The organism is Paenibacillus sp. JL3B1040, from assembly GCF_057063165.1.
On record NZ_CM169317.1, the window covers coordinates 3,455,297 to 3,916,669 of the forward strand.

Genomic DNA, 461,373 nt, shown 5'->3' on the forward strand with positions numbered 1-461,373 from the left:
CCGGAAAAGCGGATTTCATCAGTTAGATTTGCTTTATTTATTTCTGCTTCAAGACCACTTCCACGTTATCCTGCGGCTTCAATCTCATCTCCAGCCCGGTATCCAGCAATTTCTTGCCGTTCACCTTCAGAATCCATTGTTCATTCTCCTGAGGCGCATAACCGCCAACCGATACGATGGATTTGTTGTTGGAATTGAACTGAACGAAGCCGCTGCGATTCAAAAGATCCCTGACCGTGGTGTTATCGTCGTATTTATTGACGAAATACTTTTTCTGGTTTCCGCCATCGATAATCAACAGCAAGGACGCCTGCTGCGGGATCGCCTCATAGCTATCGATCGTCTTGACATAGACAAGCAGCTTGTCGCCGACCCGCAGCTCTTGATCCCAACTGTCGGAAGCAAGCTCTTTCTCGTTCAGCCGGGTGCCCCATTCCAGCGTGGAGTCCAGCGATACTTCCCCGACCGACTGAATCGCCGATCGATCCTCCGTAAATCTGACGATCCCGCTGCTTTCCAGTGCACGGCGTGCCGTTAGCCCATCCATATAATCGTAATGCAGGCTGCGCGTCACATCGGGGATAAAGTTGCCTCCGTCAATCGTCAGCGTGATATCGTGGGACTGCTCCGTCTCGGTTCTCGGCGTTTCCGCCGGCGCCGGTTGATCGGTGATTTGGCCTTGGGCGCACGCCGACACGACTATTGCTACTCCAGCCATCCATCCAACAAGCCATCGCCATCTTTTGCGCATTGCCGCCCCGCCTTTCTGATAACATTGTCCCAAACCGGGCAAAAGAATATTCCTTATCTTAAGGATACCGGACAAGGCGCAAGTTCTCAATATTATTCCGTCGGCGGCCGAACTGAGATTGCACTCACTTTGCCGCCGCACACCTGATTTCCGCATAAAAAGGGCCCCCTGTCTTTCAGGAGGCCTTCCGTATGTTCATATTTATTACTTAAGTACGTCGTGATCCACGTAGCGCTCGCCGTTCAGCTCGCTGATCAGCTCGATCGCCACCTTCGCGCCGTCGCCGGCGGTGATGATCGTATGCACGCTTACTCCGGCTACCGTTCCCGCCGCCCAAACGCGCGGAACGCTCGTACGGCCTTCGCCGTCCGTAGCGATCACCGTTTTGATTCTCGGTTCGCGGCCTTCCTTCAGCTCCAAGCCGATAGCGTTTGCAAGATCGGTTAACGCGCCGGTGGCCAATACGATATGGGACGCTTCGTAACTGCGGCCGGATTCGGTCTTGACGGTCACTTTCGATCCGCCGTTGGTATCTACGCCCGTCACTTTTTCTTCAATGAATTTCGCGCCGAATTTCTCCGCCTGCTCCCGCCCGATCTTCAACAGATCCGGTCCGGAAATCTCCTTCGCGCCGTAATGATTTTCGATCCATGCCCGTTTGGTCATGCTGGCGTTGCTGTCGAGAACGAGCGTTTCTTTGCCCGCTTTGGCCAAGAAAAGGGCCGCGCTGGCTCCCGCTGGTCCTGCTCCGATAACGATTACCTCAGCCACAAGTACACCCACTTTCTATTGTATTCATGCCGCCCGCTCGCCGGTAACGGCATGCCGATCACTTGATCCACTCGGTCGCCCAGGCTTGAACTTCATCCATCACCGGACGAAGCGCCTGCCCTTTCTCGGTCAATTCATATTCAATCCGAACCGGCGTCTCAGGATAAACGTGACGGATTAAGATCCCTTCACATTCCAAATCCTTCATCCGCTCCGACAACATTTTATCGCTCATGGAAGGAATCTGATTGGAAATATCCTTGAATCGTTTCGGCCCGCTCATCAGCGTATTGATGATCAATCCGTTCCAGCGCTTGCCCAGAAACGAAAAAGCCGATTCAAACCGCGGACACATCGCATGAGAATGCTCATCCATAAAATTCACCTCGTTATCATTGCCCGCCTAAAGGCTTAAAACTTACATTTTGTTAGTATATTTCATATTAGCACATTTGTCTTTGGAAAGTAAGGGGGTACCGGGGCCATTTAAAAAAACGACCGCCCAGGCGGCGGCCGCTAATATAGTATATTACGCTGATGGTAACTTATACCCACCACATTTCGGCGGCGGAATCCTCGATAAGCACTTGCTGAAGGTTGCGTACCGCCTTCGTAAATCCCTCGTCGATGGACATCAGGCCGTCCTCATGCTCAATGCTGACGGCGTAATCGTATCCGTACAGGCGCAGAGCGCTGAGGATATCCGCCCAGGTTTTCAAATCGTGGCCGTAACCGACGGTGCGGAACTGCCAAGCCCGATCCTGCATGTTCGTGTAAGGCTGCATATCCGTTAATCCGTACCGGTTCACGTTCACCGAATCGATCGTCGTGTCCTTGGCGTGGAAATGATGAATCGCGCCGGCCCGGCCCAGGACGGAAATCGCCTGCACGGGGTCAATTCCCTGCCACCACATATGGCTTGGGTCGAGATTCGCTCCGATGGCCTCGCCGGCCGCTTCGCGCAGGCGAAGCAACGTGGCAGGGGTATGCACGGAGAATCCGCCGTGCAGCTCCAGGCCGATCTTTACGTGATGCTCCGCCGCATAACGTCCCATTTCCGTCCAATACGGGATCACCTTGTTGCTCCACTGCCAATCGAGGATTTCCTGAAAGTCGTTGGGCCATGGCGCTATCGGCCAGTTTGGGTATTTCGCGTCCTCATGGTCGCCCGGGCAGCCGGAGAACGTATTGACGACCGGAACCTCCAGCAATTCGGCCAATTGGACGGTTTTGACGAAGGCGTCATGGAACTGCTTGGCAACCGCCTTTTGCGGATGCAACGGGTTGCCGTGGCAGCTCAGCGCGCTGATCATGAGCCCGCGCGATTCCACCGCCTTTTTGAATTCCGCCCGCGCCGCCGGATTCTCCAACAGCACATCCGGATTGCAATGCGCGTTGCCGGGATACCCTCCGGTCCCGATCTCTACCGCCTTCAGTCCCTGCGCGGCTGCCTTATCCAGTGCCTGCTCCAGCGGGAGTCCTCCGAACAATACGAGAAATACGCCTAATTTCATCCCAGGTCCCTCCCGTAATTAATCAAAATAAACCGTTTTTCCGGTTCTCGCCGACTCGTAAATGGCTTCCAGGATTTCCGTGACGACGAGCGCTTGCTCCGGTTTCACGAGCGGCTCCTTATCCTCGAGAACCGCCTGCACCCAGGCTCTCGCTTCGCGCGTGGCATCGGTTTCCTGCTTGCCTTCGAAGAAGGCCACTCCGCCCGAACCCAGGTCGATCTTCGTTTCATACAAGCGGCTCATTTTCTCTCCGTTGATGCGCAAGCCGTTCGTCATATCCGCCCCGCCTTCGGTCCCGCACAGCAGTGTTTTGGCTTCACCGATATCTACGACGTTCAGCGCCCAGCTCGATTCGAGGATAATCGTCGCGCCGTTTTTCATCGTAATGAAGCCAAAGGCGGAGTCCTCCACTTTGAACTCCTCGGGATTCCAGGGCCCGAACGCGTTAGCCGCATTCTCGCGGCTGCCGAGCTTGTGGAAGACGGATCCGGTGACGCTCTTCGGCTCGTAATTGTTCATCAGCCACAAGGTGAGGTCCAATGCGTGGGTGCCGATGTCGATCAACGGACCGCCGCCTTGCTTCTCCTCGTCCAGGAACACGCCCCACGTCGGCACCGCCCGGCGGCGAAGCGCCAGCGCCTTGCCAAGATAAATGTCGCCCAGCTCGCCATTTTCGCACAGCTCCTTCAAGTACAAGCTGTCGCTGCGGAAACGGTTCTGGTAAGCGATCGTCAGCTTCTTGCCTGTGCGTTTGGCGGCATCCAGCATTTGGCGGGCCTGCTCGGCCGTTTTGGCCATCGGTTTCTCGCACATGACATGGCGGCCGGATTCCAGCGAAGCGACCGTGATTTCGGCATGCGAATCGTTCGGCGTGCAGACATGCACGACTTCGGCGTTGCTTTCCGCCAGCAGCTGACGGAAATCGGTGTACACCTTGGCTCCCTCCGCACCGTATTGCGCGGCGGCTTTGGCTGCGCGCTCCTCGATGATATCGCAGAACGCGACCATTTCCACCTCCGGCTGCTGAGCCAGGCTCGGCAAGTGTTTTCCGTTCGCAATCCCGCCGCAGCCGACGATCGCTACTTTCAACGTTTTAGACATGAATTTTTCCTCCCTTTTCCGCGTAGGCACGAACCCACTCCATGCTCGTTTTAATGCTTTCCAACGAATCTCCTGCGCAATGGTCCTGCTCGACGATCAGCCACTTGGCCCCCGCAGCAATCGCGGCATCGCCAATCTCCGTGATCGCGATCTCCCCGCGGCCGAGCTCGACCGTATCCGGCGAACCGTCCGCCTTCTTGACCAGGTCCTTCCAGTGCACCAAAGGAAGACGCCCCCGGTATGTAGCGATATATTCCAGCGGATCGGCTCCGGCGAAGCGAACCCAGCAGGAGTCGAGCTCAACCTGCAGCAAGGACTCGGGTACTTGCTCGTAAATCGCGTCAAGCACCGGCTTGCCGTCAAGCTGCAACGTCAGCTCAAAATCATGATTATGATAGCAAAGCACCAAATCTTCCTCTTTGCAGCGCTCGCCGAACTTTTTCAAATCTTCGATGACTTCCGGCCAGCGGTTGCGGTCTTCCTCCGCCAAGTACGGAACGACGATATAACGGCTGCCGATCGCTTTATTAAATGTCAGTTCCTCTTCCAACGCTTCCTTCAACCGGTTGTACGGGGTATGCGCGCCGATCGCCGTCAATCCCGTTTCCCGCAAAATTTCCTGCACTTGCTCTGCCGAGCGATCGTAGAATCCGGCAAATTCCACGCCTTGATAGCCAAGCTCCGCCACTTTCCGCAGCGTTCCCTCAAAATCCCGTTCCAAGTGCTCTCTTACCGTATACAACTGCAAACCGATCTGCGTCATTTTTCGTTCACCTCTCCTTTGTAGTGGGTACAGCTAAGCTATTGCATCATTGATCAATCGGCGAATGCGTTTTCAATTCCGAATTGTTCCGTCCGTTCTCGCACCTCTCCGGACGTTGCTTGATCAGCGCAAATGACCTCCACCTCGCATTGCCTCAAATGACACAGGTTCCAAGCCGATGTTAGTCGGGCAAGCTGCGCTTTCCATGTACCATGGTATTTCAAAACGCTCCGTTGTAAAATGAATAATGTGATTGAAACATGAACAATCTGGTCATTTTTTTCGAAAACCCTATGGAGGACAGCTATGAAAGAAGATGCAAACCTGCAAATTCTGCATGCCGGCTATTCATTGCACCGCAAGCCGTTCCACACGACGCAATTGGACGGGCACGAGAATTATTTGATTCGCCTGCAAACGTTAGGCAGATGCCGTTCACGGCTAAACGGCCGGTTGGAGCTGCTGGAGCCCGGCGATTTGCTACTGTTTGCCCCGGGGGACCCCTATGAGCTCAAAATCGAAGCCGAACCGAACGGCTCGGGCGAAACGGCAGTTTCCAGCGGAGATTACTATATTTTTTTATCCGGGGAATGGATCAAGGCCTGGTGGAATCGTCGGCCGCTTCCCCACCGCTTGAAGGTCCCCTTGTCCGAGGGGATCGTCGGAGCCTTCCGGCAGATCATGCTGGAGCAGCGCCGCATCTCCAATCCGACCCCGGAAATATCGGAGTATTACTTGAAAATCCTATGCCTGGAGATCGATAGGAATCTGCTGGAGCAGCCGCAGCCTGCATATCCTACCTATCTTGCCCACCGCCTGAAAAATTATATCGAAGAGAACGCGTCCGCTCCTTTTAAGCTGGAGGATGCGGCCACTCAAGTCGGCATCAGCGTTTCGCGGGCGGTGCATCTGTTTAAGCAGGCGTTCGGCACCAGCATGATACAGTACTTGCTGGAAGTACGTTTGAACATGGCGCGCGAGCGGATCATCTTCAGCCCTTTGTCGCTCGAGCATGTTGCGGAAAGCTCGGGCTTCCCGAGCTATAACTATTTCCATAAAGTATTCCGCAAGCGGTTTGGGATGTCGCCGAAGCAATTCCGGCAAACCGCCCGAGACAACGGCACCTAGCGCAGGAATGCAAACAACGCCGCAGCAGCCCGTGAAGTTGGCCGCCCGCGGCGTTGTTCATTTATTCAGTCTTTAGCTTCCATTCGTTTGCGCCACAGTTTGGTGAAGGCGCGCTTTACGCTTCTTCATTTGAGTGCCAAGCAACACAACGGCTACGATGACGAGAATCTCGAATCCGTATTTGACCCAAGGGCTGGCGAACCAGTCGTGGATCAGCGGCTCTTCTACGATCATCTTGGCTGAAGTCCAGGCCAGCACGGCGGCCCCGATTGTGATAACGATCGGAAAGCGTTCGGTCAGCTTCAGAATCATCGTGCTGCCCCAAACCATGATCGGTACGGATAAGGCCAGGCCGATAATAACCAGCAAGAAGTCCCCGTGAGCGGCACCGGCAACGGCGAGCACGTTATCGAGGCCCATCATGGCATCGGCGATGATGATCGTGCGGATGGCGGCCAACATCTGGTTCCCCGCTTTAATTTCGTGGTTCTTCTCCTCGACCAGCAATTTATAAGCAATCCAGATCAGCGCAAGACCGCCGGCCAGCCGCAAGCCCGGAATGTTCAGCAACTGCACGACGAGCAAAGTCATGATCACCCGGATCACGATCGCGCCCACGGTCCCCCAAATAATCACTTTCTTCTGATCCCGCTGCGGTACGTTTCGAGCTGCAAGCCCGATAACGATGGCATTATCCCCGGCTAGGACAAGGTCAATCAGGACGATGGATAATAAGGCCATCCAAAATTCCGGCGAAAATAAATCCATGTTCTCTCCCCTTTCTAATGTTCCATGCAGCGGACCCCTTCTTTTTGGATAAACCGCCTTGCGATTGGCCGCGGCAGTCCTAAATGTAGTCTATCTGGCCTGCGGACAATTCATGCGGCTGGGACTACGGGAAGAATCCCCATCGGTGATCCAAAAAAAATACGCCGTGTCCGTATTGGGCACGACGCAATGATTGCATCAAAAAAGACCTTTACCCAATACTCGCTACGGGCAAAGGTCTCGCTAACAACAGTTCGTTGCCAATAAAGCCGGGGGTATGTATAACTCCCGTAATGACGACTTTATTGTAGCAGCTACTCCCCTTTGGGAACCATGCATGTTTAATGGAATAATTATAGCACGTACTCAGGGAGAGCACCAGCCTTTTATCCGACGTTTTGGGTTTGGCGCCAAAACAAGTTATAATAAGGAGCGAAACGGAGGGATCACAATGAGTCCAGCGTCAAATCCCCATGTCAAACTGGCCACTTTTGCCGGCGGCTGCTTCTGGTGCATGGTATCGCCATTCGAAGAGCTGCCCGGCATTCGCGGCATCATTTCCGGATATACCGGCGGTCATACGGTTAATCCTACCTATGAGCAGGTTTGCGCCGGACATACCGGCCACTACGAAGCCGTACAGATCACTTACGACCCGGCCGTGTTTCCTTACCGCAAGCTGCTGGAGCTGTATTGGCAGCAAATCGACCCTACGGACGAAGGCGGCCAATTCCATGACCGCGGCGAATCGTACCGCACCGCGATTTTTTACCATGATGAAGAGCAGCGTCAGGAAGCGGAGGCATCCAAGCGGGAGCTTGCGCAAAGCGGCCGCTTTGACAAGCCGATCGTCACGCCGATTCTGCCGGCGGCCCCCTTTTATCCCGCCGAGGAATACCATCAGCAATACCATAAGAAAAATCCGGGGCACTACAAGCTGTACCGCAAAGGCTCCGGCCGTGAGGATTTCCTGGAGCGCCACTGGTCCGGCCCTGCCGATCGCGAGGAACTGAAACGCCGGCTGACGCCGATACAATACGAAGTGACGCAAAATAACGCCACCGAGCGACCGTTTACCGGCGAGTATTGGGATCATGAGGAAGAGGGCATTTATGTCGACGTCGTTTCCGGCGAGCCGTTGTTCAGCTCCCGTGACAAATACGATGCCGGCTGCGGCTGGCCCAGCTTCACGCGCCCTTTGCGCAGCTATCACATCAAAGAAAAAACCGATACCAGCCATTTCATGATCCGCACCGAAGTACGCAGCCGGCTGGGAGATTCCCATCTCGGCCATGTTTTCGAGGACGGACCGGAACCGACGGGCCTAAGGTACTGTATCAATTCCGCGGCGCTCCGCTTCGTGCCGAAAGCCGATCTGGAGAAGGAAGGGTACGGGGAGTATCTCTATCTTTTCGAGGACTTGAACGAATAACGACGCTATATCGCAAAAAAGGCTGCCGATCCGGCAGCCTTGATCTTTTTCCCATGATCGTTGTTTATTCCGCGCCCCGCTCCGTTCCGGCTTTTTTGCGGGCCCGGAACCGCCGTACCTTCATCAAATTGCCGCACATCTTATCATCGCAGTATTTCTTCGTCCGGTTTCGCGTCTCGTCGTAAAAAATCCAGCGGCAATCGGGATTGTCGCATACGCGAATCCTTCCCGTCTCTCCCTCAAGCAGCATTTGGCCGAAGCTTGCGGCGATCTCCGCCCGCACTTGGCGCCAATCCTCCGTCACGGGTACATATTCCAGGCGGACGTCCCCCGATTCCCCGCTCAAACGGCGCTTCACCGCACCAAGCTCCAAATGCGCATTGAGAAGGTGCCAATCCTCCTCCCCCATAGCGCCTCCCTCCGCCAATTTAACCGCCAACGCGTGCAAGTTCTCCCGAAAACGGCGCATCGCCGGAACTTCCTTCGCAGGCATCGGTACAGGAGCGGCCAACTGCCAGTCGCTAAGGAAACGCTCCTGCCAAGCCGGCTGCTCCATCCGGTCTTCGCTGCGTCCGCTCCCCCGCCAATCATGCCACTCGCTATTAAGGAAATCGCTCCATAAAGTCTCCAACTCCAATGCCCCCAAATTTGTAACTACCTAATCAATATTTTAGTGGTTACATTTATCATTATTTCTGCTACAATACCATTGTAACCCTTTAACCCGTGATTAACCAGTTACAATGACAAGGAGGAAATGGGATGGCTTTAAGCGCCGTGGATTTACTGGTACTGCAAAAAGACGACACTTGGGAAGTAGAGGAATGGATCGTCCCATTGGCGACAGCCTTGGCGGGCGTGACCGCCGAGCAAGCCGTATGGGCTCCGCCGGGAGGCGGCAATACGATCTGGCAAACCGTCAATCACCTCAATTATTACAACGGGCGGATACTCAGCCGCCTGAAAGGGATTGATCCGGGCGTTAGCGTCGAAACCAACGAAGAGAGCTTCGCCGGTACCGGAGGGATGCAGGGAGAAGCCGCCTGGGCGGATACGCTGGCCGAAACAAAGCGGATTCAGCTGGAATTGCGCGAAACGATCGCCTCTTTATCCGGTAGCGACCTGGAAGCGCCTTACGCGGATACGAACGAGTCGTTCGGACAACAGCTATCCCGTTGGATGCTGCATGACGCCTACCACGCGGGACAAATCGTGCTGATCCGCAGACAGCAAGGATCCTGGAGATCCTGATCCCTAAAAAATTCATGTGAGCATGAAGCGGTTTGTTCGGGAACCTCGTTAGGCTTCCGGGCGGGAGCGAAAGCTGGCCAGGTTAGTGAGGTTAGTGAGGTTGCGTCAGGTTAGTCAGGTTAGTCAGGTTAGTCAGGCTACAGCGCTAAGTTCACTAAGTGGAAAAAGCACATCAAATCAGGTCGATATCCCTGGTTTTCGGCGGATGAAGTGGAGGATTTCCAACTAGCGCAGAACCGGGTGACCAAGAGGGCTTTCCTCCTTCCTAACCATGGACCGGGCGCACCTCACAAGAAAACGGCCCGAGCCTCAGGCTCGAGCCGTTTTCTCTTTCATCGGGTAAGGCAGACGCATCGGCGTCAGCTGTCCCTGTCCGTAATGGACGGTCCAGGTAATCATTTTGCCGGCGATCAGCACCGCCAGTATCGTAAACATCGTTTCTTTGAATGGTAAATATAACAAGGAGACCGTCAGCACGACCGCATCCATGATGATAAACATCGTACCGATTTTTATGCCGGACCACTGGCTTAGCAGCATCGACAAAATATCGTCCCCGCCGCTCGCTCCGCCTGCCCGCAGCACGAGCCCCGCCCCGAACCCGGTGAGAAGACCCGACAATAACGCGGCCAACGGCAGATTGCCATGCAGGTTCATCGTCAGCGGCGAGTATTGCTCGCACAGCTCGTAAACCAGCGAAAACGTCAAGGAGGCCACAATCGTATTCACCACGAACTTATGGCCTTTCAGCCACCAGGCGAGCAGTACGATCGGCAAATCCAGCGCAATCACGGTCAATGCCGGAGGCAGGTCAAACAGATATTTGCCCAGCAGCGCCAAGCCGACAAATCCGCCTTCCGACAATCCGTTCTGAAAATTGATGTGGTAATACGTAAACGCCAATAAACCGGACCCTGCCAACATCGTCAATAATCGAGTGACGTAGGTGTGCCTTTTTGCTTTTGTCCTCATTTGGAACCCCTCTTATCGTAGTATGGTTGACCATCCGGCAACACTCTACGGAGAAGATCCAGGAGGAGTTCATCCTTCGCATGATTTCACGCTTCTTTCGTAGGTTTGTCGCCGAGTTACCGACTATCTACGAAAGGAGCTAAGTATAAGAGAGATCACAACGTTTCCAAATCGTCCTTTGGGATTTCGTCCTTCGGGGACACATGGTATCCTGATCCTTTCTGTTGGAATTTCTTCTATTTATATTATACCACATTTCAAATCATGACTGCACGGGACAGCCTCCAAGCTTTTTAATTTTTCGACGGATAATGTGATACTTGTCATTGCATTTTAGTAACAGTTCACACTTTGGCAACTTTCAATGTGACAGAAGTCACCTTTTTGCATTCGGACGCTCCCTATACTGAGATGGAACGAAATTTCCAGGAAAGAGGGTTTACCGATGCTTGACGCCAAAACAATCGAGATCATCAAATCTACCGTACCGGTTCTGGAAGTCCATGGACAAACGATTACGAAAACCTTCTATCAGACGATGTTCAAAAATCATCCCGAGCTGCTGAACGTATTTAACCACGCCAATCAGCGCCAAGGAAAACAACCTACGGCGCTGGCCAACGCGGTTTACGCCGCCGCCGCGCACATCGACCGTCTGGAAGAGATTCTACCGGTCGTCCGCGGCATTGCCCAGAAGCATCGGGCGCTGGGGATCCAGCCCGAGCATTACCCGATCGTCGGCGAGAACCTGCTGGCGGCCATCAAAACGGTGCTCGGAGACGCCGCGACCGAAGAGATTCTCGAGGCCTGGGGTAAAGCCTACGGCGTGATTGCCGATGTGTTTATCCGTGTGGAAGCCGAAATGTACCGTGAGGCGGAGGAGAAAAAAGGCGGTTGGCGCGGATTCCGCCGCTTTATCGTCGATCGAAAAGTCCAGGAGAGCGATGTCATCACCTCGTTCTACCTGAAGCCGGAGGACGGTAAAGAGATCGCCTCTTATGCGCCGGGGCAATATATTACCGTCCGCGTGAAGCCGGAAGGCCAGGAGTTTACCCATCTGCGCCATTACAGCTTGTCCACGGCACCGGGGCAGCCGTATTACCGGATATCGGTGAAACGGGAAGACGCCGTCGAGGATCGTCCGGCGGGCCTCGTATCGACCTATTTGCATACCCGTATCGGCGAAGGCGACGTCCTGGAACTTAGCGCGCCGGCCGGGGACTTTACGCTGGATCAAACGCGGGACCTTCCGCTTGTGCTGCTAAGCGGCGGGGTCGGCCTCACGCCGATGGTCAGCATGCTGGAAACGGCGCTGCAAAGCGGAGCCCAGCGGGAGATCGTCTATATCCACGCCGCCCGCAGCGCCAAATATCACGCGATGAAGGAGCCTATTGCCGAGCTCGCGCGGACGCACGGCAATCTGCGTTCCTACACCGTCTACGAAACGCCGCAAGCTGGCGAAAGCTGCGACAAAATCGGCTACATCGACCTGCCTTGGCTGAGATCGGTCGCGACCGCCGACAGCGACTTTTATTTCTGCGGCCCGGTTCCGTTCATGAAGGCGGTTCGCCGCGCCTTAAAGGATTGGGGCGTACCGGACGAACGGATTCACTTTGAATTTTTCGGACCGGCGGACAGCCTGGAAGATACGCTTAGCCGCTAATGCGCATTGCGCCGCCGGAACACAAAAAAACGCGGACACGGGGAATCTCCCGTTGTCCGCGTTTGGTCATGTGCTTAGATTTAGGCCCGTTCGTGGCCATGGCCGCGCAGCAGCCGGTTGACCGTTTCGCGCCGCACGCCGATCAACTGGCCGATTTCTTCCTGGGTCAAATAGTCGGTCAGCGGCACGCCATGGGCGTGCTGGCCCAGCCATTTCGTCAGCAGCCCCAGCCGTTCGGCCGGCGTGCCAACCGTCAAATGGTCAAGCCGCTCTTGCATGAAGCGCACCTTCTCCTGCAGGAGCTGCGCGACCTCCAGCGGTTTCTTCGGGTCCTCCTGAAGCTCGCGGTACCATACCTGCGCGGGGATGGCCTCCACCTCACTGCGCATCAAGGCGATCGCTGTCCCGTGCACCTCTTTCGGGGTGATCAGGGAGTGATGGGGTACCGTTTCCCCCGGGTACAAGATATTGAACAAGACCATGTTTCCGTTCTCATGCAAACGCGTGACTTTAAACAGCCCGCTTTTGATGTGGTACAAATATGAACCGTCGTCTCCTTGCCGGAACAAGATTTCGCCTTTATGTAGAATCATGACAATCGCTCCATTTCCTCAAAACGCAGTTGCTTATATTATAGCAAAAATGGAGAAGGCTGTCCCAATAGTCCGGGGCCTCGTCCCGCAACATAGCAAGAAGACTGCCCCGTCTTTATCTATGGGACAGCCTTCGGGTTTTAAGGCCCGCGAAGCTTCCGATTCCAAGCCTCATAGCTGTGAACGGCAATCCCGGCAAACGAGTCGTGTTTTCTTCCCAGCTCCTCCAACCGGTTCAGCTCCCGGTTCAGCGAAGCTAGCGGCCGTTCGTGAAAAGAGACGCCGGGCCCTTCCCCGCTTTCGCCCAGCTCAACGCCGACCCATACCCGCTTGTTTTGCCGATCCGCTTCATTCAGCGTGCGCTGCGAGATTTCATAGATGCGGCCCGCGGCATCCCGGTAGGCCATAATCGCCAAATAATCGAATCGGGCTACCATCCAATCGCCCAGCGGCAGCTCCAGGGTCCCGCTCGGGTGGTCGATCTGGTCCAGCCAGAACGGAACGGCCGCGCCGATCGCAAGACCGTTATATTCCGCTTCCTCCGTCCAGGCGCGGACGCTCTCCACCCACTGCTCCACTACCGCCTCCCGATCCGTCTGCCAGCGGTCCAGCAAATACGGCTCGACGTCCAGTTGCACGCCCGCAAACCGCTCTTCGGCCTTCGCTTCCCGGTTGAAGTCGATCACCCACTTCAGAAATTCCTCGGCTTCGTTCCGGTGTTCCCGCAGCGCCCAATCCGGATGGCCGTTTAAGGCATGGACCCGGATGCCGCCTTGGGCGGCGGCCCGGATGAAGCTGCGGTAACTCTCCCGCTTCACCCCGCCGCCGATTTGCAGGAAGAGGGTGTCCACGCCCTGTTGGCCGGCAAATTCCAGCAGCTCGCCGGGTTGCTTTTCGATGACCGCGGTCTCCCAGATCCACGTCGCTTTCGCTTGCGAACCCGATGGCCGGATCAAAGCCACTAAAACAAGCAAAGCCGTCATCAGCATCCCGCCGAGCGCAAGCAAGGTCGGCCGCTTCTTGCTTCCCGAAAACGCCCGAAGGCGGACGAAAACCGGCGTTCTCAACCTCAAGGCCGTTTGTCCTTTTAACCTACGCTTAACGCCGTGGATCCTTCGTTCATCTGCGCAACGGAGTGGCCAATCTTATAAACATGCGGCAGCGGATAATCGCGGAATGCGTTGCGCGTATCGACGATCGGCACGCCGAGGCGGGCGATCCCCTCGTAATCGAAATTGCTGTGATTGGTCACCAGCACGATGCAATCGTAAGTTCTGAACTTGTCGAGCTCGTAAGCGACGCTGTGCACCACGCCGCCGGATTTTTCGCGGAAGCTTGCCGCATACGGGTCGTAATAGTCCACTTTGGCTCCGCTGTCCTTAAACAGCTCGTACACGGACAGTCCCGGCGATTCGCGCAGGTCGGCGATATCGGGCTTGTAAGCCATGCCGAGAATGAGGATGCGGGACTTCTTGATCGATTTGGCGTATTCGTTCATGATTTTGGATGTCTTATTGACGACATAATAAGGCATGTTATCGTTGGTCGACTGCGCCAGCTCGATGAACTGGCTGTAGAAGCGGAAGCCCTTCGCTTTCCAGCTCAGGTACATCGGGTCAAGCGGAATGCAGTGCCCCCCGATGCCGGGGCCCGGATAAAACGGCATAAACCCGAACGGCTTGGTTTTCGCCGCGTCGATCACTTCCCAAATGTCGATGCCCATTCGGTCGCACATCATAGCCATTTCGTTGACAAAAGCGATGTTGACGCTGCGGAACGTGTTCTCCAGCAGCTTGGACATTTCCGCCACCTTGGGCGAAGAAACCGGTACGACCGTCTGGACATAACGGGAATACAGCGCTGTCCCCAAATCCAGGCAAGCCTTCGTTGTTCCTCCGATCACCTTCGGGGTGTTGTAGGTATTGAATTTCGAATTGGACGGATCGACCCGCTCCGGCGAAAAGCAGAGGAAGAAATCTTCGCCGGCCGTGTACCCCAGCTTTTCCAGCTCCCGCTGGATCAGCTCTTCGGTCGTCCCCGGATAGGTTGTGCTTTCCAGCGTGATCAGCATTCCCTTTTTCATATAACGTTTCAACTGCTCCACCACGGTGACGATATAGGAGGTATCGGGGTCCTGATTCTCGCTTAACGGCGTCGGCACGCAGATGCTGACCGCGTCGATTTCGGACAAACTCGCGTAATCCGTGGTCGGCTGAAACCGGCCTGTCGCCATCGCTCCGGCCAAGGTTGGGGACGGGATATCGTGGATATACGATTCCCCGCGGTGGATTTTATCGATTTTCGCGGCATCAAGATCGATGCCGACGACCCGGAATCCCTGCTTAACCATTTCGACCGCCAGCGGCAGTCCGACATAGCCTAGACCCACAACGCCCAATACGGCGGTTTTCGATTCAATCGCATTCATCAGCTTCAGGTAATGATTATTCACAGGTTCCTACCTCCATTTATGGTCTGTATTTGATCGGTCTGATTATTGGATGCAGCGGCGAATCCGGGCGTCCAGTTCAACCGGGGAAAACGGCTTCGTGATATAATCGTCCACTCCGTTCTGGAAGCACAAGCTGATCGTTTTCTCGACCCGCTGCTCCGTGAGGACGACGATTTTCGGCAGTTCGCCGCCGCTGGCTTGTTGGATTTGATGGATATAAGGCAAACCGTCGATTCCGTATAGATTCAGCTCGGTCAGCACCAGATCCGGCCTCCAATCGGTGATCAGATCCAGGGCGGTGATGCCGTTATCGGCCGTCATCGTCTCATAGCCCTGCATGTTCAGCCGAATTTGCAGAAACTCGCGCACGGCGGGATCCCCCTCCACGATCAGAATCCGGCTTTTGACGAGCAGCAAATCGGCTTTCGTAAAAATATGAATGTCATCGGAATAGTTCTGCTTGGCTTTTTCCTCCATTTGACTGAGCAGTTGAGGCGTAATCTCGGCCTGCGAGGAGAAGCTGGCCAGCGCCAAGTGCGGACGATAATCGGCGATGCGCTCCTGCAGTTGCTGCTTCAGCCGCAAGCCTTGATAGTGGACGGCATCCAGCGCCAGACCCGGCAGCAGCACCGCCACGCTCCCCGGCTCGTCTCCGTCCCATACGTCAAACCGAAGTCCCGGTTCGGATTCCAGAATTCCCCTCACTTGGGATGTCACGTAAGAGGGACCGCCTGCGGAATAAATGAACAGCAACCCGTTCACCTCGCTGGCCTCTTCCCTCACGCGTTGCTCTATACCGGCATATAAGCCGGATCGTTCCGTTTGGTTTTGCAGTGCCGTCAGGTTTGACATCATTCATTCCCGCCTTTCTTCTTCCGAAAGTTTATCCGTAAGTTTGGTTACTTCTTGGATTCCAATCCAAGCCTTTCCTTGGTCTATCATCCCCTTTCCGGCCACCGGCCGCGAAGCGGGGGGAGGGGAGAAGCCCGGAGCTATGCCGATTTGGCCGGCTTCGCCGTTTTGGCGGCCGACTCCCCCTTATCCTGCCAGCTCTGGCGAGTCATCGTCCCCCAGGAATTGTTGTTGCGCAGAAACTGGATATGCCCCTGAATGCGCCACAGTCCTCCGAGCTGCGCGTATCCGAAAAACTTAAACGCCGAAAACAACAGCAACTTGCACAAATCCGACAGCTTGTCGAACCGCTTGAACGCAAGCTCCTCGAGCAGCAGCGCCCCGATGCTGAGCACATAACCGCTGAGGAAATTGATCAGCCAGAACACCGCAAGGATCCGCCAATGCGTCATGTCCAGCAGCGTGTACCCGATCAGGGCCAGCAGCCCCGTGATTTTGAAATATGGGTTCAACGCTTCGAAAATAATGTTGTAAGGCATCGTCAGAAGCCCCATCACCTTATATTTCGGATTAAAGGCCATGTCGTAGTTCTCGATCATGTTCTTCAGGTTGCCGCGGCCCCAGCGCTTGCGTTGGTTGGACAAAATCCGGTACGAATCCGGCGCCTGCGTCCAGCACACCGCCTCGGGACAAAACGCGATGCGGTATTTCAACTTGTTCTCCAGCATATAGCGGTGAAGCTTGATGATGATGTTCATGTCCTCGCCGGGATAACCGCCGCGATAGCCGCCGACCGCGATGACATAGTCCTTGCGGAACAAGCCGAACGCGCCCGACACGATGATCAGCCCATTGATCGAGCTCCAGCCGATCCGGCCTCCAAGGAAGGCCTTCAGATATTCCGTGGCCTGGAACATCGGCCAGATTTTGCGGGGCAGCGAAACCTCCTTCACCGCTCCGTTCTCGATGACGCAGCCGTTGGCGATCCGCACGTCGCCGCCGATAGCCACCGTCTCCTCCGGGTTCTCCATATACATGCGGGCCATCCGGATCAGCGCATCCTTCTCGAGCAGCGAATCGGCGTCGATCGAAGAGATGAGCGGATAATGCGACAGGTTGATGCCCGCATTCAGCGAATCGGCCTTACCGCCGTTCGGTTTGTCGATCACGTACAAATGCGGATACTTCGGGTTATGGTACACCGCCGTAATCGGCTGGCAGTCGATCTTGTGGCGAATGTCCGGATTCGGCAGCGGTATCAGCTCGAATTCGTCCCGCAGCACGCCCAGCGTATTGTCCTTGGACCCGTCGTTAATCACGATGACTTCATAGGTCGGATAATTCAGCGTCAGCAGGCATTTGACGTTTTCGATGACCGTAATCTCCTCGTTAAACGCCGGCACCAGCAGCGAAACCGGCGGCACCAGCTCGGAGCCGGACAATGTGTTGTATTTCGAATAGGCGGCCCGGCGAAAGATCGTCAGGATCTGGCGGAACGAAAACGTCATGATCGAAAAATAAACCAGGTTGACCGTCATGACGTAATACGTCGCGAACAGGCCGTAGATCAGCAAAATATCCCTAAGCAGTGGTCTCCCTCCTCTCAAGCGCAAAAGCAAATCGTCCAGGCGACGGGGCCTCCTCCGGGCCTTCTTGCCCCCGCATCGCCGCCAGCGCCACCTTCACCAGATCCTCGTTGTCCTCCTTCAGCAGTTGGAGCAGAAGCCGGCTGGTGTCAAGCCGCGTTTCCATCAGGATGTCGGCGGCGAGGTGGTGAATCGGCTTGCCGTGGCGCAGCAGATGGACCAGCATATCCCTGAGCTGCTGCTCGTGTTTCGCGCTTTTGGCGATCGAGCGGGCAAGCACGATGCTCAGCGGACCATACTTCTGATGCTTCAGCATGTCCAGCAGCCGCGGCACCGCTTCCGCCGCCCGCATCCCGCCGAGGCGGTAGGCGGCGGCGATTCGCCGGCCATAGAACAGGCTGTCGAGCTGCTTCAGGTCTTCCCGCACGAAGCCGGCGTTGTAACATAACTCGATCAGTTGCTGTTGCAAATCGCCCTTAAACTGTTCGATCCACTCGGTTACCCGCTGCTGGATCACCCGCCGCTCCAAATCCCCAAGCTTGCCGGGCGGCAGCGGCAACTCCTTCGCATCGCCCAGATGGGCCTGAAGAAACAGGAAGTAATCCTGGTGCTTCCGCTGATATTCCTTCGTTTTGCGTTGGATCCGCAAATATCGAATTTTCATAGTGAACAAGAGCAGCATGCCTATGACGATCAGCCCCAGGCATACGTAAATAAAGGCAATTGCCAGGCCAAGATGCTGACCCGCCATCATCGTATCCTCCTCTCGGCGCCAGGTTATTCTCCCGTGGGGCGGCGGTCCGGCAAGCTTTGATAGAACGCCCGCAGGGCGTAATAACCGGACTTGAGCCGCTCGGAATACCGCACGGTTTCCCATGGCTGCCATACGTATTTCGGGAACGCGTCCAAAGAGACGGTTTCTCCGGGATTTCCGTTTACGGGCCCTGGGCCCAGCGTCTCCGCTTCGCCCCGCTCCACGATCCAGGGCACCAGAGTCAGGCCGTCCGTCTCGGTCGTTGAGAAGGCGCGGTCCTCCTTCAAAGGCCGGTAGTCGATGACCTGTCGCGAACTGGGATCGGCAAAGCCGAGCAGCATCCAGGGGATGCGCAGTTCTACCTCGCTGCCGCTGTACTGCCAAGAAGCAAGCGAATTGAAATCGGCGCTCTCCGGGTCGGTTGTACCGCGAATCAGCTTGCCGACGGTCATGTCCTGAAACGGATGGGCGGAGCGGGTATCGGGCGGCGTCATTGTCAAGCTGATCGCCAGCTTCCAGGGTTGAAACGCCACGGATTGCTCCTCGGTCGGATCGTCAAGCATCCAATATCCGTACCGCCCGTAAAGCCGGCGGTGGAAATCGTAGCTTGGCGCCGCCAGCACTTCGGTCTCCTCGTCGCTCCCGATCGCCACGATCGCCTCCAGCCCGTCGCTCAACGTTCGACCGGGCAGCTCCACCTGCGGCTGGTTACCGCCGGGTTGCGTATTCGCGCCCAGCCGGATCAACCGCTTGGCCGGATCGAACGGTTCGCTTAGCCGAAGCCCGACGTAGACGTAAGCTTCGTCGTGCGTGACCTGCAGGCGGTCAATCCCAGCCGACGGACGATCCCAAGCTTGAACTTCCCCCTCGGGCAGCGACTCCCAGTCGTCCAGCTTGCCGTCGATCGTAAGGTCGTCTTCTTTGCCGGGGCCCATCGACAACAACCCGAATTGTTTTTCATTGGTCAATACGTTGAGCCAGAAGGCGCGCCGATCTTCCGGGATTTCGAACCGCATCGTATTCCATGTCTTCTTGAACCATTCGTCCTGCCACATGAACAAAATAGCGCCGGCATATCCGGTATCGTAAATATCCTTCGTTAGGGAGACATTGATCTCCCCCTGTTCCCGCTCGTTGTGTCCTCCCTGGTTCCGCCCTCCCCGGCCGAGGTGGGAGACACCCAACGAAGAAGGAACGCCGTATTCGGTAATCATCACCGGGATGTCCTTATGGTAAGCCTTCAATTCCTGCAAATAAGCCTTGTAAGTATTAAAGTCTCCGTTCCCGTCCGGGATCGTCTCCAGCGTTTCGTCCAGATGGAAAAAGTCCGGATAATACGGGTACGCATGATAGGCGGCGAAATAACCCGCTTCCCAAGCCACCGGCTGAATATGGGTCGCATCAACGCTCACGAGATCCTCCTCGAACAGCGGTTCCCCGGGATGCTGCAGCACGTCGGTGGTCACCCAGTTCGTAAACGTGATCGGATGCTCCCATCCGTAAGCGCGTTCCTGCCGAGCCGTATCGTCCACCAGCTCCGCCAGCCAGCTCTCGAACGGACTGGCCTCGCCCGTCGCCGCAAAATACTGCCCTTGATACGGCTGAATATCGGTGTGCTTGCGATTCGTGTTGTCCACCATTTCCGGATCCCATTCGGTGCCGATATGCCAGGCCATCAGGTAAGGACCGGCATTGGCGGTGTACTTCCCGCCCGACGTTCCCGGCTGCTTCGGCGCCTTCAAATCGCCGTAAACGGCTTTGACCGCTTTTTCGATCTCCCGATGAAAGGCCTCCTTGATCCCCGGAATGTAAGCATCCTGCTGCTCGATCAACTGTTCCTCCGGCGACCAGATGCCCTGAATGAAATAGAGGGGATCCTTCCCCTTGTCCCGGTTGTACTTGACCAGAGACTTGTAGAATACCGGATTATGCACCGTATAAATTCGAATGACGTTTGCGCCCATGTCGTCAATCTGCCGGAACCAGCGCAAATAATCGTCTTCCGTAATCGGAAATTCCCCGGGAAAATGCCCGGGTACCGTCGCCCCCAGATTGACGCCTTTGACGAAGATCTCCTCCCAGCTGCTTTCTCCGTCATAGGCCATAAATTTGTCGCCTTCGGTGCGGAACTTCAGCTCGGTTCCGTCCTCCGCCGCATAGCTGTAATGGGGCGGCGGCCAGTTTAAAACCACCATGACCAGGCAGCCTGCGATGAAGGCAACCGCCAGAACGAGCCCAATTGCCAACCTTTTTTTCGCTAATGTCGTCATCGGATTTCCCCTTGTTTCACCTCGCTGTTCTTCTTTTCGTGCACGTTCCGAACAACCGAATCCCCCGTCGCGAAGCCGACATTTCCCGCGGAGCCCGGCGTTCTTATGAACGGCCGCTTTCTATGCAGCTATACAGGTGTGACGATTCAGTATGGCCGATTTGCACCTCCGCTTCTCGAAATCATATTTATCATGAACCAAGCGCCCCTATCGTGTAACTAGGCTAATGGGAGTGTTTTACAGCTGGGGCTGTTTTCCGGGGGAGACGGATTTTCGGCATCCTTCTGCCGGCTGGGTCATTTCGTGATAATAGACGCGCGAAATTCATCTAGGTTTCGCTCATTTTTTACACCCTTTTCCATAATGGTTACAAAAATGATACCAAAGTCTTGTTTAGAAATCGCGTCGTTCCGCGGTTTTTCGCGATTTGCAAAAGTTACGGCCCGTGTCCAAAAAAGCTTCCCTGGTCCCAGGCTGGGCCCAACGCTTTTTCGTCGTTTCCGATGACGGATTTTCGTCGGGCCGTCTTACCTCGGTTGGCGACTTCCTTCCTAAAAAATGACGTTTCCCCGCACTTTGCGCTTTTCGGCTTCGGAAGACAGAATTCACCGGGCGTTAACAAAAAAAGCTCCCGATCCGCCTGGAGCAGAATCAGCAGCCTTATTTCTTTACCGTCGATTTACGCAACTTTACCTGCCGTTGATCCGGCTAATCGCCCTCGGCTCCCACAATGTCCGCCAACGCGATCCATTCTAGGCCGGCTTCGGTCCGCAGGCATGCCCGCCGCCCGCCGGGATCGACTCGCGTCACGGTTCCTAGGACCTCCCGTCCCTGCCATTCCCCGAAGAGGCGCAGGCGCACCGGCTTTTTCGTCTGCAACGAGGCCGCGAGAACGCGCGAAATCCGCTCGAGCTCCTGCTCGTCGAGGACGGATCGCACCTTGCGCTCCTGATTGCGGTTGCTGCGCAAAATCGCCTCCTTATGCTCCGGCAGCATCATCCGCGACGACTCCCACAATCCGTTGCCGTACAGCTTTCCTCTCATCGGTAATGCCCTCCAATCTTACCGGCCCGATCCCGCGCCTGCCCGGCAGCGGTCAGCGATACCGCGCGAAAAATCGCCGATTCTCCGTAACGGCGTTTGATTTCGTCGGTGGCTCGCTCCAGCGCCTGGTATCTCGGCCGCTCGTCGAACAGGGTCAGCTGGTACTCGTCGTCCCGTACCAGGCCGGTTAACGTGACTCCGACCTTACGGATCGGCTGACCGTCCCAATGACGGCGAAACAACCGCATCACCCCGTCGTATACCTGTTTAGTCACGTTGGTCGGATCGGGCAGTTTCATCTGCCGGTAAAACCCGGTCGGATGATCAAAATCCGCTCCCCGGCAGCCAACGCTGACGACCCCGCCCATATAGCCCTTTTCCCGGCACCGGCGGCAGACGAGCTCGGTCAGCTCGAGCAGCGGCACCGCCGTTTCCTCCAGCGAATAATAGTCGCGGGGCAGCGTCATTTCATGGCCGATCGACTTCTCCCCCTGATGGCTGCTCGGGTCGACCGGCGAGTCGTCGATGCCATTGGCCAGCCGCCAGAGTACTTCGCCGTTTACGCCCCAACGCTGCCGCAGCCGGGCCAGCGGCGTGTTGGCCAACTGCCCGATCGTACGGATGCCCATGCGCAGCAGATGGCGCTCCATGCGGGAGCCGACCATGAGCATTTGCCGGATCGGCAGCGGCCACAGTACCTCTGGGACGGCCTCGCGGGGCAAGGCGTACAGGCCGTTCGCATTTTTCTTGGCAAAGTTATCGCAGGCCATTTTGCTGACCGCCTTGTTGTAGCTGATGCCGAAACGGCTGTAGATGCCGGTCTCGCGGCGGATTTTTTGCTGAATCATCAGAGCCAGCGTCTCCGGCTCGCCGAACAGCGACAGGCTGCCGGTCACGTCGAGATGCTGCTCGTCGATGCTGTACGGCTCCACCAGGTCGGTGAACTGCTTCATGATGCCCGTGATCTGCATCGACACGGCGATGTAGCGCTCCATGCGCGGCCGCATCACCACCAGATCCGGGCATTTGGCCAAAGCCGTACCCAGCGTCTCCGCCGTCGTAACGCCATGCTGTTTAGCTCGCGGGCAAGCGGCCAGCACGATGCCCGAGCGGCGTTCCGGATCACCGGCCACGATCAGCGGACGGTCCCGGTGCTGCGGGTGATCGGCTTTCTCCACGCTGGCGTAGAAGGATTGGCAGTCCGCCATCATGATTACGCGTTCCGATTTCATGAGAACATCCCCTCTTTCGTTACGTCGATCCCGAGATAGGCGCATAATCGGCTGATCAGCTCCGCCTTAACCAATCCCCACAGCATGGAAAATTCGTACGTGTAGCCTCGGCATAGATAACGGGCTTCAATTCCAAACTTCGTCCGCCGCTCTTCAAATACCTTTAATCCATGCTCGCGCATGCTTTGGCGTACCCGGGCCAGATCGGCGGTCGCGGCGTTCTGCAGCAAACCGATCAGCCCCTTGTACACCTGCGGCAGCTTTAGCGAAGCCGATGCCAGAGCGCGCAGGTCCCGTTCCAGCGCGTCGAGCAGCAGGGGGAGCAGCACGTACTGCTTGATCAGCTCCGCCTCCTCCTGCGTTTGCCAAGGAACCGGGGTCATGCCGTTCCCTTCTTCATGCTGTCTGTCATAAGCTCACCCTCTGATCGGAACGTTTGTTCTTATTGTATTCATCATACGAACAAATATTCCCCATATCAACAGGTTTATGTTGGATAATTTGGCAGGGTGAAAGCGCGCAAAAAAAGGCCGATCCCCGTCCCTTCGGACTTTGGGGATCCGCCTCGTTTTCCTGTTGACCGCTTACTGGGCCGTTAAAATCAGCGGCCCGTCCGCCGTTAGCGCGATCGTATGCTCATACTGGGCCGACCATTTGCCGTCCGCCGTCCGCGCCGTCCAGCCATCGTCGTCGATCGCAATGCGGAACGTCCCTTCATTGATCATCGGCTCGATCGTAAACACCATGCCTTCCTTGAGGCGAATGCCTTTGCCCGCCACGCCGACATGCTCGTAGTTGGGCTCCTCGTGCAGGCGGCGTCCGACCCCGTGACCCAGCAGATCGCGCACGACGGAATAGCCGTTCGCCTCCGCATGCTTTTGGATCGCCGAAGTCACGTCGCCCAGCCGGTTGCCCGGAAGCGCTTGGGCAATGCCCAGCTCCAGGCATTCCTTCGTCACCCGCATCAGCTTCTCCGCCTCGGGACTTACCCGGCCCACCGCGTAACACCAGCACGAATCGCCGAACCAGCCATCCGCTTCCGCGACGATGTCCAGCTTGAGCAGGTCCCCGCTTTGCAGCGGCCGGTTCGACGGAAACCCGTGGGCGACCACATCGTTGACCGAAGCGCAGGTTTCCGCGGGAAATCCGTTGTATCCTTTCGTAAACTGCTTCCCGCCCAGCTTCGTAATATGCCGGGCTACGAAGTCATTAATTTCCTGCGTCGTGATCCCGGGCTCGATCATTTTGGCGACCTCCCGATGGCAATCCGCGACAATCTGGTTCGCCCGCTTCATTTCCTCAATCTCCCGCGGTGATTTCAAGATGATCATGTAGCCTCCACTCCTTCAATGGTTAATCCGATCCGATCCGAGAGCCGATGCAATAACAAACCGGCGATTTCCCCGGCTTCGGCCCGCAGCGAGCCGCGGCGAAGCGGGAAGAACGCGCAGCCGGCCAGAGCGGCAAGCAGCCATTCCGCCTGCCGGACGTGCGGAGCCGGATCGCCTCCGTTTCCGACGGCTGCGTCTTCGGCGGAAGCCGGAGGAACGCCCCAAAGCGGCGGGCTGCTTCCTAGCCATACGGCAAACGGCAGCAGCGCCTCGCGGCGGAACGCTTCGGCCAGCGGCACCGCTCGCGCCTCGGGCAGCAGGCGGAATTCCTCCGCGGCCAATTTATACAGCAGGTAGACGCCGTGGTCCTCGGCCCACAGCTCCAGCAGCCGGACGCCCGCCGCGACGAGGGGATCGCCTGCGTCTCCCGCGACGAGCCATTCCCCTGCTCGGTCCATCGCCGTCCACAGCACGTCGTGCAGCAAATCTCCCTTGTTGCTGTAGTAATGATACACCGTCCCGTAGCCAAGCCCGGCCGCCGCCGCGACATCCCGAATTTCCAGCATCATTCCCTTATCGAGAAAAACATCGGCCGCCGCCCTGCGGATTTGGGCAAGGCGCCGCAGCCGGATCTCTTCATTTTGTTCCTTCGTGCGCGGAGTCATAACTTAATTTACAGCCTCCTCTCATTGCTTTAGATATCGTCCCTTTATTTTTTGACCTACTCTCATGTCAATATAAAACAATGGCAGGCAAATTACAAGAGGCAGTCGCTTGACAAAGGCAGACTATCGCAGTAGTATGATCTTAAACTATTGCAATAGTCTGAAAGGAAGAACCCTGGTATGTCAATCAAACTGTTTGATTCCGAACTGAAAGTGATGGATGTTTTATGGAAAGAAGGCGAGTTGACCGCCAAACGGCTCAGCGAAATTTTGGCCGAGCAGGTCGGCTGGAACAAGAACACCACCTACACCGTCATCAAGAAATGCATCGCCAAAGGGGCGATTCAGCGGCTTGAACCCAACTTCTTATGCCGTGCCGCCATTACGAAAGAACAGGTGCAGGAGCAGGAAACGTCGGAACTGATTAACAAAGTGTTTGACGGCTCGGCCGATTTGCTGTTCGCTTCCCTCATCAACAGCAAAAAACTGTCCAAAGCCGAAATCGAAAGCTTGAAGCGGCTTGTCGATAAGTTGAAATGAGGTGTCCCGTATGGATGTTTTTCAGATGAGCCTGGCGGCGGCGGCTCTCATTATCGCCGTCGTGATCATCCGCGGGCTGGCCCTGCACAAGCTGCCCAAAAAGACGTTTCTTATCCTTTGGGGCACGGTCGTTTGCCGTCTGCTCCTTCCCTTTTCCGTTCCGTCGCGCTTCAGCTTTTTTTCCGGCGTGGACGCTTTGAAACGGAGGTTTGGGGAAACGGCGGCTTTTCCCGCGGTGGCCGGAACGACAGGGGGTTACGATGTAGCGGGCGGTGTTGCCGGCCCCCCGCATCCCATCGGCGCATCAACCGGGTTCGGATCCGGCGTCCGCGTTGTGCCGACGGAGACGATTTCGCCCATGTTGATCATTTGGCTGGCAGGCATGGGGGCGTTCGCTTTGTTTTTTATCGTGGTTTATGTGAAGTGCCTTCGAGAGTTTCAGGCTTCCCTGCCCGTCAAAAACGATTTCGTCGACGCTTGGCTGCGGGAACACCCGATACGGCGGCAGGTGCAAGTCAGACAATCCGATCAAATCAAAGCGCCCCTGACCTACGGCGTGCTCCGGCCCGTGGTGCTCCTCCCGAAGACTACCGACTGGGCGGACGAGTCCAGGCTGCGGTATGTCCTTACCCATGAAATGGTGCATATCAAAAGGTTTGACGCCCTGACAAAATGGGGGCTCGCGGCCGCTTTGTGCGTACACTGGTTTAATCCTTTGGTATGGGTGATGTATGTGCTCGCCAACCGCGATATGGAACTGGCCTGCGACGAAACGGTGGTGCGGACCTGCGGCGAAACGGCCAAATCCGCCTACGCGTTGACGTTGATCGAGATGGAGGAGCAGAAAAGCAAGATAACCCCTTTGTTCAACAACTTTAGTAAAAATGCGATTGAAGAAAGGATTATGGCAATTATGAAAATAAAAAAAATTACGGCGGCGGGAGTAGCCGCGGCGCTGCTCCTGGTTGGCGGCACTTTGACCGCTTTCGCCACCACCAGTGCCGTTAAGGCGGACACCGACACGGCTTCGGCGATGGCAACGGAAAACGGCGACTTGTCCGCCAACCTGACAGAGCAGGAACAAGAAGCTCAGGACCGCAAAGCGATGGCGAAAGCGATGAATATCTACGAACCCTTCGGCCTGACCTATGACGAGAAAACCGGTGAGCTTTTTTATCAAGGAGAAAAGGTGCGCGACTTCTATGATGAACAGGCCGGGGTCGGCCAGTTCATGACGGAGGGTTCGGTTGACCTGTACGCGGTCTATGAGCACGGCAAGCTCACCGGACTCCAAAAACGAAGCCAGGCGGAATTCGACCGGAACACGGCCGAAAAAGAACAACTGCAGCAAGAATTCGCCACGAAAAGAAAGGAGTTGGCCATTCCGGACGGGGACGGTTTTTCTTACGCGGACGAGTCGGGCGGCGATACGCAAAAAACCATCGAAACAGGCTCTGCCACGGTTTACTCTTATACCGATGAAACGGGTAAGACCCGGTTCAGCGCCGATGGCGGGAAAACCTGGATGAGCGAGCAAGAATACGATAAAGCCTACCCGACCCCTGAAGTGGTTTGGTGGACTTATGACGAATACAAGGCTTGGTTGGAAGAAGAAAAAAAATCCTTGCCATCGATCATCGGCTCAAAGGGCTGGAACCCGAGCGACGGCTGGTATGTCTGGACACAGGAGAAGGTGGATGAAACCATCGCCATGTATGAACGGACATTGGAGGACATCAAACATGGCGTCAAGGTGTCGAAAACGGTGGACGGCAAAGATGACCTGGTGATATCTTCTGGATTAGGGGAAATCGACGAGCCGACGACCAGCTACAGCATGGTGATTGACGACGGCAATGGAAATACGGTCAACTTCGGCCCCTACGATACCCAAGAACAACTGCTTGCCGAAATAAAGCCATACTGCGAGAAACAGGTGAAGGACGGCAAGATGACGCAAGCCGAGGCGGATGAAATTTTGCGTAAAGCAAGTGCTCAGTAAATCATTGCCCCTTCCACAGACTTGCCGAGAATATCGGCAGGTCTTTTTTATGCGGCAGAAAAAAAGAAGGACCGCCGGTATAGAAGCTTCCCCGGGGTCCTGTCATAGCAAATTTATCCAATCTGCCCATTTCTCAAAGAGACGACCGTTCACGCGTCTACCGGAACATTCCCCATAACCGCAGCAAGTGGAGCGTATTGCGCGGGTCGATTCGTTGATCGATGACGAATTGGACGATCTGCTCTTCCTGGACGCCGCTCAGACGTTCGCCAAGCACGGAAGCGGCCGTTCTGACGAGCCTGCGCACCTTGACGCGATCCTGCAAATCCGCGCGGGTGAGGCCATCGACGACCTGTTTGATCCGCTCTTTGATCGCCGGATTTTTCATTTTGAGTTTAACCCGTTCGACCAGTTGCGGACTGATTCCATATTGATGATAACTCGGCACCGTGACTAGCACCTCCTGTCCCGTCAATTCCGGACTTCAACCCTAATATATGACGGTAAGGCTGTCCATAGTGCACGAAAAAAATCCAGCCGCCCGCGAAGCGGTTAGCTTTGTTTAAGGAACGCCGTCGCTTCGTGGGTTTGTCCCAACCGGACGATCGTTTCCTCATATTGGGTCGAGGCGTACGCAAAAAACAAAATATCGATCATGACCAATTGAGCCAACCGGGAGCCGGACGCCCCGCTGCGCAGCGTCGCTTCCGGCGCCTGCGGCGTGTACAGCATCAAATCGGCCAGCTCGGAAACTTTATGATTGCCAAAACGGGACAAACCGATGGTGCGTACTCCGTACTTTTGAGCAACCCGGAACAATTGCAGTACTTCCTTGGTATTTCCGCTGTACGAAATGCCCATAAACAAGGCACCTGGCGGAGCGCTGGCCAGCGCGGCGGCAATCAGATGCTCGTCCTGGAGAGCGAACGCCTGCTTGCCGAGCCGCAGCCACTTTTGTGCGGCATCCGCCGCTACGATGGCCGAAGCTCCGACACCGTACATATGAATGACGGGAGCCTTACGGAAGCTGTCGACCACCTGCTCGATCAACTCCGGCTGCAGGTGAAGCATCGTATCTTGAATGGCTTGGACACTGTTGGAAATCGTCTTTTGAATCACGGTTTGAACCGTCTCGCCCCGCTCAATATCGTAATACCCCGGCCTCTGCGGTTTGGCATTGTCGACGGACAAGCGCATCTTCAAATCGGGAAAGCCGCTCAAGCCAAGCGAACGGCATAACCGGGTAATCGCCGCCGCACTGGTTCCGGCTTTATCGGCCACCGCATGGATGCTTAGACCGGAGACCTCCGTCGAGGCAGCCAAAATATATTGGGCTGCCTTTCTCTCCGATTCGGGCAGTTGTCCCAGCATCGCCTCCATTTGCGTAAGTATGCTTCCAGTCGTCACGCGTATCCCCTCCGTATTCTCCTACGTTTGCCTTCATTTCCGCAAACGCAAAAGAAACGCGGCGGCCCGGTAACAGGCCGCCAAACGTTCCTCTGCCAGCTGCTATGATCTATTATGCTCTATAAGCATCTGCTTTGTAAAACCAAAGAAGTAAGTGAGCAAGAAACCCGCAACATAAGAGAGAATCAGCCCGGACAAGTAACCCAGAATGGTCATGCCGATCCCCATCGGGCCTTGGATCAGCGGAATGAGAACCAAGCCGGAAGGACCGATCGCCACCGAACCGACGAAATTTCCCGTCATTGCGAACAAACCGAGCAGGGCGCCGCCAAAGCCGCCGCCGAGACAAGCCGTTATAAATGGCCGGCCCAGCGGCAGGCTTACGCCGTAAATGAGCGGTTCGCCGATCCCGAGGAACCCGACGGGCAATGCGCCTTTGATCATATTGCGCAATCGCGCGTTATGCTTCAGCTTGATGTAAATGGCGATGGCCGAGCCGACCTGCCCCGCACCCGCCATGGCCAGAATCGGCAGCAGTGCCGTGTATCCGACCTGAGAAATCAATTCGGCATGGATCGGAATCAACGCCTGGTGCAAGCCGAACATAACCAACGGCAGGAACAGCGAAGCTAGAACAAACCCCGATAACGGTCCGCCATGGGCCAGCAACCAGGTTGTGGCTTGTCCGATTCCCTGGGAGATAATGCCGCTGACCGGCATGAGGAAGAACACGGTAATGAGACCCACGACGAGCAGCGAGAGGGTAGGAGTTACAATGATGTCGATGGCGGCCGGCATCCGTTTGCGAATCCATTTCTCCATCATAGATATTAACCCTGCCGCTAAAATGGCCCCGATGATCCCGCCTTGCCCCGCGTTAAGCTTAATTTCGCCAAAGAGAGGGTAGCTGTAAGAAATGTTCGCCACCGCCGGAGCTACGATGATCGCGGCCACGGCGCCGCCGAGGGCCGGCGTCCCGCCGAACTCTTTGGCGGCGTTGATCCCGGCGAAGATCGTCAAATAACCGAAGAACGCCGAGCCGATCACACTAATGATCGGTTGGAGCGTAAGGAGCCAATCCGCTCCGTTGCCGGAAGTAATCAGGTTGTTGATCAAGCCGGCGATGCCGTTGATAATCCCGGCTCCCACCAAGGCCGGAATCAGCGGAATAAAGATGTTGCCGATTTTCCGCAGGAAATTTTTAAAGGGAGTATTGTTTTTCTGCTTGAGCTCAGCCTTGATGTCCGAGCCTTCGCGCAGAGGTGCCGCCGGGCTGCCGGAGGAAGCCCCCGCGCCGCCATGTCCATCGGCCTGCAGCAACTTTCCGAATTCCTCCGCCACCTTATTAACGACGCCCGGTCCGAGAATGATTTGGTAGGTCTCGTCATCAACCACGCCGAGGACCCCATCGATTTGTTTCAATTCGGCCTCATTGATCCGGCTGCGATCCAGGGTCGAAATGCGGAGCCGGGTCATGCAGTTCGTAAATTGTTCCACATTGCCGGAACCCCCGATCGATTCCAAAATCCGCTTCGCCATTACTTCAAATTTACTCATTGGTCAGCCTCCTGCCCATAGATGTGGTTAAATCTTTACTTCAAAGTCAGCTTGGCCGCCTTGCCGATAAAACCACGGCTTTGCTCCAACTTTTCCAATGCTTCCGCATACGTGCATCCCGTTAGGATCATCAGGATTGCCGGCTTGGGTTTCCCTTCGGCAAGGTTCAGGGCGTTTGCGGCAGTTTGAGCCTCACAGGCGGTCGCTTCCATCACGATCCGCTTGGCCCGATCGGCCAGTTTCTCGTTGGTTGGCTGCACATCAACCATCAAATTGCCGTAGACCTTGCCCAAGCCGATCATCGACGCCGTTGACAGCATATTGCAAACCAGCTTCTGTGAGGTTCCCGCCTTCAGTCGAGTCGACCCGGTCAACACTTCGGGACCGTTCTCGATCTCGATGGCAATATCCGCTTTGGAGCTAATCACCGCATTTTTGTTGCAACTGATGCTGACCGTGGAGGCACCGATCCGTTTGGCATATTCCAGCCCACCGATGACATAAGGCGTCCGCCCGCTTGCGGCTAACCCGACGACCGTGTCATTTGGGGTAAGCCCAAGATGTTGAAGATCGGCCTCCCCCAGCTCAGCCCGGTCCTCCGCCCCCTCTACCGCTTTGATAAAGGCTTGGCTTCCGCCCGCGATGAGCCCGACCACCTGATCCGGGGAAGTCCCGAAAGTCGGCGGACACTCCACCGCATCAAGCAGCCCGATCCGGCCGCTCGTTCCGGCTCCCATATAAATCAGCCTCCCCCCTTTGCGAAGGGACTCGGTAATCGCGGTTACAGCCTCGGCAATTTTCGGGATCTCTCTCTTTACCGCTCCCGCTACTTTCGCGTCCTCTTCATTCATTACCGTCAGCAATTCGGCGACGCTCATTTCGTCCAGACTCATCGTCCGTTCGTTTCTCGCTTCAGTTGTCAGATTTTCCAGCATAGGTCCCTCTCCTTTGATGTAAAATTCAGCGCTGCAACCGCTTTCGACTCGATTATAATTCATTCGACATATTATTTCAATATATTATTTTTTTATTGAAATTATATTTCATTTAAATGTCATAAATTCTCCCCTCCACTCCTTATCTTCTCGTGAGCTTTTGCGGAATATACTAGGCGTGAATGTCAGGAGGAAGATCACAGACATAATGCGACTGCTTTAGTATGCTGAACAGAAGAAATATCTTCCTGTTTTATCTGAGTTTTGCAAGCGGAAGCTGCTACAGAACAGGCCATAAGCATCTAATTTTATAATCTGAATAGGAGTCTCCATATGATGAATGACAATGGCGGGAAACAACGGAAGGCAGATTTTCAGGAGCTGCTCGAACGCGCAAACGGCAGTGATTTGCGGGCCCAGCACGAGCTGGCGCTCTGTTACTATCTGGGCGACGGCACAACGCAGGACTATGAACAGGCCGTCTATTGGTTTACCCTCGCTGCAAAGCAGGGACATGTGATAGCAAAATACGATCTGGGAGTCTGCTATGAAAACGGCTTGGGCGTGGAACCGGACGATGAAAAGGCTTTGCTGTGGTATCGGGAGGCGGCAGAGCAAAACTTTGCGCCTGCACAGTGTGCTTATGCTTTGTGTATGGAACTGGGCAAGGGAATAAAGGAGGATAAGAAACGGGCAGCGCAATTCTATCTTCTGTCTGCCGAGCAGGGTTACGCGCCTGCGCAGTGCAATTTGGGCTTCTTCTATTATTATGGCATTGCCATGGAAGAGGATAATCCAAAGGCGGTCTACTGGTTTTCTAAATCGGCGGAGCAGGGATATCCGCGCGCGCAATTTTTACTGGGGGAATGCTATGATTATGGCTACGGCGTGCAGAAAGATATCGCCAAAGCGATTGAACTATACCGGCTTGCTGCCGAGGGGAATTTTGCTATGGCCCAGAGCAGGCTTGGTCTTCTCTATTTACGGGGACAATTTCTTGAACAAAGTGACGCGCAGGCCTTTTTATGGTTTTCCAAAGCTGCTGAACAAGAAGAGCCTTCTGCACAGTGCCTCTTAGGTGAGTGCTATGAATTTGGTTACGGGACGGAGGCGAATTCCCAAAAGGCGCTGGAGTTGTACCGACTGGCAGCGGAGCAGGGGTACGTTCCCGCGCAATGCAATGTTGGCTTTTTCTACTATCGCGGAATCGCCGTGGAGGAAAATAACGAAGAAGCTGTCAAATGGTTTGCGCTGGCGGCGAAACGAGGGTATCCGCGCGCCCAGCTTTTTCTGGGTGAATGTTTTGAAAATGGCTATGGCGTGGAACAAAACGAAGAAAAAGCACTGGAGTTGTACCGGACGGCAGCCGAACAGGGGTATGGTCCGGCACAGAACAGGGTTGGTGCTTTCTATTTTCACGGAATCGCTGTGGAGCAAGACTATTCGGCTGCCATCGAATGGTTTGAACGCGCGGCGGAGCAGGGAGTCATCCGTGCAAGGCATAATCTTGGAAAATGCTATGAATTTGGCTACGGCGTGGAGCAGAATTACGCGCAGGCCGCAAAGCATTATCATATTTCCGCGGAACAGGGCTACGCGCCGTCTCAGGTGGATTTGGGCGTGTTTTATGAAAAAGGATGGGGTGTGGAAAAAAATCCGGAAACAGGCTTTCGCTTTAACATGATGGCAGCAAAACAGGGCTTTGCAATCGGACAGGGCAATGTGGGGTACTCCTATGAGGTAGGTATTGGTGTGGAGATCAATTACACCGAAGCGCTGCGCTGGTATCATCTTGCCGCCGAACAGGGATATGCTACCGCACAGTATCGTCTTGGGGTCTGCTATGAGGATGGCATAGGTGTGGAGCAGGATTTTCAACAGGCGCTTGAATGGTATCGGCTTGCTGCCGAGCAGGGGCATGTGTATTCTCAGCGCCATATGGGCCGTTTTTATGAACAGGGACTTGGTGTCGAGCGAGATGATGAGCAAGCGGTCAACTGGTTTTCTCTTGCGGCTGAACAAGGAGACGATGAGTCTCAGTGCACGCTGGGTATTTTTTTCGAATACGGACGGGGTGTGCCGCAGGATTATCAGGAGGCCATTCGGTGGTATCAGGAGGCCGCGGACCAGGGTTGCGCACGGGCGCGGAACTGTCTTGCCATCATGTATGAGAAGGGATTGGGCGTCGATCGGAATTATCAGGAGGCCGCCCGGCTGTATCGCCTTGCCGCCGACAACGGGAATATGGACGCGATGTATAACCTTGCGGCGCTGTACGATTATGGGCGCGGTATGCCGCAGGATCAGGTCGAGGCGGTTCGCTTGTACCGGATAGCCGCCGAGCAGGGGCAGCCAAGTGCACTGGCCAATCTCGGCTATGCCTATTATCACGCGGAGGGCGGGCTGGAAAGGGATACACAAGAGGCCTTCCGGCTATGCCGGTTGGCGGCGGAAAAAGGGAACGCCTGCGCGCAGTGCAATTTGGGAGACATGTACAGAAACGGAGAGACCGTGGCGCGTGACACGCAAGAGGCTGTTCGGCTGTACAGACTTTCCGCCGAGCAGGGCAATCTGACAGCGCTCAACAATTTGGGCGATTGCTATGAAAAGGGGGATGGGGTTGAACAGGATTTTGCGCAGGCCATGAAACTTTACCGGCAGGCCGTTGAACAGGGGTATGCTTTCGCGGCTTCCAGCATCGGGGCGCTCTATGAAAAAGGGCTTGGCGTTGTGAAGGACTTTGACGAGGCAATCCGCTGGTACCGTTTTGGGGCGGAGCGAGGCGACAAGAACTGCGAAAAAGACTTGGCGCGCTTAACCGCCGATTTGGGCTCCTAATGAAGAGAACGTGGCGCTTACCGATACTACTTCATTGATCGAATTTTTGCCATGGAGTTAGAACAAGGAGAAAACCTCGCCAACCAATAGAACTGGCGAGGTTTTCTTTTCTCCCCTTTTCGCTAGTCGATCAACTCGCCCTGAAAAACTTGCTCCCTCCGCAAGTAATCCCGCAGCGGCCCGTACTCGGACGACGTCCAGAACGCCTCGCCCGCCACCAGCCGGGCGGCGTCGTCCCGCGCCGCCTCCAGCACCGCGTAGTCGCTGACCATGTCCGCGACGCGAAAATCCGGCACGCCGCTTTGCTTCGTGCCGAAAAAATCACCGGGACCGCGCAGCTCCAGATCCCGCCGGGCCACCTCGAAGCCGTCGTCCGTGTCGGTCATGACCTTCATCCGCTCCTGACCGACCTCCGACTTCGGATCGGCGATGAGCACGCAATACGACGCGTGCTCCCCCCGGCCTACGCGCCCGCGCAGCTGGTGGAGCTGGGACAAGCCGAACCGGTCGGCGTCCATCACGATCATCAGCGTGGCGTTGGGCACGTCGACGCCGACCTCGACGACGGTCGTCGAGACGAGCAGCTGCACCTCGTTCTCATAGAACGCGCGCATCACCTCGTCCTTCTCGGCGGCCGTCATCCGGCCGTGCAGCAGCCCGACCTTCATGTTCGGGAACGCCTGCTGCATCGACACGTACAGGTCGATGGCGTTCTGCACGTCCAGCTTGTCCGACTCCTCAATGAGCGGACAGATCACGTACGCCTGCCGGCCCTGCGACACCTCCCGTTCAATGAAGCCAAGCACGCGGTCCATCATGCTGTGCTTGACCCAATAGGTCGTGATCGGTTTTCGCCCCTTCGGGCGCTCCGACAACGTCGATACGTCCATGTCGCCAAAAGCGGTAATCGCCAGCGTGCGCGGAATTGGCGTCGCCGTCATCGTCAGCACGTCGGGATTAAAACCTTTGCGCCGCAAAATGCTGCGTTGATTGACGCCGAACCGGTGCTGCTCATCGGTGACGACCAGGCTGAGCGAACGGAAAAATACGTCTTCCTGAATCAGCGCATGCGTGCCGACAACGATATCGGTGAGCCCCATTTGCAGCGAGCCCAGCAGGTCCTTGCGCTTGCGCCCCGTCACACTGCCCGTCAACAGGCCCACCGTAATGCCGAACGGCTCGAACAGCCGGGTCAGCGAGCGCATGTGCTGCTCGGCCAAAATTTCCGTCGGCACCATGAAGGCGCCCTGGTGCCCCGACTTCACCGCCGCGTATAAGGCGATCGCGGCGATGACCGTCTTGCCGGAGCCGACATCTCCCTGAAGCAGGCGGTTCATGCAGTATGGCGAGCGCATGTCCTGCAAAATTTCCAGCTCCACCTTCTTCTGCGCGTCGGTCAGCTCAAACGGCAAACTGCGCACGAACTCCCGGATGGTGGCGTTATCGACGACATGCGCCACCCCGTCCATGCGCTCATGGTTCATCGCCCGGTACGCCTGGAGCTTGAGCTGAAACAGGAACAACTCCTCGTACACCATGCGGCGCCGGGCAAGTTGCCCCTCCTCGTTATCCTGCGGCTGATGCAGCCGCAGAATCGCCGCCTTGCGGGGCATCAGGCCGTATTTGCGCAGCAGTTCGGGCGGCAGGTTTTCCGGGATCATCTCCCCGTATTGCTGCAACGCTTGTCCGATCGTCTTGCGCATCCACTGCTGCGTGATTTTGCCGCCGACGGAGTAGACCGGCTGCAGGCTGCCGCTGCGCAGCGTTCCGCGGTCGGGAAACTCCGACTCCGTCACGGTGAGCTGGCTGCGGCGCATATCCCATTTCCCGGTCAAGATGATGTCCCGGCCCGTCGTCAGCTGATCCTTGAGAAAATGACGGTTAAACCACGTCGCCGTGAACATCCAATCCTCCGCGACCATTTTGCACGTAAGGCGAGACTTCCGCCCGTAACGCTGCAGCACCGGGAGGCCCATAATTTTGGCCTGCACCGTCACCTTGTCTCCATCCTTTGCTTCGGTCAGGGAGCGCAGCCGGTAATCCTCGTACCGGAACGGATAATATTCGATCAAATCATTCACCGTAAAGATGCCAAAGGCGTGAAGCTCTTCTTGTTTAAGAGCGCTCACGCCGCTGACTTGCTTTACGGGGATGTTATGCAAATCCAATTCAATCCCCTCGCTTTACAGAGGTAGTTCAAAAAATCATCTTCGGATCACGAAGCTCAAGCGAGAAGCAATTTCGGCGTCGAATCTTGAATTCACCCGGGCCTTCCGTTGCTCACGTAGCCTACGACTACGCTCTGCTACTCAGTCCCTAGCTTCATCCAACCTTCTCGGTGCTCCAAACCTGCCTTTTTGAACCTCCATTGAAACAGTAGTTCAAAAAATCATCTTCGGATCACGAAGCTCAAACGAAGAAGCAATTTCGGCGTCGAATCTTGAATTCACCCGGGCCTTCCGTTGCTCACGTAGCCTACGACTACGCTCCTAACGGAACCCAGAGACGTTATCTCACCGTTTTCGGGCAATTTCTATCGCTAACGGAACTGAAGGACCTTATTTGGAACTAAGGCGGCCAATTAGTAAGCATTAGCGCCTAATAAGGTCCCTAAGTTCCGTTACTCCGGGAAATAGCCGGGAAATGAGCAAATAAGGTCTCTCTGTTCCGTTAAAGCCGGTTCCGATCATCGCCGTGCCCGTCAAAATCGACTCAGCCTCAACGAGCACCGAAGATCACTCGGCCGGCCAAATAAACGTCGCCACGGTGCCCGGTCCGACGTGCGTGCCAACGACCGCACCGATGCTGGTGCGGACGACCTCGTGCAACGTAAAGTGCTGGCGCAGCAACTCCAGCATTTCCTCGGCGCCTTCCGGATTCACGCTGTCGCAAACGGCAACGTTGATGTCCTTCAGCCCGCCGAAATCGTTCACGAACAATTCGATCACGCGGGACACCGCCTTTTTGCGGCCCCGGACCTTATCGACGGCGTAAATGACGCCCTCTTGGTCCACCGACAATATCGGCTTAATGTTGAGCAGCGTGCCCAGAATCGCCGCGGCTTTACCGATCCGTCCGCCTTTTTGCAGATATTCGAGCGTATCGACGAGAAAATACAGCCGCCGCCCTCGTCCAATCCGCTCGACCGCCGCGCGAATCTCTTCGGCCGACGCCCCCTGCTTTGCCATTCGCGCGGCGTGCACGACCTGGAGCCCGAAGCCGTACGTTGCGCACAGCGAGTCAATGACCGTGACGTCCACCGAATGTCCGAGCTCTTCCTCCAGCATCTCCTTGGCGAGGACGGCGGATTGGTAAGTGCCGCTCATCCCCGAAGAGATATGGATCGAAATAATCGGCGAGCCGGGGTAAGCCGCGAGCAGGTTGCGGTAAACCTCCACATATTGGGAGGGCGAGGTCTGCGACGTGGTTGGCAGCTCCTTCGATTTCGTCAACATCTCGTAGAACTCTTCCGCCGTGATGTCGATGCCTTCAAGATAAGATTGATCCCCGAAGGCCAGCCGCATCGGCACGATATGAATGCCGTATTCCGAAACGACCGCCTGCGGGATATCCGCCGTACTGTCGGCAATGATGACCGCCTGATTCATAGGTATCTTCATCCTCTCATAGGGATCAGGATTCTACCGAAAACAAATAATAATAAATCGGTTGTCCGCCGTTATGAACCTCTACTTCAACGTCGGGATACTCTTCATGAATCCAGGCCACCAGCGTGTCCGTCATTTCCTCGTCGGCATCCTCGCCGGCCAGAACCGTCACGATTTCGTCGCCGCCGGTCAGCATTTTGGCCAGCAAGCCCCGGCACGTTTCCAGCAGGCCTTCTTCGGTGGCCACGATTTTGGAATCGGCGATGCCGATGTAGTGGCCGGCCGTAATTTCCAAATCGTCGAACATCGTGTCGCGAACCGCGTACGTGACTTGGCCCGTTTTCACGTGATGTACGGCGTTCTGCATGTTATCCTGGTTGATCTCCACGCTTTCTTCCTCTTGGAAAGCAAACGCCGCGGCAATCCCTTGAGGGATGCTCTTGCTCGGGATGACGGTCACGCTGCGTTCCCCCTCAAGCAAATCGCGCGCCTGCTGCGCAGCCAAAATAATATTGGAGTTGTTCGGCAGCACGAACACATGCTGCGCCGAAATCGACTGGATCGCCTTCACGAAATCCTCGGTGCTCGGGTTCATCGTCTGCCCGCCGGACAAGACCACATCAACGCCCAGGCTGGTGAAGATTTCCGAAATGCCTTGCCCCGAAGCGACGGCGATGAAGCCGTAAGGCGCCAGTTCGTCAGCCGGTAAGCCGGCCGGATCGACCGGGCGGGCCGGTTCTGCCGGAATTTCGGCAAACAGCTCCGGCATCGGCGCCGCATCCATGCCCGCGATCAGCAGATCGCGATGCTGCTCGCGCATGTTCAAAATATGAATTTGCGTAATTTCGCCGTAACGCAACGCCAAGTTCAGCACATCGCCCGGCGTTTTGGAATGGACGTGGACCTTGATGACTTCGTCGTCCGCGATCACGATAATCGAATCGCCATTGACCGAAAGCGCTTTCCGGAACTGATCCTCGTCAAATACGGCATCCTTGATTTCACCGATTTTTCGATTAATGAAAAATTCCATATCGTATAAAAATTCAATATCTTCGGTGTCCAGCTTGGCTTGTGCCGAAGCCGGAACGTGTACCGGTGCCGGTGCGACCGCTTGCGTGTGAAGCTCCGATGGGACGGTCGCCGCGGGAGCTTGTCCCAACGCCGCTGCGGCCTCGCTGCTGACGCCGCCGGTCAGCCACTGCAAAAATCCTTCATAAATATAAACAAGTCCTTGACCGCCCGAATCCACGACGCCAACCTGCTTCAGCACCGGCAACAGCTCCGGCGTGCCTGCGAGCGCTTCCTTCGCTTTGGCAAGCACCTCGGTCATTAATTCCGTAATATCCGTCGTTCTGCGCGAATAATATACGGCATGCTTGGCGGCTTCCTTCGCTACCGTCAGAATCGTCCCTTCCACCGGTTTGACGACCGCTTTATAAGCGGTATCTACCCCGCTTTGCAAAGCGGCGGCAAATTGAGCCGTATTCATTTCTTCCAATGAAGCGGCATAGCGGCTAAAGCCCCGGAACAGCTGGGACAGGATGACGCCGGAGTTCCCGCGCGCGCCCATCAGGAGGCCTTTGGATAACGTGGCCGCTCTGCTGCCCAAACCTCCGGTTCCGTGATTTTTCAGTTCCGTTACGCCAGCGGTCATCGTCAAATTCATATTCGTACCGGTGTCCCCATCGGGAACCGGGAATACGTTCAGGGAGTTGACGTGCTCAGCATGCTCCGTCAGCCGCTGCGCACCGGCCAATACCATGGCGGTGAAATCTGTTCCAGTTAAAGAACGCTTACTCAATGAAAATTCCCCTTCCTAGCTTGATACGCGTACGCCTTGGACTGCGATATTCACCTGATCCACTTCGAGTCCAACGATTTCATTCAATACGTATTTCACTTTGAGCTGTATGTTGTGTGCGACCTCGGAAATTTTCGTGCCATAACTGACTATAATATAAAGATGAATAGCTAATCGATGATTATCCAGGTTCACTTCCACACCCCGGGCCAAGTTCTCTTGCCCCAGCAATTCGGCAATGCCGTCCTTCAACTGCTTTCGGCTTGCCATTCCTACCAGTCCATAACACTCCATGGCGGCCGATCCGGCAATAACCTTGATGGCTTCCTCCGAAATATCGATTCGTCCATATTCGGTCGTAAGATTTACAGCCACGCCAACCTCACTCCTTCCATAGAAATTATTATGGACTAAACTATATTGTACTATAAGAACAGAGAGAAATAAATAAAAGAGTCGCCGTCAATATCTGTTGACGGGGCTTTTTTTACTGTGATATTATATATAAGTATTGTCAATAACCGTGATAATCAAGATGAGGCTGTTATTTTCAAGACAGGTGTACTGGAACAGGAGGTGTAATGAATGGCTCGCAAATGTTATGTGACTGGCAAGAAGCCAGGCAGCGGTAACCATGTATCTCACGCAAACAATCGCAATCGGCGCTCTTGGGGCGTAAACGTGCAGAAGGTCCGGATTTTGGTAGACGGCAAACCGAAACGCGTATACGTCAGCACTCGGGCTTTGAAATCCGGTAAAGTGACCCGCGTGTAATGGCTCGGGACGAACTATAGACAAAAAGCACCTTTTCCTATGAGAGCCCTGCAAAACGAATACAGTTTCTGTAAAAAGCAACCCAGTACCCCTTCGGTGCTGGGTTTGCTGTATACTGGAAGAAAAAGAGAAGCGAGTTGAGCCGTTTTGCTGCAGCCAGCCAGACAACTAACCGCATCATTCCATGCGGAGCTATATCAGCTTGTGCCGGAAGACCATCTGCTTCGCAAGATCGATGCTGCGGTGGATTTCGGATTTGTATACGAACTAGTGGAGGATTCCTACTGCAAGTATTACGGCAGACCGGCAAACGAGCCGGAACTGTTGTTTCGCCTGCTGTTCTTACAGATCCTGTACAACCTCTCGGATGAGCGAATGATTCAGGAAGCTGAGGTGAATCTGGCTTACAAGTGGTTTCTCGGGATCAATCCGGAGGATCCGCTGCCAGACGCCTCCCAGCTGTCGCGGTTTCGTAATCACCGGCTAGGAGCAAGTCAGGTCGAAGACGTACTGAAGCATGTAGTCAGTCAATGCATTGAGCAAGGCTTAGTCAAAAGCAAAACCATTATCCTGGATGCCACGCATACACGGGCCGGCAGCCCAAAACAAAAGCCGTTCGACGTGCTGCGTGACGCGGCCAAGCGTCTGTTTCGCGTCGTAGTCAAACGCCACCCCAAGTTGGAGAAGAAACTACCTAAGCTGCCCTCCGTTAAAAGCGAAGATACGGAAGCGGAGAAAACCATGCTGACCTACTTGGCGCAACTGGGAGAGACCGTGGAGGAACTGCTTCCGGACCATGAAGGAGCGGTGAGTGAGAAACTGGGCATCGCCAAACAAATCATCGAGGATGAGCGACTCCTCTCACAAAAGGGGATTCTCTCCGCCATCGACCCGGATGCACGTTTCGGCTGGAAGAGTAGTAGCAAATCGTTCTTTGGCTACAAAGAACATATCGCCATGACGGAGGAAGAGATCATTACCGCGCTGGAGGTAACACCGGGAAGCACTGACGACGGCAAGCAATTACCGGCATTGCTCGAACAAACCACAGCAAACGGTGTAACCGTAAACGAAATCATTGCGGATACCGCCTATTCGGGCAAGGATAATCTGGCGAGAATGAAAAAGGAAACCATATCGCCTGTCGTGCCCTTAAACCCAATTGTCCACGAAGGGGGCGAGCGTCAAGAAGGATTCGAGTATAACAAGGATGCCGATTTCGTCGTTTGTCCGGCCGGTGAGCGAAACAAACGGAAGGCGATTCAAGGCAGCAAGACCAGCGGAGAGAGCCGATCACTCGTCTTTTACTTTGACGTCGAGAAATGCAAAACCTGTCCGCTGCGCGAAGGATGCTACAAGCCGGGCGCCAAGAGTAAGACTTACTCGATTCGGATCATCGCCGAACATTATAAGGAACAGATCGAGTTCGAGTTCAGTGATACGTTCAAGGAACGAATCAAGCGCAGACCGATCATTGAACACAAGAACGCGGAAATGAAGAGATTCCACGGTATGGATACAGCCAGGTACCGGGGTCTCTTCCGCATGCGAATACAAGCCTACCTCACCGCGTTTGTTGTAAACGTAAAACGGATGGTGAAGTTAAAAGAGCAAAAGCAGCCCATCCTCGGGTGAGGATGAAGCTGCTTTTTCCGTTTTATCGAATTTATTTTCCAGTTCCGAGCCCCCAATAACCTAGAAACGAGGCTTTTGCAGGGCTCTCTTCCTATGGAGGTGCTTTTTTACTGTGTTTTTTCATTGAAGTCGGTGGTCAATGCCGCCAAAAGGCTAACGCCAGCTGCATGATTAGCCGCGGCTCATGCATTCCTTTCATGGCGGGAACCGCCAGGCGCGCCCTTTCGCTGCTTGGGGCGGGTTTTCAGGCCCCGCCCGCTAGTTCTTGTGAAACGTGTTCAGTACCGCCTTAACGAATCCTCCCAAAAACTTAGGCAGCTTGAATGTGTAAAATTTCATCGTTCACCCTCCCCATCGTGCTCATGCCTTCACCCATATTCTATGTTCGATGTCATTTACCCGTGTATTCCCGCCACAAAAAAAAGGCTACATGAGAACCTTCGCTCATGTAACCCATTGTATGCGCATCTCTCCGCGCCTATGCCAATCCGGCCAGGCTCTCGCGGATTTCCGCCATCGCCGCGCGCCGGTCGGCTTGGCCGAATACCGCATTCCCGGCAACCAGCACATCCGCGCCCGCCTCCACGACCAGCGGTGCCGTTGCGGCGGCGATGCCGCCGTCCACTTCGATCCGCAAATCGCTTAACCCCAGCTCTTCCTTCCAGGCCCTGAGCTGGCGAATCTTGCGCAGCGTCCCCGGAATGAACGCCTGCCCGCCGAAACCGGGGTTCACCGTCATGACAAGAACGAGATCCACGTCCTCCAGCACCTCGCGAACGGCCGATGCCGGCGTGGCCGGGTTGATCGCAACCCCCGCCTTAACTCCCTGCTCCTTAATCAAATGCAGCACCCGGTGCAGATGCACACAGGCCTCGACATGCACGGTAATAAGGTGGGCTCCCGCTTTCGCAAACGCCGGAACAACCTCCTCCGGCTTCTCGATCATCAGATGGACGTCCAGCGGCAGCTTGGTTTGCGGGGCAATCGCCTGCAGCACCAGCGGCCCGAACGTCAGGTTGGGAACGAAGTGGCCGTCCATGACGTCCACATGCAGCCAATCGGCGCCTCCCCGCTCCACGTCGGCGACCTCCTCACCCAGCTTGGCGAAATCGGCCGACAGAATGGACGGTGCAATATAAATGTTGTTGCTCATGACGTCAATACCTCCGCTTCTTCTCCTTCATCTCTTCATGGAACTGTACATAATGCTCGTAGCGGCTGGCGGCGATTTCGCCTTTGTCCGCCGCCTCTCTCACCTTGCAGCCCGGCTCGTGCAGATGGCTGCAGCCGCGGAATTTGCAGCCTTCCGCGTAATCCGTGAACTCCCGGAAGCAGCTGGACAGCTCCTCCACGCCGAGTTCGAGGAAATCCAACTGGCTGAAGCCCGGCGTATCGGCTACATAACCGCCGTTTTCCAGCTCGATCAGCTCGACATGACGCGTCGTGTGGCGTCCCCGTCCCAGCCTGAGGCTGATTTCGCTCGTCTCCAGCGATAAACCCAGCATGGCGTTAAGAAGCGAGGATTTCCCGACGCCCGACTGGCCCGAGAAAACGCTGATTTCTCCGGCCAAACGGGATTTCACTTCCTCGGTCCCCATCCCGGTCACCGAACTGGTGACGATGACCTCGTAGCCGATCGACTCATACAACGCCTTGACCTCGCTAATGATTTCGGGCGTCTCCTCCGCTCCGTCCTCCTCCAGCAGATCCTCCTTGGTGAGGCAGATCAGCGCCCGCAGACCGGCGTGTTCGATATGCACCAAAAACTTGTCCAGTAGTTGCAGGTTGAGATCCGGCTCGCGCAGTGAAAACAGGAGTACGGCCAGCTTGGCGTTGGCGATCGGCGGGCGGACCAGCTCGGTTTCCCGCGGCAAAATTTCGTCCACGGTTCCTTCCCCGTTTTCGGTCGGAGAATAAATGACCCGGTCGCCCACCAGCGGACTCTCGCCTCTTTTCTTAAAAATCCCGCGGCCGCGGCACTGGACGTAGGCATCCGCAGCCCCGTCCGTTGCCACGCCCTGCGCTGTCGCCGGCTTCACGTAGTAATAACCGCTTAATGCCTTCACAATCAAGCCTTCAGGCATAGGGGACGGCCTCGCTTTCGTATCGGTCTGACTTAATCGCCATGTTTGTTTCGTTTACCCGCCTTTCCTTTACCTTGGGCTGCGCCCAGCTCGCTTTGGAGCGAGGCCAGCTTGCCCGATAAATTCATGCCGGTGTCGGGTGGATTCTCGCCCGACTCCATGTCCATCGTATCCTCGTCCGGCTCGCCGGTATCCGGGAATTGCGGCACCGGAACGGTCCCTTGCTTGGCATCGATGTACGAGATCGGGTAGGTGTCGAGCATGACGCCGTCGCGCGAAACCGTGACGTAACCGTTCTTGTTTGGCGCAAGAACGAGGTCGACCGCCAGATATTGCGCTTTGCCTACCTTTTGCGTCCCCCATTCGCGGCCTTCGCCGCGGGCATCCCCGTACACGATCGTGTATTTGCTGATTTGACCTTCCTGGGCAGGCACGGCCGGCACCTGGAACGTATAGTTGATCGCTTCCGGCGGGTAGCCGGTGCTGATAAACAAGGTCACCTTCGAACCCGGCGCCACCATTTCATCTTTCGCATAAGGCCACTGCTTCGTCACTTTGCCCGCTTCGACCTCGAAGCTCGCTTCTTCCTTGATGCCGTCTTCAGCCAGCTCCAGCCCCGCGTCCCGCAGCATTTTTTCCGCTTCCGCTTGCGTTTTGTTCACGAGATTCGGCATCATCACCTCGTCCGGTCCCTTGCTGACCTTCAGGACGACGTCCACCGTCTCGGGATTAAACTCCGCACCGGCGTCCGGCGACTGGCTGATGATCTTACCCGGTTCGATTTCGCTGCTGTTTTCCTCTTTTTTCGTCACGCGGGCCTCGGCTACGCCAAGCTCCTTCAGCTGCCGCAGCGCCTCTTCATAAGTTCCGGTTAACTCCGGCATTTTCTCCGGCGGCTTCTCCGTGCTAACCTTCAGATCGATAGCCGAACCCTCCTTCACCATCGTCCCCTCCGGCTTGCTCTGCTCATAGACGATGCCCTCGTCCACGCCTTCTTTGTATTCCCGAGCAACGTTCCCTACGACAATACCTTTATCGGCCAGCGCCTGAACCGCCTTCTCCTCTTCCAGGTTAAGCACGTTCGGCACGGCTACCTCCGCTACGGTAACCAGGCTCGTGACGTACCAAGCCACACCGGCCAGTGCCAGCAGGACGACCAACGTCAAGCTGACCCAAAGCGCCGGCTTGCCCCAAATTTTCTTCTTCTGGGTGCCGCTTCGCTCCTCTACCGCCGTCCCGCCGTCGCGGGACAACTTGGACGACCCCGCCGGAGAAGCTTGGTTTTGCGGCCGGATCGCCGGGATGATGCGCGTGCTGTCTTCGTCATGATCTTCAATAAAGGCCAGTTTCGATTCCGTTCTGCGTTCCGGCAGCAGGCAGGTTTCCAGGTCGCGCAGCATCTCCTTGGCGGATTGGTACCGCTCGCCCGGATTTTTCCGCATCGACTTGAGAATGATGTTCTCCACGCTCTGCGGAATCATCGGATTCACCATCCGCGGCTCGTCGAATTCCTCCTGCAGATGCTTCAGCGCTACGCTGATCGGGCTTTCGCCGAGGAACGGCAAGCGGCCCGTGAGCATTTGATACAGCACGATCCCCAGCGAATAGAGGTCGGATTTCTCCCCGGTGGCGACGCCCTTCGCGTGCTCCGGCGAGAAGTAATGCACCGAGCCGACCACCGAGCCGGTCTGCGTGATCGTCGCCGACGTGACGGCGCGCGCAATCCCGAAATCCGTCACTTTGACTCGTCCGTTTCGCCCGATCAAGATGTTATGAGGTTTAATATCGCGATGAATAATTTGGTTGTGATGGGCGTGATCCAACGCATCGGCGATTTGCGAGGCGATTCGGACGGCCTCGTCGACTTGCAACGGGGCGCGTTCCTTGATGATTTCGTTTAGGTTTTGCCCTTCGATGTATTCCATAACGATGTAATGGACTTCGTCCTCTTGTCCGACATCATACACGCTGACGATATTCGGATGCGACAAGGAGGCGGCAGACTGGGCCTCCCGGCGGAAACGCCGGATAAATTCCTCGTCATTCACAAATTGTTGACGCAGCACCTTGATGGCCACAAAGCGGTTCAGCAGCAGGTCCTGCGCTTTGTAGACGAGCGCCATGCCCCCACCGCCGATCCGTTCGATGATTTGATAACGACCGCCCAATTCGTGTCCGATCATGAATTCCACTCCTTTATGCCTAACTCGGCATCCTCATGTTGTTCCAGCAGGGCGACGCTGATGTTATCGTCGCCTCCCGCGTTCAGCGCCAGCTGGAGCAAACGATCGGCGCGATCGTTTAACCCAAGATCGTCCGAGCCAAGCGTCAAGACCATTTGTTCCGGCGTCACGTAGTTGCTGAGCCCGTCGCTGCACAACAGCAAAATGTCCCCCGGCTCCAGCGACACCCGGTTCAAATCGACCTCGACCCGCTCATCGGTGCCCAGCGCACGGGTCACCACATTGCGATGCGGATGAGTCGTCGCTTCCTCTTCGCTGATCTGCTTGTTCTTCAGCAGCTCGTTGACCAGCGAGTGGTCATCGGTCAACTGGACCAGCCGGCCTTGCCGGAAATGGTAGGCCCGGCTGTCTCCGATATGGGCGATCACGCCATCGCGGCCCGCAAAGATCCCGGCGACGATCGTGGTCCCCATGCTGTGGTACTCCGCATGCTCCGTTGCCTTGCGGAACACGGCCTCGTTCGCGTGGAGAATCGCTTTCTTCAATTCTTCCCCGCAAGCCTCGGCCGACAAGCCCGAAGGCAGCGTTCCCAGATCCCCGGTAATCGTCTCGACCGCCATGCGGCTGGCTATATCGCCCGCCTGGTGGCCGCCCATTCCGTCCGCGACGATGGCCAGCGTATAACCCGACTCCAACTGATTGACCCACGTGCAGTCCTCATTGACGGAACGGACTCGCCCCACATCGCTAACATAAACGCAATTCATCACATTCGCTCACCTCGCACCAGACTCCATGTGCTTCGCCCGCAGTTGCCCGCAGGCCGCGGCAATATCATGGCCTTGCTCGCGGCGGATCGTCACATTGATGCCTTTGTCCGCCAATATGCGTTGAAATTGAAAAATATCGTTGCGCGACGTTCTCACGTACTTGCGCTCCGGCACATAGTTGACCGGAATCAAATTGACGTGGCACAGCATATCCTTCAGCACGCCGGCCAGTTCCTCCGCATGCTCCGGCTGGTCGTTCACCCCGCCGATCAAAGCGTACTCGAACGTCACCCGGCGGCCCGTTTTGGCGATATAGTAGCGCAGCGCCTCCATCACGTCGTCGAACGGAAAGCGCCGATTCACCGGCATCAGCTTGGATCGCAGCGCGTCATTTGGCGCATGGATCGAGATCGCCAGATTGATTTGCGTGTTCTCGTCCGCAAACCGGTAAATGTTCGGGACAATCCCGCTCGTTGATACAGTAATATGCCGTTGTCCGATGTTCAAGCCCTTTTCATGGATCATAATCCGCAAAAATTTCATCGTCGCTTCATAATTCTCGAACGGCTCGCCCGTTCCCATGATGACGATACTGCTGACGCGCTCCCCTCTCGTATCCAGGATTTTCTGCGCCTGCACCACCTGCGCGACGATTTCTCCCGGCGTCAGATTCCGCTTCAGGCCGCCCAGCGTCGAAGCGCAAAACGTACAGCCCACTTTGCAGCCGACCTGGGTGGTCACGCAAATGCTGTTGCCGTAATTATGCTTCATGATGACCGTTTCGATCGCATGATCATCGTGCAGCCCGAACAGGAACTTTACCGTTCCGTCCTTCGACTCCAGCTTGGTTATCTCCCGCAGCGTCACAAACGCAAACTCTTCGTCAAGCCTCTGGCGGAGCGCTTTGGACAAGTTGGTCATCTCTTCGAAAGAACCAACGCGCTTCACGTACAGCCAATCGAAAATCTGGCCGCCGCGAAACGCGGGTTCTCCCTGCCGGGCAGTCCATTCCTGCAATTCTTCCAACGTATAATCATATATAAAAGGTTTCATCTTCACACACCTGTCCACGTAAATTTCGAAATTTGCCCACTCATTCCTCCTATTTTATCATAAATCGCCTTCCGACTAAAGTCGTCCGCCGCGGCGCGGCCGCGTAAAAAGGCCAAGCCCGCCGGTCACGACGGCGCTTGACCTCCCCTGTCACTCATTGTCCCTCGAGCTTCTTGCGCAGCCGAGCGATATAGAATCCGTCCGAATGGGCGTCCTGCGGCAAAATCTGCAGGCCGCCTTCCACCCGCCCTGCAGCGAATGCCAAAGACTGCCGCTCATTCCAGCCGGTCGGCTCGCCCGCCAGCTCAAATTCCGGATGGCGGCTCAGGAAAGAAGCGATCATCTCGGCGTTTTCGCGCGGCTCGATCGTGCAAGTGCTGTAAACCAGCAGTCCGCCGGGCTTCAACAGCCCGCTGACCGAGTCAAGCAGCGCCCGCTGGACGCCGGCGATCTCCGCCACGTCCCCGGGAGTCTTCGCCCATTTCAAATCCGGTTTGCGCCGGATCACGCCAAGCCCGGAGCAAGGCGCGTCCAGCAAAATCCGGTCGAAGGAGGCCGTGTCCAGCCGCTCGGCCAACTGCAGGGCGTCGCCCGACAACGTCTCGACGTTGTCCAGGCCCAACCGCTGGGCATGATCCTCGATCAGCTTCGCCTTGTGCGGATGGATGTCGTTCGCCAGCACCCGCCCGCGCCCCTCCATGATTTCGGCGATATGGCAGGTCTTGCCTCCGGGCGCCGCGCAGCAGTCCAGCACCGTCATGCCCGGCAGCGGGGCCAGCGCCTCGGCCACCAGCATCGAGCTTTCGTCCTGCACGGAAATCAGCCCGTCTCGGTACCAGGAAGTCAGCGCCATATTTCCCCCGCTATGTACCACGATGCCGTCCGGCGAGATCGGCGAAGCCAAGGCCCGCAGCCCCTGCTCTTCCATCAAGCGCAGCATCTCGTCCCGGCCGGTTTTGGCCCGGTTGACCCGAACGCTGACCGAAGGCGGCTCATTGTTGGCGCGGCAAATCGCCTCGGCCGCCTCTTCGCCATACTGCCGGATCCAAAGCGAGACCATCCACTCCGGATGGGAATGCTCAAGCGCGATGCGCTGCATGGGGGCCAGTCCTTCCGGCAAACGCAGCTCGTCTTTGCGGCGCAACACGCTGCGCAGCACGCCGTTAACCATCCCGGAGATGCCTTGATGCCCCTTCTTTTTGGCCAGATTTACCGCTTCGTTCACTGCGGCATGCGGAGGAATCCGGTCAAGGTAATGCAGTTGATAGAAGCTGAGCCGCAGCAAATTACGCACCCAAGGCGCCAATTTCGCCAGTCCCTTCGTCACAAACGGCTCCAGAAAATAGTCGATCGTATTGAGCCGCTGAATGGTGCCGTAGACCAGCTCGGTAGCCAGACCGGCGTCCGGTCCGGTCAATCCGGACTTTTGCAGCGCTCCGTTCAGCAGCAGATTGCTGTAGGCGCCCTCCTGCTCGACGGCGGTTAGCACCTGCAGCGCCACGCCGCGGGCGGACGGAGCTCCCGAACTTCGGCCGTCCCCGCGGAATGACGATGCTCCGGACGACCGTGCCGCCCTCCGGCCTCCATCGGCTTGTCCAGCCGCTCTCGCGCCCGAGCTTGGTCTCTTGCCGCCGCCCGAGCCCGAAGCCGGGCCCGGCCCCTTACCTGCGCCGCTCATGACAGGACCGTCCCGATGGTCATCACGCCGCCGCGGATGAATTCGCCGGCCTCCATCGCCTTCTTGCCGGCAGGTTGAACCCGGGTTAGCCAGACGGAGCCGTCGCCGGTTTTGACTCGAATGCCCTGCGGCGCCAGCTCCAGTACCGTGCCCGGCGCTGGTCCGGTCGCCGACGCAGAAGGTTCGGCCTCCGCAGGCTTGGCCACCGCCCAAACCTTGAACACCTCGCCGTTCCAGGTCGTAAAACCGCCGGCGAAAGGCACCAGCCCCCGCACGCGGTCATAGATTTGCCGGGAAGTCGCACTCCAATCGATCCGTTCATCCTCCCGCGTCAGGTTCGGTGCGTAGGTCGATTCCGCATCGTTCTGCGGGATACGCGCCGCCGTCCCGGCCAGAATTAGCGGCAACTGCGCAAGCAGCAGCCGCGCCCCGGCTTCGCTCAGCTTCTCGAACAACGTGCCCGACGTATCCTCATCGTCGATCGGCACAACCGCCTTGGCGATCATATCCCCGGTGTCGAGTCCCTCGGCCATATACATCAAAGTGATGCCCGTTTCCTTCTCGCCGCCTATGATCGCCCGTTGAATCGGCGCCCCGCCGCGATATTTCGGCAGCAGCGAACCGTGCACGTTCAGGCAGCCATATTGCGGCAGGTCAAGCACGCCTTTCGGCAGAATTTGGCCATACGCTGCGGTGACAATCAGGTCGGGCTCCAGTGCGGCGACTTCCGCCACCGCCTCCGGCGCGCGCATCCGCGCCGGCTGCAGCACGGGAAGCCCGTGGCGCAGGGCGGCCTCCTTCACCGGCGTCGGCGTCAACAGCTTCTTGCGCCCTTGCGGCCGGTCCGGCTGAGTGACGACGCCGACGATGTTGTACCCCTCGCGCAGCAGCCCTTCCAGCGATGGCACCGCAAACGCCGGTGTCCCCATAAATACGATATTCATCGGGCGCTATTCACTCCTTCTCTTCCCCCTCGGGGGTAATTTCGTACACTCTTTCCGCCACATCCGTATACAATACGCCGTTCAGGTGATCGATTTCGTGTTGAAAAGCGCGCGCCAACAGTTCCGAACCCGTATAGCTCACTTCGTTGCCGTTGCGGTCCAGCCCTTTGACCGTAACCGTCATAGCTCGGCGGACATCGCCGCGATACCCCGGAATGCTAAGGCAGCCCTCCGGCCCGAATTGTTCGCCTTCCGTGGACACGATTTCCGGATTCACCAGCTCGATCAATCCATTTTCATCGCCGACATCCACCACGATGACCCGCTTGAGGATCCCGATTTGCGGAGCGGCCAGACCGACGCCCTCCGCATCGTACATCGTATCCGCCATATCGGTCAGCAGCTTTTGAATGTTCGGCGTAATTTTCTTGACTTCCTTGGCTATCTGGTGCAGCACTTCATCCGGTTCCTTCACGATGATCCGAATCGCCATGTTGGCACTCCCTTTCCCGTCTTCACTTCGCTAGTTCGATTGCTCTTTTCCCTATTCTAACCCAAATATATGTCAGCAGATAAGAAATGGATCATTCCAGTCCGCAAGAATTACATCAACATTTGCGGATCCACATCGATGCTGATCTGCAGCATCGCGTCGCGCAACTGGTCCAGCGTGGCCGCCGCCGTCTCCCGGATCAGGCCCACCGCATCAAGGTCACCGCGATATTTCACCATGCACTGGAAGCGGTAGCGGTTCTTGATGCGCGGAATCGGCGACGCTACGGGACCGAGAATGTCCAGAGCGGCCGGCGCAAACCGGTCCAGACTGCCGAACCACCCTTGGCGCTGGGCCTTGGCCCGCAGATCGCCGGCGAAGTTCTCCGCCATCCGCAACAGCAGCGGCAGCTTCTCGTGCGACAGCGTCACCAGGATCAATCGGCTGTAGGGCGGATAATGAAGCGTCTTGCGGTGCTTCAACTCCTCGCGCACAAACGACAAATAATCGTGGCCGCTCGCATGAACGATCGAATAATGCTCCGGCATATAAGATTGAATGAATACTTCTCCGGGCAGTTGATGGCGCCCCGCCCGCCCGGCGACCTGCGTCAACAATTGGAACGTCTTCTCCGCCGAGCGGAAATCCGGGAAGTTCAGCGCCGTATCCGCGGCGATGACGCCAACCAGCGTCACGTCCGGAAAATCCAGCCCCTTCGCCACCATCTGCGTTCCCAGCAGCACATCGCCTTTCTTCTCGCGGAACGCCTGCAGCAGCTTCTCGTGAGCGCCTTTTTCGCTCGTGGTGTCAACGTCCATGCGAATCACGCGGATGCCGGGAAACAGCTTGGCCAGTTCCCCTTCCACCCGCTGCGTTCCGGTTCCGAAATAACGGATATGCTCGCTGCCGCATTCCGGGCATACCGATGGAGCGGCTTCCGCGTAACCGCAGTAATGGCAGCGCAGATTGTTCGACTTCTGATGATAGGTCAGCGAAATGTCGCAATCCGGGCAACTCGCCACGTAACCGCAGGTCCGGCACATCACGAACGTCGAATACCCGCGCCGGTTCAGCAGCAGCACGGTTTGCTCCCCGCGCTCCAGCCGCGTTGCGATCCCTTGATGCAGGGCGCGGCTGAACATCGAGCGGTTGCCTTCTTTCAATTCCTCGCGCATATCGACGATCTGAACGCCGGGCAATTGGCTGCCGGACGGACGCTGCTTCATTTCCAGCAATACCGGGGCAAACTCCCCGTAATCGCCGCCGCCCGAACGAGCCGCGTGGTAACTCTCCAGCGACGGGGTGGCCGACCCCAGAATCACGGCCGCGCCATGCTGACGGGCTCGCTTGACGGCCACGTCGCGGGCATGATACTTCGGCGACTCCTCTTGCTTGTAGGACGTCTCATGCTCTTCGTCCATGACGATCAATCCCAAGCGGCTGAACGGGGCGAAGATCGCCGAGCGTGCGCCGATCGCCACCTCCACGCGGCCCTCGCGGATTTTACGCCATTCGTCGTAACGCTCGCCGGTGGACAAGCGGCTGTGCATCACCGCCACCTTCGCGCCGAAGCGCCCCTTGAACCGTTCGACCATCTGCGGGGTCAGCGAAATTTCCGGCACCAGTACGATCGCCTGCCGGTCCGCAGCGATGCAGCGCTCGATCGTCTGCAAATACACCTCGGTTTTGCCGCTGCCGGTAACCCCGTGCAGCAAGAAGACCTCATGCCGCTCTTCATCCAGCGCTTTCGCCAGGCGGCGGTAGACCAGCTCCTGCTCCGGCGTCCGGGCCAGCGGCTCGCTGCCTTGAAAACGCCGGCCCTGATACGGGTCGCGAAACACTTCGACGTCCTCGATGACGGCGAATCCTTTGTCCGCCAGCTTCTTGACCGTTCCGGCCGTCACCTGCAGCGTCGACAGCACCTCCTGCAGCGACTGCGGCAAACCGACCTCCAGCAAGTAGGCCAGAACTTCCTTTTGCCGGCGCGCCTGCGGACCAAAAGAAGCCAACGCTTCCTTCGCCGCCTGGCCGCTGACTGCGGCCGCCACGGTTTTGACCGTCTTCTTGCGCACCTTGTCCTTGATCGCCTGGCTTTCCGTCAGCACGCCCCGGGCCAGCATATCTTTAATCAGGCCGGCGGCTTCCGGATATTTGGCGCCCAGTTGGTTCATCGTGACGGAGTCGGAGGCCCGCACGAAGTTCAGGATTTCCTCTTCCTCCGGCGTGAACAGACGCGGCAGCGCAAACAGGCCGTCCGCGCCATCCGGCTGTCCCCCCGGCCCGGCCGGCCGCCCTCCATCCGCGGCTTCGTCATCCGCCGCGCGAATATACCGTTCGGCCTTGCCTTTCAGCGCGGCCGGAACCATCGCCTGCAGCGCCGCAATCAGGCTGCAGGCGTACTTGCGGCTCATCCACTCCGCCAATTCCACCAGGTCCGGAGGCAGCGGCGGCATCAGGTCGAGCAGCTCCTGAATCGGCTTCATCCGCGCCCGGTCCATCTCCGGCTGCTCGTGCAGGGAAACGACAAAACCCTGAACCGTACGGCGCCCGAACGGAACGCCGACCCGGCTGCCCACCTCGATCCAGCCGGCCATCGATTCAGGGATTAAATAGTCAAAAGGCCGGTCGGTTTCCCGGCTCGGCACATCGACGATGACTTTGGCCATACGATAAGTCATCGGCCCTCTCCCGCCAAACGTTCGCCCGCCAGCTCCAGAATTTGATGCGCGACTTCCTCCTTGGCCATCTGCGGTACGGATCGAACTAAGCCGGAGGCATCGTAAATGTTCACGATGTTGGTTTCGGAGCCGAACCCGGCTCCCTGCGCGGTAACATCGTTCGCCACCAGCAGATCGCAGTTTTTGCGCTTCAGCTTATCCATGGCATGCTGCTCCACGTTTTCCGTTTCGGCCGCAAAGCCGATCAGGAACTGCGTCGTTTTTTGCTTGCCCAGCGTTTCCAGAATATCGATGTTTTTCACGAGCTCCAGCACGAGTGAAGCCTCGTTTTTTTTGATTTTTTGCGCGGAAGCCTCCTTCGGCCGATAATCCGCGACGGCGGCGGCTTTCACGAGAATGTCGGTATCCGCCCATACCGCCTGCACCGCCTCGAACATGTCCTGAGCCGAAAGCACGCGGGTGATTGGAATGCCGGCCGGCGGCTCCACCTGCGTATGCCCGGCGATCAACACGACCTCCGCGCCGAGGCGCCGCGCCGCTTTGGCGATGGCGAAACCCATTTTCCCCGAGGAATCGTTGGTGATATAGCGGACCGGGTCAATCCGTTCCACGGTGCCTCCGGCGGTAACGACGACCTTCTTGCCGGCCAGAGGCCGTTGCGAAATGCGGGCTTCCCGGGCAAAATAATCTTTCACGACCCGGGCAATCGACTCCGGCTCCTCCATCCGTCCCTTACCGGTGTATCCGCACGCCAGCAAGCCCTCCCCGGGCTCGATCATCATGACGCCGCGTGCGGCCAGCTCCGCCAAATTGCGGGTGACGGCCGGATGCTCGTACATATGCACATTCATCGCCGGCGCAAGCATGATTGGCGCCTGGGTCGCCAGCAGCGTCGTCGACAGCATATCGTCGGCGATGCCCGCCGCCATTTTGCCGATGATGTTGGCCGTCGCCGGCGCCACCAGCACCAGATCCGGCCAATCCGCCAAATGAATGTGGGCGATCGATTCGGCATGCTTCTCGTCAAAAGTGTCGGTATACACGAAATTTTTCGATAACGCTTGCATGGTCAGCTCCGTGATGAATTTGGTCGCCGATTCGGTCATAATGACGCGAACCTCCGCGCCTTCCTTCACCAGCTTACTGCACAAGGATGCCGCCTTGAACGCGGCAATGCCGCCGGTCACGCCCAATAAAACCTTCTTGCCGGTTAACATCGCTACCCCTCGCTTTCCCCAAACGAAAAAAATAACAACCTCTCGGTTGTCGTAAAAAGAAGCCCGGAGGCCTTTCCTATATGGCTATGTCTTTAATCTTTGTCGTTCTCTTCGGGCTCCGAATCTTGGTGTTTCAGCTTGATGTAGTCGCCGTAAATCTCTTCAAGCGCGATGCCCACCTGCTTATGAGATCTCGGCTGCTTCAGTTCGCTTTTTTCCCCTTCGCGCAGTTGTCTGGCTCGCCGGGAAGCAGCGACGACCAACGAATATTTGCTGCCGACTTTGCCGAGCATTTTGTCAATCGATGGATACAGCATGTTCAAAACACCTCTTCTTATTTGGACTCACCGCCGCATTAACGCGCAGGCGTTAGCACGACTTTCTGATTTTGCAATGTTCGGCGATGATAATGGATTGGATTCTTTGGCAGGCCAAATCGATCTCGTCATTGACGACGGCGTAATCATAATTCTCCATCAGTCCGATCTCGTAGGCCGCCACGCTCATGCGGTGATCGATCGTAGCTTGGTTCTCCGTTCCCCGGCCTTGAATCCGGCCTTTCAGCTCATCGAGCGACGGCGGAAGCAGGAATACAAACACGCCTTCGGGAAATTTCTCTTTGACCTTGAGCGCCCCCTGAACCTCGATTTCCAAAATGATATCCTTCCCGCCGGCTAGCGTCTCCTCCACAAAATCGCGGGGAGTTCCGTAATAATTGCCGACGTACTCCGCGTACTCCAGGAGCTGGTCTTTCTCGATCATATCCAAGAATTGCTCGCGGCTTTTGAAGAAATAGTTGACGCCGTTTTCTTCCCCCAACCGGGGCTGCCGTGTGGTGGCCGATACGGAATAGACCAGCTCCGGCATCCGTTTGCGCAGCTCCGAGCACACCGTGCCTTTGCCGACGCCGGACGGACCGGACAATACGATTAATAACCCTTTAGACATATCTCTCTCCATTTTATTCGTCGTTGTCTTCATCTTTAGTGGACAAACGATGAGCGACCGTCTCCGGCTGAACCGCCGACAATATCACATGATCGCTGTCCGTGATGATCACGGCGCGCGTCCGCCGCCCATAGGTAGCGTCGATCAGCATGTGGCGATCCCTCGCCTCCTGAATGATCCGCTTGATCGGCGCGGACTCGGGGCTGACGATCGAAATGATCCGGTTGGCCGATACGATATTTCCGAAGCCGATGTTAATAAGTTTAATTGCCATGTTCAGGTAGTTCCCCCTAATTTACTTGACTCACCCGGCGCCGCGAAATCGGCTTACTCGAGATTCGCCGCCTGCTCGCGGATCTTCTCCAATTCGGCCTTCATTTCGACGACCAGGTTGACTAGAGCCAAATGATTGGCTTTAGAGCCGATCGTATTGGTTTCCCGGTTCATTTCCTGTATTAGAAAATCCAGCTTGCGGCCTACCGGTTCGTATGCCTGAAGCAGGCTACGGCACTGCCCGAAGTGGCTCTTCAGGCGAATCAGCTCTTCATCGATGTTGGACCGGTCGGCAAACACCGCCACCTCCATCGCAAATCGCTGCTCGTCATAATTCCCGTCCAGCAGTTCGGCCAACCGCCCTTTCAGACGGCTCCGGTATTCGTTCACGACCTCCGGAGCCAGCCGGACCAACTCGCCGTGAATCGCCTCCAGCCGCTGCAGGCGCTCGCCCAAATCGGCGGCCAGATGCTTCCCTTCCCGCTCCCGCATGCCCAGTAGCCCGATCAGGGCTTCCTCCAAGCCGTCGGTCAATACCTGTTCCCAATCGGGCTCCGCCGTGCCTGCGGAGATGGCCTCCGCCGCGGGCGCCGTCAAGGCGTCCGGGAGGGACAACAGATCCCTGGCGCTTAGCTTCGCGTCAACGCCGTAGTGCTTGGCGAGTTCCCCGGCAGCCCTCAGGTACGCTTCGACGACCGGCCGGTTCAACACGTAAGGAAGGGTGCCGGATTCATCACGTTCTTTGCTGATGTATACATCAATGCGTCCCCGCTTGATATGGCGCTGAACCAGGCGCCTCAATCCGTCCTCATAGCACGTCCATTCCCGCGGCATCCGCAGGACGACTTCGGCGTACCGGTGATTGACGGACTTGACTTCAAATTGGACGACGTAACCGCCATACGATCTGACGGCCCCGCCGTACCCTGTCATACTGTGCGACACAGGCATCACATCCGTTACCCTATTGTAATTGATTATGTGAACCGAGACAAGTGGGCCGAGCCCCGTTTGGACTTCCCGCGGACATAATCCATCAAGGCGACATTCATTTCATAGAACATGAACGGCGTCATGAGATAAATTCCGTTAAAATGCTCCATCGCCGTATCGAGCAGCTCTTTGGCGATCTCGACGCCCATCGTCCGCCCTTCTTCGCCCTGCAGTCCTTCCATCCGCTTGCGGACGTCCTCGGACAGCTGGATTCCGGGCACCTCATTGTGCAGATACTCCGCGTTTTTGCCGCTGGCCAGCGGCATAATGCCGATGAAGATCGGCACGTCCAGATGCGCCGTCGCTTGCTTGATCGCCACGATCAGTTCGGGATCGTACACCGGCTGGGTCATGATGTAATCGGCGCCGGAGGCGATTTTCTTCTCCAGCCGCTCCACCGCTTTGTGCAGATGCTTCACATTGGGATTAAACGCGGCGCCGACCACAAATTTGGCTTTTTGCTTCAAGGGCTTGCCGGAGAAAGAGATCCCGTCGTTCAACTGCTTGATCATCCGAATGATCTCGAACGACGTCAAATCGTACACCGAACTCGCTCCCGGCAGGTCGCCGAAGCGGGCGGGGTCGCCCGTCACGGCCAGCACATGGTCGATGCCAAGCGCATCGAAGCCCATCATATGCGACTGCGTGCCGATCAGATTGCGGTCCCGGCAGGCGATATGCACGAGCGGTCTCAGGCCGAGCCGGGACTGGACGAGATGCCCGAGCGCCATGTTGCTCATGCGCGTCACGGCAAGCGAGTTATCCGCCAGCGTGAGCGCGTCGACGCCCGCCTCTTTCAAGGCGGCCGCGCCTTCCATGAACTTGCCGATGTCCAGGTCGCGCGGCGGATCCAGCTCGACGATGACGGTATGACGCTCTTTCACGAGCTCGGTCAAGCTCGGCAGCTCGCGTCCCACATCCCCGGCATCCGCCGCAGTCGGCCGCTCTTTCAGCGTTATGGAGATGGACGGGCGCGGCTCGGGCAGCTTCGGTTCGTTCGCCAGCGGTATAGCGGCATACCCCTCAAGCGCGTCCGACATGGCGGCGATATGCTCCGGCGTCGTGCCGCAGCATCCGCCGATCAATCGGGCCCCCAAGTCGGCGAAAGAGCGGGCGCATTCCCCGAAATATTCCGGAGTTGCCCCATATACATACTCTCCATCGACGTAGTCCGCCAAACCCGCATTCGGGAATACGGACATCGGTACGTCGAGAGGACCTCCCACCCCGTCCATGACAGCCATGATTCCTTTAGGACCGGAATGGCAATTGAAGCCGAGCACGTCAGCCCCCTCCTGAACCAGCGCTCCGAAGGCTTCGGGGATGGTAAACCCGTCCAGCGTGCGTCCGATTTGATCGACGGCGAACTGGCAAATGACCGGAACGTCCGTCCGTTTCCGTGCTCGTCCCAAGGCAATCCGCATTTCCTCCAGATCGTAAAACGTCTCGAACAGCAGCGCGTCTACCCCTTCGTCCAGCAAGGCGGAGATTTGCTGCTCGAAGTATGCCCCGAGCTCCTGGACAGTAACGTTCGCCCGCTTGCCGCCGCGGATGGAACCGACCGCCCCCGCGACGTACGCGCGTTCTCCCGCCGCTTGCTTGGCGATCCGCACAGCAGCCCGGTTAATGTCCTCCACCTTGGCCTCCAGCCCGAATTTGGACAATTTATAGTAATTCGCCGAGAACGTATTGGTCTCCAGCAGCCGAGCCCCGGCATCGAGATAGCGGGAATGGATGTCGCCGATCACGTCCGGACGCAGCAAATTGAATTCTTCGTAAGAAATGCCAACCGGAAATCCCAACTGATATAAATAAGTGCCCATGGCTCCGTCGCCGACGATGATTTCGCGTTGCCAAGTCGTGCGCAAATCCGGTTTCATGCTTCTGCCCCCTGACTGCCGTGATGTCTTTGTCGCCTCATAATCGACCCCGGCGCAAACTATTATCATATTAATTTATCATAAATCGCTCAGAATGATAAGGTATCGTTCAGGCCCCGCCGCCATAACGTCGCAAAAGCCGAGCCCCCGTTACGGGAACCCGGCTTTGCCATGATCGCGCGCCGATGCCGATTAAATTTCGATGCTGCCCTCATACACCGCTTCCGCCGGACCGGTCATGTATACATGATTGTCGCGTTCATCCCATTCGATGAACAGATCGCCGCCCTTGAGCCCGATCCAGGCGGCTCGGTCCGTCAACCCGTTCAGTACGGAGGATACCAGCGTGGCGCAGGCGCCCGTGCCGCAAGCGAGCGTTGGGCCCGCTCCGCGCTCCCATACGCGCATCTCCACCCGCTCCCGGCTGGTCACGGTAGCGAATTCCACGTTAATCTTGCGCGGAAAAAACGGATGCGTCTCCAGCTTCGGCCCCCATGTCGCCAAATCGAAATTCGTCGCATCGTCGACATAAATGACGCAGTGCGGATTGCCCATGGAGACGGCCGTAAACGCAAATTCCCGGCCGTCCGTCTCAATCGGCTGATTTCGCACCGGATGCTGATCCAGCGTCGTCGGTACGGCCAAGCCGTCCAGAATGGGCTCGCCCATGTCGACCCGGACCGTTTTGACGGCTCCGTCCTCCACCTGCAAGGTCACCTGCTGAACGCCGGCGCCCAAGGTTTCGATCGTTACGCTAGTCTTATCGACCAGACGACGGTCATATACGTATTTGGCTACGCAGCGGATTGCGTTGCCGCATTGTTCGGCTTCCGTACCGTCCGAATTGATGATGCGCATTTTGAAATCCGCTTGCTCCGACGGGAGAATATACACCAAGCCGTCCCCGCCGACGCCGAAATAGCGGTCACACCATTGGATCGCCAGCTTGGATACGTTGTCCGGCAGCCGTTGCTCGCCGTAAAACACCAGAAAATCGTTGCCCAGTCCGTGCATTTTCGTAAATTCCATGCTAACCCCACTCCTGCATCGTTAAATGATAGGGTTAGTCTAGCTTTTGCCCGGCGCAAAAGCTATTGATTTTATGCACGAATATTTGTACTTTTCGCGGTGACGAACGGACGCGGCCCGCTGCTGCGCCGGTTCCGTTTGCCCGACCAGACGCTGCCCGCGCCCATCAGGAAGGTCGGAATGCCTGCGGCCACCAGCGTGATCGCCCACTCCCGCGTGCCGAGCGGCACCGTTTTGAAGATCGGCTGCAGCGGTTCGATGTACATCACCCCAAGCAGCAGCACGATGGACGACAGAACCGCGGCGACAAGATATTTGTTTTGCAAAATGTTGCGGTGGAAAATCGAACGCGAGCTGCGACAATCGAACACATGGATCAGTTGCGCCATCACCAGGGTGGCGAAGGCGACCGATTGCGCCTTGATCAATTGGGCCGGGTCGTTCGGCGCGTACCGCAGCGTCAACCAGAAGGCGCCCAGCGTACATAAGCCGATCAACACCCCGCGGCTGATGATTTTCCAACCCAACCGGCGGGCAAAAATATTCTCGTTCGCGCCGCGGGGCTTGTGCTCCATCAGATCCTTCTCCGGCTGATCGACGCCCAGCGCCATCGCCGGCAAACCGTCGGTCACCAGGTTGACCCACAGAATCTGAATCGGCAGCAGCGGCAGCGGCAACCCGGCCAGCATGGCGAAGAACATGGTCAAAATCTCGCCGACATTCGATGCCAGCAAATAACGGATGAATTTGCGGATGTTCTCGTAAATGCTGCGGCCTTCCTCAATCGCGGCCACGATCGACGTGAAGTTGTCGTCGCTTAAGATCAGCGAGGACGCTTCCTTAGATACGTCCGTGCCCGTCATGCCCATGGCGATGCCGATATCGGCCGCCTTGATCGCCGGCGCGTCGTTCACGCCGTCGCCGGTCATCGCCACGACGTGGCCGTTCCGCTGCAGCGCCTTCACGATCCGCAGCTTATGCTCCGGGGACACCCGGGAGTAGACATAAATGTTCTCCACCTGCTTCTCCAGTTCCTCGTCGCTAAGCGCCTCCAACTGCTGGCCCGACATCGAGGAACCGCCCCGCGGCAAAATGCCGAGATCGGCGGCGATCGCTTCGGCGGTCAGCCCATGGTCGCCGGTGATCATCACCGTCTTGATGCCCGCCCGGCGGCAGACGGAGATCGCGTCCCGCGCTTCACGGCGCGGCGGGTCGATCATCCCCGTCAGGCCGACGAAGATCAGTTGCGATTCCACCTGATCCTCTTGGTCCGACCCTTCCGTCGGCTTCAGGTCGCGGTAGGCCATCCCGAGCACGCGCAGCGCGCTGCGGGCCATTTGTTCATTGGCCGCTTGCACTTTCTGCCGGAACGTGCCGGTGAAGGGAACCACTTTGCCTTCCCACAAAATATACGAGCAGCGCTCCAGCAGCATGTCCGGCGCCCCCTTGACAAACGCCATCTTGCCGCCTTGATGCGAGACGATGACGGACATCCGCTTGCGCTTGGAATCGAAAGGAAACTCCCGGTCGCGGGCATACATCCCGCTCAAAGCGGCTGGGGACAAGCCCATTTTGGAGGCAAGCGTGACCAGCGCGCCTTCGGTCGGGTCGCCCTTCAGCTTCCAGATCGGTCCGGCTGCGGCGGCATCTTCCTTCGTCTTGCGGCGGCCGCGCTGCTCCGGGTCATCGTCATAGATAACCGCATTGCTGCACAAGGCGCTGATCTGCAGCAGCCGGCGCAAGCTTTGATCCTTGCGCAAATCGACGGGAACGCCTTGACCCAGAACGTTGCCGACCGGCTCGTACCCTTCGCCCGTCACTTCGAGCGACCGCCCTTCCAACCACAGCCGGGTGACCGTCATTTTGTTCTGGGTCAATGTGCCGGTCTTATCCGAACAGATGACCGAGGCGCAGCCGAGCGTCTCCACCGACGGCAACTTGCGGACGATCGCCTTGCGTTTGATCATGCGCTGCACGCCCAGCGCCAGCGCGATCGTGACGATCGCTGGCAGGCCTTCCGGAATGGCGGCGACCGCCAGACTGACCCCGGCGAAGAACATGCTGCTCGCCGGCTGCCCCTGCAGAATTCCCAGCAGCACCACGACAACGGTCAAGCCGAGCGCCATGTAAATCAAAATTTTGCCGAGCTGCTCCAGACGCCGTTGCAGCGGTGTTTCCTGGACCTCGGTGTTTTGGATCAAATCGGCGATTTTCCCCATCTCGGTGTCCATGCCCGTGCGGATGACGAGCCCGCGCCCCGTTCCGCGCGTGATCATCGTACCCATAAAGCCGATATTCTTCTGGTCGCCCAGAGGAACGTCGCTTTCGCTCAGCACCCCCGCATGTTTGCCTACCGGATGCGATTCGCCGGTCAAAGCGGACTCTTCCGCGTCCAGGCTGTTCGTGGATAACCAGCGGATATCGGCAGGAATCCGGTCGCCGCTTTCCAGCAGGACGATATCCCCCGGAACAAGCTCTCTGGCCGGAATATTCTTGACGACACCTTGGCGCAGCACGTTGGCATGGGGCGCGGACAGCTCTTTCAGCGCCCGCAAGGAACGTTCCGCGCGGAATTCCTGGATGAATCCAAGCACCCCGTTCAGAATAATGATGGCGATGATCGTGACGGCATCCAGATATTCGCCGAGAAAACCGGAAATGAGCGTGGCGCCCATCAGCACCAGCATCATAAAATCCTTGAACTGGTTCAGGAACAGCAGGATCGGGGAGATGCGCTCTCCCTCCTGCAGTTCGTTCCAGCCCGACTCCTCGCGTCTCTTCTGCGCTTCTTCATCGGTCAGGCCCTGTTCACGCGTGACGCCGAAACGTTCCAGAAGCGCCTCGCTGCTCCACTGGTGCCAGTTTTTTTGTTCCATCCTCCTTATTCCCCTTCCGTTTATTATGCAGTATCGGCGTGAAGGCTTTTCCACCTAGGGTAAATGTATTCCGGCCCGTCCCAAATTATCACAGGGGAGCCCTTAAGTTTTTGCCCGAAGTATGGCATCATAGAGGGAGGCTTTCTATCCATACCCCCCTTTTATTTCGAAGAGAGAACAGGAGAATATCATAAAATGGCACTCGACGGCATCGTAACCAGAGCGATCGTGCATGAGCTTCAAGCCTGCACCGGCGGTCGCATCAATAAAATACATCAGCCCGCAGCAAGCGACCTCGTCTTTCACCTGCGCACGCAGGCCGGAAACAAGCGGCTGCTGCTGTCGGCAAACCCGACATATCCGCGGGTCCATTTCACGGAAGCGTCGTTTCCGAATCCGCTGGAAGCGCCGATGTTCTGCATGCTGCTGCGCAAGTACTGCGAAGGCGGGACGATCGAAGCCGTGACCCAAGTCGGCATGGAGCGGATCATCCACATTGACGTCCGTACGCGCGACGAGCTTGGCGATCTGTCCGTCAAGCGGATCATTATCGAGTTGATGGGAAGGCACAGCAATATCATCCTGATCGACCCGGCCACCGGCACCCAACTGGACGGAATCCATCACGTGACGCCGGCGATTTCCGGCTATCGGGTCGTGATGCCCGGCTTTGCCTATACGGCGCCGCCGGAGCAGCATAAACGCAATCCGCTCGAGGCGGATCGCGAGGCTTTTCTGGCCGCCTGGCAAGCGGCGGCGGCCGAAGGCAAAGGCGCCGGCAGCGGCTGGTTGGTCGACGCCTTCGCCGGAATGAGCCCGCTGATCGCCGGCGAAATCTATGCCCGTGCGGCAGTTGGCGAGGCCGCGATGGAGATCGGGCTGAACCCGGAGGAAGCGGAGCGGCTGTGGACGGCTTTTTCCGAATTCATGGGGGGGATTCGCGACCAGCGGTACACGCCCATGACCGGTGAGAACGCCAAGGGGAAAAGCATCTTTTCCGCCGTCCGGCTCATCAGCGCCCGCGGGGAAATTCGAACCTATCCTTCCATCAGCGAATGCATGGAGGATTACTATGGTGATAAAGCGCTGCGGGACACGGTCAAGCAGAAAACGAGCGACCTGCTGCGCTTCCTGCAGAACGAACGGAACAAAAACGTGAAGAAGCTGACCAATCTGGAGCAGGACTTGAACGAAGCGGAGGATGCGGAACGTTACCGCATCTGGGGCGAGCTGCTTCTGCCGTCCCTGCATACGATCCGCAAGGGCGACACCCGCGTAGAGCTGGTCAACTACTACGATGAAGAGCAGAGAACGGAGACGATTCCGCTGGATCCGCTGCTGACGCCGTCGGAGAACGCCCAGCGTTATTTTAAGAAATACAACAAATTCAAGAACAGCCTTGCCGTCATTGATGAGCAGATGGAGCTGGCCAAGGGGGAAATCGCCTATCTTGAAGGCTTGCTCCAGCAGTTGAACGACGCGACGTTAAGCGATATCGACGAAATCCGCGAGGAGCTAACCCAGCAGGGATATTTGCGGGATCGGGCCAAACGGGGCAAGAAGAAGAAAAAAAACGACCGACCGACGCTGCATGTCTATACCTCGTCGGAGGGCATCGAAATTTACGTCGGCAAAAACAATCTGCAAAACGAATACGTCACGAACCGGCTCGGTAAACCCAACGATACCTGGCTCCATACGAAGGATATCCCGGGTTCGCACGTGCTGATCCGCAGCGAGTCGTACGGCGACGCGACGCTGAATGAGGCCGCACAGCTCGCCGCTTATTTCAGCCAGGCGAAAGAGTCCAGCAGCGTCCCGGTCGATTGCACGCTCATTCGCCATGTCCGCAAGCCAAACGGCGCCAAACCCGGCTTCGTCATTTACGACCACCAGCGGACGTTGTTCGTCACGCCGGACGAGCAGTTGATCAAGGCGCTGCCGAATACGGTGAAGAACGGCTGATGGCCGCGGTTTGTGGGCTTGGCGGTTTGTGGCTTGCGGCTTACGGGAGTCTTACCCGCCCGCATAAGGTCCAAATGCAAAAGTGCAGCTGAACCTCCCGAAAATTGCCGAAGATAGCCAGTCAGGTGTAAATGTACAGTTGATTCCCAGCTTCACGCGGGATTGGGGCGTTTGTGCCTCTAACGAGCTGCACTTTTGCATCTCATACGCCAAAGAAGGCAATTTCCCGCAGAATGAGCTGCACTTTTGCATTTGAGTAACTAAAAAACGGTGCGCCGCAGGGAGCCCATAAGCCCCTTTGGGCACCGTTTTTCAGTTGCTCGCAGCCCGCCCGGCTGCCGCTGCCTGCCTTAGCCGTTCCACCGTACCCGGCGGAGCCGTGCGTCCGCCCAAATCGCCGTGGAAAACGACGCCCTGCCGCACGCCATGGTAATCGGAACCGCCGGTGGCGATCAGCCCGTATCGTTCGGCCATCGCGGCATAACGGCGCTCCTCCTCCGGCCCGTGGTCGGAATGGTAAACCTCGATCCCGGCCGGCTTCCCGCGCTCCAGGATCGACCGCACCAGTTCGTCATCCCCGTACAGCCCGGGATGAGCCAGCACCGGCGCACCGCCCGCCTCGCGAATCCACGCGAACGCCTCCTCCGGAGCGATGCGCGGCAGGGAAGCGTATCCCGGTTTGCCTTCGGCCAAATACCGGTCAAACGCGTCGCGCAGATCGGCCGCATAACCTTTGCGGACAAGCGCGTCGGCGATATGCGGCCGGCCGAGGCTTTCGTCCGGGCGCAGCGGCCGGGCCAGCCCGACCTTCACTTCCTCCAGCGTGATCGAAAGGCCCAATTGCCGCAGCTTGGCGATGATCATCCTATTCCGCTCCTCCCGCACCGACCGAAGCCGGCCCAATCGCTCCTGAAGCCGTTCGTCCTGCGGGTTCACGAAATACCCCAGCACGTGGATGTCTTTATCCCCCGCCCGGGTACTGATTTCGATGCCGGGTACGACGTCTAGGCCAAGTTCCTTCCCGGCGAGAAGCGCCTCCGCGATCCCGGCGACCGTATCGTGATCCGTAATCGCGAGGCCAACCAGCCCTTTCTCCTTGGCCAGCCGCACGTTTTCCGCCGGCTTGTTCATCCCGTCCGAAGCTTGGGTGTGCGTATGCAGGTCATAGCGCTCTCCCGTTTGCTTTTCCATGCTTATCCCGTCCTTATTGTATCGTTAAGTCTTCAAGTCGACTGCGAATATTCCCGCAAAAAGGTCAAAAACGTGACCGCAGTCACCGGCAGTAGCGTAGATTTCAGATGAATCGAATAAAACATCCGTTTGAACGACAATCCTTCGATATCCAGCACCTCCAGCAGCCCCAGCGCTTGCTCATGCTTGACGGAGGAGGGCGAAATAATCGTGATGCCGATCCCGGCTTCGACCGCCGATTTGACCGCGCCGGTGCTGCCTAGCTCCATGACGGTGCGGATTTGGCCGAGATCGACCCCGCGTCTTCGCATTTCGTCCTCCATCACCTGACGGGTGCCGGAGCCTTTCTCCCGCAGCACAAAAGGATACTGGATCGCGTCTTCCACCGTGACAGACCTTCTCCCCGTCAACGGATGGCCAGAGGGAACGATCAGCTTGAGCTCATCCTCCATGACGGGCTCCGACACCATGTCCGGGTGCGCTACCTGCGCTTCGACCAGCCCGAAATTGAGCTGGTGGTTCACGATCTCATCGATGATTTGCGTCGTATTGATCACCTTCATGACGATCGAAATATGCGGATACCGCTGCCCGAACGGCCCCAGCAACCGGGGCAATACGTATTCCCCGATCGTCAGGCTGGAGCCGAGCAGAAGCCGCCCCTCCAGCATAGACGTATGCCGCGACATGGCCTGCTCCGTTTCGCGGATCAGTTCCACGCTTTGGCGCGCATACGGAAGCAGGGTTTGCCCCGCTTCGGTCAATTCGATTTTTTTCGTGGAGCGTATCAGCAGCTTGGTGCCGAAGTAGTCTTCCAGCGATTGGATTTGCATCGTGACCGCAGGTTGGGTCATGTGCAGCGCCTGGGCGGCTGCCGAGAAACTGCCCCGCTGCGCCACCGTATAGAAGATATGAAGCTGGTGGTAGTTCAACGCCATCGTCCGGCCCTCCCCTTTCATTCCCATACAGAGGTTGTTTGAAAACCGATCTTTGGGACCTCCCACTTACAATAGCATGCCCGGGCCAACAAAAAAAGCATGCCGCTCGCCGGCATGCTTGATTCCGCATCGTCTTCATCTTCTTAAACGCGCCGATTCTACCGGCGCTTACGGCTGTTCTTCATCAACGTCATCCGCCGGGAGTGGCGAAGCCAGGAGTAATAGGATTTCAAATCGCGCAGCTCGATCGTCTCCGACATCCGTCCCAAGAAGGTCACGATGATCATGCGGTGCAGCGGGCGTCCGGCAAGATCGAATTCACCGGGAATTTCCGCAAATTCGGCGACCATCACGAGATCGTCATCAATCAGATAAACGTCCTCTTCCTTCCGATAATACGGCGTAATCCGTCCCTGCTTCAGACATTCCCAAGCCCATCCGGCAATCTGTTCGAACCCGATATGATCCCGATCGATCCGATCCTGATATCTGAGCTTGGCATGGTTCGTCACTACGATATCGGCAACCCTCTTGTCCCCTAGCGCAATATGGAAAGATTCATAGGTTCTCCAGCGTTCCGTTGCCCTGTCTCTCATGCCGCACCTCGCATTATATAAATCTCCAAAACAGAACCAATAATTAGGTCTTTTTAACTAAGCACTTTCGCCTATTATATTACAACAACCCCTAATTTTCCACAAGATTAAAGCGCTATTTTTGTAGAAATAAGGAGTTTTTTAGAACTTATGACCCATTTTGTATATAGGACATTCATTCCGCAAGCGGATTTCAGACGCAAAAAAACCCGCGCAACGAATGAATCGCTGCACGGGTGCCTTTCGCTTCCGTTCGGTTGAAATTTTTTCGTTTACAAGCCGTAGAAGCGGGTTTTGTCGGGGACATCCTTACTGTATTCCGTTTTGATTTCCCCGCGGTAAGACCGTTCGATTTTGCGGACATAGGACAGCTTGCGGATGTTCCGCATCGTTTCCTCCGCCCGGTCGGCATTGACATACATCACCACATAATGCATCCGGCGGGACAAATAATGCACGCTTCCGTATTTATCCAAATTCCTTGCCGCTTTGAGGTCGCTTACCCAAATGATATAGCCTGTGCGCTCCGGAAACATGACTTTCCCCTCCGTTCCTCAACTGTTGAAAATTCCGGCAAGCCAAGGCGGACTTGCCGCTTCTTCCGGAATTCTCGGCTGCCCGTGCGCATTAGCCGCAGCTGCATTTCCCGCCGCTGCCGCATCCGCCTTTCGGGTTCGGATCATTGCTTGGCACCTTGATCGTTTCGGAAACGGCATAAGCGATCATTTCCGACATCGTGTGAAGGATGTCGTCCAACTCGTCTTCGGCTGCCTTGAACTTGCGGACCGCCTCGAAACGCTCCAATTCCCGCTCAACCTCGGCCACTTTATCCTTGGCTTCGTGATAGTTGGGATGGAAATGGCCGAAACGCTCGGTCTCCCGGAACAGTTCTTTTTGAGCTTCCAGCTTCCTGACCCACGCCTGAATCTCGCTGTCCTCCTCCACGCGCCGCTTCCAATGCAAGTATTCGGAAACGGCGGCGGATTGATTTATCATATCGCCCAATTCATAGGCGTTTATCAGCACTTCGGCCATGTCGACCGTGTTCTTCGCGATTACGCTCATGAATTTTCATCTCGCTTTTGCGGTTAATGTTCCACCCTTGGGTAGACGACATTATCATACCACAATCCTTTAGCGAGCAGAAGAGGTTCATCCTTCCTAATCTCCCGTTTAGCGTAAACTTGCCGGGAGAATCAGGCGAATCGCCTGCCAGTCTCCGGGAGAGATTACGCGTTCCTCTCTTGGCTCCCCGGACGAATGAAGCAGCCAAACCTTTACCTGCCAATCCGTTTCCCCTTCTACGGCTAGCGGCACGCATAGAACCGTCTCCCCGCCGAGTTGCAGCAAGAGCTTGGCGTGCCATGCCAGGGCTCGTTCGACCAGTTCCCGGGCGGTCGAGGCATGATACCGTCGCAGCTCCTTCCACCACATGACAGGGACCTCGGACAATCCGGGGAACAATTCCTCAACCTTCGGCGGATCTGGATCCGGCTCGTAAAAATGCAGGTCCGCCCCTTTGTAGATCCAGCCTTGGCCTTCCAGCCGCTTCAGTTCCCCGCCATCGGGCCAAGCGGCTTCCGTCAGCTTCGGATAAACCGGTTCATCCCCATCTGGCGCTTGCCGATGGACAGGCGCCAACCGCTCTCCGTCCAAGAGCTTCAAGACTTCCGCCTCGCAGCCCGAATTCACCAGAAAATGGAGCGGCCCGATCCGCTCCAGCTTGCCGTCCAGCGACGGCAGGCCGGCGATACGATCCGCGGCTTCCGCGTCCGCGCAGCACAGCAACTTCGCTTCGGACAGCGTCGTACGTCCGATTTCCCGGCCCCATTGAAGGAGCGCGTCGCGAACGGGCTCCGGTATACCGGCGGAATGCGCCTCCAACAGCCGCAGGATATCCTGCGGCGTTCGGCCCAGCCGGCAAGCCTGCTCCAGCCCCGCACGCGTCAGGCGGTAGACGCTCATCACGCCGGACGAAGTCATTTCGGCGCAGGCTTCCAGCTCGAAGCGAACCGTAAACGGCACGTCCGGCGGGACGAATAGCTCAAAATCAGGCTGTACGATCAGCTTGCCCGCAGCGGTTCGAGCCCCCGCCAAGCCGGGTAACTCCCGTTCGATCAGCCAACGGAACATTGCGCCGTCCTCGGGATGGCGGCCCAGCTCCATCCAACCGCAGCCGCAAAGGGCGTCCAGCCAACCTTCGATCCAGGCCTCGCGCTCCGGGGACGAACCCGCTTCCGGCCCCAGCAGCCCCTGGTCCTGGAGCGAACCGAGCAGTTCCTCCAGCGAATACCAGACGCCGGATTTGAGGTCCGCCGCCGTCAATCGCAGGGCGACATGCTGCAGCCCGGCATCGGCCGGGACATAACGCTGCAGCAGCTCGCGCAGCAGGATCCCGTTCATCGCCGGCAGGTCCAAGGACAGCCACTGCGCCAAGCCCCGAGGATCCACCCGCCACACCGCCCGCTCCTTGGCAATCAGGCCTAACGCCAGCAACAGATCCAATACAACGGCAAACGCGGGAGAATACGCGTCCGGATGCGGATAGTTCAGCCGCAAACCGGTGACATCCTCCGCTTTCAGCGCAATTCGGTTCTCCAGCTTGCCGCGCTCCTTCTGATGTATGGTCCCTTTGGCCGTCATTCGCAGCCCGTTGCCGGCGATCCAGGTTAAGGCGCGGAACAAATCCAGCGCCAGGCCCGGTTTGGCCTCCCGGCGCAGCTCAACGCGTGCCGGGTCCTGCTCGCGCAGTTCCGCGTACCCCCACTCGTTCCACATCTCCAGCAGCCGGTCCAGCGGCAGGTAGTACAGTTTTTCGCCCCAGGCTTTCCGCACCGCGGCAAGAGTCCCGGAGCGCAGCAGCGCCGGCAGCGCCGCGCGAAGGTCCGCTCCGCTCATGCCTCCGGCCGCTGCGGCGCTCACCTGCTCCAGCTTAAACGGCTGCCCGGCGTAACGGCGAAACAGGAGCCGGAGCGCCTCTCCGCCCGCCTCGTTCAAAGCGGATTCGTCCACCCGCTCCAAAGGGCGATCGCCTTCATAGGCCGGCATTCCCGATCCCATGCTCATGCTTCACTCCCCTCCCGATCCCGCCGTACGGCATACTCGTAACCTTGTTCCAGCAAGAATAACTGACGCCGCAAGGCAAACTCTTGCTCCCGGGTGTTCTCCGATACAAGCGTATAAAAATAAGCCCGACCGCCATCCCGCTTCGGCCGCAGGATCCGGCCCAAGCGCTGCGCCTCCTCTTGGCGAGAGCCAAAGCTGCCGGAAATTTGGATCGCTACCGACGCATCCGGCAAATCCACCGCAAAATTGGCCACCTTCGAGACCGCCAGAACCGGCAGTTCCCCTTCGCGGAACGCCTGAAACAGTCTGCCTCGCTCCGCCTGCGGCGTGCTTCCGGTAATCAGCGGAACCCGGAGCTCCCTTGCCATGCTCTCCAACTGGTCCAAGTACTGTCCGATAATCAGCACCTGACGGTCGCGATGCCGGTCCAACAGCCGCCGCACGATCTCGTTCTTGTACGGATTTTCCGCAGCGATGCGAAACTTCTCCCGTCCTTCGGCTTGAACGTATTTGCCCTGTTGGGATTCGGACATCGCCACCCGGATTTCCTCGCAATCGACCCGCGCGATAAACCCGCTTTCCTCCAGGGCTTTCCACGGAACGTCGTACCGCTTCGGTCCGATCAAGGAGAAGACGTCCCGTTCGCAGCCGTCTTCGCGAATCAGCGTGGCGGTCAAGCCTAGGCGCCTCGTCGCCTGAATGTCGGCCGTCGCACGAAAGATCGGGGCCGGCAGCAAGTGCACTTCGTCGTAAATGATCAGGCCCCAATCGCGTTCGTTAAACAAAGACATGTGCTTGAATCCATCCTCTTTCCGCGTCCGATGCGTCAAAATTTGATATGTGGATACGGTAACGGGTTTCACCTGTTTCTTCTCGCCCGAATATTCCCCGATCGCTGCGGCCGGCAGCGTCGTTTTGGAGTTCAGTTCGGCAATCCACTGGCGCACCGAAGTCACGTTGGAGGTCAGGATCAGCGTCTCGCATTGAAACCGTTCCATCGCCGCCAGGCCGACCACGGTTTTGCCCGCGCCGCAGGGGAGCACCACAACGCCGCTGCCGCCGTCGCCGGCCCGGCCGGCAAACGCCGCGACGGCTTCCTGCTGGTAGGGTCTGAGCCTAAACGGCCGCCCCCCTTCCAGCTCCTCCCGGAGCGCAAACTTAAGGGTGCGGCCTTGATGGTACCCCGCTTCGTCGAGCACGGGATAACCCTGGCGGGCAAGCTCCTGTTTTAATTGGCCGCGGAAAGAGGCCGGCAGGCGGAGATGCCGCTCGTCCACTCGGCTCGATGTTCCCGCCGGTAAAGCGAGCTGGCGGGCCATTTGCTCCAGGAAGCCAACTTCCGCGCCGCCGTATTCCAATTCCAGCTTGTCCGGTTCGCCGGGAACCGGACGAAGCTTTAGCTGCCCGTACCGACCCATCCAGCGGCGAATGTCTTCAGCCGCCCCGCTCGGCAGCCCGTAACGTGCCATGGACACAAGCTCTTCCAGCACCCCGTCCGCGTCCATTCCGCAGGACGCCGCATGCCATAACGTCAGCGGAGTGATTCGATATGTATGATAAAAAGCCGGGCTCTTCACCAACTCGGCAAAATGGGACAACCGCTCCCGCGCCGTTTCGAAGCCGGGATGCTCCTTCTCCAACAGCACCGTCAAATCTCGCTGAACGATGCATGCTCTAGTTTCATTCATCGGTTTGCCCCCTCCTTTCGTTCCGTCGGCCGTCAGCCAGCAAAAAGAGAAGTTCGCCGCCGCAGCCGCGAACCTCTCCGATTGGTTTCCTCTTCGTCCTAGTGCACCTGCTCCGAAATTTCGGACAAAGCCTCTCCCGCATTATCGGCAAAAATATTGCGCACGGCCATATCGCCGATCGACACGATCCCGATCAAGCGATCCCCTTCGCATACCGGCAGCCGGCGGATTTGTTGCTGCGCCATCAGTTCGGCCGCATCGTCCACCGACATGTCGCGGGAAGCGGTCTTGATCCCTTTGGTCATCACTTCTTCGACTGCCGTGGACCCGGGGCGCTTCTCGGCGATGCCTCGGATCACCAAATCCCGGTCGGTAATCACGCCGATCAGCTTATCTCCGCCTTCGACCACCGGAATAAAACCCGTGTCGTTTTCTTTCATTTTAACCGCCACTTCGTAGACATTATCCTGCGGTGACACGGTAACGACCTGTTCGGTCATGATTTCGCTGACTTTTCTCAACATATATCCCTCCTTCGGTCATAGCGTGCCTAAGAAGGGAACGGTTTATGCGCGTTCGTTCTGATAGGATTCCGCCATCGCGGCCAGCAGCCCCGCCGCATGCAGCATAGCGTCCTCATCGATGTCGAATTTCGGGTGGTGGTGCGGGTACACCGCGCCTTTGCCGGGATTTCCCGCCCCCACGAACATGAAGCAGCCGGGGACCTCCCGCAAATAGTAGGCAAAGTCCTCCGCCGGCATAATCTTCGGCGACATCTCGGCCCGAAGTCCGAAGACGCCGGGAGCCACTTTTCTAAAACGGCGGTATTCTCCCTCGTCGTTCACCAGGCTCGGGTAGCCCATCATATAGTTGATATGAGCCTTCGCGCCGTATGCCTCTGCCGTGTTAAGGGCCAGAACGTGGATCCGCTCGCGGATCCGCTCCCGCGTCTCCTCGCGGAAGCAGCGGACCGTGCCGGACAGCCTGCAGCGGTCGGCGATGATGTTTTGCGCCGTACCGCCCTGGATGGAGCCGATCGTCACGACGGCCGGATCCAATGGATCAATCGAACGGCTGACCACGCTTTGCAACTGCAGCACCAACGCGGAGGCCGCCACGACGCTGTCCACCGTTGTATGCGGCATGCCGCCGTGGCCCCCGCGCCCTTGCACGTCGATGAAGAATTCATCCGTCGAAGCCATGAGCGGCCCGGGCGCGCTCGCCACGGTGCCGACGGGAACCGGCGTCCACAGGTGCACCCCGTAAATGACGTTCACGCCCTCCAGCGCTCCTTCCTCGATCATCGCTTTCGCCCCGCCAGGACATACCTCTTCCGCCGGTTGGAAGATCAGACGGATTTCCCCGCGCAGCTTCGCTTTCGTCCGGGCATAATATTCCGCCAGGGCCAGCAGCGTCGCCGTATGGCCGTCATGCCCGCAGGCGTGCATCACGCCGGGGTGCTGCGAGGCGTATTCGCAGGTCTTCTCGTCCTGGATCGGCAGCGCGTCCATGTCGGCCCGAAGCGCCACCGTTTTGCCGGGAAGGTCTCCCCGGATTTTGGCCACGAGGCCGAACCCGCCGACATTGACGGAGGTTTCGATCCCCAGTTCCCGCAATATCCCGGCGATCTGCGCCGACGTCTCCTTCTCCATGAAAGAAAGCTCCGGATGGCGGTGGAAATGCCGCCGCCGATCCACCATGGACGGGAACAAATCGCTCAACAGCTTCTCCTCCATCGTCCCACTCCTCTTTTTTCCGCGATCTTGTTTAGCTTATTGTAGCAGAAAACCGGTTCGCGGATCAGGTCAACCTTGCGGGAAACCGCCGATTTGCGAGGTTTTCTCCTGCTTGCACAACCGATGGAAACATAATATCATGAGGATAAGTATGATAAGTTTGACGAAAGTTCACATTTTGACAAGCAAGCTTTTGGGACCAATATTTTTAAGGGGGCACTCTTTACAATGATCGTAGAAAATACCGGATTGGACGGATTGCAAAGCGATTTGGGTTACTTGGACGAAGCTGCGGAGAAGCTGGGCTTCGTACGCTGGCAATGGGAATACTACCGCGCTACATACGATTATAAAATCGAATACAACAACAGCGACTACTATCTGCGCATCAATACGCGCGCGGTGGAAGGCAAATTGGAGCGTCCGGACACGGTACTGGCGATCGAAGCGGTCTACATGGGGCGGGCCACTTTTCCGCACGGTTTGGAATACGAATCGGAGATTCCCGCACTGGTTATGAAAACCGCCAATCATAAATTGACGGAACTGAAGGAACTTCTCGAAGCCTAAGTGAATCAGCGATGAGAGAAGGCACAGAGAGACCAAGACGCGGAGCCCCCGATTTCCAATTGCTTATCCTCACCCTGCTGCTGGTGGGGTTCGGGATCGTCATGGTGTTCAGCTCCAGCTCCAGCATCACGCTGGTCAACGAAAATTTCGACTCTGACCCGATGTATTTTACCAAACGGCAAATTATATTTGGTTTGCTCGGGCTTGTCGGCATGTTCGTGACGATGAATATCCCTTATGAGAAATATAAGAAGCTGTTTGTTCCCGTGTTCATTTTGGCGATTATTCTGCTTTTGATCGTTCCCTTCGCCGAATCCATCAATGGGGCGAGCAGTTGGCTCAAGCTGGGGTCATTAGGCATTCAACCGACGGAGCTGGCGAAAATTACGACCATCCTGTATTTATCGGCACTGATTTCCAAGAAAGGCGAACGCTTTCGCGATTTGCGAACCGGGTATATCCCGGTCATGGTGATCGTCGGCTTCATCGCCGGCTTGATCATGCTCCAGCCGGATCTCGGCTCTTGCCTGATTCTTGTCGCTACCGCCGGATTGATTATTTTCGCCGGAGGCGCCAACCTGAAGCATATTCTCGGCTCGATCGCGCTGCTCGTGCTCGGCGCCAGCATGGTGCTGGGCGTCGGGGCGCTGTGGAGTAAAATCAACCCGCCGGATCCCGCCGCCGCTTCCGGCGGCGATTACCGGATGGGCCGGATCCAAGCATTTCTGGACCCTTGGCAGGATACGCAGGGGATCGGTTATAACCTGATCCAGTCCATGACGGCGATCGGCCACGGCGGGGTTACCGGTACCGGATTCGGACAAGGCATCCAGAAGCTGCATTATTTGCCGAATGCCTACAACGACTTTATTTTTTCCGTCATCGGCGAAGAATTCGGGTTTATCGGCACCTTGATTTTCCTGCTCTTCTACATTTATTTCATCTGGCGAGGGCTGCTCGTGTCGCTGCGCTGCCAAAGCACGTACGGTACGCTCGTCGGCGTCGGCATCATGGGATTGATCGCGATCCAGGCGTTCGTCAATATCGGCGGCGTCACGAATACGATTCCGGTTACCGGCGTCACCCTGCCGTTCATCAGCTACGGCGGCTCATCGCTGCTCGTTACGATGGTTTCGATGGGCATCGTGCTTAGCATCTCGCGCGAATCGTCCCTGCCGGCGAAGCAGGAGCGCACCAAATCGGTGGTCGTCCGCGAAGCGACGCCGTTTGAAATGCGCCAAACGAGGCGCGGGTTGTAAGGAAAAACAAAAAGACTACGAGGCTTATGCTTCGTAGTCTTTTTTGCGCTTAAACCAGCAATCCGGTCATTCGAGGCCGAAAGCGAAACTCTATATGCTGCAGAAGGTCAAGGAAGGATCGATCAGACTTCATCGTCCTTAAACGCGACGCCCTCGACTTTCACGTTGACTTCCACAATTTTAAGCCCCGTCATGCTCTCTACCGCTTCACGAACATTTTGCTGAAGCATCCGGCAAACCTCGTGGATCGGCGTTTCGTACAACACGATAATACGCAGGTCGATCGCCGCCTCCAATTGACCGACTTCGACCGTAACACCTTTTTGCACATTTTTGCCGCTTAACCGTTTCGCCCAGCCTTCGGACAATCCGCCGGACATCGCGGCAATCCCCGGTGTCTCCAGAGCGGCCATTCCGGCGATTTTCGCAACGACATCGTCTGAAATCCGAATCAGCCCATTATCCAACTGCAGTTGTTCGGTCATGGTCATTCCTCCTTCAACCTCATTAATATCATTGTAAATCGGAAGTCGATTTAAAGCAAATGCAGACCTTCACAGCTTAGTTTGAGTAAAATCGTTACATTCGATTTTTTCCAAATAATCACTTTTCGTTTTATCTCGAATAACGCCTCCGAAAACAAAACAAACGTATGCTATCGGAAACATCCGAAAACATACGCTTGCATCATTTAGGCAACAGAAACGTTTACTGTTGTTTATTGTTCATGGCTTCATACAGCGTAGCCAAATTTCGTTCCAATCTGCTGAGGATTTGCTTGCCTATCGTCTCTTGAATAAGTCCGACGCGAATCGCGTAATCCACTTGCCTGGAGAATCCATACATCTGGGTATCCAGCACTTCCTCATAGAGAGGGCAGTAACGTGTCGCCAAGTTCTCCATCTGTACTTCGATCAGCTTCTCGATTTTATCTGCATCTTCTTTCAGAAGATTAAGTGCTTTCAGGTTTAGTTGCTCCTGCAACTCAGATGAAGTCATGCTTTTTCCCCCCTATGTCCAAAATCGCCTACCATTCTGCTCTAATCTTAATATTAGACGAAATCGAAGGCCAATACAAGAACCTCTGCAAATTAACCGATTCGCCGGAAACCGCCGGGCGCCGCTGTTTGCGGTCATTAAAAAACGCCCCCGCCGTAAGCGGGAGCGTTTCTTTCGTTTCGTTATTCGGCGACGACTTTGACTTCCAAACCGTGTTTGGCAAACACTTCGGTTACGGCTTTCTTCGCTTCTTCCGCATCCGGTCCGTGAACGTGAAGCTCATAGCTCTTCGTGTTTACGAGTGTGGTGAAGAGGCCGAGAATACTTTTAACGTCGATATACTTGTTGTCCGTTTGAAGCACAATGGAAGAAGTGAATTTGCCGGCAGTTTGGGCAATTTCGACTACCGCTTCATTGTTCGTGGCCATGGGAATCCCTCCGTCTTTAACTTTGGAAATTACATACTTCAATCATACATTGAATCCGCTTTCCTAGCAAGGGAATTTCTTCTTATTTCAAGTTTTCCGGGTTCAATCCCGCCAGCTCGGGGAGAACGAAAATGCCGTCTTTGCGGATCAGTACATCGTCGAAATAAATTTCTCCGCCGCCGTAATCCGGACGCTGGATCAGCACGAGATCCCAGTGAATCGAAGAACGGTTGCCGTTGTCGGCCTCCTCGTAAGCTTGACCCGGCGTAAAGTGCAGGCTGCCGGCGATTTTCTCGTCGAACAAAATGTCCTTCATCGGATGCAGGATGTACGGGTTGAAGCCGATCGCAAACTCCCCGATGTATCTGGCCCCTTCGTCCGAATCCAGGATTTCGTTCATGCGTTTCGTATCATTGCTCGTCGCCTCGACGATTTTGCCGTTTTCGAAGCGGAATTTGATGTTCTCGAACGTGATGCCGTTATACAGCGTTGCCGCATTGTAGCTGATCGTGCCGTTTACGGAATCCCGAACCGGAGCGGTATAGACTTCGCCGTCCGGGATATTCTTCTGGCCGGAGCATTTGATGGCCGGGATATCCTTAATCGAGAAGCTCAGGTCGGTGCCCGGAGCGACGATCCGCACTCGGTCCGTTTTGTTCATCAGCTCGGCTAAGGCGTCCTGCGCCCGGTCCATTTTGGCATAATCCAGGTTGCACACATCGAAGTAGAAATCCTCGAAGGCTTCGGTGCTTGTGTTGGCCAATTGCGCCATGCTGGCGTTCGGATAACGGAGCACGACCCATTTCGTGTGCTTCACCCGTTGTTCGCTATGTACGGGATGAGAATAAAGCGAGTTGTACAGCTTCATCTTGTCCTCGGGCACGTCGGACATGTCGTTAACGTTGGAACCCGCGCGAATGCCGATGTAGCAGTCCATCATTTGCATCCGTTTCAAATCGTATTCGGCCCAGGTTTTCATGCCATCTTCGGTGGCGTATTTCAACTGTGAACGCTGCACGGTACGGTCGGTAATCTCGACGAAGGCGTTCCCGCCCTTTTTCCCTACTTCTTCGACCACCGCTTTCAGCAAATCGCGTTCATCGCCGATCATTTCGACCAGGACGTTCTCTCCCGGCTGTACGTCAACGGAATAACCGACCAGGTTTTCCGCCAGCTTCTGAATTCTAGGATCTCGCATCTGGCTCACTCTCCTCCAAAATTCGTAACGGGACTTCCGTTAGGCAAACGTGCCGTTCAGGTGTCCCGTATGGTTTAACCATTGGTTAATTCTTCTGCTATTGTAGCACGATGGGGGCGGAAAGTCAGCTTAACCGAAGACAGCTCCGCTACTGATAACCTTCGAATCGGTTATCGGTGCGCAGCACCTCCCGCTGCGGTACGCCTTTCGCGGACAGATAATCCATGGTCGTCTCGGAGGTCAGTCTGGCGGGAAGTCCGGATTTGCGGTTGATCGTCAAGTGATAGACGACCGACGCGTTCATCTGCTCGAGCATGGCCGACAACTGGTCGTTGCCCGCCGTCCAAATCTTGGACAATTCGCCTCGCAGCTTCTCCCGCCGATCCGCCGGAACACTTTCCAACTGCTCGTTCCAGCCCTCGCGGGCAAGCTCCATTTCGGCCAGCAGGCGATCCTTGAGCCTTATGCTGGCTTCGGCCGGATCCATCTCGATCCGGAGCACCTTCGTCCCCCGCGCCGCGCCGCTTTCGGAGGTGATCGTTTTCTTGGCCGCCATGCGGATTTCCTCCAGTTGATCCAGCGGATTCAACCGGACAACCCCTTGCAGCAGCGCGCTAGGGTCATCGGATTGCACCAGCCAGTTCCCGTTCTCTAAGCGCAGCTTGGCTTCCCATCCGCTTGGCTGCGATAACCCCGTCGTCTGCAGCCGTCCGCCGGGCGTTCCGGAGCTACCTCTGGCCGGTTCGGCCCGGATGCTCAATTCCCGGTGCTCCTGGAGGCGCCCCGTATAACTGAAGCTCTCTTCCAGCCCATGCTCGTTTCGGAGCTGCAAGGCAGCCAGACCGCGGAACGTCAGAGCATCGCAGCCGGCAAGGCCCGACCAAGTAAACTCGAACCACTGTTCCGGCGTTTTTGCTTCGTTCATCCCGCAGGACGCCAGTGCCAGCGCTAGCAGCAACCCGCTTGCAATGCCGGCTATCCGGGATTTCAACCCTCTCTGTGTCATTCCCCTCATGCGCAAGCCCCCGCCTTCAAGAATAAGCCGGTTTATACCGGATGATTCAGCTTCCTTCTCTAGCAGTAGCCTGCCACGGGGGCGTCCGGTCTATTCGCCGGGAGTCCCATTGCATTTACGGGGCTTGAGCATCGTCTCTTGACCCGATTTGCGTTTGGTTCCGCCCGTTGTTCTTGGCTTTATATAAAGCCATGTCCGCCTGATAGAACAGCGACTCCACACTAAGCTTATCGTCGCCGCGCACCCACTCCGCGATGCCGCACGACACGGTAACCGGCGGATCGGTATCCATCGCGACGCGCAGCCTGATCTTTTCCGCGATTTGGTAGCTGTTATCGGCGCCCGCGCCCGGCAAATACACGGCCAGCTCCTCGCCTCCCCAACGGGCGGCGATGTCCGTCTTGCGGATCGAGCTTTTGACGATGGCGCACACCTGTTTCAGGATTTTGTCCCCGGTCTGGTGGCCGTAGGTATCGTTGACCTGCTTAAACTGATCGATATCGACGAGAATCAAGGATCCGTTCGAATCCTTCTTCTGAAACTCCTGAATCGCATCATCGACATAGTGGCGGGCGTAAAGCCCGGTCAACATATCGCGGTTGGCCATGCGGCGAACCTCCGCATGCAGCGAAGCGTTGGCGATCGCCAGGCCGATGTGCGTGGACAAGACCTGAAGCAGCTTGTAATTGTCGTAAGAGAAGAAGCGAGTCTTGCGGTGTGCCAACATGATTACCCCGTTGACTTCGCCCTGGACGATTAGGGGGGCTGTGATCAACGAGCGGGAATCCGACTCCTCCATAAATCTCGAGGATACTTTGCCGTATGCCTGGAAATCCGACAGAATGATCGGCTCCTGCGTGGAATACACCAGACCGCTAAACCCGTAGTTTTTTGGAAAATGCTCCTTCGACAGCCCGGGCACGTTGCTGGACATAATCTCGAACGTTTCCCGCTCCTTGTTCAGTTGGGAGATGCAGCAATATTCCGCTTTGAAAATCGACAACAGCTCTTCGGTAGCAAACTGGAACACTTCCTTGAGCCGCAGGCTTTGATTCAGCCGTTTGGTCAGCTCGTTGATCAGCCTCAACTCGTTGATCAACACATTGGACTGCTCGTACAGCTTGGCGTTCTCGAACGCCGTGCCGGCCGTATCGGCCAACATGCCGATCAACTGCAAATCCACGTCATCGATCTCTTCCCGCCGAATTTGCAAGTGAAAAACGCCGTACACGCCTTGCTTGCCGCTGAGGGGCACGGCGATTTCCACCCGTCTTTCGCCGCGTTCGCCGGGATCCGCGGATTCCCTGACCTGCATCCGGCCCTCCATGAAAGCCCGAACGAACAGCTCGTCGCCCTGCCCGTGCAACTGCAGCGATTTGACCCGCGGATCGCGGCTTAAATGATCCTGGGACATCAACAGCTCCAGCTTCGCTGCCGGATACATCCCGGAAACCCGTTCGAACACTTCGGTCAGGACCGAATCCACGTCGATCTTGTCATGGAGCTTCTGCACCACTTGGAAGAGCTTGGAGCGGCGCTGTTCTTCGCGCTTGGCCTGCTGCTGGACGCGCAGCAGATCGGATATGAACAAGCCTTCAAAGCACTGATAAAAACAGGTTAGAAACAGCCGGGCCGCCGTTTTCGCGAACAGGGTCGCCGCCGAGGCGCCGCAATTGCGCAAGAAGCAGCCGAACGCGGCGAATAACTCCCCATGAATGCGGGTAAACATCGGCACGGCCACATAAACTCCGTTCGCCGTTTCGACCGCGATCGCTTGACGATCGCGAAGGCTCTCCGCAATCGTCTCTTCCATCCGCAAGGACCAGGACGGATCCGATAGCTCTCTCGCTTTAAGCGAATCGGCAAGCAGCTTCTCGCCGCGGCTGCCGAAAATGAAAAAAACAGCCTCGCCGAGTTCGGGCATTTCGCTTACCTGCTTGCGCCACTCGGCATATCCCTGTTTTAAAATAGAATCGATATAAGGAAAATCATGGACGGTAATATCTAGCTGCCGCAGCCAATCCGTATAATTGTCGCCATCCTCAAGCCGCGGCGGGACAGATGCACTATTCGGGCTCAGCACCGGCTGACCCTTGGATTGATCGGCCATAAAAAAGCTCCTTTATATGCTGCGTTGGATTTTTGCCTTCGCCTTGCGATAAATACCAAACGGACAAGCTTCCTTCCCTGAAGTTCAAGCTTGTCCATTTCGTAGGAATCCGATTTTTATTTATTATCTCCATTTTACTATCTTCCTAAGGGTTTTGCATTACAATTCCTAAGGTTTAAGATATTTTTTTAGGCCAAAAGCCCTATCGACAAAAAAACGCCTTTCCCAACAAAACCCCTTATTGACTTTATCCCCTTAAATCATATAATATATATTGTTGAAAAAGACTGGATAGAGTCTTGCTTAGGGCGTAACGCATGCGAGCACCCTCTCGGTTTTTGTTGCTGACGGGACAGCGGCTGAACTTTCCTGTCAGGGAGCGTATCTTTCATCTATCCTTCGCTCATCCAAAACAAAACCCGCGCAAGTAGAACCCTATACGAAATTTAACCAACAAAGGAGTCTACCTATACAATGGCACGTTACACAGGTCCTAAATTTAAACTCAGCCGCCGTCTCGGCATTTCCTTGAGCGGTACTGGCAAAGATTTGAAGCGTCCGTTCCCTCCGGGACAACACGGCGCTAACCAACGCAGAAAAGTAAGCAACTACGGAGCACAGCTGCTCGAGAAACAAAAACTGCGCCACATGTACGGCTTGGGCGAGAAGCAATTCCGCACCCTCTTCGAGAAAGCGCAGCACATGCCTGGTATCGCGGGCGAAACGTTCATGTTCCTGCTTGAAAGCCGGTTGGACAACCTCGTTTATCGTCTGGGCTTCGCGAACTCCCGCGCCGGCGCGCGTCAGCTCGTATCCCATGGCCACGTCACCGTGAACGGCAAGAAAGTGGACATCGCTTCCTACCGCGTGAACATCGGCGACGTGATCGGTCTTCGCGAAAGAAGCCGCGGCCTTTCCTCGGTGAAAGAAGCCTTGGAGAACCGTTCGCATCTTCCGGCTTACCTGGAATTCAACGACACGGCCCTGGAAGGCAAATACATCCGTTTGCCGGAGCGTTCCGAGCTGTCGCAAGACATCGACGAGAAGCAAATCGTCGAATTCTACAACCGTTAAGATTGATCAATGCCAAACCGGCCAAGTCGTTATCGACTTTGGCCGGTTTTTTCGTGTTAATAAAGAGAACCCCTAACCAATCGTTTCGGGGTTCTTTTCATATTAATTGATTTGCAGCTTGGCGAATTTGCGTTTGCCGACTTGGACGATCTCTCCGCCCGCCAGTTCCACTTCCGCGTTCGGATCGCTGATCTTCGCTTCGTTCAGCTTCACCGCGCCCTGCTGGATGCTGCGTTTGGCTTCCCCGTTGGATGCGGCGAATCCGATCAGCGTCAGCAGCTTGATCAGGCGGATTTTCCCATCCTCCAGTTCCGCGGCAGGAATCTCCTTCTCCTCGATATCCTCCGGCAGCGCCCGCTGCTGGAATACGGTCACGAAATGCTCCTGGGCTGCATCGGCCGCTTCCTGGCCATGGTACATCCGGACCAGCGTGTGGGCGAGTCTCATCTTGGCGTCGCGCGGATGGACATCCCCGGATTTAAGGCCCTCGGTGAGTGCGGCCAATTCTTCCAGGGACAGGTCCGTCACGAGCTCGTAGTATTTCGCCATCAGCTCGTCCGGCACGGACATCGCTTTGCCGTAAATTTCGTTGGGCGCCTCGTCGATGCCGATGTAGTTGCCGAGGCTTTTACTCATCTTCTGTACGCCGTCCAAGCCTTCGATGATCGGCGTCATAATCGCGATTTGCGTGTCTTTGCCATATTCTTTTTGCAGCGTCCGGCCCATGAGCAGATTAAACTTCTGGTCCGTTCCCCCAAGCTCGATGTCGCTTTCCAGCGCCACCGAATCCATGCCCTGCATCAGCGGGTAGAAAAACTCGTGGATGCTGATCGGCTGCCCGCTCGTGTACCGCTTCGTAAAATCGTCGCGTTCGAGCATGCGCGCCACGGTCACCTTGGCGGATAACTTCACCACATCGGCAAACGTCATCGGGGCCAGCCATTCGGAGTTGAAATTGACCTGGGTTTTGGACGGGTCTAAAATTTTGAAAATTTGCTGACGGTACGTTTCCGCGTTCCGTTGTACGTCTTCTTCGGTCAACTGCTTACGGGTTTCCGATTTTCCGGTCGGGTCGCCGATCCGCCCCGTGAAGTCGCCGATAATCAACTGCACCTGATGCCCCAGCTCCTGAAATTGGCGCAGCTTCTGCATCACCACCGTATGGCCGACGTGAATGTCCGGCGCGGAAGGGTCCAGCCCCAGCTTCACCTTAAGCGGCTTGCCGGTCACAACTGACTTGATCACTTTCTGCTTCAATTCATCCTCCGGCACGATCTCCACCACGCCGCGGGAAATCACCTGAAGCTGGCGTTCAACCTCGGCTTGCTGCGCCGCGCTTAATTCTTCCCACTTCATTGCTCTTACCTCCATCCAAATTGTTCAGTACACCTATGAAAATGAACGCAAAAATGCTCCTTCCCATCCCAAGGGACGAGAAGGAGCACTCGCGTTACCACCCTAATTAAAACCGCTGCCCGGATCTCGTCCATGATGGTGCGAGCGAACCGTGCACGGTTTTCACTTCATTAACATAACGGGGGACCCCGGTACCGGACTACTGGCGCATCGGCATGTTCCCGCGCGTTCCCCCGGACGGCTCCAGACGGTATTTCAAAAGGGATCCGCCCATTCGGTTCACAGCGACCACCGATTCTCTGAGCGGCGGGATTCCGCCTTCTACTGAGTCTTTCCAAGCCTTTTGTCGATATGCGATTTAAAATAATATATAACATAGATGCATTTGCAAAGTCAAACCTACGAAAACTAGGTCATAAGCATGAACAAGGCTCTACAACACGCCAAAATGCGCTGAAAAAACATCCAAATCCCCTTTTTTATGCTATAATGTTGCTGTTTATAAAGGAGGATCATGCATGGATCATGAGAACGACAAAAACTCCGGCAAGCTGCGGCGCAACAACCGGAGCGAAAAACCCGCTAAACCCGCCCGAAAGCGCAAAAAAGGCCGGATCGCCTGGGCGATAACGGGTTGGCTCGTTCTGTTTGGATTTGCCGGCGCGCTGTTTGTCGGGGGGGCCGTATTCGGATACGTATCCTCCATCGTCAAGGACGAACCGGTACGGTCACGCGCCGACATTGAAGCGAAAATCAACCATAATGAAATGACGGGCTTCGCCTATTTCCGTGACGGTCAACCGATCGGCCAGCTCCGCTCCGAAGAGGACCGACGCCCCGTCACTTACAAGGAGATCCCGCAAATCGTACTCGATGCGGTAATCGCCATCGAAGACAACCATTTCGAGGAACACATCGGTATCGACTTTAAGGGCACGCTGCGGGCGGTCAAGCAGCGGTTGCTCAAGGAAGACGTGCAGACCGGCGGCAGTACGCTGACGCAGCAATTGGCGCGCCGCGTGTTCCTGAACCTGGATAAGACCGAAGACCGGAAGGTCAAGGAAATGCTGCTGGCGCTTCGGCTGGAGCGTTTTTTATCCAAGGAAGAAATCATCACGGCTTATATGAATAAGGTTCCTTTCGGCAACGGTTCGAACGGCTATCAGGTATACGGCATCAAGGCCGCCGCGAAGGGCCTCTTCAACATCAGCAATCTGGCGGATCTGAACATCGCTCAAGCGGCGTATTTGGCCGGTTTGCCTCAGCTCCCTTCCACGTATTCCGCTTTTAACGGCAAAGGCGAATTCAACGAAGAGGCCTTTGGTCGGGCCGTGAAACGTCAGCAGTTGGTGCTGCAGCGCATGCTCGAGGAGAACAAAATCACGCAGGCGCAATATGACGAAGCGATGGCATTCGACATCAAGGGTTCGCTGGCCAAAACGACGAAGAAGGCTTACGACACCTTCCCGTATCTGATGCTGGAGACGGAACGGCAAGGCGCGATCGTTATTGCGATGCTCAACAATCCGGAGATGACCAAAGAGGAAGTCGCCGCCAACACGCAAATCCTTGAGGAAGCCCGGCAGGAGCTGCTGACCGGGGGGTACCGGGTCTACACGACCATCGACAAGAAGGTCTACAACTCCATGCACAAGGTGTCGGACAACGCCGACAATTTCTCGCCGTTCAGCGAGAAGAAAGGTCTGGAGCAAGTCGCTTCGATGATGATCGACAACAAGACCGGCGCGATCCTCGGGATGATCGAAGGACGCGACTTCTACACGGAGCAAATGAACTATGCAACGCAGATGAAACGGCAGCCGGGCTCCACGATGAAGCCGATCGCCGCTTATTTGCCGGCCCTCGAAGCCGGGCTCGTCCAGCCGGCCAGCATCATCGACGATTCGCCGATGATTTTGAAGGACTACCAGAAGGGCTTCCATATTCCGGTCAATTCCAGCGGCGGTTACAAGGGCCTTGTGACGGTGCGGACCGCGCTGAACGAATCGCGGAACATCCCGGCGCTTCGGGTGTTCAACAACATCGTCGGCATCGACAAAGCCTGGGATTTCTCCAAGAAGCTCGGCATCACAACGCTGGAGGACGAGGATTACAGCGCCCAAACCGGCGTGCTCGGCGGCTTGAAATATGGCGTCACCGTCGAGGAACTGACCAACGCATACAGTGCCATTGCCAACGGCGGGAAGTTTACCGATGCTTACATGATCGAGAAAATCACCGACGCCAAAGGGGATATCGTATATAAGCATAAGGTCGAACCGAAGCAGGTATTTTCCGAGCAAACGGCTTACCTGATGACCGATATGCTGCGCACCGTCATCAAGGACGGCACCGGCAAATCGATCAAAAGCGATTTCAAGAACTATGGCAAAATCCCGGTCGTCGGCAAGACCGGAACGACGCAAAACTACGCCGACGTCTGGTTTATGGGGTATTCGCCGGACGTCACGCTGGGGGTATGGATCGGCTACCGCGAACCGGTCAATACGCTGTCGGATGCCGGCAAATCGCGGGCGCGGAAAATCTGGGCGCTGATCATGAACGAAGTGACCGAAAACGAGCCGGAGCTGTTCGCGGCCGAAGCGTTTACCAAACCGGACGGCATCGTGAAGAAGACGGTGTCCGGTTACAGCGGCAAACTGCCAACCCAACTGACGCAGCAGGCCGGCAAGCTGGTTACGGATATTTTCAACGCCAAATATGTGCCGACGGAGCCGGACGACGTCCTGATCCGGGCCAAATACGTGACGTATGAAGGGGTCAACTACATTCCGCTCGAAACGACGCCTTCCGATATGCTGCGCGAGAAGGTCGTGGTGAAACGCGAGACGCCGATCAAAGTGCTCAAGGAACAGTTGGAGAAGGCGTTCGCCGGCATGTCCGGCGGCCATAAACCGCTGAGCTTCTATATGCCGAAGGATGCTGGTGAGGATGCGCCCTACAAACCGGATCCGCGCGTCGACGACGGTCAACCGCCGGCTCCTCCGGCGAATGTCGCCTTGTCGGGCAGCGGTGGGGCTACCAAGATTACATTTAGCGAAAATACGGAGAAAGACGTCGTCGGTTACCGATTGTACCGCGCGGATGACGGCGTGACGTTCCAGTACACCGGGAAAGCGGCGCTGGTCGGCGATTCGGCTGCAATTACGGACGGCGGCTCGGCCGGCATCGCTACCGCGTATTACGTCACGGCAGTCGACGTGGCCGGCAAGGAATCGGCGCCAAGCGCGATCGTCAGCGCCTTTGGCGGCGGCGGATTCCCGGACGGCGGCTCGGCGCCGGACCCGAACGGCGAAACGCCGGACAGCGGCAGCGACGGCACGATCGGCGGCAACAGCGACAGCGGCCCGCTCCCCGCTTCGCCTGCCAAGGTAAGCGTCAAGAAGGACGAGCGCGGGTTCACGGTCAGCTGGGAGGCGAACGGCGCGCTCGACCTCGTGACGAGCTACAACGTCTACGTGTCCGATGCCGAAGGCGGCTCCTACACGAAGGTGGGCTCCACCTCGGACCCGCACTTCTCGTTCAAAACCGACTCCAACTCCGTCTGGATCCAAGTCACCGCCGTCAACGTGCTGGGCGAATCCTCGCCGTCGGCGCCGGTGCAGTATAGTAAGTAAGCAGTAAATAGCAGCAGGTTGTGAGCCTGCTGCTTTTTTGATTTGAAAACTCTTTATCAATAGTAACTTTTAAGGATTCCTTACGTTATTTGAGATAAAATCATTCCAAACAATGTTTCATAATTCATTAGCCTTTTTAAGGGAAATATTTTTATCGTGAAAATCATTACTACTAAAAAATTTATACACCCTAGATGGTAACCTACCAACCAATTGTTTTAGTAATTGGAATATTCTTCTGAATTTGCTTTCCACTCAGCCTTAGCCATGGTTCTTTCGTTCAAGTTTTCACTGTTTATCAAATTCCATAGCTCATTGGTAAAATACTTCATTGTTAGTCTCCTTCCCTCACCTATGGAGCAACTAAATTGGCCGGAATTGTAGGCCATAAGGGGGGCAAAGGGATGGGGCAAATCTTATGACTCTATAGAGAACATAACCCCCTGCAACAGTTATTATATATGATTTTTCGAATATAATCCCGCTCCAGCAGCGAAAGTGACGGCCCAGAACCGGAACCGAATTCCCTCTCCGCAAAAAAAGAGTCCCCTCAAGCCTTCGCTTAAGGGGACTCCCTATTATAGATCTAACGACCTCAATCCTCGATCGTCGACAAATCGCCGGCCGGGAGGTTGAGCTCCCAGGCCTTGAGCACCCGGCGCATGATTTTGCCGGAGCGGGTCTTGGGCAGTTTGTCTTTGAACTCGATTTCGCGCGGGGCGGCGTGGGCGGACAACCCTTCCTTGACGAATTTGGCGATCTCCGCCTTCAGCTCCTCGGACGCCGCAAAGCCTTCGCGCAGCGAAATGAACGCCTTGATGATCTCCCCGCGTACCGGATCGGGCTTGCCGATGACCCCGGCTTCCGCCACGGCCGGATGCTCGACAAGCTTGCTCTCGACCTCGAACGGGCCGATTCGCTCGCCGGAGGAATTGATCACATCGTCGATCCGGCCTTGGAACCAGAAATAGCCGTCCTCGTCCATGTAGGCCGTATCGCCGGAAATGTACCAACCGGGGATGCGGAAATACTCCTCGTATTTCGGCGCGTTGTTCCAGATCAGCCGCATAACCGACGGCCACGGCGTGCGGATCGCCAGATTGCCCATCCGGTACGGCGGCAACTCCTTGCCGTTGTCGTCGATGATCGCTGCCTGGATGCCGGGTACCGGCTTGCCCATCGAGCCGGGTTTGATCGGCATCGACGGATAGTTGCAGATCAGCTGGCCGCCCGTTTCCGTCATCCACCAGGTATCGTGGATGCGGCGGTTGTATACCTTCATCCCCCAGCGAACAACCTCGGGGTTCAGCGGTTCGCCGACCGACAGGACATGGCGCAAGGATGACAGATCATACTGCCGGATGATGTCCTGCCCCGCTCCCATCAGCATGCGAAACGCCGTTGGCGCACTGTACCAGACGGTCACCTGGTTCTTTTGGATCGTCTCGTACCAGTCCGCCGGGCTGAAGCGACCGCCGCGGACGACGTTGGTCACGCCGTGCAGCCACGGGGCAAAGATACCGTAGGACGTTCCGGTGACCCATCCCGGGTCCGCCGTACACCAATAGACATCCCCTTCCTTAAGGTCCAGCACAACGTTGCCGGTATGATAGTGCTGAATCATGGCGTTATGCACGTGGTAAACGCCTTTCGGCTTGCCGGTTGAACCCGATGTATAATGCAAAATCAGGCCGTCCTCGCGGTTCACCCACTCGATCTCGGCTTCAGGGGATGCGGCTTCCATTTCCGCCTTATAATCGACGATTCCGCCCCCGGCAGTCACCTCGTCGCCTACGACGAAAATCGTCCGCAGCGTCGGCAGTTCCTCGCGCTTCACCCGCGGCAGCAGCGCCGGCGTCGTGACCAGCACAACCGCTCCGCTATCCTCCAGGCGGTCCTTGACCGCCGTTTCCATAAACGCCTCGAACAACGGCCCGACGACCGCACCGACCTTGAGCGTCCCCAATACGCTCACATAGAGCTCCGGCGTCCGCGGCATAAAGACGAAGACCCGATCTCCCTTCGTGATGCCGTATTTGCGCAGCACATTGGCGAACCGGTTCGTCAGCTCCTGCATGTCCTCGTACGTATACGACTCCTCCCGCGCAGGATCGCTGAAGCGGAGCGCCACGCGCCCGCCCTTGCCCGCATCGACGTGGCGATCGATCGCCTCATAGGCCATGTTGACTTTGCCCGTGACATACCAGGAGAACTGCTTCTCGACATCCTCCCATTGAAAATTCTTATACGCCTCTTCGTAGCTGCCCATGTTGGACGACGGAACGCCCGGTGAAATGACTTCCCCTTGCAGTTGACTCATCGTTTCATCCTCCCTTAATCTTTGGAAATTTCCAAGCAGTAGATCAAAGTTTATGAAAACGGATACATAGCAGCGTAAGTTGAAAGCTTGATTCAGCGTGTCATGAATGAGGGCATCCGTTTTGATCGAAAAAAGCACGGTAAATATCAAATGGTTGAGGCGTTTTTCGAGTACAACGATCACATAAACGACCCGAAATTATGAATATTTTATGTCGGTGAACATTATAGCACACGTTTTCGCGCACAGGCTACACTTTTCAATTTTTCATTTTTCTGTTATAAGTGAGGGGAACGAGCAAAGGAGGCGGTTCCATGGAACACCGAAAAACGTATATCCGCCACACCCTGCCCCATCAGAATCGTGAAATTGTTGTAGAGGGTCCCGCGTCCCCCTCGCATCTCCAAACCTTACGGATGCATCCCGATCTGGACGCGTTTCGCAAGCCGGCGGACCAGCACGCCGCATTGGTGGAAATCGCCGGCCTTCCGGAAGGGCGTATCATCCTGGCTCGGGAGGAGTCGACCATCGTTGGGTATGTGACCTTTCACTACCCTGACGAAATGGAACGGTGGTCGCAGGGACGCATGCCCGACCTGATCGAGCTCGGAGCCATCGAAGTCGCCGACGACTACCGGTCGCTCGGACTCGGTTCGAAGATGATCCGGACGGCGTTCGAAGATGACCAGATGGAGAAATACATCGTCTTTACGACCGAATATTATTGGCATTGGGATTTGAAAAACAGCGGCCTCTCCGTGTGGGATTACCGCAGCATGATGGAACGGCTGATGAAGACGGTCGACATGGTCTGGTATGCCACCGACGACCCGGAGATTTGCTCCCATCCGGCCAACTGCCTGATGGTGCGAATCGGCAAGGAGGTTCCCTTGTCCTCCGAGGAGCAGTTTGACCGGATTCGTTTTCAGCAGCGTTTTATGTACTGACAGTAAAAAGGAAGGCGTGATGAATCCATGCCTGGAAGCGCTTTATTTGTTCACCATGAACAGGCGATGAACTACCGGTTTCACGACGGCCATCCGTTTCATCCGATCCGGCTGGAATTGACGATGGATCTGCTGCAGGAGCTCGGCGCGCTGACGCCGCAGCAGATGCACCCGTCGCGGCCGGCGACCGACGAAGAGCTGCTATGGATCCATCAGCCGGCCTACGTCGAAGCCGTCAAGCAGCTGAGCCGCCCGAGCCCCGAGGCGGAGTGGATTGCGCGAGGCGAGCAGTTTGGGCTATTGGACGAGGATACGCCTTATTTTCACGGCATGCACGAAGCGGCGGCCTGGGTCGCCGGAGGGACGATTTCGGCCGTGGAGGCCGTGCTCTCCGGATCCAGCACGCATGCCCTGCACCTCGGCGGCGGCTTGCATCACGCCCTGTCGGCCAAAGCGGCCGGCTTCTGCGTTTACAACGATGCTGCGGTGGCCATCGACTATGCCCGCCGCCATTACGGTGCGCGCGTCTTATACGTCGACACGGATGTTCACCACGGAGACGGGGTGCAGTGGAGCTTCTATTCGGACCCCGATGTGTGCACGTATTCCATCCATGAGACGGGCAAATACCTGTTCCCGGGCACCGGCTTCCTGCCGGAGCGCGGCGAACATCATGGCTACGGCGCTTGCATGAACCTGCCGCTTCAGCCTTACACGGAAGATGCCTCCTGGATGGAATGCTTTGAAGCGTCGATTCGGCGGCTAACCGCCTATTTCCGGCCGGATTTGATCATCAGTCTGCACGGCTGCGACGCCCATGCACTGGACCCGCTATCGCACATGCACTGCAGCATGTCGATCTACCGGGATATGCCGGCCATCCTGCACGAGCTGGCCCATACGTATTGCGAAGGGCGTTGGGTCGCCATGGGCGGCGGCGGTTACGATTTCTGGCGGGTTGTTCCCCGCGCCTGGAGCTTGCTGTGGCTGGAGATGAGCGATCATCCGCTATCCGCCGCCCTGCGCCGCGAGCCGCTGCTTCCGTTGCCCCAGACCTGGGTTAACCGCTGGCAGCCGCAAACCTCGTTCTCGCTCCCGGCCGTTTGGCTTGACGACTTGTCCCATTGGGAGGGCATTCCCCGCCGCGCGGAAATCACGGCAAAAAACCGCGAAAGTCTCGCGGTTGCTTTGCAGGATTATCCCTAAGACTCAGGCGGTTGGGAGCCTCCCCTTAACCCCTCTTAAGTCTTCTTAGCCTAGTACCTCGCCGGCATGCTCCACCATGTCGTTCAAAATGACAAACGAACGCCGGGCGGCAAGCGCCGTAAACTCGGAATAGTTCACGTCGGCGGAGCCATCGGCCTTGTCCGAGATGGAACGCAGCACGATAAAAGGAACGCCGTTCCTGTGGCATACCTGGGCGAGCGCCGCCCCTTCCATTTCGACGCAAGCGCCGTCCAGCTCCCTGTACAGAACGGAGCCAACGAATTCCGGGTCGGCGATGAACTGATCTCCGGACAACACCCGTCCCACCCGGTACTGATGGTCCGTGCACTGGCGAGCGCAAGCACTTTTCGCCAAGGAGATCAGCGCAGGGTCGGCCGGAAAGTCGGAGATGTCCTGGTACGGCGTGATGCCCCGCGCGTAGCCAAGCGGCCGGGCGTCCATATCGTGCTGCAGGCAAGTGGACGAAATAACGATATCGCCGACATTCAAATCGGGGTGTACCGCTCCGGCCACCCCGGTAAACCAGATCGTGTCCGCACCAAAACGATCGATCAGGATTTGCGTCGTGGCCGCGGCATTCACTTTGCCGACGCCGGACTTGCAGACAACAACGTTCCGGCCGTGCAGCCAGCCTTTGATGAAAGTGGTCCCGGCCGCCACAACCCGCTCCTGACGTTCCACCTTCTCCACAAGCAGCGCAATTTCTTCATCCATGGCTCCCATCAGACCAATTGTGTTTATCAGGGGCATGTCAGTTTCTCCCTTCTGTTCCCCGTTCACTCGCGCGAACAGGATTATGGTATCCGAATACTCAAAAAAGCTCCTTAATTCAAGGAGCTTTTTCCGTTGTTAACCTTTTTCATATATATTTTCTATGTGTAGCTTATCTCTTTAAACGAAACGCCGCAGGCTTCCGACCCTTTAAACGTGGCTGACGGACAAACGCAAAATCGTTTCGTGCGGCAAGATCACCCGCGGATTCTCGACCGCTTCCTTCTTCATCAGCTTCGTGAGCAGTCGCATCGCTACCGCGCCAAGGTCGTACATCGGCTGGGCGACGGTCGTCAATTGAGGACGAACCATCGAAGCCATGCGGATATTATCCACGCTGATGATCGAGAAATCGTCCGGCACCTTCAAGCCTTCGTCCTGAATGCTATGGATCGCGCCGATCGCCATTTCGTCCGTCGCCGCAAAGATCGCCGTCGGACGCTTCTTCAGCCCCAGGAAATACTTCATCGCTTCCACGCCGGATTCATAGCGGTAGTTCCCGATCCGCACCAGATCCTCCTGATACTGAATGCCCGCGGTCTCCAGCGCGCGCTTGTATCCTTGGAATCTCGCATAGCCGTTCGCCGGATCCTGCAGCGTTCCGCTGATCATCGCAATTTCGCGATGCCCATGACGAATCAGCGTGCTGACCGCGTCATACGCCGCCGCTTCATGATCGATATCCACGGAAGGATACTGTCCGTTCTCGTCGCTCGTTGCGCAGAGTACAATTGGCACCGCGGACGTCTGGAACGCTTGAATATGCTCCTCCGTTACGGTTCCGCCCATGAACAGGAGCCCGTCCACTTGCTTCTCGAGCAAAGTGTTGATGACGCGAATCTCCTTCTCTTTGCGTTTGTCGGCGTTACACAAAATAATGTTATAGTGATACATGTTTGCAATATCTTCGATGCCCCGGGCAATTTCCGCAAAAATCGAATTCGAGATATCGGGGATGACCACGCCCACCGTAGTGGTCTTCTTGCTGGCAAGTCCCCTGGCTACGGCATTGGGCCGATAGCCTAACCGTTCAATCGCTTCATAAACCTTTTTCCGGGTCTGCGGCTTCACATTCGGATTGTTGTTGACAACCCGGGAAACCGTGGCCATCGAGACGCCTGCTTCACGTGCCACATCGTAAATGGTAACCGTCACATTCTTCTCTCCATTGCCAATAGATTTTCACTCGTTCATCCGGTAAAGTTCCAGAGCTTCAATTAAATTTATGATACGACAAAATACTACTTTATGCAATGATAACGCTTCACTCAGCGTAAAATCTCCTGCAGCGCCGCCTTCGTGATCTTCGAATGGGACGTGTGCCAGACGGCTTGTCCCTCCTTGACCAGAATGGCTTGAGGGGATTCATGCTGAACGCCAAGCCGTTCGGCCGCCTCGTTGGATACGTCCCGGTTCTCGATGACGTAAATCAGCCCGTATGTAACGTCTTCGCGCGGAGTCCCGTCCAAATAAGTCTCCGCCTCCTTATGCGCCCCGGCACTGATCGGGCAGCGGGTACTGTGCTTGAACAGCAATAGCGGCTGGCTTGAGGAGCGTTCCAAAGCATTATTCAGCTCCTGGATCGATTGTATTCTCATCCATTTGGACATGACATTTCATCCCCTTTAGTGCGAATAAGAATCTCCAGATGTTATGTTGATATCTTAACAAAAAAAGAAATGAAAATACAACATCATTTACAATATGATTTGCAAAAATCGAGCAAACACGTTAATTGGCCCTGGAAAATTGTCGATTCTTTACGTATTTAGACAGTTGGGAGAGGCGTTTGGAGATCTCGTCCATCCATTTCAAATCGCCGATGTTCTTGGCTCCGCCATACAAGTCCAGCAGCAGGTTGATTCGTTCCTCGCATTGCTGCTCCAGCAAGCTCTCGAAGGAAGCGTTCTCCGTCCGGTTCCACTGGCGGTAGATGCCGAAAATCAGATCGGCCAGCTCGTTCAGCTCGGTAAAGTATACCCGGCCGTTAGGCTGCTCTTTCTTGAGTTCGGCCAGCATGTCCGTCAGATCCGACTTCACCTCGGGAAGCACCTCGTAATAGCTGCAATCCTCGCATTCGTAAATGGGAACGCGGTCGATTTCATAGATTCCTTCAAAAATGACCAGCCTGAAGCCTAGGTTCATCATTTGCCCGCAATGACAGTGCTTACGCACAGTACCACCTCATCTTAGTCCTCTGCATTTTTATTTCGATGAATTTTTAAGATATTAAGAAAGCATTCGTGCTTAGAAAGTGCATCGATAGATGTTATTCTTATGGATATAGTTCCTATTCGACTCGCCTGCGAGAATCTCCTTCTGTTGGCCGATGATACTTTAAATTGCCATTTTTGGAAAGGTTTCAGAAAACGCTAGGCATAGAAATAGTCATCATTTTTGATACAATTAAAATATTGAAACGAACTTTCGTCAAGCCCCATAAAAGACAGGAGGAGTTGGATTTGAGATTAACTGGCAAAAAAATAGTAGCCCTGGTGGATGAGGAATTCGAGGATTTGGAGCTATGGTACCCGATCTACCGCGTTCGCGAAGAGGGGGCCGCGGTCCATTTGGTTGGCCCGGTGAAAGGCAAAAAATACATCGGCAAATACGGCGTGCCCGCCGAGGCGGAATTGGCCTTCGAGGAAATCGACGCCAGCGAGTATGACGGGATACTTGTCCCAGGCGGCTGGGCACCCGATAAGTTGCGGCGTTACGAAAAGGTGCTGCAGCTCGTTCGCGAGCTGCACCAAGCGAAGAAGCCGATCGGGCAAATCTGCCACGCCGGCTGGGTGCTCATCTCCGCCGGCATCTTGAAAGGCGTAACCGTCACTTCCACGCCGGGTATCCGCGACGATATGCAAAACGCCGGCGCAATCTGGCTCGACGAGCCCGTCGTCGTGGACGGGCACATCATCTCGGCCCGCCGGCCGCCAGACCTGCCAGCTTACGGCAAAGCTTTCGTGGACGCGGTGGCCAGCAAGCGATAACGGGGTGCAATTGCAAGGTGCGGTACTTAGCGGCACAGTGTTGGTTTGGTTCGTTGGCGGGGTGCGGTAACAGGGGGCGACTGCGGGGTACGGTGGCGGTAAGTGGCAGCGGAATGCGAATGCGGCGGCTGTTGACGGGAGCGGCGGCTTGTGGCGGAGATCTATAATGTAGCCCGGTACGGGTGGCGGGTAGGTTATGATGAGGTGGCTAGCAGTTAATATCAGACTATTGTGAACGGGCAGTCCCTGCGCCCAGCGCCGCCGATCGACATGCGCCAGGCCGCGCTGGGCAAGGGTCACGCGCCGGGCCTAGGCAAAATACAACTATAAATAGAGCCTGAGCCAGATCCTGTCCCTGTGCTATACCTATACCTATACCTATACCTATACCTATACCTGTGCCTGCTCCAGCATCAACGTCTGCGCAAGCACCAACGTGAGTTCCAGCATTTACCTCTGCGTCTGTGTCAACACCAACGTGTGCAATAGTGTCTCCATCTGCACAAGCGCCCGCCTTCACTAGCACCTACGTCTGCCCCAACGCTAACGTCTGCTCCCGGTGTCCCTGTATGCATCTACGCCATCGACTAACTTCGCCAACATCAACGCATGGGCCAACGTCTACCTCTGCATCAAAGCTCCACTTGCTTCCGCCAAGTGTAAAAGTACAGTACAATATCCCCTAATTCTCCAGAATTTGGGATTCAAATGCAAAAGTGCAGTTCAGTTCGGTTGAAAAGGCCTACTCCGGTCCGATCCTCCCAAAATCAACTGCGCTTTTGCATTTCAATGCTTCTCGCGGGGTCGTTTCGACAAAAACCGCCTGCACTTTTACATCTGAGCGCGCGAAGCGGCGAACTATGCAGAGCTAGCACTCAGCCAGCGCTCAGCTAGTGCAGCTAGCACTCAGCTAGTGCAGAGCTAGTATATTACAGCCACACACCAAAGCTGCAACGCAAACCGAAATAGGCCGTTCCCGGAGTCCTGCCTGCCCCCGGGAACGGCCTATTTCGCTTATTTGCCCAACCGTTCTTGCTCCAGCTCGTACGCATAGCGGATCAGCTCGGATTCAATCTGATCGCTGGTGGACAGATGGTAGCAGGCTGCGCCGACTTCCTTGCTCTCCCGCGAATCGGAGTTTAGGACGCGATGCTTCACCCGCAGCAGTGCCTGCGGCGACATACTCAAATCGGTGACGCCGAGATGCAGCCAGAGCGGCACCGCCTTCTCGTCCCCGGCCATCTCGCCGCAGACGCTGACGGCGATACCCGCCGCCTTGGCCGATTGCACCGTTTGACGGAGCAGCCGCAGCACCGCCGGATGAAACGGATGGTACATATGGGCAATCTTCTCGTTCATTCGGTCGACGGCCAGTACGTACTGGACCAGGTCGTTGGTGCCGATGCTGAAGAAGTCCACTTCCTGCGCCAACAGATCGGCGATCGCCGCCGCTGCCGGGATCTCGATCATGATCCCGACCTGAATATCGGGGTCGTAGGCGAGTCCGCGCCGGGTCAAGTCCCGCTTGGCTTCCTGCAAAATCGCGTTCGCCCCGCGGATTTCCTCCAGCGAAGAGATCATCGGATACAGGATCTTCATTTTGCCGTAAGCGCTGGCGCGCAAAATCGCGGCAAGCTGTGTCCGGAACATCTCGCGGCTGTCCAAGCTGATGCGGATTCCGCGATAGCCCAGAACCGGGTTCTCCTCTTCCTGCAGCTCGAAATACTCCAGCTGCTTGTCGCCGCCGATGTCCAGCGTCCGGATGACGACCGAGTGCGGCCCAGCCTTCTCCGCAACCTGCCGATATACCTCGAATTGCTCGTCTTCGCCCGGAAACGAAGCTCGGTCCATGTACAAAAATTCCGTGCGGAACAAGCCGACACCTTCCGCGCCATGCTTCAAGGCCAGCTCCAAATCCTTAACGGAGCTGATATTCCCGGCGAGCCGCATACGCACGCCGTCTTTGGTCACCGCCTCCACAGCCGCCAGCAGTTGCAACTGCTCCTTCCGGCGACGTTGATTCTCCGCCAGCTCCGTATACCGCGTAACGATTGACGGTTCGGGATTCAGATACACCAATCCCTCGTCGCCGTCGATCACCAGCAGATCGCCGGTTTGCAGCGGCTCGGCCAGCTTGTTCTCGAGCCCCGAAACGAGCGGAATGCCCAGCGCCCTCGCCATGATCGCCGAGTGCGACGTTTTGCCGCCGGCCATCGTGACCATGCCCAGCACATTGTCCGGATTCAAATGGACCAGTTGGGAGGGTGAAAGCTCCTTGGCCACCAAAATATACGGCTGCGTATCCGCGGGCAAGGTGATGTCCGGCGTCCCAAGCAAGTGCTTAAGCAGACGATTGCCGACATCCTTGATGTCGAGCGCCCGTTCTTTCATATATTCATCGTCCAGCAGGTCAAACATCGTTACAAAATGGTCGATCGCTTCCTTAACGGCCACTTCCGCCGCCTTGTATTGGCGTTCGATAATTCCCCGGATCTCGCTCATAAAGACGGGATCTTCCAGGATCGCCAGATGGGCGTCAAAAATGCCGGATTCCTCCGCACCCACCGTCTCCTTAATCTCGTTCTTCATCACTTCGATTTCGGTTTTGGACGTGCGAATACCTTCGTACAACCGTTCGAATTCCTTGGCGAGATCCACCTTCTCCATCCGGCGATCCGGTACGTCCCATTCCCAGGCGGGCAGCACAAAAGCTTTGCCGATGGCGACGCCCGCTGCTGCTCCGATCCCCTGTATCATGTAGTGACCCCCTAGTCCTGCTTGTAAGTTGCATTCTAAATAAGAGTTCAAAAATCAGCTTTTCAGCACCTCTATAGGATGCCCTCTATCTACTTCATTATGGTAATCCTAGCCCTTCAAATTTGTCAAAGGAAAAACGAGAAGCCAAAAAAGGGCCCTCCAAAAGCGGACGGGTCCTATTGGCCACGCAACGTTTAACTGCGTTTTCCGATCAGAATGCTATCTTCCACCTTGATGCAGCGGTCCATAATGACGGTCAGCCCGCCTTTCGAGGCGATTTCGTACGCTTCTTCGCTTACAATGCCCAGTTGCAGCCAGAGCACGCGGGCGCCGACTTTTACGGCTTCCTCCGCCACCGGCGGCGTCTGCTCGCTGCGGCGGAACACGTTGACGATATCCACCGGCTCCGGGATGTCCGACAAGCTCGGGTACACCTTTTCGCCCAGGATTTCGCCGCTGACGGTCGGATTGACCGGGATGATGCGGTAGCCGTTCTGTTGCAGCGCTTGGGCTACCATGTACGAAGTCCGGTCGGTTTTGTCCGACAACCCGACGACCGCAATGTTGCCGGCGTTCAGCAGGATCTCCTTGATTTCCTCGCGGCTTGGATTTTCGAATGCCATTTGAAATGCCTCCTTTGCCGGCGCCGGTCGCAGCCAGCGCCTTGCGTCTTAGTTCAAGTTTATTCTACCCGTTCCACGGATGCGCCAAGCGAGAGGATATGGTCAAAAAATTGCGGATACGACTTCGCCACATGATGCGCATCCTTAATGGCCAGCGGCTGCCGGCAGCGCAGGCCGACGACGGTCAGCGCCATAATGACGCGATGGTCGTAATGCGCGTTGATCGTCACGCCGCCTTCCAAGCCGGACGGACGTCCGTGCACGATAATTTCCGCTTGGCGTTCCTCCACATTGGCTCCGGCTTTTCGAAGCTCGGTCAAAAAGTCGGTGATCCGGTCGCATTCCTTATAACGCAAATTTTCCACGTTATAGAAGCGGGACGTTCCGTCCGCGAACACCGCGGCCGCCACCATCGCCAGCACGGCGTCGGTTGCCGCATCGCCGTCGAATTCCACCGGCCGTAGGCGGCCGTTCCCTTGCACGTGTACCGTCCCGTCCCGATGGGTCAGCGGCACGTCCATCATTTGCAGAACGTCCACGACGGCGCGTTCGCCTTGCTTGCTGCGCTCCGCCAGCCGGTGAACCTTCACGTCCGACTTCGTCACCGCCGCTGCGGCCAAAATCGCCGCCGAGCCGGGGTAGTCGCCCTGCACAGTGTACGTTTTCGCTTGGTAGCTTTGCCCTCCGGGCACGCGGAAATGCATATAATCGTCGCTGGCATGAATTACAATTCCCGCCTGCTCCAGCACCTCCAGCGTTTGCCCGACGACCACCTTCGATTTCAGGTCGTTCAAAACTTCGATTTCGCTGTCCTCGGCCAGCAGCGGCGTCAGAAACAGCAAGGCGCTCAAATACTGCGAGCTGACCGCACCGGACACGCGGATCTTCCCGCCCTTCGGCGCCCCGCCGCGAATCGTGATCGGCAGTCTGCCTTCGTTATGGCTGACCTCCACGCCCAGTTGCCCCAGCGCATCGATGAGATCGTCATGCGGACGTTTCCCCAGCGAATCCGGGTACGTATTCACGAACGTCACTTCCGGGCACAACGCCGCGATTGCCATCAGGAAGCGCAGGACCGCACCGGCGTTGCCGACGTTCAGCTCCTTGACGTCCTTCGGCCGGCTTCCAAAGCCGGTGATGACGATCTTCTCCTCATCCTCTTCCAGCACCGCGCCCAAATCGGCGATGCAGCGGCGCATGGCGTCGCTGTCCTCGCTGCGAGCCGGGTAATACACGGTGCTTGTCCCTTCCGCGAGAGCGGCAACCAGCAAATACCGGGTCGTATAGTTCTTGGAGGATAATGCTCCGATTTCGCCCTTGAGCTCCGGCGTAGGCCTTACGATAACGTCCATATTGTTCACATTCCCCTTTAATGTTATTGATCAAGAACCGCGGTAATGCGTTAAAATCTCGGTTGCCACCTGTTCCGCGCTTTTCCCCGAGGTATCCACGGTCAGATGGGCAAAAGCATAAGCATCCTTCCGTTCCTCCAGCAGCGCCGTCACCCGCTCCTTCGCGCCTCCTGCCAGCAGCGGCCGTCCCGGATCGTCCCCGACGCGTGCGAGGATTTCCTCCGCAGTCGCTTGGAGCGCGACAACCAGGCCGCCGTCCCGCATGGCCCGGCGATTCTCCTCACGCAGCACGGCGCCGCCGCCGGTCGCCAGCACGATCCCGCGCTCCTGCAGCGTTCTCCGCAGCGCAGCGGATTCAAGATCGCGGAAGTAAGCTTCCCCTTCGGCCGCGAACAGGTCCGGAATCGTCCGTCCGGCTTCCGCAGCAATCCGCTGGTCGAGATCGACAAGCGTGAGGCCGGTTTCCGCCGCCAGCAGCGAGCCGACGGTCGACTTCCCCGTACCCATCATGCCGATCAGCACGATATTGTATGGCGGTTGATTCATGTGTTTGTTCACCTACTTGGTCTGTTCAGCTCATTGAGGCACTCGCTCAGAGTAAACTTTTTCATATCATAACACAGGCCGATCAATTTTCAACACGAAAAAGAAGCCGGCAGAGACGTTTTCGTCCCTCCGGCTTCCAGATGATCCGTGCTTCGGCTTAGAACCATTGATGGTGGAAGACGCCTTCCTTGTCAACGCGTTTGAACGTGTGGGCCCCGAAATAATCGCGCTGCGCTTGCAGCAGGTTGGCCGGCAAGCGTTCCGTGCGGTAGCTGTCATAGTAGGACAGGGCGCTGGCAAAGCCCGGCACCGGAATCCCGTTCGCCACGGCGGCGGATACAACGTTGCGCCATGCGTCTTGGTAGCTTTCCACGACATTTTTAAAGTAAGGGTCAAGCAGCAGGTTCTTCAGCGCCGGATCGCGATCGTAAGCTTCCTTGATGTTGTGCAGGAACTGGGAACGAATGATGCAGCCGCCGCGGAAAATCATCGCGATGTTGCCGTATTTCAAATCCCAGCCGTATTCGTCTGAAGCGGCGCGCATTTGCGCAAATCCTTGGGCGTACGAGACGATCTTCGAGGCAAACAACGCCTTGCGCACGTTCTCGATAAATTCTTTCTTGTCGCCGCTGAACGCTTGCTTCGCCGGTCCGTTCAGGATTTTGCTGGCGGCTACACGCTCTTCCTTCATCGCCGAGAGGAACCGGGAGAAGACCGATTCGGTGATCATGGACAGCGGCACGCCCAGATCGAGGGCGCTTTGGCTTGTCCATTTTCCGGTACCCTTTTGGCCGGCCGCGTCCAAGATAACGTCAACCATCGGTTTGCCGGTTTCTTCATCATACTGCGAGAAGATATCGGCGGTAATTTCGATCAGGTAGCTGTCAAGCTCGCCTTTGTTCCATTCGCTGAAAATCTCGTGCAGCTCCTTCGCATCGACGCCCAGCACATCTTTCAGCAGATGGTAAGCTTCGCCGATCAGTTGCATGTCGCCGTATTCGATGCCATTATGCACCATTTTGACGTAATGCCCGGCTCCGTCCGGACCAATATATGTACAACAAGGATCGCCGTTCACTTTCGCGGAAATCGCCGTCAAAATCGGTTCGACCAGCTTATAAGCGGATTCCTGGCCGCCCGGCATGATGGCAGGCCCTTTCAAGGCGCCTTCTTCGCCGCCGGACACCCCGGTGCCGATAAAGCGGAACCCTTTGGCTTCCAGCTCTTTACTGCGGCGCTGCGTATCCGGGAAGTGCGCGTTGCCCCCGTCGATGATGATATCGCCTTGATCCAGATAAGGCAGCAGTTGTTCGATCGTGCTGTCCGTCGCCGGACCGGCTTGTACCATGATTAAAATTTTGCGCGGCGTTTCCAGCGAGTTCACGAACTCTTCCACAGAAAACGTGCCGACCAGTTTTTTGCCCTTCCCTTCGTTTTCGAGCAGGTCATGCGTTTTTTCCGGGGAGCGGTTGAATACCGACACGGTAAAGCCCCGGCTTTCAATATTAAGGGCCAAATTCTTGCCCATAACGGCCAAGCCGATAACGCCGATTTGTTGTTTTGACATGGTCTCCATCCTTTGCACACTATATTTTTTTCAATAGTATCATTTTAACTCTTTTGTGTACAGAAGTGAACCCTGCGCCATTCGCCCAAAAAACAACCCCCAACGCCGTGGGAGCCAAGGACTTGCCTTTCGATTTTCGATTTGTGCGTGGCCGGCAATCAGGCGGGTATCCACTCCCCTAGGATGAGCCGTTTCAACGGTTACCATTCAAGCCGGAGCAGTTCGAGCCGAAGCTTGCGCAACCTCTCTTTGCAGGCCTCGGAGGTTTCGTCGTCCTCTTGTTGGATCGCTTCGAACAAGCGTTCCAATTCGGCGTCGAGTTCCTCCTGCAGTTGCGCCAACTGCTGCTCCGCGGATTCGGATGCGAACAATTCGGCTATCTGCGCCGTGTCGACGACCGGCCCTTTTTGATAGATCACGCGATGCTCCACCCCCGAAATTTCGACCAGACGGATGACTTCCCCAAACAAAATGTTTTCGACCAGGATCTGACGATCCTTGAACCGTTTAACCACCGCATGACCGCGCAGATCCCCGATCAGCTTCTCCAGCCATTCGGCCAGCTTGACATCCCGTATCACGTAGTCTCCAACCAGCTTGTATCCTTTGGGAAGACGCTGAAACCGCAGCTTGGTCAGCTTTCGTCCGGTGCGGACCGAGATGATAAAGAGTGTTTCGTTTTCGCTCCAATATAAAGAATACCCGTCTTGGATCAAGTCGCGGATCAATTGTTGAATGTGCCGGCGGTCGAATCGGAGTTCCAGGTTGCAGTATTCCACTTCGTAACTTTTGTTCACGGCACTCCCTCCTCACGGTTTACCTTATCTTATACTTCATCTTATGTAATGGAACTTGGTTTATTGATTATTTTTACCCCGGTAGCGCCGGGGATGACGCGCAAAATTATGATATACTGGTACCGTTGCCAAACGATCGGCATCAGATCTATGCCAGAGTTGGAGGGAATCACCGATGTCCTTTGAAGGATTTACGACACAAGATTTCGACGCCCTGACCGTCCCCGGCCTTGAGCCCCGGATGGAAGCGATCATAAGCCGTATCAGACCCAAGTTGGAGACGCTCGGCACCGAGCTGGCTCCTTACATGTCCGCTTTATGTGGGGAAGAAATGTTCCCGCATGTCGCCAAGCATGCCCGCCGGACGGTGAACCCGCCGAACGACACCTGGGTTGCCTGGGCGGCCAACAAACGCGGCTATAAAGCGCTGCCGCATTTTCAAGTGGGGATGTTCTCCACGCACCTGTTCATCATTTTCGCCGTCATTTACGAAAGCCCGAATAAATCGGTGTTTGCGAACTATTTGGACAAGCACGCGGCACAGATCAAGAAGACGATTCCGGACGGGTTCTACTGGTCCCTGGATCATATGAGCCCGGGCGGCACGCTGCATCGGGAGGCCGACGCCAAACAGCTGAAAGCCTGGGTCGAGCAACTGAAGACGGTGAAAAAGTCCGAGGCGTTGTGCGGGCTGCGACTGGAGCGGAACGCCCCCCTCGTATCCGACGGGAGCAAGTTGATCCACACGGTCCAAGAGACGTTCCAAACGCTGCTGCCGCTGTATAAAAACGCGTTTTGAGCTTGGCCTATCGCTAGCCTCCGCCGCACCTCAAGCCTCCTCGCCTTACGTTACGGCCTCGGGGAGGCTTTCTGCGTGCGGACGAGGCCGATATGCAGGAAGAAAAGCAGCGCCATCGTCACCGAGCTGGCCAGAAACGGCGCGGTCGGACCGATCAGATCCCACATCTTGCCGGAGATGATCGGCCCCGCAACCATGCCCGAGCCCTGGATCGTCAGGAAGAAGCCCCAGATCGCGCCCTTTTCCCCGCTCGGAAGCATGTGCGAGATCATCGTGTCCCATGTCGGGAGAATGAACGCATAGCTGCAACCGATCAGGATGACGAACAGCCAGACCAGCGACACCTCCCGCGTCAGGGCAAACAAGCCAATCGAGGCCGCCGCCAAGGCGAAACCGATATGCAGAAACCAACGCGTTCCCAGCCGGTCGACCAGCTTGCCGATCGGAATCAGCCCCAGCACGGTAATTCCGCCTCCGGCCACGAGCATGGCGCTGAACGTCTCCGGAGACAACCCCAGCTCCGTTCGGACGTACAGCGTGAGGACCGGCGTGAGCAGCCCGACGGCGAACGATTGAAGGAACAGCGCCGGATATAATAACGGGCTGACGTTCAAATGCGCGCGGATATGGCGGATTGTGGCACGCAGCTGGCTCCACATCCCTCCGCTCTTGCCGGAGGAGGATGAATCCCCGGGGACGGCGGGTTTCACCGTGCCCGCGACGGTCGAACCGCCTTCTTTTCCCGGCAATACCAACGACACCAGCACGACCAGCGCAATACAGCCGAGTAGGAACCAGAAGACCGGCCGGTACGAATCATGCAGGAAAAAGTTGATGATGACGGGCCCCAGTCCGGTTCCGCCAAGGCTGGAAATCTGAATGACCCCCATCGCCGTCGCAAAGTTGTTGTTCTCCTCCGTGACCGCGGTGATCCCCATCAAAACGCAAGGCCAAAGCGGCGCGGTACCGATGCCCAGCAGCGCGCAGCCAAGCACGAGAAACCCCATGGCCGGCAGGAAAGCGATCATCGCCACGGCGCCCAGTGTGATGCACAGCCCCAGGCTCATCGTCCAGCGGAAGCCGATCCGTTCAATCAGCCAGCCCGCCGGGCTGCGAAATAAATTATCCCCGATATACTGCATCGAAAAAGACAAACCGATCGCAAACGCGCTAAGCTTTAGCACATCCCCCATATAGACCGGCAGGATGGATACGATCAACGCCCCCTTGACGAACTCCACCAAAAACATGATGAGCCATAGGCTGGCGAACGTGGGATTCAGCCATTTTTTTCGCGCGATTCCGCTTGTCAGTTCCACGAAAAACCCCCCTCTCCTGGTTTCCGATCACGGCTTCCCTTTTCAGTCTGTCCGATTTCGTCGGTAAATTAACCCAAACTACGTCAATTTTGCGTAAAACTGTCGTCATTCGCTTGCATTCCGAGCGCATTTTGCTATACTCAAGCTTGTTTGAAAATTACGCAGACGAAAGGCAGGGATGGCCCGTATGGATCATCAAAGCACGCCGCTCTTCACCGCTCTCAAAAAGCACGCGGCCGGCAATCCCGTTCAGTTTCACATTCCCGGGCACAAAAAAGGGCTCGGCACCGATAAAGAATTCCGCGAGTTCATCGGCGATAACGCCTTGTCCATCGACTTGATCAACATCGCTCCCCTGGACGACCTGCACCAACCTACCGGCGTCATCGAGGAGGCGCAGAAGCTGGCCGCCGACGCTTTCGGCGCCGACTATACCTACTTCTCGGTGCAAGGAACCAGCGGAGCCATCATGACCATGATACTATCCGTTTGTTCTCCGGGTGATAAAATTATCGTCCCGAGAAATATTCATAAATCCGTGATGTCGGCGATTATTTTCGCCGGGGCGAAGCCGGTTTTCGTCTCACCGGCGCAAGATGCCAATTTGGGGATCGATCACGGGATTACGACTTCCTCGGTCCGCCGCGCGCTGCAGCGCCATCCCGACGCCAAGGCGATCGTGGTGATCAACCCGACGTATTTCGGCGTTTGCGCCAATCTCAAAGAAATCGTCGATCTGGCCCACAGCTTTCACGTGCCGGTATTGGTCGACGAAGCGCATGGGGTGCATATTCACTTTCATGAGAAGCTGCCGATGTCGGCCATGCAGGCGGGCGCCGATATGGCCGCCACCAGCGTGCACAAGCTCGGCGGCTCGATGACGCAAAGCTCGATTCTTAACCTGAATACGAAGAACGGTTACGTCAACCCGCAGCGCGTGCAGACGATCATCAGCATGCTGACGACCACGTCCACTTCCTATCTGCTGCTGGCTTCCCTCGATACGGCACGCCGCAATCTCGCGCTGCACGGGCGGGAACTGGCCGAACGGGCGATGGAGCTGGCGCATTATGCACGTTCGGAAATTAACCGGATCGAAGGCTTGTACTGCTTCGGGCGGGAGATTCTGGGCGGGGAAGCGACGTATGACCATGATCCGACCAAGCTGACGATCCACGTTCGTCATTTGGGGATTACCGGTTATGAAACGGAAAACTGGCTGCGCGAGCACTACAACATCGAAGTGGAGCTTAGCGACATGTATAACATCCTGTGCTTGATTACGCCGGGGGATACGCAGGAAACCGCCGATATTTTGCTGACGGCCTTACGCGAATTGTCGAAGACCTATTATAAAGAAAACAACGCCAACGAGCTGATCGTCAAAATCCCGGAAATCCCGCATCTTTCCCTGATTCCGCGGGACGCTTTCTATGCGGATACCGAAGTCATTCCGTTTAAGGAATCGGCCGGACGGATTATCGCCGAGTTTATCTACGTCTATCCGCCGGGCATTCCGATTCTGCTCCCGGGCGAGGTGATTTCCCAGGACAATATTGACTACATCGTCGACCATGTCGAGGTCGGCTTGCCGGTGAAAGGGCCGGAGGACCGGTATATCGATAAGGTCAAGGTGATTGTTGAAGCCGATCCGATTTTCTGAGTCAAAGGTAATCAAAAAGCTCCCCGATTCGGGGAGCTTTTATCTTATATACCAGGAGATCAACCGTAAATCAGGCTTCATCCATTTGGGCGACAAGCTCGTTGTAAGCTTCCTCCACCTGTTTCCATTCCTGTTCGTCTTCGATATTGTAGAGCACCATCTCTTCGTTCTCTTCTTCCATGCGGAGAATGATGCCGTCCGCTTCCAGATTGTTGCGCTCGAGCAGCAGCGCGTACACTTTCTCGCCAACGTCGAAGGTTTCGACAAGAACCATTTCTACATCGTTCCCCTCTTCGTCAGTCAGCGTCAACACAAACTCTTCATGCTCATGGTCATGATCGTGGCCGCAGCCGCATGCTTCGCCGTGTTCGTGATTGTGGTCGCTCATGAAATTACCTCGCTTTAAGTATGTTTTAATGGAGTGAAGCCGTCATTCCCGCTTCATCCCCCCGTATCGTAACATTTTTGGTAGGGACAGGTCAATTTTCACGAGCGCTGCCGGAGTTGGGGGACCATCTTTCGTTTATTTCAAGACGTTGATGCCTTTTTCCGAGACCAACACGAAGTCCGCCCCGTTCGACGGTTTCATGTAAAATCCTACGATATAGCGGCCCGACGATTTGAAATCATACGTGAAATCCTTGGTCCGGAACCAGAAGTTATCCCGCTGCTCCTTGATTTCATCGGTTTGGATTTCTTTGGACGTCCCGTCCGGGGCCGTGATGGAAACCCGCACCGCGGCGATATCCGTGCGCAAATTATCGATTTGTGAGAATACGTTGAACTTCAGCTTCCCCGTCTTCTTCACGTCGCCGAAAACCGCATCGTCCGTAAATAAAAACATGTGAACGTTCGGTTTATAATAATTCACTGTTTTGGTGTTATCATTGTAGTCGACTAGGCCTTCAAGATTACGTACGGGCACATAGGTTTTCCCGTCCACGATATATCCGCCGTCCTCCAGTTCGCGGCCGTTCAGCATCAGCTTTACCTTTTGGCTCGCGGCGTCGGCAAACAGCAGGGAACCTCCCATTAGAGAGAATGCGACCACCAGTACTGCAACTCTTCTCCATCTCATGAATTTGACCCTCCATTTGATTCCTGTTGATGTTAAGTTATACTCCCCGATTCCGGTCAAGTTGCGGTGATTATGGGAAATGGCGGCACTTTTTTTGGAGAGACCTGCCAGTCTTTTGTTTCTGCTGGAAATTGTGTACAGTAGAGGGGTGATCTATACTTCCATAAGGGGGATTCCTGATGCCATTACGCTTGCAAATGCTGGGTACGGGCGGGGCGTTTGCCAAAAAATATTACAACACCAACGCGCTCCTTTACGCCGGAGACTTCACCCTGTTGATCGACTGCGGGATCACCGCCCCCATGGCGCTGCACGCGATCGGCAAACCGGTGGACGACATCGATGCCGTACTGATCACCCACATTCATGGGGATCATGTCGGGGGCCTGGAGGAGCTGGCCTTTCGCCGAAAGTTCGGGTCCGGCCGGAAGCCGATCCTGTACATCGCCGAAAATCTGGTGGAGCCGCTGTGGGAAAACACGCTGAAAGGCGGGTTAAGCCAGGACGGCGTGATCCACTCGCTGAGCGATGTATTCGACGTGCGTCTTTTAACGGAAGGCCTGCTGGCGCAGCTAGCGCCCGAATTGAAGGTGGAATTGATCCGGACGCCGCATATCCCGGGAAAACCAAGCTATTCGCTTTATTTGAATGAGGAGATTTTCTACAGCGCGGATAAGACCTTTCAACCGGAGCTGCTGGAGAAGCTTGTCCGCGAGCGGGGCTGCCGCCGCATCCTGCACGAGGTCCAGTTGACCGGGCCGGGCGAAGTCCACACGACGCTGCAGGAATTGCTAACCCTGCCGTCCGAGATTCAGAGCCAAATCCTACTGATGCATTATGGAGATGAAATGGAGTCCTTCCGAGGTGCTACCGGGGAAATGGAGTTTCTGCGTCAGCACGAGGTATATACGCTGTAATCAAATAACCCTGCGGGCGTGTATGCCTGCAGGGTTTCGCTCGTTTATGGGATAGGATCGGCGTTATTCGAAACCGGGCAAGTTGTCGAGGTTATTGGACGGATCGCCGTCGGCATCGCCACGGATATACATTTCTCCGTCCCGTCCCTTAAACACGTTGACGCCGGCGATCGCACCGGCTTGGACTTCCTGCAGGGCTTGCTGGTAGTCCAACACGCGTCCGCTGGACGTTTTAAACGCCTCCAAATCCCCGTCGCCGTTCTTTCGCACGGCAATAAACGTTTCTCTGGTATTCAAGGCCATCGGCTAGTTCATCTCCTCTTCAATAAGGTTAGATCTAGCTTGCCCCAAAACCTCAAAAACGATGTTCTTACGATTTCAACGGCTTGACCATCCGGACGTGCGGAATCCCGGCGTCGTCGAACGGTTCGGATGAAATCGTCTCATAGCCGAGTTTGGCGTAGAACCCTTCTGCCTGACACTGCGCATCCAGCACCGACTTGGCAAGCCCCAGCTCTCGCGCCAGCTCCTCCAGGGCGAGCAGCAGGATTTTGCCCATGCCTTTCGAGCGGAATTCTTGACGCACCGCGATCCGCTGCATTTTGGCCGCGTTGTCTTTATAGAAAATCAGCCTGCCCGTAGCAGCATAGGCCCCCTCCAATTCAATCAGCACATGATGGACGTCCGGCCCAATTTGATCGTATTCGTCAATCTCCAAATCGATGGGAACCTTCTGTTCCTCCACGAACACCTCTTTCCGGATGTCCAGGCATTTCTGCAATTGTTCCTCATTCTCGACATGAATGATTGTTGCAGCCGACACTTCGTTCCCCTCCCCGCATTGCTTGTCTGTTGGTTTGTTTAAACTGCATCATTATACAAAAAAATCAATTTCATGTATAGTTATTCTGATGATATTGGTTGAAAGGAGCTGGCAACGGGCGATGGTTATGGGCATCACGATTGCCGCTGCAGTGCTGATCGCGGCTTTGCTGATCTTCTCCATGTTTTACGTGACGAAAAAAGGCTACTCTCGTAAATGGGACGAAGAATAAAACGATTATTCCGTAGAATAGACGTCCTCCACGATTGTTGGCGAATACACGCCGTCCGATACGGATGGCCCAAACGGCCAGGGCAAGGCGCGAGCCTGCCGGTTCATTGTCCCCTGGTCCGGAGCCAGACGGCAGGCGGTGGTTAAGGCCAGCAGGAGAACGGCTCCCGCCACAGCCGCCCAAAGGGGCCGGGGCCGCTTCGTCCCGTTCTTTGACGACAGGGTCTGATGGTGGTTCCGGGGGGGATGTAGAGTTCGAGATCGATGCATCTATACCTCTTCCTTTCCTTATGCGGTGCGTTTTTCTAACTGATGTAAGCATGCGTTTCGCAGTGCTTTTCCTGTCCGTGATCGCGCTCCTCCTCCATTGTTGGCAGCGCCCCGGAACCTTATACTTCAGGAATGACTTTAGGAATGGGTGCCTTCAGGAATGTGCCTTCAGGAATGTGTTGACAAGAACCCCGCCGCCTGTTAAGATAAATTTTGTCTTCCCTATAATTTCGATCTGCTAGCTCAGCTGGGAGAGCACCATCTTGACAGGGTGGGGGTCAGTGGTTCGAGCCCACTGCAGATCATAGCAAAGAACCCTTGTATATCAAGGGTTTTTGGCGTTTTATGGACGATTATTTGCACTCAAATAAGCCTCCAAAACATACATCTGGTGCCGAATTGGTGCCCTTTATTCAACTAAAGCGTATTTTTCTTCATTCTGGTGCCATCTGGTTCCACGAAAAACATTTCTCCGAATACATCTGCTGTCTCCTGCTGCATGTGCGGCGTAATATGTGAATACCGGTCGAGCATCTTGATACTGGACCATCCCATTCTCTCCGCGATCCGCTTGCTGTTTTCCCGCATCTTCAGCGGCTCAAACTGCTCTCCATTTGCCCGGAGCTGCTCAATATCTGTATTCACCTTCTCAATGATTCTGTAGAACGATCGATTTAAGTTCCGCGGGAAAAGAGGCGTTCCAAGAGACGTACAGATCAGCAGACCGTTATCCTCGTATATATCGCGGTTCTTCATTTTCTCTTTCTTGACCCGGTGACTTAATTTCTCCAATTCCACGGCCGTAACCTTGTCAATCCCAATAGCCCGGATCCCGGATGCCGTCTTTGCCCCCGGCTCGATACTCTTTCCGTTATGGTTCAGAATCTGACGCACGGAGATCGTTCTATTCTTGAAATCAACGTCCTGGGTTCGCAACCCCCTGTCGCATGCCGGTCGTAATGGCCAGCAGAAAGGCACAGTATAGAATGTCACCCTGGGCAGCTTCCAGAAACATGTGGGCTTCATCATCTGTCCAGTACATCATTTCCTTTAGGAGTAGCCTTTGGCCGGTCAACTTTAACTGGTTCTGAAGCTCACGTTCAGCGTCTATTGCATCCTGCTTGATACGAAACCCACGCCGCTTAATCCGCTTCCTGTCCTTCCCATCGCCAACTTCAATGACGAAGTACCATGGGTTTTTTTGACGTTCTTGTCTTTGATTACAGTCATGCTAAGATCCTCCTATCTTTCCCTGCATGGACTATTTCTCTGTGGACTATTTCTCTGTGGAAATGATGGAATGTATTTGCTACAATAGCATCATAAGGCTTAAGGAGCGGTACTTATGGACAATGGTTTGAAAGAGATTTTACGATCTGTTATCAAAGAAGAGTTGGAGCCGATTAATGAGCGCCTAGATCGCTTTGATGAACGTTTTGAACGTTTTGAAACTGAACAGCAACTGATGAAACAAGACCAAGAACTAATCAAGCGTGCAGTACTGGAAACAAATGATCGGCTTATAAATGTTGAATCCATCTTGGAAAATCAACATAGAATTATTGAACTGCTCTCTACGCGATCCATCCAGCAAGAAGCTGAACTGAAGAGAATTAAATAAATCGATCCGGTGCCGGCGCATCGGATTTTCTTTTTATGATCTTCATTGCAGTCGGTTAAATGTTAAGAGTTTGATTGAGTTTTTTTACTCCTTATATCCGCAGTAGTGTAAGCGACTGATGATTTACAGATGCGTGCCTCTTCAACTTGGAAGGAATGATGACGCTCTACTATTTTAATTATGACCCACAACGTAAACTCAAAGGCTCACTATCCCAAAGATGACTTTAAAATCGTTTCGGTTCTTTTTTGTCACTTTGAAGCCTTGTTTCAAATCAATAATTAAGACAGTCTTTCTTATCCAAATACGTATGTATGCTGATTGGAACTTTATTGGTCGGACTATGCCTTTTTCTTCATATTCTGTGCCGTCACTTAATTCTGTTTCTGTCCTAATGAGCCACTTGTTTCCTATTCCAATTTCTATATATCTCAAAAAGAAACACCTCTTACTACGAGCATAATTCATTGCGTGCGGAGATTATCACTGCTATATGTCTGGTATGTCCGGCAATCTTGCATAACCACGAAGTAAAACAAGCATTTATGGTGTACAGAAGCAAAAAGTCTTTACGAATTCCTATACCTTCTGGAGTATTTAACTATAATTCTTACTGAGGATCAGGTCAATGAGCGGTGGATATACTGATGAACAAACATCAGAGTAACGTTCCCATGCATCCAACCTGAATCAATCAGGTTTGAGAAATTGAGATTGGTGGGGATCCACAAGGCCTGAGGTAATTATAATAAGGCTTGCTGCGAAGATAGACCACTGCGTAAGACCGGTGTGTACATGGCAGGCAAATAGTGAAGAACAATCCCAAAGCAAGCCGAGATGAGTTGACTTGGCAAGAATGATATTAAATTTTGAAAATGGGAGATGATTGATTTTGAACAGAACTATTTATGTTTGCTTCTTTGTTGCTCTTCTGCTGCTATGTAGTGGTTGTGGGACTGGGGAGCGAAATAGTCCCCCTCCGGTTGCTAAGGGTGTCGATCAAACTCCCCCACCTTCACCAGGCTTATCCATAAGAGATGGTGTAGCAGTGTGGGACCCAGGCTCACAGTGTTGTAAATCTTTTGAAGATACCTTGCAAGAAGTCCCTTTCGAGGTTCCCATTCCTAAAGTTCCTTTTCCGATTACTCATCAATCTGCCGATATCGTCCCAGCTAGCTTTGACTTGATTCAACTGACCTTTGCTAATGAAGAGAGAGGTGAGCAACTGATACTGGCTGTTTCGAATTCGAAGGATAAATCCAAGCCCGATGGAAAAAAAGGGCCAAAATTAAGCGATGGGACACAAACCTGGATCCAAAACACACTAAGCTTAAGCGGGCTCTATTGGAGAAAGCATGGATTAACCTATGCCTTAGCATCGAATAAGGTTGAGGATGGTGCTTTTGTTCCTTTGTACAGTATTTCTGAACTCGTTCAGATTGCTAACTCTATTGTAGATTAGCTATCTGTACGTAGAACGGGGAAAGTGGCTAGTAGGCTTTCTGCAGGGTGGGGCAGTGATTGGATATGATTTATCGTTGGCTAGGCTGACATTCAATATTGTTTTGCCGAGACTTCGAGACTCATTTCATGCCCATCCCTTGAAAAGATGTAGACTTCCCACTCTCCCCTAATTCCCTCATTATATAGTTCTTTGAAGGTTTGGGTCCGCTGGTTGCCTGGTGTTATTACAAGATCAGATACAAAAGCCAAATTGTTTCGCTTAATGTTCATGTAAATCGTTCCTGTACCATTATTTTTACAATAGACATCCAAGTGCTCACCTTGTTCAGGTGCAGTGACAAATTCACCGGTGTAAGCCGATTTCCCTTCATGCTGAACGGAGTTAATCAACTGAGTTTCGAAAGGTAAAGATTCAATTTTATCATCAACAACGTTACCCGGTTTTCCCTGAGTTGCGTAATTATGCGGACCGTCAGTACGGTTTTCTTGGGAGATTGCGAACGACGTTAACACGAATAATGCTGCTACGATTAGGCTAGAAGTTAATAGTTTGTACCGTGTTTTCAAGCTCATCTACTCCTAAGACAATGATTATTTAACTATAATTTACCATACTAATATAAAGTTTCCTACATCTTTGTATCTTCGATACCTCCCAACCTCTAACGGACTGTACCGACCTTATTTGCTCTTTTCCCGGAGATTTCCCGAGCTAACGGACTCAAGTGACCTTATTGGGCAAAAATAGTCACGGATTCACCACCAACAGACCAAATAAGGCCTTTGAGGTCCCTTAAAATGGGCAGGCTTGCGTCCCAACCGAAATAACGGCGCTGGTGTCCGTTTGCGCAGCCAAGCGACCAGCCACCATCTACCAGCAAAAAGGCGACGGCTCGTCGCCAGTTGCTAGTCTTCTAACATACACCATAGCACCGCCCAAAAAACACGCGCCCCAAAAGGCGCGCGTTCTCGTTTAGGCTTTAGCCAGTTGAGTACGCGAAGCGTGCGAAACAAAAAACCACCCGCTATGCGGGTGGAGGGAACGAGGGTTTGACCAACAAGACCATCCCGATAAAATTGAGATGTTCAGGCTCAATGAAAGGAATGGTCTTAGATGGCAAACAAGAACTACAGTCTTGCTCACACAAAGTGGATGTGCAAATACCATATTGTGTTCACCCCGAAGTATAGACGGAAAGAAATCTATAATCAAGTGAGGAAAGACTTGATCGAAATTTTCAAACGTCTATGTAAGTATAAAGGCGTGGAGATTCTAGAAGGTCATATGATGCCGGATCATGTACACATGTTGGTAGCCATTCCACCAAAGATATCCGTGTCATCTTTCATGGGATATCTGAAGGGAAAAAGTTCCCTCATGATCTTTGAGAAACATGCCCAATTAAAGTATAAATACGGGAACCGAAAATTTTGGGCGGAGGGATATTATGTGAGTACAGTGGGACTGAATGAAGCTACCGTAGCAAAGTATATTCGTGAACAAGAAGTACACGACCAGGCGATGGATAAGCTGAGTGTAAAAGAATATGAAGATCCGTTCAGCAGTAACGGTGGCAAGAAGAAGTAAACCAGTTTAACTGGTAAGTGAAGGTGACAAAATACACTGAGCCTGAACAATTTTATTGTCAGGCTAGCGTCTTTAGGCGCAGTTTGGCAACAGGGGGTTATACCCCAAGAGCAAACCACCCGTTGGACGGGTGGTTATGATTAAAGTATGTTAGTGTTCCCCATTCACCTGCTAACCCCGCGGATACTCCACCCGAAACTGCGCGGCCTCCACCCATTCGCCGCGGGCGAAGTCCCGGCCGCGCACGAGGACGTGGTCGCGGTAGACCTCTACGTAGAAGCCTTGGCTGCCGTCCTTGTGTTCGTCGTCGTCGGTCCATAGATAGGCGACCGAAGCAGCATTGAACATCGCCGGCCCTTCGCCTCGCACGCCATAAGAAGTGTGAGGCGCATCCAGCTCCCAATGGGTATGCCCCGTAAACAGAATCGCCTGCGGGTGGCGGGTCAGCACGGCGTGCAGTTCCGCATCCTGCACGACGCCATACCAGCGTTGTGCTTCGTAGGATCCGGCGACCGTGTTGAGCAGCGGCTGATGCAGGAAGACGAACACCGGTCGGTCGGCGGCAGCATTTTCTCCTAACTTGTCATCGAGCCATGCCAGTTGCTTCTCCGACAGTGAGCTGAACAACTCCAGCCCCTCTTCGGTTCCAAGAAAAATAAAATGATATCCGTCAATCCAATGATCATGATAGATGCCCTCCGCCCCGGTACCGCGCAAAAATTGCCCCAAACGCGACTCCCAGTTCCCCAACGCGACATCGTGATTCCCCATCGTCACATACAGCGCAGGCAATGTCCCGCCAAACCGTTCCCAAATCCGCTTCCACGCTTCGTATTCCTCCGAGAACCCGTGATCGGTCACGTCCCCCGCATGCATGATTCCGACGCTTCCGGCTCCGATCGCCGCGATATCCCGCAAGGCCCGCTCCAGGTTGACGTTATACGTATGCGACTCGTCCGCCCGAACATGCGTGTCGGTGATCACCTGAAACGCAAGCAGAAGCTCCTCATCCCGCCGGGCTTCGCCTTCATGTATCTCCTGTCCATTCACCAATGCCTTAACCTCCCTTACCGCTTAAATTCAATCCGATGACGCCGAGGACGATCACCCCGATCCACAAGATCGAGGGCACCGATAATTTCTCCTGAAACAGGATACTTCCCGCCAAAGAAATCAGTACGATGCCCACCCCCGACCATACCGCATAAACAGTACTTACCTTCATATACCCCAGCGCAAAATTCAGAAACGTAAAGCTGGCCCCGTAAAAAACAAACATCAGCACCGAAGGAACCAGTCGGGTAAAGCTATCCGACAGCTTCATCGACACCGTGCCGGACAACTCCAGCACGATGGCCAGAGCCAGGAATAACCAACCCATTTCTTCTTCCACCTTTCCGGTATTACCGAACATGCCCGAGCCGCAGCTCGCGGTATCCCGCGATCACGGCATCCGCCGATGGGAAGCCTTCCCTCCCCCCGGCATGGCCCTCATCCAAAGCGATGGCTGCCGCCGCCCCTGCGGTGCGGGCCATCCGCATGTCGCCGTCCGTGTCGCCGATGACGGCCGCTTTCGCCGCCTCCACGCCAAGCTCTCGGCAGGCCAGCTCCGCCATTTCCGGATACGGCTTGCCCCGGCTCACCCGATCCGCCCCGACACATACGGAGAAGTACGGGCGAATGCCCAGCCATTCCAGGTGCTTCTCCGCCGCCGCCGTTTCATCGGACGTGACGATGCCGAGCCGGAGACCGGCCTGCCGGCATTGTTCGAGGAACGGCGTTACCTCCGGCAGCAACCGGGCTGTGCGCGAACGTTCCAGCGTTTCGTCCGCCGCCTCGCGGCACTGCGTCGCAAGCACCCGGGCTTCCGCCCAGGAGAGGCCCGCCTTGTAGCCCTCCAGCGCCAGCAGCGTCAGCAGATCATCCATCGTCCCCATCGACACCGGACTGTTCCGGTCATACCCGGAGACTTGCCCCTCGGTGTCATACCTTATCCCCCAAACATGCAGCAGATCGGAGGATAGCGGCGGCCGCCGCCGTTTCGTCAACTCGGAGGAAAAACGGGCGAGCAGCAGCTCGCCCCACCTTCCCCACGTGTAGATAAAGTCCATCAGCGTGCCGTCCTTATCGAACAAAATCGCTTCGATCTCGAACGCCATCCCCGCAACGGTTAAAGCGACCGCGCGGTGACGATTATTTCCGGATCCGATCAAGCTCACGCTGCGCCGTCTCCTTTGCTTCCTTCAGCGCTTCGGCTGCCGGGGTATTGCTGATTTGCACCTTGTCGGCCGCGATCTTCAGCGCATCGCTGATTTTGCCGCCCGTCGGGTCCTGGAACGGCTTCGAGGCATGCGTTGCCTGCTTCAGAGGCACGGTCGCCTGCGGGTTCTGCTTGCTGTAAGCGACGAACTCAGGGTCTTCCAGCGCCGATTGGCGTACGGCGATATAACCGGTGTTCATCGACCAGAAGGCGGTATTCTCCGGACTCATGAAGAAGCTGTACCATTTCATCGCGGCCTGTTGCTGTTCGGGACTTGCTGCAGACGGAATACCCGCCATAATCGCCTCGGCAACCGGTCTACCCTCACCGACGCCTTCCCAGCCCGGTTGCTCCATCGCCGCGACAATACTGAAATCGAGGTCCCCCTGATCGCCGCTGGATCCGGTATAACCCGCCGCTTGACCTTTCATCACATCGTCGATCGTCTTGTACCAATATTCCCAGCCTTGACCGCCGGAATGGATGCGCATGATTTTGTCCTCATGGATCCATTTGCGGAACAGCTCCCACGTTTCCGCCCATTCCGGGGAATCGATCAGCACCGTGTTGCCGTCATCGCTCAAAATTTGGCCGCCTTTACTATACACCGCGTCAATCATGTTGCCCGAGCCCCACATCGGCTCCCAGCCGTAGAACACGGTTTTGCCGCCTTCCTTCACGGTCATTTTGGCCGCCGCCTCGGCGAGCGCCTCCCAGGTCGTCAGATCTTCGGCATTGATGCCGTTCTTCTCGAAGGCATCCTTCCGGTAATACATGACCTGCGTCGTACCGTACATCGGCAGGAAAAACTGCTGGCCGTCGACCTTCCCTTGTTCCAGGAACGTCTGCACCACATCCTCCGAATGAAAATCCGGCAAAGCGGCGATCAGCTCATCCAAGGGAGCGTAATAACCTTTGCGGGCCCAGTCTACGTTGGACGACAGCACCGCGGCCGGTACGGAGCCCGAGGCGATGGCTGCTTGCAGCTTTTGTTCCGTTTCGCTGTAGTCGGCTTGCACGACCGGCTTGACGATCACTTCCTGCTGGGAGCTGTTGAACTTATCGATCAAACTCTGCATGTTTTCGCCCAGCTTGCCGCCCAGTCCGTACCAAAACTCGATGGTGACCGGTTCTGACGTTTGAGTCGTATGATCGGCATTCGCCGTATTCCCGGACGGCGCGGCCTGGGCGGGATCGGCCGTATTACTTGCCGCGCCGGAGCCCCCTCCGCAAGCACTAATGAGCAGGAACGTACACGTCATGAACAGTCCGAACCATGATTTTTTCCAATTCGACATTTCCTAACCTCCAATAAATGGTTTCAATTTCATGGGTTTACCCTTTATTAGCACCTGCGGACAAATTGACGCTTTTCATGATTGTTTTCTGGGTCAGCACGAACAACACGAGCAATGGCGCAATCGTGAAGGCGCTGGCGGCCATAATCAATGGCCATTTCAGCCCGTAAGCACCTCCTTCCACGAAAAAGCTGCGCAGACCGGCCGAAACGAGCTGCAAGTGCTGGCTTTTGGTGATCAGCATCGGCCAGAAATAGTTGTTGTACTGCTCGATAAACGTAATGAGTCCGAGCACCGCAAACGAAGAGCGCGCAAGCGGCAGCAGGATCGTCCAAAGGATGCGAAGATGCGACGCCCCGTCGATTTGCCCGGCTTCCACCAGCTCATGCGAGATTTGCAGAAAAGCTTGCCGGATCAAGAAAATCGAAAATACGCTGACGCAGTTGGAAAGGATCAATCCGGCATAGGAGTCCAGCAACCCGAGCCGGCCGAGCACAATATAACCCGGAAGGTACACCGCGGTGCTCGGCACCATGTACCCCACCAGGACCAACGCGGTGAATGCCCCTTTCAGGCGGAATTTCATATGGGTCAAGGCATAAGCCATCATCCCCGAATTCACCACCTGGATGACGACGATGACCGCAGCCACGAAGATGCTGTTGAACATGTACCGTTCAAACGGAGCGGCGGCCCAGGCTTCGGCGAATTGTCCCCATTTGGGGCTATGCGGCCAGATCGTCGGTGGAAACTGCCAGATCTCGTCATTGCTCTTCAGCGCGCTGGTCGCCATCCAGTAGAACGGAAACGCCATCAGCAGCGCTACCGCCGCCAATAGGACATGGCGGATGGCGGAGCCCCATTTATTACCTGACATCAATTAGAATGGTCCCCTTTCTCCTATGAAGAGTAATGCACGGTCCGCCGGCCTACCCCGAACGAAAGCAGCGATAATCCTACGCACCCGATAATCAGCGTAATCGCCACCGAAGAAGCCTGACCGATTTGAAACGCGTCAAAAGCCGACTGATAATAGAGATAAAGCAACGTGCGCGTTGAACCGGCAGGTCCGCCTTGCGTCAGCACATTGATCTGATCGTACGCCTGCAGAGCTTGAATGAGCTGAACCACCACCAGGAAGAAGGTCGTCGGCGAAATCAGCGGCAAAGTGACGTTCCAGAACTTGCGCCAGCGGTTGGCACCGTCGAGCTCGGCCGCTTGCAACAGTTCTGCGGGTAAATTGCGCAATGCAACGAGATAGAAAATCATCCCCCAGCCGGCGGATTTCCAAACGGTCACGAGCAGGACACCGACGAGCGCCCAATTCGGATCCTCCAGCCAGCGAACGCCTTCCAGACCCAACATCCTCAGCAGGGTGTTCGCCAGGCCGACCTCGGGTTCAAAAATCCACGACCAAACGATCGAGACCGCCACCGTCGGCGTCACCCAAGGGGAGAATATCAGCATTCGGTAGACGGAGCCGCCCTTCATGTTCCGGTTCAGCAGCAGCGCCAGCCCCAAGCCGAACACGACGACGGGAACTACGCTGCCGAGGCAAAACAACGCGGTGACCCGGAGCGCTTGGTAGAAGGCGGGGTCCGTGAACAGATCGCGATAATTTTGCAGACCGACGAACAGCTTGTCCGGGCTCATGAAATCCCATTCCGTGAAGCTGAGGTAGATGATGTATCCCAGCGGATAAAACCAGAACATCGTCAGCGGGACCATCGCCGGAAGCGTAAACAGCAGGGCCCGGACGTCTTCCGCCCAAAACGAACGTTTCATGGATCCTCCTTTTTCTTCATTCAATATCCATTGAATATTTGTTATAATAGAGCTGAAAATTTGTATTTCATTACTTTGTTCAATATTTATTGTACGTTCATTTTCATTTCATTGGGTTATCTCTGCGTGAAACGGCGATTAATTTTGTGTAAAATTTTTCGAGGCAGGTGTTACGGTGAAGAAACCAACTTCGGGGAAAATGCCGGAGCCGCAAAATTTCCGGGAAGAACTGCGCGCCAAGGTCATCGATGCGATCGCGCAGACGATGGACCTGTACGGCGTGAACTACTCCTACGGCCAGCTGTATGGCATCATGTTTTTCGAGGATCGGCCCATGACGCTGGAAGAAATGCAGCAAAGCATGAATATGAGCAAGAGCAATATGAGCTATGCCGTCCGCTCACTGATCGAATCGAAGATGGTGGTCAAGTTGGACGAAAAGAACGCCCGCAAAGATCTCTACACGGCGGAAACCGATTTTTTCAAAGCGTTTCAGGCCTTTTTTGCCGCCAAGCTGCAACGCGAAATCGATGTCATGCAGGGAGCCCTGGGTGCCGTAATCCCTCCCCTCTCCGAAACGATTTTGGAGCTGGAGACCTCCGAAGAGGAGCGTAAACGGTGCTTGGAGGACTTGCATAAGCTGAAGCATGCCGTCAGTTATTACGAGTGGCTGCAGCGGTTCGTCGACCGTTTGCTAAGCGGTGAATTTTTTGAAAGGTCGGACAATTCCCCCGAATAAGGATAAAAGCGCCAGCGTGTAGCCAAACTAAACAAACAGCGCCGACCGCCGGAAGCGCTAGCTTCCCGGCCGGACAATTTCTTCAAGTTTAGTCGATGGAGGCACGTAAAACCGATGTTAAAAAACAAACTGGGGGCAGTACTCGCCATCACCCTCTCGGCATCGCTTCTATCCCCTGCGGCAGAGGCGACATCCCCGGCTCAGGGCAAGGAAAGACGTTACTACGAGGAACGCGGGGACATTGTATGGGAAGTGCCGATGCCGGAGAAATACATTGCCTTGACCTTTGACGACGGGCCGGATGAGCGGCAAACCCCGAAAATTCTTGAACTTCTGGAACAGTACCAGGCAAAGGCGACCTTCTTCGTCGTCGGCGACCGCGTCAAACGTTTTCCCGAAATCGTTCGAATGGAACAAACGCACGGGCATGAAATCGGCAACCACTCCTATCACCATCCTTCCTTTCACAGGCTGCCGTTAAAGACCTTAACGGAAGAGATGGCCATGACGCAGGAAGCCGTATTCGAGACTACCGGGCATAAACCGGTCCTGTTCCGTCCCCCGGGCGGTTATTATAATGAAACCATCGTCGAGTTAACCAAACATAACGACCTGAAGATGATCCTCTGGTCCTGGCATCAGGATACGAAGGATTGGGCATCGCCCGGCGTGTACAAAATCGTCCGCAAGGTGCTGAATAACGCCCGCAACGGCGATATCATCCTGATGCATGATTACGTGCATAACAGTACGCAGACGATCGAAGCGTTAAAGGTGATTTTACCGGAGCTCCAAAGCCGAGGTTATCGGTTCGTAACCGTATCCGAGCTGCTGACGCATAAGGTTACGCCGGATCATCATATCAAAGTCAACCACTAGACTCTTAAGGATAAGGAGCAGGCACGAATGGACATGGATAAAGAGCAAGACATCCTGCCTCCCGGAAAAGGCCCCGGCGTCGATCCGATTCCCATCCCCAAACACCCCACATCGGCTACGGAAAAGCTCGAGGATTTCGTCGGCGAGATGATGGACGAATGGGCGGAGACCTTGACGGGCGAGGATAAGGGCAAGGATCCAACCAAATAAGTGCAAACGAACATGCAGCAAGGTGGTTCCACATCCGCCTTGCTGTTATATTTCAAAATTTATTATTTTAAATTTTTATATTTGTGATTTAAATCACATGTTAAGTGAAAAATATCACATATAATAAGGACATCAAAGATGATCATCCCAAAAAAAGACAAACGAAAATCAAAGGAGTGGGAATTATGTTTAACAATTTCCTTAGAACAAACAAAGCGGCGATGTGGCTCTTGACCATCATCCGCGTGTACCTCGGCTATCAATGGATCGAAGCCGGCTTCCATAAAATCACCGGCGGCTTCGACGCCGCGGGCTTCCTGACCGGAGCGATCGCGAACAGCACCGGCGACCATCCGGCCGTGCAAGGCTGGTGGGCGACCTTCCTGCAGCACGTCGCCCTGCCGAACGTTGACCTCTTTAACATCCTGGTGCCTTACGGCGAATTCCTGGTCGGCGTCGGGCTGATCCTCGGCACCTTCACCACCTTCGCCGCGCTGATGGGCCTCGTGATGAACGCCGCGTTTCTCTTCTCGGGTACGGTAAGCACCAACGCGCAAATGCTGATCCTTGAAGTGCTGGTGATCGTTGCCGCCGCCAACGCCGGCAAAATCGGCCTCGACTACTACGTGCTTCCTTACCTCCGCAAGCTGTTCCATAAGAAAGACGATGCCGGAACACCAACCCCGGCGCCTAAACAACCGCGAAGCGTTGAACGCACGGCGTAATGGCCAGGCGCATGGAAGAAGGCCTCCAATGGAAGGCCTTCTTTTTCTTTATCTGCTTCCCCGGCGAACGCCCCCCCTCTCACCAAACCTTTGCCCAAGGAAAGAATATCCGCTGGACCCGCATTAATATACTTACTATACTTATATATTGACTAAGTTGGGAGCCTTAGACTACAATGCAGTAGAATTCAACATAGAATAGGTGATTTAAATAATGGAACAACACGCCTACCGCGTATTATTATTTTATAAGTTTGTCCGAATCGAGAATCCCGCCGCCCTCACCGCCGAGCATCTGCAGTACTGCAAAGAACTCGGCATCAAGGGACGCATCCTGATCGCCGCCGAAGGCATCAACGGGACGTTATCCGGGACGTGGGAGCAAACCGAGAAGTATATGAACGACCTCAAAGCCAACCCGCTGTTCGCCGACATCGTGTTCAAGATCGACGAAGCCGAGGGCCATACGTTCAAGAAGATGTTCGTTCGCCATAAAAAAGAGCTGGTCACGTTCCGCTGCGAGAAGGAGCTGGACCCGAACACAATCAGCGGCAAACGCCTCTCCCCCGTCGAATTTTACGAGCAGTTGCAGCGGGACGATGTGATCGTCCTGGACGGACGCAACGATTACGAATACGATATCGGCCATTTTCGCGGCGCGATTCGGCCGGAGATCGATTCCTTCCGCGAGTTTCCGGAATGGATCCGGCAAAACCTGGGCGAGCACAAGGATAAGACCATCCTGACTTACTGTACCGGGGGCATCCGTTGCGAGAAGCTGACCGGCTTCCTGCTGAACGAAGGTTTCCGCGACGTCGCCCAGCTGGAGGGCGGAATCGTTACCTACGGCAAAGATCCGCAGGTGAACGGCCGCCTGTTTGACGGCAAGTGCTACGTCTTCGACGAACGAATCTCCGTGCCGATCAACCGGACGGAGGAGGATGTCGTGATCGCCAACTGCCATCACTGCGGCACGACGCACGACCGATATATCAATTGTCCCGTCTGCAACTTGCAGTACGTATGCTGCGAGGATTGCGAAGACGAGCATCACGGCTTCTGTTCGGAAGCGTGCCGGGAGTCGGCCCTCGCCGTCCCGCAAAGCTAAAGACCGCCGGAACTATCACCCGAGAGGGAGTGTCACGCATGAACGCAAACAAAGACCTTACGACTCGCGAGCGGATTCTTCATCTGATGAAAACCGCCGGCCCCCTTAGCGCCAAGGAGCTTACGACAGAACTGCAGATTACGGAAATGGCCGTGCGCCGGCATATCGGCACGATGGAACGCGACGGGCTGATCGAATCGAAGATGGTTCGGCAAACGCCGGGGCGGCCGACCGCGGTGTATGGATTAACGGAGCTCGCCGAGGGGCTTTTTCCGAAGAAATATCATTCGCTTACGCTGGACCTGCTGGACGAACTGGCCGAGGAAAGCGGCGAAGGGATGGTGGACCGCCTGTTCGACCGCCGCAAAGAGAAGCTGAGCCGTAAATATATGGCCGATATGCAAGGCAAATCGCTGACCGAAAAGGTGCGGACCCTGTCGGAAATTCAAAACGAGAACGGTTATATGACCGAACTCCAGCAGAACGACGGCGGCGAATACGTGCTCATGGAGCATAACTGTCCGATCTCGCAAATCGCCAACCGCTACAACCACGCCTGCGACTGCGAGCTGAATTTGTTCGAATCGCTGCTGGATGCCGACGTCGTACGCACGGAATGCTTGGCCCAGCAAGGCAAAAAATGCGTATATGTGATCCGCCAGCGGAAGCGATAAACCCAAAAAAGCAGCCCTTGGGCTGCTTTTTTGGGTTATATATCATAAACGCTTAATTCGTCCTCGATGGCTTGCTTGACGAGCCGGATACACTCCTCCGTCGTCTTGCCGGCGACCCGTTTGCCATTAACCAGCGCGTACGGTCTAAGCTTGCATAAGCCGCATAAACTAAGACAGTCTTGGCGCATTACGGCGATTTCGGGATATTCCTCTTCCAGCTTCTCCAGCTCAAGCGCGCTCATCAGGTTACTGTCGCATACCTCGACGATTACGATGCCCAACCCCATGACGTCTTTCACCCCAAACTTTAGGACTTACTCTGCTTGAACCCACATTATGAAGATCGCAAACGCATTTGTCAATATTTGCGAATCATTTAACATACTTAACATACATTTATGTTGACTAAGTCGAAGTGCAGCTTTATAATTAGATTTGTCGGAATGACTATTACATATCGGAGAAGAAAGGATTGATTAAGAATGGCACATCAATTACCTGCATTGCCTTACCCGAACAACGCGCTCGAGCCTCATATCGATGAAACAACGATGATGATTCACCATGATCGTCACCATAATACGTACGTTACGAACCTGAACGCAGCTCTGGAATCCGCTCCGGAACTTCAATCCAAATCCGTGGAAGAGCTGATCGCTGATCTCGACAGCGTCCCGGAAAGCATCCGCACTGCGGTTCGCAACAACGGCGGCGGCCACGCCAACCACTCTCTCTTCTGGGAAACGATTGGTCCGAACGGCGGCGGCCAACCTTCCGGCAAGCTGGCTGAAGCGATCAACAGCGAACTGGGCGGCTTCGACAAGTTCAAGGAAGACTTTAGCAAAGCGGCAACGACTCGTTTCGGCAGCGGCTGGGCTTTCCTTGCGGTAGACGCAAACGGCAAATTGTCCGTATACAGCCTGCCGAACCAAGACTCCCCGATCATGGAAGGCAAAACGCCGATCCTTGGCCTGGACGTGTGGGAGCACGCGTATTACCTGAAATACCAAAACAAACGTCCTGACTACATCGCCGCTTTCTTCAACGTGATCAACTGGTCCGAAGTGGAGAAACGTTACGAAGCAGCGCTGAACAAATAAGCAGGAATGTAGGCCAAGCGCCTGCACCAAATAACAAAGGGTGTCCCGAGGATCGGTTGGCCGGTTCCCTCAGGACACCCTTTGTTTCTTCCGCGTCAATGACATGACTGTTCTCGATTCGTTACGGCCTCTGGGCTACCGACCCGCGAACTACCAGCGTCGGCCGGACTTGCCAATGAATCGCTTCGCGGGTACGGCCAAGCTCCGACACCAGCAGATGAATCGCCGCATCGCACATGCGCTCCTTCTCCACCCGCATCGTCGTTATGTTCAACCCTTCCCCGTTCACGTAAGGCAAATCGTCAAACCCGGCGACGGAGACATCCTCCGGCATTCGCTTGTTTCTCGCCTTCAATAAGCCGGCGAGCAAATAAGCGATACGGTCGTTCCCGCAGAAGAACGCCGTCGGCCATTCGCCAAGCCTGTCCAAAAAGGTTGCCATCTCCGCAACGGTGTTATTATACCCCCGAGAGGTCGTCAGACAATCCGCTTCCCGAATGACCAGCCCCCGCTCCTTCATCGCTTTCTCGTACCCGAACCACCGCTCCTCATGACTGGTCGACAGGTTCGTCGGCCCGATAAACCCGATCCGCCGGTGGCCGGCTTCAATCAAATACGAAACGGCGGCGTAAGCCCCCTCCAGATTGGCCGAGGTGACGGCCGGACAAGGCAGGTCGCGGTAATAGGAGTCCATCAGCACGAGCGGGGTATCCAGCCCCCAAATGCGCTCGGCATACCCCCGGTCGGCGATGCCGAACAGAATGACCCCCCGGTACGGAATGTCGGCAAATGTTCCGGGCAGCGAGCGAGCCGTTTCCGTCTCCCGGTCGAGCGGGGTAATGACGGCGTTAAAGCCTTTTTTGCGCGCGCTCCGCTCCAGTCCCCAAATCATGTCGTGAAAAAACTGAAAATGATCATTATCCTGGTAACTCATGATCCGCTCGGGGACGAGCACCAGAATGTTGGCCTTTCCGCTCTCTTGGGGCGCATAAGGACCGTAGCCCATCTCCCGGGCGGTTTGCTGCACAAGACGGCGCATCTCTTCGCTGACGCCTTTTTTGTTCATCAGCGCAAGCGACACCGCATTTTTGGAAATCTGCAGCCGATCGGCGATATCCTGCATGGATATTTTCTTTTTACGGCCCATTCTTTTCATTCCTTTCGAAACGTGCTACACTTAGCCTACATGCTACTTTACAAATATCCAATTTGTCAAGTTTGTCAAGTTAATGGCGGAATTTTCACTTCCACAGGAGGAATGAACGTTGAATTACGCAATAGGCATCGACATCGGCGGCACCAAGACCGCCATTGGCCTCGTTGGCGCGGACGGAGAAGTACGGGCCAAAACCTCTTTGCCGACCGACCAGACGGTGGCGCCGGAAGCGATGGTCGACCGGATGGCCACCGCGATTCGGGATATCCTCAGCGCACAAGGGGTGGCGGAAAAAGAGCTCTTGGGCATCGGCGTCGGAGCTCCGGGGCCGTTAAATACAAAGGAAGGAAAAATTGCCGAGCCGCCGAATTTGCGAAGCTGGTGGAACTTCCCCGTCGTCGCCTCGCTGGCGCGGCATTTCAGCCTGCCGATTCGGCTCGAGAACGACGCTACCGCTGCCGCATTGGCCGAGAAGTGGCTTGGAGCCGCGAAGAAAGACGATCACTTCGTGTTCGTCACAATCAGCACGGGCATCGGCGCGGGGATTTATTCCCACGGCAAGCTGATCACCGGAGCTTCCGGCAATGCCGGCGACGTTGGGCATTTCGTTGTTGACCCTTCTGCCGGCACCTGCGTGTGCGGGCAGAAGGGCTGCTGGGAATACGTGGCCTCCGGCACGGCGGTCGCGAGACAAGCCTCGGCTTTGCTTGGCCGGGAAGTTTCCTCGAAGGAAGCTTTTGATCTGGCGGCAGCCGGGCATACTCCCATTCAGGAGCTTGTGGCCAAGGTGTATGAATACATCGGCGTTGGTTGCGTGACCTTGATCAACACATTTGATCCGGAGAAGCTGGTCCTTGGCGGCGGCGTCTCCCAGGTTGGCGCTCCGATGTTCGATGCCGTTCGGGACTACGTGTCCAAGTACGCCCTGAACCCTTCCGGCCGGCAAACGCCGATCGTTCCCGCCGCGCTTCATCAGGACGCCGGCTTGATCGGCGCCGCCGCTTTAGTCCATATTCCATACTGATCTAAAGAGATAAAGGAGTCCGATAACCATGAACGAACCGATTTTTTTGCAGCCGATTTTCCAAGAGCGCATTTGGGGCGGAACGAAGCTGAAAGACTTGTTCGGCTACGACATTCCGAATGACCATACCGGCGAATGCTGGGCCGTGTCCGCGCATCCCAACGGGCAAAGCGTTGTCAAGAACGGACCGTACCAAGGCATGAAGCTGGGGGAATTATGGACCTCGCATCCGGAGCTGTTCCGCTCCTCGTCCAAGGTATTCCCGCTGCTGACGAAACTTCTCGACGCCTCCGACGATCTGTCGGTGCAGGTGCACCCGGATGACGCCTATGCCGGTCAACACGAAAACGGCGAGCTCGGCAAGACCGAATGCTGGTACATCGTTGATGCCGAACCGGGCGCCATGATCATTTACGGCCATGAGGCAACAACGAAAGAGGAACTCGTCACGATGATCGAAAACGGCGACTGGGACCGCTTCCTGACCAAAGTGCCGGTTAAGCCGGGCGATTTCTTCTACGTCCCCAGCGGCACGCTGCACGCGCTCGGCAAAGGCATCGTGGTGCTTGAAACGCAGCAAAGCTCGGATACGACCTACCGCGTGTACGATTATGACCGCCGCGACAAGGACGGCAACACCCGCGAGCTGCATCTGGAGAAGGCGATCGACGTCACCACCGTACCGCAAGCCTATGTACCGGTTACCTACGAAACTACGCGCAAAGGCGACCTGACGGTCACTTCCTTCGTCTCCAATTCCTTCTTTACGGTGGAAAAATGGAACGTTTCCGGCGCCGACACCGAGGTTGCCGCGAACGAGAAATATACGATCTTCAGCGTACTCGCAGGCAACGGTACGCTGACGGCAGACGGCCAAAGCTACGGCCTGGCCAAGGGCGATCATTTGATTCTGCCGGCGGGCTTTGGTCCTTACCGATTAAGCGGGGAACTTGAAATGATCCTGTCCCACGAATAATCCGAACCCAAACAAACGGACGGAAGCAGTCATCCTCAGGAATGGCTGTTCCGTCCGTTTGTTCGTTGCGTCCGCCCGCTTAAGCCCGGGCATACCGTTCTCGCAAAATTCGCGCATGGTGTTGCGCATGCCCCGCGATAATATAGGCGAAGGCGCGGGCGGAGGCCGGTTCTCCGGCGGCGGTACCCATCCGGGCCCAGGCGGCGGCGTCCAGCTGGCGAGCCAACACCAGCGTCGCTTCCCGCACGATCTCGATGCCGCGCAGCAACTCCTCTAGCGACAACCGGTCAAATCCGGCTTGGCGGACGAACAATTCCTCTTCGAACCCCGGAAGCGGCGTCGTATCCCCTCGAGCGATTCGCAGCAGACGGTAACTCATGACCCGCTCCGTATCAGCTATATGGCCCAGCACTTCCTTGACGCTCCATTTTCCTTCGGCGTACCGATAGTTTGCCTGTTCCTCGCTAATTCCGGTCCATTCCTGCCGCAGAAGCTTGGGCTGCGACTCCAGAAAGGCAAGCAAATCACCATCCGGCACCTCGTTAATATATGGCGCAAAATGCTCCGCGTATTCCCCTGGCTGCGGTCGTGTCAACATCTCCATCATTCCTCCTCATCTTCCCACACTTCTTCCATCAACGCGCGGATTTGGCGGGTTCTTCGTTTGGTTTTCCGCAGATTGGGGACCCATTTTCCGCCGTCCCATTCCACGACGTCGCCCGGTTTGACCGAAGGATCAACCTGAGAACGCGGGACGTTCCGGGTGATCCCGTCCGACTCCAGGATGCACACATCACCTTCAAAGCCTTCCACGATATGAATCATCCCCATCTTACCTTTCCGTCGTAATTTGGTACCGCTCGCCATCGCTTACAATCTCCACCGTCCCCTGCAGATCGTTGCGATACACTTCCACCTGTTGTTTGGCCAGTCGGTTCAGAACCGTCTTCGTCGGATGCCCATAGGAATTGTCGCCGACTTGAATCACTGCGTATTTCGGCTTAACCGCATTCAGGAAACGTGCCGTGGTTGACGACTTCGAGCCGTGATGCCCGACCAACAGGACATCCGCCTTCAGGTTCGCTCCCGATTCGAGCATGGCCCGTTCGCTTTCGGCCTCCGCATCTCCGGTCAGCAGAAAGGAGGTTCGGCCATAAGTCACTTTGACGACGGCGCTCATGTTGTTATTGTCACCGGTTGCCATCGCCGGGGCCAGCATTTTCACCTGAACCCGCTCGTCCCAGGCCAGCTCCAGTCCAGCCTTGGCGGACTTCACCTTCAACCCTTTGCTGTGAATGGAATTCAACAGCGATTCGAACGTCTTCGTATTGGACTGGACTTTCGGCATATACATCTCGCCAACGTCCAATCGGTCGATCACCCGGTCCAATCCGCCGATATGATCCGCATCCGGATGCGTCCCGATCACGAGGTCCAGGCGGCTTACCCCATACGCCTGCAAATAGTGCAGCATTAATTCTTCCTTGTCATTGTTGCCGGCATCGATCAGCATCGTGTGCCCGGAGGGGCTGATCAGGAGCTGCGAAGCGCCTTGCCCGACATCCAGGAAAATAACGCGGAGCCGACCATCCCCCTCCGCTCCGGAAAGGATCGAGGCGTTCTCGGTCGGTCGCCCCCCGGCCGCTTCCCATCCTTCCGGCACGCAGCCCGAAATCAGGATGCATAACCAAACCAAGAATATGCCAACAACCGTCCATCTTGTCTTCTGTCCATTCATAGATGATATAATCCTCTTCCCAGAACATTTGTTCTAATTATAGGGTATACCCTAGCCGAAAATCAACCAAAACTTGGCTAAAGCCTAAAAAAAAGCCTGCCCTCCTTTGGAAGGCAGACCCGAGTTCCTTTCATTTATTTGACATGAACGTTGACCGAGACCGTTTTGCCGCCAAATTTCGCTTTAACCGAAGCGGAACCCTTGGCCACCGCTTCTATCTTGCCGGCCGAAACCTTGGCTACGCTAGTTTTCGAGCTGGTCCAGGTCGCGCTGCCGGTTACCGTAACTACCTTGCCCGTATCGTAAGTTGCCGTAAGCACCAGCGTCTTGGCCGAACCCGGGGCCAACTGCAGTCTTTTCTCGCTCACTTCAAGTTTCATCAGCTTCGGCACCACATTCACTTTTACGGTTACGGTTTGCCCCTGATACGAGCCGGTCAGCGTAACCGATCCTTCGGCTACCGCTTTGACCGTAGAGGACGATACCGTCGCTACGTCCGTATTCGAGGAGACCCAGCCCATTTTGGACGATAACGTTACCTTCGAGCCGTCCGTGTAGTACCCGGTCACTTTAATCGATTTGGATTTTTTGATATTCAATTCGATCGAAGTCGGCTCAACAACGATTTTCGAGATTTTCTTCTCGATCGTGACGGAAATGCTTACCGTCTTTCCCTCGAAGGTTCCTTTCAACGTTGCCGATCCTTTGTTCAACCCTTTGATTTTCTTGCCGTATGCCGTCGTTTTCAGTACCGCGTTCGTCCCCGTTAAAGTCCATTCCACGCCCGTAAGGCCGGAGACCTCCTCCCCGTTTTCATACACGGCAGTTACATTCGGCAGCGCCGTTTCCTCGCCCATCACGATGCTCATCGAAGTTTCCGGAACCAGGAGAGTCAACACCTTCTCTTTTACGTTCACTTTAACGGTAAAGTTGCTGTCCAGCACTCCGCGGATCGGGAAATTCCCATTGGGGGTCAAGCCTGCGCTGATCTCGGGAAGTTTGCCCGTGATCGTCAATGTCGTCGAAAGCGCGGTATTATCATTATCCTTCGTGACGATTTTACCGTCCTCGATCTTTGCAATGTCTTCCTTATCCAAGGTCCAGACGATTTCATTGCTAAAATCGAGCTTCTCGCCGTCCAGCTTCGTCGCCGTGACTTTCGGCAAGCTGACCGACTCCCCTTTGTAAACGTCCAACTCGGCTTTTTCCGCTTCCAGCTTGATAATGGTCGGGTGAACCGTCAGCTTGAAGCTCTTGCTTACGCCCTGATAGCTCGCTTTAATGGTCGTGGTTCCGGCCGCTTTGGTCGAAATGACGCCATTTGCATCCACGGTTGCGATTAATTTGTTGGAGGAAGACCAGTTAGCTTGGCTGGTGACATCCTTGGTTTCATTGGCGCTGCTTCTCACACCGGCATGCATGCTCAGCGTTTCGCCGATGAACACCGTTTGATCGCCGGACGGCGTCAGCAGAATAGCCTCGTACGGCGCGCGCACGTAGATGTCTACGCTCACTTGAGCACCGTGATAGGTGGCGGTAATCGTCGTTTTGCCCGTCGACAAAATCTTAACGACCCCCTCTTCCACGGTAGCGACACCGTTATCCGAAGAAGCCCAGGTCGCTTTGTCCGAAACGTCATTTGTGTTATTCAAATCGCTGGCCAACACCGTCTTAACCCGAAGCTTCACTTCTTTGTCGGCCGTGATTTGCTCCAGATCTTCCTCCTCGCCGATGACGACGTCGGATGAGCCCTCGACCCGGTACATTTTCAAACCAGAATACGGGGAAGTGACCTTGGCTTTGAACGAAGCGGTCAGACCGGCATATTTGGCCGTAATCGTGGCTTCCCCGGCGCTGACCAAAGTGATTTTACCCTTCTCGATCGTTAGTACGCCGGTATTGGAGGAAGACCACTCCGCGTCGGCCGTAACGTCCTTCGGTTCAATCGCCCCATTGTCCACCTTTGCCTTGGCCGTGACGGTCAGATCCGATTCGGAGCTGTCCAGGCTATATTTTCCGTCCAACTTGTAATCCAAGGTTAATGCGGAGTAGGTATCCGTAACTTTAATGGTGATAATCGAAACGGACCCGACTTCCGTGGTTGGGTTGTTATATTCCGCCGTTACGGTAGCCGTACCGCTTTTCAGGGCTGTTACCAAACCACCGCTGACCTTAACTACGCTAACGTCAGAGGTTGTCCAATTTACAGTAGTGGTCACATCTTTTGTGCCACCCCCTTCTAGTAAAGCATTAACTTTCAACTGCTTCGTCTTGCCCACGCCGAGCTCAATGGTCGTATTCGCTCCCTCGATATTAATCTCCTTGATGTCCCCAGTCGCCGCAAACACGCCTGTCGGAACCATCACCGAAAGGAGCAGCGTCATAATGAGCAGCCAATACGTCATTTTCCTGTTAGCAATCATTGATTTCTCTCCTTTATCCTTATTGCTAAATCATGCTAAATTACCGGAACCTTTTTCCAGCCCTCTGCGTTTTATATCGACATTTGGTAGTCGTTTCGTAATGTTTTGAATCGAAAATAATCCTTTTTTCCTATATAAAAAGAGAGCCTATTCGCCTACCGAATACGCTCTCTCCTTTAAAGATGCCGAGGACCGGGCTCGAACCGGTACGGTTGTCACCAACCGCAGGATTTTAAGTCCTGTGCGTCTGCCTATTCCGCCACCCCGGCATAACTTGAAAAAATCCCGTATCTAAGATTATATACAGAAACGACATTAAATTCAACCAAATATTCGAGCCCGTCTCGTCCGATAAACTATTCGATCGTAATTTGTGGTAAGTTGTTTGTAGCGTTGATCGTTCTAATTTCTGAAAAGGTGAGGTTTGGTTTCATGCATGAATTAAAAATGGCGGTTACGCTCGGTCACCAAGTAGTCGTGCAACTGCACGACGGACAAATGATGACCGGACTGCCCAAGTGGGGTTCCGCGCCCGACAAGGTACAGCTGCGCACGGCGGAAGGAGCCGTGTGGGTCCGGCTTGACGAAATCCATCACGTAACGCGGATCATCCCGTTTGGAAAGTCTCCGGATTAGCTTGCAACCTTTTTATTAGCCCTCCTCTAGGTGTTGTTACAACACAAATAACAAGACGAGGTAAGCCCCCATGTTCAAACGTAATCCAGCCTGTTGTCCGCCGCAGCCATGTTGGGTCTGTCGCTAGCTGGAGAAGGCCTCGCACCCGTAGGCACCTTTTATGACGTGGCCATCGGCAGCTCCGATATTCGTGCAGAGGCCCCCCTAATAATGCGGTTGAATCCTTAACCGCCCCCCTGCCCCGTCTCAGGGCGGCAAGTAATCGCGTTTCTATCAACGGTGAAGGACCGCCCGGCGGTCCTTTTTACTTCCGTAAAACCTTCAATTTAAACAAAATTCACCGGATCGACAGTTTTTTGCATTTTATCTCAGGATTTAGGGAGGATTTACAAAAACGGACATAGAAAGTATAGTTACCACTTTAGCCTGGTGCGGACAGATATAAAGTGGGATCCGCAGGACGGTCGCCAGTGCACAGCGGACGTATGACATAGATACTTCAATTCTGGGAGTTGTTCGCCTTGGATCTGATCTTCAAAATTGAAGAGCTCCGGATGGAATTAAACCGACTCGCCGGAAGCAAACGTCTGGCCGATCGAGAATTGGTCAAGATAAGTCAACGACTGGACGAATTGCTCAACGAATATCATCGTTTGGTGATCCAAAAGCAATTCAAATGATTCAGGGAGCCGCGAAAGCGGCTCCTTTTTCTATACATTCCAACCCTAGAACCTGCCATCTTCCAAAAGAGGGAACGTTTGTCGTTCTGGAAAGCTTCTCCAAGAATCGCAACTGTGGAGAACGTTAAACGTATATCTATCATAGATAAGAATTCGTACAGGAGGGCACCCCTACCTATGAAGATCAACAACTCCCGTTTAACCAAATGGGCGGATTGGCTTACCTGGATTTCAGACATCATAGCGTATCTGCCCCGGCTTATTTTAAAATGGGTTCAAAATGGTTAAGGAGGGCTTAGTATCCGATTTCTCCTTGTCATCGTCTCATTTGTCTTTATCGGCTTAGGGATCCTCGTCCGCAGAAAACCCGATGTATTCTGGCGAATGAATGAGTCTTGGAAGGTCCTGGGGGATGCCGAACCCAGCGAGGCCTACCTGGAATCCATGAGATTCAGAGGTTTCATTAGCCTTATCATCGGCGGGTATTTTCTAGTTTGGGCCATACTGGTGATCGTGCTGTAACCGGAGTTTTGTACGCAGTGTTGGCCACTCACGCCCCTATAACTCCAAAACATAGCAAAACCCCCTTGATAATCAAGGGGGTTCGCGCATATGGGCCCTACAGGACTCGAACCTGTGACCAATCGGTTATGAGCCGACCGCTCTAACCAACTGAGCTAAGGGCCCGGAGAAACTTGGATTGCGGGGGCAGGATTTGAACCTGCGGCCTTCGGGTTATGAGCCCGACGAGCTACCGGGCTGCTCCACCCCGCGTCAATAAATAGCGACAATTAATAATATACACGATTCCCATGGGAGGCGTCAAGCGGTACATCATGGAATAAAACGCACACCGTATTTGCCCTTGCGGGAGCGGAAGATTTCGATTTGCCGCATGTCGTCGAAACCGTAGATCCAGCCGTCTTGCTCCAAGCGCCGAGCCAGGCACCCGGCTTGGAATTTCGTTCTGTACAATTTATTAAAATAGACCCAACGCATAACTTTTCCGTCCATCCTTTCGTAGATTCGCAATTGTCCTTGCCTTGCCTATAGAATGCCCAATCTTAACAAAAAAAGCCGCCGGATCTCGTCCGGCGGCCTCATGTTGACCTGGTAATTTTTGTACTTTCCGGGAAAAACGGCTTAACCTTTACCTTACGCTGCGCCCCCTTCATTCGGAACGAATGGCGTGCCATCCTCTTGAAATTGGGTTTTCGGATTGTTTTTAATCTCCTGCAGCATCTTGTTGCCCTTCTCTTCCCACTCTTTGAGCGCTTCCGCCGGCGTCTTCTTGTTATCCAGCACTTCCTGGAAGAATCTGCGTCCATTGTCGGTCACGCTGTAAAGACCCGGTTTCTCGCTCATCAGCTTATCCTGCTTCGGATCGGTTGGCGGCGTCGGCTTCAGCATATAAAACGCTTGAATGTTGTAATCCAAACCCATTTTCGGTTTGATGTACGTTTTGCGGGCCAGCATTTCATACGAGTTGCTGCGGGATTTCAGCTTTGCCCAATCCTCGCCATTAATGAACTTGATGAAGTCCCAAGCCGTTTCGGCGTTTGGAGCGGCGCTGTTGATGGCAAACGTATTGCTGAGCCAGATGTTGCCCCCGACGCCCGGTTTTTCGGGATGAACCGGAACGGTAACAATATCCCAATCCACGGGCTTGAAATTTTTGATTTTCGAAGCGTTGTTGTTGGCGTCGGCGATTTCATTCACGTAGTAGTTTTCACCGATCGTCATTGCCACTCTTCCGGACAGGAACAAGTCGCTGGTTACGGCGTTCCATTCCATACCGTCCATCATACCACTGTTACTGTCCGGAATGATTTTATCTTTGGCCAGCTTGCTGATCGTTTCCCAAACCTTGGTCCATTGCGGCGTGTTAACGGTCATCGTCTCCGCTTTGTCATCGAAGGTTTTGAGTTGCAGCGCGTTTACATAGTTGTTCTGCATATCCCAGAACGGATCGCTGCCTTGGTAACGGCTAAACGAAAATCCATAAGTCCGGTCCTTGCCTTCGCCTTTGGCCAAGCGGCGAGCCAGATTGAAGATATCGTCCCAAGTCATATTATCGGTCGGGGGTTCCACGCCGGCATCCGCAAAGATCTTTTTGTTATAAAACAAGGCGGAAGAAGAGAACGAAGGCGTTAACCCATACAGGCTGCCTTCCCCAAGATCCTTGATTCCGTCAAGCACCGCCGGCACGAAATCCGACGTATCGAATTTATCCTCTTGCATCATCGGATCAAGTTGTTTAACCATATTCTCCTTGATCAGCTGATTCAGCACCGTCGTATCGGTCACCACGACGTCCACCGGATTGCTGCCGGTCATAATTTTTTTCATGCTTTCCAGGTAATCCGGCTGTACGTAAGGCTGCGAGCCATCCTGATATCGGTATTGGCTTTGGTCGATGGCCGGTACGACTTCGATGCGAACGTTCTGGTGCGTGAATTCGTACACGTCGGTGTACTGTTGACGGAAATAAGAATCGTCATATCCCCCGTACAACACGCCGATGCGCAGCACCTTCTCCTGCTCGGCGCTCGGCGCCTTGCTGCCGTTGCAGCCGGCCAGCAACCCCAAGGCCAGCGTAGCCGCGAGCGATACGGATAATAATTTTTTGAACCTCATGATGGATCCCCCTCCAATGATTTAGGTGCCGTAATAATGATCTTCTCCCCGTCAAACTCCATGCTCGCCCGGCCGTTAATTCCGACGGATTCCAAATATTCTTTCGGCACCTGCAGCCGCCCGACGCGGTCGACGACGACGAAGGCTTCGTGAACCTCCTGCAATCCGCCGGCTCCCAGTTCCGCCGCAGCCGCATCCAGATTCGGATTACGTTTCAGGAATTCGGTGCTCGTCAATCCGTCGCGGATGGCGACCACACGGTCCACCTTCCCGGCGAGCGTTAAATCGTGCGTAACGATGACGACCGTGATCCCGAGTTCCCGGTTGACCTCGCGAAAGATCTGCATGATCTGATCGGAGGTGGCCGTATCCACCGAGCCTGTCGGCTCGTCGGCCAGCAGGAGCTTCGGGCGGTTGGACAGCGAGATCGCGATCGCCACCCGCTGCTGCTCCCCGCCGGAGAGCTGATGCAGCTTGTTATGCATCCGATCCTTCAAACCGACCCGCTCCAGCAGTTCCTTGGCATAAGCCCGATCCAGCTTGCCGGTGAGCAGCATCGGCATTTCTACATTCTCCAGCGCGGTCAAATAAGGAAGCAGGTTGCGGGCGTTATTTTGCCAGACGAAACCGACGGTATTGCGTTTATATTCCACCAGTTGTTCATCGCGGATCTTGAGCAAATCCCAGCCTCCGACGTTAACCTGGCCGGCCGACGGGCGATCCAGCCCGCCGAGGATGTTTAGCAGCGTCGACTTGCCGCTGCCGCTGTTGCCGATGATCGCCATCATCTCGCCTTGTTCAACGGTCAAATTCAAGCCTTGGAGCGCAACGACTTCGATATCTTCGGATTTAAAAATTTTGACAAGTCCTTCGCAATGAATCATCCCTTAGCGCTCCTCTCCCATTTTTACCGCCTGATGCACGCGCAAGCGCCGGATTTGCCAGAAGAGCAGGCCGGCTCCCATCAACAGCATCACTAACACGACGACATACAACTGAAGCGTATCCTGCGAATCGAACACGATCCTAAACGGCGGCACTTGCGTCGTCACGTTGTCGGCCGTTTGCAGGAACGGCAAGTACAACTTGCCGGCGATCTTCCCGATGACGATCCCAAGCACGATCGACAAGCCGGCCGTTAAGATTTGTTCGGCCAACAGCATAAACGTCAGTTGCTTACGGGATAAGCCCATCGCTCGCAGGATTCCGAACTGGACAACCCTGCCCGATAAATTGAAGAACCAGTAAAGCACGTACCCGATCAGCGAGACGATGACCGAAACGAGGAAGCCGAGGCTTAAAATCCCGAACACGCCGCCCCGGGTCGGGTGCTTGCTCTGCACCGCCAGTTCGCTGCGCACATCGTCGACCGAATAAAGCTCGACCCCTTCATCCGCCAGCTTGGTGATCAGCGGCGCTACCTTGGCTCCCGGCTTCATTTTCAGCCACACCTCATAAGGAATGAGCGGAACCTGGTCGTAGATATAATCCAAATTGGCGATGATAAACGGCGTTTGGTCCGGATACTGGCTAGGCCAATACGGCAAAATGCCGTAAACGGCGAATTCCACCGTTTGTTCGCCCAAAGCCACCGTAAACACGTCCCCCGGCTTCAGCTTATATTTCTCGGCCATATTGGACGGCACCAAAGCCGCGCTTTCGTTCATCCCCAGGAAATTCAAATAGTTGTGCGGATGTGTCGGAAAAAGATCGTTACGGAACCAGGCGACTTTAGCGAAATCGATGTTGTCGATCCCCATCACGTTGCCTTGGCCCGCCGAACGGCCGGAGACGATAATGTTGCCCTTCGTCTGCAGCACGCGCGCCGCATGTTCGACCCCATCCAGCTTCCGGAAGACTTCAAACGGGGGTTCGGAGTAAATGACCTTGGACGGGGTCGGGTTTTGCCCTCCGCCTCCCGGTCCTCCTCCAGGTCCCCCGCCCCGGTTCCCTCCGCCGCCCGGAGCTCCCGAGCCGCCGCCTTGACCTTGGCCGGATCCTCCTTGAGGAGGACGGGTCATCTCCGGCGTACCTTCCCATACCGTCCGCATGATCACATCCGCTCCGTACTTGTACAACGTTCGCTCCGTCGAGTTCAAGTCGATCGTCCGTGCCGCAGAGGCGTTGTATACCCCGAGACCCAGCGTCAATACGAGCAGGATCATGAGCGGATAGTAGGAAGAAGACGATCTGGACAGCTGCGTCAAGCTTAGATAATAGGGAACCGGAAGCCACTTCTTGCCGATCCAGCCGATCAGCTTCAGCAGCCACGGGAACACCCGCAGGAAGAATAACCCGATCGAGAAGATCGCCAGCGCCGGTACAAAGAACAGAAACGGCTGAACCTGCAGCTCATCCGTGGTCATCCCCGTCTGAAACGTCAGCATCTGGCGCTCATTAAACAGGTAGTAGCCGTACCCCGAGATCCCCATCAGAATGATATCGAGGAACCATCGTTGCCAGAACGGCGCCCGATCGGAGCGCGCTTGCTTCTGTTTCGTCTTAACGATCGAGGACCGGGCGAACGAGATCGCCGGCAGCAGAGTCGCCAAGATGGCGATGATGACCGCCGCTGTCCCCAACGCCAAGGCGTCGAAATTGAATCCCACCGGGATGGACTTCCGGTTCACGAAGGTCAGGAATCCGTCCGCCGATCCGATGCTCTTCGACATAAACCAGCCGAGCAAGGGACCCGCGACCAACGCGACCGAACCAAGAATCAAGCTTTCAAATAAATAAATCAGGATAATCTGCTTCGTGGAAGCCCCGCGGCTCCGCAGCACGGCGATGTCGCTCTGCTGCTTGTCGAGCGCCTGGCGGGCGTTCATGACGATATAATAGAACACCATGGCGATCATCGGTGCCGCCAGGGTAAACAGCAGCGTTTGCATCTGCAAGCTTTGCTTGCGGAAGTCATTCAGCAGGCTGCCGAAGGAAACGTCCACCTTCGTGTCCTTCAGTTTCTGATACAATTCCACGTTCAGCCGATCCAGCGTATCCGACAGCGGCGACAGCTGGCTCGTTTTGATCTCGCCGAGATCAAAGGCGTAATACCAACTGGAATTATGCAGCGGAATCGATAGTCGATTCATCAGGTCTTCGTTAAAGACTTGATCCGGGACGTAGAAGTTGTTCATCATCCCTTCAAAGCCTTGATACCAATACGGATCATTTTCGTTGGCCGGCTGGAAGGTGCCGACGATCTTGACTTTCAGCGTCACGTCGACGCCGCTGTACACCGGATACTCCATCACGTCGCCAACGTGCAGATCCTGGCGATACATCGCTTCCTCCAGCATCAGCGCCTCAAGCGCATCGCCGTCGGCCTGATCCGAATACAGCTGGCCGCCGGTGATGGAAATATGATCCTGCAAGCCGCTCAGCGACACGATCGACATGGTCCGGGTACGGCTTGCATCGACTTTGGTCGGATCTTCCGGAAATACCTCCGTGCTGCGGATCGCCCGCGAATTGACGTAGGCGTCATACGGGAAGCCGATCTCCTTAGGCACTTCGGCGGTGATATATTGATCCACGGCCGCAAGAGCGCCGGGATCCGTCTTCGCGCCGCCCGGAGCCTGGTAGCTCATGATCAGCGAACCCGCCGGGAGCCCTTCGCTTTCGGCTTTCAGCGTGGTCGCGACAACCCGTTTCAACGACCCGTCGGAATACATCGGGATGCTGACTGTAAACGAGACGGCGACGATCAGGCCCAGCAAAGTACTCAACGTTAACCATTTCGTGTTCCACATTTTGCGGAACAGCAAGCGAAATAAAGGTACTCCCATTAACGACCCACTACTTTCTGTCCCGGCGTGAGTCCTTTAACGATTTCCACGTCGGTCGAGGTTTGCAAGCCTACCTCGACATCGGCTTCGCGTTTTGAGCCGTCCTCCTCTACAACCTGGACGTAAGTGCGCGAGCCGATGGTCCGCAATGCAGAAATCGGAATCAATACGGCGTTTTCCTTGCGCTGGGTCACAATCGAAACGCTAAGCGGACGGCCCCGTTCAATTCCCTCAGGCCATTTATCCAGTTGAACGATCAAGTACTTATCGATCGAGTCTTTCTCCGGAGGGGTGCCGCCGCTTCCTCCGCCGTTACCGTTGCCGTTGTCGGATGACCCGGTATTGACCGGCATCACCTTCACTTTACCGTCAAACACGCCGGCCGCGTTGATGTCGACCTTGGCCTTCATGCCGACCGCTACCTTCGCCAAATCCTCCTTGGCAAACTGAGCCGCCACGACCAGCGAAGACGTATCGGACAGCACCGCTACCGTGTCATAAGCTTTGATTGTGGCGCCTTTCTGGGCTGAGACGGAGACCACCGTGCCGGAGAACGGCGCACGCAAGGTTCCGTCGGCAATCGTCTTCTCCAAATCCTCCAGCGCTTGGCGCTGTTCCTCGAAGACGATGGAGGCTTCCTCGAATTCAATCGGGTCCCTCTCGTCCTTCGTACGCAGCAGTTCCTTCATGTTGATTTCCTGCTTGCGGAACTCCAGCTTCTTCTTGCGCAAGTCCTTCTGCAGGTCCTCTACGTCCAGCTGAATAAGCGGGTCCCCCTGCTTGACCTTGTCTCCCGCCTTGACCATCACTTCCTTGACGTGGAGATTATCCTCCGTGAAAAACAGCGGCTCTTCCCGCTGGCTCATGATCTTCCCGACCGCACTGACGCTAAGCTCGATCGTCTCGGTACGCACCTCATACTCCGGCTTCTTCGAGATCGTCGGCGGTGTAATCACCGGCAGGTCCTCCTCCGACTCTTCGTTCGGCAGCAGTGAACAGCCCGTGGATGCCGCCAGAGCCAGACATACGGACAATATGCCAAGCGTTCGAACCAGCCTTGCCTTCCCCCTTTTATCCGATAAATTTGCCATCCACCATTTCGTAAACATGGTCCGCTACCTCCAGGATTGTAGGATCGTGTGTAGTCATACAGATCGTCACGCGTTCGGTCTGTATGATGTTCTTGAATACTGCCATGACTTGTGCTCCCATTTGCGAATCGAGATTCGCCGTCGGCTCATCCGCGAGCAGCAGCTTGGGACGGTGGGCGATCGCCTTGGCGATGGCCACCCGCTGCTGTTCCCCACCGGACAGCTCGAACGGTCGGTGGAACATCCGTTTCCCCAGCCCGACGAGCTCCAGACAGTGGGTAACGCGCCGCTTCCACTCCTGGGGCGGAACGCCCGCCATGCGCAGCGACAGCTCGACGTTCTCCCAGGCTGACAGCAACGGAAGCAAGGCGTACGCTTGGAAAATAAAGCCAATCTGGTCCCGGCGCAAGAGCGTCCGCTTGTCGTCGTTCAGTTCATGCAGCGCCTGACCGCGGAACCATATTTCGCCCGACGTCGGCTGGTCCAATCCGCCGAGCATATTGAGCAGCGTCGTCTTGCCCGAGCCGGAGCGTCCCTTGAGCATCACCAGCTGGCCGGAAAGCACTTCCATGTCGATCCCTTTCAAAACCTGGATTTCTCCTCCGCCTACCGGAAAAGAACGGCGAACGGCTTTCACCGACAGGACCGGTCCGGTCTCCTTCTCCGGTTCCTCCTCTTGCGTACGGGCTGCAATGACCTCAACGGCTGGATCTTCTGAAACCTTCTTCTCTGCAGCGGCAGCGGCTTCCGCTTCCGCTTCCGGGACCGGAGCGTCCGCTTTGGACTGAACTTCGACCTTTTCTGTTTTGCGAAGCCATCGCATCATCGTGTATCGTTCTCCCATTTCCCTAATTTGTGATTCTGCCTCTTCTTCGTCTTGTTGGCCTTGTCTAGCAAATCATATACGTCTTGCATTATAAACGAAATACTATGGCAAAAAGTTACAACGGAATTAACGAATTCGTTCTTTTCTTTCCAGATTTTAAGCGCTGATGCGGGGTTACAATCCTGTTAGAATTAAGGGGAATTCTACTAGAATCGGCAAGGAGATCTACTTTATGAAGAAAATAATCCCCGCCCTGCTCGCGGTATCATTGCTGCTTGCTGCAGCCGTCTCCCGGCTGGAACCGGCCGCCGCCGACAAACTCCCGTATACCGACATCGCGGCCAGCTATGCCCAAGACGCGATGATTCGCTTGCATGCCGATGGCGTTATGAAAGGAACGTCCCCGACGTTGTTTTCACCTAACCGTTCTATTACGAGGGCGGAATTCATGACAACGCTAATCCGGATCTTCCGGGTGGAGCCGGCGGCATCCGCCGTTCCGGCATACCGCGACGTACCGAAAAGCGCTTGGTACTACGGTACGATCCAGGCCGCGACCGAACTGGGCTTAACCGAGGGAATGGGCAACGGCCTTTTCAAGCCCGATCAGCCGTTGACCCGCCAAGAAGCCGCCGCTTGGCTGGTTCGGGCGTTGAAGCAGACCCCTTCGTCGGCCGGCGGCGTACGGACCGGCTACAAAGACGAAGCGGCGATCGCCGTCTGGGCCAAGCCTTACATCGGTTCCGTTTCGCAGCTTGGGCTGATGCAAGGAAGCGGCGGGATGTTCTATCCGGCGCAGGCGATCACCCGTCAGGAGACGGCCGTCATCCTGGATCGCCTGCTACAGGACAACCGCTGGACCGAGGCGATGGCGGCCAGTGCCAATCCGGCTCCGATCCAAATCGGCTGGCAGTACGGTCAATCGACTGAAGCTTACCAGAAGTCGATTTTGCAATCGAGCGTAAACGTGTTGGCGCCGAGGTGGTATTTTCTCGAGAAGACCGGCAAAATCTCCGACTCCAGCGTTCCTTCCCTGGTAACCTGGGCCAAAAATAACGACAAACAGGTATGGGCCATGGTGGGCAACCGATTTGATCAAGAAACGACACACAAGCTGCTTGCTTCCAGTTCCATGTCCTCGAACGCGATTCAAAGCTTGAAATCTTATGTTCAAAAATATGGGCTTGACGGCATCAATGTGGACTTCGAGAACGTCGCGGGTTCCGATCGGGATCTGTTTACCGCCTTTATCGCCAAGCTGGCTAAGGAATTGCATTCTGTCTCGGCCGTGTTGTCCGTCGATCTGCCGCCGGATCTCGGCAGCGATTGGTCGGATGCGTACAATTACGCGGAATTGGCCAAGAGTGCCGATTACCTCGTGCTTATGGCCTACGACGAGCATTGGAGCGGATATACCGCCGGTTCGGTCGCCTCGCTCGGCTGGGTCGGGAAACACCTGGATAAGTTGCTCGCCAAAGTTCCAGCGGACCGGCTTATCCTCGGGATGCCGCTGTATACGCGGGATTGGAGCCTCAGCAGCAGCGGAGCTACGTTGTCGTCGGAGGACCTTTCTCTTCCTGAGCAAAATACACGAGCAACCCAGTACGGCGGCATGCCCAAATGGGACGATGCGGTTGGCCAATACACCTTGGAATACCGAAAGAACAGTACGCGGCACAAGATTTGGCTGGAGGATGCCCGTTCTCTGTCCGAGAAATACCGGTTGGGAGCCAGATACGGCATCGCCGGATATGCCTACTGGCATATCGGCGGAGAGTCGCCGGACGTGTGGACAAGCTTGAAGAATGCCGAGAGGTACGAGGGATATTATTTTAAATGATTCGGCAAGGTACGCCCGGAGCTTCAACCCCAGCATCGATTTTGCAGGGGTTGTTTATTTTTTTTTTGCCGATCGGTCACATTGAGGACCGGGTTAACCGTTGTATAGGGTGGAAAGGATGTGAGAGATGTGGACGACGCCAGGTTGTCGCGGATCATTACCGACATACTGGAAGGAGAGACGGAAAAATTCGCGGAAATCATCCGAGCCTACCAGAAATCGATTTTTCACTATTGCTTCCGTATGCTGGGGGATGCCGGCGATGCCGAGGACAGCGGCCAGGAGATCTTTTTGAAAGCCTATCGTTCCATGGGAAAGTACAGCCGGGAAATCCCGTTTGGGGCGTGGCTGTACAAAATCGCCTACAATCATTGCATCGATGTGCTGCGCAAGCGGAAGCTCGCCAAATATCTTCCCTTTTTTTACCGGGATGAGCGGCAGCACAAACCCGTCGATTGGTGGGTAGAGGAGAACTGCTTCAATGAATTCGTGCAGCGAGCCCTGTTGAAGTTGTCCGCGGAGGAGCGCAACTTGCTCATTCTACGCTGTGTGGAGGAGAAGAGCTATGACGAGATCGGCCTGATCCTGCAGCAAAACAACGCGAGTCTGCGCAAGAAATACGGGCGTACGGCGGCCAAATTCCGCAAGTACTATGCTCAAGCGAAGGGAGTAGAGCCTTATGATATCGGACAAGGATCAGGATCTGAGACGACTGTTTCATGAAGACCGACTGCCCGATGTGGACCTGAGCGGCAAAGTCATGAGCAGGCTGTATACCGAACAAAAACCAAAGGAGAGATTCATCGTGAAACGTAAAGTCAGTGCACTAGTGTTAGCTGGGATGTTGTTGGCGGTATCCACCGCGGTTGCGGCAACGAACCACTATGTACTTAAAAACAAACAGGGTGAAGTTGTAGTGGAGGAAAAGACTTTGGACAAGAGCAGTCCCGATTACCATGCGCCTTCCCTTGACGAACAGATCCGCTCGCTAAAGAGCGCCGGGTTGTCGGACGATTTGCTGAAGGAAGGAACGGCGGCCGTCTTCTACCTGACCTCGAACAATCCGGACCATAAGCTCAACGTCGAGTATCGGCCAGCCAACTTCGACGACCTGACCAAACTGCGCGAACGGATGGCCGATCAGCCGGTCAAGCTGTTCGAGCGAATCGGCGGGAACTATAAGTTCGAGCGCGCCACCGTCTTCTTCTTTCCGACCGTATTCGAGAAGCCGATGACGCCGCAGGAAGAAACGAAGCTCGCCGATACGCTGCGGAAGCAGGCCGAGGAGTCGGGCAAAGACTACGCAATGATGCCGCTGGAGATCGCCCCGGACCACTGGAGAATTAACGGCACCTATAAACAGGGCGAACAGGAAATTCGGGTTTCCATGGCCAGAATCCCCGGGAAGCAAACGATTTTGGTTCCCGAAGATGCCGACGTGAAACGGGAGAACCTCAAGGTAAAAGGCGTGGATATGTTGTATGCGGAATTCAACGGCAAAGACACGGGAATCAGCGGCCGCAATATTCAGTGGGTTGAGGATGTGCCAGGCAGTGAGCAAGCCGTCCATTACCATATCGAAACCGGCCTCCAAATCAGCAAGGAGCAATTGATCAAGCTGGCCAAAGCATATCTGCAATAGCTTTCAAAAGCCAACCTGCCGACCGGGAATCCGTTTCCGGCGGGTTGGTTCGTTTTCCCCTTACTACTCCCTTCGAACGAAAAAAGCAGCCCTATTCGCTAGGATAAGGCTGCTTTTTCGCTAACTGGATAGAAAATTACGCCTTCCCGAACGAAGCCGGATCCTGCCGCCAAGACCGCAGGAGCTCCAGATCTTCCGGCTGGATATCGCCCCGCTTCACGGCAACGTCGACCAGCGCTGTATAGTTGGACAAGGTTTGCAGCGGGAGGCCGGCAGCGGCAAACGCTTGCGCCGCTTTGTCCAACTGATAGCTGAAGATCGCCAGCACGGCCAACGGCTCCGCACCGGCGTCCCGCACGGCTTGCGCCGCCTTGATCGAACTGCCGCCGGTGGAGATCAAATCCTCGATGACGACAACCTTCTGCCCCGGCTTAATCAATCCTTCGATTTGATTCTCTTTGCCGTGCCCTTTCGCCTTGTCGCGAATATAGGCCATCGGCAGGCCCAGCTTCTGCGAAGCGAACGCCGCATGCGGGATGCCGGCCGTCGCCGTTCCGGCGATCACTTCCGCTTCCGGGTACGTGCTGCGGATCAAGGCCGCGAACGATTCGGCGATCAGATCGCGAATTTCCGGGTACGACATCGTGAGCCGGTTGTCGCAATAAATCGGCGATTGGATGCCCGAGGTCCAGGTGAACGGCTGATGCGGCCGGAGCGCCACCGCTCCGATGTCCAGCAGGCTGTCGGCAATTTGCGCTTCTATCGATTGGGGATTTGTCATGACTACATCATCTCCTTTATGATCGTTTCCGCCGCTTCGCGCGGATGGGGCGCGGCGATGATCGGGCGGGCAACGACGATATAATCGGTGCCTTGGGCCACCGCCTCGCCCGGAGTCAGGGTGCGCGACTGATCGCCTTGCGGGCTGTTCGCCGGGCGAATCCCCGGCGTTACCGTCAGGAAGGCTTGTCCGCATTGCGCCTTGATCGCCGTCACCTCGAGCGGCGAAGCAACGACACCATCCAGACCGGCCTGACGAGCCAGCTCCGCGTAATGCACCACCGCTTCTTCCACTTCTCCGGGGATGCCGATTTCCTCGTTCATCACCCGCCGGCTTGTGCTCGTCAGTTGCGTCACGGCGATGATCTTCGGCATCGTCAGCGAAGCATCGCTTTCCAGCGCGGCCAGCGCGCCCTCCCGAGCCGCTATCATCATGTCCTTCCCGCCCGCGGCATGCACGTTAAACAGATCCACGCCCAGCTTCGTGACGCTGTTCGCTCCGCCTTTGACCGTGTTCGGGATGTCGTGCATTTTTACATCGAGAAAAACGGAATAGCCCCGCTGCTTCAATTCGCGGATCAAATCCGGACCGGCCGCATAAAACAGCTGCAGCCCCACCTTCATGTAGCAAGGAATCCCCTCCAGCTCCTTCAGCAGCTTCCGCGCCTGCTGCGCATCGGAGACGTCCAGACCGACGATCAGCTTCCCCGCCGCTTCTTCAAACGTACGCAAATCCGCTCTCCTCCATTCATGCTTGCGGCTCCGAAGCAAGATGCTCCCGAGCCGCTGCTTAAAGTGTATTGATTCGGGTGAACCCTAGCAACGGACCAGAAAGACCTTATTTGCCCATTCCCCGGGTATTTCCCGCTGTAACGGACTCCAAGGGCCTTATTCAGCCCCCACGGCGCCCGAACAGCTGCTATGAAGCGAAATAAGGTCTCCTCGGTCCGTAGCTAGCAACGGAAGCTGCCCAACACCGGGTCAATAACGCTTCTGGTGTCCGTTAGCCAGCCATTAAAGCGCAGGCATGGCCTGGGAGGAGAAATTGATCGTCTCCAGCATCTCCAGCAGCGCGCGGACCGTATCGAGCGAGGTCATGCAGACCACGCCGTTCTCCACCGCTTCCCGGCGGATGCGGAAGCCGTCGCGTTCCGGCGCTTTGCCTTTGGTCAGCGTATTGATGACGAAGTGGGCTTCGCCGTTCCGGATCAGATCCAGGATATTCGGCACTCCTTCGGACAGCTTGTAAACCGTCGTCACGTGGATGCCCGCTTCGATCAGCGCGGAAGCCGTGCCGTCCGTAGCGATGATCTTGTAGCCCAGGCGGTAGAAGCCGCGCAGCAGCTCAACCGCCTCCTGCTTATCCTTGTCGGCCACCGTGGCGATGATCGCGCCGGTCGAAGGGATCTTCATCCCCGCGCCGATCAAGCCTTTATACAGCGCTTTGGCATATTGCGGATCGCGCCCCATGACCTCGCCGGTCGATTTCATTTCCGGACCGAGCGTCGGCTCGACGCGGCGCAGCTTGGCGAAGGAGAACACCGGAACCTTGACGGCAACCTGGGTGCTTTCCGGCCACAGGCCGTTTTGATAGCCAAGATCGCGGAGCTTCGTGCCGAGAATGCACTGGGTCGCCACGTTCGCCATCGGAATGTTCGTCACTTTGCTCAGGAACGGTACCGTTCGGGATGAACGGGGGTTGACCTCGATCACGTACACCTGATCCTTATAGATAACGAATTGGATGTTGACCAAACCGACCGTCTTCAGCTCGCGGGCGATTTTGACCGTGATCTCGACGATCTTCTCTTTCAGTTCCGCGGACAGATGCTGCGGCGGATATACCGCGATCGAATCGCCCGAGTGCACGCCCGCGCGTTCGATATGCTCCATGATGCCCGGGATGAGCACCGTCTCCCCGTCGCTGATGGCGTCGACTTCGACTTCCTTGCCCAGCATGTAGCGATCGATCAGCACCGGATGCTGCGGGTTAATGTTCACCGCTTCTTCCATGTAGCGAAGCAGCTCCTCGTCGGAGTAGACGATTTCCATCGCCCGGCCGCCGAGCACGTACGACGGTCTGACCAGCACCGGGTAGCCGAGGGATTGAGCCGTTCCCACCGCTTCCTCCACCGAAGTTACCGTGCTGCCTTTCGGCTGCGCGATGTCCAGCTTCGACAGCAGCGCTTCGAATTTCTTGCGGTCTTCGGCTTCGTCGATGCTTTCGAGCGAGGTGCCGAGAATGCGCACGCCCGCCGCTTGCAGCGGCGCTGCCAGGTTGATCGCCGTTTGGCCGCCGAACTGGACGATCACGCCGACCGGTTTCTCCTCTTCGATCACGTTCATCACGTCCTCGAAGAACAACGGCTCGAAGTACAGGCGATCCGACGTATTGAAGTCGGTGGATACCGTCTCCGGATTATTATTGATGATGACCGCTTCGTAACCGGCTTTTTGAATCGCCCAGACCGCATGCACCGTCGAGTAGTCGAACTCGATCCCTTGCCCGATGCGGATCGGTCCGGAACCGAGCACGACGATCTTCTCCTTGTCGGTTTGGACGACCTCGTTTTCCGTTTCATAGGTCGAGTAATAGTAAGGCGTGGAAGCCTCGAATTCGGCCGCGCACGTGTCGACCATTTTGTAGACCGGCTTCAGCCCGTGTTCCTTGCGGAAGCTTCTCACTTCGGCTTCAGTCCGGTGCGTGCCGGCCGGCTGTCCGGCGGCGCGCAGCTCGGCGATCGCCCGGTCGGTGAACCCTAAGCGCTTCGCTTCGTACAGCGTTTCGTAGGAAAAGAACTCTTCCCCCGCAATCGTCTTCTCGAATTCCACCAAGCGCTCGATTTTGTCCAGGAACCACCAGTCGATTCCGGTCAGGTCATGGATTTGCTGCAGCTTATAGCCGCGGCGGAACGCTTCGGCGATCAGGAACAGCCGCTCGTCGTCCGCCTTGACCAGGCGGTTGTTCAGCGTTTCTTCGTCGATCTTTTCCGCGCCTTTCAGGTACAAGCGATGGGTGCCGATCTCCAGCGACCGAACCGCCTTGTGAATCGACTCTTCAAACGTCCGGCCGATCGCCATGACCTCGCCGGTCGCCTTCATCTGCGTGCCGAGCTTGCGGTTGGCATGGACGAACTTATCGAACGGCCAGCGCGGGATTTTGCTGACGATGTAGTCAAGCGTCGGCTCGAAGCAGGCGTAAGTCTGCCCCGTCACCGGGTTGACGATTTCATCGAGCGTGTAGCCCAGCGCGATTTTGGCCGCCATCTTCGCGATCGGGTACCCCGTCGCTTTGGAAGCCAGCGCCGAAGAGCGGCTGACCCGCGGATTCACTTCGATGACATAGTACTGGAAGCTTTGCGGATCCAATGCGAACTGCACATTGCAGCCGCCTTCGATATTCAAAGCCCGGATGATTTTGAGCGAGGCCGAACGCAGCATCTGGTATTCGCGGTCGGAGAGCGTCTGGCTTGGCGCAACGACAATGCTGTCCCCGGTATGTACGCCCACCGGGTCGAAGTTCTCCATGTTGCAGACGACGATGCAGTTGTCGTTGGCGTCGCGCATCACTTCGTATTCGACTTCCTTCATGCCGGCGATCGACTTCTCGATCAGACATTGGCCGATCGGGCTGTAGCGAATGCCGGAAGCTACCGTCTCGCGCAGCTCCTCTTCCGTGGCGCAGATGCCGCCGCCGGTACCGCCCAGCGTATACGCCGGACGGACAATCACCGGATAACCGATCTCCCCGGCGAATTGCAGCGCTTCATCGACCGTGGTGATGATGGTGCTTTCCGGTACCGGCTGCTCCAACTCGCGCATCAGCTCGCGGAACAGATCGCGGTCCTCCGCCTTTTCGATCGAAGTCAGCTGCGTGCCGAGCAGCTTCACGTTCTCGCGCTCCAGCACGCCTGCGCGGGCCAGCTCGACCGCCATATTCAGGCCGGTTTGCCCGCCGAGCGTCGGCAGCAAGCCATCCGGCCGCTCTTGACGAATAATCTGCGTCACGAATTCCAGGGTAATCGGTTCGATGTAAACCTTGTCGGCCATATTGGTGTCGGTCATAATCGTCGCCGGGTTGCTGTTGATCAGCACTACCTCGACGCCTTCTTCTTTCAGCGCTTGGCAGGCTTGCGTTCCGGCGTAGTCGAACTCGGCCGCTTGGCCGATGACGATCGGCCCGGAGCCGATGACGAGAATTTTCTTAAGCTCTTTGTTGATCGGCATAGGTTTACAGTTCTCCTTTCGCAGCGGCCATCAGTTCGGCTTGGCGCGGCTTTTGCGGGTTCAGCCGCTTGTTCTCGCGGATCGTCTCGATGAATCGGTCGAACAGGTAGCTGTTGTCGTACGGTCCCGGGGCCGCCTCCGGATGGTATTGTACGGAAAAAGCCGGGTATTTCTTATGTTTCAATCCCTCAATCGTTTTGTCGTTGTTGTTGATATGCGTCACTTCCAGCTCCGTGCCGGCGATGGACGCTTCGTTTACGGTGTAGCCGTGGTTTTGCGAAGTAATGTAGCAGCGGCCGGAAGCCAGATCCTTGACGGGATGGTTGCCGCCGCGATGGCCGAATTTGAGCTTCTCCGTATCGGCGCCGCAGGCCAGGGCAAACAGCTGGTGACCCAAGCAAATTCCGAAAATCGGATACTCGCCGAGCAGCTCCGCAATCATCTCCACCGCGTAAGGCACGTCTTTGGGGTCCCCCGGCCCGTTGGACAGCTGGATGCCGTCCGGATGCAGGCGGCGGATCTCATCCGCGGTCGTGTTATGCGGTACGATCACCACATCGCAATCGCGTTTGTTCAGCTCGCGCAGGATCCCGCTTTTTGCCCCGAAGTCGACCAGCACGATCCGTTCCTTGGACCCTGGACTGCTGTAGACATGATGCGTCGAAGTCTGCGCCACTTGGTTGCGCAGCTCGGCGATGCTGGTGGCCAGCATCATTTCCTTCAGTTCATCAACCGATTTCGACGAGGTGGTCAGAATCCCTCTCATCGTTCCCTGATGGCGGATAAGGCGCGTCAGCATGCGCGTATCGATGTCGGAAATGCCGGGAATGCCGTATTCCTTAAGCAGGTCGCCCAAATTGTATTGAGCCCGCCAGTTGCTCGGGGTCGGTTCATAGCGGCGAACCACAAAGCCGTGGATCGACGGTGCGATGGATTCGAAGTCGTCGCGCGAAATGCCGTAGTTCCCGATCAGCGGATACGTCATCGTGACGATTTGTCCGCAGTACGAAGGGTCGGACAGCACCTCTTGATACCCCGTAATTCCCGTATTAAAAACGACCTCGCCGGTCTTCTCCCCGTCTGCTCCAAATGAGGTTCCGGTAAACAGCGTGCCGTCCTCCAACAATAGTCTTGCCTGCATCCTGCAGCACTCCTTTATCCATAAGCTTAAATACTATATTCACATCCGCCCATTAACGGGCCAGTTCAAGCGCATCGTTCCAAACCAGTTTTCCTTTGACGATTGTCGCGACCGGCCAGCCCCTGAGCTTCCAGCCGGCAAACGGAGTGTTGCGCCCTTTCGAGGCGAAGGCGGTCGGATCGACCGTCCGTTCCATGTTCAGATCGACGATCGTCAGGTCGGCCGGAGACCCCGGAACCAGTCGTCCCGCTTCCAGCCCGAACACGCGGGCCGGATCCGCAGTCATCCGCTGCACCAGCATTTCCAGGCTCCAGCGCCCCGTCTCGACGAACTTCGTGTAGAGCAGCGGGAAGGCTGTCTCGAACCCAACGATGCCAAACGGCGCCTGCTGCATACCCTTCGCTTTCTCCTCTTCGCTATGCGGGGCATGGTCGGTTACGAGAATGTCGATCGTGCCGTCCTCCAACGCGGCGATGCACGCTTCCACGTCCCGGCGGGAGCGCAGCGGCGGGTTCATTTTCCAGTTGGCGTCCAGTCCGGGAATATCCGCTTCCGACAAGACCAGATGATGCGGACATACTTCCGCGGTAACGTGGATGCCGATTTGCTTCGCCTGGCGGATCAGCCGGATCGATTGCTCCGTGCTTACGTGGCACACATGGTAATGAACCCCGGTCGCTTCCGCCAGCAAAATATCCCGCCCGACATGAATCGCCTCCGATTCGTTCGAAATCCCCTTCAGTCCGTGCTTTCGGGCGAATTCTCCTTCGGCCACCGGCGCGCCTTCCACCAGCGAATTGTCTTCGCAGTGGGCGATGACCGGCATTCCCAGCGAGGCGGCCATTCGCATCGCATCCTTCATCATCTGCGCACTTTGCACGCCAACGCCGTCATCGGTGAAGCCGATCGCCCCGGCCTCTTTCAGGGCGGCGAAGTCGGTCAGCTCGCGGCCAAGCTCGCTTTTGGTAATGGCTGCATAAGGCAGCACGTTCACGAGCCCGGCTTCCTCTGCCTTCTGCTTCACATAACGTACCGTTTCCGGGTTATCGGTGACCGGCCGGGTATTCGGCATGCAGGCGATCGTGGTAAATCCCCCTTGGGCTGCCGACCTTGAGCCGGTTTCGATCGTTTCTTTATGTTCGAACCCCGGTTCCCGCAAATGGACGTGCATATCAATGAATCCTGGAGTGAGCAGTCTGCCGCCGGCATCGATGACCTCGGTCCCGTCCTCCGGTCCGGCCTGCTCAAGTTGTGCCGCTTTCTCGATCTTAGCGATGATTCCGTCCTCTATGGTGATTTGAGATAACTCCTGTTTCCCTAGTTCGTTTAAGATATGGGCATTGATGATGACCAGCCGCATGCTTTAATCTCCCCCCGCTGATTGAAGTACTCGTACCGAAACCTCGCATCCGCCGCCTTGCCCGCAGCAATCCTTGACCGGCCACGGCTTACAGCAAAGCGCGTTCCATGACCGCCATGCGGATCGGAACCCCGTTTTGCATCTGTTTGAAAATCCGGGATTGCGGATGCTCCACCACCGCATCGTCGATCTCGACGCCCCGGTTCACCGGAGCCGGATGCATGATCAGCGCGTGCGGCGCCAGCCCCGCGGCTCTCTCTTCCGTCAGGCCGTATTGCAGACGATATTCTTCGGCCGACTTAATCAGCCCGCCGACGTGGCGCTCCAGTTGCACCCGCAGCATCATGACCACATCGGCGCATAGCGCTTCCTCCATCGGAACGTAAGGCGCGTAGGCGTTAAGTTCCGGCGCCTGCATATTCTCCGGGGCGCAGAGCTTGACCTCGGCGCCGAATTTTTGCAGCGCCCACAGATTGGAGCGGGCGACCCGGCTATGCTTGATATCCCCGATGATCGACACCTTCAGCCCGCCGAGTTCCCCGAAATGCTGTTTCATAGTATATAGATCCAGCAGCGCTTGGGTCGGATGCTCGTTATTGCCGTCCCCGGCATTCACGAGCGGCACCGATACCCGCTTGGCCAGCTCCTCCAGCATGCCGATCGGCTTCAACCGGATCACGCCGGCGTCGATGCCCATCGATTCCAACGTGCGGACCGTATCGTAGATCGACTCGCCCTTCTCTACACTGGAGGCGGCTGCCGCGAAGTTCAGCACTTGCGCACCCAGCCTTTTCTCCGCCATTTCGAACGAAAAGCGGGTGCGCGTGCTGTTTTCAAAAAACATATTGGCTATAAATCGATCCTGCAAAACCGGGGTCACTTTCTTCTCTTTGGCGTCCCAATAGGCCGCCCGGTCGAGGATGGAGGAAATCTCCGACGCGCTCAAGTTTTTGAGCCCCAGCAAGCTGCGTTCCTTCACCGTTGCAGTCGTCAGCGCCATGTCAGTTTCCCTCCCGGTCGTGCAGGATGCGGACAAGATCGCTGCCGTCATATTCCCGAAGCAGCACTTCGATTTCTTCCGTACGCGACGTCGGCACGTTTTTGCCTACATAATCGGCCCGAATCGGCAGCTCCCGATGGCCCCGGTCGGCGAGAACCGCCAGTTGGATCGACTCCGGCCGCCCGCAGTCCATGATCGCGTCCATCGCGGCCCGGATCGTGCGTCCCGTATACAGCACATCGTCGAACAAAATGATTTTTTTGTCGTGAATGGTCAGGGACTCCGGCGTCTTCTTGAGCATCTTCTGATCCATTGCTCCCCCCTCGTTCGAGCGGTCATCGCGGTAAGGTGTTACATCCAGCTCTCCCCAGGGTACTTTGGTGCCTTCAATCTCTTCGATCTTGGCGGCAATCCGTTCAGCAAGGTAGACCCCGCGTGTACGAATCCCTACCAGCACACAGCCTTCAATTCCTTTGTTTTTTTCCAAAATCTCATGGGCAATCCGTGTTAACGCGCGGCGAATTGCCGTTTCATCCATAATGACATGGGTCTCTGTGCTCATGCGTCAGCCTCCTCAGGATTTCCCTTCAGATCATGGTCCCGTGACGAGGAGAACAAAAAAGACTCCCTGCCGTGGTTGTTGGCAAGGAGTCTCCAAACTTCAGCGCATGCTGAAGATCGTTTACTCTCGGGATGCATCGTCATGTTTTTTGCCGCAGCAAAAAAACGATGTATCGTTCACGTTACCTTGCCAGTCTCACGGGACTGATTTAAAGGTGCTATTCATGTCGGCCGCATCGCCGTGCCTCACGGGGCACTTCGTCAATACGTCCGTCGATCTTCATGAATTATGACAGAAAGCCCCCCCTCTGTCAACACCCAACTATCGCAGAGAATTGATTCTGCTTCGTTCCTATGAATCAGTGGCCCGGCTGAAAAGCGTCCATGCACAGCAGATTTCATTTGGTATTTATAATTATACAATAAATCTGTATATTTATCCATCGAAATTGTGAGTGGACTTCAGGTAACTTCAGGATGCGGTGGGGACCGGCGTGCCGGTTCATCCCAGCTCCGCATAAGATTGCTTGATCGTCGTCAATGTTTCAACATGACGATAAATATTGTTTCCGGCCATCACAAGCACGCATAAGGCGAGCAGGGCAATCAGCACTTTTTTGCCCAGACCTGCGCGCAGTCTAATCGCGAACCCGCCAGCCAGCAGGAATAGAGCAAACAGATAATGGCCCGCATATAAATACATATCGTACTGGAATACCGCCAGGCCAAAGCCTACGACGATATGCAGCAAAAAGGCAAACAAGAGATATGGAACCAGCGTCCATGTTTCCCGTTCCCGAATACCGGCAATGAAGCCGGCCAGCGCCAGCAGCAAAACAAAAGTCCCCGTCAACTGAGCATAAAGCGGATTGGGAACCGACAAATCGGTTACAATGGCTACCATGCCCGGGTCCAGCATATGCACCTTGGGCGTAAGCATCGGGTTGATGGTCAGTAGCGTTAGAGCCTGCCGATGCGCGGCGAACTGGAATGGCGCGGCATAGCTTATTCCCCCGTTCTGAATGCCTAGAAGCCAATTGCCGACCCAACTGCGCCCAAAGGCTACATACTGGATGGCGGTCAATACGGCGATCAGGACAGCAGCCAGGGCCATGATACCAGAAAATTTTTTCCAGCCGGCTCGGCTGCGCCATGCCCGCATGTTTAAAAACAACCCGGCCGCAAACGGCACGGCATTGGTGGACGTTAAGCCGAAATTAACGGCAGTCAGCAGAGCATTGGACATATAGCGGACATCTTCCCGTTCGCGTGTATATTGCATATAAACAACGGAGAGCAAAATGACCAACTGCACATACGGATAGGAGTCCGGGATCAATGCAGTAAACATCAGGTAGGAGCTCAAACCGAACAGCAGCGCCATCAGAAACGGAACGGTCAGCTCTTTCGCTTTCCGGCCGAGAAACAGAAAAACGAGCACCACCGAGCCCGCATTCACGAGAGACTGCAATACGAGAAAAAACCAGTTCCCCCCCAGCAGCTTCGCTCCCGCCCCCAGGGTTACGGTCAGGAAGGCGATCAACGGGTGAATGACCGAGGAGCTGTTCACGCCATAATACATCGAAGGATCAAAATTGAACAGGTTCAGCGGAAATTCCTGCGTATTAAAGGGACTGTGTTCCCCGACAACTGCTGCGTTCTCGGCAATGTATGTTACATAAGGGGCATTCATCAGGGCATATAAGACGGCGAACCCCGCAAACAAAACGAGCGCAATTCGATTGCGTTTGTAATCGGAAAATAGGTAATCCAGAAAATTCATCGTTTCACATCCTGTTTTTTTTTTCATTGTCTCTAAAAGTGCGTGCTCAAAAGGCCGGCAACAACCCCTAAAACACCAAAAAGAACAGCCCGCCCATAATACAGCCTACCCCAATCCAGCGCAGCGGCCCCACCGTTTCCTTAAACGCCCACTTCGCAATCAGGAGCGTCCACACATAGGTTAAAGCATTAGCAGGAAGAACGACGGTCAGCGGAAGGTATTTCAACAGCACGATATTCAGCAGCGCTCCCATTCCGTAAAAACCGAGTCCAAACAGCACATACCGTAGTTTACGGCTGGAGGCGTACGCTTTCAGCCCCGCTCCGCCTATCGCTCCGCACAAGGTCATCGCAATAAGCAAGGCAATCATCCAGCTATCGATCCGCACTGGTCAACGTCACCCCGATTCCCAGCAGCGCAACGGCGGCCACTTTCTGAAAAGTAATCTCTTCGCCGAGCAAAAAATACCCGTACATTAGCGCAAACACATAGCTTGCGCACATCAACGGATAGGCAACAGACAACTTTTCGTACGTAAAAGCCTTGATCATCAGCAGCGCTCCCAGCCCATAACACAGAAACCCGACGCCCAGATAGATCCACTGATCCAGCCCCCATTTCCAAAACAGCTGTCCTGTGGCGGTCAGAAAGGCGGAGAGCAGCATCAATAATTTGCCTGTATGACGCCCCTTTATTTCCCCCATGACAGTTCCTCCATCTCCGGTACGCGTTTGTTGATAAAGTACCGCCGCGCAACCAGCTTCATAACAGGCAGATCGGAGAGGGAATCCGAATAGGCGCAGGACTGTTCAAAATCAATGGCCATGCTCCGTTCCTTCAAGTAGGCCTGAATACGGCGTACCTTTTCCTCCCCTTTGCAGTTCATGCCGGCAATTTCGCACGTATATCCGTTGGCATGACGGACAAGCTCCGTTCCAATAACATGATCCACACAGGATAGCGTTTGGAAATATTTCATGTACGCATGAGGGGATGCCGTTACCAGCAGCACATGATACCCCTCCCGCTTGCGTTGCTGCATCTCCGCCAGGGCCTCGGCAAATACCGCGGTGCGCAGGCGGCTGGCATAGAAGTGCTCCAGATCTTGCTCCGACATGCGTTCGATGCCTTTGAAATAAGAGCGCTTGACCCGCTCCACGCTCAGGAGCCTTGCTTTGAACAACACCGTATGAACGGCAATCACGGGCAACCGCCACGTTAGCCCGGGATAGCGTTGGAGCGCGTAGCGGACAAACAGAAACATGGAATCGCGGCGTATAATGGTTTTATCAATATCAAAAATGGCTACTTTCGTACTTTTCAATCCGGGTCCTCCCTTGCTCCTGTCAACGGGAAATCATTCAAACACCGACAAAATGAAAATGACGCTAATGACATACAGGATGACGGTAATCAGGATGGGTTTATCCTCCAACAGAACCCGATCCGGCGAGCCGCCCTGGTTTTCCATGTGGATCAAATACAGATAGCGGAACATCCCATAAATGACGAACGGAATGGTCCACATCAAGTGTATGGTCCGACCGGACGTAAAGGTAAACAGCGAATAACTGATAATCGTCGCCGTCGTCACGATCGTGTTGAGTTGATCCAGCAGCGTGATGGAATAATGATCAAGCACTTTACGATGCGATCCGGTATGACCCTCAAGCAAGGTAAGCTCATGGCGGCGTTTGCCGATCGCAAGAAACAAGGACAGCAGCAGGGTGCAAATCAGGAACCACGGCGTGAACGGCACATGAATCAGCAAGCCGCCCGCGATCGCCCGCAGCACAAATCCAGCGGCGATGCTCATGACATCGAGAATGACCACATGCTTGAGCACAAACGAATACGATACGTTCAGTAAAAAATAGACGATGCACAAAACGCCGAATGACGAATTCAGAAAAAAGGCCGTAAGGACGGACAGCAGAAGCAGCCCGATGCCAAACAGCAGCGCATGCTTTGGATTTACCTGTCCCGAAGCGATCGGACGATTTTTTTTCACCGGATGCTGCCGATCTCTCTCCCGGTCGATGTAGTCATTCAGGATATACACGCAGCCTGCAACCAGACTGAACAAAATAAATCCAGCTACGGTCGTTATCATCGTTTCCATCCGAATTTCCTCAAAGGAAAACAGCAGCGCGGCAAACAGCAGCAAATTTTTCGTCCACTGTTTTGGACGCAGCAGCCGCAACAGGCCGGCGATGGGACCGCCCGTTCCCGCAGCCCGCGATAATGAGATGTCGGTATGTGGTGTTAGCAATTCCAATGTACTCCTTTCAAAAAACGTTTCTACTAGCTCTAGCTTCTCTATACAATAACGCAAAAAATTTATCATAGGTTACTTGGTTAATCTTGTAAAGTGAAAATTTTGGAAGAGCGACTTGTCGCATACAAAAAAAGAGACCGTTTCCCGGTCCCTTGCGGAAGCTTACCGCTATTAGCTTAAAATTGAAACTTCAAATCGCCGAGGCGGCGCTTAATTTCCGAAATGACACGGCGCTCCTCGTCCTCGCCGTCGGCTATAAATGTTACGGAGAAGCGGACGTAATGTCCTGCATCGTCCCACGGTACGGTGGAGATCAGCTTCTCCCGGATCAGGAACTGCGAGAAATCCTCGGCTGTGGCAAACGCCGGTCCGCCTTCCACGCCCTTCGGCGCTTCCACATAAAGGAAAAACGATCCCTGCGGCTTCTTCGCCTTGAAGCCCAAGTCGTTCAGCGCATTTACGAGCAGCTCGTGGCGGCGCGAATATTTGGCGGCGATTCTCTCCGTAATTTCCGGATGGGCCAGCCCGTATGCCGCCGCTTTTTGAATCGCGATAAACTGGCCGGAATCGTTGTTGTCCTTCACGTCGCCGAACGCCTTCACGACCAGCGGATTCCCGGCCACAAACCCGATTCTCCATCCCGTCATGTTAAACGACTTGGACAACGAGTGAAGCTCGACGCCCACGTCCTTCGCCCCCGGCACGGACAGGAAGCTCAGCGGCTTCTGGCCGTCATAGGTCAATGCGGCATAAGGAGCATCGTGAACGACGACGACGCGGTATTTTTTCGCCCAGTCCACCACTTTGGCAAAAAACTCCGGCGTCGCGCTTGCCCCGGTCGGATTGTTCGGATAGTTCAAATAAATCAGCTTCGCCCTGCGGGCCACCTCTTCCGGGATTGCGTCCAGATCCGGCAGGAAGTCGTTCTCCTCCGTCAATTGGACCGTATAGACTTCACCGCCCAAATACTTCGTATGCGTTCCGATGATCGGGTAACCCGGCACGGTCATTATCGTGATGTCGCCAGGGTTAATGAAGCAAGAAGGCAGCATGGCGATCGCCGGCTTGGAGCCGATCGAGTGAACGACCTCCGTTACCGGGTCAATGCCTTCGACGCCAAATACGTCATGGAGGTACTTCGCCGCCGCTTCCTTGAACTCGGCGATTCCGTTGTCGGCGTAACCGCGGTTCTCGCGTTTGGCCGCTTCCTCCGCCAGCTTGGCCACAATACCGGCATCGGCCATGTCGTCGGGTTCGCCGACGCCCATGTCGATCAGTTCAAGATCAGGAAACTCCTTCTTCGCCGCCGCTTTGGCGCGTTTGATTTTCTCGAATTTATAAATAGCGGTGTCTTTGCCGTAATTCGCTCCGCCAATGCGCTCCGCAAATTGCTGTTGAATATAAGTTTCTTGTCCGTTCAGCGTACTCATATCAGACGTCCATCTCCTTCGTATCATCAAAAATCCATTCTCGAATGGTTCGAACTCGCACTTTAAATATGCAGGAATTCGGCCTATTTAGAGAATGGATTAATCACCCGATCGTTTGTACTTTTTGATCAAGCTGTCTCCTGGAGGTGAACATTCGAGTCGACGCTCAGCGATTTCGCAGCGATTGCAGGACATCCTCCATATCCGGAGGAATCGGCGCGCTGAAATCCAAATAACGTCCGTCTGCCGGGTGCTCAAACCCCAATACGGCCGCATGGAGCGCTTGTCCGTCCATTTTGATCCCTTTGCTGCGGCCATACAGCGGATCCCCCACCAGCGGATGGCCGATGAACTTCATATGGACGCGGATTTGATGGGTTCGTCCGGTTTCCAGCTTCAGCTCAAGCAGCGTATAGTCGCCGAACCTTTCGACAACTTGAAAATGCGTCACTGCCCGCTTGCTGTTCCGTTCGATCACCGTATACATCTTGCGGTCATGAGGATCGCGGCCAATCGGCGCATCCACCGTGCCTTGATCATGGCTGACGTTGCCGTGTACCAGAGCATAATACTTCCGCGTCACGGAATGCGCCTTGAGCTGCGCCGCCAACGAGGCATGCGCTTTATCGTTCTTGGCCGCCATGATCAGTCCCGACGTGTCCTTGTCGATGCGATGCACGATCCCGGGCCGAAGCTCGCCGTTGATGCCCGACAGATCCTTGCAATGGTGCATCAAGGCGTTGACCAGCGTTCCGGAAGCGTGTCCCGGGGCGGGATGGACGACCATGCCGCGCGCCTTGTTCACGACGATGACATCGCCGTCTTCATAATAAATATCGAGCGGAAGGTCTTCCGGCACGATTTCCGTCGGCTCCGCCTCCGGTATGGTCAAGACGACCCGGTCGCCCTCCCCCAGCTTGTAATTCGCTTTGACCGGCGCGTCATTGACAACCAGGTTCCCCGCTTCAATCCACAGTTGAATCTGGCTGCGGGACACCTCATCCCCCAACTGCGTTTTTGCATATTTATCGATTCGCTCCTTGGCGTCGGCCGGTCCGGCCACCCACTCGAGCTTCTCGTCATCGAAATCTTCTACCGTTCTGTCCGAACTCATACCTTCTCCTCATGCTCCTGTTGGTTTGCGGTCTGCTTCTCGCGGCGAATCTCCAGCAGCGAATCCAAAATGATTAGCGCAACGCCAACGACAATGCAGGAATCCGCTACGTTAAAAATCGGGAACGTGTACGAACCGAAATTGAACATCAGAAAATCCACGACTTCCCCGCTGACGGCACGGTCCAGAAAATTCCCGATCGCTCCGCCTAACACCAGGGACAACGCCACCGGCAGCAGCTTGTTCGGCTGTTTTCTCACTTTCAGCAAATACCAGACGATCCCCACCACCACGACCGTGGTTACCACGATAAAAAACCAGCGTTGATCCTGTAAAATGCCAAACGCTGCGCCGCGGTTCCGATGGGAGGTAATGATGAAAAAGTCGCCGATCACCGGGATCTGTTCCCCGATCGCAAGTCCGGTAGCAATCCAATATTTCGTGCCTTGATCGACCAGAAAAACGATTAATGCAATCAAAAAATATACCACGCGGTCCGTCACCTCGTTTTTCATTTCCCGCCCGCTCCAAAGCGGCAGGATATTCCTCATCTAAGCCTTGTTTATTGTAGCACAGCCGGAAATGACCCGTCCATGCGCGAAAGGATTTTCCTTAGGTATTTCGTCATGGTTCTGCACAAAATACCGCTAGACGAGATGTCACACCCAACCGCTCTAGACACAGAAAGGAAGGAGCAACCTCATGGCGCATTTGATGAAAGAACAGCTTGCGGAGCTTACCGCAAAACTGAAGGAAACCCGGTCCGCTTTAAGCGGTCAATTGTCGGACAATGATCATTATGGAATGAATGAATCGATGCGCGATCAAACCAATGAGCTCAGCCCGATCGATAATCACCCCGGAGACCTCGGAACGGAGGTATATGAACGGGGAAAAGACCTGGCGCTCGCCGAGCATCACGAGCTGCATCTGACCCGGGTCGAAGATGCCCTCGAACGGATCGAGGCCGGCAGCTACGGCTATTGCGCGACCTGCGGCAAGCCGATCAGCTTCGAACGGCTCCGCGCGATCCCGGAAACGGCGTATTGCAAGGAGCACAGCCCGCAAACGTTCGTTTCGGCCAAACGCCCGATCGAGGAAATCTTCCTGTCTCCTCCGTTCGGGCGGACGAGCCTGGATGAACGCGACGACCAAACCGGCTTTGACGGGGAAGACGCCTGGCAGATCGTCGAGAGCTACGGCACCTCGAATTCACCGGCTTTAGCCGAGGATTCGGAAATCGACGATTACAACGATATGGAAATCGAGGCGTCCGAGGAGCTCGACGGATTTGTTGAGCCCTACGAGTCCTTCGTTGCCACCGATATCTATGGCAAAAACGTATGCTTTTACCGCAACGGGGTGTACCGAAAACATATGAGTGCCACCGAGCATTTGGATAGCGAAGATTCGCTGGGAACCGGCTCTAATAAGTATTAAGCTCTAACTGCCTTTGCACGATCCGCACGATGTCCGCGATATAGTCGCCGATGATCGGAAGGTTCAGCGCCCCCAGGACCTGCAGGACGTAGATGATCGTTGCCGCAAAAAAAGTAAAGCCGATCGCTATACCGACTCCCCGGGCCGTGCCGGACAACAGATTCAGCCAGATCAAGCGCCACGGGCGGTTCAGCAATTCGGTGTATTCGGCGATGCGCGATTTTTCCAACTGCCTGGTCCAGTTCAGGGTTAGGCGGTACATGGCGTTCATCTGCTCCTCCGGCGTTTCCGGCAAGGGCTCCGCCGCGGGTTCGGGCGCCGGTTTATGACGAGACATTTACACCCCATCCTTTGCTCCCCAGAGTATCCAAAAACACAAACGAGCCCATTCTCCTTCAAGGGAGACCGCAGGCTCGTTTGCTTCAATTGCTACTATTATAGCCCTTATGGAAAAGCTCCATTCAGGCGAATCCGTCCTCTTCCCGATCGCTGCACTTAAGCGTCAATCGAAATCGCGATCGTCTTGCTGCCGAGATCCACCGTTTCGGCGGCACCTTGCGGCTTGCCGAAGGCGACGTCGGTAATCAATACGTTCTCGCGCAGCACGTGTTCAAACGCGGTAATGGCCGCTTTCAATTCGTCGTCGACGTCGAGGGTGAGGTGCACCCGCTTCTCGATCGGCAGGTCCAGCTTTTTGCGGGTATCCTGCACGGCGCGAACGACTTCGCGGACCCAGCCTTCCTGCTCCAGCTCCGGCGTGATATCCGTATTAAGCGCTACGGTCAAACCGTAACCGGAAGCGGAAGCGTAACCCGGCTTCGCCTGCTTTTCGACGAGCAGTTCGTCCGCCGTAACCGCCAGCTCCTCGCCTTCCGGCGAAGTCACGGTAAATTGACCCTGTTCCACGATCGCGCGGGTTTGCTCCGGCGCAAGACTCTTCAGGTAGCCTTGCAGGAAGCCGACGTTTTTGCCGTATTTCTTGCCGGCCACCTTCAGATTCATTTTCAGCGTGAAATCGACAAAGCCGCTGTCGCTCGTTTCGATGTCGATCGCTTTGACGTTGATCTCTTCCTTGATGATATCTTCATATTCGCTCACCGCGAACTCGCGGTCCATGGAGACGACCAGGCTGGACAGCGGCTGGCGCGTTTTGATCCCGCTCTCGTTGCGGACGTTGCGGGCCAGCTCGACGATCTGCCGCGCGCTCTCCATGTCTTGTTCCAACGCCAGGTCGATCAACGATTCATCCGCTTGAGGATAATCGGCCAGGTGCACGCTCTCTCCGCCGCCCAGGTTGGTGTAAATATCCTCGGCGAGCATCGGCGCGAACGGCGCGATCAGCTTGGATACCGTCTGCAGCACATGAGTCAGCGTCTGGTAGGCGGACAATTTGTCCTCGGTCAGGCCGCTGCCCCAGAAGCGGTCGCGGGAACGACGGATATACCAGTTGCTCAACTCGTCGATGAACCCTTCGATCGCTTGCGAGGAGTTCACGAAGTCGTTAACCGCCAGACCTTTGTCGACAAACGGGATCAAGCTGTTCAGGCGGGACAGAATCCAGCGGTCCAGCTTATTCTTCGAAGGACGGTAAACGTGCTCCTCCGGGTTATAGCCGTCGATGCCGGCGTACAACGTCAGGAACGCATGGGTGTTGACTAACGTATCGACCACTTTGGATTTGGCTTCGGCCACGATCCCCTTGGAGAAGCGCTTGCTGTTCCAAGGCGCGCTGTCGGACAAGAGCGCCCAGCGGAACGCGTCCGTGCCGAACTCGTTGATGATCTCCCAAGGATCGATGACGTTGCCTTTCGATTTGGACATTTTCTGCCCGTTTTCATCCAGCACGTGGCCGGTGGCGATAACGGCTTTGTACGGCGCTTTGCCGGTGAACAGCGTGGATACGGCCAGCAGGCTGTAGAACCAGCCGCGCGTCTGGTCGATCCCTTCGCAGATCATGTCCGCCGGGAACTGCTCCGCGAACTTCTCCTGGTTCTCGAGCGGATAATGATGCTGCGCAAACGGCATCGAACCGCTGTCGAACCAAACGTCGATGACTTCGCTCGTCCGTTCCATCACCCCGCCGTCGCAGTGCGGGCAACGGACCTTCACTTCATCCACGTACGGCTTATGCAGCTCCAAATCCTCGCTGACATGGCCGACCGCATGCTCGCGCAGCTCGGCGATGCTGTGCGGCGCGAACTGCCCGCCGCAATCCGGACAAACCCACACGTTCAGCGGCGTGCCCCAATAGCGGTTCCGGCTGATGTTCCAATCGACCAGCTCTTCCAGGAACTTACCGAACCGCCCTTCGCGGACATGCCCCGGATACCAGTCGACGGAGTTGTTGTTGGCGATCAGTTGATTCTTCACCGCGGTCGTTTCGATGAACCAGCTCTCCATTGCATAATACAGCAGCGGCGATTTGCAGCGCCAGCAGAACGGATAGCTGTGCTCGTATTTCTCTTTGCTGTACAGCGTTCCTTGCTCGGACAACATCTTGATGATGTCGAGGTCGCAGTCCTTTACAAAACGGCCGGCAAAATCGGTTACCACATCGGTATAACGCCCTTGGCCATTGACGACGCTGACGAAGCTGACGCCGTTCTCGCGGCAGACGCGGTAGTCGTCTTCGCCGTGCGCCGGCGCCATGTGGACGATCCCCGTACCGCTGGCGTCGGTGACGAACGAAGCCCCTACGATGACGTTGATGTTCTCGGCTTGAATGTAAGTGAACGGCGGCGTATAGGTTTTGCCCACGAATTCCGATCCTTTATGCGTCGACAATACCGTGTGATCGCCTTTCATCACTTTCTCGACCAGGTTCTTGGCGACGATGTATACGCCGTCTTCCTGCTTCACCCGGGCGTATTCCATGTCCGGATTTACGGCCAGGGCCACGTGGGACGGCAGCGTCCACGGCGTGGTCGTCCAGGCCAGCACATACTCGCCGGTATCGTTCAGCTTGAATTTGGCCGTGGCGCTGAGGTCCTTAACGTCCTCATAGCCCTGTGCCACTTCGTGGGAGCTCAGCGACGTTTGGCAGCACGGGCAATACGGGCTGACGCGGTGTCCGCGATACAGCAGGCCCTTATCGTGAATCGTCGCCAGGATGTTCCACACGCTTTCGATGTAGCTGTTGTTCAGCGTGATGTACGGATCATCGAGATCCACCCAATACGCGATGGCCTCGGTAAACTCGCGCCACTGTTTTTCGTAGCCGAACACGCTGTCTTTACATTTTTTCACGAAGGCTTCGATTCCGTACTTCTCGATCTCCTGCTTGCCGGAGATGCCCAGCTCCTTCTCCACGCCCAGTTCGACCGGCAACCCGTGCGTATCCCAGCCCGCTTTGCGGACGACGCGGTAGCCTTTCATCGTTTGGTAGCGGCCGACAAAATCCTTGATCACGCGCCCCAGCACATGCCCGATATGCGGCAAGCCGTTGGCGGTCGGCGGTCCTTCGAAAAAGACGTAGTTTGGCCGACCCGCCCGGTTTTCGATACTCCGCTTAAACGTATTTTCGCGGCTCCATTTGTCGAGAATCCGCAAGTCGCGCGTACGCGCATTTTCTTTGACATCGACTTTCTTCATTTTTCTCTTCCTTTCTTGAATTAAGCCTGGAAAATAAAAAAAGCCCCGCCCCCGGAAGGGACGAGACTTGTGCTCGCGTTACCACCCTTGTTTCATGCGCTTCGAACGCAGCCGCCGTCTGGACGGGGCCGCAACCTAGCATGACACCTTGATCCCATACGCTTCATATGGGGGCGGTATAACGGCCGACAACCGGCAAAGCTTACTGGATCGGATTTTGATCACGAAGCAGATCAGGTAGATAATTCGACGTCGAATCTTGGATTCAACCGGGCCTTCCGTTGCTCACGTAGCTTCCAGCTACGCTCCGCTACTCAGTCCCTAGTTTCATCCAACCTTCTCGGTGCTGAAAATCCGATTAAGAAGAGTTCAGCTTTGCTTCTCCGGGAGGATCTTCCGTCCGCGCTTTGAACGTTGGCTTTCAGCAAGGGGCCAACTCTCTGGGGAACAAAAATCGCGGCGTACTGGTTCCCATCATCGAATCATTCCATTATGCAAGTACAATATGTAATTAGTTATATCGTATCGCCTGCCTTGTGTCAACATGATGCTATCGCCCGGGCTCAGCCGTTTGCCTGACGGAGCGCGTTTTTCCCCGTAATGTCCGTTCTCCCCTGCATGTGTACGTTTTCCCCTCCTAAGTTTCTTCGCCGCCTCTTTTATAATGAAAGTGGAAATCAATCGACGCGAAAGGAGCGAGTTAAACCGATGGACACCACGTGGCAAGCAAAATGGATCTGGCATTCCGGCGAGTCCAGCCCCCGCAACGATTGGAGTTGTTTTCGCCAAACGTTTTCGTGGCCGGAAGCCGGACACGGGCGGGCAATTCTCAAGTTGACGGCGGATTCCAGATACGTCCTCTACGTCAACGGACAACGGGTTGGGCAAGGCCCCCCGCGATCCTGGCCGTTTCGACTGGCCTATGACGAATACGACATCGGCCATCTGCTGAGACCGGGACGGACCAACGCCATCGCCATATTAGTCATGCATTTCGGCATCAGCAACTTCTATTACTTGCGGGGACGCGGAGGGCTGCTTGCCCAATTGGAGGTCGGGAGCAGCTATCACGGCCAAGACCAAAACCAGACCTTGACCGGCGCGGACGATGCCGGGCAGGTATTGACGGCTACGGACGAAACGTGGCTAACCGTTACCCATCCGGGTCATGACCGGCGTTCCCCCAGAATGTCTTGCCAGCATGCTTTTGCCGAGAAAATCGACGCCCGGCTGTGGGACGACGCCTGGACCCGGCCGGATTACAAGCCCGGTCCGGTGTGGCGCCCAGCCGCCGTCATCGGCCCGGCGGGATGCGAACCTTGGGGAGTGCCGGTACCGAGGGACATTCCTTATTTAACGGAAGAGCCCGTTTATCCCCGGCACGTCGAACGACTTAACAAGGTCAAGCCTGTTCAATTTACCGCGGCGATCGACCTGCGCAATCAATTTTATGAAGCGAGCACCGATACGGCGAATCCGGCGGAGTTCCTCGGATTCCTGGCTACTGTCATCCGCTGTGAACGGCGCTGCACGGCTACGCTGGCGTTCATCGATGTCGGCGCGACTTTTCGGGGCTGCAGCCTGGACGGGGTTCACTACGATGAGAAGTCGCTGGTAGGGGAAGCCCCCGAACGTTTCCTCCGCCTTGACCTTGTGCCGGGCGACCATTTTTTGCTGATCGACGTGAGCGGAGGCACGCACGGTGGCGGGTATCATTTTGCCGTGGATGCGGAAGAGCCGTTGGAGTTCTTATCGCCCTTCTCGTTCCTTCAGGCCGACAACCTTGCCCAAGCAGACGTTAACTCCGCCTTTGTCACCCTCGGCCCCTTCGACGGCGGTATCCGTTACGATCATCGGCCATCCCCGCCGATGGACGAAGCGCATCCGAATTATTTGCGGGCCAAAGAAATATCCGATTCGGCAGGGCTACTGACGTTTTCGACTTGGCTCCGTCCCGTTCCCGAAGCGCTGGTCAGCCAGGAAGATGTGTTTATCCTGTCCGTTTGGAAGAGGCATGAAACGCCCCAGTCCATTCCAAACAATCTGCAGAACGCGGTGATTCCCGGCCCCGAATTCGCGGAAATTCCATGGTACTCCGATGCGGATACCGAATTTGTGATCGACTTTGGCAAGGAACTGTCGGGCTATTTGCAGTTCGAGGTGGACGCACCGGAAGGAGCAATCCTCGATTTTTACGGATTCGAATTCATGCATGACGGCCGGCGCCAGGATACCTACGGACTGGATCATACGCTTCGTTATATCTGTGCCGGCGGACTTCGCAAGTATACTTCTCCGGTGCGGAGGGGGCTGCGTTACTGCCAGGTTACCGTACGGAACGCGTCATCCCCCGTTCGCATCCGTTATCTGCGAATGCTGCAAAGCAATTATCCCATCGCCGAAATCGGGCAGTTCCGTTCTTCGGATTCGCGCTTGAATGATATCTGGCGGATCAGTCAACATACGACCCGGCTTTGCATGGAGGATACCTTCGTCGATTGTCCGATGTACGAGCAGACCTTTTGGGTTGGCGATGCCCGAAATGAAGCGCTGATCAACTACTATTTGTTTGGGGCCGATCGGATCGTGGAACGGTGTCTTAGATTAGTGCCGGGTTCACGGTTCCAAACCCCGTTTTACGCCAACCAGGTGCCCAGCGGATGGAACAGCGTCATCCCGAACTGGACGTTCTTCTGGGTGATCGCCTGCTTGGAGCTGTATCGCTATAATGGGGATAGAGCCTTTGCGGCGGATATTTTCCCCCATATCGAATACACACTGAAGCATTATTTGGGCCGACTCGACGACCGGGGACTGATGCGGATGCGCAGTTGGAACCTGCTCGATTGGGCTCCGATCGACCAACCGAACGACGGCATCGTTTCGCACCAGAATATGTTTCTCGTGAAAGCGCTGTCGTCCGCTGCCGATATGGCTTCAGCCCTCGGCCATGACGAAGCCGAAGCGTTCTATGCCGATCAGGCAAACCGTTTGGCGGCCGCCATCAATGCGCATTTATGGTCGGAAGAACGCGAGGCCTATCTCGACTCCATTCATGCGGACGGACGGCTCTCTGACATCTTCAGCATCCAAACGCAAGTCGTGGCGCTGTTGTGCGGCATTCCCGAACGGGCCGGGGACGAGACCCCTCCGCATTCGGAACAAGGTTTCGCTGCAGCGGCGGATCAACGCGTTGGCGCCTCTCCCGCCGGTCGGAGGCTCGCTTCCGTGGAAAGCATCATCCGGCATCCACCTCGCTCCTTCGTGCAAATCGGCAGTCCGTTCATGTCCTTCTTTTATTACGAAGCGCTAGCCAAATTGGGCGAATGGGACGTCATGCTCGAAGACATCCGCCATCAATACGGACAAATGATCGATTGGGGGGCCACGACCTGCTGGGAGATGTATCCGCATTTCTCGGAAAACCGGGCGAATCCGAATCTTCTTACCCGGAGCCATTGCCATGCCTGGTCCGCGGGGCCGGCCTATTTCCTGGGCGCTTACGTTCTTGGGGTACGCAGCCTTGAGCCCGGCTGGAGCCGGGTCCTCGTCGCCCCGCAGCCTTGCGGCGGACTGTCCTGGGCCCGCGGCTCGGTTCCCGTTCCGGGCGGCGGTAGGATCGATGTCTCGTGGCGCCTGGAGCCCCCACATCCTGCGGAGGGAACAGCGGGAGACGGGCAAACGCCGCCTGCCTCAACCCGGATGCATCTGCGCATCGTTTCCCCGGAGGCTATCGATATCGAGATTCAGCTCCCGCGTGAGGTTGACGCTGTGACTGAGCATATCCGTCTGGCCTCGTATTCCGGGACGCCGGAGTAAGCGTTACATCCGGGCTGAAGGGTCGAAATTGACCCTGCCCGGGCCAGGCGCCTATAATAAGGGCAACCGCAACGAAGGAGGGATTACGGTTGTCGTTGTTCCGAGGGGAGAAGGTATTGGACGGGACCGCCTTTTTTACGGACGCACTGCCCTTTTTCTTTAACCGGGCCGAGGAGACGTTTGACCTGCAGATGCACAGCCATCGATTCGTGGAGATCGTGCTCGTGGTTGATGGAGAGGGGTTCCATTATATCGACGATGAGGTCGTTCGCGTCGCCAAGCACGATTTGTTCCTGCTCCCCGCCGGGGCAAGACATGTGTTTCGCCCCGTTCACGCGGGTTCGCGCCGACCGCTGATCGTATCCAATTGCTTGTATGAGCAAGTGAAGCTTCGGACCTGTCTGGAATCCTTGCCGGGCTTTCATGAGCTGAGCCGTTCCAGGCCCTTTTTGTTCGGGGAGCATGACACTGAACCGCGGAGGTGGCTTCATTTGAAGGATTGCGGCGGTCAATGGAGCGCTTGGTTTCGAACCGCTAACCGTGAATATACGGAAAGAAACCCCGGCTATGTCATCAAGCTGTACAGCCTGTTCATCGAGCTGGCGGTCATGCTGGAACGCCATTTGGAACGCGGGGAGTCTCATCAAGCCCCTGCGCCGGAAGCTCGGGTCATGGAGGAAGTCGTTCGCCGGATCGATGCGTCCTATCGGACCCCGATAACCGCCCGCAGCTTTGCTGCCGCCAGTCATTTAAGCGAGCGGCATTTCCATCGATTGTTCCGGCGATACGCAGGTTGCACGTTTAACGATTACATCCAAAGGAAAAGAATCGAGACGAGCCGCGAACTGCTGGCAACTACCAGGTTACCCGTTCAGGAGATTATGCGAGCCGTTGGTTATGCGGACAAAAAGCATTTCCTGTCCCTATTTAAGCAGACAACCGGCGTCTCCCCTTCGGAGTATCGTCGGCAAGCCAGCTCAACCGATCGGCTTGATGGAGTCCAATAAAAATAACGCCATTTGACGAACCCTTCCGGGAAGCCAAATGGCGTTTATTGGGTTTGGTTTAATACAGCTCTTGCACTTCTTGCCCTTTCTCGGCGCCGCGTTCGCGGGTCTCCAGCGTATCCCAGCCGTCGCTGCTGAGCAAATCCAGCTGCGCTTCCACCAGCGTACGGAATCGTGCCCGGTAGATGGAAGCCTGCTTCTTGAGCTCTTCCACTTCCATGGCAATTTTGCGTGATTTGGCCAGTGATTCGTTGACGATCCGGTCGGCGTTCTTCTCCGCCTCCTTCACGATCAACTGGGCTTCCTTCTTCGCGTTGTTCTTCACTTCGTCGGCCGCTTCCTGAGCGACGATGATAGTCTTACTGAGCGTTTCTTCGATATTGGCAAAATGATCCAGTTTCTCCTGCAAAGTCAACAGCTGGTTATGTAGCTCCTTGTTCTCCCGGATCACGATCTCATAATCTTTGATCACTTGGTCGAGAAACTCGTTGACTTCATCTTCGTCGTAACCGCGAATACGTCTGGAAAACTCTTTGTTATGTATATCCAGCGGCATTAATGGCATGATCCCCACCTCCTAGAAATTTCGAAACTTCCCTTAAAGCGATGGTTCAAAAGCTTGGACTTATTGAACTCGCACTTCAGCGGGAAGACGTGGTCAATATAATCACGAGATACATTCAGGAAACAGTTCGAACTATCTTATTCGACAAGAATCCGCCATCTCCTGCAAACCGCCTCACACAAATTTACCGATTTTGACACGATGTCTGCCCTTTTTGGTCAAGCCGCCCGCCTCGAGCACTTTAAACCGACCGAAGCCTTGCAGCGCGATCACGTCGCCGGCCTTCAGCGGCGTGGAGGGGTCCTCCTCCGTTCTCCAGTTCACTCTGCAGCGGCCGGCTTTGATCGGAATCAGCACTTTGCTGCGGCTTAAGCGGAACACATCGCTGACGATACCGTCCAGTCGCAAAGAAGCCACCGTTAATTCCAGCGGCTCGAGCTCCTTCTCCATCGTCCTCAGCTCGCTCAGGTTCAACAGTTCGGTAAGGACGCTGACGCGATGCACCTGATGGAGGTTCATCTGCAGGTAGGGGGCGATCTCTTCAGCAACCACCACATGGCACCCGTCCTCGTGGACATGGATGTCGCCGATTTTGTCGCGTTTGAGCCCCACCCCCAATATCGCCCCCAAATAATCGCCGTGCTGTAGGGCGAGAAACTTCGGGTCTCCCGAGAGGATGCCGAGCACTTTCATGCCCATCGGTTCTTGGCTGAGATCCCGGTAATCCGGAGCAATTATCGCCCGGCGCCGTTCCGCGCCTTCATAACCGCCGTCCAGCCGAATCTGCGTATCCGGATGACGATTGGCCAAGGACTCCAGAATATAACACTGCCGCGGATCCAGGAAGTCGCTAAGCTTGACCTCATGGTAATCCCCGGCATTCACTACCCATTCCCAAGCCCGGTCGACAAACGGCCGTTCCTCCGGTTTAAAATGTTCATAAATCTCGGCTTTCATCACTAATACCCGAAGATATAATGCAGAACGCTCATTAATCCGAAGGCTGCCACGCGGAGAACGAACAAGGCAATAATCGGAGAAATGTCGATCATCCCCATGATCGGAGGAATAAACCGCCGAAAGGGAGCCAGATAAGGTTCAACCAGCTTGCCGAGCAGCTCGCCGATAAAGCTCTCTCGGGCGTTAGGCACCCAAGACATCAAAATGTAAACCAGAATCATATAAAAATAAATATTGTATAGCAGCCCTACGATGGAATCGATATAGCCTACCAAGCTGTCATCACCTCATTCTGTTGTAATCGGAATCCTCCGTTAAAATCTCCGTGATGGACCCCTGAATCTCGACGGTATCCGGCGTACACAAAAAAATATTCGCTCCGATTTTGGAAATGCCGCCGCTAAGCGCGTAAATCGTCCCGCTCAAGAAATCGATAATACGCATCGCCTGATCATTGCGAACCCGCTGCAAATTGACCACGACCGAGCGATGGGAACGCAGATGGTCGGCGATTTCCTGCGCTTCGTCATAGGAGCGAGGCTCATAGAGGATCACCTTGACATTCTTCTGGGAGTGAATGCTGACCACGTTGTTTCCTCTCTGATTTTTACGGGATTCAAAGCTTGGGGTTTCAATTTCCGTGTCCTCTTGACCGGAAAACTGTTCGCGCTCCACAATCTCTTCTTCTTCCTGCAAGCCCAGAAAGTTCATGAACCGGTTCATTACTCCCATTACGTCAATTCCCCTTTCCCCACTAAAATCGTCCCAAGGCGCACCCAGGTCGCCCCTTCCTCAATCGCCACTTCAAAATCACCCGACATGCCCATCGACAATTCCGTTAACGGCTCCGTGGTGATCGACAGGGCGTTCAGTTGATCGCGCAACTCGCGCAGCCGGCGGAAGACCGGTCTTGTCCGTTCCGCATCCTCCTCGATGGGGGCCATCGTCATCAGTCCTGCGATTTTAATATGCTTCAAATCAGCGGTTTCCCTTAGAAAATCGGCAGCCGTTTCCGGCGTAATTCCCTGCTTGGATTCCTCACCGGATACGTTCACCTGCAGGAACGCGATAACGCTCGTTCCGAGCGCCGCAGCCCGTTTCTCCAATTCCCGGGCCAGCGACAACCGGTCCAACGAATGAATATATTGGAACTTCCCGATGACGTCCTTGACCTTATTGCTCTGCAGATGGCCGACAAAATGCCAGGTCCCTTGTCCGCCGAGCGCGTTCCATTTGGGGACGGCGATTTGCGGGCGATTCTCGCCAATATGCTCGATGCCTTCCTCCAGGACTTCACGCGTAGCTTCGGTCGACACGTATTTGGTTATGGCGACGACGCGGACCTCCTCGCGGTTCCTTCCACTCCGTTCACAGGCGGCCTCAATCCGCTCTTCCACGTGCTTAATCCGTTCCTTCAGCGACACGGGAAGGATCACCTCTCTTTTATGCCTATCCAGCTTGCCATCCTCCCCGTAACGCCGCTTTGCGCCCGATAGGAGTAAAAATACTCCGGATGGCAGCTTGTACACCATGTTGTACATTCGATATGAGTCGGCAATATTCCTGCTTTAATCATAATGATTCGATTCATTTCTTTCAAGTTCAGCATCGTTTTCCCCGCATTATCCGAAGCGGAAGTATATGTTTGATCCTCCCGAAGGCCTTCACCAGGCGGCAGCGCTGCGCGGACTTTCACCATCACCGCCTCGTCCACCTCGTAACAGCAGCCGCCGATGCTGGGGCCAATTGCGGTACGAATCTCGCTTCGCCGGCTGCCGTACTCCCGCTCCATCGTTCGGATCATTTCCTCGGCAATAAGGCCGACGGTGCCTTTCCAACCGGCATGGGCCAAGCCGACGACGCGGCCTGCGGGATCGGCGAAATAAAGCGGTACGCAATCGGCATAAAACGAAGTCAGCAGCACCCCGGGCTCGTTCGTTACCAGCCCGTCCGTCGCCTGAAAGGCGCTGCTCCGATCCAGGTAGCCCTTGCCGCGATCTCCGGCACGGACCACGGCGACGGCATTGCCGTGAACCTGCTCGCCGCAGGTCCAGGCATCGGGAGCGAAGCCCAGCGCCTCGGCTAACCGGCGCCGGTTCTCCAAGACATGCCGCGGATCGTCGCCGACATGGTAAGCGAGATTCAAGCGACCGTACGGCGGCTCACTGACCCCGCCCGACCTTCCGGTAAACCCAACGCTGATTCCCGAGATCAAACCCGACCATGGGGCCAACTCGAACCGTTCCGGGTGTTGGTCATTAGCATTCCTTACAAACGGTTCCATCATCCATCTCCTTAAGGTTATTAAAAAAACGTCTTTTGATCACGAAGTAGTTCCTAGGTGCCTATTCGACATCGAATCTTGAATTCAGCCGGGCCATCCGCTGCTCACGTAGGCTTACCTACGCTCCGCTGCTCTGTCCCTAGCTTCATCCAACCTTCTCGGTGCTGAAAAGCCGTTTTTTTAATTTCTATTAGATTTTATTGATCACGAAGTAGTTCCTAGGTGCCTATTCGACATCGAATCTTGAATTCAGCCGGGCCATCCGCTGCTCACGTAGGCTTACCTACGCTCCGCTGCTCTGTCCCTAGCTTCATCCAACCTTCTCGGTGCTGAAAAGCCGTTTTTTTAATTTCTATTAGATTTTATTGATCACGAAGTAGTTCCTAGGTGCCTATTCGACATCGAATCTTGAATTTAGCCGGGCCATCCGCTGCTCACGTAGGCTTCCGTAGATTTTTATATAATAGTTCAAGTCTACCACAAATCGGCGAGGCGCCGCTTGCGATTTCTAGCTCCGCCGCTCCGCACGCCCGTCCCGGTCGATATACACGGTAGTATCGTAAGCCGTCTGAGTTCGGGATTCGCGCAATTCCTCCATTTTGACCAAAACGACGTCGGAACCGATCTTCACGATATTTTTCCAGGGGATGATCAAATCGCTGCCTCCGCCGAACAACCCCATGAATTTGGCCCCGACGGGCACGACGATCGCCTCGATGACTCCTTGCCGCAAATCCAGTTCCAGGTCGCTGATATGCCCGAGTCGTTTCCCGTCCACGACATTAATGACGTCCTTCGTCTGGAAATCGGATATCTTCATACTCGCCCTCACTACATTCTCCATGGTTTTACGCCCCCGTTCCGTCTGATTCATTCCGTCCCTTTACTATATGTGCAAAGGATTGCCAGCATGCGCCCTTGGCCACGGGAAAAGAACACTCGAACAACGCGAAAAGGACCTCCCCCAAGATTCTTTGATCCTGGAAATGAAGTCCTTCCGCCCGTTACGTTCTAGTTATCGTATTATTTGCCCAGCGCCCCGGCTGCGGCACTTTCGCCGCCCAGACGTCCGGAGGTGAACGAATAGCCGATGCCTACGCCGTTGCCGACATACGTATCGTTGAACAGCACGCCTTCGGATTCAAGCCCGACCGCGTAAAGCCCTTTTACCGGCACGCGTTTGTCGTTCAGCACTTGGAATTTAGGGTTTACGAGCAAGCCGCCAACCGAGCCCAGGTTATTGATTTCGGCAATAATCGCGTAATAGGGGCCATCGCCCATCGGCAGCAAATAATCTTTGGTTTTACCAAACTCTGTATCTACGCCCGTTTCCGTCGCTTGCGTATATTTGTTGAATGCGTCCTTAAACACCTCTGCGTCCATTCCGGCGTTTTTGGCCAATTCCTCGATCGTATTGCCTTTGTACCCGTCCCCGTTCTCCACCATCGAGTCAAACACGGATACGACGTTCTTCCATGGGGTATCCAGCTTGAACTGATCGGTGAAATCCGCGTAAAATTCCGGAGGAAGTCCGGGCAGCCCCGGCGCCTTAATGCCGTTCATGCCTTTCGCTTCCAAAGCCTTCAATTGCGATTGCGATACGATCACCAGATGGTAAGGACCGTTAAACGCACTCGTATTCGCTGCCGCAACCGCCGTCAAGGTCGCCGTCTCATCTCTGAACCGCGCTCCCGAAGGACCCACGTTCATCAAGGTCGGCAGGTAGCTCAGCATCATAGGGTAGCTCGCTTCAAAGGACGAATATTGCTTCTTCAGATTGCTTGTCCCTCTCGCCAATGTCTGATGCAGCATTTGTCCGCCGAAGTTGTCCGGCACCTTTGCGCCAACAGCCCAGGACATTTCCAGCCCTTCGCCAATGTTTTGCGCGAGTCCGCCGTTAACGCCCTCAAATCCAAACGCTTCCTTCACCATTTCCTTGTTGCCGGCATATCCGCCTGTAGCCATCACGACGCTTTTCGCGCTGATTTCCAGCGTTGTACCGTCCGCCTTTTCCGCTACGACGCCGGTCACAGCTCCTTCCGCGTCGGTCATCAACTTCTTCGCGGTCGTTTCGGTGATGACCTTGCCGCCGTTCTTCTCTACGGAAGCCGCCAGCATGGTGCGGAGCGTTTGTTCACGGGTGTTATAAGACGGCAGCACATGCAGTTGTTCTCCGCCGAAATTCATGAAGGTCGTAACGTACCCTTTGCTCTTCAGCCAATCGTAGGTATCTCCGGATTTCGTGACGTATTGGCGGATTGCCGCCGCATCCACTCTCCAGTGATTATTTACGATCCAATTGGAAATCTCCTGTTCCACGTTCACCTTTAATCCGCTGGCGACCGCGGCGGAGGAATTATAGAATTTGCCGGCCCAGGACAGGTTGCTGGCGCCCCCGATCACGCCGGTTTTCTCGATGATCACGACTTTAGCGCCTTTATCCGCTGCCGTCACTGCCGCCGATACGCCGGAAGCGCCTGCGCCGACGACAACGACGTCCGCTTGGAGCTTCTCCGTTTTCCCTGCGCCGGGCTTCTTGACGCTAACCGACTTCAAGGCATTGACATCGCCGCCCGCTTTCTTTACGGCGTCCTCCACCGCTTTCAGCATGGCATCACTCGACAAGCTCGCGCCGCTCACGGCGTCGATAGCCAGCGATTGATTGGCGAGGATTTGCTCCTTGATTTTGTTCAGCGCGGCATCCCCCAATCCTTCGGTTTCCGTTTGGCTGACGATCTTGATATCTTTGATCCGATCCGCTTGCTCCATCGTCACTTGCACTTTGATGACGCCGTCTTTGCCTTCGGCTTCTCCGGTATACGTCCCCGCCTTAAACTCCGAAGCCTGCGCTGTCGAAGGGCTGGCATGAAACAGTTTCCCGGAATGCCACCCCCAGCCGAACATCGACGCAATCAAAACGATGCAGATGGATAACATGAGCATTTTGTTACGTTTGCTGCGCATTTCTCTTCTCCCCTTACTTCATGCATATTGAAGCCTTTTTTGTGATTGTTTTCACATATCATGTAACATGGCTTCCGAATCAAGCATAAACCTTAGTGCGGCACCAAGGTCAATAGGCTTCCTCTATGGGGATATGCATTTCCAGGAAAGAACGTTTCACTCCTTCATGATTTTCGGTCAGTATCAACCGGCCGGTCACCGCGCCGTTAATCGCGTAGTGGTGCTCGTCCACGTAAGTGAGCATAAACCGGAAGGACTCTTTGGAAAAATGCTCGCTCTGGGGCGACAGGATCACGGAAGACACACAGCGGGATGGCGGGATGTACTCCAGATGCCCGTCCAATGCGATTCCGAGCTGACGCGCCTCGTCTTCGGAGATCGACAAGCCCCAGTTGTAATTCAAAAGGGCTTCCTCCGATTCGATGGAGTCCCGCTCGATGCGGAAGCAATAATACGAATAGGGCAGCATTTCCATCAAGGCATTAATAGTGCCTTCCAAGCCTTTTGTGTCGAGTAGGTCGTTTTTGTCCGTTTGCTTTATACGGTAGAGGCCCGGCCTGTCCACAAGCTCACACCGGTAAAGCCGACTCTCCAGACGCTGCACTTCCCGGCTCAGCTCCTCCAGTTTATGGAGCAGCATCATGCTTTTGCGAATCTCTTCCTCCAGCTCCTGCTTGCTGGCCTCCATTTTTTCGAGGATGTCGCCAAGCGAGGCATTTTGAATCAAGCCGGCCACGTCCTGCAGCGGAATCTGCAAACTTCGATACCACCGACTCATCAACAGGTTCCTGGCGTCCAGGTCGTTGAAATAACGGTAGCTGTTGTGGCGGTCCTTAACCGGCTTGACGATGTCGTGCTTTTCGTACAGACGGAGCGTGTCCCTAGTGATGCCGAGCCGCGAGGAAAACTCGCCAATGCAATACTTCATGCTTCTTCCCTCCTCGCATAACTCGCGTCGCAAGCCTATTGCACCATCTTTTATGATACAAAAGGAGGAAGCGATGAAGATATGGAAATGTTCACAACAAAAAAGGTCCCCGCAGGGACCGAACTTACGACTTCACATGCTTCTGCATTTGTAAAATGGCGGATTTCTCAAGCCTGGATACTTGTGCCTGGGAGATCCCGATTTCGTCGGCAACCTCCATTTGCGTTTTTCCTTCGAAGAAACGCATGGACAAGATCATCTTCTCGCGGCGGCCCAACCGTTGCATCGCTTCGCGCAAAGCGATTTCCTCGATCCAGGATACGTCCTTGTTCTTGTCGTCGCTGATTTGGTCCATCACATAGATGGGATCGCCGCCGTCATGGTAAATCGGTTCGAACAAAGAGACCGGATCCTGGATGGCGTCAAGGGCAAAGACGACGTCCTCCTTCGGCAAGCCCAATGCCTCGGAAATTTCGAAAATCGTGGGTTCGCGTGAGTTCTTGTTGGTCAGGTTGTCCCGCATTTGCAGCGCTTTGTAGGCAATATCGCGCAAACTGCGGGAGACGCGGATCGGGTTGTTGTCCCGCAGGTAACGCCGGATTTCCCCGATAATCATCGGTACGGCGTAAGTGGAGAATTTGACGTTCTGCGATAAATCGAAATTATCGATGGCTTTCATGAGTCCGATGCAGCCAACCTGGAACAGGTCGTCCACATACTCCCCCCGATTGTTGAATCGCTGGATGACGCTCAGCACGAGTCTCAGATTGCCATTTACTAACTTTTCTCTGGCTGATCTTACGTGGTCCTGCTGCAACGAGTGGAATAATTCACGCATTTCCGCATTGGTTAGAACGGGCAATTTTGCGGTATCGACACCGCAAATTTCGACTTTGTTTCGGGTCATCGTGTCTAAACCTCCCAAGGAGAAACTAATGAACAGTATCTCCCGGGACTGCATTTTTATTCCGCAGCCCTCTTTCCATGACGAAGCAAAATCACGAAGCCGATTCGACCCTGACTGTTTGAGTATCGCGCTTAGACCATCTTGTTAAATTCCTTACGCAGCCGTTTAATGATGCGTTTCTCCAGGCGCGAGATGTACGATTGCGAAATCCCGAGCAGGTCGGCCACATCCTTTTGCGTCTTCTCGTCGCCGTCAACCAGCCCGAACCGCAGCTCCATGATCATGCGTTCCCGTTCGGTCAATTTGTCGAGCGCTTTGTGCAGCAGCTTGCGGTCCACCTGCTCCTCGATGTTTCGGTAAATCGTATCGTTCTCCGTACCGAGTACGTCGGACAGCAGGAGCTCGTTGCCGTCCCAATCGATGTTGAGCGGCTCATCGAAGCTTACCTCGGTGCGGATTTTGCTGTTGCGGCGCAAATACATCAGAATTTCGTTTTCGATACAGCGGGAAGCATAGGTGGCCAGCTTGATTTTCTTCTCCGGGTCGAAGGTGTTCACCGCCTTGATCAGGCCGATCGCGCCGATCGATACCAGGTCCTCGATGTTGATTCCGGTATTTTCAAACTTTCGGGCGATATACACGACGAGCCGCAGATTGCGCTCGATCAGCATGGCCCGGATCGCCGCGTCGCCGCTGGGCAGCCGCTGCAGCAAGTATTCTTCCTCTTCGCGCGTCAAGGGAGGGGGCAGCGCTTCGCTCCCGCCGATATAGTAGATTTCCTCGCTTTTCAGCCCAAAAAGAAACAGCAGCCGGTAATACTGCAGCTGCAGCATCATTTTCCACTTTACATGCATGGTTTCGTATCCTCCTAAGTTACGTTCCCGTTTTACTGATGGGGTCCGTGCCTTCCTTCGCCTCCGCCGTCTCAACCAGCGCGGGATGAATGATCGCCCGGTAGGCCCCTTCCGTCGATAATCGCCCCCCATCCAAGCCGATCAACAACCGGGTCGAACGATGTTCCCGTCCCTCCAGACGCACCGTCACCTCGTCGGGCTTAAGCGCCAGCATAAACTGCGTACCCTTGTTGATCCCCCGGTAGGGAACGAGCCGCAGCCGCTCCGGCCAAGGAAAATCTCCCGCTTCCGTCAGCTCCAGGATGAGGTTGTCCGCACGCTCGTCAGCCAGCTTCCCTCGATACGCCGGGGGGAGAACCCGCTCCCAAAGCGAAGCCTCCATGATCGTCACCGGCAGTCGACTGAGCGGGTCGGATAACTGATTGCCCGTGTCGATCAGTCCCGTACAGGTGATCGCCATATCTCCGACGCGCACCTCCAACTCGGCCAGAAAGGAGTGAATCCGCTCCTGCCGCTGCCGTGCGTCAAGCACCCGCTTGAACCCATACAAGACGGCAAAAAAACAAACCAGGATAAACAAAGCTCCGATTTTGAGCGAAAACGAAAGCCCGCCGGATGCCGAATACCATATCCCGCTCCAGATTTCTCCGGAGTCCTGCAGCAAGTAATGCACACCCAGAATCCCGCCGGCCGCCGCAAAATTAACAATATAAAAAGCTCCCATATTCCGTAAGTAGTTTTGCAAACTTCCAAATCCGAACGCGATCCATAACATCGCGACAGAGAATAGAAACTTCACCAGAAACGTATACAGAAACGAGAGCTCCGGCAAAAACATCATGACGACGTACATCGCCCCGACCACCGCCGACAGAGCCAGCCGCCAGAGGATGATTTTTTGCTTCCGCATCCATGCCGTGACCAGGAGCAAGCTTGCATCGATCAATAGGTTCATTGCGAATAGAAGATCGATATAGACAACCAACGGCATTCACCTGCCTGGGTAGATGGTTATCAGTATAAAGAGAACAAACTATAAAGTCTGTCTAAAATTGAAAGCAGAATGCCACTATTTTTGTCGACATAGCCGAAGAGTCAAGCGTTCTTTGAAAAAAAGAAAAAAGACCTTGTCCTATACTCAGGACAAGGTCTTGGGGAAGACGTTGAAAGCTTATAAACTATTCGTTGTTGTTCCGCGAACGGTTGCGGAGAAACGTCGGAATATCCAGCTGGTCGCCGCCAGTTTGGTTGCCAAACGGTCTCAGCGTGGAAGCCGAACGGGACTCCTGCGGCTCCGGCGCGCCGGGAGCGGACGCCGCCGGCTTGCGGTTAGGCAACGGCTTGTTCTCGAAGCCCGTCGCGATCACCGTCACTTTGATCTCTTCCTTCATGTTCTCGTCGATAATCGCGCCGAAGATCATGTTCACTTCCGGATCGGAAGCGGAAATAACGATTTCGGCGGCTTCATTCACTTCATACAAGGACAGATTGGCCCCGCCGGTGATGTTCATGATTACACCGCGCGCGCCTTCGATCGAAGTCTCGAGCAACGGACTCATGATTGCTTTGCGTGCCGCTTCGGCCGCCCGGTTCTCACCGGTCGCCAGACCGATGCCCATCAGGGCGGATCCGCGTTCGGTCATGATCGTCTTCACGTCGGCAAAATCGAGGTTGATCAGACCCGGTACGGCGATCAAGTCGGAAATGCCTTGCACAGCCTGACGCAATACGTTGTCCGCCTCGCGGAACGCTTCCAGCATCGGCGTCTTCTTGTCAACGATCTCAAGCAAGCGGTCGTTCGGAATCACGATGAGCGTGTCAACCTTTTCCTTCAAGGCTTCGATGCCCAGCTCCGCTTGGGAAGAACGCTTACGCCCTTCAAACGTAAACGGACGGGTCACGACGCCAACCGTTAGCGCCCCGCATTCTCTGGCGATTTCGGCGATGACCGGCGCCGCGCCGGTCCCGGTGCCGCCGCCCATGCCGGCGGTTACGAACACCATGTCCGCGCCTTTCAGCGTATTGGCGATCAAATCGCGGGATTCCTCCGCCGCTTTCTTGCCGACCTCCGGATTGGCTCCGGCGCCCAGGCCGCGGGTCAGCTTGTCGCCGATTTGCAATTTATGCTCGGACTTGGCCAAATGCAGCGCTTGAGCGTCCGTGTTGACCGTAATAAACTCCACGCCCTGCACGCCGTTTTCGATCATCCGGTTTACGGCGTTGCTTCCGCCGCCGCCAACTCCGATAACCTTGATTTGTGCCAAGCTCTCCATTTCGAAATCAAATTCCAACATACTCTTCCATCTCCCCCTCAATATGCATGGATGGCCCGTGCATCATTCCTATACCCCTATATAAATTCGCTAAACAGGTTTTTGAGTCGTTCCATCAAGCCGGTTTTCCGAACGGTTTCCTGCGGTCCCGGAGCTTTGCTCCGGTTCGCGCTTTTCTTGGGACTTGAACCGCTGCGGACGCGCATATTCTTGATCACCTTATGCAAAATCCCTACCCCGCCGGTATAAGCGGGATCTCGAACGCCGATGAAATCGGGCACGGCGATCCGTACGGACGCTTCGAGTTCCTGCTGGGCAATCTTGAGCAACCCCGGCATGGACACGGTTCCACCAATGAGGATATAGCCCCCCGGCTGTTCGCTGTAGCCAAGACGTTTCACTTCCTGGCGAATCAGCTGAAAGATCTCCTGTACGCGAGGCTCCGCAATGGCAGCCAGATCCTCCTGCGTAAATTCCTTGTCCACATTGCTTCCGATTCGCGTCACCTTGAAGGTCACGTCCGGTGCCGCGTCCTCGATCGCAGCGCAGCCGTATTTCAGCTTCGCTTTCTCCGCGTGGTCCGTCAACGTCCGAAGACCGTAAGCAATGTCGTTCGTTATAAATTCTCCTCCAATCGGAAGCGTGGATGTCGCTACGATCGTGCCGCTTTCGAATACAGCGATCGTCGTGGAACCCGCGCCGATGTCTACCAGGACGGATCCCATCGTTTTTTCGTCTTTGGACAACGCCAGTTGTCCGGAGGCTAACGACAGTAACACCAAATCCCGAACCTTGAGTCCGGCCTTCTCCACGCAGCGGAGCAAGTTATGAATCGCCGTCTTGGCACCGGTAACGATCGTCGCTTCAACCTCGAGACGAACGCCGATCATGCCCCGCGGGTCCGAAATGCCTTCCAGCCCGTCCACGATATACTGCTTGGCCACCACATCGATAATCTCGCGTTCCGGCGGCAGCGCAATCACCTCGGCCGCCTTAAGGACGCGTTCGATGTCCTCTTCGCCGATTTCCCGGTCTTCGTTTTGTACGGCTACAACCCCGTGGCTCGTTTGGAGTCCGATATGATTTCCCGAAATGCCGACATACACTTCCGATATTTGAATGTCTACCATCCGTTCCGCATGATCCACAGCGCTGCGAATCGACTGCACCGTCTGGTCAATATCTACAATCGCGCCTTTGCGAATTCCTTCCGAGTCGGCAGATCCAACCCCAATAATATTAAAGGTTCCATTATTAATTTCCCCAATAATAGCACGAACTTTGGATGTACCGATGTCCAAACTAACAATGATGTCATTGTTGCTCAAGCCCCTGGCACCTCCTATTTCCCCATCAAAATATACTTGCCGTGTTAGATGCACTATCTACTAATTCAACGCCATTTAACCTTTCCCTCTTTTTTCTACAAATTTTTTGACTTCCAAGTTTTACATCCAATCGGCAGGAAGTACATGACCTTCCGGAATAAGATCCTGGCCAGATCTGCAAAATTAGAAGAAAAAAGAGGGAGAACGCCAACTAGCCCATAAAATGTATTTTAACATTGTTTTTCACTCATGAGTAGTATCATTTTGTCCATCGTCTTCGTTCTCTGCCGAGGAGTACGGAACATAAGAATCGGCATCCAGCAGCGTCAGCTTCCCGGGGTCCTGCGTTTGCAGAATTTCGTTCATGTATTCCGCTTTTTTGGCCAGCAGCGAGATGGCCGAGATGATTTCGAATTTGGACCGGGTATAGAGCTTGATCCGGTCCGGATAGGACAATGTCGGCGACGGCACGATCTCGGAGATGTCCGCGGTGAGCTCGTCCGGAATTTGCGACAGCGTTCGGCATAGTTTAACCAAGCTGGCGTCATCTGCTTTCCAACCGGTCAAAATCGGCTTGTCCACCGGCATCAACCCGTCCTTGAGCTCGATTCGCGTTCCGTTGGCGAGCAAACCTTGCAGTTCCCCGTTCCCCGTCAACTCGTAAGCGGCGATCGAATATTCCTCGATCCGGATCGTCACGCTGCCGGGAAAGGTCTTGTCCACCGTAGCTTGCTTCACCGAAGGAACGTCCTCCAGCTTGCGGGCGATATGATCCGCGCTGACGGCAAAAAACGGGGAACCGACTTGAAGACCGGCGACATTCAGGAGCTCCGATTCGGTCGTATACGTATTGCCTTCAAACGTGATCGCGGAAATTTTGCTAAGGGGTGAACGAAAAAACAGGACGCACAGCAACGCGAGGAACAGCAAGATGAGAATGGCTTTGATTTTCCGGCCGCTTTTCTTCTTGGGCGCGGGTTCTTTTAGGACGGGTACATTTGCTTTTGGCATGTCATTTCTCCGCAACTTTCTGAATAAGTATTACAAAGCCTATTATCCCCTCCGGGGGAGGGGACAAAAGTTTTGGGCCTCGAACCAAGAAAGATTCGCGTAGCAGCACGCCTCCCGGCCTTTAGGCCAGATCCAACTGCCGCAGGGCGGGAGTTTCGCGGCGCACCGCGCCCCCCAGACGCTGAAACATGTTCTCGATCCGATCATAACCGCGGTCGATATGATGAACCTGCTCGACGACCGTTTGCCCTTGCGCTGCCAATCCGGCGATGACCAGCGCCGCCCCTGCACGCAGGTCGGTCGCTTCCACGGTCGCGCCGTAAAGCCGGGGAACACCGCGAATAAACGCGGAATTCAAGTCCACCGTAATATCGGCTCCCATGCGGACAAGCTCGTCGACATGCTTGAATCTTCCTTCGAATACGGTCTCTTTCATCACGCTAAGTCCGTCCGCCAGCGATAACAGCACCATGACTTGGGACTGCAAATCGGTAGGGAACGACGGGTAAGGCGAGGTCACGATTCGATCCACCGCTTTGGGACGGCCGGCGCTACTCAACGTTATTATATCATCCGTGACTCCGATTTGAACACCGGCCCGCTTCAGCACATGCAGCAGCGATACCAGATGCGAAGGATTGCAGCGGTTAAGGGTGACGCTGCCGCGGGTTGCGGCGACGGCGATCAGCGCGGTTCCCGCAACGATGCGGTCCGGGATGATCTCGTAGTCGCAGGGAGAGAGGCGGTCCACTCCCTTGATCGTAATCGTGTCGGTCCCGGCTCCGATAATGCTTGCGCCCATGGTATTCAAAAAGTTTTGCAGGTCCTGGATCTCCGGCTCCCGGGCCGCGTTGGTAATAACGGTGGTTCCTTCGGCTAGCGCCGCAGCCATCATGATGTTTTCGGTCGCGCCTACGCTGGGGAAATCAAGATGGATGTCGGTGCCGACCAGCTTGCCGGCCCTGCACCAAATTTGCTGATCGTACTCCTCAATCTTCGCTCCCAAAGCTTCAAGTCCCTTTAAATGCAGATCGATCTTCCGCTCCCCGATCGCACAGCCGCCCGGCTGATAAATGCAAACTTCCCCGAAACGGGCAAGCAGCGGCCCCATCAAAAAAATGGAGGAACGCATCTGTTTCATCAAATCTTCCGGCACGTGGCTGGAATCCGCCCCCGACGTATCGACGGTTACCGTATCTCCCAAATGGACGGCTCTGCAGCCCAGTCGGCCGAGAATGCCTAACATGACATCAATATCGAGCAGGCGGGGGACATTTCGAAGTTGCACTTTGCCTTCCGCCAGCAGCGATGCGGCCAGGATTGGCAGTGCGGCATTTTTCGCTCCATGGATACGAATGGTTCCGGATAGGGGTTTCCCGCCTTCGATCACCAATTTGTCCAATGTATCACCTCCGAGTTTACCGTTCACCCACGAAGAAGACCTCCGGCACCAGCGCTACGCCGAACTTGCCTTGGACGGCGGCCTTAACTTTCTCCATGAGCGCTAGAACGTCCTCTGCTGTCGCTTGCCCGGTATTGACGATGAAATTGGCGTGCAGCACGGATACTTCGGCACCGCCGACCTTCGTCCCTTTAAGTCCCGCCGCTTCGATCAGCCTGGCGGCATGATCCCCGGGCGGATTGCGAAATACGCTGCCGGCGCAAGGCTGCGTCAGCGGCTGCGTTTTGCGGCGCCGGTCCTTGTACGCCGCCATGGCCGCCGCGACTTCCAGCCGGTCGCCCGCGGCAAGCGAAAAGCATGCCTGTGCCACGATCCCTCGCTGTTCATGCAGGACGGAATGCCGGTAGGCAAACTTCATATCCTCCGCTGTGTATGTGACCAATTCACCTGTCTCCAGAACAATGTCAGCGGATTTGAATATACGTGACATTTCGGACCCGTGGGCACCGGCATTCATGTAGACGGCGCCGCCCACCGTCCCCGGGATCCCCCCGGCAAATTCCAGCCCGGTCAATCCCGCTTTGCCCGCCATAATGCTGAGTCTGACGATCGATGCGCCTCCTCCGGCACAGACCTCCGTGCCACCTGACGCAATCCGTTCCAGCTCACCGCCCAGCCGAATGACGCAGCCCCGGATGCCCTTGTCGGAAACCAGCAAATTGGAGCCTTTTCCGATTGTCATCCACGGTATCCCCTCGGCCTGCAGCAGTCGCATCAGCTCCGCAAGTTGCCGTGAAGTTTTCGGAACGACTATCGCGTCCGCCGGACCGCCGATTTTCCAGGTCGTATACTTGGACATCGGCTCATCCGGCAAGACCTCCAAGGCCTCCAGCCTGTTCAAATGTGATATCCACTGCTGCATCGGTTAACCCTCCTTGACTTGTATGGCGGATTCCTCCGGCGTCAAGCGCCGGGCGCCGCTGTTCCAAATCGGCAGCCGATGGCTGCCGGAGCCCGGGTCCCGCGGGGATTATCGCCCTGCCCCGCTTGGTTGTCACGATTTATAGAGTATCTTATGCCTCCCTCACGGAGAGTGTGACAATCGCCCAGACCTTGGAACCCAGCCGTCCGCCTCTAGCTGCGTTGTTGACGATCTAGCGCCAGTCTCCGCATCTCCTCGACGACGAGATGCGCGGAATCCGGCTTGCCCAGCGTACGCGAAGCGGCCGACATGGCATGATGCCGCGGCAGATCGTTCATGATGCCTGTGATAGCCGAATACAGGCTGCCGCCGGTCAGCTCCGGCTCCAGAATGACTTCGGCCGCGCCGGCGCTCTCCAGCGTACGGGCATTTTTCTCCTGGTGGTTGTTCGTGACGTTGGGCGAAGGAATCAGGATAGCCGGAAGGCCGAGCGCCGTGATTTCCGCCAAAAAAGAAGCCCCGGCACGGTTCACGATCAGCGAGGTGCAGGCCAGAACTTCCGGCATGTTGTGCACATAAGGAAGCACCTGCAAATTGGCGGGCAGCCCGCCCGTCTTCGCCGCGATCGCCTCCACCGTCGAGGCGTAATAGCTGTCCCCGGTTACGTAAACAAATTTCAAATGCTCCGATTGCTTCAGCAGCGGAGCCATCTCAACCATCGCTTCGTTGATCGCTTTGGCGCCGCGGCTGCCGCCGACGACCAGCACGACGGAGCTGGACTGCGGCAAACCAAGCGTCTCGAAGCCTTTCCGTTTATCGGCTGCGCAAACGGTCGTTGCCCGCGGATTACCCGTGTAAACGACATGGCGGGCCGAAGGAAATGACGCGCCCGATCCTTCAAAACTGACGGCGACCGTCGATACGTATTTACTTAAGAAACGATTCGTTAAGCCCGGAATCGCGTTCTGTTCATGAATTATGCTGGGGATGCCCAGCTTGGCCGCGGCGTAAACGACCGGACCGCAGACATAACCGCCCGTGCCGATCACCACGTCGGGCTTGAATTCTTTTAGCAGCTTCTTGGAGGTCTGCACCCCCTTGAGAAAACGCATGACCGTTTTCACGTTATCGAACGACAGCTTCCGACGAAAGCCGGTAATCTCTATCGCTTCGAACGGAATCCCCTGCTTTGGGACCAGCGAGCTTTCCAGCCCGCGTTTGCCCCCGATATACAAAAATTCGGAACCGGGAATTTCCTCGGCGCATTGGCTGGCGACGGCCAACGCCGGGTAGATGTGTCCGCCGGTTCCGCCGCCGCTAAGTACGACGCGCATATCCTCACCTCGCGTAACGGGATAAATTAAGTAAAATGCCTAGCGCGGTCAGCATCAGCGTAAGCGACGATCCCCCATAGCTGATCAGCGGCAGCGTAATGCCGGTGACGGGCATCAGGCCGATGACGACGCCGATGTTGATCACGACCTGCACGCCGACCATGCCGACGATGCCGACCGCCAGCAGGCTGCCAAACGTGTCGTCGATCGTCATGGCGACGCGCATGCCGCGCCACACCAAAATCAAAAACAGCAGCAGGACCAGGAGGCCGCCGATAAAACCCAATTCCTCGGCCAGAATCGAGAAGATGAAGTCGGTTTGCGGCTCCGGCACATAGCTATATTTCTGCCGGCTCATGCCGAGCCCCAAGCCCGCCAATCCCCCCGGTCCGATCGCATATAACGACTGGATGATCTGATAGCCCGCACCCAGCGGATCCGACCACGGGTCCAGGAAGGCGGTGATGCGTTTCAGCCGATATGGCGCCGCCAGGATCAAGCCGACGAAACCCAGCGCCCCCACGGCGGCCAAGCCGGCCAAATGCCGAATGCGCGCGCCCGCGGTAAACACGATCAACAGGGACGCTCCGAGCATGACGGTGCCTGTCCCCAAGTCGGGCTGCAGCATGATCAGCCCGAAGGCTAGTCCGATGACGCCGAGCGGCGGCAGCAGACCCTTGGTAAAGTTCGTGATCTTGTAATCTTCTTTGCTGAGCCAATAGGATAGAAACAAAATCATGCCCAGCTTCATGAACTCGGAGGGCTGGATGCCAAAGGAACTGATCCCCAGCCAGCTGCGCGCCCCGCCGCGCACGACCCCGATGCCGGGGATCAGCACGACGACAAGCAGCGCAAAGCAAAGGACCAGCCCGATCTTCGCGTATTTCCGCAGCAGCCGGTAATCCAGATTCATCATCAGGACCATTGCGATCAATCCTAGTACGGCAAACAATAGCTGTCTTTTGACAAAATAGAAAGAATCGCCGTAATCATGGAAAGCGAGTACCGAACCCGCGCTGTATACCATCACGATTCCGATCGCCAGCAGTCCGAGAATGCTGGCCGCCAGCCAAAAATCCGGCGCCGTACGGCTCTTTCCCATCGTGGATGCCACCTCTTGACAGAAAGTAGGGGCTTTTCCACCCCCCTACTTAAAGGGTATGCACCGCCTCTTTAAAAATGCGTCCGCGCTCTTCATAGGAGGGGAACATATCCCAGCTGGCACAAGCCGGCGAGAGCAGCACGACGTCTCCCCGCTCCGCCAGACCGGCGGCCTCCTTCAACGCGGTACGCAGCGTTTCCGCGGCGCTGTCCACAGTATCGACCAGCACGATGTGCGATAGACCCGCCAGTTCGGCGACTCTCGCGATTTTTTCCTTCGTTTGGCCCAGCGCGACAACGGCTTTCACCTTCTCTTTGAAAACCGGCAGCAGCTCCATATAATCGGAGCCCCGGTCCAAACCGCCGGCGATCAGCACGATCGGCGCTTGCAGCGCGCCCAGGGCCATGACCGTGGCCCTCGAATTGGTCGCTTTGGAATTGTTAAAGTAAGCAACCCCGCGCTTCTCGTCCACGTACTCCAAGCGATGCTCCACACCGCGGAAGGTCCGAAGCGGCTCGGCTAAAGCCTCCGGCTCGGCTCCCGCCGCAATCGCCGCCGCGACGGCCGCAAGCGCGTTCTCGACGTTAAAACGGCCCGGCAAGGCGATATCGGCGATGTCGACAATGCCGCGCGACTCACCGTCAGCAGCGCGATACATGATGCGCCGGGGCAGCCCGTCCTCGACATCCGGAACGTACGCCGGCTGGACGTAAACGCCTTCCGTCTGCAATTCCTCGGTCATCGAGAAAGGAATCAGCTTCGCGTGAAGATAAGGCACCAGTTCCCGGCACACAGGGTCGTCCCAATTGATGACGGCGCGATCGGTTTCCCGCTGATTCGCAAACAGCTTGGCTTTGGACGAAATGTAGTCATCCAGCGTCCCGTGGTAATCCAAATGCGTCTCCGCCACGTTCAGCAGGCAAGCCACCTCCGGCCGGAACGCCCACGTCCCCTTCAACTGAAAGCTGCTCAGCTCGGCGACCAGCCAATTGCCGGCATCGGACCGTTCTGCCGCTTCGCACAGCGGGGTTCCGATATTGCCGGCGACGATCGGCCGCATCCCGGCGGCCTCCAGCATGTTGCCGATCCAGGTCGTCGTCGTGGTCTTGCCGTTGGAGCCGGTGATGCCGAGAATCGGAGCCGGACTAAGCAGATAGGCCACCTCCACCTCCGTCACGACTTCGATGCCAAGTTCGAGCGCTTTGGCCACGGGAGGCGCATTGTACGGGATTCCGGGATTTTTGACAACCAGCGACACGCCTTCATGAATAAGCCCGTCCGGGTGACCGCCGCATACAACAGAAATTCCCAAAGCCTCCAATTCGGATGCTTCGGGACACTGTTCCCTTTCCTTCCTATCGTTAACCGTGATGACGGCTCCATATCTATGCAGGGTTTTGGCGACTTGAGCGCCGCTTCTCGCCAAACCGAGAACGACGACCTGGCGTCCCCGGTATTCTTCTGGATGATTCATCGTTTACAACCCCTTGTTCAAGTAAAGTCCTATGACCGCCAACACGAGTCCGGCTGCCCAAAACGTAACGACGACGCGCCATTCCGACCATCCGGACAACTCGAAATGATGATGAATCGGGCTCATTTTGAAGATCCGCTTGCCGCGCGTCTTAAAAGAAACCACCTGAATAACGACGGATAACATTTCGATGACGAAAATCCCGCCGACAATCAGGAACAGCAGTTCGGTTTTGGTGACGATGGCAATCGCTCCGATCGCTCCGCCGATGCCAAGCGAGCCGGTATCGCCCATGAATACCTTGGCCGGATGGGCGTTAAACACGAGGAACCCCAGCACCGCGCCGATCATGGCCGCCGCGCAAACCGCGGCCGGAAGCGAGGTCGCCTGCATCGCAATCACCGCGAACGCGCCAAGCGCAATCGCGCTGACGCCGGACAGCAAACCGTCCACTCCGTCGGTAAAATTGACCGCGTTGGTAACCGCCATCATCATAATGACGAGAAACGGATAGTAGAACCACGGCCCCCAATCGAGCGCGAGCTGCGTCCCCGGAATGCCGATCGCCGTGCTATGGCCTTTCGAGATGAGCAAAGCGCACATAATCCCGGCGAACAGCAGCTGTCCGATCAATTTCTGTCTGGGCGTGAGTCCCAAAGATCGTTTAAACACAATTTTGATGTAATCGTCGAGAAACCCGACCAGTCCGAATCCGAGCGTAGCGACCAGCAGCACGTAGAAGTCGGTATTTACGACCGAAAATTTGAGGTAAGACAGCGTAAACGCCAATAGGATGATGATGCCGCCCATCGTTGGCGTCCCCGCTTTTTTCAAATGGCTTTGCGGCCCTTCGCCGCGGATTTGCTGGCCGAATTTGAGCCTTTTCAGCAGCGGTATCACCAGCGGAGCCGAGATGACCGCCAGAATAAAGGATACGCCGATCGTTAGTAAGATAAGTCCAAAATCCATGGGATCCCCCCCTTTCGCCGGTATTAGTGTGTCAGCTCGCTAGTTTTGATCGCTTCGACGACTTCTTCGAGTTTCATGCCTCGGGAAGCCTTAACCAAGACGACGTCCTGCGGATGCAGCAGCGAAACCAGCTTGCGGATCAGTTCAGACTTATCAGTATATGCGTAAATGCAGTCAGCGTCCATCTGTTTTTTGGCTCCTTCGGCAATCTGGCGGGAGAGCGGCCCGTAGGTAAACAGCAGATCCGCCTGGCTCGGAGTCAACATCTCTCCGATCCCGCGGTGGTACTCCGCCTCGGCAGCGCCCAGCTCCAGCATATCGCCCAGCACGGCGACTTTTTTCCGATACCCCTTCATATGGTCCAAAACGCCGATCGCCGCCTTCATGGAGGTCGGGCTGGCGTTATACGCATCGTTCAGGATCGTGATGCCGCTGCGGCCGGTAACGACCTCGATTCGCATCCCGGTCAACTCGACCTTGCCGAAGCCTTCGCGGATCGCGGCCTCGCTTACGCCGTAATGGCGGGCAACGGTAATGGCTGCGAGCGCGTTCGTTACATTATGTTCGCCCAAGAGCGGCAGGTCGAACGGCTCGCCCTCGCTGCCATGGGGGGTAAACAACGTACGGTGGTCCGTGAACAGGATCCCGCTGGGATAAGCGTCATTATTCGACCGGAGCCCGAACGTTGCCGTGCGCAATCCCTCCGGCTTCACGGTAGCCGGCTCGGCCAACACCTGGGGGATTAGAGGTTCGTCCCCATTATAGACGAACAGCCCCCCGGGCTTCATACCCGCAAGGATCTCTATCTTGGCCCTGGCGATCTCTTCCCGCGAACCAAGCTGCTGCAAATGCGATTCGCCAATGTTGGTGATCACTGCCGTTTCCGGTTCGCCCAGCATCGAAAGCAGTTCGATTTCATGGCGGCCGCTCATGCCCATCTCAAGCACGGCGATTTCCGTATCCTCGGGCATAGACAGGAGCGTCAGCGGGAGCCCGATATGGTTATTGAAATTGCCTTTGGTTTTATGCACTTTATAAGTCGTGGACAAAAGAGCGTAAACCAAGTCCTTGGTCGTCGTCTTCCCGTTGCTTCCGGTAATGCCGACCACCTTCGCCCCGGTTTCGCCCAAATATGATTTGGCCAGCGCCTGCAGCGCAAGGAGCGTATCGTCCACGAGCACGGCCGGACCGGGCGGCGTTCCCTTCGATCTTGCCCATAGGCAAGCGCCCGCACCGGCTTGCAGGCAGTTCGCGGCGAAATCATGACCGTCGAACCGCTCTCCCGCAAGCGGCACAAACAAGCAGCCTTGCGTGATTTGCCGGGAGTCGGTCACCACGCCCCGCACCGGGATGCCGGCATCGCCCGCATCCCGAATCTGTCCGCCGCACATCGCGGCAATTTGCGCCAAGTTTCTTCTTATCACTTTGCCAAACCCCTTATCGCTTCTTTTGCAACGATTCGATCGTCAAAATCGAGCACCTTGGTTCCGATCAGTTGATAGGTCTCATGGCCTTTCCCCGCAATCAATACTACATCCTCACGGCTTGCCATTTCAATAGCCTTATGGATCGCCTCGCGGCGGTCGACGATCAGCTCGTAACGCGCCGGATCCACCCCGTCATCGATCAGTCCCTGCTCGATATCCCGCAGAATCGCTTGCGGGTCCTCGGTACGCGGATTGTCGGAGGTGACGATCACCTGCTGCGCGTATTTCGCGGCAAGGCGTCCCATCATCGGCCGTTTCGTCCGGTCCCGGTCCCCGCCGCAGCCAAAGACGCAAATGACCCGGCCCTTCGCGAATTCGTTTACGGTGCGCAGCACGTTCTCCAGACCGTCCGGCGTATGGGCATAATCGACGATCACGGCGAAATCCTGGCCTTCATCAACCGCCTCCACCCGGCCTTCCACGCCTTTGACCGATTCCAGGCTGGCTTTGATCCGATCCAGCGCGATCCCCTCCAGCAATGCTGCCGAAATCGCCGCCAGCGCGTTGTATACATTAAACTTGCCGACCATCCGCAATGAGATATCCGCGCGGCCGCGGAACGTATCGACGTGGAAGGACGTCCCCCGAGCGGTAATGGAGATGTCCGAAGCCCGCACGTCCGCTTCCTGTTCCACGCCATAGGTGATCACCTCGGACGCCGTTTGCTTGGCAAAATAAGCGCTTGCCGGGTCGTCGGCGTTCAGCACCGCATAGCTGCGTTCCTCCGGATGCTCCGCGTACGTATTGCCAAGCCGGGAGAAGAACAACGCCTTGGCCCCGCGGTAATCCTCCATCGTTTTATGATAATCCAGATGATCCTGGGTCAGATTCGTGAATACGGCCGTGCGGAAGCGGGTTCCTTTAACGCGGCCTTGATCCAGCGCGTGGGAGGAAACCTCCATGACGCAATACTCCCCGCCGCCTTCGGCCATGTCATGCAAATACTTCTGAAGCTCCAGCGATTCCGGCGTCGTCCCCGACATCGGATAGGTCTGTCCGGCGAAGCGCCGCTGGATCGTACCGATCAACCCCGTCGCCCGCCCTTGATCCTGCAAGATCCGCTCGATCAGATAAGTCGTGGTCGTCTTGCCGTTCGTGCCGGTCACTCCGATGACCTTCAGCCGGGAGCTCGGCGATCCGTAGAACACGCCTCCGAGAATCGCCATCGCCAGCCGGCTGTCCTTCACCTTGAGCTGCGGCAAGGCGACGCCGTCCAGCCAGCGTTCCACCACGAGCGCGGCCGCGCCTTGCTCTGCGGCCTGCAGGGCATAATCATGACCGTCTACCGTATGGCCGGGAAGGCAGATGAACAGATCCCCCGCCTCCACCTTGCGCGAATCGATGGCGATCCCCGTACAGGACGTTTCCCCGTCCCCGCGGATTTGCGAAGCCACTAAATAAGATGTCATTTCCTTAAGCAGCATAGGTTACCCCTCCGTCTTTCAACTGCATGCTGTAGCTGTATGAATGAATTTATGCGAATAGCGGAAATCAAGCTATACACTTATTTTATATTATCACCAAAAATGGTTTCGTTCAGGAAAATTATTCACTTGTGATCGGATTATGATCGTGCTGTTGTTCGGCTTCGGCTTCGCTGCCCATGTAGATGCGGATGGTCGAACCTTTCTCCACCCGCGATCCCGCTTTCGGAGCCTGATTGATCACCACATTGCCGGCGCCGGATCTTGCCAGGTTGAAGTTCATGTTCAGGTTCTCATAGATTTCCTGCGTCGTGTGGCCGATCAGGTCCGGCACCGTAACGATCGGCGTCTCCCCGTATTTGTATTTCTTCGCGACCTGCTGCTGACGCGGCGGAACTTTCATGTATTCCAAGGTGTCCTCCATAATATTGCGCACGATCGGCGCGGCCACCACGCCCCCGAACTGGATCCCCTGCGGGTTATCGACGGCGGTATACACGACGATTTGCGGATCGTCCGCCGGGGCGAAGCCGATAAATGAAACGATATGTTCATTTTGCGAATAACGCCCGTTCACGACCTTTTGCGCCGTCCCCGTTTTGCCGCCGACCCGGTATCCGTCGATAAACGCGTTACCGCCCGTCCCGTTGGCCACGACGCTTTCCAGCGCCGTGCGGATCTGCTTCGAGGTTTCCTCCGATATCACCTGCCGCACCAACTGCGGTTTCGTCTCCGAAACCACCTCGCCCGTGTCCGGATTCGTCCAGGACTTGGCCACGAAAGGTTTAAACAGTTTGCCGCCGTTGATCGCCGCGGAAACCGCGGTGATCTGCTGAATCGGGGTTACCGATACGCCTTGCCCGAACGAGGTGGTCGCCAGCTCAACCGGTCCCACCTGGGACAGCTTGAACAAAATCCCGTTTTCTTCGCCGTTCAGATCGATGCCCGTTTTGCTGCCGAAACCGAAATTTTTGATGTACTGAAACAGCGTTTCTTTGCCCAGCCGTTGACCCAATGCCACGAAGCCGGGGTTGCAGGAATTTTCCACGACTTGAAGAAACGTTTGGCTGCCGTGCCCGCCCTTCTTCCAACATCGGAGCGTCGCTCCGCCGACCTTAACATAACCCGGATCGAAAAACCGGTCATGCAGCAAGTCGACCTTCTTCTCCTCGAGCGCCGCCGCCAGCGTGATGATCTTGAACGTGGATCCCGGCTCGTACGTCATCCAAATCGGCAAGTTTCGGTTATATACCTCCGCATCGTATTCCTGATAAGCTCCCGGCTCGTATCCCGGTCTGGCGGCCATGCCCAGGATTTCGCCCGTTTTCGGATCCATCGCGATCGTCAGCGCCGAGTCGGCTTGCAACCGGTCCATGGCCTGATCCAGTTCCCGTTCGATAATGCTTTGGATCGTTTTGTCGATCGTCAGCGTCAGATTCAAGCCATCCTTCGGCTCCACGTATTTCTCCGAAGAGCCCGGCATCAAGCGTCCGCCGGCGTCGGATAAATAAGATACGCTGCCGTTCATGCCGCTCAGTTGGCTGTCGTATTTGCTTTCCACCCCGGTCAGCCCCTGGTTGTACCCCCCCGTGAAGCCCAAAATATGCGCCGCCAGCCCCCCGAAGGGGTAGTAGCGCTTGTTATCTTCGGCGACAACAATACCCGGAAGAGCCAAATCACGAATTTGCTGCGCTTTTTCCATCGTAATTTTGCGTCCGCCGGGTTGCAGCCTGACTATGGATTGTCTCTTGGTGATCGACTTCAGAACCGATTCCTCGGTCATGCCGAGGAGTGGCGCCAGGCTTTTGGCCGTCTGCTCCGGGTTCTTGATCTGCACCGGGATGGCCATGACCGTTGGCGTCGTAATATTATAAGCGAGCACGTTGCCGCCCCGGTCGCTGATTTCGCCGCGTTTTGCCGAATACGGGATGTTGCGGCGCCAGGAATCCTCCGCCTTGGCGGACAATTCGGCGCCTTTTCCGATTTGAACGTAAGCAAGACGCACGGCGAGAGCCGCAAACAGCAAACACAACACCATCAACAGCCAGAACAGTCTTCGTCTGACGGTAAACTTGGATACTTTCACAGGTCGCCCCCCTAATCCATCCTGACACTTCATCATGATTGTACTCATCACATGACTATTCAGGACAGCCAGGGGTTAGAACAAGCTATGGCGAGCCTTGGGTCGCATCTTCGCCCGCCCCGTCGCCTCCTTCAGCGCCGGCGCCGGCATCTTCCGCCTGCCCGCCGTCGGACGCAGCCTCCTCCTTATCAGGCGGTTCCAGCTTGAGAATAACGCGTCTTCCGCCGTTCTCGCTGACGACTTCCTGTGATACGACATACCCTTCGCCTTCCGTCGTGACCGGAATCTGCAGCACCGACAACAGTTCCATCGCGTCGCGCAGCGATTCCCCTTGCAGGTTCGGCACGTTGATGTCCGACCCGTTCTCCGTGAGCAGGTACACGAATTGCCCGGCTTTTAGCGTGCTGCCCGCCTTAGGGAATTGGGAGAGGATCTCCGCCCCTTTCCCGTAAGTGGCGTAGGAAATGCCGCTTGCCGACAATTTCTCTTTGGCTTGCTGCACCGGCAGCCCGCCTACATCAGGCACCTTGGGACCGGTAGCCGTAAGCTTCTTCTGAGTATCGGCGGCTTCCCCTTCGATTTTCTTCGGAACCCCCATGTACTGGAGCGTTTGATTCACGATTTTTTTGAATATCGGTGCGGCGGCGGTCCCCCCGCCCAGCTCGGAATCCTTCGGCTCGTCAATCAGGACGAGCACGGCGATTTTCGGATCATCCACCGGCGCGTAGCCGATAAAAGAAACGACCTGTTTGGAATAATCGTATTTTCCACCGACAACCTTTACCGCGGTTCCCGTCTTGCCGGCGATCCGGTAACCGTCGATGTAGGCATGACGGCCGGTGCCGATTTTTTGATCCGAGACAACCTGTTCCAGATAGCTTCCGACTTCTTTGGCTTTCTCGGAGGAGATGACCTGGTCGATCACTTTCGGTTCGGTATTTAACGTCTCTCCGGTTTGCGGATCCGTAATCGACTTAACGATATGCGGCTCCATCAGCTTGCCGCCGTTGGCGATCGCCGAGACCGCCACGATTTGCTGCAGCGGCGTGACGAGCAGCTTGCCGTGTCCGTATGCCATCGCCGCGAAGTCGGCCTGCTGCACCGGATCCACGGTCCCTTTGGATTCGCCCGGCAGCTCGATGCCGGTCTTTTTCCCGAACCCGAAATGGTCGACGTAGGCTTTCAGCCGCTCCGGTCCCAGCATCTCGTAACCCAATTTGACAAAAGCAACGTTACTTGAGCGCTTGACCCCTTCAAGATAGGAGATCGTGCCCCAGCCGGATCGTTTCAAATCGTGGATCGTTTGACCCGGCACCCGGATGCTGCCCGACATGTACGTGGCGTTCGGGTTGAACAATCCTTCTTGAACGGCTCCGGCCAAGGTGACGATTTTAAATGTGGACCCCGGCTCATAAACCGATTTGATCGCATGGTTATAAAAGTTTTTCTGATCGACATCCGCCCAATACTCATTAGGGTTATAGGTAGGCATATTGGCCATGCCGAGAATTTCCATCGTTTTGGGATCGGCGGCGATGACAGTCATACTGATCGGCTGTAACTGATCGTACGCATCCTTCATCGCTTGCTCGATGTAATACTGAATCGTGTAATCGATCGTCAGCTTCAGGTTGTTCCCGTTTTTTGGCGGGTTATAGATTTCGCTGGCTTTCGGAATTTCGATTCCGCGGCCGTCGCGCTTGTACTCGATCGAACCGTCGATCCCTTTCAACTGCTCGTCGAAAAAGGCCTCGAGTCCGGAGACGGCCTTGCCTTCCCGGTCGATATAGCCCAATATGTGAGAAGCCAAGCTTTGTTTCGGATAATACCGTTTCTGATCCTTGATCAAATAAATGCCGACGTCCGGCAGGTCTTGATGCTTATCCTTCAGTTCCCCGATGAAAGCTTGCACCTGGTTCTTTAAGTCCTGGTCGATTTTCCAGCCTTCGTTTCGAACCTCGCGCTGCGTAAAGAACTCGCCGGATTCCTTTTTCGCGTTCACAATGTCCCGCAGCTCGCTTTCGTTTTTCCCGAGGACCTTGCCAAGCCCCTCAACCACTTCATCCTGAAGCCCGTATTTGTTGATGATTTCGGGGTTGACGGCTACCGTATAGGCCGGGGCGTCCACCGCCAAGACGTCGCCATTCCGGTCGGCTATCGTTCCGCGCGTCGCCGGCAGTTGCTTTTTGGTCGACCACAGATCCTCCGCATGCGCCTGCCAAAAATCCGCCTGCACGACCTGAAGAAAAAACACTCTACCCATCAATACAGCAAAAAAGAGGGTAATACATCCCCCTATCAGCAGTGTTCGCAGCTTTATTCGCTTGATCATGGCAATACCTCTTTAGACTTTTATTTCTTGGCCGTAGCCACGCCATCCGTCGCAGCCGCCGTATCGGATTCCGCGTCGACGCCGCCATTCTCTTGCGTTCCCGTCGGAACCCGGACGTGGAATCCATCCACCTCCGGCTGCACATAACCGAGCTCCTTCGCCTTCATCGGAATCTGCTCCTCCAGCTTTTCCTTCTGGATCTTCAGTTCCTTCACTTCGGCGTTGATCGCTTGAATGTCCGTATTCAAATTAAACATTTGACGTTTCATGTTGTAAAGCGACACATTTTGCCATAACAGTCCGCCCATCACCGCAACGCAAAACATAACGGTCATCATATACAAAAGCTTCTCGCGAACCGGCAGCGGCGACCGGCGTGTCACTACCTTCGTCGTTTCCCGGTAACGTTGCGTTTGATTGCTGCGTTCCGCTTGCTTCTCTTTAACTGCCAAATTCCCACGCGTATAAGCCATTTACGATACCTCCACACCGGTTTGCAATTTCTCCGCCACGCGCAATTTTGCCGAGCGAGCCCGCGGATTTTCTTCCAATTCCCGCGCCGACGGGACCAACGGTTTCCGATTGATTAATTTAAGCGAACCTTTGCCGCCGCACACGCACATCGGAAAATCGGGCGGGCAGGTGCATTTCTCCACATAGCCGGCGAAAATCTGCTTGCAGATTCGGTCCTCGAGCGAATGAAAAGTGATGACCGAAACCCGGCCTTCCGGCGCTAGACAGCGGATGGCCGCATGCAGTCCTTCCTCGAAAGCGCCCAGCTCGTCGTTGACGGCGATGCGCAATGCCTGAAAGCTGCGTTTGGCCGGATGGCCGCCCGTCCGTCTTGCGGCCGCCGGAATCCCTTCCTTGATCAGCTCGACGAGTTGACCCGTCGACTCGATCGGCTCTTGTTCCCGCCGGTCCGCAATGACTTTGGCGATACGCCTGGAAAACTTCTCCTCGCCGTATTGGAACAAAATCCGAGCAATTTCGCGTTCCGGCCACGTATTCACAATCTCCCGCGCCGTCAGCGGCGCCGCTTGGTCCATCCGCATGTCGAGCGGCGCATCGGCGTTATAGCTGAACCCCCGCTCGCCTTCGTCAAATTGCGGCGAGGAGACGCCGAGGTCGAACAAAACGCCATCCACTTGGGGAACTCCGTTAAGCTGCGGCACCCCCGCGATTTCCAGCAGTTTTTGCTCGATATAGCGAAAATTACTTTTGACCAAAGTTAACTTGTCCGCGTAGGCTGCGAGCCGATCCCTCGCATTGTCCAGCGCCCAGTCGTCCTGGTCGAAGGCAATCAGCCTTCCGCCCGGACCAAGCTTGGACAAAATCACCGAGCTGTGACCGCCGCCTCCCAGCGTGCAATCCACGTAAATGCCGTCCGGCTTGATGCGCAGCCCTTCTGTCGCTTCTTCTTTGAGCACCGTGATGTGATGGAACAAGACTTACGCCCCCAAACCTGAATTCATTTTAAAGAGGTTGTTCAAAAGGTCATCTTCTGAACACGCACTTAAAGATCGAAGTTGAAATCGACCAGCTTCTCCGCAATCTCGTTGAACGTATCCTCCGATTGCTGGAAGTATTGCTCCCACGTGTCTTTACTCCATATTTCCACCCGGTTCGACACGCCGAGTACTACGCAATCCTTCTCCAGCTTGGCATACTGCCTCAAATTGCCTGGCAAGTTTACCCTTCCCTGTTTATCCCACTCGCATTCCGTCGCCCCCGAGAAAAAAAAGCGGGTAAACGCACGGGCGTCGGATTTCATCAGCGGCAATGCCTTCAGCTTCTGTTCCAGCACTTCCCACTCCTGCAACGGATAAACGAAAAGGCACTGGTCCAAGCCGCGGGTCACGACGAAAGAGCTGCCGAGGAGATCACGAAACTTGGCCGGTATGATGATCCGGCCCTTATCGTCAATGCTATGTTGGAATTCCCCCATAAACATCGGTGACTCACTCCTTACCTCTTTCCCCCACTTTACACCACTTTACACCACCGTGATATGTAACTATTCCACATTGGAGGAGAAAATCCTGCTCATGTCATAATTTTTTTTGGCGGCGGGATCGCCGTAACTGTGGAATCGCTTGGGCGTACGATCGCCGTTGCCTTCGAAGGATCGCCAAATCACGACAAAACAAGGACGATCTCGGCAAATTTCTTTGCTCGAGATCGTCCTTGTTTTACCGTTATTTCCTTGAAAATCGCCGACTTTGCCTGATCCGGCAAAGCAACTTCAGTTCAGCTTGGCCCAAGTCCCCGTAAACCGGATTAATGCTCCTGCCAGCTATCCAGGTAAGCGCGCTGCTCGGCCGACAGCGAATCGATGCTTACGCCCAGGCTTTCCAGTTTAAAGCGGGCGACTTGTTCATCCAGCTCGTAAGGCACGTTAACCACCGTTTTGCCGATTTCCCGATAGCGGTCATTGACGTATTTCAGCGATAATGCCTGCAGCGCAAACGTCATGTCCATAATTTCGGCCGGATGCCCGTCGCCTGCGGCCAAATTAACCAAGCGGCCTTCGGCCAGCAGGTACACTTTGCGGCCGTCCTTCAACCGGTACTCCTCGATGTTGCGGCGAACGGTGCGCACCGATACGGAACGTTCCGTAAGTTCCGGCTTGTTCACTTCCACGTCAAAGTGGCCGGCATTGGACAAAATCGCGCCATCCTTCATCACATCGTAGTGTTCGCCGCGAATGACATCGCGGTTCCCTGTAACGGTGATGAAGAAATCGCCGACCTTCGCCGCCTCCAGCATCGGCATCACCCGGAAGCCGTCCATCACGGCTTCGACCGCTTTGATCGCGTCCACTTCCGTAACGACGACATTGGCGCCGAGACCTTTGGCCCGCATCGCTACGCCTTTGCCGCACCACCCATAACCAACCACGACGACGGTTTTGCCGGCCACCACCAGATTGGTCGTCCGATTAATGCCGTCCCACACGGATTGACCGGTTCCGTAACGGTTGTCGAACAAATATTTGCAATAAGCGTCATTGACGGCAACCATCGGAAATTTAAGCTGCCCTTCCTTGTCCATCGCTTTCAAACGCAAAATCCCGGTGGTCGTTTCTTCGGCACCGCCGCGCACGTTTTCCAGCAAATCCGACCGTTCCGAGTGCAAAATCGAAACCAAATCGCCGCCGTCGTCGATGATCAGGTCCGGTTTCGTCTCCAGTGCCTTAATCAACAGCGCCTTGTATTCCTCCGGTTCGGGATTGTATTTCGCAAACACGGTTACGCCATCTTCGACCAGCGCGGCGCAAACGTCGTCCTGCGTCGACAATGGATTGCTGCCGGTGATCGTTACCTCGGCGCCGCCCGCTTGCACGACCTTGGCCAAATATGCCGTTTTCGCTTCCAGATGAAGCGAGATGGTGACTTTCAGTCCTTTAAACGGCTGCTCGGCCTCAAATTGCTTGCGCACCCGGTTCAGTACCGGCATGTGGGCTTCTACCCAATCGATCTTCAAATGTCCCTCCGGCGCAAGCTTCAAGTCGGTAATCAAGCTGTTCTGAATCGCTTTCGAACTCATATCCGTCTCCTCCTATAAATAGATGATTCGATGTTTGCCAGTCCTATCATAAGGGATATCCATCAGTCCTTCGATCCAATCCATCCCGAATCGGTTCAGAGCGTCAAAGAGATTGTAAACCCTCTCCTGCGGTTTATTCATAGGAAACAACGACAACTGAATCCGGTCAAAATGACGCAGTCCGGTTTCATGGATGTTCTCCAGCGCATCCATCGTTTTGCCCCGCAAGTATTCCATTTGGCCGATGATTTTGTCCCGGTTCACCGCCCCTAGCCGCGCCAAGCCGCTTTGGATCTCGGCCAATTCCTTGAGAAGCGGATCGTACAGCTCCTCAAACGCGGCCTTGACTTCATCGAACCGCTGATCGACCTGCATCCGCTCTTGGGCGGCGAGCCAAGCGTCGCGTTTGCGTCGGAAGCCCTCGGGATCCTTTACGTCGTTCCAGCCAAGCTGATATTTCTTCATATACTTTTGCAGCGTTCTGTCTACCACGGTAAAAGATTCCCGAGGCAGCAGCAGCGGCATTTTCAGCCCCAGCTTGCGAAACGCTTTGCGCGTCAGCCCCCAGTAGGCAATTTCCCCCGGCCCCAGCACGGAGCCAAGGACGGGCAGCACACTGTCTTGCATTAGCGGACGAGTCAGCACGTTGTTGCTGAACCGCTCCGGATGCTCCCGCAGCTCGGCCAGCAAACCGTCGGCAGTAAATGAAACCTTGCCTTTACGGTCTTCGAACCGACCGTCCCGCTTAAACAGCAGCAACCGTTCCCGCTCGCCGATATAGAACAGGTTGGCTCCGCCTTCAGCCACCTCCGCGGTCGGTTCGTACCCCAAACCCGCCATGTCGCGTACTGTTTCGTGATAAGCCGACTCCAGCTCGTCATTGTGCCGAATCATCCGCTCAAATACCGGCATCTCCAACCGGCGCAGCTCAGGATCCGACGAGTCCAGCAGCACCAGGCCGTGCTTCCCGAACAAAGCCCCCATTAGCTTGGCGAAACACGCCGTCAGGTTATCCGCATCTGCCGACGAGCTGCGCATAAGTTCCATAATGGCGGCCTTATGCTCGCTGTCGGGCAGCAACTTCTCCAGTTCCGACAACGCCTTCTCCCAAGCTTCGGCTGTCACCTTCGTGAAGCTGACCGGCAGCCGGTCCATCGCACCACGGTGCATGCGGATGCGGCGAACCTGCAAATCCGGCGCCAACACATAGGCATGATTCACCTCGTCCCAATCGTGATCCTCCCCGGCAATCCAAAATACCGGCACAACCGGCCGATTTAACCGCGCCGCAGCCGCCTTCGCCGCTTTGAGAATCGTCACGGCCTTATAGACCACAAGCAGCGGGCCCGTGAACAGCCCGCTTTGCTGCCCGCCGACGATCACGGCGGTCCCGGGCTGCTCCAGTTGGCCGATCGCCCGTTCGACGGCCGGGTTCGGGTTATATTGCCCGTTATATTCCCGAAGGCGTGCGGCCAAAGCATTCCGATCGATGCGCGTATGTTCCGTTTGATCAAGCCAAGCGGCCCGTTCAGCCCAGCTGTCGGCCTGTCCCGGGTCGCTTTCATATAATAGCTCCACCGCGGAGAACCGGTTAACGTATAGTTCAGCCAGCGGCCCCGCGAATGAAAGCTGCTCTTGAACGACATTCATCAGGTAGCGTCCTCCCGTCTGCATCAAAACCTTACTTGATTGTACCGGATGTCCGGCCGCTCCGTCAAAGAAATCCTTGCTTTCGCAGAACTGATAACTTTCCGTAACGATTCGACGCAAAAAACTCCCGCAACCGTCATGACGGCTGCGGGAGTTCGCAGGATCAATCAGCCTTTTTTCGGCATGGAGACAAAATGCCCTTTGGACACCTCAACCAACTCGGAGTTGTCCAAGTCGAACAATCCGCCGGTAGCGGCGCCTTCCTTACCGATCGGACCGCTTCCGGTATCCTCCAAGAGAATCCGCTTTTTGCCCGCTTCAATCTCCGGATCCGGGATCGGAATCGCGGACAGGAGCGTTTTGGTATAAGGATGCAGCGGGTTGGCGTACAGTTCTTCACTGTCGGCCAATTCAACGATCCGGCCCAGGTACATGACGGCGACGCGGTCGCTGATATGCTTAACCATGGACAGGTCATGCGCGATAAACAAGTAGGTCAGCCCGAGGCGGTCCTGCAGGTCTTTCAGCAGGTTGACGACTTGAGCCTGGATGGATACGTCGAGCGCCGAAATCGGTTCATCGCAGATAATGAATTTCGGGTTTACCGCAAGCGCGCGGGCGATCCCGATCCGCTGACGCTGGCCGCCGGAAAATTCATGCGGATAACGGGTTGCATGATCGGGGTTCAAACCAACCATGTCCAGCAACTCTTCGACGCGTTTCTTGCGTTCCGCGCGCGAACCGGCCATCCCGTGGATGTCCAGCGCTTCGCCGATAATATCGGTAACGGTAAAACGCGGATTCAGCGATGCGTAAGGATCCTGGAAGATCATCTGCATGTCGCGGCGCATCGCCTTCATTTTCTTCGGCGACAATTGATTGATGTCCACGCCGTTAAAGCGGACACTGCCGGCCGTCGGCTCGTACAAGCGGAGGATCGTGCGGCCCGCGGTGGATTTACCGCAGCCGGACTCGCCCACGAGGCCAAGCGTTTCGCCTTCGGCAATCGAAAAGCTGATGTCGTTGACGGCCTTCAGGATATTGCCGCCGCCGACGTTAAAATATTTCTTCAGTCCTTCGACTTCGATCAAGGTTTTCCCAATGCTCATGACGACTGTCCCTCCTTGGCCATCGGATGAAGGTCCCAGCAACGGGCGATATGCGTTTCGCTGAAGACGGTTGCGCCCGGATCAATGCGTTCGCATACCTTCATCGCCTGGTCGCAGCGAGCTGCGAAAGGACAACCGATCGGCGGCTTAATCAAATCCGGCGGCGTGCCGATAATCGGAATAAGCGGCTCGCCTTTTTTCTGGTCAAGCCGCGGCATCGAGCGCAGCAAACCTTTGGTGTAAGGATGTTGCGGGTTTTTGAAAATTTCCCACTTCGTTCCCGTTTCGACCACTTCGCCGGCATACATAACGATGACGCGGTCGCACATGCCGGCCACAACGCCCAGGTCATGCGTAATCAAAATGATGGAAGTTCCGAGCCGGGATTGCATCTCCTTCATCACGTCCATAATTTGCGCCTGGATCGTTACGTCAAGCGCCGTCGTCGGTTCATCCGCGATCAGCAGCGCTGGCCGGCAAGCAAGGGCGATCGCGATCATAACGCGCTGCCGCATGCCCCCGGAGAATTCGTGTGGATATTGGTTAAAGCGGGCCTCCGCATTTTTGATGCCTACAAGCTTAAGCATTTCCACAGCTTGTTTCTTCGCTTCGGCCGCTGACATATTCTGATGTTTGATTAATACTTCAGTGATTTGTCGGCCTACTTTGATCGTAGGATTCAAGGAGGTCATCGGGTCCTGAAATATCATGCCAATATCTTTGCCGCGGATCGACTCCATTTGCTTGTCGCTTTTCTTTAAGATGTCTTGCCCTTGAAAAATAATTTCGCCTTGCTTAATGACGGATGGAGGGGATGGAATCAAGCGCATGATCGTTTGGGCCGTAACGCTTTTGCCGCTGCCGGATTCGCCGACGATCGCAACCGTTTCACCTTTCCCCACTTCAAAGTTCATGCCGCGGACGGCTTTGATTTCTCCGCCTTTGACTTGGAAGGAAACATGCAAATCTTTGACTTGTAAAATCGGCTCCATTCATTCCACCTCCTATTTCTTTAATTTAGGATCGAGCGCGTCGCGAAGACCGTCGCCGAAAATGTTAAACGCAAGCATGATCAAGCTGATCAGAATCGCCGGGAACAGCATGCGCCACGGATAATACAACCAACCGGTCAAGGCATCGTTGATCATCGAACCCAGCGAAGCGATCGGGGCTTGCACGCCGAGTCCCAAGAAGCTCAGGAAAGCTTCGGCAAAAATCGCTTTCGGTACGGACAACGTCACCGTTACGATAATCGGTCCAACCGCATTCGGCAGCAGATGTTTGAATAACAACCGGCCTGAACCCGCGCCCATCGAACGGGAAGCAAGGACGAACTCGCGATTTTTAAGCTGCATAATTTCGCCGCGGACAATCCACGACATATTGATCCAGCCCGTAATCGTTAAAGCCAATATGATCGTTCCAAGGCTTGGCTCCAATACAACCAGCAACAAGATGGTTACCAGCAAATAAGGAATCGCGTACAAAATCTCGGAAAACTTATTCATAATGTCGTCGACGCGACCGCCGAAATATCCCATGGTTCCGCCATAAATGACACCGATAAAAAGGTCGATGCATGCCGCGGCCAGACCGACGATCAGGGAAATTCGCGCCCCCATCCAGGTACGGATGAACATGTCGCGCCCGAGATCGTCCGTGCCGAACCAATGCGTGGAGGAAGGACCTTTGTTCGTATTCAAGAGATCATTCGAATAGTAGTTGTAGCCGTAAATTTTGCCGATCAGCCACGGAGCTACGATCGCCGTCAGCGTGATCAGAGCCAAAATGACCAAAGACGCCATGGCCAGCTTGTTGCTGCACAACCGCTGCCAAGCATCGCGCCAGGCGGAGATGCTTTCGCGCTGAATGACTTCGGCTTCTTTCTCGTCCGTGCCGATTTTGCGAAAATCGTCCGCGGTCAGATCGGCCGGGGTCGGCATGACTTTGATTGGATTCGAGTCCATCCGTTTAACCCTCCTTCCCTTTCATAAGCTTGATCCGCGGATCCACGAAGACGTAGGCGATATCCGTAATAAAGCGCGCCATCATCAATAAAATGCCGTAGAATATCGTAATCCCCATAATGACCGGATAGTCACGGACACTGATCGCCTGCACGTATTGTTTGCCGATGCCGCCGATCCCGAAGATTTGCTCAATGACGACCGAACCCGTAACGATATCGGCCGTCATCGGCCCTACGTAAGTGATGACCGGCATGATGCCGTTGCGGATCACGTGGCGGGACAGGATCGCCATCCAACCCAAGCCTTTGGCTTTGGCGGTCTTGATGTAATCGGCATGCAGCACTTCGAGCATGCTCGAGCGGGTTAAACGGGCGATAAATGCAATCGGTTGCGCCGTCAAAGCGGCGACCGGCAATACATAGTACAACGGCCCTTTAAAGCCCATCGTCGGCAGCCAGTGCAGCTTGGAAGCGAACACATACTGCAGCAATGAAGCTACGACGAAGCTCGGCACCGCGATTCCTAGCACCGCTACCACCATCGCCACATTGTCGATCAACTTGCGATGATACAGCGCTGCCAGCATACCAAGCAGAACTCCCACGACGACGGCTACGACAATCGCGACTAAGCCCAGCTTCAAGGACGCCGAAAACGTCTGGCCGATGATCTTGGACACATCCTGGTTAATCATCTTCATGGAGATCCCCAAATCGCCCTGCGCAATGTCACCTAAATATTTGAAATACTGCTGATAAACGGGCTTATCGAGTCCAAGCTGTTCAATAAGTCTCTCCTTGATTGCAGGAGGTACCTGTTTCTCCGACGTAAGAGGGCTACCCGGAATAGCCTTCATCAGGAAAAAAGTCGCCGAAATCAGAATAAATAGCGATAACAACATATAAAAAAACTTATTGGCTATATAACGTACCATGCCCGTTCACACCTCCTTCTTATAAAATTCGACATATCCCGATTTTAGGTGAAAAAAACCACTTTGTCTATTCCATATAATTGTATAAAGACGCAATGCTTGGAAGAAGGGCCCACACAAAAAAAACGGGATATATATGGAATACCCACATATATATCCCGAAATTTCTATGCAGTTCGAAACTTACCGATTAATGCTCAAGTAGGTAAGCGCGGCTGTAATCGATCGCGCCGCTGAAGTCGAGCGAAACGCCCTTCAGATACGGTTTGGTAGCCGCAACGTTCGTGTAATAGTAAATCGGCATCAGGACTTGGTTGTCCTTGATCAGGATTTCTTCGGCTTTCACGAAGTCGGCGTCGCGTTTCGCCAAATCGCCCGAAGTTTTTGCATCTTGAATCAGTTTGTCATATTCCTCGTTCGAGAAACCAGTGTCGTTGTTGCCGCCGCCGGTCACCCACATATCCATGAACGTCATTGGATCGTTGTAATCGGCGGTCCAGCCGGCACGAGCGACTTGATAGTTCAGGTTTTGACGGTTTTCGATGAACACGGCCCATTCCTGGTTTTCCGTTTTCACGTCAACGCCAAGATTTTTCTTCCACATGTCGGCAACAGCCAGAGCGATTTTCTTATGAGCGTCGCTGGAGTTATAAATCAAAGTGATTTCAGGCAATTTCGTGTAGCCTTCTTCTTGCATACCTTGTTCCAGCAGCTTTTTGGCTTCTTCAACGTTTTCCGTGAAGTAGTCGTCTTTGTGAACGGTGCGGAATTCTTCACCGTCGTTCGCGCCTTTGATCCCTGGAGGCACAAAGCCGAACGCCGGCACTTGACCGCCAAGGGTTACGTTGTCTACGATCGCTTGACGATCGATTGCCATCGCAAACGCTCTGCGGATATTCACATTATCGAACGGTTTAGCCGTTACGTTAAATTCATAGTAGTACGTACTTGCAATCCCTTTGATTTGCAGTTCGTCTTTCAACTGATCCTTCAGGATCGGGATTTGGTCGGTTGGAATTTCGCCGTTCGGATGACCGGCGCGATCCAATTCGCCATTTTGGTAAGATGCCAGCTCAGTCGCGCTGCTGTTTACCAGCGACATCGTGATTTTGCTCAGCTTGATGTTGGCGTTATCCCAGTAGCTTTCGTTCTTGGATACTTCGATCGTTTGGCCTTTCACCCAGTTAGTCAGCGTGAATGCGCCGTTAACGATCATTTTGCTTTGGTCAACCGCCCATTTCGGGTCATCCTTCACGGATTGGTGAACCGGGTACAGGGTATAGAAGGAAGTCAAGCCCAGGAAGTAAGGCGTTGGAGCCACCAAGTCAACTTCCAGCGTGTAATCGTCCACCGCTTTCACGCCAACTTGGCTGAAATCGGTAACTTTTCCTTCATTATATTCTTGCCCGTTTTTCAGATAATACAATTGGTAAGCGTAAGGAGCGGCCGGGTCGGTGTTCGGGCTCAGTACGCGTTCCCAGGCAAATACGAAATCGTTCGCAGTGACCGGATCGCCATTGCTCCATTTCGCGTCTTTGCGCAGATAGAACGTATATTTCGTTTCGTCAATTTCCCAACGCTCAGCTGCTGCGGGGATAACTTGACCGCCTTCATCCATGCGCGTGAGGCCTTCGTACATCAACTTCAGCACGGTGTTGGCTTGGCTGTCTTGAGCTTGAGCCGGGTCAAATGTAGGCGGTTCCGCGCTCAAGTTGATTTTAAGCGTTTGATCCGCAGCCAATTTCTCTTCGCCGCTGTTGCCGCTGTCGGAAGCCGTATTGCCTCCGTTAGCTGCGCCGTTATTGGCAGCGCCATTGTTCCCGCCGTTCGAACCGCATGCGGCGAGCAAAGTGCCGACTGCAAGAACGAGCGTCAGAAGAAGCAAAAGACTTTTACTCTTCTTCATCTAGCAATATCCCCCTTAAAATGTTTTGGTATATGTTTTTAGATTATACAACCAGCGGTCAAAAAAATCCAACATAAATTTAAAGATTTTTCGCGTGATTTGATAAATTCTGCGTGATTCTTTAACAAAATAGTCCAATATACAATATTGACATTTGTTTTCCTTAACAATTAACCAAAGATGTCATCCATTTATTCGGTATTCGCCAGAATCCCGGTTGGGGTTATGCCGCTGTGATATATGTAATGAAGCTGATCAGAAATAACAGGATATAAGCCAGTCCGGTCCCCGCAAACGCGAGGCGCCAAACTACGCGCACGAGTTTGCGACCGTCGACCTTCCCCTTCAGGCGCGTTTGAGCGCCGCCAATCAACCCTCCCACAACCAGCAGGATCAGAAGGATCAGGTAGAAGCCAAAGGTCGAATGGAATACGTTATTGAACAACGCGGAAACCGATAAAATCAGAAACAGCGTCGTCACGTCCATCGCCAGCTTCAGTGCCGTTTTTTTATCCCGCTTTACGTAATAATGAATGAAATAAGCTAGCCCGAAAGGAATGATCGGTACCATGGCCAACACGATAAAGGAAGAGACCAACGCTTCCAAAGCCTCACCTCCGCATCAAATGTAAATAGAAAGATGACTTGCCGAGTAAGTAACGATATTTTTATATTCATGTCAGGTTACAAAGCGCGGACCAACCGCCAAACCGTCTCATGCCCGGGGACAGCCATCCCCTTGGCGCGCGCCATTTCGACCAATTTCCCGTTGATATAATCGATTTCCGTTGAAGCCCCCTGCTGCACGTCCTTCAGCATGGAAGAGATATTGGTCGACGTTGCCCGACATACCGCGACGATTTGATCAAACATGTCCTTGTCACAGGGAATGCCATAGGCGTCATAGATCGCTATGCCTTCATCGCATAGCTGCCGAAGCATATGGAGCCGCTCCTCCTTCTCCAGCAGTTGTCCGTTAGCTACCCGCCAGATCGCCGTCAACGGATTGATGGCGGCATTGATCAGCAGCTTTCTGTAGATTTCCCTCTCGATGTCTTTCGACAAAAGCGCGGTAAATCCTGCTATCTCAAGCATTTTCACCAAACTTTCTCCATATCGATCGTTAGCGGACATACCTCCGCTCATTCCGATTTGCGTAACCCCGTAGCCGGACCGGCTGACGCTGGATTCATTCGTCCGTTTCGCGCCTTCGGTGGTGATTGCCGCATAGACGGGTATGCCAGGCAGCATGCGGGCGATGAACTCCAGATGCCCTACCCCGTTCTGAAAGCAAACGACCTTCGTCTCAAGGCCTACAAGCCGGCGGACGGATGACATCAGTTTGGCATCAAGATGCCGTTGCTTTGTGGTCATCAGCAGCCAATCGGCTCGCCCAATCCCGCCGTTCGCACCCCTTTCCTCCATAACATAAGCCTCGAATCCATCGCCTTCAACGACAATCGATGTCCCGTCCGGTTCGGTGAGCCGGATTCCCTCTTGCTTCAGCCATGCGGCTTGTTCGGGAGTCCTTGTCCAAAAGCGCACGGACGCGCCGGACACCGCCAACTTGCCGCCGAACAGCAGCCCCAGCGCCCCGGCACCGATAATGTCAAATCGCATTGAAGTTTCACGCCCTTTCCTTCATCTATTCCCTTTATACCAAACTCTCCCTCCAAAACACAAAAACCCCGCCACAAAGGCGGGATTTTTGCGATTTACCCCTCTTACTCGATTCGTTCCAAATTTCCATTCGCATCCATTTTAAAGCGGGATTTGCTTTCCTCGTCCTCTTCGTTTAAGAAGGCCAAACGCCGTGCCCGGTCCATAATCTGAATTAACGCCTTATAATCGTCGTTGACGACCCGGTAATCGGTCTGCACCTCATTAACCTGTGCCGATAACCGCTCGTTTTCTTCACGAAGGCCGGCAAGCTCTTCTTCTTTCTCGCGCAGTTCCTTCTCCAACGCCTTCATTTGGCGATTCGTCTCCTGAACCGTATTTTTCCATCCGCGCAAAAAACGGATTACCGCGTCGATGGATATCGTTTCTTCCGTTACGCCATCGCTGCGGTAACCGCCGTCGTCCATTTCGACGGAGGCGAGCGAAGCCATGCCGGAACCCGCGGATAGCGGGGTTTGCTTTTTCATATAATTCCGTTTCTGCCTTTGTGCTTTGGCGATGCTGATGGCCGCTTCGTATTTTTTCCGGACGCAGCTGTTCCATCGGAACCCGCAGGCCGCCGCCGTTCTGCCGATCCGTTCCCCGACCTCTTCGAAGGCGTTTAACTGGGTACTGCCCTCCCGTATGTGCCGAAGAGTCACCTCGGCCAGAATCAAATCATCTTCTGCGCTCCATGCATCTTGTCTCACAGCTGTCATGCTATAAAAACCTCCTAACGACATCCTAGTCTAACCGTCTTCCAACCGGCGGTCTCCGGCAGGCGTATGGGTAAAATGCTTCTTACTCCATTTCTATGCCTCTCATAGAGTTCATAGAATCTATTTGATACTAAAATGTATTTCCAAAATCAGGGGACTCCATACATGCCGTCCGCAGAAACGAATAACATAGGCACACAACAAGCGATAATACTGTTATATACATCACAACTTCGCGGACAATATCCGGCTGAATCATGACTTTTCGTTTACACTTTTCCGCCTAACGGGTATAATGAGAAAAGAAATGGAAGGTTCGTCGATACATAAGAAAGGGGGATTACCTCGTGGCACGCATGTTCCGCGTCCTTGGCTTCTTCACTTTGGCTATTGGGCTTATGGCCTTTGCGGGCGATCTGACGGAAATGGCTTTGCTGTTCTTCCTGCAAACCGCTTTTTTCGTTCTTTTCGGCTACCTGAAGTTTACCGAGAGAACCTATATCCTGCTGTTTTGGGGATACATGATCGTCGCATTTACCGGCTTCAGCTACTGGACGATCTTCAAAATGGGTTTGCCCCTCTAATCCCAAAAGTTCATAAGCGTTCCAAAAGGCGTTTCGGCAGCGGGCCGGAACGCCTTTTTTCGTGAGCTCTGCTATTTCCGAACCTGTTATCATATATATAGTACAACTACTGACGGGAGAGGATCGTTGTTGAGAAAACGCATCAAATCGCTTTGTCTGTTGCTTCCGCTTGCCGTCCTCCCTCTTGCGGGCATGCCGGCCGCCGCCGATCCGTTTACCGCCGAAGAACAGCGGATCCTGGAACAAAGCTTGTCGATTCAGGAAATTGACCGGGAAATCGAACGGATCGAAACCCGCCAGCATGACACGCAAGCGGCCCTTCGCGAGCTGCAGGGACAACTTTCCGATAAAAACGAGCAAATCCGCGTTAGCCGGGAGCAAGCCGGCTTAAGGCTGCGCGCTTATTATATGGGAGAACGGGAAAGTTTGCTGTACGCCTTGCTTAGCGTGAACAGCCTCAAGGATTTTTTTACCGTATTGGACTATTACCAGCTCATCTTGGATCGTGACCGTACGGTATTAAATCGTTACAAGACGGAATATGCCGAGCTTGTGAGCACCAAGCGGAAGTTGGACGACGCCTCGTCCGAACTGGCCCGCATGAAGGAAAACCTTCAGCTCCAACGCAGCCGCGTCGCCGCCCTTCAACAAAGGATCGACGAATCGCTTGGGCTCAGCTCCGATCCCGAAAAGCTCAAAGCACTGATTGAAGAGCTGTCCGTTTATTGGCACAATGTCGGACTTTATGAGCTTCGCAAGTATTTTCAGGCACTTAGTACCGCGATGTCGGAGTTCCCCGATTTTTTGCAGCAAAATGAAAACAGTCTGGTCGCCGAAAAAGGCGGTTATCGCCTGGAGATCCGCGAAGAACAGCTGAATGCGTTTCTGCACCGCAAAAGCGCGCTGTTGAAAGACATGGGGTTTCGCTTCGAAAAGGACAAGATCGTCGCAAAGGGCCGACGGGAAGGGCTGGAACTGGAGGTCGAGGGACATTATACGGTAGAGCAGGAACCGGAAAATTCGATCGTCTTTCACGTAGACCGTCTGCTGTTTAACGGATTGGCGTTGCCGGATACAACGCGGGCCGAACTGGAGCGCGATTTCGATCTCGGATTTTATCCCAAAAAAATCGTTCCCTTCGTGGAGGCCACCGATGTGGCCATCTCCGAGGGAACGTTGACGGTAAAGTTGAAATTGGCTTTGTAATCATCGTCGTTACTGGCCGAGCTCGGCTAGCCGCCCGCGATATTGCTTGGCGTTTAGCGCCCCGCTCAAATAATCGTAGGTGAGCGGCGCAAACGCTTCAAGCTGTGCGGGCAACGCCGGACTCGCCGGCAGCGCCGCTCCGGAGCCAGCGGCCAGCGTGGCGGGAACCCATGCCGGCAGCTCGTTTTGGGTTGCTTCGTAATAAATGGTTTTTAATACGGGAAGATGGCCGGTCGCTTCCCGCCAACGCATTTGATTTATCGCGGAGGTCATCTCCGAAATCCACAACCCGGCGGCTTCGGCATTGTCCGTTTGCGAAGAGACCGCATAGCTGCGGCCCTGTATCCAGGCAGACGCCATATTCGCCTGCAAATCCGGCATCCACACTTTGGTTCGGGGATGCGCAAGCTTCTGCGCCTCGGATGCCCGGGTGATCCTTATCGGCAGTTCGCCGCTTTGCCGTTTGCGCGAAGGATCCGCTCCTGCCGCCCCGGTATCCAAGAGCCAAGGGCGGATGAGTTCCAACTGCTGCAAGGAGAGCGGCATGTTACCCTTCAGGGCAAAAAAGGCCGTCGCCCCGTCCGGCTTCCACCCACCCCCGAGTTGCCATAACAACGTGGCCGCCGCATAAGGATCGCGATAATCCAAACCCAGCAGGTAAAGCTGGGAATGTTGTTTTTTGAAGGCGGATAGCAGGGCACTCCAATCCTCCACCGATATCGGCGGGCGCTCCAGGCCCAGTTGCTTCAACTTGTCCGTATCATAGACCAGTACATAAGGATCCACATCCAGCGGTACCCCCCAGACATAACCGTTCCATTCGTTCGGAATCAAGGAAGCGCTTAACACTTCTCCGGACAAAGATCCCGAATAATAGCCCTCTGTTGGCAACAGGTAACCGTCCGCGGCAAAGCGGCGAACCCAGACATTGTCCAATAGCAGGACGTCCGGCGATTCTCCTAACTTCATGAGCTGGCGCTGAAAAGAAGCATAAGTCTCTTCCGCCGGCACATTTACCAGATCAACCTCCACCGGATGGCTCGCCGTAAACTGACGGCTCATGTCCTCCAAGCGGCGGAAATCGGACTCGTCCACCTGCACTGCTACTTGAATATGCCCAGTCTCCTGAAGGGTCTGCGCTTCGGGTAGCGTAACCGGCTGGGTCTCCCCGCGGTTTTCCGGGCGGACCCGCGTCGTTTCTTCACTAGGGGACAGATTGATTAAAGCGAGCAGCAGGATCGCAAACAGCACCCAATGATTTTTTCGCTTCACGCCTGTTCTTCCTCTCCACAATTTAGGAGCGCAAGTCAATAAACATTCCGATACTCCGTATTGTAGCAAATCGCCGAATGAATTGTCCCGTAAAAAATTGTATATGGGGGGATGGCGGGAGGTCAGAGGAGAACAATTCAAGATCTCTCGTGGGGCCGACGGGTGAAATGTTCTTGCGCTCGCAAAGGCGGCCACTATCGTTTCTTCAGAATCATTTCCCCCTCTGGCCTTTTCGCGCTCTTATTTGGAATTGCCCTCCGGCTCTTCCCGCCGGAGGGAAGTAGTAAAGCCCGACGAACAGGGTATTGATGATTCGTCGGGCGGAAAAACTAGCTCAAGTGTGCCGAAGGAGGCTCCCGCACGAAGTCTCTTCTGTAACGGAACGGAGAGCCGCTATTTGCTCATTTCCCGGGCATTTCCCATTCTAACGGAACTACGAGCCGTTAATTGGCCGAAAATGTAACTATAGACGCCGAAAGTGTCCAAATAAGGTCATTGGGTTCCGTTAGAGCTCAGAATCCTTCATTTGCAGCCGAATAGCGTCTCTGAGTTCCGTTAGCGATTGCGCAACCTACCAAAAAAAGCCCGGCGAATCATGTTATACCGATTCGCCGGGCTTACCTATTTATTTATTCTCGCGAGGAACGAGTGGCGAGCACTCGGCTAATGTCTTCCCTGCTACAGGAAATCAAGTAACGAACCGGAGGAAGTTTACGTCCGCATTTGGGAGCCGATTGTCTTCCTTCGACTTCATCATGGACAACCGGCGGACAAGAGCGGGCCGAGGTCGTTACTTGGTTCCGTTGATTCGGCTGCCACTGGTTTCTCAACGCGGATGAACGCCGACTCCCGCGCGCCCCCCCTTTACAACAAATCCGCCGCGAGCTGTGCCAGCTTCGACCGCTCCCCTTTCTCCAGCGTGATATGCCCGCTGAGGCCCTGGTCGCGGAAGCGTTCGACCAAGCTGGTCAAACCGTTGCTGGAAGCGTCGAGATAAGGATGGTCAATCTGCTCCGGATCACCGACCAGCACGATCTTGCTGCCTTCACCAACACGCGATACGATCGTCTTAACTTCGTGGCGCGATAAGTTCTGCGCCTCGTCGATGATGATGAACTGCCCCGGGATCGAGCGTCCGCGAATGTACGTGAGCGCCTCGACCTGAATGCTGCCGAGTCCCATCAGGATTTTCTCGATGTCGCCGGATTTCTTCGTGTCGAACAGGAACTCCAAATTATCGTAGATCGGCTGCATCCAGGGACGCAGCTTTTCTTCTTTTTCCCCGGGCAGATAACCGATATCTTTCCCCATCGGGACGACGGGCCGGGCAATTAGCAGCTTCTTGTACTTATGCTCATCCTCAACCTTGAGCAGACCGGCGGCCAGCGCTAACAGCGTCTTCCCGGTGCCGGCCTTGCCGGTGATCGTGACCAGCGGAATCTCATCGTTGAGCAGCAGTTCCAAAGCCATGCGTTGCTGGGCGTTCCGGGCGCTGATGCCCCAGACCGGCTCGTTGCTGAGATACAGCGGCTCCATGCGGGTGGCGTCATCATTGACCTTCAGCAGAGCGGATTTGCCGGTGCCCATTTCATCTTTTAGAATCACGAACTCATGAGGGTAAAGGGGGTAATTCAGCCCAAGCGGTTTGATCGGCAAAAAGCGGTACGTATAAAATTCGTCGATCACCGACGGGTGAACCTTGAGAGTCGAGTAACCTCCGTATAGGTCGCTGGGGCCAACGGTTCGGTCCGACAGATAATCCTCGGCGTGAAGCCCCAGAACATCGGCTTTGATCCGGACGAGCACATCCTTGCTGACGAGGATAACCGGGCGCGGCGAAGGCAGCTCCGACTGCTCCAAATGATAGTTTAGGGCCACCGCAAGAATCCGGTTGTCGTTGGTAACCTCCCCGAACATTTCCTGGACCTTGACGAAGCTGCGGTGATTCAATTCTACCTTGATTCGCCCGCCGCCCTCCAGCGGCACGCCGTCGTGCAAATGCCCCGTTTCCCGCAATCCGTCCAGCAGGCGCGATACGCCCCGCGCATTACGGCCGATTTCGTCGGCATTGCGCTTTTTGGTGTCGATTTCCTCCAGCACGACGGCCGGAATAACCACATCATGCTCATCAAAGGCAAAAACGGCACCCGGATCATGCAATAATACATTGGTATCCAATACAAAGATTTTCTTCACCATTATCCCCTCCACCGGTCAGTGCATCCATTTGCGATTCATACATATTTTTTTCCGCCCCGGGAAATCTAAAATCGAAATCGATATTTGAACTCCGTACGAAAGAGATCAATTCCGAAAGGACGGATCGAACATGCGAATATGGCTGTGTTTGTTAGTGACAGTTTCCCTGCTGACAAGCTGCGGAACTGGTTCTGAAAAGGCATCACCCTCTCCACGAAATCAAACGGAGAATGCGCCCCGAGCGCAAGGTGTGGATCCTTACGCCACACCGGAAAATAACGGCAACAGGGCAATGTCGGACCGTGACAGACAAGTATATTTGGAGCAACTTGTGAATAAGGTCCCCGGCGTCAAAGGTGCGCACTGCGTCATCATGGGCAGAACGGCCATCGTCGGCATTGATGTGGACAGTCGCCTGGAGCGCGCACGAGTTGGGAGCATCAAATATACGGTCGCCGAAGCGCTTCGAAAAGATCCGCATGGCGCCGGCGCTATCGTCACCGCCGATATGGACTTGAACCAGCGGATTGCCGAGATCGGCGAAAAAATCCGGGATGGCCGGCCGGTATCCGGTTTCGCCACCGAACTGGCCGATATTATCGGACGAATCGTGCCTCAACTGCCGAACGATACCCGACCGCCCGAAGGCCTAGATCGGGAACAAATGCAGATCGCCCCCGGCGGCGGCACATCGCGTCAAAATTTGCGGTAGTTTGTCCCAAGACGGAAAGAAAGCCTAGCGATCACCTCGCTAGGCTTTCTTCATGGCTTCAAACACTTGACGATCCAGCATGTCCGCAGCACGCTGGTCATAAATTTTAGCATATTCCGGCGGAGACATCAGCTGCGCGCCATAAAACAACGCATTCCGCACCGCATCGATATGAATGTCGAAGCAGCACATATTAAACGGCACCCCGTCCAGCGGATCCTGCACAACAACGGCGCGGCCATTAATGGCGTAAATCGTATCTTGGCCAAATACCGTCACGGTAACCCGCGGATTGGCCTTCATATTGCCGACCAGCCTGGAGCGATGGTCCAAGGCCAGACGCAGCTTCGAATAATCCACGGCGTACACCCAAGAAATCGCGCTGGACGTCGGTCCTCCGGATTCCTGATCTACCGTGTTCAGCAACACAAACGTTTCGGACTGGAAAATCGAATAAAGCGAATCGGACAATTGGGTAACGATCTCGGACATTACGACCAGCCCTCCTGTACGGCATTGCATGGATTCAACTCAAGACGCTTCCGCGATCCTGTATGTTAATTGTATTATAGCATGCGGCAAAACTTGCATTCAATCGTCAGTTGGCCGGCTCGCTGCCTGCGGCCCCGCCGTTCTCCGGTTGCGATTCCGGCGTTTTGCCGGCGATTTGATCCTTTAAGGCCTGCTTGGCGGCCTCCAGTTCATCCTCGTGCAAGTAGACGTACGGGCTCTTCCAATCGCCGGTCACCGGCATGAAATCCACGTTTTCCTTGGAAATGTTCCAATAGGCTTGAATCAGATTTTTCATCTGTTTCGATTCCAAATCCGTTTCCATGTTCTTCCCAACGGATTCGATCACTTTACCGGCGCCCATTACGCCATTGAGCGATTTCGCTTGGTCGATGAGAGCATGCAGCACTTCATTCTGCCGACGGTTGCGGTCGAAATCGTCCGAACCCTTCGTTCGGGGTTTGCAGTTCGATTTGCGGTATCGAACGAATCCCAGCGCGTCTTCTCCGTTCAGATGCTGGGCGCCTTGCTTCAAATTGATATTGGTGCCGTCCGCCGTATCGCGGTAACACATATCTGCGTCCACATTCACGTCTACGCCGCCAAGCGCGTCCACTACATCGCGGAACCCCTGGAAATTCAATACCGTGACATAATCGATATGAATATCGAAAAACTTGCCCATCATCGTTTTCATTTCCTGCGTGGCGGGAATCCCCGTTTTCTTCTCGGCCGCCAGAAAATTCGGATAGAAAGCGTTGATCTTATTCGTCTTGTACCCGTCCAGTTCCAGCTTCGTATCCCTCGGCAGGGAGACGACGGTCGCGGTCTTGGTATCCGGATTCATCGCGATCACCATCATCACATCGCTGAGATGGGTGCCGGTCTCCGGACGATAATCGGTGCCGAGCAGCAGCATCGTAATCGGCTTCACCTTGGCGGATTGCTCCGGAGCCACATTGTCCGAGGTCCCCGTCGCATCGATCACCTGATCTGCGGTATAAAACAAATAACCTGCATAAAGGCCAACCCCGATCACCCCGATAATCAAGAGCGTCAGGACGATTTTTAAAAATCGTTTAAAACCACCGGATTTCCTTTTTTTCCCGGACCCTTTACTCGATCCTTTTGTCGAACCTTTTGCCGAGCCTCTTTGGCCTTGCCCCCGTGGGGGTAAGCCGCTGCGGTTAGAACTCATGTACTCAAACACCTTATTTCTATAAAAATGTTGTCGCACCCATAAAGACGTACCGAGTTTCGGAAAAGTTACCGATTGGGAGCAGGAGCCAAATTATGCCGATTTATCCCCTGTCGGCGGACCCGCCTTTTTCCCCTTATTCCGTCGTCCTTCGACAAAATAACGGATCCTCACCATCAGCATCAGAACCACGGCTACCAACAGACATTGGATAATCGGCAGCTTGTCGATCTGAAAAATGAGCAGCAGGAACGAACCGAGCGCCATGAGAAGGTAAAGGATGATTTCCTTGAACAGCGGCAGCTTCTGCTGTGCGCGGAATACTTTATTGTACACAAAGACGATCAGCACGAAGATCAGCACGTAGGATATCACCGGATGCTCCGCAAACCAAGCTTGCATAACGAACTCCCTCCTTCAAATGGCAACGATAAATCTATTATAAATGGGCTTCCGACATTTTGCGATGTTTTTCCGCCCGTTCGCGTTCACTCTTGTTCAAAATCTTCTTGCGCAAGCGGACCGATTTCGGCGTGACTTCGCAATATTCGTCGTCGTTCAAATACTCCAGCGCTTGTTCCAGCGAAAACAGCCGCGGCGTCTTCATCTTCACGGTCTCGTCCTTCGTGGCCGAGCGAACGTTGGTCAGTTGTTTTTCTTTACAGATATTTACGACGATGTCGTTATCCCGGGTATGCTCCCCGACGATCATACCCTCGTAGATTTCCGTCCCCGGTTCAACGAACAAGATGCCGCGATCCTCGATCGACAAAATGCCGTAAAGGGTCGAAACTCCGTTTTCGCTGGAAACCAGCACACCCTCGTGACGTCCGCCGACCTGGCCGCCAACGTAAGGACCGTAACTGTCGAAGGCGTGGTTCATGACGCCGTAGCCGCGAGTCAACGTCAGGAAATGCGTGGTGTAGCCAATCAGACCACGGGCCGGAATCAGGAATTCCAAGCGGACCTGACCGTTTCCGCTGTTGATCATATTAACCATTTCCGCTTTGCGGGAACCAAGGCTTTCCATGACCGCGCCCATGCTTTCTTCGGGTACGTCGATCAGCAGGCGTTCGATCGGTTCCATTTTGATTCCGTCGATTTCCCGCACGATGACTTCCGGTTTGGACACCTGCAGCTCATATCCTTCGCGGCGCATATTTTCAATCAAGATGCCCAGGTGAAGTTCGCCGCGGCCGGATACGATGAAGGCGTCCGGGCTATCGGTCTCTTCCACGCGCAAGGAAACGTCCGTTTCCAGCTCCTTAAACAGACGCTCGCGCAGCTTGCGGGAAGTGACCCACTTCCCTTCCCGTCCGGCAAACGGGCTGTTATTGACGAGGAACGTCATCTGCAACGTCGGCTCGTCGATCTTCAATACCGGCAAAGCCTCCGGCTGGTTCGGATCGGCGATCGTTTCGCCGATATTAATGTCCTTGATCCCGGCGATCGCCACGATGTCGCCGGCTCCGGCTTCTTCGATCTCCACGCGGCGCAGGCCCTGGAAGCCGAACAGTTTCTCGATGCGTGCCGTTTTCTTGCCGCCGTCCCGCGTCATGACCGTTACGGATTGACCTTGGCGGATGATGCCGCGGTTCACCCGGCCGATGGCGATCCGGCCTAAGTATTCGTTGTAGTCCATCAGCGTGACGAGGAATTGCAACGGCTCGTCTACCTTCTCAGTCGGCGCCGGGATATGATCGATAATCGTTTCGTAGAGCGCCAACATGTTGTCGTCCTGTTTCTCCGGATCCAGGCTGGACGTTCCGTTCAGAGCCGAGGCATAAACAACCGGGAATTCCAGTTGGTCATCGCTTGCTTCCAATTCGATGAACAAGTCGAGCACCTCGTCGATGACTTCCGCCGGGCGTGCGGCCGGACGGTCGATCTTGTTCACGACGACGATCGGCGTCAGATGATGCTCCAGCGCTTTGCGCAGCACAAACTTCGTCTGCGGCATGCAGCCTTCGTAGGCGTCGACGACGAGCAGCACGCCGTCAACCATTTTCATAATCCGTTCCACTTCGCCGCCAAAGTCGGCATGTCCCGGTGTATCCACGATATTGATCAAATAGTCCTTGTACGTAATCGCGGTGTTCTTCGCCAGAATGGTGATTCCGCGTTCCCGCTCCAGATCGTTGGAATCCATGGCCCGCTCTTGGACCGCCTCGTTCTCCCGGAAAATCCCGGATTGCTGCAGCAACTTGTCGACGAGCGTCGTTTTCCCGTGGTCGACGTGGGCAATAATCGCAATATTGCGAATTTCATTTCTTTCATGCATAGGTTTATCTCCATATCCTTTCGTCTCTATAGATTATTGAGCTGTTTTATAAATATAAAGTTTGCACTTCGAACGGTAATTAGTCGACAGGACCAAGTGCAGCCTCATGAACCACAAAACAAAGCGTCGACTCAAAATGCCGACGCTTGACATATCCCTTATATTATACGTGAAATTTTGAATATTTCAAGAACTAACACGACATCACCAGGAGCTCCGGCGATTGCCGCGGGCAACGATCAGCCAAATGCCCCCAATAATCAGCAGCGCGGCCAGGAAATACACGATCGCAGAAGCAAACAACGTCCAGCCGAGCAAGATGATCGAAAGAGCGCCCAGAATCAGGGCGGCGATGAATATCCCATTCTGTCGCTGAGGCGAAAAGTAACCGTATTCGAACAGGCCGACGGCCAGGCCGAAGAAGAAGAACGGCCAGGTAAACTTCAGCGTATGCCAGCCGCCGATCACGCCGATGAAAAAGACGAGGCTGTAGACGACCAGAATCGCACCGGGAAGCAGCAGTTCCGCAGGGCCTTTGCGCCAAAAATGCCACAAATGCAGCACGATCCCCGGAATCAACAGCAGCAGCGGCCAAAGCGCCTTTCCAAGAAAGCTGAATACCCCTAATTTTCCGAGCAGGATAATCACTCCGGCAGCGAGAATCAAGATGCCAGTCATCAGCTTATTGTTGTCGGACATATCCATCACACACCTTCCAGAAGACAATGAGGGACAAGCCGCAGCAAATTACGACATCCCCTTCCCTTCCAGTTTATATGATATCTGCCCAAAAAACCACTCGACCAAAGCCTAGGCTCCATGTTTTTTTCGCAGCGCGTGGATGGAACTGTCGAAACGGGTTAACCTCGCCCGGCGTTATATTTTCGCAACCAGCCGAACATAATAACGACCGCAGCGGTCACCGTGGGCACGGCATGCGCCAGTGCGGGAGCGGCCGCCTCCAGCGCCGGTCCAAGCTCCGGGTCCTGCAGCAGCATTTCCCCTGCCGTATATCCGAGGATGCCCGCGCCGGCATAAATCAGGATCGGCATGCGCTGCAGCCAATCGGCGATCAAGTTGCTGCCCCACACCACAATCGGAATGCTGATGGCGATGCCGATCACAAGAATGGATACATCGCCTTCCGCGAGCGCGGCGATCGCCAGCACATTATCCAGGCTCATGATGAAGTCAGCGGCTAGGATGGTCCGCACCGCCTTCCACATCGAGCCTGCGCCGGCCACGCGGGAGTGCTCCTCCTGCGGCAGCAGCAACTTGAAGGCAATGGCGGCCAGCAGCAGGCCCCCCGCCGCATGAATAAACGGAATCTTCAACAGGATTACGGCCACCCAGGTCAAAACGCATCGCAGCAGCACGGCTCCCAGCGCCCCCCACCATACGGCCCGCTTGCGCTGCTTAAGCGGTAGGTTCTTGCTGGCCATAGCTATAACAACGGCGTTATCGCCGCTGAGCACTAAATTGATAATCAAGATTTCCGACAGCAGCAGCAATTGTTCCAAGCTCATCCCTCCCCTACAACTTGTATGAGGAATAGAGCCAAGCTATGCCACTTTGCAAAACAACTCTGGACAAATGAATCCTTTTAGCGATTTAATACGTATATACGTCTGTAGAGGAAGTGACATAAGGTGGACTTATTTAGCGCTGCTTTTTTTCTCGCCCTGATCAACATCATTTTTATCGACCTGATTTTGGCGGGAGACAATGCGATCGTCATCGGAATGGCGGCAAGAAAACTGCCCCACTCGGTCCAAAAGAAAGCGATCCTGTACGGGACGGCCGGCGCCGTGCTGCTGCGAATCCTCGCGACTCTCATCGTCGTCTGGCTGCTGCAAATTCCCTGGCTGCTGGCGATCGGCGGTTTGATGCTGGTCTTTATCGCCTACAAAGTGCTGGCGGATGAAGGCGGACATGATAACATCGAAGCCAAGGATAAGCTGTGGCCGGCGATCCGCACCATTATCATCGCCGATGCGGCAATGGGACTCGACAACGTCATCGCGGTCGCAGGAGCGTCCAAACAGCATATGGTGCTGGTCGTCATCGGCCTGCTGATCAGCGTCCCCATCGTCGTATGGGGAAGCACCCTGTTTATTAAACTGTTGGACAAGTTCCCTTGGATCGCCTACCTTGGCGCTGCGGTGTTAGCTTACACCGCCGCCAATATGATTACCGAGGAACGCCATTTCCTGCAATTCTTCGAGGAGAACCCGGTTCTTCGTTATCTGCTGATCGCCATCGTTGTCGCCGGCGTGCTGTTGGCCGGCTACATGAAGAAGCGCCAGCACCGCAAGGAAACGGAGAGTCATCAGACTCACCCGGCAACCCGCTAGGGAGGACAAAAACCCGCCTCGAGCCATCAAAGATGGCCTTGGCGGGTTTTTGTCTGTTCAAAACCAATTTTCCTGCACGACTTGATCTTCCGCCGACTCGCGACGCACGATGCTGCGACCCGGCCGGATGACGATCGTTTCCGTATCCTCCACCGCTTTGCCGATCATTAGGTCCAAATCCTCCAGCGAGCGCTCGACGTTCTCCAGTACCTGCAGATTGGGGTTGGTTGCCGGCGACTTCGGAACGAACAAGGTGCAGCAATCTTCGTAAGGCAGGATCGACAAGTCATACGTGCCGATCTGCTGCGCCAACGCGATAATGTCCACCTTGTCCGTCATGACCAATGGCCGCAGCAGCGGCAGATCCGTTACCCGTCCGATCGCATTCATGCTGGACAACGTTTGGCTGGCGACCTGGCCAAGGCTGTCCCCCGTAACCAACGCCAACGCTCCGTTGCGTTCGGCCAGCTTGGTGGCGATGCGCAGCATCGATCTGCGCATCAGGGTGATGATCAGGTTATCCTGGCCGGATTGCGCCAATTTGGTTTGGATGTCGGTAAACGGGACGAGATGCAGCTTGATCGAACCGGCATACTGTGCCAACACGGCCGCCAGGTCGATCACCTTTTGTTCGGCTTTTTTACTCGTAAACGGATAGCTGTGGAAATGCACGCATTCGATTTCCAATCCGCGCCGCAGCGCCGACCAGCCGGCGACAGGGCTGTCGATGCCGCCGGACAACAGCAGCATGGCCTTGCCGTTCGTTCCCAGCGGGAATCCCCCCGCTCCGGGAATCACCTCGCAGAACAAGTAGGTGCCCTGTTCGCGAATCTCCACGCGCAGCTCCAATTCGGGATTATGGACATCCACCTGCAGCTCGGGGCAGGCGTTCAGGATCGGGCCGCTGACCAGCTTGTTCATTTCCTGCGTAGAGTGGGGAAACGGCTTCCACACCCGGCGTGCACTGACTTTAAACCTCGTGCCCGGCGCGGCGCCCAGCTCCTTGACGAAATTCACCGCAATCCGGGTGATGTCCTCCAAACGGGACGGGGCGACTTTGATCGGAGAGATCGACGTGACGCCGAACACGTTCTTCATCGCGGCGACGATCGACTCCAGCGGCTCACCGTTTAACGCAATATAAATGCGCCCGTATTCCTTAATGATCTCGGCGCGGGGATACGGATGCAACAGCGCTTTGACGTGATTGTGGGCGACCTTTTCGAAACGCGACCGGTTCCGCCCTTTGAGGGTGATTTCTCCGAAACGCAGCAGCAGCATATCATATTCCAGCATCGGTTGGTATCTCTCCTATCGTAAAGCCTGCAACCGCTTGACGGATTGCTCCAAAGCGGCCAGCAGGGCGTCAATGTCTCGTTCTTCATGTTCATCGCCCAGGCTGATCCGAATGCCCGACGAAGCGATATCCATGGATTTGCCCATAGCCAGCAGGACGCGGCTTGGTTCGCTTCGCTTGGAAGAGCAGGCCGAGCGGGTGGATACGAAAAATCCCTCCTCCTCCAGCATGTGCAGCAGCGCTTCCGCTTTCATGCCGGGATAAGAAAAATGCACGATGTGCGGGGCGCCTTGCGCCGGCGAATTCACCGTCAGTTCCGGCAACTCCCCAAGCCCTTGGGTGAGTCGTTCCCGCAAACGGTACAGCTTGTTTGCCCGCGCTTCCCGGCCTTCCGCCGCCAAACGCAAAGCTTTGGCGAAAGCTACGATATAAGGAATATTTTCCGTTCCGGAACGGTAGCCCCCTTCCTGGCCGCCGCCGGCCAGCAGCGGCGCCAGCTTCAGACCCTCGCGAACGTACAGCAGCCCGATACCTTTCGGCCCCCTTAGTTTGTGCGCCGACAGGCTGTATAAATCAATGCCGCTGTCGGACAAGGATAACGGCAGCTTCCCAAAGCCCTGCACGCCGTCGACATGAAACAGCACCCGAGGCGCGGCGGATTTGAGCATCCGGCCGATTTCCTCCACCGGCTGCACGGTTCCGGTTTCATTGTTCACATGCATCACCGATACGAGCACGGTGTCCGCGCGCACCGCCGCCCGCACCTGTTCGGCGTTCACGCAACCGTCTCCGTCGACCGGAAGGAGGGTTGTCTCCCAGCCCCAGAAAGCCAATTGCTTCACGCTCTCCAGCACGGACGGATGCTCCGTCGCCGTCGTGATCAAATGCTTGCCTCGTCCGGCAAACTGAAGGGCGGCGCCTTTGATCGCCATATTGTTGCTTTCCGTCGCCCCGCCGGTATATACGATTTCCCGCGGCCGGACCCCCAGCGCCGCGGCGCTGACTTCCCTGGCCTTATCCAGCAGCTTGGCACTCTCCTCGCCAAGGCGATGCAGCGAAGACGGGTTCCCATAGTGCCGCGCCATGACTTCCGCTACCGTTCTGGCAACGTCCTCGTAAGGCGGCGTCGTCGCCGCATGGTCGAAATAAATCATCTTGTCACCTTCATCTCAAAAAAGACCAAACGAAAAACGCGTATACCCGAAACAACCGCGATCGGAGCGTTTTCCATTTGATCTTCCCAATAGTGTACCGCCAATTTCAAAAAAAACGATTAAGCTTCGAATTTTGCCTGCGCTCTCATAATCTTGGCAATGTAGCCTTGCGTCTCTTGCGGCAGCAAATGGAAGTTCTCCATCAATTGCTCATCATTGCCGATCCCCAGCCGTTGCAACCTTCCGGGACCGGCATTGTATGCCGCCAGCGCCGTTTTGACATCGCCGCCGTAACGATTGAGCTGATACGACAAATATCTGGTGCCTGCGTCAATGTTTTGCGCCGGATCAAACGGGTCGCTCACTCCCAGCCCCCTCGCCGTACCGTCCATCAGTTGCATCAGCCCTTTGGCGCCGGCGGACGAAACCGCCTGCGGATTGAATGACGACTCCGTCGCGATCACTGCCTTGATCAGGCTTTCGGGAACCCCGTATCTAGCGCTGGCTTGGGAAATCAGGGACTGAAGATCCGATGAGCCTTCCGGAGCAGGCCCGGAATGGCCTACCGTCCCAATCGCGGTCACCGTTCCGTAATCCGGTACCATCTCCGCAAACAGCCCGTCCAAGGCATTCGTGTCATTTAACCCGGCGGAATACAGGTACCCCTGAAGCGATTCCAGCATGGAACCGGGAGCGGTACCGGAAGAATCGGCCGACGCCGCTTCCCCCCGTTCCGCCAGCATCATTTCCTGCAGCAATATATCAAACAACGAGCCGCCCATGCCGCTTGAAGCCCGCTGCGCCGACGTTCCTTGCAAGTCTATTTGATTCAAAGTCTGAAGCTGAATCAATTGTCCCATCGTTCGTGGATCGATTTGCATGCCTTATGATCTCCTCTTTGGGGAATAACGAATTCAATGCCTATATTTTACACGTAATCCGGTTCCCGCACCACCCTTTTTCGATAAATGTCGTTAAAAAAGGAAAAAGGCCAACGTCCGAAAACCGACGTTAGCCCGATGGCAATAGCGTTCATGATTCCTCCGCCATCAGCCGACAAAGGCGTCTGATTAGCGTGTAAACGGCATGAGTACGAAATAACTTAACGTAGAAACAATGCCTAGGCCGATAGCCCAAGCTCCGGACGTTTTATTGCCTTGGCTGTAAGCGTAAAAGCCCATCACGGCCGCCAGCGGTCCCAGGATAATCGACCACATGAACAGCGAAGCGATCCCGAGACCCACGCCGACGTAACCCACCGTACGGCCTGCCGTATTGGCGCCATCAGCCTCATTGATTCGTTCCGCATCGCGAGTTTCTTCGGCTTTATCGCTGCGGATCACGTTACCGCTGAAAGTCCCTGCCGGCGTCACCTCGGCCGCATATTCCTCGCGGTGCTCGCGGTCAACTTTGCGCGGATAATCGGTCCGGCTTGTCCCGAAGGATGGTTGCTCCGGTTTGTTTTCGTTGTTATCCGTCATCAAAAACACCTCCGTTAAAATGATGTTTTCCTTAAGACGATTTCGATTTCGGCTTGAACGTATGGCAGCAAGTAGCGGCGGACGACGAGGCGGTATCTCGGTGTTCCGTATCAAACGTTTCGCCGGCGAATTCCGCCGAATAACGGCTGTTCGCATGCTGATCGACATCGATCATAATGACGTCGGCGTTGCACACGTTTTTTTCTCCCCAGTAGGTGCAGTTGGATACGCTACATTTGACAATGGGTTTTTCCCCACTTGGCATGTTGATCACCTCGCGTATCATTTTCTCCTCTCCTCCATCCCCTTATGCGCCGGGCGATTAGCAAATCGTTCCCAAAAGAAAAAGATGCCGGGATATCGGCATCTTGGCGCTTTTTCAATTCACTTTTTATTTGGCGGAACGATTTAGCCTCAGTTGGGTCAAATAATCGCTTTCATAATAAGCCAGGTCGTCGCGCAATTCCTCGAACACCCCCGTCACGTCCAGCACGATATCGCGCGCCGGGCGAACCGGCTTCTTGCGGAAGCGGATGGCGTCCTGACCGGTATAAGCGTATCTTCCGTCTTCGGAATAGCTTTCATTTTTAGGATAGAAGAAGTTGTTCACGCAGTCATGATATACATGGTATAGCACTTTCTCGGCAGTTTCCTCGTCAAAGGTCCCGCGGCGAAGGACAACGCCCAGCTTCTCGTAGCAAACCTCGCTGAACACGAGCAAGTGCCGCAGGTCCGACAAAAATCCTTGGTAAAACAACGCTCTGTCTTCGTCTTGGCCTTCCATAAGCTGCGGCAGCGAATGCTGGTTCAAAAACACTTCAAGCTTCTCGGCCGCATGTTTCAGTTTCACCCGGGTGGCTTCACACAGTTGCCTGATGTTATTGGCTTGTGGCATGCGAACAATTCTCCTTCACCTGTAAGGATCGTTATAGTCATTAACGAAAATATCGTAACACAATTTAACCGAATACGGTATCCCTCAAGGAATAAAAACAGGGACATCACCTCACGCTATGGCTATCGACATCTACAAGGAGGTTAACCGATGAAATGGCGCAGATGGGCCGCTCTGGGGTTGACGGGAGCTGCCGCGGTGGCTGCGGTTTCGCTTCTTCTCCCTTCCGCGGACAATGACAAGGTGGCTCCGCGAAATTCCGTAAGCCGTTTATCCGTACCGCTGCCTGCGGAGGAGCAGAAACTGAAGCAAAGTATGCTGAAGCGCGATATTACCGCAACCGAACGGTTATCGCGATTGGACGCCCGGGGGCACCTTCGCTCGCTGGCCGCCGAATTTAGCGATAGCGGGAGCGGCAAGCTGACCGGCACTGCACTGGAATTGCAAAAGGGCCACAAGCAGTTTCAAGCGATTCTCTGGTACGATGCGGCAACCGGGCAGACCAAGCAATTTCGCCGGGAAGATTTCAATCCAGATCCGGCCGTAAAGAAGCAGTTGAATACGTACTTAAGCTATGCCAAAAAAGCGCTGAACAAAACCACGGCATATGAATCGCCTTCCTTTCCGGAGAAGCGGCCGAAATACTTCATTGCCGCCGAGCCGGCCAAAACCAAACGACAAGGCGTCATCGCGGTGATGGACATCGGGATCCTGGGGCGGGTCGAGGAACACCAGCACAAGAACCTGCGCTTGATCCCTTACCCGAAAGAAGGCAAATTCAAGGTTGAATCGGTGCATGCGGATACGCTCAAGGATATTACGGTCAAAACGGGGCATGACAACGAAAAAGCGAGCCATTATTATGAAAACGAAATCGTCGTCACGTTCCACCGCAAGCCAAATCCGGAGCAAATGAAGCGGATCTTGAAGGACATTTCCGGCAAACCGCCGCGCAAACTGAACAGTACCTACATTTTTCGTTCGGACACGATGAGCATGAAGCAGCTTCGGCAGTATTTTCTGAACAAATGGCAACCGAAGTACATCGAGCCGCATTATTTGTATTTAACCAACGAAACCGGAGGGAGCTATTGGGACGATCCGGGGAGCTTCTTCAACGAAGATGACACGGGTTACGCCGAAGATACGCCGGAAATCCCGAACGACTTGCTGTTCTCCGAATACCAGTGGAATCTGCCGATCATTGAAACGAACCGCGGCTGGCAATTGTCGAAAGGCAGCAACGAGGTGATCGTGGGGGTCGTCGATACCGGTGTGGATCTGAAACACCCCGATCTGCAAGGGCGTTTGCTGAAGGGGTATAACGTGATCGAACCGGACAAGGAGCCATCGGACGACGTCGGTCACGGCACCCATGTGGCCGGCATCATTTCCGCCAACGTCAACAACGGCGAAGGTATCGCGGGCATGATGTGGGGCGGCAAAATCTTGCCGGTGAAGGCCCTGGACAAATCCGGCTCGGGTACGACGTATTCCGTGGCCCAAGGCATCATTTGGGCGACCGACCATGGAGCCAAGGTGATCAATATGAGCCTCGGCAACTACGCCGACGCCCAGTTCCTGCATGAAGCCATCAAATATGCCTACGAGCGGGACGTGGTGCTGATCGCAGCCACGGGCAACGACAACACCGAACGCCCGGGATTTCCGGCCGCCTATCCGGAGGTGTTGTCGGTATCGGCGACAGACTACAACCTGCAGAAAGCCACCTTCTCCAACTACGGCGATTACATCGACGTCATGGCGCCGGGCGAAAGCATCGCCAGCACCTATCCGGACAATCAATACGCGGCGTTGTCCGGCACCTCGATGGCCAGCCCGCACGTCGCGGCCCTTGCCGCTCTGATTCGTTCGATGAACCCTGACCTGAAAAATACCGAGGTCATGGATATCATCCGGAAGAACGTGATCGATCTCGGGGATACCGGGCGCGATAAATACTACGGATACGGACAAATCGACGTTTACGCCGCGCTGCAGGCCGCCGGGGGCGGCGAGGCGCCGCTGCAGTTCTGGCCGCAGTCGATCCAGCGCAAAATGGAACGCGCGGTGGAGCGCGCCAAATAACGCACCTAAACCAAAAGCCTCCGCATCGCCGGAATGAATTCCAAGCGATGCGGAGGCTTTATCCATAGATATGATCATGTTCCCTTTAGTGCTGAAAGTTTGCCGTAAGCCGGGTTCTGTACTCGCTGCGGTATAACGGGAACAACCCTCCCGCCTTGAGCGACAATCATCTATCTAGGCCGCACATTACTGGGCGGCTCCAGCAACCAACCCGGACGCGCCTCGGGCAAAGGCCGCTTCGCGAAGAAGCTGCGTCCCATTAGGTCTTGCTCCAAGTGGGGTTTACCAGGAACGAAGTCGCCAGCGTTCCTCGGGGTCTCTTACACCTCGGTTCCATCCTTGCCTGTAACTGCATCCCGCAACATAGGGGACACAAGTCCATCGGCGGTCCATTTCTGTGGCACTATCCTTCAGCTCGCGCTGACTGGACGTTATCCAGCACCCTGCCCTGTGGAGCCCGGACTTTCCTCCCGCGGCCCTTCAGCCGCCGGCGATTGTCTGTCAAACTTTCGAAAGGCAACACTTGATAGTATACAGGCATTGCCGCCCGCTGACAAGGGCGATTTAACGGTAAAGCTGTCGTAAACTACCAACGAAGGAAGCGGATACTTCCGAAGCCCTCGGCGTTCCTACATGAACTTAAACGGCTCGGTATTGACCTGCGAAGCATGCACGCGGGTCGCATATTTGTCTTCGCTTAGCTTCTCGGCCAACCAGGCGGTGACGCGGGGTTTCATGATCTTCTCGGCATTGTGTCCCGGATCGACGATCGCGACCCCTGCCATCCAAGCATCCTGCGCGGTATGGTAGTCTACGTCCCCGGTCACGAGCACGTCCGCCCCGCGGAATTGGGCGTTTCTCCAATATCGTCCGCCCGATCCGCCCAGGACGGCAGCTTTGCGAACCGGCTGGTCCAAATCGCCGACGACGCGAACCATCGGCACATCCAGCCGCTCTTTGACGCGCTGCACGAAGTCCCGCAGCGTAACCGCCTCCGTCATCTTGCCGACCCGTCCCAGGCCGAAGGTGCGGCCCTTCAGATCCATCGGGTACAAGTCATAAGCGACTTCCTCATAGGGATGCTGCTTCAACATCGCCTGGATCACCTTGCTGCGCAGGCTGTGCGGCAAGACTGTTTCGATGCGCACCTCTTCCACCCGCTCGAGCTTGCCTTCGGTTCCGATGAACGGATCGGTGCCCTCTCCCGGCTTAAACGTGCCATAGCCCTCCAGGTTGAAGCTGCAATGGCTGTAATTGCCGATATCGCCTGCGCCCGCGTCCAACATCGCCTTCAGCACCCGCTCGTGGTGGTCCTTCGGTACGAACACGACCAGCTTGTACAGGTTGTCCGTGTGAACGTCTTCGAGCGAACCGGAGCTTACGATCCCTAGGGCCTCCGCCATCCAATCGTTCATCCCGCCGTCCGTCACGTCGAGGTTCGTATGGGCGATGTAGACGGCGATATCGTTCTTAATCAGCTTTTCGTATACCTTCCCCATCGGCGTGTCGCTTTGCAAATGGGCCAACGGACGATAAATGATCGCATGATGGGCGACGATCAGATCCGCCTCCAGGGAGATGGCCTCGTCTACCACCGCTTCGTTGACGTCCAACGCCACCAGCACGTTTCGAATCTCCTTCTGCAGGCTGCCGAGCTGAAGTCCGATTTTGTCCCCTTCCATCGCCACATGCTTGGGAGCCAACTGCTCCATGTATTGCACTACCGTTTGTCCTTTGGCAAACATGCCAGCACCTCCTCTATCTGTTCCGACAGCCGGGCCAGCTCCGCTTCCTTTTGTCGGGACGCCTCCAGCGAAGACGATGCGACCGAGCGCCGGATACCCTCCAGCTTGCGCAGCTCCGATTCCCATTTTGCGAAAAAGACTGCATTCGGAGCCGCCGATAATCTCGGCCCCATCAATAACTGCAGATCGCGGGTGAGGCGGACTCTGCCCCCTGCCAGTTCGCGGTCGCGGTACAGCTCGGCGTTTTGTTCCGACGCATCGGGCCGGGCTTCGGCCATCATCGCTTCGTAAATTTTGCCGTCTTCCTCCAGGATCGCCTCTTCGGCCAAATACCAATCGTGCTCAAGCAGCCAGCGGCGGACGAATTCTCCGCCGACGTTCGGCTGCAGCACGAGCCGTTTGACGCCGTCCAGCTTCGCTTGGCCTTGGTCCAAAATCGTTGCGATCAACGCGCCGCCCATGCCGGCGATCGTGATCGCGTCCACTTCGCCGGGGGCGATGACGGCAAGTCCGTCTCCTTTGCGGACGGAGATGCGCCCCGTCTCCCCGGCCTCGGCCACCTGGCGGCGCGCCGCCTCGAGCGGGCCGTCATTCACTTCGCCGGCGACGGCGAAGGCCGCCTGCCCGCTGCGCACCGCGACCACGGGCAACAACGCGTGGTCCGAGCCGATATCGGCGAATCGGCACCCGGCCGGAAGCCAGTCGGCAATAAGCTGCAATCTAGCTGACAATTTCATGAAGTTATCCACACCACCCATTTTTTACGTAATCCAAACAAGAGGAGAAAAGCGGCCACAGTCTTCAGAAGAATCAAAACCGGCATGGACGAAATCCCGGCGTCCCGCAGCAAGAAAGCATCCGCTTCCGGCATGAACCATAACGATACGGAAACGGCGAAGAACACGGGAGCCATCGCTTTTAACCGATGATACCCCAGCCAACTGAGCCAAAAAAAGAGCGCGGCCAGCGGCAGCCAAAATATCTGAAGCAGGCCCCAGGACGCGTCCGGATTCGTTTGCCCGAGCAAGAAGGCATACAGCAGCATGCCGCAGGCAAATCCGCAATAGCTGATAATGCCGAACCGCAGCGCGTACCCCAAGACGAGCCAGACGAACCCGCAAAAGGCAATCAATAGCGTCGTTCCGATGCCGGGCGGCCAGCCCTGGACGGCGATGATCCAGCTGCCGAAACCCAGCAACAGCAAGCTGCCCAATCCGGCCATCGACATGGAGAACAGCTTCATTTCGCGCCGATAATAGGCCGAAAGAGCATAACATGCCGCCGAAAACAGCAGCGCAACGACGATTTGCAAACCCCAGGGAAAAACGTTAAAATAAAAAACAATAAAGAAAAAGAAGGAAATAATTCCAAATGAAAGGGACCACAGCTTCAAGCTTCCCTGTTGAATCAGCTTATTTAGCGAGAAGCCTGGGCGGGATGACGATCCCTCGGTCTGATCTTTATAGAGATTTTCCAGGAAATCGCAATATTGCTCGGGGAGCAGCCGGCTTCTCCGCCAATGATCGATTTCCTTTAGGATGATGTTGCGTTTCTCCTGATCCAACATCCAACAGAACACCTTCTTCCAAAGTGGTTGTTCACAAAGTCACCTTTAGATCACGAAGCATAAGCGCTGAAGCGTTTGCGGCATCGAATCTTGAATTCAGCCGGGCCTTCCGCTGCTCACGTAGCCTCCAGCTACGCTGCGCTGCTCAGTCCCTAGCTTCATCCAACCTTCTTGGTGCTCCAAACCTGACTTTTTGAACTTCATATTGAAATGGTTGTTCACAAAGTCATCTTTAGATCACGAAGCATTGAGCACTGAAGCGAATGCGGCATCGAATCTTGAATTCAGCCGGGCGCTCGCAGACGGCTAACGGACACCAGAGCCGTTATCGATCCGTTTCTGAACAGTTCCGAATTCTAACGGACTGAGGAGACCTTATTTCGGCCAAAAGCAGCCACATGAAAGCAGTGGGAACCCAATAAGGTCTCTTGAGTCCGTTACAGCGGGAAATCGCCGGGTAATCCGCAAATAAGGTCTTTACGGTCCGTTACGGGTTTCCAGCGCCGGCGCCGGCCAGCAAAATCACGTGTTGCGTATACGGCCTTGCGTGTTACATTGTTACGGGAACCGCTATCCCGTAGGCGTTAATCCGCAGTATATCGGGTGCAAGCAACAGGCGCCCTCTGGAAGAAGCGGACACGTTGTTCAACAAAAATGACCTTGCTGCTTGGCTGCAGAAGGTCATGGTTGCAAATGGTGGTCACGCCTATTCGAGGAAGTCCTTCAGCCGCTTGCTGCGGCTGGGATGGCGCAGCTTGCGGAGCGCTTTCGCTTCGATTTGCCGGATTCGCTCCCGCGTGACGCCAAATACTTTCCCCACTTCCTCAAGGGTTCTTGTGCGTCCGTCATCGAGTCCGAACCGTAACCGGAGCACGTTCTCTTCGCGTTCCGTGAGCGTGTCAAGTACATCCTCCAGCTGTTCCTTCAGCAACTCGTAAGCCGCTGCATCCGCTGGAGCCAACGCTTCCTGATCCTCGATGAAATCGCCGAGATGGGAGTCGTCTTCTTCCCCGATCGGCGTTTCCAGCGAAACCGGCTCCTGGGCGATTTTCATGATCTCCCGAACCTTCTCCACGCTGAGTTCCATCTCTGCGGCGATTTCTTCCGGCGTAGGTTCGCGCCCCAGCTCTTGCAGCAGTTGCCGGGACACCCGAATCAGCTTGTTGATCGTTTCGACCATATGAACCGGGATCCGAATCGTTCTCGCTTGGTCGGCAATCGCGCGGGTAATCGCCTGACGGATCCACCAGGTGGCGTAGGTACTGAACTTAAAGCCTTTCTTGTGGTCGAACTTCTCCACGGCTTTGATCAAACCCATATTTCCTTCCTGGATCAAATCCAGGAACAGCATGCCCCGGCCGACATACCGCTTGGCGATACTGACGACCAGCCGCAGGTTGGCTTCGGCCAACCGCCGCTTCGCCTCTTCATCCCCGTTTTCGATGCGTTTGGCCAGCTCCATTTCGTCGTCCGCCGACAACAGCGGTACGCGCCCGATCTCTTTCAGATACATCCGTACCGGGTCATTGATCTTGATTCCCGGAGGAAGCGAGAGATCGTCGTCATAGTTGTAGTCGTCACCGTCATGCGAGCCTTCCCCGTCATTGCGCCGGTGATCTTCGTCGCTATCCCCCGTTACGTCGATGCCGAGATCGGCCAATTGTTCAAAAAACTCGTCCATTTGCTCGGGATCTTGATCGAAAGGCGAAAGCTTCTCCATTATTTCTTTATAAGTCAAGGATGACCTTTTCTTCCCTTGTTCGATCAGTTGGTCCCTCGCCTGATCCAGCGTCAATTCCGTTTCTAGTTCAGTATGTTGGTCATTCGTCATATCTGGCTCCCTCCTCCCTAGAAACATCACCGAAAGTCCGTTCGTCTTACTGTCTCTCTAGGGCAATAATCTCACTTGCAATTTGCGCCGCACGCATAAAATCTCCGGCCCGTTCGGCTGATACCATTTCCTCTTTCTTGCGTTTGATCTGTTCGAGCAGCGGCACCTTCAAAATTTCGCGGATGCAATCGTCCAGCTCCTGCGTCGTCCATTCGGCCGGCGTATCCATCATCGCGATTGATATGACGGTCTGCTCCAACCGCTCATCCTGTAACGAGGAGATGAATCGGCTGGCATCCGGGGTTTTTCCTTGCGCGTAATAGGCGTATAGATAAGCGGCAATCGCCACATGATCTTCGATGTTAAAGTTCGTCCCCAGGCGTTCGCCTACGTAACGGGACACTTCCTCATCCTGCAACATGAAAGAAAGCAATCTTCGTTCCGCCGCGTGAAAAGCAGGCAGCAACGTCGGCATGGATACCTGCCCTTTTTTATGCCTACCATTATTCCACCTTTCGGGCTTATTATCCCCGGCATCTGCCTTTTTTTGCATAAGCGTTCGGAGTTCGTTGCATTCCTGCTTCAAGCTCTCAAAAGAGACCTGCAAATCGGCGGAAAGCTCCTTCAAATAAATCTCCCGTTCGCTTGGGGAGGAGAGCGCCGCAATAATCGGCATCGCCTCTTTGATATAAGCGACCTTTCCGTCTTCTTCTAGCAGTATATGGTTTTTTCTCAGATATATAAGCCTAAATTTGACGGAAGAAACGGCACCGTCCAAAACTTGATGGCGGAACCGCTCGGCTCCGTATTTTTGGATAAATTCGTCGGGATCCAGCCCTTCGCTAAGCAAAGCGATTTTCACCTGAAGCCCTGCCCCTTCGAGAATCGGGATGCTCTTTAGCGCCGCGGCTTGCCCGGCAGAATCGCCGTCATAGCAGACCAGTACTTCATCGGCTATGCCTCGCATGATCGCCGCATGGCTTTCCGTCAAAGCGGTCCCCATCGTGGCCACGCCGTTATGAACCCCGGCTTCCCATGCGCTGATTACGTCGCCGTATCCTTCGAACAGGACGACTTGGCCCGTCTTGCGTATCTCGTTCTTCGCTTGATGCAAATTGTAGAGTACTCGGCTTTTGGTAAACAGCTTGCTTTCCGGCGAGTTCAAATATTTCGGTTGTCCGTCGCCAAGCACCCTTCCCGCAAACGCGATCACTTTGCCGCTTCGGTTGTGCAGCGGGAAAATGACCCGATCGCGGAATCGGTCCACGAATCCGGAACCGTCTTGTCTGGACGATAGCAACCCGCCTTTCTCCATCGCTTCCAGACTAAACGATCGTTTGTCCAAAAACTGGACGAGCGTATCCCATCTGGCGGGTGCATAACCAATCTGGAACGTATCGATGGCTTTGTCGGTAAAGCCGCGGGATTTCAAGTACTCCATCGCCGGCTTGCCGTATTCGGTATTCTTCAACAAGTAATGATAAAGCTTGGAGGACCATTCGTGGGCCTGCAGCAGCTCTTCCAACTCCCGGTTACGCGGTGGATCGCCGTAACCTTTCCCCTTATCCTCGTAAGGGATGTGCGCTTCTTCCGCCATGATTCTGACAGCCTCGGGGAAGGTTAATCCTTCGATTTCCATCCTGAATTTGATGGCGTTCCCGCCTTTGCCGCAGCCATAGCAATGGAAAATTTGACGCTCGGGTGTGACCGTAAACGACGGGGTTTTCTCCGAGTGGAACGGGCATAACCCCTTCATGTACTTCCCCTGTTTCGTTAGATGAACGTGCTTGCTGACCGTGTCGACGATATCGTGCTGACGCAGAACCGCCTCGATGACTTCCTCCGGAATGCCACGCCCGGTACTCATCCAAATCACCTTCATCTTTCACGAGTGAGAATCGTCCAAAATGTCAAAATCACCGACATTTTGCTGCTCTCGGGTGACACGTAAATAGTAATTCGCTAAAACTATACATTCTCCTGCAAACATAACAAAAGTTTTGACAAAGCCTCCACAAACCGCTCGCGGTCTTCGCCCGTAAACGGCTTCGGCCCTCGGCCGTGGCGCCCTGCCCGCCGGGCTTTCGCTTGATGATGGCGGCGCTCGAGCAAATAGTCGATATTCCCCGCATGGTAAACGTCGCCGCGCGGTGATAAGCCGTGACAGGCTCTCGCAATCGCCAATGCCGCCAGGCCGTAGTCCTGGGTCACGACGATATCGCCTTTCTCCACGTGGGCGGCGATGTACAAGTCGGCGCTTTGTCCGCTCCGGTCAACCTGCACGACCTCGACTCCCGGCTCCGGCTGTAAGACATGATCGTATGAAGCCACCATGATTACCGGTACGCCGAACCTGCCGGCCGTTTCGGCAATTTCCGCCTTAACCGGACAAGAATCCCCGTCGACGACGATCCGCATCCTCCATGCCTCCATGCCTCCATGTAATACAATATAACCTCGAATCGGCCTAATCTAAACAAAGCCGACCCCCGAAACTCACCGATCTTTGCCGTTAAGCGATGGAAGGCTGACGGCAGGTCGTTCGCTTGCCGTCAGCCATACTCGCTTTCCGTTCTTCTATTATGCCCATACCAGTTTGCCGAAATCGGCGAAAGCCTTCAGATCCTCATCGATCGCGGCCAGCAGGGCCAAGCGGTTGGTCCGAATCGCATCGTCCTCGGCCATGACCATGACGGCGTCAAAGAAGACCGTGATCGCTTCCTTCAAACCGCCGATCAGTTCCAGCGCACCGGCAGCGTCGCGAGAAGCGAGCGTATCCCGGTACTTGCCGGAAACCGAACGCCATGCCTCGAACAGCGCTTGTTCCGCCGGTTCGCTGAGCAGATCGGAGCGAACCTTCTCCCCGGTTGCTTTTGCCGCGAGATTGCTGACCCGGCCAAACGATTCGACGGTCGATTTGAAATCTTCCTTCGCCCCGACGGCTCCCATCAACGCCTTGCCGCGAGCTACCGAGGAGACAATATCATCGTAACCAGCCGACAGCACGGCATCCACGACGTCATAACGGAGATTTTCGTCCGAAAGCGTCTTTCTGACGCGGAGACCGAAGAATTCCATCAGATCTTTCAAGATTTCGTCTTCGCTGCGTTTGAGTCCGCGGAATTGCTGATGCGTCTCCAGCGCCAGCTTGAAAATGTCGGTCAACGAGACGGACAATCCGTGTTCGACGATAATCTGTACGATACCGGCCGCTTGACGGCGCAGCCCGTACGGATCCTGCGAGCCGGTTGGGATAATGCCGATCGAGAAGCACCCGACGATCGTATCGATTTTGTCGGCGATGCTGACGATCGAGCCTACGGCAGAAGCCGGTACGGCATCATCGGCGAAACGCGGCTGATAATGCTCGAATACGCCTTTCGCCACGCTCTCGGGTTCGCCTGCTTTACGGGCATAATCCTCACCCATAACCCCCTGCAATTCAGGGAATTCATATACCATTTGCGTCACTAAGTCGAATTTGCAAATTTCCGCCGTACGCGCGGCGGCTTCCGCCGTCCCGGTATCAGTGCCAAGCATCGTGGACAGCTTCTCCGTATTGCGGCGGATGCGGCGCACCTTGTCCCCAATCGTGCCGAGCTCGTCATGGAATACGATGCTTTCCAGCTTGGACAATGCGTCCTTGATTGCCAACTTCTGATCTTCCTCATAGAAGAATTTCGCGTCGGACAAGCGGGCACGAAGCACCTTTTCGTTGCCTCGGGCGATCACATCCAGCGAAGTATTGTTGCCGTTGCGCACCGTCACAAAGTAAGGAAGCAGGTTGCCTTGCTCGTTCAACACCGGGAAATACCGCTGGTGCTCGCGCATTGAGGTAATAAGCACCTCCTGCGGAATGTTCAGGAACGATTCCTCGAACCTGCCGAACAGCACGGTTGGCGTCTCCACCAAGAACAAAACTTCCTCCAGCAAATCTTCCTTCACTGCGATATGCCAGCCTTTTTCTTTTGCCAAGGCATCAATTTGGGATTGAATCAAAGCTTGACGCTCATTCACATCCGCGATGACCTGCTGGGCGCGCAGCGTTTCCACATAAGCCGCAGGCTCGCCGATAACCGTTTCGGCTCCGAGGAACCGATGTCCCCTCGTGACGTTGCCGGACTTGACGCCGGCGATTTCCAGTTCGATGACATCTTTGCCGAACAACGCGACCATCCAGCGAATCGGACGGACGAATTTAAAGTCGTAACTGCCCCAGCGCATGTTTTTCGGAAAATTCATCGCCTGCAAAATGCTCAGCAGACCCTCTCCGACAAGACTTGCCGTCTCAACGCCGATCCGGCTTTTGTTAACATAAACATACTCGGTACCGCCAACCTCGCGAAACGTGAACTGCTCCGGGCTGGCCCCTTGGCTGCGTGCAAAACCAAGCGCCGCTTTGCTCCATTCGCCGTTTTCGTCCAAGGCGATTTTGCGCGAAGGCCCTTTGACCTCTTCATGCACGTCCTCTTGTTTCTCGGCCACGTCCTTTACCAGGACGGCCAAACGACGCGGGGTTGCGTAAGCTTCCACCGCTCCGTGCCGGATCACCGATTCCTCCAGCCATTTGACCGTCCGCTCCTTCAGTTGCTCCATCGCGCCGCGGATGAACCGGGCCGGCATTTCCTCTAATCCGATTTCGAACAGCAGATCCTTAGCCACGTGCGGCACCCCCTTTCTGAAGCATCGGGAAGCCGAGCTTCTCGCGCTCCTCCAAATAGGTCGCGGCAACCTGACGCGCCAAATTCCGCACCCGCGTGATATACCCCGTCCGTTCGGTGACGCTGATCGCGCCGCGGGCATCCAGCAGGTTAAACGTATGCGAGCATTTCAGCACATAGTCGTATGCCGGGAACACCAAATGCTGCTCCATCGCTTTGCCCGCTTCCTGCTCGTACATGTTGAACAGCGTAAACAACATTTTTACGTCGGAGATTTCAAACGTATATTTGGAATGCTCATATTCCGCCTGGTGGAAAACATCGCCGTACGAGGTGCCGTCCACCCATTCGAGGTCGAACACGTTCTCCTTGTCTTGGATATAGGAGGCCAGGCGCTCCATGCCGTAGGTGATTTCCACGGCCACCGGGTTGGTTTCGATCCCGCCGACCTGCTGGAAATACGTAAACTGGGTCACTTCCATGCCGTCCAGCCAGACTTCCCAGCCTAGGCCCCAAGCGCCCAAGCCCGGATGCTCCCAGTTGTCTTCCACGAAGCGGATGTCATGCTCCAGCGGGTTGATGCCGAGCCGCTTCAAGCTCTCCAGGTAAATTTCCTGAATATTGTCCGGCGATGGCTTCATGATCACCTGGAACTGGTGGTGCTGGTACAGCCGGTTCGGGTTCTCCCCGTAACGGCCGTCCGCCGGGCGACGGGAAGGCTCAACGTAGGCGACGTTCCACGGCTCCGGACCGATCGAACGCAGGAACGTCATCGGGTTCAGCGTACCTGCCCCTTTTTCCACGTCATACGGCTGCACGACGATGCAATTCTGTTCCGCCCAGAACTGCTGCAGCGTCAGAATCATTTGTTGAAAGTTAATACTCATGGCGAACCTCATCTCCTCACCTTCAGGTTTGTTCAGCAAGCATGAGCGAGAGGGCAAACTAAAAAGCTCCCGCCTCTACGCCTGCTGTCAGACGTAGGGACGAGAGCTGTAAGAGGTTCATCCTCATACGTTAAGTTCCCGCGGTTCCACCCTACTTGATTCGCCGCGCCACCTATCGGTGATCTTAGTCGGCAAATCCGCTTTTCACGATCGTTCATGCTCCCGGGCCGCCGTTTCGCAAGACCGTCTATCCGGGCTCACACCATCCCCGGTCGCTTGGCCAACTGCTTGATCCTCAGTTGACTTCATAGACTTTGCCTCGTTACTCTTCCCGTTCAACGCATAGAAATTCTTTTATATATTATCTAATTTCAGCTCGTTCGTCAAATTTCATACTTGTCCAACTGGTCGAGGAAATGGCGGGATTTCAGCTTGAGCCCAAGCTGCATGTCCATGAAGGCGCGCATCACGGTTTTCAGTTCCCGTTTCGTTTCCTCCTTGACCTCCACGTTTCCGAGCCGGCGCAGATCCATTTTTTCAAACAACGCCAGCAGCTTGAACACCCCCGGCGTGACCTGCATTGCGGCCGGATCCTGATGGCGGCAAGCCCTGCACAGCTTCCCGCCTAACCGCGGGCTGACATAGGGCGAATCGTCGGCCCGTCCGCAGGACACGCAGCTCTCGAACGAAGGGCCGTAGCCTGCCGCCTGTAAGATTTTCATCTCATACAGATGGATGACGACCTGCGGATCCTTGCCGGATGACAAGCCCTCGAGACAAGCCTTCAGTTGGGTATACCAGAAGCTGCCGACCTCCTCGTCCTGCAGCGTCTTATCCAACAATTCGCAAGCGTACGAAGCGTAGGCCGCCAATAAAAGGTCCTCACGCAAAGAAAAGTGAGATTCGATGATCTCACCCTGGTTTAAGGTGCCCAAACCGCCGCTTTTGCGGAAGAACACGTATTCTCCATGTGTAAAAGGCTGGGTCAGAGCCGCGTGACGGCTCTTGACCTTTTTGGCGCCGCGCACCAGCACCCCGATTTTGCCGCTCGTTTCCGTGCATAAGGTGATAATTTTATTGCCTTCCCCATAGTCCATGCTGCGGATGACGATTCCTTCCACTCTGTAGAGCATTTCACTTTCCCCCAAACTCGCCTCTCCCGCCATGTTGGTGTTACTCGGCTTCTTCCTCTACGATCAGCTCTTCCGCAGCCGCAACCTCCTCTTCATACGGGCCGCTGGCTTCTTTATAAAGCAAGTAAGCATCGACATCTCCAGTCATCGCAAAATACTTCCACGAAAAATCTCGCATTCCGTATTCACCCTTTCTTCGGAAATGACGCCTGCATCTTCAAAGATAGGATGTGCGCATGAGCGGGATCTATGCGTTGCAATAACTCCCAGTATAGAGGATGTCATAAAGTCGACTTTTTGAACTTATATGGAAATAATATCCTCTTAAGCGTCCTTGTGGAACCCGAGATCCTTCAAGATGCGTTCCTGGTTGCGCCAGTCTTTTTTCACCTTGACCCATAACTCGAGAAAAATCCGCGAGCCAAGCAAATTCTCGATGTCATGCCGGGCCAGCTTGCCGACTTCCTTCAGCAAAGCTCCCTGCTTACCGATAATGATTCCTTTTTGGGAATCGCGCTCGACGAAAATCACCGCGGAAATGTTGACCACGCCGTTCTCTTGGACGCGCATGTCTTCGATCGTGACGGCGATGGAGTGCGGCACTTCCTCGCGGGTCAGATGCAGAATTTTTTCGCGGATCAATTCGGCGCAGACGAACTGCTCCGGGTGGTCGGTGACCTGATCCTCCGGATAATATTGCGGGCCTTCCGGAAGGTATTTTCCGATTTGCTCCAGGAGCGTGTTTACGTTGTTGCCAAGCATCGCCGAAATCGGCACGATTTCGCTGAACGGGTGAAGCTTGCTGTACTCATCGATCAGCGGCAGCAATTGCTCCGGTTCCACGCGATCGATTTTGTTCAACACCAGAATGACCGGCGTCCGCAAATCCTTCAGCCGTTCGATGATGAACCGATCGCCGCCGCCCAGCCCTTCCGCGGCATCGACGAGGAACAGTACGGCCTCGACCTCGCCAAGCGTGTTGAGCGCCGTCGTGTTCATATAGTCGCCAAGCTTGGATTGGCGTTTATGGATCCCCGGCGTATCCAGAAACACGATTTGCATCGCTTCCGACGTGTAGACGCCGTGAATTTTATTCCGCGTCGTTTGCGGTTTGTCGGACATGATGGCGATCTTCTGCCCGATGATCTGGTTCATCAGCGTCGATTTGCCCACGTTCGGCCGCCCGACAATTGCCACGAAGCCGGATTTGAATTTTGCTTTTGCCATATTTGGGTTCCTTTCGTCAGGACCTGGTCAGTTTCTCCGACCGTAACGATCCGTGTTGGTTCTACGAGTCAGTGATGGCGCGCGAAGGACCCTGTTTATTGGTCCTCGTTGGCGCGTGAATCCGTGTTACACATGAAGAGCCCTAACGAACCTTGCGTAACGGACCGTAATGACCTTATTTGTCCATTTCTCAGCTATCCTCTGCGCTAACGGACTCCACCGCCCTTATTCGGCTCTCGCGACGTACATTTTCCCATTTCGTCATGAAATAACGTCTCCTGAGTCCGTCAGAATGCGATGGCACCCATATGCAGGTCAATAGCGTTTCTGGTGTCCGTTAGCGGAGCGACCGTGCGTGCCGCTTCGTGATCCATAGACGCCTTTTTGAACTACCGCTGCTCCTCCAGATGCGTGGGAGCAAAGGCGTAGGGAAGAAGCTCCCGCACCGTGGTCTGGCGGATGTCGCCTTTCAGATTGCCCAGGATGACAGGCATATCCGGACCGCATAGCTCCAGCAACACCTGACGGCAAACGCCACAGGGCGCAACCGGCTCTTCCGTATCGCCGACAACGGCGATCGCCTGGAACGTCCCCGGTTTGTGTCCGTCGGCGATCGCCCGGAACATTGCGGTTCGCTCCGCGCAGTTTCCCGGAGAGTAAGCCGCATTCTCCACATTGCAGCCGCGGTGAACATGGCCTTGGCTATCGAGAAGTGCCGCCCCTACGCCGAATCCCGAATAAGGGATGTACGCCGTCTTGCGGGCTTCGATCGCTTCTTGCAATAATTGACCATAATCCATATTCATATCATCTCCTGATCAATAGCAAATTAAGTACAGGTTAAGCCGCGCGAACCTGATTTACGGCAATCCCAGCCACCGCATCACCGGCTCGTAAAAGATCAAAATCCCGATCGCCACGGCAAAAACCGCTGCGACCAGTACGGCCCCGGCCGCGGCATCCTTGGCGATTTTTCCAAGGCGATGCCACTCCGGGGCTGCGAGATCAACGACGGCTTCGATCGCCGTATTGACAAGCTCAAGCGAGATGACCAAAGCGATAACGAGCAGCAGCAAGGCCAAATCCCGAACAGGAAGAGACAGTACGATCGCGGCAGCGATGACGATCACGGCCGCCGCGCAATGAAACCGCAGATGACGCTGTGTCTTAAACGAAGTGGCGATTCCCTCCAGGGCATAACGAAAGGACGAGCTCCAGCGGCGAGACGGCTTCATTAACGGACAAGCCCAACCTTGGCCAGAGCCGCTTCTTGTTTGCCCATCATTTCCGCTTCGCTTGGGGCGTCTTGATGATCGTAACCGAGCAAATGCAAAAAACCGTGCACGAACAGGAAACCGATTTCCCTCTCCAGCGAATGGCCGTAATCCTCGCTTTGCGCTTTGGCCCGGTCCACGGAGATGATAATGTCTCCGAGCACATCGGTCAAATCGTCCAGCTCCTCGTCTTCTTCGAGCTCATAGACGATTTCCGGCTCTTCCTCCAGTGCTTCGTTCATCGCGAACGACAGCACGTCCGTCGGCCGGTCGATGCCGCGATAATCGCGGTTCAACTCATGAATGGCCTCGTCGTCCACGAACGTCAGCGCCACCTCGCCATCGGTAATGCCCTCCAATTGTCCGGCGATCTGCAGCAACCGATCCAAGAGATCGATCAACTCTTGCCCGATCTCCATTTTATCCTGCTCATTGCTCCAAGCCAGCTGTAGGCCCATTTACGTTTTGCCCCCTGTCCTTCTCCTCGTTCTCTTTACTCTTCTTGACTTCCTCCGGATATTCGATCCGCGAGTGGAAGATGCCCATGACCGTTTCCTTCAATGTTTGCGCGATCAAATCCAGTTCCCGCATCGTCAAATCACATTCGTTAAACTGGTGATCGTCCAATCGGCTTTTGATGATCTTCTCGATCATCGACTCGACCTGCTCGACCGTCGGTTTGCGCAGCGAACGCACGGCCGCCTCGACGCTGTCGGCGATACCGACCACCGCCGCTTCCTTCGATTGCGCTTTAGGCCCCGGATAGCGGAAATCGTCTTCGGTGAAATCCGGTTCCACGCCTTGCTCTTCCGCCAGACGCAGCGCCTTGTGATAAAAATAATGCAAAAACGTCGTTCCATGATGCTGCTCCGCGATATCCCGTATCGGCTTCGGCAGCTTATATTCCTTTTGCATTTCCACCCCGTCCCGGGCGTGGGCAATGATAATCGATTTGCTTAGCTTCGGATCGATAAAATCATGGGGATTTTCCATATTGTTCTGATTTTCGATAAAATAGCTCGGCCGTTTCGTTTTCCCGATGTCATGGTAATAGGAACCAACGCGGCAAAGCAGGCCGTTTGCGCCGATCGCCTCGGCCGCCGCTTCCGACAGATTGCCGACCATGACGCTGTGGTGGTACGTGCCCGGCGTCTCCGTCAACAGCTTGCGCAGCAGCGGATGGTTGGGATTGGATAACTCCACCAGCTTGAGCGCCGAAAGGATCCCGAAGGTAACTTCGAAGAAAGGCATCAAGCCGATGACCAGAATCGTCGTCACTAACCCCCCGGCCACGGAAAAGCCAAGCGCATACAACGTACTGGTTTGCGTCCAGTCCTGATTGTCGATCAACTGCAGCGTAAAAATCGACAGCGCGCCGAACAAACAGATCATAATGCCCGCTTTGAGCAACGTCGATCGCTGGCTGGCCCGATGTATCGCAAATATCGCTGCAAACGAAGTCACCAAAGCGAAGAAACCAAACTGAAAATCAAAAATTTCGCTTTGCCGCTGATTTAAAATGATGCTGGCCAAAATACCGAACAGGATCGAGCAAATGTAAGCGAGCGGCAAGTCCAACAGCAGCGTAATCAGCATCGCGCCGGTGGCGATCGGGGCCAAATATCCGATATAAGAATGCTGTTCGGTCTGCAGGATATTGATGACATGCATGGATGCGATCGTGATGAAAATAATCAACAAGAGCATGACGAACTGCGCGTTGTTGTATTTGAATCGGCTGGCGCCTTCCGATTGCCGGATAAACATAATCAGCCCGGTCGCCATCAGCAATGACAACAAAACGAGCCCAAATTGCGGCGAATAGTCGACCTCGTCTTTCAGCAAGCCGTTTTTCTCCAACAAGGTGTACATTTCCTGGGTGATTCTTTCTCCCTTTTGGATGAGAACGTCCCCTTGCTTGATATAGACGGTCGGCGTATTCTCGCGAGCTTCCACCTTGGCCGTCTTGGTTGCTTCTTCATCGTAAAACTTGTTGGCCGTAATCGACAAGCGGGCCAACTCCTGCACGACCTCTCGCGCGGTTCGTTTGCTTAACGAGCTGGTACTGACCATCTCGGCAACCTTGGCCCGCGCGGCCTGCGCCTCAACGATCGGGTCCGCCGTCAGCCGGGCGACGATATCGGCGGCGACCGGCTTCATCTCATTGATATCCTCCGCGGTTAAACGAGGGATCTTAATAAACGTCTCCTCCGAGATATGATACTGCTGTTCGTCAACACGCTGCGTCACTTCCTCGAACAAGGTAGCCGAGTACACGCTGGAGTTCCGGTTATTCATGATGAAATTCTGCACGTAATCCTTGACGCGTTGCGGCAACTCTTCCCGGTAGATCTTGATCTTGTCCTCTTCCGAAACCTGATCGTCCTGATTCAAACGAAAAATCCGATCGAGCATTTGCGCGACCAACGTCTCGTTGCGAAGCGGAAGAATGGTAAATAATTGCCCCACCTTCTCGGCCGCCTCTTCCTGCGCCTTCAGCGTCGCTTTGGTATCGGGGATGTCCATCGGCGCCAAAATTTCTTTGTCGCTGGGCAAACCTACGGCAATGTCGTACGTTTCGGGAAGCAGTTTGGGCGCCAAACTGACGTAAAACATAACGACAAGCAACGCGAACAGAACATAACGCACGCTGGTGCTATGTTTCCATCCCGTAAATCTGGATTGAAACGCGCCTCTCTTTTGCTGATCGTTATTTGTCATAATAGACAGCCCTCCTGAACATAGTAAACCTCAAGCGGCCGGGAAGCTTACCCATGGTTTTCGGCGGCGCGGTCATACGCCACAATAATCTTCTGTACCAGCGAATGACGGACGACATCGGACTCCGCAAATTGGACGAACCCAATCTCTTCGATGTCGCTCAAAATCGCCTTCGCTTCCACCAGCCCGGATTTCTTTCCTTTTGGAAGATCGATTTGCGTCACATCCCCGGTAATCACCATCTTGGATCCGAAGCCGAGTCGGGTCAAGAACATTTTCATTTGCTCCGGCGTCGTGTTCTGCGCCTCGTCCAAAATAATAAATGAATCGTCCAGCGTTCGGCCACGCATGTAAGCAAGCGGCGCGATCTCGATCAACCCGCGCTCCAGCGCCTTGGCGGTTTGCTCGGGTCCCATAACGTCATATAAGGCATCATACAGCGGACGCAGATAAGGATCCACCTTCTCCTGCAGGTCACCCGGCAAAAAGCCGAGGCTCTCCCCCGCTTCAACGGCCGGACGGGTCAAAATGATCCGTTTCACTGAACCTTCCTTCAGTGCCGTAATGGCCAAAACGACGGCCAAATACGTCTTGCCTGTCCCGGCCGGGCCGACGCCAAAGACGACGTCCCGTTTCTTGATCGTCGTCACGTAATGCTTCTGTCCGATGGTCTTGACCCGAATCGGCTTGCCCCGATAGGTCATGGCGATTTCGCCTTTATATAAATCAAGCAACTGATCGGCGCGGAAGTCCCTGGCCAAATCGATAGCGTAAAGTACGTCCCGTTCGGTCAAAATATATCCGTTCCGGATCAGTTCAAGCAATACTTCAAACAACTGCTCTACCTTCTCCGCCTCGCGTTGTTCTCCGCGGATGGTAATCTCCGATTCCCGCAATACAATGCTGGCCGGCAAATGCTGTTCGATCAATTTCAGAAACGCGTCCTGAGGGCCGAATAACGAAAGCCCTTCAGCCGCACTGTGCAGCGGTAATTTGATGTTCACCGGTTGTTCCGACAAATAGCCTCATTCTCCTTGATCTTGTACTATCGGCACTTCTTCCGCAATGTTCTGCTCTACTTCGAAATGCACTTTTATATAAACTTTACCATTGTCCGTCTTCTCATGCAAAATTTTTTGATTCATAATGACGCTGTCCGTACCGTATTTCGCCAAAATATCGCGCTTGGCTCGCTCGAGACCTTCCTGTTTGGCTTGTTCCTCCGTCCGCTTCAACTCGAGTTCCGTCGTTTCCATGACCTTCTCCGTCATCCAGCCGATCGGCAGCTTCAGGCTGCGCCACGTCAACGGATCCTGGTCGACCATCGTTTCCGATTCCGCATAGTCGACTTTTCCGTAACCGGTCAGTTGGATGGCCGTATTGCCGAAATACAAATACCCCCGTTGTTTCCGTTCTCCCGTATACACCTTCTGCCTGTAGACCTGCGGCACCTGGATATTATACTCGTGCCAGACAATGCCGCGAATATTCGCTTGAGGCACGATCGGCTTACCGCCCTGAAAGCCAGAGACCAGCACTTGTCCTTTCTTCACCCGGTCGTTTTTGCCGACCTCGGGCTGACCTTTTTCCGCATAAATATGCGTAATCACGGCGTCATGCTTGCTCACCAAATGGCTCGGGCTGACCAGACGTTGGTCCTTGGGCTTCGTCGCTTCCACCACTTGAATCGTAATTCGCGTTCCCGTGCGGGTTACCCCGACCCATGAAGCGCCCGGCAGCTTGCGGGTCATTTCCGCGGAGAGCTTGTCCTGATCGGGCAAACGGAAAATCCACTGAAACGGATAGATCCCTTCCTGTTTCGCCGCTTGGAGCACATCCTGGGAGGCGATATCCTCGTTTCCTGTCACCTCGACGTCCCAGACCAGCGAGGTCAAGCAAAAAATCGCCGCGACAAACAAGGCGAATCCGGCGACGAACCCCTTTCTCTTCCACACCCTGGCCAGCACGAACGGCAGGCCGGAGCGCCCCCGAACCGACATCCGGCAGCCTGTCCGTTTTAACAACGGCCGCAGGCGGAAGAAATCGGATAACGCGATATTCATATCCATTTGCCCTCCGGGCAAGGGCTTGACATCCCAGATGTCGATGCCTTGTCGGGACAGCTCGTTTACGAGCCGTTCGATCGATCCTCCGCGGACCCTGATGGTAACGATGCCTCTCAGCTGGCTTAAGGCCGGTGATTTCACGCTTCATTCCTCCGTTCCACGATATTTGATGCCAAAGATCCGCCCCTCCACGACCACTTCCTCCGGCATGATCGCTTTAATGACCAGATCGCTGCCTTCGACTTCCAACGTGCCTTGACTGAGCGCCAAATGCAGCGCCTCGGGAGAGAAGTGGACAACGCCCCGGTGATTTTCTATATACAGCTGCTGACCTCCGATTAAGGTGAGCCTCGGCAAATCGTATACAAGGTCGCTGGGCAAGTCGAGCGCATCGACCGTCCATTTGCGAATTTTGCGGACAAACCGGCTCATATGAGGCAATCCTCCTTCCCCTACTGTACAAATTATGCGGCCCTTCTTTGTTTTATGAGAAAGGAAAAGGGGAACAAAAAGCCAAGGCCGCTCCGGCAGGCAGCCTTGGCTTGAATCGCATCAACAAACGAAAAAACACCTTCTACACGAATTAAATCGTAGAAGGTGTTTGTCTCTCGAAGTTATGGCAAAAGCTGTTGAACCGTCTGGTTTACGAGCTTGCCGTCCGCCCGGCCTTTGACCTTGGGCATCAGCGCACTCATCACTTTCCCGATATCGGCTTTCGAAGAAGCACCGGTTTCCTGGATGGTCTGCTGTACAATGACTTTAATTTCTTCTTCGCTTAGCTGTTCGGGAAGGTACTCAGCAAGGATCTCCGCTTCCGCTTTCACTTGTGCGGCAAGATCGTCACGACCCGCTTTTTCAAATTCTTGGAGGGCATCTTTGCGCTGTTTGATTTCACGACTTAGGATATCAAGCACTTCATTATCGTTCAAAGTTCTTTTCAAATCTATTTCAAGATTCTTGATCGTAGCACGAACCATTCGAATGGTGGAGAGCTTGAACTTGTCTTGACTCTTCATCGCTTGCTTCATATCTTCGTTCAATCGCTCGCTAAGATTCATCGCTGATTAAATCCTCCTAAAACTTTCTCTTACGAGCAGCCTCGGACTTTTTCTTGCGCTTTACGCTTGGCTTTTCATAATGCTTACGTTTCTTCACCTCAGCCAATACTCCATCTTTCGCGATGGAACGTTTAAAGCGACGAAGTGCAGCATCAATTGTCTCGTTTTTGCGAACTTTAGTTTCAGACACCAGTTTTCCCTCCCTCCGACCAGACCGTCCAAGAGCATAACACGGTTCATCAAACTTCATTATAGGGGAAAGAGAAATAGGGTGTCAACCGGAGCTCCCGCTTTTTTCTCTTCCAAATTCTAAAAGAGGACCTACAGGGCGTGCGAGTCCGAGGATTGCACCAGCGCGCCCAGCTTGGCGCCCCCGATCAGGTGGTAATGGAGATGCGCCACCGCTTGTCCGCTGTCGGGTCCGCAGTTGTTGATCAGCCGGTATCCGCTGTCCGCAACGCCCAGCTGTTTCGCGGTCTCCTGCGCGATGCGGTGCAGTTCCCCGATCAGAGCGAAATCCTCGGCAGCGACATCATTCATCGAAGCGATGTGCTTCTTCGGAATGATCAGCACATGCACCGGCGCGGCCGGTTGAATATCATGAAAGACGAGCACGCGCTCATCCTCGTAAACTTTGTTCGAGGGAATCGATCCTTCGACGATTTTGCAAAACAAACAATTGTCCATCCTTAAAGCCTCCCAAACAATTTCTATTTTAAACTTCATGATACCGAAAATAGGCAAAAAAAAGAAGCACCCTGCCGCCTCAAATAATGAGTTGGCTGGTCGCACGGACGTATTGGACGGAAAATCGCGTAACGCTCTCTGTCACCAATACGTCCGGCGGGGTGCTTGCAAATATGATGTCGGCTAACTGTAGTATAACAGCAGGTTGGTACTGTATCTGTGATGTACATCACGCGGTGGATGTTATTTTTTTCGGCAGGATGAGATTGGATGCCGCGCCTTACAGCCGTTCCAGCTCGATGCGGGAACCGGCGCCGCCGCTTTCCGCGGGAATGACCACCAGCTTGCGGGCCAGCCGGGACCGCAGTTCGGCGACATGGCTAATAATCCCGACCGAGAGATGGTCGTGATGCAAATGCTCAAGCGAGGTGATCACCGTGTCGAGCAGTTCGGGATCCAGCGTCCCAAAACCTTCGTCCAGGAAGAAGAACTGCAGCGGATATTGGCCGCGCAGTTGAATTTGCGCCGACAAGGCCAGCGCCAGCGCCAGCGAAGCCAGGAAGGTCTCCCCGCCCGACAGCGTTGCCACCGGGCGCTTCACGCCGCCGCTCGCATCGTCGCGGATCACGAAGCCGCCGCCGGAATCGGTCTCCAGCGCGTATCGCTGCTTCGTCAAGAACCGCAGGCGTTGGGAAGCGGCATGACTGACGTTCATCAACTGCTCCTCCGCCACGTATTCGACAAACGCATTGCCGCGTAACGCCGACTGCAGTTTGGCGAGCAACCCCGCTTCCTTCTCCAACTGGCTGCGGACCGTCTCCAGCTCTTGCCAGCGGACGTGGCGAACCTGCAAGTCCTCCCAGTCCCGCTCCGCGCGAGCCTTCCGCTGCAGAGCAGCCTCGTCCTGCTCCTTAGCCACGGTTAACGCCGCTTCGCTTGCTTGCCATTCCTCGTCGCTGACCGTTTGTCCCGCCAGCTTGGCATCCAGCTCGCTAAGGCCGATCACCAGCTCTTGTTCACGGCTGCGGTGGTTTTGCACCGTACCGGCAATCGACTCCGCTTCTCCCGGAGCGAGCAGGTTGTCCAACACGGAGGCTTCCTCGTCGAAGGGCGATGCCGTCAATGCCTGGAGCCAGCGGGCTTGGAGCTCCGCCTCCCGCTCCCGGGCCGCCGCGGCCGATTGAACGGCGATCGCCTCCGTCTTGGCCAACTCGTGACTTCGCGCTGCGGTTTCCGTCTGCTGCGCCCGGCTGCTCTCCGCCTGCTTGCGAAGGGTCTCCAGCTTCTCCCGAGCCTCCGACAGCAGCTCATCGACCGGGCGTTCCCCTGCGACCGCCTGCAGCCTCTCCTGTTTCTCGCACAGCTGCTCCCGTTTCGCCTGCTCCTGGGTTTCCCATTGCACCAGCGTTTTGTCCAGCTCGACCATGTCGGCGGCGAGCGCCTGAAGCTTGGCCGTTTTCTCCTCGATGAACGGCACGCTGACCGCCAGCCGGCCCCGCAGGTCCTCGGCCAGCCGATCCTTGGCGGCAAAAGACTCCATTTGCCGGGCGGCTTCCTCCGGCGTGAAGCTCGGGTATCGCTCGGCCCACTCGCGCTGTTTGGCGGCGAGGGCTTCGCGGTGTTGCGCGCAGCGCGCAGCGGCCTGCTCCAGCAGCCCGGAGGCCGCAACCGCGGCCGCTTCGGCGGCGGCATGCTGCGGCTGCAAAGCCGCCAGCGCGCTTTGCGCCGCGCGGCCATTGCGCTGCAGCGCCTCCAGCCGGCGGCGGCAAGCGGCGTGCCGCTCGCCCAGCGCCGCAGCCTGCCGCTGCAGGGCGGCCAAGCCGGCAGGAGCCGGCGCGGCTTCGTCCGGCGCGGCCGCCTCGGCGGCGGTGGCGGCGGCTTCGCGGGCGGCAAGCGCGGCCGCTGCGGGGGCAGCCGCACCGCTGCCGTCGGCATCGCCGGCGCCGTCATGGCCCAGCGCCTGCAGCAAGGCGCCGCAGGCGTCGCGATCGCGGGAGACGGCGAACTGCAGCTCGCGGGCTTCCGCGATCAGGGCGGCGAGCGCCTCGAGCTCCGCTTCGCAGCCGGCGGCCTCGCCGTCCTCGGCCCGCGCCGGCGCCGGATGATGCGCGGAGCCGCACACCGGGCAAGGCTCGCCGCCATGCAGCCGTTCGGCGAGCCTTGCCGCCCAGAGGTGGCGTTCGCGGGCTTTCAGCGCCTGGCGCAGCGCGGTTTCGTGCGCCGCCAGCTCGCCGGCGTAATGCCGCAGCTCCTCCTCCAGCGCCGCCAATTGCCATGCGGTTTCCGCGAGCTGCCCGGCGAGAGCTTGCCCGGATTGCCGCGCTGCGGCAACCTCGGCGGTGATGTGCTCCAGCTTGGCCGCCGCCTGCTGCAAGTTCGTCCGCCGCGCCTCCTCCTCCGACTCCGCTCCCGCGAGCTGCTCTTGCAGCGCGTTCAGTTGCTGGGCCAGCTGCACGGCGGCTTGCGCCAAATGGCGCGCCTCGGCCTTAACCTCCGCCTCCTTCAACTGCTGCTCCAGCTCGCGCTGGCGCGTTTGCGCCTTGGCCAGCAGTTGCTCCTCCTTCGCCGACTGCTCGGCGAGGCTTTGCTTGCGCTGCGCGCCTTCCGCGCGCTGCGCCGCCAGCCGTTGCAGCTCGGCGCCGAGGCGCGCGGCCTCTTCCTGCAGGCCGCGCGCCTGCTCCAACTGCTCGAGCCGCACGAGCAACGTCGGCTCCTCGCGGCCGAGCGCCGCCGCAGCGGCTTCGGCGGCCGCGCTCGCCGCGGCTGCAGCAGCCGCCGCCGTGCGGGCGGCCTGCTCGGCCTCGGCCGCCAGCCGCGCGCGCTCCGCGGCGGTGCGCTGCGCCTCTTGCCAGGCCGTCAGCACCGGCCTGAGCGCCTCGGCGGCGCTTCCGCGCGCCAGCTTCGCTTCCAGCGCGGCGACCTCGCCGCCCTGTGCGCGCAGCGCCTCGAGCTGCGCCGCGCGCTCGGCGCGCTCCACCGCCAGCTCGCGGACTTTGGCGAGCTGCTCGTAGCGCTGCTGCGCCAGCTCCAGCTCGCGGCGCCGCGCGGCCGCGTGCTCCGCAGCTTCGCGTGCCGCAGCCGCCGCTTGCTCCAGCGCCTCCGCGGAAGCGTTGCCGAGCCCTTGCTGCTCGGCGGCCACCTCGCCTCGGCGCTGCTCGGCGGCCCGCACCTTGCGCGTCAGCTTCTGCCCCAGCAGGTCGCCGTATTTCTCCAGATGGAACAGCCGCTGCAGCATCGCCCGGCGGTCCGCCCCCTTCAGGGACAGAAATTCGGCGAATTTGCCTTGGGGCAGCACGACCGCGCGGGTGAAATCGTCCATCTTAAGGCCGAGCTTCTGCTCTACGCAGCGCGTCACATCGGCCAACTTGTCGGCGACGACCTTTTCCCCTTCGGGCAGCATTTCAATAAACCGGCTGATCGTATTGCTCACCGACAGCTCGCCCTGGCGCTTAAAGCGCCGCTCCACCCGGTAGCGCTCCGTTCCGGCGGCGGAGTTCAGCTCGAAGGTGAACGCCACGAACAACGCATCCTCCGAATGGTTCATGATCCCCTGCGTTCCGCCGGATGCGCGCCCAACCTTGCCGTAAAGGGCCAGCGTAATCGCATCCAGAATCGTCGATTTCCCGCTGCCCGTCGGCCCGAAGATGCCAAACAGCCCCGTCTCGCACAGCTCGGTGAAATCGATCGTCTGTGGTTCGCGGTAGCTTTGCAGTCCGGCTATTTTCAGCATGATCGGCTTCATCGGCGTTCCCCCTCCATAGCTCCATCATCGCCGGCCGCCTCATCCTCTTCCTCGGAGACGAGCGCCATAAACAGCTCGACCAGCTCTTCCTCCGGCTCGGCCCCGCCGGTTTGCCGCTGGTAAAACTTGCGGAACAGCTCATGCACCGGCACGCTCGCGCGCGACACCCGCTCCTCTTCCTCCGGCTCGCGTCCGGGATACACCGGCCGGATATGTACGATGCCTTCATGGGCTTTGCGCAGCGCCTGGATATCGCCTAGCGACATCGCTTCGCTTAGGCTGATTTCGAGGTCGATGAACGCATTCGCGTCCCGTCCCTCCTCCAGCCAGCGATACGCCTCCGCAAGTCCCCCCCGGCAGCTCCATCGCACCAACGGCCGTCCGCTGCTCAGGTACAGCTCTTCCATGACCGGCTCCTTACCGGGCGCCACGTCCAGCAGCATCACCGACTTGGCTTGTCCCGCCTCGGAAAAAGAATACGCCAGCGGCGACCCGCTGTACCGCGTCAGTCCGCCGCCTTTCACCGCCTGCGGCCGATGCAGGTGGCCCAGCGCCGTGTATTGCGCGCCAACGTCCAGCGCCGACGGATCCACGGTATAAGCGCCTCCGACCTGGATCGGACGTTCGGAGTCGGACTCCAGTCCGCCAAGCACATAGATATGGCTCATTGCGAGGTTAACCGTGTCCGGGTGAAACGCCCCGGCCAGCTGGCGCATGAGCAGCCCCACCTTGGCGCTGTAAGCGAGCCGCAGCTCGGATTCGTCCGCATCGCCGGCCAACAGCTCGGACAACCGGGCCTCCGACGGATAGGGCAGCGCAGCGATGACCGCCGTTTCCCCGGTGCGGGCCACGGGGACGGTGATCGCTTCCGGCATCGGCAGTCCCACCAGCGAGATGCCACGGCTCGCGACTAACGGCGACACAGCGGCCACCCGTTCCGGCTGGTCATGGTTGCCGGCGATGACCGCCAGGTGGCAGCCGGCCTCCGTCAGCCTAGCCGCCGCTTCGTAGAACATTCCCTCCGCCGCAGCCGGCGGGTTCACGCTGTCATAGACGTCGCCCGCCATCAGGACGAGATCGACCTGCAGCTCCTTCACCATCCGCACCAGCTCGTCCAAGAACGCCTCCTGCTCCGCGAGCCGGCTGCGTCCTTCCAGCGTGCGCCCCAAATGCCAATCGCCCGTATGCAATATGCGCAACCTTTTCCCCTCCTTGATCCCGGCAAGTTACACTTTTTAGCTCCCCGCAAGAAATAGAGTGAAAATATATCGCTATTCCGGCAAATTCAGGCTTCATCGCAAATATAAGATGATAAAATCACGCTATTCACCTGAAATCATCCCGATCAGGTCTATTTTTGCGGGAATAAGACGATTTTATATCGCTATATTTGCTTGTCCATCGGAAATGACCAAAATAAGAATATCAATTCACTCTATTTGCCTTAGTGAGCCGCTTGCACGCGTAAAATTTCCTAACTCCGAGTAGAGTCATTAGCTTCCTAGCTTATTAGTGTCCTAGCTCTTAGTTTCTTAGCTTTAGTTTCTTAGCTTTAGTTTCTTAGCTTTAGTTTCTTGGCTCTTAGGCTCTTAGGTTCTTAGGTTCTTAGGCTCTTAGCCCTTAGTCTCTTGGCCCTTAGGTTCTTAGCATAGTCTGCTTGGTTTGCTTGGTTTGCTTGGTTTGCTTAGTTTGCTTGGTTTGCTTGGTTTGCTTGGTTTGCTTAGTTTGCTTAGTCTACTTGGTTGCTTAGTCTACTTGGTTGCTTAGTCTGCCGAGTTTCCTAGTTTCATAGATTCCTAGACTCATCGTCTCAAAGTGAGTCTCACAGCTTCACCGCTTGTCCGCCGTCAAAAAAATACAGCCATTTTTCGTCGACCGCCATACCGGTGATTTCCTCGACCGCTTTGGCGTACAGCTCCAATTGGAATCGGTACGATTCCGCCAACGCCGCCGTGCCGCCGCGATGCTCCAGCACCCGGTCGCTTTTGTAATCGAGCAGGTACACTTTGCCGTCGGCGGCGAACAGGCAGTCCACGATCCCCTGGATCAGCACGGTTTCCCCGTCCAGCTCCCGGATCGCCGCGCCAGCCGGAGCATCTGCCTGAGCATCTGCCTGAGCGGCATCCCCTGCCCCCGCCACATCCAGGCCGCCGAGCTGCGGCGAAGCCTCCGCCGCGGGCAGACCGTAGCTGAACGGCATCTCCCGCTTCACCCAGTCCGCCCGGCGCAGCAGTTCGCCGAGCGGACTTCGCAGCAGCCCGGCGATGCTCTCGGCGTCGATCGCGGCCGCTTGCTCGGCCGTCATGATTTGCCGCTCGACCAACCCGGCGAGCGTCGCTTGAACCGCAGCGATCCCCGGCTCCGCGTCAAACGGCAGATGCTGCATCAGCGTATGGTACGCGGTCCCGCGTTCGGTCGGCGTCAGCTTGCGCTGCTCCATGAACCGCGGCCGCCGCAGATGCAGCTTGAACTCCGGCAGTTCTTCCGCCTCCGCCCGTTCCCGTTCGCGCGCCAGCTCCGCTTCGGCGAAGACGTCGCGCGCCGGCTCCTCCTGCAGCGCGAGCAGCGCCTTCATCTCCGTCACCGAGGTTTTGGCCGCGATCCGGCTCGCCGCAGCATACGGGTAGGTCCAGCTTAGCCGGGACTCCACCGCCGCTCTCAGCGCTGCGGCCTCCACGTCGCCCTCCTCCTCCGTCAGGACCGCTACCGGCCGCCCCGCCAGCAGCGCCTTGATCTGCGCCGGGTCCGCCGCACGCGCTGATGCCGCCGCCGCTTCCGCACCGCCGCTCTGCCCGGCCGTGCGGGCGGAAACGAACGCGATGTGCCACTCGGACGGGCTATCGGCCAACACGGCGGGCCCCGTCTCCGGCAGCCCGGCGAACTGCCGCAGCTCCCGAGCGCTAGGGTGGCGGATCAATGCCGGGCCGATCCAGTCGAGATAGCAGCGGCCTCGCGCCAGCAAATAATCCGGCAACTGCTCGCCGCCAGCCGCCAGCGCGCCGCCCCAGGCTTCGACGGATTTGACGAGGTTCTTCACCGAAGAGACCAGCACAAGCTTGTCCTTCGGGCGGGTTAGGGCCACGTACAACACGCGCATTTCCTCCGCCAGCAGCTCCATTTGCGCCCGCCGCCGGATCGCGAGATTCGGCAGCGTCGGGTAGCTGACGCGAGTGTCCGCGTCGACGAATTTCGGTCCAAAGCCCAGTTCCTTATGCATCAGGAACGGCACGTTCAAGTCTTGTCGGTTAAATGGCTTGGACAACCCGGCTACGAACACGACCGGAAACTCCAAGCCTTTGCTCTTGTGGATCGTCATGATGCGGACGCCGTCGCCCTGCTCCCCGGCATCCCCGGGAGCGCCGAAGTCTCTGCCGTTTTCGCGCAGCCGGTTCACGTAACGCAGGAAGCGGAACAAACCCGGCGCGGATGACGACACCTCGTATTGTCTGGCCCGGTCCAGCAGCGCTTGCAGATTGCTTTGGCGCTGGGTACCTCCCGGCAAGCCGCCGACCCATTCCAGATAACCGGTTTCCCGGTAAATGTCCCGGATCAAGTCGCCCAGTTGCCCGATTCGAGCCATGCTCCGCCAAGCCTCCAATTGCCGCAAGAAGACCTGCAGCTTCATCGCCAATGCATCCTCGGCCGCAGTACCAATCGCTCCTGCCCCCGGGGCAATCGCCGGGGCTTCCCCTACTCCGCCTCCCCTGCCGTCCCCCGAAGACGCCTCCGCCTTCCCGGCGGAAGTCCTTGCGAGCACCGCCTCATAGTAGCGGCCTCCCGGGGAAGCGAGACGGATGTCGGCCAGCTCCTCCTCGGAGAAATCGTACAGCGGGGAACGCAGCACCGCCGCCAGCGGAATGTCCTGCAGCGGGTTATCGATCACCTGCAGGAGCGACAGCATCGTCTCGACCTCGGACGCCTGAAAATACCCCTGGCTCAGCTCCCCGTACGCCGGGATCCCTTCCACCCGAAGCTCCTCGATCATGGCCGGCGCCCAGACAAGCGTCGAACGCAGCAAAATCACCATGTCCCGAAAAGCGACCGGACGCATCGCCTGCAGCTGCTTGTCGTAAATGCGCAGCGGCTCGCCGCCTTCGCCCAGCATGCCGCGGATGCGGGCGGCGATCGCGCGGGCTTCCAGCCGCACCGCTTCGATTAATGCCGCTTCATCCTCCTCGTCCCCGCCGCCGCTCTCCATCGTCTCGCTCTCTCCGCGATCGACCGATTCCGAACTGCCCCCCGAACCGGTGTCGCGGTCGATCAGCAGAAGCTCCGGCCGATAATCCTCCGCCGCAGCCGGCGGAAACCCTTCCCCGTAGACCAGCTCGGCGCGGGGATCATACGAAATTTCCGCCACACTTTCGTTCATGATTTGCCGGAACAACAAATTCACCGCATCGACGACCTCGCGCCGGCTGCGGAAGTTTCGCGCCAAATCGATGCGCAGTCCGGCCCCGCCAAAATCGTCGCCATAGGTCCGGTATTTCTCCAGGAAGAGCCCCGGCTCGGCCAAACGGAAGCGGTAGATGCTCTGCTTCACGTCGCCGACCATAAACCGGTTGCCCGGGTTCTCCCGGGCGATCAACCGCACGATCGTTTCCTGCACCGTGTTGGTGTCCTGGTATTCGTCCAACAGTACCTCATCGAATTGCCGGCGGTATTCCAGGGCCGCGTCGGACGGCCGAAGCTCGCCCGGCGCCGAATCCGGATGCCGCAAGATCCGCAGGCAGTAATGCTCCAGGTCGGAGAAATCGAGCCAGCCTTTGGACACTTTTTGCAGCCGGTAACGTTCCCCGAAGTCGCTCACGAGACCGGAAAGCGCGCCAAGCAGCGGAGCCATGTCATGCATCTCCCGCAAAAACGCCTCCGCCGGCCGCCCGTACAGCTGTGTGCGCAAATCGGTGACCGTCTTCTTCGCTTCCTCGCGCAGCGCCTTAACCCGCTCCTGCACCTCCGGATCGGTCTGGTCTTTCTTGACCGGCTTCAGCTTGCCAAAGCTCGCGCCCTGAAACGCGTCGTACAGCGAAGCCCAAGAACCGCCGTTCACCGCTTCCTGCAGCAACCGGACAACGTACATATCGTCCTCCAGCGTCACGGCGTAAGGCTCGGGCCCTCCCGGAGACAATGCCAGCGCCTTCGCCTGCGACAGCAAGCTGATCGCGCCTCCCAACGCCAACGTCGTATCGGCCAATAGGCTTTGGACCCATGCGCTGTGCTCCAAGGCGTCCAGATCCGGGGCCATAAACGCCGAGGACGCTTCCCGCAGCCAATGATCCGGCCAAGGATGGCTGCGCGAGAAATCATATAGCCGCTGCACCAGCGTGAACACCGCCGCATCGCTGCGCTCCCCGCCAAATCGATCGACCAGCTCCAAGAACGGGCTGTCCGCCGGTTCACTGCCGTATTTTTCCTCGAGCAGCTCCTCCAGCACTTCCTGCCGCAGCAGCGCCGTTTCGCTTTCCGAAGCGATGCGGAAGCCCGGATCCAGCGGAATCAGCGCGTAGTAACGCTGGATGACTTCCATGCAAAACGAGTGGAGCGTCGTGATCGAAGCGCGCCCCAGCATGGCCAATTGTCGGTTCAAATATTCGTTGTTCGGATCCTTGGCGAGCTCCTTCTCCAGCGCTTCCGTGATCCGACCTCGCATCTCCGCGGCGGCCGCTTTGGTAAACGTGGCCACCAGCAGCCGGTCCACGCTCAGCGGTTGCTCGCGGTCCGTCAGCTTGCGGATGATCCGCTCGACGAGCACCGCCGTCTTGCCGGAGCCGGCCGCCGCCGCCACCAGCATATCGCCGCCGGACAGGGCGATCGCCCGCCACTGGTCATCGCTCCAGTAACTGCCGGCCGGTTTGGGTTTCATCGTGGTCGTCATGAAGGATCCGCCTCCTTTCCGCTCTCCTGCCCGAGGAGCTGCCAAATCTCATTTTTGCCCGGCTTGCCGAGCACATGATACGAATTGCCGTCCAGCGATTCCTCGAACCGGCACACCGGTTTGTACGGACAGAATGTACAAGCCGTCTCCATGCCAAGCCGGTAAGGGGCGATCTCTACGTCACCGTCGGTGATGCGCGTACCGATCTCGGTGATCGTCCGCCGCACGGAACCCAGCAGCGTATCCCACTGCTCCGGCGTCGCCACGGACGCGCTGCTGTAAAAGCCGCCGTCCGCCTTAATCGCCACGGGGATAATCTCCGAGTACCCTTTTTCCAACTGAGCATCCATTTTCGCGATCACATCCCGGTCCGCCAGCAGCAGTCCTTTCATTTTGAACCGCTTCAACAGCTCCTGCCGCGCCTGTTCCGCGCTCATGCCGTTGCTGCTCTGCAGCAGCGGATTATGTACGTGAAAGTACAGGGTGCCCGCAGGGAGCGCGGGCTGGCCTAGCCAGGCTTCCGCCGAAGACAGCAGAACGTCCAGATAGGTGAGCATTTGCAGCGACAAGCCATAATACACTTCATGCAGCTTCAGGTCGGTTTGGCTCGACTTGTAGTCGATGACCCGCAGCAGCAAACCTTGTTCGCCCTCCGCCATGTCGACCCGGTCGATCCGGCCGACAATCTCCATGACGCAGCCGTTCGGCAGCTCGAACGTAAGCGGAGGCAGCGGCCGCCCCGGTCCGAAATCCAGTTCCAGTCCGACCGGTTCGAAGCTGCCGCGACGCGCTTGCTCGCCAAGGATTAGCGAAGCCCGGCCGACGATGGCTTTGAGCTTGCGGGAAATATAACCGTAGCGTTTGGAGCTTAACAGGATTTCCCCCTGCAGCTTTGGCGCCAATTCATCAACGGCCGAATTTGCCGCTTGAATCGCTTCCTCCGGCGTGAGGCTGCCCCAACTCCGGTTTTGCGCTTTGAAGGTGATCGCCATCTGACTGAGCGCGGCATGGAACAACTGCCCGATATCCGGCGCTTGCAGCCGGTAAAGCTGCCTTTCCTTCAGCTTCAGCCCATGGGAAGCGAAATGGGCGAACGGACACGCCGAGAACTGCTCCATCCGCGACACGCTCGTTCGCAGCCGTTTGCCGTACAACCGTCGGCTGGTCGCCGGCGTCAAGCCGCGTACCCGATTGCGGTAATCGAGCGAGCCGAGCAGGCGCGATGCTTTGCCGTCCCATTCCGGGCGATCCTTGTACCATTCCAGCACGCGCCACCATAGCGGGGAAATCGATTCTCCCGCTTTCCACAGCCGCAGTTGGCCGATTAAGGCGTTTAGCGCCGGACCCGGACGCGAGACGAACTCCAACTGCGAAGCCGTCTGGTCGGCAGAGCCGCTGGCCGGTCCCGGCGTCAAGGCAAGCGGCCGCTCTTGAAGTCCCGGGAAAATCCGTTTCACGTGGCGGATCACCTCGGACGGCAGAAGCGCACCGCCCTCTCCGTCCGCGGCCGGGTAGCTGAGCCACAGCGAGCGGCTTGCCCCCGACAACGCCTCGTACACGAGGAAGCGCTCATCCAGCAGCTTTCGGGCAAGCCCCGGTGCCAGCTCCAGGCCGAGTTCCGCCAGGCGCTGCCGCTCCTGTTCGCTGAGTACGCCTTCCTCCTGCAGATTGGCCGGCATGATCCCTTCGTTGATGCCCAGCAGGAACAGATGCTTGACCTGCCCCGAACGCGTCCGTTCGGTGCTCCCGATCAGCACCTGATCAAGCGAAGGCGGCACCAGCGACACCTTCAGCTCCTTGAGCCCGGTCTCCAGCACGCCGGCAAACAGCTCCAGCTCCAGAGGCTCGTCCCCCATCATCTCCACGATCTGGTCCAGCACGTCCAAGACCGCGCCCCATAATTGGCGGTGCTCCATCGCCTGGCGCGGCTTGCCTTCGCGCACCATTCGATGCGCCAGCACATCCAGGCGCTGGGCCGCCTCCACGCTCTCCAGCAGTTGATATACCGCGACACACATGTCCGCCGCGTTTTTCGCCTTTCGGATCTCTTTCTCGAACGCCGACAAGGGACCGGCAACCGCAGCGCGGCACCGCTCCAGAAGCTTCAACTGCTCCAAGGCTTTTGCCGAAGCCGCCGTTTGATCGACCTGCTCGAGCGACAGGTTTGGCGCCGCCTTCCAAGGCCGGCCGTCAAACCAGCGGTAGCCTTGAATGCCGCTCGCCAGCGCGTAATTTTCCAGCATGTCCATATGCCCCCGCGTCAGACTGCCGTCCAGCGGCAGAAGAAATTCGCTCTTCACGCAGCGGAACACGTCATCGTATTTCCAAAAACCGAGCACGACGTCCAGCGCCGCCCGGATAAATTCGATCATCGGATGATGCAGCATGCTCGACTTCTGGTCGAGAAAATACGGGATTCCGTAAGCCTCCATCGTCGGAGCGAGCAATTCTTCATAATCCCCCAGATTGCGCACCAGCAGCGCCATATCCCGCCAGCGTATGCCCTCTTCCCGGGCCAGGCGCACCATCGCGCGCGCTGCTCCCTCAACCTCGGCGCGCCGACTCGCCGCCCGGCGAAGTGACAGGGCCCGCTCCAGATCCTGCGGCGGCTGTGCCTGCGGCCACGGCGAACGCCGTTCGTAAGCCGACTCCAAGAACGATAGCGTCTCGCTCTCCCGAAAACGGGGAAACGGACGCTCCTCCAGCAGCTCCGCCGGTTGAACCTCGATTCCCGCCTCCAGGGCCAGTTGGCTCAATTTGAGGAAAGCGGACGCCGGAGTATGGAACAGATTTAAGTCGTGCGGCAGCGTTCCGTCGCCGTAGATCCTGTCCAGCGTCAACGAGACGGTGACGTTCGCGGCTACCTTGAGCAGCGCGAGGATCGCCTTATATTCCTGCGGCGTGAACGTGTGAAATCCATCGATCCAAATCTCCGCTTCCCGCAAATAGGCCGATTCCGCAGCCCCCTGCGCCAGCTTGACGACATGGTCCTCGTTGTCGATGTACAAGCGGGACAGCTCCTCGTCAAATTCGGCGAACAGCAGGCTGAGGTCATGCATTTTATCCTTCAATAACGGGGACTCCCCTTCGGTTTGCTCCAGAAGGCGATAATGCTCCTGCAAAGCCGAAAAATCCACATTATATTTTTTCATTTCCGTATACAGTCCGGCGATCCGGTCGATGAGTCCGAGTTGGTCCCCGCCATGCCCGAACAGCTTCAGGTCGTCTTTGCGGCGGCGCATGAGCTTGTACAGCAGCATTTTTTTGCCTTCGTCATCGATCGGCACGAGCGCAGCCCCGCCGGTTTCCTGCATGACGCGCAGCGCCAAGCGGCGAAAGCCAAGCACCTGGGTGCGGACGGTTCCGCGCAGTCCCGGGGCCGTGGCGATCCGCTGTTCGATTTGAAACGTGCCTTGTTCCGGGGTTAGGATGATGAGCGGCGGGCCGGTGGGTCTTTCGCGCAGCGCGGCGGTTACCCGGTCGAGAATGAGGCTGGTTTTGCCGCTGCCGGAGCGGCCGAGTATGAACCGTAAAGACATGGAAGTACCTCCTACGACGGACATTTCGTTAGTTTCCAGTATAGCATAAATACGATCAAACATTCGCATCGAAAAAATGGGCGCCATTTCAAAAAAAACAGCCTTGTTTCACGATATTACGCGAAACAAGGCTGCCGTTCGGCGGCTTCGGGAGGTTCAACCGATCGATCCCTCCATCTCGAACTTGATCAGCCGGTTCATTTCCACTGCGTATTCCATCGGCAGCTCCTTCGTGAACGGCTCAATAAAGCCCATGACGATCATCTGCGTCGCTTCTTCCTCCGTCAGCCCCCGGCTCATCAGGTAAAACAGCTGCTCCTCCGAAACTTTGGAAACCGTCGCCTCGTGCTCCAACGTGACCTGGTCGTTTTTGATTTCGTTGTACGGAATCGTGTCGGAGGTGGACAAAGGATCAAGGATTAACGTATCGCATTTGATGTTTGATTTGGAGAACGCCGCGTCTCGGCCGAAGGTGGAAAGACCCCGGTAGGTCACTTTTCCGCCGTGCTTGCTGATCGATTTGGAAATGATGGTCGAGGTCGTTTCCGGCGCCAGATGGATCATTTTGGCTCCGGCGTCCTGAACCTGGCCTTCGCCGGCGACGGCGATCGACAGAACCGAGCCTTTGGCGCCGCGGCCTTTCAGGATGACCGCCGGATATTTCATCGTGATTTTGGAGCCGATATTGCCGTCGACCCATTCCATCGTCGCGTTTTCCTCGGCTACGGCCCGTTGGGTCACCAGGTTGTATATATTCGGCGCCCAATTTTGGATCGTCGTATAGCGGACGCGCGAATCTTTGAGGCAGACGATTTCGATAACGCCGCTGTGCAGCGAGCTCGTGCTGTATACCGGCGCCGTGCAGCCTTCCACGTAATGCACGAAGCTGCCTTCCTCCGCGATGATCAGCGTACGTTCGAACTGCCCCATATTTTCCGAGTTGATGCGAAAATACCCCTGGATCGGCACCTCGCACTGCACGCCTTTCGGAACGTACACGAAGCTTCCGCCCGACCAGACGGCGCTGTTCAGGGCCGCGAATTTGTTGTCGGCCGCCGGAATGATCGTGCCGAAATATTTTTTGAACAGCTCCGGGTATTCTTTGAGCGCCGTATCCGTATCCAGGAACACGACGCCTTGTTTTTGCAAATCCTCCCGCATGCTGTGGTAAACCACTTCCGATTCGTATTGGGCAGACACTCCGGCGAGATATTTTTGCTCAGCCTCCGGAATCCCCAGCTTGTCGAACGTTGCCTTGATTTCTTCCGGCACCTCTTCCCAGGTTCTGCCTTGCTTTTCGGACGGCCGCACATAATATTGAATGTCGTCCAGATGAAGTCCGTCCAGGTTCGCTCCCCAGCGCGGCATCGGCATTTTCAGAAATTGCTCGAACGACTTCAGGCGGAACTCGAGCATCCACTCCGGCTCTTCCTTCATACGGGAAATCTCCCGGACGGTTTCGATGGTCAGCCCTTTTCCGGATTGGAAAACGGGGCGATGCGCATCGCGGAAGTCGTATTTGTAATCTTCCATTTCGGGCGCTTTTTTGGCCATTTTGATACCTCCCTTTTACCTATAGAACTGCCTATCTTCCCAGTTTCCGTTCGACGAGCTGTTGCAGCCGGTCGCGCACGCCTTCCAGCGGAATTTCGGAAATGACCGGCATAAGAAATCCGAAAATAGCCAAGTACTCCGCCTCGCGGCGGGAAATCCCCCGGGACATCAGATAGTAGATCTGTTCCGGATTCACCTGTCCGACCGAAGCGGCATGCCCCGCAACGACGTCGTCCTCGTCGATCAGCAAGATCGGATTCGCGTCTCCGCGGGCATTGGGACTCAGCATCAACACCTTTTCCGCCTGTTGTCCGTCGCATTTGGAGGCGCCTTTTTCGATTTTGGTGATGCCGTTGATGATGGCGGTCGCTTCCTCCCGCATGACGGCGCGGGTGGCCATTTGGCTTTTGGAGCTTCTGCCGAAATGCTGGGCCTGCGTCGTATAGTTCGCTTTCTGTGAAGCCGAACCGACCGCGATCACTTTCGTATCGGATGTCGAACCGTTGCCTTTCAGCACCGTTTTGGTATCGCCGGCCGTGTTTCCGTCATTCATTTCGCCGATAATCCATTCGATGCCGCCGTCATTTTCGATGACCGCCCGGCGCCAGGTCAGATCGGTCATTTCCGGGCCAAGCTGGTGGACCGAAGCGAAGCGCACCCTGGAACCGGCCCCCACGAACACTTCAACAACCCCGTTGTGCAGCGTTTTCGCGGCGTTGCCGCCGGACACGTAGTTATCGACATAGCTGACCGAACTGTTTTTGCCCGTGACGATCAAAATGTGCGGCATGAACAGCGCATTCTCGCCGTCACTTAGCAGGATAGCCTGCAGCGGCACGGTTACCTCCACGTTATCGGGAACGTATAGGAACACGCCTCCGCTCCAGCATGCGGCATGCAGCGCGGTCAGCGCGTGTTCTTCCGCGGCAACGGCTTGATGGAGGAAAGGCTTGACGAGTTCCCCATGCTCCCTTGCCGCGGTTTGCAAGTCGGTAAAGATCACGCCTTGGGCGGAAAATTCGGGGGCCAGCCACCGGTAGACGTTGCCGGCATTGCGCCCTACGATCAGACCGCCCTCCCTACGTCCTCCTTGCCCGGCAATCAACGCGCGGACCGCTTCGGGCGCTTCCTCCGGACCGCTCCAGGCCGATTCGGGGCTGTAGGTCCCGCACGCATAAATATCCCAGCGCTCCAGGCTTGTCTTCTCCAGCTTCGGCAACTCCAGTGTTTCCGCGAGCTCCAACGCCCGCAGCCGGGAATTCGTCAGCCAGAGGGGCTCGCTCTTCCGCAAAGATAAGGAGCGAAGCCGTTCGGCATCCATCGGCAATGGCCGTACAATTGCGCTCATTCGTATTCTCCTCCTTTCTCCATGGTTTCTAGATCGATTGCTCCGCCGTCTCGTCCTCGATGCCCAGCTCCTCTTTGACCCATTCATATCCGTCCGCCTCCAGGCGTTCGGCGAGCTCCGGCCCTCCGGACTTGACGATCCGCCCCTGCATCATCACATGCACGTAATCCGGCGTGATATAATTCAGCAGCCGCTGATAGTGAGTGATGATCAAAAAGCCCCGCTCCGGCGAGCGCATCGCATTGACGCCGCGGGCTACGATGCGGAGCGCGTCGATGTCCAACCCGGAATCGACCTCGTCAAGAATGACGATTTTCGGTTCCAACAGCATCATTTGCAAAATTTCGTTTCGCTTCTTCTCCCCCCCGGAAAAACCTTCGTTCAAATATCGGTGGGCGAATTCCGGATTCATTTCCAACTCCTGCATTTTGCTCTCCATCTGGCGCACGAAGCGGATCAGCGAGATCTCGTTCCCCTCTTCCCTTCGGGCATTGATCGCGCTGCGCAGAAAATCCGCGTTGGTGACGCCGGCGATTTCGCTCGGATACTGCATCGCCAGGAACAATCCCGCACGCGCCCGTTCGTCAACATCCATCTCCAGCAGATCCTCTCCGTTGAGCGTCACGCTTCCGCCCGTTACCTCATATTTGGGATGGCCCATCAGCGAGGAGGCCAGCGTGCTTTTTCCGGTACCGTTCGGTCCCATCACCGCATGAATTTCTCCGCCGCCGATCGTAAGGCTCAATCCTTTTAAAATCTCCTTACCTTCAATTTCCGATTTCAGGTTTTCAATGATCAAGGATGTCATATAAAAAACACCTTCCCTTCTCCTTTACGGCATAGCTACTTCACGAATTAAATATTATCGTTTACTAGTAAACAATAATAGACTAGCATAATTGATAATGATTATCAACTTCATTTATTACGAATTAAAACGCAAAAAAACGCCATCTCGCACCGGCCGGCGAAATGACGTTTTATCTCTTATGAATTTGCAGTTCAAAACGACGATTTACTGCGCACTTCGAAAATGGCGAATTTCAGGTAATGCCCTTCGTCCACCCCCAGGATTTGCGGATGGTCTTTCCCGGCCGCCCGCCATTCGACCAGGCGCAGCACTTTACCCGCATCCTCGGCGGCCTCCAGGATCGTCTCCAGGAACAAATCCGGACGCATATGGTAGGAGCAGCTCGCCGTTACCAAGTAACCGCCTTCGTTGACCAGCTTCATCCCGTGCAGGTTGATGTCTTTGTATCCGCGGCAGGCGCCCTTAACGGCCGATTTCGTCTTGGCGAACGCTGGCGGATCGAGGATCACGACATCCCAGGTTCGTCCGCCGCCGGCGATCAGCGGCACGGAGGTGTCAACCTTGGCGTCCTGCGCCGCCCGGCGCGCCCGTTCCTCCAAGCCCTTCCCTTGGCTGCGCAAATAGTCAAACGCGTCGGCCACGACAAACTCGACGCGATCGGTGAACCCGTTCAACTCAACGTTCCGTTTCGCGCTTTCGATCGCATGCTCGGAAATATCGAGGCAGGTTACTTTTTTCGCTCCGTATTGGCAGGCATGCAGGGTAAAGCTTCCGGTGTGCGAGAAGCATTCCAGCACGGTCGCCCCGTCCCAATACGGGAAGGTGACCTCTTTGCCGTTCCGGTTGACCGGCGCCAACCGCACGCCGCCGTCTTCCGCCGGCAATTCCTGCAGCGCGATGCCGCTGCGTCCGCCCCAGCCGGTCATCAGCGGCCGGATGGACGCCCGATTTTCCCGCTGGTCGAAGAAATATCCCGTTTTTTGCCCTTGCTCGATATCGACTTCGATCCGAAGCCCGTTCTCGGAAACGATCACATGGCGGGGCGGCTCACCGTACATCGGTCCTTTTACCTGCTCCAGGCCTTCCATTTCGCGTACGGAGACGTCGCTTCGTTCATAGATGCCCATCGGATGCAGCACTTCTGTCAACGCCTCCACGATTTGCTTTCGGCAGCGGTCCATGCCCAGGGTCAGCAACTGCACAACCAGCACGTCCCCGAACTTGTCCACGATCAGGCCGGGCAAAAAGTCGGCTTCCCCGTAGACCAGCCGGTAGGCATCCTCCTTCACGAACCGTTCCCGATGCTTCAAACATTCCGTAAACCGCCGGACAAAAAAGGCGGTGTCCATCTCCGCCAGCGGCTTATACGACACGACGCGGACGGTAATTTGCGAGGCCGGGTTGTAATATCCCGTAGCCAGGTAACGACCCCGATGGTCGACGACTTCGACCAGAGCACCCGGCTGCACGTCCCCTTCTACGCTTTCGATTTCATTTTTGAAGATCCAAGGATGCCCTTTTTCCAACCGTTTTTTACGGCTGCGCTGCAATATGACCCTTGCCACTCGATGCCTCACTCCTCATCCAAAATTGTAATCGGGGACGCCACGCCGCCCCTTGCGAATCAGACGCCGGCCAGCTCGCTTTGCTGGCATGGAAGTTGTCCATCCGTCATATATGTAACTTGTACGAATATAGCTTGGATACCATTTAATTATGCGGAAAAGGGGACCGCCGATATGTTTCAAGACATCTTGTTCCCGGTGACGTTTGGTTTCGCCCTGTTCCTGTTCGGCATGAAAGTGATGGAGGGAGCCCTGCACGCCTGGGCCGGACCCAGACTGATCGGCTTCCTTCACCGAACGACGCGGACGCCGTGGACCGGCCTGCTGTCCAGCACGCTGATTACGGCCGTACTGCAGAGCAGCACGGCCGTTACGGTAATGACGATCGGCCTCGTCAACGCCGGTCTGTTGAACTATGCGCGAACGCTGGGCATCATCCTGGGGGGCAATATCGGGACCTGTCTCACCACGGAGCTGCTTGCCCTTAATATAGCCAAGCTGGGCGTTCCCATGCTCGTCGTTTCATTAGGGCTGTGGGCGGCCGCCGTGCTGGGCGATGAGAGGCTGCCCGACTATATCAAACGCCGCTTGCCTTGGCTGCTGCCCTTGCAGTTTGGCGCCCTGGCCTTGGCCGGCTTCAGCCTGGTGATGATCGCGATCCGCTTCATGCAATCGATCGGTCCGGCGCTGGAGGAACGCGGCGTGATCACCTGGCTGCTGGAGCATGCGACCGGCAGCCTGCTGTGGGGCGCCTTCGCCGGGGCGATCCTGACGGCGATCATTCATAGCAGCGCCGCCGTCGTCGCCATGACGATGGGACTTGCCGCAAGCGGAGCCTTGCCGATGGAGTTCGGAATCGCCATGGTCATCGGCTCCAACGTCGGCACCTGCGTCACGGCGGTGATCGCCGCGATCGGCGGCACCCGGCCGGGCCGGTTCGTCGCCTGGTCGCACGTGACGCTGAACGTGCTGGGGGCAGCGTTGTTTTTGCCGCTGGTCCCGTTGCTGCAAATGGCGGCAGCCTGGCTGACCGCCGATCCTTCGGCGCAAATCGCCCATACGCAAACGATATTCAACGTCGTTTCTTCCTTGTTAGCGCTGCCCTTTTGCTACTTGCCGATCTGGTCCCGGCTGGATCGAATCGGAGACGACCGCCCCGGCCGTCTCCTTCCGAACACGAAGGCCTAGAGTGGATAGGAATAGCTGTTGAAGTGCAGCTATTCCTAAGAACAAGCAGCTATTCCTCAAAATAACCTCAAAAATGCAGTTATTTTCGCCGATATCTCTCGATTTCTCAAATACCGTAAAAAATAACTGCACTCTTGCATTTATTCCACCTTTTTAGGCGATTTCGGCAGAAATAACTGCTCGTAGGGTTACTACTTAGGTGCTGTTAGAAACTGAATTGACCTTGAAGTGCAGAAATCAGGGAGTTTAAGATGGGGAGTTGTTTTTTGCGAAACGTGGAGATGACGCCGCGGATGCGAGCGAATTGCTCCGCACCTTGCGAAGTGCGGAATCCACCAGATATCTTCGTTTTGACTTTCACCATACGGATATCTCGCTCCGCTTGGTTGTTGTCAAAAGGAATTCGGGCATCACAAAGAAAGGCGAGTACGGCGTCTTTGTACGCCAGAAACCTCCCACCTAGATTGGCTGCTTTGCTCTTGGATTTTCTTCCGCGAGGTCCCGTTTTCTCGGGCACGGCATCTTTCGCCCATTCTTCACGACCTCGCTGCAGAATATCATCATAACGGGATCTGAATGCTTGGACCACCGCATCAGATAGAGGCTGTTGAAGGCTGCGAGCTATGCGTGCAGCTTTCCAACTCTCTTGCAACAGCGTCGTCATATCGGTTGCCCATTGATGGTTATCGTACTGGGCAATTTCTTTACAATCCCGCAGCAGGTGCGCATTGCAAAGCACATGACGGAAAGCATACTGGTCTTTAAAGTAAGAGGCGTAGCAGTCATGAACGAGATTCCCCTTATAGTGGGGTAATACATTCATGGCATCCATTCCTTTGCTTCCGCGGCTGGGATGGGCGAACAAGAGTGTCCACTCTTGGTTACACACGGTATGCATCCAGTACCCTTTTCCGTTGACGCGAAATCCCGTTTCATCGGCGTGTACCACGGGGCTGGCTAACAGCTGCTCGCGAATGGTTCGCTCTAGCGGCTGAAGACGACTTGTCATCTCTTCCAGTTGAGCAAGTAAGGTGGCCTCGCTCGGGCGGTATCCCGTGAGATCGGCATAGAGCTGTCCAATACGCTCAAGCGGCAACAATTGATAGGCATGAAGATAAGCCGTCCATGCTGCCATTTCTCTTCCGTATTGCACAGGCGCTCGAACATGAGAAGGAAAGGAAGCGGTCTGTTGGACGCAGCATTGCGGGCAACATTTCTTTTCAGCCTGATGTTCGGTGATGACCATGCGAGGGGCAGGTAAGTCAAAGACTTGTCGCTTCTCTAGCTCTTGTGCGGGTACCTGTTTCAAGGAAAAACCGCAGCTGGAACAGGTTTCAAGCGGATGAACCATGACATAATCCGGGTTCGTAACCACATGCAGCGTATGACCTTCGTGACCTTGAGGAGCGCCTTTTTTCCCTCCTGGTTGGCGTAAATTGGTTGGTTTACGGAATCCGTCACTCGAAGGCGGTTTGCTGCTGTTCTGACTATTCTGGCCGAGTTGGCGCTCCAGTTCCTGAACTCGCTTCTCCAATTGTTGAATGCGTTTGGCTTGCTTCTCTACGATTTGGGTGAGCTTCTCATTTTGATCCAGCAGCGCATGAAAGTAACTGGCAATCTCCTGATCGCCTTTACAAATAGTATTGACCTGTTGTTTCGTCAGCTTCATACGGCTCACCTCATGATTCAATGGATAATATTACATTCGACGTTTGCATGGGAATTACTGCTTGAGACAAAAAAAAATCTCCTCGCGATAGGAGGAGACCTAAGTAGTAACCTCGTAGGCAACTATTTCTCTCCCGATGGCTTTACCTTTAGTTTTTCGGCTCGACACCGAGCATTTTCAGCGCTTTTTCCAATATGAAATCGTTGTTGTCGTATCCGGCCTTCCGCTGCTGACGCCAAGCTTCCTGCGGCTCGTACCAGGACACGCTGCGGATCTCCTCGAGTTGGGGCCGGAGCGCTCCGCTCTGCCATTCTACCAGGTAATAATGAACTTCTTTATCGACATTCCCCAGTTTGGGATGATGGTAGGTATAGGCGATGATATCGATTAATTTATCAATTTGGCCATTAATGCCGGTTTCCTCCAAAATTTCGCGAAGCGCCGTTTGCGGGGGCGTCTCCCCCGGTTCCCTCTTCCCTTTCGGAAACGATATTTTGCCGTAACGATCGGTAATGAGTTGCACTTGCAGCCGCCCGTCTTGGATGCGATAAACGACGCCTCCGGCAGAGATTTCTTTGAATGGCATTCTGGCTGTACCTCCTTCAATATAAGAACTCAATCCACTCAAACCGGGACTCACGGAATTACTGAGGCGCTCCTGCGCTGTTCCCTTCGGGAATACGCTTGCTCCTTCCATGTTACTTGTTAATTATAGGCGCATCGTACTCATACTTCCAATTTGCCCTTATGTAACAACAAGGATTTCAGCCCCGGCAGGGGTGAAATCCTTGGCTCATGCCCGGTGTCGGGCGGAAGTATTAAGCTAGGGCTTGCGAGGCTTCGTCCAGCACGCGGACCAACTGGCCTTCGCTGGTGTTGACGTCGGCGCGGGTCAGCTTGACGCGGCACATTTTGCCGGTCAGGTCCGGGGTGCCCGGGAAGCGAACTTGCAGGTAGTTGTCGCTAAAGCCGGTCACGAAGCCGTCTCCGGCGGTGCCTTTCTCATCCTTCTCCGGGATGACGTCCAGCACCTGGCCGACGAATTTCTCGGCATACGCGAACTGCATTTGCTCGGACAAATCAATTAGCTCATGCACGCGAGCATGCTTCACGTCCTCGTCCACCTGGTCCTCCATCCGGGCAGCCGGCGTACCGCTCCGCTTGGAATAAGGGAATACGTGCATCTCCGAGAATCCGATGCGTTTGATCGCTTCGAAGCCTTCGCGGAACAACTCGTCGGTTTCCCCCGGGAAGCCGACGATGACGTCGGTCGTAATCGCTACGTCCGGCATGAAATCGCGGATCATTTTGATTTTATGCTCAAACTCTTCGATTGTATACTTTCTTCTCATGCGCTTCAGCACTTCGTTGCTGCCCGCCTGCAGCGGGATATGGAAATGGCGGCACATTTTCGAGGAGTTCTTCAGCACCTCAAGCATCCGCTCGTCGATTTGGCTCGCTTCGATCGAGCTGATGCGGATGCGGCCGAGCCCTTCGACTTTATCCAGGTCCCAAAGCAGGTCGGACAAACGGTAGTTTTCCAGGTCGTCCCCATACCCGCCGGTATGAATGCCGGTCAAGACGATTTCCTTGTACCCTGCCGCGACCAATTGACGCGCTTGCTGGATAACGCTTTGCGGATCGCGGCTGCGGGACAGACCGCGCGACCAAGGGATAATGCAGAAGGTGCAGAAATTGTTGCAGCCTTCCTGGATTTTCAGGAAAGCGCGGGTGTGATCGGCAAAATCCGGCACGTCCAGCTCCTCGAACTCCCGCGTCTTCATGATGTTGCGCACGGCGTTGATCGGTTTGCGTTGCTCTTGAAGCTGCTTCACATAAGGGATGATCTTATCCCGGTCCTGCGTCCCGATCACCAGATCCACGCCGGGGATGTCCAAAATCTCCGCAGGAGATGTCTGCGCATAGCAGCCGGTTACCGCAACGATCGCGTCCGGATTGCGGCGGACGGCACGCCGGATGATCTGACGGCTCTTCTTATCGCCGGTGTTCGTCACGGTACAGGTATTGATTAAATAAACGTCAGCGGCGGATTGCTCGAAATCCACCTGCTCGTAGCCTTCGTTTTTGAACAGCTGCCAAATGGCTTCGGTATCATAGAAATTAACTTTACAACCCAAGGTGTAAAAGGCGACGGTTGGCATCGCTCAAATCCCCCCCATTTCTCCGGTTTCATACATGATGCAGGTCAGGGCGGCCATGGCGGCCGTTTCGGTCCGCAGAATGCGCCGGCCCAATCCGACGGATACCGCGCCTGCGGCCTCGGCTTCCCGCACTTCGGCTTCGGTGAAGCCGCCTTCCGGCCCGACCACGACGGCGACTTTGACCGTTGCATCAGGCGCCAGCGCGGCGGCGAAAGGCTTTAGCACGTCCCGCAGCTGCCGTCCGTCCTCTTTCTCGTAACATAAGCATACCAAATCGTAGCCCCGCAGCGCAGCAAGCAGCTCCTTCCATTTCACCGGAAGCTCGAGAACCGGAATTTTGCTGCGATGCGCCTGCTCGGCGGCCTCTTTGGCGATTTTTTGCCAGCGGGCGAGCCGCTTCTCTTCCTTCTTGCTGTCGTATTGCACTACCGTACGTTCCGATAAAAAAGGAAGAAAGGAGGCGGCTCCAATCTCCGTGCATTTCTGGATGACGGTTTCCATCTTGTCGCCTTTCGGCAAGCTCTGGGCCACGGTCACCTGCAGCCACGGTTCACCGGACGCCGCCAGCTCCTCTATAATAGCCGCAGTTACCTGCTGCGGCTCGATACAAGTAATCTCCGCGAGGATTTCCCGGGAAACCCCGTCGCTCACGATCAGCTTATCGCCGGGCTTGGAACGCATCACCCTGCCGATATGGCGGGCATCCTCTCCGACAATGGTCACTTCCCGATCGCCGAACTGCGCGGGCTCCACAAAATAACGCTGCATCCATATCATCCTCATCGTTCCATCAAGGTCAAAATCACCAAACTACATCATACAACTTTTAAATCCCCGTTTCCAGTCTTTCTTCCCGCCTACATGCCAAATAAAGTAAGGAAGAGATGAGCGAACTGGAAGTAGATTGCCTCGGCCGCGTTATACAGCGGCGTAATCGTATACCGCTGCATCCCCGGGACGATCAGGATGATCAAGAAAATCAGCACCGACCACTGCTCGTATTGCTGCAGCTTGCCCAGCATGCGGCGCGGCACGACATCCTCCAAGATCCGATAGCCGTCAAGCGGCGGCAGCGGGATCAAATTGAATAAGAATAAGAAAAAGTTCATGATGGTAAACAAATTAAAGAAAATCAGAATCGCCTGGAATAACTTCTCGTTCGTAATGGCATCCAACACACCGAACCGGGCCAGGATCACGTAAACCAAGGTTCCGAGAACGCCCAGCAACAGGTTGCTGAGCGGCCCGGCCACCGATACGATCACGCCCATCTGGCGCGGTTTGCTGAAGTTGTCGCGGTTGACCGGCACCGGCCGGGCCCAGCCAAAGCCGGCGATCAGAAGCAGGATGATACCCAGCAAATCGAAATGCACCGCCGGATTCAGCGTGACGCGGCCCAGCAGCTTGGCCGTCGGGTCCCCGAATTTATTAGCGAAATAAGCGTGGGAAAATTCATGCACCGTAAAAGCGATCACCAGCGTGATCAAATAAAAAGGAAGCTGGTCCAGCGGGACCCGCAATATTTGGTTTAACCACTCCATAAACGGTTACCTCTTTCTCGCCACAAAAGCGACCCAATCTTCTTCCCGGGCCGTCCGTTCCAGTTCGAAACCCGCGGCAATCAGCGCTTCTTGTACGGCTTGTTCTTTGTTTTTATAAATGCCCGATGCGATATAATAACCGCCGGTCTGCAACGCCTGGTATACATCCTCGATAAACAGCAAAATGATCTCGGCCAAAATATTGGCGACCACCACCCGCACCGGCAGCTTAACCTGTACGCCGGCGCTGCCTTCGCCCTTAAGCACGGACAACAGATCGCTTTCCACTACCTGGATCCGATCCTCCAAACCGTTCAGCCGCGTGTTCTCCGTCGCGCTGGACACGGCTACCGGATCCAGATCGAGCGCCAGCACCTTGGAAGCGCCAAGCCGGCATGCGCCGATGGCCAGAATCCCCGACCCCGTGCCGACGTCGATGACTTCGTCCCCTTCGCGGATCATCGTCTCGAGCGTGCGCAAGCATAGGGACGTGGTCGGATGCGTGCCCGTACCAAACGCCATGCCGGGATCCAGTTCGATAATTTGCTCGCCCGGCGACTCAGGGGCATAGGTTTCCCACGTCGGTTTGATCGTCAGCTTCTCCGACACCCGCAGCGGTTTGAAGTACTGCTTCCAGTTGTTGGCCCAATCGTCCTCGCTTACGTCCCGAACGGTGATGCCCGCATCCCCCGGGTCGATGTCATAGCCCTTGAGTTCCTCGATCCGCGACCGGATTTCGGCCAGCACTTCGTCGATATTCAGTCCTTCCGGAAAATACCCGCTGATTTTGGCTTCCCCCTCGGGAATATCGTTGGGCGGAATTTCAAACCATTGTCCCAGCGAAGTATCGCGAGGCTTATCGTTATCGACGTGCTCTTCAATGGTTACCCCGCCTGCACCCGCTTCATGCAGGAAGTTGGAAACCATCTCCACCGCTTCTTCCGTCGTATGTATAGTTATTTCCTTCCAAATCATCGTATGATTTCCTCCTTGACATCCATGCATAAGATTTATTGTACTATAGAATACAGACCGTGACAAAACAAAACAGGGGACCCCGTTAAGGTTCCCCCGCTTGCCGCTGCCGTTACAACTTATATTGTCCCTGCTGGCGCGCATCCGCTCGTTCGCTGCGTTCCAGCGCTTCCCAATCCTCTTGATCGGCCAGATCCTCGGAAAACTCCACGTCGTTGTTATGTCCGATCGGCAAAGTTTTTCCGTTGGCCGAAATCCGCTTTGTTCGCCGATCCTCCTGGCTTTGACTCATCTCCATCTTCATCTCCTTTAACCGAAATCGCTTATTCTAAGCCGGGCTCCTCCATAAACGCTAAATCAAGCCGCCCGCTTCTTCAATGATCCGCAGCGCCTGATGATGAATCGATTCATCGACGACGGCGGTCAGCAAAATATCGCGGCCGGTCGGTCCGCCTTGTCCCCCGTGGCTTAGTCCGCTGGCCGCCGGATCCGCCGCCGCCAGAATGCCCGCCGAAGCGTTCGTGATCGCGGCATCCTGGGTGACTGCCGCCAGGCTGGATAGGTTTCCCGCAACCGGGTTCATCGGTTCATACCCCTCGCCGGCATAACGGCTGAAACGGTCGATCGACAGATCCTCCACTCGCAGCGCGCTTAACTTGCGGGCTGCCCCTTCGGCTTCTTCCGGGCTTTTGAAATAGGCCAAAATATTCTTTTCAGCCATTCTTCCTCCCTGCCTTTCGTTTCGGCTTTCAATGAAGCTGCACTCTTCGCAGCCACTATTCCGTAGGATGCAATCTTGGCCCCGGCTTTATGCAAATTTTGTCCAATCACCTATTGATTAAAATTTGAAACGTCGCACGACTATGTCCGTATTACTTGCTAGGGAACAGAACATACTTACATGCATAGGAGGGGTTCATGCACCATGTTAAAAAGAGTGATGCTGCTGATGATGGCTTTTACCGTGTTTTTCACCTTCACCGCTCCCGAATTTGCCGACGCGAGACGCGGCGGAGGGTTTAAATCCGGTCCTCGTACGTACAAGCCCGCCCCGAAAAAGCCAGCGCAAAGCGAATACCAGAATACGACCGGCAATCGAACCGGAACCCAGGCGGGGACCCCGACGACCAACCGGGGCTTTTTTAGCGGCGGCAGCTTTATGCGCGGGATGATGATCGGCGGATTTGCCGGCCTGCTGTTCGGCGGCTTGTTTGGCAACATGGGCTTCTTCGGCAATATTCTGGGGTTAGCCGTTAACCTGTTGGCCATCTATGTCATTATTATTGCGGTCATGGCCTTGTACCGCCGCTTCAAAAAGCAGCCGCGCCACGACGATTACCGCGACGGAGGCCGGTATTAAGCCATGATCCTCGGGATGGACGAAATCATCAACGCGATCTGCCTGCATACCGCCGAGCGGACGGGCGTTCGCCCCACCGATGTGACGGTGGAGCTTAGCTGGGATGAGGATACCGGATATACCGGCGAGGTTTGGGTCAACGGCCGCAGCCGCTATATCGTCGAATCGAACATCATGGAAGCGATCATGGTGTACGTTCACCGGGAATACGGGATGCGTGTATTCCGGGAGGATATCCGGCTGATCCTGGAGGAAGAAATCTTGGCGGAGATTCGGACGGACGGATAATCTCTATCCCTCCTGCCGCCGGAGTTATGTACGAAAAGTTATACAAAGTCACTCCCGTACCGCCTGAATTCAGGATTTTGGACGAAATATCGTCTAAAAGTGCCCGTAAAGCAAGGGATGCAGGGAATTTGTATGAAATACCGTTCAAACTTGCTTGGTCGATGGCATTAAAAAGCAGCTAAAAAAAAGCTGGGCGGAAAACTTTCACCTTTTCCATCCAGCTTTTTGTTGTTCGGGGACTTATTGTAGCCCCTTCCATTAGGGATCAATCTCCGCGAAACGCCCGTTTCATGCGGTCAAAAAACGATTGCTCATGCTCGTGCGTCTGCTCGCCGTCCAGCGAAGCAAATTGACGCAGCAGTTCTTTTTGCTCGTCGCTCAGCTTGCTTGGCGTCACGACGACCACTTTCACGTGTTGGTCTCCCTGGCCGATCCCGCGTAGGCGGGGAACCCCTTTGCCTTTCAAACGGAAGTAGGTCCCGGTTTGCGTTCCGGCCGGAATTTTCAGTTTGACCTTCTCCGTCAGCGTCGGGATCTCGATTTCATCGCCGAGCGCAGCCTGGGCGAATGTTAACGGAACTTCGCAGTAGATATCGTCGCCTTCGCGGTCGAAGAAATCATGCGATTTCACGCGAATTATGATGTACAGGTCGCCGGCAGGGCCGCCGCGCAATCCGCCTTCGCCTTCGCCGGTCATCCGCAGTTGCGCTCCATCGTCGACCCCTGCCGGAATGCGGACATGAATTTTGCGCTGCTTCTTCACTTTACCGCTCCCGGCGCAGGTGGTGCACTTCTCCTTAATGATCTGCCCTTTGCCGCCGCAGTTGCTGCACGCCCGCCGGTTAACCATTCGTCCGAACGGCGTGTTCTGTACGACTTCTTGCTGTCCGGTGCCGTGGCACACAGAGCAAGTGACCGGCTTCGTTCCCGGTTTGGCCCCGGTACCGAAGCAGGTATCGCAGTTCTCCGTGCGTGGAATCGTGATATCCGTTTCCTTGCCGAACACCGCTTCCTTGAATTCGATTGTCATCGTATATTGCAAATCGTTGCCGCGCTGCGGAGCGTTGGGATCACGCCGACCGCCGCCGCCACCGAAGAACATATCGAAGATATCCCCGAAGCCGCCGAAATCCCCGCCGGAGAAGCCGCCACCCATGCCCTGATTCGGATCGACATGGCCGTACTGGTCGTAACGCGACCGTTTCCCCGGATCGCTCAGGACGTCGTAGGCTTCCTTTACTTCTTTGAATTTCGCTTCCGCATCCTCCGCTTTATTGACGTCCGGGTGATATTGCCGGGCCAGCTTGCGGTAAGCTTTTTTGATATCTTCGTCGGATGCGTTTTTACTGAGGCCCAGCACCTCGTAGTAATCGCGTTTCTCTGCCATTCTTCCACCCCCGTCGGTCATCTTTTGTTCACGAAGCAAATCGAGAAGCCGATTCGACATCGAATCTTGAATTCAGCCGGGCCAAAGCGTATGCTTCCGAAGCATGTTTCCTGCAGAAACATTTTAGTTGCTCACGTACCCCAATGTACGCTCCGCTACTCAGTCCCAACTTCATCCAACCTTCTCGGTGCTCAAAACCTGACAAATAGTCATCTTTTGTTCACGAAGCAAACTTATCTGTCATCTTTTAATCACGGCAAAAGGAAAGTCAAAGCGCGGAAGCAGCCCGCACTTTGACCTTCCCGGTTGCCAAAAATCTATTCACCAGACTTTAGGCTGCTCTGTGAGCCATCTTAGCCTTGTTTCTTATCTTCGTCAACCACTTCATAGTCGGCATCCACGACATTATCGCGGGTTTGACCGCCGGCAGACTCGGCTGCGCCTTCAGCTCCCGCCGCCTGCGAAGCTTGTTCATACAACTTCATGGACAACTGCTGGACGATTTCGGTCAATTTTTCCGAAGCCGCTTTGATTTGCTCCAGATCGTCGCTTTCCAGCGCTTTCTTCAGCTCTTCTTTGGCGGTGTTCGCTTTGTCGGTTTCGGCCGCGTCGACTTTGTCGCCCAACTCCTTCAGCGTCTTGTCTACGCTGTAGATCAATTGGTCACCGTTGTTCTTCGCTTCAACCAGCTCTTTGCGTTTCTTGTCCTCTTCCGCGTGCAGCTCGGCGTCCTTCATCATCCGTTCCACTTCCTCGTCGCTCAAGCCGCTGGAGGACGTGATCGTGATTTTTTGACTCTTGCCGGTGCCTTTGTCCGTTGCGGACACGTTCACGATCCCGTTCGCGTCGATGTCGAAGGTGACTTCGATTTGCGGAACGCCGCGCGGCGCCAAAGGAATGTCGCCCAGCATAAAGCGTCCCAGTGTTTTGTTGCCGGCCGCCATCTCGCGTTCGCCTTGCAGAACATGAATCTCTACGCTTGGCTGATTGTCGGCATAGGTGGAGAAAATTTGCGATTTGCTGGTCGGAATCGTCGTATTCCGTTCAATCATCTTTGTAAATACGCCGCCGGCGGTTTCGATCCCCAGGGACAGCGGAGTCACGTCGAGCAATACGACGTCTTTGACGTCGCCCGTCAGGACGCCCGCTTGCACCGCTGCACCAAGCGCAACGACTTCGTCCGGGTTTACGCCTTTGTGCGGTTCTTTACCGGTCAGCTTCTTAATCGCTTCCTGTACGGCCGGAATCCGCGTGGAGCCGCCGACAAGAACGATACGGTCAATATCCGCCGGCGTCAAGCCAGCGTCGCTTAAGGCGCGGCGCGTCGGGCCGAGCGTACGCTCTACGAGATCCGCCGTTAATTCTTCGAACTTCGCACGGGTCAGGTTGACCTCAAGGTGCTGCGGCACGCCGTCGACTACGGTGATGAACGGCAGAGAGATCGTCGTGGTCAGCACGCCGGACAATTCCTTTTTCGCTTTCTCGGCGGCGTCCTTCAAACGCTGCACCGCCGCTTTATCCTTGCTCAGATCGATGCCTTGATCTTTCTTGAATTCAGCAACCAGGTAATCGATGATCTTCTGGTCGAAGTCATCGCCGCCGAGATGGTTGTCCCCACTGGTCGCCTTAACTTCGAAAAAGCCGTCGCCCAGCTCGAGGATCGAAACGTCGAACGTCCCGCCGCCGAGGTCATAGACGAGAATCGTTTGATCTTCGGCTTTTTCCAGACCGTAAGCCAGTGCGGCTGCCGTCGGCTCGTTGACGATCCGCAGCACATCCAGACCGGCGATCTTGCCGGCATCTTTGGTTGCCTGACGCTGACTGTCGTTAAAATAAGCCGGAACCGTAATAACCGCTTGAGTTACCGGTTGGCCCAAATAAGCTTCGGCATCGGCCTTCAGCTTCTGCAAAATGATCGCGGAAATTTCCTGCGGCGTATATTCTTTGCCGTCGATCGATTCTTTATGGTTCGTCCCCATATGCCGTTTGATCGAAATGATCGTCCGGTCCGGATTGGTGATCGCTTGACGTTTCGCCGTTTCCCCGACGATCCGTTCGCCGTCTTTCTTAAAGCCTACGACGGACGGAGTCGTACGCGCGCCTTCCGGGTTCGGAATGACGACCGCTTCGCCGCCCTCCATAACTGCTACGCAGGAGTTGGTTGTTCCTAAGTCAATACCGATTACTTTGCTCATTACGTTATGTCCTCCTTAATAGGTTAAATCATCTAAGATCACAAAGCCGGCCAGAGAGTTTAGCCGCTAACTTTGACCATTGCCGGGCGTAGCACTTTATCTTTCAAAAGATACCCCTTCTGCACGACTTCCACGACGATGCCTTCTTCGTGCTCATCGGACTCCACTTGCATAATCGCCTGGTGGAACTCGGGGTTAAACGGCTGCCCCTCCGCTTCCATCGGCGTCAGCCCTTCCGACTTGAGCACGCCTTCCAGTTGACGAAAAATCATTTCCACCCCTTTAGAGTAGGAAGCGGCATCGGTGCTCTCCCCAATCGAACTGAGTGCCCGTTCAAAGTTGTCGATGACCGGCAGCAGCTCGGTAATCAGCTTGGCGGAAGCGTATTTCCCCAGCTCTTCCTTCTCCTTAATCGTACGGCGCCGGAAATTATCGAAATCGGCCTGCGTTCGCAGCAGCCGCTGTTGATATTCCTCGCTTTCCGCACGCAGCTTCACCAGTTCGGCGGAAGCTCCGGCCTCGTCCCCGGCTTCAGCTGCAACCTCTTCTGCAGCACCCTGCGGCTCCTCAACAACTTCCTCCTGCCTCGCCTCCGGTTCCGGCGTTTGTTGCAGATCCTCTTGCACGTTATCGTTCATGGTCATTTCTTCCTCTACATTATGATTGATGTTGTCTTGAATCGGCTGTGACTCCTTCAAGATGCTCACCTCCTTAACATGCAGCTACACAAATGGAACATGCATGTTATTTCATCCGGGATAGGAATTTGCTCAAATCCTTCGATAAAATCTCCAAAATCCGGATGACCCGGGCGTACTCCATTCGCGTCGGTCCCAGAATGCCGATGGTTCCGACCGCTTCGCCTTCCAGTTGATAGGTCGCCGTGATGAGACTGCAGTTGGCAAACGCTTCGTGGCCGTTTTCGGTACCGATGCGCACCTGGATCCCGGAACCCGCCGCCGAGGAGATCATTCTCGTCAAGGTTGGCGTCTCTTCCAGCAAATCCAAAATGCTCTTCACCTTGTCGACGTCGCGGAACTCCGGCTGGGTCAGCATGTTCGTCGCCCCGCTGAGGAAGAGACGCTGCCCTTCCGAACCTGCATCAAGCGCTTGATCCAACACCTTCATCAGCTCTTCGAAATGTTCGATATGCCGCTGCATCTCCCGGCCGATCTCGTTATACAGAGCGGACTTCAGTTTGTAGATCGGCACGCCGGCGAGCTTGCGGTTCAACAGGTTGACCACCCGTTCCATTTCCGAAACGGACAAGTCTGCCGGAATGGACACCGTCTTGTTCTCCACTTGTCCCGTATTCGTCACGACGATGGCCACCGCCGTCGTCTCGTTCAGCGGCAATAGCTGAAAATGGCGCAAAGACGTATGAAAAACTTCCGGCCCCAGCAGGATGGAAGTATAGTTGGTCATTTGGGAAAGAATCGTCCCGGCATGTTGAATCACTTGTTCGGTAGCGTTCAGCTTCTCCGCGAAAAACGCTTTTAACATCGTCAGTTCATCGTTCGTCAGCAAATTCAGCGGTGTCAGGTGATCCACATAGTAGCGGTAGCCCTTATGGGAAGGAATACGTCCCGCCGACGTATGCGGCTGCTCCAAAAAACCGAGCTCCTCCAAATCGGCCATTTCATTGCGGATCGTCGCCGGACTGTATGCGACATCGCCCCGTTTGGATATACTTCGGGATCCCACCGGCTCCGCCGAACGAATATAGTCGTCCACAATAGCTGTTAAGATCATTCTTTGGCGTTCCGTCAACATGGCAATCCCTCCTTAAGTTAACTCGATTTTCCGATTCGTTAGCACTCAATGATGTAGAGTGCTAAACGCTAATACAAAAATACCAAACCGACCTGACGATTGTCAAGTCAGTCCAGTATCTTGAGAACGGCGATTTCGTCGCAGCAATGCTGCTTCGCGCAATTGACGCAGTCGGTCCACACTTTCTCCGGAAAGATCTCTTTACTGACGACCGCAAACCCGTTTTTGACGAAAAAGGAAACCTCATACGTCAGCGCCATCACTTTGGGGATCGCCTGTCTCCGCGCCTCTTCCACCAATTGCTCGACAAGCATGGAGCCAAGCCCTCTACCCTTGTGGCCTTCGGCGATCCCAAGCGAGCGGATCTCGACCAGTTCCTCCCCCAGCTTGCACAGCGATCCGCAGCCGGCGACCTCGCCATCCACTTCCGCAACCACGAAATCCTCGATCTGGCGCTCCAGCACCGCCCGCGAACGCGGCAGCATAATCCCTCGCCGAGCATACCCCTCAATCATATTATAAAGTGGCTCGACGTCCGCTAAGTTTGCCTTTCTGCATACGGCAACCGCTGGCATGCTGATTTCCCCCTCAATCACAAATAATATGAATAAATATACATTATACGGTATAAAACTTCAAGAACAATGTTTCACCGCCATGTCACCCCCAAAGTATATTCAGCGGAACGCAAAAAAGCAGCTTTGCCACTTCGTAAAAGAAGCGCAAGCTGCTTGATTGAACTGCTGCTATACGGTTAAAACGCCGATAAACTCGGCAAACACCTCGTTACCGAACAACACGCCTTGCCTGCTTAACCGATAGCCCTCTCCGTCGTCATGGGCTTCCAGCAGGCCGGCGTCCAGCATCTTGCCTAGCGGCCGGGCAAACACGGCGTCCAGTTCTACGCCGAATTGTCCCCGGAAATCCGCCTTGCGGATGCCATCCAGCATCCGAAGTCCAACCATGACGAAGTCCTCCATCGCCTCTTCCCGGGATACGCCAAACTGCTCAAGACGCGGAAGTCCCGCCTTCGCCGCCTCTACGTAAGGATTCACGCCCTTAATGTTCATGTGACGTTTCCGGTCAACATAACCGTGGGCACCGGCGCCTAGACCGTAATAATCCTCGTTCTTCCAATAGGTGATGTTATGCCGGCTGGCAAAGACGGGTCTCGCGAAATTGCTGATTTCGTATTGTTTGTACCCGGCCTGCTCCATCCGTTCCATCAGCAGCAGATACATGTTCAGCTCCTCCTCTTCGCTGGGGAGCGGAAGCTGATTTTTATGATACAGCGTATGGAACAACGTGTTCTCTTCGACCTTCAGACTGTAAATCGAATAATGCGGCAACCCGAGTTCCAGTGCCCTCGATACGCTGTAATCGAGCATGTCGACCGTCTGGTTCGGCAGTCCGAACATTAAGTCGATCGACAAATTGTCGAGACCGACGGCCCGCGCATTTTCCAAGCTGCGATAAACGTCATCGGTATTGTGGATCCGGCCAATGCCGCTGAGCAGCTCATTCTGGAACGCTTGCACGCCGAAGCTGACCCGATTCACGCCGCCGTCTTTCATGACGTTCAGTTTGTCCCGATCCGTCGTTCCCGGATTGGCTTCCATCGTAAATTCGATATCGCTCGCCCAATCGGGAAAATGGCGCCGCACCGAAGCCAGGAAAAATTCCATTTCCTGCGGATTCAGCACGGTAGGCGTTCCGCCGCCGACGAAGATGCTGCGGATTTCGCCCGGAGGCGTCTGCCGCACCGTCAGTTCCATCTCCCGGTCCAAGGCGCGCAAATAATCCATGACCGGCTGATCTTTTAATACATAGGAGTTGAAATCGCAGTAAAAGCACTTGTTCGTGCAAAACGGGATATGAATATAAACGGCATGCGGTGCGCCGGTTGATTCGGATTGCGCCATGCCGCTGCCCGCCGTCGGCTCCTGGATCGGCACTCCCCGCCCCGATGCGTTTGTAATGTGGTCCATGGTCATGCCCTCCTTCAGGTTTCTCTTCCATAATAGTAGAAAGGAAAGCCAGACGGCTTTCCTTCGTCAATGTGCGTGCTTCCTATTTGTCGTCGATCTTCAGCACCGCCATAAACGCTTCCTGCGGCACCTCGACATTGCCGACCTGCTTCATCCGCTTCTTGCCTTCCTTCTGTTTCTCCAGCAGCTTGCGCTTCCGCGAGATGTCGCCGCCGTAACACTTGGCAAGAACGTTCTTACGCATCGCCTTGACGGTTTCGCGGGCGATGACCTTCTGCCCGATCGAGGCCTGAATCGGCACTTCGAACATTTGACGCGGAATCAGCTCGCGCAGCTTCTCGCAAATGATCCGGCCGCGGTGGTAGGCGCGGTCGCGGTGCACGATGAAGGACAAGGCGTCAACCTGCTCGCCGTTCAGCAGGATGTCCATCTTCACCAGATTGGACTGGCGGTAGCCGGACAACTCGTAATCGAACGAAGCATACCCTTTCGTGCTCGATTTCAACTGATCAAAGAAGTCGTACACGATTTCCGATAACGGCACCTGGTAAGTGATCGTTACGCGCGTCGTGTCAAGGTATTCCATATTCACGAACTCGCCGCGTTTGCTTTGGCACAGCTCCATGACGGTTCCGACATAATCGTTCGGCACGATGATCGAAGCCTTGACGTAAGGCTCTTCAACGTGGTCGATTTTGCCGACTTCCGGATAGTTCGACGGGTTGTCGATGGAAATCGTCTCGCCGTTCGTCAGCGTCACTTTGTAGATAACGCTCGGCGCCGTCGTAATGAGCGGGATGTTGAACTCCCGTTCGATCCGCTCCTGGATGACGTCCATGTGCAAAAGTCCCAGGAAGCCGCAGCGGAAGCCGAAGCCCAGCGCGCTTGAAGTCTCCGGTTCGAAGCTCAACGAAGCGTCGTTCAACTGCAGCTTCTCCAGCGCTTCGCGCAGGTCGTTGTAGTCCGACGTCTCAATCGGATACAAGCCGCAGTAAACCATCGGGTTGATCCTGCGGTAACCCGGCAGCGGCTCGGGGGTCGGATGCTTCGCGTCCGTCACGGTATCCCCGACGCGGGTATCGCCAACCGTCTTAATGCCGGCCACGATAAAGCCGACATCGCCGACGTTCAGCTCGTCCACGATCGTCATGCGCGGTTTGAAGGCACCGACTTCAATGACCTCGAACGTTTTGTCCGTCGCCATCATTTTGATTTTCGAGCCGGCTTTAATCTGCCCGTCAATGACGCGTACGTAAACGATAACGCCTTTGTAGGGATCGTAGTGCGAATCGAAAATCAACGCTTTCAACGGTTGCTCCGGTTCGCCCGTCGGGGCGGGCACCTTCTGAACGACCTGCTCCAGAATCTCCTTGATCCCGATCCCGGCTTTGGCGGAGGCGTGCACCGCTTCGCTGGCATCGAGGCCGATGACATCCTCGATCTCCTGCTTCACCCGATCGGGATCCGCGCTCGGCAAGTCGATTTTGTTGATGACCGGCAAAATCTCCAGGTTGTTGTCGAGCGCCAGATAGACGTTGGCCAGCGTTTGCGCCTCGATCCCCTGAGCTGCGTCCACCACCAGCAGAGCACCTTCGCAAGCGGCCAAGCTGCGGGAGACTTCGTAGGTGAAATCGACGTGTCCCGGCGTATCGATAAGATTCAGCAAATACTCTTCGCCATCGTCGGCGCGATAGGTCAAACGAACGGCCTGGAGCTTGATCGTGATCCCGCGCTCGCGTTCCAGGTCCATCTGGTCGAGGACCTGCTCCTGCATTTCCCGGGAGGTCAGCGCCCCGGTATACTCCAGAATCCGGTCGGCCAAGGTCGATTTGCCATGGTCTATATGTGCAATAATACAGAAATTGCGAATTTTCGCTTGTCTAGCCTTGATATCTGTCATCCTTACCCCCACCACAAATCATCGAAGTAATACAATCAATTTATTATATCAGTTGAAAGGGCAAGCAGCAATCACGGCGAGTTTTTTGCCGCGTACAGCTTCGGCATCTCCAGAACGCATCCGCCCTAATAAAGCATAGGCGCCGCGCTAACAAATTCGAAAACTTAAAGCTTGAATCCTCCGCTTATTAGTTATATATTTATGTCATCTTATAGTTTTGTTATCTTAATTATTATAACAAATGATAACAAACTCAAAAACTGACAGTCGATAAGGAGGTTTTTTCGTGGATAGCCATGATTGGAAATCACAGCTGCGGCAGGAGCTGCAGGACAACATTCTGTCGTTTTGGATGGAAAATACGGTCGACTCGCAGCATGGCGGCTTTGTCGGGTACATCGATCCGCAGCTTGGCAAGCATCCCGAAGCCGATAAAGGACTGGTGCTGAACGCCCGTATCCTTTGGACGTTCGCTTCCGCCTACCGCCTTTTTCCCGACCCGAACTATCTGGAGATGGCCGAGCGGGCTTACGGTTACTTGAAAGCGTATTTTGCGGATCCAAAATTCGGCGGCTTCTATTGGATGGTCGATGTTCAGGGACGTCCGGTCCAGGACAAAAAGCAGGTTTACGGGCAGGCGTTCGTCATCTACGCTTTGGCCGAATATTACCGCGCGACCTCCTGCTCCGAGGCGTTGGAGCGGGCGATCGACCTTTACCGGCTGCTGGAGCGGCACAGTTACGATCCGGTCCATAAAGGCTATATCGAAGCCCTGTCCCGAGATTGGAAACCGACCGAAGACCTCAGTCTCAGCAATAAGGATCTCAACGAGAAGAAATCGATGAACACGCATCTGCACGTGCTGGAGGCTTACACCAATCTGTACCGGGTTTGGAAATCCCCCGAGCTGCGCGACAGCTTGTCCGAGCTGATCGAGGTGATGCTGGAGCATATCATCGATCCGATAACCGCCCACTTCCTGTTATTTTTCGATGACACCTGGCAGGCCAAGGGACAGCATGTCTCCTATGGCCATGATATCGAGGGAAGCTGGCTGCTCATCGAGGCGGCCGAAGTGCTGGGTGAGCCCACGCTGCTGCAGCGCGTGAAGGAAACCGCGGTGGCGATGGCGGAGGCTGTATATATGGAAGGCATAGACCGGGACGGCGGCATATGGAACGAAGCCGGTCCGAACGGCCTGGCCGATGACAACAAGGACTGGTGGCCGCAGGCGGAAGCGATGGTCGGCTTCTACAACGCTTATCAGGCGACCGGCGATCGGAAGTATCGGGCGGCTGCGGCAAATTCCTGGAGCTTTATCCGGACGTATCTGGTGGACCGAAAGAACGGCGAATGGTTCTGGGGCGTAGACCGGGGCGGCGTCCCGCTGCCGGACGAGCCGAAGGTCGGCCCGTGGAAATGCCCTTATCACAACAGCCGCGCGTGCCTGGAAATGCTGGAACGTCTGGAACGCGAGCGGTAGCCCTTATCCAAACGATCGATCGGAGGAAAGTACCATGAGCTTATTCGAGGAAAGAAAACGGCAGATTACCGAGCGCTACGAGCAATTGATCGTGCGCCGCAACGAGAAGGTTCCTTATGGCAACGGGGTATACGACCGCTACCGCTATCCGGTACTGACGGCGGAGCATGCGCCGCCCGTTTGGAAATACGATTTCAACCCGGCTACGAATCCGTATTTCTCCGAGCGCCTCGGCGTCAACGGCGTATTTAATCCGGGAGCCATCGAGCTGAACGGAAAAATCCATCTCATCGCCCGCGTCGAGGGTGTAGACCGTAAATCGTTCTTCGCCGTAGCCGAGAGCGAGAACGGCATTGACGCCTTCCGTTTCTGGGATAAGCCGGTAGTCTTGCCGGAAACCCACGATCCGGACGTCAACGTCTACGACATGCGGGTCGTACGGCACGAAGACGGCTGGATTTACGGCCTGTTCTGCACGGAGCGCAAAGATCCCGATGCCCCGCGGGGGGATCTGTCGAGCGCCGTAGCCCAATGCGGCATCGCCCGCACCAAGGACCTGGTCACTTGGGAACGGCTGGCCGACCTGAAGACGAAATCCCCGCAGCAGCGCAACGTTGTGCTGCACCCCGAGTTCGTTAACGGGAAATACGCGTTCTATACCCGTCCGCAGGACGGCTTCATCGATGCCGGCTCCGGAGGCGGCATCGGCTGGGGGTTGTCCGATTCGATCGAGCAGGCGGTCATCGACGAGGAAATCATCGTTGACGACCGCAAGTACCACACGATCAAAGAGGTCAAGAACGGCCAAGGTCCGGCGCCGATCAAAACGGACAAAGGCTGGCTGCACATCGCCCATGGCGTGCGGGGAACGGCGGCCGGGCTCCGCTATGTGCTGTACGCCTTCCTCTCCGATCTGCAGGAGCCGCAGCGCGTTACGCACCGGCCGAGCGGCCATCTGATCGCACCGGAAGGCGAGGAACGCGTCGGCGACGTGTCCAACGTTGTGTTCTGCAACGGCGTTATCGCCCGCGATAACGGCGATGTCTTCATCTATTACGCCTCCTCCGACACGCGTATCCATGTCGCCACAACGACGGTAGACCGTCTGCTCGACTACGTGCTGAACACGCCGGAGGATCCGCTGCGCTCCTACGCCTGTGTGCAGCAGCGAATCGACTTGATCGAGCGAAATGCGCAATTTCTGAAAGGATCCCTATAGAAACACGTAGAAAACGAGCCGCCAGGAGTGAATCTCTTGGCAGCTCGTTTTTTGGGGGTTATTCCTCAGCCTTCCGGTGCGGCTCGGCGGTGGAATCCCGGTATACGGTCTCGACGGAAATCATGATTTTCTCCTGCGGGGTGTCTGGATGGGCAATTCGTTCCAGCAGCTTCCTCACCGCACGTTGGCCAAGGTCCTCCTTCGGTACGTTGATGGTGGTGATCGCCGGGGAGTGCCGGGCCGCATCCTCGATATTGTCAAACCCGCTGACGGCAAGGTCGCCGGGCACGTTGAGGCCAATTTCCCGAAGGACGGAGCAGGCATGGATGGCAATGGAGTCGTTCGCGCATACCAACGCGGTCGGAAGCGTTCCTGACGCTTTCCGCCGCTCCAACCACCCGTGTAGCCGGTTCTCGTAAGCCCCGGTATCGATGCCTTCCAACTGCAAAATCGGATCATTCTGGGATTGCGGGGTCAAGCCGTTCTCCTCCAAGGCGCTGCGGAAGCCGATCCAGCGGTCCCGGAAACTGCGGGAGAACGCCGAGTTGCCCAAGAAGTGCAGTTCCCGGTGCCCCAGGCCAAGCAAATGGTTGGTCAGGCGGGCCATGCCATCCACGTTGTTCGCAAACACCGTATCGCTGGGAATCAGCGGGTCCTCATGATCAACAAGCACCATCGGCAACCCGATCCGGTGCACCTCCAGCAGAAGCGAGGTGGCGATTTGCCCCACCCCGATCATCCCCAGAATGCCGCCGGGATTCAGGATATTCACGAAATTGTCGCTGCGGGGTTCCGAAACGATGATCATCCCGAGCTCCTGCGCCTCCAGTTCCCGAGAAATGCCTTCAAGCAATCGGCCCCAATACAACGATTCCTTGTTTTGAAACCGGATATTGGGCATCAGCACCAGCACCGACTGCTTGCCGGCCGATGACGGCAGCGCAGTGCCCGGGGGAATGACGTTTTTGACGTATCCGTTCTTCTGGTTAAAATAACCGAGCCGGGAAGCGGCTTGAATGACCCGCTCTCGGGTCTGCTCGTTGACCCCGCCCTTGCCGGACAAAGCTTTGGATACGACGAATTTCGAGACGCCTAAATGGTCGGCGATTTGCTGCATCGTGATTTTCTTCAAGGGTTGTAACCTCCGGAATAACGTATAACGAACGGATTCATAACAATATAACAGTAGTATAACAAATCCGCTATTCGTTATAAATCGTTATTTCATTCGCCGGGGCCAAACAGGGAGGCTACCCAATGGATGCTTTTTTGCGACGCCTGCTGGAGCAATTGGGCCGCTTTGTCGGCAAACCGGTCGATGGCCGGAGGCGACGGGGGCGGCATCAGCAAATCGGCCGGCGTTTGCATCGCCCGGCCGCCTGCAGCCGGGGCTGTAGTACCCTCAGTCGACGCGCTTGGGGTGGTCGCTCCGGATTGGGCGGGGCCGTAGCCGGGAGCCGAGGCGTAACCGCCCGGCGTTTCTTGCGGCGCAGGGTAGACCTGTCCGGTCGTCGTCCAGACCGGGGGGGAGCCTCCCTGCCAGCCGGTGCTATATTGCTGCGGCGAATACGGATATGCCGCGGAGGGTTCGCCCATGCCCACGGGCATCCCTCCGGTTTGAAAAGCGGGGCCGTATTCCGACGTTGTTCCGCTTTCGGCGAGCTGCATCCCCAGCGTCACCCCCGCGGCCAGCAAAAGGCCGTATACCAATGTTTTGCGCAGCGTTTTTGCCATATCCATCCCCCGTCGCTTCGTTAATTCGAATCAAGACTTCTTGCTCGTTTCCCCGGACTTCGGCGAGCCATTGTTTGCTCCCTTGCTCGAATTGCTCGCCTTTCCGTTCGCGATGCCGTTCGTACCGGTCTTCGTCAGCTTGCCCGCCTTCTCCGCATCCTGGCTTTCCCAATATAGATCGGCCAGAATTCCAGCCAACAGCTTGGCGGTGCGCACCAGTTCTTCCTCGCTGTTGTCAATGCCGCCGATTTCGATCAGGACGCTGTTCGGCGACAGCGATTGGTTGTATTCCCCGTTGCCTTGAGAGGACGTCTTCCCCCAGATCCCTCTGGAAATCCCGGGATAGGCTTGTTCCAGACGATCATGGATGGAGCTGGCGAATCTCTCATTCTCGCGCCAATTCTCGTTGCCATGCCCGATAATGAAGTACACCTGAGCGTAATTCAAGCCGTCGATGGTCGTCGTCGTTTTGTCGTGGCGCTGCGAATCGCGGTGGATATCGATAAAATATTGCAGCTTGCCGTTTTCGGCCATCGCCTGCTTTACCGTCTCTCGTGAATATTTATATGAATAGTTGTAGCTGTAATTGCTTACCTTAGCCGCATAATTTTCGTACGAATGCAGGGCGGCGACACCTTTACGCTCCAACTCTTTCGCCAGCGCTTCACCGACCAGGCCGACGTTTTTCATGCCTTCCGCCGAGCTCGGGTTATCGCTATTTGTGCCCAACACCGGATTAAACGATTCTTGCGGATGCGAATGATAGATCATGACGATGTTTTTGTTGCCCGGTTTGATCGAAGGTTCCTCCTGGTTCCCGGACGAGCCGTCCGTCTTCCCGGGCTCCCCCGCCGGCGGCTGCACTCCGCCCGGATCGGCACCGCCCGCTCCCGGGTCCGCGTTCCCGCCATCTTCGACATCCGGCTCCGGGTGATCCGGCGCGCTGCCGTCCGCCCCTGCGCCCGGCCGGTAGTCCTCGGGCGCCTGCTGCGCACCGTTGCCGGAGCCGGTGCGCAGCAGGATCGGGCTGTCGGCGCCGAGACCCGGAACTTCGCGCGCTACCAAGCTTTTCGGATCGGACGGATTGACGTCCGTCAACAGTTGAAAGACGAAATTCGTTACCTGCCGGCCGGAGATCGCCGGCATTTGCTTCTCGCTGGCGGCATGCGGCAGCTCCATCCCGACCATGTCCATGAAAAATCCGCTCGACAGCGAAGCCGCCAGCCCTTTCATCGAAGAGACCGGGGAGGTGTTCAGGTTCTTCTCGGCGATGCCCAGCACCCCCAACATAACGAAAAAGATCACCGACATGACCGATAGCAGCAGGAACGTGCGTCCCAGCGCCAAAACATGGAGCAAATTCCGTCTTAATTTTCCTAGATTCCAAGCCTTGAATTTCATATGCGTGTCCTCCTCCAGCCGCTTTCAAACTATATTCCAAATCTATGAACCTAGTTCAAAGGCTAGAACCTCGAATTCTCACAAAAAAAAGAAATCCGCTAGAGTTGCGGATTTCCTAGAGATCCGGGAGAAGGAACCGGATGCGGCGTTACGGCGTTAATGCGTGTAAGACGCCACGTTATCCGGCGTAACCGCCTCGTGCAGCGAGATGTTCAGGCCGCTGGCGATCACGTTGGCCACATCTTCGATAAATTCGTCGATTTCTTTCGGGGTCACGATCAGATCATGACCCAGCGGCTCGAGCACCTCTTTGACGAGACCCAGCCTCTCACTTTCGCTGAGGTCGTTCAGCATGCCCATGATCTGCTGGGTGGGCGCATTCCCGTCGTCGCTTTCCTGATTGAAATGACTCTTCATCAAATCGAACACATTGTTGACGATCGTCGACGCGTAACATACCGTTGGCACACCAATGGCGATGCAGGGCACGCCCAAAATTTCCTCGGTCAGTCCCCGGCGCTTGTTGCCGATACCGGAGCCCGGATGGATGCCGATGTCGGCGATCTGGATCGTCGTATTGACCCGCTCCAGTGAACGCGAGGCGAGCGCATCGATGGCGATGATCAAATCCGGCTTGGTCCGGTCGACGATCCCCTGTACCACCTCGCTCGATTCGATGCCGGTAATCCCCAGTACCCCGGGAGCGACGGCGCTGACCTCGCGGTATCCCGGAGCCACCTGGTCCGGCGTCAGTTCGAAGTAATGGCGGGTCACCATCACGTTCTCCACTACCAGCGGTCCAAGCGCGTCCGGCGTGACGTTCCAGTTGCCCAGGCCGACGATCAATGTTTTGGCCCCCGGTCCGACGCCGATTTTATTTAAAAATGCGGTAAACTCCTTGGCAAACGCGGCGGCGACTTTTTCCTGCAGCTCGGTATCCTGATTCCGAAGACCCGGAACCTCCAGCGTTACGTAATGCCCCTGGATTCTTCCGATTTGCCGCGAGGCCGCCTCGTTGGTCACGTCCAACCGGGTGATCTTGATCCCGTCCGCTTCTTCGACCTGCTCATTCAGTCCGGGAACCGGCCCGCCATGGGCCGTCTCCGCCATTTCCTTCGATTCAACGGCCAAGTCGGTGCGTACGGAATACTCCCGCAAATCCAAATTCATGCCATATGACCTCCATTTCCTCTGATTGCCTTTATTGTGCGGGAGAGGGAAAGCGTTTATGCATGCCTTCCCCCGGGCCGCAAAACTTGCGCAAAATCGAGAGATTCAGTATCATGAATTTATTGCTTTTTGCTATCTTGCGTGATAAAATATTTTAAGTTGTGAATCATCTGGGTTGAACTATGCTTTACAGGAGGTGAATGCAATGCCTAACATTAAATCCGCAATCAAACGCGTGAAGACGAACGACAAACGCCGCGCGTTGAACGCTTCGCAAAAATCCGCCCTGCGTACGGCCGTGAAAACCGCCGACACCGCTCTGGCAAACAACGAAGTTGAAGCGGCTAAAGCTGCTTTCGTGGCTGCAACCAAAAAATTGGACAAAGCCGTTACCAAAGGTTTGATCCACAAAAATGCAGCTGCCCGTAAGAAATCCCGCTTGGCTAAAAAATTGAACGCTCTTCAGGCTCAGGCCTAAGACGAATTCATAACCAGCATCAAAGAACCTGACCCTTCTTTATGAAAGGCCAGGTTTTTTTGCGCTTTTTATATAGTTGCACTTATAGAGGTTGCACTTATCGTAAAGGGGCTTGTCTGATTCGAGATGAAGAAAAACTGGTTTTTCCGTCTGCTGCTGTCTTATGCGCCCATTTTGCTTTTCCTGGTGTTGGTACTGATCGTTTTCTTCTACATCAAATGGAATGCGGAAACCAAAGTTCGCATACAGAATACGAACAATCAGGCATTTCCCAGGCGGATGCGCGTCTCGTTTCGATTTTTCTGAATAACTGGACCTTGCCGACCTTAGCCGTTATTTTGTTCAGTATTCTTGTCTTAACCTATGTAACCCACCGCAACTACAAGCCGATCGAACAAATTATGATGCAAATTGATCGATATGCGCTGAAACGCAGCCTCCAGATCGGCAAGAGCAGCAGCCACAATGAGTTTCATTTCATTTCCGCCGCGCTCGATAATTTAATGGAGAGATCAAACGAATACGAAGCCAGATATCGAGACGATTTGCTAATCCGCAAACGCTACTGGTTTTATGAGTTGTTGGACGGCCATTTCTCTCTATCCGTCGCCGAATGGGCCCGGGAAGCGGAAGAAATGGGGCTTCCCGAAACGTTTCGCTCCACAATCGTTGTTGTGACGGTTCTGGATAACCGCGAGCAATTTGATTCCGTGTACAGTAAACGCGATCAGACGCTGCTGAAATTTGTCGTTCAAGGCGTATGGAACGAAATATGCGGCAACCACGGCACGAAGGTATGGTCGGAATGGAAGGAAGACGACCAGCTGTGTTCCATTCTCTATATCGGAGAACGCCGGGAACCGAAGCTGGTGCTGCAAATCGCCAATGAACTGAAGGATTGGGTAGAGAACAACCTGAAATTTACGGTTTCGCTCTATCTCGGCACAACGGCTGAAGACAGCGAGGACATTCCCCGCTCCTATCGGGCCGCTTTGCAGGCCGGACAGTATCGAACGCTATATGGCTACAACAAAGTGTACCCGGCTTCGGAGTGGAAGTTGGCCGCCAAAGGGGATCTGCACGCTTACCTGACGGCAGTCAAGCTGCTCGTCAAATCGCTGCGCGCTTCCGATCCCGACTGGTTCGAGCGGTTCAGCGGCGTTTTTCTGGACATGAGGCGGGACGAATTGCCGCCCGAACAGCGGGCCGAGGTCGTTGGCTATGTCTTTTATTTGCTGGAGAAAGAGATGGATGAAATGCCGGAGACGCTTCTGGCAGGCTGGATGGAAGCCTTCCGCCGTTATCCGGCCGCCGCGATTTTGGACAAGGAGCTAAATGATGATCTGGAACGCAGCCTGCTTCTCCTGCTGCAAGCCCTAGCCGATGCGGTGCGCGAATGGCGGGATGCCGAACCGAAAATGACGCCCGTGGAACAGATCTTGGATTACTTGAACCGCAATTATGCCAATCCCGATATTTCCCTCGACCATCTCGGCGATATTTTCGGGATGTCGCCGCGTACGGTCAGCAAGCTGTTCAAGGCGGGAACGGGGATCCGCTTTGTGGATTATGTCATGGAACTGCGGATGAAGCGGGCGGAATCGTTGCTGCTGGACACCGAGCTGCCTGTCCAGACCATTGGCGAGCAAGTTGGTTATCCCCAGGTCATTTCGTTCATCCGCACCTTCAAACGGGTGACGGGCGTGACGCCGGGCGAATACCGCAAGCAGTCGGACCGGCCTTGACGAAGTGGTATAACGGAGAAAAATGTTTATTGCGTGCAGCATGAACAGCAGAACAAGCGCGGGCGCTTCTTGTTCGCCTTACAGCCGCTCCCCATACGGGGACGGCTGTTTGCGTCTTTCAACACCAAAATGCTTATCGGGGGAAAAATGAAAATTGAACGCTCGCCGTCGATGAACTATAGTGGGGTTGTGCTCGGAGTCATCCTGCAGGAATCCGCACAGCATTTTATCCATCAGGCATATTGCACGGTTGAAGGAGGCGGTCCCATGAAGCGGACCTGGAGGCGGAATGTTCCCCTCTATCTGATGTTTCTCCCCGTCCTTTTATTTTTTGTCCTTTTTAAGTACGTACCGATGGGCGGGGCGATGATTGCGTTTAAAAAATACAATTTGATGGACGGTATCCTCCACAGTCCATGGGTTGGTTTGGATAACTTTCGTCTGCTGTTCAGCACGCCGACGACACTGCAAATGATCCGCAACACGCTCATGCTGAGCTTGCTGTCCATTATAGCAGGGTTCCCGTTTCCGATTATGCTGGCTATTTTGCTCAATGAGGCCCGCCGCATGTGGTTCAAACGGCTGGTGCAAACGTTGGTTTATTTGCCGCATTTTTTTTCATGGATCATTGTAAGCGGAATCATTGTAACGGTGTTTTCCCAGCAAAACGGCCTGGTCAGCGGGATATGGGAAAGCTTAACCGGCCACTCGTATCCGTTCCTGTATCGCGAGGGGTCGTGGCTTTCGATTTTCGTCGGGTCGGGCATCTGGAAAGAAGCCGGATTCAGCGCCATCATTTATTTGGCGGCCTTGACCAACATCGATCCCACGCTGTATGAAGCGGCAGGTATCGACGGTGCCTCCAGGTGGAAACAAATTCGCCACGTGACGCTGCCGGGCCTTCAAGTAACGATCGTGCTGATGCTGATCCTGTCGTTGGGCCGCGTCATGGAAGTCGGCTTTGACCAGGTGTACATGCTGCAAAATTCATCCGTTTCGGACATTTCCGAAGTCATCAGCACCTATATTTACAAAATCGGGTTGATGGGCTCGCAGTTCAGCCTGACAGCCGCAATCGGGTTGTTCGAATCGCTGGTCGGCTTCGTGCTGGTGATGGGCGCCAATGCGGCCGCAAGGAGGTTCGGCAATGGATTATGGTAAGCGAAAGGAACGGTCAAAATGAAAAAATCGCTCGGAGAACGATGGTATATGGCGGGAGTGTACGCCGTATTGTTCGCCGCGGGACTGATGTGCCTATTGCCGCTTGTGCATATCGCTTCCCTTTCCTTAAGCTCGCTGCGCGCCGTGTCGGCAGGAGAAGTTACGTTGTACCCGGTGGAGTTTTCCTTTTCGGCTTACCGGCAGCTTTTTGAAGGAACGGCGATTATTCCCGCTTTCCGCAACAGCGTCGTCATTACGGTCGTCGGCGTCGCGCTCAGCATGACATTTACGGTTCTGGCGGCATATCCGCTGACGCGCAGCTATTTTTGGGGACGCAGGGCGTTTACGCTCGGCATTGTCTTCACGATGCTGTTCAACGGCGGATTAATCCCGACTTACTTGACGATCCGAAATCTGGGGCTGATTGATACGTACGGAGCCCTGTGGTTTCCTGGACTGATCAGCGTTTTTAATCTGCTGGTGCTACGCACCTTTATGGAGAATATTCCCGAAGAAATCGACGACGCCTCGCGAATCGACGGCTGTGGCGAATGGCGGTATCTGCTGCGGATCGCGCTGCCGCTCTCGACGCCCGTTCTTGCAACGCTAGCCTTGTTTTATGGAGTCGGCTATTGGAATTCTTTCTTCAGCGTTCTGATGTACATTCATTCGCCGGATAAGTACAATATCGCCGTTCTCGTGCAACAGATGATTCAAAGCCAAATGATGTTGGCCCAGATGAATTCGGCGCAGTCATCGGAGCCGTTAATCTTGTCGCCGGAAATGGTGAATGCGGCCGCCATTATGATCATGGTGCTGCCGATGATGGTAATTTACCCTTTTTTGCAAAGACATTTTGTCCAAGGCGTCATGATCGGCGCCGTCAAAGGATAGTCCATGATAGGGGGCGTATACGATGAAAATGGCAAAACGAAAAATCCCGGCGCTATGGGCCGGACTGCTGGCTTGCACGATGTTGGCAGCCTGCGCCGCGAATGACAAGACGGCGGGCGGCAATACCGCAGCGGATGGACAAAAGCCGAGTCTTACCGTTTCCATCTATGACCGCGGCAACGTGCCGCAACAAATGGGAACGATCGACAATAACCGTTGGACGAAGTGGTTAAACGAAAACGGGCCGGTCAATGCCCAGTACGTGCCCATTCCGCGCGGCGAATCGGTGCAGAAGCTGAATCTCCTATTTGCTTCGGGAGACGCTCCGGATGTCGTATTTGAATTCGACACCAACTTCCGGAACCAGCTTTATCAGCAAAAACAGATCCTTGCCGTGGACGACTTGATCGAACAGCACAGCACGAGCTACAAGCAATTGTTGGAGAAATATCCCGAGATGAAGAAGGCGGCCGTAAAGCCTGACGGAAAAATGTACGAATTCGGGCGGGTCGGCCAATTGGCGGGCTTTCAGGCGCTGTTTGTCCGCAGCGACTGGTTGAACAAGCTGGGGCTTGCCGTTCCGGAAACGACAGAAGAACTGCTGGAGGTCGCCATCGCGTTTACTAAACAAGACCCCGACGGCAACGGAGTTGACGACACGTTCGGCATCGCTTTGAGCGGTGAAACCGGCGGCGCGATCAATACGATGTTCCGCAACGTCGGCTGGGTGCTGGAGGGCGGCCGGGTAGTGCGCGGCTGGGAACAGGAGAACGCCGCCAACGCGTTCAAGAAGCAATTGTATGACGCCGGCGTGGTCGACAAGGATTTTCTGGCCGACAAAAACGGGCAGAAGGCCCAGCAGGATTGGAACAGCGGCAAGCTGGGCATATTCGTCGGGCGCACGATCGACCTGGTCGATGTTGCCCAATATTACGAACAGCTAAAAAATAACGTGCCGGAGGCCGAGGTTATCGCCATCAAGCTTCCGCGTTCCCAATTCGGCCGTTTTGCCATTGGCGTCAACAATCCGGTGCAGATGACTACGGTTATCAACGCGAATACCAAAAATCCGCAAGCCGCCATGCAGTATATCGATTTCATGGCCTCGCGTTCCACAAGCGAAACGCTGAGATACGGTCTGGAGGGAACCGATTCCGTTAAGGGAGAAAACGGTTGTCTCCGTCCGATTAACGCCGAGGACTTCAACAAGGAGGTGTCTTGGAACATCGATATGCAGCTCCTGCTCTCCCGGATCGAACTCGAACCCTGCGGGGGCATTCAGAGTCAATTGGACCCGGCCAAGCCTTTGGAAAAAGAGTTTTTGGAGCTGGTGAAGCAAAATAATGAAGCTAATTTAGGTGCGGACGTGGAATATGCGCCGCTCACGCATAGCGAGCATATGCCCGCGCTGTCCGATGAGTTAAGCGTGATCAACACCAACGTTTCCAAAATCGCCGACATCTACAACAAAGCGATCATTTCCGGTTCAGCCTATACGACCGAACAGGCATACCAAGATGCGCTCGACCTGTGGACGAAATCCGGCGGCGACAAGCTGGAGGCTTTTTACGCCGACTGGTATGAAGCCAACGCGGACACGGCGTTCCTGGCCAAAGATATGTGGGCATTCGCCGCCAAATAGATGCAGAATAGCAGGAGCAAATCGGAGGAGGGAAAATATGAAATACACCGATACGGACAGAGGTCGGATCATGGCGAAAGACCCGGCCGTCGTCAAGCTTAATGACATGTATTATCTGTACTACTCGATGGCGCCGTACAAGACCGGCCCGGCGCCATCCGGCTGGGGCATCGGCATCGCGCGCAGCGGCGATCTGCACGATTGGCGAAAAATCGGCGAAATTCCGGCAGAACAAAGCTGTGAGCAGAACGGCATATGCGCACCGGGCGCCATTGTGCTTGAAGGCAAGGTGCACCTGTTCTATCAAACCTATGGCAACGGCCCGAAGGATGCGATCTGCCACGCCGTTTCCGAAGACGGAATCCATTTCAGCAAAAACGCCTCCAACCCGGTGTTTTCGCCTACCGGCGAATGGAACAACGGCAGGGCGATCGATGCCGAGGTTATCGTATGGCAAGGTAGGCTGCTGCTTTACTTCGCCACCCGCGATCCCCGCGGCGAAATTCAAATGCAGGGCGTGGCGGCAGCGGAGCTGGATTCCGGCTTCGGCCGGGGATCGTGGACGCAGCTATGCTCGGAACCTATCCTGAAGCCCGAGCTTCCATGGGAACAGGACTGCATCGAGGCTGCGGCTGTGTGTGAACATGACGGTAAGCTCTATATGTTTTATGGGGGCGCCTACAACAACGCCCCCCAGCAGATTGGCTGCGCCGTTAGTGAGGACGGCTTGCGATGGAGCAGGGTGTTTGACGAGCCGTTTATGCCCAATGGAGCGCCGGGCAGTTGGAACGCCTGCGAATCCGGCCATCCCTTTCTGTTTACGGACGATGACGGACGCATGTATTTATTTTTCCAGGGAAACAACGACATGGGCCGTTCCTGGTATTTGTCCATGACGGAAATCGGCTGGCGCGGCGGAGTACCGTATATCATCGGCCCGGAGGCCGGCGGCAGCAAATCACGGCTTTAAAAACCTGCTATGAATAGCCCAAGAGGCGGCCGGTAACGATCCGGCCGCCTCTTGGCGCATCCAACATGCTTCGGTTCCCGTAGACTATGACGCAAGCCGCAGCAGAAACAGCTCCAGCCCCAGCACCTTGTCGATTTGCCCGCTCTTCATCCGGTAATCCAGCTCCGCCAGCTCGGACAGGATGGCCCGCAGCCGGCCGGCTTCGAATTTGCGGGCCTGGTCGCCGGCCAGCTTCACGACGTACGGATGCAGGCTGAGCTGCGAGGCGATCTGCTGCTGCGAATAGCTCTGGCGTCCGAGCTCCTTCACCTGCAGCATGATCCGGAATTGGCGGGCGATCAGCGCCGCAATCTTGATCGGCTCCTCGCGCTGCTTCAGCAGCTCGTAGAAAATGCCGAGCGCCTGCTCCAGCCGGATCGCGGCGATATGCTCCACCATCACGAACACGTTCTGCTCCGTGCTGCGCGCCACCAACTGCTCAACCGCCGCGGTATCGATCATGCCGCCGGACCCGGCGTACAAGCAGAGCTTGTCCATTTCCGCGGCCAAGGCGGCCATCTGCACGCCGCTCGCCGCGATCAGCGCCTCCGCGGCGTCACGTCCGATCCGGCAGCCGCGTTTCTCCACCTCTTGCCCGACCCACTGCACAAGCTCTCCGCCGCCCAGCGGCATGAAGGACAACACCGTCCCCGCCGCCTTGATCGCTTTGACGACCTTTTTTCGCTCATCGAGTTTCTCGCCGTTCACGACAAACACGATCACGCTATGCTCCGCCGGATTGCCGATATACGTCAGCAGCGCTTCGACCTTATGCTCGATTTTTCCGCCTTCCTTGCCGCCTGCTACAAGCAGCGCGGAGTCGCGCACGACAATCAGCTTGCGCTCGACGAGAAATGGCATCGTCTCCGCCTCCTCGACCACCGCCTCGATCGGCGTCTCCGCCAAATCGAAGGCGGCGTAGGCAAAATCCTTTTGATCCCGGTCGACAAGCCGCTCTTGGAGCACGCCGACGAACTCCTGAATCTGGTATTTCTCCGTGCCGTAACATACGTATAACGGGGAGATCCGCCCCTGTTTAATGTCTTTCATCGCTTGCTTTGCGTCCATCCGTGATCTTCCTTCCGTCTTCATTGCCTCTTTCCATCATACTTCGATTTCGTTCATTCGTCCAAACCCTGTTTATTGTTGTTCAGTCGAAATAGCGTAAAGTAACTTGAGGTCGCAGTAGGAGAAACGTGTGCGGTTGTTAGGAGACGGGGATGCCAATGTTCGGTTGCATGGCGAGTTAGTACTGTTCCAGCTCAATGTACCGCGAGACAGACCTAAAGTTGGCCTAAGGTCGGCCTAAGGTCGGCCTAAAGCTGGCCTAAAGTAGGCCTAAAGTTAACATAACGGACCGTACAGCCCTTATTTGTACATTTCCCGGCTATTTCCCGCCGTAACGGACACCAGAGTCCTTATTAGGCACTTCCGACACCTCTTGAGCTGGATTTGTCCAGAATAAGGTCTCCTCGGTCCGCTAGAATCGGATAAGCATTTGAGACGTGAAAATAACGGCTCTGGAGTCCGTTAGCCTACGGGGATACCAGGAACGGAGCAACGCAAGGCCCGGCTGAATTCAAGATTTGACGCCGAATCCGCTCCCCCGAATCCGCTTCATGATCCGAAGCCGACTTTTTAAACTACCTCTTCCAATGAAGGTTTAAAAAGTCAGGTTGGGAGCACCGAGAAGGTTGGATGAAGCTTAGGGACTGAGAAGCGGAGCGTAGCCGGAGGCTACGTGAGCATTGGAAGGCCCGGCTGAATTCAAGCTTCGACGTCGAGTCCGCTCCCCCGAATCCGCTTCGTGATCGCAAGCTGACTTTTTAAACAACCGCTATAAATGCAACAGAGGGACCTCTGCCTCTTGGCGAAAGATCCCTCTGTCCCGGAACATCTATATAAACGCGGGCCGAAAAGCTCTAGAAACTCTCCCGCCAGCGGTCATACGACGATCAGGGGTCCAAACCGATATCTCTGCTATACATATAACCTATTCCATATCTCCTGAAAAGGTGCCTGCCGCATGTTCAAAAAACCGCCCAAATTCGTCCGTCCGTGATCCTCTTTAGGGCTGCGTTCCTTCCGCGGCGGCGGCTGCCTTCTCGGCATCGACCGTATGAACCGCAGGGGTTCCGTCGATTTCTGTCTCGTACGTAAATACATGGCCTTCCTCCGACCACGCGCCGCCAACCCAATTTCCGTCGATTGCCTCATCGGCCACCTGCTTTCGCTCCTGGGCCTCGAGACGGTACACATACAGATGTCCGTCCTTCAACTCGGCTTCAAATGTCCCGTCCGGCGAAGTCCAGATGTTGAAGCTAGCGATGCCGATCTTCTCTTCCCTTGGTTCATCGAGAGTGATTTGCTGGTTCAACATCTCCTGCTCCTCACCGTCCGGAGTTGCGCGATCGCCGGCCGCCGGATCCGTATTCCCCGCTTCCGGCGATGCCGATTCCTGAAGGGGTGCGCCTCCGCCGTTCGAAGACGCCTCGGGGTTGCCGGCCGGCTTGGTCTTCCCGGTATCCCGGTCCTTCGGAGCTTTAGCGCCTGCCTGTGGATTTTCCGGCTTCGCCGCAGGGGCACCGGCACCCGGGGAACCCTTGGGATCGATCCGATCCTCAACGCCGCCGGAGTTTGAACCTTCGATCGGAGCAACTTCTTCTTTCGGAGCCGGAGCGTCCTGACGCCCTGCCTCAAGCCCCCCCGTACCGCCGTCATCCATAAATAACTTGGCGTTCCCCGCCGCATCGTCGGCCGAATCCGCGGTCGAGGAATCCTCGCTCCCCGAATCCGTCAGCGCGGTGTTCATGGCAATTTCGGCATCCGATACCGTACGCGGTTCATATTGATAAATGAACACGCCCAGAATCAAGGCAGCGGCAAAGCCAAGCGATCCGTACCGGTAAATCCGGCTCCGTCGCAGCCCCGAATCCCCGTCATCCCGACGCGAGCTGCGGCGACTCGGCAGCGTGCCGCCTTGGCCGGTTCCCGCATCCACTTTCACAGCCGTCATCGGCAGCACCGTTTCTTCGGCTGCGCTGCCTCCTTCGCGGCGGGCGCGGTCGATCTCATCCAGCTGCGGCAGGATCGCATCCACGAGGCTAAAGTTCGGAACCACCTTCGGCAGCTTCTCCAATTGCGCAGACAGCTTGTTCAACAGCGCAAACGTCTCGGCGCATTCCTCGCAACTACGAATATGCTCAAAGAGAAGAAAACTTTCCTCTTCATTTAAATCATGGTCGAGATAACGATGCATCCATTCCACCGCCTCCGGGCACTTCATCCTGATACACCACCCTTCTGATAATCTTGGAGTAAACGCTGTAGCTGCTGCCTGGCCCTGAATAAATAGGATTTCACTGTATTCAGCGGCAAATTCAAACTATCCGCAATTTCGTTATACGAAAAATCCTGCAAATACCTCAGTACAACCACCGACCGGTGATGGTCCGGCAATTGATCGATCGCGCTGCGAATGTCCGCGGCCAAATAACCCGACATAACTTCCCGCTCTACGCTATCGTTCCCTTGAAACACCATTTCGTGCTCCTCGATCGAAACGGTTGGCTTATTTCTACGAAATTTGTCGATACAGATGTTGGTCACAATCCGCTGGACCCAGGTTTTGAACTGCGCTTTTTCCTCATAAGAATCGATTTTGGTATAAATGCGTATGAGGGCTTCTTGAGCGGCATCGTGTGCATCCTGCTCATTGTTCAAAATATAATAGGCCGTCCGGTATACGTGATGTTCAATTTCTCGCAATAGGGTGATTAGAGCGTCGCGATCGCCCGTTTGAGCGGCTCTGATGAGTCCCTGCTCTACCACTAAGGCTCCCCCTTCCTTGCATCCTTACAGACGCTAGCGTCCGACAAGATGTTGCAATGTTGTTACTATTTTTTAAAAATAATTTGGAGTTCATCGTGCGGAATCCTTTCAATCTCACTCCAGAATACCAAAAAAAACAGGCCCCGTCATCCTGCCGAAATCAGGTAAGGGCCTATTTTTATGGGGTTTGCGGCAGCTTGGAGCGGGTCTCGATCCTTCCCCCGCGCACTCTCATTTGAACTTCGCCTTGCTTGTCGGTTCGATAGATTCGAACGTTATGCCTGTTCAACCGGTCAACGACTGTGGGATGCGGGTGGCCGTAGGTATTCGTAGCTCCGACCGAGATCAGCGCCGCCGCAGGCCGCCAGTAATCCAGCCATGCCGCGGAAGTCGAAGTCTTGCTGCCGTGGTGTGCGACTTTCATGATGTCGATCGAAGCTTCCCGCCGCGCCGTTGTGACGGTAGGGGCTATCTTTTCCAGTTCAAGCATCTTCCGCTCCGCCGCCTCATCCATATCGCCCGTGAACAAAAAGGAAGCTCCGCCCATGTCCAACCGAAATACGATGGAACGATGGTTTTGTTCCTTCACGAAGGGAATCCGGCTAGGTTCCTTCGTTTGCATCAGCGGATAAAGCACCTCAAGGCGGGTGGCCCCGTCCGGTTGCAGCTTCATGCCGCGGCTTGCCGAATACACCGGAATGCGCCGGGTGAGGGCCGTATCCATTAAATGTACCATCGTTTTCGATTCCGCCAGGCTGCCGTTGATCAGCAGCGCCTCTACCGGGAACGAATCGAGCACCGCCTGCAGGCCGCCGATATGATCCTGGTCCCCATGAGTCAGTATCACCGCATCCAAGCGGTGGATTCCCCGTTTCTTAAGCAACGGAACCACCGTTTTGGCCCCGACTTCAAAGGGTTCGCGGCGCTCACGCCAGGCGTCCTTCGCTTTGCGGAACGACACCGTGCCTCCGCCGTCCACCAGCAGATGCTTGCCCGAAGGCGTCGTGATCAGGGCGCAATCGCCTTGGCCGACATCGATGAACTCGATGTAGCCGGTACCTTTGGTATAAGCTGGCCGATAACCGGATACAAGCAGCAGCCCCAGTCCGGCGGCTACGGCCAACCGCAGGAGGTCCGTGCGCCTAGCCCATGCCCGTCGGCACAATGCGGCAGCGGACGCCGCCCTGAGAAGCCGCCGCCCTCGCTCCCCGGGCTCCCCGGCGGAACGCCATCGCCCCCTTCTAATATGTAAGGAAGCTGCTGCTTTTACCGGTCCCAGCGGTACCGTGTCCTCGTTCTGCCACGCTGCGGCCAACGCTTCGGCAGCAGTGCGTTCGCGCCTTTTTCCCCAATACAGCAGCAGGAAGCAACCTGCATAAAAAGCCGCGACCCAAAGCAACGATGGCGATTTCCAATACGTCATGAAGCCGCTGCGTGCGCTCAACCAGTTCGTCGCCTCAAACGTAGCCGTATTCAGCCACCGTACCGGGACGGCCGCCACGGTACCGAGCCGAACCGAAAACAAGCTGAGCAGCAATGCGCCCATCCCCAGCGGAAGCGCAAGCATGCCGATGACCGGCACGATCAACAAATTAGCCGCGAGGGACAGCAGCGAAAACTGGTTGAAATACACGATCGTCAACGGAAAGGACACCACTTGCGCCGCCAGGGTAACCGCCACGGTACCCCGCACCTTTGCCGGCAGCCACCGGAAGTACGGCGTCAGCAGCGGCACGAACACGATCAGCCCCGCGGTCACGGCAAACGAAAGCTGAAAGCTGACATTTAGCAAATAGTACGGTTCCCAGATTAACATCATTAGCGCGGCAGCAGCCAAAATGTTAAGGCTGTCTTTCAGCAGCCCGCGCCTCAGCAAATACAGCCCCAGCATCGTCATGATCCCGGACCGAATGACCGACGGTGTAAATCCGGTGAGCAGCACATACGCCGGAACGAACGCCAACGTCACCGTCATCGCGGTCTCGCGGGTTATCCGGCACAAGCGAAGCAGCCCCAGAACAAGCGCTACGTTAATCGCCACATGACTGCCGGAGATGGCCAAAATATGCGTGAGACCAAGCTGCGTAAATTCCGCGTATTTGTCCGGGTCCAGATCATCCCGCAGGCCGATGAGCAGCCCCTTCATATATCCCGCCTGCCAGCCCGGAAACAACCGCTCGATACGCCCGCCGAGCCGATCGCGAAGCGCGTCGACATAACCCAAAGCGGCGGCGGTGCCGCGGGTTGGCGAACCGGACTGTAAAGAGGAGGCGCCGGACGCCTTGATCATCCAGTGAATCCGTTGCAGATGTAAATACCGGCGGTAATCGAACGCGCCGAAGTTGCGGGCAGTCTGCGGCGCCTCCAGCGTTCCGTCAAGCGTGACCCCAAGACCGCGCCGCCAGGAGGCCGCCGTAGGCTGTTCGCTTTGAGCAGCCAGCCGCAACTGGACCGCCACCTTTTCTCCGCCGGGAATCTCCTGCATAACCTGCGGGCTCGCTCCTGCCGCAAGCCAAGAAATTCGGCTTGCCTTCAGCGTAAAATCGGCTCGATCACCATCGACCTCCACCTCCGACACGATCGTTCCTTCCAGACGAACGGCTTGGCCGTCCGCAGGCTGCGACCGCTCCTCCGCACCGTTTGTCCCCGCCGCCCGTGAATCGTCGATCCAACCAGCCCCTGCCCCTTCTGCCCCTTCCGCAGCAGTTGCCATGGGTCCGATCCGGCTAACATTCCCCGCTTCGGTATACAGCCAATAGCCGCCTCCAAGCGAAAAAGCCAGCCAAACCAGGACCAGGCTCCGCCAGGATTGGCGCCAGATCAAGGCGATGGCCGAACCGATGAGCGACAATCCCAGCCAAAACAACCAAAAACGCCAGCCGGCATAACCCGCCGCCAAGCCGCTGCCGGCTATCCATCCGCACGCCATGGCGGTTAACGGTCTCCGGTTCATCGAAATCTCCTCCTTGGTCCGCTTAAGCCAAAAAACACCCCACCCGCCCTAAGGCGAATGGGGTGCTTCCGCATTCGATCATCGTAATGAAGCGTATCTTTGTTACTCCTCCACGTTCGAGACCGTTTCCTGCGGCGGCTGATAGCCTTCCAGACGGCGGAAGGTGATTCCTTTTTGCGCCATCATGGCCGTTACCTTGCCGGTATCCTTCGGATACGGCCGATGAAACACGATCTCCGTAATGCCGCTGTTGGCCAGCATGTTCGCGCAAGTCCAGCACGGCTCGTCCGTCACGTATACGCTGGAACCTTCCCGGTCGATCCGGTCCGTGAACAAAAGCAGGTTCTGCTCGGCATGAATGGTGCGTACGCAGCGTTGCTTCTTCACCATTTTCTCCTGGCCCTCTTCGATCACAAGCTCGTACTCTTCCGCGATCATGCAGCCGGCTTCCGAACAGTCCGGGACGCCGGAAGGGGCTCCGTTATAGGCCGTTCCCAGCAGCTTCTTGCCCTGAACCAGCACGGCGCCGACATGACGGCGGTTGCAGCGCGACCGCGTCGATACCATATAAGCGATATCCATGAAATACGTATCCCAGTCTTTGCGTTTGTCCGGATTCATCCCATTATCACCCTCGCAAGTCATCTTTCGAACACACGGGCTTACAGCCCGATGTAAGGCTTCATCTTCTCCAGCATTTTGTCGCCGATCCCTTTCACTTGGGTCAAATCGTTAATGGAGGAAAAAGCGCCGTGCGTGTTGCGATAATCGAGGATCGCCTGCGCCTTCTTCTCCCCGATGCCGGGAATCTCCTGCAGCTCGGCCAACTCGGCCCGATTGATGCTGATCCGTCCCGTTTCGGCGGAATCACCGCCGCCTGCCGTTCGGGCTTCGGCACCGTTACCCGCTCCGGCCCCGGTGTCGGATTTCCCTCCGGCCGGGGACGCCATTGCTGCCGGGCTGCCCCCTGCTACTCCGGACGAGCCGCTTCCAGCCTCGCCCGGTTTGCCCGGCAAAGCCGCGGTTCCCCCCACCGTCGGCGATCCGCTATCGCCGCCGCGATCTGCGGCGCCGGCGTCCTTGCCATCCGCGCTATCTTGGGTCAGCGCCGCTGTCACTTCGGCGTTGACCGGCATCCAGCCTTCGATTCCGGCCGGCGGACGACCGCCCGTCGCCAACAACATCAGACCGGCGCCGATCGCAGCCGAAACCATCGCTGTCAACACGAGTTCCCTCCGCATACTCCAACTCCACTCCCATCAGACCATCTTAAAAGAATCCGCCATAGTCATGAAGATCCAATCAAGTTGCATACATATTTATACAGGTGAGTAGAAACGGCAGAAGTAGGTTTGCGTTGCGTAAAAACGGACCGTTTTACGTTACGTGAACAAATGCGATCCACCTTATTGTTGTAACAAGACAGTGCGTGAAGCACGGAAAGGGGAAGCCGGATGAAAGTCGCCTTCATCGGAACCGGATCCATGGGAAGCCTGCTCATCGACGCTTTTTTGCGTTCCGGTGCGCTGCTCCCGCACAACATCTGTGCCAGCAACCGCTCTCCCTATAAAATCAAATGGCTGGTTCAACGCCATCCCGGACTCCTGGCGTACGGCAGCAACGCCGAAGCCGCACGGGAAAGCAAAATCGTCTTCTTGTGCATCAAACCTCTGGATTACCCCGAGGTGATCGCGGAAATCCGGGACGTGCTCGACGAGAGGCAGATCGTCGTGTCGATCACCAGCCCCGTTCAAATCGACATGTTGGAAGACGCCATTCCCTCGAGAATCGCCAAGATCATTCCCAGCATCACGCATTCGGTTCACAGCGGCGCATCGCTCTGCATGTACGGCAAGAGAATTCGCCCTGAAGATCGTTTGCTGCTGGAGCAACTGATGTCCTCGATCAGCACGCCGACCACCCTCAAAGAGAGCGAAACCCGGATCGCTTCCGATCTGTCCAGCTGCGGACCGGCTTTCGTCGCTTATATGCTGCAGCTATGGGCGGAATCGGCCGCCGAGCTGACGGGAATCGGTTATGCCGAAGCGATTGCCCTTGGCTCGGAAATGCTGCTCGGTACCGGCAAACTGTTGACCGAAGGCGGCCTCAGCCCGGAGGAGCTGATTGAGCGGGTTGCCGTTCCCGGCGGGGTTACCGCCGATGGCATCGCCGTGCTCGAATCCGGTCTGCGCGGGGTATTTGCCCGCCTGATCGAAACGACTCACCGCAAGTATGACGAGGATATCGGCAAACTGCACGCGCGGTTTCACCCGAGTATCCCGGATTGCTCGCCACCGTCGGAAGAATAACGGATTTAACCGACGACGATATTTACCAGCTTGCCCGGAACGGCAATCACTTTGCGGATCGTCTTGCCGGCCACAGCCTGCTGCACGTTCGGCAGGCTTAAGCTATGTTCCTGCATCGCCGCCTGATCCAGGTCCTTGGAAATTTTCGTACGCTCGACGATTTTCCCGTTCACCTGCACGACGATTTCCACCTCGGCTTCCACCGTCCAAGCCTCGTCGTACTCCGGCCACGGTTCGTACGTAATCGTGTCGGTATGGCCAAGGCGCTCCCACAGCTCTTCCGCCAAATGCGGCGCCAACGGGGACAGCAGCTGCACGAATTGCTCCGCCGCCGCTTTCGGTACGGCGTCCGTTTTGTACGCTTCGTTGACGAAGATCATCAACTGGCTGATCGCCGTGTTGAAGCGCAGATTTTCAAAATCCTCCGTGACTTTCTTGATCGTCTTGTGCCAAGTACGCTTAAACTCGTCGCTGCCGCCGTCCGCCGTAATTTTCGGATTCAGGCTGCCGTCTTCGGCGACGAACAGCCGCCAGACGCGGGACAAGAAGCGGTGAATGCCCTCCACGCCGCTGGCGCTCCACGGTTTGGTCGCTTCCAGCGGCCCCATGAACATTTCATAGACGCGCAGCGTATCCGCGCCGTATTCGTTTACGATTTCGTCCGGATTGATGACGTTGCCGCGGGATTTACTCATCTTCTCGTTGTTGGTGCCGAGAATCATCCCCTGGTTCACCAGCTTGTGGAACGGTTCCTTGGTCGTGACTACGCCGAGATCGTACAGCACTTTGTGCCAGAAGCGGGCATAGAGCAGGTGAAGCACCGCATGCTCGGCTCCGCCGATGTAAAGATCGACCGGCAGCCATTCCTGCTGCTTCTCCTTCGAGCACAGCTCCTTGTCGTTGTGCGGGTCGATATAACGCAGGTAATACCAGCAGCTGCCGGCCCATTGCGGCATCGTGTTCGTCTCGCGGCGAGCCGGCTTGCCCGTTTTCGGATCCACGGTGTTCACCCAGTCGGTAACGTTCGCCAGCGGCGACTCCCCGGTACCCGACGGCTTGATTGCGTCGACGTCCGGCAGGACGAGCGGTAGCTGATCTTCCGGCACCGGCTTCATCGTGCCGTCTTCCAGATGCAGAATCGGGATCGGTTCGCCCCAATACCGTTGGCGGCTGAACAACCAGTCGCGCAAGCGGTAAGTCACTTTGCCGCGGCCTTTGCCGTTCTCCTCCAACCAGGAGATCATCTTCTTGATCCCTTCCTCTTTGCCCAGCCCGTTCAGGAAGCCGGAGTTCACATGCGCCCCGTCGCCCGTATAAGCCGCCTTCGCCAGATCGCCGCCTTCGAGCACCTCGATGATCGGCAGCTCGAACTGTTTGGCGAATTCATAGTCGCGCTCGTCATGTCCCGGCACGGCCATGATCGCGCCGGTACCGTAACCCGCCAGCACGTAGTCGGCGATCCAGATCGGCAGCTTCGCGCCGTTCACCGGATTGATCGCGTAAGCGCCGGTGAAGACCCCGGTTTTCTCCTTCGCCAAATCGGTACGCTCCAGATCGCTTTTGCGCGCGGCTTGGTCCTGGTAGGCTTGAACCGCTTCACGTTGACCGTCCGTCGTAATCGTCCTGACCAGTTCATGCTCCGGCGCAAGCACCGCATAGGTGGCCCCGAACAGCGTATCCGGGCGCGTCGTAAAGACGGTCAGGGAGGCGTCCTGGCCTTCGACCTCGAACACGACTTCGGCTCCTTCGGATTTTCCGATCCAGTTGCGCTGCATGTCCTTGATGCTTTCCGACCAATCGAGTTCCTCGAGGTCCTCCAGCAGCCGTTCGGCGTATTCGGTGATTTTCAGCACCCACTGGCGCATCGGCTTGCGGATGACCGGATGGCCGCCGCGTTCGCTCTTGCCGTCGATGACCTCCTCGTTCGCCAATACCGTCCCGAGTGCCGGACACCAGTTTACCGGAACTTCGGCCACATAAGCCAACCCTTTGTTGTACAGCTGGATAAAAATCCATTGCGTCCATTTGTAATAATCCGGATCGGTCGTGCTGATCTCGCGGTCCCAATCGTAGGAGAAGCCCAGCGATTTGATCTGACGCCGGAAATTGTTGATGTTCTTGACCGTGATGTCGCGCGGATGCTCACCCGTATCGAGCGCATGCTGCTCCGCCGGTAGGCCGAAAGCGTCCCAGCCCATCGGATGCAGCACATTGTAGCCGCGCATCCGTTTAAAGCGGGAGACGATATCCGTGGCCGTATATCCCTCCGGATGGCCTACGTGCAGACCCGCTCCCGATGGATAAGGGAACATGTCGAGCGCGTAAAACTTCGGTTTGCCCGCCTCTTCCCGTGTTTTGAAGGTGTGATGCTCATCCCAGTATGCCTGCCACTTCGGTTCGATGGCCTGGGCCCGGTAAACGTCATGGGGCACGTTTTGGTCCGCCATAATTCAATATCCTCCTTGAGCTTGCTATGATTTAGTAAGGGTTCATCAAGCCCGGCCCAAAGCCGGCGTTCTGAACTTCCTTGCAAAAAACAAAAACCTCCCGACCCGTAGCGTATCATCGCTAGGGACGAGAGGAGATTTCCCGTGGTACCACCCTAGTTAGCGTCGGACATGCTTTGTCCTAGCTCCCTTTGCACCCTTAACGCGGGCAAAACGATGATGATTTGAGGCATCATAACTCCAAGGCGAGTTCGTCTGCATTCCCCAACCGGCTTGCACCAAACGCCGGCTCTCTGGATGGCGGAATCCAAATTACTATTCCTCTTCAAAGTTCCACAATATAGAATTGGATTATCAATCATTATATCCAATTCGCCGCCCTAAAGTCAACGGCGGACCTTCGCTCCAGTCGAGCAAAGATCCGCCGCCGAATTAGTTGCGATTAACCCGGTTTAGCAATGTCTCCATGTCTCTTTCCCGGAGACCGCCCTTGCTAAGCGAGACAAGCGCCCGCAGCGGCAGGAAATGCAGATCGGCCTCGGCGATATCCGCGGGTTTGTCCTCCGGAAAGATGCCGCTGTTCGCTTTAAATTGCTCAATCAACTCCAGCGTCAACCGGTCAAGCTCTCCTCCCGCAAGCAGATCGCCTAAGGTCGAATTCCGCGTAAACCGACGCTCTCTCTTAGCCGTGCTCTCTACAAAAACCGATGCTTCGGCCGCGATGTCCCGGGATGAACGACCGATCAGAATATCGAACACACCGCTCTCGACGTACCAGTCCCCCAGCTCGGTGTCATAGTAGGCGAACGCTCTTCGGTTCAGCTCGAAGACTACCGTCTTCTCTTCCCCCGGCTCCAGTTCGATCTTCTCAAAGGCCTTCAGCTCCCGGGGCGGACGGGCTGCGCTAGATTCCCGATCGCCGACGTACAACTGTACGATCTCCTTGCCGGTGACTCCGCCGGTATTTTTCACCCGTACGCTGACCGTTAAGGTCTCATCCTCCCGGATCCGGGAATCGCCCAGAATCAAATCGCTGTATTCGAACCGGGTATAGCTCAGACCGTGACCAAACGGGAACAGCGGCTCGATCGCTTTGGCGTCATAGTACCGGTAACCGACGAATATTCCTTCTCGATATTCGGCCCGGTCATTCTCGCCCGGAAAGAAGGGGTGGGAAGGGTTGTGCTCCAAATCCGCCGGGAAGGTCTCGGCCAGCTTGCCGCATGGATTGGCGTCGCCGAACAGCAGATCGGCCAACGCTCCGCCACTCGCCTGTCCGCCCAAATATGCTTCGAGCACGGCCCGGGTATTGCCGATCCAAGGCATTTCCACCGGCGAGCCGTTGCTAAGGACAACGACCAAATTGCGCTGGACGCGGGCTACTTCCTCAATCAGGCGGATATGATTATCCGGTAAGCGCAGATGCTTGCGGTCATATCCTTCCGTTTCATAGCGGTCCGGCAAACCGGCAAAAATCACGGCAACGTCCGCCGTCTTGGCCGTTTCCACGGCTTCCGCAAGCAAAGCGGCATCCACCTCGTCATCGTCCAGACGGTATCCTTGCGCATAGTTGAGCTGTGCCGGGTTCTCTACCTTACGGCCGATTTCTTCATAAATATCATCCAGCCGGGTAGGCACAATATGCGAGCTGCCCCCACCCTGATATCTCGGCTGCCGCGCAAAGCCGCCGATAACGGCGAGGTTTGCCGACTTGGAGAGCGGAAGTATTCCTTGTTCGTTCCTGAGCAGTACCATGCTTTCGCGGGCAATCCTCCGGGCTAATTCATGATGCTCCGCCACATCGAAGGAAGCTTGCTCTCGCTTGGCCGCATGACCCTTGAACGCCAACTCCAGCAGCGCCTTCACCGCTCGATCCAGCACCGCTTCGTCCAGTTCGCCGTTGCGCACAGCTTGCACGATTTTCGCGTCGCCTTCGCCGAGGCTGAACGGCATCTCCAGATCGAGTCCGGCCCGCAGCCCGGCGACCCGTTCATTAACCGCCCCCCAATCGGATACGACGACTCCATCAAACCCCCATTCTTCCCGCAGAATGTCGGTAAGCAGCGTCTTGTTCTCGGCGCAGTATTCCCCATTTACCCGATTGTAAGCGGTCATTACTGTCCACGGGCGGCCTACCTTCACCGCGCCTTCAAAGCTGGCCAGGTAAATCTCCCGCAGCGTCCGTTCGTCCGCGACCGCGTCCACCGTCATTTTGCGATGCTCCTGGTTATTGAGGGCAAAGTGCTTCAGCGAGGCCCCTACTCCTTGGCTTTGTACTCCTTGAATATGGCTGGCCGCCATTTCCGCAGACAAATAAGGGTCCTCCGAGAAATATTCGAAGTTTCTGCCGCAGAGCGGACTGCGCTTAATGTTGGCGCCAGGACCCAGCAGCACCGATACGCCCGCCGCCTGGCTTTCCTTGCCTAGCGCCTCCCCCATTTCCCGGATCAGTGAGCGGTCCCAAGAACAGGCCAGCCCTGCGGCGGAAGGAAAACAAGTGGCCGGTACGCTCTGGCCAGCCACCAAATAATCCGCGTTCTCCACTTCCTTGCGCAAACCGTGCGGCCCGTCGGCCACCCGAATCGAAGGAATACCCAAACGCTCAATCTTCTTCAGCCGCCAAAAATCTTGGCCCGAGCAGAGGCTTGCCTTTTCTTCCAATGACAGTTGTACGATGATTTCCTCGATCTTTTGTTCCATTTATGATCCTTGTCCTCCCATTCCGGCCGACCATCTCAAAACCGAAGCTTCGTACGGCTGCAGTACTCCTTGCTCCCATTCTTCATAATTGGATAAAACCCGTTCGCCGCCGAAGGAAATTTCCTCCAGTTCTTTCCGCGCCACGGGGTGATCGGTAAAATTACAGATGACAACAAAAAGTTCATCCTCGTAAATGCGCCGGTACGCTCCGATCTCCGCGGATTCCATGCAAAGATCTTCATAATAGCCGTAAACCAGAGCCGGATGCTTCCGCCTGAGCGCGATGAGGCGACGGTAAAACTGCAGGACGGAATCTCCGTTCTTCATATTCTCTTCGACATTGATCGTTGTGTGATTGGGATTCACTTTGATCCAGGGCTTCCCGGACGTAAAACCGCCCTCCGCTTCACCGTTCCACTGCATCGGCGTCCGCCCCTGATCACGGCTGCGTCTGCCGAGATAATCCATGATCTCTTCAGCCGAGCGTCCCTTCCCCGTCTCATCGCGAAACAGGTTGATGCTGCCGATGTCGCGGTATTCTTGAATCGAATCGAAGCGGCAATTGGTCATGCCGATCTCCTGCCCTTGATAAATGAACGGCGTGCCGCGCATCAAAAAATAATACGCCGCGAGCATTTTGGCCGATAAGCTGCGATACGCCCCGTCGTTGCCGAATTTGGACACCGAGCGGACGTGGTCATGATTTTCCAGGAACAGTCCCATCCAGCCGTGCCGATTGGATTCCCGCTGCCACAAGGACAAAGCGTCCTTGAATTTTTTCATATCCCAATCGATGAATTCCGCTTTGCCGCCGGGCTTGATATCCAAATCCACATGGTTAAACTGGAACAGCATCGAAAATACGCCGTCGGTCTCATCTACGAAATCGGGAATCTGCTCAAGCGGCACCCCCGGAGCTTCGGCGACCGTAATTGCCCCACGAGGCTCCAAGGCTTCTTGCTTCATCTCGCGGAGAAAATCCAGGATTCCTTCCTGATTCAGGCTGGCCCGTTCAATCGGCGCGAAAGTTCGTCCGTTTGCGGTTTCGAGCTGGGGATACGCGGGATTTTTCTTGATATACGTAATCGCGTCGACGCGGAAACCGGCAATCCCCTTATCCATCCACCAGTCGATCATCGCGTAGATTTCCCGCCGCACTTCCTCGTTCTCCCAATTCAGATCCGGCTGTTTGGCTGAGAAGCAGTGAAGATAATATTCGCCACTCTGCTCGTCAAGCTCCCAGGCGGATCCGCCGAATCCACATTCCCAGTTGGTCGGCTCCTTGCCGTCCTGGCCCGGACGCCAAATATACCAATCCCGCTTTGGGTTGTCTTTAGAGGAACGTGACTCGATAAACCAGGCGTGCTCGTCCGAGGTATGGTTGGCGACCAGATCCATCACCAGCCGGATCCCCCGCTTACGCGCTTTCTCCAGCAGTTCGTCCATATCCTCCATCGTTCCATACTCGGCCAAAATGCTGTGATAATCGCGGATATCATATCCGTTGTCGTCATTCGGAGAGTCGTAAACCGGACTTAGCCACAGCAGATCGATCCCCAGGTACACCAAATAATCGAGGCGCCGGATAATGCCCCGCAAATCCCCGATCCCGTCTCCGTTCGAGTCTTGGAAGCTGCGCGGGTATATCTGGTATGCCACGCTTTCCTTCCACCACTGCCGTTGTTGTTCTCTCATCGCAACCTCCATAAGCCAATGAAATTAGAGATGCTTCCATTTATTTTCTACAGCCAGCAGCTGTCTATTTCCCATTTGTCCAGCTTTTCCAGCACGGCCGAGCCGTCGCCGAAAAAGACGATTCCGTCGGAAGCTTCTCCCGGGTAAAACCTGGCGCTCATGACTTGTTCCCCGAAATTGACGAAGATCTCAACGCAGGACCGGTCGATAAAAACGCGCAGAATCAGCCGACCGTCCTGCAGCTTCACCGGGGCCTTGCGGATTCCCCTCGCCACTTCTCCGGAACGAGTACGGTCCAGAACCAAGTTTCCTTCCGGCCCGTTAAAGGTCAATACCGTTTCCTCCGCACCGTCCCGGCTGCAACCGAACTTCAGGCCGAAAACCGAATCCGCGCCAGCCCGAACGGCGATCTCCAATTCCACGCTGCTGCCGTAAACACCAGTCAGCACAACTTCATTCTCCAGAGCAATATCGGTATGGCCGACATGCTTCCTCCGCAGATTCTCCAGCTCGGGCAGAGGTGTGCTGCACAGTTTCTCTCCCTTAAGCATCAACAGCCGCGGGATCGTCATCGTTCCGGCCCATTGGTGCGCCCCCTCGGGCTTTTCCTCATCCCATGAGGACATCCAGCCGATCATCACGCGTCTCCCCTGGTCATCCAGCGTAGTCTGCGGCGCGTAAAAATTAAATCCATAGTCCAGCAGGTGAAAATCGCCAGGTTCAAATACGCCCCGAACTTCATCAAAATGTCCAACCATATAACCTGATTGGCTTTTGTTGTGGTACAGATCGCCTTCGGGCTTCATGCCTTCCGGCGAAACGATGAGGACATGCTTGTCTTCCAAGGCGAACAGGTCGGGACACTCCCACATAAAACCCAAACGTTCATCGCCTTGCGCCAACACACTGACAAACTCCCAATCGAGCAAATTGGCGGAGCGGTACAACAGAGCCTGCCCCCGATCACTGCGGCTGCGAGAGCCCAGCACCATGTAATAGGTTTCTCCTTGCCTCCACACTTTGGGATCCCTGAGATGGCAAGGGTGTATGTCACCCGCGGGAGCCGCTTTTATCAGCGGATTTTGCGGCAGCTTGGCGAAGGTAATCCCGTCCTCACTAACCGCCGCGCACTGCACCTGAAGCAAGTCTCGGGTCCAGTCCGATCCGGTCCAGACATTTCCGGTATAAAGCAAATACAGCTTGCCGTCCTTTTCAATCGCGCTTCCGGAAAAACATCCGTCCTTGTCGTAATCCTCATCCGGAGCCAACGCTATGGGCAAATGCCGCCAATGCACCAGGTCCCGGCTTTTCACATGCCCCCAGAACATATCCCCCCATTTGGGAGCGTAAGGATGATGCTGATAAAACAAATGATGTTCTCCCTGATAGAGGCAAAATCCGTTCGGATCGCTCAGCCAATTGGCCGGCGCGGAGAGATGATATTTCGGCTTCCACCGGCTCTCTTCAGCCGCGGGCTTCACCTGCTCCAGATACGCTTCTGCCCTGGCTATGGAATCGCTCGAAAAATCCGTTGGTTCATATGACATTACTTAACTGCTCCTTCAACGACGCCTCGAATAATTTGTTTTTGCATGAAGAGATAGAAGAAAATCACCGGAATCATCGACAATACCAGAGCCGCCATCGCCACTCCATAATCCGACGTGTATTTACCGAAGAAATAAAACGTGGACAACGGCAAGGTACGGTCGTTTTCCGAGATCAGCACCAGCGACGGCAACAGGAAATCGTTCCAGATCCACAATACGTCCAGGATCGCCAACGTCGTCGAGATCGGCTTCAAGATCGGAAATACGATTTGGGCAAACACCCGCAATTTCCCTGCCCCGTCGATCAATGCCGCTTCTTCCAGCTCCTTGGGAACCCCTTTTACGAAACCGTGGAACATGAAGGTGGCCATCGCCAGTCCAAAGCCAAGGTAAAAATAAGCCAACCACCATTTGCTGTTCAACATGTTCAGATCGCCGTAGATCGAAACGAAAGGGATCATCACTGCCTGAAACGGGATGATCATGGACGATACGAGGACCATCAGAATGTAATTGTTGATCTTCCATTTCCAGCGCACGAGAAAATAAGCCAGCATGGACGAGAACACAATGATGAGCACGACGGAAAGGACCGTAACGATCACAGAATTGAGCAACGCGTGCGAAAAATTCATCGTTTCAAATGCCTCTTTGTAGTTGCCGAAATTCAGACTTCCGGGCAAACTTAGCGGATCGCGGACGATATCCAGTCGAGGCTTTAACGAATTCACCAAAATCATCAGCAACGGAAAAATAAACAAAGCGAGCATCAGCGCGCTTACAATAAACAACAGCAGTTTCTTCCCGGCCTTGCCGCTCATCAGGCTTCCACCTCCACCTTTTTCATCGCTCTGACCTGAAGGATGGCGATCGCGGCGACAATCAAAAACAAAACGAACGCCTTCGCTTGACCGGGACCATAATTTTGATAGACAAACGCCTCGTTATACACGTGCATGGCGATCATTTCCGTGGAACGGAACGGTCCTCCTTTGGTCAGGGACAGGTTGGTATCGTAGACCATAAAGCTGCGCTGCAGCGTCAGGAACAGACTGATCGTAAAAGAAGGAACCATCAAGGGGATACGGATCCGCGTCAGTTGTTTCCAGTAGCTGGCTCCGTCCAGATTGGCCGCTTCGGTAAGCGACTCGGAAATGCCGGTCAATCCGGCAATATAGATCAGCATCATGTATCCCGCGTTCTGCCAGACGCCAACCACGACCAGCGACCAGAAGGCGGTGCCGGGATCGGCAAGCCAGGACGAGGAGAAGATGCCGAGATGAAGCTCGCTTCCCACATACACGAGCACCTTGGTGAAAATAAACTGCCAGACAAACCCGAGGATGATCCCGCCAATGAGGTTCGGCGTAAAAAAGCCGGCACGGAAAAAGTTCTGGCTGCGAAGTCCGCTGGTGACAAGCAATGCAAGAGCAAACCCGATTACATTGGTCAGAATCAGCGTGAAAAATACGTAACGGAGCGTCAGCCACATAGAGTTCCAAAACACGGAATCCTGCAACGCGGATGCATAATTGCTTAGCCCCGTAAATTCAAAGCCGCCCGTTCCTTGCCAGTTTGTCAGCGTCATGAACAAACCGGCCAAAAAAGGCAGGATGATGACGGTAGTAAACACAAACAACGGGACGGCAGCAAACAACCCAAACACTTTCCATTTACCTATCCAAGTTTTCTCGTTATACATATTTTTGGATGACCTCCAAGAAGGGCTCTCAATATACGGCGGGGGGATAAGCCAAACGGCCTCCCCCCTCCGGTGTCATGTTGTGTTATTTCTGTTTTTTCCAGTAATCTTCAAACTCTTTGGCGACGCCGGCCCGGTCAATAGCGCCGGTCAAATATTTCTGCAGCGCCGCCCCCATGGTCGGAAAACCGTCCGGCGGGAAGTAGAGGTTCATCCATTCCAGCGTTTGCTGCTTGTCCATGTAATACAATACCGCTTGCGACAGGCTGTCTTCCGGTTGAATCTGGAAATTGCTGAACGCAGGGATTGCGCTGAATTGATTGACGTAATAATCCTGACCCTTCTCACTGCCGATCATCCAGTTCAGGAAATCCTTGGCCGCAGCCTGTTGTTCCGGAGTGGATTGCTCTTTGTCGATAGCCCAGTACAAGGAGACGCTGGCCGAAATTTGGCTGTTGCCGTAATCGTCGGGATTGTTGCTGATCGGCACCGGCAGGAAGCCGTATTCGCCGTCCGGATCGGCTTCCTTGATTTGAGGATAAGCCCAGTTGCCCATGAACCACATCGCCGCGCCTCCGTCGGCCAACAGCAGCGGCGCTTCGTCGTATTGCGCGGCGAGCGGAGCATCCTTCGCCGTATTGTATTCCTTCATCAGATCAAAAGTGTCCATCCAGCTATTGAATACCGCATTGTTGGCGAGATCGACCGTACCGCTCTTCATATCTTCAAGGAACTTGTGGCGCGCATCGCGGTCCGATGATTGGTTGGTGAACAGAATATTGGCGAAATGAGCGCCAAGCGACCAGTCCAAAGGAGTGACCGTGATCGGCGCAACGCCGCTGGCTTTGACTTTTTCAAAAAGCGCTTTCAAGTCGTCTACAGTTTTGACGGTTGAAGGATCGAAGCTGCCGCCCGTCGCTTTATCCAAAACGGCTTTGTTATAAATAAACCCAAACGCCTCCACGGACATCGGCATCCCTAGCACCTTACCGTCAAGCGTAGCGTAATCCAAGGTGCCTGCCGAAGCGTTCTTGACCCATTCCTGATCCGTCAGATCCAACAGTTTGTCCTTCATCAGCGGCAACTCCTGGCCGATGCTGATCACGGTCGGAGCATTGTTCGCCGCATACAGTGTAGTCATTCTTTCGTAGCCGTTCGCCCCGGATAATGGGATAATCGTCAATTTGGCTTTATCCTGCGATTCATTGTACTCCTTAACCATTGCTTCAAACGGCTTGGCGATTTCCTCTTTGCCAACCAAAACCGTAATATCAACAGGCTTGCCGGCCGCTTCGTCCACTCCCTGTCCTTCATTGCTTTCCTTGCCGCTTCCTCCGCAAGCCGACAGCACCGTAACAAGCAGCGCCATGGCGATGGAAAGAGACATCCACTTCTTCATTTTTGTTCCCCCAGTCTGCATTTTTTGAGATCGGTTTGATAATGAGCTCATGGACTATTATATTACTTTTTGATTTTATGTCAAACGTTTTCATATAAATGAATCTATATCAAACAAGGATATAAAGAAAAAACATGACGTATAAACCATAAAAACATGGTAACGTTATCATATTAGTGATATAGTTAAAAAGGATTTAAGCCTCCACCATAGAATTTAAAAACGGGGGCAACAACTGCAAAGGGATGATCTTAATGTCAAGTATAAAAGATGTGGCCAAAAAGGCCGGAGTTTCCGTCACGACCGTATCGCGGGTGATCAATAACCGCGGCTATATCGGCAAGGAGACCCGCAGAAAAGTGGAAGCGGCCATGGCGGCGGTGGATTATCATCCCAATCAAATCGCCAGGGCTTTGCAAAGAAGCCAAACCTTTTTCATCGGGGTCATTGTGCCCGACTCGAATCATCCGTTTTTTTCCGAGTTAATCAAATATATCGAGATCCAGGCCAATGAACGAAACTACAAAGTGCTTGTATGCAATTCGCTCGACGATCCCGAAAAGGAAGCCAATTACATCAGCATGCTCCGGCAAAATCAGGTGGACGGGATCATCATGTGCAGCCATACGCTGGATATCGAACAATACAAGAAGGCGACGCTTCCGATCGTGTCCTTTGACCGGATGATTTCGCCCAACATCCCGTGCGTCGGTTCGGACAACTACCGAGGGGGCGAGCTGGCAACCGAGCATCTGATCAAACGAGGCTGCAAGAAGATCCTGCATATTTCGGGGCCCCTAGATCTCGATATGCTGTCAAACCGGCGGGGAGACGCTTTCGCCCTCACCTGCATGAAATACGGAATCGAATACGACTTCGTTCAGGGAGCCCGCAACAAACTGACTTTCGATTATTTCTGGGATTTTATCACCCATGAATTGTCCTCGATCGAATTGTCCGGATATGATGGCGTTTTTTGCAGTAATGATATCGTGGCATACGCCCTTTATATTTATGCCCAGCAAAAAGGCATCAAAGTGCCCGAACAGCTAAAAATCGTCGGTTATGACCATCACAGCTTTACCCGCATGCTGCAAAATCCGAAATTAACGACCATCAAACAGCCGATCGACCGGATCGGCCGAATGCTGCTGGGTACGCTGATCCAACTGATTGAAAACAAACATGATGAAATTAACAATACCACCATAGTCGATGTGGAGTTGATCGTTGGGGAGACGACTTGACGCAAGAGCGCAAGCCCAATTAATATCGAATAGCAGAATGATATGGTGTAATTTTGTCAAACAGATCCGCTTTGTTTTTGGCCTCCTCGGCGCGAAAACAACGCCCTTTTTCCCTATCGCCTAGCATGGCAAAGGCCGCCGGAGATCAACTCCGGACGGCCTTTGTTTGTTCATCACAATGCGTTATCCAACGCCAGATCGGCCAGAGCAAGCGCCCCGCTCAATCCGGCATTGTCACCCAGCCCGGGCGGCACGATGTAACTGTCGATGCCGTCGACCAGATTGTGGTGCTGCACATAACCTCCCAGCAGTTCCTGCACTTTCCGGCGAATCAGCGGGAATAGTTGGGCCTGTTTCATGACGCCGCCGCCCATCACGATTTTCTCCGGCGAGAGGATCAATATGTAATTCATCAGTGCTTGCGCCAAATAATGGGCTTCCATCTCCCATGCCGGATGATCCGGCGCCAGTTCCGCCCCGTTGCCGACACCCCAACGATTGACAATCGCCGGTCCGGCGGCCAACCCTTCCAAACAATCCCCGTGATACGGGCAGGCGCCCGCATACGTCTCATCGGGATGCCGGCGAACCACGATATGCCCCATCTCGGGATGGGATAAACCGTGGATCAATTTACCGCCCACGACAGCCCCCGCGCCGATGCCGGTTCCGACCGTAATATACAGACAGTTGTCCAATCCCTTGGCGGCTCCCCAACGGGCTTCGCCCAAAGCCGCTCCGTTCACATCCGTATCGAAACCGATCGGGATATCGAAATGCGCTTTGACGGCTCCCACCAAATTATAATTGCCCCAATGCGGCTTGGGCGTGGTCGTAATAAATCCATATGTGCTGCTTCCCGGAATCGGGTCGATCGGACCAAATGAACCGATCCCCATCGCTTCCACTTCTTTGCCTTGGAAATAAGCCAGCACTCGCATCATCGTCTCCTCCGGCGTTGTCGTCGGAAAACTGATCCGATCCAGCACCTCTCCCGCTTCCGTCCCTACGCCGCACACAAACTTGGTTCCGCCCGCTTCAATCGCACCCAGCCTTTTCACGTAGCTTGTCCCTCCTTTAGCTAGTCAGGGCGAAATTACTAAATCGCGTCCCCCCAGGAATAATTCCGAAAGGGATTATAACACACTGTCATCTTTTGCACTATCACTTAGCTTCCAGTACTTAGCTTCCAGTAGCAAAACCGTCGCCTCATTTTTCTAAAATTATCTCTTTACAAAAGCAGCAAATCCGAGTAAAATAACTAACTGTCATCACTCCCATTTACGAGACGTGGCTCAGCTTGGTAGAGCGCTTGCTTCGGGAGCAAGAGGTCGCAGGTTCAAATCCTGTCGTCTCGATTGATCATACCCTTGTGTATCAAGGGTTTTTTATTTTTTGATTTGTAGAAAACCGCCTGCTGGTTTGATTGTTAACTAATATGGTGCCGAATTGGTATGACTAACTTCATGAAATCCAAATGGATACAATGAAAATACAAATTAAGAATCAGTCATAGCAGATAAAAGGCGAGAAGAGTTACGGGTTTCAAGCCGTATAATTGCAACTGTGCATGTTCATCTCGCCTTTTTCTATGCTCGGTGAGCAAATTAGCGTCATGTTGTGTTCACTTTAGGCTCAGTTTTCAGTCCAGCTCTCGTCCCAGATCAAAAATCCTGCGCCTTTACTGCTTGTGCTGCCCGACTCAAAATGAACAGTGAATTCCGTCTCACCAGTGGGCACCACAATTTCGTTACTTTCCACCGTTCCGTCTTTGATTTGACCGGATGCCAGGGTTTGACCCGTAGAATCCTTGATTGTGTACTTCGCCGTTCGTTTTACATCTTCCTCATTTGCCTTATACCCAAGAAGGATTCCCATTTTCTTCGCGCCAGCTTTTACTTTAAAGCCAAATTCTGCACCCGCAACATTCACCTCGCTGACTGTAAATGCCGCTTCATACTGTGTTTCTCCAAATAAAAGATCTTCTTTGTTGCGGGTTACTCCGCTTTTATCAATACCAATCTGCACATGTGAAACGTTGTCGCTACTAAACGACACCTTGACGCCAGTAGCCGCCTCCTCGGAACCGGAGCCCCCTTTTCCCGTTTCAAGCACGATTTGCTGCTTGGCACTATCGAAGGTTACCTCAGCGCCCGTTGCTTCGGCCACGGCCCGCAATGGTACGTATGTAGTCCCTTGATAACTGATCGGAGTCGCCTTGTTGCCATTTGCATCTTTAGGTGTCCATGACGATCCATTTAAGAGAAAAGTGATCCCATGATTAAGATTTGCTGAAATTCGCTCCAACGTCGATGCTGCAGAAGCCCCAGCCGTAAAAGACAGTAGCACTACACCAAACAATCCAACTGCAATTACTTTTTTCTTCAAAAAACTCCACCGTTCCTTTCCTTTCGACATATTATGTATTTCAGTTTACTATGATATTCTATTTTCAAATATTCTACAATGAATCAAGTTTCACCCTTTTCAGGAGCCAAATAAATTGAGGGGCTACCGCCCGGCACAGGACATTAAAAAATGGTAGGCACCATGCCCCCATCCATACGGACTGGAGAACCTTTAAATGCGGAAGCATAGGGGCTGCATAAGAATGCGGCTAATCTGCCAATTTCAACCGGCTTGATAAACCGCTGCAACTCGGATTGCGGCAGGTTCGCGGCCATAAATTTCTTCTCTTTTTCCGTAAACGGCATCTCATCAGGATACAGGCTGTCAACAATTTGATGCACGTTTTCGGAAAGTGTGGGGCCCGGCAGAATCGTATTGGACGTAACTTCCGTTCCTCTCGTGAGTTTGGAAATGCTTTTGGACAACGACAACAACATAGATTTGGTCATGCAGTACTGGGGCATTTGTCCTGAAGGCATCACCGCTTCTTCGCTTGCCATAAAGATCATGCGTCCAAAATTGTTTTTCAACATGTTGGGCAAATAGAACTTGGATAATCCGTTCGCGGCAAGCACGTTCGTCCGGAAGTATTTTTCCCACACCCCGTCGTCTACGTCCTCATAGGACATGATTTCATAAATGCCCATATTGTTGATCAGAATGTCGACATTGGGATGTCGTTCAAATAAAACCTCTCTTTGCCGCACATCCACAATATCGGCTTGAGCGTTTTGAGGCGAGGTCGCCGGGAACTCCGCCTTCAATTCATGTACGGTCCGTTCAACCTCTTGCTTATTCCGACCATTCACAAGGACATTGACGCCTTCTCTGGCCAGTTCAAAAGCGATGGCCTTTCCGATCCCTTTCGTCGATCCGGTCACTAAGGCTGTTTTGTTGAATAATCCCATATCCATCCTGCATATCTCCTTTATTGTTATTCACGACAAACCGCTCTGATGTGATTTCCGGAACGCTCCTGCGCTCCGGCTAGGGATTAGTTTACTGGGTTCGGATCGTCCGGTAACTAGCGTACGACGCCAAATCTCTTGTTTTAGCCGCCAAGTAATTTGGAACGCCAATTTGATGGCGTATCGCCTTCCCATAAGCGAAAAGCCCGGTAAAACGAGTTTTGGTCTTCGTATCCTACCAGAAAAGCCACTTCTTCGATATTCAACTTGGGATCCGCCAAGTATTCCCGTGCTTGTTCCTGCCGGGCCAGACTTAGCAGCTTCTTGAAGGTCGTGCCTTCGTTCGCGAGACGTCGTTGCAAGGTACGATCGCTCATACCTAACTCATAGGCCGCCAAGCGGATATCCAAACGTCCTCCGGTCAGGTTCCGCTTCAAAATCCGCTTGACCTTCTCGGAAATGGAGCGGGCGCGTTCACCCAATGATCGGTCCAATACGGGAGTCAGGATCTCCAGTAATTCCTGGTTGTATGATTTGAAGGGGCGGTCCAGATCTCTCCGATGCAGCGTCAAGCGGTTTTGGCTTGAACCCGTTCGAACAGGGCATCCGAAATAAGCTTCCAGTGGGGTTGCGTCGCCCGTGAAGGACGACAATTCCACACAACGGGCGGAGATAGGATGGCCCGTGCCCCGACGCCCAAGCTCAAGCAGAAAAGCCAGCGTGATTCCGATCAGCACGGGCGGTGCGGAGGGGGAATGGGGCGAGCCTCCCAATTCCAAAATACCGCTCTCGCTCTCTTCGGTTAAACGCAGGCTTTCCGGAGGGCACAGTTGTTTGTAACGGGTCATTCGGTGAAGGGCGTCACGATAATCGCGGGCATGGTAAGTTGCCAAAACGGTCGGCGGATATTGCGCCGATTCAAAAGCGGTTACTAGCTTGGTGATGCCCAAGGCAGCGTCACCGACAAGGTCGGCATAGGCCTGCCAGATGCTGGAATATTGAGCGGCATCGACTGCAGCCGGTTCCTTCATGAGGCTGAGCGACAGCTTCGCTTTCCGCACGACGGCGCAAGGGGCGATCCCTAATTGCTGCACCCCCGCCCAAAATCCCGGAGGGATGTTTATAAGGTCAGATTTCATTGCGTCAGGATCTCCTTTAGTCGCTAGCCTATTTATCCGGTTAGCACATGGATATACAATGCACGTTCGCCCTATCTTCATTAGGACGAACGTCATTGTACTATGCCGCTGCAAAAAAAAGCAACCTCGCCTGAGGTTGCTTTGCGCTTACGATACTTTATATTTTGCCTTCGCTTGCCAGCGGACCCGTTCCTTTAGCGGCAGCGGCAGTCCGAGCTTCTGCAACTCGGCATAAACCCAATCCACATGGTACGCGTATACGATTTCGATTCTTTGCCGCATCTCCTCGTTCGTGTATTCCGGCCCCGTCGAAGCTCCCGTTGGCATCTGACCTCCGCCTTGATCCGGAGCGAAATCCGGGAACTCTTCGCTTTCCCGGAGCAACGGGCGATGTTCGTCAATGAGCCGCCGCAAGATGACCAGATGCTCATAAATCTGGCGGTACGAATCGATTTCCTCGCCGATTTGATCCATTGAATCGTTCAGATGTTTGGTCAGGTGGAACTCCTCTTTGCACAGCTGATAATATTTCACCAGACTGTCCAGCTCTGCGCGAAAGCTCTTCAAATCGACGGTTTCCCGGCATGTCGCGATTTGCCCGAATAAATCGGCCATCCGTTTGGCGACGACCTTCCGCGCTTTTTCCAAGCCGGCTTCATGTTTGGGCGGAAAAACGACCAGATTGACGACCACGGCGACGGCGATGCCGATCAGCGTATCCGTAATCCGGTTAATGCCGTAAAAGATCGGGCTTTCGCCCGGTTGGAGATTGAGCATAATGGCTAAAAACACGATGCATCCGATGGAAATCGACTTATTCCATTTCAGCAAATTGCATACATATATCACCAAGATGACGCCGATCGCGCAATAAACCGCGTTTCCCGGTTCGATCATGGCAAACCCTGCGCCGACGATCGCCCCGACGAACGTCCCCATCGTCCGGTGTTTCCCTGCCGTGAACGAGTTGGTTACTGAATTTTCCATCGAAATAATTGTAGCGATCGCCGCGTAAAAAGGATACTCCAGGTGCAGCAACGACGCTATGATGACACAGATGCATATAGCCAAACCCGTCTTGGCGTTGCGCAAACCGATCGTCCATTTCAAACGAATCAACCCCTAATTAAATTCAGAACCTGAACTCAGAACCGTATTATATAAGATAGGTTCATCCGGCCTCAACCCATTATGTACTAGCGAACGGCCGTTTTCGGAGAAGATTGGATATCTTTCATGAAATATTCAAACAATTTCAAAGAACTTAACCGGGATGTCGGATCAGCCATCCGATTTTGTACGATTACTCATACAAAGCCCTGGTTCGAACTACTCGCTGCCGATATCCAAAGTATCCGACTGCTTATCATAACTTAAGCTCGCGTTGAGTCCTCTGGCTACGGCTTGTGCGGGAACATAGGTTACTCCGCCGATCACTTGGGGAGCCGCGTTTAAAGTATCGGCAACACCATTATAGTAAACCTTCGTGCTCCCGATCGTTAACGTGATCTTATCGTCGCCTTTGATAATACCGACGGTTTGGGTTTCCCGATCCCAAGTTGTAGTTGCACCCAGGCTCTCGGCTAACTCCCGAAGGGGCACCAGGTTCGTATTTTGAACGATGACCGGATCATTTTTTAGCATGACCTTTTGACCGTTGACTTTCAGGGTTAAAGACGATTTTTTGTGAGTAGGGATTGCGGTTTTGTCGTGGAGAGCCCAAAATCTGGACATACTGCTAGTGGGGTGATCATGTTGCTGATCAACATCATCGCCGGATTCCTCGTTCCCTGGATTGCCGGCGCTTTCCTGATCTATCGGGACAAAAAAGCGATGCTGCTCGCCTTTCCTTCGGGCGGGTTCATGTCGCTGCTGTTCAACGACTTCGGCATTTATAAGAAATGGTGGGAGCTGCATCCGGATCACATGGAGTCCGTAACCACGATCCCGTTTAATCTCGGGATCTATCCGATCGTGGCGGGCTGGATCCTTTACTCCATTTTCCACACCCGGTTTCGGTTCAATGCCGCCCTGATGATCGCGGCTTTTGCCGCTTTATTGACCGGCGCCGAATTCGTATACGTCTGTCTGGACAAGATTCAATACGGGAACGGATGGAATATCGGCTGGACCTACTTGTCCTATCTCCTGGCGCTGGGGGCCGTCTACGGCTATTCCCGCTTGCACGCGCGATTATTCGTCTCCCGGAGCGGGCACCAAGGACCCTCCGGGCATTAACCGCCCCCACCGCCTATCTGACCCTCATCAAATCCATGACATCGCGCCGCATGCTTAACGGGGCTTCCCGGGTAGGACGGCCTATCCGGACAAGCATCTGAATCGTACCGCCGTCCGGCGCATAGTCGCGATGAATCCCGTCATATAACGCCTGCATTTCAGGATACTCCTCCAACGCCTGGCTAAGCGGTTGAACGGCCAGTCCCAACCGGTGCGCTTCAAGAATCATCCGGCTGTAGCCCCTTCCGCTTAAGATCTGCGCGGTTCGGGAATTGTCGCGGGTGATGATCATGGCATAAGCCGACGTGCCTTCCACCGAGGTTTCGGTGGACTTCACGAACATATCGGCCGCGGCTTGGCCGGCGTTCAGCGAAGGAAACAACGTCACCATCCCCTGCAACAGATGAAGCATCGCGCCCCGGGTCCCTCGGCCTTCGACGGAGAAGCCGAAACGGCAGCGGTTCTTCTCGCGCTCATTGGCCCGAAAGATGTCTTCCGTTTCTTGCATCACGCGGCTTACGCCGGCTTCGACTTGTGCGGCCCGAACCGCATAGCTTCCAAGCCTCCGGAGATCATCCGCATTCTGGAAAACAACCACCTGCACTCCGGCATCGTCCCCTATGCTTTCGAGCAACGCGATGGCCTCGGGGGCTAGCGCGCCCGGCCCGTACGCTCCCCGGTTTGTATCCGGCAAGAACAGGAACTCATAGAAAGGCTCCGCTTGCGGCGCGATTTCGGTCAGCGTGAGGCGAGCCGCCGGTTTCGCGTCCATGCTGGCCGCCAAATGCCCCTCATCGTATTCCCCTTCCGGGAACAATCGGATATCCGTCTCGTAACCCGAACGCAATCCGGCAATGCGCACATACTCCAAAAAGGTGCCTTGCGTGACCAGCATTTGCCGGGATCGGGGATCCACCTCGGGAGTCATACGATTCGAATCGGCGTGCAGATCAAACACCCGCGGGTCGTTCGCATCAAGCCGGATTTGCCACGGCTGCATATTGTGCCCGCTGGCCGCAAGCAGCCCGTGAGCCGCCAGGCGAACCCGCGGGTCGTCAAACTGCTGCGAGTAATGCCGCTGCCAAGGTTCAAGATACCTCCGGCGCATCCCGATCCCGCTGATCAACAGCAGCGCGGCGAAAGCCGCAGCCAGCAAAGTGCCGATTCCGGCGATGGTCATGATCATTCATCGTCCCCCCTCTTTCGGCTCATCGGTTCGTTTGCTCCTTGCCCGGCCCGAATCGAACGAATCAACAGGTCAAAAGCTTCCGCGATCAATTCCTCCGACGTCGTCCCGTAGTAGCTTTGAAGATAGTTTTCTTTTTTGCGCGCGGTATTAAAAACGCCTACGGCACAGGCCCATAATACAAGCGCCGTCTTCTCCGGATTCAAGTCGGGGCGCAGTGAGCCTTCCGCAACGCCCTTCTTCAAGGAACCGATCAAACTCCGCATAACCTGTTCGCCGAGCTCGTAACACGCTTCCCGGGACGGGTCCGGAATTCCTTTTTGGAAATCGAGTTCCCCGTTTTCGTATTCCATAATCGCTTGAAAATAGCTCGGATATGCCCGGCTGAAGCGATATAACGTTGCGGCCATTTGCTTGATCTCTCCGATCGCGTCGGGAAAGTCCCCACTCTCCATATCCTCTTTCAGCATGTCGAGCCATCGCCTGTAGCCCCGTGTCATGATTTCAAAATAAAGCTGCTCCTTGCTGTTAAAGTAAATGTACACCGTTCTTTTGCTGAACTCCGCTTCTTTGGCGACGTCGTCCATCGTGGCGGCAGCGTAGCCTTTGGCGAAAAAGACCCTTTCCGCCGCCTCGATCAAGTCCTGTCTGCGCATCTCCTGCGCCTTTTGTCTGCGCTCTTGGGTACCCATTGGCTTCCCCCTTCATTTGCACGCAAGTGAAAAATAATAAACTATCAGTTTACTTTTTTATTATAGCTTCCTTTTATTTCCTGTCAACTCTTCCCGCTTCAACGAAAGGGCAGCGGACTCGCACGCCAAAAAGCCCTCTCCCGAAGGAGGGGCAGCGGCTATAATCTAACGTTGGACTCATGGCCGAAACAAATGGGCCAAGACCGGAGATTTATTGCTCGGGAAATGCTCGGTTTCCGGTAGGCAAGAATTAACGCTTCGGCAAGCGCCGGAACGCCAGTAGAAGGAGCAGCAACATGCCGACATAGCCGAACAACGGATACAGGTACGTTAACAAGGAGGCAAAGCCGGCCTGGCTGATCAAAAAGCAAGCAAGCAAAACGGCGAGCAGGGTCGCGTTTTTGGGTACTTTGTAAAGGCTTTGCAGTTGTCTTGTGACCCCAAACACGTTTCCGACCAGCGTCGTAAAAATCTCTCCGTAAATCACCAGCAAAAACAGGACATGAAGGAACGGTCCCAGGTCGCGGACGATTTCAGCCATCGGTATGTCGTAGCCAAGCATCTCAGGCATCCGGGAATTCAAGGCAAAGTGGTAGATCAACAGCATCGCCCCGAGTCCGATGCCGCCCCAGATACCGCCCCATTTTAAGGTTTTCTCATCCTTAATCTCGCTGCCGAGCGGAACCATAACCGCCTGGATAAAGGCGAAGTTGAGGGCCGCATAGGTGAAGGGACTCAGCACCCAACGGAAACCCTCCAACTGCTGCAACTGCCAGTCGTTTATCCTCAGCAGGCTTTCCGGTTGAATGGCCCGGAATGCAATCAAGCTCGTAAACAGAAGAATCATCGGTACGACGAGCGCATTAACTATGACGATGCCGTTCATTTCCTTCGTCATGACCAGATAGCTGATAACGATGCTAAGCAAGATGCCCAATTGATAGGGGAGGCGAAGCTGCTCGGCAAATATGGAACCGGTGCCGGACAACATCACGGCGGTAACTCCAAGCAGGATCAGCAAAGTCATAAGATTGGCGATCTTCCCAAACAGGGGGCCGAACAGATGATCGTTAAATTCCTGGTACGAATAAGCCTGAATCCGATGAGCGTAAATCATCATTTTCGTCCCCAGCCAGATGAACAGCAGCGTCGTCACGACGATGCCCGCGGCCCCGACCGGGCCGTACAACGTAAAAAACTGCATGATCGATTGTCCGGATGCAAAACCGGCACCCACAACGGTACCGATATAGGTTACGGCGATTTGAAAGATTTGGCCCCACCGCACATTCATATATCCTCCATAATTACCATTTTTTATAACGCATGTTTCATCCTATGTCCAAGCTCTTCCTTCTATTCTCGAAATAAAAAAGAGGATTCTCCCGCCCAGATGCAGTACATTTAGGAGGTATAGCCATCTCAACGATGCGGAGTGAGCCACGTGAAATCGTTCTATCAAAACTGGAAACTGGATCCCGGGCTTCCGATGGACATCTACCAGAGCACCAATATCACGTTTTATCCCCATTTTCACGCCGAAATCGAATTTATCTATGTCGCATCCGGCGCGATCCGAATCGGCGTCAACGAAGAAAGCCGCCTGCTTCGGCAAGGCGACATGGTGATTTGCGGCAGCAACGAAATCCATTACTTCGACAGCCGGGGATTGGAGTCGGAGATCATCATTCTCATCTGCAAACCGGAATGGATTACGATGTCCAAGAGCTGGCCGGTCGACTTTCGCTTCGCTTCGCCTTATATTCCTGCGAATACCCCGGGGCTGGAAACGGTGAAAACGGGGCTGGAGAAGCTGATCCGGGAAAAACGCGAAAAACGCCCCGGCTTCCCGCTGCTGCTGAAAGCCGGGATATTAGAGCTGTTCGGAAGCCTGCAAAGATACGTGGACATCTTCCCGATGGACCGTTCCACCAAGGAGAAGTACGAATCCCGCCGGGCACGGATGCAGCAAATTTTGTCCTATATCGAAGACCATTACCACGAGGAACTGAACGTTGCGGTCATGGCGGAGCGTTTTTCGATGGAACCTTCCCATTTCAGCCGTTCCTTTAAGGCCGCCATCGGCATGAACTTCAAAACTTACCTCAATACGGTTCGGGTGTTGCGCGCCGAGCATCAATTGCTGACCAGCGATCTCAGCATCATGGAAATCGCTCTGGAGAGCGGATTCAGCAGCATTCGCACGTTTAACCGCGTATTTAAGGAACTTCGGGGGTGCATCCCCTCCAGCCTGCGCCGTCCGGAAAACTGACCTATCGCGCAAAAAATCGGAAAGTGCATATTTTGTCCAGCATTCGGCATAAACTGGCGAGAGAAATCCGGGCAATCTATTTATAATAATTCTTGAATTGAGAGTATCTACCCTACCCGCGAAACGGAGGAATTCGATGAACTCGCTGCGTGTCGGAATGATCGGTTACAAGTTTATGGGCAAAGCCCACAGCAACGCCTATCGGGCGCTGCCGATGTTTTTCCCCGGGGCCTTAAAACCGGAGATGGCCGTATTGTGCGGCCGCAACGAGGAGGCGGTGCAAGAAGCGGCGAATCACCTGGGTTGGCGCGAAATCGTCACGGATTGGCGGGAACTGGTCGCCCGGGACGATATCGACCTGATCGACATCAATGCACCCAGCGACGCCCACAAAGAAATTGCGCTCGCGGCGGCCCGGGCGGGCAAGCATATTTTTTGCGAGAAGCCGTTAGCGCTTACATTGAAGGATGCCCGGGAAATGCTTGCCGCGGCTGAAGCGGCCGGCGTCGCTCATATGGTCGGCTTCAACTACCGCTTCTCGCCGGCAGTCCAATTGGCCAAGGAGCTGGTGCAAAGCGGCCGATTGGGCCGGATCTATCATTTCCGGGCCAGGTTCCTCCAGGACTGGATTCTCGATCCGTCGTTCCCGCTCGTTTGGCGGCTGCAGAAGGACGTTGCCGGTTCGGGATCGCACGGCGACCTCGGCGCCCACTTGATCGACCTGGCGCATTATTTGGTCGGAGATATTCGCGAAGCGATCGGCATGAGCGAGACGTTTATCAAGGAACGGCCGCTGGCCGAAAACATGACGGGCCTCAGCGCCAAGAGCAGCGCGGACGCGCCGAAAGGTCCGGTGACGGTCGACGATGCCACGCTGTTCCTGGCCCGGTTCGCGAGCGGTGCGTTGGGCAGCTTTGAAGCGACGCGGTTCGCCGCCGGCCATCGCTCGACGAATGCGTTCGAGATCAACGGCAGTCTGGGCAGCGTAAAATTCGATTTCGAGCGAATGAACGAGCTTGAGGTGTACTTCACCTCCGATGAAGCCGATGTTCAAGGCTTCCGGCGCGTGCTTGCGACCGACCCGGCGCATGCCTATGCCGAAGCTTGGTGGCCACCGGGGCATACGATCGGATTCGAGCACACGTTTACGCACGAGATGCTCGAACTAACCTCGGCGATCCGCGAAGGCCGCCAACCGATGCCAAGCTTCCGCGAAGGCGTGCAGTGCCAAGCGGTGCTGGAAGCGGTCGAGCGCTCGGTTGCGGAACGGCGCTGGGTCGAGATCTCGGAGATGTGATCCGAAGGCTCGGGAGCGGGCTGATGCGGTATGTGACTGGCCTCAGAGCTAACGCTCGCAGCACTGTAAACTGCCCCCGATTCTAGCAACGGACCGTAGCGCCCTTATTCGTCCTTTTCCCGACGATTTCCCGGTGTAACGGACTCCAGAGGCCTTATTGGGCTCATATGGTATACTTTTGGCCGTTTCTACCCGAAATAAGGTCGCCTCAGTCCGTTAGATTTCGCAACTGCTCAAACGAGGATCAATAACGTCTCTGGTGTCCGTTAGCTGGCATCATTAAACTGCTCGCTTCTCCGGGACACACATCGTGAACCGAAGTTGACTTGTTGAACAACCCTATAAGAGAGAAGGAACATAAAGATGAAAAAAGCATTAATCGTCTGGGGCGGCTGGGATGGACACGAGCCGGAACAGGTGGCCGGTATTTTCGCCGGCGTTCTGCGGGAGCATGCCTTTGAGGTGGAGATCTCCGATACCTTGGAGGCGTATGCCGACGCGGAGAAGCTGCTGGGGCTCGATTTGATCGTACCGGTGTGGACGATGGGAACCATCGCCCAGGAGCTGGTGAATAATGTGTCGACGGCGGTGCAGGCCGGAACCGGTCTGGCCGGCTGTCATGGCGGGATGTGCGATTCGTTCCGGAATAACGTCGATTGGCAATTTATGACCGGCGGACAATGGGTCGCCCACCCGGGCAACGACGGAGTGGACTACAAGGTCGAAATCATCGCCAATTCCAGTCCGCTGGTGGAAGGGATTGAAGACTTCCGCGTACAGACGGAGCAGTACTACCTGCATGTCGATCCCGCCGTCGAGGTGCTGGCCACCACCCGCTTCCCGGTCATCGACGGCCCTCACCGCCTCAACAAACCGGTGGATATGCCGGTGGCGTGGACCAAGCGCTGGGGCGTCGGACGAGTGTATTATAATTCGCTGGGACATCACGCCGATATCGTTGACCTGCCCCCGGTGAAGGAAATGATGACCCGCGGGATGCTGTGGGCGGCCGAAGGCAAACGGCTTGCGCTGGAATCGCAGGACGGGAGCGTGCGGAGCCGGAACAACTATACGGGCATGGGGGATAGCCAATAATGGACAAAATCAAGGTAGGTATTATCGGCTGCGGGAAAATCAGCGGGATCTACTTGGAAAATTGCGCGAAGTTCGAGATGCTCGAACTCGCGGCCTGCGCCGATCTCGACATCCACCGAGCGCGGGAGCAAGCCGAACGGTATCGCGTCCCCCGGGCCTGCACGGTTGACGAGCTGCTGCAGGATCCCGATATTCGGATCGTGATCAATCTGACCATTCCGGCGGCACATGCCGAAGTTTGCCTGAAAGCGCTGGAAGCCGGCAAACATGTATACGTCGAGAAACCGCTGGCAGTGACCCGCGAGGAAGGCTTGGCCGTGCTCGAAGCGGCCCGCCGTCGCGGGCTCATGGTCGGCAGCGCGCCGGAGACGTTCTTCGGCGCCGGTATCCAGACGGCGCTGAAGCTGATTCAAGACGGCGCGATCGGCCGACCCGTCTCGGCAGCGGCGTTCATGATGAGCCGCGGCCACGAATTCTGGCATCCGGATCCGGAGTTCTATTATGCTAAGGGCGGCGGGCCGATGTTCGATATGGGCCCCTATTATCTCACCGCCCTGATTCAATTGCTGGGCCCGATCAGACGGATCGCCGGCATGACCGGCAAGGCGCTGGACCGGCGTACGATCACCAGCGAGAAGAAGTACGGCCAATCGATTGAAGTCGAGGTCCCGACCCATGTCACGGGCTTGCTGGAATTTGCGCAAGGCGCGATCGGGACGCTGACTACCAGCTTCGATATTTTCGGCGGAAGCACGCTCCCGCCGATCGAAATCCACGGGACCGAAGGCACCTTGCTCGTGCCGGATCCCAATTCCTTCGGCGGCCCGGTCAAGCTCCGCCGGATCGGCGAGGAAGCCTGGACCGAGGTGCCGCTGCTTCCCGGCTACGCCGAGAACAGCCGCGGCATCGGTCCGGCCGACATGGCCAGCGCCCTGCTGCAGGGTCGACCGCACCGCGCCAGCGGCGAGCTAGCCTACCACGTGCTCGAGGCGATGTGGGGCTTCCACGACGCTTCCGACGCGGGGAGCTACTACGAAATGCGAAGCACCTGCACGCCGCCGGCCGCGTTGCCGACGAATCTTACGCCATACACGCTGGATTAAGAAACCACCTGGTTCCGGCGCAGACAAGAGGGTGTCCCCACCTTATTTGAGGGCACCCTCTTGTGCTTCTATCCCTCTTTTCGAATCCGGCTTCGGACATAACCGATCAGCCAAAGCGCAAACGGAACCAACAGAAGATGCAGCATCGCGTATCCGGCCCAAACCCGCTGGATGATATCGGCCACGTAAACCGTATTGGTGTACGTATGCCAAGCAACCAACATAAACAGCACCGCCAAGGGCAGGATCAACAAGCGCGGTTCACGCAAACCGAACACACTTCTCAATCCGATTAGGATGGAATGGAACAGCAGGGAGATCTTCACAAAAAACGTCAGGATCCAAATCGTAATCAAAATAACTTCCACGCGCTGAAAAAAGTTTCCGACATTGATCGTTTTGGCCAATGCAAACGTGGGGAATGTGGCGTTTTCGGCCTGTTCGATGCCCAATACCAGCACGCCGAGCAGCACGATAACGGCAAGCGTCAATCCTCCGAGCAAAGTGCCGCCCAAAAGGCTCGCCTCCCTGCCTGTTTTCTCCTTAACCAACGGAAAGAACGCGAACAGGACGATCAATTCCTGGAACATCGCGGAGTGAACTCCCGCGCGGGCAACGGGCGGAAATCCGTCTTCCAGGACGGGTTTGATATGGTTCCAATCGATTTGCGGCAGCAGCGCCAATACAAGAATCAGAAATAGCATCATAATCCAGGGAAACATCAATTCGCCAAACCTTGCCAAAATGACGGTACCCAACCGAGCGCTCATCACCGCCGCCGCCAGGAACAAGATTTGAGTGGCTTCGGTCGGCGTTTCCGGCATCAATTCGCTGGACAGGAAAAAACTCAGATTCCCCAGCAGCGTCCCCGTTAGGATCAAGAAATAAAACAGGTAAAGCAGGGAAATCAGTTTGCCCGGCCATTTTCCCAGGACCGCCTCGTTGATTTCGAACAACGTTTTCCCGGGATAAAGCCGGGCAAGGACGATATACAAAGCAATCATGAGCAAATTGATCAATAAGCTGATCAGGGAAGCGAGCCACGCGTCCTCCCTGGCCATATGGGTCAGACCCGCCGGCGTGACGAGAATGGACGTGCCGACGGTCAATCCAAACGTAAGTATGAACATTTGCCTTGGAGAGAGGGGCTTAGCTCGCATCGGATCGCTCCCAACTTTGAACAAGAATCAAGGGTTCATAAAGCCGAGCGGCGCCATAACGGCTCGAATCCAATCGAGCGGCCTGTACTCGGGTCCTTCGGCCAGGTCGTTTATTATGCCGGCCACGGCTATCCCCCATATCATGCAAAACACAATTAGATCCCGTTTGGACCGCAATTTAAGCAATTTCGGCGTACTGGCAGCTCCCGCTGCAGCCAGCACCAGCAATATGCCGATCTCCCAGATCAACGAAGCTCCATCTCCCTTCGCTCGGGTTGGATGACCGAACCGATGCGCCGGATTTTTACCTCGGAAAGAACCTGCACCTTCATCGTACGGAAGCTGTCCTCCCAATGGCCCCTGTAATTGTTCCACACCTTCGGATATTTACGGTGCAGCGCTTCACCCAATCCAAAAATATCGGCCCCGTATTTCCGCTGAATGTCCTGAATGTTTCGCTCCACATTCGTCGTCAGTTTGCTTGCCAGTTTTTTTTCAATATCTTCAACGTTGGAGGGCTTGCTTAAATCCAAATTGCATTGCGCCGCATTGATATTCGCATCCAGCTTCAAACGCACCAAAAACTCGGGGCGTCCGTCCCGCGCCAGCTTGACGTCAAACGCGCTTTTCGCATTCGTAATTTCCACGCCAATGATGCCTCCTCCCGGGCAAGGTACATTCCCCGCGGTCATCTCCACTTTATTCAATACGTAGTTGGCCGATTTGCTGCCGGACTCCCCCAACCAGCCAACAAGGCGATCCTTCACGAATACGGCCAGCCCCGCATTCTTCAGAATGGTTTCCGGCTTGATTCGCCTCACGTTATCCAAATCGTTCCCGGTTTGCCGCGGGCCTTGAATCTCAACGCCGGACAATACGGGATTGGAGCCGCTGCGGTCCATCTCGGTGATAAATTGCTGAAGCGTGATCTTCCCCATGGCCGCCGATTTTTTATTGGAGACCAGAATGGAGGAATACAGCGAATTGGCAGGAATATGCTCAAACGGAGTCACCACCTGGAGGATGTCCGTAGCCCTCATGCCTTTCGCCACCAGAATATAAAAATCCGTACGCAGCTGACGGTTGCGCGAGATGAAATCCAACGCGTCGCTGACGCCCCGCCGCGCCATATCCTCGCCGAATACGAGGACGCGCAAATGGGATAAATACAACATGCGTGGGGTCAGTTCCAGCATTCGCTGGAGCGCATCGGGAATCGTCTTGCCTACCGCCGTATAGGTAATCACCGGCGAACTTCCGATGGAACTCCGCTGCTGGGAGCCAACCTCGCTCGAATTCATGACCTGGGCGGATACCGCGTAACCCTCCCGATCGTGATCGATCCCCAGCGCCATCACCACCGCCAGCTCGTTCAGTTCCTTTTTGCTCCAGCACCCGGGCAATACGGTTAACCCCGCGAGCAGAAGCGCCGCAATCACGATTCGTTCCCTCATGACCGACCATCCCGTTCAAAAAATTTTTTCGCCGTCCGCCGAGGCAATCGCAGCAACGTGTCCTTCTGGGCCTTCCAACGAAACGGGGCAACCGAAGTCATATAGGGGACTCCCAGCGATTCCAAGCTGCACAAATGCAATCCCAATACGATCATGGAGATAATAATCCCATACAAGCCAAACGACGCGGCAATTCCCATCAAGAGGAAACGCAGCATGCGCGCGGAAATGCCCACATTAAAGGCCGGCAGCGCAAAGTTGGCGATGGCGGTAATGGATACGACGATGACCATCGCGGCGGAGACGAGTCCCGCTTCCACGGCGGCTTGGCCGATGACCAGCGTTCCCACGATGGATACCGATTGGCCGATCGATTTCGGAAGTCGGATGCCCGCTTCCCGCAAAATTTCAAAAGTGACCTCCATGATCACGGCTTCGATAAATGCTGGAAATGGAACGCCCTCCCGTTGTCCAATAAGGCTCATCAGCAAATTGGTAGGAATCATCTCTTGGTGGAAGGTGGTAATCGCGATATACGCCGAAGGCGTCAACATCGCGATGCCGAAGCAGAGATAGCGCAAAAGACGAACCAGGCTGGCAAAATCGCCGCGCTGGTAATAATCCTCGTTGGATTGAAAAAATTGCGCAAACAACGCCGGAACCACCAGGACAAAAGGCGTGCCTTCCACGAAAATCGCGATCCGTCCTTCCAGCAGCGCCGAGGCGATGACGTCGGGGCGTTCGGAATTGTATACCGTCGGAAACGGCGAATATCGCCGGTCTTGAATCATCTCCTCGATATAATTGCCTTCCAGCACGCTGTCGAGTTTGATTTCGTCCAGCTTTCTTCGCAGCTCCTCCAGCACTTCAGGGTCGGCGCTTCCTTCCAAATACATGATGGCCACGTCGGTTTGCGTCTTCTCGCCCATTTTTCGCTGCTCCAAACGCAGCTTCGGGTTCTGGATCCTTCTCCGCACCAGCGCCGTATTGTCCCGCAGCGATTCGTTAAAGCCCTCCCGCGGCCCGCGAACCACCGATTGCGAGGTGGCCTCCTCCACGCCGCGTTGCTTCAGTTCGCGCGTTCCGACGCTCAACGTCAGTGGAGCCCCTTCGACATAAACGATCGTGTCGCCGGATAAAAGGTTGGCGGCCGCTTCCCCATAAGATCCGACCTCCGACACTTGTCCGAACGGGATCAGCCGCTCCCGCAGAAACTTCAGATGATCGGCGGGCGCCCCTTCCTCCCGGCCTACTGGCGGATGATCACTCTCCATCATCGCTTCGATCAAATGACGCGGTTCCGCCAACCCTTCGATAAACACGACGACGGAACGGGAATGACCCGCCATCATTTGCCGATAAATGATATCGGGACTGTCCCCCAAATGCCGGTGCATATCTTCGATAAATACCGCCGCGACCTGGGCGATCGCCGCTCGTTCCGATCCCGGCGGTTCCAGATCGATCGGCATGCTTTTCCCCACTTTCCTTTTTTTTCTATTATCTCCGGGGACGAACATCGTATGCATGCCTTGATGTCCCCTATGCTGCCTGCCTTTGCACGATTATCCCTTTCATTCAGGGGGGACTCGCGGGTAAGGGGGCCGGAGTGAGGCGAGCTCTTCTCCAGTTTTCGGCGATCTGGGCGATCTGATTAAAGGGGATCATCCTGCAAAGCGTCCGGCCAGCCTATGTCCCTCGAAGTATAAAAAAGCTGATCGTCCATTATTGACGATCAGCTTGATGATCTTCCAATAGCATATCGCTCCGCCACAGCCGGGCTACAACACCGCCGCGGCGCCCCCGTCGATGTTGACCGCCGTGCCGGTCACGTAAGACGCCGCGTCCGAAACCAGGAACGCGATGACCTTTGCCGCCTCCTCGGCCTGACCGATCCGCCCAAGCGGAATACCGTGGCGCGGATCGGTGGCGAATTGCTCCCATGTTAGCTCGGGCGCCGTCTGGCGCCATTTGCGCTCGATTTGGTCGCTGCGGATCAAGCCGATGCAAACGGCGTTGACGCGGATGCGATCGCGCGCCAGGTCCTTGCTCATCGCCTTCGTCAAAGCCAGGCCGGCCGCCCGGCTGACCGAAGTAGGCAGCGAAGAAGCGCCCGGCGTCTTGCCGCCAACCGCTGTAACGTTGAGGATCGCGCCGCCGCCGGCTTCCCGCAGGTGCGGAACTGCCGCCCGCGCGAAATTCACCGCGCCAAACAGCTTAAGATCCAAGTCGGCCGTCCAAGCGTCGGCATCGACCTGCTCAAACGGCGCCGCTGCGGATGTGCCGGCATTGTTCACGAGAATGTCGAGGCCGCCAAAATGCTCGGCCGCCTGCTCCACGGCAAGACGCGCTTCTTCGCGCGAAGCGACGTCGGCGACGAGGACGAGCGGCTCGGTCCCGGTCTTCACCCGGATAGCCTCGGCGGCCTCCTGCAGCGGCCCGGCATTCCGCGCGACGATGGCCACACGGGCCCCTTCCGCAGCAAGCGCAAGGGCCGAGGCAAAGCCGATGCCTTTGCTGCCTCCGGTGATGATCGCCCGCTTTCCTTGCAATCCAAGATCCACGTTAACTCCTCCTCGCCATTTTATTGTTTTGACTAAGCTTGGTTTGAAATTATCCCTTGGCCTTCAAGAACTCCGCCTTATAGGCCGCGGCCTTCCGGGCGATCAGCGACAGGTCGTTCCGCTTCACGGCTTCGTTCGTCAAGTCCGAGCCGATGCCGACGGCCACCGCGTCGGCTCGGATCCATTCGCCGAGATTCGAAAGCGTGACCCCGCCGGTCGGCATGATATTCGCTTGCGGCAGCGGACCCTTGACCGCTTTGATCATCGACGGGTCGTACAGGTTGCCCGGGAACAGCTTGACGATGTCCGCCCCCAGCTCCAGAGCCTCCTGGATTTCCTTGATCGTCATGCACCCGGGCATGACCGGGATGCGGTATCTGTTGCACAACATCACCGTATCGCGGTTCAAGGACGGGCCAACCACGAATTCGGCGCCGCTCAGAATGGCAGCCCTCGCCGTTTCGGGATCAAGCACGGTGCCGACGCCGATGATCGCGTAACGGGATTCCTCCTCGGCATCCCAAGCGTATTTGCGGGCCAATTGCTCGATTGCCCGCAAAGCGAACGGAATCGTCATCGTCACTTCGATAACCTTGATGCCGCCGGCAATGGCCTGCTCGGCCATTTGCACGACTTCCTCCGGGGTTTCGCCTCGCAGCACGGCGACGACGCCCTCTTGCAAGATTTTTTGGACGAGCTGCAGTTTTTTCATCCTTCAACCCTCTTTCCCACGTTGTCCATTAGAATTCCAACGGCAAAGAATAAGATTCCAAAACGACGTTCTCGCCATTCACGCGCCGATCCCCCGGAAGCCCGGGGCCTTCCACGCTAAGGGTAAGCACGGCTGCCTCGGCGTACGAAGTATACGATGCGCCGATTCTTCCCGCCCCGCCGTCTCCTTCAAAGCGGGGCGAACGGGACATCAAGGCCGATACGAACTCGTCAAGACCCGCAATCCCTCGCCTGTTTGCTTCCGGAACGCCGACCGCTTCAACCACGATCCCCACACGCCGTCCGTCCGCCTCCACTAGCAGATAACCGTCCCGCTCCCGCACCCGATAAGCCACCGACACATACACGGCAAAATACGTTTCTTCAACCCTTCCGAATATACCTTTCGCCGTAAACCGCCATTCTCCTTCCGGAAGCACGCCGAGAATCCGTCCGGGCACGTCCTCCGGCAGCGAGTAAACCGCCAAGACGGCGCTACGATGATACAGCACCTCGGTCCACTCGCTTTGATGGCGCGGGTCCGTTCCTGCAGGATCATAACCTTTGCCGGGATGGAAGAAGTACAGCTGATTCCCCTTCTCCCCGCGAATCGGCAAGCTGTAGAGCCAGCGCAACTGCTCGTTGTCGAATTCCTCGACCCTCTCCCACATCCCCCCGACCGCGAATTGGCCGGTCATGTAAGCATAAGAATGGAGGCGTTGCTTCACACCGCCGATCTCTTTAAGAAGAGCCATTCGGGACTCGCTCGCTTCCTTCCGCTCCAGCGCCCGGATACGGGCGCCCGCAGGCGCTTCGTAAAAGAGGAACCCGGCGTACTCCGTGCGCGGCATCTTATTCGGCAGCTCAAAATCGCCGAATTGCACATAATCGTGCAGGACGTTGGCGTCCCGCGGCGCATCATGCGGCCAACCTCGGGCGTGGGCCCCGACCCAGGCTCCTTTGAAATAATAGACAGCCCGGACGAACCAGAGGTGGTCCAGCATTTCGCCAAGCTCCGCCTTGACCTCAACATCGTCCACCAGCATCCAGGCGCAGGTGAACGCCTGGATCCAATGCCAGAACCAGGGCAAGGCGCCGTATTCGGCCATACCCTCAAGGCGAATATGGGCCAGCGTTTGCCGGAGGCTCTCCCTTCCGTCCGCGAACAAAGCCGCATCCCCCTGCCGCTGCCCGAAGATCAGCTTCGCGGCCGTATATTTGGCTTCATGATGTCCGTAATCCCGCAAAGGCTTACGATAAAAACCGCTGCGGTACACATGGGACAAGGCTTCCTCGAAACGCGCGGCCAACTCCGGGCTCAAGTGCTTCCCGTAGGTCTCAACGAAATACGCCATGAGGCTTCCCATCAGCTCCACCGGCAGCACATGCGGCGCGGCCAGCTCCGGCGCCGGGTCCAATCCCAGCGGCCAATGGCCGTACGTCGGGCTCGCCGCCTCCCGGTCCTGCAGCTCCAGCACGCGCAGCAGCACCCGTTCGGCCCGCCGCCGCCCTTCCGTACGGTCGAACGGCGGCGCCTCGTCCGGATGAACGGCTGCCGCAAACAAATAGGAAGCGTAATAAAAGTTATCCCGGATATCGCCATGAAACCACAACCCGCTGGGCAAGAGCGGCTGCCGCCACGCATACCCGGCCGCTTTTCGGACGATTTCCTCCATTCTTGACCGATACTGATTCATCAAAAACGCCCCTTGTCAAATGAACTGAAATGGATTAATGTGAACGTATATGAACATTATACACCAAAACGAACGTAAAAAGGAGAGATTTTACATGGAACGTCGTTACGCCTCGCATCCCAATGAAGTCAAGCAATTCGATACGGATCGGCTGCGCAGGGAATTTCACATCCCGACGCTGTTTACGCCGGATCGCCTGGAACTCGTGCTTACGCACGAAGATCGGCTGATCGTCGGCGGTGCCGCTCCGGTGCGGCAGGACGTCAAGCTGGAAACGGATCTCAAGGAGCTGGGGGTCGCCTACTTCCTCGAACGGCGCGAGCTTGGGGCCATTAACGTCGGCGGGCCGGGATCGATCGTCGTCGACGGTACGGAATACGAGCTGAATCACAAGGATTGCTTGTATGTCGGCAAGGGCTCGCGCGAAGTCATCTTCCGAAGCAAAGATGCGGCCAAACCGGCCAAGTTCTATTTGAATTCGGCTCCGGCGCACAAGGAGTTCCCTACGGCCAAAACGACGCTGGCGGAAGCCGAATCCGGAGCGCTGGGCTCGATCGAAAATTCCAACGAGCGGACGATCCATCGGTTCATTCACGAGAATGGCCTTCAAAGCTCCCAGCTCGTCATGGGGATGACCCAGCTCAAGACCGGCAACATGTGGAACACGATGCCGGCCCATGTCCATCCGCGCCGCATGGAAGCCTACATGTATTTCGATTTGGCGGAGGATGCCGTCGTCTTCCATTTGATGGGCGAACCGAACGAAACCCGACATATCGTCATGCGCAACGAGCAAGCCGTCATTTCGCCGAGCTGGTCGATCCATAGCGGCGTCGGCACGAGCAATTATACCTTTATTTGGGGAATGGCCGGCGACAACAAGCAGTATTCGGACATGGACGCCGTCGCAATGAAAGACTTGAGGTAACATGAACCAGATTCGGCGCTACGAAAAAATCATGGAGGTTCTGCTGACGCACAAAGAAGTGACGGTGGCGGAATTAAGCGAGAGCCTGGGCGTGACCGGCAAGACGATCCGGGAGGATCTCGCCAAGCTGGAGGAGCAGGGGCTGCTGGTGCGCGTGCACGGCGGAGCCATGCTCGCTCAAAGCGACCAATACGGCATCCTGCCGTCCAGGGAGCCGCTGGCCAGACACGCCGAGGAGAAAAGCGAAATCGCCCGCCTTGCCTTAAATCATATTCAGGAGGGCGATATCATCGCGTTGGACGGCGGCAGCACGACGCTGGAGATTGCCCGGCGGCTGGAGAACCGTCCACTGACCGTCATAACGAACGACGTGTACATCATCAGCGAACTGGCGGCCAAAGACCAGATACGTCTCGTCGTGCCCGGAGGCTACCGCGTCCGCAATATGCTGGCCGGTCCGGAGTCGGCGGCGTACGTCCGCCAGTTGAACATCCAAAAAGCCTTTATCTCGGCGACCGGCATTCACCCGGAACACGGGCTGTCGATTTATACCGGCGATTTGATCGACTTCAAGCGGGCATTGATCGAAACGTCCCGCGAGGCAATCGCCGTCATGAACCATCACAAGTTCGGGCAGACGGCGCTTCGCACCTTCGCTTCGCTAAGCGAACTGACGCACATCATCACCGATAGCGGCTTGTCTGCCGAGACCGCGCAGCAGTACGAACGCGCCGGCGTAAAGATCGAATTTGCATCCAAATGAACGAATTAACCAATAGGGAGAGTGGATTACTCATGAAACTGTTCGATTTATCGGGAAAAACGGCTTTGGTTACCGGAGCCGCAGGCGGCCTTGGCCAAGGGATCGCCGTCGGACTGGCGGAAGCGGGGGCGGACGTCGTTAGCGCTTCGCTGAGCACCAGCGCGGAGACGGTCGGCAAAATCGAAGCCTTGGGGAGAAGAGCTGCGGAAATCATCGTTGACTTAAGCGACCACGGCAAGCTGCAGGAAACCTTTGACGAAGCGCTCAAGTTGACGGGACATATCGAAATTTTGGTCAATAACGCGGGAATTATCCGCCGGACGCCGGCCAAGGACCACAGCGAAAAAGACTGGTTCGACGTTATCAACCTCAATCTGAACACCGTATTTTTACTGTCGCAAATCGCCGGACGCCATATGCTCGAACGCGGCAGCGGCAAAATCATCAATATCTGCTCGATGCTCTCCTATCAAGGCGGCATCAATGTGCCGGGGTATACCGCCAGCAAGCACGGTGTCGCCGGGCTGACCAAAGCGTTCGCCAACGAATGGGCTGCCCATGGCCTGCAAGTGAACGCGATCGCCCCCGGTTACATGGCTACCGACAATACGGCGCCAATCCGCGCCGACGAGAACCGGAAGGCTTCGATTACGGACCGTATTCCCGCCGAACGTTGGGGGACGCCGGAGGATGTGAAGGGACCGGCCGTATTCCTCGCCTCCGCCGCTTCGGATTATCTGAACGGCCATATCCTCTGCGTCGACGGGGGATGGATGGCAAGATAATTATTTAAAGGGGATGTTCAAAAAGTCTTCTTAAACGGAAATCACCTGCAGGCAGCTCCGGATTTCATCCACGGCGGCTGCCTGTTTCCATTCTTTCCGGTAACCCAGGCAAGCGCAAATCATCTCCGTCCCCCGTTCGATATGTCTTTTCCGGTAATGGACATGTCCCATCACGGCGTAACGCACGCCGTATGCGGCATATAAATCCGCATATTCCGCACTGCCCAGAAAAGCGTTGAAATACTCCCACTGCGGATGCGGCATCGGCACTTTAAAGTGAGGATGCCCCAACATATGGGTGACCATGATGATCCGTTTGCCCCGATGTTCCACAAGCTCCCGCTCCAGCGCCTCGTAAAAATAGCGGTGGATATCGCGGTTGCTTCTTCCCCAATCGACGAACAGGCTGTCCTGCCACGTCCGGTCCGGCGTCTTCATCCGCTCGAAGTCGGCGAATCCGTACTTGCTCTCGCCCAGCGTGTAATCGTACCATCCCGAATTGCCAACGACGACCCAATCGCCATCCAGCCCATAGGGCCGTTCGCTCAGGCAGCCGGCAAACGTTTGAAATTGCCGGTAAATCTCCCACGTATCTTTGATTCCGTTCTCCTTGCTCCAATAATCATGATTGCCGGGAACGAACAGCACCGGGATGCCGCTCGCCTCTCGCAGCCAGTGGAGCACTTTCAAGCTAAGGCGCACATCGTTCGAAATGTCCCCGGCGATAATCAGATGATCCAGCCCGCGCTCCCTGACGACTTCCAGCAAAGCTACTTCAATCGGCCTGTCTTCGGGCAGGTCGTTCAAATCGACGTGCAGATCCGAAATCACTCCGATGTTCATCAGTCATCTCCTCCTCCATGTAAGTGACAGCTCACCAGGTTCCCTGCTGCAATCGGCTTCAACTCGGGCACCACCTGCCTGCATTTGTCCGTCGCGTAGGGGCATCGGGGGTGAAACGCGCAGCCATCCGGCGGTTTGATCGGGCTTGGCAGGTCCCCTTGGAGCAAAATCCGTTCCCGGTCCTGCGCTTTCACGCGGGGGATCGCCGAAAACAACGCTTGGGTATACGGGTGCTGCGGCTCCATTCCCGATTTCCGGGCATCGAGGATCTCCACCATTTTCCCCAAATACATCACCCCAATCCGGTCGCTCATATACTGGACGACGTTCAAATCGTGGGAAATGAACAGATACGTCAGGCCGTGCCTTTGCTGCAGCTCCTTGAGCAGATTGAGGATTTGCGATTGAATCGAGACGTCCAGGGCGGACACCGCTTCGTCGATGACGACGAATTTGGGATTCAGCACGAGCGCCGAAGCGATCCCGACGCGTTGCCTTTGGCCGCCGCTTAATTCATGCGGATAACGCTTCAAATGGCTGTTGTCCAGACCGACTTGTTCCAGAGCCTCAGCCACGATTTTCTTCCGCTCCCGCTTGTCCCCGATGCGGTGAATGATGAGCGGTTCCTCCAAAATCCAGCCGATTGGCTTCCTCGGATTCAAAGAAGCGTACGGATCTTGAAACACGATTTGCAGCTCCCGGCGCAGCGTTCTCATCTCTCGCCGGTCCAGCCCCGTAATTTCCGTTCCGCGATAACGAACGCTTCCTTTCGTCCGCTCCAGCAGCCGGATCAGCATTTGGCCGGTCGTCGATTTGCCGCAGCCGCTTTCCCCGACCAGGCCGAAGGTTTCGCCTTCGCCGATCGCAAACGACACGCCGTCCACCGCCTTGACGTATTGCCGATGTTCCCACAGTCCTTGCCGCGGTACGGGATAATATTTGGCCAGCCCTTCGACCTCGATCAATGCCCCGTTCATCGGTCCGCCTCCATTCCCGCTGCCGAATACAAGTGACAGCGCACCAAGTGGTTATCCGCCTGCCGTTCGAGCTGCGGCACATGGAGCTCGCAAACGCGCTCGGCATGGGGACAGCGGCCGGCAAACGGACAACCTTGCCGGCGTTCGGCCAGGGAAGGGACGCGTCCCGGTATCGTATACAGCGGCTTGTCTTTGTGATCGATGTCGGGAATGGAGTTGATCAGGCCGACCGTATAGGGATGTCTCGGGCGCTCCAAAAGCTCGTCCACCGGCGCCTCCTCCACGACATGGCCGGCATACATCACGATAACCCGGTCGCTGATTTCCCGAATGACGCCCAAATCATGAGAGATAAAGATCATCGCCGCGCCGGTCTCCGCCTTCATGCCGCGGAGCAGGTCCAATATTTGCGCCTGGATGGTAACGTCCAGCGCGGTCGTCGGCTCGTCGGCGATCAGCAGCTGCGGCCGGCAAATCAGCGCCATCGCGATCATGACCCGCTGCCGCATGCCTCCGGACAACTGATGCGGGTATTGGCGAAAGAGCCGTTCCGCGCGGGGCAGCCCGACCCGTTCCATCATCTCGAGGGCCAAGCGGTCCGCTTCTTTGCGGGAAACGGGCAGATGGGTACGCGCCGGTTCGGCGATCTGGCGGCCGATCGGAACAAGCGGGTTCAAAGCCGTCATCGGGTCCTGAAAAATCATCGCCGCCTGCTTGCCCCTAACCCGGCACCACTCCTCCTCGCTTAATTCGCGAAGGCTCTTCCCGTTCAAAAGGATGTCCCCGCCGGAAACCGCGGCTCCTCGAGGCAATAGCCCCATGACGGATAAAGAGGTCAAGCTTTTGCCGCATCCGGATTCCCCGACGATCCCGAGCACCTCCCGTTCCTTCAGATCGAACGAAATGTCCCGGAGCGCCGAATAGCTGGCCTTGCCGGCGGAAAAATCCACGTTCAAGCCCCGCATTTCCAACAATGCCGTGTCCATCCCTCTCCCCCTTTAAATGAATGTTCAAAAAGTTAGTTAACGGACCGTAATGACCTTATTTGCTCATTTCTCGACTATTTCCCGCTGTAACGGACTCCAGAGACCTTATTGGGCTCTCATCGTGACCATTTAACTGCTTTTGTCCGAAATAAGGTTTCCTCAGTCCGTTACAATCGGAGAAGACCAAAAAGCGGACGATTCGCATTTCTGGTGTCCGTTAGCTTGCTGGAACCTAAGTGAGGCTGAATTCATGATGGCTTTTTGAACGGGCTTCAGCCTTTCTTGTCATAAATATCCCGAATGCCGTCCCCCAGCAGATTAAACCCAAGCACCATCGTCGTGATGACCGCGCCGGTGATCAGAACATACCAGGGGGCGTTGATGATATACGGCTGGGCTTCGCTCAGCATCCGGCCCCAGCTTGGATCGGGCGGCTGTACGCCGAGCCCGAGGTAACTCAATCCGGCTTCGGCCAGCACCGATCCGGAAAACCCCAGCGACGCCGCGACAATGAGGGGCGATACCATATTGGGCAAAATATGCCGGATCATAATCCGCAAAGGCCCCGCCCCTTTGGCCACGGACGCTTTGACAAAATCGAACTCCTTATACTGGATAAAGCCGCTGCGGGCGATCCGTGAAAACGAGGGAATGCTCATCAACCCCAGGGCCAGGATCGTATTGTTCAATCCCGGACCGAACACGGATACGAGCATGATCGCCAGCAGAATTCCCGGAAACGCCTGCGTCGCGTCGATGAGGCGCATGATCGCCTCATCCACAAAGCCGCCAAAGTAGCCGGCCGCAGCCCCGATGATCAGCCCGCACGCCAGCCCGATGGAAACGGAAGTGGCTCCGATCAGGAAAGCCGTCTGCGTCCCCTCCATGATCCGGCTGAAAATATCCCGCCCAAAGTTGTCGGTCCCCCACCAATAAGCCGGCTGCGGGGGAGCGAGCCGCATGGCGGTATTCATCTCATTCGGTTCATGCGGGGTATAGAACACTCCCGTCAGCATGAACAGCAGCAACAACATGACCAGAGATCCGCCGATCATCAGCGGTTTGCTTTGGAGCCATCGTTTTAGCTTCATCGCCCTCTCACCTTTTCAGTCGAATGCGGGGATCGATCGCTTTGTAAAGCAGATCCACGATAAAATTGATGCCGACCACCAAAATGGCGATATATAACACGAGCGTCTGCACCAGCGGCAAATCCCGGGTGCCGATCGACGTGATCAGCAAATTCCCGAGGCCCGGAAGGGCGAACACGTTCTCCACCACAATGCTGCCCCCCAGAGTATCGGCGATCAGCAGACCGATGATCGTCACGACCGGAATCAGCGCATTGCGCAAAATATGGCGGTACATGACGGCCTTCTCGCGCAACCCCTTGCTCCTGGCTGTCCGTACGTAATCCATGCGGGCTTGATCCAGCAGCGTGTTGCGCAAATAGCGGATCACGACGGCGATCCCGGGGACCGCCAAGGCCAGGGACGGCAAGAACAAGGAGCGGACCGCGCCGACCGGATCCTCGCTCCAGGGCACGTAGCCGTAGGTCGGAAACAGCCGGAAGGTCACGGAAAAAACCAGAATCAGTATAAAGGCCAGCCAAAAGGACGGTACGGCCACGCCGAGCTGGGTCAGGGCCGACAGCCATACCGCCGGCCACTTGCCGTCCTGTCTGGCGATGAAAATCCCGAGCGGAAGGCCGATGAACAAGGTCAATCCCAGGGAAAATAGCGCCAGCGATACCGTCACCGGCAACCGCTCCGCCAAAATATCCGCGACCGGCCGCTGGTAACGCAGCGACTCGCCGAGATCGCCGGAAGCGGCGCTTTGGATCCAGGTCAGATAACGTTCGCCCGCGGGCCGGTCCAGCCCCATCGTTTGGCGAAGCGCCGCCAGCTGATGGGGATCGGCGTCCACCCCCAAAATGATTTGCGCGGGGTCCCCCGGCAGAACCTGGAACACGAGAAAGGTGATCACCGAGACGAGCAAAACCGTAGCGGCCAGCGTAAACAGCTTGCGGATGTAAAATCTCAAGGCACATTTCCCCTAATTATTCTTCCGTGTAGTACATCGCGGCAAAATCGTATTTTTGCACGGGATACATTTTGAAGCCGTGCAGGTTTTTCTTCATCGCCACATTGCGGCTTGGGTCCATGATGAACACGGCGACCGCCTGATCGGTCAGAATGGTCTGCGCTTGCTTGTACAAGTCGACCCGTTTGCTCTCATCCAGCTCCGTGCGGGCCTGGCCTACGAGACCGTCAAATTCGCCGTTGCTGAATTTATAGAAATTTTTCGCATAGGTCGTTTCGTATCTGCCCAGCACTTCATGCGGGTCCAGCTTGCCGGTCAGACCGATGATCGTCGCTTCGTATTTGGCGTTGTTGTAGACGTCCTCAAGCCAGCTGCTCCATTCGATTTGTTTGATGGTTGCGCGAATCCCTACTTTTTTAAGCTGCTCGCTGATCACCTGCGCCGTGTCGACATGAAATTGATAATTGGAAGGAACCGTGATGGTCAGGTCGAACCCGTTCTCGTACCCCGCTTCCTTCAACAGCTGCTTCGCTTGCTCGGCGTCCGGCGTATAACGGTTATCCAGCCCTTCCTGATAATACAGCTTCATGGCCGGACTCATGTTCGAGCCCAATTGGGTGCCGTTGCCGTCGGCGACCGTCTGGATGATAACGTCCTTGTCGATCGCATAATTGATGGCCTGGCGTACCTTCAGATCATCCAACGGTTTAACCGAATTGTTCAAGGCCATCAGTTGGACCATATTTTGCGGACCGGATACAATCGTGTAGCCGTCGCCCAATTGCTGCACGCCTTGTTCGCCGATGCCGGGCACCATGTCGATATCGCCGGCTTGCAGCGCCAGGACGGACGAATTGGCGTCGGGCATGATTTTAAACTCGATCCGGTCCAGCTTGGGCGCGTGGTCCTTGTCATAAAAATGCTCGTTTTTCTCCAGCACCAGCTGCTGCCCCGGTTGGTATTCCGCAAACTTGAAAGGCCCCGCTCCGATCGGCCGCTCGCTTTGCTTCTCGTAGTCTTTCGGCACAATTGCGGCGATGTTGGCGGCGAGGAACGCAGCGTCCCGCTCCTTGAGCTTGACGATGACCGTAAGATCATCGGGCGATTCGAGGCTTACGACGCCGGAAAATTTCGAGGAGAGCGGCTCCTGTCCGTTCAGCCCGGCGAGTTTGGCATACGCGTACTCCACGTCCTCCGAGGTCAGCGCGGAACCGTCGTGAAACGTTACGCCCTGCTTCAGCTTGAACGTATAAGTCAAGCCGTCCTCCGAGACCTGGTAGGATTCGGCGATGGCCGGGATCAATTCGCCCTTCTCTCCGGCTTCGAACAAGCCGTCGAACACGTTGTCCATCATCGAGCTGGTATCCGTGGCCGCCGATAAATACGGATCCAGGTTGTCCGGTTCCGTGGCCATCGCTACTCTGACGGTTCCGCCCTCCTTCGCTTTCTCCGTCCCGTTCTCCGCCGCAGCCGGCGTCTGCGTTTGCGTCTGCGGCTCCGTCGTCGATCCGTCCGCCGTTCCCGCCGGCTGGGCGCCTCCCCCGCAACCGGAAACGATCACGGCCAACAGAGCCAAAACGGACAAGCCAGCAGCGAAGTTGTTCTTCAGTTTCATTACGGTTTACCCCTCTCCCTAAATAAATTTTCTGTATGTCTTGTGCGTCAAATGCCAACCTTCATCCCGCAATAAGCCAACCTTACCGGACCGTCATATTTGCGGGCTGCCTCCGCCGCCAATTGGCGCCTGTCCCCGTAGTGGGGAAAATGCGTTAGAATCAGCTGCCCGGCCTTGGCCAAGCTGGCGATCTCCCCCGCCTCGCCGGCGGTCAGATGCCCCCGCATCACCCCCTTTTGGAAGTCGTAAAAGCTGCTTTCCAACACTAGCAAATCGGCGTTCGCCGCCAAATCAACGATGCTCTGACAGTACCCCGTATCCCCGGAATACACCAGCGACCGGCCGTCCGCAGACGTGATTTTGATGGCGCAGCAGGGAACGTCGTGGACATTCTCGGAAAAAGACAACGTCAGCTCCCCGACCGATACCGTTCGTCCCGGAACGATCGGATGTACCCTGACGTAATCGGGGTACGCAAACGCCAGTCCGTCAAGCTCGTCACCGTAGATGTACACGTCCAGCGGCCGATTGCGTTTGCCGATCTGCGTCAGAACGAGCGTGGCGAATTCCAGCGCATACGCGTCCGCGAAATGGTCGGCATGCGTATGCGTAATAAACACGGCGTCCAATTGCTCCAACTCGATTTCGTTTTGCAGCCTGGATAGAACTCCGCTGCCGCAATCGAGCATTATCGCGCTGCCCGCGTGCCGCAGCAAGTATCCCGAGGTTGCTTCATTTTTGGCGGGGTAAGCCCCCCAACAGCCAATCACCGTAAACTCCATACGTTTTCCTTTCCCTGACGACGTTTGGGTCGTAAGCCTACTTCGTTCTATGCATCCATTCGAAGCTGTCCTGAAACTCTTTAAACATCAGTTCCATCCGCTCGAGATTGCGCCCCACCCGGTCCTTCTCCAAATAGGAAATCTCGTTGATGATGGCGTTCACCACCGACAGGGATGCGGTATAGGAATCGAGAAAGCCGGTGGATTTGCATTCCGCCAGCAGCGTCAGATCGGCCAGCTTGGCGAAGGGAGACAGGCCGGAGTCGGTCAGCGCAATCACCTTGGCGTCTTGTTCTTTGGCCAGTTTGGACAGCTTCAGCGTCTTGGAGCAATATCGCGGAAATCCGCAGGCGAACACGACGTCGCCGGGTTTGATGTAGGATGCGTATTCCGCAACGCTTCCCTGGGGGATCAACTCGCAGTTGCCCAGCATGTATTTCATGACAAAGCTGAAAAATGAGGTTACAGACAAGCCCATTCTCCATCCGGCCACCCAAATCCGCTCGGCTTGCAGCAGCAAACCGGCCGCCTCATGAATTTGCGCCTTGTCCACCTGCAGCATCGTTTGCCGAATATTTTCCGCCTCCTGGGCAAAATGCTTCTCCAGCCACGACTCCTCCTGCCGGCTCGTGGTCTGGATGAAGTTATGCACGGCCCGCCGATCCTGGAGGACCATCCGCTGCAAATCCTGATGCATGTCGGAGAAGCTGGAATAGGACAGGGCTTGGGCCAGCCGGTGCACCGTCGCTTCGCTGACGCCGGATTTCTCGGCGATTTTTTGCGCGGACTGCAGGGCGGCTTCGCGGAGATGGCTCTGAAGATAGTGGGCCGCTCTTTTTTGTCCCGGGCTTAAGGCTTCGAACTTGTCGCGGATGCGCTCTTCAATCGCCGGCATGGCTTATTCTCTCCCGATAGATTGCTCCGGCGGCCGGGGGAGCCGGGGGATGTCCCAGGTAAGCGGGAACTTCATCGATCCCGGAAATCACCCGCGCGTCATCCAATTCCTCGATCCCCCGCTTGCCGTAAGGATTGATCAGCAGGCAATCCATGCCGACTTTGCGCGCGCCTACGCAATCGTCATAATAATTGTCGCCGACATATAAGGACTGCTGCGCGGTGACGCCGGCTTTTTGCAAAGCGTACGTGAAGATGGCCGGGTCCGGCTTCTCCATGCCAACCTCCGAGGAAACTACGATGACGTCGAGTTCCTCATCCAGCCGGTTCCGCCGGAGCACCTCCCGGGCGGTTCCGTCCCAATTGGAGATCAGGCCCGCCTTGTACCCCAGCTCCCTTAAATACCGCAGGGTCGGTTTGCTGAAATCGAACGCGCTCCAGCTCCAGCCCGCCGCTGCTTCCTTCGCCATGGTCCGTTGCGCCTGCAGCACCTCTTCGATCGGCAAGGCCAAGCCCAAGTAGTAGTTCAACACGCCGATGTACCATGGCAAATACGATCTTCCGTCCTTTCCCAGGACGCCCCGGAACTCTCGCATAAACAGCTTGTCCGCCAGATGATAGGCCATGGTGATTTCATCCAGAGTTTTAACGCAGTCGAATTTCTCCAACGTCCGTAAGTAGACTTCTTCGCGATTGGTCTTGACCAAGGTATAGCCAAGGTCAAACCATACAAACCGAATCATAAGCAATTCCCCCGCTTTTCCGCTATGAAGGATTTCCGTCACATCCTACAAAATGATTGTTTTCCTACAGCTTCAACTCCATAATAAAGGCGAACTATTTGTCGAAAATCAATTCAAATGATGATTTGCGTAAAGCTTAGGCCAATCCGGGAGAGGGAGAAAGCCGGCTTGCGGGAGAAACCGGCTCAAGAGCTTCCCCAAAGGGCGCGCAGCAGGGAGCGAAGTGTAAAAATGCATTCTATTCGCGCCATGTCGCTCCATTCCGGCTGATCAAGTGTAAAAGTGCAGTTCACTTTTATTTAATTATCCATAATTTTCCATATCCTCACAAAACAACTGCACTTTTGCTTCTCAACCGCTCGACAAGCGACTTTTGCGGAAAATAAGCTGCACTTTTGCAGTTGAGTGGAGGATCACGCCAAGCTGTCAGCATACTGTCGTCAAACTGTCGCTTCTTACCCGCTTCTTTACCCGCTACGTATACCTTGCCGAATATACAAAAAAGCACCGCCGATTCCTCGGCCGCGCTTCGTTTGCTGTCGATGTTGAACTAGGGGTTCCCACATTTCGTTGTTAATACAACACTCTCCACAAGTAAAAGGTCGCGTACGACTGCCACGGCTTCCAGCCTTCCGCCCAGGCCAGCAGCTCCTTTGGGGTCGGCTTCCGGTCCATCTTTAGCACATGCTTGACCGCATTGTGCAAACCGACATCGTCAACCGGAAAAGCGTCCGGCATGCGCAGGCAGCGCATCAGTACGTAATTGGCCGTCCACGGACCGATCCCGCGGATGCCGACGAGCCGCTTCTCCGCTTCTTTCACCCCGCCCAACGCCCGCAGCCCTTCCTTCGTCAGCTCACCCGAGGCAATCCATTGGGCCGTGCCGAGCAGATATTCGGATTTTTTCCGGGTCATGCGGACCCCCTCCAAATCCGCAGCGGTCAAACCGGCGATGTCCCGGGCGGACGGAAATACCCAGTACCGTTCTCCCTCACAATCCACGGAACGCCCAAAACGTTCGACGAGGCGCCGCTTCAGCGTGTAAGCAAAAGCCAGGTTGATCTGCTGGCCAATGATCCCCCAAGCCAGGGCTTCGAACAAATCGGGAATGCCGATATTGCGCAGCCCGTAGAACGAAGCGACCGTTCCCCGCAGCAAGGCGTCCCCTTGCGCCATTTCATAGAACGGACGCAAATCGGTATCCAAATCGAACCAGTCCCTGACATAACGAGCTACCTCTTCGCGATCTTGCTTACTGGAAGGGGCCGTCCCGCCGAGGAATCGAACCCCCAGGGCCTCGCTCCCCTCCGCGCTGATTTCCACCACGGCGATCGCCCCGGATGCCAGCGGAATCGCCTTGTACAGCCGCTGATGGTCAATACGCGACAGACACTCGTTGGATGACCGTGACAAGTACTTCATATTTTCGGCAAAACGGAATTCCTCGGGTACCGGCAGCATCAGCATATCCCCCCGATCTTCCCACACCACGCCCGGCTCTTCTGAATAAGTCCGACTGATGACACTTCCTCCTCACTTTAACTAACGCTTTACCCTTCTAGTTTTAACACGATTGACGTTCTAATGAGTTTCGTTATCTTGCTTTTCCATTTGAAAAGCATGACGAGGCGGCCTCCGCAAAGGTATACTAAGGCTGGAGGTGAGGTTACCCATGTCGACCACCCGCGGCGAATATCCAACCGCCAGTGAAACCGAGTGGCAGGCGATCATCCATAACGATGCCTCGCAGGACGGCCGTTTTTTCTACGCGGTCGCCAGCACGGGGATCTTCTGCCGGCCCTCATGCAAATCGAAGCCGCCCAAAAGGGAAAACGTCCGCATTTTCGCCAGCGCCGAGCAAGCCAAGGCCGCCCGCTTCCGCCCGTGCAAGCGCTGCAAACCCGATGGACAACCGCTGCCGGACCGGGAATGGGTGGAGCAAGTCGCCGAATACATCGACCGCCATTATGAAGAGAAGCTGACGCTGGAACTTCTCGCCGACATGTGCCACGGCAGCCCGTACCATCTGCAGCGCACTTTTAAACGCGTCATGCAAATGACGCCGGTCGAATACATCCAGCGGCGCAGAATCGAAGCGGCCAAACGCGCGCTGCTCCACACACGGCGCACAGTGGCGGACATCGCCCTTGAGGTGGGAATCGGCAGCCCGGCGTACTTCATTACCTTGTTCAAAAAAACAACCGGCGTCACGCCCAACGAATATCGGAATTCGCAGGCGGGCTCGCCGACCTAGTGACCTAATATTGTATTTTGCATTACATCATTTCTGGAGGTGGATTCCCCATGAAAACCAACCAACCTCAGCCTTTATACTGGTCACGGCTCCACGGTCACCCATGGAGCCTGTACCTCGCCGCCACCGACAACGGCCTGGCGTACGTTGGCTCTCCCGGTCGGCCGTTTGAAGAATTGGCCGCTTGGGCCGGCCGCCGCTTCCCAGGCAGCCCGCTCACGCAGGACGAGCAGCGGCTCGCTCCTTACGCTGCCGAGCTGACGGAGTATTTGGCGGCCAAACGCGAACGTTTCACGCTCCCCCTCGATTTGCGGGGGACGGCATTTCAACTCACGGTATGGAAGGCGCTTTGCGACATTCCCTTCGGACAAACCCGTTCCTATTCGGAGATCGCCGAAGCCGTACACAAACCATCCTCCGTCCGCGCCGTCGGCACGGCGATCGGAGCCAACCCGCTGCTGATCACCGTTCCCTGCCATCGGGTGATCGGCAAGAACGGCGCGCTCACCGGCTACCGCGGCGGCCTGGAGATGAAAACCCGGCTGCTTGAGCTGGAGAGGTGAAACCGCTGACCCGCCCTTGCCGGGTGATTGTGCCCTTTGAATCTCCCGTTATTCTTTCACTGAACCGAGCGTGATGCCGGTCACGAAATACTTCTGTAAAAATGGATAAATAACTAAAATCGGAATCATTGTGACCACAATTTTGGCCGCATTGAACGTCCGCTGCGAAAATTGGATCAAATCCTCCGCACGAGTCGTGTTGGAAATGACCGGTTGCACGACGAGCTGCTGGATATAAGTCTGCAAGGGGATGTTGCTTTGCTTGTTGATCAGGATCAGACCGTCAAAAAACGCATTCCAATGATTGACGATGCTAAACAAAGTCACTGTAGCTATCGCCGGCAGCGCAAGCGGAACGGCGACCGACAGCAGCATTCTCCATGGGCCCGCGCCGTCGACAACCGCAGCTTCGTTGATTTCCTTTGGCTGATTGCGAAAAAAATTCATCAGCAAGATGACATTAAAAATCGGAACCGCTCCGGGCAACGTCAGCGCCCAAATCGTATCGATCAAATGCAGGTTTTTGACGACCATGTACCAGGGGATCAATCCGCCGTTGAACATCATCGTAAAAACGATAATCCAAACGTAAACGTTCCGGCTCTTGAACTCCGATCGCTCTTTGGCCAGCGGAAAGGCCATAAGAACGGTTAAGACGAAATTAATGAGCCCGCCGATCAACACTCTTTTTACGGATACGCCGAATGCTTCGAAAAACCGATGGTCGCCCAACATATATTCATACGAATAAAAAGTGAAGTCGACCGGAAACAAAGTGACCAAACCGGCCGCCGCCGCCGATTTTCCGCTTAGAGAGAGGGACACGATGTAAACGATCGGCAGCAAACAGAGCAAAGTGATCAAGAGCATGGCAACAAGCAGGGCTATATCCGTCGGTCTGATCCGCCGTTTTGTTGAAAGCGTCATGAGTACACTTCCTTTCCTGGACGCTAGTCGCTAAAAAATGCGGTAATTGGCGTATTTTGCAGCCAACCGGTAGGAGATAAAAATTAGCACGAACCCTACCAGCGATTTTAAACCGCCGACCGCCGTAGCCAAACCGTATTGATATTGCACCAGCCCGATCCGGTAAACATAGGTGTCGATAATATCTCCCGACGGATACACGAGCGGGTTATATAGGTTATAAATCTGATCGAAGCCCGCGTTCAAGATCTGTCCGATATTGAGCGTAGTTACGAGCACAATCGTGGGCAAGATGCCCGGCAGCGTGACGCTCCACATTTTGCGGAGCCTTCCCGCCCCGTCGATCTCGGCCGCTTCGTACAACGAAGGGTTGATCGCGGTCAATGCCGCCAGAAAGATGATGGCGTTGAAACCGAATTCTTTCCAAACGTCGCTCAATACGACAATGATCGGAAACCAGAAGTTGCTGCCCAGGAAGAACACGGTTTCGCCGAACAATCCTTTTACGACTTGATTTACGATGCCTTGGGCGGATAACATATCCGTCAAAATCCCCGCCAGGATGACCCAGGACAAAAAATGAGGCAAATAAATAATCGTTTGAAACCACCGCTTCATCCGCGGAAAAACAAGTTCGTGCAGCAGCAGCGCGGTCCCGACGGGGACAAGAATCTGCATGATCATTTTCGATATCGAAATGTACAAGGTATTGAACAAGATTCGTTTGCTGTCCTCCAGTTGAAACATGTAGATAAAATTGTCAAAACCTACCCATCTGGAACCCGTGATGCCTTTGACAGGGATGAAATCCTGAAAGGCGATGGCGATGCCAAACAAAGGGACGAGCCCGAACAAAACGATAAATAGCATGCCCGGAGCCAACATCAGATGGTAATGAAGCGAAGCGTTGTTCTTCCCCATTGTATCTCCTCCGAATCCTCACCTTGCTTGATGAGCAAAGGGAGTCCAAGCCTTGGCCCAAACTCCCTTCTTGAAATTAATGTTGGTCCACGGCAGCCTGAACCTCGGCCGTGATTTCCTCACCGCCTTGGGCCTTCCATTTCTGCACGAAGTCGTCAAAATAGTCGACGGTTTCGGAGCCCATGATGATCTTTAGCATCGTTTCATCCTCGAGCTTCTGGAGATTCGCCCATTTTAAACGCATCGTATCGGTCTGATCGTAATAAACGCCTTGCACCCGATGGATGCCGTCGCCCGCCAAAACCAAGGCGCCCGTCAGAAAGGCGTGACGCTGCGACCAGGCGCTGAGATCTTTCTTGGGCGCCTCCTTGTCTTTCAAATAGGACTCGTAAACCTGCTTGGTTTCCCCTTGCAGCGTATCCTCGCCTGCTTTACCTTCGATCACCGCTTGGACAGCCAAGGCTTTCTTTTCCTTATCGTCATAGTTGCTGAGCAACAGCGAAAACGGCATGTTCATCCATTGGTACGGATCGTTTTGGACGATGCCTTCCCCTTGCATCTGGTCAACATCGAATTGCAAATTAAGCGTCTTCAACACCGCTTCGGGATGCTCGTATCCCTTGCGAACCACCAAATAGCTGGCGCTTGGCGCAGCCATGTGCGTATTCATTTTGCCTTGGCTTCCGGTCGGCGCCGCATACGCGACCCATTCCGCTTTAGAATCTTGGCTGACCGCATCATTCAACGGAGAGAACGGCAACCACCACGGCCCGAAAAAGATTCCCGCCTTGCCGCTGACCACGAGTTCCGTGGACTGCTCCGGCTTTTTCACCGCGAATTCCCGATCGATCAACCCTTCTTTAACCATATCCTGAAGTTTGGCCAACGCTTCCTTCATTTGGGGCTGGATCGAACCGTAGGTTACCTTCCCCTGGTCATCCTTTACCCACAATTCCGGATAAGCGTCAAAGGCGCTGAAGATTGTATCGAAGCCATACTGGCTGTTGCCGACATTGACGATCTGCTGGGTTCCCAGAATTCCTGCCGACCCTTTTTTCTCCTGGAAAGCCTTCGTTACCGCAATAATGTCGTCGAGCGTTTTCGGCGCCGGAAGGTTCAGATCATCCAGCCAGTCCTGACGCACCCAGAGCAAATTTTGGCCGTCGGCTCCGGGGCTGATGTTCGGGAACGCGCGCAACTTTCCGTCAAAAGTCGCCGAAGCCAGGCTGTATCCGTTCGTGGATTCGTAAGCGGCCTTGAGGTTCGGCGAAACAAAACCGGCATAGGTTTCCGTCAAATCCTCCACCATATCCGCGTTGACCAACTGAACCAACTGCTGCTTGTCCACGACCATAACATCGGGGAGGTCCCCGCCGGAAAGGGTGAGGCTGACCTTTTGCTTGTAAGCGTCGCCGGACCCCGTCGCCTGCCAGGCATTTACGTATTTGATGTTCAGCTTTTCGGAAAAATAGCGCGTCAGTTCATTATCCTCGACAGTTGAACCGCTCGGGAGCTTGGGATCGACCGCCGCTTCCTTGCCGATCGTGATCGTTACTTGCTCGGGCATCGCTGCGTAGGGATCCTGGTTCGGAGTCGTGGCTGCAATGCCTTCTCCGCTTGTGTCTTCGGCAACCGGAGCATTCCCGGGATCGCCGGAACAGGCCGATAACGCCAATGCGAAGCCCAACAAAAGCATGATCCGTTTCCGTTTCCTCATTTTTCTTCCCCCTTTGGACGAATTGGGATTACATTTCGAGTATAATGTCCATTCTCAAAACCCCGGGATAGAAACGTTTTACCGGATTTCGGTTTATTGTATCCGCTTTCATAAAATGCGTTGCCGCCGGTTGACTTTTTTCAGACCACGATTCACAAAATTCTACCGAAGCTGTTTTTAAAGCCTTAGCCTTTGATGGCGATAAGCGGATGGAAGCAGGCCAAACCGCTGCTGGAACATTTTGCTGAAATATTTATCGTCCTTGAAGCCGATTTGCCGCGCAATCGTATAGATCGGTTTATCGCTCTGCAACAAAAGTTGTTGCGCCTTGTAAAGCCGCAGCTCTTTCACGTAATCTTGAAAGGACTTTCCGGTTGCTTCTTTAAAGCTGCGGCTGAAATACGTGCGGCTCATATGAGCGATTCCGGCAATTTCATTCTGGTCAAAATCCAGTTCTTCCTGGGCATGCATGTATTGGACGGCCAGCAAAATGCCGTTCACGATATCGGGGGCTTGTTTTCCCCTGAACAACATACGCCGGAAATGATTGCGACCTTCCTGCAAAATACCGACCCAATGTTCCCAATGCCGCCCCTGCTCCAGTCGGGAGATCCACTCAACGGCGTAGTCCACGGACAACGTCAGGTTTCCGATCTTAAGCAGCGCCGGGAACACGCAACCTTTAAGTTCCGCAAGCGGCAAACGGAATCGACGGGTTTGCTCTAACATCAGCTCGTATACTTGATCGTCGCCAATCCATTTCAGATCGTTCCACCATTCGGAACAGGTCATCACGTCTTCCTGCTTCACGTCCAACCCGGGATTCGACGGGGTTCCTCCTGGAAGCGGGCCGGAAGTCTGCTCGTAAAATGCATATCTTTCCCGATCCATTTCCGAGAGGCCCATGGCCTTTTGTCGGTATAGACGAGAGATTCGTTCCAGAACCTCATCCATAAGATCGGCCTCCAAATCGTTTTTAACGACATAATCAATAGCCCCCATCCGGATCGCCTGCTGGGCAAGAGCAAATTCCTCATGACAAGTCAAGACGGCCACGGAGGTCCGAGGGTATTTATCCGCTAACTCGCTCATCAGGTCAAACCCCGACATGACCGGCATCATCAAGTCTGTGAATACCAAATCGGCCGGATCTTGTTCCATGCATTCCAACGCTTTGCTTCCGTTCATGGCTTCACCAATGACCTCCATGCCGTATTTTTCCCAAGGCATCATGGAGATCAAGCCCCTTCGTACCAACTTTTCATCATCCACGATCAGAACTTTCATCCTCTTCGCTCCATTTCGATTGATCATTTTCGGCAAGCCTATTTACACCAAAAGGAATTGTAAATGAAACGGAAGTCCCCCCCTCCGTCAAGCTCTGGATATCGAGTTTCCCTCGTCCTTGCGTATAGCTGCCAAGACTGCGGATCACGTACTTTAATCCGATGCCCATACCCGAAGAATGCGTTTCTTCCGTCGTTCCGCTTAATATTTCGCCGATCTGCTCCTTGCTCATTCCTTTTCCGTTATCGCGAATTTCGACCCGTACGTCTTCCCCTTCTACTCCGGCCGAAACCACGATCGCTCCCCCCGTCTCGGGAAGCCCATGATACAGGGAATTTTCCACGATAGGCTGCAGGATAAACCGCGGCATGGATACATTCATCAGTTCCCCGGGAACTTCATAACGAACGTCGAAATCAAAGTCATACCTGATCTGCTGCAATTCCACATAGTCCCTAAGCGACTGAATCTCATCATACAACGTGACGATTTTTCCGTTTTTGGCCAGATTATACTTTAATACTTTGGTAAATAACGACAAAAAGCGATCGATATCGTGCTGTCCGTTCATGCGCGCCAACCATTGAGCTGTATTTACCGTGTTGTACAGGAAATGGGGATTGATTTGGGCCATCAGCTTTTCCATTTCGATATCCTGTTTTTCCTTGGCCTTTGTCTCGACTTCCGCTACCAAAACTTCAATTTGATGATGCATTCCGTTAAAACGATCAATAAGGACATCAAACTCTCTCATGCCCGTCAAACGTATCTCTACATTTCCCCGACGGCTCGTCAAATCCCCAATCCCCCGGTGGATGCGGTGCAACGGGCCAAACACCATCCTCCAAACGCGAAGCGCAAGCAGCAAGCTGATCACAAGGGCAAATCCGGCCACCATGGAAAAACCGATCAACCAGGTTCTGCTCTCCTGGTGATAGTCCTGTTTGCTGATGAACACTACCAAATGCCACCCTTGCTTGGAGGTCGCCGTAAACGGGTAATAACCCGGAATAGGGTCGCCAAGGTAGCGGCCTCCTTCGGGCAACCATACCGGATGATCGCTGTACAGAACCGTATTGTTTGCGTCCGTCAATAGATGGAAGGCTTTCATCCCGTACTGTTTCATATTTAACACTTGTTGCAGTACCTTAGAATGGGTTTCGACATAAGCGTACAGAGGACGTTCGGGATCCCCCATTTTCCGCAATACGGAAAATACGGGCGTGTCATTGTATTTGTATAATGTTAAGTGGGGGCTATTGAACACAATGTCCGACTTTTCCGCCATTACCGGAAGACTTTCCAGGTCGGGTTGCTTCTCGTGGGTCAATAGCGTTTCGTACATCATTTTCCGGCTGGAGCTGTCATAATAGAACATCAACCCGGTATTCAGGTTGGAGGCATTGAGCAGGTTGACATTTTGCTGGATGTTTCTATTCAGTTGCGCCGCTTCATAAGGGTCTTCTGTCTGTAATAAACGCTCCAAATCCCGCCCGACGAACCCCTCAAAGGACATTTGTTGCGATACGTCGTACAGGTTGTTTAAAGTGGCTTCCACCGTTTGCAGCACGCGTTCCAGATTGTCCTCGATTCCCCTTTCGATCTTATTGTCCAAAATGGAAGTCATCGAATAAAAGGCCAGGCTGCCCGTCATGATTAACGGAATCATGGAGCTGGTCAGCAGAATAAGGTACATGCGTCCCCGAAGCGTATCGCGACCCAACCAACCGCGTATCGAATCAAACCCCTTTATCATCCATTCCCGCCTCCTGAAAAAAGAAAAACCGATAGCGAAGTGGTGAAGCGCTTTCTTTTCTTGTGATTCAACAATTATAACTACCCCGTCAAAAAAACGTCAATCACAGAGTTGGACCGTGCCCTGGTGTCCGTCCAGCTGTCTTTGCACGGTTATCCCTTTCGTTCAGGGGGGCTAGGGCCTGGAGTGAGGCGAACCCTTGTCTATTTCTCTGCTACCTGATCAAAGGGGATAATCGCGCAAAGCGTCCGGGCAGCGAGTGTAGATCTTCGTACACGCAAAAAGCCGATTCGTACAGGACTTTCCCGGTACGATCGGCTTCGAATTACGATCAGGAGGTATACCCGGCATCCCCGGTTCCCTCCTTAACCCCCTACTCCGTTCTCGTAAGCGGTGAGATGGCCTTCATGACTGATGCTACCGAATACCCCCATGCCGAAACTAATGACCAGTGCGAGTGCCAACATCCATTTCCGCATCCTCCAACACCTCCCCCATCAAAGTTTCGTACTCTCGCAGTTGCTGCCGCGAAGCATAGATGCGATGCTGCTCAAACAGCGGGACCATTTTCACAAAAAAATCCTTGTTCTTGAGAGAAACGGCGTATTTGAGCGCATAGATCAATTTCTCCAAGCCTTCCGCCATCTCCTGTTTGCGCAGCAAATAAATGGCCAACTGATAGTTGAGATCCAGATACCGATCTTTACTCACGGCCGAAACATAGTGATCCGAAAATCGGCTATATAAATCCGTATTCACGGGAAACTCTTTTAATACGTCGTCGATCAGAAAACCGTTGATGTTGGCGGCTTCGACAATGATCCTTAGACTGGGAAGAACTTCGTAAGGATGCTCTTTGAGCAAGCCGACGTATTCCGGTAGAATCGCTTCATTTCCGTTCAAAATCTCCAGGTTGTACCGGTTCGCTTTGGCCCAGACCTTAAATTTATCGACCTCATTCAAGCCCGTTTCGTCAAGGCCCTCAAACCAGCTTAAATCCGCGTATTCCTCCACGCAGGCCAGCGCCTCGCCGTACTTGCCCCGATGCTCCAAGGCCGAGCCTTTCAGCAAATAACCTTGGCCGTAATAGACCACCAGATGGCGTTCGCAGCGCAGCTCGCGATACGGATTGGGGTTCGCCGATTTGCGGCACATTTCATACATACGCTGGGCCAGCGTCTGCAGCTCCTCGGCAAATCTCTCGACATAAGTCCACTTTTGCAGTGTGTAATAAGCGTTCGCCAAATGCAGCAGCCCATCGAGCTGAAGATCCTCGGGAAGCCGGTTGCGGTACGGCTCGAACCAGGTTGCCGCCCGCAGGATGGAGTCCGCGTCGTCACACGAATTCATTCGGAACAGACGATATTGGCTGATCGCCAAACGCTCCGAATGCTGATATTTCTCGTGTTCGCATACCGATTGATAGAACAGCTTTGCCGCTTCGCGTTTTCCCGCTTTATCCAATTCTTCGCCAATCGCAAAGATCATCGGAAGATACGACAAGTCTTCGGCCAGGCGGGACAGCACCTGCTCAATGCAAGCCAATTCGCCGATTTCCGCACAGCGCAGCAAAAACGATTTCAGCCTCCGCCGGTTCGGATGCCCGGAGTCGATACACTCCTCAATGTATAAGGGATAATACCGTCCGATCGGCTGTTCCAACGCTTCGGTTATCAAGTCCAGTTGCTTTATAGAGATCGGTTTGGGGGGATTGCCGTTTAAAATGGCGCTGAGCGTACCCCGATTGATTCCCGAACGGTGGGAAAAGCTGTGCAAGGAATATCCTTTCCTTTCCAGTTGGCGGCTGATCACGGAGCGAATCGCGGGTTCATTCGTCATTTGATCTCCCTCCTTCGGAATCCCCTATTTTTTTACACATTATACGGAAGGATGAACAGGGGGTCAATTAAAAAAAGGAACTTCCCAATGGTTCTCGGGAAGCTCCTTACCGGAGGCTAGACTTCCAGGATGGATGGCATGATATGCGGGGTTCGGCCCACTTCTTTGGAAAAATACCGCCGCAGTTGCTGCTGCGTCGCCCGCAGCCAAACGTTATGATCGTACGATTCCTTCTCGCCAAGCCGGTTCAGGCTCCGCTTCAGCATCGCTTCGGCCCGGCGAAGCAGCGGCCGGGCATCCTGCATGTAGACGAAGCCGCGCGAGACGATATCCGGCCCGGCCAGGATTTGCCGCGTTTTACGGTCCACCGTCATCACGACAATGACGATCCCTTCTTGAGCCAGCTCCATCCGCTCTATCAGCAGTGCGTCTTCATGAGTTGGACGCATTTCCCCGTTGCTGATCAGCACTTGTCCGGAAGGAATCGTGCGTCCCCGTTTGGCCCGGTTCCGGTATACCGACAACGTATCCCCGATATTCATGACAAACACATGATCTTCGGGAATGCCCGTTTGCAGCGCCAGATCGCGGTGACTGAGCAGCATCCGGTATTCGCCGTGAATCGGGATGAAATATTTCGGACGAATGAAGCTGAGCATCAGCTTCAAGTCCTCCCGGCAGCCGTGCCCGGACGTATGGATATCGAAGATCGAGCCGTAAATGACATTTGCGCCCGCGCGAAGCAGCAGGTCGATACTCCGGTTAATATTCTGCGCATTGCCGGGAATCGGCGAAGACGAGTAAATCACGGTATCGCCCGGATAGACCTGGACGTTCCGATGGGCGCCGGAAGCAATCCGGCTAAGCGCGGCGTTGGGTTCTCCTTGACTGCCGGTGCAGACGATCAGCACCTGCTCTTCAGGGTAACGGTCGATATGCTTCACATCGATCAGCATCCCTTCCGGAACGCGGATGTACCCCAGATCCTGGCCGATGGCGAACACTTTCTCCATGCTGCGGCCGATGACGGCAATTTTGCGGCCCACGATCGCTGCCGCTTCCACCACTTGCTGCAACCGGTGTACATTGGAGGCGAAGGTGGCGAACAAGATCCGGCCCCGGCAGCCGCGGAACGACTCCAGGATGGCGTCGCCGACCCGACGCTCGGAAGGGGTAAAGCCTTCCTTCTCGCTGTTCGTGCTGTCGGCGAGCAGCGCTAACACGCCATCGCCGCCGACGCTGGCCATTTTGAACAGGTCGGCCGGACGATCCTCCGGCGTGAAGTCGAATTTGAAATCTCCCGTATGCACGATCGATCCGTAAGGGGTATCAACCACGATGCCGAAGGCATCGGGAATACTGTGGGTTGTCCGGAAGAAATGCACGGCCAGATGCTTGAAGGCGAACCGGTCGTTCTCGTGGAACACGTGCAGCTCCGCTTGCCCGAGCAGTCGATGCTCCTCCAACTTGGCTTTGACCAGCCCGATCGTCAGCGGACCGCCGTAGATCGGCAGCTGCAGCTGGCGCAACACGTACGGAATGGCGCCGATATGGTCCTCGTGGCCATGGGTAAGAAACAAGCCTTTCATTTTATGCTTGTTGTCAAGTAAATAACGGATATCCGGGATAATGCAATCAATGCCCGTCAAGCGGGAGTCCGGGAATTTGAGACCCGCGTCAATCAGAATGATCTCATCTCTGAATTCGATGCCGTACATATTTTTGCCGATCTCCCCGATCCCGCCAAGCGAGAAAATCCGGACGGGCGGAGGAGACGATTTGGAACGTCGATTTGTCTTTACTGGTTTAGTTGCTGCTACATTCATTAGGTAGATAATCCTCTCTGAAGGGTTCGTTCACTAGGCTATAAGAGAATTATACTGAATTATCGGCACAATAACTATTTAATTTTTACGGATAATCGGCGAAGCCGGGGGAATTTATCGAAAGATTTTAGGCTCTGTACTCAAATCGGGGGCTTATCGCACGGCAACAGGAACAAGGCATGAGTCTAACGCTTAGGAGCAACGCTATTGGGCCCAAAACGAGGACGCGCAGGTTGTAACGCTTGCAGGAGAGCTTATTTCCCGGTTTCTCGTCAAAAAAACGGCGTTTTCGCCCATATAAGCACGCTGACCAGCGTTAGAAATATCTCCCCCCACTTTTCGCTTAAATAAGCGCTCCTGTAAGCGTAAGAGTTATGCGGAGATACTCTTCAGGCCCCGACGGGACGACGAATTTGAAGCGAGGATAATTGAAACAAGTAACATAAAATGCTAATATAAAGACATGAAAAGGAGCCGTGCTTCCAACACGGACTCCTTTGAGCAGTAGCCGCTTTTAAGGGCGGAAGGCATTTACAAGGTGCTATCCATAAAAAATAGACTGCAAACCTTTGTCAGAGGGCAGTCTATTTTTTATTACGGAAAGAAAGTATCAGAACGATTAAAGTCGCAAATGAGATCATTAGCGTTTCGTGTTAAGTCACAATGTCGCTTTTTCTAAAAGCGAGGAGGGCCAGCGTTAAACAAACGGCGATGATGACCAAAGGAATCAGCGTCATGCGGAGATACTCTTCAGGCCCCGACGGGACGACGAGTTTTGAATTTACTACGTATTGTCCGGAAAATTTAAATATCTGAGTCATTAAGCTATGCTCCGAGACCGTGCGCAAAAAGGCGGAGGCGGAATCTTTCAGATACCCGCTAAGCAGAAAGTCGCCGAACACGGCGATAAAAGTGAAAATGATCGCCGAAGCCGTTCTTTTGATCAGGATCCCCGCCATCATCACGATGGAAGCGTAAGCGGCCAAATAGAGAAAGTTGAACACAAGCGCCAACATCGCGGACTTGAGATTTCCCGCAGGATCGTTGTTTCCAATAGGAGAACCCGCAAGCAGCGCCAACGCCATATATAAAATATAGAACACTCCAAAAAATTGAACGATCCACCCTAAAATCGCCAGGAGTTCCGTCACATATTTCCCGATCAAATAGGACTGTCTGCTCTGACCTGAGGAAATGATATTTTTGATGGAGCCGTACTCATATCCCTCCGTCGCGAAACAACAAGCATGCACGGGAATAATAAAGTACAGAAATAACGAAAGCTGGGTGGAGGTTCGCAAGGGTTCCGCCGGATTGCTTAACGCAAATCCGGTTTTCATACCGATCCATACGGGAAGCGCAATACCGGCGAGCAAAAAAATCAAAGTCACCGCTCGAAAGGCGGATTCTTTTCGCAAATAATAGATTTCGCCTTTTAGAAAATTTTTCATGAAGCGTGGCCTCCGATCAGGTCCATATAGTAGTTCTCCAGATTGGGAGATGACAGATGGATTCCCTCAACCGGAACTCCCTGCTTCAGCAGAATCGCCATAAGTTGTTCCAGATTCGTGTCCTCCTTGGGAATGTGGATCTCTCCATTATCCTTGATCGTTATTCGCTCGAGGTTGAGCTGTCCTCTTAAAACTTCGACAGCCGCCGACAGATCCGGCGTTCGAACGCATAGGCTGGTTTCCGCGGACTTTAATAATGCTTGGGCGGAGATCTCCTTGATTAACTTTCCGCGATGGATGAATCCAAATTTAGTAGCCAATAATTGCAGTTCGCTTAAAATATGACTGGAAATCAAAATGGTTACTTCTTTGTCTCTTGCCAGATGCTCCAGAATTTTGCGCACTTCCACGATCCCTGAAGGGTCAAGTCCGTTGATCGGTTCGTCCAGCACCAGAAATTTCGGCCGATTGAGCAGGGCGATGGCCAGTCCAAGCCGTTGTCGCATGCCTAGCGAGTATTCCGAAACCTTCTTATTTCTTCCGGTGTCCGTCAAAGATACCGTATCCAACACCTCGGCAATTCGGCCAGGATTCCTAATTCCGTAAATCCGGCAATAAAAGGTCAGGTTCTCCTCCGCGTTCAAATGCGGATACAGCGCCGGCCATTCGATGAGAAACCCGATCTGACGCCTAGCCGCATCCCATTCGCTTTTTTCCGTTTTTCCAAATAGAGAAAAGCTGCCCTGCGTCGGATATACCAAACCGCCAATGATTCGCATCAGGGTGGTTTTGCCGGCCCCGTTCTCCCCGACAAACCCATAAATATCTCCGGCTTGAATCGTCATATGAATATCCTGAAGCGCGAAGGAGGATCCGAATCTCTTCGTTAACCCTTTTGCCTCAAAAATCGGCGTCTCCATGTCCAAACACTCCTCTACCTGCTGTGATCGAGGTCATCATAACATGCTTGTCCTTCCTTCAAACCACGGATTGTCAGAATTAAGAGCTTTCGTGTAACTATTCAGGGGTTCAAAAATTGTATAATCAAAGGGAGGACGGTAGAAAGGAAGGTTCACGTGATTCGAATCTCCGTGTGTGATGACGACCTGCCAACAACCGAACGGGTCGAAGAACTTTTATCGGATCTTCAATACACGATTCCTGAGAAAATAGAGGTGTCTCTTTTCTATTCCGGAGAAAGTTTCTCTAAAACCATTCAGCAAGGTTGCCCGTACGATATTATTATCATGGATATTGAGATGGAAGGCGTTAACGGCATTGAGGCGGGGCATGCGCTTCGAGCGAGCGATGAGAATGACAACGTCCAGTTGATATATATTTCCAGTCATGAACAATACCATGTTCAGCTGTTCGATGTTCATCCGTCCGGGTTTATCAAGAAACCCCTCGCCCCCGAATCCTTCAAAGCCAAACTGACGTCTGCCATTCATAAAGCGATTCGCAAGCGGCGGCAAGCCTATCGCAGTTTTCTGCCGGTACGTCAAAAGGGAAGCGAGCAACTGGTACCCTTCCGGGAAATTATGTACCTGGAAAGCAACTTGAGAAAGATTTCGCTCTACACCGGAACCGGTCCTATCGAATATTACGGCACGTTAAATGAAGAAGAAAAGAAACTGACGGGCGGGGATTTTATACGAATCCACCAGTCGTACATCGTGAATTTCTACTTCGTAAGAGAAATTGCCTACAGTAAACTTGTGCTTGTTACGGGCAAAACATTGCCGATCAGTGAAAAGAGAAGCTCCGCCGTCCGAAAAAACTACTTGAAATTCAGAGGGGATTTTATTGGATAATGCCTTTACGGAAGAACTGTTTTATTTGGGGACCCTTCCGATTTTATCGTTTATCGTTCACTATTTTTTCGGCCATTGCTTCGTTTGCCGAGTGGAAAGCAAATTGAAGCTTGGTTTATTTTACGTTCTGTACTTCATCGGGACCGTTGCTTTGCGTTTAAGCCCATTCCCCGGCGCCGTTCAACTGGCTATGAACACGGGGTTAATAGTAGGGATGTCTTTTCTTTATAGGGGAAATTTGAAGTGGAAAATCGGCGCGGCTCTGTTTATCGTGGCCCTCATTATTTTAAGCGATGCGGCGATGCAACCCGTGTATTCGAGCAACGGATACATTCTAACTCTTTTTCTTTCCAAGCTGTTGATGGTTTTGTTGGTCTTCCTATTGGTTCGACTCATCCGATCTTATGGAGCAGGGGATCTATCCGGACGATATTGGGTGCTTTTATTTTTATGTCCGTTTTTAAGTGTAACCGGTATCCTCTCGCTTTCAAGCAACTGGGCTTATCGGACGTCCCCTATTTTGTTTCCGGTCATCTCCAGCGGGCTGCTGATCATCAATTTTTTGATTTTTATTCTATATGACCGCGTATTAAGCTTTCAAACGGCTCAGACGAGAAATCGACTGTTGGAGCAGCAAAATAGATATTATGTAAATCAATATCTGCAAACCAAAGAAAAACAGGAGGAAATATCGAAGTTCCGGCATGATTTTCAAAATATTCTGCTGGGATTAAGAGCAAAGCTGCAATCCGGTGAGGAAAAAGCCGGCCTGCAGGAAATAGACAAGCTCCTTGGAGGTTTCGAAGATAGCTCGGGAGGCTGCCATACCGGTAACCTGATCATTGACTCGATCATCAATTACAAGCAGCAGGCGGCCCGGGTCGATCAAATTCCCTTTCATTTGGATTTGAATATCCCTCCGCATCTGGAGCTTGATACCGTGGCGATAAGCGTTATTTTGGGAAACGCATTGGATAATGCCATCGAAGCCTGCAAGACGGAAGCCAATATTGATCGGCAAATCAACATTCATATGCATTACCTTAACCAAAGTTTGTTTATACGCATCCAAAATCCGTACGTCCATGAAATCCGTACAAACCGGAAAGGAGATATCCTTTCCGCCAAATCCGGAAACCGCGGCACCCATGGTCTCGGCTTAAAGAATATCAAAAAAATCGTTGCCGACTGCGGCGGCATCATCGAGATTTCATACCGTGATCGGCTGTTTCAAATCGAGATTGCGCTGTTTAATATCCGCCGCCAGGAGCCGCATGGATGAAGCCAATCGAATCCACCGCTATTTTATATTGCCGATCAATTCCTGATAGGCATCTATAACTTCCGGTGAAGCATAGTTTTTATAACGTTCGAATAATTCCACATATTTGATGATCAAGGATCGATTATGAATGTTTAAATAACAGTATTGCTCCAGGCTCTCTATAAAATAGTTAAAGCCCTCCGAGTATTTGCCTTTGCGTAAATAGTAAATTGCTAATTCGTTAAGAAGTTGGGAAATGCGATCTAATATAAACTGCTGAGTGTACACACCCAGGGATACTGGTTGTTTGCTTAAAAGTTGAATTTCCAATTCGAATCGCTGAAGGATGTCGTCGACATCCATATCATACCGATTTGCTGCCTCCATAATATTTGAAAGCGAAAGTATGATCTCATCTTTTCTGGATGACATATAAGCCACATAATCCGGAAGAACGCTTGCATCTCCAGATGATAGTCTGTTCAATAGGGTATTTGCTTGAGCCCATTCTTGAAACTGATCCTTCCAGTATTTCGTTTCCGGATCGTTCTCCTTCACCCAGCTTAAATCAGCGTAAAACTGAATACATCGCAGCGCCTCTTTATACTCTCCACGCAACTCATTAATATTTCCAAGAAGAAGATAAGAATAAGCCAGATAAAAAAACAAAGGTCTGTTCGTCTTTCTTTGGAGTACGGTTCTCTTCCTTTCCGAGAAGTAATAAATTTTGGCCTTTTGCTCCAACCTTTGAACGATTTTCTCTACTTTGTCCCAGCGGTTCAAAGCACGATAAGCGTTGGCCAAATCCTTTAACGCATCAAGTTGACTTGCTTCATCGAGCCGCTCGACAAAAGGCTCAAACTGAATCGCGGCCTGGAAATTCTGATCCTGGTCATGGCCCTGCCCAATCAGAAACAAGCGGTACTGGCATAAGGCCAACCGTTCGGAATGTTGCCTGCGCTCGGTCAGGGCGACATTTTCGTACAAAATCCCCGCCGCTTCCAATTGACCCGTTTTATAAAATTCTTCGGCCAAATCAAACAAGAGATGTGCATATAGCGGATTGTCAAGCAATAAGCCAACGATCTCCCGAATAAGGTCCGGCATATCCAGTTCGGCGCAATATTGCAGCATCGGTTTCACCCTGCGCCAATCGGGGTTGGCTTCATGCAAGTACTCGCCAATATAAGTCTTGTAGAAATAACCCCGGGGAAGCTCCATTACCGCCGTGATCCGTTCCAATTGTTCTACCGCGAGCGGACGGTTCCCGTTCAGGATTGAGCTGACCGTCCCGGGGTTCAATTCCCATTGCTTGGCCAATTGCGTAAGACTTAACCCGTTCCGCTCCATATATTTATGAACTGCTTCAATAATCGTGGTCCGATATTTCAAGTGATTCAAGTGAATCCCCCTCAATCATGTAAATAAGACTATACAAATTATTTTAGGGGATTATGTCTAGATTTGGAAAAACAAAAATTAAAAAGCAAAAATCTTACATGACAAAAAAGAACCAGCTCGTAAGAGCTAGTCCTTGAAAAACGCTGTTCTGATAGAATAAATCAACCTATCCCAATGTGTTCAGCAAGATGGAAATGTCCACCATTTGGTGTGGCCTGAATGGGAGTGATTAACACTAATAAAAAACTACTTAGCAAGAGGAGCTTTACCCATTTTCTTTTCATCTTTGTACACCTCATTAATTAAATTTTTGTAGGCCGATTTGATTTCGGAAGAGGCATGCTCTCTAAAAAGCTCGAACAACCCTACACACCTAATTATACACACTTTATTATTTGTAGTTGTAGATATTTCCAAACTATGAATTAAATAATTAAACCCGTCTGAAAACTCACTTTTATGTAAGTAGTAACTAGCTAATTCATTTAGAAGTCTAGAAATGCGATCCGAAATAATTTGTTGAGGGTACATTCCAACTGCTGCTGGTTTTTTAGTCAAAGAATTAATCTCCACTTCAAAACGCCGGATAATATCGTCGACATTAATATCAAATCGGTTTGCAATCTCCATGATGTTTAATAACGACAGAATAATATCATCTTTCTTAGATTCGATATTGGCTACAAAATCCGGGAGTATACTTATATCTCCTGAAGATAGTCTGGTCAATAGAGTATTCGCCTCGGCCCACTCTTGAAAAAGATTCTTCCAATGTTGCGTCTCCTTGTCGCTTTCTTTTACCCAGCTTAAATCCGCATAAAGCCGAATATATCGTAGTGCTTGCTCATAATCTCCTCGGAAATCCCAAATGCTTCCACGAAGCAGATAAGAGTACGCCAAATAAAAAAACAAGGGCCTGTTTGGTTTCTTTGGAGGATCTACTCTTTGTTGCCGTTCCGAGAAGTAGTAAATCATGGCTTTATGCTCCAAATTTTCAGCTACCTTCTCTACCTTATCCCAGCGGTTTAAAGCGCGATACGTATTAGCCAAGTCTTTCAACGCATCCAACTGCTCCACTTCATCCAACCGCTCCACAAAGGGCTCGAACTGAATGGCCGCCTGATAATTCAACTCTTGGTCGTTTCCTTGGCGGATCATAAACAAGCGATACTGACAAACGGCCAACCGCTCCGAATGTTGCTTTTGCTCGCTTTCGGCGATGCTTTCGTATAAGATGGCGGCAGCGGCAGGCTTGCCGCTTCGAAAAAAGTCCTCCGCAACTTCAAACAACGGGGAAGCATACATTAAATTCTCCATCAATAAATCCACGGTTCTCCGAATGCAGTCCTGCTTCCCGAGTTCCCCGCAGCGGTACAGAAAAGGTCGGATTCTGCGCCAGTTGGGTGACGCCTCGGTCAAATACTCCTTAAAATACTCTTCATAAAGGTCCCCTTCCGCCAATCCCATCAACGCCGTCAGACGATCCAATTGCTCAACGCTCATCACCTTCCTTCCATTGATCATGGAACTTACGGTACCGGAGTTCAGCCCCGCCATTCTGCTCAATTGGCTGATGTTTAAGCTTTCCCGGTTCATAAAGCCTCTCAATTCCGTTAAAATCGTGGTTGTGTGATTCATTCGATAACCACTCCTAACAACCCTACAATTCCTTGCATTAACCACAACCTGATCATGGAATAGAAGTATCCGCCAGTTAATGGTTAATATTTCTATCCCAAATCTAATATACCAGTCCGTTTTTGTCAATAATATGCAATACAGAACTTTTGAATTCTTTTTTACGGAATATGAATCTTACAATGCTCTGCAGTTCGCCCCTCCGTATCGACTAAACTTAATACGAGAGGTGGCCTTTATGGAAGTAGCCAAACAAGTCGGCAAAAATGTCAGGTACTATCGCAAACTTAAAGGGCTTACCCAGGAGCAACTGGCGGAGTCGACAGAGACGTACGGTTCCTATATCGGACGGTTGGAACGCGGGGAACAAAACGTACAGCTCGAAACGCTGCATAAAATCGCGGATGCGCTGCAGATCAGCGTGTATGCCTTATTCCGGAATCCAGGGTACGACGAGCTTCGGGATCAGACATGGATTTGGCAAATCGTGCAACTGCTGCAGGAGCAGCCTGCCGAGGAACAAGCGCGTGCGTATCGCGTACTGAAAGAAATGTTCCGTCAAAAATAAAAGGGTTTAAAACGGACTCCCTCCGCTTTAAACCCTTTATTCATGTTCTTACTCCCACAGCCCGCTGCGACCCGCGACCTCCAGCCAACGGGCGGCCAGCAAATCGTGGCCCGCTGCCGTCGGATGGACGCCATCCCAGAGCCAATATGCGGCTTCCGCTTTGTCGGTCGCCGCATCAAAAGCATCCTGCAGCGGGACATGCACCGCGCCGAACTCCTCAGCCAACTGGCGCACGGTGTCCTGATACCGCCTGATCAGACGCTCCCATTCGGCCCATTTTTCCGCTGTCGCACCGGTTTTCAAGATAAACGGCTCGCATAACACCAGCTTGGTGCTCGGCAGCACCTCCCGCGTCTCCTCCAACAAATGGCGGTAAGCCCGCTCGAAACGGTCCGTCGCCCCGCTGGGTTCGCCGCTCATTTGCCGCCAGGCGTCGTTGACGCCCACCAGCATGCTGATAACGTCCGGCTGCAAGCTGATCGTATCCTCGTTCCATCTGGCGTACAAATCCGAGACCCGATCGCCGCTCACTCCCCGGTTAATAAAGGTGGGCCGCAAATGCGCAAAATCGTTGCCCAGCTTGGCGGCGATGATGTAGGCATAGCTATGTCCCAGAATATGATTCAGGTCGTTGTCGCGCCCCCGGTTCCCATCCGTGATGGAATCCCCTTGGAATAGTACCGTGTATTGCTTCTTCATGCGTTTCCCCTCTTTCCATTGGACTCTGTTTCCCATTATAACTTTGGAATCCATCGCCCCTCCATGAAGAAATTAGTGCAGAAGTGCAGTTAAATTTTCAAGTTTGAGCTATAATTCGCGAATTGTTGCAATGCTGCAGTTACCTGCACTCACGCAACTATTCGGCCGTGAAGCCGCCGCGGCGGCTTCAAAACGGAATCACCGTCTATTTTACCGCCACAAAAAAGAGCCGGGCCGCCTCATCCACCGCCTCAACCCACTCGAAATCCGCATAGATGGTGACGTCGCGGAATCCGCAGCGCAGCAGCTCGCTTCTCAACCAGGCCGGGTCGTAGGCGCGCTGGATATGCGTCTCTTCGAACCGCCGGTACAGCCCCGGCCCCTGCTCCTCCTCGCGGGCGAAGATCGTCAGGTGATGCTCGATCTCGTTGCGATAGGCGTCCCGTTCGCACGTCCAGATATAGGACACGCTGGGCTCATCCCAAATAAACGGCTGCTCCTCCTCGTACCGGATCAAGGTATGGGGATGGTGCACGTCGAACAGGAACGTCCCTCCGGGCTTCAGCCCTTCGTAGGTACGGCGGAAGGTCCGGACAATATCCTCCTCCTCCAGCAAATAGTTCAGGCAATCGCAAAAAGAAATGACGGCATCGACCGGCTCGGGCACGGACCATTCCGTCATATCCTGCTGCACCCAGCGCACGCTGCCCTCGCGGAACAGCCGGGCGCCCTGGGGCGTCGCTTCCATTTTGCGGCGGGCCACCGCCAGCATGTCGGCGGACAGATCGATGCCCGTCACCTCGAACCCGGCATTGACCAACGGGATCGTGATGCTGCCGGTCCCGCAGCCGAGATCGACGACCGTCCTCGGCATGCCGTGCCGTTCCCAGGCCGTGCGGGCAAATCGAATCCACTCCGGGTAAGGCATGTCCTCCATTAATTCGTCGTACACATAAGCAAATTTCCGATAAGATGCCATGAGCTTGCTTGTCACCGCTTTCTGTCCGGATGCTGCTGTTTCCGTCGTTTAGGCTTCCGGCTGATTTCCATCGTCCGCACCGGCAGACGGAGACTGCACCAAGTAAGTCCAATTTTCTTTCTGGACGACTTTGCCTTCCTTCATCAGCTTGCCGATCGCCCGCTTGAATGCGGATTTGCTGATGGCAAACCGCTGCTTGATCAAATCCGGCGGCGTCGCGTCGGAATACGGCATGCCTCCGCCGGGGCGGCTCTCCAGATAGGCGAGGATGCGCTCCGCGTCCTGGCCCATGCCGATTTCCTTGCGCGGCGCCATCGCCAGGTTCACGCGCCCGTCCTCACGGATATGCGCCACCCGTACCTGCACGCGTTCGCCTAGCCGCAGCAGACGGCTGCGTTCCGAGGCGTGGATCATCCCGATCGCACCGAACCCCAGCACACCACCTTGGACGACCACAAATGTCCCCATTTGCAGCGGTTTGTAGACGATGGCGTCCAGCCATTGGTTTTTCCACGAATCCGGGGCATGGAAGGCGTGAGGAGCCAGCTCCTGCTCGCCCGCCAGCTTCGCTTTGAGCCGGCCCTGTTTGTCATGCTCCATGATGACGTAGACCTGATCGCCAACCTGCGGATGCAGCTCCTTCAGCTCGGGCAGTTCGCGGATCGGCAGCAGCAGTTGACGGCCAAGCCCCATCTCCAGGAAGCAGCCCAGCCGCGGATGCACGTCCGCCACCTCGAGCAGCGCCAGCTCGCCGAGCGTAAGATACGGCTTTTTCATCGTGGCCGCCAGTCGGTCCTCCGTATCGTAGAACAGGAACACCTCGACCGTTTCCCCCGGCTTGACCTGACGAGTCAGCTCGGAGTAATGCAGCAGGACGTCCTGCCCGCCTGCGCTAAGAAAATATCCGTACGGCGACACCTCGCGATCGATCGGCAAAGATACGGTTGTCCCCGCGACCAGGCTCATACCGTCTCCACGACTTTGGCATCCGACCAAAGCCGCTCGATATTGTAATATTCGCGTTCGTCGCGATGGAACACATGGACGACCACGTCGCCCAAATCCATGAGCACCCAACGGGCCGAGTCCATGCCTTCGATGCCGCGGACCTGCGCGCCGGCCTCATGCGCTCTTTTTCGGACCTCGGTGGCGATCGCCTGCACCTGCGTATCCGAGTTGCCGTGGCAGATCACAAAATAGTCCGCGATCAGGGAAATTCCCTTCAAATCCAGCGCCACGATGTTCATTGCTTTCTTATCGTCTGCGGCTTGCACCGCCATGTTCATCAATTCGTTCGAACTTACCGCCATTCACTCAGCCTCCCTTGATTTCATTCGGTTTGCGATTAAATCGTTGCGCGCCAACACCGTCAGCGGAAAGATCGGTTTTCCTTTCTCCAGCAAAAAAGAAATCGTCGAGTCGAACCCCGCGACCAGCGCGTCCTCCAGACTCGTCTCCGCCAGCTCGCGAATCTTCTCCACGCCCGGAAATTCGCGTCCCGGCTCGATATAATCGGCCAGGCAAACGATTTTGTCCAGCAGGGTCATCCCCTCCCGGCCGGAGGTATGGTAACGGATCGCATCCAGCACCTCCTGATCCTCCACGCCGTAATCCCGCCGGGAAATAAAAGCCCCGACCTCGGCATGCAATAGCTGCTTGTCATGGTGAAGCAATTCGGCGTTCAAGCCATTCTCGCGGATGATCGCTACCTGCTCTTCGATCGGCCAAAACTTGGCCAGGTCATGCAGCAGGGCGGCCAAATCGGCTTTGACCGGATCGGCGCCGTACCGTTTGGCCAGGATGACCGCGCTCTCCATCACGCCTTCGACATGCTTCCAACGTTTGGCCGGCATCCCCGCCGACACGGCAGCGATCAGTTCTTCACGGCTGTAACCCATACAATCCGCTCCTTGTCATGTATTCATACACGGCGTCCGGAACCATATACCTGACCGAATGTCCGGCCGCTAAACGGCTGCGAATCAGGCTTGAGGAAATATCGACGAGCGGCATTTCCGCAAGCTGCACCGCTTCCTGAATAAACGGAGGCAAGGCGTCCAGCTCCAGGAAGCTCCCGGGACGCTGCAGCCCGATAAACGTAATCATCCCGGCCAGATCCTCGATGCCTTCCCATTTGGGCAGATAATTGACCATATCGGCCCCGATAATGAAATAGAATTCCGGATCGGGATGCAGCGAACGGATTTCCCGGATCGTGTCCACGGTATAGGAGACCCCGCCGCGGCGCAGCTCGATGTCGAGCGGCTTAAAAGCGGGATGGCTGGCGATCGCCGCCTCCACCATCTCCAACCGCTGCTGGCCGCTGACGCCGGCCTGATGCTTGTGCGGAGGGATATGGGAGGGCATGAACCAAACCTCATCCAGATGATATTGTTCTCTGGCGGCCTCCGCCGCCAGTAAGTGGCCGAGGTGAATCGGATCAAACGCCCCGCCCATAATTCCGACTTTTTTCATTTCACGTTTCCTCCACGAACCTATGGAAGTTCGATTTGCTTGTATTCGCGAGATTCCTTGTACAGGATGATCGTCCGGCCGATGAGCTGAACCAGTTCCGCGTCGGCGCCTTTCGCCAGTTCCTCGGCGATTTCCTGCGGATCGTCCAGGTTGTTGTTCAGCACGGAGATTTTGATCAGCTCCCGGCGCTCGAGCGCTTCCGAAATCTGCTTGATCATATGCTCGTTCGTGCCGCCTTTGCCCACTTGAAAAATCGGCTGCAGCCCGTGCGCCAAACTGCGCAGGTGGCGTTTTTGTTTTCCCGTTAACATTTCGTTTCATGACCCCTTAGTATTCAATTATGCGACAACTTGCTTTATTGATGCATGCTCGCCAAAACCGCGGCCCGCATCGCTTCGACCGGAGCGGCCCGGCCCGTCCAATGCTCAAACGCGTAAGCCCCCTGGTAGATGAACATTCCGAGTCCGCTGTGGATCGTACATCCTCGAACCTCGGCCTGCTGCAGGAGCTCCGTCTTCAGCGGGTTGTAGATCAGATCGCTGACGACGATCCCTTCCGGGATTTGCCGCGAATCCAGCGGACAGTCGCCGACACGCGGATGCATGCCAACGGAGGTCGTGTTGATAATGACATCAACTTCCGGCAGTACCGCATCCAGATCCTCCAGCCCGCAGCCGCTCAAACTGCCGAGATGGGCCCATTCGGCGGCCAGCTCCCGCGCTTTCTCCGCCGTGCGGTTGGCGATCGTCACGAGGCCCGGCCGCTCCTGCAGCAGCGCGTATACGATGCCGCGCGCCGCGCCGCCGGATCCCAACACCAGCACGCGTTTGCCCTTCAGTTCCGGGACCGCCTCCTCTTTCAGAGAGCGGATATACCCGATGCCGTCGGTGTTGTACCCGGTCAGCACGCCGTCGTCGTTCACGATCGTGTTCACCGCGCCGATCAAACGCGCGCCTTCGTCGATCCGGTCCAAGTAGTTCATGACGTCCAGCTTATGCGGGACCGTGACATTGATGCCCCGGAACCCAAGCGCGCGGATGCCTCGGATCGCTTCCTCCAACCGGTTCCCCTTGACGTGGAACGGCAGGTAGGTGCCCGCGAGCCCGCAGGTCCGCAAAGCGGCGGTATGCATCGCCGGCGATTTCGAATGCTGGATCGGATCGCCGATGACGCCGAGCAGCAGCGGCTCATTGCGGGGGGCAGCCTGCGTATATGCCTGTAAGGTTGCCTGCGTACTCGCCTGCAAGGTTACCTGCGCTGGATCCTGCATCGTTTTCTGCACATTATCCTGCGAGCCCGCCTGCAGCCCTTCCCGTTCGTTTTCCGGCGCGTGTGCCCTTTTCCGTTTCTCGTGATTCGCATACTCTCCCATCGATTCTCCTCCGCTCTCCTCCGCTTTGCTTTGTTCGATTGCCTGTCTCCGCGAAATAAGGTTAAAAATTAACGCTATTCCCCCTAATCAAGCCATTAACGGGAAAATAGCGGTAATAAATCACCTTAACTCCTCGAAAACCGGCCGTTCCGACACTCTCCTCGCTAAATAGAGTGAAATAACAACGCTATTTTGTCTAAAATACCCATATCGCATAAAATAACGCTGTTTTTTACTCTTATTGAAGGTACAAAACGTCCATCCCCCATCAAATCAACGACGGCCGAACCAGCACCTTCACGCCTTTAGGCACGTGCGCCGCAACGACCGCGCCAAAATCGTTGTTGATCTTGATCCAGCCCAGGCCGGAAATGAACAGGTCGCTCCGGCTGCCCTTCGGAATCCGGAACTCGTGCCGCGTCCATTCAGGCAGAGCTTCGAGACGCTCCCGGCTCGGCGGCGCCAGCATTTCGCCGGCATGCTCCGCGAACAGCTCGTCCGCCCGCTCCAGCTTCGTGCGGTGAATCGGCACGCGGCCGCTGACGAAGCAGGTGAACGACTGGCGTTCCCCCTGAATGAAATCGAACCGACCAAACCCGCCAAAAAAGAGCGTCTGCCCCTCATTCAGCTGGTACACCGCCGGTTTGAGCGGTTTGTCCGGCATAATGACCCCCAGATCTGCAGGGGCCACCAGTTCGCTGTACCTTGACGGATACATGATCCCGGGCGTATCGATGATCGCCCGGCCGTCGTCCAGCGGGATGTGCACCATGTCGAGCGTCGTGCCCGGATAGCGCGATACGGTGAGCTCCTGCTCCAGATCGCTGTAATCGCGGATCAGCCGGTTGATCAGCGTCGATTTGCCGACGTTCGTCGCGCCGACGACATACACGTCGCGGTCGCCGCGCCGCGCCGCCACCGCTTCCAGCAGCCGGTCGAAGCCGCTGTTTTGCTTGGCGCTGCACAGGACGACGTCTTCGATCTTCAACCCCAGATCCTTCGCTTCCTTCTGCACCCAGTTACGCACTTTGTTCCAGTTCGTCACCTTCGGCAGCAGATCGGTTTTGTTGACGGCCAGCAACACCGGATTGTTCCCGACAAACCGCTGCAGTCCGGAAATGACGCTGCCCTGGAAATCGAACAGGTCCACGATATGGATGACCAGCGCTTCCTTGCCGCCGATCTGCGACAGCAGCCGCAGGAACTCGTCCTGCTCCACCGTTATCGACGAGGATTCATTATAGTTCTTGATCCGGAAACAGCGCTGGCAAATGACCGGTTCTTTCGTTAAGGCCTGCTCCGGGACGAACCCCGGCTTACTCGAATTTTGCGTTTGCAGCATGACGCCGCACCCGCTGCAACGAAGAGCGCCTTCCGCGCTCCGTACTTCCGTCATCGCTTCTTGTCCTCCTCGAGCCATAATCCAACCTTGCCCAGCCGCCGCTTCACGAAACGCTCCAACTGGCGGTTAATCCTCGTGCCGATCCCTTCGTCCTGGACGGAAATCGGGAGCACAAGCACGGTATATAACCCTTGCCGGTTGCCGCCAAACACGTCGGTCATCATTTGGTCGCCGACGACGATCGTCTCCCGCGGGCCCAGGCCCATCATTTCCATGGCTCGGTGGAAAGCCGCGCCGGACGGTTTTCTGGCTGCGTGCACAAACTCAATATTCAAAGGGCTGGCGAATACCGACACCCTGTCCAAATTATTGTTTGACACAATCACGAGTTTAAACCCGCATTTCTTCACTTTCTCAAACCAACCGATCAGTTCGGGAGTGGCCAGCGGCGCTTTGGCTCCGACCAGCGTGTTGTCCAGGTCGGTGATGATGCCGCGGTAGCCTTGGGCATAGAGTCCTTCCAGATCGATATCGAATACGCTGTCCACGCGCAGATTCGGCATAAACTTCTCAAACAAATACGCTCACCTCAGTTTCATACGACAAACTATACCATATTCTTCCCCCGACATGCTTCTATTTTAAAAAAGAAAACGCCTCCCACGCAAGCGCGGGGGCGTTATGGAAGTAAAGTTCCCGAAGCGAAGGCTGGCGAACCCAAGCCGCCGGGGGCGGCGTTCGGCGGATTACCGGCCGAGGAACCGTTTGCCGCTGAACGGCAGGGCTTGCCTCAACCCGTTGCCCCCGGCCAATTTGACGGCACGCCGCGACAATTCCCGTACCGCGCGCCAATCCGCCGTGCCCGGGCTTCGGCCGTAGTTTGCCTGTTCGTAATGGAGCAGCAGCGGGTCCAGCGCTTCCGCGAGCTGCGGCCGCTCAAGCTTCCACCGCCCGAACGCCTCCCGCAGCGTCTCCTGGTCGACGCGCGTGAAGCCCCTGCGGCCGAGCCGCTTCACAAGCCGCAGCGTCTCGTATACCGTCTTCTCGCCCGAAGTCAGCGGGCGCCCCACCCGCAGCCGGAGCCAAAGGAAATAGATCTCCGAGCGCAACTGGTAGAGGGTCCAAAGCAGCAGCACGCTTACGGCCGACACGAAAATCCGTTGCATGATCACCGGATCCAGCTTGGAGAAGAAGCCTTCCTCGGCCGCCGAAACTTCCGTATCGGTTTCCATATCCGGCGCGAACGCCTCCTCGCTCTCCTCCGGCGCCAGCATAATCGGCGAGACAAAACCCGGCGTCGCCTCAAACGGAATCCAGCCGTAATCGCCGAAATACAACTCCGCCCAGGAGTGGGCATCGGCGTTGCTCACATTGTACGCCCGTCCCAGCTCCGGGCTGCGCATCATCATCTCGTCGCTCGGCTGGCTGCCGGGGGCGTAGCCTTTGACCCATCGCGCCGGTATGCCCAGCGAGCGGGCCATGACAACCATCGACGTCGAATAATAATCACAATATCCTTGGCGGATGTCAAACAAGAAGCTGTCAACGAAGTCGTCGCTTCGCTTACGGGTCAAATCCGGTTTGTTCGTATATTCGTAATTCTGCCGGAGGTAAGCCTGCAGCAAATCCATTTTCGCATACGGCGTACTGCCTTCCGCAGTGATCTGCTCGGCCAGGTCTATGACCCGTTGCGGCAAACTGCCCGGCAGTTGCAAATATTCCTCCGGCGCTCCTTCGGGATATAACGTTTCGTAACTCGCCTGTTCCAGTTCCTCCAGAGGGATTAACGGAATATTCGCGACAACCTTGTATTTCCGGGGATAATCCGGCAAATCGCCGGGATCGCGGTAGCCGTTCCAGAACAGCTCCGCCTGCTTGCCGGCCCAGCGCATATCCGCTTGTTGCCGTTCGTCAAGCAGTTCGACGCTTTCGATGGCATAGCCGCCGAACAGCACCGGATATACCTTATCGGTGTTCATCGTCACCGTCTGCTCCACCCGCATCGTTTCCACCTTACCCGGTTGCGCGTGCACAAGCGGGTCCGCGTCCGGACCGCCGCGGTAACGCTCCGCATCCCGGCCTTCCCTCTCCAGGTCCGCCCAACCCGTACCGGAATAGATGCGCCGGGTTTCTCCCCGCCAATAGGACCTCACCGGCGTATCGATCGACATGACCGGGCTGTAGCTGAACTCGAAGCCGTCGCCAAGGGTTTTGTCGTCCCGGCTGTAGCCGGAGACGATTTCCTCTTGAACTGCCGACGGGCTCTCTCCAAGCGCGCCGGTCAGCGCCGAGGGTTCGCCGCCGCCTCCCCCGCTTCGCTTGATCCAGGCCGTATACGGATCGGTCAGCGTCGGCGAAACCGACGGCATGCTAATCCCGATCAACAGCACGCAGGCAAACACGATGCCGACATTTACGGCGATCTTAAGCGGGCTCTGCCGCAGACGCCGCCAGCCCTGGGGATATTTCCGGCGATATTCGTGGAAATGCGCGCTCACCAGCCAACCGAGACCGGCAAATACGATCCAAGCCACGTTATGCCATAAATAGTAACGCGTAAATGAGTCCAAAATCGCAAACGTTACCAGATGAGCCGCCAGAAACAGCAGGATTCTCGGGCGGTTCACGACGAGCCGCAGCGCCGCCTCCAGCAGCGCCCAGGCCACCAGCGAAAACCAGATATACGGCGTGAAGGTCAACGCCATGCCGCGAATCTGATCGGGAAAAAACGGGCCATACGGCACGTAAACGCCGTAGCTGGTCAGGATAAAACGCCATACGGTCAGCAGCACGAAGATTTTGATCGTCCATTTCCATGCCGCCTGTACCGGCAGCAACCATTCCACCAAAGCCATCATCAGAATCGTTACGGTGACCAATGTGGTCGTCACCGAAAACCAGAGCGGTTCCGTAAAGTCGATCCATTGCATCGCGATAATGACGAGCCACAGCAACGTCAATGTCCGATAAGATCTCGGATATTGCGGTTTTGCCGCTTGTTTCACAGCTTCGCACCCCCCATCGCCGAGGGGAGCTCGCGGAGGGAGGAAACGTATACACCGCGCAGTCCCCGTTCCTGCAGAGTTCCCTGCCAGGCGGAGCGCTTGCCGGCCCGGTAGGCGCTCGGCACGCCCGCCGCGGTCTCATCCCCGATCTGGATATGGTACGGGATCATCTGCCGCGATTTGGCTAACCTTAGCATGGCGAGCACCTTATCGTCCGCCAACGGGCTGATGAGGATGAAGAACGCGCCCGGCTGAAACAGATCCTGCTGCGCCTCCAAGCGTTCCTTGTAGTTGCCGAACCCGTCCGCATTAATATCGACGAGCTGGTGCAGCATCTGCTGCCGCTCCAGATAACTTTCCGCCGGCGGAAAATAACGCAGGTTCTTGCTAAGTGTGCAAAGCCCCATACTGATGCGTTCCCTGGCCCCGTATTCCAGCAGCGACGCCGCCGTGGATACGGCCAATTCGAACTGCGCCGGGCGGAGATACCCGCCGGAATGGGCGTCCAGCAACAGAAGCATTTTGGGCAGCGATTCATGCTCGAATTCCTTGGACTTCCAAGTCCCCGTCTTTGCGGTGGCGCTCCAGTGAATCCGCGAAATCCGGTCCCCGTACACATAGTCACGCACCCCGTTGATCTGGGTCGATTCCCGGCGCGACAGCGCAACGGCCGTCTCCGGGCCGGCCAGACGCGAATTGCGGCTGTACAGCTCCCAATGAGGGATGAACACCGTCCGGGGAAGGATGCGAAACTCTCCGCCGGTCTGAAAAACGCTGGTATGTTCTACCAGGCCGAAAATATCCTCGCCGCTGCAAATCGTACCGGCAAATCCGTATTTGCCGCGCTCGAGCGGCGGTGTTTTGTACACCAGCTCGGATCTGGAACTGAAGTAAGGCACTACGCTGTCCTCGAACACCCAGGTATCGCCGTTATGGCGGCGCAGCGTTTCCCGGATGACGATGTAAGGGAGCGGCAGGAATGCCGGAAGCTGCAGTTGCAGCTTGACCAGCACTTGGTCCCCGGCCTGAAGCACCGCGCCCCGTTCACCGGAGAGCGACATCGTCCTGGAGCCCTTGATTCGCTTAACGCCGCCGAGGCCGCCGACCGCCCAATAGAAGCACAGCACCGAAACCATCATAAACAACATCAGCGAGGTCTTCCCGCCTTGAAACAACACATACAGCAGGCAGACCAGCCAGACGGACGCAACTTTCCAGAACTTGCGGGAAGTTAGGCCCGATTTGACGCCTTCGACCAGCGCGCGCATCGGTTACCGTCCTACGGCGACCGGTACATGGATCTGCCGGAGAATTTGCTGCAGCACCTCGCCGACGTTCCGGTGCCCCAGGCGGGACTCGGGGCGCAATAGGATCCGATGTTCCAGTACGTACGGCGCCAGCGTCTTGATATCGTCAGGCAGCACGTAATCCCGCTCACCCAGGAAAGCATACGCCTTTACCGCGGCCATAAAAGCCAGCGAAGCACGCGGCGAAGCGCCCAGCAAAACATCTTCGTGCTCCCTTGTCCGGCGGACGATCTCCAGCAAATAATCGGCCAACGGTTCGCTAATATGCACATTCTGCACCTCGCGCTGGATCGCGGCGATCTCTTCCATCGTTGTAACCGATTCCAACTGGTCGGCCGGCTGCCCCAGGCTATGGGATTGAAGCATCGCTTTCTCCGTGCCGGCGTCGGGGTATCCGATGCCGATCTTCATCATAAATCGGTCCAATTGGGCTTCCGGCAGCAGGTAGGTGCCTTCGAAATCGATCGGATTCTGCGTGGCGCAGAGCATAAAGGGATGGGGAAGCGGATAGGTTACCCCGTCGGCGGTCACGCTTCGTTCCTCCATGACTTCCAGCAAGGCCGACTGCGTTTTCGTGGTGGCTCTGTTAATTTCATCCGCCAGCAAAATATGCGTCATCACCGGACCCGGCCGGAATACGAATCGTTCTTCATGGGGATGGAAAACCGAAACCCCCGTAATATCGCTGGGCAAAATATCCGGATTGCATTGAATGCGCCGGTAATCGCCGCTCATCGATTTGGCCAGCGCCTTGACAAGCTGCGTCTTGCCGGTACCGGGTACGTCCTCGATTAACACATGGCCGCCGGCCAGCAGCGCCGAGAGCAGCAGTTTGATTTCAAACGATTTTCCTAAAATGCACGACTCCAGGTTGTTCTTCACGGCGTTCAAAGTTTGCATCGATTGCTCATGTACGGGCACGCATTTTCCCTCCCAAGTAAGACCTATATATATCTACCTATTTTACATGAAGATAGATAGGGAGTACACCGATCCCCGTAAAAAGCAAGACGATTTCCGAAAAATTAACCTTTGGGCCGAGCCACAAGCGCCGCAAGGAAGGAAAAAATGATCGCCGCCGAAATCCCCGCGCTGGTCACCTCGAAGATCCCGGTGATCACCCCGATCCAGCCAACTTCCTGCAGTTCGGTTAACGCTCCATGAACCAGCGAGTTGCCGAAGCTCGTAATCGGCACGGAGGCGCCCGCTCCGGCGAACTTCACCAGCGGATCGTACCATCCGAACGCATCCATCACCGCTCCGGCGACGACCAGCGAACTCATTGTGTGAGCCGGCGTCAGCTTCAGCACGTCAAACATCAGTTGGCCGACGACGCAAATCAATCCGCCAACCACAAATGCCCATACAAATATCATCTTTCGTATTCCTCCTGTTCCAGGGCGACCGCGTGAGCGATGCCGGGAATGCTCTCGCCTTGCTGGTAGGACAGCGGTGACAAGAGGGCGCCCGTGGCAACGACCAGCACCCGGTGAAGCTCCCGGTTCCTTAATTTTCGTAAAATGTGGCCGTAGGTGACGACGGCGGAGCATCCGCAGCCGCTGCCTCCGGCATTGACGTAGGTCTGTTTTTCACGGTCATAAATCATGAGCCCGCAATCGTTGAACTCCGTTTTATCCATAGAGACGCCGTCTTTGCCAAGAAGATCCTTGACGATGGCATGTCCCACCGAAGCCAAGTCTCCGGTTACGATCAAATCGTAATCCTCCGGCCCGCGGCCCGTATCGCGGAAATGTGAGACCAAGGTGTCGGCCGCGGCCGGGGCCATCGCCGCCCCCATGTTGAACGGATCTTTGACGCCGAGATCCTGGATGCGCCCGATCGTGGCATGCGTGATGCGGGGACCGGATCCCGCCGCCGATACGACCGCGCAGCCCGCCCCCGTGATCGTATATTGGGCCGTCGCCGGCTTTTGCGAACCGTATTCGGTCGGATAGCGGAATTGCTTCTCCACCGTACAGTTATGGCTGGCCGTACCGGCCATCACGTAGCGCGCGCCGCCGGCATCGGCCAGGAAGGCGGCAAGCGCCAGGCTTTCCATCGAGGTGGAGCAGGCGCCGAACACGCCGAGATACGGAGCGGCGATCGAGCGGGCCGCAAACGTCGCGGTGATAATCTGGTTCATCAAGTCCCCACCGATGAAGAAGGATAAATCCTCCCGGCCGATACCGGCATGGACCAAAGCGAGGGCCGAAGCGTGCTCCAGCAGCTTGCGCTCCGCTTTTTCCCACGTCTTCTCGTCAATTTCCAAATTGTCGTAGACGAAATCGAAGGTATGCGACAACGGACCTTCCCCTTCTTCCGGTCCGACGACCGTGGCCGCCCCGACGATCGCCGGTTTGGAGCGGAACTCCCAGGTTTGCGCGCCGATCAACATCGGTTAATGCACCCCTCCCAGACCGAAAATGACGTGGATGACTCCCACGATGAAGGCGGCCACAACGCCGAACACGATCACCGATCCCGCCAGTTTGAACATGTTGGCGCCAACGCCGAGGACAAGCCCCTCCGCCCGGGATTCGATCGCCGAGGAGCACATCGAGTTGGCAAACCCGGTCACGGGCACGGCCGTGCCGGCCCCCGCCCACTGGGCGATTTTATCGTAAACGCCGAGCGAAGTTAGCACGACGGAGATAAATATCAGCACGGCGACCGTAGGACTGGCCGCCTCCCGCGACGTCATGCCGGCGAAAGTCATGAACAACTGCTGGATACATTGGCCGATCAGGCAGATGAACCCGCCGACCAGAAAAGCCTTCAGACAGTTGCCCCAGATATTCGTTTTCGGTTTATGCTGGTCGGCAACCTGCTTGTATTCTTGCTCCGTCAGCAGCAGGCGGTTCAGCTTCACCCGCGCTCCCGGCTTGTTTTTCGCTTTTGCAGGCAAACGGCATTCCTCCTTATGATCCTAACTTGCACGGTATACTCATTATTTGCCATCCGACCGCTTGTTATGTTTGGAAAATCATCCATGGCCTAAGGCACGAAAAAAACCGCCGGAATCGGGCTTCCGGCGGGTTCGCGTCAGGCGGGACGGGGTATAGCTAAGGTTGCACCCAGAGGTGACACTCGGAGGTCGCTCCACCCCCTCGCCCCCCTATCCGGCACCCACTCCCCTCCGGTCGGCGCCGGGAAGCCGCAACGTGCGAAACCGTTGCTTGCCGTTCACGACCTCCAGCAATCCTCGTTTAAGCTATCTGGCGATCTACTTACCTGCAACTTTGTTACATGTGACCGAGATGTGACCGAGCACCCCGCCTACATGCGACTCAGCACCATATGACCTTACGACCCGCCTATCCGCGACTCAGCACCATATGACCTTACGACCCGCCAACCTGCAACCTTGTAACTTTGGCAACCCATCCGCCTAACCGCTAACGCTTGCCACAAACCTTATATGCTCCAAAAATAGCACTTTGCAATTCTAACGCTTACCACGAAGCTTATTCCCCTGTTTTGCAGCCAAATTACTCGATTTTTCCGCCAATAGAGTGTCTCATCGTCGTTAGAATTTGTTATGCCGCGATTTTGCCAAAATAGCGTTGCTCACAAGCGTTTGAGGAGCCCTCATCTTGGCGGCGTTTCGGTCCGTTCACAAATAATAAAGGATGATGACCAGCAAGATGAAAAGAAGACAGATAATCAGCCAATCCTTAGCATACTGTTCCATTAAGCTTAGCCTCCTCATTCGCCCATCAGACTGCTGCTTGCTGCAGTATATGCCCGTCGTGAAACGCCGGTGCGGCCATAGGCCGAACTGCAGAAGAATAAGCCGCATGGACAATCGAAAAAAGGTAGTTCATACTAAAATAGAATGTTCATTTGCGATTTATAAAGAAAGCTCAAAAAGAAAAGAGGAGAGAAATTTATGAATGAAAAAACGCGCGAGCTGTTTAAACAACTGACGGAATTTCCGGCGGCCCCCGGATTCGAACGGGAACTGCGCGCCTTCGTCAAGGACAAAATGTCGGCTTACACGCAAGAATTCGTGCAGGATAACCTTGGCGGGCTGTTCGGCGTATTGCGCGGTGACGAACAAGGTCCGCGAGTTATGGTCGCCGGACATTTCGACGAGGTCGGGTTCATGACCACCGGCATCAGCGACAACGGGATGGTTGCGTTTCAGCCGCTGGGCGGCTGGTGGAGCCAGGCGGTATTGGCGCAGCGCCTGCAAATCATCACGCCAAACGGTCCGATTCGAGGCGTGGTCGGATCGATCCCAACGCATCTGCTGGACGAGGCGCAGCGCAACAAACCGGTGGACCTCAAGGCGATGTACCTGGACATCGGTGCCGACAGCCGCGAGGAGGCCGAAGCCGCCGGCGTACGGATCGGCCAGCAAATCGTGCCGATTTGCGAGTTCACCCCGCTCGTCAACCCCAAGAAAATCATGGCCAAAGCCTGGGACAACCGTTATGGCGTAGGATTGGCGATCGAACTGGTGGAGGCGCTGCACGGAGAGAAGCTGCCGAACATCGTATACGCCGGTGCCAACGTGCAGGAGGAAGTGGGCTTGCGGGGCGCGCGGACGGCGGCCAACCTGATTCGGCCTGACATCTTCTTCGCCCTGGACGCCAGTGCGGCCAACGACATGACCGGCGACAAAAAAGCGTTCGGCCGGCTGGGCGACGGCGCGCTGCTGCGCATTCTCGATCCGACGATGATCACCCACCGCGGCTTGGTCGAATATATCCGCGATACGGCGGATACGCACAAGATTAAGTACCAGTACTTCGTGTCGCCGGGCGGCACGGACGCGGGACAGGTGCATCTTAGCGGCGCCGGCGTGCCGTCGAGCGTCATCGGCATTTGCTCCCGTTACATTCACACGTCGTCTTCGATCATCCATACGGACGATTACCAAGCCGCTAAAGAGCTGCTGATCCGCCTCGTGCGCGGGCTGGACCGCACGACCCTGAACACGATTCTGGAGAACAGCTGAGCGCCGCATCGGCAAGTTGGTTTCTACAACATTTCTGTGCGAGCAATCGAGTAGGAGGGGGCGGCTAGCCCCCGTCCTCTCACACCACCGTACATGCGGGTCCGCATACGGCGGTTCCAAAAGGTTAACAAAGTTCCAAATAACGAGAAAGCAAGCTTTTGAGCCCTTTTGCTTCCCAGTAGGAAGTCGGAAGGGCATTATTTGTGTTTCTGGACATTTCCCAGGCTCCCCTTCGTGAGTTGGCCATCTTAAAGGCAGCCCATCCCGGAACGCCAAGAGCACGTAACTCTCGGAGACGGGTTCGTACCCGTTTCCATTGTTTCCAAAGGCACATTCGGAGTCTTCTTCGAATCCACTGGTCGAATCTTTCGCAGTGCCCCTTCGCTGAGGCTAGCCGAAAGTATCCCATCCAGCCCATAAGGTATCGGTTCAATTTCAGAATCCGTTCTTCCATCGCCATGGGCCGGGTACGGTTCGTTAACTCCCGGATTTTCTCCTTGAACCGGGAGATCGTTTTAGGAGCTAGACGAATCGTTGCCTGTGAGTTCGACAGGAAACTAAATCCCAGGAACTTTCGGTTCCACGGACGGTCTACCGCGCTCTTATCCCGATTCACTTTCAATTTCAGCTTGCCTTCCACGAAGCGAATCACCGATTCCATAACGCGTTCCCCTGCTCGCCTGCTCGCTACAAAGATGTTGCAGTCGTCCGCGTAACGAACAAACCTCAGTCCCCTCTTTGTCAGTTCTTTGTCCAGATCATCGAGTAAGATGTTCGCCAGAAGCGGACTTAGCGGGCCGCCTTGCGGGGTTCCCTCGTCCGTCTTCTGGCAGACGCCACCTTCCATCATTCCGGCTTCCAAGTAAGCTCGAATCAGCTTCAAGACTCGCTTGTCTGTCACTCTCCTCGCCACTCTTGCCATGAGAATGTCGTGGTTCACCCGGTCAAAGAACTTCTCCAAGTCCATATCTACGACCCATCGCAGACCGCTTTGGATATATCGCTGGGCTTGCTTCACGGCATCGTGTGCTCTCTTCCCCGGTCTAAAGCCGTAGCTGTACCATGAGAAGTGGGCATCGAAAATCGGGTTCATCACTTGCAGAAGTGCTTGTTGGAGGAACCGGTCCATCACGGTCGGGATGCCGAGCGGCCGCAGGCCGCCTCCGGGTTTGGGAATTTCCACCCGTCTGACGGGCAGCGGTCTGTACGTCCCCGTTAGAAGTTCGGCTTTCACCGTTTCCCAGTATGTTTTCAGGTAGGCCTGTAGCTCCGCTACCGTTACACCGTCCACGCCGGGAGCTCCCCCGTTTTGTACCACTCGCTTATAGGCGAGTCGGAGGTTTTCTCCTTCGAGCATTCGCTCCAACAAGTCGTTCTGGTCTTTGCGAGAGGAAGGGGCGATTTGTGCCGTCGAAGAACTCGGCACTCCAGCATACCCTGGCGGCTTCACCGCTTCTCTTTGCTGGCAGCTCCCTTTCGGGATATTCGGCTGTCTTTGCTCTTCGCGCGAACGCATCGGTTTCCTCTCTCCTTTCGGTTCGGCCCTTCCGGTTTCCAGCGTCCCGTACTCCCGTACTATGGCCTCTGCTGACTCCTGCGGGTTCAGCACAGCCTCCCGACTGTGGTTACGAAGGAACTTCGCTCTTTTTTTTTTTTTTCCTCCCGCAGGCCTCCCCAGATAAGAACGTCATCTTTCCGCCCGCGACCACTGGAGTTTACAAGATGAGCCCTTGGCGGCTTTGGATTTCGTCGTGTGCAGGCAACTCATCCGACTCATCCTGCCTCAAATCCAGTTCGTGTACCTTGGCCCGTGCTTTTGCCTCCGGCTTCCTCCGGATTCCGTCTCGCGACGGACACCCTTGCCCTTGGCTACGGTAGGCGCTCGCCAGCCCCCGTTCGGGACTTTCACCCTAGAGATGACGCCCATGCTGGGCGTACCGCCAAAAAACCGCAAGGCCCAACGGCCCCTGCGGTTTTTTGGCTGATATGCCCGGCGGACGAGCTTACTTCTTGCCTTCCAATAGGACGACGCCCTGCCCTGGCACCGTGACGGTGCCGGACACCTCGGCATTCGCGAGCAAGTCCTTCATGCCGACGGACCCGATCTCCACCTCGGCGGCTTCTTCGTTATGGTTCAGCAGGAACAGGAAAGCCTTGCCGTCCTTGACGCGGCGGGCCACTTCCACGCCGGCCGGAGCGTCCAGCAGCGGCCGGATTCCTTTGTCCTCGCACAAGTTCTTCAGGAACCCTTGCAGGAAGGCCGCATCCGGGCTGCTCGCCACATAATATGCGCGGCCTTTCCCGAATCGGTTGGACGTCACGGCCGGCATCCCCTTATAGAAGTCGGAGCCGTATTCGGCCAGCACTTCGGCGCCTTCGGCGTGGATCAAATCGCACAGAAGGCCGCACTCGTATTGGCCCGACAGCTCGCCCCAAGCTTCTTTCATCACGATTTGGTTGGTGCGGCCCGGCAGCAAAGCGTCGATCTCTTCCGCCCAGATCCCCAGCACGGAGCGCAGCTCGCCCGGGTAACCGCCGGTCGTCACCAGATCGTTCTCGTTCACGATGCCGCTGAAGAAGGTGGTAATAAACGTGCCTCCGTTAGCCACAAACTCCTCGACTTTTTTCGCGAATCCCGGCTTCACCATGTACATGACCGGCGCAATGACGATTTCGTATTTGCCGAAATCCTCCTCCACCGACACCATGTCGGTTTCGACGTGCATTTGGAACAGGGTATCATAATATTTGTGAACCTCGTTCACATAGTTCAGGGCCACAGTCGGCCCGCTCGAGAGTTCGAGCGCCCAGCGATTCTCCCAATCGTAGACGATACCGATCGCAGCATCGGTCCGCGCATCCAGCAGCGTATCGCCAAGCTGCTCCAGCTCCCGGCCGAGCTCCGCCACCTCGCGAAATACCCGGGTATGCTCATGCCCGACGTGCTCAATCACCGCCCCGTGGTATTTCTCGCAGGCCCCGATCGAACGGCGCAGTTGGAAGAACAGCACCGTATCGGCGCCGCGCGCAACCGCTTGATAACTCCACAACCGCATCACGCCGGGACGCTTGAGCGAGTTGTACGGCTGCCAGTTTTGCTGGCTCGGCGTCTGCTCCATCAGCATGAACGGCGCACCGCTCTTGAGCCCGCGCATCAGGTCGTGGGTCATGGCCGTGTGGCTGACCGGCGTATCCAAGGACGGATAATTGTCCCAGGAGACGATATCCATGTGTTTGGCCCATTCGAAGTAATCCAGCTCCGGATAAAATCCCATCAAATTCGTGGTTACCGGTACGTTCGGAGTATGCTTTTTGATTTCGTCGTACTCCAGCTTGTAACACTCCAGCAGCGACTCCGACTGGAAGCGGCGATAATCGAGAGAAATGCCCTGGAAATTCGTGCGGTTTCCGCCCCATTCCTCGCTCAGTTCGTTCGGAACCACGATCTCTTCCCAATCGTAAAACGTATGGCCCCAGAATCGCGTATTCCAAACCCGGTTGAGCTCATCCAGCGTTTTGTACCGCTCCCGCAGCCAAACGCGGAACGCGGCGGCGCAATTGTCGCAATAGCAGTAGCCTCCGTATTCGTTGGAGACATGCCAGATCAACAGGCCGGGATGATCCTTGTAGCGTTCGGCCAGCTTCCCGGCCAGCCGAGCGGAATATTTGCGGTAGGTCGGCGAATTCGGGCAGGAGTTGTGCCGTCCGCCAAACCGACGTTTCCGTCCCTGTACATCAACGCGCAGCACGTCCGGATATTTGCGGGCCATCCATGCGGGGTGAGCCCCGGTACTGGTTGCCAGACAGACGTGGACACCGCTCTTATACAAGCGATCGATCGTTTCGTCCAGTTGGGTAAAATCGTACGTTTCCTCGCTCGGCTGAATTAAGGCCCACGAAAACACGTTGACCGTGGCGACGTCGATTCCGGCCAGCTTGAACATCCGCTCGTCTTCTTTCCAAATGTCCGGACCCCACTGCTCCGGATTGTAGTCGCCGCCGTACCAGATTTTCGGCAGTTTATCGTTGATCACCATATCCACATCCTTTAGCGATATATAACTTCTAAGTCCATTGTAAGGTGGAATTTTTCCGCTTTATATATAATATTTTCGTAATGTTATATAATAATATGGATCAAGTAAGGAGGCACTTATCACGATGAGTTCTCGGGCCTTTACCCGTTTTGTATTCTCTCCGGCGGCAACCCCGGATCTTCCGTTGCTCCTGGAAAGCGTAGGCTATAACCCGAACCAGGAGAAAATCGCCCGCCCGGACGGATACCCCTATTACCATTGGCTGCAGACCGCCGAGGGCGAAGGCGAACTGACCTTCGGCAACGGAACGGTCCCGCTTCCTCCGGGCAGCGGCATGCTGCTGCCGCCGGGGATGCCTCACGCCTATGCGGCCAAGCGCAGCACGAGATGGGAGACGTATTACCTCACCTTTGGCGGGGCGGCCGCCGGGTCGATCCTGGCCGCGTTCGGCATCCGGGAGGCCGCGTTGTTCCGCTGGGAAGCGGAGGCTCCCCTGACTCCGCTGCTCGGGCATTTGCTGAATAAGCTGGACCGCATCCAGGACTTGTTTGGCCTGGAAACCTCAACGGAAGTGTATCGTTTTCTCGCCGTGCTGAGCCAATTCGGCCAGGTGAGCGGCAGCGCCGTCACCCGCAACATGGAGAAACTGGGCCCTCTGCTTGCCTGGATGGAGCAGGAATACGGCAATCCCGACATCGGTCTGGATACCTTGGCGGAGGTGGTCGGGATGTCAGGCCGACACCTTAGCAAGCTGTTCCAGCAAACCTTCGGCATCGCGCCGTACAGCTACCTTACCCAAATGCGGATCCACAAGGCGAAGGAGCATCTGGCCAGCGAGCCCGGCGTCACCGTAGCCGCGATCGCCGGCAAGACGGGCTTTCGCGATGCCAGCCATTTCGTCGCCACCTTTCGCAAGCATACGGGCATGACGCCCCAGCAGTTCCGCCGGCTGCATTAGGAACAGCGTTCCGTCGGCGGCAAAATCGGCTGTGGCGGATGGGCGCCGACTATTTGTACGATTAATCGTACAAATTCGCTCGGGCGGGGCAGCCGAATCCCGCATTATGTACGTAATATCGTACAAATCGACGGAGGCGGTGTCGGGGACGTCATGATCGTCGGTGGACGCGTGGCGTCAGGGGTCCGTCGTGTGCGGCGTAGTCCGTTCGTCGTTGGTCATCGTTAGTCGTCATTGGTCCCCGGTCGCCGTTGGTCATCGCCGGTCGCCTTCGGTCGTCGTTGGTCGCCGGTTGTCCCCGGTCGCGAGTTCGTGATCGCCGCCGGTCGTCGCCCCGATCTCCAATCGCCGAGCCCGCCGCCTCTCGCAGTGCTAACCCCTAGCCCACGCTGTACGTCACCCCCGCTTCCGTCAGGAAGCGTTCGCCTTCCTGCGCCGTGCGGCCGTCCGGCAGCCGGACGGCCAGGCCGCACAGCCCGCGCAGCGTGCACTCGCCGCCGACCGTCGACGTGATGCCGGCCGACGTCAATCGGCCGTCCTCCCACGTCATGTCGACGGTAAAGCCGCCGCGGGCCCGCAGGCCGCTCACCTGGCCGCTCCCCCACGCCTTGGGCAGCGCCGGCAAAAGGTCAATGCCGGCCATGTGGCTTTGCAGCAGCATTTCCGCGATGCCGGCGGCCCCGCCAAAGTTGCCGTCGATCTGGAACGGCGGGTGATCGTCGAACAGGTTCGGGTACGTCGAGCGCGACAACAACGTGTCCACGAACCGGTGCGCCGTCTCCCCATCGCCCAGCCGGGCATACAGGTTGATCAGCCAAGCGCAGCTCCAGCCGGTATGGCCTCCGCCATTCCGGATGCGTTCCTCCAGCGTTCGGCGGACGGCTTCCGCCAGCTCCGGCGTTTGCCGCACGGTGATTGCGTCTCCCGGATAGAAGCCGTACAGATGAGACACATGCCGGTGTCCCGGCTCGGCTTCCGCAAACGGCTCGCTCCACTCCTGCAGCCGGCCGTCCGGGCCGATCTGCGGCTGGGCCATGCGCGCCAGCGTACCGGCCGTCTCTTCCCGCCACGCCTCGTCGACGCCAAGGATTTCCGCAGCCCGGATCGTATGCTCGAGCAGCTCGCGGATCAGGAACAGATCCATCGTGCTGCCGGCGGACACGCTGCAGGGCTCGCCGCCATCCGGCGTCAGGAACTTGTTCTCCGGCGACGTCGAAGGCGCCGTGACCAGCCGGCCGTCCGGGCCGGCGACCAACCAGTCGCGGCAAAACTCCGCCGCCCCCTTCATCAACGGATAGGCGGTCTCCCGCAAAAAACGCTCGTCCGGCGCAAATTCGTAATGCTCCCATAAATGCCGGCACAACCACACCCCGCCGAGCGGCCAAAAGGCCCAGCTGGCCTCGCCGTCCGACGGCGTCGACTGGCGCCATAAATCTACATTGTGATGGGCCACCCAGCCCCGGGAGCCGTAATGAATCCGCGCCGTTCGGGCGCCGGTGACGCTCAGGTCGCGAATCAACTCGAACAACGGCTCATGGCACTCGGCCAGCCCCGCCACCTCCGCCGGCCAATAGTTCATTTGCGTATTGATGTTGGTCGTATACCCGCAGTTCCACGGCGGCTGCACGTGCGGATTCCAGATGCCCTGCAAATGGGCAGCCTCCGTCCCCGGCCGGGAGCTTGCCATCAACAAATACCGACCATAGTGAAAATAAAGCGCCTCCAGCGCGGCATCCTCAGCCCCGCCGCGGTAAGCGTCAAGCCGGACATCGGTCGGTACGGCCGCCCGTTCCGCCGCCGCGGACGCGCTCCCCAACTGCAGCTCCACGCGGCCAAACAGGCGGCGGTGGTCCTCCACATGGCGCTCGCGCAATCGCGAATAGCCCAGCTCCGCCGCCGCATCCAGCGCGGCCCGGCACCGCTCCGCCGGATCGGCGCCGCCGCTTCCCGGCGCCTTGTCATAGCCGGCGAAATCCGTCGCAGCCGCCAGCAGCAGCGTCACCTCCCGCGCCCCGCGGACCGCCAGCTTGCCCGATTCGTCCGCTTCCGCCGTTCCGCCCACGAGAAGCGCCTGCAACTGCACTTCGAAGGCAAGGCCCCGCCCTTCCTCGTACAAGACCGATTGCGGGTGATCCCCGCGGTAATTGTCGGCAATGTGGCTGGGCGCCCGGCCCGTCATTACGAGACAAGCCGAGCCCGCCGGACCGCCGCCAACCTGATGTTGGAGCAAAGAATCCAGTGAAGCGGCCAGATCAACGGGCTTCTCCCCCAGCGCAGCGATTCGCACAACAAGCACCTGGTCGACCGCGCTGACAAACACCTCACGGAGATAAGCCGAATCGCCTATCCCATAGTTCGTCGCGGCGATTCCCGTCGCCAAGTCCAACTCCCTCCGGAACCCGGTAAGCTCATTCTCCGCGCCGGCCTCTGCCGCAGTATGCTTTCCCTGCTCCAGCCGCAAGTTGCCCAGCGGTTGGTAGGATTCCGTGCGCCGGCCCAGCATTTTCGCATCGATCAGCCTCTCGGCGTCTTTGTATTTGCCGGTAAAAATCAGCTCCCGCGCCGGTCCGAGATGGCGCAGCGCATCGTAGTTCTGCGGATCCCGGGGAAATCCCGACCATAACGTATCCTCATTTAGCGCGATCAGTTCCTCATGCATCCCGCCGTATACCATCCCGCCGATTCGCCCGTTTCCGACGGGAAGAGCTTCTTCCCAACGGGAAGCGGGCCGATCGTACCACAGCTTCCAAAGTTTTTGCTCCAAATTACTCAGAATGCCCACCCTTCCTGAACATGTTCGTAAATTTGCAGAAAAGGCCCGAAGGAATCACGGGCCTTTTCCAAACCAAATATATTGTTTTGCAAAAAAAGAATTATTTCAGATCCTTGCCGGTAAACAGCTCAACTCTCGCTTTGACCAATTCCGTGAACTCGGCTTCCATTTTTTCAGCGCCGGCTTTATTCAGTTCATCAAGGAAAGAGTCATACACTTTGTCGAAATCCGTCGGTTTTGCCAGAACGGCTTCCGGAATCCGTTTGCGAATAATATCTTGCGTTTTTTGGAAAATCACTTGATATTCGCCATCCGTAGGAACAGGCATGTTGTACAAAGCGCCCCATTCCTTAGCTTCAAAATCGCTTTCTTGAGGGAACAAATCTTTCCAAGTTGTTGCATTGTACGCGGCCAACGATTCTTTTTCGGCATCGGAATAAAGCTCTACGATTTGTTCAGGGAAGTTGATCGTATAATAATTGCCTGTGGAATCCTTAACTCCGTCACCATAACGCGCACTCATTACGGCGTAAAGACCGGCTGGATTGCCGAGACCTGTTTCTTTTGTGAAATTGGCCGTATCGTTCATTCTTCTATCCGTAATTTCATCTGGAATGACGCGTTTCCCGTTTTCATCAACGGTGTAGTGTTTCCCTTCGATCCCCCAGTTTCTAAGGATTTGGCCTTCGTCGGAAGCCAGCCAATCCAGGAACTTGATTGCGCGAACCGGATCTTTACAAGCCGTTGTGATGGCGATCCCGTAACCGTCAACCCCAGCCGGTTGGAAGGAATGGTCAACATAATCTTCGCTCAGCGTAACGGGGAAGTGGGCGTAAGTATATTCATGCTTGCCCTCGGCTTTCAAGGCGTTTTCCGCATCCATGTAACCCCACTCTTGGTCAATCAAGCCAAGTACGCGGCCGCTGGCAATTTTGGCTTTGTATTGGTCTTCCTTCTGCACGAAGGTATCCTTATCAAGCAATCCCTCATTGTACATGTGGTTCAACCAGCGGAAGTATTCTCTCTCTTCCGGACGTTTATAGTGAAGCTGTGCTTCATAAGTTTCCGGATTGACATAATATTCGCCGTCATCCGGAGCGCCGGTAGCGCTGAAAGCCGGGTTGGTAACCGTGATCATGATTCTCCAGTCGTCCGCGCTCAACGTCAATGGAATGGTAGGTTGTCCGTCAATGGTCGGATGCTTCGCATAGTATTCCTTCAAAACGTTTTCATAATCTTGCAAAGTGCGAACCTTCGGATAACCGAGTTCTTTCAACACTCTGTGCTGGATTTCAAAACCGCCGGTAGCGTCAAAGTATTGGTTATCCACGCCCATATTCGTTACGATCGAATAGATGGCTGGATCTTCATTGCTGTACTTCAAGCGGTTCATGTTTTCACTGAAAATCTTTTTGATATTTGGCGCATGCTGCTCAATCAAATCGGTCAAATCAAGGATGAGTCCGGCATCGATCAGTTTGGACAGTTCGCCTTTGGCAAAAATCAAATCAGGAACATCGCCGCTGGCCGCCATCAAAGCGACTTTACTTTGTCCGCCGCCGGCGCCCACATCAAATTCGGCATCCAGGGTGACCCCGGTCTTCTCCGTAATCGCTTTACCAACATCATCCTGCATCCCGTTCCAGTTCGGGCTGGCATCCCCACCGAAAAAGGTAAAGGTGATCGGGCTAGTGTCATCCGCTGCCTGCGCATTTTGGCTATTGTTGCCTGCGGTGTTGCCTGCGGCATCGTTATTTCCGGAATTTCCGCAGCCGCCGACGAGCAATGTGCTGGCCAGCAGAAGAGCTGCAAAGGTTTTTGGACTTTTCCACTTCATATCTACTTTCCCCCTCGAAGAATAATGTAGAGCTATATTGTATAACAGGCGTACCTGCTTATACCTCCCTTAGACCGGAGTAGTTTCCGGCAAATCCATGAAGTAAGGGCTTACAACGAAAATCTTAAAATGCTATGATTGGATAGGAATCCGGCGAGGCTGCTTGTCGCCAGCCCCGCGAATCCTGAACATGAACGAAATGACTAAGCTTTCACGGCCCCCAAAGTCATGCCGGATACGAAATATCTTTGCAGGAACGGGTATACGACCAGAATCGGCACCGTGATCACAATCGTAATCGCCATCTTGATCGACTCCGGCGATACCTGAGCCATCTGGTTGGCCAAATCATTCGCGTTTGCCATTGCCGATCCTTGGTTGGTGCTAGCCAGTACCTTCATCAATTCGTATTGCAATGTAGTAAGATGAGGCTTGTTCCCGTTATAGAGATAAGTATCGAACCACATGTTCCATTGACCCACCGCCAGGAACAACGCGATCGTCGCTAATACCGGTTTACAAAGCGGCAGAATGATTTTGTAGTAGATTTTGAAATCATTGGCACCGTCGAGCTTTGCGGACTCTTGCAAAGCGTATGGCAAACCGTCGATAAACGACCGGATAATGAACACGTTGAATGCGGTAACGACTCCGGGCAAGATGTAAATCCAGAAGGTTCCGATCAAACCAAGCTGACGCATCAAAATGTAGGTCGGAACGAGACCGCCGGAGAAATACATCGTTAACGCCAAAACGGTGGAGACGAATCTCCGTGCCCTGAAATCCGGACGGCTCAAGGTATACGCCAGCATGGATCCGCTTATCAGTCCGAGAAGCGTACCGGAAACCGTTCGTAATATCGTAATTTTGAAGCCTTGGATCAGTCCGGTATAGTTGAATATCGTCTTGTAGTTTTCCAGGGTGAACTCGCGCGGCCACAAATAGATGCCGCCCCGAACCGTATCGGTTGAATCATTGAGAGAAATCGCCAGTACATTAAGGAAAGGATACAACGTAATAATCAGAATGACGGTCATTACAATGATGTTGCAGATGTCAAAAATCTTCTCGGATCTCGTTGAATTAAATGCTTTGCTTGTCGCCAAGTTGCTCCCCCCCTTACATAATGCTTTCTTTCGTTGTTTTCTTCATAATCCCGTTCGCCGTCAGCAGCAAAATGATACTCACGACCGAAGTGAACATACTGATTGCCGTACCGTAAGAGAAGCGGCTGATATTGATGCCGTAATTAAGCGCGTACAGATCCAATACTTCGGAATAATCCTTAACCAGCGCGTTCTGGAGTTGGAATTGCTTCTCGAACCCGATTCCGATCAAATGACCGATCGACATAATCAAAAGTACGGCTATCGTACTGCGGATTCCCGGAAGGGTAATATTCCAAATTTGTCTGAAGCGGCCCGCCCCGTCAACCCGAGAGGCTTCATACAGTTCCTTGTCGATCCCGGTGATCGCAGCCAAATAAATGATGGCGTTCCAACCGGTCTCTTTCCATATATCGGCACCGGTTACAATCCCCCAAAACCATTTCCCTTGAGCCATGAACTGAATAGGTTCGTTAATGATATGCAATGACAGTAAAATCTCGTTAACGATCCCGCCGTCGATCGAGAGCATTTTCGTCACGATCCCGCCTACGACAACCCAAGATACGAAGTGAGGCAAGTAAGATACCGTTTGAACGGTACGTTTGAAGAAGCTGCCCCTTAATTCGTTCAAGAACACCGCAAATAAGATCGGTACGATAAACCCAAAAATGATACTCAGAATGCTCATTGCCAGCGTGTTTCGCAATACGAGATAAAAACGTTCATCCTGGAACAATTCCACGAAGTTTTTGAACCCTACCCATTTCTGCTCGGAAAAGGATTTGGCCGGCTTATAGTTTTGAAAAGCCATCGTCCATCCCCAGATCGGCAGGTAGTTGAAGACGAACAACCAGATGACGAATGGCATGGACATTAAATATAAGTATTTTTGCTGCACGATGCTCCGCCAGATGCCACTCTTCCGCTTTTTGGGCGGTGCAGGGGTTGCGCTTACATTTCTAGATTCAGGCTGAGCTGTTAGCGTTTCCATCTCTTTTTGTCCCCCCTTGTTTGCTATAGCTTTATGATAAGCCCTGGGGGAAATTCGGAATACCAGAGAGATTTCAAACAAAACCATATAAAAATTAGAGATTGCCTTAAACCGGGAGCGTAAAACTGATTTCCGTGCCTTGGCCGTATACGCTGAGGATGCGAAGTCCATGCTCTTCGCCGTAAGACAAGACAAGCCTTTGATGGACGTTGCGCAACCCGATCCGCCCCTGCTCCGGCTCCTGGGCTCCGCTGATCAAGCGTATTACCTCTTCCAGACGCTCCGCGGGCATCCCCATGCCGTTGTCGCGAACCGAAACATAAACCAAACCGTCGTTCACTTCGACCTTCAGTTCCACGTATACGCCCTCTTCCTTGTCTTCCACGCCGTGCACGACGGCATTCTCCACCAACGGCTGAACAATCAGCGGCGGCACGCGGATCTGAGCAGCCGCCGGATCGATGTCGAGGGTAAACTTAAGCCGGTCTTCATACCGGAATTTCTGAATTTCCAGGTATGAGCTGACCATCTCTATCTCATCCTTGAGCGGTATGCTTTCTCGCCCGGCCTCGAGGTTTTTGCGCATCATTTTGCCCAGCATCCGGACGACATTGGCTATCTCCTTATCCCCTTTGAGGTGAGCGTTCATGCGGATCGATTCCAGCGCGTTGAACAGGAAATGCGGATTGATCTGGCTGGCCATCATCTTCAGCTTGATTTCCCGTTGCGCCAGCTCCAGCGCGTTGTTCTGCTCGGTCGTCTCCACGACCTGGTTCATCAGGCGTCGGATGCTCTCCACCATGTAGTTGAACTGCCGGGAGAGTTGGCCAATTTCATCGTTGCCGTCGATCCGGGACACAACCGTCAGATCGCCCAGGGCGAGGCGGTTTAAATGACGGCTCAGCCGCAGCATCCGATTCGTCGTCAGAAGCGAGACGGTATACACGAATACCAAAGCGATCAGCAAAACCAGCAAAATGATAATCAGTCCGATCAGGCTGACGGTATTCGCATCCTTTACGATCGGTTCGGTCGCAAATACCGAAATGAATTTCAGGCTGCTCATGCTTGATCCCGGGGACAAAGTGTCGATTACGAGATAGGATGGCTCTCCCCGGATATCCACTTTGAACGTCCCTTTTTGCTGCGTTCGCAAATCGATGCCGTAATCGAGCGATTCCAGCGTTTTGCCGACGAGCGTCGGATTTTTCGCGGCTACGACGTATCCTAAATCATCGGTGATCAACGTTTCAAACGGCTCCTGTCGCAGCATCCGGTTAAGTTCCTCCTGATTCATGACGATCACCAATACGCCGCTTTTGCCGGTACCTTGAAATGAGATTTGCCGGACCAAACTGAGCCGATTGACCGGGATTTCCTGGTTGTCATTAATGTAGAACCAACCGATGCTCTTGCTTGACATCGCTTTTTTATACCAATTCGTCGCTTCGACATCCTCACTCACCGGGATCAATTCCAGATTGTTGATTAAAGTCGGGTTATCGTAATAGAAGCGGATCCCGGATATCTCCCGGTATTGCCGGATGTAGTTGCGGAAATCGTTATAAGCGAGATAAGCCTTGGTCAAGTCAAGTACACTGGCATAATGCGTATTAACCATCGTTTCCAAGCCTTTATCGAGCACCAGAATGTCGGAAATGTCGGTAGGCACCCGAAGCATCGTCGCCGTTCGGGTTTTTACTTTTTCGACGTTATTGGTGGTTTGCGCGATCGCTCGTTCCATGGCCTGATTGCGGAAATAGGTGGTAATGCCGATCCCGACGATCAGCACGGGAATCATGACAACGACGATATAAGAAATGAGCAGCTTATGCTTGAGCTTCAGATTGTTGGTAGCGCGGATCAGTTTGACGAGCAGCGGAAGCACCTCCTTACATGGAAATATCCCCTATTGTAAGGGGATATCTCCGACTCCGTGACCAATTACTTCAAGGTGATTTGCAGTTCGGTTTTGCCGCTGAAGGAAGCCACTTCAAGCTTACCGTTGTCAGCCAGCGCTCCGCCTTGCACCGCAGCCGCTTCGCCCATGCCGTGCAGCGTAACGGAGAACGGCTTGCCGGCGCCTTCGGCGGTCAAAGTCACGAGCTTGCCGCTGCGAACGACCGTGACGTGGAGCTCGGCGTCGCCTTTGGCATTTCGCACCGTGCGAGAGAGCGCCGCCCCGTCTTCGACCGCGTATAGGCCGACTTCCACGCCGTCCGCATAGTCGTAATCCGGACTAACGTCGTTGGCGCCCGTCGCCAGAATTGAATTCGGCCGGACAAACAGCGGGAGGCTGAAGAAATCGTAATTCTCTTTGCGCCATTTGCCGCCTTCTACCGTCTGCCCGGACAGCAAATGCGTCCACCGGCCTTCCGGCAAATAGTAGGTTACGTCGCCTTGTTCGCTGAACACCGGCGCCACGAGCAGCGAGTCGCCCAGCATATATTGACGGTCCAGCGTTTCGCAAGCCGGATCCTCCGGAAATTCGAGGAACATCGCCCGCATCGTCGGCACGCCCTGCTGCGTCGCTTGGACGGCGGTGTCGAACATATAAGGCATCAAGCGGCATTTGAGCTTGGTGAAGAACCGGGTGACGTCTACCGCCTCGTCATCGTAAGCCCAAGGCACGCGGTAAGAGCTGCTGCCGTGCAGGCGGCTGTGGCTGGACAGCAAGCCGAAGGCCAGCCAGCGTTTGAACACATGTACCGGCGCCGTGTTCTCGAAGCCGCCGATATCGTGGCTCCAGAAACCGAAGCCGGCGAGGCCCAGCGACAAGCCGCCGCGGAGGCTTTCCGCCATCGACTCGTAGTCGGCGTAGCAGTCGCCGCCCCAGTGAACCGGGAACTTCTGTCCGCCGACCGTGGCCGAACGGGCGAACAAGGCCGCTTCATTTTTACCCAACTTCTCCTCAAGCACTTCGAAAACGACTTTATTGTAGAGGTACGTGTAATAGTTGTGCATTTTCACCGGATCGGAGCCGTCGTGGTACACGACATCCGTCGGAATCCGTTCGCCGAAGTCGGTTTTGAAGCAGTCGACGCCCATGTCGACCAACTCGCGCAGGTAGCCGGCGAACCATTCGCAGGCGTCCGGATTCGTAAAATCCACGAGCGCCATGCCCGGCTGCCACAAGTTCCATTGCCAAACGTCACCGTTCGCTTTTTTCACCAGATAGCCGTTTTGCTTACCTTCTTCAAACAGCCGGGAGCGCTGCGCGATGTACGGGTTGATCCAAACGCAGATTTTCAGGCCTTTCTCCTTCAGGCGCTTCAGCATACCCACCGGATCCGGGAATACGCGCTCGTCCCATTTGAAGTCCGTCCAGTGGAATTCGCGCATCCAGAAGCAGTCGAAGTGGAACACATGCAGCGGCAAATCGCGTTCGGCCATACCGTCCACGAAGGAATTCACGGTCGCTTCGTCATAATCGGTCGTAAACGAGGTCGTCAGCCACAGGCCAAAGCTCCAGGCTGGCGGCAGCGACGGCTTGCCGGTCAAATCGGTATATTTGTTCAGCACATCCTTCGGCTTGGGACCGTCGATCACGAAATATTCCAGCGATTCGCCGGGAACGCTGAACTGCACTTTTTTGACTTTTTCCGATGCGACTTCGAAGGAAACCGCGCCCGGATCGTTCACGAATACGCCATACCCTTTGTTGGTCACATAAAAAGGAATGTTCTTATAGGACTGCTCGGAGCTCGTGCCGCCGTCCTTGTTCCAGATGTCGACGACTTGGCCATTCTTAAGGAAAGAAGTGAAGCGTTCGCCAAGTCCGTATACCCACTCGCCAACGCGCAGGTCAAGCTCTTCGCGCATGTAGGTATTGCCGCCCGCCTCGGTCACGTGCGCCATCGATTTGAATCCGCTGCCGGTAATCCGCTCGTCGCCGCGATAGAAATCGACGGACCATTGCGGGCCTTTGTTGATGCGGACGCTGAGGTTTCCGCTTTTCAGTTCGGCATATTGTTCGTTCTCCGTAATTTCAGTATGGTCGCCACCCTTTGCCAACTCAAAATGCGGACCATGGTCAACCGTGCCGGCAAAATGAATCAACTTGACGCCGATCACGCCCGGTAGCGGGGAGTGAAACTGCATCGTCAGCAGCGTCGTATTGATCATGTCGCCGCGGCCGCGAATCGGCGTCGTCGAGGCGGAGGCAATCAACGTATGGTCTTGAACGTAAAAATCATAGGCCTGCACCGCAGGAGAAAGCGTAAATTCGTCGCGAATCAGCCAGTTGCCATCGGTAAACTTCATTTGGGAAATACCGCCTTTCTTATCGCATTGTTTTTCGAATGAAAACGTTCTATACTTGCATTATACTGACACCAAGTTTAATAAACTAACATAATCAAACGAAAATATAACACTATTTTGATGAGGTGAATGACTATGGATCAAGCGCTCCGCCGCTCCCTGAAGGAAAGCAAAAGCCACGGCACCGAACGGCTCCCGTTCGGCACGTACTGGTACCGCTACGGTCCCGGCGAGCACGTCATCGATTGCCATTGGCATGACGAGGCCGAGTTTTTTTACTGCCTTGAGGGCGAGACGCTGTTCCAGGTCGATACCGATTATTTCCCGGTCCGGGCCGGAGAAGCGGTGTTTATCGACGGCGGCGACATCCATGCCGCGCATGCGCACGGCGAACAGGGCTGCGCGTTTTTCTCCCTCGTCTTCGACACGCAGTTGCTGGCCAGCGCGCATTACGACGCGGTTCAGGAGAACCTTGTGCTGCCGCTGCAGGAACGGAAAGCTTCGTTCCCTCGTCACCTCCGCCGCGAGGAAGCGGCCAGCCTCTCCTTGCTGGAGCACATCGTATCCATGATGCGCAGCTGCAGCACCGAAGCGCCCGGCTACGAAGGCGCCGTCAAAGGGCATCTCTACCTGATGCTGGCGGAGACCGCGGCGGCCGGCCGGGCCGTCAACCGGGCGGCCGGCAACAGCCGCAGCGAATCGTCCAAGATCGACCGGCTCAAGACGGTCATCCTGCACATCCAGCACAACTACGGTCATCCGATCCGGCTGGCGGAGCTGGCGGCGCTGATCCCGATGAGCGAAGGCCAGTTCTGCCGGTTCTTTAAGTCGATGACCCGGCAGACGCCGATGGACTACATCAACTCGTACCGGATTCGCCAAGCCGCCGAGCTGCTGCGCGACCCGGAACGCAAAATCTCCGATATCGCGCTGGAAGTCGGCTTCGACAACATCAGCTACTTCATCCGCGTATTCCGCAAGGCCATGAACTGCTCGCCGTCGGAATTCCGCAAGCGGCTGCTGGCGCCGGTGGAGGTTTAATGCGGTTGGCGCGAACGGTTTTGTATTCGTTTCCTATAGTCTGGCTCAAAAGAGCGACAGAAATCCGGCGAGCCTAAAGTCCCGCTATGTTCGAACGTTATGTTAGAACGTTATTTTCGGACCGTTCTACTGGAGGCTAATACAGCCGGAACCAGCTGATTTGCGCCTCGCCTTGCAGATGCACATACACATCATGGCGGCCCGACAAACCGGTCGCGGCTTGGGCGGTAATCGTCGTCCAGGCCTGGTGCCCGCCGGTAGGCAACAACTGGCAAGTCATCACAGGCTCGCCTTCCGGTGCATCCAGCGTGACGGCAATTTCGCCGCCCTTCAGATTCCCCGATACCCGGGCTTCGAACCGGGACGTTCCCTCGCCCAACTCGACGTCGCGGAAGGCCACCCATCCGCGCTCCGCCTTGAGCCGGATGCTTTCGCCGCCCTCGCGGCATTCGTCCAGGAAGACCTGCTCGTAATCGTCATAGTTCACCGCCCGAACCGGTTCGCGCAGCGAACGCGGCGGCACGGTTTCGCCGTCCACCCGAAGCGTTGCCGTCAAGGCCATCGTCCCCGAGGAAGGTCCGACCATGATCGTATATTGGCCCGATTCCACGCAATAGCGATCCCGGGTCACATCCCAGAACGCGAGCTCCTCCGCTTTCAGCGTAAACGTAACCCGCTTCGTCTCACCCGGCTGCAAGTGTAGGCGGGTAAAGCCCTTCAACGTTTTCAACGGACGCGGCACCCGAGACTGTCCGATCCGCACGTACAGCTGCGGCACTTCGTCCCCGGCCATTTCCCCGGCGTTCCGCACGTCAAACGAAACTCGGACTTCGCCGTCCCGGCCTATCGTCGTCCGATCCAGCGCAAGTCCGCCATATTCGAACGTCGTATAGCTAAGCCCGTGCCCGAACGGGTACAACACCTCGCCGTCAAAATATTGATAAGTCCGTTTTCCCTTAATGATGTCATAGTCCTTCAGCTCCGGCAGTTGGTCGACCGATTTGTACCAGGTCATATGAAGCCGTCCCGCCGGATTGTAATCACCGAACAGCACGTCGGTCACGGCATGGCCCAGCTCCTGGGCGGCATGGGAGGTAAACAGGATCGACGGCACCTGCCAGTTCTCCCAGTTGACTGCAAACGGATAGCTCCCGACGATGACGACCACCGTATTCGGATTGGCCGCTCTGACCGCCCGGATCAGCGCTTGCTGCACCGGCGGCAGCACGATGTCGGCGCGATCGATCGTTTCCTTCGCATTGATGAACGGATGGTTGCCCACAAAGACGACCGCCGCATCCGCCGACTTGGCCGCATTCACGGCTTGCTCGACCCCGTTCTCCACGATCTCCACGATCCAAGCTTCGCCCGGCAGTTTGCTATCCGCTTTAACGGCATTATCAAACACATTTTCGCCAACCGCAATTAAGCCGCCGCGTTCGTTCAGCACGATCGGCCGTCCGTTCCACGCCTTCATCTCCACCTTGCCGCTTGGAACAGTACCCAGGCTGAACACTTCCTTTACGAACCAGCCGCTGGCTTCGTCAGCCGTCGCCGTCAGCAGACCCGAATCGGTCTCCGTCACGAACTTCCCGGTATCCGCCGACCGCAGCGTGATGGAGCCCCAGCCCCAATCGCCCCGCTCGAATACCGCCGCATCGGCCGTGCTGTCGCCGGTTGCCGCCAAAGCGGCTTCCGCTCCATCCCCGGACGCGATCCGCACATATTTGCCGGTCGCCGCGGAGCGCAAGCGAATCCGGTCCAGGCCGGTTCCGAACCGGACGGGACGGTCGCCCATTTTCTCCTTAATCCCCTGAAGTGGAGTTACGCGGTACGGCGGCGTGCCGCTGTACCAGTCGGTCAACGCTTCAGCGGCCAGCGGTCCGACGACCGCCACCGAACCTAGGGTTTGCGGCAAGGGCAGCAAGCCTTCGTTCTTCAGCAGCACGATCGATTCGCGGGTTGCCTTGAGCGACAGGGCCGCATGTTCCGGTGCGCACAGCTTGGCCTCCGGCACGCGGCTGTACGGGTTGCGCTCCTCGGGATCGAATTCACCCAGCCGGAACCGGACGCGGAAGGCGTTGCGCAGCGCGCGGTCCAGGTCCGACTCGGCCAGCAAACCTTGCTCGAGCGCACTTCGCAGCGCCTGGAACATGATCGGCTGATCGTCGGTCATGCTGTCGACGCCGGCCTTGATCGTTCCCGCCACCGCTTCGGCATAAGATTCCACGTAGCGGTGGTCCAGCACCGTGCCCATCACGTCGCCGGCATCGCCAACGACAAACCCGTCCATGTTCCATTCGCCCTTGACGATATCATTGACTTCCGGATTGAGGTTGCAAGGCGTTCCGTTGATCGCGTTATAAGCCGTCATCATCGAGCCGGCCCGGCCTTCCCGGAACGTCCGCTCGAACGCTTTCAAATAATACTCCCGCTTGTTTCGCGGATCGATGCTGACCGAATCGCTGCCGCGGCCAATTTCATTATTATTTCCGTAAAAATGCTTCAGCGTAGCCACGGCCTTATAATAAAACGGATGATCGCCCTGCAGGCCCTTCACCAGCTCGGTCGTTAACGTTCCCGTGAGGTGCGGATCTTCGCCGTAAGCTTCCTCCGTCCGCCCCCAGCGCGGGTCGCGCTCCATATCGATGGTCGGAGCCCAGATCGTCAAGCCGTTAACCGCCGGATTCCGCTGAAAATACACCCGGGCCTCATCGCCGATCGCCGAACCGATTTGACGCATCAGCTCCGGATTCCAGGTGCAGGCCAGCCCCGTATTTTGCGGAAACGACGTGGCTTCACCCAGCCAGGCGACGCCATGCGCGCCTTCCGTGCCGTGTTTGTATTTTTTGACGCCGAGCCGCGGCACCTCTGTTTGGAACTGGCACATCAGCTCGATTTTTTCATCCAAAGTAAATCGGGATACCAGATCGTCCACCCGCTCCGCCAGCGGCAAATCCGGATTTTGATAAGGATATTGAACCGTATTGTTCGTCATGCGATTACCTCTCTCCCCTACTCCATAGTTTCGTTGTAAGCGCTTAAGCAAAACGCTCCGCTTGTACCCTCTCGGGTTTGCCAATCCTATCATAGCCCGCACGCTTCCCCTCGCGATACACAGAACATTAGTCATCTTTTCATATAAAAATATCGCATCTACTTTCACCTACTTCGACTATTTCGCGCCCTCCTTTCCGCGATTATCCCTTTCGTTCAGAAATAGGTTAGCGGAGAGGAGATATGAGGTCTTCTAGGCTGATCCTCCACATTTTTATTGGGATTATTTCTTGTATTAAGAACATTTGTTTGGTATAATGAAAAAAAGAGAACGTATGTGCGCATTTCTTGAGTTGGAGGGATCGGACATGGAAATAGTTGTGAATACGGAGCTTCAATCGATCAACAGCCGTTTTCAAAGTGAGGCGAACTGCATCGATGCGATTATCGCTATGAAGTGGCCAAATGGCTTCGTCTGCCCGCGATGCGCTTATACCGGGTGCACCCGTCTGTCCTCCCGCCGCCTTCCTTTGTTTGAATGTGGAAGATGCGGCTATCAAGCCTCGCCTTTGGTGGGCACGATTTTTGAAAGAACTCATCTGCCCTTAGCGAAATGGTTTCAAGCTATGGAATTGTTCCTGCTTCCCGATGGCATCTCGGCGCTGCGATTGAGTCAGGTCATCCAGGTTACCTACAAAACCGCATGGCTCATGCTGCACAAAATCCGCCATACTCTCGGCGAATGCGATGCCCGGGAGCTGCTCAGCGGAGAGGTGAAGGTGAACTGCGATCAATATGCAAGCGATCCGTTGCGGTTTCATCCAGCTGCTCAACCTTATGCCACCGCGGTCGTCGCCGGATGCACGGTCACGGAGTCCGGGGAGCTGGGGCGGGTGAAGATTCAGCTGATTTCGCATAAAAGAGGAGGCGGGCAACGGGCCAACCGGCACGATCTTTCCGCGTTCATTCATAAGCATATCGAGGACCCTACTTCCAGCGTTCAATCGTTTCCGTTGGCTTATCGGCTGTATCTGCCTTTACGGAGAGAAGTAAGAGCGGCTTGGAGTTCTCTCAAGAGTACGTATGTCGCCATAGGGATAAAACACTTACAGGCGTATTTAAATGAGTATACTGTACGCCGCCGCTTGCTCATGTCTGATTCTGAAGAGACGATGAGCCATAAACTTCTGCATATGTGCGTGTCTGTTCCAGCAATCCCGTACCACCAACTAACTGCACGCCAACAACAAAACCCGTCCATAGCAGCAGCGGCTTAATCAACTGCTGAACGAACGGGTGCTGAACGAACGGGCTGCTAAGCGAACGAGAAGGGCCGCTTTCGGGACGGACCGGGTGGACTGGGCTGGGTTAGGCTGGATCGGCTGGTATAGGATCAGAACTTTTTTATAACATGAACATTTTTTCTTCCGAACGTTTCACGGGCGTTTCCGTCTCTCTTTCTCCACTCCCTGATGCAACGGGATAATCGTCAGAAGAGCTCGGGTGGCATAGGCATACATCCCAAAGAAGATTCAGGCATGGTTCGACTGCTTGCGGTACGCAGAAGGCGAAGTGCCGACATACTTGCGGAACTTGCTGTGGAAGTAATCGACGTTGGTGTAACCCACCTTTTCGGCCACCTGATAGACTTTCAAGCCTTCCTCAAGGTAGCCCTTCGCTCGTTCGATCCTTACTTTATCGAGATACGTATTGAAGTATTCCCCGGTTGTGTTCTTGAACAATTTGCCCAAATAGGCGCTGTTATAGTTGAAAATGCCCGAGAGCGTCTCCAGTTTGAGGTTATCGCTAAAGTTGCGGTGAATCAGGTCTAACATAATTTTGACTTCCCGGTGTTTACCGTCATCGCCGAGTTGATTCATGATCTGCTGCAGCAAATTCTCCGCCAGCCCGTTTAACTCCAGGATCGTAAAGGCTTTTTGGATCTTGGAAAAACCGTCGGAAAACTCCTTGCCGCGGTTTTGCAGCTCCGGCGATTGCTTCAGCGCCTTGCCGTAAATCGTCGTCAGCAGCTCCACGTAACGGTTCTTGACCTCGTTCTCCGTCGCGCCTTCGGCCGTATACGCTCCGCTCAGTTGGCGCAGCAAAGATTGGACCGCTTCCCGATTACCGATGTCAACGGCGTAAAAGAGCTGTTCGCCCAGCTCTTCGATCGAAGGCCCCGAGCCCTTGGCCGTCCCGGCTCGCAAAGCTTCCGGAGTCAAGATCGTTCCCTGATCCAGAAAAAAATGATGCCGAACCAGCTCGCACGCCGTCCGGTAGGATTCGCGGATCTCCGTCAAGCAGCCGACCTTCTCGCCGAGCGCGGCGGAAAACCGGATATCCGCCCCGGTCAGCTCGGCGGCCAGCTCGCGATAGATCTCCCCGAGTTCTACCGAGAGAAGCGGCTCCTTCAGCAGAACGCCGAGCTTGGCGTGAATGGCGAACACCCAGCCGCGGCCGGTCTCCTCGAACAGCCGGACCAGCGCTTTTCGAGTTAGCGCATTCATTTCGGCTTCGGCGTCTCCTTCGATTTGCGCGGTCAGCAGCAGGACTTGAAACGCCTTGCCGCTGATGCCGACCTGATCGGCCCGCTCGCATAGCGGGGCGGTTTCGTCTTCACTATCGCAGGTCAACACGGACTGGATCAGCGCTTCGCGGTTCCATTCGGCCGTGACGTGCTTCCACTGCTGGGAGGCTTTCTCCTCGTCGATCGTCACCTTGATCTTCCAGAGGTAATCCTTCAGTTCGTCCTCGTCGACCGGCTTCAGCAAATAGCCGTCCGCCCGCTGGGTCATGGCTTTCTTCGCGTAGCTGAAATCCGCGTAACCGCTAAGAATCAAAATATGCAGGAGCGGGTCCTGCCCGCGGAGCTTCTCGATCAATTGCAGCCCGTCCATGCCGGGCATGCGGATATCGGCCACCACCAGGTCGGGACGATAGCGCTGATATTTATCCAGGGCTTCGTTCCCGTTCGCCGCCGTATCGACAACTTCATAACCGCAGGCTTCCCAATCGATAAATTTGCGCAAGCCTTCCCGAAGCTTGGGTTCGTCGTCAACAATAAGCGCTTTAATCATTAGGCATTCCTCCGGCCGGAAGAATTTCGTTCTTCCAGCGATTTAAAATAATGAAGCGTTTACAATGATTATATTTTAATTTTTGTCTGCTCCACAACCATTATTCTGTTGATTTATTGCACTATTTTGATGCGGACAAATGAAAAAGCCGCTCTACCTCATCCTTCGATGAGCGCAAAGCAGCCTTTCCGAGTCAGTCAAACCGCAGTATGGTCCCGGTTCGCCGTGTCGTCTTATTTTCCGGTGCGGGACGAGTCCGCTACCGGCGCGCCGAAATTCGGCGTACCGTCCTCGTTCCAAACAAACGGTTGGGCCCGCGTATGCCGATTCGGATCATACAGCGGGTCGCCGACGATCTCCTTGTAGTTGCGGGCATGATAGATCAACACGTCGCACCCGTCTTCCGAGACGGTAAAGCTGTTATGCCCCGGTCCGAACTGCCCGGCAGCCTCATCGGTGGCGAACACCGGGCCCGGCGATTTCGCCCAGGAGGCGGGGTCCAGCAGATTCGCCGATTCATCGGCGGTAAGAAGCCCCATACAATAATGATGGTCGGTTGCGCTGGCCGAATAGCTGATGAAAATGCGCCCGTTCCGTTTGAGCACCGCCGGCCCCTCGTTCACCTTGAAGCCGATCGTCTCCCAGTCGTATTCCGGCGTGGAGATCATCGCTTGTTCGCCGGTCAACGTCCAGGGATTGCCCATCCGGGAGATGTACAGATTGGAGTTGCCGTCGATCTGCGGATCCTTCTGCGCCCAAACGTAATAACGTTCTCCCCGGTGCTCGAACGTCGTCGCATCCAGCGCGAACGACTCCCAGCGCGTACGGACCTGGCCTTTCTCTTCCCAGACGCCTTCGAGCGGATTGGCGGAGGCGTTCTCCAGCACGTACATTCGATGATCAAACAAACCCTCGTTCGTTTCCGTCGTCCGCGCCGCGGCAAAATAGATGTACCATTTTCCATCGATAAAATGAAGTTCCGGCGCCCAAATATTGGCGCTCAGCGGACCCGATTCATATTTGCGCCAGGCCAAGACAGGCTGGGCTTCGCCCAATCCTTGCAGCGTCTTCGACCTGCGGATTTCAATCCGGTCGTACTCCGGAACGGATGCCGTAAAATAATAATAGCCGTCCAGATGCTTATACACCCATGGATCCGCCCGCTGCTCAACGATCGGATTGAGGTACTCCTGCTTCTGATTCATGTCGGTTTCTCCTTCTCTAAATTGATATCCTAACGGCGGCGCCGTTTGGATCTGTTCCACTCCCGGCCTTCATTCCGGCCGGCTGTCCCGACCTTCCTCGTACAGCTTGCGAATGACCGCTTCCGTAATCGGTACGTCATAGACGCGAAGCTCATCCATCCGCCCTTGGAAGGGAGGATCCCACCAATTGACCCCTAGACTGAAGATCCCTTGATCATCCGTGAAAATATCCGGGAATCCGGTTCCCGAAAACTTCGCTTCTCCGTCCACGTATACTATCACGGTCCCGGCGTCGACGGTAAAGGCGATATGATGCCATTCGCCCGCCGAAATCCGCGCGCCCGTACTCCCGTCATACCAGGCTTCTCCGGACCACAGCATTGTGTTATGGTCCCAGGAATCCGGAACAAGGCTGATCCAGCTTGCATGGGATTTCGCCCCGAAGAAGCTAGTCGTAAATTGGGTGAATTGCTGCGGATTCAGCCATAGGGAAACCGAGTAACGGTTCCCTTGAATCAGCCCGTCATCCAGCCGAATGCCGGATTTCCCGTCAAATACGGCAGCCTGCCCCCGTACCCCGTCCGCATAAGCGATAGCTCCGCCTTCGGTATCGAGCTTAGCTCCGGTGATCGCGCCATCCGCAAACTGTCCCCCGGCATCCGACAGATTCCCTTCGAAGCCATAGTGGGCCCGAAGTCCATAGGAAGGGTCAATCGGGGCGACGACGACAGCAAAAGTCTTGACGGCGCTCGCTTTCCCCTTCGTGATCGTAGCGGTCAACGTGGCCCGGGCAGCGGCTTCACCGGCGTCTGGCGGGTGGATGATCCCGGTTTCGGAAATGACGCTCGGATCCGAGGTAGACCAGACGATTTTGGCCCCATGCGTTCCTTCCGCCGGCAGCGTCAGGTTGCTCATGACTCTGCCGGTATCGCCCAGGGTCAAGGCCTGCCGCACCGCCTTTACGACCTGGCGGTCGTTCATATCCGGCTGTCGGATTCCCCAAATCGCAGTTCCTTCACGGGAGATCGCCGTAAAGGTCATCGTCTCCCGGCCCTGCACCTCATCCCAGCCGCTGACGAACACGCCGTTGTAAATTGTTCCATCAATCGTCAGCTCCGCACCATAGGAACCGTTCAGTTTCCAGGTCCCGGTGTGGGAGCCCGTAACCGTATAGTCTTTGTTCAAGGCGAGATGAACCGAGGTCGGGACCTCTGCGGAATAGCCGAGCCCGTGATGGATGAATTGATAGTCGCCGACCAGCTTGGAGGCCGTCACTTTCCGCAGGGACTCCCCGGCATAACGCGTCGGCGCCATGACCAGCCAACCGTTTTGGTTCATAAACAGCTGATGCACGCGAACCTCGTGCACTTCTCCCCGCTGCGGGAAGCGAGTATGGAAGACCGAGAAATATTTCTTTGTCTTCTCGTCATACTCTAACGAGTTATGTCCCGGTGAAGCGTAGCCGTAACCGATCCCCGTCCCCGGATCGCCGATTTTGCGGTCGAACAGGAAGTTGCCGACCATTTTGATCCCGTAGGGGGCATTGTCCGTATCCCCCGGCAGCACGGCGTTTTGGCCGGCAGCGTCAAGATATGGGCCGTCCGGGTGCTCCGCCCGGAATTGCCGGAGGTTGTAGCCGCCATTCGCTCCCAACCATCCGTACGAAACGTTCAAATAATAATGGCCTGAGGCTTGATCGTATAAAATGTACGGGCCTTCGCCGGACTTCGTATACCCTCCGGCGATTTTGGTGCCGAAATAACGGTCTACGAGGCGGCCGTCCGTCGTCGTGCCGTCCTTGCCCGGATATTTCACCTGGCCGGTGGCCGGATCCAGCTCCACGATGAAGATCCCGCCGGACCAGGAGCCGTACGTCATCCACAGCTTGCCCTCCTTATCGAAGAACAAGGCGGCATCAATCGCATTCGGATACATGGCATTATTATAGGTACCGTCGCCGTTGAACCAGTTCGGATTGGCCTCCGCCAGCCTCCCCTGCTCCACCAGCCGCTTGACGTTCGTATTCGTCCACTTTTTGTCCACCCGGCTGTTCTCGTCAAACGCCGTTTCCTTCGTAAATCCGGAGTAAATGACCGTATCCACGTAAGTGTACGGGCCTTCGATATTTTTGGATACCGCATAACCGATCGCGGAGCGGATATATGTGGACGAGGCGCTGTAATACATCATGTACGCGCCGGTTGTTCCGTCCGCATGGCGGTACTTTCCGTTCCAAATCACGCCCGGCGCCCAGACGGCGTACCCGCCTTTGCTGTCGGAATCGTCTTCTCCCGCCCAGGCGAACGAGCCGGCCAGATTCCGGGACAGGTCGCCGTAAATCGCGTTACCGGGCGTTTGATAGCCGTTGGTAAACGTCGTCCAATTCATTAAATCGCTCGATTTGGCGGCCTCGATATGCGATCCGAACACATAATAGGCCGAGCCGGCCTTAATGATGTTCGGATCATGGACCGACACGTCGGTAAACGCAGGGCGTTGCTTCTTCTCCGCAGAGCCGCCTGCTGGAGCGTCGCCGCCCGCTGCCTTCCGTTGCGCGTCGCCTCCGCTGCTTGCCCACCCTTCGCCGGGGATGAGCATGGTGAAGATAAAGAGTAAAGCCAGGCACTTATACATGCTTTTCAACGGACTTCCCTCCTTAATAGGTTTAGGTCATGATCGGATGATCAAAGTCACCAGTGACATGGCCGGCATTCTCACATGCAGCGTGTTGCCGGCAACGTGAATGTGTTTTCCTCCACAAGTCATTTATCCTTTGATGCCCGAATTCAGATTGATCGATTGAATGAAATATTTTTGCGCAAAAACGAACAGCAACAGCGTCGGAATAATAGCCAACAAGGCCGAGCCCATGAGCTGTCCGATCATGCGATAGTTGCCGTAGATATCCTGAAGGAGCAGCAGCCCGGCAGTCACCGGCATTTTGTCCACATCGGTATAGACAATGACCGGCCAGAGAAAGTCGTTCCAGGAGCCAACAAATGAGAACAGGCCGCAAACGATGAGGACCGGCTTGATGAGCGGCAGGATAATGGCCGAGTAGATCCGAAAATCCCCGGCCCCGTCAACCCGGGCGGATTCATCCAGTTCGGTCGGAATCCCTTTCAGAAACTGCCTGACCAGAAAGATATTGCCCATGCCCGCCAAACCCGGAATAATCATCGCCCATGCGGTATTCACCCAGCCGAAAATATCGATGATTTTGTAAGAAGGGATGATGTTGACGACTCCCGGAAAGAAGGAAATGCCTAGCAATGTAAAAAACAGCGTGTCTCTGCCTTTAAAGTTCATTCGGGCATACCCGTAACCTGTAATCGAGATAATCACGATCACGAGAAAAGTATGCGTCACCGCAATGAATATGGAGTTCGTAAGCCAGCGCAGGATTGGAGCCGTAGACGTATTCTCCAGAATCGTCACGTAATTATCCAAAATCCATTCCACGGGAAGCAAACGGAAGCCCGTTGACACCACTTCGGATTGGGAGCGGAAGGAGGTCGAAATTCCGAATAACACGGGAATGACCCAGATGGCGCACAGGAGGAACAGATACAGGTATGCGATATATTTTGAAATGCTGATTTTCTTCGACATCTTGATTTACACCTTACCTCTCGTTTCCATAATCCATAACCGGATGCGTCAATTGGCGTTTCGATTCATGACGTAATACTGCAGCGCCGAAATGACCAAAATGACCATGCCCAGCAGCACCGCCATCGCGGATGCCATGCCGGCAATCGATTCTCCATGACCAAACGCCAATTGACGAATGTACATCATGAGTACATGCGTCGATTGTCGCGGTCCGCCATCCGTCATCATTAGAGGTTGGCCAAAGACGTTAAAGGCCCCGGCGGTGGTCATGACAAAGGTATAAATCAGCGGGAAACGGATGGACGGCAAGGTGATGCTGATGAAACGCCGGGTCGCCCCGGCCCCGTCGATCTCGGCGGCTTCGTACAAGTCTTTGGATACCCCGGCGATCGAGGCCCGGTAAATAATCATGTTTCCGCCGACCCCGCCCCATACGGTAATCACAAAAATAATCATCCAGGCATAGGGCTGCGTCGCCGCCCAAGCGACCTGCGAATGAAACAGGTTTCCCGTAATGCCAAGCTGTTTGTTAAAGATGAGCAGCCAGATCAAAGCGGCGGCGGAAATGGAGATCAAACCCGGAATGTAAATGATCGACTGGATGAATCCTTTCAATTTGACCTTCTTATGCTCCAAAGCGACGGCCACAGACAACGGAATGACAATCAATAGCGGAACACTGATACCGACAAAAATGAGCGTATTCCGAAGCCCGTTCACGAATTGGGTGTGGAAGGTCGAGGTTTCATCAAACAGGATCGTTTTATAGTTGGCCCACCCGACCCAGGATGGATCGTTCATCAGATTCCACTGCGTAAACGAGGCATAAATCCCATATACGGTCGGTATCAGAATAAAGATCAGGAACAAAACCAGGTGCGGGCCGACAAAGAAAAACGGCGCAAAGGATCTCTTGTTCATCGCCTTTCCATATCTCCTTTTGGAAAAATCATGTGCCAGAAGCAAGCTTTCCGGCACATGATTTCTTTCTGTATAGCTGGGACCGTTGCTTTAGCTCGCACTGCCCGCAGCGCTCTCGGCAATCTTATCCTCGACGAACTTCTGCATCGTCTGCAGCGTCTCTTCCAGATCGACGTTGCCGCGGACGATATCCGCGCAATAGGTATCTACCGCTTCCGCGACGTAAGGGTAATATTCGTAGGTGTAAATATAAAGGGACTGGATTTCCTTCTCATTGGAGGTGAAGAAGGATTGCATAAATTGCTGATATTCCGGGCTTTCGTTCACTTGTCTACTGGCAACGATTTGCCCCGCTTTCGCCCATTCCAGGGAGTTCTCGCGGATAAATTCCAGGAAAGCGCCGATGCCGGCTTCTTTTTCATCCGACCGATCCTCGTTTTTTAACATCGCAAACAGATGGGATGAGGCGCGATTCGTAAACTTGTCCGGCGTCGGCGAATAGATATTCGTTACCCCGAAGTTCAAGCCTTCGACCGACGCATGGGCCGTGGAGCTCCAGGTGCCGTCCGTCGAGAACAACACGTTGCCGGATTGGAACATCAAGTAGCCGTCTTCGCCGAAGGGGGTCATCAGCCCGGCGTCGGCGATTTTCTTGACTTCTTCGAAGGCCTGCTTCATCACCGGCGTATTGACGGCCGGCTTGCCGTTCTCCTGGATGTCGCCGCCGAGATTTTGCACTTGGGCCAAAATAACCCAGCCGAGCAGCGCATCGTTTACGACATATTGACCTTCATCCAATTTGCCTTGCAGCGACAGCATTTCGTCGATGGTAACCACGTCGTCGTCCAGGAAGGATTCCACGTTGTACTTCTTGAGCAGGTCCTTGTTGTAATACATCGTATTGCTATGAATGTCGAGCGGAACGGTGTACTGCGTGCCATCGATGTTCCCTGTAGACCAAGCCTGCGGAAGATAGTTCTCCTCCTTGATTTCCGGCTGCGCGGCAATGGCACCGTCGATCGGTTCCAGCACGCCTTGTTTGACAAAGCCGGGAACGCGGTCCGCGTGGATAATCGCCAAATCGGGAACCCCTTTGCCAGAGTTCAGCACCGTGGAAATTTTGGTGTACATGTCTGCGGTAATGACATGTTTAACTTTGAAATCGGGATTCGTCGCGTTGTAATCCTTGACCAATTGATCCATGTAAGCCCCATCATCGCCGGTCAGCGGCGTCCAGAAGGTAATCGTCTTCTTGTCCGAACCGCTGCCGCAGCCGTTCAGCACCGTGATGCACAAAAAAACCAAAACCATTGATAAAGACAACCATTTTGTTTTCATGTTCTTCCCCCGTTTTGAATAGTTGATATGATATGAAATCGACCGGGCGCCGCAGGCCGTCCGCGAAACGTCAGCAGCGCCGAGCCGCTTTATCCCTTGACCGCTCCCGCCGTCATCCCGTCGATAAAATATTTCTGGAAAGCGACGAACAGGATAAAGATCGGAATGATGGAGAAAAAAGAACCCACGATCAGCAAATCATAGTTGTTGCCGTAAGGAGTCAGCAGCGTCTTGAGTCCGATCGGCAGCGTATATTTATTCGCGTCGCTCAAAACCATAAACGGCCACAGGAAATTGTTCCAGCTGTTCATGCCGTTGAGAATCGCCATCGCCGCAAATGAAGGCTTCATGACCGGCAGGATCAGCCGCACGTAAATCCCGTATTCGCTTGCTCCGTCGACGCGGCCGGCGGCGATAATTTCCCGGGGAATTCCCCGCAGATACTGCCGGAAGAAGAAGATCGTCGCAGCGCTGGCGATCCCCGGCAGAATAATGGCCGAATAGGAGTTCATCAGCCCGATATCGTACGTTAACGTATACAACGGCAGCAGCAGGATTTCGAACGGAACCATCATGATCAGCAGCACGCAGATGAACAGGGCATTTTTTCCCTTGAATTCATAAGCCGAAAATCCGTACGCCACCGTGGCGCTGACCAGCAGCGTGACGACCACCTGCACGACCGTAAGCAGAAGCGAATTGAAAAACCATAAGAAATAAGAATGATTCCCCGTGAACAGATAAACGAAGTTGTCGAAGCTCATGACAGACAGATCGAACCGCAGATTCAGCCCATACCGGATCAAGTCCTCTCCGGGCTTAAACGAAGCGAGCGTAACGGCATAAAACGGCAAAAGGATCAGCACGCACAAGAAGGCAAAAAACACGAACAGGACGATTTTGAGCGGCAAGCCGCGGGCCGATTTCGTCATGCTTCCTCCTCCTTCTTAAACATGCCGGTAAAAGACAACTGCGTCAGATTGATGACCATCGTAATGACCAGAAGCACGATGCCGACGGCGGCCGCATACCCCAAGTTGTTCTTCTCGATCCCTTGGCGGTACAAATAGCCGACGATCGTCAAACCGATATTCTTCGGAGAGTTGTTGCCGTTCCAGAGCATCATGCTTTCGATGAACATCGCCAAACCGGCATAAATGCTGATCGTTAATACGTAAATCGTCGTCGGCTTCAACAGCGGCATGGTGATCTTCGTAAATCGCTGGAAGGGAGAGGCCCCGTCAATCGAAGCGGCTTCATAATATTCGTCGGGAATGCTCTTAAGCCCGGATAAGAAGTACAGCATGTTCACCCCGGTCCATCTCCAGGTCGCCAAAGCCAATAACGCGATGAACCCGGTCGCCTGCCCTTTCAGGAACTTGATCGGCTCCACGCCGAACCATCCCAAAAAGCTGTTGATCAAAGAGCCTTCCATTTCCCCGAACATCAGCCGGAAAATGGTCCCGGCGACGACAACCGAGGTTAGGGCCGGGAAGAAAAACGAGGATTTGAAAAATTCCCGGGCCCACATGAATTTGTTGTTGATCAATACGGCGAACAACATCGGAAACGGAATCAGGATCACTAAAGTCAACACCATGTAGATCGCGCTGTTGCCAACCGCTTTGAGGAAAATGCCGTCGCCCATCAATTTCTCGTAATTGTCTACGCCGATCCAAGCCGCTTCCTGCCCCAAAGTGACTTTCTGGAAGCTCATCCCGAAGGAGCTGACCAGCGGGTACACCCAAAAGATGAGGAAAACGAGCACGAACGGCAGAACAAATACGTAAGGAGCAACCTTTTGCGAGTATAGGAATTTTTTGACCATCGCCCTACCCCTTTTTAAACAGAGCTACTCCGGATGGAGTAGCTCGCCGCTTATTTCAATCGATTTGGCATTACTTCAGCTCTTGCTCGATTTGCGCTTGCGCATCGTCCAGGGCTTGCTTGATCTCTTTGCCGTCTTCAAAAATTTCGTTCAGCGTGACCGTGCAAAGCACATTGTTGATGGTTGGCGAAGCCGAGGTCGATTTGATCAATTGAATTTCGTCCTTGATGTCGGCCAGCACGTCAAACGGATTGTTTACGAAGTATTGGACAAATTGGTTATCCGGGTTATGGGTGACATCCTTCATTTCCCAAACGTCCATATTCACCGGATCAAAGCCCAACGTGTTCCAGATTTCGATATTGGCATCCTCCGACAATTTGGCAAAAGCCAGGAAATCCTTGGCAAGCTCAATGTCTTTCGCCGTTTGGGTCACGACGGTTCCGGTTCCGCCGCCGCCCACCGAGCGCGGCATGCCTTTCTCGATGACCGGAATCGGCGCGATCGCGATCTTGCCGGATAGATCCGTCATGTAGTTCGTATATCTCGACATTTGCCACAGCGGCATGAATGCGGTTGCATAGTTGCCTGCGTTAAACTCCCCGTAAGCTTCTTCCGTATCCGGCTGTCCGCCGGCGATCGTGGCGATGACATTGTTGTCCTGCAGGTCTTTCAGCAGAGTAAGCGCCTTGACCATCGCTTCCGAATTAACGACCGGGTTCCCGGCGTCGTCCGTGAAATCCGTCCCTTGCTGCGCCAGCAGTTGGGAAGTTTGCCAGGTCGCGCTCGTATCGGCGGTTCCCATGTACTTCCCGGTTTTCTCGTAAACCTGGATTCCGGCTTGCTTGAAATCTTCCCAGGTGACGATCGTCTTGTAATCCACTCCTGCCTCTTCCAGGATTTCCGTATTGTAAAAAGCGACCGAAGCCCCAACGTGGGTTGGAACGCCGTAATTCTTGCCATCCTTGCTGTAAAGGTCGATTCTGGATTTGACGATCGTGTCCCGGTACGGGTCGATGACATCGTTCAATTCGACCAGTTGCGGCGTCCCGGCCAAGAAGTCCGGGAACTTACCCAACTCGATGTCGGCGATATCCGGCGCGCCGACGCCCGTCTGCACGGCAATCGACAATTTGTTGTGCATGTCATCGTAAGGCATGACAGTGACGTTCAGCTTGATTTGCCGATCCGGATTGGCGGCGTTCCATTTCTCCAGCATTTTCTCAAAATGCTGCCCATGCAGCTCCACGAACGTCCAATAGGACAGCTCTGTCGCACTTTCTCCCGCACCGCCGTCCAGCACGGAGGTTTCGCCCCCGGCCGTCGTCGATGCCTTGCCGCAGCCCCATAACCATGTGGCCATCGTTAACACCAAAAGCAAAATCCATCCCTTTTTCTTCATCCTTGACCCTCCCTGACAAAATAAAATCTACACACTCCATGTACAGTCCGTTTCTCTCACTTCTAGTCAACCCGGCGTTAAAGCATTGGCCATCAGAAGCGCTCACCTGTTGTGCATAGCTCATGTCATTCATCGGGAGATCAAACGGCCTCCCCCCGGGGAGCGCCGTTTCATGTTCATGACGATCTCGGTTTGCCCAAACGAATCACGTTCCAGGAGGCTTTGGCTAACCGCGCCTTGACGTAACCGTCCCGGCAGGCCGCATCCCCTCCCGCATGCGGTTTGACGTTCTCCCGGTCCGCCGTGTTCACGGCCTTGAGGTCCTCGTGCTCCAGCACGAGATGCTCGATCAGTCGGTAGCCTTCAAACCCGCGGATGTCGCAATCCAGTTCAAGGGCTTCGCCCAGGTGGCGGTTCACCGCAAAAATCGTCAGCGTCTCGTCGGCCTCGTTATACACGACGGCGCTGTCCAAATAAGGCACATCGGTATAGTCCTTGGCGTCGTATACCGGAGAGTCGACGACCGGCTGCAGCGACACCCCTCGTCCAAAGACCGATGCATGCATGTAGGGATAGAAGATCGTCTGCCTCCAGGACCGCCCGCCATTCTCCGTCATGATCGGAGCGATGACGTTTACCAATTGGGCCATGCAGGCCATCTTCACCCGATCCGCATGGCGCAAGAACGTAATCAACATGCTTCCGACCAGCAGGGCGTCCTCGAAGTTGTAAACGTCTTCCAACTGCGGCGGTGCAATTCCCCAAGGCTCCAGCTTGGCGTCGGCGTCGTTGGAATGGTACCAGACGTTCCACTCGTCGAAGCTGAGGTGCATCGTCTTTTTGCTGCGCTTCTTCGCTTTGACGTAATCGCAGGTCGCGATCACCGTACGGATGAAATGATCCATGTCCATCGAGCGGGCCAGGTAATTCGCGGAGTCGTTGTCCCGGTTGCCGTAGTATTGATGCAAAGAGATGTAGTCGGCAACCTCATAGGTGTGGTCCAGCGTCACCGCTTCCCATTCGGGGAACGTAGGCATCGACGAACTGGAGCTCCCGCAGGACACCAGTTCGATATCGGGATCGAGCAACCGCATCGCCTTCGCGGTCTCGCAGGCGAGCCGGCCGTATTCCTGCGGCGTCTTCTGACCGATTTGCCACGGACCGTCCATCTCATTGCCCAGGCACCAGGTCTTGATCTTATGCGGCTGCTCGTAACCGTGGCTGCGGCGCAAATCGCTCCAATAGCTGCCGCCCGGATGGTTGCAGTACTCCAGCAAATTGCGGGCGGCGTCGACACTGCGGGTACCGAGGTTCACCGCCATCATCACGTCCGAGCCAACCTCCTTGGCCCATGCGGCAAATTCGTTCGTGCCGACCCAATTGGGCTCGACCGTCCTCCAGGCGAGTTCCAGGCGTTTCGGCCGCGTGTCGACCGGACCGACCCCGTCCTCCCAGTTGTACCCGGATACGAAATTCCCGCCGGGATACCGGATGATCGGAACGTTCAGCTGTTTGACCAGCTCTTTCACGTCGTTTCGGAAACCCAAGCGGTCGGCGGCCGGATGCGAAGGCTCATAGATCCCTCCGTATACCGCTCGGCCTAAATGCTCAATGAAGGAGCCATAAATCCGCCGGTCCACTTCCGCGATCCTAAAGGCTTTGTCTACGACCATCGTTGCTCGCGGCGCTGCTGATGACATGTTGACCACCTTCCGTTTTAGAAAATAATAAAATAATTCGAATAGTCTTGAATGAATCCGTTTACAGGTATAAAATAACATATGAAATCTGGGTTGTAAATATATATATCTAAAACATTTTAATCTTTTATAAAATTAACGATATAAACCATCTTTTCGGACATGAAAAACCTTGTAATTAGCTTGTAATTTCAATAAAGTTGTGAAATTTGATTTAGGAAGTTCTAAAGATAAGCATTTATTTATTACAAAATTAAGCTATTTTTTGAACTATTTTTACAATTTTTGATTTAATGCTTTATTAAACGACCGAGTTAGTTTATAATATTCTAAAATAAAACAACCCATCATTCTATTGGAAGAAGGTTCGATTATCCGATGATCTATATTAAGGATTTGATGAGCGGGATCGACATTTTTAAAGCGTTAAGCTCGGAGATCAGGATTCAAATCCTCGAACTGTTGGCCAAGAACCCCGCCTTAAACCTGAACGACCTGGCCACCAAGCTAGGCTTGAGCAACGGGGCCATTACGATGCACATCAAGAAGCTGGAGGAGAGCGGCCTAATCGAGATTAATACTTCGGTTGGCAAACACGGCATCCAGAAGATTTGTTATTTGAACAAAGACAAGCTGATGGTCGACCTGCGGAGCAAGGATGTCGACAATTTATACGAAGTGGAGATTCAGGTGGGACACTACAGCAATTACCAGGCACTCCCTACCTGCGGGCTCGCCACGAAGGACAGCATCATCGGCGACTTCGACGATCCCCGTTACTTCGCCGATCCGCAGCGGATCGATTCGGAGATCATTTGGTTGTCCGAGGGTTTTCTGGAGTACCGCATTCCGAATTACCTCAAGCCGAACCAGACGTTCCGGGAAATTCAATTCTCGATGGAGCTCGGCTCGGAGGCTCCCGGATATTGCGATAACTACCCGTCCGACATCTATTTCTATTTGAACGGCGTGGAAATCGGTTCTTGGACGAGTCCGGGCGATTTCGGCGACGCGCGCGGCACGTTTAACCCGGATTGGTGGCCGCCGCATCTGAACCAATACGGGATGCTCAAGCTGATCCGCATCAACAACGAGGGCAGCTTTATTGACGGATGCCGAATTTCCGACGTCACGCTGGAACAAATCAACCTGGATTACAAGAGCGAACTGTCGTTCCGCATCGCCGTTACCGACAAGCCGATCAACAAGCGGGGCTTGACGATCTTCGGCAGGAATTTCGGCAATTACAGCCAGGATTTGCTGGCCCGGGTGTTGTACGATGTAAGGGCGGAATAACTGAAAAACAGCCTGCAGGTCACTTGGCCTGAAGGCTGTTTTTTGTCATGCGCAAAATAAACTTATAGGGTCTGACCGTTGTCGGCGGTGAGGATTTGCCCGGTCAGGGAGGGCTGCTCCAGCAGCGCGGCGATAAGTGCGGCAATCTCCTCCGGCGCGCTGATCCGGTCCAAAGGCAATTGTGTCATCAAGCCCCGCATCCGCTCCTCCTTCCCGGCCCACCAACGCGTCTCCACGGCCCCGGGCGCTACGCCGGTGACCCGTACGTCCGGCGCCAAGGCATGGGCCAGCGATTTGGTCAAGCCATGCACGGCCGCCTTGGATACCGCATAAGGAAGCGAGGAGCCTTTCCCAGTGATCCCGGCGATGCTGCCGACGTTGACGATCGCTCCTTTGCCGGCCTTCAAGTACGGTGCGGCTGCCCGCGCGCAGTTGAACATGCCCTTGACGTTCACCGCGAACAGATCGTCCCACGCCTCCTCCGTAACCGCCTCCAGATCGTCCATGGCGATATACCGGGTGATGCCGGCGTTGTTGACCAGGTAATCGATCGTCCCGAATGCCTGGACGATTTGTTCCACCATCGAGACGACCTCGGCAGTCCGGGCCACATCGGCCCGAATCGCAACCGCCCGGCCGCCGAATTGCCGGATGGCCTGCACCGTCTCTTCGGCCTCCGCCGCCGAACGGGAATAGTTCACGGCGACGATCGCCCCGCGTTCGGCCAGCAGCATGGCCGTAGCCCGGCCAATCCCCGTGCCGCCGCCGGTAACCAGAACCACCTTGTTAAGGTAACTCATGTTTACATCTCCTCCTTCATCCGAAGCGAACTCGCTGCTTTTGCTTCTTTTGCTTCTTTTGCTGCTTTTGCTTCCTTTGCTGCATTTGCTGCATTTGCTGCCTCGGCTTGCGGCTTGCCGTTCCCCTGCCAATTCACCAGAAAGACGCCCGCACAAGTCAAGGCTCCGCCGACGTAAACGTACCCAGCGATGTGCTCGCCAAGCAGCAGCCAACTGCAGATGACGCTGAAGATCGGCACGAGGAACAGGAACGAGCTGGTTTTTCCCGGATCGCTATGGCTAAGCAAATAGAACCAGAGGGTAAATTGGACGATGGAGCAGAAGAGCACCAACCATACGACCACCAAGCCCGACGTGATGTTCAGTTCGAAGGTTGGCTTCTCCCCCGCAAAGCTAAGGATCAGCAGCATAACGCCGCCTGCCAGCATTTGGTAGGCGGCCAGCACTCTTTTGTCAAATGCCGGACCCATCCGATGGATCATCCGCGTGGCGATCGTGAAGCAGACCGCTCCCGCTAAAGCAAGCACGGTGCCGGGATCCAAGCTCATGTGCAGGCCAAAAGTGATCACGACCCCAATAAAGCCGATCACCAAGCCGAACCATTGCCTTACGCGGTAAGCGGTGCCCATCAACGCTCCCCATACGATCAGCATCAGCGGGCTGGTACTTGAGATAATCGCCGACTCCCCGGAGGTGATCCATCGCATGCTGTAAGCGGTGAACCCCATTACCCCAACCGATTGGAACAAACCAAGCGCCAAGATTTGCAGCCATGCCTTTGCTCCCTTAGGCTGTGGTTTGTTGGCGCTGAACAAGGCCAGCAGCCCCCCGGCGAACACGAAGCGGATTCCCATAAGCATGAGGGGCGTCGTATGCATCATCCCCAGCTTGGCAACGGGATAGGCCGTCCCCATCAAGAAGGTGGTTAACAGCAGTAAACTTGTATATTTGTAAATCGACATGAAGCTCTTCCTCCCAGGGTGTAAGTCATGTTTGTATTGTAAGGGAGGTATTCCATTATGTATAATGATTGGTAAAGATACTTGATATCACTTTTAGTGATACCTTAGATAAAGGAGGACCCCGCCATGGGAAGCGCGGATTTGCGTATTTTTCAAGCGGTCGCCCGGGAGGGCTCGATTACGAAAGCCGCCGCCCGGCTTGGCTACGTGCAGTCCAACGTGACCGCCCGCATCCGGCAGCTCGAGTCGGAACTGGGGACGGGGTTGTTTTACCGTCATAACCGCGGTATCACCTTAACCTCCAGCGGTAAAATGCTGCTGGATTACGCCGACAAAATCATCGGCCTGCTGGACGAAGCGGCGGCGGCGCTCTCCTTCTCCGGCGAGCCCACCGGCCCGCTGTTGATCGGCTCGACGCAGACGACGGCGGCCGTCCGTTTGCCCAAGCTGCTGAGCAGGTATTACGAAATGTACCCGAAAGTGGAGTTAACGCTGACGACCGACCTCTCCGACCGCTTGGCGGAGAAGGTGCTGCAATACGAGCTGGACGTAGCCTTCGGCAATTTCCGGTACGTCCATGACGAGCTGACCTCCCTTCCCGTGTTCGACGAGGAGGTTGTCGTCATTTCTCCGCCGGGCATTGATAACCTCGACGAAGCGCTGACGAAACCGAGCCTGGTCTACAGCCGAGGCTGCGCTTACCGCGAAATGCTGGAAGACATGCGGCAGTCTCGCGGCAGAACTTACGTCGGGACGATGGAGTTCGGCACGCTGGAAGCCATCCTCGGCGGCGTATCGGCCGGACTCGGCATCTCGCTGGTTCCTCGGATCGTCGCCGAGAAGCAGGAGCAGGACGGCGCCGTACGGATTCATGAGATCCCCGAATCGATGCGTCACATGAAGACCGAACTCCTCTACCGCAAAAACGCCCACCCGACCAGCGCGCTCCGCGCTTTGCTGGATTTGATGGGCGTGCAGGAGAGAGCGGTGTCGCTCGGTGGACGATAGCGTTAAAAAATCACCTTATTTCGGACAAAACGGAGGTTTTGACCACTAGCGTTGCATTAAGTAATTTTCGTCACGATAGAATTGAATTGATATCAATAAAATGAATATTTTTACATCTTTGTTTCCTCTGGATAAACTAAAATGGCTAAGGGGGAATAGATCCACGAGTTATCCATTTTTTTAATTTTCATTTGTCATTAGCGTACGATCAGTTTCGGCTCCATTGACTTCGTTGCCTTTTTCGGGGGCCTACCATTTCGCTTAGGTCGTCCCTTCGATGTTCGCGTTGGCTTGCGGTAGATCGCTACTAAAAAATCGTCCCATGGTTTTTCCGCATAGATTCGCATCAGTTGGAGCAGATCCCACGCTGATTTCTTACAGTTCAGAGTTAGTTTAACAAGTAAACATAACGCATAGGCGATCAAAGCAATATACATTTGGTTCCATATCGCTTCGGGCGTATAACCATGCGGTTTGACCAATCGAATATGCTGTTTGACCCACTTGAAAAACAACTCGATATGCCAGCGATTTCGGTAAACCTCAGCGATTTGGTGCGCAGACAAGTCGAAGCGATTCGTTACAAGACAATAGGTTCGCTTCTGGTCATCGCAAAACTCGATTAAGCGAAAGATCCCGGGAAAGTCCGGAAGTTTCACGTCGGCATCTCGGATGAATCCCTTCTGTCTTTTGGGCAGTTCCCTTTCTCGGATGACCGTTAGTCGGCTATTTTCCTTGACGCGGCAGACAAACTTGATTTTGTCCTTTAGCCATTTCTGAAAATGCTTATATACTTGGTAGCCGCGATCCATCACGTAAGTCGCGTCTTTGGCGATCGTAAATTCCAGAGCCACTTCATGGTCCGCGACGTCCTTGGTGGAAGCGATGATTTTGTCCGGATACATGGTTTTGGAATCCATGACAACCAAGGAAGTGTGCATCTTCACGCCATGATTCGTCTCTGAGCAGTAGCACCATTTCGCGAGAATAGGCGGCAAGGTAATCCCCGTCGAATCGATGAGTTTGAGCCTACCCATGCCAGGAGTCACCCCTTTTAAATCCTTTGTTCTTTGCTTGATTTGCTCGATGATCGAGAAAAAAAGGGTTTGAAGGTTGGCCATAGGCAGCCGCTTCATTTTCCGCGATAACTGGGCAGCACTTATGCTTTCGAGTTTCAGCAGTTTCTGAAATTCGCGATTGGCGGCTAAATGCTCTGACATGACTTTGTAAGAACTGCGCTGGTGCAACTGAGCTTCGATAAACAAGAGCGTCGAAGCGCCGACAAATAATTTCCGAGACCGATAGTCTAAAGTTGCATCCCGGGAAGAATCCACATTTAACAGTTTCAGACATTGACAAATGACGGTTTGATTCGGTACGTTATCCATAGTCATCTCCTTATTGTTGAGGCGTTTTATGGATAACGCGTGGTTAACTCAACAATAGGAGATGTCTTCTTTTTTGTCTGCGAATTTTAATGCAACGCTAGTGGGTTTTGACGGAAATAAGGTGATTTTTTAGTCTTATATTGCCCCGAACCCTCCTTTGGGGTGATTGTCCGGGTAAATAAGGTGATTTTTTGGCGCTATTCCGCAAAAAAATCGGTGCCCGGGCGAAATAAGGTGATTTATTACCGTTATTTCGCGCAAAAGAGGCACGAGCCGGCTGAACCTCACCACAACGGGAGGTTCAGCCGGCTCGTTTGCCGCGGCCGAGGCGCCAGGCCCGGCCGCGGGACGGTTCGCGCGCTAGGCCTGCTCCGCCTCGTTCAGCGCCCGCAGCAGCGTGCGGCGGTCGCGCACGCGGTGGGCTTCGCGCAGGCTGCGCGCGAACAGCTCCTCGCCGACGCCCAGCTCGGCGAGGGTCGCCGGCCCGCCGGCCTTGCGCAGCAGGCCGCGGAGCTCGGCTTCGCCGGGCAGGTCCCGCAGCCAGGCGCGGACCTGCTCCCCGTGTTCCCGGAGCGCCGCGGGCTCGGCGCCCGGGAAGGTCCCTTCGCCCGCGGCGTGGTACGCGCGGGCGATCTCGGCGCAGGCAACGCCGACTTTGGCGCCGTGCAGCAGCGCCCGTCGGCCCAGGCGCAGGTACTCCATCTCCCAGTAATGGGAGAGATGGTGCTCGGCGCCCGAGGCCGGGTGCGACTGCCCGAACAGCAGCATGGCGATGCCCGATTCGATCAGCGCCGTCATCAAGGCGCGGATCCCTTCTTCCGTGCGCGCGCCGATCGCATCGGCGTGCGCCACGCAGTTCAAAAGCGCGCGCTCGGTAATCGCCGCCGCCTGTTCGTCATAAGGTTCCCCCGCCGTCAGATGGGAGAATTTCCAGTCGAACAGAGAGGTGTACTTGCCGAGCATATCGCCAAAGCCGGCGGCGACCAGCCGCTGCGGGGCCGCCATAAGGACGTCGAGGTCGGCGAAAATCGCAACCGGCGGCACGGCCGGTACCGTCTTCTTGACCCCGCGCAGGATGAGCGGCGCGCCCGCGGAGGTGAAACCATCCACGGACGGCGCCGTCGGCACCGACACGAACGGCTTGCCGGTCTTGTGGGCGGCAAACCGGACGATGTCGTGAATCGTCCCGGAGCCCACCGCGAGCAACGCGTCCGTCTCCTCGGGGCGAATCTCAAGCAGCAGCTGAACGATTGCCATCTCGTCGGCCACCACGTCGCCCAACGCGTCCGGTTGAATAAGGCAGACGCGCGCGTCCACCCCTTCGGCCCCCAATAGGCCGTTCAGCTGTTTCCCCGCCGCCGCATACGTGTGGTCGTCCGCCACCAGCAGGACGCGATCATAGCCGTGTTCCCGCAAATAAAGAGCAACCTTGCGGATCACCCCCCGATCTAGTTCTATCACCTTCAACTGCCCCAGTTGCCAGTCTTGCAACATGGTATCCCCTCCTTAGGCCATCCATCGACTTCCTGCAAATACCGAAATTTTCTGAAAACTCCTTCGGATTCCCCATATTACTTGCAAAATGCCCTACAACACCCTGCGAAGTTCTGAAACGTCACCTAACGTCCTGAAACGCCGGCGGGGCGTTACCGTTACCCGCTCATCCATCGCTCCGCCCATTCGCCACTCTTACTCCGCCGCTTTCTTAATCCGCTTCAGCCGCTTCATCACGTCGTTTTCGCCGCGGCCGAAGTAGTCGTGCAGCTTGCTGTACTCCTGGTACAGCTTCTCGTACACTTCCACGTGCGCCGGAATCGGCTTGAACGTTTCCTCCTTGACCCGGGCCATTTTCCCGGCCGCGTCCAGGATCGAATCGTACCCGCCGGACTTCGCACCGGCGGCCACAGCGGCGAACATCGCCGCGCCGAGAGCCGGCGTCTGCTTGGAATCCGCCACAAAAATCTCGCGGTTCGTCACATCCGCATAGATTTGCATCAGCAGGCGGTTTTTCTGCGGCAGCCCGCCGCAGGCGTACAACGCGTCCACCCGCACGCCGTTCCGATCAAACGCGTCGACGATTTTGCGCGTGCCGAAGGCGGTAGCCTCCAGTAGCGCCCGGTAAATTTCCTGCGGTTTGGTCAGCAGCGTCATCCCCAGGATCAGGCCGGTCAAATCGGTATCCACCAGCACGGACCGGTTGCCGTTCCACCAATCGAGCGCGAGGAGGCCGGTTTGCCCCGGTTTGTACGCGGCGGCTTCCCGCTCCAGCCATTGGTGGACGTTCAGGCCCTCCTTCTCCGCCGCTTGCTTCACGTACGCCGGCAACGCTTCTTCGACGTACCATTCGAAGATGTCGCCCACGGCCGACTGCCCGGCCTCATAGCCGTACAAGCCCGGGATGATCCCGTCTTCGACCACGCCGCACATGCCTTCCACCTGCTTCTCTTCCGTCCCCAGCAGCATGTGGCAAATCGACGTGCCCATCGCCATCACCAGCTTGCCCGGCGTAACGACGCCGACGGCCGGCACGGCCGCATGGGCGTCCACGTTGCCCACCGCCACGGCGATGCCCGGCGTAAGACCCATCATCTCGGCCATCTCCGGCAGAAGTCCGCCCGCGTTGGTCCCGAGCGGAATTACGTCGCCGCGCAGCTTCGTATCCGTCAAATCCTCCAGCCGGGGATCCAGCGCCTTGAAATACGCCTTGCTCGGATATCCGTCCTGCTTATGCCATATCGCTTTATAGCCCGCCGTACAGCTGTTGCGGACGATGTTGCCGGTCATTTGCGCGATGACCCAATCGGTCGCTTCCAGAAATCGGTCGGTCTTCTCGTAGATCTCCGGCGCTTCGTCAAGGATTTGCCATACCTTGGCGATCATCCATTCGGACGAAATCTTCCCCCCGTACCGCGGCAAAAATGCCTCTCCCCGCGCGGCCGCGATCGCGTTGATCTTGTCGGCCTCCGGCTGGGCCGCATGGTGCTTCCACAGCTTCACCCAGCTATGCGGGTTGTCGGCCAGCGCCGGATCGAAGCTAAGCGGCTGACCTTGCGCGTCCACCGGCAGCATCGTGCAGGCGGTAAAATCGATCCCGATCCCGATCACATCCGCCGGATCGATCCCCGATTCCTTCAGCACCGCAGGTACGGAGCGCCTCAGCACCTCCAGATAATCGCCGGGATGCTGCAAGGCCCAATCGTGCTCCAGCCTGACCCCGGAGCCGGGCAGCCGCTCGTCGATGACGTGGTGCGGATACGGCGTGACGTGGTCGGTGACCTCCCGGCCGTCCGACAGATCAACCAACACGGCGCGTCCGGACTGGGTGCCGTAGTCGACGCCGATCGTGTATTTTTTTCCCATGCTCATCGTAATCCCTCCCCGTTATTTCTGCCCGTAATAGGCATTCGCTCCATGCTTCCGCAAAAAATGCCGGTCCAGCAAAGTCTGATCCATCGCCGGCGTATCCGGATGGATCTGCAGCATGCGGGCGGCGATCTTCGCCACCTCTTCCAGCACAACCGCGTTATGAACGGCGTTATGCGCGTCCTTGCCCCATACGAACGGCGCATGCGAGTGCACGAGCACCCCCGGCACCTGGTTCGGGTTAAGGCAAAGCTCGGCAAACCGCTCCACGATCACGTTGCCTGTCTCCAGCTCGTAAGCGCCTTCGATTTCTTCCCGCGTCATCGGCCGTGTCACCGGAATCTCACCGTAGAAATAATCCGCATGCGTCGTTCCGTACGCCGGCAGCGCACGCCCCGCTTGGGCCCAACTGGTTCCCCAAGGGGAATGCGTGTGCACGACCCCGCCGATGTCGGGGAACTCGCGGTACAGCACCAGGTGCGTCGGCGTATCGGAGGACGGACGCAGGTTCCCCTCCACCACGTTGCCTTCCAGATCGACGACGACCATGTGTTCCGGCTTTAATTCCTCATACGGCACGCCGCTTGGTTTAATGACAAACAATCCGCTTTCCCGGTCGATCCCGCTGACATTCCCCCACGTAAACGTGACCAGACCATACTTCGGCAGCTCCAAATTGGCTTCCCACACCTGCTGCTTTAAGGCTTCCAACATGCTTGATCCAACCCCTTTCCACTTCCCGTGTTATCTATCCAACAAAAGGTACGTACAAGTTACCAAGCACTTGCTTCAACCCGAAGCGGCACCGCCCCGCCGAACTACAGCAGGACGGAGATACCGCCGAGTTGTCCCATTCCCGTTTATTTCCGTTCCGTTAGCTCCAGCACCGAATCCCGCTCCATCAGCTCCGGTTCGAATACCGTATCGCCCGGCGCTTCTCCCCGCTCAATCATTCCGATCAACTGGCGGGCGGCTTGCTCGCCCATCGCCGTTTTGGGATGGGTCAGCGTCGTCAGCTTCGTGCCCGAGGCCGCCGCCAAGCTGGAATCGTCGAAGCCGATGACGGACAAGTCCTCAGGAACCCGCAAGCCGCAGGCGGCCGCGGCGTCCATCAGCAGTACCGCCAATTCGTCGTTGTAGCACACCAGCGCGGTCGGCCGCTGCTCCGGCGTTCTCTGAAGCAGCTCAAGCGCTTTTTGATAGGCGTACTCGCCTTTTTGCTCCGTCGTAAACGTCACCACATGCTGCGGCGATACCGCAACCCCGAAATCCCGATGGGCGGACAGGAACCCCTTCAGCCGGTTCACGCCCTGCAAGTCATCCCTTTTGAAGAACCCGGCGATCTGCCGGTGCCCCTTCTCCAGCAGGTAACGCGCCGCCTTCCGGCCCCCCGCCTCGTCGTTCACCTTCAGACAGGGACATTCCAGTTCCCGGTATTTTTCGTTGATCATCAAATAAGGAATACCCTTCTCCTGCAGCTCCAAAAAATACCCCAAATTCGGGTTGCCCTCCGCGCTTTTTGTCGGCTCGATGATCAGTCCGCTGAGCGGCTGGCTCGTCATGAGCTGCAGGCTGTCCATCTCCTTCTCCTTCGTGTTGTCCGTGCTCGACAGCAGCAGGCGATACCCGTGCTGGCGCAGCTCCGCTTCCGCCCCGCGAACGATATGGGGAAAAATATAATCGGAGATATACGTTGTCATAATCCCGATCGTCTTGACCGCTTCGCCCTCCCGCCGTCCGGGATTCCGGACGAAGGTACCTTTGCCCTGGATGCGCTCCAGCCAGCCGTCTTTCTCCAACTCGCCAAAGGTTTGCCGTACCGTCTGCCGGCTTAAGCCGAACTGCTCCGCGATCTCGTTCTCCGAGGGAACCTGCTTTCCGGGCTGAAGCTTTCCTTGCTCAAGCCAAGACAATAATTCGTTTTTGAGCTGCAAATATTTCGGAATTTTCCGGTCATTCATGTTTCGTCCACCCTTCACCAATGCCGCCGTTCTATTGACTACCCGTTATTGTAACATAGGCCGGGCGAACGCAGAGGGCCGGTTCCCCTCCTATTAAGTTTCGATTAACGCAGCCGATAGGCCGCATCGCTCCAGCGCAACTCGTTCTTAAAGCGCGGTAACGAAGTATCCTTGTCGATAATCACCGCTTCGATGCCGGCCATTTCCGCCCAATCGTTCAAGTTTTCGGCCGTAATCGCGTAAGACAGCACCGTATGATGCGCCCCGCCGGCCAAAATCCAAGCTTCCGCCGATTCGCGCAGCGAAGGCTGCGGCTTCCACAACACGCGGGCCACCGGCAGCTTCGGCATCGGCTTCTCCACCTTCGCGCCGTCCACCACGTTGATCAGCAGCCGGAAGCGATGACCCAGATCGACCAGCGAAGCGTTAACCGCCGGACCGGCCTGGCCGTCGAACACCATCCGCGCCGGATCGGCTTTGCCGCCGATGCCCAGCGGGTGCACCTCGATCGTCGGCTTCGTCGCCGCAATCGTAGGGCACACCTCCAGCATGTGCGCGCCAAGAATCATGTGGTTGCCCGGCTCGAAATGATACGTGTAATCCTCCATGAAGGACGTGCTCTTGTTGTTCGCCAGCACCTTCAGCACGCGCGTTAGGGCCGCGGTTTTCCAGTCGCCTTCGCCGCCGAAGCCGTAGCCGGCCTCCATCAGCCGCTGCACGGCCAGACCCGGAAGCTGCTTGAGCCCGTGCAGGTCCTCGAACGTCGTCGTAAACGCGCCAAAGCCGCCTTGCTCCAAAAAACGTTTCATGGCGATTTCAAGCTTCGCCTGATAGGCGATGGATTCGCGAACCGGCCCGCTGCTTAAGCCCGCTTTCGTAATCGCGTACTGCTCGGCGTACTCCTTCAGCAGCGCTTCGGCTTCCGCATCGCTGACTTCGCTTACCACCTGCACCAGATCGCCGACGCCATACCCGTTCACCGACCAGCCGAACTTGATTTGCGCTTCGACCTTGTCGCCTTCCGTCACCGCCACCTCGCGCATGTTGTCGCCGAAGCGGGCCACCTTGAGCTGGCGACTTTCCGCGTAAGCGGCCGCCGTCCGCATCCAGCCGGCGATCGAGCCGCGCACTTCGTCGTCTTCCCAATGGCCGACCACGATTTTGCGGGCGATGCCGAGCCGGGCGCCGATATGGCCGTACTCGCGGTCGCCGTGGGCGGATTGGTTCAGGTTCATGAAGTCCATGTCGATCGTTTCCCACGGAATATCGCGGTTAAACTGCGTATGGAAATGCAGCAGCGGCTTTTGCAGCTGGGACAAGCCGGCAATCCACATCTTGGCCGGCGAGAACGTATGCATCCAGGTGATGATCCCCGCGCAGGTCTCGTCACCGTTTGCGGCCAGAATCAGCTTGTAGATCTCGTCCGAGGTCGTCACGATCGGCTTAAAAACCACCGAATACCCGATCGCCGGATCTTTATCCAGTTGCTCCGCGATGATGCGGGAGTGGGCCGCCACCTCCTCCAACGTCTCGGGTCCGTACAAATGCTGGCTGCCGGTCACAAACCAAAAAGAATGCGGTTTCAGTTTCATCATGCCAAAGCGCCTCCTAAAATATAGAAATCAACTGCTTGCTAACTTGTACATACCTATATACTGTTTTCGACAAATTTATCAATAATGTACGTACAAGTTAATTTGCTTTTATTGTACTTCCCCTCGCCTCAAAAGGCAAGAGCGTTTCGTAAACGCCTGTTTCGTAATCGTCGAAAAATCCCGGGTTCGTGCCTCAGTGTCTCTCATGCTCCCTTTGCACGATTATCCCTTTCGTTCAGGCGGGGCCAGCGGCTGGGGCAGGGAGACCAGTGACCGGAGTGAGACGAGCTCTTGTCTATTTCTCTGCTGCCTGATCAAAGGGGATAATGGTGCAAAGCGTCCGGACAGCGTGTGTTGATCTTTTTCATGCAAAAAAGCTAAAGATTTACGTCTGTTATCCGATAATATTAGTATAGGAAAATGGGGGGACAGCATGAAAACATTAACACCAAGCGAAAATGAGTGGCTCATCATGGAGTTGTTTTGGCAGACGAACCGTTCTATGACATCGGCTGAGGTAATCAAGAAATTGCAGAATAACAAGGACATCAGCCACAAGACCGTCAGGGTGATGATAAATCGGCTATGCCAGAAAAATATCTTAGACTACACAATAGATGATAAGGATGCCAGAATCTATCACTATTACCCTGTTAAAACAAAGGAAGAGTGTCTGAAAGGAAAAAGTTATCATTTTATAGAAAGCTATTTTGCCGGTAACGGAGCAAACGCAGTAGCAACACTTATTCAGACTTTTCCATTGACGGAGGAACAGATACGGGAAATCGCGGAAATTCTGGAGCAAAGTAAAGGACAGGAAGAATGACGATCTGGAAATCCCTGCTTTATAACATACCGGAACTGCTTCACTTTTCATCCGCATATTTTACCTTAAAAGCCGGAAGGTGTGCCTTGCTTTCCCTATTCCTCTTCCTTCTTATTATGCTGCTGCGGAATACGGCGTTTCGTGGAAAGGTATTCTTAAAGGGAGCATTATGGTGCCTAGTCCCTCTAATGATGTTTAGCGGAACCCTTAAAGTTTTCGATGAAAACCCCTTTGCATTGAAGTGGTTGGGCTGGTGGAAAGAGGTATGCGCATCGCTCCTTTTTATCGATTATATATACATGATTGGGGTCCTTGTCGTAGCGATCGATGTGATCAGGCGGCGCAGAAAACTCTGGAAAGCAACTAGGAATTTACAGCAACGAAGCATAATGGGAAAAAAGTTCTACCTCTGCGAATCCAATGTTACTCCATTTTCCATCGGATTATTGAAACCGAGAATTATCATTCCGGAGTTAATCTATAAAAGCTATACCCGCAAGGAGTTAGAGGTCATACTGTTGCATGAACAAACGCACATCCGGTTGGGGCACCTATGGTTTTATGCGTTTTGGGATATGCTCAAAGCGGTTTTTTGGTTTAATCCATTGATCTATAAGTGTCTTCCCTATTTCAAACAGGATATGGAAGCGATTTGCGACAGGGTATCGATTCAGAAAAGCGGTTATGAACCTAAGGCTTATGGAAGTCTGCTTTTAAAGAGTATGCAATTGCTTACGGGAAACGAGGTGCGTTTATTCCCAACTTTCGTCGGCAGAAGTGATTATTCTTTTTTTAAAGAAAGAGTGGTAAGCATTATTCAGTATAAGCCTTATAAAAAAGGGGCTGCGGCAAAGCTGGTCGTTTGTTGTGTACTTATAGTTATATCCGGAATCTGCTTTCTAAATTCGATATCTTTTCCAAACTATACGATGGATGAAACGATAACCGTCTTTGGAATTCACGATTCCAAAGTATTGATTGATGATGTTAGCAGGTCGAACCATGCAATCTACTATGACGAAGAAAATCTTTATATTAACAAAGAGCAATTTTTGAGTTTATTAAACGAACAAGGAGTGTACGGCAATGAATTCTTCATAGGAATCAATGGCTACGATAAAATTCCGCATTGGGGCAGCGGGATGGATTGCATTTATTTGGATTTCAGCGGGCTTCCCGGCGGTATCGCAAAAATACCCTACGGTAACCAATATGATATCGTGACAGAAATGGCCCAATGGATTATTAAAGAAATCTTATAAGCTATTGGATAACAAATGTAAACAAATTTAAGGAGGACCTCGTAATGAAAATTGCAAACAGTACAGGAGTTCATGGTTCCAATTATAGTCCGAAGCAGAATATAAACGGCGCAAATCAGGATCGTCGTCTTCAATCGATTCAGAAGCAAATTGAAAATGTGCAGCAGCAATTACAAAGCCTTTCAAGTAATGAGGAAATGTCTACGGAAACGAAAGCGAACAGACGAAAAGAGCTGCAGCAACAGCTTCAAGAGTTGAACAAACAAATGACCCAGAGAAAAAGGGAAATAATCCAAGAGAAACGGGAGGAATCAACCGCTAAAGTTGAGAAACAAGAAGCGGCCCAAGGGGATATCGACAAGCGAGAAGCTAATGTCATAGGTACAACTGCCATGCGGGGAATCCTAAGCGCCGATGCTTCATTGAAGCAGGCAAAAACCGTCCAATCTGTAAAAACCAGCATGGAAGGCAAAGCAGGTGTGTTGGAGAGCGAAATAAAAATGGACGCAGGACGAGGTGGCTCAACGAAGAACAAAGAGGCGGAGCTTGCGGAACTGAATGATCGTATTCATATGGCCTCTGCTGATCTCATGGATAAAATATCCGACATCGATACGACCTTAGATAAATCCAGAGTAGAAAAGGATGAAGATAAGACAGACGCAGCGGAAGCAGCCAATCAAGGGGAGCGCGGATCCGAAGCAACGCAAACTCAGGCATCCGGAGATCGGACAAAGGGTCAGCATGTGGATGTAACGGTATAATGTTGAGGAAAAAGGTTGCTATAGCAAAAAGAAGACATCAACCCATAGGAAGATGTCTTCTTTTTGCTGTTTTGGGATTCGCCGCTCAACCCTAGCTCAAAATCCCCGGCTGCGGCGTGACGCCAAACGCTTTGGCCAGGTCCTGCAGTTGGGCGTCGGTGATCTTTTGCAGCACCGGACGGTCGCCGAGCAGCATGTAGATTTGGGCCGCCTTCTCCACCGTTTCGATCAAGCCGAACGCTTCATCCATCGTGGTTCCCGTGCCGAAAATCCCGTGCTGCGGCCAGATAACGACGCGGTGCTCGCGCATCTTCGCGGCGGTGGCCCGCCCGATGTCCGGGCTGCCGGGCACCATCCACGGCACGATGCCGATGCCGTCGGGGAACACCACCAGACATTCTGTGCACATCTCCCACAGCGTTTTCGTCAGCTTTTTCTCGTCCAGCTCATGGACGAACGTCATGGCCAGTGCGTGCGTCGCATGGCAGTGCATGACGATGCGGTGTGCCGGGTCCACCTTCAAGCGCTCGATATGGCTCATGAAATGAGCCGGCAACTCGCTGGTGGGTACCGCGCCGTCCCGCAGGCCCCACAGCACTTCGACCTGATCCCCGCCCTCGGCCACCCGCAGTACGCCAAGATTCGCTTCCGGATCGGAGATCACGTTTTTGAAATACTTGCCCGAGCCCGTCACGATAAAATAACGTCCCGCGAGCTCCTTCACCGGAAACGCGAGCGGCAGCTTGCGGCGCTCCGTTGCAGATCCGGTTCCGAGATATTTCGCCACCTCCGCCTCATCCAGCAGGTAGCTGATGTTCCCGCCGTTTCGCTCATCCCAGCCCAGACGCCACATATGATACGTGATTTCCGCCATCTCCCGGATGAAAGGCACTTCCACCCCCCGGGCCCGCCGACCTTCCTCCACTTCCGTTATTGTCGTACTCACAGTAGGTTCCTCTCCTTTGACCAAGCTTATATTTGAAAATGCGGATTACCTCGGATTACAATTTATTGCTTACCGCGCCGACAGCACGTTTTTTTCGTAGGTCTTGACGTCCGTCAGCCACGCTTCGCGCACCGGCACACCTTGCGTTGCGCAGAAATAATCCCAAATTGCACCGTACGGATACGATTTGAACTCTTCGACCAGCGCCAGCCGGGACGTGTAGTCCCCGTCCAGCTCCAGCCGCTTCAACGCGTCGACCGGCTCCAGCATCGCCCGCAGCAGCGCTTTCTGCGTGTTGCGCGTCCCGATGACCCAAGCCGCGATATGATTGATGCTGCCGTCGAAGAAATCAAGGCCGATATGCGTGCGGTCCAGCAGCCCCCCGCGTACCAGCTCGCGGGCGATTTCCAGCAGCTCGTCGTCCATCGTCACGACGTGGTCGCTGTCCCAGCGCACCGGGCGGCTGACGTGCAAGAGCAGCTCGCGGCCAAACAACAGCCAGGAAGACAACTTGTTGGAGATCGTCTCCGTCGGATGGAAATGGCCGGCATCGAAGCATACCGCCTTGCCGCGCGACAATGCATAACCCATGTAGAATTCATGCGAGCCGACGACATAACTTTCCGAGCCGATCCCGAACAGCTTGCTCTCCACCGCGTCGATGTTGTACTTCTCGTCGATCCGCTCGGCGAAAACTTCATCGAGCGCTTCCATCAGGCGGGCCCGCGGCGTCAGCCGGTCCACCGGCGAATCCTTGAAGCCGTCCGGGATCCAGACATTCGTGACGCAGGGCTGGCCGAGCGCCCGGCCAAACGATTCGGCAATTTTGCGCGACGCCTTGCAGTGGTCGATCCAAAATTTGCGAATCTCCGGGTCCGGATGGCTGAGCGTGAAGCCGTCCTTGGCCTTCTCATGCGAGAAGCAGGTTGGATTGAAATCAAGCCCAAGTCCCCGGTCCTTCGCCCACTCCGCCCAACCGGCAAAATGCCGCGGCTCCAATGCGTCGAGCTCGACCCGTTCTTCCGTATCGGCGTAAATCGCGTGAAGATTCACCTTATGTTTGCCCGGAATCAGGCGAAGCGCCTCGTCCAAATCCTGCCGCAATTCGTCCGGCGTCCGCGCCCGTCCGGGATAACTGCCGGTGACCGCCAGACCGCCGCCAAGCTCCTGATCCTTGCGCAGAAATCCCTTGACATCATCCCCCTGCCAACAGTGTAAAGAAATTTTGATTTGGCCCAGCCGGGCCAACGCGCCGTCGACGTCGATCCCATGCCGCTCGTACAGCTTTTTCGCCTCATGGTAGCTGGTTTGAATCGCGTTGTCCATGTTCTGCTCCTCCTTTGACATGACCTTTCTATCGCTCTATTGCTCCTTCCTACCGTCACCGTGCCAGCAAATCCGCGAACCGTGTCCGCGCCTCTGTAATCCGGCCGGCATGCGTCCCCCGCGGGACATACGTCCGGATCGGAAAAGACCGCCGAATCAGCTCGCGTCCCTCGCCGATATCGCGTATCGCCCCGCTGCTGATCATCTGCACCAGCAGATTGCCCAAAGCCGTCGACTCCGTCGGCCCGGCTTCCACCGGAATGCCCGATACATCCGCCGTCCATTGGCACAGCAGCCCGTTGTTGGCGCCGCCGCCAACGATATGCAGCGTCTCCGGCTTTTGGCCGGTCAGCCGCTCAAGCTCCCGCAGGTAAACGTCGTAGGATAAAGCCAAGCTGTCATAAATGCACCGCGCGACCTCCCCCGGCGAATCCGGAACAGGCTGGCCCGTCTCCGCGCAGAAGCGCCGAATTTCTTCGGTCATCCGCGCAGGGTTCAAAAAGCGGTCGTCGTTGCAGTCGATCAGGGAACGAAACGGCGGCACCGCCTCCGCCAGCTCCACCAGCTCGGCATAACTGTGCTGTTTTCCGTACTCCTTGCGAACTTCCTGGATCAGCCACATACCCATGATGTTCTTCAAAAAACGGTACGTGCCGTACGCGCCCCATTCATTGGTATAGTTGCGCTCCATCGCTTCCGGCGTCGCCAGCGGCGCCTGCCGCTCCACGCCGATCAGCGACCAGGTTCCGCTGCTGAGATACGCCCACGAAGCGGCGCCGGCAGGCACGCCCAATACGGCGGAAGCCGTATCGTGCGTCGCCGCGACGATCAGCTCGCATGCGGGCAGATCGTAAGCCCGCACCAGCTCCTCCTTGATCGGCCCGAGGCGCGTCCCCGGCTCCGTCAGCGCCGGAAACTTCGACCGCGGCAGCCCCAGCAGATCCAGCAATTCCGGGTCGTAATCGCGGGATTGCAGATTCAGCAAAGCCGTCGTCGAGGCATTGGTCGTTTCGCTAATCATCCGCCCCGTCAGCAAATAATGGAGATAATCCGGCACGAGCAGGATTTGCTCCGCGGCCGCAAGCTCCGCTCGATCGTGCGCGTACAATTGATACAGCGTATTGAAAACCAAATGCTGAATGCCGGTTTTCTCGTAAATTCTCGCGAAAGGATACACCGCGTGAACCTGGGGGATTGCCTCAAGCGTGCGGGAATCGCGATAAGCGTAAACTTCGCCGATCCGCTCCCCTTTCCCATCCAGGAGTGCATAATCGACCGCCCAAGTATCGATGCCCAGCGTGCAGCGTTCGATCCCGAGCTTTTTGGCCTGCTGCAGGCCGCGGATAACTTCCCTGTACAGATGATCGATATCCCAATAACAATGCCCGCCTTGTTCATGAAACCCATTATCGAACCGGTGGATCTCCTGCAGCGACAATAGGCCGTCCTGCAGTGTCCCCCATACCAGCCTCCCGCTGGAGGCGCCGATATCGACGGCTAGATGATTTATCATTCCTCAGCGCTCCTCGCTCCAAAATACGGCCTGTTCTTATTTCTATCCTATGTCCGTTTTCCTTTGGAGTCAACATAAACAAAGATATATAATGTTGTTTTCATTCCGTTTTTGTCTATTCCGTGAAAAAATAACGCCCGCCAAAGCCGCCGCATTCCCGAATACGGTTGCCAAGCGCCCCTTTTTATCGCTATGATGGGAGGGAGGTGAACGCCATGCTGGCGGCAGAACGCAAACAGAAAATCATCGACTTGCTTCATCAGGACAAGCGGGTGCTGGTGTCCGAGCTCAGCCGGATGTTCGAAGTCACGGAGGAGACGATCCGCCGCGACCTGGAGAAGCTCGAAAAAGAAGGGATTGCGACCCGCTCCTACGGCGGCGCGATGCTCAACCGGCACACGAACGAAGATTTGCCTTATACGACGCGGAACACGATCAACGTGGAAATCAAGCGGGACATCGCGCTCAAAGCGGTTGACCTGGTGAACGACGGCGACACGCTGATGATCGATCCGAGCTCGACCTGCTTTGAATTTTTGAAGACGCTGCTTCCGAAAAACAACGTGACCGTCATCACCAATTCCGTCAGCGTCCTGCACGAATTCGCCGGCTCGAACCTGAACATCATCTCCACCGGCGGTTCGCTGCGCGCGCGCTCCTTGTCGCTGGTCGGCCCCGCCGCCCAGGAAACGGTGCAAAAATACAACGTCGACACCGCGATCATCAGTTGCAAAGGCATGTCGCCGGACAAAGGCATCTCCGATTCCAACGAGCCGGAATGCGAGTTGAAGAAGCACATGCTCCGCCATGCCGACAAAGTCATTTTGCTGGCCGACCATACGAAGTTTGACAAGAATGCTTTCGTCAAGCTGGCCGACTGGGAGCAAATCGATTATTTGATCACCGACGAGCGCCCCTCCGACGCCTGGCTTCAGCTGCTGCAAGGCAATAACATCGAAGTGTTGTACTGACTTCTCCCTTCTTAACCGACCAGCAGCGCAAACACGATGCCGGGCCCATGCACGCCGATCGTCAAATCGTTTTCGATGTCCGCCGAACGGCTCGGACCGGAGATGAAATGGATGCCGGCGGGCAGGGCTTCACGCCCGGCCGCGTCGAACGTCTCCATTACCTCGCCCAAGCGGGTTTTCAGCCGTTCCACGGGGATGATGGCGAACAGCACCGTCGGCAGCAGGCTGACCGAGCGCCCCTTCTCCGCGGCGGACCGAACGACCAGCGAACCGGTGTAGGCGACGGCATGATCCGCCGCCACGATGCCGATGTCCGCCTCCGCAGCCCGGGCGATCCACGCCTCGGAACGATGCTCGTTCCACACGGACACCCGGGCGCCGTCGGCGGCAAGCGCGTCGTCCAGCTCGAGCTCCGTCAGCAACGGATCGTCCTGGCGCAGAATATAACGGGCACCAAGCGCTTGCGCCTTGGCCACAATATACGCTTTGGCCGCTTCGAGATCGGCCAGCCGGACGACATGCCCCCCCGCCGCCGTGAAATTTTCCTCAAAGCGAGCCAGCCGCTCCTCCAGGCTCCAATCCAACTCCCGCCAGTACGACGGCGCTCCCCGGAACGGGTGGTCCGGCGCCTCCCGCAGCCGGGGTCGCTTGAGTTTCCCGGCGATCCGCTCCATGAACTGCTCCTGATTCCGCCGCGCTTCCGCTTCCTTCGCTTTCAGCCAATCGTTATATTCGTTATCCGTCATAGGTTTGACCTTCTTTCCGTACCGTCGCGGCACCGGCTCGGTCACCGGCGGCTCCATGCGTCCGCACCGTTTCTTCGCGGCCTTCCGGTCCCGCCGCACGCATGCGCAGCACCGCCATCATCCGCTCCTGCGCGGCTGCGCCGGTCACGGTCTCCGCCATCGTTGCCCGCAGCTCATGCTGGAGCGTACCCCAGCGTTCGCGGAACGGCGAGTTTGCCAGGCTTGGCGCAACCCGGTAGCGGTTCCAGCCTTTGAGCGGGCCGATCCGCGCCGGAATTTCCCCGCCGCGCACGACGGCTCGTTGTGCGATCCTGCCCAGCTTCAGCGCCCGATGAAACCGCTTGGAGCTCGCCGTCACGGCGGCGAAGCCCTTCATCCCCGCCGTCTCCAGCTTGTTACCGTAACCCTGCTCGACCTTGCGCCGCCGCAAATAGACGAGCATGTCGTGCAGCGGGATCTTGACCGGACATGCTTCATAACAGGCGCCGCACAAGCTGGAGGCCGAAGCGATATCGTCCCATTCCGCCACATTCTTGTTCAGCGCCGGCGTCAGCACCGCACCGATCGGGCCGCTGTACGTTCCGCCGTAAGCATGGCCGCCGATGTGGCGGTATACCGGGCAAGCGTTGAGGCAAGCCCCGCAACGGATGCAGTTCAGCAGTTCCTGAAACTCCGGATCGCCGAGTTGCTCGGAGCGGCCGTTGTCAAGGACGATGATATGCATCTCCTCCGGGCCGTCCCCATCCTCCGCCCGGCGCGGTCCGGTAATGCCGGACATGTAGACCGTTAGCTTTTGTCCGGTCGCCGAGCGCGGCAGCAGCGTCGCCATCACTTCGAGGTCGCTCCAGGTGGGGATGATGCGCTCCATGCCCATAAACGTGATTTGCGTTTGGGGCACCGTCGACACCATGCGGGCGTTGCCTTCGTTTTCGAACAGCACAATCGAACCGGTCTCGGCGATCGCGAAGTTGCAGCCGGTCATGCCGATGTCCGCCGCCAGAAACTTCGTCCGCAGCTTCCGGCGCACGAACCCGGCCAGCACGCTCGTCTCCGGCGGCAGTTCTTCCCCTGCCTCGCGGGACAACAGCTCGGCGATCTGGTGACGGTTTTTGTGAATCGCCGGAATGATGATATGCGAAGGAGCTTCCCCGGCAAGCTGAATAATATACTCGCCCAGGTCGGTTTCGATCGCCTCGACGCCCGCTTCCTCCAGCGCCCGGTTGATGTGCAGCTCCTCGCTGACCATCGATTTCGACTTCACGACGGAACTCGCTTGCTTGCGGGCGGCGATCTCCAATGCGATGCGCACCGCTTCCTCGCCGGTGGCGGCAAAGTGAACATGCGCCCCGCTCGCCCTAGCCTGCTCGGCAAACCGGTTTAAGTAGTAATCGAGATGCGCAATCGTATGCAGGCGAATTTGCCGCCCCCGTTCCCGCCATTCCTCCCAGTTTCCATGGTCGGCGGCGGCTTTCCGCTTCCCGTCGCGCAGGCGTTCGGTCGTAAAGCGCACCGCTTTGCGCAAGAAATCGTTGTTCAGCGCCAGCTCCGCCCGTTCCTTTACGGTATTCACGCCCCGCTCACCCCCTCGTACAGCAGCTCGGCCAGATGCATCACGCGTACCGGCCGGCGACGGTAACGCAAATGGCCGGCGATGTTCATCAGGCAGGCCATGTCCAACCCGGTCAGCACTTCGGCGGACGTCTCCAGCACGTGGTCGGCTTTTTCCGTGACCATCGCCCCGGAAATATCGGCCATCTTCACCGCAAACGTCCCGCCGAAACCGCAGCAATCCTCCGCGAACGGAAGCGGCACGAGCTCCATGCCCCTCACGTTTTGCAGCAGCGCTATCGGCTCCTCCTTGATTCCAAGCAGCCGGCTGCCGTGGCAGGACGGGTGATACGTGACCTTGTGCGGAAACGCCGCCCCAAGATCGGTGATACCCAGCACTTGGACGAGGAACTGCGTGAATTCATACGACTTGGCTTTCAGTTCCTCGGCCATCGCTAACCGGACCGGATCCTTCTCGAATAGCTTCGGGTAATGATGAATCATCCCGATGCACGAGCCCGAAGGACCGACGACGAAATCGCTGTCGGCAAAAGCCTCCAGTAACGTAGTTGCCGACCGGCGCGCCTCATCCCAATATCCGCTGTTGAACGCCGGCTGGCCGCAGCACGTTTGCCCCTGCGGAAATTCCAGCTTGACTCCAACCCGTGCCAGCAAGCGGGCCATCGCTTCCGCGATGCGCGGGTACACCGCGTCGCCGATGCAGGTGGCAAACATCGATACCTTGATGCCGTGCCCGTTCCCTGTCCCGGTCCCGGCCGTTGCCGTGTCCGCATTATTCAGAAGCCCCATCCTATCCTCGCACCTCCCATAGGTTCGTTAGATTTTCACCCTCACCGCTACTCCCCGCCTTATCTTACAAAAGCCGCCGGCACGCCGCCGTCGATCGTCAGCATGCAGCCGGTCGTTTTTGCCGCCTTGGACGAAGCAAAAAAGGCGACCCCCTCGGCGATATCCCGCGGATAAATATTCACCAGCAGCGTCGTACGCTTGCGGTAATACTCCTCCAACTGATCCGGTTCAATGCCGTAAGCGGCGGCCCGCTCATTCCGCCAGTTGGAATTCCAAATCGCCGAGCCCTGCAAAATCGCATCGGGTAAAATCGTATTCACCCGGATGCCCAGTTCCCCGCCTTCGGCCGCGATACAGCGGGCCAAATGAGCCTCCAGCGCTTTGGCGGAGCTGTAGGCGGTAACGTTTTTGCCGGCGTACACCGAGTTTTTCGAGCCGATGAACACCATACTGCCGCCAAGGTTTTGCTCCTTCATCAGCTTGAACGCTTCTCTCGCGACGAGAAAATATCCCGTCCCCAGCACGGACATATTTAGATTCCATTCCTGCAGCGACGTTTCCGTGAACGGGCTGGACGTTGCCAAGCCGGCGTTGTTGACGATAATGTCGACGCCGCCGTAGGTTAACGACGTTTTGACGTAAGCGGCCGCAACCTGCTCCTCCTGCGTCACGTCCATCTTCACCGCCAATGCCCGGTTCTCGCCGTATTGAGCGTTGATTTCAGCCGCGACCTTTTGCGCCCCTTCCAGGTTCAGGTCGGCCAGCACGACGTGCGCTCCTTCGTCGGCCAGGCGCCGCGCCGTTTCGCTGCCGATGCCGCCCGCGCCCCCGGTAATGAACGCTACCTTGCGGGAAAACTCCGCCTCCGCAGGCGCCAGCGACAATTTATACAGCTCCAGCGGCCAATACTCGACGTTGTAAGATTCGTTTTCGCTGAGCGATACGAACCGGCCGAGCGCCGTCGCGCCTTTCATTACCGCGATCGCCCGATGATACAAAGCCCCGCTCAGCTTGGAGTTCACCCAGCTTTTGCCGGTGTTCAGCATGCCGACACCGGAAATCAGGATGACGCGCGGCGCTGCATCGAACATGACGTCATTAGCCTGCTTATTCCGCTCAAAATAAGCCTGGTACCGCGCTTTATAGTCAGCGATCCCTGCTGCCAGCTTATCCTTCAGCCCGGCGACATCAGCGGCATCCGGCTTCCAGTCGACGAACAGCGGCACCATCTTCGTGTGCACCAGATGATCGGGGCAGGCGGCGCCGACCTGCGACAGCTCGCCGGCATCCCGGCTGCCGGCGAATTCGAGCACGTCCGCCTCGTCGTCGAACGTGACGATAACCGGACTGTCGCCGCTCGCCAACCCGCGCACCAGCGGCATCACTTCCGCCGCGATCGCCCGGCGCTGCTCGGCTTCGAGCGGCTTGGTCAATTGCCCGCCAAATACGCGTCCTTCCGCCGCTTGCGCTCTGCTTTTCGCTTCAATGTAAGCTTCCGCCTCATTGATAATCGCGATGGTTTTGGCGTAGCAATCCTCCTGCGTCTCGCCCCAGGTCACCAACCCGTGCTTCTCCATCAGCACCAGCTCCGCATCCGGGTTGGCCATGACGCCTTCGGCGATCATTTTGGACAACGTGAACCCGGGCCGGATATACGGAACCCATACGAAACGGTTGCCGTAGATTTTCCGGGCAATGTCTTGGCCGTTGTCGGCGCAGCACAAGCTGATGATCGCGTCCGGATGCGTATGGTCGACATGCTTAAACGGCAATAACGCATGCAGCAAAGTTTCGATCGATGCCCGCGGATGTTTGGCGTCAACCATGCAATTCGCCAGGTAACCCACCATCTCTTTGTCCGACATCTCCTCCCGCTCAAACAGCGGCCGAATATCGTCCATGCGCAGTCCGGTAAAGTTCCCCGCTTTCATGGTGGCAAGATCCGAGCCGCTTCCCTTCACCCACATCATTTCCACGTCTCGGCCGCGGAAGTCCTTCTCGATCGTTTTGCTCGACGTGTTGCCGCCGCCCCAGTTGCACACCCGGCGATCCGCGCCAAGCAAATTGGAGCGGTAGACAAGTTGTTCCAGCCCTGCGGATAAAGTCGATGCTTTGGATGAGTCCCATAAATTTTGAACCATAATTACCTCCATTTTTGTTTATTTGGTTTTTTCTTTATTTTTGTTTGTTTTAATTTTAAACCATTTGGGTTGTTTTGGGTATAGCGCTTTCATAAAAAATTGCGGAACAGGGGTACTCTTGTGTACCTTCATCCCTCTTTTTGCACGATTATCCCTTTTGCTCAGAAGGAGAGACTCGAGATTGATTAGGGTTAATCGGTCAGGGCGGGTAAGAGATCAAGAAAAATGTTATTAAAAAGGCAGTTCAACTGGAATTTTCAACTGGAATTTTCGGCTTGATGCAAGAACATATGTTTGGTATAATGGAGATAAATCGAACATACGTACGTATTTTCTGTTTCAGGGGTGAGCGGAAATGGAAGTTAAAACGGATAGTGATCTTCAATTACTCAACAGCCGTTATAAAAGTGAAGAAGCCTGCATAGAGGCGTTAATCGCCGCGAAATGGCCGAACGGCTTCGTTTGCCCCTGCTGCGGCTACACCCGCTGTACCCGCCTGACCTCCCGACGGCTCCCCTTGTTCGAATGCGGAAGATGCACGCATCAAACGTCACCTATAGTTGGCACGATTTTTGAACGAACGCATCTGCCCCTATTGAAATGGTTCCAAGCCCTAGAGCTGTTCCTGCTCCCCGACGGGATCTCGGCAATGAGGCTGAGCCAGGTGATTCGAGTCACCTACAAGACCGCCTGGTTGATGCTGCACAAAATACGCCATGCTGTCGGGGAGTTCGATGCCCGGGAGCTGTTAAACGGAGACGTGAAGGTGAACAGTGATCAGTATGGGCGGGATCCGTCCCGGTGTCAGTTCCCGCATCCGTATGCCACGGCGGTCGTAGCGGGGTGCACCGTGACGGAATCGGGCGAGCCGGAGCACGTCAAGATCCACCTGTTGCCGCAGAAGAGAGGAGAAGGACAAAGAGCTAACCGCCGCGAACTCGCTTCGTTCATCACCGAACAGGTGGAGGTTCGTACATCGGCGGTGCAGTCGTTTCCTCTGGCCTACCGGCTGTATTTGCCCTTGCGGAAAGTGGTGAGAGAGGCGTGGAAATCGCTAACAAGTACGTATGTAGCATTAGGAGCGAAGCATCTGCAATCCTACCTGAACGAGTACACCGGACGACGCCGACTGCTTCGACTTGGAGAGCAAGAAACGCAGCAGCAGAAGGTGCTAAATTTACTGCACATGTGTGTGGAGATTCCGTCAATCCCTTACCTCCAAATGATCGCGCCTCAACCGAACTCATCCCTTGCAGTTGCGGCTTGATTGAGGTGCTTGCGGTGAGGTAAGTTGCAGTTGCCGTGTATATTGGCGTGGTTCAAACTTGTTATAGGGGAAGGTCGCATGAGCGAGCGGCTAAAATGACATGATGCGGTTTGAGTGTGTTCCGGAAGGAAGGCCTAGGCTGGGCACAATCTTGCTCTTTTCATACCCAACGCAGCTTGTTCATGACTATTCCTTCTCCCGAGCTCTTCTACTTCTCCGCCGACCTGATCAAACGGGATAATCATCAAGAGCGCCCGACAAAGGTCTGACAAGGGGCTAACAAGGGGCTAACAAGGGCCTGACAACAGGTCTTGCCTTCCGCCCCCCTCAATCCAATCCGGCTGTCGCCAAGCACCGTCGTTTCGATATCGCTCAGAATCTTGTGAACGCTTTGTTGCAGCGATTTCAAAGGGGGCATGCCCTCCGGCAGCCCCCTGTTATATGCGATCTTCTTTTGGTGGTATAGCTTCGTTTAGGGCGTAACCACGCCCTTTTTCAGGATCACGTTGGCGTACAGCGCCTTTTCACCGGTAGAGATGATCGCATACGCCTGTTTGGCCCGTTCGTAGAAGGCAAATCGCTCGACCTCCTCAAACGGCTGATCCGCTGTGTGGTGACGGCTGACGATCCTGCGATACTCGTCCCAGATCGGCGTTTCGACCGGATCGCCGGACATGACCGCCATCAAGGAAACCGGCCGTTCCACGTAAGCGTCGAGCGGAAACAGCGGCAGAATCGCTTCCAGCAATTCGGGGATTCCGTGGCCGTCGCAGCGGATTAACCGCCGGGCATGGCTTGCGGCCGGAAAATTGCCGTCCGCGAGCACGATCTCGTCCGAATGCCCCATTTCCATCAGAATCTTCAGCAGCTCCGGCGAAAGCAGGCTGGATATGCCTTTTAACATTTCATCGACCTCCCGAGTCGTTCGAATCGCTCATAGGCGGCGGTCCACGCCGCTTGGCGCTCCTCAAGCCCCGGCTCGTAAACCTGGAGCGGGAACGATGCCTTCACCAGCGCGAGGCCTTCCTGCAGGTCCTGGAGCCAACCGCCGGCTCTCAGCTGTACCAGCAGGTTGCCGATCGCGCTGGCTTCCACCGGTCCCGCCCATACCGGGCGGCCGATCGCCTCCGCCGTAAAGCGGCAAAGCAGCTCGTTCTGAATGCCGCCGCCAACCATATGCAGCCCGGCAAACCGTGAACCGGTCAGTTCCTCGGCCTGCTCCAGCACCTGACGGTAGCGGAGCGCCAGGCTTTCGAGGATGCAGCGGACGAAGGCGCCGGGCGAATCCGGTACCGGTTGGCCCGTTTCCCGGCAAAAAGCGCGGATTTCCTCCGGCATATCGGCCGGATTCATAAAACGCAGATCATCCGGGTCGATCAAGGTGCACAGCGGCTCCGCCTGTTTCGCCAACTGCACCAGCTCCGCGAACGAATAGGCTTCGCCGCCCTGTTCCCATTTGCGTCTGCACTCCTGCAGGATCCACAGGCCCATGATGTTTTTGAGCAAATGGTACGTGCCGTCCACGCCGCCTTCGTTGGAGAACTGGCGTTCCAGCACCGCCGGTGTCAGCAGCGGCCTCGCCATCTGCGTCCCCAGCAGCGACCAGGTGCCGCTGACGAGGTAGGCGAACGCCGGCGAATCCGCCGGCACGGCCGCGGCGGCGGATTCCGTGTCGTGCGAAGCGACCGCGATCATCTGGATCGGCGGGACCCCAAGCTCCGCACAGACCTCCGCCGTCAGTTCGCCGATCACGGTACCCGGAGGCACCGGATCGGCGAACATTTCGCCCGAGATGCCGAGCTGCTCCATCAGCGGGACGTTCCAGGCGCCCCGGGCAGGATCGAACAGCCCCGTCGTAGTCGCCATCGTAAATTCGCAGACGCGCCGGCCGGTCAGAAAATAGCTTAGCAAATCCGGCGTCAGCAGCAGCGTTTCGGCCAGATCGAGCTTGGGGGAGCCGGCTTT

At 55.5% G+C, this 461,373-nt stretch carries 409 protein-coding genes, 5 tRNA genes, 1 other RNA gene and 2 other annotated features (1 of these 417 running past the window's edge); of the genes, 87 read left to right on the forward strand and 328 right to left on the reverse strand.

The window, feature by feature from the left end; translation table 11 throughout:
• Positions 1–37: 37 nt before the first annotated feature.
• From ACZF99_RS15655 to ACZF99_RS15680, 6 genes are all read right to left on the reverse strand, one after another.
• Positions 38–718, reverse strand: coding sequence for a hypothetical protein (locus ACZF99_RS15655; RefSeq protein WP_483606018.1), 681 nt, complete (start codon positions 716–718; stop codon positions 38–40).
• A gap of 237 nt (positions 719–955) precedes the next feature.
• Complete coding sequence (locus ACZF99_RS15660; RefSeq protein WP_483606019.1) at positions 956–1,522, reverse strand: FAD-dependent oxidoreductase; 567 nt, start codon at positions 1,520–1,522, stop codon at positions 956–958.
• Between the two features lie 58 nt (positions 1,523–1,580).
• The gene (locus tag ACZF99_RS15665) at positions 1,581–1,898 is read right to left on the reverse strand and encodes a winged helix-turn-helix transcriptional regulator (protein ID WP_483606020.1); all 318 of its coding nucleotides are present in this window, start codon (positions 1,896–1,898) and stop codon (positions 1,581–1,583) included.
• Between the two features lie 169 nt (positions 1,899–2,067).
• On the reverse strand, positions 2,068–3,036 hold the full coding sequence (locus ACZF99_RS15670; RefSeq protein WP_483606021.1) for a sugar phosphate isomerase/epimerase family protein: 969 nt from the start codon (positions 3,034–3,036) through the stop codon (positions 2,068–2,070).
• Between the two features lie 18 nt (positions 3,037–3,054).
• A complete protein-coding gene (locus tag ACZF99_RS15675; protein WP_483606022.1) occupies positions 3,055–4,137 on the reverse strand; it encodes a Gfo/Idh/MocA family protein in 1,083 nt (360 codons plus the stop codon).
• A complete protein-coding gene (locus tag ACZF99_RS15680; protein ID WP_483606023.1) occupies positions 4,130–4,900 on the reverse strand; it encodes a sugar phosphate isomerase/epimerase family protein in 771 nt (256 codons plus the stop codon). The genes ACZF99_RS15675 and ACZF99_RS15680 overlap by 8 nt, the downstream gene beginning before the upstream one ends.
• Positions 4,901–5,206: 306 nt before the next feature.
• Between ACZF99_RS15680 and ACZF99_RS15685 the strand changes: the two genes are divergently transcribed.
• Positions 5,207–6,028, forward strand: a complete 822-nt coding sequence (locus ACZF99_RS15685; RefSeq protein ID WP_483606024.1) for an AraC family transcriptional regulator — start codon at positions 5,207–5,209, stop codon at positions 6,026–6,028.
• Between the two features lie 72 nt (positions 6,029–6,100).
• On the opposite strand, the gene ACZF99_RS15690 is transcribed toward ACZF99_RS15685, so the two are convergent.
• Complete coding sequence (locus ACZF99_RS15690; RefSeq protein WP_483606025.1) at positions 6,101–6,796, reverse strand: TerC family protein; 696 nt, start codon at positions 6,794–6,796, stop codon at positions 6,101–6,103.
• 451 nt (positions 6,797–7,247) lie between these two features.
• Here ACZF99_RS15690 and msrA point away from each other — a divergent pair, with 451 nt between their 5' ends.
• Positions 7,248–8,228: a peptide-methionine (S)-S-oxide reductase MsrA gene (msrA, locus tag ACZF99_RS15695; protein ID WP_483606026.1), complete on the forward strand. Its 981-nt coding sequence runs from the start codon at positions 7,248–7,250 to the stop codon at positions 8,226–8,228.
• Between the two features lie 64 nt (positions 8,229–8,292).
• Here msrA and ACZF99_RS15700 read toward each other — a convergent pair whose 3' ends face one another.
• Complete coding sequence (locus tag ACZF99_RS15700) at positions 8,293–8,859, reverse strand: CGNR zinc finger domain-containing protein (RefSeq protein ID WP_483606027.1); 567 nt, start codon at positions 8,857–8,859, stop codon at positions 8,293–8,295.
• Positions 8,860–8,990: 131 nt separating this feature from the next.
• On the opposite strand from ACZF99_RS15700, the gene ACZF99_RS15705 reads away from it, so the two are divergent.
• Positions 8,991–9,479, forward strand: coding sequence for a DinB family protein (locus ACZF99_RS15705; protein WP_483606028.1), 489 nt, complete (start codon positions 8,991–8,993; stop codon positions 9,477–9,479).
• A gap of 309 nt (positions 9,480–9,788) precedes the next feature.
• Here the strand turns inward: ACZF99_RS15705 and ACZF99_RS15710 are convergent, their stop codons facing one another.
• Positions 9,789–10,451: a YitT family protein gene (locus ACZF99_RS15710; RefSeq protein WP_483606029.1), complete on the reverse strand. Its 663-nt coding sequence runs from the start codon at positions 10,449–10,451 to the stop codon at positions 9,789–9,791.
• A 445-nt stretch (positions 10,452–10,896) separates the two neighbouring features.
• Here ACZF99_RS15710 and hmpA point away from each other — a divergent pair, with 445 nt between their 5' ends.
• Entirely contained in the window at positions 10,897–12,114 is a 1,218-nt protein-coding gene (gene hmpA / locus ACZF99_RS15715; RefSeq protein ID WP_483606030.1) for an NO-inducible flavohemoprotein, read from the forward strand.
• A gap of 80 nt (positions 12,115–12,194) precedes the next feature.
• On the opposite strand, the gene ACZF99_RS15720 is transcribed toward hmpA, so the two are convergent.
• The 12 genes from ACZF99_RS15720 to ACZF99_RS15775 form a co-directional block, all read right to left on the reverse strand.
• Positions 12,195–12,707, reverse strand: a complete 513-nt coding sequence (locus ACZF99_RS15720) for a Crp/Fnr family transcriptional regulator (RefSeq protein ID WP_483606031.1) — start codon at positions 12,705–12,707, stop codon at positions 12,195–12,197.
• Positions 12,708–12,847: 140 nt separating this feature from the next.
• Positions 12,848–13,774 (reverse strand): hypothetical protein, encoded by a 927-nt coding sequence (locus tag ACZF99_RS15725; RefSeq protein ID WP_483606032.1) that lies wholly within the window; start codon positions 13,772–13,774, stop codon positions 12,848–12,850.
• A gap of 20 nt (positions 13,775–13,794) precedes the next feature.
• On the reverse strand, positions 13,795–15,135 hold the full coding sequence (locus tag ACZF99_RS15730) for a nucleotide sugar dehydrogenase (protein WP_483612767.1): 1,341 nt from the start codon (positions 15,133–15,135) through the stop codon (positions 13,795–13,797).
• 66 nt (positions 15,136–15,201) lie between these two features.
• Positions 15,202–16,011, reverse strand: a complete 810-nt coding sequence (locus ACZF99_RS15735) for a response regulator transcription factor (RefSeq protein WP_483606033.1) — start codon at positions 16,009–16,011, stop codon at positions 15,202–15,204.
• A gap of 140 nt (positions 16,012–16,151) precedes the next feature.
• Positions 16,152–17,549, reverse strand: coding sequence for a glycosyltransferase family 2 protein (locus tag ACZF99_RS15740; RefSeq protein ID WP_483612769.1), 1,398 nt, complete (start codon positions 17,547–17,549; stop codon positions 16,152–16,154).
• A gap of 43 nt (positions 17,550–17,592) precedes the next feature.
• Positions 17,593–18,348: a hypothetical protein gene (locus ACZF99_RS15745; protein ID WP_483606034.1), complete on the reverse strand. Its 756-nt coding sequence runs from the start codon at positions 18,346–18,348 to the stop codon at positions 17,593–17,595.
• A gap of 26 nt (positions 18,349–18,374) precedes the next feature.
• On the reverse strand, positions 18,375–20,621 hold the full coding sequence (locus ACZF99_RS15750) for a hypothetical protein (RefSeq protein WP_483606035.1): 2,247 nt from the start codon (positions 20,619–20,621) through the stop codon (positions 18,375–18,377).
• A 708-nt stretch (positions 20,622–21,329) separates the two neighbouring features.
• Complete coding sequence (locus tag ACZF99_RS15755) at positions 21,330–21,665, reverse strand: YolD-like family protein (RefSeq protein WP_483606036.1); 336 nt, start codon at positions 21,663–21,665, stop codon at positions 21,330–21,332.
• Positions 21,662–22,897, reverse strand: coding sequence for a DNA polymerase IV (locus ACZF99_RS15760; RefSeq protein WP_483606037.1), 1,236 nt, complete (start codon positions 22,895–22,897; stop codon positions 21,662–21,664). The genes ACZF99_RS15755 and ACZF99_RS15760 overlap by 4 nt, the downstream gene beginning before the upstream one ends.
• Complete coding sequence (locus ACZF99_RS15765) at positions 22,894–23,280, reverse strand: YhjD family protein (RefSeq protein ID WP_483606038.1); 387 nt, start codon at positions 23,278–23,280, stop codon at positions 22,894–22,896. Before ACZF99_RS15765 ends, ACZF99_RS15760 begins: the two co-directional genes overlap by 4 nt.
• Positions 23,281–23,481: 201 nt before the next feature.
• Positions 23,482–24,228, reverse strand: a complete 747-nt coding sequence (gene map, locus ACZF99_RS15770) for a type I methionyl aminopeptidase (protein ID WP_483606039.1) — start codon at positions 24,226–24,228, stop codon at positions 23,482–23,484.
• Positions 24,225–24,893, reverse strand: coding sequence for a TetR/AcrR family transcriptional regulator (locus ACZF99_RS15775; protein ID WP_483606040.1), 669 nt, complete (start codon positions 24,891–24,893; stop codon positions 24,225–24,227). Before ACZF99_RS15775 ends, map begins: the two co-directional genes overlap by 4 nt.
• 180 nt (positions 24,894–25,073) lie before the next feature.
• On the opposite strand from ACZF99_RS15775, the gene ACZF99_RS15780 reads away from it, so the two are divergent.
• Together ACZF99_RS15780 and ACZF99_RS15785 are read left to right on the forward strand one after the other, a co-directional pair.
• Positions 25,074–25,433 carry a BlaI/MecI/CopY family transcriptional regulator gene (locus tag ACZF99_RS15780; RefSeq protein ID WP_483606041.1) on the forward strand — a complete coding sequence of 120 codons (360 nt, stop codon included), beginning with the start codon at positions 25,074–25,076 and terminating at the stop codon, positions 25,431–25,433.
• 10 nt (positions 25,434–25,443) lie between these two features.
• Positions 25,444–27,435: a M56 family metallopeptidase gene (locus ACZF99_RS15785; protein ID WP_483606042.1), complete on the forward strand. Its 1,992-nt coding sequence runs from the start codon at positions 25,444–25,446 to the stop codon at positions 27,433–27,435.
• A gap of 157 nt (positions 27,436–27,592) precedes the next feature.
• Here the strand turns inward: ACZF99_RS15785 and ACZF99_RS15790 are convergent, their stop codons facing one another.
• From ACZF99_RS15790 to murQ, 4 genes are all read right to left on the reverse strand, one after another.
• Positions 27,593–27,823, reverse strand: a complete 231-nt coding sequence (locus tag ACZF99_RS15790; protein ID WP_483612771.1) for a stage VI sporulation protein F — start codon at positions 27,821–27,823, stop codon at positions 27,593–27,595.
• Between the two features lie 164 nt (positions 27,824–27,987).
• Positions 27,988–28,842 carry a MurR/RpiR family transcriptional regulator gene (locus tag ACZF99_RS15795; protein WP_483606043.1) on the reverse strand — a complete coding sequence of 285 codons (855 nt, stop codon included), beginning with the start codon at positions 28,840–28,842 and terminating at the stop codon, positions 27,988–27,990.
• A 102-nt stretch (positions 28,843–28,944) separates the two neighbouring features.
• Positions 28,945–30,399: a PTS transporter subunit EIIC gene (locus ACZF99_RS15800; RefSeq protein WP_483606044.1), complete on the reverse strand. Its 1,455-nt coding sequence runs from the start codon at positions 30,397–30,399 to the stop codon at positions 28,945–28,947.
• A gap of 35 nt (positions 30,400–30,434) precedes the next feature.
• On the reverse strand, positions 30,435–31,334 hold the full coding sequence (gene murQ, locus ACZF99_RS15805) for an N-acetylmuramic acid 6-phosphate etherase (RefSeq protein WP_483606045.1): 900 nt from the start codon (positions 31,332–31,334) through the stop codon (positions 30,435–30,437).
• Between the two features lie 333 nt (positions 31,335–31,667).
• Here murQ and ACZF99_RS15810 point away from each other — a divergent pair, with 333 nt between their 5' ends.
• Positions 31,668–34,172, forward strand: a complete 2,505-nt coding sequence (locus ACZF99_RS15810; protein WP_483606046.1) for a tetratricopeptide repeat protein — start codon at positions 31,668–31,670, stop codon at positions 34,170–34,172.
• Positions 34,173–34,294: 122 nt separating this feature from the next.
• On the opposite strand, the gene recG is transcribed toward ACZF99_RS15810, so the two are convergent.
• The 4 genes from recG to ACZF99_RS15830 all read right to left on the reverse strand — a co-directional run bounded on the left by recG (position 34,295) and on the right by ACZF99_RS15830 (position 39,959).
• Complete coding sequence (recG, locus tag ACZF99_RS15815) at positions 34,295–36,346, reverse strand: ATP-dependent DNA helicase RecG (RefSeq protein WP_483612773.1); 2,052 nt, start codon at positions 36,344–36,346, stop codon at positions 34,295–34,297.
• Between the two features lie 561 nt (positions 36,347–36,907).
• Complete coding sequence (locus ACZF99_RS15820; protein ID WP_483612775.1) at positions 36,908–37,780, reverse strand: DegV family protein; 873 nt, start codon at positions 37,778–37,780, stop codon at positions 36,908–36,910.
• 25 nt (positions 37,781–37,805) lie between these two features.
• Positions 37,806–39,584, reverse strand: coding sequence for a DAK2 domain-containing protein (locus ACZF99_RS15825; RefSeq protein WP_483606047.1), 1,779 nt, complete (start codon positions 39,582–39,584; stop codon positions 37,806–37,808).
• 15 nt (positions 39,585–39,599) lie between these two features.
• A complete protein-coding gene (locus ACZF99_RS15830) occupies positions 39,600–39,959 on the reverse strand; it encodes an Asp23/Gls24 family envelope stress response protein (RefSeq protein WP_483606048.1) in 360 nt (119 codons plus the stop codon).
• Positions 39,960–40,169: 210 nt separating this feature from the next.
• Between ACZF99_RS15830 and rpmB the strand changes: the two genes are divergently transcribed.
• Together rpmB and ACZF99_RS15840 are read left to right on the forward strand one after the other, a co-directional pair.
• Positions 40,170–40,358: a 50S ribosomal protein L28 gene (gene rpmB / locus ACZF99_RS15835; RefSeq protein WP_009225259.1), complete on the forward strand. Its 189-nt coding sequence runs from the start codon at positions 40,170–40,172 to the stop codon at positions 40,356–40,358.
• 147 nt (positions 40,359–40,505) lie between these two features.
• Positions 40,506–41,993 (forward strand): IS1182 family transposase, encoded by a 1,488-nt coding sequence (locus ACZF99_RS15840; protein ID WP_483606049.1) that lies wholly within the window; start codon positions 40,506–40,508, stop codon positions 41,991–41,993.
• 258 nt (positions 41,994–42,251) lie between these two features.
• Here the strand turns inward: ACZF99_RS15840 and spoVM are convergent, their stop codons facing one another.
• The 18 genes from spoVM to ACZF99_RS15930 form a co-directional block, all read right to left on the reverse strand.
• Positions 42,252–42,332, reverse strand: a complete 81-nt coding sequence (gene spoVM / locus ACZF99_RS15845; protein WP_036621610.1) for a stage V sporulation protein SpoVM — start codon at positions 42,330–42,332, stop codon at positions 42,252–42,254.
• 139 nt (positions 42,333–42,471) lie between these two features.
• Positions 42,472–43,146 (reverse strand): ribulose-phosphate 3-epimerase, encoded by a 675-nt coding sequence (gene rpe, locus ACZF99_RS15850; protein WP_483606050.1) that lies wholly within the window; start codon positions 43,144–43,146, stop codon positions 42,472–42,474.
• A gap of 4 nt (positions 43,147–43,150) precedes the next feature.
• Positions 43,151–44,077 (reverse strand): ribosome small subunit-dependent GTPase A, encoded by a 927-nt coding sequence (rsgA, locus tag ACZF99_RS15855; RefSeq protein WP_483606051.1) that lies wholly within the window; start codon positions 44,075–44,077, stop codon positions 43,151–43,153.
• Positions 44,078–44,109: 32 nt separating this feature from the next.
• Positions 44,110–46,260 carry a Stk1 family PASTA domain-containing Ser/Thr kinase gene (pknB, locus tag ACZF99_RS15860; protein WP_483606052.1) on the reverse strand — a complete coding sequence of 717 codons (2,151 nt, stop codon included), beginning with the start codon at positions 46,258–46,260 and terminating at the stop codon, positions 44,110–44,112.
• The gene (locus ACZF99_RS15865) at positions 46,257–47,030 is read right to left on the reverse strand and encodes a Stp1/IreP family PP2C-type Ser/Thr phosphatase (RefSeq protein WP_483606053.1); all 774 of its coding nucleotides are present in this window, start codon (positions 47,028–47,030) and stop codon (positions 46,257–46,259) included. Before ACZF99_RS15865 ends, pknB begins: the two co-directional genes overlap by 4 nt.
• A 6-nt stretch (positions 47,031–47,036) precedes the next feature.
• Positions 47,037–48,083 (reverse strand): dual-specificity RNA methyltransferase RlmN, encoded by a 1,047-nt coding sequence (rlmN, locus tag ACZF99_RS15870; RefSeq protein ID WP_483606054.1) that lies wholly within the window; start codon positions 48,081–48,083, stop codon positions 47,037–47,039.
• 154 nt (positions 48,084–48,237) lie between these two features.
• A complete protein-coding gene (rsmB, locus tag ACZF99_RS15875) occupies positions 48,238–49,761 on the reverse strand; it encodes a 16S rRNA (cytosine(967)-C(5))-methyltransferase RsmB (protein ID WP_483606055.1) in 1,524 nt (507 codons plus the stop codon).
• Complete coding sequence (fmt, locus tag ACZF99_RS15880; protein WP_483606056.1) at positions 49,758–50,705, reverse strand: methionyl-tRNA formyltransferase; 948 nt, start codon at positions 50,703–50,705, stop codon at positions 49,758–49,760. The genes rsmB and fmt overlap by 4 nt, the downstream gene beginning before the upstream one ends.
• A 10-nt stretch (positions 50,706–50,715) precedes the next feature.
• Positions 50,716–51,198, reverse strand: a complete 483-nt coding sequence (gene def, locus ACZF99_RS15885; RefSeq protein WP_483606057.1) for a peptide deformylase — start codon at positions 51,196–51,198, stop codon at positions 50,716–50,718.
• A gap of 110 nt (positions 51,199–51,308) precedes the next feature.
• Positions 51,309–53,876 carry a primosomal protein N' gene (gene priA / locus ACZF99_RS15890; protein ID WP_483606058.1) on the reverse strand — a complete coding sequence of 856 codons (2,568 nt, stop codon included), beginning with the start codon at positions 53,874–53,876 and terminating at the stop codon, positions 51,309–51,311.
• Complete coding sequence (coaBC, locus tag ACZF99_RS15895) at positions 53,873–55,093, reverse strand: bifunctional phosphopantothenoylcysteine decarboxylase/phosphopantothenate--cysteine ligase CoaBC (RefSeq protein WP_483606059.1); 1,221 nt, start codon at positions 55,091–55,093, stop codon at positions 53,873–53,875. Before coaBC ends, priA begins: the two co-directional genes overlap by 4 nt.
• Positions 55,094–55,185: 92 nt before the next feature.
• A complete protein-coding gene (gene rpoZ / locus ACZF99_RS15900) occupies positions 55,186–55,410 on the reverse strand; it encodes a DNA-directed RNA polymerase subunit omega (protein WP_483606060.1) in 225 nt (74 codons plus the stop codon).
• 52 nt (positions 55,411–55,462) lie between these two features.
• On the reverse strand, positions 55,463–56,041 hold the full coding sequence (gmk, locus tag ACZF99_RS15905) for a guanylate kinase (RefSeq protein WP_483606061.1): 579 nt from the start codon (positions 56,039–56,041) through the stop codon (positions 55,463–55,465).
• Between the two features lie 13 nt (positions 56,042–56,054).
• Entirely contained in the window at positions 56,055–56,315 is a 261-nt protein-coding gene (gene remA, locus ACZF99_RS15910; RefSeq protein ID WP_018751582.1) for an extracellular matrix/biofilm regulator RemA, read from the reverse strand.
• Positions 56,316–56,368: 53 nt separating this feature from the next.
• Positions 56,369–57,259: a YicC/YloC family endoribonuclease gene (locus ACZF99_RS15915; protein WP_483606062.1), complete on the reverse strand. Its 891-nt coding sequence runs from the start codon at positions 57,257–57,259 to the stop codon at positions 56,369–56,371.
• Positions 57,260–57,291: 32 nt separating this feature from the next.
• Positions 57,292–59,187 (reverse strand): bifunctional homocysteine S-methyltransferase/methylenetetrahydrofolate reductase, encoded by a 1,896-nt coding sequence (locus tag ACZF99_RS15920; RefSeq protein ID WP_483606063.1) that lies wholly within the window; start codon positions 59,185–59,187, stop codon positions 57,292–57,294.
• Between the two features lie 192 nt (positions 59,188–59,379).
• Positions 59,380–60,216, reverse strand: a complete 837-nt coding sequence (gene dapF / locus ACZF99_RS15925; RefSeq protein WP_483606064.1) for a diaminopimelate epimerase — start codon at positions 60,214–60,216, stop codon at positions 59,380–59,382.
• Positions 60,217–60,287: 71 nt separating this feature from the next.
• Positions 60,288–63,092 carry a calcium-translocating P-type ATPase, SERCA-type gene (locus ACZF99_RS15930; protein WP_483606065.1) on the reverse strand — a complete coding sequence of 935 codons (2,805 nt, stop codon included), beginning with the start codon at positions 63,090–63,092 and terminating at the stop codon, positions 60,288–60,290.
• A 195-nt stretch (positions 63,093–63,287) separates the two neighbouring features.
• On the opposite strand from ACZF99_RS15930, the gene ACZF99_RS15935 reads away from it, so the two are divergent.
• Positions 63,288–65,057, forward strand: coding sequence for an Rqc2 family fibronectin-binding protein (locus tag ACZF99_RS15935; protein WP_483606066.1), 1,770 nt, complete (start codon positions 63,288–63,290; stop codon positions 65,055–65,057).
• A 312-nt stretch (positions 65,058–65,369) separates the two neighbouring features.
• On the opposite strand, the gene ACZF99_RS15940 is transcribed toward ACZF99_RS15935, so the two are convergent.
• The 9 genes from ACZF99_RS15940 to ACZF99_RS15980 all read right to left on the reverse strand — a co-directional run bounded on the left by ACZF99_RS15940 (position 65,370) and on the right by ACZF99_RS15980 (position 74,272).
• Positions 65,370–66,248 carry a PHP domain-containing protein gene (locus tag ACZF99_RS15940; protein ID WP_483606067.1) on the reverse strand — a complete coding sequence of 293 codons (879 nt, stop codon included), beginning with the start codon at positions 66,246–66,248 and terminating at the stop codon, positions 65,370–65,372.
• A 32-nt stretch (positions 66,249–66,280) separates the two neighbouring features.
• Positions 66,281–67,186, reverse strand: coding sequence for a selenium metabolism-associated LysR family transcriptional regulator (locus ACZF99_RS15945; RefSeq protein WP_483606068.1), 906 nt, complete (start codon positions 67,184–67,186; stop codon positions 66,281–66,283).
• A 158-nt stretch (positions 67,187–67,344) separates the two neighbouring features.
• Complete coding sequence (locus ACZF99_RS15950) at positions 67,345–67,782, reverse strand: hypothetical protein (RefSeq protein WP_483606069.1); 438 nt, start codon at positions 67,780–67,782, stop codon at positions 67,345–67,347.
• Between the two features lie 272 nt (positions 67,783–68,054).
• On the reverse strand, positions 68,055–68,318 hold the full coding sequence (locus ACZF99_RS15955) for a YlbG family protein (RefSeq protein WP_059043766.1): 264 nt from the start codon (positions 68,316–68,318) through the stop codon (positions 68,055–68,057).
• A 91-nt stretch (positions 68,319–68,409) separates the two neighbouring features.
• On the reverse strand, positions 68,410–68,847 hold the full coding sequence (locus ACZF99_RS15960; protein ID WP_483606070.1) for a YlbF/YmcA family competence regulator: 438 nt from the start codon (positions 68,845–68,847) through the stop codon (positions 68,410–68,412).
• Positions 68,848–68,955: 108 nt separating this feature from the next.
• Positions 68,956–70,848, reverse strand: coding sequence for a helicase-associated domain-containing protein (locus ACZF99_RS15965; RefSeq protein WP_483606071.1), 1,893 nt, complete (start codon positions 70,846–70,848; stop codon positions 68,956–68,958).
• On the reverse strand, positions 70,845–72,536 hold the full coding sequence (locus ACZF99_RS15970; protein WP_483606072.1) for a DNA repair helicase XPB: 1,692 nt from the start codon (positions 72,534–72,536) through the stop codon (positions 70,845–70,847). The genes ACZF99_RS15965 and ACZF99_RS15970 overlap by 4 nt, the downstream gene beginning before the upstream one ends.
• A 98-nt stretch (positions 72,537–72,634) precedes the next feature.
• Complete coding sequence (locus ACZF99_RS15975) at positions 72,635–73,057, reverse strand: CBS domain-containing protein (protein WP_483606073.1); 423 nt, start codon at positions 73,055–73,057, stop codon at positions 72,635–72,637.
• Positions 73,058–73,102: 45 nt separating this feature from the next.
• Complete coding sequence (locus ACZF99_RS15980; protein ID WP_483606074.1) at positions 73,103–74,272, reverse strand: amidohydrolase; 1,170 nt, start codon at positions 74,270–74,272, stop codon at positions 73,103–73,105.
• A 228-nt stretch (positions 74,273–74,500) separates the two neighbouring features.
• Here ACZF99_RS15980 and ACZF99_RS15985 point away from each other — a divergent pair, with 228 nt between their 5' ends.
• Together ACZF99_RS15985 and ftsW are read left to right on the forward strand one after the other, a co-directional pair.
• Positions 74,501–74,842 carry a YugN family protein gene (locus ACZF99_RS15985; RefSeq protein WP_483606075.1) on the forward strand — a complete coding sequence of 114 codons (342 nt, stop codon included), beginning with the start codon at positions 74,501–74,503 and terminating at the stop codon, positions 74,840–74,842.
• 11 nt (positions 74,843–74,853) lie between these two features.
• On the forward strand, positions 74,854–76,101 hold the full coding sequence (gene ftsW / locus ACZF99_RS15990; RefSeq protein ID WP_483606076.1) for a putative lipid II flippase FtsW: 1,248 nt from the start codon (positions 74,854–74,856) through the stop codon (positions 76,099–76,101).
• Between the two features lie 122 nt (positions 76,102–76,223).
• Here the strand turns inward: ftsW and ACZF99_RS15995 are convergent, their stop codons facing one another.
• The 6 genes from ACZF99_RS15995 to ACZF99_RS16020 all read right to left on the reverse strand — a co-directional run bounded on the left by ACZF99_RS15995 (position 76,224) and on the right by ACZF99_RS16020 (position 81,851).
• Complete coding sequence (locus tag ACZF99_RS15995; RefSeq protein WP_068785076.1) at positions 76,224–76,586, reverse strand: Asp23/Gls24 family envelope stress response protein; 363 nt, start codon at positions 76,584–76,586, stop codon at positions 76,224–76,226.
• Positions 76,587–76,809: 223 nt separating this feature from the next.
• Entirely contained in the window at positions 76,810–77,100 is a 291-nt protein-coding gene (locus tag ACZF99_RS16000) for an Fpa/YlaN family protein (RefSeq protein ID WP_483606077.1), read from the reverse strand.
• A 182-nt stretch (positions 77,101–77,282) separates the two neighbouring features.
• Positions 77,283–77,528 carry an HPr family phosphocarrier protein gene (locus ACZF99_RS16005; protein WP_483606078.1) on the reverse strand — a complete coding sequence of 82 codons (246 nt, stop codon included), beginning with the start codon at positions 77,526–77,528 and terminating at the stop codon, positions 77,283–77,285.
• Between the two features lie 82 nt (positions 77,529–77,610).
• Entirely contained in the window at positions 77,611–78,726 is a 1,116-nt protein-coding gene (locus ACZF99_RS16010; RefSeq protein ID WP_483606079.1) for an aminopeptidase, read from the reverse strand.
• A gap of 148 nt (positions 78,727–78,874) precedes the next feature.
• Positions 78,875–79,741, reverse strand: a complete 867-nt coding sequence (locus ACZF99_RS16015; protein ID WP_483606080.1) for a hypothetical protein — start codon at positions 79,739–79,741, stop codon at positions 78,875–78,877.
• 115 nt (positions 79,742–79,856) lie between these two features.
• Entirely contained in the window at positions 79,857–81,851 is a 1,995-nt protein-coding gene (locus tag ACZF99_RS16020) for a diguanylate cyclase (RefSeq protein ID WP_483606081.1), read from the reverse strand.
• 474 nt (positions 81,852–82,325) lie between these two features.
• On the opposite strand from ACZF99_RS16020, the gene rpsD reads away from it, so the two are divergent.
• Positions 82,326–82,925, forward strand: a complete 600-nt coding sequence (gene rpsD, locus ACZF99_RS16025) for a 30S ribosomal protein S4 (protein WP_483606082.1) — start codon at positions 82,326–82,328, stop codon at positions 82,923–82,925.
• A 102-nt stretch (positions 82,926–83,027) separates the two neighbouring features.
• Here the strand turns inward: rpsD and tyrS are convergent, their stop codons facing one another.
• Complete coding sequence (tyrS, locus tag ACZF99_RS16030) at positions 83,028–84,281, reverse strand: tyrosine--tRNA ligase (RefSeq protein ID WP_483606083.1); 1,254 nt, start codon at positions 84,279–84,281, stop codon at positions 83,028–83,030.
• A 68-nt stretch (positions 84,282–84,349) separates the two neighbouring features.
• Positions 84,350–84,627: a binding site (T-box leader), on the reverse strand.
• A gap of 172 nt (positions 84,628–84,799) precedes the next feature.
• Between tyrS and ACZF99_RS16035 the strand changes: the two genes are divergently transcribed.
• On the forward strand, positions 84,800–87,919 hold the full coding sequence (locus tag ACZF99_RS16035) for a transglycosylase domain-containing protein (protein ID WP_483606084.1): 3,120 nt from the start codon (positions 84,800–84,802) through the stop codon (positions 87,917–87,919).
• A gap of 352 nt (positions 87,920–88,271) precedes the next feature.
• Here the strand turns inward: ACZF99_RS16035 and ACZF99_RS16040 are convergent, their stop codons facing one another.
• Both ACZF99_RS16040 and acsA read right to left on the reverse strand, forming a co-directional pair.
• Positions 88,272–88,319 (reverse strand): hypothetical protein, encoded by a 48-nt coding sequence (locus ACZF99_RS16040; RefSeq protein ID WP_483612777.1) that lies wholly within the window; start codon positions 88,317–88,319, stop codon positions 88,272–88,274.
• A 195-nt stretch (positions 88,320–88,514) separates the two neighbouring features.
• Entirely contained in the window at positions 88,515–90,239 is a 1,725-nt protein-coding gene (acsA, locus tag ACZF99_RS16045) for an acetate--CoA ligase (protein WP_483606085.1), read from the reverse strand.
• Between the two features lie 314 nt (positions 90,240–90,553).
• Between acsA and ACZF99_RS16050 the strand changes: the two genes are divergently transcribed.
• Both ACZF99_RS16050 and ACZF99_RS16055 read left to right on the forward strand, forming a co-directional pair.
• A complete protein-coding gene (locus ACZF99_RS16050; RefSeq protein WP_483606086.1) occupies positions 90,554–91,186 on the forward strand; it encodes a GNAT family N-acetyltransferase in 633 nt (210 codons plus the stop codon).
• 27 nt (positions 91,187–91,213) lie between these two features.
• Positions 91,214–92,392: an acetoin utilization protein AcuC gene (locus ACZF99_RS16055; RefSeq protein WP_483606087.1), complete on the forward strand. Its 1,179-nt coding sequence runs from the start codon at positions 91,214–91,216 to the stop codon at positions 92,390–92,392.
• Between the two features lie 45 nt (positions 92,393–92,437).
• On the opposite strand, the gene ACZF99_RS16060 is transcribed toward ACZF99_RS16055, so the two are convergent.
• The 4 genes from ACZF99_RS16060 to ACZF99_RS16075 form a co-directional block, all read right to left on the reverse strand.
• Positions 92,438–93,157 (reverse strand): 5'-methylthioadenosine/adenosylhomocysteine nucleosidase, encoded by a 720-nt coding sequence (locus ACZF99_RS16060; RefSeq protein ID WP_483612779.1) that lies wholly within the window; start codon positions 93,155–93,157, stop codon positions 92,438–92,440.
• A 177-nt stretch (positions 93,158–93,334) separates the two neighbouring features.
• On the reverse strand, positions 93,335–94,339 hold the full coding sequence (gene ccpA, locus ACZF99_RS16065) for a catabolite control protein A (RefSeq protein ID WP_483606088.1): 1,005 nt from the start codon (positions 94,337–94,339) through the stop codon (positions 93,335–93,337).
• A gap of 113 nt (positions 94,340–94,452) precedes the next feature.
• Complete coding sequence (gene ytxJ, locus ACZF99_RS16070) at positions 94,453–94,794, reverse strand: bacillithiol system redox-active protein YtxJ (protein ID WP_483606089.1); 342 nt, start codon at positions 94,792–94,794, stop codon at positions 94,453–94,455.
• Positions 94,795–94,915: 121 nt separating this feature from the next.
• Positions 94,916–95,332, reverse strand: a complete 417-nt coding sequence (locus ACZF99_RS16075; protein ID WP_483606090.1) for a hypothetical protein — start codon at positions 95,330–95,332, stop codon at positions 94,916–94,918.
• 314 nt (positions 95,333–95,646) lie between these two features.
• On the opposite strand from ACZF99_RS16075, the gene ACZF99_RS16080 reads away from it, so the two are divergent.
• Complete coding sequence (locus ACZF99_RS16080; protein WP_483606091.1) at positions 95,647–96,174, forward strand: type 1 glutamine amidotransferase domain-containing protein; 528 nt, start codon at positions 95,647–95,649, stop codon at positions 96,172–96,174.
• Positions 96,175–97,188: 1,014 nt separating this feature from the next.
• On the opposite strand, the gene ptsP is transcribed toward ACZF99_RS16080, so the two are convergent.
• From ptsP to ACZF99_RS16110, 6 genes are all read right to left on the reverse strand, one after another.
• The gene (gene ptsP, locus ACZF99_RS16085) at positions 97,189–98,931 is read right to left on the reverse strand and encodes a phosphoenolpyruvate--protein phosphotransferase (RefSeq protein ID WP_483606092.1); all 1,743 of its coding nucleotides are present in this window, start codon (positions 98,929–98,931) and stop codon (positions 97,189–97,191) included.
• A gap of 194 nt (positions 98,932–99,125) precedes the next feature.
• The gene (locus ACZF99_RS16090) at positions 99,126–99,554 is read right to left on the reverse strand and encodes a CoA-binding protein (RefSeq protein ID WP_483606093.1); all 429 of its coding nucleotides are present in this window, start codon (positions 99,552–99,554) and stop codon (positions 99,126–99,128) included.
• A 59-nt stretch (positions 99,555–99,613) separates the two neighbouring features.
• Positions 99,614–100,906 carry a 3-phosphoshikimate 1-carboxyvinyltransferase gene (gene aroA / locus ACZF99_RS16095; protein WP_483606094.1) on the reverse strand — a complete coding sequence of 431 codons (1,293 nt, stop codon included), beginning with the start codon at positions 100,904–100,906 and terminating at the stop codon, positions 99,614–99,616.
• A 30-nt stretch (positions 100,907–100,936) separates the two neighbouring features.
• The gene (locus ACZF99_RS16100; protein ID WP_483606095.1) at positions 100,937–101,452 is read right to left on the reverse strand and encodes a shikimate kinase; all 516 of its coding nucleotides are present in this window, start codon (positions 101,450–101,452) and stop codon (positions 100,937–100,939) included.
• A gap of 157 nt (positions 101,453–101,609) precedes the next feature.
• Complete coding sequence (gene gndA / locus ACZF99_RS16105) at positions 101,610–103,019, reverse strand: NADP-dependent phosphogluconate dehydrogenase (RefSeq protein ID WP_483606096.1); 1,410 nt, start codon at positions 103,017–103,019, stop codon at positions 101,610–101,612.
• A 200-nt stretch (positions 103,020–103,219) separates the two neighbouring features.
• The gene (locus ACZF99_RS16110; RefSeq protein ID WP_483606097.1) at positions 103,220–103,816 is read right to left on the reverse strand and encodes a hypothetical protein; all 597 of its coding nucleotides are present in this window, start codon (positions 103,814–103,816) and stop codon (positions 103,220–103,222) included.
• Positions 103,817–103,991: 175 nt separating this feature from the next.
• Here ACZF99_RS16110 and ACZF99_RS16115 point away from each other — a divergent pair, with 175 nt between their 5' ends.
• Positions 103,992–104,615 (forward strand): YktB family protein, encoded by a 624-nt coding sequence (locus ACZF99_RS16115; protein ID WP_483606098.1) that lies wholly within the window; start codon positions 103,992–103,994, stop codon positions 104,613–104,615.
• 50 nt (positions 104,616–104,665) lie between these two features.
• Here ACZF99_RS16115 and ACZF99_RS16120 read toward each other — a convergent pair whose 3' ends face one another.
• Positions 104,666–105,934, reverse strand: a complete 1,269-nt coding sequence (locus tag ACZF99_RS16120) for an MFS transporter (protein WP_483606099.1) — start codon at positions 105,932–105,934, stop codon at positions 104,666–104,668.
• Positions 105,935–106,121: 187 nt separating this feature from the next.
• Here ACZF99_RS16120 and ACZF99_RS16125 point away from each other — a divergent pair, with 187 nt between their 5' ends.
• Positions 106,122–107,597 carry an aminotransferase class I/II-fold pyridoxal phosphate-dependent enzyme gene (locus tag ACZF99_RS16125; protein ID WP_483606100.1) on the forward strand — a complete coding sequence of 492 codons (1,476 nt, stop codon included), beginning with the start codon at positions 106,122–106,124 and terminating at the stop codon, positions 107,595–107,597.
• 70 nt (positions 107,598–107,667) lie between these two features.
• Here the strand turns inward: ACZF99_RS16125 and ACZF99_RS16130 are convergent, their stop codons facing one another.
• Both ACZF99_RS16130 and ACZF99_RS16135 read right to left on the reverse strand, forming a co-directional pair.
• Positions 107,668–107,985, reverse strand: coding sequence for a DUF1292 domain-containing protein (locus tag ACZF99_RS16130; protein WP_483606101.1), 318 nt, complete (start codon positions 107,983–107,985; stop codon positions 107,668–107,670).
• 135 nt (positions 107,986–108,120) lie between these two features.
• Positions 108,121–108,675, reverse strand: coding sequence for a copper amine oxidase (locus ACZF99_RS16135; protein WP_483606102.1), 555 nt, complete (start codon positions 108,673–108,675; stop codon positions 108,121–108,123).
• A gap of 179 nt (positions 108,676–108,854) precedes the next feature.
• Here ACZF99_RS16135 and ACZF99_RS16140 point away from each other — a divergent pair, with 179 nt between their 5' ends.
• Positions 108,855–109,592 carry an MBL fold metallo-hydrolase gene (locus ACZF99_RS16140; protein ID WP_483606103.1) on the forward strand — a complete coding sequence of 246 codons (738 nt, stop codon included), beginning with the start codon at positions 108,855–108,857 and terminating at the stop codon, positions 109,590–109,592.
• A gap of 63 nt (positions 109,593–109,655) precedes the next feature.
• Here the strand turns inward: ACZF99_RS16140 and ACZF99_RS16145 are convergent, their stop codons facing one another.
• The gene (locus ACZF99_RS16145) at positions 109,656–109,895 is read right to left on the reverse strand and encodes a DUF3892 domain-containing protein (protein WP_483606104.1); all 240 of its coding nucleotides are present in this window, start codon (positions 109,893–109,895) and stop codon (positions 109,656–109,658) included.
• Positions 109,896–109,962: 67 nt separating this feature from the next.
• A complete protein-coding gene (locus ACZF99_RS16150; RefSeq protein ID WP_483606105.1) occupies positions 109,963–110,415 on the reverse strand; it encodes a GNAT family N-acetyltransferase in 453 nt (150 codons plus the stop codon).
• Positions 110,416–110,503: 88 nt separating this feature from the next.
• Between ACZF99_RS16150 and ACZF99_RS16155 the strand changes: the two genes are divergently transcribed.
• Positions 110,504–110,647: a hypothetical protein gene (locus tag ACZF99_RS16155; protein ID WP_483606106.1), complete on the forward strand. Its 144-nt coding sequence runs from the start codon at positions 110,504–110,506 to the stop codon at positions 110,645–110,647.
• Between the two features lie 5 nt (positions 110,648–110,652).
• Here the strand turns inward: ACZF99_RS16155 and ACZF99_RS16160 are convergent, their stop codons facing one another.
• Positions 110,653–110,820: a hypothetical protein gene (locus tag ACZF99_RS16160; RefSeq protein WP_483606107.1), complete on the reverse strand. Its 168-nt coding sequence runs from the start codon at positions 110,818–110,820 to the stop codon at positions 110,653–110,655.
• Between the two features lie 328 nt (positions 110,821–111,148).
• Between ACZF99_RS16160 and ACZF99_RS16165 the strand changes: the two genes are divergently transcribed.
• Positions 111,149–111,221: transfer RNA gene (locus ACZF99_RS16165), tRNA-Val, on the forward strand.
• Positions 111,222–111,333: 112 nt separating this feature from the next.
• Here the strand turns inward: ACZF99_RS16165 and ACZF99_RS16170 are convergent.
• The 3 genes from ACZF99_RS16170 to ACZF99_RS16180 are packed head-to-tail and all read right to left on the reverse strand — an operon-like array spanning position 111,334 to position 112,146.
• Positions 111,334–111,945: a hypothetical protein gene (locus ACZF99_RS16170; protein WP_483606108.1), complete on the reverse strand. Its 612-nt coding sequence runs from the start codon at positions 111,943–111,945 to the stop codon at positions 111,334–111,336.
• Positions 111,833–112,063 carry a hypothetical protein gene (locus ACZF99_RS16175; RefSeq protein WP_483612781.1) on the reverse strand — a complete coding sequence of 77 codons (231 nt, stop codon included), beginning with the start codon at positions 112,061–112,063 and terminating at the stop codon, positions 111,833–111,835. Before ACZF99_RS16175 ends, ACZF99_RS16170 begins: the two co-directional genes overlap by 113 nt.
• Positions 112,024–112,146: a hypothetical protein gene (locus tag ACZF99_RS16180; protein ID WP_483606109.1), complete on the reverse strand. Its 123-nt coding sequence runs from the start codon at positions 112,144–112,146 to the stop codon at positions 112,024–112,026. The genes ACZF99_RS16175 and ACZF99_RS16180 overlap by 40 nt, the downstream gene beginning before the upstream one ends.
• A gap of 115 nt (positions 112,147–112,261) precedes the next feature.
• Here ACZF99_RS16180 and ACZF99_RS16185 point away from each other — a divergent pair, with 115 nt between their 5' ends.
• The gene (locus ACZF99_RS16185) at positions 112,262–112,537 is read left to right on the forward strand and encodes a hypothetical protein (protein ID WP_483606110.1); all 276 of its coding nucleotides are present in this window, start codon (positions 112,262–112,264) and stop codon (positions 112,535–112,537) included.
• Positions 112,538–112,735: 198 nt separating this feature from the next.
• On the opposite strand, the gene ACZF99_RS16190 is transcribed toward ACZF99_RS16185, so the two are convergent.
• On the reverse strand, positions 112,736–112,972 hold the full coding sequence (locus tag ACZF99_RS16190; RefSeq protein WP_483606111.1) for a DUF3977 family protein: 237 nt from the start codon (positions 112,970–112,972) through the stop codon (positions 112,736–112,738).
• A 457-nt stretch (positions 112,973–113,429) separates the two neighbouring features.
• Between ACZF99_RS16190 and ACZF99_RS16195 the strand changes: the two genes are divergently transcribed.
• On the forward strand, positions 113,430–113,999 hold the full coding sequence (locus ACZF99_RS16195) for a hypothetical protein (protein ID WP_483606112.1): 570 nt from the start codon (positions 113,430–113,432) through the stop codon (positions 113,997–113,999).
• Positions 114,000–114,091: 92 nt separating this feature from the next.
• Here the strand turns inward: ACZF99_RS16195 and ACZF99_RS16200 are convergent, their stop codons facing one another.
• A complete protein-coding gene (locus ACZF99_RS16200; RefSeq protein WP_483606113.1) occupies positions 114,092–114,568 on the reverse strand; it encodes a hypothetical protein in 477 nt (158 codons plus the stop codon).
• Positions 114,569–115,115: 547 nt separating this feature from the next.
• On the opposite strand from ACZF99_RS16200, the gene tnpA reads away from it, so the two are divergent.
• Positions 115,116–115,589 (forward strand): IS200/IS605 family transposase, encoded by a 474-nt coding sequence (gene tnpA, locus ACZF99_RS16205; RefSeq protein ID WP_240268557.1) that lies wholly within the window; start codon positions 115,116–115,118, stop codon positions 115,587–115,589.
• A 171-nt stretch (positions 115,590–115,760) separates the two neighbouring features.
• On the opposite strand, the gene ACZF99_RS16210 is transcribed toward tnpA, so the two are convergent.
• The 6 genes from ACZF99_RS16210 to ACZF99_RS16235 are packed head-to-tail and all read right to left on the reverse strand — an operon-like array spanning position 115,761 to position 120,932.
• A complete protein-coding gene (locus ACZF99_RS16210) occupies positions 115,761–116,639 on the reverse strand; it encodes a metallophosphoesterase family protein (protein WP_483612783.1) in 879 nt (292 codons plus the stop codon).
• Between the two features lie 7 nt (positions 116,640–116,646).
• Entirely contained in the window at positions 116,647–116,970 is a 324-nt protein-coding gene (locus ACZF99_RS16215; protein ID WP_240271689.1) for a DMT family transporter, read from the reverse strand.
• Between the two features lie 22 nt (positions 116,971–116,992).
• Positions 116,993–117,808, reverse strand: a complete 816-nt coding sequence (locus tag ACZF99_RS16220; protein ID WP_483606114.1) for an HAD family hydrolase — start codon at positions 117,806–117,808, stop codon at positions 116,993–116,995.
• The gene (locus ACZF99_RS16225) at positions 117,783–119,147 is read right to left on the reverse strand and encodes an ABC transporter substrate-binding protein (protein WP_483606115.1); all 1,365 of its coding nucleotides are present in this window, start codon (positions 119,145–119,147) and stop codon (positions 117,783–117,785) included. The genes ACZF99_RS16220 and ACZF99_RS16225 overlap by 26 nt, the downstream gene beginning before the upstream one ends.
• 37 nt (positions 119,148–119,184) lie before the next feature.
• Positions 119,185–120,024 (reverse strand): carbohydrate ABC transporter permease, encoded by an 840-nt coding sequence (locus ACZF99_RS16230; RefSeq protein ID WP_483606116.1) that lies wholly within the window; start codon positions 120,022–120,024, stop codon positions 119,185–119,187.
• 23 nt (positions 120,025–120,047) lie between these two features.
• Positions 120,048–120,932 (reverse strand): carbohydrate ABC transporter permease, encoded by an 885-nt coding sequence (locus tag ACZF99_RS16235; protein ID WP_483606117.1) that lies wholly within the window; start codon positions 120,930–120,932, stop codon positions 120,048–120,050.
• Between the two features lie 199 nt (positions 120,933–121,131).
• Here ACZF99_RS16235 and ACZF99_RS16240 point away from each other — a divergent pair, with 199 nt between their 5' ends.
• The 6 genes from ACZF99_RS16240 (at position 121,132) to ACZF99_RS16265 (ending at position 125,267) form a co-directional block, all read left to right on the forward strand.
• Positions 121,132–121,671 (forward strand): GbsR/MarR family transcriptional regulator, encoded by a 540-nt coding sequence (locus ACZF99_RS16240; protein ID WP_483612785.1) that lies wholly within the window; start codon positions 121,132–121,134, stop codon positions 121,669–121,671.
• Between the two features lie 114 nt (positions 121,672–121,785).
• On the forward strand, positions 121,786–122,550 hold the full coding sequence (locus tag ACZF99_RS16245) for a polysaccharide deacetylase family protein (RefSeq protein WP_483606118.1): 765 nt from the start codon (positions 121,786–121,788) through the stop codon (positions 122,548–122,550).
• A gap of 27 nt (positions 122,551–122,577) precedes the next feature.
• Positions 122,578–122,760, forward strand: coding sequence for a hypothetical protein (locus ACZF99_RS16250; RefSeq protein WP_483606119.1), 183 nt, complete (start codon positions 122,578–122,580; stop codon positions 122,758–122,760).
• 185 nt (positions 122,761–122,945) lie between these two features.
• Positions 122,946–123,485, forward strand: a complete 540-nt coding sequence (locus ACZF99_RS16255; RefSeq protein WP_483606120.1) for a DoxX family protein — start codon at positions 122,946–122,948, stop codon at positions 123,483–123,485.
• 214 nt (positions 123,486–123,699) lie between these two features.
• On the forward strand, positions 123,700–124,593 hold the full coding sequence (trhO, locus tag ACZF99_RS16260; protein WP_483606121.1) for an oxygen-dependent tRNA uridine(34) hydroxylase TrhO: 894 nt from the start codon (positions 123,700–123,702) through the stop codon (positions 124,591–124,593).
• Between the two features lie 38 nt (positions 124,594–124,631).
• Positions 124,632–125,267, forward strand: a complete 636-nt coding sequence (locus tag ACZF99_RS16265) for a helix-turn-helix transcriptional regulator (protein WP_483606122.1) — start codon at positions 124,632–124,634, stop codon at positions 125,265–125,267.
• A 35-nt stretch (positions 125,268–125,302) separates the two neighbouring features.
• Here the strand turns inward: ACZF99_RS16265 and ACZF99_RS16270 are convergent, their stop codons facing one another.
• The gene (locus ACZF99_RS16270; RefSeq protein ID WP_483606123.1) at positions 125,303–125,554 is read right to left on the reverse strand and encodes a YuzB family protein; all 252 of its coding nucleotides are present in this window, start codon (positions 125,552–125,554) and stop codon (positions 125,303–125,305) included.
• Between the two features lie 195 nt (positions 125,555–125,749).
• Between ACZF99_RS16270 and ACZF99_RS16275 the strand changes: the two genes are divergently transcribed.
• Positions 125,750–126,367 carry a superoxide dismutase gene (locus tag ACZF99_RS16275; RefSeq protein WP_068785018.1) on the forward strand — a complete coding sequence of 206 codons (618 nt, stop codon included), beginning with the start codon at positions 125,750–125,752 and terminating at the stop codon, positions 126,365–126,367.
• Between the two features lie 121 nt (positions 126,368–126,488).
• Here ACZF99_RS16275 and ACZF99_RS16280 read toward each other — a convergent pair whose 3' ends face one another.
• Positions 126,489–127,514, reverse strand: coding sequence for a LacI family DNA-binding transcriptional regulator (locus tag ACZF99_RS16280; protein WP_483606124.1), 1,026 nt, complete (start codon positions 127,512–127,514; stop codon positions 126,489–126,491).
• A gap of 118 nt (positions 127,515–127,632) precedes the next feature.
• On the opposite strand from ACZF99_RS16280, the gene ACZF99_RS16285 reads away from it, so the two are divergent.
• Positions 127,633–128,547, forward strand: coding sequence for an ROK family protein (locus tag ACZF99_RS16285; RefSeq protein WP_483606125.1), 915 nt, complete (start codon positions 127,633–127,635; stop codon positions 128,545–128,547).
• Between the two features lie 28 nt (positions 128,548–128,575).
• Positions 128,576–129,523: a mannose-6-phosphate isomerase, class I gene (gene manA / locus ACZF99_RS16290; protein ID WP_483606126.1), complete on the forward strand. Its 948-nt coding sequence runs from the start codon at positions 128,576–128,578 to the stop codon at positions 129,521–129,523.
• Between the two features lie 79 nt (positions 129,524–129,602).
• Here manA and ACZF99_RS16295 read toward each other — a convergent pair whose 3' ends face one another.
• The 5 genes from ACZF99_RS16295 to ACZF99_RS16315 form a co-directional block, all read right to left on the reverse strand.
• Complete coding sequence (locus tag ACZF99_RS16295; protein WP_483606127.1) at positions 129,603–130,121, reverse strand: DinB family protein; 519 nt, start codon at positions 130,119–130,121, stop codon at positions 129,603–129,605.
• Positions 130,122–130,126: 5 nt separating this feature from the next.
• Entirely contained in the window at positions 130,127–130,354 is a 228-nt protein-coding gene (locus ACZF99_RS16300) for a DUF3006 domain-containing protein (protein ID WP_483606128.1), read from the reverse strand.
• 1 nt (position 130,355) lies between these two features.
• Positions 130,356–131,261, reverse strand: coding sequence for a ComEC/Rec2 family competence protein (locus tag ACZF99_RS16305; RefSeq protein WP_483606129.1), 906 nt, complete (start codon positions 131,259–131,261; stop codon positions 130,356–130,358).
• 134 nt (positions 131,262–131,395) lie between these two features.
• On the reverse strand, positions 131,396–133,684 hold the full coding sequence (locus ACZF99_RS16310) for an Ig-like domain-containing protein (protein WP_483606130.1): 2,289 nt from the start codon (positions 133,682–133,684) through the stop codon (positions 131,396–131,398).
• 183 nt (positions 133,685–133,867) lie between these two features.
• Positions 133,868–133,953: transfer RNA gene (locus ACZF99_RS16315), tRNA-Leu, on the reverse strand.
• 163 nt (positions 133,954–134,116) lie between these two features.
• Between ACZF99_RS16315 and ACZF99_RS16320 the strand changes: the two genes are divergently transcribed.
• From ACZF99_RS16320 to ACZF99_RS16330, 3 genes are all read left to right on the forward strand, one after another.
• A complete protein-coding gene (locus ACZF99_RS16320; protein WP_483606131.1) occupies positions 134,117–134,320 on the forward strand; it encodes a hypothetical protein in 204 nt (67 codons plus the stop codon).
• A 521-nt stretch (positions 134,321–134,841) separates the two neighbouring features.
• Positions 134,842–135,000: an aspartyl-phosphate phosphatase Spo0E family protein gene (locus ACZF99_RS16325; RefSeq protein WP_483606132.1), complete on the forward strand. Its 159-nt coding sequence runs from the start codon at positions 134,842–134,844 to the stop codon at positions 134,998–135,000.
• A 384-nt stretch (positions 135,001–135,384) separates the two neighbouring features.
• Positions 135,385–135,522 (forward strand): DUF6199 family natural product biosynthesis protein, encoded by a 138-nt coding sequence (locus ACZF99_RS16330; RefSeq protein WP_483606133.1) that lies wholly within the window; start codon positions 135,385–135,387, stop codon positions 135,520–135,522.
• Positions 135,523–135,613: 91 nt separating this feature from the next.
• Here ACZF99_RS16330 and ACZF99_RS16335 read toward each other — a convergent pair.
• The 8 genes from ACZF99_RS16335 to ACZF99_RS16370 all read right to left on the reverse strand — a co-directional run bounded on the left by ACZF99_RS16335 (position 135,614) and on the right by ACZF99_RS16370 (position 143,342).
• A tRNA-Ile gene (locus ACZF99_RS16335) sits at positions 135,614–135,687 on the reverse strand.
• Between the two features lie 13 nt (positions 135,688–135,700).
• A tRNA-Met gene (locus tag ACZF99_RS16340) sits at positions 135,701–135,774 on the reverse strand.
• A gap of 60 nt (positions 135,775–135,834) precedes the next feature.
• A complete protein-coding gene (locus tag ACZF99_RS16345; RefSeq protein WP_483612999.1) occupies positions 135,835–136,014 on the reverse strand; it encodes a hypothetical protein in 180 nt (59 codons plus the stop codon).
• A gap of 141 nt (positions 136,015–136,155) precedes the next feature.
• Positions 136,156–137,637, reverse strand: coding sequence for an ABC transporter substrate-binding protein (locus ACZF99_RS16350; RefSeq protein ID WP_483606134.1), 1,482 nt, complete (start codon positions 137,635–137,637; stop codon positions 136,156–136,158).
• Positions 137,634–138,521 (reverse strand): ABC transporter ATP-binding protein, encoded by an 888-nt coding sequence (locus ACZF99_RS16355; protein WP_483606135.1) that lies wholly within the window; start codon positions 138,519–138,521, stop codon positions 137,634–137,636. Before ACZF99_RS16355 ends, ACZF99_RS16350 begins: the two co-directional genes overlap by 4 nt.
• 3 nt (positions 138,522–138,524) lie before the next feature.
• Entirely contained in the window at positions 138,525–141,425 is a 2,901-nt protein-coding gene (locus ACZF99_RS16360) for an ABC transporter permease (RefSeq protein ID WP_483606136.1), read from the reverse strand.
• Positions 141,425–142,534, reverse strand: coding sequence for an efflux RND transporter periplasmic adaptor subunit (locus tag ACZF99_RS16365; protein WP_483606137.1), 1,110 nt, complete (start codon positions 142,532–142,534; stop codon positions 141,425–141,427). Before ACZF99_RS16365 ends, ACZF99_RS16360 begins: the two co-directional genes overlap by 1 nt.
• On the reverse strand, positions 142,497–143,342 hold the full coding sequence (locus ACZF99_RS16370) for an ABC transporter ATP-binding protein (RefSeq protein ID WP_483606138.1): 846 nt from the start codon (positions 143,340–143,342) through the stop codon (positions 142,497–142,499). Before ACZF99_RS16370 ends, ACZF99_RS16365 begins: the two co-directional genes overlap by 38 nt.
• A 232-nt stretch (positions 143,343–143,574) precedes the next feature.
• Between ACZF99_RS16370 and ACZF99_RS16375 the strand changes: the two genes are divergently transcribed.
• From ACZF99_RS16375 to ACZF99_RS16385, 3 genes are all read left to right on the forward strand, one after another.
• Positions 143,575–145,182 carry an S-layer homology domain-containing protein gene (locus tag ACZF99_RS16375; RefSeq protein ID WP_483606139.1) on the forward strand — a complete coding sequence of 536 codons (1,608 nt, stop codon included), beginning with the start codon at positions 143,575–143,577 and terminating at the stop codon, positions 145,180–145,182.
• A gap of 120 nt (positions 145,183–145,302) precedes the next feature.
• Complete coding sequence (locus tag ACZF99_RS16380; RefSeq protein ID WP_483606140.1) at positions 145,303–145,905, forward strand: RNA polymerase sigma factor; 603 nt, start codon at positions 145,303–145,305, stop codon at positions 145,903–145,905.
• On the forward strand, positions 145,862–146,824 hold the full coding sequence (locus ACZF99_RS16385; RefSeq protein ID WP_483606141.1) for a hypothetical protein: 963 nt from the start codon (positions 145,862–145,864) through the stop codon (positions 146,822–146,824). The genes ACZF99_RS16380 and ACZF99_RS16385 overlap by 44 nt, the downstream gene beginning before the upstream one ends.
• A gap of 136 nt (positions 146,825–146,960) precedes the next feature.
• Here ACZF99_RS16385 and pyrE read toward each other — a convergent pair whose 3' ends face one another.
• From pyrE to lspA, 15 genes are all read right to left on the reverse strand, one after another.
• A complete protein-coding gene (gene pyrE, locus ACZF99_RS16390) occupies positions 146,961–147,605 on the reverse strand; it encodes an orotate phosphoribosyltransferase (RefSeq protein WP_483606142.1) in 645 nt (214 codons plus the stop codon).
• Between the two features lie 2 nt (positions 147,606–147,607).
• On the reverse strand, positions 147,608–148,336 hold the full coding sequence (pyrF, locus tag ACZF99_RS16395; RefSeq protein WP_483606143.1) for an orotidine-5'-phosphate decarboxylase: 729 nt from the start codon (positions 148,334–148,336) through the stop codon (positions 147,608–147,610).
• A 282-nt stretch (positions 148,337–148,618) separates the two neighbouring features.
• Entirely contained in the window at positions 148,619–151,831 is a 3,213-nt protein-coding gene (gene carB / locus ACZF99_RS16400) for a carbamoyl-phosphate synthase large subunit (protein WP_483606144.1), read from the reverse strand.
• 4 nt (positions 151,832–151,835) lie between these two features.
• A complete protein-coding gene (gene carA, locus ACZF99_RS16405) occupies positions 151,836–152,972 on the reverse strand; it encodes a glutamine-hydrolyzing carbamoyl-phosphate synthase small subunit (RefSeq protein ID WP_483606145.1) in 1,137 nt (378 codons plus the stop codon).
• Positions 152,973–153,024: 52 nt separating this feature from the next.
• Positions 153,025–154,332, reverse strand: a complete 1,308-nt coding sequence (locus ACZF99_RS16410; RefSeq protein ID WP_483606146.1) for a dihydroorotase — start codon at positions 154,330–154,332, stop codon at positions 153,025–153,027.
• An 88-nt stretch (positions 154,333–154,420) separates the two neighbouring features.
• Positions 154,421–155,332, reverse strand: coding sequence for an aspartate carbamoyltransferase catalytic subunit (locus ACZF99_RS16415; RefSeq protein WP_483606147.1), 912 nt, complete (start codon positions 155,330–155,332; stop codon positions 154,421–154,423).
• Between the two features lies 1 nt (position 155,333).
• Positions 155,334–155,894, reverse strand: coding sequence for a bifunctional pyr operon transcriptional regulator/uracil phosphoribosyltransferase PyrR (gene pyrR, locus ACZF99_RS16420; protein ID WP_483606148.1), 561 nt, complete (start codon positions 155,892–155,894; stop codon positions 155,334–155,336).
• Positions 155,895–156,395: 501 nt separating this feature from the next.
• The gene (locus ACZF99_RS16425; protein ID WP_483606149.1) at positions 156,396–157,676 is read right to left on the reverse strand and encodes a DUF6080 domain-containing protein; all 1,281 of its coding nucleotides are present in this window, start codon (positions 157,674–157,676) and stop codon (positions 156,396–156,398) included.
• Positions 157,677–157,743: 67 nt separating this feature from the next.
• The gene (locus tag ACZF99_RS16430) at positions 157,744–158,064 is read right to left on the reverse strand and encodes an EamA family transporter (RefSeq protein ID WP_483606150.1); all 321 of its coding nucleotides are present in this window, start codon (positions 158,062–158,064) and stop codon (positions 157,744–157,746) included.
• Entirely contained in the window at positions 158,051–158,380 is a 330-nt protein-coding gene (locus tag ACZF99_RS16435; protein WP_483606151.1) for an EamA family transporter, read from the reverse strand. The genes ACZF99_RS16430 and ACZF99_RS16435 overlap by 14 nt, the downstream gene beginning before the upstream one ends.
• The gene (locus ACZF99_RS16440; RefSeq protein ID WP_483606152.1) at positions 158,368–159,000 is read right to left on the reverse strand and encodes an HAD family hydrolase; all 633 of its coding nucleotides are present in this window, start codon (positions 158,998–159,000) and stop codon (positions 158,368–158,370) included. Before ACZF99_RS16440 ends, ACZF99_RS16435 begins: the two co-directional genes overlap by 13 nt.
• A gap of 33 nt (positions 159,001–159,033) precedes the next feature.
• Positions 159,034–159,927 (reverse strand): decaprenyl-phosphate phosphoribosyltransferase, encoded by an 894-nt coding sequence (locus tag ACZF99_RS16445; protein WP_483612787.1) that lies wholly within the window; start codon positions 159,925–159,927, stop codon positions 159,034–159,036.
• Positions 159,928–160,130: 203 nt separating this feature from the next.
• Complete coding sequence (locus ACZF99_RS16450) at positions 160,131–161,384, reverse strand: LL-diaminopimelate aminotransferase (RefSeq protein ID WP_483606153.1); 1,254 nt, start codon at positions 161,382–161,384, stop codon at positions 160,131–160,133.
• Between the two features lie 166 nt (positions 161,385–161,550).
• Positions 161,551–162,498: an RluA family pseudouridine synthase gene (locus ACZF99_RS16455; RefSeq protein WP_483606154.1), complete on the reverse strand. Its 948-nt coding sequence runs from the start codon at positions 162,496–162,498 to the stop codon at positions 161,551–161,553.
• Positions 162,495–162,989, reverse strand: coding sequence for a signal peptidase II (gene lspA / locus ACZF99_RS16460; protein ID WP_483612789.1), 495 nt, complete (start codon positions 162,987–162,989; stop codon positions 162,495–162,497). The genes ACZF99_RS16455 and lspA overlap by 4 nt, the downstream gene beginning before the upstream one ends.
• Before the next feature lie 211 nt (positions 162,990–163,200).
• Between lspA and ACZF99_RS16465 the strand changes: the two genes are divergently transcribed.
• Complete coding sequence (locus ACZF99_RS16465; RefSeq protein WP_483606155.1) at positions 163,201–163,938, forward strand: TraR/DksA C4-type zinc finger protein; 738 nt, start codon at positions 163,201–163,203, stop codon at positions 163,936–163,938.
• On the opposite strand, the gene ACZF99_RS16470 is transcribed toward ACZF99_RS16465, so the two are convergent.
• On the reverse strand, positions 163,925–164,275 hold the full coding sequence (locus ACZF99_RS16470) for a DUF5665 domain-containing protein (RefSeq protein ID WP_483606156.1): 351 nt from the start codon (positions 164,273–164,275) through the stop codon (positions 163,925–163,927). The two genes, ACZF99_RS16465 and ACZF99_RS16470, sit on opposite strands and share 14 nt — an antisense overlap.
• 158 nt (positions 164,276–164,433) lie before the next feature.
• Positions 164,434–167,529 (reverse strand): isoleucine--tRNA ligase, encoded by a 3,096-nt coding sequence (ileS, locus tag ACZF99_RS16475; protein WP_483606157.1) that lies wholly within the window; start codon positions 167,527–167,529, stop codon positions 164,434–164,436.
• A 708-nt stretch (positions 167,530–168,237) separates the two neighbouring features.
• On the opposite strand from ileS, the gene ACZF99_RS16480 reads away from it, so the two are divergent.
• Complete coding sequence (locus ACZF99_RS16480; RefSeq protein WP_483606158.1) at positions 168,238–171,348, forward strand: family 78 glycoside hydrolase catalytic domain; 3,111 nt, start codon at positions 168,238–168,240, stop codon at positions 171,346–171,348.
• 89 nt (positions 171,349–171,437) lie between these two features.
• Entirely contained in the window at positions 171,438–172,355 is a 918-nt protein-coding gene (locus tag ACZF99_RS16485; protein WP_483606159.1) for a helix-turn-helix domain-containing protein, read from the forward strand.
• A 58-nt stretch (positions 172,356–172,413) separates the two neighbouring features.
• Here the strand turns inward: ACZF99_RS16485 and ACZF99_RS16490 are convergent, their stop codons facing one another.
• The 38 genes from ACZF99_RS16490 to ACZF99_RS16675 all read right to left on the reverse strand — a co-directional run bounded on the left by ACZF99_RS16490 (position 172,414) and on the right by ACZF99_RS16675 (position 214,457).
• Positions 172,414–172,920, reverse strand: a complete 507-nt coding sequence (locus ACZF99_RS16490) for a DivIVA domain-containing protein (RefSeq protein WP_483606160.1) — start codon at positions 172,918–172,920, stop codon at positions 172,414–172,416.
• 174 nt (positions 172,921–173,094) lie between these two features.
• The gene (locus ACZF99_RS16495) at positions 173,095–173,877 is read right to left on the reverse strand and encodes a YlmH family RNA-binding protein (protein WP_483606161.1); all 783 of its coding nucleotides are present in this window, start codon (positions 173,875–173,877) and stop codon (positions 173,095–173,097) included.
• Between the two features lie 2 nt (positions 173,878–173,879).
• Positions 173,880–174,101 (reverse strand): YggT family protein, encoded by a 222-nt coding sequence (locus tag ACZF99_RS16500; RefSeq protein WP_483612791.1) that lies wholly within the window; start codon positions 174,099–174,101, stop codon positions 173,880–173,882.
• Positions 174,102–174,162: 61 nt separating this feature from the next.
• Positions 174,163–174,612 (reverse strand): cell division protein SepF, encoded by a 450-nt coding sequence (locus ACZF99_RS16505; protein ID WP_483606162.1) that lies wholly within the window; start codon positions 174,610–174,612, stop codon positions 174,163–174,165.
• Entirely contained in the window at positions 174,612–175,304 is a 693-nt protein-coding gene (locus ACZF99_RS16510; RefSeq protein WP_483612793.1) for a YggS family pyridoxal phosphate-dependent enzyme, read from the reverse strand. The genes ACZF99_RS16505 and ACZF99_RS16510 overlap by 1 nt, the downstream gene beginning before the upstream one ends.
• Before the next feature lie 8 nt (positions 175,305–175,312).
• Complete coding sequence (pgeF, locus tag ACZF99_RS16515) at positions 175,313–176,164, reverse strand: peptidoglycan editing factor PgeF (protein ID WP_483606163.1); 852 nt, start codon at positions 176,162–176,164, stop codon at positions 175,313–175,315.
• Positions 176,165–176,672: 508 nt separating this feature from the next.
• On the reverse strand, positions 176,673–177,008 hold the full coding sequence (locus ACZF99_RS16520) for a YlmC/YmxH family sporulation protein (protein ID WP_483606164.1): 336 nt from the start codon (positions 177,006–177,008) through the stop codon (positions 176,673–176,675).
• A 179-nt stretch (positions 177,009–177,187) separates the two neighbouring features.
• The gene (locus ACZF99_RS16525) at positions 177,188–179,128 is read right to left on the reverse strand and encodes an FAD-dependent oxidoreductase (protein ID WP_483606165.1); all 1,941 of its coding nucleotides are present in this window, start codon (positions 179,126–179,128) and stop codon (positions 177,188–177,190) included.
• A 109-nt stretch (positions 179,129–179,237) separates the two neighbouring features.
• Positions 179,238–180,056, reverse strand: a complete 819-nt coding sequence (locus ACZF99_RS16530; protein WP_483606166.1) for a MerR family transcriptional regulator — start codon at positions 180,054–180,056, stop codon at positions 179,238–179,240.
• Between the two features lie 124 nt (positions 180,057–180,180).
• Positions 180,181–180,963 carry an RNA polymerase sporulation sigma factor SigG gene (sigG, locus tag ACZF99_RS16535; RefSeq protein ID WP_483606167.1) on the reverse strand — a complete coding sequence of 261 codons (783 nt, stop codon included), beginning with the start codon at positions 180,961–180,963 and terminating at the stop codon, positions 180,181–180,183.
• A gap of 131 nt (positions 180,964–181,094) precedes the next feature.
• Positions 181,095–181,817, reverse strand: coding sequence for an RNA polymerase sporulation sigma factor SigE (sigE, locus tag ACZF99_RS16540; protein WP_240269037.1), 723 nt, complete (start codon positions 181,815–181,817; stop codon positions 181,095–181,097).
• A 19-nt stretch (positions 181,818–181,836) separates the two neighbouring features.
• Positions 181,837–182,772: a sigma-E processing peptidase SpoIIGA gene (gene spoIIGA / locus ACZF99_RS16545; protein WP_483606168.1), complete on the reverse strand. Its 936-nt coding sequence runs from the start codon at positions 182,770–182,772 to the stop codon at positions 181,837–181,839.
• Positions 182,773–182,995: 223 nt separating this feature from the next.
• Complete coding sequence (ftsZ, locus tag ACZF99_RS16550) at positions 182,996–184,111, reverse strand: cell division protein FtsZ (protein ID WP_483606169.1); 1,116 nt, start codon at positions 184,109–184,111, stop codon at positions 182,996–182,998.
• Between the two features lie 56 nt (positions 184,112–184,167).
• Positions 184,168–185,418, reverse strand: a complete 1,251-nt coding sequence (gene ftsA, locus ACZF99_RS16555) for a cell division protein FtsA (RefSeq protein WP_483606170.1) — start codon at positions 185,416–185,418, stop codon at positions 184,168–184,170.
• A gap of 243 nt (positions 185,419–185,661) precedes the next feature.
• Positions 185,662–186,429, reverse strand: coding sequence for a cell division protein FtsQ/DivIB (locus ACZF99_RS16560; RefSeq protein ID WP_483606171.1), 768 nt, complete (start codon positions 186,427–186,429; stop codon positions 185,662–185,664).
• A 121-nt stretch (positions 186,430–186,550) separates the two neighbouring features.
• Complete coding sequence (gene murA, locus ACZF99_RS16565) at positions 186,551–187,831, reverse strand: UDP-N-acetylglucosamine 1-carboxyvinyltransferase (protein WP_483606172.1); 1,281 nt, start codon at positions 187,829–187,831, stop codon at positions 186,551–186,553.
• A gap of 16 nt (positions 187,832–187,847) precedes the next feature.
• Entirely contained in the window at positions 187,848–188,753 is a 906-nt protein-coding gene (murB, locus tag ACZF99_RS16570; RefSeq protein WP_483606173.1) for a UDP-N-acetylmuramate dehydrogenase, read from the reverse strand.
• A 212-nt stretch (positions 188,754–188,965) separates the two neighbouring features.
• Entirely contained in the window at positions 188,966–190,087 is a 1,122-nt protein-coding gene (murG, locus tag ACZF99_RS16575; protein ID WP_483606174.1) for an undecaprenyldiphospho-muramoylpentapeptide beta-N-acetylglucosaminyltransferase, read from the reverse strand.
• A 4-nt stretch (positions 190,088–190,091) separates the two neighbouring features.
• A complete protein-coding gene (spoVE, locus tag ACZF99_RS16580) occupies positions 190,092–191,189 on the reverse strand; it encodes a stage V sporulation protein E (RefSeq protein WP_483606175.1) in 1,098 nt (365 codons plus the stop codon).
• 49 nt (positions 191,190–191,238) lie between these two features.
• Positions 191,239–192,663 carry a UDP-N-acetylmuramoyl-L-alanine--D-glutamate ligase gene (gene murD, locus ACZF99_RS16585; protein WP_483606176.1) on the reverse strand — a complete coding sequence of 475 codons (1,425 nt, stop codon included), beginning with the start codon at positions 192,661–192,663 and terminating at the stop codon, positions 191,239–191,241.
• A gap of 3 nt (positions 192,664–192,666) precedes the next feature.
• Positions 192,667–193,632, reverse strand: coding sequence for a phospho-N-acetylmuramoyl-pentapeptide-transferase (gene mraY, locus ACZF99_RS16590; protein ID WP_483606177.1), 966 nt, complete (start codon positions 193,630–193,632; stop codon positions 192,667–192,669).
• A gap of 23 nt (positions 193,633–193,655) precedes the next feature.
• On the reverse strand, positions 193,656–195,053 hold the full coding sequence (locus ACZF99_RS16595; protein ID WP_483612795.1) for a UDP-N-acetylmuramoyl-tripeptide--D-alanyl-D-alanine ligase: 1,398 nt from the start codon (positions 195,051–195,053) through the stop codon (positions 193,656–193,658).
• Positions 195,053–196,543 carry a UDP-N-acetylmuramoyl-L-alanyl-D-glutamate--2,6-diaminopimelate ligase gene (locus ACZF99_RS16600; RefSeq protein ID WP_483606178.1) on the reverse strand — a complete coding sequence of 497 codons (1,491 nt, stop codon included), beginning with the start codon at positions 196,541–196,543 and terminating at the stop codon, positions 195,053–195,055. Before ACZF99_RS16600 ends, ACZF99_RS16595 begins: the two co-directional genes overlap by 1 nt.
• A 121-nt stretch (positions 196,544–196,664) precedes the next feature.
• Positions 196,665–198,629, reverse strand: coding sequence for a stage V sporulation protein D (locus tag ACZF99_RS16605; RefSeq protein WP_483606179.1), 1,965 nt, complete (start codon positions 198,627–198,629; stop codon positions 196,665–196,667).
• An 85-nt stretch (positions 198,630–198,714) separates the two neighbouring features.
• Positions 198,715–200,961 carry a penicillin-binding transpeptidase domain-containing protein gene (locus ACZF99_RS16610; protein WP_483606180.1) on the reverse strand — a complete coding sequence of 749 codons (2,247 nt, stop codon included), beginning with the start codon at positions 200,959–200,961 and terminating at the stop codon, positions 198,715–198,717.
• Between the two features lie 20 nt (positions 200,962–200,981).
• Entirely contained in the window at positions 200,982–201,434 is a 453-nt protein-coding gene (locus ACZF99_RS16615) for a hypothetical protein (RefSeq protein ID WP_483606181.1), read from the reverse strand.
• Positions 201,435–202,409, reverse strand: a complete 975-nt coding sequence (gene rsmH, locus ACZF99_RS16620) for a 16S rRNA (cytosine(1402)-N(4))-methyltransferase RsmH (RefSeq protein WP_483606182.1) — start codon at positions 202,407–202,409, stop codon at positions 201,435–201,437.
• Positions 202,410–202,477: 68 nt separating this feature from the next.
• Entirely contained in the window at positions 202,478–202,915 is a 438-nt protein-coding gene (mraZ, locus tag ACZF99_RS16625) for a division/cell wall cluster transcriptional repressor MraZ (RefSeq protein WP_483606183.1), read from the reverse strand.
• Positions 202,916–203,241: 326 nt separating this feature from the next.
• Positions 203,242–204,510 (reverse strand): adenosylhomocysteinase, encoded by a 1,269-nt coding sequence (locus ACZF99_RS16630; RefSeq protein WP_483606184.1) that lies wholly within the window; start codon positions 204,508–204,510, stop codon positions 203,242–203,244.
• Between the two features lie 12 nt (positions 204,511–204,522).
• Positions 204,523–206,160: a bacillithiol biosynthesis cysteine-adding enzyme BshC gene (bshC, locus tag ACZF99_RS16635; protein ID WP_483606185.1), complete on the reverse strand. Its 1,638-nt coding sequence runs from the start codon at positions 206,158–206,160 to the stop codon at positions 204,523–204,525.
• A 167-nt stretch (positions 206,161–206,327) separates the two neighbouring features.
• Positions 206,328–207,269, reverse strand: a complete 942-nt coding sequence (locus ACZF99_RS16640) for an ABC transporter ATP-binding protein (RefSeq protein WP_483606186.1) — start codon at positions 207,267–207,269, stop codon at positions 206,328–206,330.
• On the reverse strand, positions 207,266–208,261 hold the full coding sequence (locus ACZF99_RS16645) for an ABC transporter ATP-binding protein (RefSeq protein WP_483606187.1): 996 nt from the start codon (positions 208,259–208,261) through the stop codon (positions 207,266–207,268). The genes ACZF99_RS16640 and ACZF99_RS16645 overlap by 4 nt, the downstream gene beginning before the upstream one ends.
• A gap of 12 nt (positions 208,262–208,273) precedes the next feature.
• Positions 208,274–209,236, reverse strand: a complete 963-nt coding sequence (locus ACZF99_RS16650; RefSeq protein WP_483606188.1) for an ABC transporter permease — start codon at positions 209,234–209,236, stop codon at positions 208,274–208,276.
• Positions 209,237–209,240: 4 nt separating this feature from the next.
• The gene (locus ACZF99_RS16655) at positions 209,241–210,173 is read right to left on the reverse strand and encodes an ABC transporter permease (protein WP_483606189.1); all 933 of its coding nucleotides are present in this window, start codon (positions 210,171–210,173) and stop codon (positions 209,241–209,243) included.
• A 190-nt stretch (positions 210,174–210,363) separates the two neighbouring features.
• The gene (locus ACZF99_RS16660; RefSeq protein WP_483606190.1) at positions 210,364–212,079 is read right to left on the reverse strand and encodes a peptide ABC transporter substrate-binding protein; all 1,716 of its coding nucleotides are present in this window, start codon (positions 212,077–212,079) and stop codon (positions 210,364–210,366) included.
• A gap of 223 nt (positions 212,080–212,302) precedes the next feature.
• Entirely contained in the window at positions 212,303–212,686 is a 384-nt protein-coding gene (locus ACZF99_RS16665) for a DUF3397 domain-containing protein (RefSeq protein ID WP_483606191.1), read from the reverse strand.
• Between the two features lie 77 nt (positions 212,687–212,763).
• On the reverse strand, positions 212,764–213,699 hold the full coding sequence (locus ACZF99_RS16670) for a ketopantoate reductase family protein (protein WP_483606192.1): 936 nt from the start codon (positions 213,697–213,699) through the stop codon (positions 212,764–212,766).
• Positions 213,700–213,803: 104 nt separating this feature from the next.
• The gene (locus ACZF99_RS16675; protein WP_483606193.1) at positions 213,804–214,457 is read right to left on the reverse strand and encodes an RsfA family transcriptional regulator; all 654 of its coding nucleotides are present in this window, start codon (positions 214,455–214,457) and stop codon (positions 213,804–213,806) included.
• A gap of 347 nt (positions 214,458–214,804) precedes the next feature.
• Between ACZF99_RS16675 and ACZF99_RS16680 the strand changes: the two genes are divergently transcribed.
• Together ACZF99_RS16680 and ACZF99_RS16685 are read left to right on the forward strand one after the other, a co-directional pair.
• Positions 214,805–215,041, forward strand: a complete 237-nt coding sequence (locus tag ACZF99_RS16680; protein ID WP_059044116.1) for a DUF2626 family protein — start codon at positions 214,805–214,807, stop codon at positions 215,039–215,041.
• Between the two features lie 129 nt (positions 215,042–215,170).
• Positions 215,171–216,247 (forward strand): coiled-coil domain-containing protein, encoded by a 1,077-nt coding sequence (locus ACZF99_RS16685; protein WP_483606194.1) that lies wholly within the window; start codon positions 215,171–215,173, stop codon positions 216,245–216,247.
• Positions 216,248–216,256: 9 nt separating this feature from the next.
• Here ACZF99_RS16685 and ACZF99_RS16690 read toward each other — a convergent pair whose 3' ends face one another.
• A complete protein-coding gene (locus ACZF99_RS16690; protein ID WP_483606195.1) occupies positions 216,257–217,519 on the reverse strand; it encodes a sugar ABC transporter substrate-binding protein in 1,263 nt (420 codons plus the stop codon).
• Positions 217,520–218,383: 864 nt separating this feature from the next.
• Positions 218,384–219,715 carry a PhoH family protein gene (locus ACZF99_RS16695; protein ID WP_483606196.1) on the reverse strand — a complete coding sequence of 444 codons (1,332 nt, stop codon included), beginning with the start codon at positions 219,713–219,715 and terminating at the stop codon, positions 218,384–218,386.
• A 133-nt stretch (positions 219,716–219,848) separates the two neighbouring features.
• On the opposite strand from ACZF99_RS16695, the gene ACZF99_RS16700 reads away from it, so the two are divergent.
• Positions 219,849–220,430, forward strand: a complete 582-nt coding sequence (locus ACZF99_RS16700) for a YhcN/YlaJ family sporulation lipoprotein (RefSeq protein ID WP_483606197.1) — start codon at positions 219,849–219,851, stop codon at positions 220,428–220,430.
• 39 nt (positions 220,431–220,469) lie between these two features.
• Here the strand turns inward: ACZF99_RS16700 and ACZF99_RS16705 are convergent, their stop codons facing one another.
• The 6 genes from ACZF99_RS16705 to ACZF99_RS16730 all read right to left on the reverse strand — a co-directional run bounded on the left by ACZF99_RS16705 (position 220,470) and on the right by ACZF99_RS16730 (position 225,939).
• Positions 220,470–220,922, reverse strand: a complete 453-nt coding sequence (locus tag ACZF99_RS16705) for a pyridoxamine 5'-phosphate oxidase family protein (protein ID WP_483606198.1) — start codon at positions 220,920–220,922, stop codon at positions 220,470–220,472.
• A 106-nt stretch (positions 220,923–221,028) separates the two neighbouring features.
• Entirely contained in the window at positions 221,029–222,138 is a 1,110-nt protein-coding gene (locus ACZF99_RS16710) for an LCP family protein (protein WP_483606199.1), read from the reverse strand.
• Between the two features lie 93 nt (positions 222,139–222,231).
• On the reverse strand, positions 222,232–222,540 hold the full coding sequence (locus tag ACZF99_RS16715) for a YlaH-like family protein (protein WP_483606200.1): 309 nt from the start codon (positions 222,538–222,540) through the stop codon (positions 222,232–222,234).
• A 37-nt stretch (positions 222,541–222,577) separates the two neighbouring features.
• Complete coding sequence (typA, locus tag ACZF99_RS16720) at positions 222,578–224,419, reverse strand: translational GTPase TypA (protein ID WP_483606201.1); 1,842 nt, start codon at positions 224,417–224,419, stop codon at positions 222,578–222,580.
• A 204-nt stretch (positions 224,420–224,623) separates the two neighbouring features.
• Positions 224,624–225,118 (reverse strand): hypothetical protein, encoded by a 495-nt coding sequence (locus tag ACZF99_RS16725; RefSeq protein ID WP_483606202.1) that lies wholly within the window; start codon positions 225,116–225,118, stop codon positions 224,624–224,626.
• 161 nt (positions 225,119–225,279) lie between these two features.
• Positions 225,280–225,939 carry a TerC family protein gene (locus ACZF99_RS16730; protein ID WP_483606203.1) on the reverse strand — a complete coding sequence of 220 codons (660 nt, stop codon included), beginning with the start codon at positions 225,937–225,939 and terminating at the stop codon, positions 225,280–225,282.
• Positions 225,940–226,068: 129 nt separating this feature from the next.
• On the opposite strand from ACZF99_RS16730, the gene ACZF99_RS16735 reads away from it, so the two are divergent.
• A complete protein-coding gene (locus tag ACZF99_RS16735) occupies positions 226,069–226,773 on the forward strand; it encodes a TerC family protein (protein WP_483606204.1) in 705 nt (234 codons plus the stop codon).
• A 57-nt stretch (positions 226,774–226,830) separates the two neighbouring features.
• Here the strand turns inward: ACZF99_RS16735 and thiI are convergent, their stop codons facing one another.
• The 6 genes from thiI to ACZF99_RS16765 form a co-directional block, all read right to left on the reverse strand.
• Positions 226,831–228,066: a tRNA uracil 4-sulfurtransferase ThiI gene (gene thiI / locus ACZF99_RS16740; protein WP_483612797.1), complete on the reverse strand. Its 1,236-nt coding sequence runs from the start codon at positions 228,064–228,066 to the stop codon at positions 226,831–226,833.
• Between the two features lie 18 nt (positions 228,067–228,084).
• On the reverse strand, positions 228,085–229,224 hold the full coding sequence (locus ACZF99_RS16745; RefSeq protein WP_483606205.1) for a cysteine desulfurase family protein: 1,140 nt from the start codon (positions 229,222–229,224) through the stop codon (positions 228,085–228,087).
• A 119-nt stretch (positions 229,225–229,343) separates the two neighbouring features.
• A complete protein-coding gene (locus tag ACZF99_RS16750; RefSeq protein ID WP_483606206.1) occupies positions 229,344–230,105 on the reverse strand; it encodes a lytic transglycosylase domain-containing protein in 762 nt (253 codons plus the stop codon).
• Between the two features lie 189 nt (positions 230,106–230,294).
• A complete protein-coding gene (locus tag ACZF99_RS16755) occupies positions 230,295–230,705 on the reverse strand; it encodes a hypothetical protein (protein WP_483606207.1) in 411 nt (136 codons plus the stop codon).
• A 31-nt stretch (positions 230,706–230,736) separates the two neighbouring features.
• Positions 230,737–230,991 carry a DUF1540 domain-containing protein gene (locus ACZF99_RS16760; protein ID WP_483606208.1) on the reverse strand — a complete coding sequence of 85 codons (255 nt, stop codon included), beginning with the start codon at positions 230,989–230,991 and terminating at the stop codon, positions 230,737–230,739.
• Between the two features lie 105 nt (positions 230,992–231,096).
• A complete protein-coding gene (locus ACZF99_RS16765; RefSeq protein WP_483606209.1) occupies positions 231,097–231,600 on the reverse strand; it encodes a YpuI family protein in 504 nt (167 codons plus the stop codon).
• A gap of 150 nt (positions 231,601–231,750) precedes the next feature.
• On the opposite strand from ACZF99_RS16765, the gene ACZF99_RS16770 reads away from it, so the two are divergent.
• Positions 231,751–233,688 (forward strand): S8 family peptidase, encoded by a 1,938-nt coding sequence (locus ACZF99_RS16770; RefSeq protein ID WP_483606210.1) that lies wholly within the window; start codon positions 231,751–231,753, stop codon positions 233,686–233,688.
• Between the two features lie 90 nt (positions 233,689–233,778).
• Here ACZF99_RS16770 and rnpB read toward each other — a convergent pair.
• From rnpB to ACZF99_RS16920, 30 genes are all read right to left on the reverse strand, one after another.
• An RNA gene (gene rnpB / locus ACZF99_RS16775) (RNase P RNA component class A) lies at positions 233,779–234,198 on the reverse strand.
• Between the two features lie 119 nt (positions 234,199–234,317).
• Entirely contained in the window at positions 234,318–235,433 is a 1,116-nt protein-coding gene (locus ACZF99_RS16780; protein WP_483606211.1) for a Nif3-like dinuclear metal center hexameric protein, read from the reverse strand.
• Positions 235,409–236,170, reverse strand: coding sequence for a tRNA (adenine(22)-N(1))-methyltransferase (locus tag ACZF99_RS16785; protein ID WP_483606212.1), 762 nt, complete (start codon positions 236,168–236,170; stop codon positions 235,409–235,411). The genes ACZF99_RS16780 and ACZF99_RS16785 overlap by 25 nt, the downstream gene beginning before the upstream one ends.
• Entirely contained in the window at positions 236,167–237,000 is an 834-nt protein-coding gene (locus ACZF99_RS16790) for a hypothetical protein (RefSeq protein WP_483606213.1), read from the reverse strand. Before ACZF99_RS16790 ends, ACZF99_RS16785 begins: the two co-directional genes overlap by 4 nt.
• Positions 237,001–237,706: 706 nt before the next feature.
• The gene (rpoD, locus tag ACZF99_RS16795) at positions 237,707–238,831 is read right to left on the reverse strand and encodes an RNA polymerase sigma factor RpoD (protein ID WP_483606214.1); all 1,125 of its coding nucleotides are present in this window, start codon (positions 238,829–238,831) and stop codon (positions 237,707–237,709) included.
• A 46-nt stretch (positions 238,832–238,877) separates the two neighbouring features.
• Positions 238,878–240,698 (reverse strand): DNA primase, encoded by a 1,821-nt coding sequence (gene dnaG / locus ACZF99_RS16800; protein ID WP_483606215.1) that lies wholly within the window; start codon positions 240,696–240,698, stop codon positions 238,878–238,880.
• A gap of 101 nt (positions 240,699–240,799) precedes the next feature.
• Complete coding sequence (locus tag ACZF99_RS16805) at positions 240,800–241,249, reverse strand: YaiI/YqxD family protein (protein WP_483606216.1); 450 nt, start codon at positions 241,247–241,249, stop codon at positions 240,800–240,802.
• 162 nt (positions 241,250–241,411) lie between these two features.
• Positions 241,412–243,493, reverse strand: coding sequence for a glycine--tRNA ligase subunit beta (gene glyS / locus ACZF99_RS16810; RefSeq protein ID WP_483606217.1), 2,082 nt, complete (start codon positions 243,491–243,493; stop codon positions 241,412–241,414).
• A complete protein-coding gene (glyQ, locus tag ACZF99_RS16815; protein ID WP_068785381.1) occupies positions 243,486–244,373 on the reverse strand; it encodes a glycine--tRNA ligase subunit alpha in 888 nt (295 codons plus the stop codon). The genes glyS and glyQ overlap by 8 nt, the downstream gene beginning before the upstream one ends.
• 389 nt (positions 244,374–244,762) lie before the next feature.
• Positions 244,763–245,512, reverse strand: coding sequence for a DNA repair protein RecO (gene recO / locus ACZF99_RS16820; RefSeq protein ID WP_483606218.1), 750 nt, complete (start codon positions 245,510–245,512; stop codon positions 244,763–244,765).
• A gap of 40 nt (positions 245,513–245,552) precedes the next feature.
• On the reverse strand, positions 245,553–245,690 hold the full coding sequence (locus ACZF99_RS16825; protein ID WP_483606219.1) for a YqzL family protein: 138 nt from the start codon (positions 245,688–245,690) through the stop codon (positions 245,553–245,555).
• Positions 245,691–245,836: 146 nt separating this feature from the next.
• Entirely contained in the window at positions 245,837–246,739 is a 903-nt protein-coding gene (gene era, locus ACZF99_RS16830) for a GTPase Era (RefSeq protein WP_483606220.1), read from the reverse strand.
• A gap of 389 nt (positions 246,740–247,128) precedes the next feature.
• On the reverse strand, positions 247,129–247,539 hold the full coding sequence (locus tag ACZF99_RS16835; RefSeq protein ID WP_483606221.1) for a cytidine deaminase: 411 nt from the start codon (positions 247,537–247,539) through the stop codon (positions 247,129–247,131).
• 60 nt (positions 247,540–247,599) lie between these two features.
• Entirely contained in the window at positions 247,600–247,974 is a 375-nt protein-coding gene (locus ACZF99_RS16840) for a diacylglycerol kinase family protein (protein WP_483606222.1), read from the reverse strand.
• The gene (gene ybeY / locus ACZF99_RS16845) at positions 247,974–248,471 is read right to left on the reverse strand and encodes an rRNA maturation RNase YbeY (RefSeq protein WP_483606223.1); all 498 of its coding nucleotides are present in this window, start codon (positions 248,469–248,471) and stop codon (positions 247,974–247,976) included. Before ybeY ends, ACZF99_RS16840 begins: the two co-directional genes overlap by 1 nt.
• Positions 248,443–250,734 carry an HD family phosphohydrolase gene (locus ACZF99_RS16850; protein WP_483606224.1) on the reverse strand — a complete coding sequence of 764 codons (2,292 nt, stop codon included), beginning with the start codon at positions 250,732–250,734 and terminating at the stop codon, positions 248,443–248,445. The genes ybeY and ACZF99_RS16850 overlap by 29 nt, the downstream gene beginning before the upstream one ends.
• 47 nt (positions 250,735–250,781) lie before the next feature.
• Complete coding sequence (locus tag ACZF99_RS16855) at positions 250,782–251,753, reverse strand: PhoH family protein (RefSeq protein ID WP_483606225.1); 972 nt, start codon at positions 251,751–251,753, stop codon at positions 250,782–250,784.
• Between the two features lie 6 nt (positions 251,754–251,759).
• Entirely contained in the window at positions 251,760–252,941 is a 1,182-nt protein-coding gene (gene yqfD / locus ACZF99_RS16860; protein WP_483606226.1) for a sporulation protein YqfD, read from the reverse strand.
• A gap of 3 nt (positions 252,942–252,944) precedes the next feature.
• A complete protein-coding gene (gene yqfC, locus ACZF99_RS16865; RefSeq protein WP_483606227.1) occupies positions 252,945–253,232 on the reverse strand; it encodes a sporulation protein YqfC in 288 nt (95 codons plus the stop codon).
• A gap of 182 nt (positions 253,233–253,414) precedes the next feature.
• Positions 253,415–253,858: a GatB/YqeY domain-containing protein gene (locus ACZF99_RS16870; protein WP_483606228.1), complete on the reverse strand. Its 444-nt coding sequence runs from the start codon at positions 253,856–253,858 to the stop codon at positions 253,415–253,417.
• Between the two features lie 16 nt (positions 253,859–253,874).
• Entirely contained in the window at positions 253,875–254,048 is a 174-nt protein-coding gene (rpsU, locus tag ACZF99_RS16875) for a 30S ribosomal protein S21 (RefSeq protein ID WP_005547957.1), read from the reverse strand.
• Between the two features lie 131 nt (positions 254,049–254,179).
• Positions 254,180–254,545, reverse strand: a complete 366-nt coding sequence (locus tag ACZF99_RS16880; protein ID WP_483606229.1) for a histidine triad nucleotide-binding protein — start codon at positions 254,543–254,545, stop codon at positions 254,180–254,182.
• A 280-nt stretch (positions 254,546–254,825) separates the two neighbouring features.
• Positions 254,826–258,287 carry an AAA family ATPase gene (locus ACZF99_RS16885; protein ID WP_483606230.1) on the reverse strand — a complete coding sequence of 1,154 codons (3,462 nt, stop codon included), beginning with the start codon at positions 258,285–258,287 and terminating at the stop codon, positions 254,826–254,828.
• Entirely contained in the window at positions 258,284–259,486 is a 1,203-nt protein-coding gene (locus tag ACZF99_RS16890) for an exonuclease SbcCD subunit D (RefSeq protein WP_483606231.1), read from the reverse strand. The genes ACZF99_RS16885 and ACZF99_RS16890 overlap by 4 nt, the downstream gene beginning before the upstream one ends.
• A gap of 623 nt (positions 259,487–260,109) precedes the next feature.
• A complete protein-coding gene (addA, locus tag ACZF99_RS16895) occupies positions 260,110–264,159 on the reverse strand; it encodes a helicase-exonuclease AddAB subunit AddA (RefSeq protein ID WP_483606232.1) in 4,050 nt (1,349 codons plus the stop codon).
• Positions 264,156–267,698, reverse strand: coding sequence for a helicase-exonuclease AddAB subunit AddB (addB, locus tag ACZF99_RS16900; RefSeq protein ID WP_483606233.1), 3,543 nt, complete (start codon positions 267,696–267,698; stop codon positions 264,156–264,158). Before addB ends, addA begins: the two co-directional genes overlap by 4 nt.
• 156 nt (positions 267,699–267,854) lie before the next feature.
• On the reverse strand, positions 267,855–269,252 hold the full coding sequence (gene sufB / locus ACZF99_RS16905; protein WP_483606234.1) for a Fe-S cluster assembly protein SufB: 1,398 nt from the start codon (positions 269,250–269,252) through the stop codon (positions 267,855–267,857).
• A gap of 31 nt (positions 269,253–269,283) precedes the next feature.
• On the reverse strand, positions 269,284–270,600 hold the full coding sequence (gene sufD / locus ACZF99_RS16910) for a Fe-S cluster assembly protein SufD (protein ID WP_483606235.1): 1,317 nt from the start codon (positions 270,598–270,600) through the stop codon (positions 269,284–269,286).
• A 28-nt stretch (positions 270,601–270,628) separates the two neighbouring features.
• Positions 270,629–271,408: a Fe-S cluster assembly ATPase SufC gene (sufC, locus tag ACZF99_RS16915; RefSeq protein ID WP_483606236.1), complete on the reverse strand. Its 780-nt coding sequence runs from the start codon at positions 271,406–271,408 to the stop codon at positions 270,629–270,631.
• A 194-nt stretch (positions 271,409–271,602) separates the two neighbouring features.
• On the reverse strand, positions 271,603–272,976 hold the full coding sequence (locus ACZF99_RS16920; RefSeq protein WP_483606237.1) for a class I SAM-dependent rRNA methyltransferase: 1,374 nt from the start codon (positions 272,974–272,976) through the stop codon (positions 271,603–271,605).
• Between the two features lie 174 nt (positions 272,977–273,150).
• On the opposite strand from ACZF99_RS16920, the gene ACZF99_RS16925 reads away from it, so the two are divergent.
• Positions 273,151–274,164, forward strand: a complete 1,014-nt coding sequence (locus ACZF99_RS16925; RefSeq protein ID WP_483606238.1) for a Na/Pi cotransporter family protein — start codon at positions 273,151–273,153, stop codon at positions 274,162–274,164.
• A gap of 205 nt (positions 274,165–274,369) precedes the next feature.
• Here ACZF99_RS16925 and tnpC read toward each other — a convergent pair whose 3' ends face one another.
• From tnpC to ACZF99_RS16965, 8 genes are all read right to left on the reverse strand, one after another.
• Entirely contained in the window at positions 274,370–275,833 is a 1,464-nt protein-coding gene (gene tnpC, locus ACZF99_RS16930) for an IS66 family transposase (protein WP_483606239.1), read from the reverse strand.
• Between the two features lie 148 nt (positions 275,834–275,981).
• Positions 275,982–276,419, reverse strand: a complete 438-nt coding sequence (locus ACZF99_RS16935) for an NUDIX hydrolase (RefSeq protein WP_483606240.1) — start codon at positions 276,417–276,419, stop codon at positions 275,982–275,984.
• Positions 276,420–276,651: 232 nt separating this feature from the next.
• Complete coding sequence (mtaB, locus tag ACZF99_RS16940) at positions 276,652–277,995, reverse strand: tRNA (N(6)-L-threonylcarbamoyladenosine(37)-C(2))-methylthiotransferase MtaB (RefSeq protein ID WP_483606242.1); 1,344 nt, start codon at positions 277,993–277,995, stop codon at positions 276,652–276,654.
• A 3-nt stretch (positions 277,996–277,998) separates the two neighbouring features.
• Complete coding sequence (locus ACZF99_RS16945) at positions 277,999–278,763, reverse strand: 16S rRNA (uracil(1498)-N(3))-methyltransferase (protein ID WP_483612799.1); 765 nt, start codon at positions 278,761–278,763, stop codon at positions 277,999–278,001.
• A gap of 89 nt (positions 278,764–278,852) precedes the next feature.
• On the reverse strand, positions 278,853–279,536 hold the full coding sequence (locus ACZF99_RS16950; RefSeq protein ID WP_483606243.1) for a site-2 protease family protein: 684 nt from the start codon (positions 279,534–279,536) through the stop codon (positions 278,853–278,855).
• A gap of 6 nt (positions 279,537–279,542) precedes the next feature.
• Positions 279,543–280,511, reverse strand: coding sequence for a 50S ribosomal protein L11 methyltransferase (prmA, locus tag ACZF99_RS16955; RefSeq protein WP_483606244.1), 969 nt, complete (start codon positions 280,509–280,511; stop codon positions 279,543–279,545).
• Positions 280,512–280,623: 112 nt separating this feature from the next.
• Positions 280,624–280,803 (reverse strand): YfhD family protein, encoded by a 180-nt coding sequence (locus ACZF99_RS16960; RefSeq protein WP_483606245.1) that lies wholly within the window; start codon positions 280,801–280,803, stop codon positions 280,624–280,626.
• 60 nt (positions 280,804–280,863) lie between these two features.
• Positions 280,864–281,232 (reverse strand): hypothetical protein, encoded by a 369-nt coding sequence (locus ACZF99_RS16965; protein WP_483606246.1) that lies wholly within the window; start codon positions 281,230–281,232, stop codon positions 280,864–280,866.
• A 204-nt stretch (positions 281,233–281,436) separates the two neighbouring features.
• Here ACZF99_RS16965 and ACZF99_RS16970 point away from each other — a divergent pair, with 204 nt between their 5' ends.
• The gene (locus ACZF99_RS16970) at positions 281,437–281,871 is read left to right on the forward strand and encodes a hypothetical protein (protein ID WP_483606247.1); all 435 of its coding nucleotides are present in this window, start codon (positions 281,437–281,439) and stop codon (positions 281,869–281,871) included.
• A gap of 3 nt (positions 281,872–281,874) precedes the next feature.
• Complete coding sequence (locus ACZF99_RS16975; RefSeq protein WP_483606248.1) at positions 281,875–282,159, forward strand: YxcD family protein; 285 nt, start codon at positions 281,875–281,877, stop codon at positions 282,157–282,159.
• Positions 282,160–282,424: 265 nt separating this feature from the next.
• Here ACZF99_RS16975 and dnaJ read toward each other — a convergent pair whose 3' ends face one another.
• The 7 genes from dnaJ to lepA all read right to left on the reverse strand — a co-directional run bounded on the left by dnaJ (position 282,425) and on the right by lepA (position 291,402).
• Positions 282,425–283,546, reverse strand: coding sequence for a molecular chaperone DnaJ (dnaJ, locus tag ACZF99_RS16980; RefSeq protein WP_483612801.1), 1,122 nt, complete (start codon positions 283,544–283,546; stop codon positions 282,425–282,427).
• Positions 283,547–283,899: 353 nt separating this feature from the next.
• Positions 283,900–285,741: a molecular chaperone DnaK gene (gene dnaK / locus ACZF99_RS16985; protein ID WP_483606249.1), complete on the reverse strand. Its 1,842-nt coding sequence runs from the start codon at positions 285,739–285,741 to the stop codon at positions 283,900–283,902.
• Positions 285,742–285,800: 59 nt separating this feature from the next.
• A complete protein-coding gene (grpE, locus tag ACZF99_RS16990) occupies positions 285,801–286,385 on the reverse strand; it encodes a nucleotide exchange factor GrpE (protein WP_483612803.1) in 585 nt (194 codons plus the stop codon).
• Positions 286,386–286,485: 100 nt separating this feature from the next.
• Positions 286,486–287,514 (reverse strand): heat-inducible transcriptional repressor HrcA, encoded by a 1,029-nt coding sequence (hrcA, locus tag ACZF99_RS16995; protein ID WP_483606250.1) that lies wholly within the window; start codon positions 287,512–287,514, stop codon positions 286,486–286,488.
• A gap of 107 nt (positions 287,515–287,621) precedes the next feature.
• A complete protein-coding gene (locus ACZF99_RS17000; protein WP_483606251.1) occupies positions 287,622–288,089 on the reverse strand; it encodes an N-acetyltransferase in 468 nt (155 codons plus the stop codon).
• A gap of 171 nt (positions 288,090–288,260) precedes the next feature.
• Entirely contained in the window at positions 288,261–289,436 is a 1,176-nt protein-coding gene (gene hemW, locus ACZF99_RS17005) for a radical SAM family heme chaperone HemW (protein ID WP_483612805.1), read from the reverse strand.
• 148 nt (positions 289,437–289,584) lie between these two features.
• The gene (lepA, locus tag ACZF99_RS17010; protein WP_483606252.1) at positions 289,585–291,402 is read right to left on the reverse strand and encodes a translation elongation factor 4; all 1,818 of its coding nucleotides are present in this window, start codon (positions 291,400–291,402) and stop codon (positions 289,585–289,587) included.
• A gap of 286 nt (positions 291,403–291,688) precedes the next feature.
• Between lepA and ACZF99_RS17015 the strand changes: the two genes are divergently transcribed.
• Positions 291,689–292,885: an AGE family epimerase/isomerase gene (locus ACZF99_RS17015; protein WP_483606253.1), complete on the forward strand. Its 1,197-nt coding sequence runs from the start codon at positions 291,689–291,691 to the stop codon at positions 292,883–292,885.
• Positions 292,886–292,919: 34 nt separating this feature from the next.
• Positions 292,920–294,104, forward strand: a complete 1,185-nt coding sequence (locus ACZF99_RS17020) for a glycoside hydrolase family 130 protein (protein WP_483606254.1) — start codon at positions 292,920–292,922, stop codon at positions 294,102–294,104.
• A gap of 58 nt (positions 294,105–294,162) precedes the next feature.
• Here the strand turns inward: ACZF99_RS17020 and ACZF99_RS17025 are convergent, their stop codons facing one another.
• From ACZF99_RS17025 to gpr, 4 genes are all read right to left on the reverse strand, one after another.
• Positions 294,163–295,236 (reverse strand): LacI family DNA-binding transcriptional regulator, encoded by a 1,074-nt coding sequence (locus ACZF99_RS17025; protein WP_483606255.1) that lies wholly within the window; start codon positions 295,234–295,236, stop codon positions 294,163–294,165.
• 92 nt (positions 295,237–295,328) lie between these two features.
• Positions 295,329–295,838: a hypothetical protein gene (locus tag ACZF99_RS17030; protein WP_483606256.1), complete on the reverse strand. Its 510-nt coding sequence runs from the start codon at positions 295,836–295,838 to the stop codon at positions 295,329–295,331.
• A gap of 30 nt (positions 295,839–295,868) precedes the next feature.
• On the reverse strand, positions 295,869–297,239 hold the full coding sequence (locus ACZF99_RS17035; RefSeq protein WP_483606257.1) for a stage II sporulation protein P: 1,371 nt from the start codon (positions 297,237–297,239) through the stop codon (positions 295,869–295,871).
• A 156-nt stretch (positions 297,240–297,395) separates the two neighbouring features.
• Positions 297,396–298,409, reverse strand: a complete 1,014-nt coding sequence (gene gpr / locus ACZF99_RS17040) for a GPR endopeptidase (RefSeq protein WP_483606258.1) — start codon at positions 298,407–298,409, stop codon at positions 297,396–297,398.
• Between the two features lie 205 nt (positions 298,410–298,614).
• Between gpr and rpsT the strand changes: the two genes are divergently transcribed.
• From rpsT to ACZF99_RS17070, 6 genes are all read left to right on the forward strand, one after another.
• Positions 298,615–298,887 carry a 30S ribosomal protein S20 gene (gene rpsT, locus ACZF99_RS17045; protein WP_483606259.1) on the forward strand — a complete coding sequence of 91 codons (273 nt, stop codon included), beginning with the start codon at positions 298,615–298,617 and terminating at the stop codon, positions 298,885–298,887.
• A 218-nt stretch (positions 298,888–299,105) separates the two neighbouring features.
• Positions 299,106–300,632, forward strand: coding sequence for a helix-turn-helix domain-containing protein (locus tag ACZF99_RS17050; RefSeq protein WP_483606260.1), 1,527 nt, complete (start codon positions 299,106–299,108; stop codon positions 300,630–300,632).
• A 267-nt stretch (positions 300,633–300,899) separates the two neighbouring features.
• Complete coding sequence (locus ACZF99_RS17055; protein WP_483606261.1) at positions 300,900–301,793, forward strand: ABC transporter permease; 894 nt, start codon at positions 300,900–300,902, stop codon at positions 301,791–301,793.
• Between the two features lie 18 nt (positions 301,794–301,811).
• Positions 301,812–302,687, forward strand: a complete 876-nt coding sequence (locus tag ACZF99_RS17060; RefSeq protein WP_483606262.1) for a carbohydrate ABC transporter permease — start codon at positions 301,812–301,814, stop codon at positions 302,685–302,687.
• Between the two features lie 22 nt (positions 302,688–302,709).
• Positions 302,710–304,329, forward strand: coding sequence for an extracellular solute-binding protein (locus ACZF99_RS17065; RefSeq protein WP_483606263.1), 1,620 nt, complete (start codon positions 302,710–302,712; stop codon positions 304,327–304,329).
• 37 nt (positions 304,330–304,366) lie between these two features.
• Positions 304,367–305,299, forward strand: coding sequence for a family 43 glycosylhydrolase (locus ACZF99_RS17070; RefSeq protein WP_483606264.1), 933 nt, complete (start codon positions 304,367–304,369; stop codon positions 305,297–305,299).
• Between the two features lie 84 nt (positions 305,300–305,383).
• On the opposite strand, the gene holA is transcribed toward ACZF99_RS17070, so the two are convergent.
• From holA to ACZF99_RS17100, 6 genes are all read right to left on the reverse strand, one after another.
• Entirely contained in the window at positions 305,384–306,406 is a 1,023-nt protein-coding gene (gene holA / locus ACZF99_RS17075) for a DNA polymerase III subunit delta (protein WP_483606265.1), read from the reverse strand.
• A 1,000-nt stretch (positions 306,407–307,406) separates the two neighbouring features.
• Positions 307,407–308,624 carry an anti-sigma factor family protein gene (locus ACZF99_RS17080; RefSeq protein ID WP_483606266.1) on the reverse strand — a complete coding sequence of 406 codons (1,218 nt, stop codon included), beginning with the start codon at positions 308,622–308,624 and terminating at the stop codon, positions 307,407–307,409.
• Complete coding sequence (locus ACZF99_RS17085; RefSeq protein WP_483606267.1) at positions 308,621–309,169, reverse strand: RNA polymerase sigma factor; 549 nt, start codon at positions 309,167–309,169, stop codon at positions 308,621–308,623. Before ACZF99_RS17085 ends, ACZF99_RS17080 begins: the two co-directional genes overlap by 4 nt.
• 178 nt (positions 309,170–309,347) lie before the next feature.
• On the reverse strand, positions 309,348–312,122 hold the full coding sequence (locus tag ACZF99_RS17090; RefSeq protein ID WP_483606268.1) for a ComEC/Rec2 family competence protein: 2,775 nt from the start codon (positions 312,120–312,122) through the stop codon (positions 309,348–309,350).
• A 102-nt stretch (positions 312,123–312,224) separates the two neighbouring features.
• Positions 312,225–312,743, reverse strand: coding sequence for a deoxycytidylate deaminase (locus tag ACZF99_RS17095; RefSeq protein ID WP_483606269.1), 519 nt, complete (start codon positions 312,741–312,743; stop codon positions 312,225–312,227).
• Positions 312,744–312,784: 41 nt separating this feature from the next.
• Entirely contained in the window at positions 312,785–313,348 is a 564-nt protein-coding gene (locus ACZF99_RS17100; RefSeq protein ID WP_483606270.1) for a ComEA family DNA-binding protein, read from the reverse strand.
• Between the two features lie 228 nt (positions 313,349–313,576).
• Between ACZF99_RS17100 and comER the strand changes: the two genes are divergently transcribed.
• Complete coding sequence (gene comER / locus ACZF99_RS17105) at positions 313,577–314,431, forward strand: late competence protein ComER (protein WP_483606271.1); 855 nt, start codon at positions 313,577–313,579, stop codon at positions 314,429–314,431.
• 5 nt (positions 314,432–314,436) lie between these two features.
• Here the strand turns inward: comER and leuS are convergent, their stop codons facing one another.
• From leuS to ACZF99_RS17140, 7 genes are all read right to left on the reverse strand, one after another.
• Positions 314,437–316,878 (reverse strand): leucine--tRNA ligase, encoded by a 2,442-nt coding sequence (leuS, locus tag ACZF99_RS17110; protein ID WP_483606272.1) that lies wholly within the window; start codon positions 316,876–316,878, stop codon positions 314,437–314,439.
• A 120-nt stretch (positions 316,879–316,998) separates the two neighbouring features.
• Positions 316,999–317,216: a binding site (T-box leader), on the reverse strand.
• A 94-nt stretch (positions 317,217–317,310) separates the two neighbouring features.
• On the reverse strand, positions 317,311–319,578 hold the full coding sequence (locus ACZF99_RS17115) for a glycoside hydrolase family 3 C-terminal domain-containing protein (RefSeq protein ID WP_483606273.1): 2,268 nt from the start codon (positions 319,576–319,578) through the stop codon (positions 317,311–317,313).
• Positions 319,579–321,273 carry an alpha-glucosidase gene (locus ACZF99_RS17120; RefSeq protein ID WP_483606274.1) on the reverse strand — a complete coding sequence of 565 codons (1,695 nt, stop codon included), beginning with the start codon at positions 321,271–321,273 and terminating at the stop codon, positions 319,579–319,581.
• Between the two features lie 47 nt (positions 321,274–321,320).
• Complete coding sequence (locus ACZF99_RS17125) at positions 321,321–322,820, reverse strand: glycoside hydrolase family 32 protein (protein WP_483606275.1); 1,500 nt, start codon at positions 322,818–322,820, stop codon at positions 321,321–321,323.
• On the reverse strand, positions 322,820–323,644 hold the full coding sequence (locus ACZF99_RS17130; RefSeq protein ID WP_483606276.1) for a carbohydrate ABC transporter permease: 825 nt from the start codon (positions 323,642–323,644) through the stop codon (positions 322,820–322,822). Before ACZF99_RS17130 ends, ACZF99_RS17125 begins: the two co-directional genes overlap by 1 nt.
• Positions 323,644–324,525 (reverse strand): carbohydrate ABC transporter permease, encoded by an 882-nt coding sequence (locus ACZF99_RS17135; protein ID WP_483606277.1) that lies wholly within the window; start codon positions 324,523–324,525, stop codon positions 323,644–323,646. The genes ACZF99_RS17130 and ACZF99_RS17135 overlap by 1 nt, the downstream gene beginning before the upstream one ends.
• 85 nt (positions 324,526–324,610) lie before the next feature.
• Positions 324,611–325,924, reverse strand: coding sequence for an ABC transporter substrate-binding protein (locus ACZF99_RS17140; protein WP_483606278.1), 1,314 nt, complete (start codon positions 325,922–325,924; stop codon positions 324,611–324,613).
• Positions 325,925–326,178: 254 nt separating this feature from the next.
• Between ACZF99_RS17140 and ACZF99_RS17145 the strand changes: the two genes are divergently transcribed.
• A complete protein-coding gene (locus ACZF99_RS17145) occupies positions 326,179–327,171 on the forward strand; it encodes a LacI family DNA-binding transcriptional regulator (RefSeq protein ID WP_483606279.1) in 993 nt (330 codons plus the stop codon).
• Between the two features lie 173 nt (positions 327,172–327,344).
• Here the strand turns inward: ACZF99_RS17145 and ACZF99_RS17150 are convergent, their stop codons facing one another.
• Positions 327,345–328,232 carry an ROK family protein gene (locus ACZF99_RS17150; protein ID WP_483606281.1) on the reverse strand — a complete coding sequence of 296 codons (888 nt, stop codon included), beginning with the start codon at positions 328,230–328,232 and terminating at the stop codon, positions 327,345–327,347.
• A 223-nt stretch (positions 328,233–328,455) separates the two neighbouring features.
• Between ACZF99_RS17150 and ACZF99_RS17155 the strand changes: the two genes are divergently transcribed.
• Positions 328,456–328,529, forward strand: a tRNA-Pro gene (locus ACZF99_RS17155).
• A 277-nt stretch (positions 328,530–328,806) separates the two neighbouring features.
• Here ACZF99_RS17155 and ACZF99_RS17160 read toward each other — a convergent pair.
• From ACZF99_RS17160 to ACZF99_RS17180, 5 genes are all read right to left on the reverse strand, one after another.
• Positions 328,807–329,559, reverse strand: coding sequence for a stalk domain-containing protein (locus tag ACZF99_RS17160; protein WP_483606282.1), 753 nt, complete (start codon positions 329,557–329,559; stop codon positions 328,807–328,809).
• 143 nt (positions 329,560–329,702) lie between these two features.
• Positions 329,703–330,494 carry an SDR family NAD(P)-dependent oxidoreductase gene (locus ACZF99_RS17165; protein WP_483606283.1) on the reverse strand — a complete coding sequence of 264 codons (792 nt, stop codon included), beginning with the start codon at positions 330,492–330,494 and terminating at the stop codon, positions 329,703–329,705.
• Between the two features lie 137 nt (positions 330,495–330,631).
• Positions 330,632–331,627, reverse strand: coding sequence for a helix-turn-helix domain-containing protein (locus tag ACZF99_RS17170; protein ID WP_483606284.1), 996 nt, complete (start codon positions 331,625–331,627; stop codon positions 330,632–330,634).
• 147 nt (positions 331,628–331,774) lie between these two features.
• Positions 331,775–332,737, reverse strand: a complete 963-nt coding sequence (locus tag ACZF99_RS17175; protein WP_483606285.1) for an FUSC family protein — start codon at positions 332,735–332,737, stop codon at positions 331,775–331,777.
• Between the two features lie 219 nt (positions 332,738–332,956).
• Positions 332,957–333,361: a copper amine oxidase N-terminal domain-containing protein gene (locus ACZF99_RS17180; protein ID WP_483606286.1), complete on the reverse strand. Its 405-nt coding sequence runs from the start codon at positions 333,359–333,361 to the stop codon at positions 332,957–332,959.
• An 18-nt stretch (positions 333,362–333,379) separates the two neighbouring features.
• On the opposite strand from ACZF99_RS17180, the gene ACZF99_RS17185 reads away from it, so the two are divergent.
• The gene (locus ACZF99_RS17185; protein WP_483606287.1) at positions 333,380–333,865 is read left to right on the forward strand and encodes a CBO0543 family protein; all 486 of its coding nucleotides are present in this window, start codon (positions 333,380–333,382) and stop codon (positions 333,863–333,865) included.
• 13 nt (positions 333,866–333,878) lie between these two features.
• On the opposite strand, the gene ACZF99_RS17190 is transcribed toward ACZF99_RS17185, so the two are convergent.
• The 3 genes from ACZF99_RS17190 to ACZF99_RS17200 all read right to left on the reverse strand — a co-directional run bounded on the left by ACZF99_RS17190 (position 333,879) and on the right by ACZF99_RS17200 (position 337,037).
• On the reverse strand, positions 333,879–335,051 hold the full coding sequence (locus ACZF99_RS17190; protein ID WP_483606288.1) for an Acg family FMN-binding oxidoreductase: 1,173 nt from the start codon (positions 335,049–335,051) through the stop codon (positions 333,879–333,881).
• A complete protein-coding gene (locus tag ACZF99_RS17195) occupies positions 335,048–335,743 on the reverse strand; it encodes a TetR/AcrR family transcriptional regulator (RefSeq protein ID WP_483606289.1) in 696 nt (231 codons plus the stop codon). Before ACZF99_RS17195 ends, ACZF99_RS17190 begins: the two co-directional genes overlap by 4 nt.
• A gap of 250 nt (positions 335,744–335,993) precedes the next feature.
• The gene (locus ACZF99_RS17200) at positions 335,994–337,037 is read right to left on the reverse strand and encodes a YkvI family membrane protein (RefSeq protein ID WP_483606290.1); all 1,044 of its coding nucleotides are present in this window, start codon (positions 337,035–337,037) and stop codon (positions 335,994–335,996) included.
• A 150-nt stretch (positions 337,038–337,187) separates the two neighbouring features.
• Here ACZF99_RS17200 and ACZF99_RS17205 point away from each other — a divergent pair, with 150 nt between their 5' ends.
• From ACZF99_RS17205 to ACZF99_RS17220, 4 genes are all read left to right on the forward strand, one after another.
• Positions 337,188–338,015 (forward strand): helix-turn-helix domain-containing protein, encoded by an 828-nt coding sequence (locus tag ACZF99_RS17205; protein WP_483606291.1) that lies wholly within the window; start codon positions 337,188–337,190, stop codon positions 338,013–338,015.
• 136 nt (positions 338,016–338,151) lie between these two features.
• Positions 338,152–339,312 carry a Gfo/Idh/MocA family protein gene (locus ACZF99_RS17210; RefSeq protein WP_483606292.1) on the forward strand — a complete coding sequence of 387 codons (1,161 nt, stop codon included), beginning with the start codon at positions 338,152–338,154 and terminating at the stop codon, positions 339,310–339,312.
• 363 nt (positions 339,313–339,675) lie between these two features.
• Positions 339,676–340,407, forward strand: coding sequence for a ThuA domain-containing protein (locus ACZF99_RS17215; RefSeq protein WP_483606293.1), 732 nt, complete (start codon positions 339,676–339,678; stop codon positions 340,405–340,407).
• The gene (locus ACZF99_RS17220) at positions 340,407–341,510 is read left to right on the forward strand and encodes a Gfo/Idh/MocA family protein (RefSeq protein WP_483606294.1); all 1,104 of its coding nucleotides are present in this window, start codon (positions 340,407–340,409) and stop codon (positions 341,508–341,510) included. Before ACZF99_RS17215 ends, ACZF99_RS17220 begins: the two co-directional genes overlap by 1 nt.
• Positions 341,511–341,578: 68 nt before the next feature.
• Here ACZF99_RS17220 and ACZF99_RS17225 read toward each other — a convergent pair whose 3' ends face one another.
• From ACZF99_RS17225 to ACZF99_RS17255, 7 genes are all read right to left on the reverse strand, one after another.
• Entirely contained in the window at positions 341,579–342,640 is a 1,062-nt protein-coding gene (locus tag ACZF99_RS17225) for a GerAB/ArcD/ProY family transporter (RefSeq protein WP_483606295.1), read from the reverse strand.
• 57 nt (positions 342,641–342,697) lie between these two features.
• On the reverse strand, positions 342,698–342,919 hold the full coding sequence (locus ACZF99_RS17230) for a hypothetical protein (protein ID WP_483606296.1): 222 nt from the start codon (positions 342,917–342,919) through the stop codon (positions 342,698–342,700).
• Positions 342,916–344,124, reverse strand: a complete 1,209-nt coding sequence (locus ACZF99_RS17235; protein WP_483606297.1) for a Ger(x)C family spore germination protein — start codon at positions 344,122–344,124, stop codon at positions 342,916–342,918. Before ACZF99_RS17235 ends, ACZF99_RS17230 begins: the two co-directional genes overlap by 4 nt.
• The gene (locus tag ACZF99_RS17240) at positions 344,121–345,596 is read right to left on the reverse strand and encodes a spore germination protein (RefSeq protein ID WP_483606298.1); all 1,476 of its coding nucleotides are present in this window, start codon (positions 345,594–345,596) and stop codon (positions 344,121–344,123) included. The genes ACZF99_RS17235 and ACZF99_RS17240 overlap by 4 nt, the downstream gene beginning before the upstream one ends.
• A 309-nt stretch (positions 345,597–345,905) precedes the next feature.
• Positions 345,906–346,688: an SDR family NAD(P)-dependent oxidoreductase gene (locus ACZF99_RS17245; protein WP_483606299.1), complete on the reverse strand. Its 783-nt coding sequence runs from the start codon at positions 346,686–346,688 to the stop codon at positions 345,906–345,908.
• 49 nt (positions 346,689–346,737) lie between these two features.
• A complete protein-coding gene (locus ACZF99_RS17250) occupies positions 346,738–347,400 on the reverse strand; it encodes a bifunctional 2-keto-4-hydroxyglutarate aldolase/2-keto-3-deoxy-6-phosphogluconate aldolase (RefSeq protein WP_483606300.1) in 663 nt (220 codons plus the stop codon).
• 28 nt (positions 347,401–347,428) lie between these two features.
• Positions 347,429–349,096: a hypothetical protein gene (locus ACZF99_RS17255; protein ID WP_483606301.1), complete on the reverse strand. Its 1,668-nt coding sequence runs from the start codon at positions 349,094–349,096 to the stop codon at positions 347,429–347,431.
• Positions 349,097–349,190: 94 nt separating this feature from the next.
• On the opposite strand from ACZF99_RS17255, the gene kduI reads away from it, so the two are divergent.
• The 3 genes from kduI to kduD are packed head-to-tail and all read left to right on the forward strand — an operon-like array spanning position 349,191 to position 351,572.
• The gene (gene kduI, locus ACZF99_RS17260) at positions 349,191–350,024 is read left to right on the forward strand and encodes a 5-dehydro-4-deoxy-D-glucuronate isomerase (protein ID WP_483606302.1); all 834 of its coding nucleotides are present in this window, start codon (positions 349,191–349,193) and stop codon (positions 350,022–350,024) included.
• A 1-nt stretch (position 350,025) separates the two neighbouring features.
• Positions 350,026–350,787, forward strand: a complete 762-nt coding sequence (locus ACZF99_RS17265; RefSeq protein WP_483606303.1) for a DeoR/GlpR family DNA-binding transcription regulator — start codon at positions 350,026–350,028, stop codon at positions 350,785–350,787.
• Positions 350,788–350,819: 32 nt separating this feature from the next.
• Entirely contained in the window at positions 350,820–351,572 is a 753-nt protein-coding gene (gene kduD / locus ACZF99_RS17270) for a 2-dehydro-3-deoxy-D-gluconate 5-dehydrogenase KduD (RefSeq protein WP_483606304.1), read from the forward strand.
• A 30-nt stretch (positions 351,573–351,602) separates the two neighbouring features.
• On the opposite strand, the gene ACZF99_RS17275 is transcribed toward kduD, so the two are convergent.
• The 10 genes from ACZF99_RS17275 to ACZF99_RS17320 form a co-directional block, all read right to left on the reverse strand.
• Entirely contained in the window at positions 351,603–352,415 is an 813-nt protein-coding gene (locus ACZF99_RS17275) for a metallophosphoesterase (protein ID WP_483606305.1), read from the reverse strand.
• A complete protein-coding gene (locus ACZF99_RS17280) occupies positions 352,415–353,392 on the reverse strand; it encodes an ABC transporter ATP-binding protein (RefSeq protein ID WP_483606306.1) in 978 nt (325 codons plus the stop codon). The genes ACZF99_RS17275 and ACZF99_RS17280 overlap by 1 nt, the downstream gene beginning before the upstream one ends.
• A complete protein-coding gene (locus ACZF99_RS17285; RefSeq protein WP_483606307.1) occupies positions 353,389–354,378 on the reverse strand; it encodes an ABC transporter ATP-binding protein in 990 nt (329 codons plus the stop codon). Before ACZF99_RS17285 ends, ACZF99_RS17280 begins: the two co-directional genes overlap by 4 nt.
• Positions 354,379–354,650: 272 nt before the next feature.
• Complete coding sequence (locus ACZF99_RS17290) at positions 354,651–355,469, reverse strand: ABC transporter permease (RefSeq protein WP_483606308.1); 819 nt, start codon at positions 355,467–355,469, stop codon at positions 354,651–354,653.
• 7 nt (positions 355,470–355,476) lie between these two features.
• Positions 355,477–356,421, reverse strand: coding sequence for an ABC transporter permease (locus tag ACZF99_RS17295; RefSeq protein ID WP_483606309.1), 945 nt, complete (start codon positions 356,419–356,421; stop codon positions 355,477–355,479).
• A 16-nt stretch (positions 356,422–356,437) separates the two neighbouring features.
• Complete coding sequence (locus ACZF99_RS17300) at positions 356,438–358,036, reverse strand: ABC transporter substrate-binding protein (RefSeq protein ID WP_483606310.1); 1,599 nt, start codon at positions 358,034–358,036, stop codon at positions 356,438–356,440.
• 47 nt (positions 358,037–358,083) lie between these two features.
• On the reverse strand, positions 358,084–358,818 hold the full coding sequence (locus ACZF99_RS17305) for an MBL fold metallo-hydrolase (protein WP_483606311.1): 735 nt from the start codon (positions 358,816–358,818) through the stop codon (positions 358,084–358,086).
• A 37-nt stretch (positions 358,819–358,855) separates the two neighbouring features.
• Positions 358,856–359,713, reverse strand: a complete 858-nt coding sequence (locus ACZF99_RS17310) for a MurR/RpiR family transcriptional regulator (protein ID WP_483606312.1) — start codon at positions 359,711–359,713, stop codon at positions 358,856–358,858.
• Positions 359,700–360,455, reverse strand: coding sequence for an HAD family hydrolase (locus tag ACZF99_RS17315; RefSeq protein ID WP_483606313.1), 756 nt, complete (start codon positions 360,453–360,455; stop codon positions 359,700–359,702). Before ACZF99_RS17315 ends, ACZF99_RS17310 begins: the two co-directional genes overlap by 14 nt.
• A gap of 573 nt (positions 360,456–361,028) precedes the next feature.
• Positions 361,029–361,916 (reverse strand): DNA-3-methyladenine glycosylase 2, encoded by an 888-nt coding sequence (locus ACZF99_RS17320; RefSeq protein ID WP_483606314.1) that lies wholly within the window; start codon positions 361,914–361,916, stop codon positions 361,029–361,031.
• 211 nt (positions 361,917–362,127) lie between these two features.
• On the opposite strand from ACZF99_RS17320, the gene ACZF99_RS17325 reads away from it, so the two are divergent.
• Both ACZF99_RS17325 and ACZF99_RS17330 read left to right on the forward strand, forming a co-directional pair.
• Positions 362,128–362,709 (forward strand): bifunctional transcriptional activator/DNA repair enzyme AdaA, encoded by a 582-nt coding sequence (locus ACZF99_RS17325; RefSeq protein WP_483606315.1) that lies wholly within the window; start codon positions 362,128–362,130, stop codon positions 362,707–362,709.
• Positions 362,710–362,759: 50 nt separating this feature from the next.
• Positions 362,760–363,272 (forward strand): methylated-DNA--[protein]-cysteine S-methyltransferase, encoded by a 513-nt coding sequence (locus tag ACZF99_RS17330; protein WP_483606316.1) that lies wholly within the window; start codon positions 362,760–362,762, stop codon positions 363,270–363,272.
• Between the two features lie 48 nt (positions 363,273–363,320).
• On the opposite strand, the gene ACZF99_RS17335 is transcribed toward ACZF99_RS17330, so the two are convergent.
• From ACZF99_RS17335 to ACZF99_RS17375, 9 genes are all read right to left on the reverse strand, one after another.
• A complete protein-coding gene (locus ACZF99_RS17335; protein ID WP_483606317.1) occupies positions 363,321–364,199 on the reverse strand; it encodes a carbohydrate ABC transporter permease in 879 nt (292 codons plus the stop codon).
• A gap of 30 nt (positions 364,200–364,229) precedes the next feature.
• On the reverse strand, positions 364,230–365,120 hold the full coding sequence (locus ACZF99_RS17340) for an ABC transporter permease (RefSeq protein WP_483606318.1): 891 nt from the start codon (positions 365,118–365,120) through the stop codon (positions 364,230–364,232).
• A 76-nt stretch (positions 365,121–365,196) separates the two neighbouring features.
• Positions 365,197–366,837: an extracellular solute-binding protein gene (locus tag ACZF99_RS17345; RefSeq protein ID WP_483606319.1), complete on the reverse strand. Its 1,641-nt coding sequence runs from the start codon at positions 366,835–366,837 to the stop codon at positions 365,197–365,199.
• A gap of 177 nt (positions 366,838–367,014) precedes the next feature.
• Entirely contained in the window at positions 367,015–368,124 is a 1,110-nt protein-coding gene (locus ACZF99_RS17350) for a response regulator (protein ID WP_483606320.1), read from the reverse strand.
• Positions 368,102–369,880, reverse strand: a complete 1,779-nt coding sequence (locus tag ACZF99_RS17355; protein WP_483606321.1) for a sensor histidine kinase — start codon at positions 369,878–369,880, stop codon at positions 368,102–368,104. Before ACZF99_RS17355 ends, ACZF99_RS17350 begins: the two co-directional genes overlap by 23 nt.
• Positions 369,881–370,321: 441 nt before the next feature.
• On the reverse strand, positions 370,322–371,719 hold the full coding sequence (locus ACZF99_RS17360; RefSeq protein ID WP_483606322.1) for a helix-turn-helix domain-containing protein: 1,398 nt from the start codon (positions 371,717–371,719) through the stop codon (positions 370,322–370,324).
• A 116-nt stretch (positions 371,720–371,835) separates the two neighbouring features.
• Entirely contained in the window at positions 371,836–373,545 is a 1,710-nt protein-coding gene (gene rnjA / locus ACZF99_RS17365; RefSeq protein WP_483606323.1) for a ribonuclease J1, read from the reverse strand.
• A gap of 653 nt (positions 373,546–374,198) precedes the next feature.
• Positions 374,199–374,996 carry an ABC transporter permease gene (locus ACZF99_RS17370; RefSeq protein WP_483606324.1) on the reverse strand — a complete coding sequence of 266 codons (798 nt, stop codon included), beginning with the start codon at positions 374,994–374,996 and terminating at the stop codon, positions 374,199–374,201.
• Positions 374,993–375,916: an ABC transporter ATP-binding protein gene (locus ACZF99_RS17375; RefSeq protein WP_483606325.1), complete on the reverse strand. Its 924-nt coding sequence runs from the start codon at positions 375,914–375,916 to the stop codon at positions 374,993–374,995. Before ACZF99_RS17375 ends, ACZF99_RS17370 begins: the two co-directional genes overlap by 4 nt.
• Before the next feature lie 156 nt (positions 375,917–376,072).
• On the opposite strand from ACZF99_RS17375, the gene ACZF99_RS17380 reads away from it, so the two are divergent.
• Both ACZF99_RS17380 and ACZF99_RS17385 read left to right on the forward strand, forming a co-directional pair.
• Positions 376,073–376,810: a LytR/AlgR family response regulator transcription factor gene (locus tag ACZF99_RS17380; protein WP_483606326.1), complete on the forward strand. Its 738-nt coding sequence runs from the start codon at positions 376,073–376,075 to the stop codon at positions 376,808–376,810.
• Positions 376,803–378,092, forward strand: a complete 1,290-nt coding sequence (locus tag ACZF99_RS17385; RefSeq protein ID WP_483606327.1) for a sensor histidine kinase — start codon at positions 376,803–376,805, stop codon at positions 378,090–378,092. Before ACZF99_RS17380 ends, ACZF99_RS17385 begins: the two co-directional genes overlap by 8 nt.
• A gap of 18 nt (positions 378,093–378,110) precedes the next feature.
• On the opposite strand, the gene ACZF99_RS17390 is transcribed toward ACZF99_RS17385, so the two are convergent.
• Both ACZF99_RS17390 and ACZF99_RS17395 read right to left on the reverse strand, forming a co-directional pair.
• Positions 378,111–379,475 carry a helix-turn-helix domain-containing protein gene (locus ACZF99_RS17390; protein WP_483606328.1) on the reverse strand — a complete coding sequence of 455 codons (1,365 nt, stop codon included), beginning with the start codon at positions 379,473–379,475 and terminating at the stop codon, positions 378,111–378,113.
• Between the two features lie 246 nt (positions 379,476–379,721).
• Positions 379,722–381,113 (reverse strand): helix-turn-helix domain-containing protein, encoded by a 1,392-nt coding sequence (locus ACZF99_RS17395; RefSeq protein ID WP_483606329.1) that lies wholly within the window; start codon positions 381,111–381,113, stop codon positions 379,722–379,724.
• Positions 381,114–381,351: 238 nt separating this feature from the next.
• Between ACZF99_RS17395 and ACZF99_RS17400 the strand changes: the two genes are divergently transcribed.
• Complete coding sequence (locus tag ACZF99_RS17400; protein ID WP_483606330.1) at positions 381,352–381,681, forward strand: helix-turn-helix domain-containing protein; 330 nt, start codon at positions 381,352–381,354, stop codon at positions 381,679–381,681.
• A gap of 48 nt (positions 381,682–381,729) precedes the next feature.
• Here ACZF99_RS17400 and ACZF99_RS17405 read toward each other — a convergent pair whose 3' ends face one another.
• The 17 genes from ACZF99_RS17405 to ACZF99_RS17485 form a co-directional block, all read right to left on the reverse strand.
• Positions 381,730–382,416, reverse strand: coding sequence for an SGNH/GDSL hydrolase family protein (locus ACZF99_RS17405; protein WP_483606331.1), 687 nt, complete (start codon positions 382,414–382,416; stop codon positions 381,730–381,732).
• 169 nt (positions 382,417–382,585) lie between these two features.
• Complete coding sequence (locus tag ACZF99_RS17410; protein WP_483606332.1) at positions 382,586–383,359, reverse strand: class I SAM-dependent DNA methyltransferase; 774 nt, start codon at positions 383,357–383,359, stop codon at positions 382,586–382,588.
• Between the two features lie 48 nt (positions 383,360–383,407).
• Positions 383,408–384,325 (reverse strand): CvfB family protein, encoded by a 918-nt coding sequence (locus ACZF99_RS17415; protein WP_483606333.1) that lies wholly within the window; start codon positions 384,323–384,325, stop codon positions 383,408–383,410.
• The gene (rsfS, locus tag ACZF99_RS17420; protein WP_483606334.1) at positions 384,322–384,669 is read right to left on the reverse strand and encodes a ribosome silencing factor; all 348 of its coding nucleotides are present in this window, start codon (positions 384,667–384,669) and stop codon (positions 384,322–384,324) included. Before rsfS ends, ACZF99_RS17415 begins: the two co-directional genes overlap by 4 nt.
• A complete protein-coding gene (gene yqeK / locus ACZF99_RS17425) occupies positions 384,670–385,257 on the reverse strand; it encodes a bis(5'-nucleosyl)-tetraphosphatase (symmetrical) YqeK (RefSeq protein ID WP_483606335.1) in 588 nt (195 codons plus the stop codon).
• The gene (locus ACZF99_RS17430) at positions 385,241–385,834 is read right to left on the reverse strand and encodes a nicotinate-nucleotide adenylyltransferase (RefSeq protein ID WP_483606336.1); all 594 of its coding nucleotides are present in this window, start codon (positions 385,832–385,834) and stop codon (positions 385,241–385,243) included. Before ACZF99_RS17430 ends, yqeK begins: the two co-directional genes overlap by 17 nt.
• 20 nt (positions 385,835–385,854) lie before the next feature.
• Positions 385,855–386,145: a ribosome assembly RNA-binding protein YhbY gene (gene yhbY / locus ACZF99_RS17435; RefSeq protein WP_483606337.1), complete on the reverse strand. Its 291-nt coding sequence runs from the start codon at positions 386,143–386,145 to the stop codon at positions 385,855–385,857.
• Positions 386,146–386,189: 44 nt separating this feature from the next.
• A complete protein-coding gene (gene aroE, locus ACZF99_RS17440; protein ID WP_483606338.1) occupies positions 386,190–387,206 on the reverse strand; it encodes a shikimate dehydrogenase in 1,017 nt (338 codons plus the stop codon).
• 268 nt (positions 387,207–387,474) lie between these two features.
• Positions 387,475–388,602, reverse strand: a complete 1,128-nt coding sequence (gene yqeH, locus ACZF99_RS17445) for a ribosome biogenesis GTPase YqeH (protein ID WP_483606339.1) — start codon at positions 388,600–388,602, stop codon at positions 387,475–387,477.
• Positions 388,599–389,126 carry a YqeG family HAD IIIA-type phosphatase gene (locus tag ACZF99_RS17450; RefSeq protein ID WP_483606340.1) on the reverse strand — a complete coding sequence of 176 codons (528 nt, stop codon included), beginning with the start codon at positions 389,124–389,126 and terminating at the stop codon, positions 388,599–388,601. The genes yqeH and ACZF99_RS17450 overlap by 4 nt, the downstream gene beginning before the upstream one ends.
• A 168-nt stretch (positions 389,127–389,294) precedes the next feature.
• Complete coding sequence (locus ACZF99_RS17455; protein ID WP_483606341.1) at positions 389,295–391,553, reverse strand: DUF4129 domain-containing transglutaminase family protein; 2,259 nt, start codon at positions 391,551–391,553, stop codon at positions 389,295–389,297.
• A complete protein-coding gene (locus ACZF99_RS17460) occupies positions 391,550–392,821 on the reverse strand; it encodes a DUF58 domain-containing protein (RefSeq protein ID WP_483606342.1) in 1,272 nt (423 codons plus the stop codon). The genes ACZF99_RS17455 and ACZF99_RS17460 overlap by 4 nt, the downstream gene beginning before the upstream one ends.
• Before the next feature lie 3 nt (positions 392,822–392,824).
• Positions 392,825–393,781 carry an AAA family ATPase gene (locus tag ACZF99_RS17465; RefSeq protein ID WP_483606343.1) on the reverse strand — a complete coding sequence of 319 codons (957 nt, stop codon included), beginning with the start codon at positions 393,779–393,781 and terminating at the stop codon, positions 392,825–392,827.
• 104 nt (positions 393,782–393,885) lie between these two features.
• A complete protein-coding gene (gene spoVAE, locus ACZF99_RS17470) occupies positions 393,886–394,236 on the reverse strand; it encodes a stage V sporulation protein AE (RefSeq protein ID WP_483606344.1) in 351 nt (116 codons plus the stop codon).
• Positions 394,233–395,255, reverse strand: coding sequence for a stage V sporulation protein AD (gene spoVAD, locus ACZF99_RS17475; RefSeq protein ID WP_483606345.1), 1,023 nt, complete (start codon positions 395,253–395,255; stop codon positions 394,233–394,235). The genes spoVAE and spoVAD overlap by 4 nt, the downstream gene beginning before the upstream one ends.
• A gap of 3 nt (positions 395,256–395,258) precedes the next feature.
• Positions 395,259–395,765 (reverse strand): stage V sporulation protein AC, encoded by a 507-nt coding sequence (gene spoVAC, locus ACZF99_RS17480; RefSeq protein ID WP_483606346.1) that lies wholly within the window; start codon positions 395,763–395,765, stop codon positions 395,259–395,261.
• A gap of 631 nt (positions 395,766–396,396) precedes the next feature.
• Entirely contained in the window at positions 396,397–396,531 is a 135-nt protein-coding gene (locus tag ACZF99_RS17485; protein WP_483606347.1) for a hypothetical protein, read from the reverse strand.
• Between the two features lie 218 nt (positions 396,532–396,749).
• Here ACZF99_RS17485 and ACZF99_RS17490 point away from each other — a divergent pair, with 218 nt between their 5' ends.
• Positions 396,750–397,823 (forward strand): M42 family metallopeptidase, encoded by a 1,074-nt coding sequence (locus ACZF99_RS17490; protein WP_483606348.1) that lies wholly within the window; start codon positions 396,750–396,752, stop codon positions 397,821–397,823.
• Positions 397,824–397,947: 124 nt separating this feature from the next.
• Here the strand turns inward: ACZF99_RS17490 and ltrA are convergent, their stop codons facing one another.
• Positions 397,948–399,339, reverse strand: a complete 1,392-nt coding sequence (gene ltrA, locus ACZF99_RS17495; protein ID WP_483606349.1) for a group II intron reverse transcriptase/maturase — start codon at positions 399,337–399,339, stop codon at positions 397,948–397,950.
• Between the two features lie 487 nt (positions 399,340–399,826).
• The gene (locus ACZF99_RS17500; RefSeq protein ID WP_483606350.1) at positions 399,827–401,857 is read right to left on the reverse strand and encodes a beta-galactosidase; all 2,031 of its coding nucleotides are present in this window, start codon (positions 401,855–401,857) and stop codon (positions 399,827–399,829) included.
• Between the two features lie 127 nt (positions 401,858–401,984).
• Between ACZF99_RS17500 and ACZF99_RS17505 the strand changes: the two genes are divergently transcribed.
• Both ACZF99_RS17505 and ACZF99_RS17510 read left to right on the forward strand, forming a co-directional pair.
• Positions 401,985–402,818 (forward strand): AraC family transcriptional regulator, encoded by an 834-nt coding sequence (locus ACZF99_RS17505; protein WP_483606351.1) that lies wholly within the window; start codon positions 401,985–401,987, stop codon positions 402,816–402,818.
• Between the two features lie 163 nt (positions 402,819–402,981).
• Entirely contained in the window at positions 402,982–403,134 is a 153-nt protein-coding gene (locus ACZF99_RS17510; protein ID WP_483606352.1) for a hypothetical protein, read from the forward strand.
• A gap of 63 nt (positions 403,135–403,197) precedes the next feature.
• Here ACZF99_RS17510 and ACZF99_RS17515 read toward each other — a convergent pair whose 3' ends face one another.
• From ACZF99_RS17515 to yicI, 6 genes are all read right to left on the reverse strand, one after another.
• Complete coding sequence (locus ACZF99_RS17515; RefSeq protein ID WP_483612807.1) at positions 403,198–405,591, reverse strand: glycoside hydrolase family 95 protein; 2,394 nt, start codon at positions 405,589–405,591, stop codon at positions 403,198–403,200.
• Between the two features lie 100 nt (positions 405,592–405,691).
• Complete coding sequence (locus ACZF99_RS17520) at positions 405,692–407,428, reverse strand: ABC transporter substrate-binding protein (protein WP_483606353.1); 1,737 nt, start codon at positions 407,426–407,428, stop codon at positions 405,692–405,694.
• A 203-nt stretch (positions 407,429–407,631) separates the two neighbouring features.
• Positions 407,632–408,534, reverse strand: a complete 903-nt coding sequence (locus tag ACZF99_RS17525; protein WP_483606354.1) for a carbohydrate ABC transporter permease — start codon at positions 408,532–408,534, stop codon at positions 407,632–407,634.
• A gap of 13 nt (positions 408,535–408,547) precedes the next feature.
• Positions 408,548–409,528 (reverse strand): ABC transporter permease, encoded by a 981-nt coding sequence (locus ACZF99_RS17530; RefSeq protein WP_483606355.1) that lies wholly within the window; start codon positions 409,526–409,528, stop codon positions 408,548–408,550.
• Between the two features lie 106 nt (positions 409,529–409,634).
• On the reverse strand, positions 409,635–411,407 hold the full coding sequence (locus ACZF99_RS17535; protein WP_483612809.1) for a sensor histidine kinase: 1,773 nt from the start codon (positions 411,405–411,407) through the stop codon (positions 409,635–409,637).
• Between the two features lie 65 nt (positions 411,408–411,472).
• Complete coding sequence (gene yicI, locus ACZF99_RS17540) at positions 411,473–413,791, reverse strand: alpha-xylosidase (RefSeq protein WP_483606356.1); 2,319 nt, start codon at positions 413,789–413,791, stop codon at positions 411,473–411,475.
• 135 nt (positions 413,792–413,926) lie between these two features.
• On the opposite strand from yicI, the gene ACZF99_RS17545 reads away from it, so the two are divergent.
• Positions 413,927–414,832, forward strand: coding sequence for an AraC family transcriptional regulator (locus tag ACZF99_RS17545; RefSeq protein ID WP_483606357.1), 906 nt, complete (start codon positions 413,927–413,929; stop codon positions 414,830–414,832).
• A 136-nt stretch (positions 414,833–414,968) separates the two neighbouring features.
• Here the strand turns inward: ACZF99_RS17545 and ACZF99_RS17550 are convergent, their stop codons facing one another.
• Positions 414,969–417,830 (reverse strand): glycoside hydrolase family 3 protein, encoded by a 2,862-nt coding sequence (locus ACZF99_RS17550; RefSeq protein WP_483606358.1) that lies wholly within the window; start codon positions 417,828–417,830, stop codon positions 414,969–414,971.
• 367 nt (positions 417,831–418,197) lie between these two features.
• Between ACZF99_RS17550 and ACZF99_RS17555 the strand changes: the two genes are divergently transcribed.
• Entirely contained in the window at positions 418,198–419,106 is a 909-nt protein-coding gene (locus ACZF99_RS17555; protein ID WP_483606359.1) for a transposase, read from the forward strand.
• 255 nt (positions 419,107–419,361) lie between these two features.
• On the opposite strand, the gene ACZF99_RS17560 is transcribed toward ACZF99_RS17555, so the two are convergent.
• From ACZF99_RS17560 to arfA, 10 genes are all read right to left on the reverse strand, one after another.
• Positions 419,362–420,906, reverse strand: coding sequence for a response regulator (locus ACZF99_RS17560; protein WP_483606360.1), 1,545 nt, complete (start codon positions 420,904–420,906; stop codon positions 419,362–419,364).
• A gap of 233 nt (positions 420,907–421,139) precedes the next feature.
• A complete protein-coding gene (locus tag ACZF99_RS17565; RefSeq protein ID WP_483606361.1) occupies positions 421,140–422,111 on the reverse strand; it encodes a glycoside hydrolase family 43 protein in 972 nt (323 codons plus the stop codon).
• A 69-nt stretch (positions 422,112–422,180) separates the two neighbouring features.
• On the reverse strand, positions 422,181–424,745 hold the full coding sequence (locus ACZF99_RS17570) for a LamG-like jellyroll fold domain-containing protein (protein ID WP_483612811.1): 2,565 nt from the start codon (positions 424,743–424,745) through the stop codon (positions 422,181–422,183).
• 132 nt (positions 424,746–424,877) lie between these two features.
• Positions 424,878–425,723, reverse strand: coding sequence for a carbohydrate ABC transporter permease (locus ACZF99_RS17575; protein WP_483606362.1), 846 nt, complete (start codon positions 425,721–425,723; stop codon positions 424,878–424,880).
• 48 nt (positions 425,724–425,771) lie between these two features.
• Positions 425,772–426,647 carry a carbohydrate ABC transporter permease gene (locus ACZF99_RS17580; protein ID WP_483606363.1) on the reverse strand — a complete coding sequence of 292 codons (876 nt, stop codon included), beginning with the start codon at positions 426,645–426,647 and terminating at the stop codon, positions 425,772–425,774.
• 90 nt (positions 426,648–426,737) lie between these two features.
• On the reverse strand, positions 426,738–427,985 hold the full coding sequence (locus tag ACZF99_RS17585) for an extracellular solute-binding protein (RefSeq protein ID WP_483606364.1): 1,248 nt from the start codon (positions 427,983–427,985) through the stop codon (positions 426,738–426,740).
• 89 nt (positions 427,986–428,074) lie between these two features.
• Positions 428,075–428,917, reverse strand: a complete 843-nt coding sequence (locus ACZF99_RS17590) for a carbohydrate ABC transporter permease (RefSeq protein ID WP_483606365.1) — start codon at positions 428,915–428,917, stop codon at positions 428,075–428,077.
• Entirely contained in the window at positions 428,914–429,813 is a 900-nt protein-coding gene (locus ACZF99_RS17595; protein ID WP_483606366.1) for a carbohydrate ABC transporter permease, read from the reverse strand. The genes ACZF99_RS17590 and ACZF99_RS17595 overlap by 4 nt, the downstream gene beginning before the upstream one ends.
• Before the next feature lie 70 nt (positions 429,814–429,883).
• On the reverse strand, positions 429,884–431,215 hold the full coding sequence (locus ACZF99_RS17600) for an ABC transporter substrate-binding protein (protein WP_483606367.1): 1,332 nt from the start codon (positions 431,213–431,215) through the stop codon (positions 429,884–429,886).
• A gap of 176 nt (positions 431,216–431,391) precedes the next feature.
• Positions 431,392–432,915 (reverse strand): arabinosylfuranosidase ArfA, encoded by a 1,524-nt coding sequence (arfA, locus tag ACZF99_RS17605; RefSeq protein WP_483606368.1) that lies wholly within the window; start codon positions 432,913–432,915, stop codon positions 431,392–431,394.
• Positions 432,916–433,293: 378 nt separating this feature from the next.
• Here arfA and ACZF99_RS17610 point away from each other — a divergent pair, with 378 nt between their 5' ends.
• A complete protein-coding gene (locus ACZF99_RS17610; RefSeq protein WP_483606369.1) occupies positions 433,294–434,211 on the forward strand; it encodes an ArsR/SmtB family transcription factor in 918 nt (305 codons plus the stop codon).
• 62 nt (positions 434,212–434,273) lie between these two features.
• On the opposite strand, the gene ACZF99_RS17615 is transcribed toward ACZF99_RS17610, so the two are convergent.
• On the reverse strand, positions 434,274–435,011 hold the full coding sequence (locus tag ACZF99_RS17615) for an SDR family NAD(P)-dependent oxidoreductase (protein ID WP_483606370.1): 738 nt from the start codon (positions 435,009–435,011) through the stop codon (positions 434,274–434,276).
• A 2-nt stretch (positions 435,012–435,013) separates the two neighbouring features.
• Positions 435,014–435,973, reverse strand: a complete 960-nt coding sequence (locus ACZF99_RS17620; RefSeq protein ID WP_483606371.1) for a DMT family transporter — start codon at positions 435,971–435,973, stop codon at positions 435,014–435,016.
• A 126-nt stretch (positions 435,974–436,099) separates the two neighbouring features.
• On the opposite strand from ACZF99_RS17620, the gene ACZF99_RS17625 reads away from it, so the two are divergent.
• Positions 436,100–436,981: a LysR family transcriptional regulator gene (locus ACZF99_RS17625; RefSeq protein WP_483606372.1), complete on the forward strand. Its 882-nt coding sequence runs from the start codon at positions 436,100–436,102 to the stop codon at positions 436,979–436,981.
• 197 nt (positions 436,982–437,178) lie between these two features.
• Here ACZF99_RS17625 and ACZF99_RS17630 read toward each other — a convergent pair whose 3' ends face one another.
• From ACZF99_RS17630 to araA, 6 genes are all read right to left on the reverse strand, one after another.
• Positions 437,179–438,369, reverse strand: a complete 1,191-nt coding sequence (locus ACZF99_RS17630) for an IS4 family transposase (protein ID WP_483606373.1) — start codon at positions 438,367–438,369, stop codon at positions 437,179–437,181.
• A 360-nt stretch (positions 438,370–438,729) separates the two neighbouring features.
• A complete protein-coding gene (locus ACZF99_RS17635; RefSeq protein ID WP_483606374.1) occupies positions 438,730–439,863 on the reverse strand; it encodes a sn-glycerol-1-phosphate dehydrogenase in 1,134 nt (377 codons plus the stop codon).
• A 195-nt stretch (positions 439,864–440,058) separates the two neighbouring features.
• Positions 440,059–441,729 (reverse strand): ribulokinase, encoded by a 1,671-nt coding sequence (locus ACZF99_RS17640; RefSeq protein WP_483612813.1) that lies wholly within the window; start codon positions 441,727–441,729, stop codon positions 440,059–440,061.
• Positions 441,730–441,750: 21 nt separating this feature from the next.
• Positions 441,751–442,446, reverse strand: coding sequence for an L-ribulose-5-phosphate 4-epimerase (araD, locus tag ACZF99_RS17645; protein ID WP_483606375.1), 696 nt, complete (start codon positions 442,444–442,446; stop codon positions 441,751–441,753).
• 146 nt (positions 442,447–442,592) lie between these two features.
• Positions 442,593–443,693 (reverse strand): substrate-binding domain-containing protein, encoded by a 1,101-nt coding sequence (locus ACZF99_RS17650; RefSeq protein ID WP_483606376.1) that lies wholly within the window; start codon positions 443,691–443,693, stop codon positions 442,593–442,595.
• 104 nt (positions 443,694–443,797) lie between these two features.
• A complete protein-coding gene (gene araA / locus ACZF99_RS17655) occupies positions 443,798–445,288 on the reverse strand; it encodes an L-arabinose isomerase (RefSeq protein ID WP_483606377.1) in 1,491 nt (496 codons plus the stop codon).
• A gap of 433 nt (positions 445,289–445,721) precedes the next feature.
• Here araA and ACZF99_RS17660 point away from each other — a divergent pair, with 433 nt between their 5' ends.
• Genes ACZF99_RS17660 through ACZF99_RS17670 form a run of 3 tightly spaced genes read left to right on the forward strand, consistent with a single transcriptional unit; the run spans position 445,722 to position 448,140 of the window.
• Positions 445,722–446,114 (forward strand): BlaI/MecI/CopY family transcriptional regulator, encoded by a 393-nt coding sequence (locus tag ACZF99_RS17660; protein WP_483606378.1) that lies wholly within the window; start codon positions 445,722–445,724, stop codon positions 446,112–446,114.
• Positions 446,111–447,376, forward strand: coding sequence for a M56 family metallopeptidase (locus ACZF99_RS17665; protein WP_483606379.1), 1,266 nt, complete (start codon positions 446,111–446,113; stop codon positions 447,374–447,376). Before ACZF99_RS17660 ends, ACZF99_RS17665 begins: the two co-directional genes overlap by 4 nt.
• A gap of 44 nt (positions 447,377–447,420) precedes the next feature.
• Complete coding sequence (locus ACZF99_RS17670) at positions 447,421–448,140, forward strand: FlxA-like family protein (RefSeq protein ID WP_483606380.1); 720 nt, start codon at positions 447,421–447,423, stop codon at positions 448,138–448,140.
• A gap of 91 nt (positions 448,141–448,231) precedes the next feature.
• On the opposite strand, the gene rhaD is transcribed toward ACZF99_RS17670, so the two are convergent.
• The 3 genes from rhaD to rhaB all read right to left on the reverse strand — a co-directional run bounded on the left by rhaD (position 448,232) and on the right by rhaB (position 451,925).
• Entirely contained in the window at positions 448,232–449,086 is an 855-nt protein-coding gene (gene rhaD / locus ACZF99_RS17675) for a rhamnulose-1-phosphate aldolase (protein WP_483606382.1), read from the reverse strand.
• A gap of 69 nt (positions 449,087–449,155) precedes the next feature.
• A complete protein-coding gene (gene rhaA, locus ACZF99_RS17680; RefSeq protein ID WP_483606383.1) occupies positions 449,156–450,412 on the reverse strand; it encodes an L-rhamnose isomerase in 1,257 nt (418 codons plus the stop codon).
• Between the two features lie 55 nt (positions 450,413–450,467).
• The gene (gene rhaB / locus ACZF99_RS17685) at positions 450,468–451,925 is read right to left on the reverse strand and encodes a rhamnulokinase (protein WP_483606384.1); all 1,458 of its coding nucleotides are present in this window, start codon (positions 451,923–451,925) and stop codon (positions 450,468–450,470) included.
• 215 nt (positions 451,926–452,140) lie between these two features.
• Between rhaB and ACZF99_RS17690 the strand changes: the two genes are divergently transcribed.
• On the forward strand, positions 452,141–452,896 hold the full coding sequence (locus ACZF99_RS17690) for a DeoR/GlpR family DNA-binding transcription regulator (RefSeq protein WP_483606385.1): 756 nt from the start codon (positions 452,141–452,143) through the stop codon (positions 452,894–452,896).
• A gap of 11 nt (positions 452,897–452,907) precedes the next feature.
• On the opposite strand, the gene ACZF99_RS17695 is transcribed toward ACZF99_RS17690, so the two are convergent.
• From ACZF99_RS17695 to ACZF99_RS17710, 4 genes are all read right to left on the reverse strand, one after another.
• Positions 452,908–453,642 carry a LutC/YkgG family protein gene (locus ACZF99_RS17695; protein WP_483606386.1) on the reverse strand — a complete coding sequence of 245 codons (735 nt, stop codon included), beginning with the start codon at positions 453,640–453,642 and terminating at the stop codon, positions 452,908–452,910.
• Positions 453,632–455,212, reverse strand: coding sequence for a LutB/LldF family L-lactate oxidation iron-sulfur protein (locus ACZF99_RS17700; RefSeq protein ID WP_483606387.1), 1,581 nt, complete (start codon positions 455,210–455,212; stop codon positions 453,632–453,634). Before ACZF99_RS17700 ends, ACZF99_RS17695 begins: the two co-directional genes overlap by 11 nt.
• A complete protein-coding gene (locus ACZF99_RS17705; protein WP_483612815.1) occupies positions 455,209–455,937 on the reverse strand; it encodes a (Fe-S)-binding protein in 729 nt (242 codons plus the stop codon). The genes ACZF99_RS17700 and ACZF99_RS17705 overlap by 4 nt, the downstream gene beginning before the upstream one ends.
• A 122-nt stretch (positions 455,938–456,059) precedes the next feature.
• Positions 456,060–458,141, reverse strand: coding sequence for a bifunctional aldolase/short-chain dehydrogenase (locus tag ACZF99_RS17710; RefSeq protein ID WP_483606388.1), 2,082 nt, complete (start codon positions 458,139–458,141; stop codon positions 456,060–456,062).
• A 355-nt stretch (positions 458,142–458,496) separates the two neighbouring features.
• On the opposite strand from ACZF99_RS17710, the gene ACZF99_RS17715 reads away from it, so the two are divergent.
• A complete protein-coding gene (locus tag ACZF99_RS17715) occupies positions 458,497–459,408 on the forward strand; it encodes a transposase (protein ID WP_483606389.1) in 912 nt (303 codons plus the stop codon).
• 472 nt (positions 459,409–459,880) lie between these two features.
• Here the strand turns inward: ACZF99_RS17715 and fucU are convergent, their stop codons facing one another.
• Positions 459,881–460,312 (reverse strand): L-fucose mutarotase, encoded by a 432-nt coding sequence (gene fucU / locus ACZF99_RS17720; protein ID WP_483606390.1) that lies wholly within the window; start codon positions 460,310–460,312, stop codon positions 459,881–459,883.
• Positions 460,306–461,373: the 3' portion of a rhamnulokinase gene (locus ACZF99_RS17725; RefSeq protein WP_483606391.1), read on the reverse strand. 519 nt of this gene lie beyond the right edge of the window; 1,068 of the gene's 1,587 nt are visible here — the last part of the coding sequence; its start codon lies off the right edge, out of view — the gene reads right to left on this strand; its stop codon occupies positions 460,306–460,308. Before ACZF99_RS17725 ends, fucU begins: the two co-directional genes overlap by 7 nt.

Coding starts and splice junctions, on each gene's coding strand:
- ACZF99_RS15790 (WP_483612771.1), bottom strand. CDS start 27,823: ATGAAAAATCCGGCGATCAAAGAGCGGATCAAACAGGTCGTCGATGGC.
- ACZF99_RS15745 (WP_483606034.1), bottom strand. CDS start 18,348: ATGGCGGGTCAGCATCTTGGCCTGGCAATTGCCTTTATTTACGTATGC.
- ACZF99_RS17530 (WP_483606355.1), bottom strand. CDS start 409,528: ATGGAAACGCTAACAGCTCAGCCTGAATCTAGAAATGTAAGCGCAACC.
- ACZF99_RS16185 (WP_483606110.1), top strand. CDS start 112,262: ATGGACAATGGTTTGAAAGAGATTTTACGATCTGTTATCAAAGAAGAG.
- ACZF99_RS17240 (WP_483606298.1), bottom strand. CDS start 345,596: ATGCCGATCGATCTGGAACCGCCGGGATCGGAACGAGCGGCGATCGCC.
- ybeY (WP_483606223.1), bottom strand. CDS start 248,471: ATGGGCCTACAGCTGGCTTGGAGCAATGAGCAGGATAAAATGGAGATC.
- ACZF99_RS16455 (WP_483606154.1), bottom strand. CDS start 162,498: ATGAGTTCGGACAGAACGGTAGAAGATTTCGATGACGAGAAGCTCGAG.
- ACZF99_RS16410 (WP_483606146.1), bottom strand. CDS start 154,332: ATGCGGCTGGTCATCATCAATGCCCATATCTTAAACGAACTAGGGAAA.
- rnjA (WP_483606323.1), bottom strand. CDS start 373,545: ATGAATGTAGCAGCAACTAAACCAGTAAAGACAAATCGACGTTCCAAA.
- ACZF99_RS16300 (WP_483606128.1), bottom strand. CDS start 130,354: ATGGGGATGATTCATATCGTGGAAGGCTTTGAAGGTGATGTGTGCATC.
- ACZF99_RS15980 (WP_483606074.1), bottom strand. CDS start 74,272: ATGGAGGAGAAGCTGTTGAGCGATTTGTTCCCGTCCATGGTGGATCGG.
- ACZF99_RS17210 (WP_483606292.1), top strand. CDS start 338,152: ATGAACTCGCTGCGTGTCGGAATGATCGGTTACAAGTTTATGGGCAAA.
- ACZF99_RS15750 (WP_483606035.1), bottom strand. CDS start 20,621: ATGACGACATTAGCGAAAAAAAGGTTGGCAATTGGGCTCGTTCTGGCG.
- ACZF99_RS16375 (WP_483606139.1), top strand. CDS start 143,575: ATGAAGAAAATAATCCCCGCCCTGCTCGCGGTATCATTGCTGCTTGCT.
- ftsZ (WP_483606169.1), bottom strand. CDS start 184,111: ATGTTGGAATTTGATTTCGAAATGGAGAGCTTGGCACAAATCAAGGTT.
- ACZF99_RS16520 (WP_483606164.1), bottom strand. CDS start 177,008: ATGGAGAATGTAGTGAGGGCGAGTATGAAGATATCCGATTTCCAGACG.
- ACZF99_RS16155 (WP_483606106.1), top strand. CDS start 110,504: ATGATATTGGTTGAAAGGAGCTGGCAACGGGCGATGGTTATGGGCATC.
- hmpA (WP_483606030.1), top strand. CDS start 10,897: ATGCTTGACGCCAAAACAATCGAGATCATCAAATCTACCGTACCGGTT.
- ACZF99_RS16705 (WP_483606198.1), bottom strand. CDS start 220,922: ATGTCCGAGATCGTTACCCAATTGTCCGATTCGCTTTATTCGATTTTC.
- aroE (WP_483606338.1), bottom strand. CDS start 387,206: ATGGGAGAGTATGCGAATCACGAGAAACGGAAAAGGGCACACGCGCCG.
- fmt (WP_483606056.1), bottom strand. CDS start 50,705: ATGAATATCGTATTTATGGGGACACCGGCGTTTGCGGTGCCATCGCTG.
- ACZF99_RS17060 (WP_483606262.1), top strand. CDS start 301,812: ATGAAAAAATCGCTCGGAGAACGATGGTATATGGCGGGAGTGTACGCC.
- ACZF99_RS17000 (WP_483606251.1), bottom strand. CDS start 288,089: ATGCCAGCGGTTGCCGTATGCAGAAAGGCAAACTTAGCGGACGTCGAG.
- ACZF99_RS17370 (WP_483606324.1), bottom strand. CDS start 374,996: ATGAAAAATTTTCTAAAAGGCGAAATCTATTATTTGCGAAAAGAATCC.
- ACZF99_RS17600 (WP_483606367.1), bottom strand. CDS start 431,215: ATGAAGAAAAAGGGATGGATTTTGCTTTTGGTGTTAACGATGGCCACA.
- ACZF99_RS16925 (WP_483606238.1), top strand. CDS start 273,151: ATGTTTCAAGACATCTTGTTCCCGGTGACGTTTGGTTTCGCCCTGTTC.
- ltrA (WP_483606349.1), bottom strand. CDS start 399,339: ATGCGTTCGCGCGAAGAGCAAAGACAGCCGAATATCCCGAAAGGGAGC.
- ACZF99_RS17415 (WP_483606333.1), bottom strand. CDS start 384,325: ATGAGCCTGGTCGCGGGGACAACCGTATCTTTGCCGATCGATCGCGAG.
- ACZF99_RS17330 (WP_483606316.1), top strand. CDS start 362,760: ATGAAAACCAACCAACCTCAGCCTTTATACTGGTCACGGCTCCACGGT.
- ACZF99_RS16960 (WP_483606245.1), bottom strand. CDS start 280,803: ATGAGTCAAAGCCAGGAGGATCGGCGAACAAAGCGGATTTCGGCCAAC.
- ACZF99_RS15965 (WP_483606071.1), bottom strand. CDS start 70,848: ATGAGCATGGGATCGGGAATGCCGGCCTATGAAGGCGATCGCCCTTTG.
- ACZF99_RS16140 (WP_483606103.1), top strand. CDS start 108,855: ATGCCATTACGCTTGCAAATGCTGGGTACGGGCGGGGCGTTTGCCAAA.
- tnpC (WP_483606239.1), bottom strand. CDS start 275,833: ATGAAGCTGACGAAACAACAGGTCAATACTATTTGTAAAGGCGATCAG.
- acsA (WP_483606085.1), bottom strand. CDS start 90,239: ATGAGTCAACTGCAAGGGGAAGTCATTTCACCGGGCGTTCCGTCGTCC.
- ACZF99_RS17305 (WP_483606311.1), bottom strand. CDS start 358,818: ATGGAGTTTACGGTGATTGGCTGTTGGGGGGCTTACCCCGCCAAAAAT.
- ACZF99_RS17190 (WP_483606288.1), bottom strand. CDS start 335,051: ATGATCATGACCATCGCCGGAATCGGCACTTTGCTGGCTGCGGCTTTC.
- ACZF99_RS16880 (WP_483606229.1), bottom strand. CDS start 254,545: ATGGACAATTGTTTGTTTTGCAAAATCGTCGAAGGATCGATTCCCTCG.
- ACZF99_RS17255 (WP_483606301.1), bottom strand. CDS start 349,096: ATGAATCAGTATCGGTCAAGAATGGAGGAAATCGTCCGAAAAGCGGCC.
- ACZF99_RS16050 (WP_483606086.1), top strand. CDS start 90,554: ATGGAACACCGAAAAACGTATATCCGCCACACCCTGCCCCATCAGAAT.
- ACZF99_RS17170 (WP_483606284.1), bottom strand. CDS start 331,627: ATGAAATCTGACCTTATAAACATCCCTCCGGGATTTTGGGCGGGGGTG.
- ACZF99_RS16035 (WP_483606084.1), top strand. CDS start 84,800: ATGGATCATGAGAACGACAAAAACTCCGGCAAGCTGCGGCGCAACAAC.
- ACZF99_RS17650 (WP_483606376.1), bottom strand. CDS start 443,693: ATGAATGACCGGAAAATTCCGAAATATTTGCAGCTCAAAAACGAATTA.
- ACZF99_RS16710 (WP_483606199.1), bottom strand. CDS start 222,138: ATGAGTTCTAACCGCAGCGGCTTACCCCCACGGGGGCAAGGCCAAAGA.
- ACZF99_RS17570 (WP_483612811.1), bottom strand. CDS start 424,745: ATGTATAAGTGCCTGGCTTTACTCTTTATCTTCACCATGCTCATCCCC.
- arfA (WP_483606368.1), bottom strand. CDS start 432,915: ATGTCATCAGCAGCGCCGCGAGCAACGATGGTCGTAGACAAAGCCTTT.
- ACZF99_RS16255 (WP_483606120.1), top strand. CDS start 122,946: ATGTTTAACAATTTCCTTAGAACAAACAAAGCGGCGATGTGGCTCTTG.
- rsfS (WP_483606334.1), bottom strand. CDS start 384,669: ATGGCGGTAAGTTCGAACGAATTGATGAACATGGCGGTGCAAGCCGCA.
- ACZF99_RS16660 (WP_483606190.1), bottom strand. CDS start 212,079: ATGAAGAAGAGTAAAAGTCTTTTGCTTCTTCTGACGCTCGTTCTTGCA.
- ACZF99_RS16480 (WP_483606158.1), top strand. CDS start 168,238: ATGGACACCACGTGGCAAGCAAAATGGATCTGGCATTCCGGCGAGTCC.
- rpmB (WP_009225259.1), top strand. CDS start 40,170: ATGGCTCGCAAATGTTATGTGACTGGCAAGAAGCCAGGCAGCGGTAAC.
- bshC (WP_483606185.1), bottom strand. CDS start 206,160: ATGAATGTCGTTCAAGAGCAGCTTTCATTCGCGGGGCCGCTGGCTGAA.
- coaBC (WP_483606059.1), bottom strand. CDS start 55,093: ATGTTAACCGGCAAGAAGGTTTTATTGGGCGTGACCGGCGGCATTGCC.
- ACZF99_RS16505 (WP_483606162.1), bottom strand. CDS start 174,612: ATGGGAGTAATGAACCGGTTCATGAACTTTCTGGGCTTGCAGGAAGAA.
- ACZF99_RS16100 (WP_483606095.1), bottom strand. CDS start 101,452: ATGAATCAACCGCCATACAATATCGTGCTGATCGGCATGATGGGTACG.
- grpE (WP_483612803.1), bottom strand. CDS start 286,385: ATGACCATGAACGATAACGTGCAAGAGGATCTGCAACAAACGCCGGAA.
- ACZF99_RS16945 (WP_483612799.1), bottom strand. CDS start 278,763: ATGCAGCGTTATTTTGTGGAGCCCGCGCAGTTCGGCGATCGGGAAGTG.
- ACZF99_RS15810 (WP_483606046.1), top strand. CDS start 31,668: ATGATGAATGACAATGGCGGGAAACAACGGAAGGCAGATTTTCAGGAG.
- ACZF99_RS17505 (WP_483606351.1), top strand. CDS start 401,985: ATGAGTTCTCGGGCCTTTACCCGTTTTGTATTCTCTCCGGCGGCAACC.
- ACZF99_RS17125 (WP_483606275.1), bottom strand. CDS start 322,820: ATGTCATATGAACCAACGGATTTTTCGAGCGATTCCATAGCCAGGGCA.
- ACZF99_RS17300 (WP_483606310.1), bottom strand. CDS start 358,036: ATGAAACTGAAGAACAACTTCGCTGCTGGCTTGTCCGTTTTGGCTCTG.
- ACZF99_RS16600 (WP_483606178.1), bottom strand. CDS start 196,543: ATGCTGCTTAAGGAAATGACATCTTATTTAGTGGCTTCGCAAATCCGC.
- mraY (WP_483606177.1), bottom strand. CDS start 193,632: ATGGATTTTGGACTTATCTTACTAACGATCGGCGTATCCTTTATTCTG.
- ACZF99_RS17620 (WP_483606371.1), bottom strand. CDS start 435,973: ATGTCGATTTACAAATATACAAGTTTACTGCTGTTAACCACCTTCTTG.
- ACZF99_RS17580 (WP_483606363.1), bottom strand. CDS start 426,647: ATGAACAAGAGATCCTTTGCGCCGTTTTTCTTTGTCGGCCCGCACCTG.
- fucU (WP_483606390.1), bottom strand. CDS start 460,312: ATGTTAAAAGGCATATCCAGCCTGCTTTCGCCGGAGCTGCTGAAGATT.
- ACZF99_RS17615 (WP_483606370.1), bottom strand. CDS start 435,011: ATGAGTTACCTTAACAAGGTGGTTCTGGTTACCGGCGGCGGCACGGGG.
- ACZF99_RS16125 (WP_483606100.1), top strand. CDS start 106,122: ATGGATCATCAAAGCACGCCGCTCTTCACCGCTCTCAAAAAGCACGCG.
- ACZF99_RS16715 (WP_483606200.1), bottom strand. CDS start 222,540: ATGCAAGCTTGGTTTGCGGAGCATCCGGTGATATCCTACGTGCTGATC.
- def (WP_483606057.1), bottom strand. CDS start 51,198: ATGGCGATTCGGATCATCGTGAAGGAACCGGATGAAGTGCTGCACCAG.
- ACZF99_RS16055 (WP_483606087.1), top strand. CDS start 91,214: ATGCCTGGAAGCGCTTTATTTGTTCACCATGAACAGGCGATGAACTAC.
- ACZF99_RS17635 (WP_483606374.1), bottom strand. CDS start 439,863: ATGTTGCAAGACTGGCAACTGGGGCAGTTGAAGGTGATAGAACTAGAT.
- ACZF99_RS17335 (WP_483606317.1), bottom strand. CDS start 364,199: ATGACGCTTTCAACAAAACGGCGGATCAGACCGACGGATATAGCCCTG.
- ACZF99_RS17585 (WP_483606364.1), bottom strand. CDS start 427,985: ATGAAAACAAAATGGTTGTCTTTATCAATGGTTTTGGTTTTTTTGTGC.
- ACZF99_RS17185 (WP_483606287.1), top strand. CDS start 333,380: ATGTTGCTGATCAACATCATCGCCGGATTCCTCGTTCCCTGGATTGCC.
- sufC (WP_483606236.1), bottom strand. CDS start 271,408: ATGACATCCTTGATCATTGAAAACCTGAAATCGGAAATTGAAGGTAAG.
- ACZF99_RS16805 (WP_483606216.1), bottom strand. CDS start 241,249: ATGCGGATCGTCGTCGACGGGGATTCTTGTCCGGTTAAGGCGGAAATT.
- ACZF99_RS15730 (WP_483612767.1), bottom strand. CDS start 15,135: ATGAATGCGATTGAATCGAAAACCGCCGTATTGGGCGTTGTGGGTCTA.
- ACZF99_RS17315 (WP_483606313.1), bottom strand. CDS start 360,455: ATGATTCGGTTTGTATGGTTTGACCTTGGCTATACCTTGGTCAAGACC.
- ACZF99_RS16090 (WP_483606093.1), bottom strand. CDS start 99,554: ATGGCATTCGAAAATCCAAGCCGCGAGGAAATCAAGGAGATCCTGCTG.
- ACZF99_RS16560 (WP_483606171.1), bottom strand. CDS start 186,429: ATGCCAAAAGCAAATGTACCCGTCCTAAAAGAACCCGCGCCCAAGAAG.
- prmA (WP_483606244.1), bottom strand. CDS start 280,511: ATGATTTGGAAGGAAATAACTATACATACGACGGAAGAAGCGGTGGAG.
- ytxJ (WP_483606089.1), bottom strand. CDS start 94,794: ATGTCCAAATGGATGAGAATACAATCGATCCAGGAGCTGAATAATGCT.
- ACZF99_RS15960 (WP_483606070.1), bottom strand. CDS start 68,847: ATGAGCGTAATCGCGAAGAACACGGTCGACATGGCCGAAGTGCTGATA.
- dnaJ (WP_483612801.1), bottom strand. CDS start 283,546: ATGGCAGAGAAACGCGATTACTACGAGGTGCTGGGCCTCAGTAAAAAC.
- ACZF99_RS15655 (WP_483606018.1), bottom strand. CDS start 718: ATGGCTGGAGTAGCAATAGTCGTGTCGGCGTGCGCCCAAGGCCAAATC.
- ACZF99_RS17055 (WP_483606261.1), top strand. CDS start 300,900: ATGAAGCGGACCTGGAGGCGGAATGTTCCCCTCTATCTGATGTTTCTC.
- ACZF99_RS15690 (WP_483606025.1), bottom strand. CDS start 6,796: ATGGATTTATTTTCGCCGGAATTTTGGATGGCCTTATTATCCATCGTC.
- gmk (WP_483606061.1), bottom strand. CDS start 56,041: ATGTCTAAAGGGTTATTAATCGTATTGTCCGGTCCGTCCGGCGTCGGC.
- dapF (WP_483606064.1), bottom strand. CDS start 60,216: ATGGAATTTACGAAAATGCACGGACTGGGCAACGATTTTCTGGTGTTT.
- ACZF99_RS15670 (WP_483606021.1), bottom strand. CDS start 3,036: ATGAAATTAGGCGTATTTCTCGTATTGTTCGGAGGACTCCCGCTGGAG.
- rpsT (WP_483606259.1), top strand. CDS start 298,615: ATGCCTAACATTAAATCCGCAATCAAACGCGTGAAGACGAACGACAAA.
- ACZF99_RS17400 (WP_483606330.1), top strand. CDS start 381,352: ATGGAAGTAGCCAAACAAGTCGGCAAAAATGTCAGGTACTATCGCAAA.
- rpsD (WP_483606082.1), top strand. CDS start 82,326: ATGGCACGTTACACAGGTCCTAAATTTAAACTCAGCCGCCGTCTCGGC.
- ACZF99_RS16345 (WP_483612999.1), bottom strand. CDS start 136,014: ATGGACGGAAAAGTTATGCGTTGGGTCTATTTTAATAAATTGTACAGA.
- ACZF99_RS17275 (WP_483606305.1), bottom strand. CDS start 352,415: ATGAACATCGGAGTGATTTCGGATCTGCACGTCGATTTGAACGACCTG.
- ACZF99_RS15780 (WP_483606041.1), top strand. CDS start 25,074: ATGTCAATCAAACTGTTTGATTCCGAACTGAAAGTGATGGATGTTTTA.
- ACZF99_RS16725 (WP_483606202.1), bottom strand. CDS start 225,118: ATGTCCGACAACAATAAGCTGATGACTGGCATCTTGATTCTCGCTGCC.
- spoVE (WP_483606175.1), bottom strand. CDS start 191,189: ATGGGAAAGAGCCGTACGGCGCCGGATTTTTGGCTGGCGGCCAGCATT.
- ACZF99_RS17355 (WP_483606321.1), bottom strand. CDS start 369,880: ATGATAAAGGGGTTTGATTCGATACGCGGTTGGTTGGGTCGCGATACG.
- ACZF99_RS16225 (WP_483606115.1), bottom strand. CDS start 119,147: ATGTCGAATTGGAAAAAATCATGGTTCGGACTGTTCATGACGTGTACG.
- ACZF99_RS15995 (WP_068785076.1), bottom strand. CDS start 76,586: ATGACCGAACAACTGCAGTTGGATAATGGGCTGATTCGGATTTCAGAC.
- ACZF99_RS16015 (WP_483606080.1), bottom strand. CDS start 79,741: ATGAGGGGAATGACACAGAGAGGGTTGAAATCCCGGATAGCCGGCATT.
- ACZF99_RS17345 (WP_483606319.1), bottom strand. CDS start 366,837: ATGAGGAAACGGAAACGGATCATGCTTTTGTTGGGCTTCGCATTGGCG.
- ACZF99_RS16245 (WP_483606118.1), top strand. CDS start 121,786: ATGTTAAAAAACAAACTGGGGGCAGTACTCGCCATCACCCTCTCGGCA.
- ACZF99_RS16530 (WP_483606166.1), bottom strand. CDS start 180,056: ATGAAGTATTGCATTGGCGAGTTTTCCTCGCGGCTCGGCATCACTAGG.
- ACZF99_RS17575 (WP_483606362.1), bottom strand. CDS start 425,723: ATGTCGAAGAAAATCAGCATTTCAAAATATATCGCATACCTGTATCTG.
- remA (WP_018751582.1), bottom strand. CDS start 56,315: ATGGCAATTAAACTTATTAACATCGGCTTCGGAAATATCGTATCGGCC.
- msrA (WP_483606026.1), top strand. CDS start 7,248: ATGAGTCCAGCGTCAAATCCCCATGTCAAACTGGCCACTTTTGCCGGC.
- ACZF99_RS16170 (WP_483606108.1), bottom strand. CDS start 111,945: ATGATGAAGCCCACATGTTTCTGGAAGCTGCCCAGGGTGACATTCTAT.
- ACZF99_RS15760 (WP_483606037.1), bottom strand. CDS start 22,897: ATGAAATCGGAACGCGTAATCATGATGGCGGACTGCCAATCCTTCTAC.
- ACZF99_RS15710 (WP_483606029.1), bottom strand. CDS start 10,451: ATGAGGACAAAAGCAAAAAGGCACACCTACGTCACTCGATTATTGACG.
- mraZ (WP_483606183.1), bottom strand. CDS start 202,915: ATGTTTATGGGGGAATTCCAACATAGCATTGACGATAAGGGCCGGATC.
- leuS (WP_483606272.1), bottom strand. CDS start 316,878: ATGGCGGACCAAAACGTGCCCCATGACGTTTACCGGGCCCAGGCCATC.
- ACZF99_RS17095 (WP_483606269.1), bottom strand. CDS start 312,743: ATGAATCCGGACAAACGCAAAGACTGGGATACGTATTTCATGGATATC.
- ACZF99_RS16885 (WP_483606230.1), bottom strand. CDS start 258,287: ATGAAGCCGATCATGCTGAAAATAGCCGGACTGCAAAGCTACCGCGAA.
- ACZF99_RS15680 (WP_483606023.1), bottom strand. CDS start 4,900: ATGACGCAGATCGGTTTGCAGTTGTATACGGTAAGAGAGCACTTGGAA.
- ACZF99_RS17670 (WP_483606380.1), top strand. CDS start 447,421: ATGAAAATTGCAAACAGTACAGGAGTTCATGGTTCCAATTATAGTCCG.
- pknB (WP_483606052.1), bottom strand. CDS start 46,260: ATGATCGGACACGAATTGGGCGGTCGTTATCAAATCATCGAACGGATC.
- yqeH (WP_483606339.1), bottom strand. CDS start 388,602: ATGACGGAAGTACGGAGCGCGGAAGGCGCTCTTCGTTGCAGCGGGTGC.
- ACZF99_RS17115 (WP_483606273.1), bottom strand. CDS start 319,578: ATGGAACAAAAGATCGAGGAAATCATCGTACAACTGTCATTGGAAGAA.
- ACZF99_RS16495 (WP_483606161.1), bottom strand. CDS start 173,877: ATGAAAGCCGAGATTTATGAACATTTTAAACCGGAGGAACGGCCGTTT.
- gndA (WP_483606096.1), bottom strand. CDS start 103,019: ATGTCAAAACAACAAATCGGCGTTATCGGCTTGGCCGTTATGGGCAAG.
- rlmN (WP_483606054.1), bottom strand. CDS start 48,083: ATGAAACCTTTTATATATGATTATACGTTGGAAGAATTGCAGGAATGG.
- ACZF99_RS17590 (WP_483606365.1), bottom strand. CDS start 428,917: ATGACGAAATCGGCCCGCGGCTTGCCGCTCAAAATCGTCCTGTTCGTG.
- ptsP (WP_483606092.1), bottom strand. CDS start 98,931: ATGATACAGGGGATCGGAGCAGCAGCGGGCGTCGCCATCGGCAAAGCT.
- ACZF99_RS16385 (WP_483606141.1), top strand. CDS start 145,862: ATGATATCGGACAAGGATCAGGATCTGAGACGACTGTTTCATGAAGAC.
- ACZF99_RS17715 (WP_483606389.1), top strand. CDS start 458,497: ATGGAAGTTAAAACGGATAGTGATCTTCAATTACTCAACAGCCGTTAT.
- ACZF99_RS17165 (WP_483606283.1), bottom strand. CDS start 330,494: ATGGATATGGGATTATTCAACAAAACAGCCTTAGTGACCGGATCGACG.
- addB (WP_483606233.1), bottom strand. CDS start 267,698: ATGTCTTTACGGTTCATACTCGGCCGCTCCGGCAGCGGCAAAACCAGC.
- ACZF99_RS17265 (WP_483606303.1), top strand. CDS start 350,026: ATGAACCAGATTCGGCGCTACGAAAAAATCATGGAGGTTCTGCTGACG.
- ACZF99_RS16145 (WP_483606104.1), bottom strand. CDS start 109,895: ATGGCCTTGAATACCAGAGAAACGTTTATTGCCGTGCGAAAGAACGGC.
- rpoZ (WP_483606060.1), bottom strand. CDS start 55,410: ATGCTGTATCCATCGATTGACAAAATGCTCGGCAAAGTCGGCAGCAAA.
- ACZF99_RS17640 (WP_483612813.1), bottom strand. CDS start 441,729: ATGGGAAAAAAATACACGATCGGCGTCGACTACGGCACCCAGTCCGGA.
- ACZF99_RS16950 (WP_483606243.1), bottom strand. CDS start 279,536: ATGGAGTGGTTAAACCAAATATTGCGGGTCCCGCTGGACCAGCTTCCT.
- ACZF99_RS16650 (WP_483606188.1), bottom strand. CDS start 209,236: ATGGACTCGAATCCAATCAAAGTCATGCCGACCCCGGCCGATCTGACC.
- ACZF99_RS16350 (WP_483606134.1), bottom strand. CDS start 137,637: ATGAGGTTCAAAAAATTATTATCCGTATCGCTCGCGGCTACGCTGGCC.
- ACZF99_RS16135 (WP_483606102.1), bottom strand. CDS start 108,675: ATGAGATGGAGAAGAGTTGCAGTACTGGTGGTCGCATTCTCTCTAATG.
- ACZF99_RS16370 (WP_483606138.1), bottom strand. CDS start 143,342: ATGATGCGATGGCTTCGCAAAACAGAAAAGGTCGAAGTTCAGTCCAAA.
- ACZF99_RS17665 (WP_483606379.1), top strand. CDS start 446,111: ATGACGATCTGGAAATCCCTGCTTTATAACATACCGGAACTGCTTCAC.
- spoVAD (WP_483606345.1), bottom strand. CDS start 395,255: ATGTTGATCGGCGCGCAAACCTGGGAGTTCCGCTCCAAACCGGCGATC.
- araA (WP_483606377.1), bottom strand. CDS start 445,288: ATGATGAAACTGAAACCGCATTCTTTTTGGTTTGTGACCGGCAGCCAG.
- ACZF99_RS17340 (WP_483606318.1), bottom strand. CDS start 365,120: ATGGGGAAGAACAACGCTTCGCTTCATTACCATCTGATGTTGGCTCCG.
- gpr (WP_483606258.1), bottom strand. CDS start 298,409: ATGAATTTGGATTTGCGGGAGTATTCCGTACGCACCGACTTGGCCGTT.
- ACZF99_RS16785 (WP_483606212.1), bottom strand. CDS start 236,170: ATGAAATTGTCAGCTAGATTGCAGCTTATTGCCGACTGGCTTCCGGCC.
- ACZF99_RS16645 (WP_483606187.1), bottom strand. CDS start 208,261: ATGGAGCCGATTTTACAAGTCAAAGATTTGCATGTTTCCTTCCAAGTC.
- rsmB (WP_483606055.1), bottom strand. CDS start 49,761: ATGAGCGGCGCAGGTAAGGGGCCGGGCCCGGCTTCGGGCTCGGGCGGC.
- ACZF99_RS17520 (WP_483606353.1), bottom strand. CDS start 407,428: ATGAAGTGGAAAAGTCCAAAAACCTTTGCAGCTCTTCTGCTGGCCAGC.
- ACZF99_RS17395 (WP_483606329.1), bottom strand. CDS start 381,113: ATGAATCACACAACCACGATTTTAACGGAATTGAGAGGCTTTATGAAC.
- ACZF99_RS17310 (WP_483606312.1), bottom strand. CDS start 359,713: ATGCCGGCGATTGAAGAGCGCATCCGCGACAAGTTCGAAGCCTTAAGC.
- ACZF99_RS17375 (WP_483606325.1), bottom strand. CDS start 375,916: ATGGAGACGCCGATTTTTGAGGCAAAAGGGTTAACGAAGAGATTCGGA.
- ACZF99_RS16275 (WP_068785018.1), top strand. CDS start 125,750: ATGGCACATCAATTACCTGCATTGCCTTACCCGAACAACGCGCTCGAG.
- ACZF99_RS15755 (WP_483606036.1), bottom strand. CDS start 21,665: ATGAGAGGAAAGCTGTACGGCAACGGATTGTGGGAGTCGTCGCGGATG.
- pgeF (WP_483606163.1), bottom strand. CDS start 176,164: ATGGAACCGTTTGTAAGGAATGCTAATGACCAACACCCGGAACGGTTC.
- ACZF99_RS15705 (WP_483606028.1), top strand. CDS start 8,991: ATGGCTTTAAGCGCCGTGGATTTACTGGTACTGCAAAAAGACGACACT.
- ACZF99_RS17215 (WP_483606293.1), top strand. CDS start 339,676: ATGAAAAAAGCATTAATCGTCTGGGGCGGCTGGGATGGACACGAGCCG.
- hemW (WP_483612805.1), bottom strand. CDS start 289,436: ATGGCGCAATCCGAATCAACCGGCGCACCGCATGCCGTTTATATTCAT.
- ACZF99_RS16450 (WP_483606153.1), bottom strand. CDS start 161,384: ATGAGTACGCTGAACGGACAAGAAACTTATATTCAACAGCAATTTGCG.
- era (WP_483606220.1), bottom strand. CDS start 246,739: ATGGCAAAAGCAAAATTCAAATCCGGCTTCGTGGCAATTGTCGGGCGG.
- ACZF99_RS15800 (WP_483606044.1), bottom strand. CDS start 30,399: ATGAGTAAATTTGAAGTAATGGCGAAGCGGATTTTGGAATCGATCGGG.
- carB (WP_483606144.1), bottom strand. CDS start 151,831: ATGCCGATCAACAAAGAGCTTAAGAAAATTCTCGTCATCGGCTCCGGG.
- ACZF99_RS16000 (WP_483606077.1), bottom strand. CDS start 77,100: ATGACTTCATCTGAGTTGCAGGAGCAACTAAACCTGAAAGCACTTAAT.
- ACZF99_RS16330 (WP_483606133.1), top strand. CDS start 135,385: ATGAATGAGTCTTGGAAGGTCCTGGGGGATGCCGAACCCAGCGAGGCC.
- ACZF99_RS16365 (WP_483606137.1), bottom strand. CDS start 142,534: ATGTTTACGAAATGGTGGATGGCAAATTTATCGGATAAAAGGGGGAAG.
- ACZF99_RS17065 (WP_483606263.1), top strand. CDS start 302,710: ATGAAAATGGCAAAACGAAAAATCCCGGCGCTATGGGCCGGACTGCTG.
- ACZF99_RS16970 (WP_483606247.1), top strand. CDS start 281,437: ATGTTAAAAAGAGTGATGCTGCTGATGATGGCTTTTACCGTGTTTTTC.
- rpe (WP_483606050.1), bottom strand. CDS start 43,146: ATGAGCAACAACATTTATATTGCACCGTCCATTCTGTCGGCCGATTTC.
- spoIIGA (WP_483606168.1), bottom strand. CDS start 182,772: ATGAACCTATTGATCGATGCAAGCTTGCTCCTGGTCACGGCATGGATG.
- ACZF99_RS17030 (WP_483606256.1), bottom strand. CDS start 295,838: ATGGCAAAAACGCTGCGCAAAACATTGGTATACGGCCTTTTGCTGGCC.
- ACZF99_RS16490 (WP_483606160.1), bottom strand. CDS start 172,920: ATGCCATTAATGCCGCTGGATATACATAACAAAGAGTTTTCCAGACGT.
- kduD (WP_483606304.1), top strand. CDS start 350,820: ATGAAACTGTTCGATTTATCGGGAAAAACGGCTTTGGTTACCGGAGCC.
- ACZF99_RS17225 (WP_483606295.1), bottom strand. CDS start 342,640: ATGTTCATACTTACGTTTGGATTGACCGTCGGCACGTCCATTCTCGTC.
- ACZF99_RS16360 (WP_483606136.1), bottom strand. CDS start 141,425: ATGGGAGTACCTTTATTTCGCTTGCTGTTCCGCAAAATGTGGAACACG.
- dnaK (WP_483606249.1), bottom strand. CDS start 285,741: ATGAGCAAAGTAATCGGTATTGACTTAGGAACAACCAACTCCTGCGTA.
- ACZF99_RS17325 (WP_483606315.1), top strand. CDS start 362,128: ATGTCGACCACCCGCGGCGAATATCCAACCGCCAGTGAAACCGAGTGG.
- yhbY (WP_483606337.1), bottom strand. CDS start 386,145: ATGTTAACGGGAAAACAAAAACGCCACCTGCGCAGTTTGGCGCACGGG.
- ACZF99_RS17070 (WP_483606264.1), top strand. CDS start 304,367: ATGAAATACACCGATACGGACAGAGGTCGGATCATGGCGAAAGACCCG.
- addA (WP_483606232.1), bottom strand. CDS start 264,159: ATGACGACCACGATGAAACCCAAACCGGCCGGCAGTTACTGGAGCGAT.
- ACZF99_RS16240 (WP_483612785.1), top strand. CDS start 121,132: ATGCCGGAGCCGCAAAATTTCCGGGAAGAACTGCGCGCCAAGGTCATC.
- recO (WP_483606218.1), bottom strand. CDS start 245,512: ATGCTCTACAGAGTGGAAGGAATCGTCATCCGCAGCATGGACTATGGG.
- murQ (WP_483606045.1), bottom strand. CDS start 31,334: ATGCTGGAAAATCTGACAACTGAAGCGAGAAACGAACGGACGATGAGT.
- ACZF99_RS15955 (WP_059043766.1), bottom strand. CDS start 68,318: ATGTTTCCGGAGCGCACAGGCTATATCATTTGGGTAAGCGACCTCAAA.
- ACZF99_RS17695 (WP_483606386.1), bottom strand. CDS start 453,642: ATGACGGATAACGAATATAACGATTGGCTGAAAGCGAAGGAAGCGGAA.
- ACZF99_RS15785 (WP_483606042.1), top strand. CDS start 25,444: ATGGATGTTTTTCAGATGAGCCTGGCGGCGGCGGCTCTCATTATCGCC.
- ACZF99_RS15935 (WP_483606066.1), top strand. CDS start 63,288: ATGGCACTCGACGGCATCGTAACCAGAGCGATCGTGCATGAGCTTCAA.
- ACZF99_RS16780 (WP_483606211.1), bottom strand. CDS start 235,433: ATGTTTGCCAAAGGACAAACGGTAGTGCAATACATGGAGCAGTTGGCT.
- ACZF99_RS17690 (WP_483606385.1), top strand. CDS start 452,141: ATGCTGGCGGCAGAACGCAAACAGAAAATCATCGACTTGCTTCATCAG.
- ACZF99_RS17410 (WP_483606332.1), bottom strand. CDS start 383,359: ATGGCATCTTATCGGAAATTTGCTTATGTGTACGACGAATTAATGGAG.
- murD (WP_483606176.1), bottom strand. CDS start 192,663: ATGAATCATCCAGAAGAATACCGGGGACGCCAGGTCGTCGTTCTCGGT.
- ACZF99_RS17360 (WP_483606322.1), bottom strand. CDS start 371,719: ATGACGAATGAACCCGCGATTCGCTCCGTGATCAGCCGCCAACTGGAA.
- rpoD (WP_483606214.1), bottom strand. CDS start 238,831: ATGACGAATGACCAACATACTGAACTAGAAACGGAATTGACGCTGGAT.
- ACZF99_RS16235 (WP_483606117.1), bottom strand. CDS start 120,932: ATGAAACGTTCGTTTTGGGCGGAAGACGTCCGGGCCCTGCTGTTTACG.
- yqfC (WP_483606227.1), bottom strand. CDS start 253,232: ATGAGCCGGTTTGTCCGCAAAATTCGCAAATGGACGGTCGATGCGCTC.
- ACZF99_RS16610 (WP_483606180.1), bottom strand. CDS start 200,961: ATGATCAAGCGAATAAAGCTGCGAACACTGCTGATAGGGGGATGTATT.
- ACZF99_RS16435 (WP_483606151.1), bottom strand. CDS start 158,380: ATGGGGGAAATAAAGGGGCGTCATACAGGCAAATTATTGATGCTGCTC.
- yicI (WP_483606356.1), bottom strand. CDS start 413,791: ATGAAGTTTACCGATGGCAACTGGCTGATTCGCGACGAATTTACGCTT.
- priA (WP_483606058.1), bottom strand. CDS start 53,876: ATGACTTATCGTATGGCCAAAGTCATCGTCGATGTGCCGAGCCGGGAA.
- ACZF99_RS16835 (WP_483606221.1), bottom strand. CDS start 247,539: ATGGATTATGGTCAATTATTGCAAGAAGCGATCGAAGCCCGCAAGACG.
- ACZF99_RS15940 (WP_483606067.1), bottom strand. CDS start 66,248: ATGGAAAAGCAAACGGGAGAGCGCTATGACCTGCATACGCACACCCAA.
- mtaB (WP_483606242.1), bottom strand. CDS start 277,995: ATGCCAACCGTCGCCTTTTACACCTTGGGTTGTAAAGTTAATTTCTAT.
- holA (WP_483606265.1), bottom strand. CDS start 306,406: ATGGACGCAAAGCAAGCGATGAAAGACATTAAACAGGGGCGGATCTCC.
- ACZF99_RS15945 (WP_483606068.1), bottom strand. CDS start 67,186: ATGGCGTTGAACTACCACCAGCTTCATATCTTCTATACGGTGGCGCAG.
- ACZF99_RS15920 (WP_483606063.1), bottom strand. CDS start 59,187: ATGAAACCGGATTTGCGCACGACTTGGCAACGCGAAATCATCGTCGGC.
- ACZF99_RS17595 (WP_483606366.1), bottom strand. CDS start 429,813: ATGGTCAAAAAATTCCTATACTCGCAAAAGGTTGCTCCTTACGTATTT.
- typA (WP_483606201.1), bottom strand. CDS start 224,419: ATGCATGAAAGAAATGAAATTCGCAATATTGCGATTATTGCCCACGTC.
- ACZF99_RS17710 (WP_483606388.1), bottom strand. CDS start 458,141: ATGGTTCAAAATTTATGGGACTCATCCAAAGCATCGACTTTATCCGCA.
- manA (WP_483606126.1), top strand. CDS start 128,576: ATGAACGAACCGATTTTTTTGCAGCCGATTTTCCAAGAGCGCATTTGG.
- sigG (WP_483606167.1), bottom strand. CDS start 180,963: ATGACCCGAAACAAAGTCGAAATTTGCGGTGTCGATACCGCAAAATTG.
- ACZF99_RS17550 (WP_483606358.1), bottom strand. CDS start 417,830: ATGACGAACAATACGGTTCAATATCCTTATCAAAATCCGGATTTGCCG.
- ACZF99_RS16305 (WP_483606129.1), bottom strand. CDS start 131,261: ATGAATGGACAGAAGACAAGATGGACGGTTGTTGGCATATTCTTGGTT.
- rhaB (WP_483606384.1), bottom strand. CDS start 451,925: ATGATAAATCATCTAGCCGTCGATATCGGCGCCTCCAGCGGGAGGCTG.
- ACZF99_RS17610 (WP_483606369.1), top strand. CDS start 433,294: ATGATCTATATTAAGGATTTGATGAGCGGGATCGACATTTTTAAAGCG.
- ACZF99_RS15820 (WP_483612775.1), bottom strand. CDS start 37,780: ATGAATCAGGCGGTCATCATTGCCGACAGTACGGCGGATATCCCGCAG.
- ACZF99_RS17220 (WP_483606294.1), top strand. CDS start 340,407: ATGGACAAAATCAAGGTAGGTATTATCGGCTGCGGGAAAATCAGCGGG.
- ACZF99_RS16470 (WP_483606156.1), bottom strand. CDS start 164,275: ATGTCTCGTCATAAACCGGCGCCCGAACCCGCGGCGGAGCCCTTGCCG.
- ACZF99_RS17080 (WP_483606266.1), bottom strand. CDS start 308,624: ATGAAGTGCCCGGAGGCGGTGGAATGGATGCATCGTTATCTCGACCAT.
- ACZF99_RS17290 (WP_483606308.1), bottom strand. CDS start 355,469: ATGAAGCTAAAACGATGGCTCCAAAGCAAACCGCTGATGATCGGCGGA.
- ACZF99_RS16075 (WP_483606090.1), bottom strand. CDS start 95,332: ATGATGAACCTAGGCTTCAGGCTGGTCATTTTTGAAGGAATCTATGAA.
- araD (WP_483606375.1), bottom strand. CDS start 442,446: ATGTTGGAAGCCTTAAAGCAGCAGGTGTGGGAAGCCAATTTGGAGCTG.
- rsgA (WP_483606051.1), bottom strand. CDS start 44,077: ATGCCTGAAGGCTTGATTGTGAAGGCATTAAGCGGTTATTACTACGTG.
- ACZF99_RS16870 (WP_483606228.1), bottom strand. CDS start 253,858: ATGAATCTTAGCGAGCGATTGAACGAAGATATGAAGCAAGCGATGAAG.
- ACZF99_RS16295 (WP_483606127.1), bottom strand. CDS start 130,121: ATGTTGACACGACCGCAGCCAGGGGAATACGCGGAGCATTTTGCGCCA.
- ACZF99_RS17285 (WP_483606307.1), bottom strand. CDS start 354,378: ATGGACACGGCATTGTTGGAAATGCGGGGCTTGAACGTGGATTTTTCC.
- carA (WP_483606145.1), bottom strand. CDS start 152,972: ATGCAGGCAAGACTATTGTTGGAGGACGGCACGCTGTTTACCGGAACC.
- ACZF99_RS16265 (WP_483606122.1), top strand. CDS start 124,632: ATGAACGCAAACAAAGACCTTACGACTCGCGAGCGGATTCTTCATCTG.
- ACZF99_RS17280 (WP_483606306.1), bottom strand. CDS start 353,392: ATGAACGGGGCATTGATCGAGGTCGAAGGGCTGGCCAAATATTATCCC.
- ACZF99_RS16230 (WP_483606116.1), bottom strand. CDS start 120,024: ATGTCAGGTAATAAATGGGGCTCCGCCATCCGCCATGTCCTATTGGCG.
- ACZF99_RS15740 (WP_483612769.1), bottom strand. CDS start 17,549: ATGACGGTCAACCTGGTTTATTTTTCGATCATGACGTTTTCGTTCCGC.
- ftsW (WP_483606076.1), top strand. CDS start 74,854: ATGAGAGAAGGCACAGAGAGACCAAGACGCGGAGCCCCCGATTTCCAA.
- ACZF99_RS17490 (WP_483606348.1), top strand. CDS start 396,750: ATGAATGAAAAAACGCGCGAGCTGTTTAAACAACTGACGGAATTTCCG.
- ACZF99_RS17660 (WP_483606378.1), top strand. CDS start 445,722: ATGAAAACATTAACACCAAGCGAAAATGAGTGGCTCATCATGGAGTTG.
- ileS (WP_483606157.1), bottom strand. CDS start 167,529: ATGAAGAAAGTCGATGTCAAAGAAAATGCGCGTACGCGCGACTTGCGG.
- ACZF99_RS17020 (WP_483606254.1), top strand. CDS start 292,920: ATGAGCTTATTCGAGGAAAGAAAACGGCAGATTACCGAGCGCTACGAG.
- ACZF99_RS16765 (WP_483606209.1), bottom strand. CDS start 231,600: ATGCCACAAGCCAATAACATCAGGCAACTGTGTGAAGCCACCCGGGTG.
- ACZF99_RS17320 (WP_483606314.1), bottom strand. CDS start 361,916: ATGCTGCCGGTACCCGAGGAATTCCGTTTTGCCGAAAATATGAAGTAC.
- ACZF99_RS17145 (WP_483606279.1), top strand. CDS start 326,179: ATGTCAAGTATAAAAGATGTGGCCAAAAAGGCCGGAGTTTCCGTCACG.
- tyrS (WP_483606083.1), bottom strand. CDS start 84,281: ATGAAGTGGGAAGAATTAAGCGCGGCGCAGCAAGCCGAGGTTGAACGC.
- spoVAE (WP_483606344.1), bottom strand. CDS start 394,236: ATGATATTTGTATGGGCATTTGTGGTTGGCGGATTGATTTGCGTCGTC.
- ACZF99_RS17460 (WP_483606342.1), bottom strand. CDS start 392,821: ATGCGCGCGCTGGTCGAAGGCGTCAAATCGGGCCTAACTTCCCGCAAG.
- ACZF99_RS16790 (WP_483606213.1), bottom strand. CDS start 237,000: ATGTTGGATCAGGAGAAACGCAACATCATCCTAAAGGAAATCGATCAT.
- ACZF99_RS16700 (WP_483606197.1), top strand. CDS start 219,849: ATGCGAATATGGCTGTGTTTGTTAGTGACAGTTTCCCTGCTGACAAGC.
- ACZF99_RS17050 (WP_483606260.1), top strand. CDS start 299,106: ATGGAATGCGGAAACCAAAGTTCGCATACAGAATACGAACAATCAGGC.
- ACZF99_RS17430 (WP_483606336.1), bottom strand. CDS start 385,834: ATGAAAAAAGTCGGAATTATGGGCGGGGCGTTTGATCCGATTCACCTC.
- ACZF99_RS15720 (WP_483606031.1), bottom strand. CDS start 12,707: ATGATTCTACATAAAGGCGAAATCTTGTTCCGGCAAGGAGACGACGGT.
- ACZF99_RS16215 (WP_240271689.1), bottom strand. CDS start 116,970: ATGGGTTGGTTATTCCTGGCTCTGGCCATCGTGCTGGAGTTGTCCGGC.
- ACZF99_RS16180 (WP_483606109.1), bottom strand. CDS start 112,146: ATGACTGTAATCAAAGACAAGAACGTCAAAAAAACCCATGGTACTTCG.
- kduI (WP_483606302.1), top strand. CDS start 349,191: ATGGAACGTCGTTACGCCTCGCATCCCAATGAAGTCAAGCAATTCGAT.
- ACZF99_RS16005 (WP_483606078.1), bottom strand. CDS start 77,528: ATGGCCACGAACAATGAAGCGGTAGTCGAAATTGCCCAAACTGCCGGC.
- ACZF99_RS16675 (WP_483606193.1), bottom strand. CDS start 214,457: ATGACAGCTGTGAGACAAGATGCATGGAGCGCAGAAGATGATTTGATT.
- ACZF99_RS16840 (WP_483606222.1), bottom strand. CDS start 247,974: ATGAAGCCGTCTCGCCGCTGGAGCTCGTCCTTTCGTTATGCCCTGGAG.
- ACZF99_RS17250 (WP_483606300.1), bottom strand. CDS start 347,400: ATGAAAAAACTGCAGCTCGTCCAAAAAATCTTGCAAGAGGGCGTCGTC.
- ACZF99_RS16355 (WP_483606135.1), bottom strand. CDS start 138,521: ATGATTCATTGCGAAGGACTTGTCAAAATTTTTAAATCCGAAGATATC.
- ACZF99_RS16770 (WP_483606210.1), top strand. CDS start 231,751: ATGAAATGGCGCAGATGGGCCGCTCTGGGGTTGACGGGAGCTGCCGCG.
- ACZF99_RS15685 (WP_483606024.1), top strand. CDS start 5,207: ATGAAAGAAGATGCAAACCTGCAAATTCTGCATGCCGGCTATTCATTG.
- ACZF99_RS16500 (WP_483612791.1), bottom strand. CDS start 174,101: ATGATTCTGGTTTACATTTTGATGTCTTGGGTGCCTAACGCCCGAGAG.
- ACZF99_RS15665 (WP_483606020.1), bottom strand. CDS start 1,898: ATGGATGAGCATTCTCATGCGATGTGTCCGCGGTTTGAATCGGCTTTT.
- ACZF99_RS15735 (WP_483606033.1), bottom strand. CDS start 16,011: ATGTCAAACCTGACGGCACTGCAAAACCAAACGGAACGATCCGGCTTA.
- sufD (WP_483606235.1), bottom strand. CDS start 270,600: ATGAGCGCAATTGTACGGCCATTGCCGATGGATGCCGAACGGCTTCGC.
- ACZF99_RS15675 (WP_483606022.1), bottom strand. CDS start 4,137: ATGTCTAAAACGTTGAAAGTAGCGATCGTCGGCTGCGGCGGGATTGCG.
- ACZF99_RS17545 (WP_483606357.1), top strand. CDS start 413,927: ATGGATCAAGCGCTCCGCCGCTCCCTGAAGGAAAGCAAAAGCCACGGC.
- ACZF99_RS17200 (WP_483606290.1), bottom strand. CDS start 337,037: ATGAATGTGCGGTGGGGCCAAATCTTTCAAATCGCCGTAACCTATATC.
- ACZF99_RS17350 (WP_483606320.1), bottom strand. CDS start 368,124: ATGAAAGTTCTGATCGTGGATGATGAAAAGTTGGTACGAAGGGGCTTG.
- ACZF99_RS16425 (WP_483606149.1), bottom strand. CDS start 157,676: ATGAATTTTCTGGATTACCTATTTTCCGATTACAAACGCAATCGAATT.
- ACZF99_RS17630 (WP_483606373.1), bottom strand. CDS start 438,369: ATGGATAACGTACCGAATCAAACCGTCATTTGTCAATGTCTGAAACTG.
- dnaG (WP_483606215.1), bottom strand. CDS start 240,698: ATGAGTACCGGGCGTGGCATTCCGGAGGAAGTCATCGAGGCGGTTCTG.
- ACZF99_RS16010 (WP_483606079.1), bottom strand. CDS start 78,726: ATGCGAGATCCTAGAATTCAGAAGCTGGCGGAAAACCTGGTCGGTTAT.
- ACZF99_RS16250 (WP_483606119.1), top strand. CDS start 122,578: ATGGACATGGATAAAGAGCAAGACATCCTGCCTCCCGGAAAAGGCCCC.
- ACZF99_RS16745 (WP_483606205.1), bottom strand. CDS start 229,224: ATGATTTATTTCGACCATGCGGCGACGACGCCGCCTTACGAGGACGTT.
- ACZF99_RS16640 (WP_483606186.1), bottom strand. CDS start 207,269: ATGAGCATTGGGAAAACCTTGATCGAAGTCGAAGGACTGAAGAAATAT.
- ACZF99_RS17235 (WP_483606297.1), bottom strand. CDS start 344,124: ATGAGGGAACGAATCGTGATTGCGGCGCTTCTGCTCGCGGGGTTAACC.
- ACZF99_RS16935 (WP_483606240.1), bottom strand. CDS start 276,419: ATGCCATTCAAAGAAATCTCTGCCGGAGGCGTCGTTTATCGCATCCAA.
- rhaA (WP_483606383.1), bottom strand. CDS start 450,412: ATGGACAACGCGATTCAAACCAGCTACCATGAGGCGAAAAAGCTGTAC.
- map (WP_483606039.1), bottom strand. CDS start 24,228: ATGATCATCTTGAAATCACCGCGGGAGATTGAGGAAATGAAGCGGGCG.
- spoVM (WP_036621610.1), bottom strand. CDS start 42,332: ATGAAATTTTACACATTCAAGCTGCCTAAGTTTTTGGGAGGATTCGTT.
- pyrR (WP_483606148.1), bottom strand. CDS start 155,894: ATGAGCACAGAGACCCATGTCATTATGGATGAAACGGCAATTCGCCGC.
- lepA (WP_483606252.1), bottom strand. CDS start 291,402: ATGACAGATATCAAGGCTAGACAAGCGAAAATTCGCAATTTCTGTATT.
- ACZF99_RS16280 (WP_483606124.1), bottom strand. CDS start 127,514: ATGGGCCGTAAAAAGAAAATATCCATGCAGGATATCGCCGATCGGCTG.
- ACZF99_RS15985 (WP_483606075.1), top strand. CDS start 74,501: ATGATCGTAGAAAATACCGGATTGGACGGATTGCAAAGCGATTTGGGT.
- ACZF99_RS17625 (WP_483606372.1), top strand. CDS start 436,100: ATGGGAAGCGCGGATTTGCGTATTTTTCAAGCGGTCGCCCGGGAGGGC.
- ACZF99_RS16525 (WP_483606165.1), bottom strand. CDS start 179,128: ATGCGCAGCAAACGTAACAAAATGCTCATGTTATCCATCTGCATCGTT.
- ACZF99_RS16655 (WP_483606189.1), bottom strand. CDS start 210,173: ATGGTACGTTATATAGCCAATAAGTTTTTTTATATGTTGTTATCGCTA.
- ACZF99_RS16465 (WP_483606155.1), top strand. CDS start 163,201: ATGGCGCATTTGATGAAAGAACAGCTTGCGGAGCTTACCGCAAAACTG.
- trhO (WP_483606121.1), top strand. CDS start 123,700: ATGGAACAACACGCCTACCGCGTATTATTATTTTATAAGTTTGTCCGA.
- ACZF99_RS16670 (WP_483606192.1), bottom strand. CDS start 213,699: ATGCGATTTGACATTATCGGTGCCGGGGCGCTGGGGCTGCTGTTCGGC.
- ACZF99_RS16755 (WP_483606207.1), bottom strand. CDS start 230,705: ATGACGGATAACAACGAAAACAAACCGGAGCAACCATCCTTCGGGACA.
- hrcA (WP_483606250.1), bottom strand. CDS start 287,514: ATGTTGACGGAACGCCAAAGAATGATCTTAACAGCTATTGTGGACGAC.
- ACZF99_RS15775 (WP_483606040.1), bottom strand. CDS start 24,893: ATGACTCCGCGCACGAAGGAACAAAATGAAGAGATCCGGCTGCGGCGC.
- ACZF99_RS16975 (WP_483606248.1), top strand. CDS start 281,875: ATGATCCTCGGGATGGACGAAATCATCAACGCGATCTGCCTGCATACC.
- ACZF99_RS17560 (WP_483606360.1), bottom strand. CDS start 420,906: ATGATTAAAGCGCTTATTGTTGACGACGAACCCAAGCTTCGGGAAGGC.
- sufB (WP_483606234.1), bottom strand. CDS start 269,252: ATGGCCAAAAAAGCGCCCGAAATGGAAGATTACAAATACGACTTCCGC.
- ACZF99_RS16020 (WP_483606081.1), bottom strand. CDS start 81,851: ATGGCCGATCAATCCAAGGGTCAGCCGGTGCTGAGCCCGAATAGTGCA.
- ACZF99_RS17120 (WP_483606274.1), bottom strand. CDS start 321,273: ATGAGAGAACAACAACGGCAGTGGTGGAAGGAAAGCGTGGCATACCAG.
- ACZF99_RS15930 (WP_483606065.1), bottom strand. CDS start 63,092: ATGGAACAAAAAAACTGGCACCAGTGGAGCAGCGAGGCGCTTCTGGAA.
- ACZF99_RS16270 (WP_483606123.1), bottom strand. CDS start 125,554: ATGGGGTTGGGCATCGTAATCGTCGAGGTATGCGACAGTAACCTGATG.
- ACZF99_RS17405 (WP_483606331.1), bottom strand. CDS start 382,416: ATGGGAAACAGAGTCCAATGGAAAGAGGGGAAACGCATGAAGAAGCAA.
- ACZF99_RS16760 (WP_483606208.1), bottom strand. CDS start 230,991: ATGATACGCGAGGTGATCAACATGCCAAGTGGGGAAAAACCCATTGTC.
- ACZF99_RS17090 (WP_483606268.1), bottom strand. CDS start 312,122: ATGAACCGGAGACCGTTAACCGCCATGGCGTGCGGATGGATAGCCGGC.
- aroA (WP_483606094.1), bottom strand. CDS start 100,906: ATGGACGTTATCGTAAGGCCTACGCCGGAGCTCAAGGGCGAAATCGGA.
- ACZF99_RS15765 (WP_483606038.1), bottom strand. CDS start 23,280: ATGACCCCGGTTCCTTGGCAAACGCAGGAGGAGGCGGAGCTGATCAAG.
- ACZF99_RS17135 (WP_483606277.1), bottom strand. CDS start 324,525: ATGTATAACGAGAAAACTTGGATAGGTAAATGGAAAGTGTTTGGGTTG.
- ACZF99_RS16130 (WP_483606101.1), bottom strand. CDS start 107,985: ATGAGCGACCACAATCACGAACACGGCGAAGCATGCGGCTGCGGCCAC.
- ACZF99_RS17555 (WP_483606359.1), top strand. CDS start 418,198: ATGGAAATAGTTGTGAATACGGAGCTTCAATCGATCAACAGCCGTTTT.
- ACZF99_RS16825 (WP_483606219.1), bottom strand. CDS start 245,690: ATGCGAGATTTTTCGTGGAAGTATTTTGCGATGACTGGAGATGTCGAT.
- ACZF99_RS15950 (WP_483606069.1), bottom strand. CDS start 67,782: ATGAGAGACAGGGCAACGGAACGCTGGAGAACCTATGAATCTTTCCAT.
- ACZF99_RS17180 (WP_483606286.1), bottom strand. CDS start 333,361: ATGTCCAGATTTTGGGCTCTCCACGACAAAACCGCAATCCCTACTCAC.
- ACZF99_RS17140 (WP_483606278.1), bottom strand. CDS start 325,924: ATGAAGAAGTGGATGTCTCTTTCCATCGCCATGGCGCTGCTTGTTACG.
- comER (WP_483606271.1), top strand. CDS start 313,577: ATGAAAGTCGCCTTCATCGGAACCGGATCCATGGGAAGCCTGCTCATC.
- ACZF99_RS16320 (WP_483606131.1), top strand. CDS start 134,117: ATGCATGAATTAAAAATGGCGGTTACGCTCGGTCACCAAGTAGTCGTG.
- ACZF99_RS16310 (WP_483606130.1), bottom strand. CDS start 133,684: ATGATTGCTAACAGGAAAATGACGTATTGGCTGCTCATTATGACGCTG.
- ACZF99_RS16415 (WP_483606147.1), bottom strand. CDS start 155,332: ATGGCGCTGACGACTGCAACGGTGAAGGAACGCAGCTTGCTGGGGCTC.
- ACZF99_RS16850 (WP_483606224.1), bottom strand. CDS start 250,734: ATGACAAATAACGATCAGCAAAAGAGAGGCGCGTTTCAATCCAGATTT.
- ACZF99_RS16630 (WP_483606184.1), bottom strand. CDS start 204,510: ATGAGTTCGAAAGCGATTCAGAACAGCTTGATTACCGACTTGAAGCTT.
- ACZF99_RS15970 (WP_483606072.1), bottom strand. CDS start 72,536: ATGAATGAAACTAGAGCATGCATCGTTCAGCGAGATTTGACGGTGCTG.
- ACZF99_RS17035 (WP_483606257.1), bottom strand. CDS start 297,239: ATGAAATTCAAGGCTTGGAATCTAGGAAAATTAAGACGGAATTTGCTC.
- ACZF99_RS17195 (WP_483606289.1), bottom strand. CDS start 335,743: ATGGGTACCCAAGAGCGCAGACAAAAGGCGCAGGAGATGCGCAGACAG.
- ACZF99_RS17130 (WP_483606276.1), bottom strand. CDS start 323,644: ATGAGCGGCAAGGCCGGGAAGAAACTGCTGTTGTTTATTGTAAGCGCG.
- yqeK (WP_483606335.1), bottom strand. CDS start 385,257: ATGGGTTACAGCCGTGAAGAACTGATCGCTGCCGTGTCGGCGGGGATG.
- ACZF99_RS16615 (WP_483606181.1), bottom strand. CDS start 201,434: ATGGCTTATACGCGTGGGAATTTGGCAGTTAAAGAGAAGCAAGCGGAA.
- ACZF99_RS16115 (WP_483606098.1), top strand. CDS start 103,992: ATGTCCTTTGAAGGATTTACGACACAAGATTTCGACGCCCTGACCGTC.
- murG (WP_483606174.1), bottom strand. CDS start 190,087: ATGCGCGTCGTACTTAGCGGCGGCGGAACCGGCGGACACATCTACCCG.
- ACZF99_RS17565 (WP_483606361.1), bottom strand. CDS start 422,111: ATGAATCAGAAGCAGGAGTACCTCAATCCGATCGTTGAGCAGCGGGCG.
- sigE (WP_240269037.1), bottom strand. CDS start 181,817: ATGCATGTAAAGTGGAAAATGATGCTGCAGCTGCAGTATTACCGGCTG.
- murB (WP_483606173.1), bottom strand. CDS start 188,753: ATGCAGCAGTGGATATCACATTTGAACAGGCTGGAGGCCTTGGAGGTC.
- ACZF99_RS16750 (WP_483606206.1), bottom strand. CDS start 230,105: ATGCAAATCGATCCACGAACGATGGGACAATTGATTCAGCTTCAGACT.
- tnpA (WP_240268557.1), top strand. CDS start 115,116: ATGGCAAACAAGAACTACAGTCTTGCTCACACAAAGTGGATGTGCAAA.
- ACZF99_RS16965 (WP_483606246.1), bottom strand. CDS start 281,232: ATGGCTGAAAAGAATATTTTGGCCTATTTCAAAAGCCCGGAAGAAGCC.
- pyrE (WP_483606142.1), bottom strand. CDS start 147,605: ATGACAAATCCCCAATCGATAGAAGCGCAAATTGCCGACAGCCTGCTG.